Genomic DNA, 453458 nt, shown 5'->3' on the forward strand with positions numbered 1-453458 from the left:
AAGTGGGCCGTCATAGGTTGATCGGATGCGCTCATAGACACCGGTTGAAGTATCGAAGTCGTTGAAGAAGTGATAGGCAACCGCCATTCGGGGCTGAATATCGCTCATGACTTTGCCGAAGGCTTCTGGCGCTGTGTGTACCTGTGTTCCCACAAGCAAAGCGGACTCAGGCGTGAACTTCATTTTGGTGACAAGCTCCGGCACCGCGATAAAGCACTCATGAATAGCGAGATCCGCGTTCTTTGCGTATTCCTTGAACCACTTGTTTGGATAGGTGTCAGAGCTGAAGACGAACTTTAGCCCGTTCCATTCAAGCGCATAGCTAACCGCACCATCAATCGAGTGGATCGCAGGAAATGTCCGGATTTGAACGCCGTTCTCATCGTAGATCACTTCGTTCTCAAGTTTGTAGTCGAACTCGGTGACATCCATCGAATAGCCGCGAAAATCCACGTTACCCGCACGCCCGGCCAGATCCCATGTCAGCATCTTCTGCATGTGATCAAGTGCGTAGCCGGTGCCCAGCTCCTCTGTTGGGCCACTTGGTCCCCAAATGCGCAGCGGCACGTTTCGACCCATTAGCGCACCACCAATAAACAGGTCATGCAGCGCTCCGAAGTGGTCGGTGTGCAAGTGTCCGATAAACACCTTGTCCAAGTAGTTGTACGGAATTTGCAGAGACGAAATCCGCTCGGCCGATCCCGAACCAATGTCAAAGAGGAATTTGTCACCGTTACCCAGCTCGACAAGGAAACACGCCGCGGCTTGGGCGGCTCGGGTTGTGGGCATTCCGGTCCCGCAGGCGATCACCCGCATCTCGTCTTCGGCCAGGTCTTCGGTGTTTGGGTAATAAACTTCCCGCGGACGGTCTCTGGTTTTGGTGGGCGAGACCTCTTCGGTCTCTTGCGCGAACGCTGCCGAAGGCGAGGCCACCTCAATCACGGCTTGTGTAACCGATTGTGGTGCGACGGCCCACGCGCCAAACGCGAGCCCGACGGCAAAGAGTTTGCCGAGTTTGGTTAAGTCTTTGCGATGCGTCATTGGATCTCCTCCGTCTGATCAATGGGAGCAGCCTCTGAAGTGCCAATCGCTGCTATCCCGAGGATTTTTCTTCCAATTCTCTAACTCTCCTCGCGCGCACGTAAGTGAAACATGGTTTTTCACGGGGTGACTCACGTCGGTTTAATTGCAAGTATGAGAATATGAATGGGTCGGTGGATAACATTTCAGATGCCGCAAAACGCGAAGCACTGGAGCGTTTGCTACAAGATGCGCATCTGGACGGATCTGACCGTCTCCAGGCGTTTCTTACTTACATTGTTCAAGAAGAGCTGGCGGGCCGTGGCGCTGACATTCGCGGCAAGACTATAGCGCAAGACGTTTATGATCGAGACACCTCGGAGGGGACTGATCCGGAAAACGTAGTGCGCGTCGATGCACGACGTCTGCGTCAGTTTCTGGAATTGCATTACGAAGGGGCGGGTAAGGACGATCCAATTCGCCTTCATATGGACAGCGGCGGGTACAGGCCAAGATTTGAGGTCATCGACGATGGCCATGCACGTTGGTCTTTTGCCGAGATGCGTCGATTGGCCGTGCCGGTTGGAACCTTCGCTGTCGGCGCTGTGATAGGGGCTTTTCTGGCCACAAAGTTCTTGCCGGACCCCACCGAAACGACACAAGCCCTTTCGACGACGCGTAAGGTTTCTGACGCGCCCGCACTTTTGCAGCGTGCAGCGATTTACGAAAAGTCTCCGGCTGCTTTGCAGGCATTCAATCTTGCCCAACAGGCCCGCACAATGATTTTCCCGATCTTTGAGCGCCCACGTCAGTTACTCGTCCTTTCGGTGTTCGAACACGTTATCGAAATGGATCCCGACTATTTTGGCGGTTATGCCGGTGCAGCGCAGGCACTGGCGTCATTGTCGGTCATTACGCCACCTTCCGACGCCAAAGACGAGTATGCTGCTGCCGCGTTGGATTTTGCTGGCGAAGCGGTTCGATTAGCACCCGATCAGGCATGGAGCCAGTCGGCGAAAAGCTGGGCATATTTTGCGAATGGGGACTTCGAGGCGTCCCTGAAACTCGGCCGACGCGCCTCTAAACTGGATCCGCAGGATGGGGCTGTTCTGGACTTTCTTGGTGCAGCGTCTCTTTTTGCGGGTGAGTTTGAAGAAGCAATCGAAACAGCGGACCGCTTGTCCCTGCTCGAATCCAGCAATCAGCGATTTGCAAATCGAAATATCTCGGGGGCCGCCCACTTTCATCTTGGAGAGTACGAAAAGACGATTGAGCGGTTCGAAGAGGCCAAGCAGCTTGGAGATCCTCTGAGTGCCCCTTCGCTTGCTTATGTCACGGCCGCATTGTCCGCGCTGGGGCGAGAGCGGGAAGCGCGAGCCAAATTGGCCGAGCTGGAAATGGCATGGCCGGATGTCCCCATTGCCCTGATGCTAAACGAGATACACAGTACAGAGGCGCATGCGCAGGAAGTTATCAGGGAATTGGTTGCTTTGGGGTGGTCCGGCCCAACGGTGGGCGAGTGATTGATAGGGATTTCTGCCAACTGGCCTTGGGCTTGATCTGGAAATGTACGTCAAAATTCAAAATCAGTTGGCGTGTACCCGGCTTGGCTGCGCGGAATCTTTTTCTGCGTTTCAAATAACATTGTGATATCGTGAAAATTGAATGCAACTGCAGCCAACCACAGTTGGCGTTTTGGGTTCATTTTTTTTGGGAGGTAAGAATGCTAAGATTTTCCGTGTGTTTTTTCGCATTGATGTCGTTGTCCGTAACTGCGAACGCAGACGCCGTCCCAAGTAAGGAAGCCGCCGAAGGCACATTTGGCGAAAGACCGTTTTCGCCCTATGCCAATCGCTCCTTTCCGGAGCGTCCTTTATGGGGTGATACCCATTTGCATACGGGGCTGTCGCTGGATGCGGGGGCGTTTGGGAATACACTGCTGCCGGATGATGCCTGGCGATTTGCCAAGGGCGAGCAGGTGATTTCATCGACAGGCCAACCGGTTCGGCTGGCCCGTCCGCTGGACTGGATGGTTCTGACCGACCATACGGACCTTATGGGCTTTGCACCGGACCTTCAGGCCGGCAAACCCGGCGTTCTGGCCGACCCAAAAGGTCTGGAATGGTACGAAGGGTACAAGGCCGGCGGTGAAAACGCGGCTAAGGCGGCTTTTGATATCATTACAAACTTCTCACAGATGACACTGCCGGAAGTCTTGTTGGAATCCTACAGCCCGGGTGCGGATGCGTTTGCTTTTACCTGGGAACAAATTGTTTTGGCTGCTGAACGCCATAATGACCCGGGCGAGTTTACCGCCTTTATTGGTTTCGAGTGGACCTCGGTTCCCAAGGGATTCAACCTGCACCGGAACGTTATGCTGCGGGATGGCCCGATCCGTGCGCTTCAGATGGTGCCTCCGGTCACGCAACCTCCTTACGGTGATACCGATCCCAAAGCTTTGTATGCTTGGCTAGAAGAGTATCAAAGCAGAACAGGTGGGCGCGCCGTTGCGTTTGCGCATAACGGTAACCTGTCGAATGGCTGGATGTTCCCGACCGAAGACACCTATCACGGGGGGAAGGTGGATGAGGAATATGTCCGCAATCGCGCCAAGTGGGAACCACATTACGAGGTCACGCAGATTAAAGGCGATGGCGAAGCACATCCGTATCTGAGCCCGGAGGACCCGTTCGCGGATTATGAAAACTGGGACGTCGGTAACCTCGATATCACAGAGCTAAAGACCGAGGACATGCTGGCGGGCGAATACGCGCGCGAGGCATTGAAGCGAGGCTTGGCTCTGGAAGAGAAGTTTGGCGTGAACCCTTATAAGTTCGGAATGGGTGGCGCGACGGACAGCCATACTTCCTTGGCTACGGCAGAAGAAGATAACTATTTCGGGAAATCAGTCAGTGCCGAACCTTCCGCCACCCGGGTTCTGCATCCTTTTGTCGAAAGTGATCTGGGGGCTTTTGATGGCCACACCCTTGTTGCGTCTGGGTACACTGCGGTTTGGGCGGCTGAAAACACGCGCGCGGCCATTTTTGATGCGTTCAAGCGGCGGGAGACTTATGCCACGACCGGCCCCCGTATCGGTTTGCGCTTTTTCGGCGGTTGGGATTTTGCCGAAGAGGACCTGTTAACCCGTCTGGTCGCAGATGTCGGATATACCAAAGGGGTTCCTATGGGCAGCGACCTGCGCCCGCGCGAGGGTGACGGAGCGCCAAACTTTCTAATCGGTGCACTGCGCGATCCAGTTGGCGCAAACTTGGATCGGGTTCAGGTGGTTAAGGGCTGGCTGGATGCAGACGGTAACCTGCAGGAAAAGGTCTACAATGTTGCTTGGTCGGACGACCGGACACTAGCCGAAGATGGCAGCCTGCCCGAGGTTGGCAACACCGTTGATCTGGAGACCGCAAGCTGGAGCAATACAATCGGAGCGTCAGAGCTGGTGACCTTGTGGACGGACCCCGACTTTGATCCGAATGCGCGGGCGTTCTATTACGTCCGGGCTCTAGAAATACCGACGCCCAGATGGGTGCTGTATGACAAGCTACGGTTTGGTATCGATCTTCCGGAAGAAGCTCAACTGATCCATCAGGAGCGCGCTTACTCCTCACCGATCTGGTACACTCCAGGCTCCTAACCAATCATCTGGTGGAAACCTTTGATGTCGGCCAAGCGGTAGGCGCGCTTGGTTGGCAATCAAAGCCGACGAATGGAATTCCAAATCGGGCGCCAAGGCGTTCGGGTCGTATTACTTCGTATCGGACTTGTACTTGGTGTCGACGGAGGGATGCTTGCCCGGTTACTAACCCCCTTTGAATTTGGTGGTGGCGGGATCTTGGGCGATGGTCAGCAATGGATGTCGTGGATCGAACGGGACGATATAGTTCGCGTCATCGCGTTCACCATGGCCCAGTCTGATCTTGAAGGGCCAGTTAATGCCACAGCGCCAAACCCAGTGCGCAACGCAGAGTTCACTCAGGCTCTGGCCAATTCTCTCAATCGCCCTGCGATTCTGCGATTTCCGAAGTGGTTGCTGGTCGGTGCGCTGGGCGAGATGGGCCGCGAGACAATGGTAAGCGGTCAGCGAGTCCTTCCCGCGCGCCTGCAGCAGCGGGGTTTTGAGTTCAAGTATCCTGAATTGAAACCGATGCTCTATGAGATTACCGGCGCGCGCCCAGAGCGAACCGCCCAAGTGGTCTCTGCTGGACAAGCGCCGGCGGAATAAGGGCAGGGGCGTTAAACCGCCCCCGCTTTGGCCTTATCGGAGACTTCCAGCCCGCCAATTTGTGCCAACAGGGCTACAATCTCTGAGACGCCTTCTCTCTTGCGTAAAGACGAGAACACAAAGGGTCGTCCATTGCGCATCTTGGTGGCGTCGCGATCCATTACCTCAAGCGAGGCGCCGACATGTGGGGCAAGATCAGTTTTGTTGATGATCAATACGTCCGATTTGGTGATAGCGGGGCCACCTTTGCGCGGTATTTCTTCGCCTGCGGCAACGTCGATGACGTACAACGTGACATCCGCCAGTTCAGGGCTGAAAGTAGCAGACAGATTATCGCCGCCGCTTTCGATCAAGACCACTTCGACATCCGGGTGACGCGCTTGCATTTCCGCCACAGCTGCCAGGTTGATCGATGCATCCTCGCGGATTGCCGTATGTGGGCAGCCACCTGTTTCCACGCCGATGATCCGGTCTTGCGGTAGAATCTGCATCCGCATCAGCGCCTCGGCATCCTCGCGCGTGTAAATGTCATTGGTGATCACCCCAACCGAAACCTTGTCGCGCAGTGCTTCGGAAAGTGCGGCGGTCAATGTGGTTTTACCTGCGCCCACAGGGCCACCGATGCCCACGCGCAGAGGGCCGTTCATGCTGCTCATGTTCGGAACATCCTTGAATATTGAGTTTCATGTTTCATTGACGCGATGTCGGACAGAAAGGCGGTTGAGCCAAGATCGTCCAAACCGGTTTCAATCGCTTCGTTTGCAACCCGCTGGCAGACTGGCGTCAGATAACGGATCAGCCGTTGCCCGTCGGTCTGGCCCAGTGGCACCAGCCGTGTAGCGCAGGCAACTAGGTTGGCCGCAAAGGCCTGAAGGAACATTTGCGCCGTCAGGCTCAGTGGCAGAGCGCGGACGGCTGCGGCATGGCCGATGGCAACCGGGTAGGTCAAGGCGCCCATATCCATCGTCCAGACGTCTGAAGTCACGCCGCAAAACGCCTCGCCCAATAAACGTGTTTCCATGAGCCGTTCAGAAGTGGCAGAGAACGCCCGCGCGGTCTCGTCGATTTCGGTCAGTTTGTCGGGCCTTTCCGCGCGATAGGCTGCTGCGAGAAATACGCAATCATTTCTGCCTGATCCGTGCTCGATTACATCTGCAATCCAGTCGCTGGTGTCCGCGCTACCAGCGACGGTTCCGCATTCGATCGCCCACTCTATCCCATGCGAATAGGCAAACCCGCCCACCGGATAGGAAGGCGACAGCCATTGCATCAGGGTCAGGATATCCGCGTCAGTGGGAGTGGCCATGAGTCCTGCCGTGACCGTAAGCGCCCCCTTCAGGAGTAAAGGGTTCGACGGTCTCTCGAATTTCAGCTCCGAGCTTCAAAAGCATATCGCGGATGACGTGGTCGTGTTGGATCAGCAGGCGATCGTCTTCTATCTGACAGGGCGTGTGGCGATTTCCGATGTGCCATGCCAAGCGCAGCAGGTTGCTCCCGGAGACTTCCAGCAGGTCTTCTGGCGCGGCGACAATCTCGATCTCGCGACCGTCCTCCAGAACCAATACACCGCCGTGGTCCAGCGACTTGGTTTGTGCCAGATCGACCAGAAAGGCCTCACCGTCATCCGTGGCCAGCATCTTGCGGCGCAGGAAACGTCCATCGTAATCCAGCGACACTTGGGCGTGGGCCTGAGAATGGTGGTGGTCGTGATAGATACGAGCAGTTTTGATCGCGGTGGTCATAGGGGGCCTCGTCAGGTGTCAGAACATGAAATAGCGCTGCGCCATCGGCAGCACTTCGGCGGGTTGGCAAGTCAGCAATTCCCCGTCGGCACGCACTTCGTATGTTTCGGGGTCAACGTCGATCTGAGGTGTCGCGTTGTTCAGCAGCAGGTCGCGCTTGCCTATTTCTCGCGTGTTGCGAACAGCGACGGTCTGTTTTGCCAAGCCAAGTGTATCACCGATCCCCTCGGCCTGCGCGGCTTCGGAAACAAAAGTGATCGCTGAATGTTCAACAGATCGCCCATAGGCACCAAACATCGGACGGCTGTAAACCGGTTGCGGTGTTGGGATCGACGCATTGGGGTCGCCCATCTGTGCGCAGGCAATGGTGCCACCCAGCAAAACCATCTCGGGCTTCACTCCGAAAAAGGCCGGGTTCCACAGCACCAGGTCGGCGCGCTTGCCTTCCTCGATACTACCGATCTGATGGCTTAGGCCGTGAGCAATGGCCGGGTTGATCGTGTATTTAGCAATGTATCGGCGGACGCGCATATTGTCGTTCTCACCGGTTTCCTCGGGCAGGCGACCGCGCTGTTTCTTCATTTTATCAGCGGTTTGCCAGGTGCGGATCAGAACCTCTCCAACGCGGCCCATAGCCTGACTGTCCGAGGCGATGATACTGAAGGCACCCATGTCATGCAGGATGTCCTCGGCTGCGATGGTCTCGCGCCGGATGCGGCTTTCGGCAAAGGCCACATCCTCGGGGATGGATTTGTCGAGGTGATGGCAGACCATCAGCATGTCAAGATGCTCCTCAACCGTGTTCACGGTGAAAGGCCGCGTCGGATTGGTGGACGAGGGCAGTACGTGGTTTTCGCCGCAGATCTTGATGATATCCGGGGCATGGCCTCCGCCTGCACCTTCGGTGTGGAAGGCATGGATGGTCCGGCCTTTCATTGCAGCAACGGTGTTTTCGACGAAGCCGGATTCGTTCAGCGTATCAGTGTGGATCATCACCTGAACATCCATCGCATCGGCAACCGACAGGCAGCAGTCGATGGCGGCAGGGGTTGTGCCCCAATCCTCGTGCAGCTTCAGAGCGCAGGCCCCGGCCTTGACCTGTTCCTCCAAAGCGGCGGGTAGCGAGGCGTTGCCCTTGCCCGCGAATGCCAGATTCATCGGGAAGGCATCCGCCGCCTGCAACATCCGACCGATATGCCAAGGGCCGGGGGTGCAGGTGGTCGCCAGAGTACCATGCGCCGGGCCAGTACCGCCGCCCAACATGGTGGTCAGTCCAGAATGCAGCGCATCCTCGATCTGTTGCGGGCAGATAAAGTGGATATGGCTATCGAACCCACCAGCGGTCAGGATTCGACCCTCGCCCGCAATGGCCTCTGTTCCGGGGCCAATGATGATGTCGACGCCGGGCTGCGAGTCCGGGTTGCCGGCCTTGCCGATCTTGGCGATGCGCCCGTCCTTGAGGCCAACATCCGCTTTGTAGATGCCCGAATGATCCACGATCAGCGCATTGGTGATGACAGTATCCACAGCGCCCTCGGCACGTGTGGCCTGAGATTGCCCCATACCGTCGCGAATGACCTTGCCGCCGCCGAATTTGACCTCTTCGCCGTATGTGGTCAGGTCGCGTTCTACTTCGATCACCAGGTCGGTGTCAGCCAGCCGCAGCTTATCGCCGGTGGTCGGGCCGAACATGGCGGCATAGTCAGAGCGTTTAATTGTAGCTGGCATCAGAGTGACCCCATGACCTTTTGATTGAACCCATAGACTTTGCGCGCGCCGCCGATCGGGATCAGCGAGACCTCACGCGCCTGTCCCGGCTCGAACCGCACAGCGGTGCCCGGGGCGATGTCCAGGCGCATTCCGTGCGCGGCAGCGCGATCGAATTCCAACGCCGGATTAGTTTCGGCGAAGTGATAGTGTGAACCCACCTGCACTGGACGGTCGCCAGTGTTGGCGACTATCAGGGTCACAGCCGTAGAAGCGGCATTCAGTGTGATTTCACCATCGGCGGGAAACAACTCTCCGGGGATCATTTCGGCAGCTTTGAGATCAGGACGGTTACAGCCAGCGCGATCACGGCCAGGCCAAGACCCAACGCAGCATAATCCGTGCTGTGGGCGTGGATATGAGTGTCCGTGTGAGCGGCAGCGGGGCCAGCAAGGATCAGGGCGGGGAAAAGCATACGGTTCATGTCAGTTTCCTTTATCAGCGAATGGGGTTGTGGACGGTCACCAGCTTGGTGCCGTCGGGAAAGGTGGCTTCGACTTGGACTTCATGAATCATCTCGGGCACGCCCTCCATGCATTGCGCGCGGGTGATTACCTCAGCCCCGGCTTGCATCATGTCGGCAACCGAACGCCCGTCACGTGCGCCCTCGACCACAGCGTCGGTGATCAGGGCGATGGCTTCGGGGTGGTTCAACTTGACGCCGCGCGCCAGACGCTTGCGGGCGACCTCGGCGGCCATGGCGACCAAAAGTTTGTCTTTTTCTCTGGGAGTCAGGTTCATTTCAGATCATCCAGCATCGTGGGAGAGTGTCGTTGTTCAGGTGCCGCAAAACCGGCATCAGCGTGCGGCGCAGGATAAAGCTGTTCTCAGCCAGCAAGCGGACCACCAGCAGATCACTTTGGATCAGACTTGCCCCGGCGGTGTCCGGTAACATCCGGCGGATCGTTTCCAGCTGCCCTTCGGCAGTGTTCGAGGCAAAGACAACCAGTGCCATTGCACCCGCGCCGTTTGCGATATGAGGTTTTGAGAGATGAGCGTGCAGGTCACCAGAGAACCGCATCGCATCCACAAATAAAGGCCGTCCGCTCTTTCGGATTTCGATCCGGTCGCGCAGCCGGATATCCGTAAGTGTCTCACCCATGGCTGCCCGTCCAAAGACCAGTGGTTCGACCATAAGCGCGGACGCGTTGGGTTCCATTTCAATAAGCAAGCGACGCTCTAACGCGCTGCCATTGAACAGGATGGTTTCCTGTGGAAGCCAATTCAGTCGGGCATCTGAGGCAACAGTCAGGTGATTGGTAATTTGCCCATAGGGTCCGAGTTGAGCCTTGTAAGCGCGCTCACAGGCTTGTGTGGTTAGCGAAAGGGTTGTGCCACTTTGAGCGTGTCCGTGGAAACGGAAGGAGTCTCCGCCCGTAATCCCTCCTGCTGTGTTCAGGAGTACAGCGTCCAGCCCCTTGTCTGCGGTACGAGGGAACAGACACTTGAACGAACCTGATTGGCGAAACACATCCAGCACCGATTTATCGCCCAATTGCTTGGCACTTAGGCGGATCGTGCCCTGAGCACGAGGCGGTGTTGCGCCCGGCTTGAGCATTATGGAGGCATGATGAGTGATAGCGCACCTGCGGATCAAAGACGTGTGCCGCTTGTTTCACCGCTTTGGCGTCGGAACTCTATTCTCTGACGCCGTTTTTCGCCAAGTTACCTAAGTGCGTGATGAAATTTTAGACACCCGTCAAATCGACAGCCTAAAAATTAATCAAAATCGACCGGCTGCCAAAAGGGACCCATCAACTTAATTGCTAAATTCTCTGCAGTGCAGAAACCGTATGGGTGCCCACCAAGGGGACGAACCCCAAGGGTGTGTGACGGCTGCGCGAATTGGACCTCGGACACAACCGCCACACGGAACGCAACAACAGTTGCGGGGATCAGGTAGTAGAAGAGTGCGCCGCTGCGCAAGCCCTCTCTCCCGACCCCGTCAGGAGGATTACATGAAATCTCTCAAATCCACACTCGCCGGATCGGTTGTATTTGCTGCCATGGCCACCGCTGCGCTGTCTGCCGAAGACACCATCAAGGTTGGTGTGCTGCACTCGCTGTCCGGCACGATGGCAATCTCGGAAACCACACTGAAAGACACCATGCTGATGCTGATCGACCAGCAAAACGCCAAGGGTGGACTGCTGGGCAAACAGCTTGAAGCGGTTGTGGTTGACCCAGCCTCGGACTGGCCCCTGTTCGCTGAAAAGGCGCGCGAACTGCTGACCGTGCATGAGGTGGATGTGATTTTCGGAAACTGGACCTCGGTTAGCCGTAAGTCGGTTCTGCCTGTCATCGAAGAGCTGAACGGCCTGCTGTTCTATCCTGTTCAGTATGAGGGCGAAGAATCCTCGAAGAACGTTTTCTACACGGGTGCTGCACCGAACCAGCAGGCGATCCCTGCGACCGACTATTTCCTGGAGGAACTGGGGGTCGAGAAATTCGCTCTGCTCGGCACAGACTATGTCTACCCCAGGACCACCAATAATATTCTGGAGAGCTATCTGAAGGGTAAAGGCATCTCGGATGACGATATCTTCGTCAACTACACGCCGTTCGGCCATTCTGACTGGTCCAAGATAGTAGCGGACGTCGTTGCGCTGGGTGCAGACGGTAAGAAAGTCGGCGTGATCTCGACCATCAACGGCGACGCCAACATTGGCTTCTATAAGGAACTTGCGGCAGCTGGCGTGTCGGCGGACGATATTCCGGTCGTGGCCTTTTCGGTCGGTGAAGAAGAACTGTCTGGTCTGGATACCGCCAACCTCGTCGGTCACTTGGCTGCGTGGAACTACTTCCAATCGGCCGACACTGACGTCAACGCTGAGTTCGTTGAGACATGGAAAGCCACCATGGGTGTTGAGCGCGTGACCAACGACCCGATGGAAGCGCACTACATTGGCTTCAACATGTGGGTGAACGCGGCGACAGAGGCTGGTTCGACCGAAGTCGATGCTGTTCGTGCGGCGATGTACGGGCAGGAATTCCCGAACCTGACCGGCGGTACTGCTGTCATGCTGCCGAACCACCACCTGGCCAAGCCAGTTCTGATTGGTGAGATTCAGGAAGACGGTCAGTTCGACATCATCAGCGAAACCGACGTTGTGCCGGGCGATGCCTGGACCGACTTCCTGCCGGAATCGGCAGTTCTGAAATCGGATTGGAAAGATCTGGGCTGCGGTATGTACAACACCGAGACCGAGACCTGCGTTCAGACCCTGTCGAACTACTAATCCTCTCGCAAGGCGGGTGACATCGCCCGCCTTGCCCTAAAGACACTCGGGTTTCACCACATGTTACGACTATTCCTTGCGGGCCTCGCAATCCTGTGCGCCTACTTGACTGCCAACGCGCAAGAGGCCGGTCTGCAACCGATCCTGCAAGAGCATCAGGAAATCATCGCCAAAAGCTCGCGCAAGACGATCAAACCGGCGATCGATGCGATTGCGTCCAGCGGTTTGCCGCAGGCGCAGGTGATGCTTGAGACATGGGCCGCCAAAGACATGTGGATGCGCAAGTCGGATGGTTTGTTTTTTGCGGGGAAAAAAGCCGAGGGGCGATCATATGAGCTGACCGATCTCGATACGGGAGAGATCGTAGGAACCTTCGAGAAATCTGATCTTAAGCAGCTTAAACCCAATAGTGGTATCCGGGCGATGATCGGAACTGCGCTGGTTCAATTCCAGCTTACCGATCCAGTGCGCGCCAAACGCCGGGCGGCGCTGGTCTCTATTCAGCGCGACCCGGAAGGGGCATTGCTGGAACCTCTGCGTGCCTCAATTGATGACGAGCCAGACGCCGATCTGAAAGCGCAAAAGCAACGGCTCGAGCGGTTGTTGACCATCGGCTATGACGAAGACACCGCAGCACGCGTGGCCGCGATCGAGGAAATGTCCAATGATCTGGGTGTTGACGTTCGCGGGGCGCTGAACCCGTTGGTTGTTACCAAACGCCAAGCCGCTGCGGAATTACCCTCGGACGCTAATATCGCCGCTATTCTCGAACCCGGCTCGGATCAGTTGAGCGCGGCTGACGCCTATGACCTTCTGGTTGCCAATGATCTGGCTAAATCACGTGTCTCGCCTGCCGACATTCGAACCGCATTGGCTTCGAATATTGAAGGAGGGCGCGTGGGCGACATGCCGGTCGCGCAATTGAATACCGATGCTGCCCGTGCGCAGGCTTACGCCGCCTTGGCACAGGCCGGAACCGTGCCTGCCTTGGTTACAGAAGCTGATATACAGGCCGCGCTGGGCGCCCATGTTTTCTTTGAGACCTTTGCGGAGCCCTCGCCAGAGGTGACTGCAGCGGCTGAGAAAGCGTTGGAGCAGATCGAGCTAAAAGTCGGCCTGAATCAAACGCTGGACCTGACATTGGACGCGATCTCTCTGGCTTCGATCTATTTCCTAGCCGCTATTGGTCTGGCCATCACCTTTGGCGTGATGGGCGTGATCAACATGGCGCATGGCGAGTTTATCATGATGGGCGCCTACACTGGTTACGTGGTTCAGCAGTTCATCCCTGACCATACACTTTCGATCATTGTCGCCATTCCAATGGCCTTTGCCGTCACCTTTGCAATGGGCGTGGCGATGGAGCGGCTGGTGATCCGTTGGCTCTATGCCCGCCCGCTTGAGACCCTGCTGGCAACCTTCGGCATCTCAATCGCATTGCAACAGCTGGCCAAGAACATCTTCGGTACTCAGGCCCGACCGCTTACCGCGCCCGGCTGGCTCGACGGGGCGTGGGTTCTGAACGATGTGGTCTCGATCAGCTATATCCGCATCGCGATCTTCGTGCTGGCGATGATCTTTTTAGGGCTGTTCCTCTACATCATGAAACGGACGCGGCTGGGGCTTGAGATGCGAGCGGTGACACAGAACCCGCGCATGGCGGGGTCCATGGGCATCAATCCGGGGCGGGTGAATATGCTGACCTTCGGGCTGGGTTCTGGCATCGCTGGGATCGCAGGGGTGGCGATTGGTCTGTTCGCCAAGGTCACGTCCGATCTGGGTAGCGACTATATCGTGCAAAGCTTCATGACCGTGGTTGTCGGCGGTGTCGGCAATATCTGGGGCGCGCTGGCAGGAGCTGGCATGATCGGCTTCCTGCAAAAAGGGATCGAGTGGATGAACCCCTCGAACACCCTCGCAGCCCAAACCTACATGATCATCTTCATCATCATTTTCATCCAGTTCCGGCCACGGGGCATCATCGCCCTCAAGGGCCGCGCGGCAGGGGATTGAGCCATGGAACGCAGCTTTGTTGCCAAAAACCCCTCGGTGTTGGTCTTTCTGACCATCCTGTCGCTGTTCACACTGGGCGTGACCGTCCTGTCCGAAGGGTTCGGGATTGGCGTGATCTCGACCAGTTTCGTCAAGACGCTGGGCAAGACTTTGTGCCTTTGCCTTATCGCCGTGGCAATGGATCTGGTCTGGGGTTTCACGGGCATCCTGTCCCTCGGCCATTTCGCCTTTTTCGGGCTGGGCGGCTACATGATAGGCATGTGGCTGATGTATGAGCGCACCCGCCTGATCGTCGTCGAGTCGCTGTCGCAAGCCGAAATCCCACCTACGCCTAACGAGGTTGTGGACGCTATCGGCACTCAGATTTTTGGCGTAGTCGGGTCATCAGATTTCCCGTTGATCTGGGCGTTTTCCCACAGCCTGACACTGCAACTGGCACTGGTTGTACTGGTGCCGGGTCTTCTGGCGTTGATCTTCGGCTGGCTGGCGTTCCGCAGCCGGGTCACGGGCGTTTACCTGTCGATCCTAACGCAGGCGATGACCTTGGCGCTGGCGCTGTATCTGTTCCAGAACGACAGTGGTTTGCGTGGCAACAATGGCCTGTCCGGTTTGCAGAACCTACCAGGTGTCACGGCTTCGCAAGACATGGTGTCGATATGGTTCCTCTGGGCCTCGGCACTGGCCTTGGGGCTGGGCTACATGCTGGCGGCGTGGATCGTGTCGGGCAAGTTCGGCTCGGTCATCCGCGGTATTCGCGATAACGAGGCGCGGGTGCGCTTCCTCGGATACTCGGTCGAGGTCTACAAGCTGGCCGTCTTTACCCTTACCGCTTGCATCTCAGCCATCGCGGGCGCGCTCTACTACCCACAGGCGGGCATCATCAACCCCGAGGAAATGGCCCCCATCGCCTCGATCTACCTTGCCGTTTGGGTCGCCATCGGTGGGCGTGGGCGTCTATATGGCGCGGTCATCGGTGCGGCCTTTGTCAGCTTGCTCAGCACATGGTTCACTGGCGGACAGGCTCCGGATATCCCGCTGGGCTTCTACACGGTCAAATGGGTCGACTGGTGGCAGGTGCTGCTGGGCGTTTCCTTCGTGCTGGTCACTCTGTTCGCACCGCAAGGCATCGGAGGGCTGTTCGATCTGTGGACCAACCGTCGCCACCCGAATCGCCACGGTGCCAACCTGGGACCCGATGATGGCGCCCTGCGTGAGAAGGAGGCGGTTGAATGAGCACTCTGTTAGAGGTCAGCGGCGTTTCAGTCACTTTCGATGGGTTCCGGGCTATCAACAATCTGTCTTTTCAAATCGGTCAGGCCGAACTACGCGCGGTGATTGGTCCGAATGGGGCGGGCAAAACGACCTTCATGGACATCGTTACGGGTAAAACCCGTCCTGACGAGGGTCGCGTAATTTGGGGCGAAAAGTCCGTGTCCCTTTTGAAGATGAGTGAGGCCAAGATCGCTCAAGCTGGAATAGGGCGGAAGTTCCAGAAGCCAACCGTGTTCGAAGACCAGACCGTGCAGGAAAATTTGCTGATGGCCCTCAAGAACAAGCGCGGTTGGCTGGGCGTTTTGTTTTATCGACCCTCAGCTGGGGATCTGGAAAAAGTCGAGGAACTGGCCGCCGAGATCGGCCTAAAGGACGAGCTGACACGAAAGTCAGGCGAGCTTAGCCACGGCCAGAAGCAATGGCTTGAGATTGGGATGCTGCTGGCACAGGAACCCCGTCTTTTGTTGGTGGATGAACCCGCCGCCGGGATGACGCCGCAAGAGCGCGAGCATACGACCGACCTGCTGGTGCAAGCAGCCAAGACCCGCGCTGTCGTGGTCGTCGAGCACGATATGGAATTCGTCCGCCGACTGAACTGCAAGGTCACCGTGCTGCACGAAGGTGCGGTTTTGGCAGAGGGTTCTTTGGACCACGTGACATCAAATCAGGACGTCATCGACGTCTATCTGGGGCGCTGACCAATGCTGACTCTGAACGACCTGACCCTGCACTACGGGCACTCACAAATCCTCTACGGAATTTCTATGGAGGCAGCGCAAGGCGAGGTGACCTGTGTGATGGGCACCAATGGTGTAGGCAAAACCAGCTTGATCAAGGCCATCTCGGGCACACATCCGCGCTCGGGTGGAGAAGTGGTCCTGAATGGTGAAGAGTTGGGCATACTTCAGGCGCACCGCATGGCGTGGAAAGGGGTGGCCTATGTCCCTCAGGGGCGCGAGATCTTTCCGCTGTTGACAGTACGTGAAAACCTGGAAACCGGCTTTGCCTGCCTGCCGTCTGCTGAGCACTTTATACCGGACGAGATTTTCGAGCTGTTCCCGGTACTCAAGAAAATGCAGAACCGGCGCGGTGGGGATCTTTCGGGTGGGCAGCAACAGCAATTGGCCATTGCGCGGGCCTTGATCACCAAGCCGCGGCTACTGTTGCTGGACGAGCCCACCGAAGGCATTCAGCCCAACATCATCCAGCAGATTGGAGAGGTCATAAAACACCTCAGATCCCAAGGTGAGATGGCAATTGTTCTGGTCGAGCAGTACTTCGATTTTGCATACGAACTAGCTGATAGATTCGTCGTGTTGCGCCGGGGCGAGGTTATGATGAGCGGCACCAAAGGCGAGCTGTCGCGGGACCAGGTTCTGCAGGGTGTTACAGTCTGAACTCTGACATGGGTTAAACGTGCCTAAATAGGCCGTCAGCTTCTGCCGGATTTGTCCGTGGCTCCTAGGGTCAGCGGGGTCTGCTGGTCCCGTCAATGAACTAATTCACAAAAAGCTTGAAAAAAGTTCTCGTAAATTCAATGCGATCCGGGGGCCTACGGGAAACCCCCAATACCTCAACCTGGACCGATTCATTAAAGGTTAATGCGTTGAGTGAGACATTTTGGATTATACCACTTTTCCCCTGTGAGGGGCTGGCTACTTACCCCCTCTGCCGGCCCCTCAAACTTTTCTGAGCTGCCGCCTCACCGGGAAACGATCTACACTTCCAATAGCTGCCTGACCAATTTCGGAAGATCAGATGACGCGTCATAGCTGACCGTATGAGGTATCTCGTCGACCGGTGACTTCCTGTAGCCTTTGGTAAACAGCAAAAACGGAACTTGCGCGCGTTGGGCTGTTTCGGCGTCCACTTCGCTGTCACCGACAAATAAACGCGGTCCGGCCTCAGCGACGGCAACAAAGCTCGCCTCTAGATGCGCGGGATCGGGCTTGCGGGTATTCAGGCTGTCCCCACCGAGAACGGCATCGAAATGATGTGACAAACCCATCGCCTCAAGCACATGTCGGGCGGGTTCTTCGGGCTTGTTAGTGCAGACGCCTAAAACACAGCCCATTTGGCGCAATTGACTCAATGCCTGAGACACGCCTGGGTAGACGACCGTCTGATCGCTGGATCCAGCGTTGTAGTGCGCCAGAGTTTTCCGAGACAGGTCCGCATGTGCGTCCATCGATAAGTCGCAATGGTTGATCACCCGCTCGACCAACTTGGGCAGGCCGTTGCCCACAAATTTCTGTACCGTGTCCTGCGGTAGCGGGTTAAGCCCCTCACCTTTCAGCATTTTATTCACGGCGGCGGCAAGGTCCGGAAGGCTGTCCACCAAGGTTCCATCCAGATCGAACATGATTGTTGCGCTCATCTCATACCCCGCGTGCCCAAATATCTGTGCAAGTCGTATCGCGCCCAAAAGAGCAACGCAATGACGCCGAAGGCAGGCACAACCTGGGCGGGGGTTGACATACCTGACTAAATTGATCAGATTAACGGAGGAGACAGTCAGCCAACCCTGATCCGGGTCAGCCAGATACATTAAAAAGCGAACAGAAAACGGCCTTTCGCCCGAGAACCTCTGGAGTTGTCCTGATGAATGTGCAGAACTCAAATCCCAGCCAATCCTACGCAGTGTCCATGCTTCCGGCTCATAAGGCCGAGGATCTGACCAAGGGGGGCAATCTGGCCCATATTGAACTTGGCGACCAACTTTACACATTGCGCATCACCCGCGCCGGCAAGCTGATTCTTACAAAATGAGCGCGCCGAACTCTCGTGGCGGGGCGGCCGTCGGTCGCCTGTCCGATCTAAGCCCGGTTGAGGCAGGGGCGGTTATGTATCTGCGTCTATGGGGCGATGGCCCCAGCGGACGTTCGGATGCCGCCAGCGATTTTGAGATCGCTCTGGGAGCAGATAGTGGACGTGCTGCGATGCTGACTCTGGACCGCTTGTGCTCGCTTTGCGCGAACTACGGACGACGCCCTTTAATTCGCCATGGGTTGGGATGTTCGTGTCTGGGTGCAGACGAAAACTGTTTTGCCCAGATGATCGCGTCCGCAGCAGAAGGTGCCCGTGAGGATGCCATGATGATGGCCTCTTTGATTGTGCGGCCGGATTTCGCTCCTGCGTTGGCAGCGCTGTCCGAGGAGCTGGGTCTGGCGTTGCGCAGAATGACCACATCCATTCCCCTGCCTTCAACAGGCCACCAAACCCCTGTGACCGTGTTGCACTAAGCAACACGTACACACCCAAGAGGCCCCGGCACCCCCATGCCGGGGCTTCGTTGTTTCAGCAGCACCCACACCCTGCGTGATGATGGTCATGATCGCAGGCAGAGGCAGGGGCATAGTCACCCACTTCCCCTAGCACTTCCCTGAGTGCCCACAGGATCATGTCAACATCCTCGGCCTCAATGGTTAGCGGTGGTCGAATCTTTAGGATGTTGTCCTTTGGGCCTTCGCTGCCGATCAGGATGCGATGATCGCGCATCCGGTTCTTAACGTACTTGCAGATCTCGGTGCCTTCCGAACCGTCGGGGTTGATCAGCTCGACCCCGAGAAACAGCCCCATCCCGCGTACGTCGCCGACGCAGCCAATGTCAGCCTCAATCTGGCGCAACCCGTCCATCAGACGCGTGCCCATGATCCGGGCATTTTCCTGAAGCCCTTCGTCGTCAACGATATCCAGAACTTCTTTGCCAATACGGCAGGACAGGGTCGACCCTCCGAAAGTCGAAAAGAACTCGATCCCGTTATCAAAGCTTTTGGCGATCTCTTTGGTGGTGACTAGAACGCCCAGCGGATGACCGTTGCCAATTGGTTTGCCCATCACAACGATGTCCGGCAGTGCGCCTTGGTGCTCAAAACCAAAGTAGTAGTCGCCCAAACGGCCCAAGCCGGTCTGCACCTCATCCGCGATGCAAACGCCGCCCGCAGCGCGGATTTTCTCATAGACCGCCGGAAGGTAACCTTTGGGCGGAATGATCTGCCCGCCGACCGAAGGGAAGGTCTCGGCGATGAAACCTGCGACGCCTTGGCCTTTGTCTTGTAGAGCCGCAATTGCGGGATCAACCAGATCCGCGTATTTCTGCGCGCGATCAGGGTCGTTTCGTTTGAACGAACCACGATAATCGTCTGCAACCTCAACCAGTTCGACCCAGTCGGCCTGACCAATGCCGCCGGGCTTATTGAACTTGTAGGCTGAAATCGCGACAGCCGCGTTGGTGTTGCCGTGATAGCCGTGATCGGGCGTCACGATGCCTTTGGCCCCGGTGTGCGCACGCGCCAGTCGCAAGGCCAGTTCGTTTGCTTCTGTGCCAGAGTTTACAAAGAAGCAAACATCGAAATGGTCTGGTAGTTTAGACAGCACCTTGTCAGCAAATGCTGTCTGTGCCGGATGCAGGTAGCGTGTGTTCGAGTTCATCCGTTTTAGCTGATCGGCTGCAACGGCCTGAATGCGGGGATGTGCGTGGCCTACGTGCGGCACGTTGTTATATGCGTCCAGATAAGGGCGACCCCACTCGTCGAACAAATGGTGCTTCCAGCCACGTACCAGCATGACCGGATCGTCATAAGTCAGGCTGAGGTTACCACCGAAATGGTCGTGCCGTCCCTGCAGAATCGCCAGCTTGTCAGTGGGCTGATAGAACACCTTGTCGTCCGGAAGGTTCAAAAGAGCTGCCGGGTTAGGGCAAACGGCGTGCCACAGTTCCAATTCGTCCGGATCACCAACACCGGGCCAATCGGATTGCATCCCGTCCGTGGTGAGTGCCAGTTGGAAATGCACGTGTGGGGCCCAACCGCCATTCTGGCTGGCGTCGCCCAGTCGGGCAAAGGCCGCACCCTGTGCCACCGGGTCGCCCGGTTTCAGTCGATCACAAACCTCGGGGTCCAGATGACCATAGAGGGTATAGAAAGGATCTCCTTCGGGGGTTTCGTGATGAAGGATCACCACACCGCCGTAATCCAGATGGGCGTCCCGGTTCTCGACAGCTTCGACCCGGCCGCTCATCGGGGCATGCAGAATTGTTCCCGCAGGTGCAAAAACATCCACTGCCAGATGGACGGTGCGTCGATCCGATGCTTTCCACGGACCTTTTCGGAACCCTGGCTCTGCGTAAATCAGGCGAGGTTCGTTGTAGTAACCAAGCCAAAGGCCTTCGCCGAACTCTTCACCCACGCGTGCCGCCTCGGACAGGGGCATTTCGAATGGATTCTGCGGCCAGGTAGAGTTTTCAACCGAAAGCGATCCCATCGGGACGTCGCTCAGGTCTTGCTCGAACATCTGTGCAAACTGTCCCCGATGCTCGGTCAGGTAGGCGTGAATCCGGTTGGCCCCGTCGGTCACAGGCAGCCCGCATGCGGTCCGAAGCCGTGCTGACATCAAGCCGCCATTAACTGATTCATTTTCAAAGAACCGCCACGCTGGGGCTTGGCTGATCGTCACATACGGATCATCAGGGTTCTCAACAGCCATCAAGGTCGAGTTCACAACTGACACCGCCAGACGCATTCTCAGCAAAGGCCAGATCAGATCGATCTCATCAGCGCGCAGCTTGTTTACGGCGTGATAGCCCTGAACCAGAGACACCAGCGCGCGTTCTGGTTTGGGGTGGTCCAGCACAATGTATGCGCCGGCAATCGCAAGGTCACACACGCGCGGCGCGGCGCACATGTCGCCCAGATCAATCAGCCCGGAAACAGTCTGGCGCTGATCCAAACCACCCTCAACGAGGATGTTGTAGTCATTAGCGTCGTTGTGGATCGCTTGCTTTGGCAATCCAGAAAGATGATCCGAGATTGCTGCAAAATCTTCGCAGATTTCAGCCACCAGAGCGCGGCGTGCAGGGTCGGAAATCGCATCCAGGCTTTCCGCAACCCATGCAGCCTGCGTCAGATCCCATTTGAAATCTGTCCGATGAAGTCCTTGGTGTGAAAACTGTTCCAAGGCTCGATCTGTTGCACCTAGAATTCGGCCCAGTTTCAGGATCAGCTCTTCTGACTTGGGGGCGGCTTTGGCATAGCACTGGCCGGGCAGGCACTCGAGCAGCCAAGCAAGTCGCATATCGCCTTGTTGGTCAGCGATCTCTGGCAACATTGCACCGTTCAGGTCTGGGAATACCTTGGGAAATGGCAGCCCCGGGGCCTGAGCCGCGACATGAGCCAGAGCTTTGACCTGGAGGTCAACAAATTCGGCTTCGCAGCCAGCGCGCATAACCTTTAGTACGTAATCCTGACCGTTCTTGGCCCGAACCATGAAGTTCAGATCGTATTCACCGTCCAGCCGTTCCAGGCGCGCTTCGAGGCCCCAGTTCCGGTTCAGAGCCTCCTCCCAATATGCAATCATGTCACTCATGCGAACCTCTGCCCAATAGTCACGATGATCCTCTTCATCTGGCCAAAATTTCCTCAGGGATGAATTGGCCCATCGGGCCAAGAGGGGGCGGACAGCCCCTTACTCTTCAATCTAAATCGCGCAACCGTTTGAACAGCGAAGACGTGTCCCAACGTCCGCCGCCCAGTTTCTGCACGTCTTTGTAGAATTGATCGACCAACGCAGTCACCGGTAGGGACGCTCCGGTCTCGTTCGCGGTGTTCAGGCAGATGCCCAAGTCCTTGCGCATCCAGTCGACCGCGAAACCATGATCGAAATGATCATCCAGCATGGTCTCGTAGCGATTTGCCATCTGCCAGCTGCCCGCCGCGCCTTGGCTGATTACCTCAACGACGGCGCGACCATCCAACCCCGCCTTTTCGGCAAAATGCAACGCTTCGCTAAGACCCTGTACCAGACCGGCAATCGCTATCTGATTGCACATCTTGGTCATTTGCCCAGCGCCGCTGTCGCCGATACGACGGCAGATTTTGGAGTAGACCTGCATAATCGGCTCGGCTGCATCATAGGCCGCTTGATCGCCACCACACATGATCGACAAGACGCCATTCTCGGCACCAGCCTGACCACCTGAGATAGGAGCGTCAACGAATGCGATTCCCTTGTTCTGACCCGCTTCGTAAAGTTCGCGGGTCACCTTGGCTGAAACGGTAGTATGATCGACGAAAACAGCGCCCTCGGACATGCCGTGAAAGGCGCCGTCCTCACCCGTGCAGACCATACGAAGGTCGTCATCATTGCCAACGCAGGCCATCACGAACTCGGCACCCTTGGCGGCTTCGTTTGGTGTAGTGGCCATTGCGCCGCCATGCTCTGCGACCCACGCTTCGGCTTTGGCGGCGGTACGGTTGTAAACAGTGACCTCATGACCCGCGGCCTGAAGGTGGCCGGCCATTGGATAGCCCATTACGCCCAGGCCCAGAAATGCAACTTTTGCCATTTGATGATCCCCTCTGCTGTCCTGCGGCACCTAAATAGATCAGCAGGCCGGAATGTTTGGCAGAGACAAAGCAAAGCTGCGCCCAAAGGGCAACCCCACGCTAGGACTTACCGCCCAAATCCTGCAATATCGGACAATCGGGCCTGTCATCGCCCGCGCAGGCGTCAATCAAATGGCCCAACGTATCGCGCATAGCGTTGAGATCGGCGATTTTGGCCTCGATCTGGACCAGGTGCGCCCGCGCGACCTTTTTTACATCTGCGCTGGCGCGTGTTTCGTCCTCGTAAAGCGCCATCAGGGTTCGGCAATCCTCGATCGTGAAACCCAGTGCGCGTGCCCGCCCCAGAAAATTCAGCTTATGAACGTCCTGTTCGCGAAACCTGCGATAGCCGTTGTCATCGCGCAGCGGTTTGATCAGCCCAATATCTTCATAATACCGGATAGTTTTTGAAGGCAGACCAGTTTGCGCAGCTACGTCACCGATGTTCATGATGTCACCGCCTGTGGTGTTTGTCCTTTTGTCGGTGTGTGAAAGCTGGCCCGGACGCGGCGCAGCCGCAGTGCGTTCGAGACGACAAAGACGCTCGACAACGCCATAGCGCCAGCGGCAAGGGCAGGGGACAGCAGGTGCCCGCTAAACGGATACAGAACCCCAGCTGCGACCGGAATCAGAAGGATGTTGTACCCAAAGGCCCAGCCGAGATTCTGCCGGATATTGCGCATTGTCTTGCGGCTTATCTCGACCGCATTCGCAACCCCGCGCAGGTCGCCGGACATCAGCACGACGTCAGCGGTTTCTATCGCCACGTCGGTGCCTGTCCCTATGGCAACACCAATATCCGCAGCGGCCAGAGCAGGGGCATCGTTGATGCCGTCACCCACAAAAGCAAGCGTGCCGAATTGGTCCCGCAATGCATTTATTGCGGCAAGTTTCCCATCCGGGAGAACTTCGGCGGTGACATGGTCGATGCCGAGCGTATTGGCTAGGGCCTGCGCCGTGCGAGCGTTGTCGCCGGTCACCATTGCCAGTTTCAGCCCCATGTCGTGTAACCGCTCCAGAGCTTGCCGGGTGCCGGGTTTGATTGGATCAGAGACGGTCAGCAGCGCAGCCGCCTGACCGTCGATGGCTACGAACAAGGGGGTTGCGCCTTCGCTGGCGCTGCGATCCGCTTCGGGTGTCAGATCTGCGAGGTTGATCCCGTTCTGTTGCATCAGTCGAGGGGAGCCAATCAACACGCTGCGACCTTCGACCTTTGCCCTAACACCCAAGCCTGTCAGTGACTCAAAGTCCGACAGTGAGGGAAGGTCATTTGGTCCAGCCCGCGTAATCGCCGTTGCGATTGGGTGCTCTGATTGCGCCTCTACCGCTGCAGCCAACCGCAGGACTTCGGCGCGGTCGAATCCATTCACGGTTGTCACGTTCTCCAATTCAGGCCGCCCTAAAGTCAGAGTTCCAGTCTTGTCGAGCGCAACCACTTTGGCCTGCTGCAATTGTTGCAGCGCATCACCCTTGCGAAACAGAACGCCCAGTTCTGCTGCGCGTCCGGTCCCCACCATGATCGACGTGGGTGTCGCAAGACCCATTGCGCACGGGCAGGCAATAATCAGCACAGAAACCCCGGTGACAAGCGCCATTGGCAGCGCGGGTGCGGGTCCAAAGATCAGCCAGACCGCGATAGTGGTCAGAGCGACGGCGATGACAGCGGGTACGAACCAACCGGTTATCCGGTCAACCAGCCCCTGAATTGGCAATTTGGCACCTTGTGCCTGTTCAACCATCTGAATGACTTGCGCCAGAACGGTGTCGGCGCCAACCCGAGTGGCGCGCACACGCAGCGCGCCGGTTCCATTAACAGTACCGCCAACAACCTGATCAGAGGGCGATTTTCCAATGGGCACGGGCTCCCCGGTGATCATGCTCTCATCAACATAAGAGGTGCCGTCCAGTACCTCGGCATCAACCGGAACGCGCTCTCCGGGGCGGATCTGGAGGACATCTCCGACAAGGATTTCAGCGATCGGGCGGTCCACAAAAGTTCCGTCCGATTCTACCCGCGCTGTTTTGGGCTGCAGTCCAACCAACTTTCGGATTGCGGCACCGGTTTTCCCTTTGGCCCGGGCTTCCAAAAGGCGACCCAAAAGGATGAGGACAACAATAACTGAAGCAGCTTCGAAATAGACATTTGCACTGCCTTGGGGCAGGACGTCTGGGGCAAAAGTCGCAATGACTGAGAACAGGTACGCCGCACCCGTACCCATGGCGACCAGAGCGTTCATATCTGGCGAGCCCCTCAACAAAGAAGGGATGCCCTTTGCGTAGAAAACCCGTCCGGGTCCGATCAAAAGGACCGAGGTCAGGGCAAATTGGATTAATTGGCTGGTGTGTAAGCCAATGGTTGCATGCACCCAATGGTGGAAGGCGGGGATCATGTGCCCGCCCATTTCCAACACAAACACAGGCAGTGCCAAGGCCGCCGCAAACAGAGTTTTCCGGGTCAGGGCATGAGCTTCGTCTGATTTGTCGGTTTGGTTGTCATCTGTACCATCCGCCACGCGTGCGGGGTAGCCTGCATCTTTGCAGGCGCGTGCCAAGGCGCTGGGATCGGTGGCGCCGTCAAGGAAGGTGATAGTTGCGTTTTCTGTAGCAAGGTTGACCTGTGCGTCTACAACGGCCGGATCGGCAGACAGAATGCGTTCAATCTTGCCCACGCAAGAGGCGCAGTTCATTCCGCTGATTTTCAGGGTCGTCTGGCGCGTGGCTGCGGGATAGCCGACTTTGCTTAGGGCATCAGCCAGGCCCCGCACGGTTCCATCATGTGTAACCTGCGCAGTTTCGGTTGCAAAATTGACCGACGCATCGAGCACCCCGGGAACGTCACGCAAGGCCGTTTCGACCCGCCCAACGCAGGACGCGCACCCCATGCCGGTAATCTTCATTTGGATTGTCTGCGGAGTAGCCATTCGACTCATCCTGTTGTGAATTTACCAACTAGATGAGGGTTCCAGTGACGGGAAGGTCAAGGGGGCCGCATGAGGTTTTTCAGGAATTGCGAGTTTATCCGTTCGAAAACTGCTGCAGAAGCAAAGAGTCATACAAAGCAGGAGGCGAAGTCCGAACGGCTTCAGGTGAGGCAAAAAAGGCGAACATTAGGGCGGCGACAAACAAAACAGCGCCAACAAGGCAGGTAACGACAACATTCAGTGTAATCCGTAACATCTAAATACTCCTTGTTTCAGGCTATGAATTTGTGGGCAAAGTCAGCCTTTGGACAGTTTTGCCAGCTCCTGCTTCAACTGCTCGTTTTCAGCCTGAAGCTGGGCCATTTGTTGCCCCAGCTTGTTCAGGTGCGGGCGCAGCTCGGCCTCGGTAAAGCGGGGGGTAATGTGGCGCGGGCAATTCCAATCCAACGCTTCGACTCGGATGATCGCTGCGCGTTCGGCGGGAGCGTCGGCACCATCTGGATACAACGTTGTTGCTGCGGCCTCGCCCTCAGTAAACTCCACCCGCCCCAGTATCTTGAGGCGCCTTTGGTTGGCATAATCCATGAGGATCATTGCGATCCGGTCGTTTCCGTCCAGGTTCCCACGCGAAATGTATTGTTTATTGCCCGAGAAATCGGCGTAACCGAGGGTTCTCGGTCCAAGAACTTTCAAAAATCCAACTGGCCCGCCGCGATACTGCACGTAGGGCCAGCCTGTTTCCGACACCGTGGATTGGTAAAACCCGTCACGGGATTCAATGAACGCTTTTTCTGTGGGGCCGATCTCGTGACCCTGTTTTGGACCTGTCTCAATGAACTTGGCGTATGTCTTTGCAGAACCCATCCTCTCCTGATGGGCACGGACGGCTGGGGTAAACGTCAGTTCGGAAAAAGCGCGGGGCATTTCGTGTCCTCTCTAAAGACCAAGATCGGATAGGCCTGGATGATCATCCGGACGGGGGCCCTGAGGCCAATGAAATAGGCGATCGGCCTCGCCAATTGGCAGATCGTTAAGCGAGGCATGTCGTTTAGCCATCCGTCCATCTTCGGCGAATTCCCAGTTCTCGTTGCCGTAAGACCGAAACCACTGGCCGCTGTCATCTCTCCACTCATAAGCGTAACGCACTGCGATGCGATTTCCCGAGAAGGCCCAAAGCTCTTTGATCAGGCGGTAGTCCAGCTCTTTGCGCCATTTGCGCGTCAGAAAGGCATGGATCTCCGTGTGACCAGATAGAAACTCAGCTCGATTTCTCCATTGACTGTCCTCTGTATAGGCGGGTGTCACCAGATCCGCGTCACGGCTGTTCCATGCGTTCTCTGCCATGCGAACCTTTTGCGCAGCAGTTTCCGGATTGAAGGGGGGCAAAGGGGGGCGGCTCATTCGGGGGTCTTTCAGGCTAAGGAGGCTGCAATCAGCGCGAGGGTCAAAAGTAAGGGGACGTACTGGGGTGAAAATGGGCTGGTTCGACGTCTCATGTGATCGCTCCAAGGTTTACTGATCGGTACATCTTGTGTTGAATGTGTACTGATCGGTAAACTATTTCAAGGGCCTTTTTAAATTTGAGGGTAATCACACGGAAAATTCACTGATGAAGTTCAGCAAAATAAGGGTTTGAGTGGCCGATCTTGTTGTTTCGACTTACTCACATTATGTACTGATCTGTACGCTATGGAGCCGAATCATGCGCCCAAACAAACGTGACGAGCTTGTCCGCAAAGCTCTGAAGGTCTTTTACCAAGGCGGATTTCACGCGACCGGCATGGACAAGCTGGTGGCGGAAACGGGTGTGTCCAAAACCTCTATGTACAAACACTTCCGCACCAAGGAAGAGTTGATACTGGCCGCCTTGCGGCTGCGGGATGAGAATTTTCGGAACTGGTTCGTGCGCCGTATGGAGGAGCTGGCTGATACTCCGACCGATCAGCTAATCGTCAGTTTCGACGTGCTGGGAGAGTGGTTTGAAGAAGACGGTTTCCGCGGGTGCATGTTTATCAAAGCCGGGGCCGAGTATCAGGAACAGGATCATCCCATCCATGTTCAGGCTGCCGAGCATAAACGTTTGCTTCTTGACTACTTTACAGATCTGGCTCGCCAAACCGGTGCTCATGACCCAGAAGCGCTGGCCCGACAGATTATGCTGTTGCAGGAAGGTGCAATCGTGACGGCTGTTCTTCTCAAAAACTGCGATCCGGCCCGGGACGGGAAAGAGGCCGCGAAGGTCTTGCTGAGCAACGCGTTGGCTCGATAGCGGCTTATCACCTCAAAAGGACGTTGCGTAGCATCTCTCTCAGCGGATTGGATTGCTGAAAGTCCAAAGCTACTCTCAGCTTAAATCTAAAAGGGAGGAGCTGGGATGTCGCTGTTTACCACTACGGCCAGTTGGGTAACGGAAGAACACCAGATGTTCGCTGAGATGGCGAACCGGTTTATGCACGATGAGTTGGAACCCAATCTGGAGCGGTGGAACGACAATGGTGTCGTCGACCGCGAGTTCTGGCGCAAAGCCGGCGACATGGGTTTGATGGCCGGTGCAATTCCCGAGGCATATGGAGGCGTTGGCGGCAGTGTGAGTTTCGATGCCGTGACCATGTATGCGCAGGCTTCTCATGGGGACTCGGGGTGGGGATACGCTATTCAGTCGATCGTTATCCACTACATCACGAACTACGGCAACGAAGACCAAAAGCAAAAGTGGCTCCCCAAGCTTGCGACCGGTGAGATGGTGGGGGCGCTTGCGATGACTGAGCCGGGGACGGGGTCGGACGTGCAGTCTATCAGAACAACTGCAGATAAAGACGGCAACTCCTATCGTTTGAACGGGTCCAAAATTTTCATCACCAATGGGCAATCTGCGGATCTGATTTTGGTTGCCAGCAAGACAGATAAAACTCTGGGATCAAAAGGCGTTTCGCTGATTGCTGTTGAGACCAACGGAACGGAAGGTTTCCGAAAGGGGCGCAACCTTAAGAAGCTGGGTATGAAAGCTAACGACACAGCCGAGCTGTTCTTTGAAGATGTCAAAGTGCCGATGACCAACTTGATTGGCCCCGAAGAAGGCCAAGGTTTTTATCAGATGATGAACCAGCTTCCTTGGGAGCGTCTGACAATCGGTATCGGAGCGCTTGGTGCGATTGACTTTGCAATTGCTGAAACAGTCAAATACACACAGGAACGCAAGGCCTTTGGTCAGCGAGTGATGGACTTTCAGAATACGCGTTTCAAGCTGGCAGAGTGCAAGACCAAGGCAGAAGTCCTACGCAGCTTTGTGAACGACTGCATCGGGCAGTTGGAAGCTGGTACGTTGGATGCCTCTACCGCGTCGATGGTCAAGTATTGGGGTTCCGAAGTGCAGAACGAGGTCATGCACGAGTGCCTGCAACTTTTTGGCGGCTATGGCTTCATGATGGAGTACCCAATTGCCCGCCTCTATGCCGATGCGCGCGTGCAGATGATCTACGGCGGTACAAATGAAATCATGAAAGAACTCATTGCTCGTTCGTTGGACAAGTAACTCTCCCGCCCGTCGTTGAAGTTTCTGGTGAAACATCTCCTCCCGTTGGGCCAGGCAGGCGCGGACGCAGTCCGCGCCTGCCTGGCCCGCTGCCGTCCGCAGGACGCAAGGCCCAAGGCCGCGCAGATGAACAGCCGCCTTTAGCTCTCTGGTTCAGCTTGTCGTTTTGATTTGGTCGCTCAGCCAGTTCCTGAAGGATCTCAGTGGTTCTGATTCTGCGCGAGACTGCGGCCATACCAGATAGAACTCTCCCAAGCTTACTCCTGGACCGTGCCAGGCTCGAACCAGCCGCCCGGTGCGAAGATCTTCGTCGACCAGATAGCTTGGTAGAAGTGCAACACCCAAACCATGAACAGTGGCCTGCCCCATAGTCGAGAACTGGTCGAACAACATTCCGCGAATGCCAGAAGCATCTTGTCCCTGCGTCGCGAACCATCTCTCCCACGCGTCGGGTCGTGTTTCGAGATGAAGTAATGGGGCCTTGAGCAGCCATTCTATATCATCTGCGTTTTCTGGCAGGAGTTCCGGTGCACAAACCGGCAATACGACTTCTTGCATAATCGGGAGGTAATTAACCCCGGCCCAGTCGCGTTGTCCAAAGTGTATTGCGGCATCGAATTGTTCGTTTTCGAAATCAAATGGCCTCAGGCGTGTATTCAGGTTCACGCTCACTTCGGGATGGCGACGGGCAAAGTCTTGAAGTCGTGGGGCCAACCAGTGCATTCCAAACGCAGGCAGTATGGACAGGTGTAATGATCCGCCCGTTGGATTGGCTTTGAGTTTCAGCGATGCCTGCGCAAGCTGATTCAGCGCCGTGCGCGCGACCTCGACATATTCTTTTGCCGCTGGTGTCAGGTGCAGGCGCATCTGGCTGCGCTGGATCAGTGTAACCCCCAATTGCTCTTCCATCGACTTGAGTTGTCGGCTGATTGCGCTCTGAGTCAGTGACAACTCTTCTGCTGCGGCCGATGCGCTGCCGAGGCGATCAACGGCTTCAAGCGCCAGCAACGAGGGGATCGAGGGCAGAAATCGGCGGGGGGCGATCATATGATAATTCCTCATACCTTTCGGACGGAATATCACTGGCATTTGCGATGCGCCAGATCGATAAAATAACGGGTTTTTCTTTTGGGTAACCAGCTGAAGGCTTGCATGGTATCCAAAAACGAAACCGCCATACTGAAATTTGAGAAGACCGGGGAAAACGCAATGGATCGCGCCCAGATCGTTCACGAAAATTTCCTGACACGAGTTGCAGAGCGCGACTTTCCTCAGGGTGCGCCCCCGAAAAAGGGTCTAAGCGATACGGATGCAGTTTCGCTGTTCCGGTCGCAGGTCTTGAGCCGGGCGTTAGACCGGACCAGCCGGGCGATGCAAAAAGCCGGGCAAGGATTCTATACGATCGGATCGTCAGGGCATGAGGGTATGGCCGCAGTCGCCCATGCGTTGCGTCCCACAGACATCGCCTTTCTACACTACCGCGATGCCGCGTTTCAGATCGCCCGTGCCGAACAGGTGCCGGGCCAGCAAATCGCCTGGGACATGTTGCTAAGCTTTGCATGCTCGAAAGAAGACCCAACTTCGGGCGGACGTCACAAGGTTTTGGGATCAAAGGCACTGATGATCCCACCGCAAACCTCAACCATTGCAAGCCATCTGCCCAAGGCCGTGGGCGCAGCTTACAGCCTTGGCGCGGCTCGGCGCCACGACCCTGAGCATCGCGAGTTGCCCGAAGATGGGATCGCAATGTGTTCGTTTGGTGATGCCTCGGCCAACCACTCGACAGCGCAGGGTGCGATAAACACGGCGGGTTGGACCAGTGTGCAGTCGACGCCTTTGCCGCTGTTGTTCGTGTGCGAGGATAATGGGATCGGCATTTCGGTCAAAACGCCGAAAGGCTGGATACAGGCCTCGATGGAGCACCGCCCGGGTATCAAGTATTTCCAGGCCAACGGGTTGGACATCTACGAAACGTTTGCTGTGGCACAAGAGGCAGCCGACTATGTGCGGACCCGCCGCAAGCCGGCGTTTTTGCACTTGAAGACGGTGCGCCTCTATGGCCACGCCGGCGCGGATGTCCCGACTACCTATTTGCCAAAATCCGAGGTCGAGGCAGACGAGGCAAACGACCCCTTGTTGCACTCGGTGCGTCTGCTGGATCAGGCTGGCGCTTTGTCTCCGGATCAAGCTTTGAAAATTTTCGAAGACACCTGCGCCCGTACTGATCGGGTTGCAGCTGAGGCCGCAGCGCGGCCGCATCTGTCAAACGCCGCCGAGGTTATGGCGAGTCTCATACCGCCGAAACGCTCGTGCAAGCCGACCAACGGTCCTAGTGCGGAAGAGCGTAAAACTGTCTTTGGCGGCGACATGCGCGCGATGGGTGAACCCCAACCCATGAGCCGTTTGATCAACTGGGCGCTGACCGATCTTATGCTTGAGCATGGCGAGGTCGTCTGCATGGGCGAAGACGTGGGGCGCAAGGGCGGCGTCTATGGCGTGACGCAAAAGCTGCAGCAGCGTTTTGGTCCTGACCGGGTGATTGATACGTTGCTGGACGAACAGTCCATTCTGGGTCTTGCAATCGGCATGGGGCATAACGGGTTTGTGCCGATCCCCGAAATTCAGTTTCTGGCGTATCTGCACAATGCCGAGGACCAGATTCGAGGAGAGGCCGCGACCCTTCCATTCTTCTCGAACGGACAATTCACGAACCCAATGGTGCTGAGGATAGCCGGTCTTGGGTATCAAAAGGGTTTTGGTGGGCATTTCCATAACGACAACTCTTTGGCCGTGCTGCGCGACATTCCGGGGGTGATTATTGCGTGTCCGTCAAACGGGTCGGATGCGGCGCAGATGTTGCGTGAATGTGTGCGGTTGGCGCGAGAAGAGCAGCGGGTCGTGGTATTCCTTGAGCCGATCGCGCTTTATCCCATGCGTGACCTGCACGAGGCGCAGGATGCCGGGTGGATGACGACCTACCCGTCCCCTGATCAAAGTATTGCTCTGGGTGAGGTCGGCGTTCATGGCGAAGGAACTGATTTGGCAATCGTGACTTATGGCAATGGGCACTACTTATCGAAGCAGGCTTTGCCCGAGTTGAAAGCAGCCGGTCTCAAGACACGTGTAATCGACATGCGATGGCTGGCGCCGTTACCTGTTGAAGCGCTGCGCGAGGCCACCAAGGGTTGTAAACATATCCTCATCGTCGATGAATGCCGTCGTACCGGTAGCCAGTCAGAAGCCCTGATGACTTTGTTTGCCGAAGATGCCGGCGATGCCCCAATTGCCCGCGTAGTTGCCGAAGATTGTTTCATAGCAACGGGTCCGGCCTACGCCGCGCCGTTGCCTTCGAAAGACGGCATTGTCGCCGCCGCGCTAAAATTGACCGGAGCCCGCTCATGACCCGTACCGCTGTTGTGATCTGCCCCGGACGTGGCACCTATAACAAACCCGAGCTGGGTTATCTGCACCGCCACCACGCTGATCGGATGCAGATGTTTGGTAATTTCGATGCCATCCGCGCAGAGATGGGCCAAGAGGCGGTTACTGCCTTGGATGGCGCTGGCCGATACACGGTCAGCAAGTATTCGCGTGGCGATGTGGCTTCGCCTCTGATCTATGCGGCGTCTCTGGCTGATGCTCAGGTGTTGGCGGACGATATAGAAGTGGTGGCAGTCACCGGAAACTCGATGGGTTGGTACATCGCGCTCGCTGCCGGAGGGGCGCTGTCGCCCGAGAACGGTTTTCGCGTTGTGAACACGATGGGAACGCTGATGCAGGATCATCTGATTGGCGGTCAGCTTGTGTATCCGTTTACAGATGAAAGCTGGAAAAATGACCCTGTTCGCAGGGCTGAGCTGCTGGCCGATATTGCGCGGATCAATTCGATCGAAGGCAATGACCTCGCGTTGTCGATTGATCTGGGTGGTATGCTTGTTTTGGCCGGCAACGAAGATGGGTTGAAGGCGTTTGAGGCTGCATGGCCAACGGTGCAAGAACGTTTTCCGATGCGGTTGGCAAACCACGCGGCGTTCCACACCGCGTTGCAATCCCCCGTCGCGGCAGAGGGGCGCGCAAAGCTTGGTGCTGAACTCTTTAACCAGCCGGCCCAACCGCTCATCGACGGGCGGGGTAAGATCTGGTGGCCCGGTGCGACGGACACTGAGGCTTTGTGGGATTATACTCTGGGTCATCAGGTGACCGAGACTTATGACTTTACCCGCGCAGTCCAAACGGCAGCACGCGAATTTGCGCCGGATCTGTTTATCGTCACCGGCCCCGGGGCCACACTTAGCGGCGCTGTGGCGCAATCGCTGGTATTGTCCGATTGGCGCGGCATGAGCGACAAGGCAGCATTTCAGGCAGAGCAAGATGCAAACCCTTTTCTGATCGCCATGGGGCGTGAGGATCAAAGGGCGCTTGCAACCGGTTGAGCCCGCGCCGTATTGGTCTGCCAAACTTCAAGGAGCCTGAATTGAGCGACCACGAACAGTCCCTCTGGCTACAAACCTGCCGCGAGCATGTGGACAGCCCTATGCTGACCCGAAACGTCGTCGTTGACTTGGCTGTCATCGGCGGTGGTTACACAGGCTGCTCTGCGGCTTTAACGGCTGCGCAGGCAGGGGCATCTGTCTGTGTTCTTGAAGCAAAAGAGATTGGGCACGGAGGCTCTGGCCGTAACGTTGGCCTGGCCAACGCAGGTCTTTGGGTGCCGCCCTCCGAGATTCGAGCCCACCTTGGGGATGAGGCAGGTGATCGCCTGATTGACCTTTTGGCCGGAGCGCCCGCCGAGGTATTTGATCTAATCGATACCCACGAACTCGCATGTGAGCCAGTTCGCAACGGCACTTTGCATTGCGCGCATTCCACCGCCGGTTTTCGCGATCTGCAAACACGCCATGCTCAGCTCAGCGAGGCAGGGGCGCCGGTTGAGCTTTTGTCAGCGGACCAAGCGGGTCAACGCACCGGTAGTGCAGCATTTCACGGGGCTTTGTTCGACCCACGCGCCGGGACGATCCAGCCCTTGGGCTACGTTCGCGGTCTGGCTCGTGTGGCTCGTGAAAAAGGCGCATTGATACACGCGCAAAGCCCGGTTCAATCGATGCGACGCGACGGTGAGGCGTGGCTGTTGGAAACACCGCAAGGTTTGGTTCGGGCCAAATCGGTGATTCAGGCGACGAATGCTTACCATTACGGCTTGGCCGAAACCGCACCAGAGTATGTGCCGGTCTATTACTTCCAGTATGCCACTGCCCCTTTGTCCGACAATCTGCGGGCCAGTCTGCTGCCGGGTAGGGAAGGGTGCTGGGACACTGGGCTGATCATGACATCCTTTCGCTTGGATCAGGAAGGGCGTTTTATTCTGGGCGCGATGGGAGATCTCGGTCACGTGGGCAGCAAAAGTCATCGTGATTGGATTAAACGGAAGCTGCCCGAGCTTTATCCGCAGCTTGCCGATCAGCCTTTGACCCAGGGATGGCATGGACGGATCGCCATGACCTCGGATCACATTCCGAAAATAACGCAGATCGGGCCTAACGCTCTTTCGATTCACGGATATTCGGGGCGTGGGATCGGGCCGGGAACGGTGTTCGGCCGTCTAGCAGCACAAAGCCTTTTGCAAAACGATCTGGAACTGCTGCCTGTTCCGGCGGTTGAGGCTTATAGCGAAAGATGGACACGCTTGCGCCGCGCCTATTTCGAAACAGGCGCAGCGCTGACGCATTTTGTCAAAGCAAGGTTTTGACTTTTAAACCGATCTGGTGATGCCGCCGTCCACCCGGATGTTTTGGCCGGTGATGTAACCGCCCCCTTCGGAGGCCAACAGCGCAACAACTGACGCGATCTCATCGTAGCTGCTGCCATAGCGGCCCATCGGAATGCGCGAACGGAATTCCTCTTTCTCGGGAAGGCTATCGATAAAGCCGGGCAAGACGTTGTTCATCCGAATGTTGTCAGCGGCGTATTTGTCCGAAAACAGTTTGGTAAAGGCGGCAAGCCCGGCCCGAAAAACACCCGAGGTTGGAAACACAGGATCGGGCTCGAACGCTGCAAAGGTTGAGATGTTGATGATCGATCCTCCGCCTTGCGCCTGCATGATCGGCGTGACCAACCGTGTAGGGCGTACTGCGTTGAGGAAGTAAACATCCATCCCGGTGTGCCAGTCCTCGTCCGTCAGTTCCAGCACGGGCGCCCGAGGTCCGTGGCCGGCAGAGTTGACCAGAACGTCGATGCGCCCCCAATGGTTCATCGCGGCGTCGACAAGTTTTTGCAGGTCATCGGTGGACTGGTTCGAACCTGTGACACCAACGCCGCCCAGTTCTTTTGCGAGTGCCTCGCCCTTGCCTGAGGAGGAAAGGATGCCAACCTTGAAACCGTCTGCGGCCAGGCGGCGGGCGGAGTCTGCGCCCATGCCGCTTCCACCTGCTGAAATAAGCGCTACTTTGGTCATGTGATTTCTCCGTTTTCTGGTTGTCACAAAAATGGGCACTCAAGTCGGGTTTGACCAATCAGTTCTTCTGTCACTATTCTGTAGAAAATCTACTGGATGAACGGATGGCTGCTTTACCTCCATTGAACGCGCTGCGCGCCTTTGAGGCCTCGGCCCGACACTTGAACTTTCGCCTGGCCGCCGAAGAGTTGGGTGTAACGCAAGGTGCAGTTGCCCAGCAGGTGCGTGGGCTTGAGGCCAGGTTAGCTGAAAAGCTGTTCGACCGTTTGCCGCGCGGTTTAGCATTGACCGAAGCCGGGAGACGGTTTCACGCACCTTTGCGGCGGGCGTTCAGGCTTATCGAAGAGGCCGTTGATGACCTTTCAGGGGATCGTCAAATCACCTTGTCGGTAACGCCCAGTTTCGCCTCGAAATGGCTGGTGCCGCGTTTGCCTGATTTCACCGCAAAGCATCCGGACATCGAGGTTCAGATCGATGCACGCGAAATGCTGGCTAATTTCCGAAACGACGGTGTGGACCTGGCTGTTCGGCAGGGGCGTGCTCCTTTCGGTGTGAACCTGACAGCCGAGCCTTTGTTTTCAACCAATTTCATTCCGGTATGCGCCCCTGCCATTGCCGATGAAATCAAACAGCCAGAGCATTTGCTGGCTCATGTACTGCTAAATGACACACACGGCCTGTGGCCCTTGTTCTTGGAGCGTGTCGCGGTGGCAGGTAAACCGCGGACGATGAACTTTAGCCAGACCAGTCTTGCAATCGACGCCGCGATTTCGGGTCAGGGTATCGCCCTGGCGAACGAGCCATTGGTATCAGCAGAACTTAAATCGGGCCGGCTGGTGCAGCCCCTGTCCGAAGTTTTGATCGAGGACTTGGGTTTCTTTGTCGTAACACCGAGACAGCCGCGTCAGCCTGACCTTGTTTCGTTGATGAAGGACTGGTTGCTGGCTCAATCCTGAAGCGTTGCGGTTACGGCCTCAATACGTTCTCGCAGCCATCGATGGGCTGGATCGTTTGCGGACCTTTGGTGCCACACCATGTAGATCGAAACCGGCTCGCACTTGAAAGGCAAAGGGGCGCAATCCAGCCCGGCCAACGGTCCGCGTTTCATCAATGCCGTGTCGGTTGAGATCAGGTCGCTTCCCTTCACAAAGGAGGGGATGGCGTTGAAGTGAGGCAGGGTGACAGTCGGCGGCTGTATTTGGCTTTGATCGACGCCACGCATAACAGCGCGGGAACTGCGCCCGTCGGCGAAACGTACTTCGACATGCTCAGTAGAACAGTACTCTTGCCAGCCTTTTGGCGGCGCGCGGTGTTCCGCGTCGTAAAAGATCATCAAAGGGCTGTTGAGCACCCGCTTCTGGAAGATATCCGGCCCATCCGGCGGAAGCGGGGTTAGCATCAGTTGGCAGCGGTCACTGCGCAAAAGATCAGGATCTGGAACGCCCGAAGGTATAAAGCCCAGCCTTAGCTTTGCGCCTTCGGCCCGGACCGCACGCAGTAACGGTGGAAAGACCAGCTCGCGCGGCATGTCGTTAGTCGCGATCTGGATGTTGATTTCTTCTGATAGTGGATCAAACGGCCTGTCTTCTGTCAGGGCGCGCATACCATCCAAAACGCGCTGTACCGGATCCTGAAGAGCTAAAGCCCGTTCCGTAGGTGTCAGACCCTGACCTGAACGAACGAAGAGCGGGTCGCCCAAGACCTGCCGCAGTTTGCCTAATGTATGGCTGATAGCAGATTGCGTGACGCCTAACCGGTCAGCTGCCTTTGAGACAGAGCTCTCCTCGAGAATGGTGAGAAAGACCCGCAGGACTTTACCGTCGAGATCCGTGAAATCAGTTTTGTTCATATTGTCTATGACTATTCATGAATAGATTTGCTGTCCACTGCAGGGTAGGACACCTTTAGCTAAAGGAGGCGTGCGATGGGGATCCGCTTTTTCTCAGACAAGAACCGGCCGGTCCACATGGGCCCCTATCCGCTGGAGCGGTTAGCCCGGCAAACCCGGATGCCGGATTTGTCTGCGGTGAGCCCGACAAAAGCACTGAGTTTTCACCGGCCCGAACGGCCGGACAACATCGTCAATGCGATGGGAGAGTTTCAGGCTATGATGGATGCGATCCGTGATGGGTTTGTAAACCCAGTCGTGTCTGAGATTCCCGACGATCCTGGTGATCGTTCCAACCACCTGAAAGCATTTGGTTATTTCAACGATGCATCGATGATGGGCTGCGGCCCTCTGCTTGAGGATGCTATTCTTTCAGAGCCCCGACGAAATCCCGATATTGATCGTTTGGCCTATGCCCTGAAAACCCGCCAAACCAAGACGCTGGCTTCGGGCATCGATGTCATTATGGCCGATCTCAAGGAAAGCATGGAGGCGGCTCCAAAACTGATGGATTCGCATCGCCACGCCATCGTTTTCCTCTACGAACACAACCGTGACCCTGACCCGCAAGAACCGGGGAGCGATTGGATAACGGATGCTCAAGATCACCGTGCCTGTCTGTTGGCGACCGAGAATGCTGTGGTTATCGCGAATTATATCCGTTTGCTGGGTTTTGACGCGCGGGCACACACGGCGATGTCGTCAGAGGTGGATTTGGGCAGACTGGCGGTTGCCGCGGGTTTGGCCTCGGTCGAAGGCGGAGAGGTTGTTGCGCCTTGGTTGGGTCGACGCTTTGGCCTGGCCGCTGTTACGACCGAGATGGAGCTTGCGCATGATCAGCCTTTGTTGCCGATGGCGCAGCAGCCTTGGTTTCGCACGCAGGGCCCCGCTTGGTGGTTGGGGGCGGGGTTCTCCAAGAATGCTCTAAACCGCGACCCGTTTTCCAAACGGCGATACGTAGACGGGGCGCACCCGTTTGAGAACCTCAAGCGGGTAGAAACGCCAACCACTTACATCGACGAGGAAAATGTAGCGCGTGTTCCAAAACGTGCGGACATGTTTGCGCGGGCCCAGTTCGGGGACATGGGGAAAACGCTGCAGGATGCAGCCAAGGGTGGATACTACGTGCGTAAGGCGGCCCCAAGTTTCGCACAACGCCGGGCGCTGGGCGCTTTTGTTTTATTGCAAGACGGCGAAAGCGCAGACACACAGCCACCGACAGATGCCCAACGCAACGCAGCCAATGTTAAGGCCGCAATGTACTTTCTGGGTGTTGATGCCGTCGGGCTGAGCCGTTGTCCTGAATGGGCTTGGTATTCGCATGATGCAACGGGAGAAGAGATCAATCCGCCCCACGATCAGGCGATCAGCATGATCATCGACCAAGGCTATGAAACGATGGAGGGCGCTAGCGGTGACGATTGGATCAGCGTGGCCCAATCGATGCGTGCCTATCTGCGTTTTTCGTTGCTGGGCGGGGTTGTCGCGCAACAGCTTCGAAATCTGGGTTTCAAAGCCAAGGCGCATACTGTCATGGACGGTGAGGTCTTGCAGCCGCCTCTGCTCCTGTTGTCCGGGTTGGGAGAGGTTAGTCGGATTGGCGAGGTCATCCTGAATCCGTATCTCGGTCCACGTCTCAAATCGGGTGCGGTTACTACCGACATGCCAATGGCGCATGACAAACCGATTGATTTTGGCCTCCAGACATTTTGCGAAAGCTGCAACAAGTGCGCCCGCGAATGTCCTTCTGGGGCCATCACGGCTGGCCCTAAACTGATGTTCAATGGCTATGAGATCTGGAAATCTGATAGCCAGAAATGCGCCACCTACCGGATCACTACTCCGGGTGGGGCAATGTGCGGTCGGTGCATGAAAACGTGCCCTTGGAATCTCGAGGGGATATTCAAGGAACGTCCTTTCCGATGGGCGGCTATGAATATCCCTTCGGCCGCGCCCGCCTTGGCAAAATTGGACGACGCGGTCGGCAATGGCGGGCTGAACGATGTCAAGAAATGGTGGTGGGATATCGAGTTACAGCCTGATGGCGCATACCGTCCTACGGCCCATCCACTGAACCGCCGTGACCTGCAAAAGGATCTGGACCTTAAGTACGAGGATCAGACCCTGGCGGTTTATCCCGCATACCTAGCCCCGCATCCGTGGCCCTATCCGTTCGCTATGGATCGAGAGGCCGGAATCGCAGCGTATGAGGCGCTGGTGACGGCGGACGAATACAAATCGCGCAAAGCGTCCGGTGATGTGTCGGTTATCCATCAGTACCAGATTTCTGGGGACGCCCCTGTAATGCGTGTTGAGTTGACCAAGGTCGACAAAATGACCGCTGATGTTACCAAATACGAGTTCGCAGCCCTTGATGGCGTACCATTGCCGCAATGGACCGCAGGGGCGCATCTGGATGTATTGGTCGCTCCGGAATTTCTGCGTCAATATTCAATGTCTGGCGACCCGTCAGATCGGATGGTCTATCAGATCGGCGTGCTGCGCGAAGACCAAGGGCGTGGCGGCTCGGCTCTTTTACACCGCATCTTCAACGAGGGGCGTAAGGTTTTCATCTCAAAACCCATCAACCATTTCGAACTGGAAGAGGCGGCCACCAAAACTTTCCTGATGGGCGGAGGTATCGGGATCACCCCGATGATCGCATTTGCCCATCGTTTGTATGCGTTAGGGAAACCGTTCGAACTACACTATTCAGCCAGCACCCGAGCCGGTGCCGGATATTTGGATGACCTGGCTGCAATGCCTTGGGCGGACCGCGTACATTACCATTTCTCGGATGAAGGTTCGCGGGCTGATTTGGATGTGATCCTTGCAAGCTATGAGCAAGGCTGGCACGTCTACACTTGTGGTCCTGACCGCTACATGGATGGCGTGATTCAAGCGGCAGAGCGGAATGGATTTCCAGAGGAGGCGAGGCATCTCGAATACTTCTCGGTTCCGGAACAGCCAGAATATGAAAACCACTCTTTCACTCTAAAGCTGACTAAGTCCGATCGCGAGTTTACAGTCCCGGCGGAAAAAGACGCCGCGCAGGTTCTTAACGAAGCGGGGATACACGTGGATGTGAAGTGCGCAGACGGCATCTGCGGAGTTTGCAAATGCGGCGTGGTTTCAGGCGAAATCGAACATCGCGATTACGTTTTGTCGAACAAACAGCGCGAGAGTTCTATTATCTTGTGCCAGAGCCGCGCGGCAGATCCTGGGGGCGTGATAGAGCTCGACCTTTGACACAAGGTCTGGAAACGACACTCAGTAACAAAAAAATTGGTCGCTCCTGCCATGGACGCCGCAAGGCTGCTGCACTAACGTCCCCCGCGAACCCCAGTGAATCCTGATCAACAGGTGCGAGGTAACTTCATGGATTATCACAGCCCCGCCAGCTTTGCCGAGGCGTCGGCTCTGGCCGCAAATGCGACGGGCATCACGCGGTTTTTGGCAGGCGGCACGGATGTTTTGGTGCAGCTGCGCTCGGAACTGGTGACGCCTGATACGCTGATCGACATCAAGAAAATCGAAGGCGTGCGAGACATTAGCCGCAATCCCGACGGCAGCTGGACGTTGGGTGTCGCAGCTACCGGTGCTGAGATGAGCGAACATCCCGCGCTTAGCCGCGATTGGCCCGGTGTGGTCGAGGCGATGGACCTTATCGGTTCGACCCAGGTGCAAGGGCGTGCGACGCTGACTGGTAACCTGTGTAACGGATCGCCGGCGGCTGATTCCGTGCCTGCGATGGTTGCTGCGGGCGTCACGGTCATCGTGACCGGACCCGATGGAGATCGTGAGGTCGCTGTTGAAAACATCCCGACCGGCCCCGGCAAGACGTCGCTGACCAAGGGTGAAGTGATCTCGGCAGTCAAAATTCCCGCGCGTGGTGAGAATGGCGGCGACGCCTACCTGCGCTTCATCCCGCGCACGGAAATGGACATCGCCGTGGTCGGCGTGGGTGTTAACCTGCGTCTGGACGGCGACACCATCACTGAGGCGCGCGTTTCGTTGGGTGCTGTGGCCCCGACCGTTCTGCTGGTCGAAGACTGCGCCAAGGCCATCATCGGCAGTACGCTTGATGAGGCCGCGCTGGACGCGTTGGCCACCGCGGCATCAGCTGCCTGTAACCCGATCGATGATAAACGCGGCACTATTGCATTCCGCACCGAAGTCGCTGGCGTTCTGGCCAAGCGCGCCGCGAAAATCGCCTATGCCCGCGCGAAGGGAGAACAAGCATGAGCAAGTTCCACGTATCCACCACCGTAAATGGGGACACGGTTGAATACCTGTGTGATCCGCGCGAAACCCTGCTGGACTGCCTGCGCGACAAGCTGAACCTGACCGGCGCGAAAGAGGGCTGCGGTACAGGCGATTGCGGTGCGTGCTCGGTCACGGTTGATGGTCGTCTCGTCTGCTCATGCCTGATGCTGGGGGTCGAGGCTGATGGTAAAACCATCGAAACCGTCGAAGGCATCGCGGACGGCGACGTACTGCACCCGCTGCAGCAGAAGTTCATTGAGCACGCGGCGCTTCAGTGCGGCATCTGCACGCCGGGTATCCTGGTCGCGGCCAAGTCGCTGTTGGAGAAAAACCCGAACCCGACCGAAGAAGAAACCCGGTACTGGCTGGCTGGTAACCTTTGCCGCTGCACCGGTTATGACAAGATCATTCGCGCCGTAATGGAAACGGCGGAAGAACTGCGGGAGGCTTCGTAATGGCACTCGACGATCGCAAATCGGAATTCACTTTCGTTGGCACCCGCCCGAACCGTCCCGATGGTTTGGATAAGGTTACTGGTCGGGCAAAGTTCGGCGCGGATATGTCCGCCCCCGGGATGCTGCACGGCGCAATCCTGCGCTCGCCTCACGCCCATGCGCGGATCGTAAAGATCGACACCTCGAAGGCCGAGGCACACAAGGACGTCAAAGCAGTCGTCACGCGCGCGGACTTTGCGGATGTGCCGTTCCAACCGGGGCTTGAAGGCGAGTTCTGGAACGTATTGGAAAACGTCATGGCAGGCGAAAAGGCTCTGTATGACGGTCACGCGGTCGCGGCAGTTGCAGCAACATCTGCTCTGTCAGCGCGTGATGCGCTGAAGCTGATCGAAGTCGAATACGAAGTGCTGCCCCACGTGACTGACGTGGACAAAGCAATGGCTCCGGATGCTCCGGTGATCCGCGAAGGTGCTGCGGACTACTCCGTACCCGAAGGGATGCACCCGAACGTCGTGCGCTATCACGAAAGTGGGCACGGCGATGTCGAGGCCGGCTTTGCCGAAGCCGATCTGGTGATCGAAGACAGTTTCGCCACCGAGGCGACCCATCAGGGTTATATCGAGCCTCACGCCTGTCTGGGTATGTTGGGCAATGATGGCAAAGGTGAGCTTTGGTGCACCACGCAAGGCCACTGGATCGCTCAAAAAACCTGTGCGGCGTTGCTGGGGATTGAGACCTCGCAGCTGCGTGTAACAGCGTCCGAGATTGGCGGTGGTTTCGGTGGCAAGACCACTGTCTTCATCGAACCCGTTGCGCTGGCGTTGAGCCGAAAGGCGAACCGCCCGGTCAAAGTTGTGATGACCCGATCCGAGGTGTTCCGAGCGACTGGCCCCACTTCGTCCGCTTCGATGGACATCAAGATCGGGATGAAGAAGGACGGCACCATTTCCGCCGCGCAGGGCGTGTTTCGCCTGCAGGGTGGTGCGTTTCCCGGCGCGCCCGGCGATATGACAGCCATGTGCGCCTTTGCGCCCTACAATCTGACCAACGTCAAACAGGTCGGCTATGATGTTATGGCCAACCGCCCAAAACAGGCCGCATACCGTGCGCCAGGTGCCCCCATGGGTGCATTCGCCGTTGAATCGGTGATTGATGAACTGTGCAAAAAGCTGGGTCTTGATCCTATCGAAGTCCGCCTAAAAAACGCGGCGCATGAAGGAACCAAGGCCAGTTACGGACCCCGCTATGAACGTATCGGGTTGGTTGAAACGCTCGAGGCCGCAAAAGCGCATCCGCATTACTCGGCTCCGCTGAAGCCGGGGCAGGGGCGCGGGATTTCGTGTGGGTTCTGGTTCAACCACGGCGGTGAGACCTCGGTGTCGCTGGCCCTGTCCGAGGATGGCTCGGCCCAATTGATGGTCGGTACACCCGACATCGGTGGTTCGCGGGCATCCATGGCGCTGATGGCGGCTGAGGTGCTGGGCATCCCCTACGAGAATATCCGGGTCACTATCGCGGACACGGCAACGCTGGGCTACAACGATGTTTCGCACGGTTCGCGCGTAACCTACGCGTCGGGTCTGGCGACCATCAAAGCGGCTAGACACGCGGTCGAGAAACTGTGTGAACGCGCGGCGGTCAAATGGGGTATCCCGGTGGATGCGGTGAAATGGGAAAACGGCTGTGCGGTGCCTTCGGGCCCGAACGCAGGCGATTTCGACCCTGTTCCACTGGCCGATATCACCGCAGATATGGGCGCGACCGGTGGTCCGATCTCTGGCCATTTCGAAGCCACCCCCGAGGGCGCGGGCGTGTCCTTCGGTACCCACATCGTCGATGCCGAGGTGGACCCGGAAACCGGCAAAACCAGCGTGATCCGCTATACGGTGATTCAGGACGCCGGTAAGGCGATCCACCCCACCTATGTTGAAGGCCAATATCAGGGCGGTGCCGCGCAGGGCATCGGTTGGGCGCTGAACGAGGAATACATTTATGGCGAGGACGGTCGCCTGCAGAACTCGATCTTCCTCGACTACCGTATCCCGGTTGCCAGCGATCTGCCGATGATCGACACGGTGATCGTCGAAGTGCCCAACCCCGGCCACCCATTCGGTGTTCGTGGTGTAGGTGAAACCGGGATCGTGCCGCCTTTGGCTGCCATTGCGAACGCTGTGTCCCATGCAGCGGGCGTGCGGATGAAGCAACTGCCGATGTCGCCGCCGCGTATTCTGGCAGCGCTCAAGGACAATGGTTGAGGTCCATCTCTGGTCTGGCCTCCGGTCTTTGACCGGGGGTCAGCAGGTGGTTGAGGTTCAGGCCAAAACCACCGGCGAACTACTGAAAGAGCTGGTTCGGATCCACCCGCAGTTACAGGGTCCCATAAATGCAGGAGTGTCCATCGCAATTGATGGGCGCGTCATTGCTAGTGGGTTGACCGAACCGATTCCAGAAGGATCAGAAATCTATCTGATGCAGCGTTTGAGGGGCGGTTAGTCTTTCGGCGACCAAGGCTCACGACCAACCATACGGTCAGCTTCGGCTGTGATTTCATTCATGTGATGTTCAAGGCTTAAACGCAGTTCTTCGATCTGTTCTTCCGAAGCTTTGCGCGGCACGGTTTCCGTCCATTCGCGGCAAAGAAACACACCCTTGTTGCGCCAGGGGCGGGGCAGTAGCAGCCTGTCCCAGGTTCCCGCTTCGCTGCCATGCTCCGCGGAAAAGGTGATCCCGAATACGCGTTTGCCCGAAGTGCGCGCCCAGACCAGCGGCACCGTAGATAGTATCCGTTCCGGTCCGCGTGGGCCATCGGCGGCGATGCCGATGGAAATCCCCTGCTTCATCTTGCCCAGCACTTCGCGTGACACAGCAACGTTACTCTTGTGTTTGCTGGCCATGGCTATCGTGTCCATGCCAAACAGTTTTTGCACCCGTCCCACCATGCTGCCTGCCCGCGCGGAAGATGTGATTGAGCAGATGCGCCCTTTTTCCAATGGAAAGAAATAGGGCGATTGCGCCAGCCGTTGGTGCCACAAAACGACGATGACCGGCTCGCCTTGTTCGGCAAGTTGATCAAGTTCCTCGTAGCCAATGCGTTGCCAGCGCGTGTTGCGGTTGACCATCCGGATATAGCTTGCAATCCGTCGGGCCGCCCAGTTCAGGACGGCTTCGCTGTCTGCGATCTTTTTGCGTATGCTCACGGATGAGGTCCCTCGTGCTGACCAAACCGTGTCTTATAGAACTCATCGCGGCGCGCAACTTGTTTGTCGTTTGCATTAGTCGCGTGGAATCTGAAAAAGCCTCTTGAGTCCGCCGCGCGGCTGTCATATCTGGGGCGCACCTTAGGGGTATAGCTCAGTTGGTAGAGCGACGGTCTCCAAAACCGTAGGTCGCGGGTTCGAACCCTGCTGCCCCTGCCATTCTCACAGAGATGTATGAAAATCGCGGTATTGCAGACTGTGCAATTTAACGCCTGTAGTCCAATCGCGGTTTCCTCGGGCTGGCGAATGGAATAGTGTCTGCTGGAATTAGGACAGACGGATGGGGTTTCATGTCGCGCTTTGATGGATACTTCCTGCGGCAATTGCTGATTCTGTTCGGCTTTTTCACTTTGGTTCTGGTCGGCGTGTTCTGGATCACCCGGTCCGTCAGCCTGTTTGATCGCGTCATCAGTGGTGGTCAGTCGGCCATGGTGTTTTTGGAATTCACCGCGCTAACGTTGCCAACCCTGATCCGAACAGTCATGCCAATGGCGGTTTTCGCGGCCGCGGTCTATGCCACCAACAGGTTGAGCCGCGAAAGTGAGCTTACGGTGATGCTAGCCACGGGTTCCAGCCCATGGCGGCTGGCCCGCGCGGTGTTCCTGTTCGGGCTTGTCGCCGGGCTGATGATGGCCACCATTAGCGTCTTTTTGCGCCCCGCATCGGTCGAGCAGCTAGAACAACGCCAGGCCGAAGTCGCGGGAGATGTGACTGCGCAATTACTGAATGAAGGGGAGTTTCTGCACCCAACTCCGGGTGTGACGGTGTATATCGGCAGCATTGATCTGGACGGGACGTTGCACGAGGTCTTCGTGTCTGATCGCCGAGACGTGCAAAACCCGGTCAGTTACTCCAGCAAAACGGCCTATCTTGTGAACAATGGCGCCGGTATCCATCTGGTTATGGTGGATGGTATCGCTTTGCGTTTGGATCAGCTTGGCCGAACGCTGTCTTCGACGCTTTTCGAGGACGCCTCTTACGATATCTCCGGGCTTACCAATTCCAACGATATGGCGACACGCAGCCTCGAAGCGGTCCCGACTCTTGAATTAATGCAAGATCGTGCCGCTATCAGTGAGGCCGAAGGTTTCACCGAAGGCGAAATGGTAGATGAACTGCACCAGCGGTTTTCCTGGATTGCGATCTGCGTAGCCGTAGCAATGGCTGGCTACGCGACTTTGATGTTGGGCAGCTTTTCACGCTTTGGCCTGTGGCCTCAGATACTGGGCGCTTTCACGATTCTGGTTCTTCTGGAAGGCGTGCGGGGCTTTGTATCACCCGTGGTTATCGATGATCCCGACATGTGGGTGTTGTTGTATCTTCCGGCGATCATCGGAATATTGATCTCCTGTTTTTTCCTGTTGATTGCGGGTCGGCCTCTGTTGCCAAGCGGATCCCGAAAAACCCAGCCTACGCTGTCCGAAGCCTAGTTTTCAGGGCGCAGGTCGGTGAGACACGTGAGGATATCTTCGTTTGAAGTGCTGTCTGGCCGGGTCACCAGATAGACTGGCATCATTAAATCCATGCTTTTGGGAACGGGGATAAGTTTGCCTTCCGATATGTGCTCTCGGATGACGTATTCCGGGAAATATCCTGACCCACCGCGCCGGAGGACGTAGCGCAAGGCCATCATGCAATTACCCAAGAAAACAGTCTGCCCCGAGGCTTGTCTTGCGGCGGAACGCACGTGGTCCTGATAAACCTCTCCTAGCTCTAAGTTGACGAAAACGGGATCATCAGTGTTTGGAGTTGTTACGAACAGCAATCGTTCCGGTGCCAGCTCTTGAAACGTGACACGGGGATCCGAAGGACGTTCGTGCGTAAGCGCGGCATCCAGAACATGCGTCGCCACGGCCTCAGTTACGTTCAAGTCGTGATCGTAGTTTAGGGTCAACAGCAGTTGCCCAAGTCGATGTTCGAACTGTATGGCCAAGTCGACCAGCAAAGGATCCCAGATACTGAGCTGCGCGCCCAAACGCAGGGCCGCGCGATTCTGTGTTTGTGCAGGCAGCTCTCGCGATGCGAACGTCCACAATGACAGCATTTGTTCGGCATAGGGGCGGAACTGCCGCCCGAAGTCTGTCAATCTGGTTCCCCCCGCACCGCGCGTGAACAAAGGTTTTCCGGTCTCTTCCTCAATCGAGCGAATGCGTGCGCTGACAGCGGTCTGCGTCACGTTCAACTTTCGAGCCGCAGCATGGAAGCCGCCGGTCTCGGCCACGCACAGAAAGGTTTCGATGGCTGTTGTTTGCATATCGAAAGTATTTTTTCATCGGTTCGATAAAATCAATTCATTTTTTTGAACATCAGGTTTGCGATAGCCTAAATCCAACAGACTAGCCAAAGGATCGCGCGATGCTGGACAAAAGCCACAAACCCACCTGGACCAGTTTTGAAGAAGCCACGCAGGCAGACTGGGACGCTGTTATGGACTATGAAGAGGAGTTCAACGCCGCACTTCCCGATCGGATCCTTGATGCGATCCGTTCGCTGGACGAAGAATGGACGCCTTATCCGGTCAACCGGTATCAGCATTCATTGCAGGCCGCGACGCGGGCTTACGAGGACGGTGCTGATGAAGAGCTGGTCGTTGCCGCTCTGATCCATGACACCGGGGATATCCTGTCGCCTTACAACCATGGTGAGCTGTCAGCGGCGATGATGAAGCCCTACGTCAGTGAGCGAACTCATTGGATTCTCAAGCACCACTGTGTGTTCCAGGGTTATTACTACAACCACTTCCTTGGTGGAGATCGCAATGCCCGCGACAAGTATCGCGACAGCCCCTATTGGGAGGACTGCCGCTATTTCTGTCACGAATACGATCAGAAGGCATTCGACCCGAACTATCCGACAAAACCGCTGGAGTTCTTCGAGCCCATGCTACGCCGGGTCCTGAACAAGGGCGAAGGCCACATGGAGCTGAACGAAACGGCTGAGGACTAACAGGCGGCCATCAGGCGATAGACGATTTGAGCTGCAGTAAAGTCCCAGGCGGCGTTGCCGTCGGGGGCCAGTTCAACAACGTCGAAACCCACGCACTTACGGCCTTTCAGGGCATGCTCGACCAACCGCAGCGCCTGATAGTAACCCAAACCGCCCGGCACGGGTGTTCCTGTGGCGGGCATTTGCGACGGGTCCAGCCCATCAACATCAAAGCTGACATAGACCAGCTCGGGGAAGTCTTCGGGCAGGTCGACGGCGTGGATATTGCCGGTGACCAACTCCTCGGCGTCCACGTGGAAGACGTGGTTTTTCAGACGGCTTTTGGCTTCTTCGGTTGAGAACGCACGGACGCCGAACTGGGCAAGGCGGACACCTTCCTCGGCCAGCAGATGCATGACCGATGCGTGGGAGTGTTTCTCGCCCTGGTAAGCGTTGCGCAGGTCGGCATGGGCGTCGATCTGGACTATGCCAATCGGCTGGTTCAACGCGCGCGCCACGCCCATAACAGCTCCGTAACTGAGCGAGTGTTCTCCGCCCAACGTTACCGGCACCTTGCCTGCGCGAATGGCAGCTTCGGTGCGCTGAGCAAGGCGCTCCATAATCTCGGACAGCGACGCGTCACAATCCACGGGTTCTTCGGTGAAAATGCCCTCGACACAGGGTTCGGCGTGGCCGGTGATGCGCTCCAACTCATTGCTGGCCTCGATAATGGCCTCAGGGCCCTTGGCAGTGCCGGAGCCATAAGAAACCGTGCGTTCCAGCGGCACAGGTATCACGCGAAAGCGGGCGTCTTCCGTACGCTCAGACGCGGTCAGTTCACTGTCGAGAAAAATGCTCATGAGAGTCTGTCCTTAAAGTCGTCATAGCCGAACTGTTTGATGATCTTCAGTTCGTCCGTTTCGCTGTTCCAAAGGGCGATAGTTGGCAGCGGAACACCGTTAAACGTATTGGTTTTGACCATGGAATAATGCGCCTGATCGAGGAAGGCAAAGCGCTGGCCGATTTCCAACGGCTGGTCCCATGTGTAGTCGCCGATCACGTCACCGGCCAGACAGGATGGGCCACCCAGACGGTAGGTATGACCTGCGTCAGCCTCGTCCATCAGGGCGGGGCGATAGGGGGCCTCGATCACGTCGGGCATGTGGCAGGTGGCGGAGATGTCGGTGATCGCAAGATTCATGCCATTAGTGGGCAGGTCGAGGATTTCTCCGACCAGAATACCTGCGTCCAATGCCACCGCCTCACCGGGTTCGAGGTAAACGTCGATTCCGTATGTATCACGGATGGTTCTGATGAAAGCCACCAGCCCGTCGCGGTCATAGTCGTCGCGGGTGATATGGTGGCCACCGCCGAAATTCAGCCATTTGAGTTGGCCAAGAAACGGTTTGAGTTTCGGCTCAACAGCCGCCCAAGTGCGTTGCAAAGGTTCGAACCCCTGTTCGCAGAGCGTGTGCATGTGCAGGCCGTCTACTCCGGACAGACTGGCTTCGGTTAGTTGGCTAACCGGAGTTCCAAGGCGTGAACATGGCGCGCAGGGATCGTATTTTGGGATCTCGCCTTCGGAATGCTCCGGGTTGATGCGCAGACCGACCTGAACACCTGCGGCTTGCACCTTGGCCAGGAACCGGTCCTTCTGCGCCGGAGAGTTGAATATGATGTGGTCGGACAGCGACAGGATTTCGTCTATGTCACCGTCTTTGTAGCCCGCACAGAACGTCGCGACCTCACCGCCGTATTCCTCGCGGCCCAGACGCGCCTCGTAGATGCCGCTGGCGCAGGTGCCGCCGAGATGCTGTCGCACCAGCGGGGCAAGCGAGAACATCGAAAACGCCTTGAGGGCGCTGAGGACATGCGCACCGGACCGAGCACCGATATCGGAGAGGACAGTCAGATTCCGTTCGACAGCTTTTTCGTCGACGACAAAGCAAGGGGTTGGCACACGGCTGAGGTCGAATTTACGAAATGCACCGGCGTCACCGGCCTGTGTGGTCATCATGTCGGACATAACCGGCGTCTCCTTCAGGTGGAAAGGCCGAGGACACAGCCCCGACCTTCTGTTTTTTGGTCAAATCAAGCCAGCTGATTAGAACTCAACAGGGCCGTCGAGTTCGTGGACCTGCCACGGCAGGCCGTGTTCGTTCAGCATGTCCATGAAGTCGTCCGGGTCGAGCTGTTCCATGTTCCAAACACCGGGCTCGGTCCAGTTTCCTTTCAGAACTTGTGCCGCGCCAATCATAGCGGGAACGCCTGTGGTGTAGCTGACAGCCTGCGAACCAACTTCGGCGTAGCATTCTTCGTGATCGCAGATGTTGTAGATGTAATAGGTCTTCTCACCCGAGCCGTCTTTGGCCTGACCCGTGGCGATGTCGCCGATGCAGGCCTTGCCCTTGGTTTCCGCACCCAGATCGCCGGGATCGGGCAGCAAGGTTTTCAGGAACTGAATCGGGATGATCTCCTTGCCGTCATGCATCACCGGGTCGATGCGGGTCATGCCGACATTCTCAAGCACCTTGGCATGCGTGATGTAGGCATCGCCGAAGGTCATCCAGAAGCGGGCGCGTTCGATCTCGGGGAAATGGGTCGAGAGCGACTCCAGTTCCTCGTGATACATCAGGTACATGTTTTTGGGGCCGATGGCGGGGAAGTCGAACTCGACCTTGTGGGTCATGGCGGGGGAATGTTTCCACTCACCACCTTCCCAGTGGCGCACCTCGGCCAGCACTTCGCGCAGGTTGATTTCCGGGTTGAAGTTGGTCGCGAACTCCTGATCGTTCGAGCCGCCATTGGCGTCCAGAACATCGATCTGGCGAATGGTGTCCAGTTTGTGCTTCTTCAGCCATTTGGCGAAGACGGATGTCACACCCGGATCGAAGCCCGAGCCAAGGATGGCGGTCAGGCCGGCCTCTTTGAACCGTTCTTGATAGGCCCATTGCCAATGGTATTCGAACTTGGCCTCGTCCTCGGGCTCATAGTTTGCCGTGTCGAGGTAGTTGATACCGGCCTCAAGGCACGCATCCATCAACACCAAATCCTGATAGGGCAGGGCGAGGTTCACGAGGATTTCCGCGCCGGTCTCTTTGATCAGCTTGACCGTGTCTTCGACCTTGTAGGCGTCCAGTTCGGCGGTCGCGATATCAACGCCCACGCGCTCTTTCACCGCTTTGGCGATGGCGTCGCATTTCGACTTAGTCCGGCTGGCCAGGGTGATTTCGGAGAAGATGTCCGAATTCATCGCCATCTTGTGGACGGCGGCGTGGGATACGCCGCCTGCGCCGACAACCAGTGTTTTGCCCATGGGGTAATCTCCTCTCACAGGGGGTTATTCGTAATATGTGTAGCCGTTGATCGAGTCGCGATAGGCGCTCATCAGGGTTTTGCGGTCTTTGGCTTTGAGGGTCCCTGTCGAGATCGCCTCGTCCACCATTTTGCGGAAGGCCGCGACGCAGTCCTGCGGATCGAATTCCACATAGGACAGGACCTGGCTGATCGTGTCGCCTTCTTGTTCGTGCAGCAGGTCAAAGCCACCGTCGGCGCGCAGATCGATGGTGACGACGTTTGTGTCGCCAAACAGATTGTGCAAATCGCCAAGTGTTTCCTGATAGGCGCCGACAAAGAAGACACCCATGTAGTATTCTTCATCTTCGGGTAGCGAATGCACCGGCAAGCTGGGCGAGACACCATCGGCCAGTATGAAGCGGTCGATCTTGCCGTCGCTGTCGCAAGTGATGTCAGACAGAACCGCGCGGCGGTCCGGTGTCTGGTTCAGGTTTTGCAGCGGCACGATTGGGTGCAGCTGGTCGATGGCCCAGACATCGGGCAGGGATTGGAACAGCGAGAAATTGCAGTGGTAGATGTCGGCGACCTTTTCAAGCTGGTCATCCACGTCAGTTTCCAGCTCATCGCTGGCCGCCAGTGCTTTGATCCGAGCCATCAGGGACAGGTAGATGCGCTCTCCGCGGGCCATCTGGCGCAGGTCGACATAGCCGCGGCGGAACAGGGCGCGAAGCTCGTTGCGATAGAAGGTGGCATCGTTCCAGCATTCCTGCAGACGGTCGCTGGACAGATAGCCGTGCACAGCCGCCAAGTCCGCGACGATGTGGTGGTCGTCGGCCTCGACGGCAGGAGCGGTAGCCGCGTCGTAGAGCGTGCTTTCCAACACGTTAAACACCAACATCGAGGATGTCGCGACAACCGCCCGCCCGCTTTCGGTGACCAGTATTGGATGACCAACTTCGGCCTCGTCCATCGCATAGGCCACGGTTTCCACCACGTTAGAGCAGTACTCTGCGACGGTATAGTTGATCGAGTTCTCGGCCGCTTTTTTCTCACCCGTATAATCCACGCCCATGCCACCGCCGAGGTCCAGATGGCTCAGCGGTACGCCTTCGCGGGTCAGCTCGGTGTAGTAGCGGCAGGCCTCGCCAACGGCGCGGCGGACGTCATTCACGTCCTGCACCTGTGACCCAAGATGCGAGTGCTGCAGCTTGAGGCAATGCAGCAGGCCAGCGGCTTTGAGCTTGTCGATGGTCGTAACCAACTGATCGGTATTCATGCCAAAAGCCGAGCGGTCGCCCGAGCTTTCTTCCCACTTGCCGCTGATCTGGTTGGTTAGTTTAACTCGAACGCCGATCAGGGGCTCGATGCCCAGCTCGTTATAGACCTCGATCACCGTGTCGGCCTCTTTCGGGCTTTCCAGAACGATGACCGTGTTGAAGCCAATCTTGCGGCTGAGGATCGCCAGCTGAATGAACTCTGTATCTTTGACACCATTACAGACGATCAGGGCGTCGCGTGACAGACGGTGGGCGAGCGCAATCACCAGTTCGGGCTTTGAGCCGGCCTCCAGCCCGTATTCGTATTTCTTGCCGAACTCGACGATCCGGTCGACGACTTGTGCCTGTTGGTTCACCTTGATCGGGAAAACACCGCGGTATTGGCCCTTATAACCCACCCGAGCGATGGCATCGTGAAAGCTCTGGTTCAGATGAGCGATCTCGTGCTCCAGATAAGAGCTGACGCGTAGTAGCATCGGCGCCTTAATGCCCCGGTCGTCCAGATCGCTGAGAATGCCGGGCAGGCTGATCGCATGGGCATCTGGGGCCAAAGGATTACGCAGACCTATCTCGCCCTGCTCTGTCACCTCGATGAGGCCTTTACCCCATTTATCAACCCCGTAGATGGAATGCGGTGCGTCGGGCGTCTGTTTCAATCAAGTCAGTCCTTAACGTAGGGTGCCAGTTTAGCGCCCGCCAATACGGCAGCAGTTTGATTCGTCCAAGTGTAATCTATGTGACGGGATTTGCCGAATTTAAGCAGTCGGTCGAATTGGGATCAGATGGTTGTCCCATTGGCAGTCCGGCCGAGAGGAAATTCGGGCCTCAGTCGTGAGTTTTCCTACAAGCCCAGTGCCCGTGGTGAAGACAAATCCATCGGTGCCGGGCCCAAGGCCGCAGACGTCCTCGAGTGGGAAGACACCGGCAAGTTGGCCGTTTGAAACATTGAATTGGTGCAGGGCGTTGCCGCGCGGGCACGTGATGGCAACGGTTTCTCCGTCACCGGAAAAGGCAACGCTGCCTGCATAACCTTGCAATGTGCTTTGTTCCGGGTCGGCAGCTGATAGTAGGCGCGGTGCCACTCCGAGACGATGCAAGCCCAGCAGTGGCGGGTGTTGTACCTTGTCCCCTTGCCATTGCATTGCAAAAGCCACCAAACCATCGCCGCGCACTGCCAAGTGCCGGATTGAATTTTTGTGCAACGCCCGATGCAGTTCAACTTGTTCCAGAACTGCGCCCTTCAGATCCATGTATGTCAGGTAGGGCTGCATAATCGGCAAATTCAGTTTAGTCCTGCCCATGTCCGGGTGGGTTTCTATGCCGCCATTGGCGATAACCAACGTCTTGCCATCTGGTAAAAGACGCATGTCATGCGGGCCGACCCCGCCCGAAGGAAACTCGCCAAGCCGGCGGTAGTTGGCGGTGTCCCAAACGCCAATCATTCCTTCTCCGGCCTCATAGTCATTCTCGGTGGTGAATAATCGTTTGCCGTCTTGCGAGAACACGCCGTGACCATAGAAATGGCGACCCTCGGGGGCAATCAGGCGAGTAGTTTCAGTACCGGTACTGCAGTCAATGACCAACGCAAAAGTGCCGGGCCGCCGGGCAAAGGCCACTGCTTGAGCGCGGTAGGGATGGGCCGCCGCCGCGTGGCCGCGCGCGGGCAGGGGAAGAGAGAACAGGATTTCGCCGCCTGTACTCAACCCGGCCAGACGATAACTGCCATCCGGGAACAGCGCCGCCGCTAAGTAATCCGGTGCGCCAACTGATGCCCAGCCTTGCATAGGTGCGAGGCCGCTTGCGGCCAGACCAGCCAGAAAATGTCGGCGGCTTGGCATGGTTAGTCCCCGTCTAAGGAGTTGAAGCCGGCGTTGATGCCCAATGTTGGGCCAAGCTCGGTTGAGGCAATCGCGCGGATGTCGTTGATAGACTGTTGCAGAGCCTCGACGCGGAAGCGCCCCTGAGGATCGGCCACGCCGGCAAGTGCTGGGTCTTCCAGCGCTTGCGCCCGGCTTATGGCTTTGTCGAACGCAGCATCCAAATCGGCTGCGATTTTGGGATGGTCTCCAGAAAGCCGGAGGGCCAGATCGCGCAGAGAGGTAAGCGACAGTTCAACATGACGCAGGGATCGTTCTGAACGACGGGCCTCGGCTCGGTTGGGGCGCGGTCGGTCGAATGTGCCCATCGGACGGCCCAGACGCGTGTCGCCTGTGAACTCCAGGCCCGTCACCAAGGCTTTGTAGAGTTCTTGCATTGCCTCATCGCCAGACCGGTACGGGCTGTCTTCGCCCGGCTGCTTGATGGTTTCGGCAAAGCTCTCCCAATCCTTATCCATCGCGTGCGCATTAATGCCGATATCTGTGGTGATCGCCTGAATCAGAGCGCAGCGATAAGCGGCACTGCCTTGCTTTGCAAAGCGAGGATCGTAGAGCATCTGTTCCAGCGCAAAGAATCCCCTCCCGGCGACTGAGGTTTCGGCAAAAGCCTCAGGGGCTTTAACTGCCTGGTCTTCTGCGGCGATGAGCCCTGACAGGGCTTTGGGTGTGAACCCCTTGGTGTCAGGCCAGAAGGCTAGCGCAAAAGCGCGATCGTTGACCTCTGAAGGGCCAAACCGCAGGTGGCTAACTGAAATCCAGTCGTCAAAGGCCGAGTGATAGGCCGCCCGCAGCCGGGGTGAATCCGCAGCACAATCGTCTTGCGCCACCTGCGCCAGTGTTTCGGTTGTGTCCATCAGGGCGGCAAAGCCGGGCAGGATGTGCCCATCGACCGTATCGGTCAGGATTGGGGTCCGGTCCTGCGCCAATGCTGTTAGGGGCAGTGTTAAGGCAACGGCAATAGCAAAGGCACGCATGGTTCAGAGGCTTTCAAGAAAACGGATAAGGGCATCTCGGTCGGGTTTGGGCATTGCGACAACTGTATCGCGTGCAGCCTGAGCTTCGCCGCCGTGCCACAGAATGGCTTCCAGCAAGGATTGTGCCCGACCGTCATGCAGGAACTGAGTGTGGCCCGAGACCTGTTCAGTCAGACCAATTCCCCACAGTGGCGGTGTGCGCCACTCGCGCCCTGTGGCACGTGCCTCGGGGCGGTTATCAGCCAATCCCTCACCCATGTCATGCAGCAAAAGGTCGGAATATGGCCAAATCAACTGAAAGCTGTGCTCAGGCCGATCCTCCATGCGGTGGGTCACAAAGGCAGGTGTGTGGCAAGAGGCGCATCCTGTGTCGTTGAATACCTGTTTGCCGCGCAATACTCGGGGATCATTCACATCCCGGCGCTCTGGAACGCCTAGGTTGCGGCTGTAGAAAGCCACAAGATCCATGCCGATCTGGTCGATTTCAAAGACCCGATCATCGCCGTCCCCGTGCGGGGCACCAATGCAATCTAGTTGAGCGTCAGTACAATCACCGTGTGCTGCGGGATAGAGCGGGCTGGAAATACCGATATCCCCTGAAAACGCGGCGGCAGATTGCTCCATAACTGTTGGCATGCCTGCCTTGTGTCCAAACCGACCCATCATGGGCGCGTCGTACTCGGTTGACCAAACGATGTTGGGGCGCCCGGAAATACCGTCGCCGTCCTCGTCCTCTGGGTCGGCATTAGCGAGCAAATCCTCGACGGGGATCGCTTCAAGTAGCCCAAGACCGATCATTTGCGGTGCCACCCGAGGGCTTAACATGGCGTCAGGGAGCAAGGGACCGTATCCCAAATCCGCCGCCTCATAGGTCGGCTTGCGTAAGATGACCGTTTCGCCTTCGGACAAAGTTATCGGGATGTCTTCGTAGCTGATATCCAACCGATACTCTGCTGGATGGCCAGGCAGTGAGTGATCCTGCATCTGACCGCCGTAATTCGGCTCGGGCTGAGTGGCGATGTAATCCTCGATTTCATCGTAGTTTTCGCCGCCTGGGATCGAGATCCGCAGGAACATCGAAATTGCGTTGTCTTCGGGTCCGTTGGGCGTGTGCCCACGGCCGTCCTTTATGTGGCAACGCTGGCACGACCGGGCGTTGTAGAGCGGGCCCAGCCCGTCAGAAGCCAGAGTCGAGGCCGGGGAAGACACCCAGATTTTCTTGAACAAGCCGTTGCCAACCTTGAAGTCCAGTTCTTGCTCGAATGCCAGATTGCCAGAGGGTTGCGAAAACGCATCCGCGTCTTTGCGTGCGCGGACCGTGGCTGCACCAGCGGAAAGTTCCTCGAACCGTTGTGGCGCGTTGTAATCCGCAGGCGCAGCGGTGGCTGCGGCAATCCGGGCGCGCTCGTCCTCGGTTCTGGGTTCAAAATTGAGGTGGAAATCCTGTAGCTCGGCTGCCAAGGGCTGAGTGGCCGCCAGGGCCGCTACCGACAGGCAGGCGAGGCCACTCGCCCGTTTTCGATGCGTTAAGTTGCGCATAGTTGGCTTTGCCAGTCCTTTCGTAAAGGTCGAGCTGCGTTTCCAAAAAGCCGATATGACTTTCCTCATCACGTAGCAATCCTTTGAACAGCGACATAGAGACGTAGCCCTATGTTTCTTTGCTATTAATTCGCGTTTTTGCGTCGGAACGCGCCCAATCCTTGTTAATGGTCACGCTCCAGCGTTCCCTGTGGGCACGGAAGCTCAGTAGGTCTAGTTAATGTGGGTTGGGATGGCCGCGTAGATCGCATTGTGCTCAATCAATTTGATCGCGTCATCCATCTCTTCGATGGAGCTTTCTCCGCTTCAATTGATCGTGTTGCCAAGGGCCCAATCGTTTCTGCGGCCAGTATAGGCTTGCCGCTACTAGCTTACGCTGCCGAGATTTGTTTGGAAGTTCTTGAGGCTTGAGAGCGCCCCTCTTCAGGTTTGCCTTGTGTCGCACCAGTGCGTAAAGCACGGAGTTGCATAGGTACCTCCAAGTTATTGCTTGATCGCATTGTGTCCAGAAAGAGCGGCATACAGCCGCCGCAATCTGCGGATTTCCCAAGGGCGTGATAGACCTTTCCCGGGGTTATGATCGCTTGCGCGTCCGACGTCCGCATCCAATCGATTGCAGCGCGGATATCGTGGTCAGTTATGTTGGTACAGTGACAAACGATCATGGCGATTCTAGGCTCGGTAGGTTTCTTACTTTTTTAGTAAGTTAATGGTTTCAGATCCAGACACAACATGAGTTTTGGGTCTGGCCGGAAGCGTCATTTCGCCAACGCTTCCGGCCAGAACTTACCTTATTGGAATACCGCGTCAGGGTTATCCAAGCTGTCTGAGCCTTCGAAATCGATCTGATCCAGCTTCAACGTGGTCACGATACGCTCGATTGTCTTGGTCTGATCGACCAGACCATTGACACCGCCCATAATCAACAGTTCGCCACCTTCGTTGCCGCGCTCCAGCATCTGGTCATAGGCGAAACCTGCTTCGGCGGTGGACTTTAGACGACCCAACGCTTGCATGGTGTTGGCCAACTTCGCCTTCATTTCGGCGTCCAGTGAAGGATCAGAAGCGATCACCAGGTCAGACAGCGAAGCACCACTAACCGGAGTGCCATCAATACGGGTGTAGCTGCCCAAGTAGACGTTCTGGATGCCCAAGCCATCGTAGTAATGGCTGTTGTGGGTGTTGTCTGAGAAGCAATCATGTTCTTCCTCGGGGTCGTTCAGCATCAGGCCAAGGCGCATGCGTTCGCCGGCTTGTTCACCATAAGACAGTGACCCCATCCCGGTAAGGATGGCCGAAACGCCAGCGGTTTCATCTGCAGCCAGAGCAGCACGTGCTTCGCCGCCCTCTTTCCACTGGTTCGCCATCCATTCCAGATCACTGACCAACAGCTCCGTTGCTGCGCTCAGATACTGGGCGCGGCGGTCGCAATTGCCGCCCGTGCAGTCGTCACCCTGAACATAGTCGGTGTAAGGGCGGTTGCCCGCGCCTGCACCGTGACCGTTCATGTCTTGGCCCCACAGCAGGAACTCAATGGCGTGATAACCGGTGGCAACGTTCGCCTCGATCCCGTCAGCTTCGTGCAGGGTTTCTCCCAGAAGTTCCGGAGTGATTTCGCTGGCGTCGATGGTTTCGCCTGACAGCTCAAAGTTTGGGTTTGCGATTACGTTCAGCGCGGCAAACTCGTTTTCATCTGTCGGGCCGCCATATGCAGCGTCAACATAGTCGATCAGGCCTTCGTCCAGCGGCCACGCGTTCACTTTGCCTTCCCAGTCGTCAACGATGGCGTTGCCGAAACGATAAACTTCGGTCTGCTGGTAAGGCACGCGCGCAGCAACCCACGCAGCTCGTGCTGCGTTCAGAGTGGCATCGGACGGCTCAGCGATTAGGGCATTTACGGCCTCTTGCAATGCTTTGGCAGCGATCAGGCTGTCGTCGTATTTCGCTTCGGCAATGTTGGCGTAGGTGTTAAGCACATCGGCTTTTGATGGCGCGTCAGCGGCAACAGCGGCAGAGGCAACGCCAAGGGTCAGGGCGCTGGCGGCAGCAAAAAATCGGGTCATTAGAGTGACACTTTCCTGTCAGAAACAAATTCACAAGCGTCGCAGGGGCGGCGACGCATATGGCGTAATAACTGAGTGAATTAGTCAGTCATGTCAACCTGACTTTTATTATCAGGTATGACTCTTGGGGCGATTTGACGCGATATCCTCCCCATTTCTGGTGAGTTAACCAGGCGGGTGACGCGATTGCGTGGGTTTGGAATCACATTAAAATGATCTCTGTGATTCTCTGTTAATGGGTGCCTGGTTTATGAAAAGCACTGTCCTCGCCATCACGTTGATCCCTGCGGTTGCGCTTTCGCAATCGCAAAGCGGAACGACGCATGAGCATGGTACCGGGCGTCTGGATATCGTCTTTTCAGGTGCAGAGTTGACGCTGACCCTTATTGTGCCCGGAGTCGACATCGTTGGGTTTGAGAGAGCACCTGAAACCGACGAGGATCGAACCCTTGTCGCCAGAGCGATATCCGACCTTTCCAAGCCGATGGAACTGTTTGCTCTGTCAGAGGAAGCAGGGTGTTTTGTCTCTTCGGCCAATGTGACTTTACCTGGTGAGACACTTGGTCAGGACAGTGCGAGTGAAGAGGCCGAGCATACTGAGTTTCAGGCCGATTATCAGATGCAATGTCAGGACATGGACGCTTTGAAAGGCGCCGAGTTCGTTTACTTTGACCGGTTTCCAAACGCGCAGCGTTTAAAGATCCAGATTTCCCGCACGGGTGAAGTTCGTTCAGAGGAAGTAACGCGCGCCCAAAACAGCCTGGCGTTCTGATCTTTCAAAATCGAACGAATCCGCGCTTGTAGTTCGCAACGAAAAAGCCAAGGCAAAGGTTGCTGCCAACGCAAATCCAGCACTTCGATCGGTTAGTTCTGAGGGGTGATGGTAGCGGAGGAGGGACTTGAACCCCCGACACGCGGATTATGATTCCGCTGCTCTAACCAACTGAGCTACTCCGCCATGAGTGAGAGGCGATTTAAGGGAGGGGCCGGATAGGGTCAAGAGGGAAAAGGTGGTCAACGCAGGATTCTTTTGAGCGACCGTTTACCCCGTTTCGCTTTCGCGCTTTAGCCCCGGTTCTTCCGCTATGCGCCTAATGAAAGATGCGCACGCCTCAGGAGCGGTAATGGGAATCATATGGCCTAGGCCGTCCAGGCGGTCATCGGACAATCCAAACTGTTTCATCGGCGGTGCATGCATCTCAGGGGACAGGATTGCATCTTGCGCGCCGTATAGAATGCCACCGGGAATGGTTAGCGTTTCATAGCGGCTCACCTGCGCAGCGATACTCTCGTCTGCGCCGACCACGTCCTGTGACGCGGTAATGAAGGCGGAAGGTCGAAGGCCCAACGCTCCGCCGGCCCGATCCAGGAAATCAGCGGGTGCAGGCTCGGGGGCGAAAACAGAACTCAACGCGTGGGGAGCAGTTTTCGCAGCCAATGGCACAGCAATTGTATTGCCAATGAACGCACGCAGCCAATCAGAGCGGATTTCCAACGGTTTAAAAACCGGCGGAGTGCCGGGGAGTTTCTGCGTCAAGGGAGCCAACAATGCCAACGCTTTTGTTTTGTCTGGATAGTCCAGAGCCATTGCCAGTGATACCGCGCCACCCAATGAGTGCCCAACCAGCACAGCGTTTGTGACACCTTTGATGTCCAGAAACTCCTGTATCATTCGTGCCTGCTCGGGTAACTGCCCAAGGTCGGCGCTGTCGCGGGTCGAATACCCGCAACCGGGGCGATCGACGGCTATTACGTGATGGTCGTCGGCCAGCTTATCCACCAATGCATAGGTAAAGTGCTGAAGCTGACCCGACAGCCCGTGGATCATGACAATAGTTTGCTTTGCCGGATCACCCTTCTCAACATAATGGATGCTGCCGCCGCGCACCGGAACAATGTCGCCCAGTTGAGGAACGCGCGCGAACCCTTGTTGAGTCAGGCGCCTTGTCCAAATGTTCATACCTAAGAGAAATGCCGCGATCAGCAGGAGGATAATCAAAAGTGTGGTCATCTCAGCGCTCTCCGCTTTGGGATCGGACAGGATGGTACTGTTCCATCCCGGATTGGGACATACGTTTTTGATACTCTGATACCGGGCCGGGCCAAAGCGTTGTGTTGCGGCCCTCGCTGTCCTGATACCAAGACGAGCACCCACCTGCCTGCCAGACACTATTCACGTGTCGGTCCTGCATTTCTTGCGTGAACGCTGCCTGTCTCATGGCGTCAGGAGTAATGGTTGTAACGCCGTAATGCTTCATCTGGTCCAGCACACGGCCGATATGATCCACTTGCGCCTCGATCATCAACACGACCGAGTTATGGCCCAGACCTGTGTGCGGACCGAGCAGCATGAAGAAGTTCGGGAACCCTGCGATTGCAGTGCCCAAATTGGCCTGCATACCTTCGGTCCAGGCTTGACGCAGTGTCAGACCGTCAGCACCGGTAATGTCCAGCCGTTCGGCCATGTCCGTCACGTGAAATCCGGTGCCCCAGATCAATATATCGGCCTTTGTACGGCGGCCGTCGGTCGAAATGACTTCTTCCCTATCAATTGACGATACCCCGTGCGGAATGACCGTTACATTGTCCTTGGCGAGCGCCGGGTACCAATCGTTCGAGCTGAGGATTCGTTTGCATCCGATCCGGTAATTCGGGGTCAGTGCTTCACGTTCTTGAGGGTCGGTGATCGATTTTTCAAGCGCGTGACGCCACATCTTCATGGCGAAATTCACCATTCGCTCTTCACCCCGGAACACACGGTGGCGGTACTCAAAGATCATATAGATCAGCTTGCGCCGTATCCGAGCAAGCATTGGAATCTGCCGGTATACGCTGCGCAGCCAAGGCGCAATCGGTCCATCTGGCCTTGGTAAGACATAGGGCGCCGTTCGCTGGAACACCGTGACTTGCGCCGCAGTCTTGGCGATCTCAGGGACGAATTGGACGGCCGAAGCGCCTGTGCCGACCACGGCGATACGCTTATTTGCCCAGTCAACATCATGATCCCATTCCGCCGAGTGAAAACGGGGGCCAGGGAAGCTATCAGCTCCAGGAATTTCGGGGATGCTGGGCAGGTGAAGCGCGCCAATAGCCGAAATCAGAAAGCGTGCTGACCAACGTTGCCCGGCCTCTGTTTCCACTTGCCAGCGAGCACCGTCCCATCGTGCGGACTTTAGCTGCTGGCCAAAATGGCACAGGTCGTAAAGGTCTTCTTCGCGGCAAACTTTCTGCAGATAGGATTGGATTTCACCCCCGCCGGCGTAGGCGCGGCTCCAGTCGGGGTTCAAGTGCGTTGCCATTGAATAGAGGTGCGAGGGAATATCGCAGGCCACGCCCGGATATGTGTTGTCGCGCCACGTCCCGCCGATATCGTCCGCTTTTTCAAGAATGGCGATATCTGTAATCCCACGTTTGCGGGCCTCAATGGCCATGATCAGCCCCGAAAACCCGGCGCCGATAATGAGCATGTCTGTACTGTGTTCCATGCGCTCGCCCTCCCCAAGCGACCGAATTGGTCTTTTCACGATATATGAGAGGCCCCGGAAGCGAACAGTGTTTCGTGGGGTAAACTGTGCGTGTGATTATGGCAGTCTCGAACGCACATTGATGCACCTTTTCAGGATTGGAAGGGGAACGCACAGGAGTCGTTTCCTGCAAACAGACATCGCAATCAGCGAGGTGCACCGACTCGAAAACCAGCAATCTCGGAGACAATATTGGAGGATTGCCCCGTGAACATTCGAACCGCGACCCGCTCTGGCGGACGCTCTGCACGCCGCGCTTTGCGCACTGCCCCGAACTTTGAAATGTTGCCCGGTCTGACCCGAGGAATTCCTTATTGCGAGGTTATGGATGGCAGCCAGGTCGAGCGCATCGACGCTGCTTCGATGGACATTCTCGAAAACGTCGGTGTCCAATTCCGTGACCCCATCGCGCTGGAAGACTGGAAGAAAGTCGGCGCTAAGGTCGAGGGTGAGCTGGTCTTTCTGGATCGCGGCCTTGTACGCGAGTTGATCGCTACCATCCCCAGCGATTTTACCTACCATGCGCGAGATCCAAAAAAGAATGTGCGTCTTGGTGGAAAGCACTCGATTTTCGTGCCCATGACTGGAGCGCCTTTCCTGCGTGATCTGGACGACGTGCGCCGCAACCCGCTGCTGGAAGATCTGGCGATGTTCCACAAACTCAGCCACATGATGCCAGCGCTGCACTCTTCGGCGCACCACATTGTTGAGCCTTATGATCATCCGATCAGCCAGCGCCACCTGCGCATCACCTATTCATCGATGAAACACTCAGACAAAACGTTCATGGGCATGACCACCAGCCCCAAGAACGCCGAGGATGTGATGGATATGTGTGCGATCCTGTTCGGGGAAGAATTCCTTGAGGATCACCCCGTCACCACAGGCAACTGCAACGGTAACTCGCCGCTGGTCTGGGACGAAACCATGCTGGGTGCGATGCGGGCGTTCTGTCGTCGAAAACAACCGGTGCTTTGCTCGCCCTTCGTGCTAGGCGGGGCCAACACGCCTGCGTCGGTTCCAGCAACCGTGGCACAGTTGAATGCAGAGGCGTTGAGCGCGCTTGCTTACACTCAGGTCATTCGCAAAGGTGCTCCGGCAATCTACGGACATTACTTGTCGACTGTGTCGATGAAGTCAGGCGCGCCGATGGCGGGCACGCCCGAGATCAGCCTGATGAACTTTATGATCGGTCAGATGGCACGTTACTATGGCGTGCCGTGGCGAACATCGAACACTTTGGGTGGGGCCAAGACCTTTGATGCGCAGGCCGGATATGAATCTGCGACGACGTTGCAGGCCGTGATGCATGCTGGGGCCAATTACATCTGGCACTCTGCGGGTTGGAATGAGGCCGGAATGCATTGTTCCGTCGCCAAGTTCATTGTGGACGCAGAGCAATGCGCCATGGCTTATCGTATGACCGAAGGGCCGAAATGGAACGACTTTGATCAGGCTCTCGCGGCAGTGCCGGATGTCGGCCCCGGTGGTCACTATCTGGGTCATCCGCATACTCAGGAAAACTTCCAAAATGCGTTCTTCATGCCTGAACTGTTCGACAATAACTCGATCGAGCAATGGCAGGCGGAAGGCAGCGTTGAAATCACTGAACGGGCCCTAAACCGCGCCCGCACTCTGCTGGCCGAATACCAAGAACCCAAATTGGACGAAGCAAAGAACGAAGAGCTGCTGGACTACATCGCCCGTCGCGAGCGGGAAATTCCTGCGGCCGATGAACTGAACCAAAGTTACTGAGGTATTCTCCCCGAAACTTACCCGCTCGGTTCCCATCGGGCGGGCTTTTTTGATCCAACCGGAGGGTAAATGGAATTAGAGGGAAAATCGGCGCTGGTAACCGGTGCTGCAGGAGGGATCGGAGCCGCAATCGTACAGCGTCTCCGACAGGCGGGTGCGCGCGTTGCAGTAGCGGATCGCGTGGTCGACGGGATCGACGCGGATGCTCTGCTGCCTGGTGATCTGTTGGATGGGTCTTATGCCGATGCACTGCCTGGGGCTGCAGCGGATGCGTTGGGCGGTTTGGATATCGTCATCAACAACGCAGGCGTCATTTCGCGTGGGTCAGTTACAGAAACATCGGATCAAGACTGGGCGTTGTCGTTGAGTGTGAACGTCGAAGCTCCGTTTCGCATATGCCGGGCCGCGATCCCAATTATGGCCTCAAGCGGCGGCGGAGCGATCGTCAACACCGCATCCTGCTGGGGATTGCGTCCGGGTCCGAACCACGCGGTTTATTGCATGACAAAGGCCGCGATTGCGTCTCTGACCCAGTGCATGGGTATGGATCACGCGCATCAGGGTATCCGCATCAACGCGGTCTGCCCGAATGAGGTGAACACACCAATGCTGCGATCTGGTTTTGAAAAGCGTGGTTTCGATCCGGATACAGCGGTGGCCGAACTAGGCCAAACCGTCCCATTGGGCCGCATAGCCGAGCCCGAGGATATTGCCGACGTTGCCATGTTCCTGGTATCGGATGCGTCTCGCTATATCTGCGGTGCACTTCTTGAGGTGAATGGGGGGAAACCTGTCTCATGAGCCGATTTGACGGGAAAACCGCTCTGGTGACGGGTGGCCGCAGCGGGATTGGCCGCGCCATTGCCAAGCGATTGAAACAGGACGGTGCGCGCGTGTTTACGGCGCAGCGTGGGGCGGATCCGGATTTCGAAGGGATCGAGGCTGATTTCAGCAATCCCGATACGCCGCAATCCGTTGTCGACCAGGCCATTGATCGGGCAGGGCAGTTGGACGTTCTGGTCAACAATGCTGGCGTTATGCAGGAAGCCTCGGTCGAGGATATGAGCCTGGAAGATTGGCAGCGTACGCTGGCGGTCAACCTTACGGCCCCGTTTTTGCTGATCAAAGCCGCTTTGCCGTATTTGCGCGAGGTGCGAGGGAACATCGTTAACACTGGCTCTATCGAAGGCTTGGGCAGTAATCCGGGCCACGCAGCTTATTGTGCATCCAAGGCGGGGTTGCACGGTCTCACCCGAGCAGTGGCGGTGGATCATGGCTCTGAAGGTGTCCGCTGCAATGCGGTTGCGCCGGGTTGGATCGATACCGAGTTGAACCTGGACTTCATTGCATCGATGCCGGACCCCAATGCGTTTCGCGAAGATATCAAGCGCATCCACCCCGTTGATCGAACTGGCGGGCCGGATGAAGTCGCGGCATTGGTTGCGTTTCTGGCCTCGGACGAGGCCAGCTTTATCACCGGGCAGGTTTACACTGTCGACGGTGGGCGTATGGCCAAGCTGAGCCTACCCTGATCACTCATCCCTCGCCCGCCATTCTTTCCAGCGCAGAACGGCATTGGCGCCGATCTCGCGAAACGGTTGCGGTGGCAGGCGCTTGGGTTGATCCTCGGCTTCGAAGTGACGGGTGATGTCTGAACTGTGACCGCAGGCGCGTTCTGCGGCTGCGATCCCGGTGAGTGTTCCTCGGGCCGTGCCCAGCCCATTCTGAACACAACCGGAGTAGATGCCGGGTTCGACCTCACGCGCGACGGACACACCATTCAGGCTTAGGCAAAGGTGGCCAGCCCAATGGTATTCCATTTCCATGCCCGCGAGTTGTGGAAACCGCTGATCAAACTTGCGCTGCATAACGCGCGACGCCCGCGCCAGATCACTTGCAGTTGCTGCCATGCCGGGACGAAGCGCTGCGCAGGTGCGGGTGACAATGCGGTTTCCCCCCTGACCAGTATCAATCCGACGCATTGTGGTGCCCATGGGATCGGATGGCGTTACACCCCATCGCGATTGTCCACCCAATCGGGCCAATGCGCTGGTGTCCAGTTCCGGTGTCATCGCCGCGAACAGGAACAACTGCATCAGACGGTCACGCTCAATACCAAAGCTTTCAAGGTGACCGTTGACTGTCAGGATCACCGCGCCTGTACTGACCCTGCCGCGCTGGGTTTGCACTTGCCATGCGCTGCCTTGCCGTTTGAACCCTGTGACGGCCGAGTTCTCATAGACTGCCACACCGTCCCTGACCAATCCGGCAGCCAACCCACGAATGTAGCCTGCTGGCTGCAGCATCGCTGTGCCGGGCGTATAGAGGCCAGATCGATAGTGCCGAGACCCCGTCAGATCGTACATTTGCTGCGGATCCAGCATTTCGCTGGTCTCGCCCAGTGTTTCCAGGTGCTGTGCATAGCTGACGTTATGGGCATGACCGGCAGCACTGGCCGCTCCATTTACCTTGCCGACCGGATCGAAGAAGTTTGGGTCGATCTGGTATTGTTCAACTGCAGCACGGGCAAAGGCAATCGCCTGTCGGTTCAGCGCGATCATCGCCTTGTCGTCGCCGGCCCCTGCGTAGTCATCCGAGGCCAAATCATGCGGCAAGTCGATCATAAAACCGGAGTTCCGGCCCGCCGCGCCCTCGGCTACGCGTCCGGCCTCAATCACGATGATTTTTGCGTCGGGTTGGAGTTGTGTCAGGCGACGGGCCGCCGAAAGCCCGGCAAATCCAGCGCCTACAATCGTGAAATCGGCCGTTGTGTCGCCGGTTAGTTCCCGTGCAGTAGGTTGAGCGCCAAGGATGGCGCTCCATGCTGCCGGTCCGCGGTGGACCGGCAGGGTTCTTGCGGCGTAAGCGTTCAATCGACCGCCTCGTCGGCGTCATCCGCCAGATCAATCCAGATGGTTTTCAACTGGGTGTACTGGTCATGAGCATGGACTGAGTTGTCTCGGCCGCCAAATCCAGACTGCTTGTATCCGCCGAAGGGCGTGGTGATGTCACCTTCGCCAAAGCTGTTGACAGTCACTGTGCCTGCGCGGATCGCCCGGGCACCTCGGATCGCGCGTTTCGCGTTGGCGGTGAAAATCGACGCACAAAGGCCGTACTCAGTGTCGTTGGCGATCTTGATTGCCTCGTCAAACCCAGAGACTTCGATCACGGACAGGACCGGGCCAAAGATTTCCTCTCGCGCCAAGGTGGCGTCATTGCCGGGAACTTCGACTACGGTGGCCTCAACAAAGCCTTTCTCGGCCTTGCCACCGATTACAACATTCTCGGCCTGCTCCAGATAACCACAAACCTTGTTGTAATGACCTTCACTGACAAGCGCACCCATACGGGTTTCCGGATCTAGCGGGTCACCGATGTTCCACTGTTTTGCGTGATGCGCGATCCGCTCCAGCAGTTCCGCCTTTACGTCCTTGTGCACGATAAGACGGGACGAGGCCGAGCAGTTCTCGCCCATGTTCCAGAATGCACCATTGACGATATGCGCGGCCACACGGTCCAGGTTTTCTGCATCATCCATGACGATTGCAGGGTTCTTGCCGCCCATCTCAAGCACCACCTCTTTGGCGTTGCTTTCGGCGGAATATGTCAGGAACCGTTTGCCTGTGACGGTCGAGCCAGTGAAAGACACCATGTCGATATCCATGTGACGACCGATGGGCTCACCGACCTTTGCGCCGCCGCCGGGGACGATGTTCAACACGCCGCGAGGCAGTCCGGCTTCCATCGCGAGTTCGGCCAAGCGCAGTGCGGTCAACGTGGTTTCAGCGGCTGGTTTCACCACGACCGAGCAACCGGCCGCCAGCGCGGGTCCGATCTTCCACGCCAGCATCAACAACGGGAAATTCCACGGCAGAACAAGGCCCACGACGCCGATCGGCTCGCGCACGACCATGGCAATGTGATCGTCGCTGGCCGGTGAGACCTGATCATAAATCTTGTCGATCGCCTCGGCGTGCCATTTTAGGCAATGAATAGTCTCGGGCACGTCCACCGTTTCGCAATCGAAGATGGTTTTGCCACTGTCGATGCTCTCCATCACCGCGAGTTCGCGGGCGTTTCGGGTCATCAGCTTGCAGAGCCGGATCAATACGTCTTTGCGATCAGACGGGTGCAATTTGGACCAGCGCCCATCATCAAACGCCTCACGCGCCTTTTCGACCGCGAAATCCACGTCCGCAGGGCCACAGGCCGCAATGTCGGTCAGCTTTTCGCCGGTGGCAGGGTTTGATGTTTCGAACGTTTCGCCCGAGATCGCCGGACGGAACGCGCCGTCGATGAAGGCGCCGGTCGGCAGGGCCAGGCCTGCAGCGATGGATTTGTATTCGTCCTGTGTCAGCAGATCCATGTCTCTTACCCCTCGGCCACGATGTCAGCGATTGTTTTTTTCAGCACGCGTGTCACTTGTTCCAGCGCGCGCTTGTCGTCCTTGTTCAGGCCCTTCAGCGGAGGCCGCATCGCGCCTGCGTCAATTCCATTCATGGTGACGCCATGCTTGATGGTCTGGATGAATTTGCCGCCCTGTTCCAACACCCGCATCAGCGGCATCATCGCGGACATGATCCGGCGGCCTTTGATAAAGTTGCCCTCGATCACGCAGGCGTTGTAGAGGGCTACGTGCTCGGCTGGCAGAAAGTTCGATCCGCCGCAAACCCAGAAGGGTGCGCCCCAAGCAAAGAACTCCAGCGCCTGATCATCCATGCCACAACCCAGCTGGATATGCGGATAGTCTCGCGCAAGCAGGTGCACGCGGTTGATATCACCCGAGCTTTCCTTGATGCCGCAGAAGTTACGGCTGCGGCCTACACGGTCGAGGAACTCTTCGTTCATCATTGTGCCAGTTCGGTGCGGGTAGTTGTACAGCATCACCGGCAAGTCAGCCGCCTTGTCGATGGCCAGCGCATTCAGTGCGTTTTCGCGATCGGTTGGAACCGAATAGGGAGGGCTGGCCAGAAGGATCGAGTCAGCGCCGATATCCCGCGCACCTGAGGCCAACGCAATCGAGTCGGGTGTGAGCATTGCGCCAGTTCCGACGACCAGAGGCAGCCGCCCTTTCAGGCGCTCATGTGTGAACTTTGCCAGTTCCAAACGCTCTTGAACGGTTTGAGCATAGTTCTCACCAGTAGAGCCGCCCGAGATCAGCCCATGTATGCCGTTTTCGATCAGGTACTCGATCACGTCGGACAGGGCGTCCCAATTCACGCTTCCATCCTCGTGATAGGGCGTGACCACAGGGGTATAAATCCCCTCAAATCTGAAAATCGGGTTCATTCGGTCCTCATGCAGGTTTCGAAAGGGGCGGGACACCCATAGGGACATCCAGCGCGTCAGGCATCACGAACAGTTCAATCTGGTCGCGTGACAGGTTCCAATGATCCTCGGACAGCTGTGCAGCCGCTGCCTCATCGCGTGACTCGATGGCTGCAATGATGGCGTCATGCTGGCGGCTAGCCTCGGATAAATTCTCGGACATTTTGGTTGTCTGTGGCCGGTAAAAGGTCATCCCTATCCGAGCGTGATCAATCAGCAGCCGGTTGAAGGAAGGCAGCAGATAGACATTGCCCGACATAGCGCCGGTGACGTCGTGAAACCGGTTGTTGGCCAGCGCCCGGTCCTCGGCTGATCCTGACCGCAGTGCGGCCTTGAAAGCTTGTTGTGCGTCTTTCAGGTCATCAATCTGAGCGCGCGATGCGTTGACCGCCGCCAATCGCAGGATCGCGCCATAAACCATTGGAGCGGCCAAAAAGAAATCGCGCAACGTCGTATAAGACATCTCGGACACACGGGCGCTGCGATTGGCGCGCAGGTCCAGATAGCCTTCGCCTGCCAATTGCCGAAATACTTCGCGCAACGGTGTGCGCGACAGGCCGAACGCGTCTGATAGGTGCGCCTCGTCAAGATCCGTGCCGGGCTGCAGGCGCAGCGTCAGAATTGAGACCCGAAGGTGCTCAGTCAATTCTGCTTTGCGAGATTTTGCGTCGTCTTTCATCCGTCACTCCTCTGACGCGCCGCGAATCGTGTCGCGGTAAGCGTGCACTTCTTGTATTCTAGAAAAATACAACTTGTATACATAGAAAAATCGTGCAGCATAGATCACCGACCACATCAAGCTGAACGGGACGCCTCATGAGCCAACCGCGCCACATCACATTCATTCTGATCGAGGAATTCTCGCACCTTGCGTTTTCCTGCGCGGTCGAGCCGTTGCGAATCGCGAATCTGGTGAGTGAGGAAAACCTGTACGACTGGACCCTCATCTCTGAAAACGGAGCACAGGCCGTGTGCTCAAACGAGGTTGTAACACTGGTACACGGTGGGTTGGACGACATACCCAAAACCGATCAGCTGTTCGTCCTTTCAGGCATTCATATGCGAAAGCACGTCACTCGTCCCTTGTTGGCGGCGCTGCGAAGGGCGCGGGCGCGTGGGACGCCAATTGGTGCGTTGTGTTCAGGCGCGTGGTTATTGGCCGAGGCCGGGTTTCTCGAGGGTATGCAGGCAGCGATCCACTGGGAATATCATGATGCCTTTATGGAAGCTTTTCCCGAAGTGAACCTGGTTCGCAGCGTCTTTGTCGCTGACGAAAAGCACATCACTGCGTCAGGCGGTACAGCTACTGCAGATCTGATGCTGCATTTGATCGAACGCGACCACGGCGAAGAGTTGGCAATCGCTGTGGCCGACCAAATGGTTTACAACGCGGTCCGGAATGCCACCGCTAAACAGCGCGTCTCACTGCAGTCGCGCAACGGAATGCGAAATTCGCATCTGGCAAAGGCGATTCACATTATGCGGAATAGCATCGAGGCACCGGTTTCTCCGTCGCAAATCGCGGAAGACCTTGGGATATCGACGCGACAGTTAGAGCGCTTGTTTGGAAAATACCTGAATACCTCTCCCAAGAAGTACTTTACCGAGTTGCGCCTTGAGCGTGCGCAAAAGTTGTTGTTGCAAACTGAGGCCTCTGTAACCGAAGTGGCTATGGCCTGTGGGTTCGAGAATCCGGGTCATTTTTCCCGCGTGTTCCGGTCTAGCTTTGGCGTCACGCCGCATGCTCAGAGAAACAAGATAGATTGATGAAACGCGGCGGGGGGAGCTGCTCTGTCTGTCGACGAGTCCGACCAAACAGGCGCTCACCCCCTAGTCCCGCTCGTACCCCCTCGTTAAATTCAAACTCGTAAACTGTTCAGCAGGATTGAGTACTTTTAGATGCAGAAATTGGCATAACTATTGCGAGATCGTGTCAGATGTATGTGCGCAAAATTAAGATCAGGGCTGGTTCGGCTTGCAGATGTGCCACCTGAAATCCACACATGAACTGGCTGGCGCATTGTTTAATTCGATTATGTTTGTGTTAAATACTTTCTTGTGGCATTTTTGATTGGCCAACAATCCAACAAACTACGCTAAAAATGGCAATAAGTCACAATCGAATCTCTACCGAAGTTCCCATGTCCCCATCACAAGTAAGAGTTGGAGGACGAATATGAATCTGGAATCTCAAGAAGCCGCAATAGAGTTCGCCCCGCGTGTGATTTCAGTTGCTAAGCGCGAGCGGCAGATTTGTAAGGCATCCGAAGCAGCAGAAGCCGCGTTTGATCGTATTGCCAGCGCGGCGCCTTTTGGTGCGGGTTTGCAAGGAGAGCTTCAGGATCGTGTTTTTGCTATCTTTCGTTGGTATTTTCTATCGGCGTTTTGCACCCGCCTGCTGACAGATGCGGCCCATCGGCTGGAGCATCAGACTCTGCAGGTTTCGGTCGATATTTTCAGCGCTGTGAAAATGGTGCTGAGCGAAAGCGAAATTGAACACTCAATGGCGCTAGTCAGCATCGAAAAAACGTCTCCGACTTTGGTGCGTGCAAACGACATCGGTGCCCGGGGCCATACAGTTGGCTGGGTGGCCGCTGGGTTGTACGACAAGGGCAGGGATTTCCCGGAAGAGATCAAGAACTCTCTGGCAGGTGCGTTGGCGGCTACCACGCGGCTCAACTGACCAAAATGCGTCGGAGCCTATCCGGCGCAAAGAATTGTTTACACAAGCATTAATCCTTTCGTAGCATCCGGATCAATAATTCCGATGTTTTAAAATGATGGGTTTAATGCAATGTCAGAGACGCTGGATCTTCATAAATTCGAAAACCTAAGTCCATTTCAGATCAAAGACGAGTTGATCAAGCTTGCGCAAAAAGAATCCCGCAAGACGACACTGCCATATCTGAACGCCGGTCGTGGAAATCCGAACTGGATCGCGACAAAGGCCCGTGAGGCCTTTTTCCTGCTGGGTCAGTTTGCGATGACCGAGGCTCAACGTCACCGTTATGAGCCTCAGGTAGGTTTGGCAGGAATGCCGCAGGGACCGGGCTCCTATGACCGCCTCAAAGCTTATTGTTCTGAGCGGGGTTCAATCCCGGGTGCGGACACTCTGGCAGCCGTGGTGGATTTTGCGATTGAGAAGTTCGCTTTCACCCCGGACGACTTTGTTCTGGAACTTACAGACGGCATAGTTGGGGATCACTACCCGATGCCGGATCGGTGCCTCGAGCATAATGAAGCAATCGTTCATGAATACCTGATGTGGGCCATGTGCTCAGGCCATCGGCCGGACACCAAGTTCGACATCTACGCCGTCGAAGGTGGCACAGCCGCCATGTGCTATATCTTCAAAGCTCTCAAAAACCAGCGTTTGTTGAATGCTGGGGATACCATTGCGCTAGGAACACCTATTTTCACGCCCTACCTGGAGATGCCCGAGCTTGAAGACTATGCGCTCAACGTGATCGACGTCTCTTCGGAAGAGGAAGACAATTTTCAGCTGACTGATGACGATCTTGAGCAATTGGCGGATCCAAAGGTCAAAGCGCTGTTTTTGGTGAATCCTGGCAACCCGTCTTCGGTAGCAATTAGCCCTGAGGTTCTGGCCCGATTGGTGGATTTTGTGAAAACGCGCCGGCCAGATCTGATAATCCTAACGGATGACGTATATGGCACTTTTGTCCCTAATTTTCAGTCGGTAATGGGGCATCTGCCCGAGAACACAATAGGTGTTTACTCCTATTCCAAGTACTTTGGCTGCACGGGGTGGCGACTGGGGGCAATCGCGGTTGCTCAGAATAACATCTTCGACAAGATGATTGCCGAGGCTCCAGCCGAGACCAAGGCGGTGGTCAATGCACGATACGAGACTCTGACTCCGGACCCATCCTCGTTCAAATTCATTGACCGTATTGTTGCCGACAGCCGGGATGTTGCGCTGAACCACACCGCGGGTTTGTCATTGCCTCAGCAGGTTATGATGACACTGTTTTCGCTAGTCGAAATGATGGACGATGAGAAAGCCTACCAGGCCTTCTGTTGGGGCATCCTAAAGCACCGCTTTGAGGAACTGGTCGAAGGTATGGGCATCGAGGTGCCAGATAATCCGCTGTTCGATAAGTACTACGGCATCATCGATTTCGAATTCTGGCTGCGAAAATACGTTGGTGAAGAAGTGGTCGCGTGGATCAAGGAAAACGTTCATCCGCTGGATATCTCGTTCAAGCTGGCCCAAGACCACGGGATTGTCCTGTTGAACGGATCGGGTTTTGATGCACCGAACTGGTCCGCTCGGGTGTCTTTCGCCAATCTGGATGACAGCGCCTACCGCCAGATTGGTCGCGCTGTCCGGGCCGTGGCCGTAGGGTATGTTCAGGCGTACCGAGCTTCTAAAGGGTTGCCGATACACGGATAACTCCTTGGCGCAGAGGGCAGGAAAGGGAGAGACCGCATGGAATTGATTGGCGCGATTTTTGGCGCCCATCCGGCGCTGGCCCTATTTTGCAGCCTTGCGATGGGGTACGCCCTTGGCAAAATAACCATCGGTTCGTTCACAGTGGGATCAGTCGCGGGCTGTCTGCTGGCAGGCGTCTTGGTTGGTCAGACCGGGGTGGTTGTGTCCGATGATCTGAAACAGGCATTCTTCCTGCTGTTCTTGTTTTCAATCGGATATCGAACCGGTCCACAGTTCTTTCGGTCACTGAACTTGGGCGCGTTGCCGCAGATCGCTATCACCGTGCTTCTATGTGTAGTGGCGTTGGTAGCGGCGGTGCTGCTTGCGCCGTTGATGGGGTTGTCAGTCGGGATTGCGGCGGGGCTGTTGGCTGGGGGTGTCACCGAAAGCGCAACGTTGGGTGTGGCCATTGATGCCTTTGCCAAAACCGGAGCAGAAGAGGCGGCGCGTCAGATCTTTGATGGTGAAATCGCGACGGGCTTTGCGGTTGCCTATTTTGTTGGTGTGATCGCCACGATCTTTTTCCATACCCAATTGGCCCCTCGGTTTTATGGTCGGTCTTTGAAAGAGGCCTGTGCGGAATATGAAGCCGAACTGGACAATGACGACACGCCGATGGTGTCTGAACATCGCGATTTTGAGGCCCGCGCTTATCGGATCAATCCCGAGTTTGCCGGCCGCAGAATTTCGGAACTGGAAGCTCGTGTTCCCGAACATGTCCGGGCCTTCTTTGACCGGGTGCGCCGAGGGGATAAAATCCTGCCGACTACTCGCGATATGGTCTTGGAGGAGGGTGACATTGCCGCCATTGCCGGCCTGCGGTCTTATCTGATCGACCACACAAAAATGCTGGGTGAAGAGGTTGAAGATCCCGAACTTCTCGATCTTCCTGTTCAAACCAACGATATCGTCGTCACCAATAACGCGGTGGTTAACCAAACTCTGGCCGAGCTGTCGGCTCGTCCTGAGGCTCGCACCATCTATTTGCGGGGCATCATGCGTAGTGGTGAGCGGCTGCCAATTTTTCGCGGTGTAACCCTGCATAAGGGTGACGTGCTGACAGTGTCTGGCACCCGCAGCCATATCGAGGATGCGGCTGCCAGATTGGGGTATTTGGTTCGGGAATCCAACCAGACCGATATGATCTTTGTCGCCTTTTTCATTCTGATTGGGGGGTTGGTCGGAATTCCAGCGCTGAAATACGGCGCGATTGAGCTCGGGCTGGGCACTTCTGTCGGTGTACTTTTGGGCGGCCTTGTCGCGGGTTGGCTGCGCTCGGTTCACAGGACGTTTGGGTTCGTGCCCGAGGCGACTTTATGGATTTTCGACTCTCTTGGCCTCTGTGTGTTTGTGGCCTGTGTCGGCATCACCTCGGGGCCGAGCTTTGTAACCGGCGTTGTTGAAAGCGGACCGTCTTTGATCTTTGGGTCTGTGGCGATTGTGTTGCTCGCCCATGGGGCGGCAGTGTTCGTTGGCCGTAAAGTATTCGGATTGAACGAAGGCGTGTTAGCTGGAACCTGTTGCGGGGCGGGGACCTCAGCCCCGGGTCTGGCCGCCGTGCAGGAGGCCGCACAGAGCCAGGTTCCCACCTTGGGCTATGGGTTGGGCTATGCCGTGGGTAATGTTTTGCTGGCCCTGTGGGGCTCGGTCATCGTGATCCTGCTGATGTAAACTACGGAACGAATGCCACAACCAGCGGCCCCCACAGCGTAAGGAAGATGTTCGCCACAGCGTAGGTCATCGTAAACGCAGGTGTCGGGGTCGAGTTTCCGGCCTTTTCTAAGAGTGTCGCAAAACCAGGATTGCCCGATCGGGATCCGGTTACAACCGCGCAGGCCTCGACCGGGTTTTTGATGCGCAGTGCAAAATAGTTGATCGGAAACTGAACGATCATCGGCATCAACGTGACGACAACACCCAACAACAACAAGGTGATGCCGTATTCCTGAATAGCCTCTAGCGCTGGCTTGCCTGCATTCAGGCCAACAACGCCGACAAAAACCGCCAGACCAAAGCTCTGCAGGAAGTTCGCGGCACCCCGATTGATGCCGCCGATCTTGGGGCGGCGGATACGAAGGTACCCGATAATCAAACCGGTCACGAGGCATCCGAGGCCAGACCCCAAAGCGACTTTTGTGCCGGCTATGACAAAGCTGATTTCACCGATCAGATAGCCAACCGCCACACCGATCCCGAGCGCGATAAAGTTGGTGACAGAAGCGGACGGCGGCACATAGCCAGCCAGCTTTGCAGCTTTGTTAAGCACGTCTTTATGTCCGACGATGCTGATCTCATCCCCGGCGTGAATTTCCGTGTTGTGCAGAACGGGAACATCGTGCCCCATACGCGTGATCTTTGAGATATAAACACCGCGGCGCTGGTTCACGGTCAATGCTTCGCGCAGCTCTCCCAGCGTTTTTCCGGTCAGTTCGCGATTGGTGACAACGACATTCCGTCGTTCCTCCACTATGGCCAGCTCAGGCGGGTACTCTCCGATCTCTCCACCTGCTGACCCCTCAAAACGGGTGAGGGCTGAAACGAGCCCCGAAACGACAATCACATCGCCTTCGCTCACGACCGTGTCCGGCTTTGCGTCGATTGGGATTCCATCGTGCAGCAGGCGTTCGACCACGAGATCACCATCAAAGGAAGCTTCGATATCAGTTACAGACTGACCAGTGATCGAAGCGTTGCTGTTTACCTGATAGGCGCGGGCATCGAACCGGTTCATGGGAAGGAACTCACCTTCCTCAAGCTTGCGGCCACCACCGCTAAGCTTCTGTGCTAGTTTAATGGCCTCTTGTCGGAGATCGACGCGCATAATGATTGGGATCACGCTGACAGCAAGGATCGGGCCGATCGAGCCGAAAATATAGGTTACCGAATATCCAACTGCGATGTTGGTCTTGAGCTTTTCAGCTTCATCCGCAGCCAGGCCCAGCAGGTCGATTGCATTGCCAGCGGTGCCTATGATGGCCGATTGCGTCAGGCCTCCGGCTGCCAGGCCCGCCGCCAGCCCTTTGTCCAGCCCGGCAAGCCGGGCTACGACGATGACAAAGAACAACCCCCAGAGGGTCATCATAAACGCGGCAAGCAGCTTGGTTAGCGCCGTTCGATTCAATGCTGCGAAAAACTGAGGGCCGCCGTTGTAGCCAACCATGAAAATAAACAGTGAAAAGAAAACATTCTGCACATCAGTGCTGAGGTTGATGCCGCCGATTTGGCCTACGAATACGGCCACAAGCAGGGTTCCGGCGATTCCGCCCAATTCGAACTTACCTACGCGGAATTTGCCAACGCCGTAGCCGAGCCCCAGGCAGAGAAAAAGCGCCATAATTGGAAAGGCGCGTAGCTGTTCAGTGATCAATTCCATCATCAAATCCCCAGGTTGCTCGTCTGGTTTCTGATGCCAATTGGGGCACCTCAGTATGCTGATAACACTTGAAAAATCAGGTTCACTCAGTCGGCGTCAGGTAAACACTGACTTTGGGTTCTGTCAAATCCGCTCAAAAACTAATCTTTGAATGCTTGCGGAGGTGCGACAGTGCGCGGCCAACCAAGGTGCCCGAAATTCTCATTTTCAGTGGGGATGGTGCTGCTGGAGAGAATTGAACTCTCGACCTCTCCCTTACCAAGGGAGTGCTCTACCTCTGAGCTACAGCAGCGCTGTGGGCGGGTGATTAGACTCAAACGAAACGGGGCGCAAGGGTGTCTGGACGGTTTTTTTCGCCTCCTGTAGAGAAAGATCATGGCAGATAGAAATACACCCAAAAAACACGGTAAATCCGGAGAGACGCGTGAAGAGCGGCTGAAGGCGGCTTTGAAAGCGAATATGGCGCGTCGTAAGGCGCAGGCCAAGGCGCGCGCAACTCAAACCGACGAAGCCGGCAAGGACGAGGGATAAGAGCAGATGGATTCGATTCTGGTGACGGGCAACGGGCCGCTGAACGGTCAGATACCGATTGCGGGGGCCAAAAACGCGTGTCTGACGCTGATGCCCGCAACCTTGCTGAGCGAAGAACCGCTTACGCTGACCAATGCGCCGCGGCTGAGTGACATCAAGACTATGACCGCTTTGCTGCAATCTCTGGGGGCCGAGGTGTCCTCGCTGCAGGATGGGCAGGTGCTGGCTATGTCCAGTCACGACCTGACCAGCCACACTGCCGATTACGAAATCGTGCGCAAGATGCGGGCGTCGAACCTTGTGCTCGGTCCTTTGCTGGCCCGTTTTGGAGAGGCTGTTGTGTCGTTGCCAGGTGGGTGCGCTATCGGTGCACGCCCCATGGACCTGCACGTAGAAGGGCTAGAGGCGCTGGGCGCTGAGATTGAGCTTGAGGACGGCTACCTGCACGCCAAAGCTCCGGGTGGGTTAAAGGGTGCAGTGCACGAGATGCGTTTTGCATCCGTGGGCGCGACCGAGAACATCGTGATGGCGGCTACGTTGGCCAAAGGTACGACGGTTCTGAAGAATGCAGCGCGTGAGCCAGAGATCGTCGATCTGGTCGAGTGTCTGCGGAAGATGGGCGCGCAGATATCGGGTGAGGGAACTTCCACCATCGAAATTCAGGGCGTTGATCGGCTGCACGGTGCAACCCATCAGGTTGTGACCGACCGGATCGAGCTTGGTACATATATGCTGGCGCCCGCGATTTGCGGTGGCGAAGTTGAGCTTTTGGGTGGACGAATGAGCCTTGTAGACTCGTTCGCGGAGAAACTGAACGCCGCAGGGGTCAGCGTCACCGAAACCGACAAGGGTCTGAAGGTTGCGCGCAAAAACGGTCGGGTCAACGCAGTTGATGTCGTGACTGAACCTTTCCCTGGCTTCCCGACCGATTTGCAGGCGCAAATGATGGCGTTGATGTGCACTGCCGAGGGTACTTCGGTTCTGGAAGAGCGCATTTTTGAGAACCGTTTTATGCACGCACCGGAACTGGTGCGCATGGGCGCGAATATCGAAGTGCATGGCGGAACAGCCACAGTTACCGGGGTAGAACAGTTGAAGGGGGCGCCAGTAATGGCGACGGACCTGCGAGCTTCGGTCTCTCTGATCTTGGCTGGTTTGGCGGCAGAAGGTGAAACAACTGTCAGCCGGGTCTATCATTTGGACCGCGGTTATGAACATGTGGTGCGCAAGCTGGAAGGCGTGGGCGCAAAGATTGAACGGATCAAGGGTCAATGACAGACGCAAGTTTTCACGACGGGCGCGAGGCCCCACTAAACCTCGGGGTTGAGGATGCAGACGACCTGCAGGTTGTCTCGACCCTGACACAGGATGCCGTATTCCCGGTGACCGAGATGACATGGCAGCCGACGCATCGCCGATTTGGGTTGCTGCTGAATCGTTTTCGCTGGGAGGACAAAGACTCTGCTACCCTTCGGGGACGCGCGTTCGAAAGGGTGCAGTCAGTTCTGGTGTTCGATTCTGTCCTTTCCGTTGCCAGCCAGGGAATAGACCGCAGCGACAAAGACTTGGTTATGTCTTTGCTGTCGGTTGATTTCGAACCCGGTGAAGATGGCGCAGGTCAGGTTATTTTGACATTGGCGGGTGATGGTGCGATCCGCCTGACTGTTGAGGCAATTGATGCCACACTCAAGGATGTGACCCGCCCGTATCAGGCACCCTCCGGTCAGGCTCCACACCATCCGGAATAAGCGCGGCATATCACAAGCCTTTTCTCGATCTGCACCGGGTCTGGAGTTGCGCCGCGCCACTGTGTTCGATGTTTTTGATCTGAGCCGAGTTCTGATCCGCTCAATCACACAACTCTGCCAAGCGGATCATCAGGGCGATCCGAAGGCAATTGCGTCGTGGACGGCGAACAAAGACGCTGAAACGATCCGTGGTTGGATCAATGAGGGTTCTCCGATTTGGCTGGTCCAACGGGAAGGGCAGGTCGCTGCCGTTGGTGCTTTGTTTGAAACCGGTGAGATCACGTTGCTGTATATCGACCCTGACCATGTTGGGCACGGTATCGGTGCGGCCTTGTTGAGCAAGCTTGAGCAAGAGCTCATTGCAGCGGGATGCGTCGAAGGACGCTTGGAAGCAACTCGAACTGCGTTGGGGTTTTATCAACGGCAGGGATGGCATTTGACCGGAACAAGTTGTGACCGGCAGGGTTTGTCTTGTCTGGCGATGCGCAAATCGCTGCACCCTGTGGAGAAGGGTTGAGGCCAGCCCATACCGGCGATATGTCCCGATGAAACGCCCCGGAGTGCCTAAACATGCCCGTTTTTCTAGACACCAAGTCGCCAGAGTTCGAAAAAGCCTTTCAGGCGCTGCTTTCCGCTAAACGAGAAGACAGCCCGGATGTGGACGCGATCGTGTCGCAAATCATTGACGACGTGCGGGCGCGTGGTGATGAGGCGGTGATCGAACTGACCGCCAAGTTTGACCGGTTGGAGTTAACTCCTGAAACACTGGCGTTTTCGGTAGAGGAAATTCAAGAGGCTGTCGCGCAGGTTTCTGACGATGACCGGGTTGCTCTGGAGCTGGCCGCCAAGCGCATCCGCGCCTATCACGAGAAACAACTGCCAGAAGACAATCAGTGGACAGATGAGGCTGGGGCGACCCTTGGTTGGCGCTGGTCCGCAGTTTCCGCAGCGGGACTATACGTGCCAGGCGGCTTGGCTTCTTACCCGTCATCTGTGCTGATGAACGCGATTCCAGCCAAAGTGGCGGGGGTCGAGCGGTTGGCAATCGCGGTACCCACGCCGGACGGCGTCGTGAACCCTCTGGTTCTTTTGGCGGCGCAGTTGTCTGGTGTCGACACGATCTATCGCGTTGGTGGGGCTCAGGCCATTGCGGCGTTGGCGTATGGAACCAAGAGCATTGCTCCTGTCGACAAGATCACCGGCCCGGGCAACGCATTTGTTGCAGCTGCCAAACGCCGTGTATTCGGTAAGGTGGGCATCGACATGATTGCGGGCCCTTCTGAGATCTTGGTGATCGCAGACAAAGACAATGAGCCCGACTGGATCGCGTTGGATCTGTTGAGCCAGGCCGAGCATGACGAAAGCGCTCAGTCGATATTGATCACCGATGACGCCGCTTTTGGTGAGGCAGTTGCGCAGGCCGTCGAAAAACGCCTTGAAACCCTGCAGCGCCGCGTGATTGCCGGTGCTAGTTGGCGAGACTTTGGCGCGATCATCACAGTTCGCGATTTGGATGAGGCAGCCGAGTTGTCTAACCGGATCGCACCGGAACATCTGGAGCTCTGTGTGCATGACCCGGTCGGGTTGAGCGAGAAAACCATCCACGCAGGCGCTATTTTCCTTGGTCAATACACGCCCGAAGCAATTGGCGACTATGTTGGCGGACCCAATCACGTGTTGCCGACCGCGCGTTCGGCCCGGTTTTCGTCAGGGCTTAGTGTGATGGATTTTCTTAAACGGACCACGCTCAGCCAAATGACGCCTGAGGCTTTGCGCGCCATTGGTCCTGCCGCCGAACAACTGGCCCAATCCGAGAGCCTCGAAGCACACGGTCTGTCCGTAACTGCGCGTCTCAAACGCCTCAACGGATGATTTCCCGCAACGTCTGCCTTAGGCGGGCGTTGCCGATCTAATTCGCTTGTTATAGGTCTGTGCTGACCTGAACGGACCACACGCACATGACCCGCATATCGCATATCGAACTGGACGACCGAAACCTGCCTCCGCCGACCCCTGAGATCGAGCAGGAACGCAAGGTTGCGATTTACGATCTTCTCGAAGAAAACAGCTTTGCTCTGCCCAATCGTGATGATCGCGTCGTGCCCGATGGGCCATATCGTGTCCAGTTGTCGATCCGCGATAAACGACTGGTCTTTGATATCGCCACTGAGGCCGAAGAAAAGGCAGCCGAATTCCACTTGTCGCTTGGCCCATTTAAGCAAGTGGTCAAAGACTATTTCCAGATCTGCGAGAGCTACTTCAACGCAGTGAAAACCTTACCCCCCAGCCAGATTGAAACCATCGATATGGCCCGGCGCGGTATTCACAACGAAGGAAGCCGTGTCCTGCAAGAGCGGTTGGAAGGAAAAGCTGAAATCGACACCGATACCGCCCGCCGTTTGTTCACGCTGATCTGCGTGCTGCATTTCGGGGGGTAACGGGTGAAGCCTCTGCCGCAGTCGGTCCTTTTTTGTTGTGACCACAACTCGGTTCGGTCCCCAATGGCCGAAGGCATCATGAAGAAGTTTTATGGCACCGGCACCTATGTGCAATCTGCCGGTGTTCGCAACGACCTTGAGATCGACGGCTTTTGTATTTCTGTTTGTCAGGAAATAGGCGTCGAACTGTCTCGTCACAGGACCCGATCATTTGATGAGATGCAGGAATGGGGCGATGACCTCAGTTCCTTTGACCTGGTGGTGGCCTTGTCACCGGCCAGTCAGCGCCGCGCTCTGGAATTGACTCGGATTTTCCACCTGGATGTCGATTATTGGCCAATAATGGACCCTACCGGACTGGGCGAGAATCGAGAAGAAAAGCTAAATCACTACCGACAGACCCGCGATCAGATCATCAAGCATCTGAAAGACCGCTGGGGCGAACCAACGGAGTGATCATGAACCAGACCGTCAAAACCTATTTCGAAGCCTTCAACGCTGGCGACGTGGATGGCATGCTGGCCTGCCTGTCCGATGATGTGGCGCATCACGTAAATGAAGGTCAGATCCGAGTTGGCAAAGAGAAATTTGCTGCCTTCTGCGGTCACATGAACCGGTGCTACAAAGAAAACCTGACGGATATCGTAGTTTTCGACGCCCAAGGTGGCACACGCGCCGCGGCCGAGTTCATCGTCAACGGCACCTATTTGGAAACTGATGAGGGCCTGCCCGAGGCGCATGGCCAATCCTATCGCCTGCCCGCAGGGTCTTTCTTTGATCTGAAGGACGGCAAGATCACCCGCGTCACGACCTTCTACAACCTTGCGGATTGGACCAAACAGGTCTCGAATGGCTGAGGTCACTGACGTCTGCGCCCTGACCGGAGCGGCACTTGAGGCCGCTCTGGACGACGTTGCGCGTTTGCGGATTCAGGTCTTTCGGGCGTGGCCCTACCTGTATGATGGTGATCTGGAATACGAGCGGAAGTATCTGCAATCCTATCGTGACAGCAACAACGCGATTGTAGTCGGTGCCTTCGACAAAGATCGCCTGATCGGAGCATCCACTGGCGCGCCACTAGTGGACCATGCCGAAGATTTTGCTGCAGCCTTCGAGAGCACGGGCTTGGACCTGAACGATATCTTCTACTGCGCGGAATCGGTATTGTTATCCGACTATCGCGGAAAGGGCGTAGGTCATAAGTTCTTCGATCTGCGTGAGGCCCATGCGCGCAGTCTTGGCTTCAAGAGATGTGCCTTCTGCGGTGTCCAACGTCCGACCGATCATCCAATGCGACCTGACGGCTATCGACCGCTTGACGCCTTCTGGCGTGCACGGGGATATGCACCTCTGCCGGGGGCAGTGGCACAGTTTTCGTGGAAGGACGTGGGTGACGAAAATGAGACCTATAAACCGCTGCAATTCTGGACCCGTGAGCTCTGAGACCTGAGGCTCGGGTTACATCGCGAATGCCGTTGTCCAAGTGACGCAAAGACCAGTCAACCAGAGCCCGAGGCCAAATATCAGATGAGTTGAGATGCTCTTGCATCTCGCGATACTGGGGTGCGGTGTACGTCTTGCGGCCAGGCCGGCACCGAGGCAGGGCTGCAAGATCAGAAATGGTGCCAGGACTGTTGCTCCACCAAAGGCCAGTGCGGGAAGCAGACTTGGGTTCGCTAGCCAATCTTGACCAACCAAGAGCAAGAAAATCACGCCAAAAATAATGCCAATCGCGTAATGCACGATCCAACCGGTCAGGCGCTCCGCGAAGATAGGTTCGCTGGCGGCAATGGGGCGATGAATTATTTTTCCGCGTGGAATATGGCCGAGCCAGCGCCCGACCATCGCGTAGTCGAGCGATGGCAATCCCAGAAACCGCTTTTGCGCCAATGCAGCCAGGTCCATGAAGGCTGTGGCGCCAAAACCTAAAATAAGTGCGTCTAGATATAGGTTACTGGTCATGTGGTTAACTCTCGGTTCGGGGTTGAAATCTCGTGGATAATCAAGCGATACAACTTCAAGTCAGCTTGAGGTCAACGCCATGCTCGATATTTCCGAACTCTCCCGCGAAAGCGGGTTTTCTGCGTCTAGACTGCGTTACTATGAAGAGCTTGGTTTAATCCAATCAGTCGGTCGAAAAGGTTTGAAGCGGCTTTACGAAGAGCAGGTGAAAACACGTCTGTCACTTATCGCCCTTGGTCAAATGGCCGGTTTTTCTTTGAGTGAAATCGGCGAATTGATCGGCTCTGAAGATAAACCTGATTTGGACCGTGCTGTTCTGGATGCAAAGGCCCGAGAAATTGACGAACGGGTCGAAGAGCTGACTGCACTGCGGGACGGTATCCGGCACATCATGAAGTGTTCGGCCAAGAGTCATTTGGAATGCCCCCGATTTCTTCGCATTATGCAGGCTGCACTGAAAAGGAATGGGCGCCGCTAGCCGTGCAATTGTTATTAGGGCTGTACAGCCCCAAGTGCCCTGCCTAATGTCCTGCCGGTTTGAGCATTTGAGGACGCCAAAATGAAAGTCGCAACATCCGCCTATGATCTTGATTGGCTCAATAGTTGGGCGCAGTACGAGGATAAACTCGAACGCTGGGTGTCTGAAGCCGCAGGGCAGGGGGCTGAGCTTTTGGTGTTTCCTGAATACGGTGCGATGGAGCTGTCAACGCTGGACGGGCCTGAGGTTGCCGGGGATCTGGAACGTTCGATCCGTGCGGTCTCGGATCGAATTGAAGATTTCAACAATCTGCACCTGCGGCTAGCGAAGGCCCACAAGGTCCATATTTTGGGCTCATCGGCCCCGGTAGTGGATGGTCCGGGTCGTCCGGTGAACCGCGCGGCGCTTTTCACGCCGGAAGGGTGGCAGGACTATCAAGACAAACAAATCATGACCCGGTTTGAGCGCGAGGATTGGGACATCGCGCCTGGCGGGCCGCTCAAGCTGTTTGAAACCGATCTGGGCAAGATCGGCGTGTTGATCTGCTATGACAGTGAGTTTCCTCTGCTGGGCCGCGCCCTGCAGGAGGCAGATTTGATCCTTGTCCCGTCTTGCACCGAAGCATTGGCCGGGTATTGGCGCGTTCGCATCGGTGCGATGTCACGAGCGCTTGAGAATCAATGCGTTACGGTGATGGCGTCCTTGGTCGGCAACAACGAGTGGTCCGAGGCGGTAGACATGAATACCGGCACCGGAGGCGTCTTTGGTCCTCCGGACAAGGGTTTTCCTGCGACCGGAGTGCTCGCTGAGGGTACTCTGAACCAGCCGGGTTGGACCTATGCGGACGTCGATCTCTCGGCCATATCCGAGGTCCGCGCCGACGGTCATGTGCTGAATCGTACCCATTGGGATGAGCAGATCCCCCGAGTCGAATCGGTCACAATATCCCCTCTTTCTTGATTGAGGCCTTGAATTAAGCCCAAAATAGGCTCATTTAGGCGCACATCCTCGCAGATTCTGCGAGTGCAACGTAATGATGGAGACAACATGGCCAAGGAAGATACGCTCGAATTTCCCGGTGTCGTGAAGGAACTCCTGCCTAATGCGACGTTTCGGGTCGAGCTGGAAAACGGCCATGAGATCATCGCACATACGGCAGGCAAGATGCGCAAGAACCGCATCCGCGTTCTGGCCGGCGACAAGGTTCAGGTCGAAATGACCCCTTATGATCTGACCAAGGGTCGGATCAACTACCGCTTCAAGTAACGCCTGCCGCAATGGCGTTTATCTTAGGATCGGGCAGCCCAAGGCGGCTGGACCTGCTGGCCCAGCTTGGCGTGCAGCCCGATGCCATCCGTGCCCCTGATATTGACGAAACGCCGTTGAAGGGTGAACTGCCCGTTCCCTATTGCAGCCGCATCACGCGCGAAAAAGTGCAGGCGGTTGAAGCGGGCAGCGACGATTTTACCCTTTGCGCCGATACGACCGTCGCATTGGGGCGGCGCATTCTGGGTAAACCGGAAGACGTGGGTCAGGCAGCGGAGTTTCTGCATGCTCTGTCTGGTCGGCGGCACCGCGTGATAACCTCGGTCGCCGTGCGTCGTGGAGATCGGGTGCTGCAGCGCGACGTCGTCTCTCAGGTTAAAGTCAAACGCTTGTCGGACGTTGAAATCAACGCCTACCTCGCCACCGGAGACTGGCAGGGGAAGGCGGGTGCCTATGCCATTCAAGGTCCGGCCGGAGCTTTCATCCCTTGGATTTCGGGGTCTTTTACGGGCATCGTTGGCCTACCGCTTTCTGAAACTGCCGTGCTTTTGCAAGGTATCGGCTATCCCCTGTATCGTGAGGCATCATGAAGGGTCGCACCATCGTTCTGGATCACATCGACAACCGCGAAGCCGCTGCTTTGATGGTAGATGGCAAGCTTGACGATTTTTTGGTCGCTGGGGATGCGCCCATGCCGGGTACGATTTATCGTGCCCGCGCCGATCGCCCGGTTAAAGGGCAGGGTGGCATGTTCCTTACAACACCCGATGGTCCCGCCTTTCTGCGGCAAGTCAAAGGATTGGCTCCGGGTGCCTTAGTACTGGTGCAGGTGACAGGTTACGCTGAGCCTGGTAAGGCTCTGCCGGTTACAGACCGTATCCTGTTTAAAAGCCGCTATGCCATTGTTACTCCCAATGCGCCGGGCCTGAATATCTCACGCAGTATTCGCGATGAGGATGAACGGGATCGGCTTCTTGAAATCGCTCATGACGCGATGGACGGCAGTGAATATGGGCTGATCATGCGGTCCAGTTGCGAGGGCGAGGATTCCGCTGAAATCGCTGAAGACATCAGCGCGATGGTGGCCAATGCCGATTCTGTTCTGAACGATCAAGGAACCGAGGCCGAGCTTTTGCTCGAGGGTGATGGTCCCCATGTTTTGGCGTGGCGCGATTGGACCGATCCAGCCGAAGTGGTTACTCAACCCGGAGGGTTCGAGGCACACGGCGTATTGGATGCGTTGGACGTTAGCAGGGGCATTGCCGAGCCACTGCCCGGAGGCGGGCATCTCTACATTCAGGCAACGCGCGCTTTGGTTGCGGTTGATGTGAATACCGGTTCCGATACCTCCCTGGCCGCCGGAACAAAGGCAAACTTTGCCTGCGCCAAGGCTTTGCCCCGTGCGCTGCGTGTGCGCGGATTGGGAGGGCAAATCACCGTGGATCTGGCCCCTATGCCCAAGAAAGACCGCAGAGGCTTTGAATCAGCTCTCCGAGCCGCTCTCAAAGTGGATGGAATTGAAACGACAATGGCGGGTTGGACCCCTTTGGGTAATTACGAGCTGCAACGTAAACGAGGGCGCATTCCACTGTCGGAGGTGTTGAAATGAGCTGTCCGATCTGTGGCGAAGACACTGTCGTCAAGTTCCGCCCCTTTTGCTCCAAACGTTGCGCAGACATTGATTTGGCCAAATGGCTGAACGGTTCCTACTCTGTGCCATCACAGCGCGAAGAGGACTTGGAGGCGGACGTTTCCGACAACGAAACTGAACAACTTCGTCCACATTGAAAAAATCTAAAAAAGCCTCTGGACACTGCCTGTAGCAAGTCATAGAAGGCCTCCACCCAACGATAAATATCGTTCCCGTGCCCGGGTAGCTCAGGGGTAGAGCAGTGGATTGAAAATCCTCGTGTCGGTGGTTCGATTCCGCCCCCGGGCACCATTTAAATTGATATAAAGCTTTGATTTAATGCTGAAAGCCATTCTGCGTTAAGATTACATCCACCTGAATGTCCACCCTCTAGCCTTGATGCTCACACAACGTTTTCGGTTGCACCGTCGGTTCGCCCTCCCTGCACAAATCGAAGATGCAGAGGGGCGAGGAGACCGTTGGATGCGCCCTAAGAGCAAACGAAAGCCTTGGTCTTGACGTAGGACGGGTCGCAGACCCCAATAAGGGAAAAGCGGTTCAGCTTGCCGAAATCGAAGTGGATGCGCTAGTTCCGAGCGATAACCGCTAAATCTCCTCTTGCAAGAAGCGGGCGTTCATTCGCGGCGCGGGCAATATCAACCACTGCGCAAATTTGCAGATTGCGAACAAAAGCGGCCGTCTGGTTCAAGCCGAAAAAAAAGTTTCCAGCTATAAGCGCTGGAGGATTGCGGTTACGCTTAGGCGAAAGCCATTCTTTTTCGGTTGGGTAATCAATGAAAGTCAACGCGCTTTTGATTTCGGCTCTCTTGGTCAGCAGCGGTATTGCTGTATGGGGTGTTTTAGACCCGCACGGCTTGGGTTCCGTCTCCGCAAGAATTGTCACCATCCAATTCGAAAGCCGAGGCTGGTTCATTATGCTTGAAGCCAGCGCGCTCTTGTTGCTGGCAATTTATCTCGCGTTTTCCAAGTACGGCTCGATCAGAATTGGACCAGAAGGTTCAGAGCCCGAGTTTTCGACTACAGCTTGGATTGCTATGCTGTTCGCAGCAGGTATGGGCGTAGGCCTACTGTTTTTTGGCGTATCAGAGCCGCTCACTCACTTCTCGGTAATACGCGGTTTTTCCTCTGATCCAGAAGCCGCAAGCCTCGCAATTTTCGTGACCTATTTGAACTGGGGGTTCCATGCCTGGGCCATCTATGGGGTCGTTGCACTCATAGTTGCTTATTTTGCGTTTCGACGTGAGCGTTCGTTGCTGCTAAGCGCTCCACTGCTGGACGTGTACGGAGAGAAAGCATGGACCCGTGGATTGGCCTGGTTGTTCGACTTCTTGTCTGTCGTCGCCATAGCCGTTGGCCTTGCGGGATCGTTGGCTATGGGTGTGTTTCAAATTCAAACGGGACTGGCAGGAGTTCTTGGAGTACCAAATTCTTCCTACCTGACAGCAATCATTTTTGCCGCCATGTGTGTTGCTTTCCTTATTCCTCTGAGACGCGATTTGGGAGAGGGAATGTCAAAGCTGTCCAATTTAGCCATGGCGATTGCGATCAGTCTTTTGGTTTTCTTACTTGTCGTCGGTCCCACGTCATTTGTGATGAATTCGATCGTTTCGGGTTTTGGACGCTATGTTTTCAACGTCTTGCCTGCCGGTTTTTCAACAACAGAATTTTTTGATCAGAGCATTTCCACGTGGTTTCAGGACTGGACGCTTAACTACATGATCTGGTGGCTTGCGTGGTCTCCTTTTGTAGGCATTTTCATTGCGCGAATTTCGCGGGGTCGCACAATACGCGAGTTTCTAGCCGGCGTCATAATAGCGCCCACTCTCTTTTCGGTTTTCTGGTTTGGTGTGTTCGGCGGTGTAGGTTTTTTTGATGTGTTGGATGGCAGTGGTCATCTTCTCGAAGTCAACGAAAAGAGCCTCGATGCGACGACCTTCGCGCTCCTGCAACAGTTCCCATTGAAGTTTGTCACACAGATCGCAACGATTGCCGCCGCTTTCCTGTTTGTTGTTACGAGTGTAGTAAGCGCGGGCTTCACACTTGCAATGATTGGAACGGGCGGGGATGAGAACCCTTCACCGAGCGTTCGGACCGTCTGGGGGATTGTCCTTGGAGCCCTGGGGCTAGCTATGATCCTCGTAAACGATGTTTCTCTGGTTAGGTCTATTATCGCACTCTCGGCCATTGCGTTTGTGTTCATCGTACCAATTCTTGTGGTCTGTCTCCTCAAGTCGCTGTCAAAAGAGGTCGCCGAATGACTGGTTCGATCGTCGATACAGTTTTGAACGTATCTGTTTTTTTGTACATTGGTTTTCTGATTTGGCTCGCGCTTCATCGCGTTTAGAAATTCGTGTTTGAAGCAACGCTAGACTAGAGCCCAATCCCTCAGTCGTTGACTGCTTTGGGCTCGGAACAGTCGTTCCCCGCGGTTTGCGCGATGGGCTGTTCGCAGCCCAAAGTGGACACTCAAAATCGAACTTTGCAAATTTAACTTTGCGCATTTAGGCAGCTATTCGTAAGTGAGCCGAAACTACGTGATCCGTGCCGGTGCTTTGAACATTCACAAGCCACACATTGACATGTTCGAATTTCTTCTTTCCACTTGCTTCACCCTTTTCGTGGGCTTTTCAGAGCAACAGAAGGAAATTTTCAATGACAAAAATCAGCGTGTTTACTTTGTTGTCAGTAGCTACTTTTGCGCTTTCCGCGTGCGATGATACCGGTGGTACTAGCGTGTCCGCCGAAGCTACTCCAGCACAACAAGCCTGTTTGCGCGATGTAGCCGCCACGACCAACAACACGCAGGTTGTTGTGCTTTCCTCGGCGTTCAGCGAAGCGGGAACACAAGTACAAGTCGGCGTGGGTCCTGACCAAGCACCATGGAATTGCATTGCTTACAGCGATGGAACAACAGCGGGAATTGAATCTCTCAGCGATGAAGGGGCGCTCTAAGCCAGGATATGTTTGTTGCAGTTATGAGCCTTCGTTTTAGGGATCTCGCGTGAATGCTTGCTTCCTGTCCCAGGGTGAACACAGCGGGCGGTTTTCGCTACTCAACCGAGGTAACGACCTATCTTTTCAACACGCTAGAACAGCGGCTTTATCGACTAAAAGGAAATGTGTGATGCTTAAGAAATACTTTTGGTTAGCAGCTATTCTTCCCATGCCTGCGTTCTCTGATATCTCTGACGAAGCAAACGCGTGTATTGATGAATTGGTGTCTCGCTTAGGGAATGTTGGGGGCGAGGTTCTCGGTCAAGAATTGAGCGAAGCCGCGACTATGGTCCGACTTCGAGACGGAAATGGTGTTGAGTACGAGTGCATCGTTTGGTCTGGACCAGAAGTCGCTGACCTACGGCGTACCGGTGAAAGCGCAGACAAGGCTGATGATGGGGATGGCGCCATGGAAAATGCTGCGGCGCCGACAGTTTCAGGGGATCAGGTCGTTAAGTTTGATGCGGGAACGAGCGGCACTGCAATGAGTGCCACGCTTCAACCAGGCACGTCGGTGCGCTACGTGCTGGGTGCAAACGATGGTCAATTCCTGAACGTAGACGTTGGTTCACATGGCGGAGCTTTGGACTACAAGATTTTCAATCCAGACGGCTCTCTATTGTTAGATTTGATTTCTTCTGACACGCCTTATCAAGGGCAGCTGTGGCAAACCGGCGAGCATGTCGTGGAAGTTGTGAACGCAGGCGCTCAACTGGTTTCTTTTGACATTGGGATTGGCATTAACTGATGCTGACCGGGGTGTAGCCTTGGCGGAATTTTCACAATTCGGGTAAAACATGTTGAAGTTGGCATTGGCCAATCAAATGACATTACTGGGGGCCGCAATAGCGCGGCTTGTGGCAGGCTATCTGCACCGGTTGCGTTCTTCTCTCCTCAGTATTGTGCGCAGTGTTTCTAAAGATCTGCGGCGCCACTTTCCCTGACCAGGTGTGGAAACCGAAAACCGGCGTTTCACCTCTGCCTGCTTTGTGCTCAGTCAAAACAAAATTGCTCTTGGTGTAAGAACGCCGCACACCTCGCCATAGAAAGCAGCGCGAGCCGGAACAATCATTGTGACATGGTGAGCGTCTGCTCCAGCAAACCTCTCGTCCACTTAGAGTAGTTTTACTCGTCGCCTTGCACCATCTTCGCGTGGTCCTGCATCCCAGCAAGCTGGGAAAGCTGGTTCCCAGCCTTGACGAATGGCGCGGTGATATCCAACCCGTCGACTTTGCTTCCAAAGCTTTGTGCAGAGTATCATTTCGGACCACCAATACCTCAACCGATGTCGGTTAGACGTGTGTTCGCCAGTTCGACAGTGCTGGGAATCCACGTGCGTGAAAATGACCAGCTGACGACCCTGTTCGATAGCCACGATCTCCGGATCGATCCCAACGGATTGCAAAGCGTCAAGTATCTCGGCGAATACGTCGCCTGTAGCCTATTGGTCTGAAATCGAACGCGCATCTGTCATGAAGTCGCCAATGTAACGCCCTTTACCGGTGCCACGAAAAGTCGCTTTTGAGGAATATCGCTGCCGGTGACGATTTAGGCGTTGGAGATACAAGTGGGCGATTTAGCCTTTTTGCTTCAGGGCAGATCAAAGCCCAAAAATAGGAATGCCCGCTCCGAAACTTAGGCGAATAGCGGACGTTCTCCGAACCGCTCATCTAGGCCCGCAAAGAGGCGCTAAGCCCGCTTTTGTTTATGCTCGAAAACGGCGTAGGGTTTGCGCCAGCGCGATGTCTGTGACGCTAGGACCGGCGCGATGCCCTTCTAACTCAAACATTCTTCGCTGATGCCTGTCAAATCAGTTAGGTTGAGACTTTAAGTTGTATGGTTGCATCCGGGGAGATCGTGATTTGAGCCTCGTCTACGTTTGGGCATTTTTAATCTCGCTTGTGCAGGTGACATTGGCCTTAGGCGTCACGGTGCACGCCGTTCTAGGAAAGCGAGATACGCGAGCGGCCATCGGCTGGTCAGCTCTCGCTTGGCTTGCGCCGTTTGTTGGCTCATTGGCATATATCGTTCTGGGCGTTAACCGCATTAACCGGGCTGGCACGCGAATGGGCCTGTCAGATACCATGCATCAAATTCCAAGTTTCTCGCTGTCGGAAAGCGAGAGAGTGTTGTTTGAAGAGTCCAATGTTCAACTTCCTCACATTGCCGGTTTAGCCCGCGCTGGGGAGGCTCTTAGCGCAAAGCTGCTCCTGCCAGGAAACACGGTCCATTGTCTGCGGGACGGGGATGAAGCCTATCCAGAAATGATTGCGGCCATCGACGCCGCCAAGTTTTCCGTTGGCTTGCTGAGCTATATTTTTGATAGCGACATAGCGGGAGAAGAGTTCCTGAATGCCCTCGTTCGCGCCAAGGATCGCGGCGTGGAGGTGCGCGTTCTTATCGACTGTGTTGGTGCGCGCTATAGCAAGGAAAACATGGTTACTCGTTTGAAGGAGGAAGGGGTTGAGGCTGCGAGTTTTCTTCCCACCAGCGGTTTTTCCTCACGACGCTTCTCGAACTTACGAAACCATAGAAAAATCCTTGTTGTAGACGGTTGTATTGGCTTCACGGGCGGCACCAATATTCGCGAAGCTCATTGCCTGAACCTCAACCCCGAGGGGCCAACACAATGTCTACATTTCAAGTTTGAGGGGCTGGTTGTAAGCCACTTCAAGCAAGTATTCGTTACGGATTGGGCCTTTACCACCGGGGAGCAGTTGAGCGGCTCTGTCTGGTTTCCCGAGCTTTCCCGACACGGTTCAGTCTGGTCGCGCGGGATTTCACACGGACCAGACGAGGATTTCGAGACGCTTAGCAAGCTCATTTTCGCAGCGCTGTCGGCTGCGCGAGAGCGCGTACGCATTGTCAGCCCTTACTTCCTCCCGGATTCTAGGCTGATAGAGGCGCTGTCAGTGGCGGCTCTCCGCGGCATAAAGGTGGAAATTTACCTGCCTTCCGACAACAACGTGAAGATCGTCGAGTGGGCAGCAATGGGTCAGATCGGGCAAATCATGGAACATGGTTGCCGTGTTTTTTTCACCAAGCCACCGTTTGATCACACAAAGCTTATGCTTGTGGACGACGTTTGGGCGCTTGTTGGAAGTACCAATTGGGATCCCCGTAGCCTGCGTTTGAATTTTGAGTTCAATGCTGAATGTTATCAGCGAGAATTGTCGGAAGAGCTTCATGCTATCCTTGACGAAAAAGCCCTTGGAGCGCGCGAGATGAACCTCGAAGACATCAAGAACTTCCCGTTTTGGGTCCGCCTGCGCAACGGGCTGGCCCGGTTACTGTCACCCTACCTGTAGTCGCCGACACTTAGTTTGCCCTAGACAGATAGCCTGTGGTGATCGGTTCAAGAGTTTACGCACTACTGAGCGGGAATTGGTGACAAGTCGAATTTTGCACTTACTCGCTCTGCGTCATTTCAGAAGTTGCTGGTGCGACACGCGTTGGTCCCTCACAGCGCGCAAGCAAATAACCTTGTCTGCGATCAATACGGGAAGAGGATAGGTGCGATCGCCACTGCGGCAATTCCTGACAGGATGGTCAACGGCACACCTAGCTTGAGAAAATCCGCAAAACTGTAGCCCCCAGGAGCGACAACCAACGTGACTACAGGGGTTGAAATGGGCGTGGAAAAGGACGCCGACGCCGCAATCAGAACGCAAAGCGCCACAGGATACGGTGAAATTCCAAGCGCCTCTGCGGCCGAGATCGCGATGGGGGCCACAAGTACGGCAGAGGCCGTGTTGGAGAGAACCAATCCGAGCAAAGCGGTCAAAACGAAGATTGCCGACATAACCGCCCTTGGGCTGGCATCGCCGACAAGGTTCAGCAATTGTTCGACGATGAGGTCGGCGCCCCCAGTGACTTGAAGAGCGTCTGCCAATGGCAACATCCCGGCAATCAGTACGAGGCTTGGAAGCTTGATCGCGCGATAGGCGTCTTCGGCAGAAAGAGTGCGAAAGACCACCGCGGCGACAGCGGCTATCAGGACCGCGGCCGTAATCGAAACGAGTTCAAGCAGCGTGGCTGCGATCATTCCGGCCATGATAGTTATTGCGGCCCAGAATCCCGAGGTTGCGGGTGGCATTGATTTTCGCTCTTGGGGAAAGGACAGCAACACGAGAGAGTCGTGGCGTCTGACCGCCCGATCCAAGGCGTCCCATGGCCCGGCGATCAATAGGCGATCCCCGGATCGCAAGGTTGTTCCTGCTACTTCCTCAACGGGTTCGCCATCTCTGACCAACGCGATGACCTCGACATCTTTCGCCTCCAGGCCAAGTCCATTGCTCACAGCCTTGCCGATCAGTGGCGACTCTGGATGAACCAGAACATCCGAAAACCCGATTTCACCGATCAATGTGTCGACCTTGGTTTCAGGGTCGATGCTTGCGGAGAACTCAGTTCGTTGCGCTAAAGACTTTATCGCCTCTTCCGGGCCGCGCACTAAGATACGATCCCCGCGTAGCAACTCCATCCCTTTACGGAACATCGCCGGGATGTATTTGCCTTTTGCGCCTGACCTCAGCCTTATTACAGTTTTGGAGGCGGCTCCGATCAATCCGTCGACGTCTTCTGATGGAATTTTTTGGGCGACTACAAGAATTGCAGACTGAGAATTAAGGTCAAAAGACCTCCACATTGCCGCAAGCGTCGTTTCGGTTGTCGCTAAGTCCTCCTTTTGAGTATCCGAGTCAGACTGCAGGCGAAACCGGCCCCAAAACAGGATGAAAACGACCGTAACCAAAAGAACAAGCGCGCCGATCGGGAAAAAGGAAAACAGACCCAGAGGCTGATACCCTTGAGCAACCAATTCGTCGCTTACGACCAGATTTGGAGGGGTGGCGATGAGGGTCAACATGCCACTGATCAACGCGGCATAGGACATCGGCAACAGAAGCCGCGCTTTGTCGTTTCCTGTTTGCTCGGCAATTCGCAAAATGATCGGAATGAAAATTGCGACAACCGCCGTCGAACTCATAACGCTTCCCAGAAGGGCAGTGCTGACCATTATCAGGATCAGAAGATTAGTCTCGCGGCTGCCACCGTAGCGCATAATTGCGTCGCCAACCGCGCGCGCCACACCAGTTCTGTCCAGCATTTCCCCCAATACCAGAAGGCACGCCACAAGAATTACCACGCTGTTTCCAAAGCCCGCGAGGCTTTCCCCAATTGTCAGCGTGCCGCTCAGGGCAAGTGAAATGACCACAATCAAAGCGACAAAGTCGTAGCGAACCCGATTGCTTGCCATCAGAACGCCAGCGACGGCGATCAATGCAAAGACAAAACCAGCCTCATTGGTCATTGCTTTACCCCTTGAAACAACAGGCCGGCAATCCAGCCGGGCAAAGTTCAGTTGGTTGCGTCAGCCATATCTACGCCTGCTTCACGCAGCAGATCAAATTTCACTGCGGTTGCGCTGACCTGCCGATAGAAGGCAATCAGCTGTCGCGTCGGGCCCTGCAGACGAGTCAAGCCAACGGTCGCAGCGACGACCGTGCCGACATCGGTATTGCCCTCCAGGACCTGCCAGCCGCCCACGACAAGAACCGCCACTGTTCCGGCTCCGTTAATGGCGCTGAGAACAAATTTCGAAGATAACTTCCAGACGAATATCCGGGAACGCGTGTCGTAGATCTCGTCGAATTTGGGCGTGATTTCCACGGCCGAGCGTTCAGCATCAACAAGCCAGTTTGTTGCTTTGCGCAATGTGTGAACTCTGTCTGAGACTAGCAGGTTCACCCGGGTCTGAACGATGAGTACAATAAACACCTGAGGGATAATCATGCCGATTGCAATCAATCCCAAAGAGGGTTGATTGGCTGCAATGTACCCGACAATCACAACGAGTGTTCCGGCCTGTACCAGCGGCTCCGACAAGGCGCTTCCGGTGAACTTTCCCACTTGTTCAGCTTCTGCCGACACCATTGTGGCCTTGGCACCATAAGCGACTTTCTCAGACCCAGCAGGGTTTTCGCGAGACAGGTTGCAAATGCGCTTGCGCAGCTTGCGGATCATATCCTCGCCCAGAACGCTCGAAAGATAGCCCAGCAACCATTTCAGTGCGAGGCTTAGGGTTATCACCGCGCCCATAGCGGCACCGAGCCACAGCAAGGTTCCGGCGCTTATATTCTTTTCGGTTAGTCCGTTTACGATTTCCTTCTGATAATTCAGAGGAAAAGCAGCCAAGGCTGCGATGGAGAGCGACAGCAAGATGTTGACCACTTGACGTTGTCCCGTTGTTCTCCAAATGGATCGGTAAAATTCAATCACTTCACGTTCCCCCAAGTTTCTTGCGGCACGCTTGCTGAACGATGCAGGTGTCGTGTTCTGAACGAACTGTAACACTCAAGTCCATTCGCATGAAAAGATGCGTTTCCACCGAGCGTCTCCGGTGAATTTGGAGCCCGCAACTTCCTAAAAGATCGCATGTGGTGGTTAGGCTTCGTAAACGTGAGGAAGGTCACCGACCCCGTATTTTGACGTTTTGCGACGGTCCAACGGTTGCGCAAATCCTCTAATCAGGGTCACGAATGCGGACTCTGAACAGCACGCTCACCCACCCGTATATTTGATTTTTTGCATGTTTTTTCTTACACTGCGCTTCAGCTTTGCTGCCTGGGGGGTCGGTCATGAGAACTCATTTTGAACCCAAGTTATTGCTGCATGCTACTACGGCTTTAGCGCTTTCATTGGGAACGCAAGCGGTTAGCTTCGAAGGCGAAGTACCTCCAGATAATGTGGTCCCTACGCCGACCTACTCTCCGTTTGTTGACCGGTCTTATCCTGATCAAGTTCTCTTCGGCGATCTTCACTTCCACACGGAAATCTCGTTCGATGCAGGGCTTGTGGGGACCTCTTTGAGCATTCATGACGCCTTCCGCGTTGCGAAGGGGGAAAGAATAACGTCAAACACAGGGCAACCTGTACAGCTCATCCGGCCACTCGATTTTCTCGCTATCACCGAACACGCAGAAATGTTGGGGCTTGCGACGGCTGTTCGCGCGGCTGACCCTCGGCTTTTGGCCGACGACTGGGGCCGTTTGACCTATGAAAGGTTCAATTCCGGGCAGGAAGGTCGGATGGAGGCGTTCGCCAACATCATCGAGATCGCATCAATCGAAGGTCGGGACCCGACGGCTGGCTTGGATTTAGACGGTGATCTCTGGCAGCAAATTGTGGAAACAGTCGACGACTACTACGAACCTGGTGTGTTCACTTCGCTGACTGGATACGAATGGACATCGACGCCGCAGGGGAACAACCTTCACCGCGTAGTTATCTTCGGTGACGGTGCCGATAAGACGAGTCGGACGCGTCCATTTTCGTTCTTTGAAAGCGAAGATCCTGAACCGTTGTGGGACTATTTGGCCGCTTACGAAGAGGCGACGGGTGGAAGCGTGATTTCCGTGCCCCACAACGGGAACATCTCAAACGGTATAATGTTCGCGCCTACTAAATTTGACGGCACGCCTATGGACGCAGACTACGCCGCCAAACGTATTCGATGGGAACCAATGCACGAGGTGACACAAATTAAGGGTGACGAGGAAACGCACCCCTACCTGTCCCCAGATGATGAGTTCGCGGATTTCGAAACCTGGGACGTTGCGAACATTTCGGGCACCGTCGCAAAGACACCTGAAATGCTGCGCTACGAGTACGGACGCTCCGCCTTGAAAGTCGGGCTCGAGGTTCAGCAGGAGACCGGCGTAAACCCGTTCAAATTCGGCTTTTACGGTACGACTGACACGCACACCGCGCTTCCGACAACTCGGGAAGACAACTACTTTGGCAAATACCAACACACGGAGCCTTCGGCGAACCGTCACAACGTCGATGTGATCCCTGCCGAAGACCCGGCATTGCGTATCATTACGGCGCAAGAGTCGGCTGCGGGCCTCACCGCTGTTTGGGCACGAGAAAATACCCGTGAGGAAGTTCACGGAGCCATCAAACGCAAGGAGGCATACGCTACGACAGGGCCGCGAATGAGAGTCCGGGTTTTTGGGGGCTGGGGTTTCGATGCCGATGATCTGTACGCCTCGGATTTTGTTTCAAATGGGTATCAGAACGGCGTGCCAATGGGCGGAGACCTGAAGAACGCGCCTGATGGGGGTTCTCCCAGCTTCTTGATCCGTGCGCTGCGCGATCCGGATGGCGCGAACCTCGACCGTGTCCAAATCATCAAAGGCTGGATTGATGAGAGTGGCGACACCCATGAACGGATTTTTGACGTGGCCGTCTCAGGTGACCGAGAAATTGGAGAGGATGGTCGCGCGCTTGAACCTGTGGGCTCAACGGTAGATGTTGCAAACGCGACGTACAGCAACTCAATCGGCTCCGTGGAACTCGCCGCGTATTGGCAAGACCCAGATTTTGATCCGGATAACAACGCGTTTTACTACGTGAGAGTGATCGAAATTCCAAAGCCACGTTGGACGACTATAGACGCTGCTTTTTATGATATCCCGCTGCCTGAAGCCGTTCCGGCAGAAGTCCAGGACCGTGCTTACACATCACCGATTTGGTACAGCGCCGAATAGTGACTTAATTTGTTTTGAGAAGCCGTTCGTCAGCTCGGATCGGATGGCCGCTCCGAGCCCAAAGTTCTGTATGCTGCAATAACCCCAAGGTCTGCCTTGTGGGGTTAGGTGGTAACTTACTTCAGTTTGGACATGACCATATGCGTGGTGAAAGCCAAGACATTTTTGTCCGCGTGGAACAGTCGGTCAGCAAGTTCGGTGTATTCTTCCATATCCGCGACGTTCATGGTCAGTATGCTGCCGACTTCGCCAGACACCATATAGCACTGTGAAATCGCCTTTTCGCGTTCAAGCTGTTTGAAAAATTGCCGCCGGTGCTGAGGGCCGTGCCGTTCAAATTTGACCGACACGATGACGGTGAGTTTCCTGTCGAGGCAATCGGGGTCAACGACCGCAACGATCCGCTGAATGGCTCCGATCTCCTTGAGCCGCGCGACCCGTCTGAGACAGGCAGAGGGCGAAAGCCCGACCCGCTCCGCCAAGACTTTGTTTGGAAGGTCAGCATTATCTTTCAGGATGTCCAGAATGTGATGATCTATCTGATCTAGGTCTTGGCGCATGCTTCAAAATTTCACACTTCGATAACTGACGCAATAAATACGCGTTTATCTCGCAACTTTGCGCAGTCATTTCGGGTTACAGACCGTAGCGTCTCCGGCAACAAGGAGACCCCAAATGACCGAACACGCTGCCTTTCTCGATATGATCACACAAAAAACTTATCTCCTGAGCGATCCCATCTGGCGTTCGCCAGAAGGCAACCCCCTTTTGATAACCGATCAGCCCGGCATAACGCGCAGCGACATTGACACATCCAAACGGTCAATCTGGCGCTATGCTAAGTCTCTGCCTTTGGAGATCGACAAACCTGTGTCCCTTGGCGAAGGTTGCACCCCGATGATTGCACCTGAGATTGGCGGCGACAAATTTCATCTCAAACTGGAGTGGTTTGCCCCAACAGGGTCTTTCAAGGATCGGGGTACGTCGGTTCTCATCTCGTACCTGAAGCAACTGGGCGTCGTCGAAATTTGTGAAGACAGTTCAGGCAATGCAGGTGCATCGGTTGCAGCTTACGGAGCCGCTGCAGGAATGGATGTGACCATACTGGTCCCCGAATACACTCAACCAGCCAAAGTAACTCAGGCACGTGCCTATGGCGCAGATGTGGAATTGGTACCCGGATCGCGTGGTGACACGGCGCGGGCTGCCATTGAGCGGGCGAAAACACTATTCTACGCCAGCCACAACTGGCATCCGATGTTCCCTCAAGGCACCAAAAGCATTGGCTACGAAATATGGGAAGACCTTGGATTTCGAGCGCCAGACAACATTGTCATCCCGGCTTCCGAAGGCAGCAATGTACTGGGATGTTACCTCGCATTTAGCGAACTCATGTGCAGCGGTGAGATCGACCGCATGCCACGGCTATTTGTCGTTCAGCCAGAGAATTGTGCCCCTCTACATCATCTCTTTCAGGGCACGAAACAAACTGAGTTTTTGCCGACGGTGGCCGAGGGTACAGCAGTACAAACGCCTGTACGGCTTTCCTATCTGGCGGAAGTGCTGGCGTTGACCGATGGAGGGTCAGTGGTTCTTTCAGAGACAGAAATCATTGTCGGGGCCAAGAGGCTGGCAAGAGCTGGGCTTCTGGCAGAGGCAACCAGCGCTCAAGCATGGGTTGGGACGAAGAAGCTGTTGGAAGGTGGACAAATCGCGATAGCTGATACCACTGTTGCTTTACTCACCGGAACAGGGCTGAAGTCTCAAGCGGTGTTCTCTGGGTGAACGAAGGAAGATAAAGCCAGTTCAAAACGCAACAGCAGACACTTGGGCTATATCGATCAAGGGCTGAAATGCCCGCTGAGTGGTAGTTCATAGAAAGTGCAACGAGCGACCGCGTTGAGCTCAAAACAGCCTTTCGGTTTTTTTCAGGAAGCTCCACTTCCCGTGGTCGCAATAGCGGCTCGTTTTGAAAGTTCATGATCCTCGGTTAACCTCGCAGAAGTTTTGCAGAGGATTGGAGGGACAATCATCATGAAAAGTTTTACAGTATTAAGTGCTGCAACGCTTCTGAGTTTATTCCAATCGGTAGATGTCCTTGCGCAGGCGCAGCCAACCCCGGAAATGCAGAAAGCCATTGAGTTCTTCGACCAAGCGGGAAACCCTGAAGGACGATGGATTGAAGGTGAAACGATGGTTCCTCATGTAGAAGCCGCGTCTCACTTCAATGCGGCGATGCTGTACTACCCCGGAACAGAGGAATTACAGGACAACGAGATCCGCGTGAGCTTCATGGGTTCGACTTACTACCCATCACAGGATCAATCAGGGATGAGTATCTTTGTCGAACTCGGAAATGGCGACCGTTTCGTTTTTGACATGGGGATTGGTTCACTGCGGAACTACAACAGCTTCTCCGTTCCCTTCAATACGATCAATCACGTCTTCATTTCCCATCTTCATATGGATCATGTGAGCGACCTGCCATACTTCACGATGTTCCGTCCCATTCAAGGTGGATACACACCATTGAATATTTACGGCCCGAGCGGGTCCGAACCTCAATATGGAACACAGCATTTCGTCGATAGCATGATGGCCATGACAGCGTGGCACCAGGATAGCTTCAATGCCTGGCCAATCGGCGAAGGTTATAACCCCAATGTGGTGGAATTCGACTACATGGATGAGGGTGGAACGGTGTACGAAGCAAATGGTGTCAAAATTACCCATTGGCCAACATCACACACCAAAGATGGCGCGACGAGCTACAGATTGGATTGGAATGGTAAAAGCCTTTGCTACACCGGCGATAACCGCCCGAACAGCCTGACCATAAAGTACTGCGAAGGTGTGGATATGCTGATCAGCGAAGTCCAAACAGCTACTGTCTCTGTTACCTCTCGCGCACTTGGAATGCCGGCTGCAATGGCGGCATACACAATCGACACATCGCACACGCCAGCTTATGGCCTCGGTTACATCTGTGAGCAAACACAGCCTAAAGTCTGCGTCGCCTCTCACTACAGTTATGACGATGTTTTCAACAACGAAACGGTTGCCGAAGTTCGCTACCACTACAAAGGCGCTTTTGCATTTGGCGCGCCAGATCTCGTCGTATTCAATCTGCACGGCGATGGAAAAGTATGGTGGCGCGAGGGGGTCACGGGTGAGTCCAATCAGGTTCCGCGGCCAGTGTATACAGATGATGAGATCACATTCCCGGCTCCAAAACATCAGGTCTATGATGTGATCAATGAAACGATTGAGGCCAACGAGATTGATCCGGAACTCTGGTATCCACCTGAGAAGACGCCAGAGCTTGTACGCGAATGGCCTTTGACTGAAGACATCACAATACCAAACCCGTTTGCCAATTAAAGCGGAGCCAATGCGAACCCCGACAATAATACTGATCCTCACGTTGCTAGGTTCAGCAAGCCTTGCAGGGCCTGCTCGACCAGTTGATTGGAGTGATCTCGGCAACAACCTATCGTCTCAGAAGAACCCGTATTACGGGCTAACAGCAGATGAAGCTAGACTGGTCGGAGTTCTGGTGCATACGGCAAAGATGCGGGAAGCCGGTAAAGCTCTTTCCCCGCATTTGCTTCAGGGTGAAAAAATAGCACTGTCGGCGTTAGAGAGTGTTGGCATCAACGGTGCTGCCAAAGTTAATGATGTAGCAGCGTTTGGCAAAATGATGGAATCCAGTCGCAATGACTTAAATGATAGTCTTCTGGATCAATCCATTGAAATTTCCGGCTTCGTTTTGCCTCTGAACTTCACCGAAACCAAGATAACGGAGTTTGTTTTGGTTCCTTTTGCGGGAGCTTGTGTTCACACGCTCCCTCCGTCGCGAAATCAAATGATAGTGGTCAACTATCCGGAGGGTTTTTTGGTAAACGGCTTATTCCAGGCGGTGTCTATTTCTGGGCAATTGGTTAGGGGTGATACGGTGCGCTCGGTTGGATTTTCCGACGGCGTTTCGTCACTCGATATTGGGTATCAGATGGAGGCAGTTTCTGTTGACCCGTTGTGAGAACCAATATGGCTGCTATGTCCGCAAAGTTGGCATTTACCGTATTCGAACGAATAGCCGCACTTAGCGATCTGAGCAGTTACCCTATGTTTCACATTGCGTGGATAACTCAATGCCCCAAACTGGCATCGAGTTCTTTCAGGCAGTGACGACTACATTAGCAAAGGCTGCACAGACAAAGTGGCCGCCGGTATCCTCATTCACCGCCATCTTCTAACCGGCATTTAGCCATACCTGTTCTGGCTTGCGCGCCACACAAACGGATGTCGGCGCGCAGCTAAGGTATCAGCCTTTCTTTACATCGCCTGAAAAGCGTGAGGCGTTTTCCTTGGCGAAGGCAGTGGCATCCGCATCGGCGTCCCAGAAATGAGGGTTAGCTTTGGGGATGGTCAGTGCTTTTTGGACCGCTGGGCGCGAGTCAATGCGATCAAACCAGGCTTTAAGGTGCGTTAAATCAGACACTTCGGTCCGCGCCCAGACATAAGCTCGAGCCCACGGATACAGCATCATGTCGGCGATGGTATATTCATCGGCGGCAATCCAATCGCGCCCGTTCAGGCGAGTATTCATCACCTCTAAGAGACGGCGACTTTCATCGCCATACCTCCGGATCGAGAACGGCTCTACGTGACCGTTCGGGGCTGCGATGTGGTGGAAATACATGGCCTGCCCCATCATCGGGCCGATGTGACCAACTTGAAAGAATACCCACTGCATGACCTCTGATCGTTTGACTGGGTCAGTCGGCAAGAACTTTCCGTATTTCTCAGCCAGGTGCCACAGGATTGCGCCGCTTTCGAAGATTGCGCGCCCTTCGGCCCGGTCAAAAATGGTGGGGATCTTCCCGTTGGGGTTCATTGCGAGGAATTCGGGTGATTTTTGTTCCTGTTTGGAGAAATCGATGTGAGTTAGGTCGTAAGGAACTCCTGCTTCTTCCAGAAAAATAACAGGTTTGTAGCCGTTCATTGTGGCCGCGGTGTAAAGATGGATATCAGGCTGCGACATTGCTGACCTCTGCAAATGCGTTGTTCAGGTGCGCCTCAAAGCGTGTGAAGTCTGCTTCGATGGTCGGGTTCTTCATGACGTCGAACGCTGCGAATGTAGGCAGCGATTGCATTGCAAGGAACCTGGCCGTCAGGTGTATCGGACGCAGCAAATCATCTACGCTGCTACCTTTAAAGAAAGGCTCGGCGTGGTTGTCAAATGCTTCTCTCGGAGCATTAAACGTAACCGAGAGCATGTACTTTTTGTCCGAAAGTTTGCCGCCCATGCCGTAGTTTGACTTGGGTGCGTCCGAAGTCCGGCCATCGCCATCTGCAAAACGTCCATCCATTGCCGAGGTGTAGACTTCGTCCATGTATTTCTTGAACGACCACGGAACGCCCATCCAGTTCACCGGAAACTGCATTATTATAAAATCGGCCCACAGATGGGCGTCGATTTCAGCGTTTACCTCATAATCTTCGGCAACGGTGGTGACACGAACATTATGACCAGCCGAAGCCAGAGTTTCACGCGCCTTTTCGGTCAGGCTGGCGTTAAGTCGACCAGGGGCCGCTTCGTAAGGTTGCGTTCCGTTGATGATAAGAATGTTGCTCATGTTCGTGTCCTATCTGGGTTGCGACCCACTTGACTTATAGTGGGCTTGAACTGAAGTTGTGGTTGAAGGTTTCGAAAAGCAACCAGTATACTTTTGGTAACCTATGTCTTGCATATGAGGATTGTGATGCGCGCAACCGTTGAAGCCGACAAAAATGGAAGAAAACAGGCATCGAACGCATGCAAGCAACCCTGTTCAATAGAACGCGGCATGCGGATACTTGGTGGAAAGTGGACGGGTTCTATTCTGTGGCACCTGAAGGATGGGCCTGTCAGGTTCAATGATTTGTCCCGGATGATCGGTGGCGCCAGCAAGAAGATGATAACTGAAAGGCTGCGGCAGCTAGAGACGCAGGGGCTGGTTGATCGCAAGGTGATGCAAACGTCACCTGTTTCCGTAGAGTATTCTCTCACCGATTTAGGTCGGACAGCTTTGTGCTTTCTGGATGAGTTGCGGCACTGGGCAGATGCGCTGCCGACCTCTGTCGTAACCCCCGACTGATTTTGCAAAAAACCGAAACTAAGTTATGGTAATGCCGCATACCCGAGAATGTCTCAGGTAAGTCTTGATAGCTGACATAATCACATGCTTCACTTTTTGGGCCAGCTTGGCGTGTCGGCTGGTTGGCCCAAAAAACCGGGGAGCAGCAGCTTCCTAACACTGTTTGAACGGTGCAGTCGCGTTGCGGTTAAAAATAAGCGCCGAAAACAGCCAACATGGAGATATCAAATGAAAAAATTAGCCACACTATTGGGAGGCGTATCGATGGCGGTCGCCGGGCCTGCAATGGCTGCGGACATTGTAATCGGTGTTCCCAACTGGCCTTCGGTGAATGCGACCGCGCATATCTTGAAAGTCGCGATCGAACAGAACCTTGGGCTTGAGGTCGAGTTGCAGAACGGAACCAACCCGATTGTGTTCGAGGCGATGGATTCCGGTGCGATGCATGTGCACCCTGAGGTTTGGATGCCGAACCAGCAGAACCTGCACGATACCTATGTGACCGACAAAGGCACCGTTACGTTTAATGCTAACGGCGTCGAAGCCTTTCAGGGAATGTGTGTCGACAAGGGCACTGCAGAAGCCAACGGGATCAAGTCGATTGAGGATTTGACCAATCCCGATGTCGCTGCGCTGTTCGACAGCAACGGTGATGGCCAGGGTGAGCTTTGGATCGGTGCGCCAGGTTGGGCCTCGACGAACGTCGAAAAAATCAGGGCCAAGTCCTATGGCTATGACCAGATCTTTGAACTGACCGAGATTGACGAAACAGTGGCATATGCGAACCTTGATAATGCGATCAAGGCGGGCGATCCGTGGGTCGGTTTCTGCTATACGCCGCACTACGTCTTTGCTCTGCATGACATGCAAATTCTGGAAGAGCCGGCCTATGATGCGGCTAAATGGAATGTGCTGCAGCCGACAGACGACCCAGATTGGCTTGAGAAGTCCGAAGCCGGAGTTGCCTGGGATCTGGCCTACCTGCACCTGCACTATGCCAAGTCCCTTGAAGAAGAGTATCCGGAAGTGGCCACAATGCTTTCTAACATGAAGCTGGATACCGATACGGTTTCGGCCATGACCTATGCGCTGGTGATCGAAGGCAAAGAACCTTTGGCCTATGCAGAAGAATGGGTTGGCGCGAACGAAGATGCCGTCCTGAGCTGGATGTCCGAGTGATCGACGTCGGCCAGAACTGAAACTCGGGCAGGCCGTCGGGATCTCCCGACGGCCTGTTTTGCATCAAAGGGACAATTATGACCGAAACAGTCGTTAAACTGACGGATGTCTGGAAGATCTTTGGCGAACGGGCCGAAGAAGCCATGACCGCAGTGCGGAACGAAGGGATTGGAAAGCCCGAAGTTCTAGAGAGATTCAATTGCGTCGTTGGTGTGCAGGGCGCGACCTTCGAAGTACCTAGGGGTGAGATTTTCTGTATCATGGGCCTGTCTGGCTCGGGTAAGTCGACGTTGGTGCGTCACGTGAATCGCCTGATCGAGCCGACCGCCGGTAAAATCGAAATTCTGGGCCATGATGTGTCCAAGATTTCCGAATCCGAACTTCGCCGCATCCGGGCTCAGCAGATTGGTATGGTGTTCCAGCATATGGCGCTGATGCCCCACCGTTCAGTGCGCGATAACGTGGCCTATCCACTGGAAATCCGTAAGGTATCTAAATCAAAACGCTGGGCTGTTTCCGATCACGCCTTGGGGTTGGTGGATCTGACGGGGTACGAAGATCGTCTGCCCAAGGAATTGTCTGGTGGTATGCAGCAACGGGTAGGGATCGCCCGCGCTCTGGCTTCCGACCCGGAAATCCTGCTGATGGACGAGCCTTTCTCGGCTCTTGACCCGTTGATCCGTTTGCAATTGCAGGATCAGTTCAAAGCCTTGGTGGCGCAACTCCAAAAGACCACGTTGTTCATCACGCACGATCTGGATGAGGCCATTCGCATCGGTCACCGTATCGCCATCATGAAAGACGGGGTGATCGTACAGATCGGCACACCGGAAGACATCGTTATGAACCCGGCGGATGATTATGTGCGCGAGTTCGTGCAGGGTATTTCCAAGCTGAAGCTGGTCAAAGCCCATTCGATCATGGAGCCGCTCGCAAGCTATTCCGGCCCGACCGAAGGCGCGCCGCGCGCGGATGAGGGGGCTGATTTGGACCAGTTGATCGATCTGGCGGTGAATACAGAGTTGCCAGTCATCATCACGGATTCAGGCAATGATGTCGGTGTCGTTACAAAACCGCGCCTGCTACGTGGCATCCAGGGGGGCAAAAATGACTGACGCAACCACCGAAGTAAAAGTCACCGCTGCCTCGGATATTGAAGTCGATCGCGATGCGCTAGATCGCTCGATTCACGAATTCGCAGGGGCAAACGGGGATTATTACGTTAACGCCTTTCACAAGATACACGATGCGACTAGTGCCGTTCCCAATACCTTTAACGTGTGGGCGGCAGTTTTGGGGCCATTTTGGTCCGCTTCTCGTGCGATCTGGGGGATGTTCTGGACTTTTCTGATCCTTGAAATCATTGCGTGGGTCCAGATCGGGCGCGGTGCATGGGGCAACCCTGGCGCTGATCTGGCAGAACGTGCTGCTCGTCAGCAGGAACGTGCGAACGAGCTTTTGGCACGGGCTGCCGAAGCCACCGAGAAAGCGGATATCGACCGTTTTAACAAACTGGCTGCGAATATTCAGAAAGCCGCTGATGCCAGCCTTGAGAAAGCGCAAGCCGCTCAAGCAGAGTCTCTGGGCATCATGGTCACGGGCTTGCTGATGCTGCTGGTGTTCAAACTGGTGCAGGGGTTCTACGCGGATCGAGTGTATGAAAAGCAGTACTCGAAATGGCGCATCGACCCGTCCAGCACCGAAAGCGGTCAATCGACCCGAAACACGGTGTTGGGAGCTGTTCTGATCGCCGCAATTGGGCCTTTGATTGTCTACAAGTTTACAGTCAACGCATCGTTGGCCATGTTGGACGCCTTCCCTGAGAAAGAAGTCTCGGCACTTATTCTTGGCGAAGGGCAGGGCACCCTGTTCTCTACATTGGCCAGCTGGATGGAGGCGCAGATTGACGCCGCAGCCGCGGCTGGAGGGGATATATTCGACGGGATCGTCGCGGGCGTGCGCTCAGTGCTTGACGCTTTGACGATTGCTCTGATCGGGTCGCCTTGGCCGGTTGTGATGCTGGTTATCTGCGTGACGGCGTGGCGTGCGGCAGGGCCGCGTGTGGCAATCTTTACCGCGTCCTCGTTGGCATACATCTCTCTGCTGGGCTATTGGGATGTTGCAATGGAAACGGTGGCACTGGTGGGAGCTGCGGTGCTGCTTTGCGTCGTATTCGGTATCCCTCTGGGCATCTGGTTTGGTAAATCCGCGCGGGCTTACCGAGCTGCGGAACCGGTTTTGGATTTGATGCAGACCCTTCCGGCATTCGTTTACCTGATCCCGATCATCGCGTTCTTTGGCACCGGTAACCCTCCGGGCATTCTGGCCACAATCATCTTTGGTATGCCACCAGTGATCAGGCTAACGGCGCTCGGGATGCGCGGGGTTCCAGAAAGTATCAAAGAGGCTGCCGTGGCCTTTGGGGCGTCCAAGTGGCAATTGCTCAAAGACGTCGAGATACCACTGGCATTGCCGTCGATCATGACCGGCGTGAATCAGACAATTCTTATGTGTCTGTCGATGGTCGTGATCATCTCACTGATTGGCGGCGGAGGATTGGGCAAAGAGATCCTTGAAGCTTTGCAATACGCGGCTAAGGGACCGGGCCTGCTGGGTGGGTTTGCCATTCTGTTCTGTGCGATGGTCATCGACCGGATCGTGCAAGGCGCCTTCCGGCGAGAAGACGAGAAAGTTTAAACAAACCTGCGCCCCCGGTTCTGATCGGGGGCGTTTTTCTTTGATCGGGGGCGAAAATGACAGACCGCTATGAACAGTCGATGATGGACAATCTCTATTGGTGGGGCGTGCCGACTTTGTTTCGCTGCCCCAATGTTGGGCCGCAAGGTCAGGATATCGCTTTGGTCGGAGTGCCGCATTCAACTGGCAACGGCACCACAGAAAGGGATCAGCACTTGGGCCCTCGTGCGCTCCGCAATGTGTCGGCTGTGCAAAGGCGTGTGCATACGGTTTTCGAAATAGACCCTTGGAACAGCGCCAAGATCGCGGATGTCGGGGACGTTCCGTTTCCTCGTGCGAATGACAATGAAGACTGCATTGAACGTATCACTGCGTTCTACAAGGATATCGACGCAGCAGGCGCGCGACCCGTTTCGGTTGGCGGAGATCATTCGATCACCGGTGGAATCGTACAGGCGTTGGGCCGAGGTAAATTGGCAGGGGGAGAGCCGGTCAGTTTTCTTCATCTGGACGCACACACGGATGTCTTTACCAAGGTTGACCATTTCCTGGGCGCCAAGAAGTCGGCAGCCCACTGGGGGGCCTATCTGGCGGAACAAGGACAGGTTGACCCGACGCGGTCCATGCAGATTGGCTTGCGGGGTCATCCACGCAGCTTGGACTGGCTGCAGCCGTCTTATGACTACGGCTACAATATCGTCACCATGCGCGAGTTCCGTCAGCGCGGGCTGGCGGATGTGGTGGCGCAGGCCAGAGAAGTGCTGGGTGATCGACCGGTCTATATCACCTTCGATCTGGATTGCCTTGACCCGACTGTCGCGCCTGCGGTGTCCAATCTGGAGCCGGGCGAAAAGGGTTTTGACATAGACGAGGCCGTCGGCATCCTACGTGCCGCGCGTGGCTTGAATATCGTGGGTGGAGACGTGGTCTGCATGATGCCCACAAAGGATAGCCCGAACAACATCACCGCACTGACAGCGGCGGCGGTGATGTTTGAGATGATCTCGATGATTGCCGAAAACGTCAGCTAGCGACGTGCATCCACGGCCTGTGCAAGAACGCAGAGCAGTTCGAACATCAACGAGATACCCAGCCAGGCTGTGCCACCGTTGGGGTCGAAAGGCGGCGAAACCTCGACGAGGTCAGCCCCGATCAGGTTCAACCCACCCATCTGGCGAATGACCAGCTGAGCCTGAAAGCTGTTCGGGCCGCCGATTTCGGGGGTTCCGGTGCCGGGGGCAAAAGTCGGGTCAACAAAGTCGATATCATAGGTGCAATAGGTTGGTGCGGTCCCGACAATACTGCGAACTTCGATCATGACATCCTCGATGCCCCGATCAAACAGTTCTTCTATGCGAATGATGCGAATGCCTTGTGCCTCACCCCATTCGATATCTTCAGTGTTGTAGGCCGTTCCGCGTATGCCGACCTGGACAAAACGTTTGGGATCCACCAGCCCCTCTTCGACAGCGCGGCGGAACGGTGTCCCATGGGTAAACTTGTGTCCGCCAAAATATCCATCAAACAAATCGGTGTGACTGTCGAACTGTATCAGGCCCAGCGGACCCTCGGCTGCCAAAGCACGCAGGACGGGCAGGGTGGTCAGGTGATCTCCACCAGCAGTTAGCGGTGTGATATTGCGCGTTTTCAGGTCCGAGTAAAACTCGGTCACTCGGTCCAAAGTATCGTGAATGTCTACAGGATTCGGCGCAACATCACCAAGATCGGCGCAATTAACCAGCGAAAACGGCGCAACACCCGTGACGGGGTTCATGGCCCGGATCATTGTGGAATAGTCGCGTAATTGACGGGGCCCGTGCCGCGCGCCGGGGCGGTTGGTTGTACCGCCATCCCACGGGATGCCAACTATGCCCAACTCGACCTCGGAAATCCGGTCATGATCCAGTGATAAGCCCGGCAACCGCATGAACGTAGGGATGCCAGCAAACCGAGCAAGATCCATCGCCGAAACGGGTTGAAAAAACGAGTTGGCCATCAGCGTGCTATCCTTCGAAAACCTTGGGAAAGCCTAGCGAGAAGCAAGTGCCATGTCATGACATGATCTAACCAGGCTTGTACGTTCCAGCACTTGCAGGTGCTCTAGGGCAAAGACGCCAATCATCCGACATGTGGTTGACCTAGTTGCATAGTAAGGCCGCTTGCGCGTTTGAAGCTAAATACCCAGTCAGATCGCCCAAGTTCACCATTGTCGTCAGAGCAAAACTTTGCTTGGCTGAGGCCGACGAAATCGAAGCCAGGGGAAGTCCCAGTGTCGAAATCTCTGAGCCTCCGTTGGTTGGAAGTTTTCCAGCTAGTCGCTAAGTCTGGTTCGATCCAGCAGGTCGCGTCCGAAACGGGGTTGTCCATCAGTACAGTCTCGAACCACCTGCGCAGCCTGGAAGCATCGCTGGGTGTCGACCTTGTTGATCACGGGCGTCGCCCGATGGGCCTGACGCCTGCAGGTGAGGTGTTTGCACGGTATGTGCGCGACGGTCTGACTGTTCTGAGGCGAGGTGAAGCTGAAATACGGTCCGGAAACTGGCGCCACGCAACGGACTTACGATTGGCGTTGATCGACGACTTTGATAATCAAATTGCGCCTGATCTGTTCCTCTTTTTGGCGAAGGCTTTGCCGCGTTGCAATTTCCGTCATTACACGCGGCCCAGTCACGAGATCATCGAGAAACTGCAGGAACATAAACTGGACGCGGGTATTGCCACCCGACCGTCCGAGCGGACCGAGGGTTTGATTGAATACCCACTGATGCGCGATCCATTCATAGTGATTTTGCCAAATAGCTACGACGGCGCACCCAAGGAGTTGTTCACTCCGGATGCAAGCTTGCCGCTTTTGCGGTATTCCCGGGACTACATGATTGGGAAACAAATCGAAATTCAGTTGGCGCGCAGTAAGTATGACCTTCCCAATCGGTTCGAGCTTGAATGCAATCAGTCCATCATGGGGCTTGTCTCTGAGGGCAGTGGTTGGGCGATTACTACGGCCGCAAGTTTCTATAGGGCCCAAAGGTTCCACGATAGCGTGAAAGCCATCCCGTTTCCGGGCAGAAATTTCGTTCGAACGGTCTCGCTTTTCACGACTGAGGTTTATCCCGAGACGACTTCGAAACTGATCCACAAGGTGATGGCCGGACTGATCCGGCAACACTTTACCGAACCGATGTGTGCCTCTTACGGTTGGTTGAGAAGTGATTTCCGAACGATGGAGACCGATGCTGTCTAGCACACCGACGAGCCGCTGAAACTAGTGCTGTCACATTCCTTGTGTGCAGCAATCCTGCATTTGCCGTCGCACCTGATTTAGCTGCCATCGACAGGATAAGCAGGCCAAATTGCTGGGTTTATGACGCATTTCCTTGCAGGAAATCGCATTTAGTTGCACCAATATATACTAGGTCGAGGATTTCCTTCAGTCAGACCAAGCCAAATATCTAGGCTATTTGGGGTGCTGCGACTGGGTTGAATGTTAGGCTTTACCCGATGGGGTAGGGACCTTCCGGGATTTGCGTTTAAGGGGGCGGCCCGGACAATCATCCTCGTGCTGTGGGCTTTGGCCCGGCAGAATAGGAGGTATTATGTATCAGAAAATTCTTGTTCCGATGGCGCTGGACCACGGTATTTCTCAGCACACCCTTGAGGTGGCGCGCGCCTTGTCCGGCGATGAGGTCGAGATTGTGGCTCTGCATGTTTATGAAATGCCGCAAGGATCGGTCAGTGCCTATTTGGACAAAGACGTTGTTACCGAAGGTTTTCGGGCTGCAGGTAATCTGCTTCGAGAAAAAATCTCCGAACTTGAAGGCGTGCAAGCCGAAATTGTCAAAGGACATACTGCCCGGACGATAATAGATTATGCCAACCAGAACGCGTTTGATTGCATAGTCATTGGTTCGCACAAGCCCGGCCTTAGCGACTATTTCCTTGGATCGACTGCATCACGCGTCGTGCGTCATGCGACTTGCGCCGTGCATGTCCATCGCAAAATTTGACGCGTACAGCGTTTTAGCGTGCTTGATGTGCGGACAGAAAGTTCTGAACCCGTCGTTTGAGTTTGTACCTAAGTCGTGGGCAACGTCACGCTCAGCCATCACTGAGTATGCCTGAGCGCTCTGCCGCCTTCGCAGGTAAGAGATTTACCGTTTTCGGCTCAGCAACTGGCCGAACCCTTCGACAGGATCGGGAATTTTTGCCAGCTGCAATGCTTGAAACATCATCGCTTGGTTGGAACTGATCACAGGCTTCCCGACAGCTTCTTCCACACGCGCCAAGGCCTCAACACTGCGCATATCCGTACAAGACAAGACTAGAGCTGCAGCCTCTGGATGGTCCGCGGCTACACCCAGTTCAAACACAGCGTCGGGGTCGAGCGCCCCTTGTCCCGTGTTATCCAATGTTCCTGACACCTCGGACCGTTGCAGGGTCTCGACTCCAATCTTGGACAGAAACTCAATTGCCATGTCGTTGATGGCAGGCACGTAGGGAGAGGCAAATCCAATACGCCGAACATCAAGTGTGTTCAAAGCATGGACCAAAGCCCCAGCTGCTGTGACCGTTTCAGCACCGCTTTCAACACTGATCTTATGGGCCAAGTTACGGTCAAATTCCGGGCCATGCGTCAGTGTCGCCGAGGTGCAGCCATAAAGCACGACGTCCGGTTTTGCGCCCATCAGAAGGTGCAAAGGGTCGTCCAGATCGGCCGCCCCAAGGCCATGCATTTGGGACTCATCGGGGATTTCATCCTCATCATACCCGCCCATCCGCGCAATGTGCAGCGAAACACCCGGTGGGCTCATCAATGCCAGATCAGGTTCGAGGTTGGTGTTTGTGAAAGGAACCAAAACACCAAATCGCGCGAGGCCTCTTGATGGAGTCATACCTGCCGCTCCTCTTTCCATTCTGTGAGTAGATTTATAGCCGCGTTCATGGCTTCTTCCGGGCCGACCGTCATGCGTAATGTGCTTGGCAAACCGGCCCCACCCTGGGCGCGTAAGAACACGCCTTCGGCCCGCAAGGCGGCGTCGGCCTGCTTGGCCGTTTCCGCATTCCCAAGATTGAAAAGCAGAAAATTGGTGAAGCTTGGATAGCAGTGAAACCCAGTCTGCCGAAGCTTGACGGCGGCCTGGTCACGCAGCTTTGCGGTTAGCGCACATGTCTCCCGCATGTACGCATCGTCTCTCGCGGCTGCTGCGGCAGCCACTTGCGCTGCGACGGAAACATTGTTTGGGTTCAGAGCCTTGCGTATCTCAGACGCGATCGCGTGGGGGAAAAGACCCCATCCCACGCGCAAGCCCGCCATGCCGTAAGCTTTGGAAAACGTCCTCAAAACCACGGTGTTTCCACCCTGAACCATGTCAAAGCACCGGTCGCCCAAGTGGTCCGAAAACTCTCCGTATGCTTCGTCAATCACCAACAAGATGTCCGGTCGCAAGCCTTGTCTCAAACGAACAAGTTCTGATTTGGGAACACGTGTGCCTGTCGGGTTTCCCGGATTTGCGACAAAAACTACCCCGGTGTCCGGGCGCACTACATCAAGAAGGCTATCGATACTGACAACCGCATCTTCCTCACCTGCGGTATCGAACCTCGCGTTGGCAACTTGAGCAGCCGTGCGGAAAAAGGGGTACGCGTGCTCAGGGGCTAGAACAGCCCTATCTGGCCCCGAAAATACTCTAGCAATGCAGCCAATCAGATCCAGAGAGCCGCTGCCGCATAATACACTACCCGGGTCGATATCGTGCAATTCTGCCAGTGCGTTACGCAGGTCTGTCCAATCTGGGTCGGGATAAAGCATCGAGGTTTTCAAGGCGCGTGCAGCGGCCTCAACGGCTAAGGGGCTTGGCGGCCGAATACTTTCGTTCTGAGAAAGCGAGATTAATGACTTACCGTCCGGCGCGTTCAGATCAGCCAGGGCGTAGGGGGCCAGTTGCGCGATATGAATGTGGGCGCGGGTCATTTCAATCTCCCATACCGGGTTTCGGCTGCGCTGTTGGTGACTAGGCCGGCGCGAATATCGGCGTCAATTTCGGTCTGAGATCGTTTGGATGCCGACCCAAATCCACCGCCGCCGGGCGTTTCAAAGATCAGTGTTTCTCCTGCCTTGATCCGGACCTCGCCTTTTCCGGGGAGATTCCTGCCCCCAGGTTCTACGGTGATGCGCCCGGGTGCGCCGTCTTGCCCGCCGCTTCTACCTTTGGCCGCATTTCTGATCCGCTCAACAGACAAAAACAGCATCAAGTCCTGATCCTTGGAAGCGCTGAGTTCGATGTGCTGACCCAGACCACCTCGGAAACGACCCGCGCCGCCCGAGTCCGCTCGCAGTTCTCGACGATGGAATAGAACAGGTGCGGTGGCTTCGGTGGTTTCGATCTGACTCCCCCATACGCCGCTTGGGAACGCGGTCGCAGACAAGCCGTCCAACCCCGGTCTTGCACCAGTGCCGCCATTGAACACCAACTCAAGTGCAAACAGATCATCGCCGCGATCTACTGCCTCTGGTGCGTGGCGCAGCGGCAGATCGTACATGCAGGATGCCCCTTCGGCCGGCACTTTGTCGGGCACTGCCTGAGACAGGCAACCATAGACCAGATCAGGTGTCATCTGGCCCAGCGTATGTCGCATTGCGACAGGTGCAGGTGACTGCGCGTTCAGAATACAGCCCTTTGGCCCGGTTACGCGAAACGGGTCAAGTGAGCCGGCGTTATTGGGAATGTCCGCTCCGATGACGCAACGCAGGGCAAAAACTGAATAGGCCGTCGCATAGTTGAGCGGAACGTTTATGCCTTTGCCGACGCAAGGCGCTGAGCCATCGAAATCAAGCAGCAAGTGATCGTCGGCAATAGTTAGGGCGGCGTGAAGTTCAATATCTTCATCATAGCCGTCAACCTTCAAGACGTGATGCCATGTCCCTTTGGGCAGGTCCGAGATGACCTCGAGCGTCCCTCGCCTAGACGTTTCTATGATGTAGTCCGATAGGTTCAGCAGATCAGCGATGCCGAATTCCTGCATCATCTGTACCAACCGGGTTGCCCCGGCCTCGCAGCAGGCGATCAAAGCATAGATGTCACCCTCGTTGGCAATTGGTTCACGAGAGTTGGACTTTACAATGTCCAGCAATAGCGCGTTTACCTCACCCTGGCTGACCAGTTTGCAAGGCGGGATCAAAAGCCCCTCGTCATAGATATCCGACCCTTCCGGCCCCATGCCAAGCCCGCCAAGGTCGACCAGATGAGAGGTGCAGGCGGTGTACCCAATGACGGCCCCATTGTGGAACACAGGCATCATGAGCAGGAAGTCATTCAAATGCCCTGACGCAATCCACGGGTCATTCGTCATGTAAATGTCGCCGGGTTTCATCTCACTTTGCGCGAAACGGGACCGCAGGGTTTTAACCGCTTCGGCCATCGTATTGATGTGCCCGGGCGTCCCTGTAACGGCTTGAGCCAGCATCCTGCCTTGCGCGTCAAATATACCGGCCGAGATGTCGCCACATTCACGCACGATAGGGCTAAAGGCCGCACGAATGAGAGCCTGTCCTTGCTCCTCTACCACCGCGAGAAGCCGGTTCCACATCACTTGCAAGCGCGTATCTGATTGGATCATTTCTGGGCCTCCTCTTGGCGTGTCAGCCAAATATTGTTCTGCGCATCTACCGAGGCAGCGAAGTCAGCGCTGACGAAGGTCGTTGTCTGCGCTTCGACAATCAGCGCAGGTCCTGTCAGAGCTGCGCCCGGGCTGAGATCGGCACGATTGAAAACATCTGCAGTTCGCCATTCTCCGGTGACATCACAGAGAACCTCGCGTTTTGAAGCAGGGCTTGCAGGGTGCGCCTCAGCATCCTTGGGGTGGGCAATCAGCGCGGCCTCTGTTGAGGAAACTGATAACCCCCAGTTCAGAACCTCAATGGTCATGCCCGGTACGACGCGGCTGAATTGTCGGCTGTATTCAATTTCGAACGACTGCCTCAAAGTGTCGACATCTGATGGGGTTAAATCCCGGTCAGGCAGGCGGATTTCGATCTCGTGGCCCTGACCGTGGTACCGCATGTAGGCGACCCGGCGCTGATGTAGCTGTTCGTCTGGCGCGCCGGCGCGAACCACCTCTTCCGCTTCGTTATGCATTGCCGAGAAGAATTGGTTGAGGCCATCTATGTCCAGCGAGTTCAACTGGGAATAGCGTGACCGGATCACCTCATAGGATACAGGGGCAAATAGAAAACCGACCGCAGATCCCACGCCGGGGTCGGGGGGGATTAGCACTCGCTGCATCTGTGCCCGGCGGGCGACCCTGGTTGCGTGAAGAGGGCCATTGCCGCCAAATGCGATCATCACCCGATCAGCGAGGTCCTTACCGGATTCAACCGCATGCATCCGGGCCGCGCTGGCCATGCTTTCATCGACAATTTCACTGACCGCGAACGCACCTTGGTCAGGCTCAATGCCAAGTGGGGTTGCCACATCACTATCTAAAGCTGCGAGCGCAGCGTCGGGGTCGATCTTGAGCCGACCTTCGGCAAATCGTCCGGGTTCAATCAGGCCAAGTGTGAGATCGGCGTCGGTCACGGTCGGCTTGTCACCCCCTTTGCAAAACGCGGCAGGGCCTGGATCTGATCCAGCGCTATGGGGGCCAACCTGCAGCCGCCCGAGGCGGTCAACACTGGCGATTGAGCCGCCTCCGGCTCCGATTTCAATCATCTCGATGACCGGGATGCGAACGGGCATGCCGGACCCTTTGATGAACCGTTCAGCCCGTGAGATTTCGAATTTTCGCGCCGTTTGGGGTCGGAAATCGTCAATCAAACACAGTTTGGCCGTGGTGCCCCCCATATCAAAGGACAACACGTTCTTTTCATCGGTCGCACGGGCGATGCGTGCCGCTAGAACTGCCCCTCCGGCTGGGCCGGACTCCACCAAACGAATTGGTAATCTCGCGGCTGTTTCCAGCGTTGTCATACCACCTCCTGCCGTCATCATCAGGATGGGGCAGGTCAGGCCCTTGTCACGAAACTGAGTTTCAAAGTCACGCAGGTAACCGGCCATAATCGGTTGCACATAGGCATTGGCAATCGTTGTGCATAAACGGTCAAACTCGCGGGCTTCGGGGCTGACTTCGTGGCTGAGCGAAATGACTAGGTCAGGTCGATGTTTGCTGAGCAGATCACGCAGTCTCAACTCGTGGGATGGGTTGGCATAAGAGTGCAGCAAGCAAATCGCGACGGCCTCGACTTTCAGCGCCTCTAGCTCGGCGATCAAAGGCGCGATGCCTGTTTCGTCCAATGGTTCAAGCTCGCACCCGTTTGCATCGATCCGTCCCCCGATTGTCAGAGAATGTGTGCGAGGAACGATCAGATCTGGTTTGACCAAGTTTAGAGCATATTGGCTATAGCGCCTCTCATACGCGATCTCGAGAATGTCTCGAAAGCCTCGCGTCGTGATCGATGCGGTTTCAGCGCCTCGACGTTCGATAAGCGCGTTGGTGGCAAGTGTAGTGCCGTGGATAAAGCCACTGACTTGCGACCAGTCCGCCTCTGCGGTCTGGATCACGCGGTTGGCTCCTTCGATGGCACCCAAAGCGGGGCGCTGAGGCGTAGTTGGTGTTTTCGTAGTCGCCACCACTTGTGATGCGCGATTTACAAGGACGGTGTCGGTGAACGTGCCACCGATATCGATTGCCATACGCAATCCGTCTGAATTGGACATTTGGGTATCAGCCTGAAAAAGGGAAACAAACCCGAAGGTGGGTTAAGCGTGAATGGTCTGATCCCAACGGGTCAGGCGACCAGATCGCACCCGGTTTCGCGACGCATCATCGGTTGTCGAAGGCTGGCTGTCACAATCACAGTTCCCTGTCTATCAGCTGACGCTGACATTGAGCGAGAGAATACCCATACGTCAACACATCTTTGCAGAGTCATGTGCGTTGAGCGCAGAAACTATGAGGATGGGTTGGGCGTTTTCTTTAGGATTGGGTAACTGAATTTACTGTTTCGGAGATTTGAGGCATTTCACGCAGAACTCTGCCTCGACATTCGGCATGCGATCGGTGTTTGTTAGGCTCGCTGAGCCAAACAAGAAAGGCGCGCGCTGTCAGAGGCATAGACCAGGCGCCGGGAAAAATGACATAAGTTGCGTCAAGAAGACCAACGAAGGGAGATGACAATGAAAAAGTTTCTAGCGGCCGCTGCGGTTTCCGCATTGTGTGCCTCTGGTGCGCTGGGCGAAGTCAAAGTCGGGATGATCACTACTCTTTCCGGCGGTGGCGCCGGGTTGGGCATTGATGTGCGCGACGGGTTCATGCTGGCGATCGCGCAGTCCGGGCGTGATGACGTAGAGGTTGTGATCGAGGATGATCAGCGCAAGCCGGACATCGCTGTTCAACTGTCCGACAAGATGATCCAATCCGAACGCGTTGATGTGATGACTGGTATCATCTGGTCTAACCTCGCTATGGCGGTCGTTCCTGCGGCGGTGAACCAGGATGTCTTCTACCTGTCCCCGAACGCGGGTCCGTCGCCTTTGGCCGGGCAGGGGTGCCACCAGAACTATTTCAACGTCGCTTGGCAGAACGATAACCTTCACGAGGCCGCTGGAGCCTATGCCAACGGTGCGGGTTACAAGAACAGCTTTATTCTGGCCCCGAATTATCCCGCAGGTGTGGATGCCCTAACTGGTTACAAACGGTTCTTTGAGGGAGATCTGGCCGGTGAGGTTTATACCGAGCTTGGGCAGACTGACTACGCTGCCGAGATCGCGCAGATCCGTGCAAGCGATGCGGACAGCGTGTTCTTTTTCCTTCCGGGAGGCATGGGGATTTCCTTCCTGAAGCAGTACGCTGACAGCGGTATCGATCTGCCTGTGGTTGGTCCGGCCTTCAGCTTTGATCAGGGTATCCTGCAGGCGGTTGGCGATGCGGCGTTGGGTGTGGTGAACACCTCGCAGTGGAACAAGGATATCGACAACCCGACCAACTCGGCGTTTGTTGAAAGCTTCCAGGCGGAATACGGGCGGCTGCCTTCGCTTTACGCCAGCCAAGGGTTCGACACAGCCAATCTGCTGTTGTCGGCGCTGGACAAGGCCGATCCGTCGGATGCCGATGCTTTCCGCGAAGCGCTCCGAGCTGCTGAGTTTGACAGTACCCGTGGCGAATTCAGCTTTGGTCCGAACCATCACCCGGTCCAGACGATCTATGCGCGCGAGGTGGTCAAGGAAGGTGACGTGTTCACCAACAAGATCCTAGGTGTTGCGCTGGAAAACCACTCTGACGCTTATGCGGCCGATTGCAAAATGTAACTGACCTACTGCCCGCCCCCCGATAGCGGGGCGGGCAGACCATCGGAGTTTCCATGTCATCGATCCTGATTATCGAGCAGATCCTCAACGGGCTGCAGTTCGGCGTCATGCTGTTCTTGATGGCGGCTGGCTTGACGCTGATTTTCGGCGTGATGGGGCTGATCAATCTGGCTCATGGCTCGCTGTATATGGTCGGAGCTTTTGCCGCTGCGGCCGTGGCTGGGGCTACCGGGTCTTTCCTATTGGCGCTGATTGCCGCCTTGGCTGCTGCTGCGCTGGCGGGGGCAATTGTCGAGATGGTTGTGATCCGGCGATTGTACAACGCGCCGCATCTGGATCAGGTGCTCGCCACTTTTGCGCTGATCCTGATCTTTTCCGAAGGCACGCGCTGGGTGTTCGGGTCCTTCCCACTGTTTCTGGATATTCCCGACGCTCTGTCAGGGCCTGTCACGCTGCCCGGCGGGATCGAATACCCGCTTTACCGTCTAACCCTGATCGGAATCGGGCTAGCCGTGGCCGTGGGTCTTTGGGCACTGATCGAACGCACCCGGTTGGGCATACAAATCCGGGCCGGAGAGAATGACCGAGAGATGATCGCTGCGCTGGGGGTCGATATCTCGAAACTCTACACACTGGTCTTCGCGGTGGGCGCGGCGCTTGCCGGGCTGGCAGGCGCTCTGGTCGGTGCGATCCAGTCGGTGCAGGTGGGCATGGGGGAACCAGTGCTGATCCTGGCTTTCGTAGTCATTGTCATAGGCGGCATCGGATCGGTGCGGGGTGCCTTTATCGGTGCGCTATTGGTTGGGCTGACTGATACTTTAGGCGGTGTGTTCCTGCCTGAAGTGTTTAAGCTGTTCATGGACAATGGTGCTGCGCAGAAAAGCGGATCAGCGCTGGCTTCGATGGGCATCTACGTTCTTATGGGGCTGGTGCTGATCTGGCGGCCCACCGGCCTGTTCGGAGCGCGCGCATGAGGCTGAACGAAAACTACCTCAACGCGCTGGTGATCGCGGGTCTTTTGGCGCTGCCGCTTTGGGCAGTTGTTGCGGATCAGCCTTTTACAATCACGCTGGTGACGCGCGCAGTGATCCTCGCCCTGGCCGCAGTAGGATTGAATATCATCCTTGGGATCGGTGGCATGGTCAGCTTTGGTCACGCCGTGTTCTTCGGGATCGGCGGGTACGTAATGGGCATCTTAGCCTATCATGCGCAGACCTATACCGCGCTTGATTTGGGGCTTTTCTCAACTGGCGGAACCAAGTCCATGCCAGTGATTTGGCTGGCGTCCATGGTCCTGTCGGCGCTGGTGGCATTCTTTATCGGGCTGCTGTCGTTGCGGACGTCCGGCGTGTATTTCATCATGATCACGCTCGCCTTTGGGCAAATGTTCTTCTACTTTGCCATCTCTTGGGCGCAATACGGCGGTGAGGACGGCCTGTCGATCTATGTTCGCAATGGATTTCCTGGCCTGAACACGTTGGTGCCGATCCAGTTCTACGGCGTCTGCTTTACACTGCTTTGTCTGGTGCTGTTTGTGTTTTCACGCCTGCAGGCCGCACCCTTTGGGCTTGCGTTGAATGCCGCGCGCCAAACGTCAGAGAGGGTGGAAACAGTTGGTTTGAACCCGATGCGGCTAAAGCTGCTGGCCTTCGTGATCTCCGGAGCGATCACCGGTTTGGCCGGCGCGTTGTTCGCCGACCTTAACCGCTTTGTCTCGCCTACGATGTTCAGTTGGCAATTGTCCGGCGAACTGATCGTGCTGATTGTTATCGGTGGGGTAGGGCGACTAATGGGGCCGGTGATCGGAGCCTGCGTTTTTGTCGCGCTGGAGCATTTCTTGGGAGAGCTCACCGACTTCTGGCACGTCTATCTGGGTATTGTCTTGCTTTGCATCGTGCTGTTCGGGCGCGGCGGCCTGATTGGCTTGCTGACTGGCAAGGAGGGTGCTCATGTCTGACCCCGTTCTCGCCACGCTGAACCTGAACAAGAGCTTTGGTGCATTGAAGGCCACGGATGACGTGTCTATTGATCTGAGGCAGGGTGAAATCCACGCAATCATCGGTCCAAATGGCGCCGGTAAGTCAACGTTGATCCAGCAGATTTGTGGTGGTTTGCGGCCGGATTCCGGGCAGGTCATGTTGAATGGCCAAGATGTTTCAAGCCATACAACGCAGGCGCGGGCACAGGCCGGTCTGGGGCGGACGTTTCAGATCTCTCAGCTCTGTATGGAAGATACGGTGCTTGAAAACGTGGTGCTCGGCGCAATGGGCGCAGAGCGCATGGCATGGCGGTTCTGGCGGCCCGCTTTGAAGCGCCCCGATTTGCGGGGCAGAGCCGAGGCGGCTTTGGAACGTGTGGGCTTGACCGCAGAACACGACATGCGATGCGCCAACCTTAGCCACGGCCAACGACGACAGTTGGAAGTTGCAGTTGCATTGACCTTGCAGCCCAAGGCCTTTGTCATGGACGAGCCCATGGCCGGGCTGGGAGGTGAGGGATCTAAAAGACTGACTGGATTTCTGGATGGGTTGCGGCAGGAAGCCCCAATTTTGCTGGTTGAGCATGACATGGATGCTGTGTTCGCGCTGGCCGATAGGATCAGCGTTCTTGTCTATGGCAAGGTCATAGCCACCGGAACAGCAGATGAAATCCGCAGTAGTGCCGAAGTTCGTGACGCCTATCTGGGGGATGAAGCATGACCCTGTTGCGAATTGAGAACCTCACGGCCAGCTATGGCGATAGCCAGGCGCTTTTCGGCGTCGACCTTGAGATCGCGCAAGGTGAGGTGACTGCTCTTATGGGGCGCAACGGCATGGGTAAATCGACCACTGTGAAAGCGGTGTGCAGGATGATCCGTTCCGAAGGTGTGTTGGAGCTGGATGGCCAGAGTTTACACCTACTTCCCAGCCACAAGGTTGCCCGGAAGGGGGTGGGGTTGGTGCCCGAGGGCCGTCGCTGTTTTGCGGATCTCACAGTACGCGAAAACCTGATTGCGGCAGCGCGACCCGGTGACTGGACGCTGAGCCGGGTAACGGAACTGTTTCCTCGGTTGGGCGAGCGTCAGAGCCAGCGTGCGGCCTCTCTTTCCGGGGGGGAACAGCAAATGCTTGCGATCGGTCGAGCGTTGATGACCAATCCGCGATTGCTGATTTTGGATGAGGCGACCGAAGGGCTTGCTCCAATCGTCCGGCAAGAGATTTGGTCCGCGCTACGCCGACTAAAGCAAGAGACGAACGTTGCAATCTTACTGATCGACAAGTCGCTCAAGGAACTGGCCGAGGTTTCAGATAAAGCGGCTGTCTTGGAACGAGGTCGCACTGTCTGGTCGGGCGCTATGGCTGACCTTACACCCGAAGTCTCGGAGAAGTTCCTAGGGGTTTGACGCTGCCTTCACGGCTTCAAAGTGGAGTTAGGTGCGCAGAGCAGTCAATTATTAGGCCGTCCATATTGTGACGAAATTGGACTTTCTTTCGCAACAAAGTCCAACTTTGGCCCTCATTCAGTCAGATCATTCACAAATTCACCCCTCAATGATAGTCTTAATGAAGAATGGAGGGTGTGAGCAGTGCAACCATTTGTGCGCCATGTGTGCCTTGAAAGAAGCAGGCTTGCACTGATCGGCGTCCTGTCGTTTGCAGCTGGGTTTTTGCTGTATTCCCACTTTGATGCCACCCGAATGGGACTGTCCATCCCGGTGATCACGGGATTAATTTATATGGTCGCCGTTGTTCTGGCAGCTGCCTTCACCAGCTATTTTCTACCTGGTTTGAGACGTCTTACGGACTCGGTTGCTTTTACCCGATTTGGTTTCGCGTTTTGGGTTGCCGGAACCCAAAACTATGAAATGGCATCCGACCCGTTTGTCAGCGCAACTATAGTTGTCTGCTCAGCTGTGCTTGTACTGAACATCGGAACGGCGATTTCAACCCAGACCCAAAGATTGCCGGTAGCAAGCCGATTGAAGGCACAGTTTGGTGCCGCGCGCCGCGCTTACGGATGATCCTTGCTGTCGGTTCGCGGAAATCAGAACCTGAAAGTGGCACCAATCAATGGACCAGATTGACTGAATTCGTAGTCGCTGCCGTTAATCTCGTGATCGAATGAGATATAGCGATACCCACCCCGCAGCAGCCATCTGTCATTGATCTCATAGTCCGCTGTCAGCAGGACTTGCCAAGTTTGACTGCCACTGCGAAAGCCGCCGTAATCCACAAAAGCTGTACCAGTCCATCTGTCTGCTAACCTAAACCGAGCGCGGGCACCGATGACGGGATCGACCCAACTGTCATCGGCCGTGGCTGACCGTCCGGGCGCAGTTCCGGGGGTCAATGTGAAATCAGTTTTGGTGCTGTACCATCTTATGCCACCAGTTAGATCAACGTTGACAGTATCGTCTGAACGTACCCGGTAACCCAACATTGCAGTCAGAAATTGTGTTTTAACCGAGGTGTCCAAGTCAGCATTGGCCGGCCCGGGTGCAGTGTTGCTGAAGGACAAGTTTGTATAGTTATAGTCGATCAGAGCACTCCACTGTCCGTTGGTGGCGGCCAGCGCGCCCATGAATGCAAAGTCGAGGTTTTCCAACGCTTTCGAAAAGCTAAGCGTACCGTCGAGTGTTCCGGCGGGTGTTTCGAAACTGGTCTCTGTTTCTGGCATGTATAAATAGATGGTGGCCTCATAGGACCAGTCCGATTGCTGCGCTGATGCAGTTGTGGCCACAGCCGTGAAAAGGGCCGTCCCTACTACGCTGCATTTCAATTTGTGTCTTAAATCCATTCTGTCCCTCCGGTTCTTAGGTGGCACTTAGCCCTAAAGGCGGTCTGTGAGCGCAATTGGCCAGTGCATCTTAAAGAAATTGGTTTGAATTTCATGCCGCTTCGTTTGTTGTTTTGGCGCCAGAGCCTGTACGATTGATGTCAGTCTCCGGAAAGAACTCGGCCCAGACATGCCAGAAAACTCCGGCGCGCAGGGTTTCGACCCTTTGCAACTGACCACGGTCGGAATTGCCCCAAAAGTCGCAGTGCGTGACGGGTTGACCGCTGTCATTGTACCAGACTCCAAGGCTTTCGTATTTCGGGTCAAGGCTGACAACGATATCCCGCCCGCCCACGGTTGCGTTTACGATCCAGTCGTTTTCTATGACAAAGTCATCCGTCCAGCAGGCCGCATCCTTGCCGATGGTAATTCCCCAGACATAGGTTTTGTTGGGCAATCTGTCGTCTGACCGGTCCATGTTATCCATGACAGGCGCGTCTTCTTGGTGCTGACGGCCGATCCCCCAGCCAAATGTGATTTCGGTGACCATATCCAGCAATCGTAACAGAGGATTTGGTGAGGGCATGTTCAGATAGACTTCGCCGTCTGGAAAGGCCTTTTTGAACCCACGGAATGTCATGCGATAGGTCGGCCAGGGCTTCATCTGTGCCTCGGGGCGCACAGGGCAGGCTGGTCCTTCGGCACTTGTGTCATGGTCGGCCTCGCGAAAGCCATAGATGTGCTGGATTGGCTCACCGGTTTCATTGTCGCGCAGAATGAGGTTGTTTCCGTGTTGGGCCAGAACTTCAAGGTCCAGCCGCTTACCCTCGATCCGCGGGGCATAGCCTTGGCCCAGATTGGCCATTGCGCAATAGGTCATGACAACGTCTTCACCGCCGAGCCCATCTTTATCGCCCGCCAGATGGGGGCGCATGATCTGCGCATCTGGATGTGCGCGGGCATGACCATTGTTTTCAATGACAATCACTGGCGCTGTCGGGCCGACAAACTTCTGCGCCTCGCTGATTGGGAAAAAGGCCGCGTCGTTCAGTTGGTTCCTCAAACCCAAATGCACCCAGACATAAGGGAAGCCGTACAGCACCAGAACCAGCAGTGCTCCGATCAGCCACAGCCAGAACGGGCCGCCCCCCAGGATAAAATGGGCCAGTGTCGCGATTGCAAACCCGCCAAGACCAATTGCAATTAAACGATACTCGTTCCGGATAAACCGAACCATGTTTTCGCGTTTTACCTTCAGCAGCATCTGCGAAATGTCACCGAGATCGCGGAAGTAAATGAACCCGATACCCAGTGAAACAATCAGACCCAGAGCGAAAATGATGTTCCCTGCCATTTGGAGCCTCTAATAGTTCGATTTCAAAAGCCGCTCGGGGTTCATCTCCCGAACAGCGAGGGGTTATTTCTGTGGCGCTTGCTGTTTGATCACGAATGCCTCGACGGCCTCCTGCGTTTCAGGGCGCAGGTTTTCGATCCCCTCGTATGGAACGCCGTATGCGGGAGTCGTATCAGGGTACTTTTCTTTCCTGGCCATGTGCCGCCCCAGGATGCGGGCGAACTCCTGACCTCCCCATGCGCCGACTTCGGTGGAAACCGAATACTCTTCGCGCGTGTCTCGATAGAGGTCAAAGAACTTGGCAAGGATAGCGCTTTCGCCCGGTCCAGGTAGTTTCAATTTCAGCTGATCTTTAACGATCGCCTCGGGTTTGTTGACCGAATAGATGATCACGTGATCGCGCCGTGCCTTGGTTTCATCGGAGAACAACAGAGCGGCAGATTGGTCTACTCCATCCACCAGCCGATCGCGGGGTATATACTGATCTGCCCCGGCAAATCGGGACATTGTCGTGTAGAGATCCGAGACATGGATGATGCTGTTCAAAAGTCCGTCGGCCTCGATCATTCCGGGCCATCTAATAAAGGCATCGACGCGGACCCCGCCCTCGGTCGTGTCACCCTTGCCGCCCGCGTAGATCAAAGGCGTGAACCCGGATTGCGGTGCATATTTGGTGAAATGGCCGTTGTCGCCCATGACAACTACCACGGTGTTTTCCGTTAATCCCAGTTCGTCCATCCGTACGAACAAGTCACCTAGCCATTGATCCAATAGCTGCATCTTGTCTACGTAAAGCCCACCGTTAACGCTCTCTGGCCCGGATCGGCCTGCGCGGGTGTTGTCCAGCGGGATCATTGGCCAGTACTGTAAAAAGAAGGGCTCTTCCCCGCCGGCGAGGCGGTCCAACTCTTCCATCGTCTTGTCCTGAAACGCCTGGTTCATTTCGTCATACTTTTCAGCGTTCCAGCGTTCGCCGGGTTCCATGCGAATTTCGCGAATTGGACCGCCGGTTTCGCCTTCGATCACGGTCATCATCGCGGCAGAGTCCGGGCGAAACCATCCATCCAACGTGTACTTGTCGTCAAAATCCCTTATCGCAACCGAGACCTGCTCTTTTATCGCATCATCGTTGAAGATGGTTAGCTGACCCTGTTGGTGAATGGCGTGCTGGGCATAGTCGAAGCCTTGGTTCATCGCCCAACTCTCGGCGATATCCCCCATGTGCCATTTGCCAACGTGGCTTGTCGCATAGCCAGCTTGTTTGAGGACTTCGGCGAGCGTGACTTCATCCCCTGGCAGGCCAAAGCCCGCAATGTCGACAGTTGTGTCACCCATGCCCATGCGCACCGGCAAGCGCCCAGTCATCTGTGCGACGCGGGTCGGCGTACAGGAGGGTTCCGTGTACATCCTCACCATTCGCAACGCCTGATCAGAGAAATCGTTGATATTGGGCGTTTCGTATCCCCGAACGGCGTTGAGCTCGGGTATGCCCATGTCGCCAAAGCCCATGTCGTCAATCAGAACGCTTACGATATTAGGAGCTTTCCCTTCGTTCCTGTCCCGAAAGGCTGCCAGTGCGGCATCGACGGCAGCATTGTCCTCAGCCCATTGGTCGCCGTGCTGTGCTTCTAGGATGTAAAACTCAGCATCGTGCTGAATGGGGCTTTCCTGCGCAAAGACCGGCGCAGCGACAATGGTTGTCGAAAGTGCTACCAACCATTTCAATTTCATTACTTTTCCCCTCTCGTGGTCAGATCTCGCTGTAGCCGGTGCCGCAGGACAATCTCACATTTAAACATTATGATATTTACGATGAAATTTCTACGGACCTGAATTATTGCCAACTCATGAATGTCTCGCGTGCCAGTTCTGATTCCGGACGCAGGTTCTCGATCCCTTCATAGGGCTGGCCTTTCCCAATTTCCGAATGCGGGTATTTGGCGATCAGCTTCTGATGACGTTTGATCATGTCCTGAAACGAAGCCCCGGCCCACAGGGAGTAACCGACCAGCGGGTGTTCCTCGCGTGGGTCGCGGAAGACGTTGTAGGTGGGGGCCGCGGCACCGGGCTGGCCGGGGGCGGGCAGGTGCATCTTGAACTCTTGCTTGACCACAGACCTCAGAACCGGACCTTCGTAGACATAAACATAGTCGCGTCGCCCATGACCTTCGCCTTTTAGCAAGAGGGCGGTTTGATCAATTCCGTCGATGACACGGTCGCGTGGGATGTGATCGGTCGCCCCTGCAATCCGGGCCATGGTGGTAAAGATATCTGACACGTGAAAGATGTCGCCCGCCGCGCTGTTGGGCTCGATGACATTGGGCCAGCGAATAAAGGCATCGGTGCGCACGCCGCCTTCAAGGTGTTGGGTTTTTCCACCGCGATAGATCAGTTGGTTCAGACCTGAAGTGCCCTCGTAATGGTACATCAGGCCATTATCAGCCATCAGGATCACGATAGTGTTGTCTGCTTTTCCAGTTTCATCCAGGGCGCCCAGCAGATCTCCGATCCAGCTGTCCAGCAGTTGCAGTTTGTCTGCGTGGAAGCCACCGTTTCGCGAGATGGCCTGATCTGGATAGACGAAGTTCAGAGGGTAAAGAGGCCAGTATTGGAGGAAAAACGGTGCATCCTCGGCTGCGACACGTTGCAGCTGTTCCAGCGCCTGTTGTTGATAGCGCAGGTTCATCTCTTCGTATTTCGCCTGCGTCCAAACCTCACCCGCAGCCATGTCCACTTCGCGTGCCAAGCCGCCCGCTTCGGCTTCAACACCAGTGACCAGGCCGTAGGGCTTGAACCGTTCGTCCAGCAAGAACTGGTTACTCTGCCCCTCTGGGACGTACCCAAGCATTGCATTGGACCGCATTGCCTCGGGTGTCATAAGGCTGAGCTGAACTTGCTGGTGTAAGGGGAACGCGGCCCAGTCAAAGCCCTGGTTGTGGGGATATGCTTCTTCGATATCACCCTGATGCCATTTCCCGACATGAGTGGTGCTGTAGCCAACCTGTTTCAGGACTTCGGGCAATGTCACTTCCGAGGCCGGCAGGCCTTCGCCCACCAGCGCGACCTTGACTTCTTCGACGCCCGCGCGCACAGGATGGCGTCCTGTCAGCATGGCGGTGCGTGTTGGGGTGCAAGAGGGTTCTGTATACATCCGCATCAACGACAGGCCCTCAGTGGCCAGCTGGTTGATGTTTGGCGTCTCGATCCCCATCACATAATTCATCTTGCGTTCGCCCATCTGGCCGAAACTCACATCGTCTATCAGGATGTAGAGAAAGTTCGGGGGCTGTCCGTCGTTTGCGTCGCGGATTTCGGCCAGTTGGGCTTCGATCTCAACATCTTCGACGTCCCAGGTTTCGCCAAACTGTGCGCGTAGAAACTCAAATTCTCCATCGTGAACAATTGGGTTTTGTTGGGCGAAGGCCGTAGTGCTGGTCAGGACGAATATGGGAAGGACCTGGTTTAGTCGCATAACAAATTTCTCACTCTCGATTACTGGTTGGACGGGGGCGAGCGGCCGACAATCGTCGTTCAATGCTGGCGCGCAAATCCGAAAGGCATTCAGCTAAGTCCGCGAGGTATCGGGGCTGTGTTGCAGTGGCCGCGTTCGACCCTCTGGCCAACTCGGAAAAAACTTCGTGATAATCCGCGCAGATCTGGTCAAACTCTCTGTCTCGGGCCCGAAGGTCGTGCACTTGTTGAGCCGAGCCAGGGAACTGTACTTCAAAGAATTCGTTGTCTGTCATTGCGCGGGCGCTCTTTGGCTTCGATGCCCAAGCATGAATGCCACAGAATAAATCTTGAACGTAAAAAGGCGCATGTTACCGTAGCAACATGCCGCCAAGCCCTTATCTTGAAAGGATAGTTCTTGACTGCCCAGACCGCGGAAGATCAGCCGTCAAACGCGCCATCGCTCCCCAAGGAACAGATCAAAGAGGCGCTGGACCGGGTTTTAGCCTCTAAGGAATTCAAGGGATCTGCCAGGATGCAGTCGTTCCTGGCTTACGTTGTGAGCGAAGCCCTCGCCGGCAGAAAGGATGACATTCGCGCGAAAACGATTGCGATGGATGTGTACGGCTATGACGCGGAAGACCTGTCCCGGCGCGAAGGAGTGGTTCGGGTTGATGCGGGGCGTGTCCGTCGAAAGCTCAAGGCTTACTACAGCGGGGATGGGTCTCAGGATTCAATTGAAATTTCTTTGCCGGTTGGCAGCTATGCGCCCGAATTTCAATCAATTGGGACCGATGCGCCCGAATTGAAGTCTAGAGGTCTGCTGTGGTTCAGCGCGGCTGGGCTTGGAGTTGCAGGGCTCGTGACCGCTGTTTTTCTGGGTTGGCCTTTGTCCGAAAGCGAGCGGCCTAAATCCACAATCTATGACGTTTCACCAACGCGGGTTGAGGCTATGAACCTTTGCAACACAGGGCGTGATCTGATTTTCCCAGTCGTTGACCTGTCCAGACTGCGTCCCGCCTTGCTGGTCTTTGAAACCGCTATTGAGCGAGATCCATTGTACTTCTGCGGATATGCGGGAGCGGCGCAGGTTGAAACCATGCTGGCTGTTTTGCAGTTCAATCTTCCAGCAGGGGATGAGCTGCTTGGTTCGGCGGATGAACACAGCGCTTATGCTTTGGAATTGGCACCTGATGCACCGTGGGCTTTGTCAGCTCGGGCTTGGTACGAGTTCGGGATTGGGAATTTTGGTCAGGCGGTTAGCTTGTCTTCGCGTGCAACTAACCTCGCGCCCGACGATCCGCATGTTGCCGAGTTTGATGCGTTGATTTCACTCTACACATCGAATTTTGCTCGTATCATTTCGCATGCCGACCGGTATCGCGCGCTATCCGAAAATGGTGGTTTGGTTCTGGGGAACGCGTTAGGGGCTGCGCAGTTTCATACGGGGGACTATGCGGCTGCGATCGAAACCTATGAGGAAACCATCGCAGAAGGGGGGCCGTTCGGGCCGATTTCCACCGCCTATCTTATGGCAGCGCATTGGAAGAATGGTGAGGAAATGGAGGCGCGTCGATTGGCAGAGATGTTTGTGGAAACCTGGCCCAATTTCCCGCTTGCCGCTGTAAAAAACAGGGTCTTTGCCGACGCGCAGCCGGTCGAAGAACTGACCGAAGCTATGACGGCGGCTGGTTGGGCGAGTAATACCGTTATTCTCGAAAATTAAGCGCGTTACTCTGTCGAAAGATCCAGATCGTAGTCCGGAAGTTTTGCCAAAGCCGATTTCAGGGCGTCACCCCATCCATCCGAAATCGTCCGGAAATAGGGATCGTCTGCCTTGAATCTGGTGCGCTGACCGTCGGCTAGGCTGTCCTCTTCGTATAGCAGCAGATCCAATGGTGCTCCGACGGATAGGTTCGCTTTGATTGTTGAGTCAAAGCTGACGAGCAACAGCTTTACGGTCTCGGAAAAACTCATCTCAGGATCGTATGCCCGAACCAGAATAGGGCGACCGTATTTGGTTTCGCCAATCTGAAAGAACGGCGTGTCTGCGCCGGCTTCGATGAAGTTGCCTTCGGGATAGATCAGAAACAGCCGGGAAGGGCCGCCTTTAATCTGACCACCCAAAATAAGCGTGGCGTGAAATGCGCTGTCGGCCTGTTGACCCGCGCGGGCGTGCATTTCAATGACATCTTTCAGCGTTTCAGAAACCAGTTGGGCCACCTGAAACATGGTCGGAGCTTCAAGAATAGAAGGCGCGCGGTCTTCCGGAGCTTTTGTCCGCTCTTCCAGCATGCTGACAGTGGCCTGTGTGGTCGCCAGATTGCCGGCAGTCAAAAGCGTTATGGAGCGATCGCCTTCGACCGTCCAGTTGAACATCTTTTCAAAGGTCGAGATGTTGTCCACGCCTGCATTGGTGCGGGTGTCAGACATGAACACCAATCCGCGGTTCAACCGCATCCCCACAGCATAGGTCATGTTTTTCTCCGCTACTGCTGTGCGACCAGCAACTGCACCGATAGCTGCTCGCCCGCTGTCCCGATTCTGCTCCCTATTACTGGCGCAGCCTCTGCATAGTCCAGACCGGTCGCGACGCGAACATATCGATTGTCCGGGGATATTCCGTTCGAGACATCGAACCCAACCCATCCCAAGCCGTCGATATGAACTTCGGCCCACGCATGTGTGGCGTCCTGATGCTCCACGTCATCCATCATGAGGTATCCCGAAACATACCGTGCTGGCAGTCCAAGCTTGCGCGCGCACGCTATGAAAATGTGCGCGTGATCCTGACATACTCCGCATCCGGCTTCGATGGCGTCCTCGGCTGTCCAATCCGGTTTCGAGCAGCCGATCTCATACTTGACCTGATCGCGCACCAGAGCGGAAAGGGCATGTAAACGGTCCAGTGGTTCAGCATCTGGCAACGCATTCACAAGGCCTGAAACACCCTTTTTCGGCGTGGTTTGGGGTGTCTCTCTTTTGAATAGCCAAAGCGGCGTGGACCCTTCGTGCTTGCCTAATATGCCATGAGTGTCCTCAACCTCGACCACGCCCTCTGAAACCAAGGCAACAAATGAGGTGTTCGGTTCAAAGCTAATCAGCTCAACTGTATTTCGGTGGCAATCCTCAAAGCTCAGCTCTTTTTGGCCGCCGCTGATCCGAGTGTCCCAACTCAGGACATTCTGATTACGAAAGGACTTTGGTGTTTTCCTCAGTTGTTGAAGGCCAAAAGGTACTGGCGCATCAAAGTCATAACGGGTTTCGTGTCGGATATGCAGTTTCATGGATTACTCATAAAAACGATAATCGATTTCGATTTGGCGGCTTATTCCGGCTAGATGCGTCAGCGTGTCCTGAATGTACTCGTGAAGCCCATACTCGAAGACCCCCGAGATCTCTTGATCCGACAGCCGTGCATATAGCGCTCGGGACGCATCACCTGACGGCATCTCAGAGCCGTAGTCTTTCTGCAGCAGGGCGAGGCTTTCCTGAATGTGGCGGCAGCAATAACTCAGGCTGCGGGGCATACGTTCATCCAGGATCATGAATTCGGCAATTTCAGATGGAGAAGTTTTCTGCCCGTGGGTCATGCGATAGGCACCACCTGCACCAACGGAACGCAGGATGCTCTCCCATTGTGCATTGTCGAGCGATGACCCGACCGAGAAGGCTGTTGGCAGAAGAACATAATACTTCACATCCAATATCCGGCCGGTGTTGTCTGCGCGCTCTATGAACGTGCCCAGTTGGGCGAAATCATGAATATCATTGCGCAGCATCGTGCCCAGGTAAGCCCCGCGCACCAGTGCCGTTTGGTGGCGAACCAATTCGAGCACACCGGGAAGATCACGTTCATTGACTTTGCGCCTCAGCTGCTCTTCCACCCGCATCCAAGTGGCGTTGATTGCGCTCCATACATCATATGTGAGCGCTGTGCGAACCAACCGGGCATTGTCGCGCGCCTGCTTGATGACTGACCGTACCGAGGAAGGGTTTTCGGTGTCCCGCAACATCCAATCGATGGCACTGTCCTTTGTCACCTTTTCGTACTTGGCTTGGTACCCCGCAAGAACACCGGCTGTTTGCATGACCGGCCCCCATTCTTCGTTTGCGTTGTTGGTTCTGGTCAGAGCCATCCGTTGACCGGTTTCCAGCAACCTTGCTGTATTCTCGGCGCGTTCAAGATAGCGGGTCATCCAGAACAAGCCGCCTGCAGTTTTTCCCAGCATGGCTTAATCCTCCAGAACCCAGGTGTCTTTGGTTCCGCCGCCCTGGCTGGAATTCACCACAAGCGACCCTTTCTTGAGCGCCACGCGCGTCAGACCACCCGGAGTGATCTTGATCCCATCCGGTGACACCAGAACAAATGGACGTAAATCCACATGTCGAGGGGCAAGCCCGGATCGAGTAAAGATGGGCACTGTCGACAGAGACAGAGTGGGCTGGGCAATGTAGTTGGCCGGGCGCGCCTTCAATTTGCTTCGGAATGCCGCTAACTCGCGTTTACTGGCAGTTGGCCCGATCAACATGCCATACCCGCCAGAGCCGTGCACCTCTTTCACGACGAGATCGGACAGGTTGTCGAGAACGTAAGACAAAGCTTCCGGGTCGGCGCATCGCCAGGTTGGAACGTTTTGCAGCAGGGGCTTTTCGCCAGTGTAAAACTCGACGATTTCGGGCATGTACGAGTATATGGCCTTGTCGTCCGCGATCCCCGTACCCGGCGCGTTTGCAATTGTTATGCCGCCTGCGCGGTAAACATCCATTATTCCGGGAACGCCCAAGGCACTGTTTGGATTAAAGTTCAGCGGGTCGAGGAAATCGTCATCCACCCGTCTATAAAGTACGTCAATTGGTCGGTATCCACGTGTTGTGCGCATACAAACACGGCCGCCTACAACGCGCAGATCGTGACCTTCAACCAATTCCACGGCCATTTGATCGGCCAGAAACGCGTGCTCAAAGTAGGCGGAATTGTAGATGCCGGGGGTCAGTACCGCAACGGTGGGCTCTCCGGAAGAACAGCTTGGTGCGCTGGCCGCCAAAGATTGCCGCAAGCTGCGGGGGTAATCCGACACACTTCTTACATTGTTGGCGCTGAAGAGCTCTGGAAACATCTTGAGCATGGTTTCACGGTTTTCCAGCATATAGCTGACGCCCGAAGGGGTGCGCGCGTTGTCCTCCAACACATAAAACTCGTCGGGGCCGGTGCGCACCAAGTCAATTCCGACGATATGGGTATAGACATTTCCTGGCGGGGCGACCCCAATCATCTGGGGCAGGAAGGCCTCGTTTTCGGAAATCATACTGGCTGGTATGCGACCGGCCCTGACAATCTCCTGACGGTGGTAGATATCGAACAGAAAAGCATTGATCGCACGCACCCTCTGTTCGATGCCGCGTTCAAGGCGCTGCCATTCCCGGCCGGAAATAACCCGAGGAACGATGTCGAAAGGGATCAGGCGTTCTTCGGCTTCGGCTTTGCCATAAACGTTGAACGTTATGCCTGTTAATCGAAAGACTTCTTCGGCTTCGCGTTGTTTCGCGCGTAATCTCGAAACGTCTTCTGCTTTGAACCAACGGCCGATTTCTTCGTAAGGTCCGCGAAGAGAACCGTCATTGCTATACATTTCATCAAAATACTCACTCATGCGTAAAGCTTGACGAACACGCTTGGGTTTTCAAGCGAAACGCCAAAGGTTCTCGCGCAGGTTGGGATTATTGATTAATTTTTGGGCGTTTCGAAAAGGAAAAGGGAAGCACTGTGATGCGACGTAACTGCTTTATTAAGTTGCCTGAGCATCGAAACGGATGGAAAAGCCCGCGCCGATTTCGGTGGGCGCCAAGGCAATATCCGCGTTGTGCGCTCGCAGTGTGTTGCGAACGATGGCAAGCCCCATCCCCGTTCCGCCCTGTTCACGTTTCGTCGTAAAAAAAGGATCAAAGATGCGGGCCGCATTACCGGATGATACCGCTTGCCCGTCGTTCGTGACCCGCAAGAATACATGTAAGTCACGATCCTCAACCGTTATGTTCACGCCTTTAGCGCCGTGCTCTTGTGCATTGCTAAGCAAGTGACGCAGAACCAAAAGCAGGCCCTTGGAACCGATTGGAATATCAACCCCGCCGCCATCGACTGCCACAGAAAGAGTTGGAAAGTCGCGGTGAAGAGAGTTTGCAACCTCATTCACAGTTGTCGAACCATCATGGCGTGCTTCGCGAGCACGTGCCATCTGGCGCATGGCTTCGATCTGTTGCTCCATCTGGTTCGTGGCGCTGGTGATCTGAGCGACAAGGCGCAGGTTTTCACCAGACAACGAAGGATCGTCCTGCAAGAGTTCCGTGGCTGCCCGGAGGGTCGCAACCGGAGTTTTCAGTTCATGCGTGACGTGGTCCGAGAAGCTGCGGATCGTAGTCTCACGATTTCGCAGGGTGTCTGCCATGTTGATAACGCTTTGCGCGGTGGCCCGCAGTTCACGCGTTCCGAAATGAGATGGCGGTGACGACGGTTGCGATGGATGGTGCGCCACCTGTGTGGCGAAACGTTCCAGCGCCGAAATCGGCCTGAGTAATAGCCGAACCAGTAGCCACCCCAAAATGGCAGTCATCGCGGTTATAACCAAAGCCAGAAAGATCGCAGAGTTTTGATATCCAAACTCGGGCCCAAGGTACCGGAACGCTACCAGTCCGCTTAGCGACAAAAGTAACGTACCGCAGAGGGCACCCCCCAGCACAAATGCAAGGCTTGGGCGCCATCTGCGCCTCATGCCGATATCTCGTGAATGCGAATGCCAACCCCGTGCACTGTTTCAATGGCGTTGGCACATCCGGCCTGCGCCAACTTGCCCCGTAAATTGCGCAGGTGACTATCCAAGGTTCTGTCGGAAACTTGCGACAACGCGCCCCAGACCGCATTGATCAACTGCGCTCGGCTGTGCACCTGAGAGGGTCGGTCAACCAACGCAGCTAGCAAGTTAAACTCGGTTGCAGTCAGCGTGACACTTTGATCGTCCAGCCTGCACGTGTGCGCGGCTTTATCCAGAGTGATCCGGCCATGGGAGACCACTGATGTTTGTCGCGGTCCCGACGTTCTTTTCAGAATTGCCCGAACCCGTGCGACGAGTTCGCGGGGGCTAAAAGGTTTGGTAACATAGTCATCAGCACCCATCTCCAAGCCCAACACACGGTCGATTTCATCATCACGTGCAGTCAAGAACAGGATTGGAACGTCAGATCTAGCCCGTATTCGTCGGCACACTTCGAAGCCGTCCAGTTCAGGTAGGCCAATGTCCAGAACGATCAGGTCTGGCGCTTCGCGCGCCGCGTGCGTGAGCGCAATCTGACCGTCGCTTGCGGTCACCACCTGAAACCCAGCACGTTCTAACGCCAAGCCAACGAGTTCGCGCAGGCCGGGGTCATCGTCAACCAACAGGATTTTCATTGCGCCTCACTTTGTGTGTTTGAGGCAAGATAGCCATTCACGCGTGCAGTGCGAAAGTCCCATACTCGCCACGCGGGTTCAGTTGGGGTCGGGTGCACACAGTCATAAGCCCAGCTGGGAACAGAATTGATCGGTTGCCGTTTCATCTGCTCCACGATCGCCTTTGCTGCCGAATGCCCCAAGCTGCACAGATAAACCCAGTCTGTGTTTGCCTGTGTCCTGGGGTCTGCGGCCCGAGAAAGCGTGTCAGTTGCGATCAGCGCGGCAAAATTGACAAAGGCGCAGAGATATAGCGTTCCAACCCCCAATGCGGTCACTCGCAGCAGTAACCAATAAGACGAATTGTTCCGCATGACCTGCCAGGCAACCATCACTAAACCTGCTGCGACCAATCCCATCCAGATCAGAGCGTAAACGCGCAAATAGGTCAGTCCAAAAGCCTCGATATACAGGTGCAATCGGAATGCGGCAGATAAGGTTAGCAAAACGTTCTGAGCCAACCACATCAGCAGCAACGGCTTCAACGAAGGGTTCTGTTTTAGAAAGGGGCGCGCGGCCAATGCAAAGGCTCCGGCCAGCAAGGCAGTGGCCAAAAGTGGGTATGCCCCCCGGTGAGCGTAGGTCGCGTGGCTCATACCCTCCGGCAACTCAGCTCCACCCAAAAGGATCGACGCATCCATCAGGCTCTGCACGGCAAGCATCAGGTTGAAAAGGATTAGGGCTCGGAATACCGAACCGGCGTTCAGCAAGCGCGAGGTATTCCAGCCCGGGGCTTTCATTTTGGCCGGTGCCTCAGGTGCTGTGACCATCAGCAGAGGCCAGATCAACAGTGCCAATCCGGTCCAGAAAACGATGCGCTGAACGAGAGAGAAAACATCGATATCCACTTGGAAGACCCGCATCAGCGCGTGCTCTAGTACTGGGTTCGCGCTGATGAGCAGAGCGCTTAGCACAAGGACGCCCCCCAGTGGAAAAGCCCAGTTTCGAGCAAGCGATTTGATAAAATGATTTGAACTGTCCAAAGCTTTGACATGATTGCGCCAGTCTCTGAAACGAGAGGACATTTCTCCCATACCCGCAGTCGGCAATGTCTCGATTATCCGCAATATGGAGGCCGCAAGCCAAGGACCCATATCTTTCGCTTTGACGGTATGAGGCAGCCGCAACAGCGCGATGGCTGTTACGAGCCCAGCAGTGAGGATGGCCAATGACAACAGTTGCACATGTTCAAGAATAGGCAGAGTGCCGAGCAGCAGAATGGCCGAGGCCGCCATCTTCCTTTGGCTGCTGGGGGCGCGAAAAATCACAACGGCAAAGATGCACCATGCAAAAACACCAAGGGACAGCCCTGGTTTGTACACCCAAAGCAATTGATCCCCAAGTAAAACCAACAAGAGCATTGCGACTGGTCGGGGTAGCCAACTGTCGGCGACCAAACCCGAACCTTTCGGGCGGGCAGGGCGCGCGTGGCCTTCGGACGGTACTGCCTCGCTCGCAAGCCACCAGCTATCTTGTGCCAATGAGGCCGGTAGGCCACGGATGACAAGTTCTTTGGGCATTTGTTTCTCCATTCCGAGTTTTTCCCAGAATGGAACGTCCGCTTGCAGGTAATCCGCAGCAGATGTGCAGAATTCGTGCAGCTCTGCATTTTAGGGTTTAGAGGGCAATGGCCTAGCTTGTTGTTCCGATTGGCAGGTTTGCGGTATTAATCGCTCACGACTTCTCGGATGACCTGTCGCATCCATTTGTGCCGTTTGGAGTCATTCGAACGAACGTGCCAGATGGCGGATATCGTATCTTTCGGCATTGAGAAGGGTGGGGTGCAAAAGGCGAAGTCTTTGAAGGTTGTCTGATGTAGCCGAGAGGGCATGAGCGCGACCATATCAGTGCCGCGTAATACCGAAGCAACCGCGGAAAAGTTGGGCAAGCTGACCGCTATGCGACGGGTGCGGTCAAGGCCAGCCAGCACGTGGTCGACTGACGTTTTCTCAGACACGCCGGGCGCCATAATTATGTGATCGGCAGCACAATAGTCCTCAAGACTGTCCGGAGCATTGCGCTGGTTGTCGTCGTAATAGACCATGTCTGAGTCATCGATCAGCACGCGGCGCTGCTTAATGTCAGTTTCGTCAGACTTCAGTTCTGGTGCCAATACCAAATCAACCTCTCCGCCTCGCAAAAGATCTGCCCATTCCCGATCTGCGCGTGCGCGGAGCACACGAACCTGTACGCCCGGGGCATCACAGCGCAATCGATGAATGAATGGCTTTATGATTAGTTCCACTTCATAATCTGTGGCGGCAATTACGAAGGGCTGTGTGTCCGAACTCGGGTCATATGCGCCAGCTTGCGAAAACCGCGCCATCCGTTCCAGAATCAATTGGGCTTCGACAACCAGAGCGTCTGCTCTTTCGGTTGGGGTAATGCTTCGTCCCATCGGTACGAAGAGATCGTCACCGGTGATTGCCCGTAAGCGGTTCAACCCGTGGCTCACTGTGGATTGGGTTACTCCCATCGCCTGCGCGGCGGCGGTGACAGACCCCGTTTCATGTACGGCCACCAGCATTTTCAGTAACCGTCCGTCCAACGACAATTGATCGACTTTGTTCATGGGAGCAAACATTACTTCTCCAGCTGTCTTAATCAATCACGGCGTTGGCTGGAGCGGTTCACTGCTTTGCAAAGAGAATATCGATCAACCGTTCCGCTGCATGTGAGAGCGTGTCTTCATCAAACGCTGCATAGCCAAGGAGAAGGCCCTGCATCTTTTTCGGCAGGACGCAGTGGGTCGATAGTGCACTTACCCTCAAACCGTCTTCCCCGGCCTGCTTGCCGATATCAGTGTCGGACATTTTGGCCGTCAGTCGCGCCTTGGGTTCAACACAAAGATGCATCCCTGACGTATCCGCCTGAAGGTTCAGTAAATCTGATGCTGGGCTGAGCGCCTCTAAAAGATGCGCTTGGCGGCGCGCATATATCCGTCGCATGCGCCGCAGGTGCATAGCGAACTCACCGCTGTCCATGAATTTGGCCAGTGCGGGTTGTGGGATCAGTGAGGCGCGTGGTCCAATACGCCCAAGATATGCTTGTGTTTTTTCCACCAAGCCTTTCGGCACCACCATGTAGCCGATCCTGAGTGCGGGGCTGACGAGCTTTGAAAAGCTGCCGAGGTAGATTGTGTTGTTCAGCCCATCCAGCCCGGACAAAGACGGCAAAGGTTGCCCTCGATAGCGGAACTCACTGTCATAATCGTCTTCGATCACCAAGGCACCGGTCTGTCTGGCCCAATCAAGCAAAGCGATACGGCGGGGCACGGGGAGGCTTACTCCGGTTGGGTAGTGTCGCGACGGTGTGACGATTGCGGCGTCGGCTTTGCGCGGAAGGCGAGCCACATTCAGCCCGTCATTGTCGATGCGCACTGGGTGAGCGTTATTGGCTGTATCAGATAAGATCGCATGCAGCTTGGGCCAGCAGGGGTCTTCGATTGCGACCGTTTTCCCTGTTCCGAGCAGCCCATGGAAAATAACTTCGAAGGCTTCTCGTGCACCCGATGTTATAACGACCTGTCCGGGATCACAGGCCAGTTGGCGCCATGCGAGCAAGTGATCGGCGATAGCTCCTCGCAAAGGATACCAACCGAAGGGATCTGGGCGCGCCAAAAGATCAGGCTCGGGGTTGCGCCAAGTGCGCTCCAAGTGGCGGGCCCATTGTCTGTTGGGCAGCAGGGATTGATCCGGTAGGCCGGTTTGGAAAGGTCGCCAAGGTTGAGTCGTCGGGCCGTGCGGGCGGGCAATCGGCTGCGGTTGGGACAGGTGGGTGATGTCGCTGGCAACATATGTTCCGCTGCCTTGCCGTGTGATCAAATACCCCTCGCTGATCATCTGATCGTAAACCGCTTGGACAGTGGTGCGTGAAATCGACAACTCGGATGCGAGGGTTCGGCTGGCCGGCAATCGCGCGCCAACCAGATCGGGCGACGCGGCTATGAGCTCTCGCAACGCCTCAAGCAATTGCGCCTGAAGAGATGGCTTGAGCGTTGTGTCCAGCGAAATCGCAAACAGGTCGCGGTCTAAATTGGACTTAGAAGAAGTTTTAAAATTGGACATTTTATAAAAACCAATATCCGGGCATCAGTATAACAGCAAGACTAAACCCGAGCGATAAGATGACTGATACACTTACCATCACCGACCGAAGCCGCCTGCGCCGATCGCATCAGCGGGGGCATTTCGACCGCGCCACGATTAACGCCATTCTGGACGCTCAGCCCATGTGCAGTGTTGGCTATGTCATTGATGGCAAGCCTTTTGTCACACCAACTTTGCAGTGGCGTGAGGGTAACCATGTATATTGGCATGGCTCGTCGGCCAGCCGCGCCCTGCGTAACTCTCGCAATACCCAGGTTTGTCTTTCAGTTGCGATTTTGGACGGTTTTGTACTGGCGCGGTCGGGAATGCACCACTCCGTCAACTCGCGGTCTGTCACTCTGTACGGTGAGGCCGTTAAGGTCGAGGATCCGGCCGAAAAGCTCGACAAGCTGGGCAGGTTTGTAAACGGGCTGTTTCCTGGGCGGTATGAAAGTCTGCGGCCAGATCATGCGCAGGATCTGAAAGCAACGATGGTTTTGGGAATGGAGATATCAGAGGGGAGCGCCAAAATCCGTACGGGTGGCCCAATTGATGAAGAAGAGGATTATGATCTTCCGATCTGGGCTGGTGTAATTCCCGTTCACAACTCGGTGGGTGAGCCGATCCCTGATCCGAGAAACAAAAAAGGTGTGCTGATGCCCGAGCACGTTCGGACTTTTAAGGTATAGGACAAGCTGATGACGGACTTATCAGTAAACCTGAATGTCGCAGCCTTGCTGCGCAACAGAAGAGAACATCCGTGGCCGGATATAGTGGACTTGGCCCGAATTGCCCTGACTGCTGGTGCGGCCGGGGTGACGGTCCACCCCCGGCCAGATGAGCGCCACACCCGTCCTGGCGACGTTCGTGCATTGCGAGCATTGCTGGATGCAGAGTTTTCGGACCGCGAACTGAATGTCGAAGGCTATCCGGACGCGCGGTTTCTGTCACTTGTTCAGGAAGTGCGCGCGGATCAGGTCACACTGGTGCCAGACGATCCGGCGCAAGCAACCAGCGACCATGGCTGGGATTTTGACCTGCATGATGCGATGCTTGCAGAGGTGGTTTCGTTGCTCAAGTCGAATGGGCATCGCGTTTCTCTTTTCGCTGATCCAGATTCAAGCCAGATGGCTAGCGCGGCGCGCACGGGGACAGATAGGGTAGAGTTTTACACAGGCCCGTTTGGCAGTTCTTATGACGATGCGAACGCCGAGAAACAGGAACTCGACCGTTTGGCAGCTGCTGCAACTGCTGCTGAAGAACTGGGTCTAGGGATTAACGCAGGGCATGATCTGACCGTCTCGGGGACGAACAAACTGATCGCGCGTATCCCTAGTATCGCCGAAGTGTCCATCGGCCACGCTCTGTTCTGTGATGCGCTGACCTTTGGAATGAAAAACACCGTTCGGCGGTATCTTGACGCGTGTGCAGCCGAGGGAAATGACGCCGGACAAAAATTGGAACGACAAATGTGAGCAACGCCATAAGCAGATTGGGCGCGCTAATTTGGCTGAGCTGACGCGCTGACGTCATTTTGGTTTTCAAACGATGCCCTGCCGGATTCCGTGGTCGAAGCCGTGATGGATGTGATCACCGAGCGCGGTTTTCGACAGGCCATCGTTCCCAATGGAGAGGCATGGCGGACGAAGTTCAGTGAACGCGATAAAGGGTTTGGGAAACGTGATGTGCTCGTTTTCGCATCCGAACGTTTGTCCTCAAGCTTTATTTGAATTTCTGGTCCCCTCAAGGATCAGACTGACCGGCTGCATGATGGCCAGCTAGGTATTTCGATCAATGAAGGTGTAAGGGAGGAGTACGAAGCGTTGGTTCGATAGAAAAGTGACCAACGCTATGGCAAACAGACCAAGCGCTAGCTCATTGTGCCAGCGCTAAGCGCCGCTTACTTTCGGACTAATTTCTATTCAGAACTACATTCAAGTTCTTCGGGCCGGGAACATATACTATGTCTGCACGGATAATCACGTCTGCATCGGGCTGTTCGATGGATGCTTTGCGAGAGGCTGTGCTTGATGCCTTCTCGGACTATGCGGTTCCTCTCCAGCTCAATTCGAGGCAATTCGCAGACATGATGCAGCAGCGCGGCTTAGACTTGCTCAGCTCTCGCGTTGCGACCATTGATGATCGGATTGCAGGCATATGGCTGACTTCTATCCGCAACGACCGCGCGTATTTGATCTCTAGCGGTACTCGGCCGGCCCATCGATCCCGTGGCATCGCACGCGCAATGGCTAATGAAAGCATTGCCTTCTTACGTTCCGCAGGCGTGCATTCCTTTCAGTTGGAAGTTCTGCGCAACAATGACACCGCCGCGGCGCTGTACGTGTCATTGGGTATGGAGAAGCAAAGGCTACTTGATTGCTATAACCTTCCATCTTCTGGCCGGTTTAACGCCGCCTCATTGCCGTTCAAGCAAGTTCCTTGGGATCATATTTCGCCAATAGCAAATGACCTTTGCGACTGGGAGCCGTCTTGGCAAAACGACACGCAATCGCTGAACGCAATATCCGGTCAGTTGCTTTGCCTGGCATTGTACGAGGGTAAAGAACTCACGGCTTATGCAGCGGTTCATCCTGAAACAGGAACGATACACCAAATTGCTGTGCGTACGAACGCTCGACGCAACGGGATCGCAACAGCTTTGATTGCAGAAATTCAAAACCGTCTGCCCGCGCTCGATCTGAGGTTGATCAATGTTTGCCGTACAGATCAAGCGTTTCGTGGTTTGATGTCTCGTTTAGGGGCAGCTGAGTTAAACGGGCAGTACGAATTAAAGATGTCGCTGTGATCACAGAAGCAATCACTCAAAGTGGCATGCCAACGCGGTATTCGAGAGTGCGGCTGTCAAAGTAAGAACCCGCTCTTGGGTCATTCGCACCGTCGTCACGTTCAGGATCAGGCGTCGATCTTCCTCGGCAAACGTTTTTCGCGCCTCATCTTCGCTGAGACCGACATACGCGTCATCGGTCATAAAGCGAGCATAGGCTCGAAAGCCGTCTGGGTTCTCAGACTGAAGCTGTGTCCGGAAGCTGTTCCAAACTCTGTCGTCAACCTGAACCAGGAGAACCAGCGGAGTATCCTCAGAACTGCCGCTTATGCCGAGGTTTTAGAGCGTAGAACAAAGAAAAGGGCCAATATTGCTGGTAAGGCTTGGCTAAACACGATGCTTGGCTTCACGGTAAGCGCGGCAAAAACGCCGGCGACAATGACGCAGCTTAGGAAGAACGTCAGTACATCCCTGCGGCGCGCGACAATTCCCCAACCGAGGCCCGCAGCGAGGAAGCCGTTATACAAACCCTGCTGCATCGCCAAAGGTGCCGAAGTTGCAGATTCCTCTGGGCTCATGTCGAAGATGCTGCGACCAATCGGGTGATCCCAAAAGAACATCTCAAGCGCAAGAAATGCGATATGCAGAAGGGCGACGAGCCCAGAAAGAACAACGGCTGGTTTCGAAAGAGGCTGCATGGCAATGATCCTGCGATTTTGTTTCCGTTGTCTTGGTCCACGGTGATTGCATCTCGCAAGTGATTTTTCTGCGACGTAACGGAAACCAAGCTGCAAAGTGATAACCGGCGCAATTATTTGGGTCACATGAAATACCTTATAATTATTCCCTTCTTGGCCCTCGTGACGATCGCCGTCGTGGGTAAGGTCAAGTTTGACTACGTCGACTCTCCGTTCGTTGGTGACCCGGTCACTTATGCCTCGGACGAAGGTGTAAGGTTTCAAGCCCACTACAGGGCAGACGATAGTGTTCAGGTCAGTTTTCTTGAGGCCGACGGAGAGTATCAAAAGTCATTCATCGCCGAGAGAGCGCGAGGTGCATCGGGCGCAAAGTATCTGAGCAACGACGGAGCGTTCGAATTTTGGAACAAGGGCGATGAAGCAACAATCTTTGGCGAAGGAGACTTGCACATCGTATCTGGGGTCGATGTATCCTTGTCGGGCAATACTCAAACTCAGCCTGAAACGATCTATTTTGATCCCCAAAACCTCACCTGGAATGACGCTGAAGGTCTTTGCCGCACATGTATTGCGGAAAATGGCTTTGGGGCCGATGGCCAGATTGAAGGTGCTCAACCGGTATTCTGGCAAGAGGTGTTGTTGAGTCTAAAGGATGATGCGGAAGAAAATCCGCCAATAGCAGACGTTCGTGAAGTCTTTGAAACCCACTACAGCGTTGATCCAGCCCAATTTGGCACCCACGTCTCCTTGAATGACGATGTATACCGGATCGTTTTCGCCACGGGCTCAGGCGAAGTGGATGTTTTCGCCCGAGAGGGGGCTTTGCGCGCTTGGTACTATGTAGCGCCCATGGAATGAAGCCGTCGTGGGCTACAACCGAACACGCATTAGCCTACTGCTGGATTAGTCCAAGACGAAGGTTCAAAGGGCTTAGAAAGCGCGCGCTTCACCAAATCTAAGTGGTCTTGTCCGTAAAACGGATCTCCGTTCACGATATAAGTGGGCGAGCCGAATACATCCTGTGCACGCGCCCAATCAGAGTTTGCAGACAATTGTTGTTGAATTGGGTCTGATCCCGCCATCTCAAGCAGCGCTTTGGCATCGTGGCCAAGTTCTACGGCAATTTCTGCCAATGTGTCCCTGTCAGATAAATCCGCGTCATCGCGCCAATGCGCCTCTAGCAAGCGATGTGCCATAGCATCCGGGCCAGGCCCTGTTTCACCCAAGGCAATAATCATGCCCGAGGCAAGGCTGTAGTCTGCATCATGAAAGGTAGGGCGAAACCGAATGACCGGGACATCCCGGTACTCAGCCCATCGTTCAATCTCTCGACCGAAGAAATAGTCTACGTGTGCCTGCGTACGCGCATGAAACGGTAGACTCCCCTGTGCCTCTACAACGGGGGACAAAAGCACAGGTTTGTGGATCAGGGTGACCTGATGATCAGCACATATCCGTTGAAGCTCAGCCGAACCGAGATAGGCAAAAGCGGAATGGGCCGAATAGACATATTCGATAACTGACATACCGTCAGTTCTGCGCAGGGTTCAGGGCAATGTAAATGTGCATTCTAATCATCGAACCATTGCGAACCCGATGTCGTTAGACATTCGGGTTGTTCCTCTTATTGATCTGGCTCGCTATCATAGTGGTTGAGGCAACAAGCAGGATAATGCGATGCGTAGCGCAATCATTTTAACATTGGCGACATTTCTATTAGGAACTTTCATTCACGCTGGGGCTGCAACAGCGGCCTCACTCGGAAAATACGAGGTTTTCGGTGTTGAAGAGGGAGACATGCTAAAACTACGTGCTGGTCCGGGCACGGGTTTCAATGTGATCGTAGGGCTTCCTAATGGAACTGCTTTAAAGGTTCATACGTGCGAACAAACCGGTGGCACCCGGTGGTGCAAAGTATCCTTAAATCGCGCGAGAGGGCTAAAGGGATATGTGTCGTGGGCATATTTGCGAAAAATCTGACTCCACGACTATTTGGTGCTGCCACCATGAAGCGCCAAGGTAATGGACCCCAACTGCTCTGTTGGATGCGAAGATAGTTCATTACATGACCAGTGCTCCATTGGCTGCGCTGTATGGCATAGGCCTCCGGCGCGGAGGTTAATGCCATATAGCGCATATCGCTCAGATTTGGGGATCCAGTCAAAGGTCTGCGAAAGTGGGTTACAAGGAGCAGCTTCCCGAAAACGGATGATAAGGCGCAACTTTTAAACACCGCGCCTCGAGTGTCCGACAAGCGCCGCAAAGCTATTCTTGGAAGCATTTGGCAATAGGGCAGCTTTCAGAAGTATCCAACGATCCTGTGAGATAACCAAGAGATGAGCAGGACCGTATACGCAGTACAGAACGCTGCTTCAGGCCTTGCCAACAGCTTTGTCGGCGTTTTGGAAAAAATAGAGCGGCTTAAGGTTTTCTGTCTATCAGCCAGTACGTTACGCCCAATGCAAGGCCTATGGCCGCGTAACCAAGAAAGTACTGAGGCTCCAAGTTTTTGTCGTCAAGTGTGATGATTTTTCGAGCAACCGCCATCAAGGCTGTCGCGACAACAAGCTTTATGTGGATAACGTCGGCGGTCAAATAGAGTGTTATATTCGTGTAAATCTCTATCGCAATAAGAACGACCAACACTGCACTGAAAACCGCGAGTAGGTCGCTTACCTCCAAGATGTAAACAGGTGGTTCCATCAACTTCAGAAATGTTGTGAACCCGGCGTCGATAATAGCCAGAAGGATGATCCCGAGCATTAGGATCGATAATGCCCTGACACCGTGGCGGATCATGCGGTTACACCAACGAACGATGGCATCTTCGTGATCGGGGTCTAGTTCCACATGCGCTGGGATGGGTTTTTTGTCTTCGCCGCTCACTGTAACCTCCAATACCCAAATAGTTCGCCAGCGTGAGTGACTTCATCCAGATGTATCATCCGCTTTGGCTGTTATCGAACTCTCTCACAAAATGGGTCTCGTTTTCTAGGCTGATCTATCGGCCGCCAAAATACGCTGATGGAAACAACGCCAATCTTCTCAGCCGGTTGCATCGTCGGGTAGCTCAGATATCCAAGTTTAGTCGGAGCTCGTGGCCAAGTTGACTCAGGTGGACTCGCAAGCAATTCTACTTCGTGGTCAAAAACATTCGAATGGGTGCAAACAATGCGTGTGGTCTCAGTGCGGACAATTCTCTCCGCCGCAATAATGATCTTGCTGGCTTTCGGAGCGACCGCTCAAGACAACTCACTGCGAACCATATTTGTAAACGTCGACGTTTTTGACAGCGAAAACGCGGTGGTGATCGAGAACGCCAATGTGCTCGTCGAAGGTAATTTGATTGCCGAGGTTTCCACCGACCCAATTGAACCGAATGGCGCCAAGATCATTGACGGGCAAGGGCGGACTTTAATTCCGGGACTGATAGACGGCCACAATCATATAATGTTGCCGACTTCTCCCTTGGCCTTGGCATATAACCTACATTGGTCATACACCGGTGCGCTCGTCACGCGTGAAGCGGAGCGAATGTTGATGCGGGGCTTTACGACATTACGGGATGCGGGTGGTCCGTCCTACGGTATTGCCAAGGCCATTGATGAGGGGATCGTTCCCGGGCCGCGCATCTTTAGTTCCGGACACTGGATCGGGCAGACATCCGGTCACTTTGATTTCCGCCTATACAATGACACCCATCATCGGCAACGAACTGATCGAACGGCCTTTGAGCGCGAATGGTCATTCATTGCTGATGGGGTTTCCGAAGTGCGGGCGGCTACGCGCGAGGTGCTGCGCCTCGGGGCCACTCAGATCAAAATCAGCTTGGGTGGAGGTAACTCGACTCCCTACGATCCACTGGACACGACCCACTACAGCCCCGAAGAGATCCGCGCCGCAGTAGAGGCCGCTGAGGATTGGAACACCTACGTAATCGTTCACGCCTACACGGATGAATCTGTCATCCGAGCACTCGAGGGTGGGGTAAAGAGCATCGATCACGGCAACATGATTTTCGAAGAGGAGACTATTCGTGCCATCCGCGATGCAGGTGCCATTCTCAATCCACAGTTTCTCATTTTCACACCGGATGAAGAAATGTTGGCGGCAGGCGACCCCGCGACTATCGAGAAGGGCGCACCACTGCGTGACAATGTTGAGAACTATGTTGCCTTAATCAAAAAATACGATCTCCCCATCGCCTTTGGTGTGGACCTGTTCGGCGCGCCTGAATTGATGGCAATGCAAAACCTTGAGTTTGAACGTCGTGGTTGGTGGTGGTCAGGTGCAGAAGTGTTGCAACAGGCCACCTATAACACAGCAAAGCTGTTGGAGTTGTCAGGCCCGCGAAACCCTTATCAGCAGGGTCCGCTGGGAGTGATCGAGGCGGGGGCATACGCCGACTTGATCCTAGTTGACGGCGATCCGATTGAGGACATCAACCTGCTGGTCGACCCAGACGCCAACTTTCTCATTATTATGAAGGATGGCGTTATCTACAAAAACACGCTTGAAAACTGATACGCGGTCGGGAGTGATTGCGGGACGGTTTAACCGACGCTGAATGGGCTAAGTTCCTAGTGAGTAACGCGCATCGCAAGAGCAACAGTTTTAACCGTTTGGATCATCGTCCTCCCTCAAATTCGGGAATAGAAGTGTTCAAAAACCATTCCGGCACTGTGCAACTACCCTGAATTACAAATCGAAGCCTCAAACAGAAGTGATTGTTGGATGGGGCGTGGACACATCGAAGGTCCAAGCTTCAGAAGTATCGAGTGATGTCCTCAACCGTCATCGCGTATCCGACTTTGGCTAGGTAGGTTTCGAATTCGTTGGCTGAGAAGATGCCTGTCACCCAGACGGGCTCGAACAATTTATCCATCTTGTAAGGTTCATTGAGTGTCAGATGGATCAATTGGTTCGGCGGGGGTGGTGGAACGTGGATGCACGCTCCGACGTACGGCACGAGCAAGGCTGAAAGAACCTGACCTTGCTCTAACTTCAGGGGCACAAGATAGCCGGGAATCTGAACGCGTTGGCCGTCGAATTGCGCGGTTAGTTTGGACCCTTTTTCGATATCCACTGGTTTTGACAATTCACCATGTTGGACAATCCCTCCGTTCCGCAGACGTTGAACGACCGTGGTATCCGATCCGGGTGCAAGATCCTTCCAGTTCAGTTGCGTGGGCTCCGTGTCCAGTGCAAGCGCACCAATGGGGCTAAGCGCGCTTCCAGCGCTTAGCGTAGTGGCAATCAAAAACCGTCGTCGTGTTTGGGTCATGGTCTGACCTCGCCCCTTCGTTACGATTTCAGATCAATGCTTCTCGTAGACTAAGAACGGCGTCTTCTCTGCGATCTGATCGTAGAGCATTCGACCTTTGTAATTGAACTCCTGCGTCATCCAGTACGTAGTCGTGATACCGTTTTCGGCCGCCTTGTTATGCACAGCTTCGATCAATGCGCGACCGATACCTCCACCCCGTGTGTTTGGGTCGACGAACAAATCCATCAGGTAGCAGGTGTTTTCCACGCTCCACATGGATCGGTGGAACAGGTAATGGGCCAGACCAATCGGCTTACCGTCCACTACTGCCAACAACCCCTGAAATTCACCGGTATCGCCTGACATCATTCGAGAGAACGATGTGCGATAGACTTCGTCGCTCACCGAAGTTTCGTAGAAGGCGAGGTATTGCTTCCAAAGTTGGCACCAGACTTCGTAGTCGTCCTCAGCTATGGGACGTATGCTTGCAGTTTTTTCCATGTACTCTTTTAGTTGAAAGCCGGTAGGCCCTTGAGCTTCTTCGGCGAGTGATCGTGATAGTGTGCCTTGTTTCGCGCATGGCGCAGCGCGGCTTCAAGCATCCTGTCATCATTTTCCAGTTGGATATCTGCCCTGTCATCCGGGTCACTTTCATCCGGTACAGGTTGCAGCCGACCTTGTAAGACCGTGCCCCAAACACCGATCTCTTCCAGTTTCATGGGGTCGACTGTCAGCGGGTTGTCTTCGAGGATCGTGAAATTCGCGAGTTTGCCGCGTTCAATCGAGCCGATCTCATTTTCCAACCGCAAGGAATACGCCGCACCAATCGTTATCCCTTTGAGCGCTTCCTCCGCACTAATTCTTTGATCCGGCCCTGGCACCCACCCACTGGTTGCAACACGATTGACTGCCGCCCACATGAACTTGAGCGGAACAGCCGGAGCCATCGGCATGTCAGAATGCAGCGATATGGGAATGCCAGAATTCACTGCGTCAGCCAGAGGAACCATGCGTTCAGTCCGTTCGCGACCCACGCCATCTGCCGCATATTTGTCAGCCAAAGTCGGAGTGTAGACCGCATTCGCGCTCACAAGCGCCCCCAGATCCTTAATGCGGGCGATCTGGTCCGGTTGGGCATACCCAAAGTGTACCATCACCGTGCGATGATCGTAGCGTGGATTACGTTGCATCGCAGCTTCTAGCGTGTCGAGGACGATATCCAACCCGCCATCGCCCAGATTGTGAATGTGGATCTGATACCCGGCGTCCCAGTATACATCGAACACTTCCTCAAAAAACTCTGGCGTCATAATCCATTGGCCTTCGTGGCCATCGGTGTATCCGTCGCGCATTATCATCAACTGGCTATAGATTGCGCCGTCCAGAAGGAGCTTGATCTGTTTGGGCATGAATTGCGTTCTGCCTTCGCTCCATTCCAACATGGCTACGGTTTCGGCCAGCATCCGTTCGGGTCCGTCAGAGTTGAGATACATCCCACCCAATGTGCGTCCATCCGGAATGAAGTAGAAATTGAACGGCGTGTCATCCGGCCCAAACGCTTCGGCAACCAATGCCTGAGCGTTTTGATCCACGGGACCTGCGGGTTCTGCCAGGGTCGTGATACCGTTGCTGTGGTAGTAGTCCTGTGTGTATTCCAGCGCGTCCATGACTCCGTCGATAGACGCGAAAGCGGGCGCGAACTTTTCAAAGAAAACATGTTCCCAGAAAGCCGCCTCTAGAAAATGCCCATTCTCAAGGTCAGCCTGAGAGATCGCAAGTTGATTTGGCCAGCTTTGAATGTAATCCGCAGTGATATCCAACTGCTTTAGAGCCAGAGAATTGAAATACATCTCATGTGTTGACCGCTGCCAAACAGCGACCGGAACATCCGGCACCAGTTCGTCAAGGATCGCTCGGCTCATGTCACCGTGCCAGGTCGAGTGATACCCCCAGACCATCATCGGACGACCGGTGCTTGCATCGAAACTCTCGACCGCTTCAACCAGACGGCTTCTGAAGGCGTCCTCATCAATAGCGAGCGGAGCAAAACCGTTCGGGGTCTCCCAGTCTTCAATCGAGATGATGGCGTCTGACATCATCACCAACGCGCCAAGCAACGGGTGTAGATGCTGTTCGATAAACCCGGGAACAATCACCTTGTCCTCAAATGCACGGTCAATTGAAAAGCTTCCTTCGGGGAGGCGTTGTTCGAGATCAGCCAGAGCCCCTACATCCACTATACGGCCGTCTTTGACTGCTACGGCTTCTGCCCGCGGAGCGTCGGGATTCATCGTAACGATCTCTTTTCCGACATATACGGTGATTGCGGGAAAATCAGGAAACTGTTGATACGCATCTTGCAACGCAGAGGACTGTCCAAGGGCCTCGATTGGCAGAACGGTGAGTGAGAGTATTGAAAGAAGTTTTGAAAATTTCATTGTTTTACCTCGATTAAGAGAAAACACTAAAATGATCTTTGACCCGCTGGTTGACTGAATCAACAAATTTCTTGTTCGGTTTTTTGAGCTTATGGGCATTGGCCTCAGTCGTTCAAGCCTGACCATTGCGCGGTATCTGAGCATGCGTGGGCGTGACGGTCCAATCAGACTTATTCGGGCTAACATGGAAGCATTGTGAATCTGGCTGCGGCACGCCTTCTGTTTCGCCAAACTCATATTTATCACCATCTTTCGAACACCCGCACAAAGACCATTTGAAAAGGATAAGAAGATTGCTTCGCGTAAGGGTTTCGGGATTCTTCGTTGATAAATTTTTTGAGGGCGAACGCCGTTGCGGCGCAGCCTCATGCGGAGGGCCTAGCCTGGCAGTTAGCGAATCCCATTCCTGCGCTTATCGGTGTACCGTTCCAGCTAAATTAGGATGAAAGCACCGGAGTTGATTACGACGGCCTCTGTTGGATGCTGAATATTCAACCGGTCATTCTCTTTGACCTGCCTGAAAGCCTGAATTTGATCTCACGAACAATCTTGCCCGTTGTGGTCACCGATGGCACTTCAACTGGCGCGAGTAGTGAATTCGGATTGGGTGATACGGTCCAAGCTTTTTCTATCGCCAAAGCAGCCGAATGCGTGGATTTGGATATGGGGCGCTGGATTGGTAGCGGTGGCCCTCAAACAACAGTGGCCTTGGGCCTGCGGTAAAGTGGACTATTCAATTGAAGATCGGCTTTTCAATTCAGCCCTTAACGAGAAGTTTGCGAGGCGTACTAGCCGCGCCGAAACCCCATCACACAAACATTCGATGGCCATTGTCTGCCTTAAAGCGATCACCTTTGCTGAGGTATCAGCTTACGTCTTGAGATGAGATGTAAGTCGTGTGTTGCTTTGGAAGTGCTTCACCGAGAGATCATGAGCTCCAATGGTGCCAGATTAAGGGTTGCTTATATCCAAATTTCAAGGGCGTAAAATCGAGTTATCGAGTAAGTATCTGTAAAATATAAATTTAAATCGAGGGCGTGTTGGAGTTTACGCAAAGCAAAGAACAAACTTCTGGCCGCTTTCCCACAAAATAATTGATCTCAAAAGCCATTTCAGCTCCGATGGTGGTTCATAAACAGAAGCTTCCAACACCCTAAGGGACTGTCGTCTGATGGTAATCTAGGTGTCAGGAGGCACAACTAGTCCAATGGGAGAAATACTGGAATGACTATCAAAACCAAACTCATGTCAGCCGTAGCCGGAGTGGCAATGCTCAGCGGTGGCCAGGCGATGGCGGCAGATGAAATTACCGTGGCCTACTTTTTGGAGTGGCCGATGCCGTTCCAATACGCCAAGGAAACCGGCGCCTACGAAGAAGCTATGGGCGTTAAGATTAACTGGGTCAGCTTTGACACCGGTACTGCTATGTCGGCGGCAATGGCGGCGGGCGATGTGCAGCTCAGCGTGAGCCAGGGTGTACCACCTTTTGTCGTTGCTACCTCGGCTGGCCAAGACCTGCAGATCGTTGATGTGGCCGTGTCTTACTCCGAAAATGACAACTGCGTTGTACGTTCGGATCTGGAAATCGACAAGGACAGCGCTGGGGAGCTGGCTGGCAAGAAGGTTGCTGTTCCCTTGGGTACTGCCGCCCACTATGGCTTCCTTTCGCAAATGGCACATTTCGGTGTGGATTTGGACAGCCTAGAGATCGTCGACATGGCTCCAGCTGAAGGTGAAGCCGCCTTGAGCCAAGGCTCGATCGACATGGCCTGTGGCTGGGGTGGTGCTCTGCGCCGCATGATGGACAGTGGTAACGTCTTGCTGACTGGCGACGAAAAGGAAGAGCTGGGCATCCTCGTCTTTGATGTTACCGCATCGCCAACTTCCTATGTGGCCGAAAATTCCGACCTGGTTGCTAAGTTCTTGGCCGTAACCGCCGAGGCAAATGCCAAATGGGCCGATGAGGCCAACCACGCGGAAATGCTACCAGTCATTGCTAAGGACGCAGGTATGTCGGAAGCGGACGCGATGGCGACCATCTCAACCTTCAAGTTCCCGACTGTTGAAGAACAGCTGTCTGACAAGTGGCTGGGCGGTGGCGCACAGACCTTCATGAAGGGTGTAGCGGACGTCTTTGTTGGCGCCGGTTCGATCGACGCGGCCAAGGCTTCATACACCGACAACGTGAACACTGGGCCTCTGTCAGAATAATCTTGGCTCGAAACTGGGTGGACGTGGCAAGCACGTCCACCTAACCGCTCGTTTTCTTGGTGAAAACGTGCCCCACTGATGGCAACGGGGGACCAGGTGTCTGGACTTCTCATAGACAATATTTCGATGCGCTTCAGCCTGCCCAATGGCGGGCACGTGCAGGCGCTCAAAAACGTGACGTTGGACATCAAGTCCGGCGAATTGATGAGCGTTCTAGGCCCGTCGGGATGTGGCAAGACGACCTTGCTGAACATTGTAGCGGGCTTTCTGGCCCCGACCGACGGGCAGATACTGCTCAACGACAAACCTGCGAAAGGCCCTGGCCCCGAACGCGGTATGGTGTTCCAGCAGGGCGCACTGTTTGAATGGATGAACGTCCGTCAAAACGTTAGTTTCGGTCCGGATATGAAAGGAGTCAGCCGCGCTGAGAGCAAAGAGAAGGTAGACCACCTTTTGGATATCGTTGGGCTTGCGGACTTCAAGGAGAAGGCCGTTTATGAACTGTCAGGCGGTATGCAGCAACGCGTAGCCTTGGCACGTTGCCTGGCCAATGAGCCCGACGTGATCCTGATGGATGAACCTTTGGGTGCGTTGGACGCGTTGACTCGCGAAAAGATGCAATCACTCGTGTTGGACCTTTGGAAAGACACCGGCAAGACAATTATCTTGATCACCCACTCGGTTGAGGAAGCTTTGCTCTTGGGCGAGCGTTTGCTGGTGATGGCTCCGCGTCCTGGTCGCGTGCACAAGGAATATCGCCTGCCGTTTGCCGACCTTGGTGCCGGCAATGACTTGCGCGACGTGAAAAAACACAAGGATTACGCTAGTACGCGCGAGGAAATCCTGGAAATGATCTGGAACATGGAAGAAGAAATCATGGGCCGAGCGGAGGAAAGCGCGTGATTGGTCTTCTTGTATTAGTCCTCTACGTACTGGCGTTCTTCGGATCGCTGTTCATCGTAAAGCGTCTGCTGCCGAAGCAGTTCGAACCCCAGGGTTTCAACTCGGTCAAGACGGTAACCTTTGGCGACGAAAGCGCCATCAAAGCTAATCGGATTGCCTCAGTCATCTCGGTCATCACCGTATTCTGGCTGTGGGTGGCTTTCACCAACTCGTCCATCCCGCTGCCAAAACTGCCTGGGCCGTATTCCGGCGACACCACGTTTACCTACACCGCACAGTTAGATGATGGCAGTACTGATGAAGCTACTGTTACAGTGCGTGTCTATCGTGAGGATATCCAGCAAACGGTTGATGAAAACGGCGAACCGGGTCGTGAGCCCGATGCCGTAGAAGTCGAACCGGGGGACGGTTTTGCCAAGAATGACACGCTTACTGTGGCGCGTTATGGCTTTAAGGTGATCAACGTTTGGCAAAACGACGAAGTGTCTAAGAAAGAAGGCTCAAAGATCATTGCCATCAATGGCACACCGATTGAGCCGGGCGGCAAAATTTCGACACCAGAAGGTGAGATAAGCCTGACTGACAAGGGCACGCCAACTTTTGCACCGGCTACAGGCCTGCGTATGGCGCGGCTCTATTTGCCGGCCCCTGAGGTTGTCTTCCAACGGTTCATCGAGTTGAACAAGGAAGGCTACCAAGGCTACACTCTGCTGCAGCATACGCGCTATTCGCTACAGAGGGTTCTGTTGGGCTTTCTGATTGGTGCTCTTGTGGGTATTCCGATTGGTTATGCCATGGGGCTAACTGGCTGGGCACGCGGATGGTTCGACCCGATTGTTGAATTTATGCGTCCTATCCCGCCTTTGGCGTTGATTCCGCTAATCATCATCTGGTTCGGTATCGGAGAGCTTGGCAAGGTTGTCCTGCTGTTCCTAGCAGCCTTGTGGATCATGATAATTGCGGCCCGGTCCGGCGTGTCAGGTGTGGCCATCACCAAGGTACACGCAGCCTATTCACTGGGTGCATCCAAGTGGCAGATCCTGAGCCGGGTGATTGTACCCAACTCGCTACCCGACATCTTTACGGGTGCACGGGTGGCCATGGGGGTCTGTTGGGGTACGGTTGTTGCGGCTGAACTGGTTGCGGCTAACGTTGGCCTCGGCAAGATGATCGTCACGGCCTCGAAGTTCCAGCTGACCGATATCATCATCGTGGGAATTATCGTGATCGGTATCATCGGTTTTGCGATTGAAGTCGGAATGCGCAAGTTGGAAAGCTGGCTGATCCCTTGGAAAGGCCGCGTATAACCTACGGTTTTCAAACTGTACTAAAAAAGCCTCTGCCATCGGCAGAGGCTTTCCTTTTGTGGGGGGGCTGTGGCTGTTTCTCGATACTTTGAACAGTTCCTGCTTTCATGAAGTGACGACGGTCATATCTTGCAGGCAGCGTAACCCAATTTCCCGTCCCGTGTGTGGAGGGGATTAACTGATCTAAGGCACAATCACGCAGCGGTTTCAGAAAACCTGTGGCTTGGTTAACGCTGTATTGAGTTGCACAGTAAGGCGAGCAGGGTCAGCCGAAGTCGCCGTCTTGCTCGGCGAGAATACAATCTCCGACCTGACAGGTCGTGTTTCAAGCAGAACGACACACATGCACTGAAGAACTGGCTGGAATGGGGCCCAAGAGGTCGTTCAAAGCCCATGCCATGAGTTGGCGGTTATTTGGGGCATAGCTTTGCCTTCCTTACAGGAGCGAATGTTAGGAGGTTTAAAGCTAATGCCTCGGTAGCGAACGCAGTTGAAACTCAGCCTGCTCATCCAAGAGCCAGTATCGGTTTAAAAACATCCCGCACCTGTTCAGAACTTTTGTCGGCATTCGCCCTATGTATCCCCATTACTTCGCTTCTAGCTTGTCGGGTTCACTAAACCCCAGGCTTCATAGCTGGTTTGTTGCAAGGGAGTATATTTCAACTAACTCCTCTCTTCCGCGAAGTTTGTGCGCGCCGATGCGCTCAAACTCTATTGGATTGACCAACGCGCTTCGTACAGAACTGGAAACAAGAATATTCACTTCCCCTTCGGTATTGCCCAGAGCTCTTCCGGCTTCCTCTAGCCGTTGAGCGACATTTACCGCATCGCCAACTACGGTATAGCTGAGCCTCCCTTCGCTGCCGATGTTTCCAACGACCACGCGACCTATGTGGATACCTATGCGCAGCCTAACTGAATATGCTAAACCTACATCTACTCGCTCATGTTGATTGTAATTCGCAATCCACTTGCCGATATCAATCGCCGCATTGCAAGCCAAGTCGGCCGCATCGTCTTGATGCTCCAGAGCACCCCAAATCGCCATCACAGAGTCCCCAATAAATTTGTCGATGGTACCACCGTTATTCTGGATACAGCTGGCCAGCCCTGCAAAATGATCATTCAGAAACGACGCCGTTTGAGGAGCTGTGAGATGTTCCGACAGTGTCGTAAACTCAACAATATCTGTGAACATTATGACCACGTCCCTGTGGGATGACTTTGTGTGCTTCCCTGCGTTTTGACGCATTAGTTGTCGTACCAACCGCTTTGGCACATAGAGTTCAAACCAGCGCAGGCCCTCAAGCATGAAATTGTACGAGCGTGCCGCCTCATCCAATTCCCGGAAAAAGGATCCTTCGATTTCATCGACATTCGAAATGTCGAGATCATGCACCCGCTTCGCACTGTCTGACAAGCGGCGCACGGGCTTGGCAATTTCCTGACCAATCAAAGCCGCCACACCGGCTGAAATAACCGCCATGACAAGGCAGAAAATTATGGCCCATTTTAATCGAGCCGCTTCCGAAATAATGTCATGGGCTTCAAAATAAGTGGCTACAGTAAGTGGCTGCGGGCCATAGTCGGATAACTCTTCGAAGAATATGACAAACTCCCAATCGGCGTAGGCAACGAAACGGGTGTTCGCTCCGGTTAGAAAGTATTTCGCGACACTAAAACGGTCATTCGGCTGCCACATCGCGGAAACAATTGGATCGGAAAATCGGTCTTGTTGTGGCAGTGGTACAGCACGGTTTAAACCGGCATAACCAAACGCCATGAGTGGGTGAGCTAAAACAGCGTTCCTACCGTACAGAATGAACACGTTTGCACCGAATTCCATTTCCTGATCAGCCAAAAATTCAGATAGCTTTATGACCGAAACCCATGCTGAAAGGACGCCGACTATCGTACCTTGCTGAACGATTGGCCTTTGGTAACTCAGCACAGATTGGCCGTATTCTTCACGCCAGAGAATTTTGCCCCAATGAGCTTTTCCAGTATCAATTGTCTGGTCGACAAGGTGGCGCAGGTCGACATCGTCTCCAAGTTTCGAGAATATGGGAAGCGTCTCGTCCTCGGTACGTTCAACACCTGTAAGGACTTGTTGTCTGTCAACAAATTGTATCCGAAGAATCTGAGGGGTCGCTGAAACGGCACCAAGCAACAGGTTAACGAACTCTTCAGAGCCGTCCGGTTCAACTTCCCCCAACGATATCTTACTCGCGATAAAATCGATTTGATCTGACGCTGCAGTTAGATAGCGTTCCACCTGTTGATGCTGCGTGCCAATTATGAGTTGAGCCTTTTGCGTCAGCAACTCTGAGGTGTTGCGATAGCCAACGACTAACCCTACGCCCAGTACACCAGCTACTGAAGTGAGAACAAAGAAACCCAGCCCAAGCGCCAAAGCGACTGACATAGAGGCATGCCACTCGCTGCCATTCCCTTGGGATGTATTTCCTTTGAATCCCCCCATGACATGCCCCGTGAACGAGACCATCGATTGCTGTAATTCGCCAGATTATATGCAACTTCTTAAATTTTTGAAAGTTTGCTTGTTAGATGGAGCTGTGGCTTCGGCCTTCAACGACATCTGAGGGCCCGCCCAACGTACGCGTAACACCCGAAAACACTGGGGCATTTCTCGGAGGGTTTGGCTCCAAGGTCCTGCTGTAGTTCCATTTTCTGATGAACTGGCTGGGGTGGTAGGAATCCTTTCCAACCGAAGAAAGCTATGAGCTTTTCCAACCGGTGGTCGAAACTGGGGCGGTTTCGGGGGCATTTTCAACCGCTGGTATACCCGCTTCTTAGTGCCGACGAGACAGCTAGGCCGACCGCCATTGGTGCTGACCGGGTGCTTACGACTGGGGTTCCGGGTGCTGACGGGTGGTCGCTAGTGCTGGCGGTTTGGCGGGGCAAGCTTTTTGATAACTGACTGCGAGAGCATTAGAAATCAATTCGCCATAAAGACTACCCAAATTTCAGATTAACTTAGTCAAGGTTTTGCAGAGCACTGTGCGCGGCATTACCAAATGCATTATTTGCCCGCTCCATTGCTTCTATCTGCTCTCTTCGCTGCTCTATAACGTTGCGTGTGCCCACAGCTTTTTGATCACTTTGCATAAGGGACAACCAGTAGGTTGCAGCTGACGCCACTTCAGGATCTGAGGAGTTTTGCGCGCGCCACAAAAGTGTCCTGGCGTCCTCAAAGTCCTTGGTTGCGACCTCCTCAATGCCATCATAGATAACGCGCGCCATGCTTATCATTGCCCAGTCATTGCCCAGTTCCATACTCCTCTCCAAGAGTTGAAGCGCAGTTGCCTTATCTGATTGCAGTCCACCTATTCCTAACGCGTACCACCAGCCAAGTTGGCCAATAGCCGCGGCATGACCTCTATCGCTTGCTTCCTTGAGCCAATAAGCTGCTTTCTCCCAATCGGTGTCAACATACTCTCCAGTTACGTACAGTGCTGCCAGATTATACTGCCTTTCCGCATCACCGCCTTCGGCGAGCTCAACCAGTTTTTCGAATTTTCGAAGCACAGCTGAACGCTCTTCCACCTTTTGTTGCGCTTCTTGCGATCCTTGCTCCGCTGCGAGCAAATACAGGCGTTGTGCTTCCTCTAGATTGCGCCAAACCCCATCCGTGCCATGTTCGAAGAGCCGTGCAAGTTCCAACTGAGCATTAACGTGACCGTCTCTTGCCGCCGCTGCAAAATGCGAAACTGCAACGCGCGGCTCGTTCTGACGCATCCAATACTCTGCAATTTCATACTGGTTTTCCGGATCACCAGATTTAATGTTTGCTCGGCTGAGGTCTAAACTGATAGGAAATGGCTTTTCTTCCCCATCGTTAATTGTCCCATTTGTGAGGCGACATTGTGCATCAAGCGGAAGTGAAACTTCAGGCCTTTGATTGGATGGTGCCGTGAAATTCTTCCAACCGACCATTCTTTCGCCCTCGAGTTCGAGGCTTAGGCTGTGCTCGTTACACTGCGGCTCCTCTTTTTTATATGGTGAATCGAAAGAATGGATATCCGTGGGCGGATTCAGTGGATCGAATGATGCGAACCTTTCCGGCCTAACCAAGGGTAACTTAACTTGGCAGCAATTCAGCCGACCGCCCGCCGCCCTGCATTCAAGGTCGCGGCCACGCCCTAACTTATAAAATTCTGCAACATCCTCCAGAGAGCAGCCTTGGGAATTCCGCTTTGGCTCTCCAAATTGCCATTCTTCAGTTTCATCTCCCCCGACACCACGGGCAGATACCAATTCGCATTTCGCGGTCACTTCGAATTCGAGTTTCCCACGCTGCTTTCTCTCGTTCAACCAATTCCCGGTAATCGTTCCATCGGTGCCAATGTTCAAGAAGAGCTTGCTGTTACACTCATTTTTTCCGTAGCAACAACTGGCCACTTGAGGCGATGAAGCGGTGCATTTAACCGCTCCCATGTTGCTTTGATGAGTTCCTTCAAACATATTCACGTTGCATTCTGTATTTTGTGCCGATGCAGGCGAAACCACTAAGCTCAAAGAAAATATTGCGATAAGGTATCTGGACAACTTCAAATCCTCCAATGTTTTGAGCTTTAAAGGCTAATTCTGGAAATCGAACTTGGTTGTTGTGAGCAGCTTTGAGCGCAGGACATTTTGTGGGTTAATGGGCTAAATATTCCCACGGAAGACCCGCAGATTTCTCCGAGCCTGAAGCTTCTCCGAGTATTCCAATCTCCATTGCCGCGACGAATCTTAGCATAGATTGACCGGGCAGCAGAAACCCGATGGGAACACATACCCGAAGATAACCCGAATCTGTTTATTGGAAGCAAAGCTCGGATAAAAGCTTGGTTTGCAACAGGTCTCGCCCCGGCCTTGCCAAACATTCATTTTGGTTAATGCAATCTAACGTAGGAGACTTCTTTAAACAAGTTGACGCTATTGGCGCACAACTACCTCCGGAAATCCGAGGACCCTTCTGCATCTAAATAAAGAAGCAACTGCAGGAGTTTGCTCGGTTTACTGGGGGAAAGTGTGTGTGATATCCTCTGGCTTGTTTGCGCGCGACACCTGCGTTACCGTGAAAGTCCCAAGGCGAATACTGGGTGAGGTCAGAGCAAGCCCATCAGGACGCCGAGAACAAACATAACCCCTGCCAGAGAAAGGCTCGGTGGAGTCGAGAGGGCCTAGCGTAGCGGGTTGCCTGGGGAAGTTCGCTTTGCTTTCTTTTTGTCTTAGTTGACGATGGTTGAGGGCTGGCGGAATGACCGTTCTGCGGGACGACGCAGTAATTTTCGGCGGCTACCCTGCTTCAGGTCTCGAAGGCGCACTAGCCCTTGAGGAAAGTTATCAGCAGTTGGACAACCTCGGATGTCTTTTCTTGCTGAACCCAATGCCCTGCACCGTCCACGAGTTCGACAAGTCGCATGTCGGTACAAACGCTCCTTTGCATTCTCTCAAGTGCACCGGGCGATTGATAGACACCCCAGTCACTTGCTCCGCCGATGAAACAAGAGGGAACATCAATTGTTCGACCGGCGAATAGCCGTAGCTCGTTTTGATGATCCGGCAAAAAGCTGCATCGATACCAGTTGAGTCCGCCCTGAAACCCAGTTCTTCCGAACTCCTCAATATAGACCTCAAGGTCGTTTTGCGTGAGCCAGCGGCAAGCATCGATCTCGCTCCTCGTCGGTGCATGGTGACGGATAGCCTCTGGCATGCTGTCGTCCATTCCCATGATGTAGTACGACGGCATCCGGGATAATTCGTCAGGTGTCCAACCGTTTAGCACAAATGGTTCGTTGTTGGCCCAGTCGGCGCTTTTGACATGGAAGTAGGTGCGCAAAAAGTCCGGCAATCCCGTATCTGGTTCAAGCATTTCAGCGTTTGCGTCTGGCGTGCAGTAGTAGTGCTGGTAGTGCTTCTTGGGTGGAGAAAGCGCCGCAAGACCCGCAGCCATATCGACTTCTTCGGTTTCGGAAAACGGCGGCGGGCCGTCGAAAGGCGCGCTCATTAGAGCAACAGATCGGAAAACATCCGGTCTTATTAAGGCGCAATATGCGGCGACTGGCGAACCGAAGTCGTGGCCGACCACCGCACAGACGGATTTTCTTCCGATTGCAAAAACAAGCGCCAATGCATCGCGAACCAAATTAAGCAGGTAGAACGGGCGGAGGTCCGAGCCATATTCCGTGGTCGAATTAGATGTGCGCCCATAACCCCGTTGGTCTGGGGCGACGACATGGTAGCCTTGCTCGGCAAGCCCTTGCATGACGCCTCGCCAACTGTAGGCGAGTTCGGGGAAGCCGTGCAGTAGCAAAACACATGGACGAGACGGGTCGGAGTACCCGGCTTCGAGGATATGCATGGTCAAGCCATTCACGCCTTGCACCAGACGGGAGCGAATGCCTTCTTGCAGATTGATCGGTTCTATCCCGTTCATGTGTTTGTCCTCTGAGCGAGTCCTCTGTATCGGTCGTTGAGATGCGCGATTTCTGTTAACTAAATCTGGTCGGGCAAAGTTTTCAATCCGGTTCAATTAAGCGGGCAACGCGAGCATGGATTCCGTCAGACATTTCCATCCCCCCGACAACTCGTGCGATGAGCACACTGGGCTCGGGGCAGACGTTCACGAATTTGTCGCGAGTGACCGCTTGGCGGATTTAGCTGACGTGTCCTTTGGGTCTTCAGATCAGCAAGGAGTCAGCTAACTGCCTCTGCGTAGAAGCTGCCGCAATGGGGAGTTGACCTGCGTCAAAGCATAGGTAGCCGGATTGCTTCTAAGTTGATTGGCACATGAAACAGAACCATTGGATCAAGTACTCTCGCAGAGCGGCATTCTTTGCCACAGTGATTGCATTGTCAGGGTGCACGGGCATGCACCACCAAGGCAATTGGCATGGCCACGGCGTAGAAGGTTGTTATGGACCTCACCACGACGTTGATCGCGAGGCCCACTGCCGAACGCTCGAGTGAACTTGCGCCTTACCCTCGGCGGCCCTTAGCGGGTTGCCGGGGACGCTCACTTTGCTTTCTTTTTCTAAGAGAGTGTTGGATGGCTGCTAGCGGAATAGCAGAGGTGGGGCAAAGCCGTCGTCCAACGTCTTGCTGTACCGAATTAACTTTACGAACCTTGACTCAGATTGGTGCGCTCGGTGACCTTACATTAGGATTATTGAATAACTCTGGGGAGGTCGCAATGAAATTGGCAATTACAATGACATCAACTGTTGCAATGGTATTCGCTGTAATTCCTGCATTGGCAATCGAACCGGATGGCCCGCAGCTGGACTTTGCAGAACGTAATGCCGACGCTTGGGCAGTTGAAGATGGCGAGATTAACGCGAAATTAGAAGCGCTGGAGGAGCGCTTTGGGAAGAAGCCCAACATCATTTACATACTTACCGATGACATCGGCTGGGGTGAGTTGGGCTGGCAAGGTGGCGGAAAGCATCGTGGCATGCCTTCTGACGAACTTGACCAAATGGCATTTGAAGGAATGCGATTTTGGTCAGCTTATGCAGAACCGTCCTGCACACCAACGCGGATAGCGATCAATACTGGCAGGCATCCTGTTCGCACCGGGCTTTTGTCCGTGCTATGGCCCGGAATGACGGATGGTCTTTCACCAGAAGAGGTCACAACAGCCGAAATCCTGTCTGAACAGGGCTATAACACTGCAATGTGGGGCAAGTGGCATCTGGGCGACTTGCCAGAACATGCGCCGGAAAATCAGGGTTATGACTATGCCTACTATGGTCTGTTCAACGGTGCGCCGGATTGGTGGCAAGCGGCCTTTGAAGACGAAAATGGGACTCTACCATTTGCCGATTTTCCCGGCTACGAGACCTATTTCGAACGCACTGGGATCGACATGTCGGTCGGCGGATATGTCGGACGCAAAGGTGAAGGCCGTACACCAATTGAAGGAGTGGCCGGTATTCTGTCGCCGGAACGACAAGAGGCCTTTGAAAACGAGTCCATTGATCAAATAACGCAATACATTGTTGACAAGGCTGATGACGAAAAACCGTTCTACATATATTGGGCGTCCTACGCGCTGCAAATTTCGGCTTCGAAAGAGTTTCTGAAAGCACCGGGCGTTGACAAGAATAACCGTCAGGCTTCTTTCATGGTGATGCACAGCAACCACGTCGGTCGGCTCCTGGATACGTTGAAAGCTGAAGCGATCGCTGAAAACACTTTGGTTGTTTGGATTAGTGACAATGGTCCAATGTATGCCTTTTGGCCGACAGCGGGTTACACTCTGCTTAGAGGTGCGAAGGGTGACATATTGGAGGGCGGCGTTCGAGTGCCCGCGATGGCGTGGTGGCCGGGAATGATCGAACCGGGGCAAGACCCGAAGGATGTCTTTCATGTCACCGACCTTTTCACCACAGCGGCGCGATTGGGTGGAGCTTTGGAGGGAATTCCGAATGACCGGATCACCGATGGTGTTGATCAAACATCACTGTTGTTGAACGGTGAGGGCCATGGCCGGCGGAACTTTGTGTCCTACTACAGCGGCCCAACGCTGGGGGCGATCCGCTACGAAGATTTCAAAATCCACATCACTGAAGGTCATGGCGGATTGCCAGGCATGGACTTTTACAACATTCGACGGGATCCCGGTGAAAAATACGGCGAACTTTATCCTGCTCTTTTTGCCGTCGCGCCAATGCAATTTCTGTTGCAAAGCCATAATGAGCGCATCGCTGAGTTTCCGCACCGCCCACCAATGACGGCTCAGGAGTCGACACTGACTGCGCACGACTGAACTTCGGGGCGAGGTACCAAATCAATCGTGTACTTTGAGCTCTCACCAGTCCTTCGCTGGACTAGGCTTGAACGTTCGCTCCGACCCACCACTAGCCAACACCAGCGACCAGTCTTCTGCCCCCCGGAACGACTCGTCAGCGGTCCACCCTTCGCACCCGTAACACCCGAAACCACTGGGGCATAAACGGGGCATTTCTCGGAGGGTTTAGCCCCAAGTGCCTGCTGTTGTTCCATGCTCTGAAGAACTGGCTGGGGTGGTTGGATTTTTTGTCAACATATTGAAAATTAACAAAGTAAAGGAAATATAGTCAATGGGTGCTGTTCAGAAATTGGTTTGAGTCCAGTATTGTGCCTCACTGTTCCGCTTTTGACATTTTGGACGTTAGCGAGTTCGCCGGTCATACGACTTGCGCGGGATCGGACGGAAACTGAACCTTCGCTGTGCATTGGGCCAGTGTCCGCTCCATTGAGGCCTTGCTACCTACGTACCGCTCAATTTGCGAAACTTAGATGGTGAAATTCCAAACCAGCTGGCAAATGTGCGGCGGAAGCTGTTGACCTCGCTGAACCCAAGATTGAAGGCAACCTCCGCGACAGAAAGGTCAGTGCCCGACAACAGCGACCTGGCTCGATCTGTCTGTTCAGCCACACGGATCTCTTTGAAACTGGTGTTCTCTGCAGTGAGCTGCCGTTGCAGCTTGCGTACGCTGACACCCAATGTGGCCGCCACCGTTTCGATGTCGGCGTGCCCCATGGCGAGTTGCGCGCGCAAGGCGTTCCCAACCACCTCTTTGGTGGTTGAGGGCGTTTGCCGCGACCGCACATCGCGGATGCCTGCCAACGTCATCGCCAGCCTCTCATCGGTTGTCCGCGGATTAGGGGTTTCGATTTCTGACAGAGGGATCGCAATGCTGGCGGCGGATCCCCCCACACGCACCTCTGCATTGTAGATGTACTGCAGCGCGGTTTCGGTACCTCGGTGCACCTCTGGCATCTCCACCCAACTCGGCCGCCAGCGGCGTCCACAGAACTCGCGCACCACAGACTGCAGCACAAACGGCAGATCCTGATCGATCAAATTTGCCCCGGCGATTCCGCCAAGCATGGCATCAAACCCAAGCACAAAATGATCGCCAACCACGCGGGTGCGCATAACTGACCCCCGTTGCAGGAACGGCAGGACTTTTTCGGCCCGCGCCAGGGCCACATCCAGTTTCGGCGCGCCGAGCACATAGTCTGCGTAGGCCCCAAAGGAGGCGTAATGGAAGTCTTGTGTGATATAGGCACCGATGTGTTTTTCGGAGATCTTCAGGCTGGCGGCTTGCATGAACCGCGCCTGAAGCCGATAGGGGAGGAACACCGTCGGGTCTTCCATTACTGCTCGCGACAGTCCGGCTTCTTTCAGGGCATGTTCGGACACCCGCGGTGATGCAATTTGGTCAAGCCCTTGTAGCGCGGGGCGAAACGCCAAGGTGCTTTGCAAAACCGTGTCCATGACGGACAGTTTGTCGTGAAATGATCACTTTTGGAAGTGGCGCGGCCTCCCCCCCAAAATTATCTCCAGTTTAGCAAAACGAATGACCCAAACTGAAAGTTGGAGACCAAACATGAAACGTCGTTCCGTCCTGAAAGTTGTTCTGACAAGCGCACTGATTGCGGCTCTTTCGGTGCCTGCGGTCGCCACCGCAGACAGCGCAAAGCCCGTGATTGAAGGTTTGCCAATGGCGGCGCGGACCGCACCGGTTCCTGCGGGCGTGTCCCCGGAATTGGCCGGGCTCATCGAAAGCCGTCAAGTTGGAACGCATGCCGAAACGCCATCCTCCACCGAGCAATGGCTTACATTGCAAGCCGAGTTTGACGCTGCCTCCCTGCAAGGGGTCGCACGTTTGCTTGAGATGACCGGCGCTCAATTCGCCATCGAGAACGTGGCGGGGGTGACCACCTACCGTGTCACGCCAACTACTATTGATCCCCGGTGGGCGGACACCGTTTTTGTGCACGTGCACGGCGGGGCCTTTGTCTTTAATGGAGGTGAGGCCGCCATGGCCGAAGCGATCTGGATGGCGCATGGTTTGGGTGTTGAGGTGGTGTCCGTCGATTATCGCCGCCCACCGCTGCATCCGTTTCCTGCCGCAACAGACGATGTGATCGCCGTGTGGCAGCAAGTTATCAAGGACCATGACCCAGCCAAAGTGGCGATGTTTGGCACCTCTGCTGGGGGCAACCTGGTGTTGTCGACGGTTTTACAACTACGCGACATGGGCACCCCGTTGCCTGGAGCCATTATGGCCGGCACGCCCGCTGTGGATCTGGCGCAGACGTCGGACAGCTGGATCACGTTGCAGGGTCTTGATCCGCTTGGCGCCCGCGAAGGTGTGATTGAAGGCACGTTTGACATTTATGCTGACGGTACCGACCGCACCGATCCGCGACTGTCCCCGATCTACGCCAATCTGGACAACCTGCCGACGACGGTTCTTCTGACCGGCACACGCGACCTGTTGCTGAGCGACACTGTGCGCATGCACCGCGCCCTGCGCGCCGCCGGGGTTGCCGCCGATCTGCATGTCTACGACGGCCAGTCACACGGCGACTACATGGCAGGTTTCTTCGTGAACGCGCCGGAGACTCATGACGCTTGGCGTGAGCTCAACACCTTCTTTGACCTGCATCTGGAGTGACCAACCATGACCGTTTTTGCAAGACTCCCGCTTCTGTTGTTGGGTCTTCTGATGACACACAGTGCCCACGCAGAGCCTGTGAAAGAGTTCACCAACATGCTCGCCGCAGAGACATTTACCGGACGGATAGAGGCCAGTGAGAGCGCTCTGGTGGCCAATTCGGTGAGCGGCATCCTCGCGGCGGTACATTTCAAACCGGGCGATACGGTTGAGAAAGGCCAATTACTGTTTGAAATTGCGGCCCCGGCTTACGAACAAAAGCTTGCCGCCAGCCGTGCGGTCGAAAGCCGTCGTGAGGCCGAATTGGCAACAGCGGAGGCCGAGGCGCAACGGCAGGCGAAACTTGGTGCGCGCGATGCGGTTTCCGAACTGGCCGTTCAAAACGCTACGGACCGGCTGATACTGGCCAAGGTGGCGTTGCAAGAGGCGCAGGCGCACCGTGCATTGGCAGAGCTTGAGCTGGCTTCGACACAGATCAGAGCGCCGATTTCGGGGCAAACTGGGCTCGCCCACAAACAGGTGGGCACCTATCTGGACACAGAAAACGGTCAAGCGCTGGCGCAGATTGTGCACACAGACACGGTCCGCGTCGTATACGGAATGCCGTACAAATCCCTGATCGCGCTGGACCAGTCGACGCCAGAGGGCCTGAGTGCTCTGATGGAGCGCTTTCAGGTCGACTTGCATTTGCCAGGTGACGTTCAGCCACTGGCACAGGGTGGCCGCGTGCTTTTTGCTGAAAGCGTGCTGGCCGCGAACGAAACTCTGCGCATCTGGGCGGAAATCCCAAATCTTGAGCGCGGCCTTATTCCCGGTTTGAACGTCGAAGTCAAAGTCAGCTTTTCAAACTAAAGCAGGTCGCGCGTCAGGCGCGGCCCACTTTTCCTCTCTTTCCTGGAGCAGTTCCATGGCCCGGTTCAGCGATCAAATCCACACCCTGAAATACCTGTTTATCGCGGTCGCGGCGATACAGCTGGTGACTGCGGCATCGGGCACCATCGTCGCGCTCTATTTTGCCCAAACCGGCGCGTCTCAAGAAATCGCCGCGCTGGCGCCCGCTGCTTACTCGTTGGGGTTCCTGATCGGCTGTTTCTACATTGCAGGCTGGATCACCAGCATTGGACATATTCGTGCATTTTCTGCGGGGGCGGCCATATGCACCGCTGCCGCCCTGCTTTTTTCCGTGACTGAGAACGAGCCCACGCTGCTAATCGTGCGCCTGATGACCGGCGTTGCAACCGCGGGCCTTTTTGCCATCGGTGACGCCTGGATCAGCGAAACCGTCGACGAAAAATCGCGGGGCCGATTGCTTGCCGTGTTTGCCATTGTCCTCGGGTTGATGTCGGTTCTCAGTCAGGTTCTCGTCATCGTTACACCCGACGACCTGAACCAGTCTTTTGTGCTGATGTCCTTGCTCTACTGTCTGGCAATTGTGGTGATCGCCGCGACGCCCAGCACGCCGCCCGAGGGCAAAGAACGGGCGAATGTACGCTTCAAGGCGCTGTTTCAAGACGCGCCCACTGCCGCTCTCGGCGCGCTCACCGTTGGTATCGTGTCCACAGTGTTCATGAATGTTGTGCCGTATCGGGCGGCTGTCATTGGCATTGATGCCACGGATGTGGCTATTGGCATCGCTGCTATTTACGTCGGGCGTATCCTGTTTCTCTATCCGCTTGGATTTGTGACAGACCGCATGGATCGGCGCCGCGTCATTGTAGTGACGGCGACAGTCGCAACCGGCGCCCTTGCGGCCTTCGCCACTTTCGCCACTGGCGACGGTGCGCGCTACTCAGCCATCGTGGGCACACCACTTTACATTGCAATGCTCGCCGGATTGATCCTCCTGGGCGGATCGATGCTCACCCTCTACTCGCTGCTTTTGGCTCACGCGATGGACCGCACTGTTCCCGTCTATGTCGCGTCCAGTGCTGTCACAATGCTGTTTGTCTTCACCATCGGCGGCATTGCAGGCCCTCTCATGACCAGCGCGCTTTCGGCGGTATTTGGCGATGCGGTCATGGGCTGGACGCTTGTGTTTGCAATGGCCGCCTTCGCGGGCTTCACCGCATTCAGGATCAAAACAGTGGCTCCGGCTGCCAGAGCGGAACAAACCCACTTTAAGGCGACCGAAACCACCAGCCTCAAATCCGTCCCCACCCAGAAACGGTAAGGTAGGAGACAACCATGACCACCCCCTCCACAAACCTCTTTCGCGCAGAAAAAGCCACTCTGCTCATCTGGCTCGTATTTTTTGCCATGACCTTCGCCGGCGACGTCATCAAGCCAACGGCCATGGGTTCCAGCATGTCCTGGCTACTGCTGGGCGGTATTTTTGGGGTGATGCTGTCCGCGGTCTTCCGCGTGGTGCACCACGCCGAGTGCTTGGCCCTCATCTTTGGCGAGCCTTATGGCACATTGATCCTGACATTGTCGGTGATCGGCATCGAAGTGGCTCTGATCACAGCTGTTATGCTGACCGGGGACAACAACCCGACACTGGCTCGGGACACTATGTTTTCCGTGTTGATGATTGTCATGAACGGATTGGTTGGTCTCAGTCTGCTGATTGGGGGGCTGCGGCACGGGCTGCAGGTGTTTAACCTCTCGGGTGCTAATGCCTACCTTGTAGTGCTGTTGCCAGTGGCCATCGTCAGCCTCGTCTTGCCAAGCTTCACCACATCCGCCCCGGGCGGTGGTCTGTCGGCTCTGCAAACTGTCTTCATGATCGCCATGTCCGTGGTGCTCTATGGGATTTTCCTCGTCTACCAAACCGCCGGCAAACCGGAGATTTTTCGACAGCCTGAGGAAGACCTGCCAACAACCGGTGGCTCGGATGCACATCATCTGGAAACCAAAAGCATCGGTTTCCATGTTCTTTGGTTGGTGCTGGCGATGTTGCCCCTGGTTTTGATGTCCAAAAAACTGGCGCTGTTTGTCGATTTCAAATTGCTGGAATTTGGCGCACCTGTCGCGTTGGGTGGCTTTCTGGTTGCCGCCATGATCCTGACACCTGAAGCCCTCGCCGCGCTGGGCGCTGCGCGGGCCAACAAACTGCAACGGGCCGTGAACATCTGTCTGGGGTCGGCTTTGGCAACCATTGGCCTAACAGTGCCCGCTGTGCTGATCGCGGCACATTTTGTTGCGCTTCCCATCGAACTTGGGCTCGGCGGCGCGGAAATCGTCCTCCTGGCCCTGACAATAGGGATCAGCATCCTGACCTTTGTCGGAACCCGCACCAATGCGCTTCAGGGTGTCGTGCATCTGGCCGCCTTTATGACCTATGTGTTCCTGATATTTGACTCATGACCGTAGGTTTAAGTTGCGTTGGGTGAGCTCAAAAGGCAGCTCCACACTGGCGGCTTCTTGCACCAGACCGAGTTTAATATTGCTAATTCGGACCTTCACTGCCCGACGCGTGAAGGTCCGCTTTGGGCCGTTCACAAACTTCTCGATTTAGATGTAGAATTATGAGTTATTCCCTGCCAAATCGACCTGAAGACGTCGAAGCACGCAATCAGCATGCCACCTTACATAGCCTCCAACGTGTGGGTGAGGCCGTTTCGGATGTGATCTTCCAACAGTTTCTTGGCCATATTCGCGTCTCTGGCCAATGCGGCATCGAACATGTGTTTGTGTTCTTTGGCTGCTACCTCACCTCGATAGGTCAGTACGAGCATCTGGTAGCGAAGATATTTGTCATAGATGATTGAGTGAAGGGATAGAAGATTCTTGGAGTTGCAGGCTGCTATCATTGCTTGATGAAACTCCGAGTCGTACCTCTTCCAGGTTTCTTTCTCAGAGTCATCTCCTTTGAGAAGCCGCTGCTCCATCAAATGCAGCTTATGATGCGCGGCGACGAGGTTCCCCTCCCAATCCGTGTCACCATTCTCGATGGACAACTCCAAAGCGTGGCATTCCAACAGGACTCGCAGCTCTGATATCTCGGTCAAGTCTTCTCGTGAAACCGGCGTGACCAGGAACCCCCGTTGCTCGGGAGCTTCGACAAATCCGTCGCTGGCGAGCCTGTTCAGCGTTTCACGAAGTGTCGAAAGGCTTGCCGAGTAGCGCTCCTTCAAAGCGTCCAGCTTTAGTTTGGAGCCGGGCTGCAGTTCCCCGAAGATGATGTCCCGCTTGATGCGCTGATAGGTGCTTGCACCTATCGTAGACGGCTGTTTCGCCATGCGTTTCACCCGATATTATCAGTTTCCTCGTTGAATTAGCATTTTTTAGAGACATCAGCAATCCAAACCGATGTATGGTAAAAATAAAAATATCATACATTATTGCGGAATCGCAAAAACCCCAATACGGTCGTGGCCAAGTTGGGCAAAAGCAGCTCGATCGCAATCATCGGTTTCGGGATTTTCCGGACCCTCCGGAAGGAAGCAAAGTGTCTAAGAACTTTCGCATTGCCATTGTCGGCATTGGTCTTGTTGGACGCCGCCACGCGGACGCTATCCGAGCGTTGCGCCATGTTGATCTCGTCGCGGTGGTCGACCCCAGCGATGAAGGTCGTGCTTACGCGGTTGAGCACGGGGTCGCATGTTACGAGACCCTTGAGGAAATGTTTGCAAATCAGACGCCGGACGGAGCTGTACTTGCGACCCCGACCACGCTTCATGTTGAACAAGGCCTTACGTGTGTTCGACATGGTTGTCCCGTTCTTGTCGAAAAACCGATCGCCGTAGAAGCCACCGCTGCACTTGAGCTTGTTCAAGCAGCGGAGAAGGCCAATGTGCCACTGATGGTCGGACATCATCGTCGACACAATCCTCTGATCCGGTCGGCTAAGGAAGCCATTGTCGATGGGAAGATTGGAGATGTGCGCGCTGTCCATGCGAATTGCTGGTTCTATAAGCCAGACGAGTATTTTGATGCTGCGCCCTGGAGAAAGAAACCCGGTGCAGGGCCCATCTCGGTCAATCTGGTCCACGATGTGGATCTGCTGCGGTATCTGGCCGGAGAAGTCGTGACCGTTCAGGCTCAGTCGGCTTCATCGCAGCGGGGTTACGACAACGAAGATGTTGCCGGTGCTCTGTTGACGTTCGAAAGCGGGGCGATAGGGACCATAAGTGTGTCCGACAGCATCGTCGCCCCGTGGAGCTGGGAGATGACGTCTCAGGAATATCCCATCTATCCTGCAACCACTGAGAGTAGCTACATGATAGGTGGCTCTCATGGTTCGTTGTCCGTTCCCGATCTTCGCCTGTGGAGTTACCAGAGTGAGCAAAGGGACTGGTGGACGCCAATCTCATCGACCGCGCTGAAGAAGGGGGCGTCTGACCCTCTGGTCAATCAGCTTAGGCACTTTGTTGAAGTAGCTCGACACGAAGCAGAACCGATTGTGTCTGGATGGGAAGGCTTCAGAACGCTTCAAGTTATTGAAGCTATTCAGAATTCCTGCAGAACAGGTGATACGGTCAGGATCAAAAACTTACAAAAAACACCAGTGGCAGGTATGACGGCAGTCTAAAATATCAGATATTTTGTAAAAAATCTTGCAAAATGTCCAAAATAGGTCAAAACTCTGAATCGCAAAAAAGAAGCATCATGATGTCTCAGGGAGGAGCAAAGTGATTACCAAACTTACCCGCCGGGCTGCTGTATCAGCCCTGGTCGCAACCGGTGTTCTGTTTAGCGCAACAAGTGGTGCGCTGGCGGAAGACAAAGTGCAACTTCGCCTCGCAACATCAGGATCGGAGACCGACCAGCGCTCGGTCGCTATGGCCGAGGTTTTCGCGCCCATGGTCGCTGATTTCGCAAGTTATGAGCCCAGCTATAACGGCACCATTTTCGCTCAGGGTACTGAGCTGGATGCCATCAGCCGGGGTAACTTGGAAATGTCGATTACCTCGGCGCAGGAACTGGCACAGTTCTTCCCCGAGTTTTCGATCTTTACCGCAGGCTATGTCCACCAGGACGCCGCGCATCAGGTGGCTGTCTTCAACGATCCCTTGATGGATGCCTTTAAGCAAAAGGCCGAAGAAGAACTGGGCGTCAAACTGCTGTCGGTCATGTATCTGGGCCGTCGTCAGGTGAACCTGCGGCAACCAAAGGAGGAACTGACTGTCAGCACCCCGGCTGATCTGGAGGGTGTGAACCTGCGGATGCCGGGCACAGATGCGTGGCAGTTCCTTGGAAAAGCGCTGGGTGCCGCCCCGACACCAATGGCGTTCTCAGAGGTTTACACAGCTCTGTCGACCGGTGCCGTTGACGGTCAGGACAACCCATTGCCGACCGTGGTTGATGCCAAGTTTTACGAAGTGACCAACCAGATCATCCTGACATCTCACTTGGTCGACTTGAACTATATCGCCATCGGCAAAGAAGTTTGGGACGGGTTGACGCCGGAACAGCAAGCCAAGGTTCAGGAAGCTGCGGACGCAGCAGCTGAATCAGGCCGTCAGAAGCAACTTCAGAAAGAAGAGGATCTTGTCAGTTTCCTGAAAGAGCAAGGCATGGAGATCTACGAACCCGATCTCGCTGCGTTCCGCAATCAGGTACAGTCTATGTATCTGGACAGCGAATTCGCTGGCTCATGGCCCGAAGGCGTTCTGGATCAGATCAACGCTTTGGGCAACTGAGCCAAGTAAGACAAGGGAGGGAGAACCATAATGAAAGCCTTTATGAAGGGGTTCTCCCGACTGACCGAAGCGATTGCCGGCGGGATGCTGGCGGCAATCTTCCTAATCTTCCTTCTGCAAATTCTTCTGCGGTACTTCTTTACACCCGCCGGTTGGACGCTTGAACTTATCGGTATTCTGTGGGTCTGGGTGATCTTCTTCAGTTGCGCATTCATCGTGCGCGAGAGAGATCATGTAAAGTTCGACATCATCTACCTTTCCGTGCCGATACGCGTGCGGCAGGTCTTTGCGATGCTGGCGGCCGCAGCGATCGTGGTCGGTATGCTCTACAGCTTCCTTCCAACGTGGGACTACATCGATTGGATGAAAATCCGAAAGACATCGACTGTCCGCAATCCGTTTTCCGGCGAGAAGATACCTTTGCGCACAGTATTCTCGATTTACGCGGTATTCATGCTGGTCGTCGCAGCGCGCTACGCGTGGCTATTCTTCGACGTCATGCGCAATGGCCCTCCAAAGACAGAGTTGGAACTGGTTGTTGGATACAACGTGGTTGACGACCATCCCCGTGTCGACGTCGAAGAGGACGAGGAAGTTAAGAAATGAGTTTTGAACTTCTTTCCTGCCTGCTCGCTCTCTTTCTTCTGGCAGGCATTGGGACACCTATCGGCTATTCCATCCTCTTGGCCTCATTGGTGTATCTGGGCACAGCCGGACTGGACGTAGCACTCGCAGGCGAGAAGATCCTGCAAGGCTTCTACAAAAGCACGATCCTGCTTGCCGTGCCTTTGTTCATCGTCGCCGCGAATATCATGAACGCTGGTTCGATCACGGACCGTCTGCTGAACTTCTGCGTTGCAGCTGTCGGTCGTTTCAATGGCGGCCTCGGGCACGTAAACGTGGTAGCGTCTCTGATCTTTTCCGGTATGTCCGGCTCGGCTGTCGCGGATGCCGCGGGGATCGGCAAGATTATCATTGAAATGATGACTAAAGATGGCCGCTACAGCCGAGGTTACGCAGCCGCGATCACGGCGGCGTCGGCGACGATTGGCCCGATCATTCCGCCCTCGATCCCGATGGTTTTGTACGCGCTCGTTTCCAAGGCCTCTATCGGGTCGCTGTTCCTGGCCGGTATTCTTCCGGGCCTGATCATGGGCGTCGTCCTCATGGCGATGAACTACTATCTGGCCGGAAAGCGGAACTTTGCATTGGAAGAACCTGTTCCACTGCGCGAATTGCCGGCTAAAACCGCCAACGCGTTTCCGGCTCTGCTGATGCCTGCAATCCTGCTGTACGGCATATATGGCGGCGTTACTACTCCGACCGAGGCTGCAGCCGTGGCTGCATTCTACGCTCTGCTATTGGCAGCGTTGTTCTACCGAGCGCTGACCTTCCGTGGCCTTTATCAGGTGTTCGTCGACAGCGCGCGCTCTTCCGCAGCGGTCGGTGTGGTCATTGGTGGCGCGTTTATTCTGAACTTCATCGTTATTCAGGAGCAAATACCGCAGTCGATCTCGGCACTGCTGGAGGGTTCTGATGTAAGCCCGATTGTGTTCCTGATCCTGGTTAACCTGCTGATCCTCGCGCTGGGATGCGTGTTAGACGCAACAACGATCATCCTGGTGATTGTGCCCCTGTTCATTCCAACCTGCGAAGCGCTTGGGATTGATCTGGTGCATTTCGGGGTGCTGGTCGTGGTGAACTCGATGATCGGTCTGATCACGCCGCCCTACGGCATTCTACTCTTTGTGATCAACGCCGTGACGGACATTCCGCTGCGCGAAATCATCTCGGAAATCTGGGCCTTCCTCGCGGTTCTCATCTTCGCTCTGGTGATAATGATGCTGATGCCGGATCTGGTCCTGTGGTTGCCGCGTATGTTTGGATATCAGGGATAATGTGCCTCTCAGTTTCGACAACGTCGATCCCCGGTGATCTGGCTGAAAAGCTGAGTGCTATCGCTGACGCGGGATTCGGGGGTGTCGAATTACACGAACCGGATTTGACCGCTTTTGACGAACCGCCATCGCAAATTCGGAACATTGCATCAGGTCTCGACCTTAAGATTTGCCTGCTGCAACCCTTCCATAACCTTGAAGGCCAGTCCGGCGGTGGACGGGAGCGCGCCTTTGATCGGCTGAAACGCAAACTCGACCTGATGAGCGAGTTGGGAACGGAATTGCTGCTCATTGGGTCCGCTTTTGAGGTCGATGCCGCTGCGACCGTAGAACAGGTAATTGCAGATCTTGGCGAAGCGGCCGAGATCGCAAAGGAGATGGGATTGCGTCTGGCCTATATGGGCTTACCATGGTCAAATCTTATTCACTCGGATGAACAGGCGTTAGGCGTCGTTGAAGCTGTCGACAGCCCTCATCTGGGGTTGGCTTTGAATTCCTTCTTCTCGCTTGCCGACGGGTCCAAACCAGCCCGCCTTCGGGACATTCCTGGAGAGCGGCTGTTTCATGTGCAACTGTCCGATGCACCGCGACTTGAGATGGATATTCGCAGGCTCAAACGGCACTTTGGGCTTCTTCCAGGGCTTGGGTCGCTGAACCTTGCGGGCTTTGTGCGGGTGTTGTCCCGCGCCGGATACAAGGGGCCTTGGTCCATTGCGCGCGTCAACGAAGCAGCGCCTCAACCCGGTGGCCGGACACTGGCCCGAGACAGCTATAGGTCGCTGGTGAACCTTTTGGATGAGGTGTCGCGGACCGAGCCGGGAACGGATTTCGGCATCCCGGACTTGCCTGAACGCGTCTATGCGTCAGGCTTTGAGTTCGTTGAATTTACAGCCGACGAAACAAGCGGCGCGCAGCTGGCAGATATGCTGTCAGCAATGTGTTTTCGAATGGAGCGAAAGCATGTAAGCAAGTCCGTCGAGTTGTGGCGGCAGGGCGCGATAAACATCGTTGTGAATACCGAAAAGGAAGGTTTTGCACATTCGGCGTTCCTGGGCCACGGCCCCTCCGTTTGTGACATGGGGTTGCGTGTCAAAGATGCGGATCAGACGGTTCAGCGAGCGACCGCGTTGGGCGCGCCGAATTTCTCACAGCCGGTAGGGACCGGGGAACTGGACATCCCGGCCATCCGAGGTGTTGGTGGCAATGTTGTCCATTTCATAGATGAGAAATCCGATCTGCATCGGGTTTGGGACATCGAGTTCGAGCCAGTCGCCAAGACCAAAGCGATCCAGCCTGCCGGTCTGCGCCGCATCGACCATCTGGCACAGACGATGCGTAACGATGAGATGCAAAGCTGGCTGCTCTATTACATTTCGACTTTTGAGATGGCAAAATCCCCGATCGTGAACGTTGCCGACCCGTCGGGTGTTGTGCAAAGCCAAGCCATCGAAAGCCCCGAAGGCGAAGTGCGTTTAAACCTGAATGGTGCAGTTGGGCGTCGAACACTGGCGGCTTCATTCCTTGAAGACGGTTTTGGTGCTGGTGTTCAGCACATCGCCTTCCAGTCGGACGACATATTTGAAACCTCAGCCCAATTGCGGAAGTCCGGTTTTCCCAGCCTGTCCATCCCAGAAAACTACTACGCTGATCTGCAAGCGACATTCGGGTTAAGTGAAGACCTGATCGCCCAAATGCGCAGGGATAACATACTCTACGATCAGGCGGCGGGTGCCGAGTACTTTCAGATCTACAGTCGCCCTATCTTTAACGGCTTTTTCTTTGAAATTGTTGAGCGCCGAACTGGTTACGCCGGCTATGGCGCGCGTAACGCTGCGTTTCGATTAGCGGCGCAAACGCGACACCACGTGGCGGAAGGAACAACCTAATATGAAGGCCGCACTAATCGGACAAGGGATTTCTGGCTCCATGACGCCTGAGATGCACGAGGCGGAGGGCCGGGCGCAGGGTATCGATCTGAGCTACGGTAGGATCGACACGGCAAAAGAGCCATTTCGTGGAATGTCGGTCGCTGATTTACTGCATTATTCCGTTGAATTAGGTTGTGCGGCGGTCAACGTGACACACCCCTACAAAGCGTCGGTCATTGATCATCTCGATGAGCTTTCCAAGACTGCTGAGGAGCTTCAAGCTGTCAACGCGGTGGTTTTTTGTGACGACCGAATGGTTGGCCACAACACCGATTACATAGGTTTCCACAGTGCCTTCGGAGATTTTTTGGGATCATCGAAGACTGAAACGGTTCTCATGTTTGGTGCTGGTGGCGCGGGCAGTGCAGTCTCCTTGGCTTTGCTTGATTCAGGTGTTCGAGATCTGGAGATCATCGATCCTGACTTCCACCGAGCGCAGGCGCTGGTCAGTCGACTAAAGGTCTTGCGCCCTTGTGCAAAGCTTCAGGGTTCCCCCTCGATTTCGTTGGAACGGGTCAAATTTGTGGACGGAGTGGTTAATGCAACACCGCTCGGGATGGATAAGTACCCCGGGTCGGTAATTGATCCATCATTGTTGCGGCCGGATGCTTGGGTGGCAGATATAGTATATTTCCCGCTCGAGACACACCTTCTGAGCAGCGCCCGCACAACTGGGTTAAAAGTGATGAATGGTGCTGGAATGGCAGTTCATCAGGCTGCAGCGTCTTTTGAAATCTTCACCGGCTGCACCGCCTCAATCAGTCGTCTTCAAAACGTTTTCGATTCACTTCGTCAGCAGCGCATGCGCGAGTTTAGAGGTGCAACGGTATGACAAACGACGAGCAAGCTATCCGCCAATGGTGGCGTACCTCCATCATCGACATGAAGCCCGGTCAGATCGCTTTTCGTGGCAACGCCATAGAGGACCTGATCGGGAACGTATCTTTCCCGCAAATGATCTGGCTGATGGTGCGGGGTGATCTGCCCAGCGACGCACAAGCGCGCCTGTTCGAAGCTGCTTTGGTCGCAGGCGTGGATCACGGCCCACAGGCTCCCTCAATCGCGGCTGCGCGTATGGCCGCCACCTGCGGGGTAGGTCTCAATAATGCGATGGCGACTGCGGTGAACATGCTGGGCGACGTGCACGGCGGGGCAGGAGAGCAGTGTGCGGAGCTGTACTATGATATCGCAGTCCGCATGGATGCGGGAGGTTCGCTGAATGACGCTGTTCGGGATGGCTTGGACAGTTGGCGCGAGACCTACGACAAGATTGTATCGGGCTTTGGTCACAGGTTCCACAGGCCTGTGGACCCACGCGCACCACGATTGATGCAACTTGTTCGTGATGCGGCGGCAGAAGGCACAGTTTCTGGCCGGTTTGCCGATATCGGAGAAGAGGTTCAAGCCGAACTCGGCCGTCAACGAGGTGGTCGGCCAATTGCCATGAATATCGATGGCGCGACAGCTGTGATCTTCTGCGAGCTTGGCTTTCCTGCGCCCTTGTCGCGGGGGCTATTCTGCTTGTCCCGCTCGGTTGGAATACTTGCCCACGCTTGGGAGCAGATGAACCAGGGGGGGCGGAACAAAGGGCCGATGCCCCCGAATTACTTACCCCTCTACGAAGACAGGAATGATGACACGTGAGACATCGAAATCCTTCCGGGTCGGCCTTATTGGCTGTGGTCGTATCAGTGATGTTTATCTAAAGACACTATCCAAATTTTCGAGCATCGAGGTCGTGGCTTGTGCAAGCCTTGATCCTTCGGAAAGCCGCGCCAAAGCGGATCAATACGGTGTCGCCCAGGCTTGCACGCCAGATGAAGTGTTTGACGATCCGACGATTGACTGCGTTCTGAATCTGACAATTCCGGCGGCGCATGCCGAAATCAGCCTGCGCGCGCTGGAGGCGGGGAAACACGTCTATTCCGAAAAGCCACTGGTCATGAACCGAACGGATGGTAAGGCGATCCTGCACATGGCCTCTGAAAAGGGGTTACTGGTCGGTTGCGCACCCGACACATTTCTGGGCGGTCGCTGGCAGACCGTTCGGCGCTTGATCGACGAGGGTGCCATTGGCAAACCGACAGGGGTTTTTGCCCATGTCGGTACCCACGGGACAGAACGCCACCATCCCAACCCGGATTTCTACTATAAGGCGGGTGGTGGGCCATTGCTGGACCTTGGGCCGTACTACCTGACCGCCATGATCTGCTGCCTTGGTTCCGTTGACCGGGTTGCTGGAATGGCTCGGCGCACGTTCGACAATAGGATGATCGAAAACGGCCCTCGCAGCGGCGAATGGATAGATGTCGAGGTCGACACGCACTCCCTAAGCCTACTTCAGTTCTCATCCGGAGCTATAGGGTCGATGACCATGAGCTTCGACGTCTGGGACAGCGAAACTCCGCGGTTCGAGATCTACGGTGAAAACGGCACCATCAGCATTCCTGATCCTGACCCGGTTCATGGTGCCAATATCTTTCAAGGGGATGTCTGGCTGAAAACGCGGGAGACCTCGCGCTGGTCTCACCAGCCTCGTCCAACCGGTCGCGAAGACTGGCAGGTGGCCGAAAACAAACATGGATTCAATGAAGACAGTCGCGGGCTCGGCCTTTTGGATCTGGCCCTGGCGGCACAAGAAGGACGCCAACCCCGTGCAAGTGGAGCGCTTGCCTACCACGTTTTCGAGGTCATGGACGCAATTGAACGGGCACCGAAATTCGGCGCCTATCAGACTATAGAAAGCCGGTGCGAAGCGCCGATGCCTCTGCCTGTCGATTTCCTGAACGATGAGAGGAAGGAGTTGGTCTATGCCTATTCAGACTCTTGACTTTGCCCAGCCATTTTTTCGCGTCCAGCACATAGCTGACGAGCGCAGAATTTCTATCAAGGGTCGCGCCATCGTCCTTAACCTTGGGGGGCGAAATCTCTCTGTCGAGGATCAGACCATTGCACCGCTTTCCTCTGTGATCGTGCAAGACAGCACGCTTAGCGGCGTGGAACGCGCAGTCATTGTCCACGATTTCGACGCCCATGCCGATGACAACGAGTTGTTCGCATGGGTGAAAGATACATGGCCATCTGCTTTTGAAGTTCGCCAAGAGGAGCGTCTGCGCGGTGTCAGCCACTACATGTCGCCAAAGGTCTTCGTGGGTAACGTTGGACTGACCATGTACCATTCCGGTTCGGTCCCATTGAATGTCGGATTGCACAAGGATCATCCGTTCTGCCCGGTACCGGGGTTTCGCGAAGTGCATACGCAAATCGTAGGCTTTGGCAAAATGCAGCAATGCCGTGAGCGGGATGTTGAAACCCTTTACCTCGAAGAATTCATGGCCCCCGGCACGACGCACAAACCGATGTATGACGCCGAAGGCAACTATCCCTGGCATCAGTACGAGACGATTACCCCCAGCATTTTCATGGCGGTGGAAATGCTGCCGGAAGGCGTACGGGTCCCGGAAATGGAGATTCAGAATGGCTGAGAGACTTTTATCCGAAGACCTGAACTTTGACGGACCTTTCCCCCGGTTGTCTCGTCGTTTGCGGCTGGGCGTTGTTGGCGGCGGACGTATCTCTGTCACGCAGGCAACGGCCGCGCGGATGACCGACCGGTGGGAGGTCGTCGCAGGAGCGCTCAGTTCTGACGCCGTGCGAAGCAAGGCGCGCGGGGCCGAGTGGTTCCTGCCGGCCGACCGGTGCTACGCGTCGTTCGAGGAGATGTCACAGGCCGAGGCGGCACGCCCGGATGGCGTAGATGCCGTCATGATCACTACCCCGAACCACGTTCATTTTGAAGCTTCCAAAGCGTTTCTGGGGGCAGGCATTGATGTACTGTGCGACAAGCCCCTGACCAACGAAGTTGCCGAGGCCGAGGAGCTTGAGGAGATCGCCGCGCGCACGGGACAGGTCTTTGCTGTCGGATATGCGATGTCGTGCTTTCCAGTGATCCGGCAAGCCAAGCAAATCGTGGCCGACGGAGCCATCGGAAAAATCAACCAAATACATGTTGAGTTTATGCAAGACTGGATGACGCCCGAAGATGTGGCCGATGCGCCTCATGTAAAGTGGCGGCTGGACCCAAAGATTTCTGGCCCGACCAGTTGTGTCGGCGATATCGGCACCCATGCCGCGCATCTGGCCAGTTTTGTCTCGGGCCTGCCCTTGACCGACCTACGGGCCGAGTTTCATGTCTGCGGCGCGCCAAAGCCTTTGGAAGACACGGTGTTCATGTTCACCCGTTACCAAAATGAAGTCCCCGGAACCTTGATGGCAACACGCCTTGCCCCCGGAAACCGGGGTGGGTTGCGCCTGCGCATATTCGGGAACGAAGGAGGCCTCGAGTGGGACTTGGAGAACTCGGAACAGCTGAAGTTCAATCGGTTTGGTGAACCGGATCATATCATCAGCCGAGGCCACGGGCATGGTATCGGACCCGGTGCGGAACGTCTGATCCGTACCGCGCGCGGCTTCCCCGAAGGGATTATCGAAGCCTGGGCCAACCTCTATACGGAATTTGCCATGGCTGTAGCTGCGCGTCGGGATGGCGTTACTGTTCCGGCCGATTGGCTTACTTGTCCCAGTATCGAACAAGGCGCAGACGGTGTCCGATTCATTGATGCCTCTGTGCGCTCTCACCAGACCGGAGGCGATTGGGTAACTGTTTAAAGCTTTGCCAACACGAAGGTTAAGCACGCCCGGGCTATTGCTCGGGCGTTTTCATTTCCTGCTCAGTATTAAAAGTTGATATTTTAAAAAATATCTGATATTTTGCACTACGTGTGATGAAATTGAGATTCGCAGACACGTGGAGCCACTGTTCATGGTGAAACCCGAAGAGGCTGGTGCAAGCCCCTCTCTCTATTCTTTGGCGCATCTGACGCTGATCGGCTGTACGCCGCCCGAGCTGGTCTATATCGCAGCACGGGCCGGTTACGATGCCGTTAGCCCCCGGTTTATTCCGATGCATGTGTCCGGTGAATTCACCCAATCGCCAATCGACAAGGCGCAGGTGCAGGCTACCAAAACTGCGCTCTCTACAACCGGTTTGAAAGTCCTTGATGTCGAACTGGCGCGCATCACCGAAGATGTCGATCCGCGCAGTTTTGAACCTTCTCTGGAGATCGGTGGGGAACTGGGCGCCAAACGCATGATCATGAGCGCTTGGACCAACACCCGCGATGATCGTGACTTCCTGATCGACGTCTATTCCGAGACCTGCGAACTGGCGGCTCCGTATGGGCTAACAGTGGACCTTGAGTTTCCAAGCTTCTCCCGCTTGCGCACTCTGGATGAGGCGCTTGATATCGTGCGTGCCTCCGATCAGCCCAACGGCGGTATTCTGGTCGATACGCTTTACCTGCACCTCAGCCGCGTGGATTTGGGAGAGTTGCTACACGTCCCCTCGGATCTGTTTCATTTCCTGCATATCTCTGATTGCCTGCCCGGCATCGCCGATACGCGCGAGGGCATGATCCAGCTGGCCCGTGATGCAAGGTTGTATCCCGGCGAAGGCTGGATCGATTTCACCGGCATCATCGAACGGATGCCGCCCGTCGACTATTCCATCGAACTGCCCAACCAAAGCCGCGTTGCCGAGTTGGGATATGAAGAACACGCGCGTCGCTGTCTCAGCCACGCCAAGCGGACATTCGGCCGGGCGCGATCTCAGCGTCGTATGCCCGATGCAGCAATTCCAAAACACCAAGAGGATCATCATGGGCAAAGAGCTCACTGAAAACGACCGCAACATGGCGGCCGATATGCTGGCGCGCGCCCGCGCTGCCATGGCCGAAATCGAGGATTGGGATCAGGACAGGCTGGACCGCCTGTCTCAGGCCATTGCATGGTACGCAGGGAACGAGAAAACCTTCACCCGTCTGGCCCAGCAAGGCGTGGACGAAAGCGGCATCGGAGATCGCGAAGGGCGTCCTGCGAAGCGATTTAAGATTCACATGGTGCTGCGTGATGTCCTGCGCACTCCATCGACCGGTATCGTCGAGGTGGATGAGGAAAAAGGTCTGGTGAAATACGCCAAGCCTGCCGGTGTCATCGCCTCCCTGATCCCGATGACCAATCCAGCAATGACGCCACCGGTGACCGGTGTTTCCGCCGCAAACGCCCGGAATGCCGTCATCTTCAGCCCGCATCCGCGAACCGCTCATACCACCTTCGAAATGGTCGAGGTCATGCGTGCAGCTTGTCGGGCTGCCGGTGCTCCCGAGGACTTGTTTCAATCCATTCGCAAACCGTCGATCCCATTAACGCAACATCTGATGGAGATCTGTGACCTTACGCTGGCGACGGGTGGCAAGCCCATGGTCAAAGCAGCCTACAGCTCGGGACGTCCGGCCTATGGCGTCGGCGCCGGCAATTCATCCATCGTCATCGATGAGACAGCCGATCTGGATGTCGCCGCTCAAAACACTCGTATTTCCAAGACCTCCGACTTTGGCTCAGGTTGTTCGGCCGACGGTAACATCATTATCCAGCGTTCGGTCTACGATGATATGGTCAAGGCGCTTGAGGCCGAAGGCGGGTACCTGTGCTCGGACGAAGAGAAGGCTATGCTCCAAGCTGCTATGTGGGATGAGAAGGGAAACCGCACCTTCCCGACCATCGCCTGTCCGCCGCAGCAAACGGCCAAGGTCGCCGGATTTAGCATCCCCGAAGATCGCAAGTTTCTGATGGTTGAAAATCAGGGGCAAATCGGGCCGCAGCACAAGTTCTCCAAGGAAAAACTGACCACGCTGATGGCGCTTTATCACTTCGACACGTTCGATGACGCGCTGGAAACGGTCAGCCGGATTTACAATACCGGAGGTAAGGGCCATTCCTGCGGGATTTATAGCCATAATGACGATCACATCGATCGGCTCGCTCGTCTTGCTCCGGTCAGCCGTATGATGGTGCGACAGCCTCAGTCCAAGGCCAATGCGGGTGCCTGGACCAATGGCATGCCTATGACCAGCAGCCTGGGTTGCGGCATCTGGGGCGGCAACATCACCAATGAAAACGTTACCATGAAACATATGATGAACTACACCTGGGTCAGTCGTCCGATCCCCGAGGATCGCCCCTCGGAGCCGGATCTGTTCGGAGAGTTCTACGGGCAGGAGGTCGCGTGATGGATGGAGCAAAACTGGAAGGCAAAACCGTTGCCGAACACATCGTCGACTTCCTCGAACGTCGCGAGGTCAAGCATGTGTTCGGCCTTTGCGGTCATACGAATATCGCGGTTCTGGCCGCGCTGGCGGAAAGTCCCATCGATTTCGTCACCGTGCGGCATGAACAGATCGCCAGCCACGCGGCGGACGCTTATGCCCGCGTGACGGGCAAGGCCTCGGTGGTGTTGTCCCATCTCTCCCCGGGGCTGACCAATTGCGCCACCGGGGTCGCCAACGCCGCATTGGATTGTATCCCGATGGTGGTGATCGCAGGTGATATTCCTACACATTACTACGGTAAACACCCGCATCAGGAAGTGAACCTGCACGCGGACGCTGCCCAGTGGGAGATATATCGCCCCTTCGTCAAACGCGCATGGCGCGTAGATCGGGCAGATCTAATGGCCGAAATTCTGGAAAAGGCATTTCATCTCGCTGAAAGCGGCCAGCCCGGACCGGTACTGGTCAATGTCCCCATGGACATCTTTTCAGAGGTGATCCCCTCGGACAGTTTCGACCGTATCCGCGACAACACGCGCGCGCTCAAGAAACCGTCGATTGACGACGAGACAGCGGGAGAGATTGTCGAAGCGTTGGCTAAAGCCAAAAACCCAGTCGCTTATGTCGGGGGTGGTATTCTTCTGGCACAAGCCAGCGAAGAGTTGCGAGAATTTGTTGAACATATGGGCCTTCCAGTCGCGCATTCCCTGATGGGTAAAGGCGCGTTGCGAGACGACCACCCGCTTGTGCTGGGAATGACCGGGTTTTGGGGCACCGAGTTGGTCAACCAGTCCTGCTTGAATGCGGACTACATCTTTGCCGTGGGCACTCGGTTCAAAGAGGCTGATTGTTCAAGTTGGTACCCTGGCTACACGTTCAACATTCCCGGATCGAAGGTCATTCATATCGACATTGAGCCGCAGGAGATCGGTCGGAACTATCCCACCGAGATCGGAGTCGTTGCTGACGCCAAGCCCGCGTTACGTGTCCTCAACCGGGTTGCCCGCGAGATGTATCCGGACGGCTTCAACCGCCCCGCGCTGGAAAAGCAGATCACGGATTTCCGGACAAAATTCAAAGCGCGCAACGTGGAAATGGCGACCTCGTCGGCCTTTCCGATGATGCCTGAGCGCATTCTGGCAGATAGCCGCAAGGCACTGCCTGAGGATGCCATCATCACCACAGACGTTGGGTGGAACAAGAACGGTGTAGGACAGCAATTCGATATCCTGACCCCCGGCTCAATACTGACCCCGGGCGGGTTCGCTACGATGGGTTTTGGCCCGCCGGGAGCGATCGGCGCAAAACTGGCAGCACCTGATCGAGTCGTACTAAGTTTGGTTGGCGATGGTGGATTCGGTCAAAATCCGTCGATGCTGGCAACAGCGGTCGAACTTGATTTGGGTATCATCTGGTTGGTTATGAACAACAACGCCTTCGGAACGATCGCCGGCCTTCAAAAAGCGCATTACGGTTTGACCTATGGAACCACGTTCCCCGGATCCGCCGCCGCACCCGCAAACAGACCGGGCTATGCCGACATAGCGCGAGCCTACGGCGCGGAAGGGCACAGGCTCAGCGCTGCCGACGAACTGTTGCCCGCACTGGAAGCGGCAATCGCCAGTGGCAAGCCAACCGTGCTCGATGTGCCAATGATCAACAACCCAACACCAACGACCGGACATTGGAACATCTTGGACATATACTCGCCGGACAAGGAGATATCTCACGTCGCGACTTGACGAAACTGGGCGCGTTTAGGCGCGCCCAGTTTCTTGTGCCAATGCACATCCGTGCTCGAGCAAAAACCCGTCTTAGTGTTGCAAAGATTGCCATGGCAAGCCGAAGGTTAGTCACGGTCTGACATCAAGTGGCGTTGGCTGAAAGAAAGACAGAAAGAAAACCTGAGGCGAACCTCTTCATTGAACATGTCTATCCAAATTCTGCGGAAAAACATCGTATTTTTGCTGATCCAGCGCACATGCACTGGATCAGTAAGTGCACTGTTATGCCAGTTGGGCAAGGTTGCCTGACCGGAAGGCAAAGGTTCTGGGCGCGATTGACGGAGCACGGCTCAAGCACTGCGGCCCAATTGACGACATGCTGGGATCCGAACTCGAGGTTTTCGTGCCGTGATAAGACAGATGAGAGGTGCTTACTCGTCACCGATCAAAATTCATTCTTTGTTCGATAATAGGTCTTCGAGATTGTCATATGGCGCGGTGTCCCTAAACTGTTTCACGAGTTCAGCGTCGTTTGAACGATCCCGCTCGCACGTTTTCAGTAGCCGACATAGGTGAAGAAGAAGAATGATTGTCGCTCCCGCGGCCGCAATATTGAAGGCGATTTCCCACGTTGTCATTTTGATGTTCCCACAATTGATAAGTTGCATTCCCGTAACCGCAGAACCTGCCATGACACTTGACGAAAACCGGAACCTGTGGGTCTGAGCCCAACTTGCCACCGAAAGATCATGTCTCAGGATGACCTGAAAAACCTATTGAACTCAATCAGCCGGCCGACGCCGGAAGAAGAAGCATTTTTTGCCAAACGTCGCTCCCTTGGTCTCGGTGTCGGGCTCGATGAGCATGGGAAAATAGTCTATCCGAAAAAGCTCGTATTCATCGACTTCGAGGCATCCTCGTTGAGCCCTGAAAGCTGGCCAATCGAAGTTGGCATTGCGTGGATCGAACAGCAGGATGTCGTTGTCGAAAGCAAGCTCATACAGCCAGATCCTGACTGGTTGCTCGATGATTGGTCAGTGAAAAGCGCTGCCGTACACAATATCCCTTTCAGCGCCTTGAAGACGGCGGAAGCCGCGGAAGATGTAGCACGCTGGTTGAAAGAAATTGTAGGCGACAACATCCTTGTCAGCGACGCTCCTGAGCTCGACCAACGCTGGCTTGACTGTCTTCTCGCAACGCTCGGTGAACGTGCGAGGCAGATCGTTGACTTTGACCGGATCGTCTGGGTCTCGTTTTCTCAAGAAGACGGCGTTTTTGCACACGGTGCGATCGAGCAAGTCTACGAAACGCGAGCGGAGCGCCCAACAACACATCGAGCAGGCGCAGATGCCGCAAATATAGCCCACGCGTATAGATCCGGGTTACCTCGGCTTTCTTCCCCCAACTTTCTCGAGCCAATGTCCGAAGAGGATCTGCAGCGCTGGGAAGGTGGAGCGGAGGACAATAACTAAGTACGCCGAGGGAAGCATATCCTCACCGCACCAGTTACAGCTCAGTCTGTAGATGCTCCGACCCGTCTTGGCTGGCAAGTCTTATATCCGAGGCTTGGCGGACCGGGCATTGCGAGCGGTGCACTTGCACGGTTTCAAAGCGACAAGCAGCTCATCATTTCAGGATTCAAACAGGCAGTTTCTCATTTTTTTGAAACAACACATCTTTTGCTAACCAGTAACACTACATCACAACGAGAGCACTATGTCCGTACAGAAATCCTTGTCCGATCTGATAATTGAGACCATTGCAAATGGAATCCTGTGTCTAAGTGAAGACGCAAGAAGGATACGATTTACGCTTTTCCACAGAGGCCATTCAGTTACCGGACCGTTGTGTCTCCGTTCCGATTGGACAGACAAACTCGGTCGACCAGGCTTGATGCCGGTCATCGCAGAGACTGCCTTGACTTACGGCGAGGATGAAATTGTCCTTCCTCTACCATCCGATGATGACATGGCTACAGCTTACGATTTGCTGCAGGAGCGCCTCGCACCGGAAAAGATGTTCTCTTTCGACAATGAGCAGGGCTGGTTGTTAACGTCATTCAAGTCGAAACCGCTACGTCAAAGCGGCAAAAAACTGAATAAAGCAAAGTAGGAACTAAGTTGTTTCTGGAAGCCGGCATCTGCGTAGATGTCGGCCTCCAACCGGGTTTACCAAGCTTCCTTTTGCCTCTTTAAGTGGCGGCTTTGATTGGGCAGCGACAGAGAGCAATTCGGGCTTGAAGCGCTGTCACTTCGTTCGTCAATCATACTTGCCGATCAAAGACTGCGCTTTCACCCGCGCTCGTAGGCGATTTCGTAGAAACTGAAACTGACTCCATGTCAGAATTCGGAGACGTAGCCGCTCCAGTTCGCTGTCGATCAGAACATCTTCTTCAGTGTCCATCTCGAGCACCTTGTTTCCGTAACCTGCGCACCGAGCGTTTGCAGCGGAGACGAGATCCTTGCCGACCATTGCGATACACGCATCGTCCCGCTCATCGAGAACATCGCCGCGTTCCAGCCGCTCGAGCATATGCGAAAAGTTGCGCCGCATCAGCCCGCGCGGAATTGGCCCATGCCGTGCGCAGTCGTCTGCAAAAGCGGCCGCTTGCGAGATCACGCAAGCACCCAGCTCCTCGAGCGTTTGTTCCCGGCGAGTGTATGTGTAGCTCATCACGATCTCCTCACGCCGCCGCTTCAGTCTCAGCCACTACAGGCGTGAGCGTTGGTTCATCAATTCTGGCGATCAAAGCTTCCAGCTGGTCAGTCAGCCCGCAGATGACGAGCACCGCCGGATCTTCCGGTGAAATATCAGCGAAAAATCCGCTTTCAATACGGTTCGGATCACCGACGTGCTCCAGAGTGAGCAGGTCGCGCAGCCATTCCAGGCCACTGCGATGCTGGACCGTGTAGGCGTTGGCAGTTGCGACCGACGCGCGCAGCCGCTGCAGGCGCATCAGGGCTGCGGATCCACCGAGCAGCAACACTGCATGTTGAAGATCGAGATCAGCAGATTCGAGGAACACGCAGACTTGCGTCAGGATTTGGTTGTTATTCATTGGGAATTACCCTGTGTTTACGCCGCCCCCATCGGACGACAAGCGCGCAGGCGGGGGCGTTCTCCTTTCACCCTGCACGTAGTTTCTATTGATCTGAGCTCTGAGCTTTCTCTCATCTTGCTGCTCACAAAGACGTAGCAAGATGAGAGGAAGTCAGGGCCGGGATACTTCACACCCTATTAGGCGCGCGACCGATCGAAGTGAGGAGTCGCCGAGGGCTATTGAGTAGATTTTGCCGCCTATGCCGCACTTGTTATCAATCTGGGGCGCGGTGAATTACATCGCGATCATGTTTGTATTGTCTGGGTCTTTCCTTCTCGATTCAGCAATTTCCGCGAGGATTTCTTGCGCTTCCAATCGCCGGTAGCGATCTGCATTCAGCTCATAAAAGTGTCGGCTTGTCTTGTGGGCGTGACCGCAGAGCGCTTGCGCGACGCGTAGATCCAGATCGGAGTCCTCCACCACGGCATCATATGTGAGACTACGAGCGATATGTGGCCCGTGGCCGGTCAGTTGCCGCATGTTTTCCCATAACCAATTGTCACCGAAAGGTTTCCAACCGCGAGCAGGATTGCCGAATAGTGCCGTTCCGATCCGCGCCTTATAGACGGTCCAAAGATGCATTTCGCCGACTCCCATTAGTAGCGTCGCATCCAGATAGGGGATCAGACATTCTGCAAGTCGACCGTTGATGAAAGTTCCAGTCTTGGATGTCTCGATCTCCACGCTCCAACCTTCACTATCTCTAAGGAATTCCCTACCGATCCGCCCGGTCCGCAGGTCGAGAGAGCGCAATGGCAGTTTCGCCAACAAAGCCATAGCGCCAGCAAGCGCGTAGTCACGACGACGGGTACGGATATGATCCTGGTGAGGAGCCTGTCGAAGTCGCGCATGGGCAATTTCTGCGAGGTCAACCAGATTCAATGGGTTCTGTGCCAAAGCCACCTCCTTCCGACGCAGATCGGACGAGGACTCGAGTTTCAATGCATTGTGCGTTTCCATAAGCGCCTCGCGAATTTCGCTGGGATAGTTGGCGTGTTTTGCAAAGCCTGCGAGTGCGTCGCAGTAATTTGCTTTGCTTCGCGTTTTGATGTCGCTGTCGAAGACGTCTTCGGCGAAGGCTTTCGCCGTCTCCATCGAAAGCTCCACTGGCATTTGCCTGCTATTGGTGATCCGAACCAAGCGTCGCAGAGCGCAGGACAACAATTCGATCCGGGCACTGGACAACCCGTTGGGCTTATCGGACCGCGCGGCGATCCGAGCCATTTCCGTATAGAAAGGTTCCGGAAGGTCGTGAAACGAGGGCTTCTTATGCGAAGGCGATTTTGGGCGGGTAACCGTTCGACGTATGCGTTGACATTGCTGTAGGAAGATTGTGTCCGGGTTCTCCGGATCAATTTCCGACATCAATTCAGCCAGAAGCCCGAGGTTGCGCGCGTCTGCTTTGAAGCTTTGCATTGTGGCATCATCAAGTCGAGGCATCGACTGACGCCAGCGCATCCAGCGATCGGCAAGACGGATCAGCGAAGGCTCGCAGACCTCCTGCAACTCCGATTGGATTGCGAGAAATCGCGACCAGTGCGGTGCACAAAAGACGAGTTCGAGTGGGCGGCGGTCAAATGCGCCGCTCTCGATCGCCCACTCCATGCCCTCTTCGGTTTCAAACGCGTATTTCCGAAGCAGCCCTGCCTGACTACTCAGGCTGTTTTCTTGCCACCCGTCCGCCCTCAGGCGATCAAAAAAAGCCACTCCAGTCTCCCGCGATAGCTTTTCCGCAAAACCATGATGTCGCGCGGTCTCGATGAGACCGCGAAAGGCTGAGGAAAGAGCATGCCTACTCGGGTGAAGGCTTTTTGCATAATAGGCCCGTCCGGTATCGACATCGGCGAGATACCGACGCATAGGCAGCGGCAATTCCTGTTCCGTGATCAGATACTTCATCTGTTTTTCCCTTTTGCGAGTGCGTTGTTGACGGCATCCAACCCATCCTGGCCGCGTTCAATCGCTGCAGTTTGGTCAAAGAATGCGTAAGTCTTCGAAACCGTGGCCGGAGAGTTGTTGAGAAGTGCGGATATGACGTTCAGGTCGGCGCCGGGCTGATTGATCAGTATCGAGGCGATAGCGTGGCGCACCTGATGCAGCTTCATGTACAAATCGACCGAAGCGGTGGCGTAGCGCCAGGCATCGGCCGCATTGCTGTAACGGGCTCCCCCAAACAGTAGCTGTGGGTCCGGGTTGTGAAGCCGCTTCATGAAGTGCGGGCGCGCTTCGGCAAGCCACCATTTCAGGATGCGACGAGGATCGACCTTGCCGCGTTTCTTGATCAACGCTGTCAGAGGTTTCTTGTTTTTCGTCATTTCCTTTGGAATGGCGAAGCTGACAGTTCGCGAACCAATCGGGAAGGAAACATTGGCCTTCTCGCCAGTGATCGACAGATTGACCAGTGTATCAACCCGAAGCGGCATAAAGGTCAAAACAGCGGCCATGGCAGCGGCAAGTGAAAGTCTCACCGCACGAGCCTGATCACCCATCGAAAGATCATTGTAGTTTTGGATCAGCGGCAAAGCCTGGCTATGAAACTCACCTGCGAGAGATAGAAACTTTTCGACACGCCGAGGTGACGTGACAAGGCGCCGACAGAACGCCTGGTTAGCCTCCGTCATTGTATCCCAGTTTTGGAAGTACTCGGTCTCGAAAAACTCTTTTTGAACTTTTGAGAGTTCAGGGTGGAACTCACGGGCGAAGCGAAATACCGCCCCCATGTTTTTCTTTAGCGTTCTGGCCACGAGCGGCTTCCAGTAGTATTCGCCGCCCACTTCCGCATCGAAGGCGGCAAACAGATTATCTGCCTTGGTCAATTCCGCGATGGATTGGCCACCGTCCAAATCCAATCGACCGAGTTCAAAGAGGCAGGTGAAGTACCAGTTCAGATCATCCCCGGCAGATTTGACAGTCTGCGGAGAAAGCGGCGCGCGACGGCGGCCTGCCAGGAGCCCATCATAGGGTCGACCGAGGCGCATCGTCGCCTGGTATTCTCGAATAGCCGAGATAACTTTGGCCGGTAAATCTGGTGTCACGCGGTGGCGTGTGGCCTTGGGAATCTCACCGATAACAGATGGCAAAAGCGAGGGTCCGACAATCTCCGGGAACTCATGCAGGCGATCCAGCAGACGCGCAGCTTTACGAATTGCGTTCTTGCGACCCTGATCGTGACAGTCTTTCATCCAGAGGTGCAACATATCAACACTCAGCTGCGCCGGCTGGACGCCCTTGCTTCTTGCAAGGCTTGTCAGAACGGTCAGTGCAATAAGTTCTGGTGTTTGGATGTTATTGCCTTTTCTACGCGGTTGGATCAGCGCGGTCGCAGCTTTCTGGAGCTGTGACCAGTCGTCCTCCAGCCCGCGCAGACGCTTTTCCTCGGCGCGCAATCCTGACGCGTGCGCCATCAGGCTCTTTACGTTGCCGTGCCACGTTTCAAACTGCTTGAAAGTGTTGAAGCCTTCCGGCGCATCCTTGTTGGCGATGTGACTTGACCATCGTTTGACGAAGGCATCGACATCGATCGGGATCATCGCCAGCGGACAATTATACCCTGGCAATTTCCTACATTTGTTTGCGGATCCCCGGATCTTCTTCGCGTTTGCTTGCGAAAATGGGTAGTCTCCGGCGTCGAGTTTTTTGACAGCTTGCTCGAGGGTCATCTGCATTCTTGCCTCCATCATTGGTGTTGTTTTTTGGCGTTAGTGACGCGGTAGTTCTTGGAAATTCGGGTGATCTTCAGAGATGCGTTTTGAGGTTCTTTTTTCGAATTTCGGCACTCTGGAAGCGAAATGAGGAAAAGGGCTACAAAACGTATTGAGGTGAGGTTTTGTGGGCGTATTCCTCACTTTTTCCAGATCTGGCAAAGGTGCGAATTGCGGTGTTTTCGGCCTCACACAACATCAAAGAGCTCCTCAATCTGGTGTTTCCGGAACCGGATCGAGCCACCAATCCGGAGGCTTGGAATGATGTTATCGCGGGCGTAATTGCGGATGGTTGCCGGAACGCAGCCGAGTTCCGCAGCAAGGTCTTTGCCGGTCAGCAGTGGCTCAAGCAGCGCCGGATGTTGATCTTGATCCAGCATCTTGGCATGGGGCACGCCTTCGACCCGCCAGACATCCGTGATGGCATAGCGCGGGCGCTTCCATGGCCCGGGCGCGGGACGAATACTCAATTCGCGCAGTACCCGGCGCACGGTGTCCGGATGCAATTGCCAGCGGTTCGATATCTGGGTTTGGGACAAGCTTGGCAGGCCGGCCAGCGCTGTAGAATGGATTCTGAGTTTGGATAGTCGCTTCATGAAGAGCAGATGGGTCCACAACGCCGATCCGGAAAAAAATAGCCGAGGCGCGAGGCTGGATGCTGACATCGTTCAATTCGAAGCCATTGGCGGAATTGACGATTTCACCAATTATCAACTATCGGCGTTGGATTTGTCAGTCTCTTCCATCTGAGCTTGATAAAGATCCATAAGAAAGTGACCTCGGAGCCAGGACACGACGTAAGACGTTACTTCAGAATTGTTTGCGAGCCGCGCGAAGGCATTTACTATGTCTTTCAGTGGAACGCCTTTGAAGCGAACCAAACTGCGTAAGATCATTCCTGTTGCCTTCTCAGCTCTTCGACGTGCACGCGGATCCTCGAAGGCGAGCAACGCGAAGGCGGCTGCGGTTTGAATGTGTTTTCTGATATTTGCATCTGGCCGGCCAATATACTCTGAAGCTCTCTGGAAACGACCCATGTCGTCTGTATCGTCGATTCTCATCATTGTAATCAACGTCGGCGCGTTCAGGCCAATGAAAGAGTGACGCAATGCTGCCAACGTGAGCAGAGCTTCCGCCCGGGCGACTTCATCAATTATGCCTTCGTCCAAAAGCAAGCTCAAAAGCGCATCGAAGCCGAACGCATCGATCTTGAAGACATCTTGTGCAATTTGACGCAATCGAAGATCTGCGCTCAAAACGGTGGTACCTTCACGCTGCGCAACCGAAAGTGTGTCAAACTGCGTGCCAAGGAAATCAGAAAGTTCTCTCAGTTTCAGATCAAGTGAATCCGAAACTTCTATCCCAACAACATTGCAGTCATTTTTGATATTCGCTGCCACGTTCCTGAGATCGTCAACTTGAGCCGCGAGATCCTCTGCGGATTGTTGAATTGACACAATTTTATCGCCTTCAGCCACTGCGGTCAGGCGTCCATCTTCGTGGCTTTTCAAATTTTCCACCATCTCACCAAGCTCATCGACGCAAGAGGCGGAGGCATAAACAGTATGGAATGCTTCTCGAACTGATCCAAGGAGTCCAAGCTTGCTGAGCAGCCATCCTGTATGAGTGTCAATAACCACTCCTTTTTCGACGGCCTGGCGAGCATGCTCGATTTCCAGCCGTATGTCCGGAGTGCGACCCGTTGCGCTGAACATCTCTTGACCAGATTGCGCCAGATACACCGCAAACTCGATCGAGTTCCCCCCACCCATGGATGCGACTGAAGCCAGTGGCAGTGGGTTGTCTCGGTAGAGAGTTTCTATGCGTTCGACCTGCGCACGCCGAGCTTTCAAGTTCTCTAAGATGGGTGTGACATCATCATCTTTGATCGTGACCGACCACAATGCCGTTTCGTCTGGGAAACGATCTTGGAGTGTATGTGACAAAAAATGGAACAGGTGAAGATATTTGGATTTCACCTGTTCGATCTTCCATACGAACCGGTTTGGACCGGTTTCGGTCTTAAATTCCTCGCCTACAGCTTTACCCATTGCCGCTTCAACTATTGGGTGATCCGCGCGAAGATGAAGAGCCACGTCATCTTCACTTGCGACGACAACAAATTCAAATGGCTTTCCATTGTCTAACCTGGAGAGTCTTACGAAGCTGCCTTCCTCAACGATAGAACTCTCCGGTATCAATGGAGCGTCTCCGTCGACCATCATTTCAACCAAAAACAATCCGACGTACGAGTTGCAAACTCCGGCGTCTGTTTGATGTCGCGCAGCGATGTCGTAAGCGTAATCCAACGCATCTCGGCGGCCGCTGCGCCACAAAACTTGGCACAAGTCCATTCTATCGCGCAGTTCACCCTCTAAAGATTCCAACGCAATTGTTGCAAGGAAGTTCTGGGCGTCGCGTTCCCTCCCAGCCCTGAGAAAGCTCTGCCATAATGCGAGCTGCGTGCGCGCGTTATTCGGGTCGAGGTTTAAAGCGCGTCGGAACCATGGAAGGGCATCCTGAGGGCGTCGGCGATTGAGGTGAAAGTGGCCGCCAGCGCGCTGTGTCTGTTCGCCTGCGTTTCCTGCACGTTGGACAGAGTTAAAAAACGCGACGCCCGACGCCAGTGGAATGCCGGCCGATGCATAGGCCAGCGCCAGCATCCTTCGTTCTCTCGTTTCCATGCCAGTGTCTACGTTACCCTCGAGAAGGCCGATTGCCTTCTCTGGTTGATCGCGATCTATGCACTCTGAGGCCAAGCGCCAGCGAAGCTCTCTATTGCCTGCGAGATCTTGTGTGAGTGCAAGTTCGAATGCCTTATCGCCGACTTCGGTAGCACCGAAGCGATTGGCAAGTTGGCAAACAACAAGATAGCTGTGCGCGTCAGGCTTTATCTCTTGCAGAGCTTCCTGAAACGCATCGTTGCGCTCGGCTTCCGGCAACAGCAAGACATTCGAAACTTTCGCTATGTCTTCTGGTGGGATCTGTGTTTTTCCGTCCAGGTCTTCGGTCTGGAGTTCAATTACTTCAAGCGCTTCCTTCCACTCTCCTCTGTTGAGTGCACGCTCCAATCTTATTGGCGCGTCTCCGGCAAAGCGGTCCGTTAATGCTCGGTCAAGTAGCTCATCGTCGTCTAACTGTATCGCGAGGCCAGCAACCGCAGCGCGCGCGCTGGGATCTGCGAAGAGGGTATCAACATTGGCGTCAACAAGTGCTCGGGCTTCCGGAAGACGTTCTTCCAAGCGTAGACCCATGATCGTGTTCTGCAAAAGCGTCGTGTCAGGTGCGATCCCATAGAGTTCAGTCAGCGTGTGGCTTTTCCAAAGCTCCAGCAGGTACTCAGCGGCCTGTCCGGATTGTTGCTTCGCGTCTGAAAACTCTTGCGGCGATGCGTACCCTTCAAAATGCAAGGACGCCAACCGCTCGAGATCTCCCTCAGCCGCGGCTCGACAAAGAGTCTTTGAATCCGGGTGCATAGCCAACGCTCGTTTGGCTTCGTCGTACCACCGTGAATCACCTGCTGCGCGGAGGGTAACCATGCGTGCAACACAGACATCTTTGTTCCGACGTAACTCCAAGGGTATTTCAGATGCATCGACCAAATCGCCTTTCGCGCTTCTAACATAAACCCAATTTGCCCAATGGAGCGCGCTGTTCGGCTCTGTGGCCAACAATTCGTTCACGCACCGCTCGGCGGCTTCCGGGTCGCCTTGTAGCAAGTGCGCCACAACCAGATTCGAGCGGTGCTTGAGGTTCTCTGGATCTATCTCCGAGGCTTCAATGAATAGTCGTGCAGCTTCTTGATCGTTTCCCAAACCTTTTTCGCATGTCGCAATCAAGGATGTCACCCTCGCTGCAGACTTCGGCGGTAGAGGTCCGGTTGCGTCAGCCTCTTGCAAGCGCGCCCTCAGAAGACCGATTGCCGTCGCGAATTTGGACTGTTCAATTAGGTTTCGGTAGATCTTGAATTCGGGATCCAATGGATCTGGCTCAATGATGCCAGTAGGAACGCTCTGTGAAAGGTGTTCTACCTGTTCTGCGGTTGCAGAAATAGTGCTCTTGAGCTGTTCATGTTCCAGCCGAACCGTTTCAGTGATCTTCTGTTGCGCCCTCAACCGTTCACTCGTGCTGTTGACAGCTTCAGTGACGTCACTTCGCCACTGCGTGATGTTTTTGTCCCGTTTCGAGGGCAGGACACTTCGACCTAATCCGCTAAGCGCACCACCCACAAATGGTACCGCAGAAAGACCGGCATCAACCACATCTCGACTGCCCTCAGATAAGCGTGTTCCCTTTTCCGGTGGTTCCAGCTTGACGGGTGCAGAATCCTCATCAGGTACGACGGCAGGAAGCTGAACGTCCGGTTTGTTGGTTTCGCGTTCGCCGTCGTCTTCAATCAATTTTCTGCTACTTTTCTTATGGTTTTCAATACCGCCTACATAAGCCTTTAGGCAATGAAATTAAATGGTATTTGTGCCTCAAACTCTTACCTTTACCTTGTCGAATCACGGACACAAAATGAGGTGAAAAAACAATTCATGTGTTGAAAGTAGGCCCGGCGCAAATTTTCGCGCCAGGTCTGAAAGCCACTCTCGTAGCTGCTAAGCGAGCGCCAGCAAGTGTTCAAACGCCGCGCGCTTCAATTTGTATTTCGGCAATTTCAGGGGCCTTAGGTCAGTCACCTCGCGAAGCTTGAAGGCTACTTTCTTAAGCGCGTCATCAGAGAGACACCCGATCTCTTGCATTTGATATAGCGGCTTCTCCAATTGCGGATCCGTTACCGTCACGCTTTCGACCTGACTGCTTTCACCAAGGGTTACTTCAATTTCCAGTGTAGAGCTTTCGGCGAGGTTGCAAGCCAGAATAACCGGGAAGCCATAGCGATGCTTTTTACCGATCATCAGCTTGAAATTCGCCTTGTCGACCGCTTTTTTAAGGTCTTGGACATGGTGTGCCGTATAGTAGATGTTCAGGACATTGCCATTCTTATGCCCCGCGATTGCCTGCCGCTCACCGTCAACCACCATCTCGCGTTTCAACATGCTCGAGAAGGTCTTGCGAAGCGCATAGAAATCCTCGTCGAAATCTCCGATGCCAAGATGTCCGAAAATACGGCGTAGATGCTTGCCGTAGGCGCTGGTTACGTCACCCGTTTTCGATCTGCGCACTGCCTCGGGAAAGAGCAGTGGGCCGTGATCGTCACGGAGTGACTGGAACCATTCGACGAACCCCAAGTCCAACAGGATCTGCGGGATGGGGATAAACCGCTTGCTGTCCTCTGACTTGCCCACGGCTTCTGGTCCAGTTGAGATTGCTAAGAGATAGGTGCCGTCGCGAAACCGGATATCTCTGCGCTTAAGCAACAAAATCTCCTCAATGCGAGAACCGATGGAGAGAACGATCAGGGGCACCCAATAATCCGCATCCCGTACGATTACATTGCCTCGTTGCCAGCGGCGATGCTCAGACGCCGCTCCCGAATAGATCGGTGACGTCAAGAGACGCGCGATCCGCTCCGTGGTCCAGGGCATCCGGTTTTTAGGTTTCGTGACGCGTACATGCAGCTCATCGTTGGGTTCAAGTGACTGGATGTGCCTTTGCATTTCTTTGTAGGAGATAGCTTTAGGGATTTCCGGGCCGAGTTCTGAAGCCGATTTGAACATCCTGTTCATCGCATCCCGATACTTTTTGAGTGTACGCAGGGTTACGCGCGGTACCAGACGTTCTGCAAGCAAGGCACGCTTTTCGGGGTTGGATAGTCCCTCAATGGCACGAACTTCCTCCATAACCTGGAAATCGGCGGCGTCCGCCTGAGAAATCTCAAATTCCTTGGTTATGCTTTTCCCTTCGCTCTCGAAGCGGTTTCGGCCGTGCGACTTGCCCTGGGTGCGGGGCAATCGGGATGCCCATCCCAAAAACTCTTTCTGTCTTTCTTTCGTGAGAGAAGCGACCGGGATGTCGCCGAGACATTCCTCCATCAGCCGGTAGACGGAGGTGGTTATTTTCTTCATGTCATCGGAAGGGTAGTTTTCGTCGGTCCTTGCCCGCGCCTGGGAAAGTAAAACTGGTGCCTGAACGAACTTGTCGAAGTCATCCAGCCCGTGTTCAGCCAAGAGATCCGAACTGGCATAGCGCACGTCGTCGCCTTCTTGCGCGGCAATTTCCACTTCATTTAACCGACGTTGCAAAGCTGTCGCACGTTTGCCCAGATCGTTTGAGATCGGTGTGGGAAGATTTAGGGCAACGCGGTCTCCAGCGGCGCGCAGCAAAGGCTCGACGTCGGCCCATTGTCTGTTCCTTGCGGCCTGCCGGAGACGTCGGTTTTCTTCCTGCAGCGCTTCGATCCTCTGGTCGACCTCGCCAGCGCTCATGACAGTGTCTTGGTTTTGCTCTTGTAGCATGCCCTCAAGTGCTGAGCGTAGCATCTCAGTCAAGACGGCTTTGGCGGTCTCGGGGTTCAGCGAATCTTTAATCAGTGCGTCCACGTGTGTTTTCTCCATCTGCTCGAGGACGGTGAGCAGCGCGGCTGCGCGCTTCACGGCGTCGAGCGGGAGGTCGGTTCGCAGCGACAGGCAAAGAAACTGGTTTGGGACCTGGTTTGATAGTCTTTTTGGCAGGCGTTTTCGGAAATAGAAAATACGGCCGCGGCGCATGAGGTAGGGGCCGGCATGGTAACGGGGTTTGCGCAACCGACTGCCGGGTCGGTTACTGGCCGGCTGTGTCACAGCATGTGTCACAGTTTCCGAATGCTGTGACACATCGGATTTTCCGGAGGCTCTGTCGCCCCTTATTTTCCTGGCTTTTCTGGAAAAGGTGGCTGGGGTGGTAGGATTCGAACCTACGATACACGGTACCAAAAACCGCTGCCTTACCACTTGGCTACACCCCAACGGTGAGGCGCTATCTACGATTGTTGTTTGGAGGGATCAAGGGCTTTTGAGTGAAAAAATTGGCTTGAAGTGAAAATTATTTTTTGCTCGTTCCCGCGGTCGCTGAATGTAAATTTTTCAAACCTTACTGGGCGGCTCCAGGTGGGCTTTGAACGCTCTACGCATATACAGACATAGCGGTCAAAAATTTCTCGGTGGAGCGCTGGCGGAACCGTCGAGTGGTGAAGCTTGCAGGCGAGGGTAGAGAAACTTCGAAATTGGCACGGGTTATGCAAGTGCTTTGCAGTTCCAATGAGGTGGTTTTAAATAATTGTAAAGTATGAAAAAAATACAATTATCCATTGTGCTGCGCCGTGGGAATCCATAGCTTTGGGATTGCTTAGGTATCCCGTGACACAGGAGAAAAAGATGAAGCTGAACCCGAATGTTGCAGAAGCATTGAACTGTCAGATCAACAATGAACTTCACGCGTCCTACACTTACCTGGCCATGGCGGCTTATTTTGAGTCGCAGGATTTGCCCGGATTTGCGCAATGGTTCCGGGGCCACTCGGCCGAAGAGAATACTCACGCCATGCGTATCTTCGACTTTATGGCTCAACGCGGCGGAAGAATCGAAATTGACGGGATCGCCAAGCCGAAGACCGACTATGACTCGCCGGTCGAAGCGTTGGAGCACGCGTTGGCCAACGAAGAAACGGTGACCGGTCAAATCAATGCGCTGTTCGAACTGGCGCATGACGTCAAGGAATACAGCACGCAGAACATGTTGAACTGGTTTCTGGCTGAGCAAAATGAAGAAGAGGACTTGTTCGGCAAAATCCTGGATCAGGTCAAAGCGGCCAATGGGGATCGTTGGAACCTTTTGCTATTGGACAAGGAAATGGGTTCGCAAAAAACCGAAAGCGCCTGAAGCGTTTAGGTCTTGGGCGGGGTAGATGAAACAGCCCCGCTATTCGCGGATTTCAGACGGATCAACGCCCCACAGATTCGATTTCTGCGTCCAGCCCCGGTAGCCTCCGGCTGAGATGTGGCACCAGTCCAAGCTACAACTTCCCAAGCGGGCGACAACGCCGGTTTCGAATTGAGCACTAACAGGCGAGTTTTGGTCCGGACTGGTGTAAACCGGCAGTAGTTCGGATTCGATCAGCACGGTCCGCACCCCGGACAACAAAGCGTAGTGAACCCAACCGCCCGCGCCGTCGCGGTCCTGAACCTTGCGCCAGTTTCCGTATTCGGCGGTGATTTGCAGGGGCATCCCACGTCGTTTGAACACCCAGTCGATTCGATGCGTCAGCGACGGACCACGACGCACGTTACCCTCGGCTGCCTTCATCGAGACATAGCGTGGCAGGGGCAAGTTTGTTACGGGGCCGCGTTTGTCCTGTGCGCTGGCGGACACTGTGCCAAACGCAATCATGAATACGGACAATACCGCCAAGAAACGGCGTTTCACCGGTTTGGAACCACTCACTGCCTGTCTGCTCTTGTGCCTGTTTATTCGGTTTCGAAAAAAGGTCGACTCAATGCCCTTGGGGTTCTTGTGCCCCGCCTTATCCTGCGCCACGATGCCATGGCGCGCGAAGGTTTGCAAAGCAGTGGGAGGGCGAAAGTGCCAAGAGAACGTCTGAGTGTTGTCGTAACGCGACGGTTGCCCGAGGCGGTTGAAACCCGGCTTAGTGAGTTGTTCGACGTCAAGTTGCGAGACGACGACACTCCCATGTCGCGTGAAGAGCTGGTCGCCGCGGTAAAGACGGCCGATGTCCTTGTGCCGACGGTAACCGATACGATTGATGGTGGTCTGCTGGGGCAGGCTGGTGAAAACCTGCGTTTGATCGCGAACTACGGGGCTGGGGTCGACAATATTGACGTCGCAACAGCCCGGCAGCGGGGCATTCTGGTGTCGAACACACCGGGCGTTCTGACGGACGATACGGCTGATATGACAATGGCCTTGATTCTGGCAGTCACTCGCCGAATTCCCGAAGGCCTGTCGGTCATGCAAAAAGGTGACTGGTCTGGATGGGCCCCGAACGCGTTGCTGGGTGGCCGCATTGGTGGCCGCCGTCTTGGAATTTTGGGCATGGGACGCATTGGCCAGGCAGTGGCCCGTCGCGCTAGCGCATTTGGAATGCAGGTTCATTATCACAACCGCCGCCGTTTACGCCCTGAAATAGAACAAGAGTTAGAGGCGACCTATTGGGAAAGCCTTGATCAGATGGTGGCGCGGATGGATGTGATTTCGGTGCATTGTCCTTCTACCCCTTCGACTTTTCATCTGATGAATGCGCGAAGGCTGAAACTGTTGAAGCCGACAGCCGTAATCGTGAACACCTCGCGCGGCGAAGTGATCGACGAAAACGCCCTGACACGGCAAATCCGTTCCGGTGAAATTGCCGGCGCTGGCCTTGATGTCTATGAGCACGGTACAGACGTAAACCCGCGATTGCGGCAACTGCCGAACGTTGTTCTGTTACCCCACATGGGATCGGCCACGTTGGAGGGCCGGATCGAGATGGGGGAGAAAGTTATTATAAATATTAAGACCTTCGAAGACGGTCACCGGCCGCCAGATCAGGTCGTGCCATCCATGCTGTGAAGCACGAGATCTGCGAAGGATACAGAAAGCGATTTTTCAGGAGGAAACTATGAAGCGAAGTCTGATTTCTGGATTGTTTTTGACGGCTCTGGCTATTAGCGGGCCATCCTTCGCACAAGAAACCGCTGACGCCGTTGCACCCGAGGGGGCGTCGGAAGGGCAGGTGCAGGCTCTTACCGAAGAAGTCATTGCCTCGCTCGAAGCGAAACTGGCTGGTCAGCCAGTCACCTCGCAAAATTGGATGGTTGCTGCTGCGAACCCATTGGCTGTTGAGGCCGGCGCAAAAGTGCTCCGCGCGGGTGGGTCAGCGGCTGACGCTATGGTTGCCGTGCAGGTCGTGCTCGGGCTTGTCGAACCTCAGTCTTCGGGCCTCGGCGGCGGTGCATTTTTGGTGTGGTACGATGCGTCGACTGGGCAGATGACCACTCTTGACGGGCGTGAAACCGCCCCGCTGGAGGCTTCGCACCGGTTGTTTCATGATGAGAACGGCGAGCCTCTGAAGTTTTATGATGCGGTGGTTGGCGGTTTATCCGTTGGTACCCCCGGTACGCCAGCGCTTTTGGAAGAGGCGCATCGGCGTTGGGGGCGCAGCCCATGGCCGGGCCTTTTTCAGGACGGCATAACGCTAGCTGAGGATGGGTTTCTAGTTTCCCCGCGTCTTGCGACCCTAGTCGAAGCGGATGCCGAGCGCCTGTCTCGTTTCCCCGCAACGGCTGAGTACTTCCTCCCAGGCGGGGCGCCGTTGCAGCAGGGCCAACGATTAATGAACCCGGATTATGCGGAAACATTACGGACTCTGGCCAGCGAAGGTTCTGCCGGTTTTTACGGTGGCGAAATTGCCGCCGGTATTGTTAGCACCGTGCGCAGCGCGCCGGGCAATCCCGGTGTTCTGTCTGGAATCGATTTAGCCCTGTATCAAGTAATCGAGCGTGAGCCGGTCTGTGCCGCCTATAGATCGTATGAGATTTGCGGCATGGGCCCCCCGTCATCAGGTGCCCTGACAGTGGGTCAGATTCTGGGCATGCTGGATGGCTACGATCTGGCGGCGATGGGTCCAGAAGACGTGAACGCATGGCGTCTGATCGGGGATGCTTCGCGTTTGGCGTTTGCCGACCGCGGGCGTTACATGGCTGACCATGACTACGTCCCAATGCCCACGCAAGGGCTAGTACATCCTGACTATCTGTCCGAACGTGGTCAGCTGCTAAGTGGTGAAGGGGCGTTGACCGAAGTTGCGCCGGGCAACCCTGAGTTCGACCATGCGTCAAACTGGGCTGATGATACCTCGCTAGAGCTCCCGTCAACCTCGCACATTTCCATCGTGGATCAATATGGCAACGTTCTTTCCATGACCACGACGATCGAGAACGGGTTTGGTTCGCGTTTGATGACCAACGGCTTTCTGCTGAACAACGAACTGACGGATTTCTCGTTCAAGACACATAGCGATGGTGTCCCGATCGCCAACCGGTTGGAGCCGGGTAAACGTCCGCGCTCATCGATGAGCCCGACAATAGTGATGCAGGACGGTTCGCCGGTTCTGGCCATCGGATCGCCCGGAGGGAGCCGCATTATCGGCTATGTAGCCAAATCCATCGTCGCTTGGGCGGATTGGGATATGAATGTTCAGCAGGCACTGTCTCTGCCGCATTTGGTGAACCGTTTCGGAACCTATGACGTTGAACAGGGTACAGCAGCGGAAGGTTACTCGGACGCGCTGATCGAATTGGGGTTTGAGGTTAATCCGCGTGACCTGACCTCTGGTTTGCACGCGATTGAGATTGGCGAAGTGCTAAGCGGCGGTGCTGACCCGCGCCGTGAAGGCATAGCGCTGGGCGAATAGGAGGAAGCTAAATGGTGCAGGCAGCCGCGTTGCCGCGAAACGAGACCGGAATCGAGACGGCTGTCAGCATTCTGAAGCAAAAATTCGGGGATCGCCTCCAGGCCGGGCAGGCGATCCGCGAGCAGCATGGTCACACGACCACATGGATTGAGAACCAATCCCCGGATGCGGTTGTCTTCCCCCATTCAACGGAAGAGGTCTCGGAAATCGTCAAGACATGCGCGCTGCACAAAGTACCTGTGATTGCGTTTGGCACAGGCACCTCGCTTGAGGGGCACGTAAATGCTCCGGCGGGGGGGATTTCAGTCGATCTGTCTCAGATGAATAAAGTGCTGGCTGTCCATACCAGCGATCTCGACTGTGTCGTGCAACCCGGCGTGACCCGAGAGGACCTAAACACGCACTTACGTGACCAAGGTTTGTTCTTCCCCATCGATCCCGGTGCGAATGCCTCGTTGGGGGGGATGGCCGCAACGCGGGCTTCGGGGACTAACGCTGTGCGTTACGGTACGATGAAGGACAATATTCTCAGCCTTGAGGCCGTCATGCCAGATGGGCAGATTATCCGTACTGGGCACCGAGCCAAGAAATCGTCGGCAGGTTATGATCTGACACGCTTGCTGGTCGGTGCCGAAGGGACCCTCGGCATCATCACTGAACTTACGCTGCGGTTGCAGGGCATACCCGAAGCGATCACTTCGGCCCGGTGCTCTTTTGCTACTGTCGATGCGGCGTGTCAGGCCGTGATGATGACCATCCAGTATGGCGTTCCGGTGGCCCGGATTGAGCTGCTGGACGAGATGTCGGTAAAGGCCGCGAACGCCTATTCCGGGCTGAGCCTCCCGGAAACGCCGCTGCTTTTGTTAGAGTTCCACGGCTCCGAAAGTGGTGCGGCTGAACAGGCCGAGACCTTTGGCCAGATTGCCGAAGAATTCGGGGGCGTGGATTTTGCCGCGACATCGACTACCGAAGAGCGGAACAAGCTTTGGCAAGCACGGCACGATATGTATTGGGCCAGTTTGCAATTGCGACCCGGTGCGCGTGGAATCTCCACAGATGTCTGTGTTCCGATCTCGCGACTTGCGGAATGCGTCACTGCAACCCGTGCAAAGGCGGAAGAGCTTGAGCTTCTTGCTCCGATCGTTGGGCATGTCGGGGATGGCAACTTTCACACATTACTTCTGATCGACATGGAGAATGCTGAGGAAGTGGCCAAAGCCGAGAGTTTTGTAGGGTGGTTGAATGACCTCGCTATCTCGATGGAGGGAACTTGTACGGGTGAGCATGGAATCGGACAGGGCAAACGGCCTTACCTGGTGAAAGAGCTCGGCCCGGCGGTCACCTATATGGAGGTGATCAAAAAGGCGTTGGACCCCGATAACATCATGAACCCCGGGAAGATTGTTCCGTACTCCTGATCTGCTGCACAAATCAGAATTTCTGCAGTGCAGCCATAAGACTGCCCCAATTAATCACTATGCTTTCGGAAAAGAGCAGTGAGAAATTTGAGGTTCTAAATGGATGGGTTGCGGGTCATCGGCTTTGCGCTGATCGTGGTTATGGTTTTGGTGGGCCTCGACTATTACCAGCAAGACAAAAAAACCAACGGTATGCTTTCGGTTGGTGGATATGTTGACACTATAAACGCACGGCTCGACCTGAGCCGAAAAGAGCGCGATTTAGAACAAGCAGAACGTGAACGCCAAAAACTGTGGGAGGCTGGAGCAAAGCCATATCTGCCCGAGCCGCCCGAAGGGTGGTCGCGTTATGAATTGACCCAAGCCGACAACGAAGCCGTATCCATGGTTCTTTCCGAGTTCCGACCGGTCCCGTTGGTTAGCTCCATCGACAGCCCCGCTGAGTTGGCTCGGCTAAGCCAGGCCGGCAAGGATGGTATGCTCCGCAAGCTGGCAGAGACCGGAACCGTTTACGCAAAGGATCAGGAGGTTCTTTGGCTCGATATTTCGCTGAAGCCAAAGTCGCCTCGAAACACCATTGCCGGGTTGGCCCTGGGTGCACAGGCTGCCTTTATGGAAGGGATGAAAGTCGAAGAGGGCTACGCCGTGATTGATGGCGTAGCCTTCATGGAAGAGACTTCTAATCTGTTGGACAGTGATGATAAGTCCCAATACCGCGCGTTCACCGGACGGATTGGTTTCGATCAGGAGGTTGTCGTTCGCCTTCATGCCGACGCAAGCGATGCCACGATCCGAGAGTTCATGGGCATGGTGGACTATGCAGGGCTAAACGCACTTCAGCCATTGCCGGCTTTGGTCGTGGGGAAAGGGATCGAAGTTCCTGACGAGCGGCAACCTGAAATCGCAGCAAAGATGCATGAACTCTATGAAACCATGCAGCGGGCGCAGTTGAAGGTGACGCAGGAGAAGATAAACAAAATGGATGTCGCTTCTGTAATGGTCAACACTTTGGCGAGTTCCGGGTTCAATGCCGAAGGTTTGGTCGACATTACCAATGGTGAGGTTTTCGAGAACCAGGAGCTGTCCCAATTGGCGTATATTCGTACGCAAGACATGCTTCTTAAGTCGGCTCTCAATGAAACTGAGTCCGATTCTACCGCTGACCCAAAGACTGCCAGTGCGAGCACATTGGGCGGGATTTTCCAAAGTCTGATGAACAAGACCGCGGAAGCTGGTGAAAGCCCCAAGGCTTCCGAAGAAAAGTCCAGCCCTGCCAAGGTTACTGTTCGCAAGGGCGGTGAGGGCCTCGGTTGTGCAACGCTGGGCAGCAGCAAACGTTGTTCGGTAGGCGGGAACTGAAGTCTAAATTTAAAAAAACGACGACCTGCGCCATGCGCGGGTCGTTTTTTTTATATCACTGGTCGGATGAATGTCGCGATGGGCTGGGCAATTGCGCCATATGGTTGCAACAGATTCCAAGGGGAGACACCCGGCTATGAAAACCCAAGTCAAAGCACTGGTCGTTGGCGGTGGCGCCATCGGAACATCGATTGCGTACCACCTTGCCAAAGCAGGCTGGGACGATGTGATGCTGATCGAGCGGGACGAGCTGACGTCCGGTTCGACATGGCACGCGGCGGGCCTGCTGCCGCTGTTCAACATGTCCTACGCGACAACCCATATCCACAAGTACTCGGTTGATTTCTACAAACAGCTTGAAGAAGAGACCGGACTGAACGCGGGTTTCGCGGTTGTCGGCAACCTGCGTATGGCGCAGACGCAAGAGCGTATGGACGAATACATGCTCTACGCGTCCACGGCTGAAACCTGTGACGTTGCCTACGAATGGCTGACACCGGACCAGATCAAAGAGCGTTGGCCGCTGATCGAGACTTCGGACCTGAAGGGTGCGATCTATCACACCGAAGACGGCTATATTAACCCTGCCGACGTGACCCAAGCGATGGCCAAAGGTGCCCGTCAGCGCGGTGTTGATATCGTTCGTAAGATGCAGGCCGATGCCTTCCATTGGAACGGCACCCACTGGGAAGTCACTTGTACCAAGATGGTTGAGCAGGGCGGTAACCTTGTTCCTTCTGACGAACAGGTCGTCATCACTGCCGAGCACGTTGTGACCGCATCGGGCAACCACGCTCAGCGCACCGCCAAGATGCTGGGTATCAAGATGCCTGCCATCCCGGTCGAGCACACCTTTATCGTCATGGACAAAGACCCTGAACTGGTCAAATGGCGTGAAGCAGGCAACCCCGAGCACCCCGTTGTCCGTGACGCGGACAAAGAATCCTATGCCCGTGAAGAGCGAGGCGGATGGATCCTGGGTATCTATGAGCACGGTGCCCCTGCGCGTTTTGAATATGGTGTGCCGGACAGCTTCCGCGCCGACCTGTTCCCATTGGATCTGGACCGGATTGCTGAACAGTACATGGCAATGACCGAGCGCGTTCCGTCCTGCGCCGAATCCGGCCTGAAAGACGATTTCAACGGACCGATCTGTTATACCCCTGACGGCAACCCGCTGGTTGGCCCGGCTCCGGGTCTGCGCAACATGTGGCTGGCCGAAGGCTTCAGCTTCGGTATCACTGCTGCAGGCGGCACCGGCTACTACCTGGCGCAGATGATGGTCGATGGTGAAGCCGAGATCGACATGGCATCGCTGGACCCCAAGCGTTACTCGTCCAACTGGATGACCACCGAGTTCGCAGCCCGCAAGAACGAAGAGTGCTATGAGCATGTCTACATCCTGCACCACCCGGATGAAGAACGTGAAGCCTGCCGTCCGCTGCGGACCGTTCCAGCTTATGAGCGTCAGAAAGCACGTGGCGCACAGTTCGGCTGGGTCAATGGCTGGGAACGTCCGAACTATTTCGGCCCCGTCGATGCACCTGATAACTTCGACAAAGAAAGCCGTTCGTTCCGCCGTGGTGGTTGGTGGCAGTATGCCGTCGAAGAAGCCAAAGCAGTACGCGAAGGCGTTGGCCTGATCGACGCATCAGCCTTCACCAAGCACGTCGTAAAAGGCCCCGGTGCGACCCAGTTCCTGGATTGGTTCACCTGCAACAAGCTGCCCAAGGTCGGTCGTATCAACCTGACCTACGCGCTGACTTCGCACGGCACCACCCGTACCGAATACACCATCGTCCGCAACGGCGAGAACAACTACTACATCGTCTCTGCCGGTGCTTGGACCGAGTACGACGCCGACTACCTGCGTAAGGCGGCCGAGGACAAGATGGAGGAGTTCGGTTACATCGAGATCCAGGACGTGACCACCCAGTGGGGCGTCTTCGCCATCGCCGGACCGAAGTCGCGTGACGTCCTGAAAGAGGTCATCAAAGACGCTGATCCGGAAACCGCACTGTCCAACAAGCGCTTCCCGTGGTTGTCGGCCCGCCAGATCGAACTGGGCATGTGCCCGGTCAACGCGATCCGCGTGGCCTATACCGGTGAGCTGGGCTGGGAACTGCACCACCCGATCGAGATGCAGAACTACCTGTTCGACCTGCTGGAAAAAGCCGGTGAGAAGCACGGTATGAAGCTGGTCGGTGCGCGCGCTCAGAACTGGCTGCGTCAGGAGAAATCCTATCGTGCGTTTGGTACTGAACTTGGCCGCGACGCAACCCCGCTGGAAGCCGACCTGCCGCGCTTTGTCGATCTGTCGAAAGACTTCTACGGCAAGGCCAAGCTGGAAGAGACCGGCGTACGCTTTAAGTGCTGCACCTTGCTGATCGACGGACCGGACGATGCCGATCCGTGGGGCCGCGAGGCGCTGTACACACCGGAAGGTGAACGCGTTGGTCGTCTGACCTCGGGCGGTTACTCGGTGGCGTTCGAGAAATCCATCGGCATGGGCTATGTGAAGCCCGAGCTGGCGGTCGAAGGCACCAAGCTGAAGGTCAAAATTCAGGACAAACTGTGGGATGCGGTCGTCACCTGCGACAGCCCCTACGACCCGAAAAACGAAACCATCCGCAAGGACGGCTAAATGTACAAAGGCCCCGGATGTTTCCGGGGCCTTTTGATTTTGCGGGGTTAGGCGGCCAATGCATCGTAGCACTCCAACGCTTTGGCTGCGTACATCATTGATGGACCTCCGCCCATCTGTATGGCCATTGCCAGTACATCCGAAAACTCCTCCCGGGATGCCCCGGCTTTGATCAAAGCTTCGGTGTGAAGGGTGATGCAAGGTTCGCAGCGGATTGCAATGGACATCCCCAGCGCGATGAACTCCTTGGTTTTGTAGTCCAGCTCACCCCCTTGTTTTACAGCTGCGCCAAGTGCACCGAATGCACGCGTGGTGTCTGGTAAAGCGCCGTTCAGGTTGCGCAGACCTTTTCGAGTATTTTGGATTTTGTCTTGCCAGCTCATCTCATCATTCCATTTAACATTTAATAAATGGAATATGTTCTGTTGCGCTATTCTGGGCCTTGATCTTGATCAGATGGCATTCTTTTCTGCGACAAATGCCAGATTATTCGCAGGCATGTCGATAAGTCCAACGACAGACAGGTTCTGGGCTGCCAGCACTTCGGCGATGTCAGTATCGTTCTTGTACCCAATCTCTGCATCCTGCTGAACCAGTGCGTCGTGGAACCTTTGGTCGCCGTCACTCGTTAAGAGACCCGACCGCTTGAACGGTCCGTAAATGATAAATCGGCCTTGTGGAGCCAACGCCAGCGCAGCCTCGGTAATCAAAACTTCTGTTTCCGGCCAACTGATCAGGTGCAACAAGTTGATAAGAACGATCAGGTCTTGATCGCTAAAGCTCTCATGCCACCCCCTTGCCGTTGCATCCAGTTGCACGGCGTTGGTGACGTTGGCTAGGTCAGCAGCATAGGCGTTGATGCTGGCACGGCGGTCGGCTTTTACCTCGGTGGGTTGCCAGTAAAGTTCAGGCAGAGTGCGAGCAAAGGCGCTGACATGCTGGCCGGTTCCGCTGGCGATCTCGAGTGCGTGGCCCTCCTCAGGAGCCCATTGCCCCAGCAGCTCACACAGCACCTCGGTGTTGCGGATTGCCGCAGGCGCGATCAGCCGACCGTCATGCCCTTCGGTGGCGACGCTGGCATTTGAAGGCAGAGATCGTTTGGTCATCATCGTAACCTTTCCGGGCTGAGGGCTGTAATGATTTCGGCATCGAACTCGGGTTTCGAACCGGTCACCAGGTCCGCGACCAGTTGCGATGCAGCCGGCGAGGTCTGAAAACCGTACCCGCCCTGTCCGGCAGCCCAGATGAACGAGGGCTCAAAGGGATCACGCCCAAGCACGAGCGTTCCGTCGGGCGCAAAGCTACGCAATCCGGCCCAGTTCGACTCAACCCTTGTTACGGGTTCGTTGACCATTTCTTCGTATCGCGCCAATCCTTCGGCCAGAACCATATCATCGGCAAAGGCATCGTGCGGTTGCACTGGGTCAGCCTCGGAAGGGGAAACCAGCAGTTTGCCAGCATCGGGCTTGGCGTACCACGCTTCGGCTACGCCCAGCATCATGGGCCACCCCCTGACGTCGTGCCCGCCAGGAGCCGGGAGCCGGGCCATCGACCTGCGTTTGGGGATGATGCCAATTGGCGCAATACCCGCCAGCGTTGCGACTTCATCAACCCAGGCACCGGCGGCGTTGATCAGGGTTCGGGCTTCAAAATCACGACCGGCTTCGACAATCCAATGGTTGTCTTTTCGAATTGAGGTGACTTTGGATTTGGTCAGAACCTCTCCGCCATTCTTTCGAATGATACGCGCAAAGTCCTGCAACAATCTGTCGGTATCAATGTCGAATGCCGCATCGCTAACAGCTGTGAAACCCAGAGTTTCAGAGTTCAGGATCGGTATGCGGGCCATCGCTTCGGTCGTTGGGATCGTCTGCATATTCAGATCAGCAACATCCCGTTCAAAATCTGTTTCCTGATCCTTGCGACCCACCAACATCAGACCGCGCGGCGTAAGGTAGCCTCCGTTTTCAGTCTTTAGAAAGTCTGCGCTTGCTTTGTTGAGTGCTACAACCGAAGGCGGGCCATAACTCTCTTCGAACAAGGCAGCAGATCGGCCAGACGCGTGATAACCCAGCGCGTCCTCAGCCTCGAGTACGGTCACGTTTCCGTGACGGGACAGGCGCGCGCCGGCGCTAAGACCAGCGATTCCGCCGCCGATGATCAGAAAATCTATCATGTTTCCCCTATTGGCCCGTGCCTTGTTCAAGAAGTGGATGCCTTTGAAATCTGACGGGAACTTTAAGCAGGCTTGAATTTACGCATCAACCCATCCAAACACGTATCAAACAGAAACAGGAGGGCAGGGTGAGCACGGCAGAATTACACCCAATGGCCACAGGACATATTCCGTCCTACGTGACTCAAGCGGACGGCAGTGATTTTCTTTTAACTTTCATGATTGTCTTTACCGTCGGCGTTATCATCCTGATCGGTGTGGGGTATTTCACCCTGCACTCGATCCCCGAAAAAATCGCGCATGAATCCAACCATCCTCAGTTCCAACTGGTTGGCATTCTGGCCTTGTTGGCTTTGTTCACCCATAACGGTTTGTTTTGGGTTGCGGCCATTCTTGTGGCCGGGTTCCAGTTCCCGGATATCGCTGCTCCGTTGCGTGCCATAGCGGATGCGATCCGATCTTTGGGTAAGCAGCAAACCGAGGTCCCTGCGGCTGAACTAACAGAACCTACAGCGCAGCAGGAGCAGTAAATTATGCTTGAGACATTGATGTGCGCGCTGGTGACAGTGCTGCCGGATTACCTGTTCCGTCGTTTCGTGCAGGGCAAGAGAATTGGGCATGAGATCACGCTGTTTACCATGTGGTATGAACTGCGCTGGGGCCTGACAACCTGTGCCATTCTGGCGCTGACCGTGATTACGACGTTGTTCTACTTCCACCCGGCCAGCAAGACGGCTGCATCGTACTTCCGCACTGTGACGATCTTGCCACAGTTGGGGGGGCGTGTGTCCGAGGTTTATGTGACCAACAACCAGCAGGTTGTTTCCGGACAGCCTATCTTTCGGATCGAAGATTTTACCCAGACGGCGATGGTCGAGGCTGCGCATGCCGGGATTGCACAGGTTCAGGCCTCGTTGAAAGTAGCCGAGACCGATCTGGCAGAGGCTGAGGCAGGGATAGCCGGAGCTCGGGCTGCGTTGGATCAATCGCTCGAAGACCTTGAGCGCAACACCACGCTGCGCGACGAAGGGTCCAGCGCCGTTAGGTTGGCCGAGATTGATCGGCTGGAAAACTTGGTGGCAGAGCGTGAAGCAAAGCTTAAGGCTGCTGAGTCACAGAGGGCAGCTGTCATCCAACAGATCGAAGAACTGATCCCGGCCCAATTGGCCAGCGCGAGTGCGCAATTGGATGCTGCTCTGACCGAATTGGACAAAACCGTCATCACAGCAGGCGTCACCGGTCGCATTGAACAGTTCGGCCTGCAGGTTGGCGACTATGTCAGCCCGCTTTTGCGCCCGGCAGGGATACTGGTTCCATCTGTTTCCGGACATGATCGTTTCCAGGCTGCGTTCACCCAGCTTTCCGCGCAGGTCATCAAGCCCGGTATGATAGGTGAGCTCGGGTGCATGACCAAACCGTTCACCGTAATTCCAGTGGTTGTGGTTCAGGTTCAGGACGTGATCCCATCTGGTCAAATCCGGCCTTCGGATGAGCTGCGGGACGTTCAGTCCAACAATAATCCCGGCTCGATTCTGGTATATTTTGAGCCGCTGTACAAAGGGATGGCTGATGACATTCCGCCGGGAAGTAACTGCCTCGCGAACGTCTACACTGACAATCACGAGCGACTGGAGCACGAAGACCTCGGGTTCTGGGAAGCCGCTTTCCTGCACGTTGTAGACACTATTGGGGTCGTCCATGCTGCGGGCCTGCGTTTGCGACTGATCCTGATGCCGGTGAATACACTGGTGCTAAGCGGGCACTGATAAACATGAACATGTTTTGACCTCGTCCGTTGTTGTCAGAAGACCTGGCTGTATGGATTTAGGAGTGTTTTGAATGGTTCGACGAGAGGTTCAAACCTCCGTCGAACACGATTGTGCCAGCCAATGTGTTCCTTTCGGCACCTGGTGGTCACGATGAGGGGACCGCGAAAGCGGTGCTTGAAGATATCAAACGTCATATGGCGTTTTTCGACCCGGTCGAGCTAAAGCCGTTGGATGTGCCGTCCGTCGAGTACAATCACACGTACCAGTCCTTAGGCGAGGTCGCGGGGACATATCTACAGGGGGAGGGAGTATCGGTCATTTGGTACGACCCAGAGGAAATGCACAGGCCTGTTCAGCTCATCAATCTGCTGGCACATGAACTTATGCATGCGCGGCTTTCAGTTTTGGAAGGCGATGTTCCCGGCGGATATGAAGCACACGAACTGGCTACGGAATTGGGCTGTATCATTGCCGGGTTTGGTGTTTTTCAGCTGCAGGCAGCGGATGATGCTGGGTCTTCATTCTTTTCTTCCAGGTGCAACAGATTGTTGTACCGCGCTTTGAAGGGTCTCGGGTGACATCTCGTGACTAGTGTTGAGATGTCTGACGCCTGAAACAAAAAAGGCCCGCAAACAATGCGGGCCAATTCCTATTGATCGGTTTTAACCTTACTGCGGGATTTCGCCTTCCAGTCCTTCGACATAGAAGTTCATGCCCGCCAGTGTACCGTCGTCTGCGGTTTCACCTTCGGCCAGCCAGTCACTACCGTCCTGCTTTTTCAGAGGGCCAGTGAAGGGGTGGTATTCACCTGCGGCCATGGCAGCCTTCAGTGCCAGAGCTTCTTCTTTGACATCGGCCGGAACAGCGTCCGAGATCTCACCGATTGCGACCATGCCTTCCCGGATGCCATCCCATGTGTTGGCGCTTTCCCATGTTCCGTCCATTACAGCCTGGGTCCGTGCAATGTAGTAGGGAGCCCAATCGTCAATGATCGACGAGACGCGCGGGAACGGAGCGTATTCGCTCATGTCCGAAGCTTGGCCAAAGGTTACAACGTTGCCGGCCTCTTGCGCGGCAGCCTGCGGCGCGGTCGAGTCGGTGTGCTGCAGGATCACGTCGGCACCTTGTTCGATCAGAACGCTGGCAGCATCGGCTTCTTTCGCGGGATCAAACCAAGTGTAGGCCCAGATGATCTTGAACTCGACATCCGGGTTCACCTTTTTGGCGTGGATATAGGCCGAGTTGATGCCGCGGATAACTTCGGGAATCGGGTACGAGCCGATGTAACCGATGATGTTCGACTTTGTCATCTTACCCGCGATGTGACCCTGAACGGCGCGACCTTCATAGAAGCGAGCCGAGTACACCGAGACGTTGTCAGCAGTTTTGTAGCCAGTTGCGTGCTCGAACTTCACGTTCGGGAACTTCTTGGCCACGTTGATGGTCGGGTCCATGTAGCCGAACGATGTAGTGAAGATCAGATCAGCGCCTTCCAGCGCCATCTGGGTCATCACGCGCTCAGCGTCCGGGCCTTCGGGCACCGACTCAACGAAGACAGTTTCAACCTTGTCGCCGAAAGCTTCTTCAACGGCCAGGCGGCCCTTGTTGTGTTCATAGGTCCATCCGCCGTCACCCACCGGGCCGACATAGACGAAACCGACTTTGGTTTTGTCTTCGGCCATGGCCCCAGAGGCCAGACCCAGCGCCATGGCGGCGCTCGCCAGAAGTGTTGTGAATTTCATAGGTTACTCCCCAAGTTGGTTCAGTTGGCCCCTAGTGTGAGGCGTGGAAGGTCCGGCCCAGTGAGGCAGGTGCGCTGCTCTTGTCGGCCGAAAGGATCACAAGCACAAGGATCGTGATGATGTAGGGCGACATTGCCAGATACTCGACAGGAATGGCAACGCCCGCCGCCTGCAAATTAAGCTGCAACACTGTGATGCCGCCGAACAAATAGGCACCCAGCAAAACGCGCCATGGTTTCCAGCTGGCGAACACGACCAGCGCAAGAGCAATCCAACCGACACCAGCGGTCATGCCTTCGGTCCACTGAGGGACACGGATCAGGCTGATGTAGGCACCGCCCAGTCCGGCGCAGGCGCCCCCAAACAGGATCGCAAGGATGCGGATTTTGATGACCTTATAGCCCAAAGCGTGTGCAGCATCGTGGTTCTCTCCCACCGCGCGCAGGATCAAGCCAACGCGGGTGTATTTCAACGTGGCCCACACAACTGCGGTCAGGGCGATTCCGAGGTACAGGATTGGATCATGCTGGAACAGGATCGGCCCGATTACCGGAATATCACTGATCAAAGGGATGTGGATGTCGCCCATGCTAGGTGGTTTGATCCCGACATAGCTTTGACCCAACAAGGCACTGAAACCGAGACCGAACAGTGTCAGGGCAAGGCCACTTGCCACTTGGTTTGCTAGTGCGAACTGCGTCAGCAGAACGAACAGCAAGGAAAGTACTGCACCACCAATCGCGGCGGCAACAAAGCCCAGCCAAGGCGAGCCAGTCTCGACCGAGATCGCAAAGCCGCTGATCGCTCCGACGATCATCATACCCTCAACACCGAGGTTCAGAACGCCCGCTTTTTCGACGACCAGTTCTCCAATCGCGGCCAGAAGCAGGGGGGTTGCGGCCACCATCAAAGAGGCGACCAGAAGGACGGGGTTAATTTCACCAAGGTCCATATCACGCTACCTCGCTACGGGCCGCACGGATGCGGTAGTTTGTCAAAAGATCGAATGCCAGCAGGAAGAACAGGAGCATTCCCTGGAACACCTGAATGGCAGCGGCAGGCAAGCCCAGCTGAGACTGTGCAATTTCTCCGCCGATGTAAGTCAGGGCCATCAGCCCACCGGCCAGCAGGATCCCCACCGGATGCAGGCGGCCAAGGAAGGCCACGATAATCGCGGTAAAGCCGTAACCGACGTTAAAGTCGATGCTGACCACGCCCGAAGGGCCTGAGACTTCGAACATCCCCGCAAGCCCTGCCAGTGCGCCAGACAGGCCGAGGCAGAACAGGATCAGTCGGGCAGGGTTCACACCCGCGAACTTGGCTGCACGTGGCGCCTCGCCCGTCAGACGGATGTGGAAGCCAAGCATGTGACGGTTCAACAGAACGTAGGCAAAGATCACTGCGATCAGGGCGGTAACAACACCCCAGTGCATGCCTGATCCTGCAATCAGTTCGGCGTTATGAGCGCTGTCGTAAGATTGTAGGTTGCGAGAGCCGGGAAAGCCGAAACCTTCGGGGTTTTTCAGCAGGCCAAGGGAAACCGATGCCAGCATCTGCTCGGCCACGTAAACCAGCATCAGGGACACAAGGATTTCGTTGGTGCCAAAGCGAACCTTTAGAAAAGCTGGGATCATCGCCCACAGCCAACCGCCGAACGCGCCAGCGATCACCATGATCGGAAAGATGTAGAAGGCGTCCAGAGGATAGAAGGCCAGACCAGCACCGGCACCAAAGATGGCACCCATGATGTACTGACCTTCGGCGCCGATATTCCAGATACCTGCCCTAAAGCCCAACGATAGACCGATGGCTATCAACACCAGTGGCGCGCCTTTCACCAGCAACTGCGGACGGTAATAAAAGGCGAACTCACCAAACAGAGGTTCCCAGAAAATGGTGCCAATTGCTTCGATCGGGTTTTTGCCAAGAATAGCAAACAGAATGCCGCCGAATACCATCGTCGCCAGCACCGCGACCAGAGGGGTGGCATAAGACCACGCCTTGGACGGCTGAGGCCGTTTCTCCAACACTATCATCTGCTCATTCCCCCGTATTTCTATTTTCTTGTAACTGTTTAGACATGGGCCACCTCCATGCCATGCGCGCCGCCCATCATCAGGCCGATCTCATCGACTGTCAGGCCCGTGGTCGGGCGTGGGGCGCTCAGGCGACCTTCGTTCAGGGCCGCGAAGCTGTCTGAGATTTCCATCAGTTCATCGAGGTCCTGCGAGATGCAAATCACCGCTGTTCCCTTGGCCGCCAGATCCAGAATGGCTTGTCGGATAGATGCCGCAGCTGCCGCATCCACCCCCCAAGTGGGCTGGTTCACAACCAGAACATCAGGGTTTTGCAGAACTTCGCGACCGATCACGAATTTCTGCAGGTTGCCGCCAGACAACGACCGAGCAGCGTTCTCTGGCCCCGGCGTGCGGACGTCGAAATCACTGATGATTTTTTCGGCGAAGCTCTTGGTTTCGTTCCACTTCAGGAAGCCATTGCTTTCCAATCCTTCGCGAACCGATCCGGTCAACAAAGCGTTCTCGGTGAGGCTCATATCCGGTGCTGCCGCGTGACCCAGACGTTCCTCGGGCGCGGTCAGTACGCCCAGCTTACGCCGCGCAGTTGGGCCCAGTTTGCCTATGCGCTGACCGTTGAACTTGATGGCATCCGCAGTGGTCAGAATTTCACCTGACAACACACCCAGCAGTTCATCTTGCCCGTTGCCTGCGACGCCGCCGATGCCCAGAACTTCGCCTTTGCGAACGGTCATGTGAACATTGCGCAGAGCAGTGCCGAATTCCGAAGGGGACGGCACAGACAGCCCACTGACGTCTAGCGCGACATCCCCGAACTCACGGCCGGAACGTTCCGGAGTTTGCAACGTCGAACCCACCATCATCTCGGCCATATCCCGTGCCGAGGTCTCGGCCGGTACGCATTCGCCTACATTCTTGCCTAGACGCAGGATCGTAGCGTGGTCACAAAGGGTACGGATCTCTTCCAACTTGTGCGAGATATAGAGGATCGAGGTGCCTTCGGACCGCAACTTATTCAGCGTTTCAAACAGGATATCGACCTCTTGCGGGGTCAGAACCGAGGTCGGTTCATCCATGATCAACAGTTTGGGGTCTTGCAGCAGGCAGCGGATGATCTCGACCCGCTGACGCTCACCAGCGGACAGATCGCCAACCGTTCGGTAAGGATCCAGTGGCAGGCCGTACGTCTCGGACACTTCGCGAATACGAGAGGCCAGATCACCCATTGCGGGCGGGTTCTCCATCCCCAAGGCGATGTTCTCGGCCACATTCAGCGCGTCGAAGAGCGAGAAGTGCTGGAACACCATCGCGATCCCGTCAGCGCGTGCTGCGCGGGGCTCCGGTGGGGCAAAGGTCTGTCCGCGCAGCAACATTGTGCCGCTGTCGGGTTTCACCAGGCCATAAATCATTTTCACCAGCGTGGATTTTCCCGCGCCGTTTTCTCCCAGAAGTGCGTGGACCTCACCTTCACCGATGTCAAAGGACACCTGATCATTGGCCACGACGCCGGGATAGGCTTTGGTTAGCCCTTGTAAGCTTAGCAGTGGAGTGGTCACGCGCTCAGGTCCTTCTTCAATTCGTTCTGCCGGGTGGGGCGCAGCAATTCGGCTGCGACGCCAACGGCGATCATTTGCGGGTGTTTGCCCAGCGTTGGGTCACCAATCGGGCAGGTGATCCGGCTGATCCGTTCGGGTGTATGCCCAAGGTTCGCCAGCCGCGACCGGAATCGCGCCCATTTCGTAGCCGAGCCGATCAGCCCCGCAAACCCAAAATCATGCGAAAGCAGCCGGTTGCACAGCTCTAAGTCCAGATTGTGTGAATAAGTAAGCACAAGGTGCTCGGCATTTGGCGGTGCATGACGTACCAACTCAGCTGGTTTGGCTGCTGGAACTGTTGTTACACCAGCTGGGACCAAGGCTGGAAAGCGTTCAGGCCCGGTGTCGACCCAGGTGATCGCGATGTCGGGTAGGGGGGACAGAACGTCCACCAGTGCACGTCCGACATGACCTGCGCCCCAGATCCAGAGGTTCCGTGTTGGTTTGTGGACAGGCTCAACCAGCCAGCCTTCGACTAGTTGCGGTTCGGGTGCAATCCCTTGACCCCGCGCGGTTGCCAGCAAACGTTTGACGGAAAGGGGCATTTCACCTTCTGTGGCAGATCGCGCGATGACCGTGTCGTCTAGCGCATCAACCGTCTTGAGATCATAAACCTCGCTGAATAGTGAAACGGCCCCGCCGCAGCACTGGCCCATGTCCGGACCGAGTGCGTGATGTGTCAGGCGGTGTTCCATGGTTTGCTGTCTGGCAGCTTCGGCAGCTTGATATTCCAGCGTGCCGCCTCCGATTGTTCCGCTTTGCCCGTCCTCCCAAACCAGCATTGCGGCACCGACTTCGCGCGGGGAAGACCCCTTAATCGCAGCGATGACAACCCGGGTGACTTTCCCGTGGGTTTTGACCGCCTCCCTCAAAGCCTCTCGATCAAATCCCATCAGATGCCTCCCTTCATCCGCTGGACACCGTGCCAGACCTCTTCGGCCGTGGCGGGCGCATCCAGTGCCGGATAACTGTCCCCGCAAGCTGCCACCGCGTTGGACAGCGCTAGCCAGGCAGAGATTCCTAGCATAAAGGGCGGCTCCCCTACTGCTTTCGAGCGATAGATCGTGTCCTCGCGGTTCTCACCGTCCCAAAGTGCGACGGTGAAGATGTCGGGCCGATCCGAGCAGGCAGGGATTTTATAGGTCGATGGCGCATGTGTGCGCAGATTGCCCTTGCCATCCCAGACCAGTTCCTCGGTCGTTAGCCATCCTGCACCCTGAACGTAGCCACCTTCGACCTGCCCGATGTCCAAGGCTGGGTTCAACGAAGCTCCTGCGTCGTGCAGGATATCGGTACGCAGGATGCGGTTCTCACCGGTCAGAGTATCGACGGCGACCTCGGTGATCGAAGCGCCGTAGGCGAAGTAGAAGAACGGCCGGCCACGTCCGGCGATCCGGTCCCATTCAATCTTGGGTGTTTTATAGAACCCAGTGGCCGAAAGGCTGATACGCCCCTGATAGGCAAGTGCGGCGGCTTCGGCGAAGGTATAGCGTTCTTCGCCTACCGACACGTTGCCGTCAGAGAAGGTGACTGTCGAAGGATCGGCCTGATGCCGTTCAGCCAGATACTCGGCCATCCGATCGCGGATCGTGTCACAGGCAGCTTTCACGGCCATGCCGTTCAGGTCACTGCCTGAGGACGCTGCCGTTGCCGACGTATTGGGCACCTTCGCGGTATCGGTCGCCGTGATCTTGACCATCTCGAGCGGAATGCCAAAGCGCGACGCGGCCACTTGCGCGACCTTTTGGAAAAGGCCCTGGCCCATCTCGGTGCCGCCATGGTTCAGGTGAACCGATCCGTCCTGATACACATGCACCAGAGCGCCAGCCTGATTGAGGTGGGTCAGCGTAAACGAGATCCCGAACTTGACCGGAGAGAAGGCGATGCCTTTCTTGATCACACTGTTCTCGGCGTTCCACTTTTCGATGGCGGCCTTGCGCGCGGCATAGTTGCTGGATTTCAGCAGTGCCTCGGTCATGCCATGTAGCTCAAAATCGCTGACTTCCATGCCATAGGGCGTGGTATTGCCACCGGCGGGCAGGGGGCGTACCGGTGCATCACCCATTTCAACCGCACCACGGCTGGTCAGGTCTTCGTGCGGGTCGGGGTGACCTAGCGGTTTCTCGGCCGGGGCTGCCTCAGCAATCTTGTGCGCCGGTTCATAGTAATTGCGACGGCGCAGTTCGACCGGGTCCATTCCCAATTCATAGGCCGCGTGATCCATCACGCGTTCGATACCCACCATGCCCTGAGGGCCGCCAAACCCGCGATATGCAGTGGCAGACTGGGTGTTGGTCTTCAGTCGGTGGCTCTCGATCCGAGCATTCGGCAGCAAGTACGCGTTGTCCGAATGCAGCATTGCGCGGTCGGCTACGGGCAGGGACAAATCCTGCGCCCAACCGCAGATCACATGGTGCAAGAACGAGACACCCTGAATATGGCCATGCTCATCGAATCCGGCCTTGTAGGAAATCCGGAAGGCGTGACGCTTGCCGGTGATGACCATGTCATCGTCACGGTCATAACGCATCTTGCAGGCCTTGCCGGTAGCCCGGGCCGCCACTGCGCAGGCCACCGCCAAAGCGTTGCCCTGGCTTTCCTTGCCGCCAAAGCCGCCGCCCATCCGGCGGGTTTCAACCCGGACGGCATGCATGGGAACGCCCAGAGCATCGGCCACTTTGTGTTGAATCTCGGTCGGGTGCTGGGTCGAGCTGTGCACTAGCATATCCGCGCCTTCATTCGGCACGGCGAGGGCGGCCTGACCTTCCAAATAGAAATGTTCCTGCCCGCCAAGTTCGAAGGACCCTTCGATCACGTGAGTCGCGCTCGCGATGGCCGCGTCTGCGTCACCCTTGGCATAGGTGCGGGGGCCGTCCTCGAAGCGGCTGTCGGCTGCCAGCGCCTCTTCGACCGTCAGGATCGGAGTTTCTTCGGCATAGTCGATCTTGCCCAAACGCGCGGCCTTACGGGCGGCCAGATGGCTGGTCGCGACAACTAGAAATACGGGCTGACCGATGTAGTGCACTGTACCGTCGGACAGTAACGGTTCGTCATGGATCGACGGAGAGACATCGTTTGCGAAGGGCAAATCTTCAGCCGTCATCACCATGGCAACGCCTTCAGCCTCTTTCACAGCCGACAGGTCCATCGACGTGATCTTGCCCTTGGCAATCGGGCTCAGCCCAAAAGCCAAATGCAACGAACCCTTGGGGGTTGGAATGTCGTCAACGTATCGCGCCGAACCTGAGACATGCAGCGGCGCCGCGTCGTGCGGAAGGGGTTTGGTCACGCTCATGCCGACACCTCCAATACGTTGGTCACTTCGCCCTGATCTTCAAAAAAGTACCTTTCAAGCATCGCTTTGGCGGTTTCCAGACGATAGGTGGCCGAGGCGCGCATGTCCGTGAGTGGTGAAAAATCGTCGGCAAATTTGGGCATCGCTGCGTCAATGGTTTCGCGTGTCCAGGGTTTGCCAACCAATGCGGCCTCGACGTTGGTTGCCCGTTTTGGAACGCCTGCCATCCCACCAAACGCGATGCGCGCTTGCGTTACGGTGTTCTCTGAAACGGTGATATTGAAGCACCCGCACACGGCCGAGATATCCTGATCGAACCGTTTGCTGAGCTTGTATGCCTTCAGGCGGTCGGCCTGACGGGGGAAGCTGACGGCCTCGACGAACTCACCCGGAGCGCGGTCTTGCTTGCCGTAATCGATGAAGAACTCCTCAAGCGGAACCGATCGGCGTTCGTCGCCTTTGCGCAGGTGCAGAGTTGCGCCAAGGGCGATCAAGGCCGGGGGGTTGTCTCCGATGGGTGAGCCGTTGGCAATATTGCCACCTACCGTCGCTGCGTGGCGAACCTGAACACTGGCATAACGGCGGATCATTTCCGCATACGAGGGGTGAAGATCGGCCAGAGCTTCTCCCATGCGGTTCATGTCGACCATAGCGCCAAAGCGAATTTCGTCCTCGGTGATCGAGATCTCTTGCAGGTCCTCGCAGCGGTTGAGGAAGATTACAGGATCAAGATCGCGCAATTGCTTGGTGACCCAAAGCCCCACGTCGGTGGCCCCGGCGACCAGTGTTGCGTCTGGGTTTTCGATATACACTTTTGCCAACTCGTCAGACGAGCCGGGTAGCATGGGTGATGCGCTTGGCGTTGCCACTGGTTTGTCTTTGACCCAAACCGGCACGGGTTGTTCCTCAGCGGCCTGAGCTGCGCGGATGATCGGCGCGTATCCGGTGCAACGGCACAGGTTGCCGGCAAGCTGGGTGTCGTGATCCGTCGCGCCGTTCGCGTGGCTGGCGACCATCGACATGACAAAGCCGGGAGTGCAGAAACCGCATTGCGAGCCGTGCAGGTCAACCATTGCCTGCTGAACCGGATGCGCTTCGCCGTTTGGTCCGCTTGCGCCTTCGACAGTTCGCACTGCTTTGCCATGCAGCTGCGGCAGGAACAGGATGCAGGAGTTCAGCGCTTTGGCGCCGCTCTGGTCCGTCACCATGACAGTGCAGGCACCGCAATCACCTTCGTTGCAGCCTTCCTTGGTGCCAGTCAGGCCGCGATCCTCGCGCAGCCAGTCCAGCAGGGTCGCCGTCGGATCGACATCCGCCAGCTCCACTGTCTCTCCGTTCAGAAGAAACGTGATATTCATACGAGAAACCCGTCGCCTTACCCGGTTGCGCCCTTGGGTGCCCTCCTTCGATGCGACGTAGAAAGAGTGGCGGGCGGATAGCTTGCCGTCAGATGTTAGAAACAGCGCGCCTTATCTGGCAAGAAAAACTGCCTATATGATGCACCATTAGACCCGAGCGGCCTGTGAGTGTCGCGTTTGTGTAGGAGGTAGTCGCTTGTAAATAAAGCGCTTTTTGAATGCGACGCCCGGTCAATCCCGAAGCACCTTCTGGAAAAGCCGAATAATCATCGTCGATTTTTTAGGCATTCCAAAGCTGCGGTTACCGCTTTTGCCGCGCCGCCGGCTGGGATAGCGTAGGCGACATGAGCAGTACTCCTCGATTCATTCACCTCCGCGTTCACACCGAATACTCTCTGCTGGAAGGCGCTGTGCGGCTGAAAAAGCTGCCCGCGCTCTGCGAGAAAATGGAGATGCCCGCCGTAGCGGTTACGGACACCAATTCAATGTTCTCGGCGCTGGAGTTTTCAGTGACGGCCAGCGGGGCCGGAGTGCAACCGATCATGGGTTGTCAGGTCGATCTGACTTATGTGCAGGCGCAACCCGGTGAAAAGCCCAAAATGCCCGCGCCGTTGGTTCTGCTTGCGCAGTCCGAAGTGGGCTATGAAAACCTGATGAAGCTCAGCTCATGTCTTTACGTGGATAAAGGCGGGCAACTGCCGCAGGTCACTTTGGAAGAGCTGACTGAACGGTCGGATGGTTTGATTTGTTTGACCGGCGGACCGGATGGGCCAGTGGGGATGTTGCTGCAGCAAGGCCAGCGGCCCGCTGCCGAAGCGTTGGTAGACCGTCTGGCGACTATGTTCCCGGATCGTCTTTACATCGAACTCCAGCGTCATCCGGGCGAAGGTGGGCAGCCTGAGGCCGAACGCCTGACCGAGCGCGGCCATGTTGAAATGGCCTACGCCAAAAACTTGCCGCTGGTTGCAACTAACGATGTCTATTTCCCTACAACGGATATGTATGAGGCGCACGATGCGCTGATCTGTATCGCTGAAGGGGCATATGTCGACCAACAGGACGGTCGCCGCCGTCTGACAGCGCAGCACTACTTCAAATCTCAGCAGGAAATGGCGACTCTGTTTGCCGATCTGCCCGAAGCGATCGAAAACACTGTCGAGATCGCCAAACGCTGCGCCTTTATGGCTTACCGTCGTGATCCGATCTTGCCGAAATTCGCGGATGACGAGGTCGCCGAGCTGCGCCGCATCGCTAATGAGGGTCTACAGAAACGTCTTGCCGTGATCCCGCATGCGGTGACGCCAGAAGAGTACCAGGAGCGGTTGGACTTTGAGCTCGACATCATCGAAGGGATGGGTTTCCCGGGCTATTTCCTGATCGTTGCCGACTTTATCCAATGGGCAAAAGACGAAGATATTCCGGTGGGGCCGGGGCGGGGCTCGGGTGCGGGCTCTCTGGTGGCCTATGCGCTGACGATCACCGACCTTGACCCGCTGCGCTATTCTCTGCTGTTCGAACGCTTTCTGAACCCCGAGCGGGTCTCGATGCCTGACTTCGATATCGACTTCTGCATGGATCGCCGCGAAGAGGTGATCCGTTACGTTCAGCAGAAATACGGCCGCGACAAGGTGGGGCAGATCATAACCTTCGGTGCCTTGCTATCCAAGGCCGCTGTCCGTGATATTGGGCGGGTTTTGCAGATGCCCTATGGGCAGGTGGACCGTCTATCAAAGATGATCCCGGTCGAGGGTGTAAAACCTGTCTCCATCGAGAAGGCGCTGAAAGACGAGCCGCGTCTGCGCGAAGAGGCGCGGAACGAAGAAGTCGTCGATCGTTTGCTGACCTATGGCCAGCAGGTTGAAGGGCTGTTGCGCAACGCCTCAACCCACGCCGCCGGTGTTGTGATCGGAGATCGCCCGCTAGACGCTCTGGTGCCTCTCTATCAGGATCCGCGATCCGACATGCCCGCAACCCAGTTCAACATGAAATGGGTTGAACAGGCTGGGTTGGTGAAGTTCGACTTTCTGGGCCTGAAGACACTGACCGTGATCCAGAATGCAATGGATTTGATCTTCAAATCCGGGCGACCCCTGCATGTGGCGGCGGACGGCACCGAGCTCTATGAGCCAGCCGATGGGGCTGAGAACCAGATCAACGCAATTCCTCTGGATGACGAAGCGACTTACAAGCTCTATTCAGCCGCCAAGACCGTGGCGGTGTTCCAGGTGGAATCCTCGGGCATGATGGATGCGCTCAAACGCATGAAGCCAACTTGTATCGAGGATATCGTTGCCCTTGTTGCGCTCTATCGTCCGGGTCCGATGGAGAACATCCCGACCTATTGCGAGGTCAAGAACGGTCAGCGCAAGATCACCTCTGTTCACCCGCTGATCGACCATATCCTTGAGGAAACACAAGGCATTATCGTCTATCAGGAACAGGTGATGCAGATCGCTCAGGTGATGGCTGGGTATAGTCTCGGCGGCGCTGACTTGCTGCGCCGCGCGATGGGTAAGAAGATCAAAGAAGCGATGGACGCCGAACGCCCGAAATTCGAAAAGGGTGCCGGTGAGAATGGCGTGGACGCCAAGAAAGCCTCTGAGGTTTTCGACCTGCTCGAGAAATTCGCCAACTATGGCTTCAACAAGTCCCACGCCGCTGCCTACGCGGTGGTCAGCTATCAAACTGGCTGGCTGAAGGCGAACCACCCGGTCGAGTTCATGGCGGGTGTCATGAACTGCGATATCCACCTGACCGACAAGCTGGCGACCTATTTCGAAGAAGTCCGCAAGGGGTTGGAGTTACCTTATGTGCCGCCCTGCGTGAACCGCTCTCTGGCCACGTTTGATGTGGTTGACGGGCAGTTGGTGTATGCGCTGGGCGCGCTCAAAAACGTGGGTGCCGAAGCCATGAACCTCGTAGTTGATGGGCGCGGAGACAAACCGTTCGTAAACTTGTTCGACTTTGCCCGTCGGGTTGACCTGAAAAAGGTCGGAAAACGTCCGCTTGAGATGCTGGCGCGGGCAGGAGCGTTCGACCAGCTTGATAAGAACCGTCGTCGTGTGTTCGAAAGCCTTGATCCGCTGGTGCAGTACTCGGCGGCGATCCACGAACAGAAGAACTCGAACCAGGTCTCGTTGTTCGGAGAGGCAGGGGATGATCTGCCTGAACCACGTCTATCGTCCACACCTGACTGGTTGCCGGCAGAACGTCTGAGTGAGGAATTCAAGGCGATTGGCTTCTATCTGTCGGGTCACCCGTTGGATGACTACATGCCCGCGTTGAAGCGTAAGCAGGTCATGACCTTGGACGACGTTACGGAAAAGGCGCGTTCCGGTCCGTTCATTGCCAAGATGGCGGGTGTTGTTGCTGGGCGGCAGGAACGAAAGTCTGCGCGGGGTAATCGTTTCGCTTTTGTACAGCTGTCGGACCCGTCCGGCGCTTATGAAGTCACTCTGTTTTCAGAAACGCTCGAGAAATCGCGCGAGTTTCTTGAGACCGGCGCGCAGGTGGTATTGAGCGCCGAGGCGACAATGGAATCCGATCAGCTCAAACTATTGGGGCGTTCCGTGGGGCCAGTAGACTCGGTTGTGGCTGAGGCCGGTGCGACCGGGCTGAGGATATTTGTCGATGAACCGGGTGTTTTGGCAACGGTCGCCAAAGTGCTTGAAGATGCCGCCGGCGCGGCGAAACGGGCCTCGAAGGGACCGATCCATATCTGCCTGATGGACCCCGGGCTACCCGGGGACGTTGAGATGGATCTGGGCCAAAGTTTCCCGATCAATCCCGAGATCAAAGGCGCGATCAAGTCGTTGGACGGTGTTACCGAAGTCGAGGAAATCTAAGCCCCTTTTGTTGCCACAGTGTTTTTGCACCGCTAGGCTGTGATCATGCCCCGGTTTGGGGAGTGGCACAGGAGGACACCGTTATGGCATTTTCGACCATTGGTTTCAGAACTCTGGCCTTTGCAACAGCGGCATCGCTGGCATTGGTTTCGGCATCTGCCGGTTTGGCGGATAGCAAAGATGACAAAAAGAAGAAAACAATCGAAGGCGCGCTGATTGGCGCAGGCGTCGGTGCGCTGGTCGGCGACGGCAAAGGTGCCGCGATTGGTGGCGTGGCCGGGGCCATTATCGGACATAACTGGAAGTGAGAATGATGCGTTTGAATTCGATCAAAATCGCTTTTGCGTCGCTTTGCGTATCACTGCCGGGTGGAGCGTTCGCTGACGACGCCGCAAAGCAGATGGTACAGGACGCACTGCCCGTCATGCACTACACCTGCGCCTCGATTGCCGAAGAGGCGGATGGTGATGAAGCCTTTGTTGTAGAAGTGGTTGGAAAGATGACGGCCCTGTCGCTTTACAATCGCCAGGTCAACATTGAAGACCACGCGGCCACCGACGAGGAAAAGGCCCAACTGCGTGAGGCATTCATAGCTGCGCTGTCGGAACGGTGTGCTGCGGATAAGGATGCGCTCTTGGGTGGCGTGGTCGATAACGCGGTGAAAACGACGCTGGGAATGTAACTCTTCAATAATGCGGCGGGCGTTCGTCTCCGAACACAACCCCGCCCGAGCCTTCCTGCGCCCGTTCAGCCTCGCGCTGTAGCAGCATCTCGACCCGGCGGGTCAGGCGGTCGATCTCGCCCTGCTGTCGGGTCACAACCGTATTCAATTCTTCGACCGTACGCGTCAGATGGGCGATCTGTTCTTCCAGATGCTGCATGGTTTTCTCCTGTCTCATGCAGGTCATAGCGACACCGTGACGGCAAGGCCAGCGAAAGCGCGCCTTGCCCCGATGCGGGGCATGGGATAGACCGCGCGCGGAACAAGGATACTCCTAAGGACGCCCCACATGGCCAAGCCCAAGAAACAGCCCCGCCCCAAGGCAATTACGCCGAAAGGGTTCCGCGACTATTTCGGCCAGGAAGTCACGCAGCGCACCGAGATGCTGCGGGCTATTGCAGATGTTTATCATCGGTATGGGTTTGATGCCTTGGAGAGCAGCGCGGTTGAGACCGTTGAAGCGCTGGGCAAATTTCTGCCCGACGTGGACCGCCCGAACGAAGGTGTATTCGCGTGGCAGGAAGTTGACGAGAATGACAAGGGCGATTGGATGGCCCTGCGGTACGACCTGACCGCACCACTGGCACGGGTCTACGCGCAGCACCGCAATGATCTGCCCACACCTTATCGTCGCTATGCGATGGGCCCGGTCTGGCGCAACGAAAAGCCGGGACCGGGACGGTATCGCCAGTTTTATCAATGCGATGCGGATACGGTGGGCACGGCCTCAATGGCTGCGGATGCCGAGATCTGCGCGATGCTGTCGGATACGCTGGAAACCGTCGGTATCCCGCGCGGCGACTATCTCGTGCGGGTCAACAACCGTAAGGTTCTGAATGGTGTGCTCGAAGCGATGGGGCTGGGCGAAGACGCCGCCGCTCGCGATAACGTCCTGCGCACCATCGACAAGTTCGACAAAGTAGGCGAAGCGGGTGTACGCGAGCTGCTAACCAAGGGCCGTCTGGATGCCTCAGGTGCGTTTATCGATGGCGTAGGTCTCAGCGATGATCAGGCCGAGCCGGTGATTGCATTCCTGACTTCCAAAGCCGGAGACACCGCTGGGACACTGGCAAACCTTCGTGCGGCCGTAGGCGAAAGCAAAATTGGCGCTGATGGTATTGCTGAGCTGGAACAGATTGGTGAGCTGTTAGCCGCAGGCGGCTATGGAGCGGACCGGATTGAGATTGATCCGTCGGTCGTCCGCGGCCTCGGCTACTACACCGGGCCGGTTTACGAGGCTGAACTGACCTTTGAGATCTTTGACGAGAAAGGCCGCAAGCGGCAGTTCGGGTCGGTCTCGGGCGGCGGTCGTTATGACGACCTCGTCAAACGGTTCACCGGGCAGGAAGTACCGGCGACCGGCGTTTCCATCGGTGTTGACCGCCTGTTGGCTGCCCTGCGTGAAAAGGGCCGCATCGCGGCGCAAGCTACAGGGCCCGTGGTCGTCACTGTCATGGATCGGGACCGCATGGCAGACTATCAGGCGATGGTGGCCGAGCTGCGCAATGCGGGTATCCGGGCCGAGGTTTATCTGGGCAACCCCAAGAACTTCGGCAATCAGCTGAAATATGCGGACAAACGGAATTCGCCCATCGCAGTGATCGAGGGTGGAGACGAAAAGGCCAACGGGATCGTCCAGATCAAAGACCTGATACTGGGCGCCAAGATCGCCGAAAGCGCCACGCTTGAGGAATGGAAAGAACGCCCCAGCCAGTTCGAAGTGCCTCGCGGTGATCTGGTCGCCAAGGTGCGCGAAATTCTGGACAGTCAGGACTGAGCCATGCCCAATCGTTCCCAGATACAGGCCCGCGCTGCGATGATGCGTGTGCGGTTTGAGGCGGCAGGCGCACAAGTTGTTGACCCTCCATTGCTGCAACCGGCCGAAACACTTTTGGACCTGTACGGCGAGGATATCCGCGCCCGTGCCTACGTAACGTCTGACGCGTTGCGCGGTGAGCAGATGCTGCGCCCGGATTTCACGTTGCCCGTGGTGCAAATGCACATGAACGAAGGCGCTGAACCGGCGCGCTACACCTACTCCGGTGAGGTTTTCCGTCGGCAGGAGCACGACCCGGATCGGTCGAACGAGTACATTCAGGTCGGCTACGAGGTCTTTGATCGTGATGATCCCTCGGGTGCAGATGCCGAAGTTTTCTCGCTGTTCGCCCTGCAACTGCGTGGGCTGCCTCTGCGCGCCGCGACTGGGGACATCGGTATCCTGACTGCGGCTGTCCAGGGCTTGCGCACAACTGACCGCCGCAAAGCCGCTCTGATGCGGCATCTATGGCGACCTCGGCGGTTCCGGGTTCTGCTGGATCGTTTTGCCGGGCGTAAACCCGGACCGGAAGGGCGCGACAGTCTTCTGAACGCGGAAAACCCGTTGGACAATGACATCCCCATGATCGGCAAGCGCCGCGCGTCCGAAATCGAGGCGCGGATTGAAGCCCTCCGCGAAGATCGTGATACGCCGCCGATCTCCGACAATGAACTGGCCGGGTTGGAAACGCTGCTGAACGTACGCGAAACTATGCCCTTTGCGCTGGAACAACTGCGGGACGTGGCGGTTGACCTGCCACAGATCACTCCGGCGCTGGACCGGCTGGAAGCGCGGATCGCGTCATTACAGGCACGTGGAATCGACGTGGCGCGGCTTGATTTTGAAGCCGCTTATGGTCGCACGTCGATGGAGTATTACGACGGTTTCGTCTTTGGATTCTACGCCGAGGGGCGGCCTGATCTGCCGCCAATCGCAACCGGCGGACGCTATGATGCGTTGACCCGACAATTGGGCAACGGTGCGGAAATCCCTGCAGTTGGTGGCGTCATTCGTCCCGATCTGATGCTGGAAATCGAGGAGGACGCGCAATGAGCCTGAAACTGGGCGTGCCCTCTAAGGGCCGGTTGATGGAAAAGACCTTTGCGTGGTTCGACAAGCGCGGCATAGCCCTGTCACGCAGCGGCTCGGATCGAGAGTACGCGGGCAAGGTTGAGGGAATTGACGGAGTCTCTCTGGTTTTGCTTTCTGCCGGAGAAATCCCGCGTGAGCTGGCAGCAGGACGCATTCATCTTGGTGTCACTGGTATCGATCTGGTGCAGGAAAAACTGCCCCGTTGGGAGCAGCAAGTTGAAGAGGTTTCTCAGCTTGGGTTTGGCAAGGCGGACCTGATCATCGCAACGCCTGCTTGCTGGGTGGACGTGGATACGTTGGACGACCTGGATGCGGCAGCTGCAGCATTTCGCAAGACCCACGGGCATCGTTTGCGGATTGCCACCAAGTACCACCGGCTGGTTCGTGAGTTCCTGACCGACTCGGGTGTCGCGGATTACACTTTGGTGGATAGTCAGGGCGCGACCGAGGGCACAGTGAAAAACGAAACCGCCGAAGCAATTGCCGATATCACTTCGACCGGTGAAACCTTGCGTGCAAACCACCTTAAGATTTTGTCTGACGGTATGATTCTGCAATCACAGGCGACCCTGTGGCGCAGCCGGATGGCGAAATGTGATGCCGCTGAAAAAGCTGTTTTGACTGAGCTGTTGGATCGGTTGCGGTAACTAGAGCACGCCGATTTCGGCTAAAGCACGGTTCAGGTCGTCGGGCAGGGCGTCGTCTTGCTCGCGACCTTCGGGCAAGTCGGCGGGTGTATCCTCGGGTTTTAAATAACGCCAGCCCTGGAACGGTCGTTTGAGCGCATTTTGGGTCCGGTGTACTTCGGGATCCAGAACGATAGCGCAACGGCGGATACCGTCCTCTCCGCGCACCTCATCCAACCGCAGAATACGCTGACGGCATTGGATCACGCCTTTGATCACCCAATAGATTGATCCGCCATTCAAAATTTCGGCTTCGCGTTTGGGCCACATCCGAGTGACGTGGCGCGGGCAGCCGTCTTCATACAGCGGTTTGCGGCTGTCCTGCCACGCGATCAGCGTGTCGACGCTTTCGGAACCAACCGAGAGTTTTATGAGGTTTACGTACTTATCCACAGGTTTCCCACAGAGTCGTCCCGAGCTTGATCTTTATATTGTAGCTCTATGTGCGGTGTCATCAAGGTGTTGTGGTCTGGTTGTGATTTGAGGTAGTCTGGATGCCTCTTTCAGAACAGGGAATCACCAATGAGCCGCTTTGCCGCCCCCATCGCCGAGCAGATCTGGGACATGAAATACCGCTTTAAAAAGGCGGATGGCACGCCAATTGACCAGACAGTCGAAGATAGCTGGCGCCGTATCGCCCGCGATCTGGCGCGGGTGGAAAAAGACCCGGCGCATTGGGAAGAAAAATTCTATGAGGCGCTGGAGGATTTCAAATATCTGCCGGCTGGGCGCATCACCGCAGGCGCTGGCACCGCGCGGCAGGTGACTTTGTTTAACTGCTTCGTGATGGGAACTGTGCCCGACAGCATGGGCGGTATCTTTGACATGTTGAAAGAGGCCGCTCTGACCATGCAGCAGGGCGGGGGGATCGGTTATGATTTCTCTACCATCCGTCCGAGAGGCGCGGATGTGCATGGGGTGGCAGCGGACGCTTCGGGGCCGTTGAGTTTCATGGATGTTTGGGATGCGATGTGCCGGACCATCATGTCCGCAGGCTCGCGCCGCGGTGCGATGATGGCGACCATGCGCTGTGATCACCCGGACATCGAACAGTTCATCACCGCCAAATCCGACCCGGCGCGCCTGCGCATGTTCAACATGTCTGTTCTGGTGACGGATCCGTTCATGGAAGCGGTTAAGGCTGATGGCCCGTGGGAGCTGGTATTCGGCGATAAGGTTTACCACACCGTTCAGGCCCGCGATCTGTGGAACAAGATCATGCAGGCTACATATGACTATGCCGAGCCGGGCGTTATCTTCATCGACCGAATTAACCAGGCCAACAACCTCAACTATGTTGAGACCATCGCGGCGACCAACCCGTGTGGCGAGCAGCCCTTGCCTCCCTACGGCGCTTGTCTGTTGGGTTCGATCAACATGGCACGGCTGGTGGCAGAACCCTACGAAGATGCTGCCCATCTGGACGAAGAGGCGCTTCAAGAGCTGGTCGCCACCGCCGTTCGCATGATGGACAACGTGGTTGATGCATCGAAGTTTCCTCTGCCTGAGCAAGCCGCCGAAGCGCAGGCCAAGCGCCGGATCGGGTTGGGTGTAACCGGATTAGCGGATGCTCTGCTTATGATGGGCTTGCGATACGGCTCGGACGAAGCGGCGCGTCAGACCGAGCGCTGGTTGCAAGCGATCGCGCGCGCCGCCTATCTGGCGTCGGTCGACTTGGCGAAGGAAAAGGGTGCGTTCCCGTTATTCGATGCCGAGAAGTACTTGGCCAGCGGCACCATGAAACAAATGGACGATGATGTGCGCGATGCAATCCGCGAGCATGGTATTCGCAACGCGTTGCTGACATCTATCGCCCCGACCGGCACGATTTCTCTGTACGCGGGCAATGTCTCATCGGGGATCGAACCGGTTTTTGCATATGCCTACACCCGTAAGGTGCTGCAAAAGGATGGTTCGCGAACCGAAGAAGAGGTCGTAGACTATGCCGTGCAGATGTGGCGCGACAAGTTTGGTGACAAAGTGCTGCCCGACTATTTCGTCAATGCTCAGACGCTGTCACCGTCTGACCACGTTAAGATGCAGGCAGCAGCTCAGAAATGGATCGATAGCTCGATCTCTAAGACCATCAACTGCCCAGAAGATATCAGCTTTGATGCGTTCAAAGATGTATACATGCAAGCTTGGGACCAAGGTTGCAAAGGGTGCACCACGTATCGCCCGAATGATGTAACCGGCTCGGTGCTGACAGTTTCCGAGAGCGCCGACACCGCTCCGGGTGAAAGTGCGGCTGCGCCTCATGAGGTGGATGGCGGCGAGGTCGTCTATATGTCCGAGCCACTGGATCGCCCGCAATCTCTGGAAGGTTCGACTTACAAGCTGAAGTGGCCCGATAGTGAGCACGCGATTTACCTGACGATCAACGATATCGTCATCGGTGGCCGCCGCCGCCCGTTCGAGGTCTTCATCAACTCAAAGAACATGGAGCATTACGCTTGGACGCTTGCCCTGACGCGCATGATCTCGGCCGTGTTCCGTCGTGGTGGCGATGTATCGTTCGTGGTTGAAGAGCTAAAGGCTGTGTTCGACCCGCGCGGTGGTGCTTGGGTGCAGGGCAAGTATATCCCCTCGATTCTCGCAGCGATTGGCGGCGTAATTGAGCAGCACCTGATCAATATCGGTTTTCTCGAAGGTGAGGGGATGGGGCTCAAATCCGATCCTCAGGCGCAAGTCGTCAACATGGACGCCCCTCGGGGTAAGGCCTGCCCATCTTGCGGTCAATTCGATATGGTGATGAACGAAGGTTGCATGACCTGCCGTAGCTGTGGCCACTCTAAGTGCGGCTAGGCTGGGTAGCAGCAATAGCGACATGAACCGCCAGGCAATACGAACCCATTTCGGTGGTTTTGGCGCCCATAAACAAGGTCATTAGCGCCCACAACTCGATTTATTGGGAAACAAGGCGTCGGATCGTTGATCAACGGCGCCTTGTAGTTTGCGAGATTGTGAGTGTACGCAGAAGTCTTACGAGAATTGATGGCAACACCCTTCAGAAAGCGACAACACTGAGACTGCCGTCGATGTCCGAGTTGCGCAGGAAACGGTCTTTGCGAAGCCAAGCGAGCGGCCCAGTCCTAGCCTTTAAAGGCCTGCAATCGCTGCGGCGCGGCTTTACCAAACAGCCATTTGCCGCAGGTGAAAATCAACCCATTGACCAACGTCAGAAGCACGGACAGAGTTAGGTCGGAAGGTTATTCGTTTGGGAATGGAATTAGTTGTTGTGCAAGCGCTACAATGCCGCATGGTTGTACACGTATTCTATGGTTCCTAGTGTTTCGCCAGACAAAATTCATCAAGGAGCATTGGATGCAAGAGCCAGTTATTGAATGCCCAAATTGCGGCACTGAAATTAAGCTCACCGAGTCTCTAGCTGGTCCGTTGCTGGCGGCTACTCGGTCAGAGTATGAAGGGAAGCTCCAGGAGCAAAAACAGAAATTTCAGACTCGCGAGCAGGCGCTTCACGCGAAGGAGAATGAACTCCAGCTGGCGAGAGAAAATCTGGATCATCAACTTCAAGAGCGAATTAAAGAACAAAGAGCGTTGATCGCAGAAGAAGAGAAGCGAAAGGCCCAGGTGGCTCTAAAATCTGAGTTCGACGCCAAAGCTAATGAAGTGAAGGAGTTGGAAGAATTTTTGAAATCCAGCAACGAAAAGCTTGCTGAAGCTCAGAAGGTGCAGGCAGATGTGCTAAAGAAAGAGCGACATCTGGAAGAACAGAAACGTGAATTGGATTTGACTGTCGAGAAGCGTGTTCAGCAATCGATTTCTGAAGTCCGGGAGAAAACAAAGGCTGAGATAGAAGGTGAGTTAAAGCTCAAGGTATCTGAAAAAGAAGAACAGATACAATCAATGCAGAGGCAAATCGAGGAATTGCGACGCAAGGCTGAGCAAGGTTCTCAGCAATTGCAAGGTGAGGCAATGGAGCTAGAGCTTGAACAAGAACTTGCAGCAAAATTTCCTCATGATGAGATTGAACCTGTGCCAAAAGGAGAGTTTGGCGGAGACGTCTTGCAAACCGTGGTTGCTCCAAACGGCATAAAAACAGGTTCAATTCTCTGGGAGTCAAAGAGAACAAAGAACTGGAGCGATGGCTGGTTAGCGAAACTTCGAGGAGATCAACGTGCCGCAAAAGCGGAGATTTCTGTTCTGGTGTCACGTGCTCTTCCTAAGGATATCGAGACTTTCGGGCAAATGGATGGAGTCTGGGTTTGTTCTCCACGATTTAGCACTGGTCTTGCGATTGCTCTCAGGCAGACACTGGTTGAGGTAGCCTTGAGCCGACAAGCCAAAGAGGGTCAGGAAACCAAAATGGAGCTTGTCTATGATTATTTGACTGGGCCTCGATTTAGACATCGCGTCGAAGCAATCGTTGAAAAATTCTCAGATATGCAAGCCGACTTGGATCGAGAGAGAAAAGCAATGACGCGCCTTTGGTCAAAGCGCGAGACGCAAATTCAAAGTGTAATTGAAAGCACTGTCGGCATGTATGGCGATCTGCAAGGAATAGCCGGGCGCGCAATACAAGAGATCGATGGGTTGGAGTTGCCGTTACTTGAGGCAGAAGACGAATAGAAGAAGCAGGAAATATTTGTGACTAATTTTCATGACCCAATTCGGCATCTAAAATACCTCAGGCAATCTCTTTCGCAAGATAACGAGGCGATTGGATTCTTCCTGTCAGCAGGCTGTCCTCTAGCAGTGAACATGCCGGACGGCCAATGGCCGCTTATACCTGATGTTGCCGCCTTAACGAGTAAGGTTTCAAGCGCTCTGACCGGGAACGCAAAATACAACCAGCTTTTGGAAGAGTTGAAGAAGGCTGGCAAAAATCCAGAAAACGTTGAAGATATTCTAAGTTTCCTGCGGGGATTACTTTCAGTAGCCAAAGGTGGAGATGTACGGGGTTTCATCGAGGAGGACCTAATCTCGTTAGAGCAGGCAATCTGTGAGCAGATTGTCTCCGTTCTAAATGTACCGCTTCCCAATGACGAAACACCATATCATCAGTTGTGTAGTTGGGTCAGGTCTATTGATCGAAAAGTCCCAATTGAAGTATTCACCACAAACTACGATCTTCTTATGGAACAAGCTCTAGAAGACTATGAGGTGCCGTACTTCGACGGTTTTGTAGGTGCAAAGAAGTCTTTCTTCGACCTTAGAGCTGTGGAAGACGATATGATCCCGGCCCACTGGACTCGGCTCTGGAAAATCCATGGTTCGATCAACTGGCACCAAGAAAACAACAACGATCAAAAAAGAGTATTTCGTTCGTCCTCTGTCAAAGACTCTGATTCCCACCTCATTTATCCGTCTCACCTAAAATACGAGGAGAGCAGGAAAATGCCTTACCTCGCTCTCATCGACCAACTTAATAAGTTCATACGTCGAAAATCATCGTTCTTGGTGCTTTCGGGTTATTCCTTCAACGATGGCCATTTAAACGATGCGATCTTGAATGCGCTAAAGGCAAACCCAACTGGAATGGTATTGGCTTTGCAGTTCGGAAACTACGAGTTTGCAGAAAGTGAAGATGGTTCTGGCGAAAGATATCCCAACGCATATCAGTTAGCCAAAAAGCAGCACAATCTGAATGTATGGACATTCGATAAAGCTATTATCGGTACGAGTTTAGGACAATGGCATGCCTCAAAGCCAGCAGATGATGCCGACAGGGAATTGAGGGCGTTCCTGCACAACGTCCAAGTTGAGGAGAGTGCTGGAGCCACAATGCCGTCTGTTAAGTTGGGTGATTTCGCTGAACTGACCAGGTTCCTAAAACATTTGATTGGTAGCGGTTTGGGTGACGAGCATGCAGGCTGACGAAAGTTACTTGGGAGACGTGCAAGACGTAAGCGGGACCACTGTCAGCCTCGCCATGTCGTCGAAGTCCCTGACAGGCTTTGTGTACATCGACGGCCAAGGTTATCGAGCGGGACAAGTGGGGAGCTTCGTACGCATACCAATTGGATTTGACAACTTGTTTGGAATTGTTAGCCAGGTCGGCGCGAGTGCCGTTCCAGTATCAAAAACAAATGAGCTGGACATAAATAGTCGATGGATGACTGTACAGTTGATCGGCGAAGGACCTAAGAATGGCACATTCCAAAGAGGCTTGTCTCAGTATCCAACAATTGGTGACCCGGTTCATCTTGTTTCTGAGAAAGAGCTTAAAGGGATATATGGTCAACCTGACAAGCCTTACTTCGTAAAGCTGGGACATGTATCAAACGCTGAGTCGATACCAGCACTGGTCGATGTAAACAAATTGATCACAAGACATTCGGCGGTGGTTGGCACCACAGGCTCGGGCAAATCCACAACCGTGGCTAGCTTAATGAATGCTTTGTCTGATCGGCAGAATTATCCCTCTGCTCGCATCATCATGCTCGATCTGCATGGCGAGTATGGGCGGGCTTTGGATGACAAAGCCAATTTGTTCAAAATCTCACCATCTAATCCTACTCAAAAGGATTCTCAGAAACTGTTGGTGCCTTATTGGGCGCTGAGCTTTGATGAATTGTGCAAAGTTGCATTTGGCGATTTCAATAGTGAGAAAGATCGCAATCTTGTCATGGAGCGGGTGCACAAGTACAAGCTTGCGTCACTTCAAAAGACCCCTCGAAAAGGGGTGTCTAAAGATACGCTTAGCGTGGATTCCCCTATTCCGTTCAGTCTTCATGATCTTTGGTATGAGCTTTTTGTCGAGACGTTTGCAACTTATTATCGTGAACGCGCAGGCGATCCGAAAGACAACCTCGCTTATGCAACAGACGCAGGTGGTAACGAACTGAAAGGAGATGCCTTCAAAGGAATTCCTCCCCAGTTCAAGAACATTGTTACGGCTGCTGGTGAAGAAAAAATCAACTACTTGCCGGGCGCATTGAACATAGGAAAGCAAGTGCAACTACTCGGCACCAAGTTGCGGATTCCCAAGTATGACTATATTTTCCGCCCCGGTGAATTCCTCGCGAATAGCGAAGGAGAAACCGAAGCTGATCTAGATCAGCTACTGAGGAGTTGGATCGGAAGTACAAATCCGATCTCAATATTAGACCTTTCAGGGGTGCCATCCGATACTTTACGCACGACCATTGGAGTGCTTTTGCGGTTAATTTACGACGCGGTGTTCTGGTCAAGAGATTTGTCGCAAGGGGGGCGGTTCAGACCTCTTTTGATAGTAATGGAAGAGGCGCACATTTATTTGAACCAACAATCAGAGTCGGCCGCCTCGCAGATTGTCAAAAGAATTGTCAAAGAAGGTCGGAAGTACGGCATCGGTGCGATGATCGTCAGTCAGAGACCTGCTGAGATCGACCCGACCGTACTGTCTCAATGCGGAACATTTTTTGCCTTACGTCTCGCGAACGCAACAGATCGCTCGCAAGTTTCTTCAGCGATGTCTGATAACCTTGACGGTCTGACGGGAATGCTGCCGATCTTGCGTACCGGCGAAGCAATTATTTTGGGGGAAAGCGTTAAGTTGCCCATGCGTACCACAATAGAACCCCCACCACCGAACAAGCGTCCCGACAGCCAGGACCCAATCGTATTTGACGAGGTTTCTCTTGATGAGACCCAACACCCTGGAGGTTGGGGTATTCCGATGGAGAATGAACCAAACTACAAAGAGATGGTTGAGGCTTGGCGTGCGCAAAACCCAAAAATTGATAGGTTGATTAAGGAATAAACTATGGAAATGGTTCCCGTTGACTCAAGCAACGTACGTGCAGTCGGATATGATGACGTTTCAAACACACTTCAAGTGGAGTTTCTGAACGGGTCGCTCTACCAGTACTTCGATGTGCCGAGGCAGGTTTTTGAGGGTTTGATCGCAGCAGCATCTGTTGGAAGTTATCTGCATCAGAATGTGAAGGGTGTGTATCGTTACTCGCGGGTATAGGCGCAGATTGCAAATTTTCTTTTCGTTGAAGTTCTGCTCTCCATTAAAGTTGCGCCGACTTTGCACCCGCAGCGAACTTCCGTTGGCCTTCCTAGGTCGCGCGCAGACATGTCCGGCTTGAGCTGCGAGCAGATAATCAATCTCATCACAGAGAAAGGTCCGCTTCATGTGGAAACTTGATAAAACTGGGTGATCTGGCTTCGCTGCTGTCTGAGGCCGCCTAGTGCTCGCCTGCTCCATCCGAAAAGAACACCACTGAAATGCGTTGTCCAATTGCGGGTTCGTGGTCGCGTGATACCTGCTCAGCTTCTTCGATGACCCGGACCATCTTTTCATGGATCTCAGCGGACGCCTGATGATCGCTTTCGAGCTTTTCCAAGATAACCTGAAGCGCGATGTAACCCTTGGGAAGATCCTCATAGGCGAAGCTGTCACGTACTTCGTGTTTCGCTTGTTCCCAGAAGGGATCAAGCTCACGGCTCCACGCCTCGCACACCATTTCCACGGCAAGCAGTGACAGATGGCCAAACCACTCTTGATCACTGAGTTCTACACCACCTTTGCGTCCCATGAACTCGGCGCAAGCTTTCATGAGGCTCTCAACGCGAGCGGGGCGCAAGTCCCATTCGGTCAGCTTGCCGATCTGCTCTGAAATCGTCTCTAGCGCTTCGGAGAGATCTTCCAGAGACATGTGGGCGTGTTCCATGCCCAGGCTTCTGGTCCGTTCGTATGCAGTCTCCAGAGATTGGACGCAGGCCAGCTGGTCGCGTTCCAATATCAGGCCTGGCGCAGTATCCTTTAGAAGCAGCAGGCGTGGCGGAAAGAAGCTATTGCTCTTGCTAAGTCCTTTGAGATGTAGCGCCGTGAATTTCTCACGGGCCGATAAGAGCGCCAACTCGGCGCCCCAGGTGCCCTGGATCTTGGCCTTGTCGATGAGTTTGTAGCGGTCTTCTGGGATTGTTTGCTTGGTGCGTTCCAGCACGTCGTGAAAGTTATTGTCGCGAAGCAGCCGTGGGGATCGCAGATATTTTACAACACTATTGAGGATCAGTTCTGCGTCTTCGGTGCTTTCTTCTAAAACGGCGTCGATTAGCGCCTCCCCAGCCAAAGTTTTATAGTTCTCTATGCGCTGGGCGATTTTTTCGTCAGATGCAAACTGACCTACTGGCACATCAACAAGGTGGTAATTGACGACCCCGAACTCACTATCGATCCTGTCGATCCTACCCAGACCTTGGATGAGCTCTTTCAGGTTCGAGGTCAGACCAAGCAACACCAGCGTGTCTGACGACTGAAGGTTGATGCCTTCAGCCATCTTGTAAGTCAGAAAAACCGATGCAGATCCTTTTGGTTCGTTCTTTCCTCCAGGTCGGAAGTAAGACTCCACGGACTTGCCCTGTTTGATACGCTTGAAACTGTCGGGGCCATCTCCAAAGATCGCCTTCACGGCGCGATCTTCACCCTTGGTTTGGTTTCCCACGACATAGTTGGTGTGGTGGCCTCTGCGCGACAGCGCTTCTGCAAAAATCTCGAGTGTGTCCGTCCGTTCCGCGAGAAAGACGACCCTGTCTTTTTCGTTTTGTATTCTCAGGCACGCCTCATACCGCTTCTCATCAAGCTCCTTGAGAACACTGAGACTCAGTTTTTGGTTTAGAGCGTCGCATTTCTTTGTGGGTTCAGGCGCTTCTATTCCCAGTGCCGCGAACATGTCGGACTGGTCGCGGTGGGATACCTTTTTCTTCGATTTTCCACCACGCTCGAACTCGCGAAGCGATTTGCCAATAGCTCCATGAGACATCTCCCAATGGGCTTGGGCAGCACTCACGCGCAGAATGTTCAAAAGGTTTCGGATGTAGAGCTGATCCTGCGTGCTTTGTTGCGTGCTGACGTGCCCGAACCGGCTTTTCTCGACTGCGGTCACCCTACCGCCAGGCGCAAGCTCTTTGCAGAGAGCCACAATCTCATCCAGGCGCGTTTGCTGAGGCTTTGTCACCTTAAGTTTCTTCGGGCGCCCGTGGTTTTCAAGTTTCGGGTAACTGTGCTTCTTGGGATCTTCGTCCTCGCCGATGCATCGCCTTTGTCTGCGTGTCAAAAACGGCGAAACAAGTTGAGCGAGTTCGGTGCGAGCCTCTCGCGTGAGCGTCGTTTCAGGTTCTGACAGAACGGCCAGTTGTGCATCCTGGTTGAAGATATCCTTGGGAACGTGGGTTTCGCGCTCGAACAACTCACCCATGGCCTGAATGAAGGTTGGGGTCATGAAAATGGATGCCCGCTTCTCCTGCATATGGGTCAACCAGTCGACATCCCGGTTCCCGAGCAGCGTTGCCGATAGACAGACATTCCAGCTTGGCGGGGCAAGTTCGATGGCTGAGGCCATTTGAGATGCTTGTTCAAAGCCCGGAGTAACTGTGTGGCTTTCATCGATTATCAGAATGCCAAACTGATCGAGCCTGAGCCCAGATTTTTCTTCATCGCCAGCGCCACGGAGGTGTTGTTTGGCAAGTTTGCTGTTTGCGACAGGTTGGAGCGAGTTTGTCGAGTACTTGCGCCAACTGGGAATAACTTTGGGCGGGGCAATTACAGCTGCATTTTTTCGCGCAACGCCATGGACGGGGGAGCGGGGAACGACTTCTGAGAATGTTTCTGACAATGCTTCAGCCAGGTGACAGCCGATTTCTGTCTTTCCCGAACCGGTTGGCGCTTCTACGAAGGCGATGCCATGGTCATAGACGATGGAACACGCCTCATAGGTCAGCTCCTGTTGATACCCAAACAGCGTATGGCTCGTGATCTCTTTTCGGGCTCCGGTGAGCCAGGGTTCAAACCCCTTTTGTTCCGAGATAGTTCGCGCCATCGCGTCTTCAGCGGTCACCGGTTTGATAAGCTTTTCGAGTATCTCCAGCGCTTCGGTATTCCAATCGACAGACACATCCCAAGCCTGCTCAGCGGCTTCTGTGCGTTCGACCTGAAGTTCATGAGTGCCCGCATCCAGGTCATCGGCATACTCGATGTTTCTGTAGAGCCCTGAGTAGGAAAAGTTTGCGGACCCGGCGACGGCACCTTTTGGTGAGCTGACGATTTTTGAGTGTAGCCGCCGATCCCCAGATATCCCCAACTTGCGTTTGGCGAGCTCCGGATCGAAGACACGCAGATCAATTTTCCCGGTTTTGATGGCGTGTTTTGCCAGCACTGCGATGAGATCGTGATCCTCCTCCACTTGAAGCCCGGAGCGCTCCAGCCAGTAGAGTTTCATTTCTTCGGTGACTGGTTTGGGGTTGGTCAGCCTTTTGGTATTCGCTGTGTCGATCCCGAACGATATCCGGATCCGGATATCGCTGTCGTTTTCGGGATCCCTCAGCTCAGGCAATTCCTTCATCAAAATCGACAGCGAAGACAAGAAGTCCTGATACCCGGTGACAATCAGACAATCCCCGGAGGTGATATGGGGTCGATAAAGATTGATGACCGGCCGGTCGATATTGGTGCCGACCTTCGCAACTGGTTCGGCATCAAGCTCGCTTGCGGGCTTTTGTTTTGCTTCGGTGAGCTGCTTTGGCTTGGAACGCAGCCAATCAGGGAGTGAAAACAATGAACAAGACTTGGTTTTAGGACGCTTAGTCTAATAGTGATACTGCGGGCATCGTCCTTCAAGATATCACCGGAAGAAACATTCGTTTTCCTGAAACTGTCGGAAATTCGCACCGGTTTTACGTGGGCGATGACCAGGTTCTCGAACACAACATGAGCCGTCAGCCTGCTAGGCAACCTTACTGGTGACAGAGGGTATTTTGAGTTAGAGGCCTGGCGGCATGCCAGGCCCTCACTAATCAAGGCCCGGCGCTAGAGACCTTGAAGTGGGTTTTCACCACACGCAGCAAGTGCTCAAAGTCACCTTGGACGGCGTCCTCAAGGAAGCCCTGAATTCTGGCTTGTTCTGCTCCGGCACTTTCGGCTGCGGACTGGCAGCGCGCCAGCACTTCAAAAGCGTTTGCGTTTGTCCTGGGCAGGTCAATGGTTGCAAGTTTTTTCATGTCAAATCCTCATGTAGAATACCGTGCAACCATCGCAGGTCGAAATTAATCTCACGTATAAGAATTGCTGACTTTGGCCTCATCCAACGAACTTCTCCAGATTTGACATAAGCCGCGATAATAGGCTCAGCGGTAAATGATCCCTATTAAAAGCGGCATACGCTCAGTATGCAGCAAATGACGGTATTGAGCCCACATAGACCGATGCTGCGCGAAGCCCCAATGACATCAATGCGCAGAAAGCGGACTTTGCAAAGTTCAACGAACGACCCAAAACGTGGTAGGCCTGTTACGTTGCGAACCACCGAAAAGAACCCCTTAGCAGACTCTAGAAGAGTCATTGCAATAGTGTGCTTACTGCCCACTACGCCGACATTTGCTACATTGTTTTTTTTTCAAGGCTGGCCCTACTTAAATTCACAGTTTGCGCGGTGGAAGGGGCGGTCAACTCCTCTTGTCCGATACCCGCTGAAATGGGTGACATGGAGTGGTAATGTAAGGTGGATTTCCTCACTGAATGTGTGCGAATAGATGGGTCATGCTCAAAAATGCCAAACCGATTCAGAAAGAGAAATTTCACGATCAGGTCTATGATCAATTGTGCACTCTTTTGCGCGAAGGTGAATTTACACCTGGTCAGGCGGTGCATGTCGCTCGGGTCGCCGAAGCGTTTGGCGTGAGCGCCATGCCTGTTCGCGAGGCGCTCACGCGTCTCCAGGCGATTGGAGTGGTGGCAAATGTATCGGGGCGTTCGCTGGGCGTTCCCAGCCTCGGTTATGACGAACTGACCGACCTGCGCGATGTGCGCCTGGAAGTTGAAACGTTGGCTGTCAAATGGGCGCTGGCCAATCGTGACGATGCGTTTTTGACCGAGCTCGAGGTACTGCTGAAGCAGTTGGAGGCAGCTGAGCAATCCGACGATGTACAGGGATATATCAAGGCCAACTACGAGTTTCATCTAAGGATATATCAACAGTCGCACTCTCCGGTTTTGATCGACATCATCAACACGCTTTGGTTACGGGTCAGCCCGCATCTGTATCAACTGGAGCGAAAAAATCAGTACAAAGTGTCCAACAATCATCACCGGAAAATTGTGCAAGCCATTCGCGACGGCGACGAACCAACCGCCACGCAGGAACTGTTTCTCGACATTTCGGATGCTTATGACGTGCTGGTGAAAACTTTGTTTGATGATGGCACGCCTGCCTGAAGCATGCAGCAAGAACGCGTTGTCGATTTTGCAGAGTGTCGAATGTCCAAGATGCACATCGTGATAGGCGATGTTCAGGAATTTCATTTTCGGCCTCGATTCTTAGAATCGTAGTGTTAGGTGAGGTCCCCAAGTCAGCCTAAACCTAGCCAACCAATTGGAATCATGCGCAACAACGGGCAATTATTATTAAGTTGATTTTTGATCAATAATCAAAATATCATGCACCAGCCTTACGAACTGGCCGCTATGGATGTTCGTGTCGGGCATAGTTACGGGAGGAATACAGTGAAATATTCGAAAATTGCCGCGAGCCTTGTTGCCGGCTCCATGGCTTATGGCGCGACTTCGGCATCCGCAGATATTCTGGACGTCCACATGAGCATTCCAAAGGATCTGACGTTCCTGGCGGACAGTGCTAAGATCATGGATGAAACCTTGCGCAACATGAGCGACGGCGATGTTGGTCTGCAACTCTATGGATCGGGTGAACTGGTTCCCGCAGGTGAGATTCTTGATAACGTTAGCTCCGGGGCGATCCCGGCGGGATGGAGCTTCCTTGGTCAATGGGGCGGCAAAATCCCAGTGGCTCAGATCGGGGCAACCCCCTTTGGGGCCGGACCAGATGCGTTGGCGGCTTGGCTGCATGTGGGCGGTGGTCTCGAAATCGTTCAGCGCGGGTTTGACGATCTGAACATTAAGGTACTGGCCTGCCACATCACCGCGCCCGAACCGGGCGGCTGGTTCAACAAAGAGATCAATTCAGTCGAAGATTTTAATGGTCTGAAGATGCGCATGGGTGGCGTTGGTGCACGTGTTCTCAACGAATTTGGCGCATCAGCTCAGTTCATGCCCGCAGGCGAAATCTATCTTGCGTTGGAACGTGGCCGCATCGACGCGACCGAATTTTCCTTGCCAATTATCGACAAGGATTTTGGCTTCAACCAGATCGCAAAATATCAATACTATCCGGGATGGCACCAGCCGGGCAGCGTTGATGTGCTGATGATCAATATGGATGTCTGGAATGGCATGAGCGCGGCTGAACAGGCGATGTATGAAGCGGCCTGTCAGGTCAGTATGGCCTGGACGTTGCAATATGCCCCTGCGGCCCAAACGCCGCAGATCGAAGTGTTCGAGGGGGGTGGCACCATTGTCAAATCCTTCCCAGACGAAGTTCTTGCGGAACTGCGGATTGCTACAGAACGTGTGCTAAGTGCCGAAGCCGAGAAAGATGCGCTTTATGGCGAGGCCTACCACTCGATGAAGGACTTCGTGGCGTCGTCGGGACGCTGGACCGGCCTGCAAACTCTCCCCGCCGAGTAAGCCAAAATGGCACACGATATGGACGCTCCACCGAGTGATCCAAATCGTGGTATCGGCCCTGTCCATACGGTTCTTCGCGGGATCGTATGGATAGGTCGGGCCGCGGCTTGGCTCATTATTCCCATCCTCATTCTGGTTCTTATTGGCGTGACGCTGTCAGCAGCCAAGTTCGGTACAATCCTTCGGTGGGAAAATGACATTTTCCTGTTTGGGTCCAAGCTGACACTTTCTAGTATCGGCGATTTGCAATGGCACCTCTTTGGAATCATGCTGATGCTCACAATGGCCGGAGCAATCGTCAGCGACCGTCACGTGCGCGTCGATTTCCTACGTCAGCATTTTAGTAAAAAAACGAAGGACATCATTGAGGTGATAGGCCATCTGGCTCTGTTGATGCCTCTTTGCGTCATCGTAGTTTTCCACGGTTATGACTTTACATTGCGTTCATTCAACATGGGTGAAGGTTCGGATTATGACGGTATGTATGATCGGTTTTTTTTGAAGGCGTTTCTTCCCATCGGCTTTGGTTTGATGCTGATTGCCGGTCTCGGCCTGACTATCCAAAAACTCAAAAGTCTGTTCGGGACGGGGGATTCCCATGATTGAACACATCATTCCCCTATCCATGGTCATTTGTTTGCTTTTGGGAATTTTCAGTGGCTATCCGGTTGCCTTTGTTCTCGGCGGCATCGGAATTCTGTTTTCTTTTATCGGCGGTTTGCCATTTGCATTCCTCAAAATTGGCGTCTCGCGCATCTACGCAGGCGTTATTGAAAACTGGCTTTTGCTTGCGGTGCCCCTGTTCGTCTTCATGGGTGCGATGCTCGACAAATCCGGTTTAGCTCAAAACCTTCTCTATTCGCTTGAGCGCGCATTGGGTCGGAGACGAGGCGGGTTGGCCATTTCCGTCGCCTTATTGGGCATCATCATGGCGGCCAGCACTGGCATCGTTGGTGCTTCGGTGGTCATGCTGAGCACACTGGCTCTGCCCATTATGCTGCGCGAGAAATACAAGCCGGAGCTGGCTGTTGGCACCATTGCGGCCTCGGGCACTCTGGGAATTCTGATTCCGCCTTCGATCATGCTGGTTCTGGTGGGCGATATTCTTCAGATTTCCGTTGGCGAGCTGTTCCTGGGGGCCGTAGTTCCTGGCCTGCTGTTGGGTGGCCTGTACATCGGCTATATTGTATTCGTTGCGTTGACGAAGCCAACCGATGCCCCTGTATCAACACAGGTTCCAGCCGAAGGATCCCTAGCACTGGCGCTGCTGCGCGACTTGTTTGCACCGCTTGTTCTTATCCTGACTGTTCTTGGGTCGATTGCCACGGGTACGGCCACCCCGACCGAAGCCGCAGGTCTAGGCGCGATTTGTGCGATGATCCTCGCGGCCATCAATCGCAAACTGACCTTTAAAACCCTGTCCGGCTGCGTCCGAGAAACAGGCAATACTTCTGCGATGATACTAGGCGTATTAGTTGGCGCCACGATCTTTGGCATGGTCTTCAAGGGCCTCAAGGGTGACAAGATGATCGAGAACGCAATCCTGTTCTTCGATCTTGGTGCTTACGGCACACTGGGCATCCTGCTTCTGCTGATCTTCATCATGGGGTTCTTCCTGGAATGGGTCGAGATCAGCTTTATCGTCCTTCCACTATTTGCGCCTATCGTAGCGGGATTGGACTTTGGGTTAGGGATATCCCGTGAACAACAACTTTTGTGGTTCGCCATGCTTGTGGCGGTCAATCTGCAAACCAGTTTCCTGACGCCACCCTTCGGCTATTCACTATTCTACGTCAAAGGCGTCGCCCCACCCGAAATCTCTATCCGCATCATCTATCGCGGCATCATCCCTTTTGTAGCGCTGCAACTGGCAGGTCTTGCCCTTCTGATCATTTGGCCAAGCCTTGTGCTCTGGGTCCCGGATGCGGTCTTCGGCAAGTAGAGGCGGTGACATGACCACTAACTCATCTAGTAACCAGACAGAGGCAAGGCAGATGTCCCTGCCGGGGTTGGAGGGCAAGAAGGTCGTGATCACGGCCGGTGCCAGCGGAATCGGGTTCAGCATAGCAAGGATGCTCAATTCACAAGGTGCCCAGATCGCGATTTGTGATGTCGATACAGACGCGCTGCGTCGATCTTGCGTTGAGCTTGAAGGATGCATCGCGGTTGAGGCGGACGTCTCGAACGAAAATGCGATAGATGGCTTTTTTGACGAGGTTCAGGAGGCTTTTGGCGGGCTGGACGCATTAGTGAACAATGCTGGGATAGCCGGGCCAACCGGCAATCTAGAAGACCTTTCGCCCGCAGACTGGCGTCGGTGCATCGACATCTGCCTCACCGGTCAGTTCCTGGCCGCTCGACGGGCGATACCCATGATCAAAGCACGGGGCGGCGGCGCGCTTGTCAACATGGCCTCCGCTGCTGCCAAGCATGGCTACGCCAGACGCTCCCCGTACTCAGCAGCCAAATTTGGCGTCATCGGCCTAACCCAAAGTCTCGCCAAAGAGTTAGGCCCCTCCAATATTCGCGTGAACGCTATTCTGCCCGGGTTCGTCGATGGGCCGAGGATGGAAAAGGTGATCCACGATCAGGCTGTTGCCACGGGTGTCAGCGATGCGGTCATGAAGGACGAGTATCTCAACAAGATTTCCATGCGTCGCATGGTGAGCCCCGATGATGTCGCGGCAACTGTCGCGTTCCTCATCTCGGACGCTGGCGTGAACTTGTCAGGGCAATCTCTTGCCGTTGACGGAAATGTGGTAACACTATGACACTAAATGTAAAATCAACAGAGAATATAAGCAACGGCGCAGGCAAAGTCATCATCACATGTGCCGTAACCGGTGCGATTCACACGCCGTCTATGTCGCCCCACTTGCCGGTGACGCCGGAAGAAATCATCGATGATTCCCTCGCCGCCGCCGAAGCCGGAGCCGCGATACTTCACCTGCACGCACGCCATCCAGACGGGCGGCCTGACCAGAGCCCCGAGGGGTTCGCCGCGTTCCTGCCTCAAATCAAGCAAAGCTCAGGCGCTGTGGTCAACATCACAACCGGTGGCAGCCCGTATATGAGCGTCAAAGAACGCGCCGCACCCGCTGCGACATATCAACCCGAGCTGGCCTCGTTAAACATGGGGTCTATGAACTTTGGCCTCTATCCTATGCTAAACCGGTTCAAGACCTTCGAACATGCATGGGAACGCGAGCATCTGGAGGGTTCCCGCGATCTCGTCTTCCGCAATTCGTTCAAGGACATCGAGTATGTTCTGGAAACCTGCTATGGCAACGGTACGCGGTTCGAGTTCGAATGCTACGATACCTCCCACCTCTACAACCTTGCGCATTTTGCGGATCGCGGCTTGGTCAAAGCGCCGTTTTTCGTTCAGTCAGTCTTTGGCTTGCTGGGTGGCATCGGTCCCCACCACGAAGACGTCCTTCACATGAAACGCACAGCTGATCGTCTGTTCGGAGACGACTATCGCTGGTCCGTTCTGGGCGCTGGCGCGAACCAGTTCCGCATCGCGACGCAAGCGGCAACCTTGGGCGGCAATGTTCGCGTTGGGCTAGAAGACAGCCTTTGGGCGGGCCGCGGCGAACTTGCCCAATCCAACGCGGTACAGGTTCGCAAGATCCGGACCATCGTTGAAGGGCTTGGCCTTCAAGTCGCCACACCCGATGAAGCCCGTGAAATTCTAGGCCTCAAAGGCGGCGACCAGGTGGCCTTCTAAGCAATTCCTGACACCGATATTCCTCACACCAAGGACGAAAACTTATGAGCAAAATCGCTATTATAGGCGCAGGGTTGATTGGGCAGGGTTGGGCAGCGGTATTTGCACAGGCCGGGTACGATGTTGCGATGTATGATCTGTCGCCTGAGGCCGCGCAAAACGCTTTAAAGGCAATGGAAAAGCGTATCGCGGATCTGGCCGAATTCGAACTCATAGATGCCTCTGATGCCCCGACAATCCTGCGGCGCATCTCCGTTGCCTCTGAGCTTGAGAACGCTGTGCAGGGCGCGATCTACGTGCAGGAGAACGGCCCCGAAAACGTCGAGATCAAACGAGAGATCACGCTGGCAATCGACGCCATCGCAGGCGCAGATGTGCCCATCGGAAGCTCAACCTCGGGCATTTCCGCGTCGCGTTATTGCGAACACATCCCGGGCAGACAGCGGTGTCTGGTCGTACACCCCATCAACCCGCCACATTTGCATCCTGCTGTCGAACTTGTGCCGTCGCCATGGACTGATCTGCGCGCTGTTGAAACAGTGAACGAGTTGATGATCAAATGTCAGCGCGAAACCATCGTGCTGAGTCAGGAGATCGACGGTTTCGTTGTGAACCGCCTGCAAGGCGCGCTTTTAGAAGAGGCGTTCAGTCTGGTCAGCAACGGCATCGTAACTGCCACCGATCTCGACAAGGCAATCTGCGACGGGCTTGGGCTGCGCTGGTCAATCATGGGCCCAATGCAGACCATTCATCTGAACGCTCCCGGCGGCGTAACTGACTATGTTGCACGCTACGGGGCAATGTACCGGGGCTTTGGCATCGGTTCGTACGAGAACATCGACTGGACCAGCGTGGCAAATGACAAGCTGGCCACCGAACTGTCAGCGCGAACGCCGGTTGAAGATATCCCTGCTGCACAGGTCAGTCGTGACCGCAAACTGATGTCCCTGCTACGCCACAAGAAAGACACTCAGGAATGCTAACTTCGTCGTTCCAGCAAGACCGCATTCTCAACGCCAAAACTTATTGGAATCCCCATGACGCAACAGCGGATCACAAAATTGGGCTTTTTCGCGCAAGGAAAGCGAACACAGGCAACATTGTTACGATCCAGACCACGCTATAAATTGCGGATGGGATGGCATATTCGCTTAACCCATTGGTGTTAGGCAACAGCAAGGTGGCAATTGCGATCCCCAAAGCTCCGTTTTGAACGCCGGTCTCAATTGAAATCGTCTTCGCCTCGATGTCTGTGCATCCGAGCATCCCTGAACTCATGATGCCAATAAACGTGAGTGACGCACCTACAACCAAAAGTGCGGGTCCAAGCCTAAGGAGGTTATCCGCGACCACCACCCAGTTTGAAATGATCGCGCCTCCGATGACCAGCGCAAAAAGTAGCATAGAGACCTTGCTAAAGACTGGTTCGACAGCGGCTACAATCCGCGGCGCCAATGACCGCGCGGTCACCCCGACTAGGATTGGAGAAGCTGTTAAAAAAAACATTGCTAAAGCCGTCGAAGAGATGTCGATAGCGGGCGCAGTTGCCCCCATGAACATCTGCATCGAAAACCCTAGGATAAGCGGTACGGTAACGACACAAGTCAGACTGAAGACTGCTGTAAGAGTAACAGACAAAGCAACATCCCAATTCGAAAGCTTGGTTACGATGTTACTGATCGCCCCGCCCGGACAGGCCGCTAAAATCATAATGCCAACGGCTGTCTCGGCGGAAATCCCAAAGATAAAGATCACCATCAAAGCGATGCAAGGCAGCAAAACGATCTGGTTGAGAGCCCCGACGCAAAAGGCACGTGGACGTCGTCCGATGCGTTGAAAGTCAGCCGCTGTGAGTCCGAGGCCAAGGCAGAACATGATGACAACAACTGCGAGCGGCAGCAGCACAGATATAAAAATTTCGCCCATCTACCATGACCTCTATGACTGCATGCTTCCGCACGCTTTCGGACGATACCGTTCAGAAAACCTGATGACGAGTTTTATCAGTTTGGCGCATTTATCCTCAAGCGCCCGAAGATCGAGGCTGTCTTTATTTATTATACCTATCACAGGGTTGGACGATCTGGTGTGAAAGAGCTTTCCAGTGCTAATCTCACTGTATGGCAAGTGTAACTTACGCATTCGCCCGCGCGATGGCCAACGCCGCCGGGATGACGCTGAACGACGATGGCGCCCTGATTTCGAATGGCGCTGTCGTGCTGCGTTTACCAGAAGCTCAACACGGCCAATTGGCGGATGATGCGTATTTCGATTTGATAGATTGGATTCGTGCGCAACAAGCGGACGAGGCCGCGTTAGTTGAGGCCTATGCAAACGCGATTGCGACCGATGATCTCGGCGTACTTGGCCTGGCCGTTAAGACAGCTCCGACCTTGCGGCAATCATTGCAACGGATCGAGCGCTATTTTCGTCTCGTCACGGACACCGCAGTGTACAGACTTGATGAAACCGGCGACCCGGTTCTTTGGATTTTTGAAGGACAAACACCACATCGCGCCGCCTTGGAGCTGCGCAACGAATGCGCGCTTGCGGCCTTTGCGAGGAACATGCATCGGTTTGTGGGTGATGGGTTGTCGCTCGCATATGTCACGTTTCAGCATGCATGCAGACAAGAGCCAGAACATTACGCCGAATATTTCGGGTGCCCGGTTCGATTTGGGAGCGCCCACAACGCCATTGCTATGCGCCCTGCTATGCTGGAAAGCGAAAATCGTCTTGGCGATCCGGGCTTGTCAGATTTCATGACGAAGCACCTGGATGAGGAGTTCAACTCTCGCGATGACGACACCTCACTGAGCCAAGCAATTGTCCACCGGCTTACACCGGCCCTGAGTAACGGCGCACCGCAGGCAGCGCATGTCGCCCAAGAGATGGGAATGAGCGAGCGCACTCTTTACCGCAGGTTGGCCGAAGAAGGGCTGACCTATCGCGACGTTCTTGGTCAGGCACAAGTTGCACTCGCTCGTGACCTGCTCCGTGACGGTAAGGCTTCCATAGCCGAGATCGCATTTATGACCGGGTTTTCGGAACAGAGCACGTTCAGCCGCGCCTTCAAGCGCTGGGTTGGCCAGGCTCCGGCACGATTCCGGCAGCAGGCGACCTCCGACTAGGCACACACCTCAAGACCACATGGCAGGTTCGGCCAAAACCTTGGCAGGGCGGGCCGATACCTCAAACGATGTGGCGCCTAACTTCTTCTTTGTCAGATCCACCTGGGGCGCTCCCGAGTAAAGCAAACCAATTTGCCCCTCTCAGACAAAGGAAATTTGCAATGAGCAATCATGACCACAAACATGGAGCAAGCTGCGCTTGCGACGTCACGCCCGAACGCGTTGATATGGCGCGCCGGCGACTCTTGCAACAAGCCGCCGGTGCGGCCGCGGCAGGTACAACAATAGTGGCTGGCGGGCAGGCCCTTGCCGCGACCGACGAAGCACGCGCCTACTATGCTGACCCGGAAAATCCAGGCCTTCCCCAAATCGACATGACCATCGAGCCGGGGCGTACTGCGCTTGTGGTGACCGACCCCCAGATTGATTTTTTGTCAGAGGACGGTGTGACGTGGGGTGTCGTTGGCGAAAGCGTGACCGAACAGGGCACGGTCGACAATATCGAACGGCTTTTCATTGCCGCCAAGGCTGCGGGGATGCCGGTCTTCATCTCGCCCCACTATTACTACCCACATGACCACAAGTGGGAGTTCGAGGGCACTCTGGAAGCCACGATGCACAGCATCGGCATGTTTGACCGCCTGGGACCGCTCAATTTGGACAACTTCGAGGGCTCAGGTGCCGACTGGATGCCGCAATACAAGAAGTACATCGAGGATGGCGAAACCATCATTTGCTCGCCACACAAGGTTTACAGCCCTGCTCAGAATGACCTGAACCTGCAATTGCGTAAACGCAAGATCGACAAGGTGATCCTCGCGGGGATGTCGGCGAACCTGTGTACGCAGGCGCATCTCTACGAGCTGCTGGAGCTGGGCTACGAAGTCGCTGTCGTTCGCGATGCCACAGCCGGGGCCAAGGTGCCTGAAGGTGACGGGTATCTCGCCGCCATCATCAACTTCCGAATGGTCGCCAACGGCGTCTGGTGGACCGACGACGCGGTTGAGCGCATTGGCCAATCGGCCTGACGCAAATCGATCTTCAAATTTGATCCTGACATCCTGAAAGGACATATCATGACACGCATCTTCACATTTCCCGCACTTACAACAGCGTTGACTCTCGCCCTGGCGGCGGCGGCATTGGCTGACGATGAATACAACGTTTCGAACAGTCTTACCTTGACTGGGCAGCCCCTCGGCATGCATGGCGTCGATCCTGTATCGATGTTTGAAGCCGAAAAACCCGAAATGGGCAACGCCACTTTTACATCGGCCCATGATGGAGTGGACTACTATTTTGCGTCGCAGGCAGCGCAAGCCACATTCGAGGCGGATCCGACGGCACATCTGCCTCAATTCGGCGGGTTCTGCGCCTTTGGCGTCTATGTAGGCAAGAAGCTTGATGGCGATGTTCGGTATGCCGATATCGTGGACAACAAGCTCTATCTCTTTGTGAATGAGGACATCTTCAAGAAGTACCTTGAGGACAAAGAGACCGTGATCCAAGGCGCCCATGCCAAGTGGGCAGACATCCACCACACGCCTGTCGGCAGCCTTTGATCGAGGAATTTGGTGGCTTTTGCCGGTCGGAGCCACCGCTGCCTCTCCCCTCCCCAAAAGGCCGGCATTTCTCCAAGACGCCCTGTCCGCAATGACAATTCGCGTGCGTCGAAAACTCTTCCCAAAGGAAACCAGACATGACTGATTTTGAGACCTATACAATCGCCTCAGCCCCTGATGCCGCGAAACCAATTCTGGAAGCATCGCTGAAAGGATATGGTTTTGTGCCCAACCTTTATGCGGCCATGGCCGAAGCGCCCGCAATTTTGGAAGGCTATACGACACTTTCCAACATCTTTGGAAAGACCGGCCTGTCAGAGACTGAGCGCCAGATCATCCTTATGACCAACAACCGGTTGAACGGGTGCAAGTACTGCATGGCCGCCCATACCACTCTTTCACAGATGGCCGGTGTCCCCGAAGACGTGATCGCAGCGTTACGCGATGGCAGCCCTATCGCCGACCCCAAATTGGAAGCACTGCGCAAATTCGTCATCGTGATCAACGAAAGCCGAGGCTGGCCCAGCGACGCACAGGTCGAGGCGTTTCTGACGGCTGGCTATACCCGCCAGACCATGCTGGAAGTCATCCTTGGCACAGCGTTGAAAATCCTGTCGAACTATACGAACCATGTGGCGGAAACGGCTTTGGATGATGCGTTTGTCCCAAATGCATGGACCGCCTCATCCGCGGCGGCGGCTGAATAGCGCGATTTTGCCTAATTGTTGGTCTTGCGCTTAGGCCTGAGTTTGGTTCTGGCCAATAAGGAAATCCGATTTGAGACGTTCGACCGCAAAATCAACAAAAGCGCGTACCTTCGCAGACACGGTTCGACCCTCTTGATGCACAAGATGGATGGGAACCTCGGGTGGCTCATATGACTTCATGACAGTCTTGAGCCGCCCATCTGCAATGTAGGGTGCCACCTGATACGACAAAAGCCGTCCGATCCCATGACCTTGCAACGCCAACTCAATCACGGCGTCATTAGTATTCATGCTGATGCGTGGGTTCACTCGTTTGGTTATGCTCTTTCTACCGCTTTGAAAATGCCATTGGGCGGATGCATTCAGGGCAGTAGAATTAATGATCGCGTGGCAGGACAAATCATCGGGCGTATCTGGTTCGCCATATTGGTCAAGATATTTACGGGAAGCAAACACGACCTGCCTCACCGTACCACACCTGACAGCCATCAAACTGGAATCAGCGAGGTTGCCAATTCTGATCCCGACGTCGAGACCCTCATCAATCAGATTGACCACGCGGTCCACATAGAGCGTGCGCGCTGAGAGCTTTGGATACAGATCCAGAAATTCGCCCAGAAGCGGAGTGATGAACATACGACCAAACAAGACCGATGCGGTGACACTTAGTTCCCCGGTTGGTTCGGCATAGGAACCGAAAGCGGCGCGCTCGGCCTCTTCAAGATCAGCCAAAATACGTCTGGCATCCTCAAAAAACCTTTGTCCACTATCAGTCAGCATCACCGAGCGCGTGGTGCGCACAAAAAGACGGATCCCCAGGCTGTCCTCAAGCATGGAAACCATTCGGGTCACTGTTGGCGGTGACATGTTGAGGTGGCGGGCCGCCGCGGCAAAACCTTTCAACTCGGCCACCTTCACAAAGACGTTTAGCGCGTGAAATCTGTCCACAGCATTATTCCACTTTTTGGAATAATATATTGCCAAGTATCTGAATTCCGCAACATAGAAGCTCTGATTAACTTCACCTCAGTCCCAGGGCATCGCCCAGACCGAGATGGAGAATTCAATGGCACGACCCTTTGCAGAGATCAGCTTCACGCCTTCCGTGCGCGAAACGCAGGCCAAAAATGGTTCAGCGAACGGTTACGCGAAGTTTCTGGAAGGCACCCGTGACGAGGACCTGATCAGCCCAATTGAGGCCAGCTTCATCGAGCAAAGGGACGGCTTCTATCAGGCCACGGTCTCAGAAACCGGCTGGCCTTATGTGCAATTCCGCGGCGGTCCAACGGGTTTTCTGAAAGTGTTGGATGAACGGACACTTGCCTACGCCGATTTCCGCGGCAACCGGCAGTACCTCAGCACTGGGAATCTGCTGGGCAATGACCGCATCTCGCTGATTCTGATGGACTACCCCAATCAGAAGCGTCTCAAGATCTGGGGTCAGGCGATGATCATTGGTGCCGAGGACGATCCGGCCCTGATGCAGCGCCTGAGATCGCCGGACTATCGCGCTCACCCGGAGCGGGCGGTTGTGATCAAGCTTGAAGCGATGGACTGGAACTGCCCACAGCACATCCCCCAACGCCTGACCTTTGAAGAGTTTGAAGATTATCTGGCCCCGTTTCGCACTGAGCTGGCAGCGCTGAAAGCACGAAACGCAAAGCTCGAAGCGTCGCTCGGACAGCAAATCTGACCAGTGTCAATCCTGGCGTGTTCAGACGCGCCCCCCGTAACCCAATGAAAGGAAATACCCATGTCGCGCAATTTGAAATCCATCCTGAGCGCCAGCATTCTCGCACTTTCCATTGCTGTGCCATTTGCTCCGGCGCCTGCAATCGCCGTAGAGACTGGAGTTGAAGCTGCGCAAGCCGTCAGCTTCCGCACGGAAGAAATCGGCGACATCGCTATCGCCTATCGTGAGGCCGGAGATCCGAGCAGGCCCACCGTCCTGCTGCTTCATGGCTTTCCGACTTCTTCGCATATGTTCCGTAACCTTATCCCGGAACTGGCCAAGAACTACCACGTGATCGCGCCCGATTTCCCCGGATTTGGCGCGTCGGACATGCCGATGGCTGAAAACTTCGAGTATTCTTTCGCAAATATCTCTGGAATGATGACGGCGTTGCTCGACCGGAAGGGTATCGATCAATACGCGGTCTATCTGATGGATTACGGTGCCCCGGTTGGTTTCCGTATGTTTGCGGAACAACCCGAGCGGGTCACTGGCTTTATCATTCAAAACGGGAATGCTTATGAAGAAGGGCTGCGCGAGTTCTGGGATCCAATCAAAGCCTATTGGGCCGAGCCATCGCAAGAGAACGGCGACCAGCTTCGTGGATTCCTCACTCTGGATGCCACCAAATGGCAGTTCACCCACGGAGTTCAAAAACCCGAGTTGATCAGCCCGGATAACTATTGGCACGTCCAATACCTGCTTGACCGCGATGGCAATCAAGAGGTGCAACTTGAACTCTTTCTGGATTACGGCACCAACGTTGCCGAGTACCCAAAATGGCAAGCGCTGTTTCGGAAGCATCAACCCCCGGCGCTGCTGATGTGGGGCAAAAATGATCACATCTTTCCGGTCGAAGGCGCCTATCCCTATCAACGCGATCTGAATGATCTCGAGTTTCATCTGCTCGATACGGGACACTTTGCACTCGAAGAGTATGGGCCCGAGATTGCAGCGCAGATGACCGCCTTTCTGAACCGCATCACCGCCGCCAGCAACTGACGTGGAACTGGCCGCACCGCGCTCAAAGGTGCGACCTCACGCATGGAGTAAGTCAATGAATACGCAAACAAATACTGCCGTAGAGGTAACAGTGGAAATCGTACACGGCTTTGTCGACGGTGGCGCCGGAGGAAACCCCGCAGGCGTCGTCCTGGACGCTGATGAATTGAGCGAACAGGATATGCAAGCCGTTGCGGCAAGGGTTGGATTGTCCGAAACGGCCTTTGTCTCTCGGTCTGAGACCGAAGGCTTCAAACTTGATTTCTTCACACCAAACCGGCGCATTGCTCATTGCGGTCACGCAACAATCGCCGCCTTCTCGCGCCTTGAAGCGCTAGGCCGGATTCCCAATCCCAACACCTCGAAGGAGACGGTTGATGGGCCGAGGCGCATACTCATGAAAGAAGGTGCCGCCTATATGGAACAACTGGCCCCAAAATACGCGATACCAGAGGAATGGGCGGAAAAGGGTGTAAGCATCGACGATGTACTGAACTCCCTTGGGATCAGCAGACATCAACTTGATCAGGAGATCCCACCGGTTTTGGTCAATACCGGCAACAGTTTCATTGTTATCGGCCTCGCTGATGCCGAAGGTCTTGCCAAGGTGAAACCAGATTTCGCCAAAATCACACAAATCAGCGAACAACTGGATCTGATCGGCTATTACGTCTTTACAACAGACCCATCAGCGACCAACCGAGACGCGACAACCCGCATGTTTGCGCCCAGATATGCGATTGAAGAAGAAGCCGCGACGGGGATGGCTGCGGGGCCTTTAGCGTGTGTATTGCACGACTTTGTCGGATCATCTCAACGATCATTTCAAATCGAACAAGGGGTGTTTATGAACCCGGCGAGTCCGAGCCTGATAAATATCGATCTGGAAATCGATAATGGAACAATCTCTGGCCTCATGGCAGGTGGTTTCGGCAGGGTCATGTGCTCGCGTCGATTTGTTTTCTAGCGTGGCGCTCGCGGCGAATGGCGGGCTGCACCGCAGCAACGACGCCCATCGGGCGACGTCCGAATTGGGCCGTCCGCTGAATTTTGCAAAGTCCGCTGTCTGCGCATCGCTGACGTTTGGGTGGAACGCAGCGAATGTCCGAATTCCGCACCGTGTGTCAAAATCTGACGTCTGCTTTGGGCTGCGAGCGGCCTATCGCACAATTTCAAAACCGGCGACACTTGCCCTTGTTAAACCTGCTTTGGAGCGAGTTCTCCCCACTCATCCGCGCTCATGCTTTTTCGCGTTAGCCCATCCTCTGAGGCGAACTGAGCTGCTTTGACGAGGAGAAAGGCCACGGTGATCGCATCTACCTCGCAGCGTTTCTCGAATTCTTCCGTAGTCTCATTGGGCCTTTCTTCTGACATTCCCATTCCCCTCTGTATCCGACGCTTTCGGGCAATTGGCTAACTTTGCATAATACTTCGTCGCACTCGGAAAGCCAATTCTCGGGCGTGCGACCGCTTCTTCCGAAGAGGCTCTAATTCCACAAACAAGCTCGTCCTTCAGCGCGAGTAGGTTGCAATGGTGTAGAAGGACGGGAAACCGGCTCCAGCACCTCATTTTTCGTTTTGTTGCGTGTCATCTGGCGGCCCGTCCTGCTCATCGTCAGACTTTGCTTCAATCTCCCGAACGGCCAACCCGGCGATCTTTCGAACCAGATACCAAACGCTGCTGCGGCGTGTGTGCCCCTTGATCCAGCCGGTCACATCCTGAGCCGGGATGTCTAGATGTGGGGCTTCATCTTCGAATACTCGGACCTTGTAGTCGGAAATATCCGCAAGCCCGCTCATGTTTCCTGCACGCGCCTCCGCAATTGGGGTGTGGTTTACATAAACAACAACTCTTAGCATTTTCATCTTTCCTATTTTGGTATGTTTGCACGCTTGGCCGTCATGGACCCGCCTTAGTTCCACGGGTGATTTTTGGTCTTTTGATGCAGCAGGCCCCGAACTAACCGTCTCAGAACCCGCACTGATCTGTGCCGCCCATAGGTGCCTACCAAAGCTTCAACATCGCCCAGATCCAGCCGAAAGAACTCAGGTCTCAACCCAAACTCAGCAGCAAATTCGCTCACCAGGCTTTGAATGATCGCAGGTAGTTGCTCTGGTGTCGGAGGTGGGATTTCATAGATTGTGCAGCGGCTGAGAAGAGGCGCAGGAATGCCACTCAGATCATTTGCCGTCAGAATCCAGCTCACGTGGGAGGCGTCCACGTCAGCCGCCAGATATTTCTCTCGATATCTCCTGGCTTCAGAGGGCTCGAGCAACGCCAGAAGTTCGCCGGTGATATCTCCGTTGCGGCTCGCGTGCGTCTTGTCGATTTCGTCAAGGATGATCATTGGGTTAAGGATGCGTGCCGTTGCCACGGCCTCCGTCACGATCCCTGCATGCGCGCTACTCCAACCTACCGAAAGACCAAACAAATGGTTCTCCGATTTGCCGCCGACGTTTGCGCTTTGCACATAAAGGCCGAGAGCTTTACAGGCTGTCTTTGCAAAAGCTGTTTTGCCAACGCCGGGCTCGCCAACCAGTAGGGTGGGTTGGATATAAAGGATGTCAGATCCGATGCTCCATCGGCACTCGATGTCATGGGCCATCTCTTCGATGACGAAGTTGCAATGAGGGAACCTGTGGGAAACCTCACGAAGTTTGTTCAACTCATCAAGTGAGGCCAGCCGGGAAAATTGATTGCTCCAGGTTGTGAGTTGCTTGATATGTTCCGGCATCTCTTTTCTGAGTGTGCGCGGCAGGTACTCAAAGTCCACCTTGTCCAGCAGATACCTAGCAGCAGTGGCTTTCTCACTCTCTGCTCGCGAGGCTTCCATGCTCATATCGGCAGTGTGACGTTCGGAAATAAGGCCCATGACCTCTTTCCAGCGCTTCAGGCTCGTCATCTGTTCCACTGTGTCTTGGGCGAAGACCGCCAGAGCAGGATCGATTTCCCTCAAACGGTTAATTTCAATCTGCCGCCAATTGTCGGGTTCATCGCTAAATCTTGCAGTTTCTTCAGATCTTTCATTGATCACCTTGAGGAGGTCTTCAGAACCGGCTCTTTCCAAAATCATTTGCTTCACGATTTCCCAAGACGCATGGGAGTTGGCTGCGCTCAACACAGGGCGGAGGATGTCTGCCTTGTCATGGCTGAAGCCAGCCAGCGTAAAAATCTCATCTTCTTCCCAGGTTGCATCACTCATCGGGCTACCAACCTTTCGCAACACAGGCGGGGCATCGGTGGCCCGATGCGCCCCAGGCAATTTGGCCGATATAGCCGCAGCTACGACATTGAAGCGCATCTCGCTTGGCACGAGTATTCAAACGCACTGTGGGAAAGGTTTCCATCCGCTCACTGGCCGCCTCGTGCGCGTGCCAACAGCACAGGTTGACATGCCAGGCGGCGATGACCTGAGTTGTAGAGGCGTTTCCGCACCGCTCGCAGGACATCTCCGCTTCCTGCATAGCTTGCTGCAACCGCAGTTGAATGAACGTGTCTTCCTGCGCGCCATCTAGGTAAATCCGAAGCGAGCCGAATTTCTGCTTGATCTGGCCGACCGAGGGATAGCTTTCCTCTCGCTGATCGCAGTGCTCCTTGATCGCTTCAAAGCACTCGGTGATAATCCGAACCCATCCCAGATTGTCTTTTCCGAGGTGCTTCTCAACGGAGCCGCGGATGTCATCGTAGTCGAAGGTGTTAGTCATCCGCCGAATCCCCGGTTCTAGGGGGCTCGGACTCTTGCGCTGAAGCGATTTCCTCCAGCGCAGCAATAAGACGATGCAGGCCTTTTTCTGTCTCTGCCGCCACCGTCGATTTCAGAGCAGAGAAGTGTTCGTCCGGTAAGTCGAACAGGCATTCAGAGACGTTTTGATGACTGATACTGTCAGGATCGAATTCGTGAAAAGGGAATACCAAGCGCAGAATGGCGTCTGGAGGAAGACGGCGTCGGTCTTCTTTCCCATCGTCTGAGTACATGCGACCTGTAGCGCCATGGAACAGAAGCGTTTCTTTCAGCTCACCAGTCTCGATGCGCGTTTTGACTTCCGATAGAAGCTCGTCGTTGGCGTAGAGCTTCAGGCGTCTTTTCAGGTCTTCAATTGTTTTGGGGTCTTTTGACATGGACTGCCTCCAGAGGTTGGTAGGAGGCGTCGGAATCGAACCGACTCGTGCACTCTAATCTGGAGCTTTCACAGGGGTATAAGCCCCGCCCGCATAACCAATGCTGCCTCCCACGTGTTTCGGTGGGGTATCGACTTAAGCCGATATTCGTTGGCAGTGGATGCGTGTGTTGGTCATGGGGCGAAGCTGAACCAGCATGGGTCGTCATGTCAATATGAAGCGTGCAAAACGTCGTGATTCACCGCGTAGTTCCGGGATCTTTCTATCATGGGTTGTTCGAAACGCTGCCTCCCGACCGTATCAGGCACGTATATTTCCCCACTCAAGGTGAGAATCTGGAGGTGATTCTGGTTTCATAAAGAGCGCCAGAACGTCCGGTTTCTTAGTCGGCGCGAACTGGTTTGAAGCTTCCATGTCTTCTTTGAAACAGCGGGAGACCAGTTCTTAAGCCACTCCACATGAGGCGATGAGTTTCGTGAGCAGCGTGGAACCCGCCCAGATCTCACCATCCTTTTTTCACGCAACTGGGGCACCTCCGCCTGTCATCTGAACGGTCGATATGTCCAACGTAACCACAGACCGCACAGACGAGGTGTTCGGGTGCGTCCGTTCGGCGGAAATAGCGGCGTTTGTGCTCGTTGAACCGTCTGGCCGCTTCCTCATGTGCGCACCAGCAGCATAACGTTATGATCCAGCTTCCTAAATTCTGCGGGCGAGCCGCGTTCCCGCAACGCTCGCAACTTTGGTTCGCCCTATCGATAGTGGCTGTGACCCAGCCGCGGATGCGTTCGTCCTCAGATGCCTTGCTGAAGTAGATTCGGAGTTCGCCGAGTTTTTCCTTGATTTGGAGAACCTTCGGATAGTCGATCTCGATCTCGTCACTGCGTGCTTTGATGTGCTCAAAAAGTTCAGTCACCATCCCCGACCAACCCAATGGGGTTTCGCCTAATTCGAGCTCAACGCTTTTCTGAATGTTGTCGTAGTCGACCACATTGATGGTGGCTTCAGCTTCAGACATTGCGCGCCCTCCTGGAATTCCGCCGGTAGGAGGGTCAGCTCCGATTGGGTTCCGGCAGCACTTTGGCGGGACAACGGTCTTCGCTTAGGGTGTCAACTGCAAGTTGTAGTATCTATTACTACAAGAAAGTCGCGTTTCTTTGTGCCGGAATTGCAACTGCTTTCGTCACATGATCACAGGACCTATCGGGCCGGCGGTGAATTAATTTCCTAGAGCGCGTGTTTGCCAGGCCTTTGCTGTTCCAACCGCTCTATCTCGGCTTTTAACAGCGCAATCCTCTGCGATGTCTGATGTTCCGCAATCAGATCGAGGAACATCTTGGTCTTACCGCCATGCTTCATGCCATAGCGCTCGTAGACCATCGTATTAAACTCATCCAGCTTCGCCTTCGGGATCCGGAACTGGATGTGCTCAAAGTGTTCAGTCTCAGTTTGTGTCATCGAATCCACCTCTTTTGGCTGAGGATAGCAGACCAAAGCCAGTGGTGTTGCCAAGGCTTCAGCCAGGACGTTGGCACTCAGGCAAACTTCAGAACGCGTTGTCCATTTTGAACTTCGCTATCTCACACCACGCGAAATGAACCCACCCTTCAAATAGCAGTATTGAAGTGCGGGCCCCGGTTTTTCAGCGACGATTCCGGATGGATTTCACCCGTGTTGCGAAGTGTCCCACGAATGAGGTTGCATGAACTGTGGGACAGCCACGGTCTTGCCACTCAGTCTCTGTAAAGATTCCTTTGTCAACTCAAGCGCCATCCAGGCCTCTGGTGTAGACATCAGGTTCGCGTGTGGCGTCTGCTTGTCCGTTGGGACACACCCATATCGAGGGTAAAACGCAGGGACGCTCAACACGAACACCGCATCCGTGCTGACGGAACTGAGATGTTCAATACTGGCCTCCAAGATATCTTTCCCAACGCCGTGGCCCAGATACGCTGGTAGCACCCCGCAGGGTGCCGGCAGGTAACAGTTCGCGTCAGAGAGATCTGACATTCAAGAGAGCATTATGCTGTGAAAATCAGTGCCGCTGTAGAGCGCTGAAAACGACCATATGATCCAAGTGGCAAGGGTTTCGGTGGTGTGGCTCCGTTTGAATTTGGACACACTTTATAGGCGTATTGCTCCTCAACCAGTGGTTTTTCCAACCTCCTGCATTTAAGTCACTATGAGTCCCCCACTACGGTTTGGTTATCATCTGGAGAAATTTGATCAACATAAAGAAACGCAGTTGCCGACAACAGATTCTGCCATTTTCTGTTGCTGCGATCTTGGTTGAATTCTCCCGCGGTAGTGCTTTGACACTGACTAGCTTCCATTGCCAGTACCAACTTTGGTAGTGAGTATTGCCCGGAGAGCCTCGCTCCGAACAATCCCAATTTACCGAAGCATCGCTGCCTGCGGAGTTTTGGAAGTATGACAGCTCCGTCATCTCAGTTTTCTCACTCAACCAATAGTGCCGCTCCGGGATTGGATCGACTTCGAACTGGGTGAAATCGTACGAGATTTTCGGGAAAATCTCAATAAGATATTGTTTTAAAACGTTTATCCTTGATGGCCTGTGGGAATAAGCAAAACCGGTTTGAATTAGGCTTTGCCTAATTCACGCAGCGAAAAACCAAGAATAAACCTGCTTCCATACAAGAATAGAGTCGTTCTCTCAGCAAATTTTGAAGGCACCTTACTCCAAAATTTGTTCGCTTTAAGTTCTCTTTTGGGAGTGCTCAGAATGTAAGAAACCCGCTGCCTTGTGAAACTGATTCGGATGGAGCAGTAAGAGCCGTCAGGCAGTTACTTTCACTAAAGAACCCAAGTTGGTTTTTGCTACTCAGAGCGTTTTCAATTCCTCGATGACCAGTTTGATTGGCTCGCGCCGTGGAAGATCTCACGGTTCGGGCAGGGTCGCAATTTTCGCTGATCTCACACCAATAAGTAGAAGGAAATTTTTGGAAGGCGTAAGTTTTGCCTTGATCTGGAACGCAAGATGTGTGAATTGAAGGGTCCAATGACGAACAAGTGCTACGATATCGCTTTCGCTCGTATAAGAGCCTGCTGAATCTCCGTAACGGAAGTTCAGGTCGTCTGTCATTGCATTCACTACGATTGCTGCGACCTTCAGTGGTTTTGAGTTCGGAATGAGGCAAGAGTCGTGGTCGTCATCCTTTCAAGAAATGTTCGATTGCTCCGATTTTTTGGCGTGAGCCATAGCTTTGCGATTAAGGGCATTTTTCACATCTTCAGTTTCGCACGAATAGCCGGATAAACCAGCGGCATTCCCGCTGGTTTCGTGGTCTATCCGAAATTGACCAAGCATCATCTCAGGGTTGCTGAGGGTGCGGTCGAAAGCGTGCGAGAAAGAAACATGTACCATGTAAAGGGTGGCATTAAGTTGCCAGCTGCCTCTAGGGCAGACAGAAGAATTGCGAACGCCTCCAAGGGGCATTGTACGGCATTTGCCGTCCTTGGTGAAAACGAAGGATATCGGGTTCAAGCTGAATCCCACCTCGAACTCTGCAATCTTTTACTTTTGAATGCGAGTGGCGAGGTCGAGCGCCTCAAGGAACAGGCACTGTTCGAATGGGAAGAGGGTGGACGTACTAAACGTCACTATTTCGATGTCCTTGCATTTCTGAGATCAGGCGCACGTATCGCCTATACCGTCAAACCAGAAAGACGAGCATCGTCTGAACGTTTTCTTTCCGAAATGAGAGTTGTAGCTGGTCATGCAGTCCACTCGGGCTTCTGTTGTGAGGTTCGCCTGGTGACTGAAAGAAGCTTTTGCCAGATCGACCTTCGAAACGCAGCTATTTTTGCGTCTGTTAGACCATCCGAGTTTAGTGCCGGAGCCGAAGACAAAGCTAAGAAAGTTACCGAAAACTTGGTCGGTTCCGTCACACTGCGTGATTTGAGCACGAAGGTTGGTATGGCGGCATGTGGCTATCGCGCATTGTTGTTTTTGGTTCGGCGGGGCGTTCTTCGGCAATCACGTCATGAAGTCCTTTCACCCGAGGCTCTCGTGCATGCGGTGGGAGCTGAAAAATGACCCAAGCAAACTCATCTCACTACGGCCGATTTCAGATTAACCAGCATGACCGTGTCGTCATTGGAGGCAAGGCGATGCGTTTGGTCTATCAATCGGGGGATAGCTATATTCTCCGGTCAACAGACGATGTCGGACTTGCTGAAACATTTTCGTTCGGTGAATTGGCACGCTTGAATGGAAGCGGAAAGATTCTCCATGAACCGGACTATTTTTTACCAGAGCATGCGCGCCAACGGCTTGTAGCTCCTGTGTCCCGTATCTCGGACCTTACGCCAAAGCAGAGGGCTCGTCTCCGCTTCAAACAGGCGTATGTTTCAGCCTACCTGGATATGCATGCTGAAGGTCTGGTTGCTGCGAATGATCCCTCAATCGAGCTGAACATGACTGAAATCTGTTCGCGAGGATCTGAGTACCTGCGCGAAGTGGCGCCAAGCCCGGACGAGATTCAAAGAGAGAACGAAATCCGCGCGGGTCAACGTCGTCGGCGTCCCGGTGGAAAGGCCACCGAGGTGCTCGATAAGGTTCATGCCAGAACTCTCCGAAAATGGGTAACCGCCTATCGCGAATATGGACTCGCAGGCCTTGCGGACAACATGTCCAATCGCGGAAACCGTAACAGTTACTTCACCCCAGAAGAGCGGGCACTACTCGTCGCAACTGTCAGGGAAAGCTATCTTTCTCCCAATCGCCCTTCCAAAGCCAACACCTACCAAGACGTCAAAGCAAAGTTCTTTTTTGAGAACCAGCAGCGCGTTGAGCAGGGCTTGTCGGAGTTCCGGATTCCTTCCCGGGAAACTGTTCGCAACACAATCAATGACCTCGACAAATTTGAAGTCGTCTTGAACCGGGAAGGCCGACAGGCAGCAGAGAAGATGTTCAAGCCGGTTGGCCGTGGTCTGGAAGTTGCGCGCCCATATGAAAAAATTCAAATCGACGAGTGGAAAATCGATCTTATCACGCTCATGGCCGACAGTGGCCTCCTCGGTCTTTTTTCTACGGATGAACTCCTTGAGCTTGGTCTAAACAACGAAAAGGCGCGATGGTGGATTACCGCAGCAATCGATTGTCGAACGCGCTGCTTCGTTGGGATGAAGCTGGCACGCAACCCAAAGGCCTCTGGTGCTATTGATTGCCTTCGAATGAGCATGTGCGACAAAGGTGAATGGGCAGACCGTGTAGGTGCCGTGTCAGGGTGGCACATGGCTGCGACACCAGAAATGGTAGTTACCGACAATGGTTCAGCCTTCAAATCCGGCGTATTTGCTGATGTCTGCGCGGAACTCTGGATTGTTCTGGAACGAACAATCGCGGGCATCCCGGGTATGCGCGGAACAGTCGAACGTCTGTTTCGGACGGCCGGGCTGACGCTGCTGCATCGATTGAATGGTCGAACTTTCTCATCAGTTCTTGAGCGGGGAGATCATCCCTCTGAAGATCGCGCTTGTCTTACTTCTGAAGACCTGTGTTACGCGCTGGTGCGTTGGATCGTCGATATCTATCACAATACGCCCCATTCTGGATTGGGGGGGCGCACACCTCTGGAGCAATGGAAAGCCGACCATGAGGCAGGGAACTATCCGTTGCGAGCAACTCCGCATGAGAAGCACCAGAGGCTTGCGTTTGGAACTCACCTCTCTCGCAAAGTCAGTAAGAATGGTGTCACCGTACTTGGTGTTCGCTACCATTTTGAGGGACTCGCCGCTTGGTTCACTCGGTATGGTAACACTGAAGTCGAAGTGCGGTGGCTACCAGACGATATTGGTTCCATCGAAGTGCGGCTTGGTGACATCTGGGAGACGGTCCAAGCAAGCCATTCTGGGTTTTCTGGCGTACACGCGCAAGTTTGGATGGAGGCGCGACGCAGCCTCCGCACGAAAGACCAAAAGGCGCTCAAATGGCGAGATCGTGTGGTCTTCGAAGCAATCGATGCGATCAATATGATGAACCAGCAGCGCTCGCTGGAATTCGGCCTGATTTCGCAAAACTGGTCCCCTGAACGGGTCAAGAACCTCGAAGACTCCCTCTTTGTCGGGTTCAACGTCTCATCTTCATCAACTTCACTAAATGAGGCTTCTTCTGGCTACGGAGAAATCATTTCTCCCGCTGAACCAGATGAACTTCAGCATCCTAAGACTACTGTGCCGCCGCGTACGGAAGAACCGGCACCGAACCCAACCTGGACAATCAAGAAAGGCGAAGAATGATGTCGGATTTCAGCCAAAATGAGAAATACACGACCCTGATGGAGCTGAGGAAGCACCACGTAGAAACAGACCGCGATAAGCAGATTCTACGACACCTCAATCGCCTTTTGATGCGCGATGAACATGGAAACTATTTGCCGCGGGCGAGGCGCTTCACTGGAGACCTTGAAACTCGTGGCATCACGATCATCGAAGCTGCGGGCAGCGGGAAAACTACTGCTGTCAATCGTGTGTTATCACGACACCCCGCGCTTCAAGTCAAACAAGGCGAAGACTGGCCGCGCTATCTGAGAATTCAAGTGCCCAGCCCTGCAACACTTAAAAGCCTGGGTCGTGCCGTTTTGTCCGCGACCGGGTTGGATCGGGTCGCAGCAAGTACCACCGCGTGGGAGATTTGGCGCATTGCACGTCATCGGCTGGCTCTTCTCGACATCGTGGTCCTTTGGTTCGATGAGGCGCAGGATATGTTTCTTTCTGGTTCAGCCCGAGAGATCGACGACATGCTCAAAATGTTAAAAACTCTGATGCAAAATGATTCCGCTGTCATCCCGATCCTTAGCGGGACGGAGCGTCTCGCAGAAATCACAAGCTACGACCCGCAGGTGAATCGCAGGTTCACGAAAGTCGTACCGGCTCCACTGGCGCCGGGCTTGGATGACGCCAATTTGCTGCATCTGATTGAGGCATTCACCGATGAGATCGGTCTTCGATTTGAAAGAGACAAACTTCTCGCAGGGCGATTGATTCACGCGAGTCGATGCCGATTTGGAAGAGCGGTTGAAACTATCCTGAACGCAATTGAGTGCGCTGTTGAAGAATGTGCACCCAACTTGACCACAATGCACTTTGCCGAAGCATGGGGTATGCAGGAGGGCTGCGATTGGGAGCGAAATGTCTTTGTGTCTCCCAATTGGGCTTCCATTGAACTTGATGCTGGGGCTGCGGCATTCGAGGCCGCGCGCACAGCTCGACAGAATCTTCAGGCCGGGCGGAAGTAACTCAATGGCGATGCGTCCCAATCTGCCTTTGGCGGCAGGCGAAAGTGTTGTGTCGTGGGTCAACCGTTTTGGATTGCTTCATTGCGGTCTCGGCGCAACGGAGTTTTTGAAACTCATCGGTGTGTGTCAGAGGGAGTTGATCTCTGGAAAGCGGAGTGCGCTGGAACGCCTAACCGAGGTTACAGGGGTCTCGTTTGAGTTGCTTGCCTTGGGGGCGTACGAAAACGTTTCCCACCGCCTTTATCGCTTCAAAGATGAACAGTTCCATCGTGAGTTTCTGGATATGAATTGCATTCAGTTTTGTCCAACTTGCCTGTTGTTGGGCATTGAAGATGAAACGGACGGTGTTCGCGCCGGGACCTTTCGGATCAACTGGTCGTTTGCTCCAATACGAACCTGCGCCATCCACAGGTTCCCATTGGTAAGGAAACGTGTGGCTAAAACTTGGGGAGTCGTTGGAAAATATGCTGAATTCGCCGGCAATCGGAGCGCATTGGAGGAATGCTTGCAGGTTTCTCAACCAAGAGACCCGTCCGCCCTGCAACTCTATGCTGAGGCACGATTTGAAAGGTGTAGTAGCTATCATTGGATGGACTCGCAGCAGATTGATTTGGCTTGTCGTGCCACCGAGATGCTGGGCGCCTGTATCGAGTTTGGCGCACAAGTTACACTGTCAAAGCTCTCAGAAGATGATTGGGATGTTGCCGGTCAAACGGGTTTTGAGTTCACATCCCGTGGAGAAAAGGGCATCGTTGAGGGGTTCGAAATCATCTGTAGTCGTCCGGTAAAAAATGCCTCTATGGTCGGACCCAAGGGAATCTTTGGGAAGCTCTACGAGTGGGCTCAGTTCAGAAAGAACGATAAACCTGTTGGACCCATCCAGGATGTCTTTCGTGAGTACATTCTCGACAGGTTTTACGTACCTGCGGGATCGAAATTGTTTGGGAAGACTGTGGACCGACCGAGACGGCACACGGTCGCGTCGTTGTCGGCTCAATACGGCCTTCATCTTAAGACGACCACTCACGCGCTTCGCAAATCAGATCTTCTACCGTTGTTTGACCGAATTGACGATGAACGGCGAACCGTGCCTGCGGATCAGGCCGAAGCTCTCTTTGAAAAACTGAGTAGAGCTATTCCAGTAGCCAAGATCCCAAGAACTATCGGGTGCAGCAGAGCGCAGGCCGAACTTTTGCTAAAGAGCGGTATCTTAAAGCCAGTCATTCAGGATGACGGTGACACTAGCGGGAGACACAAGGGCGTAGATTCAAACGACCTGAACAGTCTGGTCGAAAGAATGCGGCAAACCGGTTGTTCGGTTGCTCAGCCAAGCGTGGGAATGTCGAACATCTGTGATACAGCAATCACCCTGCATTCGCCCTCCATGGAGATTCTGACTTTATTGCTCGACGGTCACCTGAACAAAGTCGAACTTCTACCGATTGACCTCAAGTTCCAGTCAGTGTTGGTGAATCTCGAAGAAGTCGCGAACAAGCTCGGCGTAAAAGCAGGTCAACCTGGCTTTACAATCTCGGAGGCTTCACGAGAGCTAAGCGTCCTCCCGAACACTGTGAGATTTCTCTTGCAGGCAAAGGAAACTGATGGCCATCCCGTTTTGGAAGCTAGCGGACAGGTTCTTCACATGGGGGTCATGCGCGAACTGGTGGATTACGAAAGCCTGCGCAAGTTCGAAAGCCGATTTCGAAAACTCTCAGCCATTGACGGCTATTGGAACCGCGAGCCTGAACGTCTACGCAAAAAATTGGTCGCCAAAGGTCTCAGGCCAGTGTGGGATCCAAAGGTTGCCGGTGCCGAGTTCTACAGGGTCTCCGACCTCTGACGACAAAAGCTTAAGATCTTTGACCTAGACCGCTCTATTGAGCGGTCTTTTTTGTTGCAAGTGATCTTTCACGTGGGCGGGAATGACCTTGTCGTATGGGCCATTCGGTAGCCGGATACCATGCATCCATTGTTTTTTCACTATTTTTGAGCGGTGATCTGTCTACGAGTGGGTTCTAATAGGTTGGTGCTTCACGACAATTCAAGAAGCCCGGCGGTATAATTTCCTGCCGGGCTTCAATTTCTTAATCTCTTTAGCAACATTTTCGTGATCGCTGCGTTTGCGTCTCTTTTCCGCCAGATTTACCCCTGATAATACTTGGCCAGTAAGAAGTGAGTTGTTGAAAGGTACGGGCGGTCAATATGAGAACCGGACAAAACGGTCGTATAGCCATTCTGTGGACGCAGACAGAAATCGATGGGCTTGAGGCAGCGCCTCTTTCCTTCTTGAGTGTCGGGGCAGCTTGGTCATGGCGGGGACAGGCTCGTTTCCTTGCTGAGACGTTCGAGCTAAATCAACAACGATCGGGTGTTGCTCAGGGAAGCGCTGGAACAATGCAGAGTCGGGTTGAGGGCATTCCAACTCTGTCCGATCAGGCAGATGGCCTTGTCGTCTTGACCAACGGAGCTCGACAGTTCACAGCGGCGCTATTTTCAGGTGGCGACAACTCTGCCCCAATTCTGGTGTTTGAGGGCGATTACCCTGATAGGGACCAAGAGTTCTGGATCAGCGAAGTCGTTGAGATCGAACGTCAGAGCGGTGAAGCAAGTCCTGCGAACAGCACGGTTGTTGCGTTTCCAGCCCAATCCCGCTCGGTTGATGCAAGTGTTGCTTTGACCGAAAGCTACGCGGCAAAAACGGCGCGTAGGGCCGAGTAGTAGGACGGCCAAGACCTTTTCCTTTCTGCCAGCCAAAAATCTTTCAACACCCGTCTTGTGGTGTGTTGACTCTGTCCGCTCTGCGGATATAAGCGCGACTTCATTGGTGTTGGTGGCCCCCGCGAGGGGATGCCTGTCATGGGGGAGACCTCAAGAGGACAACGCCCTTCATAGTGGCCCGCAGGGCCTCGATCCTAACGAAGGAGATCAGCCGTGACCAAACGCACGTCTGCCAAGTACAAAATCGACCGCCGGATGGGCGAAAACATCTGGGGTCGTCCGAAATCCCCAGTTAACCGTCGTGAATACGGCCCCGGCCAGCACGGTCAGCGCCGCAAAGGCAAACTGTCCGACTTTGGTCTGCAGTTGCGCGCCAAGCAGAAGCTGAAGGGCTACTACGGTGACCTGACCGAGAAGCAGTTCCGTCGCATCTACGCCGAAGCCGTGCGTGTGAACGGCGACACCGGTGAAAACCTCATCGGTCTGCTGGAGCGCCGCCTGGACGCTGTTGTCTACCGCGCCAAATTTGTTGCGACCGTCTTTGCTGCACGTCAGTTCGTGAACCACGGCCACGTGAAAGTAAACGGCAAGCGGGTCAACATCCCGTCCTACCGTGTCAAAGAAGGCGACGTGATTGAAGTGCGTGATAAGTCCAAGCAACTGGCTGTTGTTCTGGAAGCCGCTGCTCTGGCCGAGCGCGATGTTCCTGATTACATCGACGCCGACCACTCGAAAATGACCGCGACTTTCGTTCGCGCACCGGGCCTTAGCGATGTGCCTTACCCGGTTGTCATGGAACCGAACCTGGTCGTCGAATTCTACGCGAAGAACTAATCTTCGCCGACACCCAAAGTTTCAAGGTCGCGCAATCTGCGCGGCCTTTTTCGTTTTTCAGGCTGCGCTTTGCGTTCCGATATCCTGTCGCGGGGACACTCCGAATTTGCGAGAGTATTCCCGGCTAAACTGGGTTGAACTTTCATAGCCCACGTCAAAGGCCACCTGCGACACACTCATTAGGCCATGAGACAATAGCCGACGTGCTTCGAGCAATCTGAGATCTTTTTGGTATTGCAGCGGTGACTTCGCTGTCACTGCTTTGAAGTGTGCGTGAAAGGTCGAAATGCTCATACCAGCGGTCTGCGCAAGGTCGGATACAGGTAGAGGTGTTCGGTAGTCCGCCCGAATGACCTCAATGACCCGAGCGATCCGGCTGGCCGTGCTGTCGCGCCACAGCATTTGTCGGAGCATTCCTCCATGATCAGCCTGCAGCAGCCGATAATGGATCTCGCGACTGATCATCGGTGCTAGAACCTTTGCATCTGCGGGGTTCTGGCTGGCGCGAAACAGGCGCGTCATGGCATCGACCAAATCGGGTGAGGCTTTGGAGGCCGCAAGGCTATGGGCTGTCTCTATGTTTGGCGTGGGAGATCCCACCTCGTCAGAAAGATCCCGCAAAATGGATAAATCGAGCGAGAATACGAGGCCGACATAGGGTTTCTGGCGGCTTGCTTCGGTAACTGCGGCCAACACCGGGACCGAATGGCTGACGATCAAAGAGTCGCCTGCTCCGAAATGAACCAGACGGCTACCGATACGCGTTTCTTTCTTGCCTTGTAGAACTAGGCAGACAATTGGCTCATAGATCTGTGCCTCGATGGACTTAGTGCTTACGTCGTGCAGCAGACCGAAACCCTCTAAAGCAGTAGGATAGTATGTGGCATGTTCGCTCTCGCCGCGCACTTTCTTGCAGATTTCGGTAATCAGATTGAAGTGTGTCATATCAAGCCTTGTCGTTCAGAATACCATACTTCCTGAGGTGATCTCCAACTAGGAAAATTATCAATGTTCAGAGAAACAGGCAGAACTTGCGGAGAATTCGGCAGGCAAGTCGCCGCGCGCAGGGCTATCTGACTGTCAGGCACTTCATAGCGGAGAAAGATCATGGCACAGACAATTCTCATCACTGGCGCGTCATCTGGCATTGGTAAAGTCACGGCTGAAATGTTTCAGAAGCAAGGCTGGAACGTCATCGCCACTATGCGCAGCCCGGAAAAAGAAACCGAGCTAACGCAGTTGGAAAACGTTTTGGTGACGCGTCTGGATGTTACCGACGAGGACTCGGTCGCTACGGCTGTTGCTGAAGGGATCGCGCGGTTTGGGCAGATTGATGTTCTGCTTAATAATGCGGGTTATGGCGCTTACGGGCCGTTGGAGGCCTTTCCGATGGATCGCATTCGGCGGCAATTCGACACCAACGTGATCGGTTTGTTGGCTGTGATCAAAGCCGTGTTGCCCCATATGCGCGCCAACGGATCGGGTTGCATCGTCAACATATCATCCATCGGCGGACAAATTACTTTCCCGCTGGGGGCGCTGTACCATGGAACGAAATTCGCGGTCGAAGGTCTGTCGGAGTCGCTGCACTACGAGCTCGCGGCCGCAGGTATCAAGGTCAAGATTGTCGAACCCGGCCTGATCGCCACCGATTTCGGCGGCCGTTCGTTTGATTTCGTCAACGATGAAAGCATGGCCGAGTATCAGCCCGTGGTGCAGGCCCTGTTCAGCACTTGGGGGTCCGAGGACATGGCCGAACGCACCTCTCCGCCCAGTGTTGTGGCTGATGTGATCTGGAACGCGGTGACGGACGGCACCGAAACCCTGCGTTACCGCGCGGGTGAGGACGCGGTCGAGTATCTCGACAACCGCAAGGCTCTGGACGATGCCACCTTCATCGGGGGCATGAAAACGATGCTCGGATTGGCCTGAGCCTAGATCGGCAGCGGTCGCCCTTCGGCGATCGCTTCCATCGCAAAGTATGATGTCACACTGTCCAGTTCGACCTTTTCGATCAGGCGTTGATAGACCCTGTCGTACGAGGCCATGTCCTCGGTCACAACTCGAAGCTGGTAATCGTAGTCGCCTCCGATCCGATGGAAATCGACCACCTCAGGGATTGTCAGCACATGGCTGCGAAAGGCCTGAAGCCATTCGGCGGAGTGGTGCCTCGTGCGCAACATGACGAAGACCACAAGGCTCAGCCCCAGTTTTTCCCGCGCGATCCGCGCGGTCGATCCGGTGATAACCCCATCTTCGTTCAGTGCCTTCAACCGCCGCCAGCAGGCGTTTTGTGAGAGTCCAACCCGATCTGCCAGTTCGCGTTGGGATAGCGTGGCGTCGGTTTGCAGCTCGCGCAGAATGCGTTTGTCTATTTGATCTATAGTTTCTTTCATAATTAATCATATGACACAAAAAATAATGAAAGTGTCAAAAGAAAGGTGAAGTTTCCTCGCTCCGGTTCAATCACATTGGTGGTGCAATACGGAGCCCACACTATGATCCTGTCCAAATTTCGCTCAGAAATTCAAACCACCACTCACAATTCTACTCTGCGCGACGGGCTGATCGGAGAGAACACTCTGATACCGGGTCTGCATGGGGACGTGCCGCTGGTTTATGCGGACTATGTCGCGTCAGGTCGAGCGCTGCGGCAAGTAGAGGATTTTGTCGCCGAACAGGTGCTGCCCTTCTATGCCAATAGCCATACCGAGGCCTCCTATTGTGGGTCATATATGACCCGTCTGCGCCGCGAAGCGCGCGCAGAAATCGCCCGCATCGTTGGTGCGAGGGGAGACGACGCGGTGATCTTCACCGGGTCCGGTGCCACTGCGGGTCTCAATCGGCTGGTCAGCTTACTTGGTGTGGATGCGGCTGACCGGCCGGTTGTATTGATTGGGCCGTATGAACATCATTCGAATATTTTGCCGTGGCGTGAAAGCAAAGCGCAGGTGATTGAAATCCCCGAGTCCGCGGATGGAGGCCTCGACCTGACCGCGCTCGAACGGGTTCTGGTTGAAAACGCGGATGCGGATCTGATCATCGGATCGTTCTCGGCTGCGTCAAACGTTACTGGGATTATCACTGACCCAGATCCAGTGACCCGAATGTTGAAGGCGCATGGCGCGGTTTCGGTTTGGGATTACGCGGGGGGTGGTCCTTATTTGACTATGGAGATGGGCACAGAGGATGCCCGCAAAGACGCTATCGTCGTTTCTCCGCATAAGTTTCCGGGTGGCCCTGGCGCGTCGGGCGTTTTGATCGTTAATCAGACTGCAGTGACACGTACCTGCCCCAGTTGGCCTGGTGGTGGCACGGTTAGTTTCGTCTCGCCCTGGCGGCACGACTACAGTGAGGATTTGGCAACTCGAGAAGAGGCCGGCACACCCAACGTGATTGGAGACATCCGTGCGGCGCTTGCGTTTATTGTTAAAGATGTTGTCGGAACCGATGAGATTGCCATACGCGACGCACAGTACAACCGCATGGCGTTGGCAGGGTGGGGTGACAACCCCAACCTGACCCTTTTGGGCACGGATAACCCGCACCGCTTGCCGATTTATTCCTTCTTGGTTCGCGACAATTTGGGCCAGCCCGTTCACCAACAGCTGTTCACTCGGATGCTGAGCGATATCTATGGCATTCAGGCGCGTGGCGGCTGTGCTTGTGCGGGACCGTATGCGCATCGCCTGCTTGGGATTGATCGCGAGACGTCAAAAGAACTGCATGCGGTGTTGTCTGCCGGAGAAGAAATGAAGAAGCCCGGCTGGGTTCGCCTGAATTTTTCATATCTCATGAGCGAAGAGAAGGTTCAGTTCATCATCGACAGCGTCAATGACCTGTCGCGCCGCACCGAAGAGTTTGCACCTTTTTACAGTGCTGACCCGGCGACGGCCCGCTTCAAAGCGGCGTGACGGAATTGCCGCTTTTCTCAACGCGTTGAGACAGGTATGAGAGGCTCCAATTAACGGAGCTTCTTATGAACAAGATCACCCCTCAACCCGGCATTATGGACATTGCGCTCTACCAGGGCGGCCAGTCGCATGTGGCCGGGGTCGAGCATGTGATTAAGCTAAGCTCTAACGAAAACCCGTTTGGCCCTAGTCCCAAGGCGATTGAGGCCGTGCGCGACAGTGCCGCAACCCTGCATCGTTATCCCAGCACTGATCACGCGAGTTTGCGGGCCGCCGTTGGTGATCGTCACGGGCTTGATCCCGCGCGCATCATTTGCGGGGTCGGCAGCGACGAGGTGCTGCAATTCATAGCTCAGGCCTATGCAGGGCCGGGCGATGAGGTCATTTATACCGAGCACGGTTTTTCTATGTATCCGATCATCGCCCGCATGGCAGGTGCGACACCGGTAATGGTGCCCGAGCGCGACCGTCACGTTGATGTGGACAACATCCTCGCTGCTGTCACTGGGCAAACGCGGATTGTTTTTGTGACCAACCCGGGTAATCCGACCTCGACCATGATTCCCGAGGCCGAACTGGTTCGGTTGGCCGAGGCGCTGCCGCAGACTTGCCTGATGGTGATCGACGGGGCCTATGCCGAATTCGTAGACGGGTTCGACGGCGGCGCAGCGCTGGTGGATCGGTTTGAGAACGTGATCATGACCCGAACCTTCTCAAAGGTTTATGGATTAGGCGGAATGCGCGTCGGCTGGGGTTATGCCGCGCGGTCGATCATTGACGTGTTGAACCGCGTTCGGCAGCCGTTCAACCTGTCACTGACGGCTTTGGCTGCAGCCGAGGCTGCGGTCAACGATGTGGAGTTCTTGTCCTTTTGTCAGGCTGAGAACGCTCGCTTGCGCGTGTGGTTGTCGGCAGAGCTCGACAAGATCGGCGTACCGTCGGACACGTCCTGTACTAACTTCATTTTGGCCCGCTTTGCTGATCAAGCCGAGGCCGAAGCCTGCGACGAATATCTCAAGACACAAGGTTTGATCGTGCGTCGCGTGGCTGGTTACAACCTGCCGAACGCATTGCGGATCACCGTAGGGGACGAGAAAGCGTGTCGTCGTGTTGTCGAGGCGATTACTGCGTTCAAGGGAGGGGCGGCATGAGCCACGTATACGACCGCGTCGCTCTGATTGGGTTGGGCCTGATAGCATCATCAATGTTCTGGGCCATTAAACGCTCTGGACTCGCGGGTGAGGTCACCGGTTATGCCCGGTCTGAGGCAACCCGCGACACGGCCCGCCGTATCGGTCTGTGCGATCGCGTTTGCGATACCGCACGCGAGGCGGTCGAAGGTGCCGACCTCGTCGTCTTGTGCGTACCCGTTGGCGCGATGGGGGCCGTTGCCGAGGATATCGCTCCGGTCCTGAAACCCGGTGCGACTGTGACCGACGTGGGATCGGTGAAGCGACACGTGATTCAGGCAGTTTCTCCACATATTCCCGACGGTGTGCATTTCATCCCGGCGCACCCTTTGGCGGGGACTGAACACTCCGGTCCCGAAGCTGGCTTTGCCGAGCTTTATGACAACCGCTGGTGCTTGTTGGTTCCTGTTGAAGGGTCAGATCCCGATGCCATCGCACGCTTGCGAGAGCTGTGGGAAGGGATGGGCGCAAATGTGGATGAGATGGACGCGGACCACCACGATCTGGTTTTGGCGGTGACGTCCCACGCGCCGCACCTGATCGCATACACGATGGTGGGCGTGGCTGATGACCTGCGCCGAGTTACTGATAGCGAAGTTATCAAGTATTCTGCAGCTGGTTTCCGGGATTTCACCCGGATCGCGGCCTCGGATCCGACAATGTGGCGGGACGTGTTCCTGACTAACAAAGATGCAACGCTGGAAATCCTTGGGCGTTTTACCGAAGAGCTTTTCGCCTTGCAGCGCGCAATACGAACCGGAGATGGCGAACATCTGTTCGACTACTTCACCCGCACCCGCGCAATTCGACGCGGAATCATTGATGCCGGGCAGGATACGGATGCCCCCGATTTTGGGCGAGGGAAAGCAAATCCATGAGGCGCGGCTGGAGGCTCTTGATGTTTGGATGTGTGGCGGTCAGCGCCACGATGTCCAGCGCGGCCCCTCCAGAGCAATCACTATTTCCAGTGACGCGTCCCACCGAAGCACCCGTTCTGGCTTTTGCCAGCAGGGTTTCTGATGAACTCCGCCCCAAATTGCGGCCCACATCACAGGCCGTTCAGGTCGCAGCTGCGGCCCCGACGGATTTATCCGCGCTGGATCAAAGCTCTCCCATTAGACCGTATTTGCGGCCCAAAGCCGTAGAGATGGAAGTGTTGTTCCAAAAACGAAAGCTGCGCAAAACCTCGGTCTGCGGGGATATTGATATCCAAGGCAAGCCCGTAGGGAATGTGCCAGGTAAGATCAAAGCGTGCGGTGTCAAAGATGCAGTACAGATCACTTCGGTTTCGGGCGTAGTGCTAAGCCGACCGTCCACCATGGATTGCGGGACAGCCATCGCGCTGAACAAATGGGTCGATAGTACGGTCAAACCTACTTTCAAACGGCGCGGACCCGTGGTCGAACTGAAGATTGCAGCTCATTACGCCTGCCGAACCAGGAACAACCGCAAGGGCGCAAAGATCTCTGAGCATGGTAAAGGCCGAGCGATTGATATTTCGGGCTTTAAGATGGCAGACGGTGAAGTGGTCACAGTCCTGAACGGCTGGCGAAAGAACCCTTCAAAGCGGCAACTGACGAAAATCTGGCGCGGGGCATGCGGCCCATTTGGCACTGTCTTGGGGCCGAACGCAGATCGGTACCACCGGGACCATTTCCATCTGGACACGGCGCGCCACCGGCGTGGCCCATACTGCCGTTAACGCAATATCAATCGTGGCGCTGGCCCAAGCGGAACCGGACCCAACCCGACAAATCCATCACGGAAGTTGAGTTGAAGATCTAACGCGGTGGGGTTTCCCCCCAGCCCGGCCATAAAGTTCAGGGCACGCGTTACTGGTTCAACTGCCTTGTCAGGTAAAGCGCCTGCTGCGTTGGCCATGGCGATCATATCTTTCCAGTTTTCGGCTTTTACGGCTATCTCGCCCGTAGGTATGCCTTGGGCATCCACGTCCAACTCACCTGTCGCGAATAACCGTAGTGCGCCCCATTGCATCTCGGCCAGTCGCAAGTCGATATTTACAGGTTGTGGTCTGCTTTCTTCCAATGCTGAGCGGTCCCAAGCCTTATCGAAGGTGACAGTCATATCCAGCGCCAGAGTTTCAAAGGCCTGCGGCAATGACGCCGCAGAGTGCATAAGGTCCCGCAGTTCATCGCCGGGGGTAAAGCCGTCAATACGTGCTCCGATCACATAAGCCTCGGGGGTGAGGGTTTGCTCCATCAATAGGGCAAGTGTATCTCCGCCAGCCAGTGCTTCTGTGTCGTCAGTGATTGACCATGGCCCAGCGGTCAGCGCCATCTTTTCCAGCACTAGGGCGACACCGGGTTGCAATTGTAGTTCCGCCTGCAAATCCTGGGCTTCGATGGTGGCTGTCTGGTCAAAGTAGGACAGCCGCTGTGGTGTGTCCGCAAACCGCAATACTTGGCGACCGGGCCAGATTGCAGGGCTTTGGAATTCAATCCAGTCAGCGCTCCAGGCGGTGCCGTTGACTGGATCGGCCAGTGCAGGGCTGTTCAGGCGGGTCATGTGGTGAAAGGGAAAGCCGGCGGTTTCAACCTCAGAAAAATCGGCCTGCCAGCCCCTTTCCTGCTGTTTGTCGAACCACGTTGTAATGGCATTGCGCAGCCCGAAACCGGCGATGAACCAATAGGCGCTCCACGCGATAAAGACGAAAATGATAAACCGCACCAGACCGCGCATTTACAGATGGCCCTTTTTCCTGCTCTGGAATTGATGTTTATAGGCCCAAACGGGCAAGGACCAGTGCTATGACGATGTGGGTTTTTGGATATGGATCGCTGCTGTGGAATCCGGGCTTTCCGGTATCCCGCAGCGAACGCGCAACTTTACACGGCTATGCTCGATCCTTTTGCATGAGCTCTATCCATCACCGAGGTACAGAGGAGCATCCAGGTCTTGTGCTGGCATTGGATGAGCAGACTGAGGCCAATTGCAAGGGATTGGCGCTGGCGGTTGAAGCAGGTCATGAAGAGCGCACCCTGCACGAGTTGCGAGAGCGAGAGCTGATTTCTTCAGCCTATGTCGAAAAGATGCTGGATGTTCAACTGGATAGCGGTGAAGTGGTGAATGCCGTAACTTACGTGATTGACGCTGATCACGTGCAGTATTGCGGCGGTATGCCGTTGGAAGAGCAGGCACAGATCATCGCGCACGCAGTTGGCGGCCGCGGTCCGAACACTGAATACCTGTACAACACCGCTGAACACCTCGCTGAGATCGACCTGCGCGATCCCGATCTTGAGTGGTTAGCGCAACGGGTCCGGAACATCACAGCATAAACCCTTGGCGTCACCGGCGTATTTTCGCTAGATTCGGTTTAGAGCAGGCAAAAAAACCGGGAACCAAGGGCATGCCGCAGGCACAACAGGGCGCGAGACCGCATTTCTCGCAACCCATTCGTCAGATCGTTACGATGCTGGTCGCTATTGCTTTGGCCGGGTTCGGTGTCTTTATGGCGCTGCCATATGTACTGCCGGTCTTTTACGCGAACCCCTATCTGAACGGTTTCATAATACTCGTTTTTGTCATCGGTGTTTTAGCCTGTTTCTACCAGGTTACACAGTTGATCGGCTCTGTGCGTTGGATCGAGGCATTTGTTGGCGGGGTCGTCGGCGAGGACGCCCGTACACCACAGTTGCTGGCGCCACTAGCGTCGCTATTGCGTGAACGGGGTGCTCGCTCGCAAATCAGTTCGACCTCGACCCGTTCAATCTTGGACTCTGTGGCAGAGCGTATTGAAGAAGAGCGTGAGATCACTCGCTATATCACCAACGTGCTGATTTACCTTGGCCTTTTGGGTACATTCTTTGGATTGGCCACGACGGTGCCTGCGATTGTCGACACGATCCGCAGCCTTAACCCGCAAGAAGGCGAAGAAGGGCTGGCCGTTTTTAACCGCCTTATGGTTGGGCTGGAATCTCAGCTGCAGGGCATGGGCGTTGCCTTCGGGTCGTCCTTGCTGGGCCTTGCAGGATCCTTGATCGTCGGCTTGCTAGAGCTTTTTGCCGGTCACGGGCAGAACCGATTTTATCGCGAACTCGAAGAATGGCTTTCATCGATCACCCGTGTTGGTTTCGCAGGTATGGATGAAGGTGGGGCGGAATTGGCGGTTCTTACCCCTGTTTTGGATGCCATGTCCGAACAGATGAACGCTCTGCAGGATTTATTTTCTGCACAAGAGGCTGATCGCGCAGCGGTTTCGTCGAGATTGGGCCAGTTGGCGGATTCCATTGGAGAGATGAACCAACGCCAATCCGATAACGATGGTGTGACCGCTGCGTTGGAGCGTATGGCACTAAGTCAGGATGCCTTGCTGGATCACATGCGCGAACAAGGAACGGGCGACGGTATCGATGCCGAAAGTCGGATGCGTTTGCGGTCGATGGATGTCCAACTGCTACGTATTCTTGAGGAGATCTCAGCAGGTCGCCAGGAAAGCATGAGTGAGTTCCGAAAAGATATCGAGCTGCTTGTCAAAGCTTTGACGCTCCCCCGAGGCGCCGTGCGCACCGCTCCAGAAGGAGAGTAACTTATGGCCCTGTCCCGTCGCACAGGTCAGCGTTTTCAAGGCTCGGTCTGGCCAGGCTTCGTGGATGCGATCACCGGGCTTTTGATGGTGCTTACATTCGTGCTGACCATTTTCATGGTGGTCCAGTTTGTTTTGCGCGAAACCATTTCTGGGCAAGAGGACGAGCTGACCGCCTTGTCAAACGAAGTTGCGGCGCTTGCCGGTGCTTTGGGGCTGGAAGAACAGGAAAACAGCCGATTGCAGGCGCGGCTTGGGGTGCTGAACTCAACTCTGAACCAGGTCGAAACTGAATTGGTGCAGGCGCAGATTCGTCTGACCGACTTTGAGGCCCAGGTCACAGCTTTGCTGCTGGATCAGGAACGCTCGCGTACTGAGATCGAAACACTTGAGACGCAACGCGAAGAATTGATTAGCGAGCAGGAGGCCCTGAGTCTTGCTTTGGCACAAAGCCGTGCCGAGATCGACGAGCAAACCGAGGCTGCACGACTAGCTGCTGCTCAACGTGAGGCATTGGAGGCGTTGGTCGCAGACCTTGAGACCAGCGATGCAGCTCAGACAACTCGTATTACCGAACTTGAAGAACAACTGAGCGCTGAAGAGGCCGCCAAGCTGGCCGAAGCTGCCGCTGCTGAAAACCTGCGCAACCGCTTGCAGGACGCTGATGCAGAACTGACCGCCATGACGCTTGCATTGGAGGCTCAGCGCAAGGAGGCCGAGGAAACGCTGACGCTGCTGGCTGCAGCTCAGGCCGCGAAAAAGGAACTAGAAGCTCAGTTCGGTGAGTTGAACAACGAGGACTTGCGCGCCCGGTTAGAAGCCGCACTCGCCGCCCAGACCGAAGCGCAAGCCGAAGCGTTGGCTCAGCGCACATTGGCAGAAGAGCGTGCGGCGCTTCTGAATGTGGCGCGCGAAACCTTGTCAGTCGAGCAGAAGATTTCGGAAAAAGCGCAGCGCGAAACTGCACTGTTGAACCAACAGATGGCGGCATTGCGCGAACAGTTAGGCGGGCTGCAAGCTCTGCTGGATGACTACGAAGAGCGTAATGCTGCCGCAGACATCAGAATTCAGACATTGGGCCAGGACCTGAACGCAGCGTTGGCCCGCGCGGCATCGGAAGAACGTCGCCGCCGCTTGTTGGAGGAGGCAGAACGCATCCGACTCGAGGCCGAGACGCAAGAATTGGCGGCGCAAGCCGAGGACTTGCAGCGTTACCGCTCTGAGTTTTTCGGGCGCCTGAGGGATGTTCTGGGCAACGAAGAAGGCGTGCGGATCGAAGGGGACCGTTTCGTGTTTTCCTCCGAAGTGTTGTTCGACACCGGCTCAGCTGTCTTGTCACCTGTAGGTCAGCAGGAGGTCGCCAAAGTGGCTGCCATTCTACGCAGCGTGGCAGCAGAAATTCCCGAAGGCCTGAACTGGGTAATCCGGGTGGACGGGCATACGGATAACGTCCCATTGGCCGGCACAGGTCGATACCGAGACAACTGGGAGCTCAGCCAAGGGCGCGCACTGTCTGTGGTTCGATATATGGTCGAAGCCTTGGGTATTCCGCCGGACCGCCTTGCCGCGAATGGTTTTGGTGAGTTTCAGCCCGTTAACCCGGCTGACACGCCTGAAGCCAGGGCACAGAACCGCAGGATCGAGTTGAAGCTAACAGAGCGCTAAAGATGCCGGCTGGTGCTCGGATTGTTCGGTATCTGACGCACCCTCAAGTTCGTGTGGATCCGACAGTACCTGTCCCAAATTGGTCGTTGAGTGATGTTGGGCGTGCCCGTGTTGCCCAAATTGCCCAGCACCATAGAGCTTTGGCAGGCACCAAGCACATCTTTAGCAGCAACGAGAACAAAGCGCTCCAAACGGCGCAGCCATTGGCCGATGCTTTGGGCCTGAAGGTCGAAGTACGGCCAAATTTGCATGAGAATGACCGCAGTGCGACAGGGTTTCTTCCTGCCGACGAGTTTGAGCGTGTCGCGGATCAGTTCTTTGCCAATCCTGACCGAAGTATTCGGGGATGGGAAACGGCCAAAGATGCTCAGAAGCGCATTCATGAGGCCGTAACCGCGTGCCTGCTCAATTCGAACAGAGGTGACATTCTGATTGTTGGGCACGGTGGAGTAGGAACTTTACTCTACTGTGCGCTGTCCGATGTGCAAATTGACCGAAGGTTCGACCAGGGTCCGGGTGGTGGAGGCAATTGGTTCGCATTCCGCCTCGAAACTATGAAGCCATTGCATGCGTGGCGGCCCATGGAGGAGATGACCGCGCAATAGCCTTTGTTCGGGGTCTGACTGGGACATCAGCTTGGGTCACAAAAAAAAGCCCGCCAAATTGAGGGCGGGCTTTCACTATTGGTGGAACAACAATTAGTCTGCCGTCAACAACGGAGGCTTGTCGCCAGGAATGCGTGGTTGATCCGGCCCCAGAATTTCCAGGTTCAGCTCACCCTTTTTGACCGACACACGAACCAAGCCACCCTTAGCCAGTTTGCCGAACAGCAATTCCTCGGCCAGAGGTTTCTTGATGTGCTCTTGGATCACACGGCCAAGTGGACGGGCGCCCATCTTGTCGTCATATCCCTTGTCGGCCAACCATTCGGCAGCCTTGGGTGTGAGATCGATGGTCACATTGCGGTCAAGCAGTTGTGCCTCAAGCTGAAGCACGAACTTTTCGACCACCTGCAGGATGACCTCTTTTGGCAGCGGCGCAAACGAGATCACAGCGTCCAGACGGTTGCGGAATTCCGGCGTGAAAGTGCGCTCGATCGCGGCGGTGTCTTCACCCTCGCGACGGTCACGGGCAAAGCCGATGGCGGCCTTTGCCTGTTCCTGCGCACCCGCGTTCGAGGTCATGATTAGAACCACGTTGCGGAAGTTCACCGTGCGGCCGTTGTGATCAGTCAGCTCACCGTGGTCCATCACCTGCAACAGGATGTTGAACACGTCCGGGTGGGCCTTTTCGATCTCATCCAGCAGCAGGACGCAATGCGGATGCTGGTCGACGCCGTCAGTCAGCAGGCCACCCTGATCAAACCCGACATAGCCCGGAGGCGCGCCGATGAGACGGGAGACTGCGTGTTTCTCCATGTACTCGGACATATCAAAGCGCAGCAGCTCTACGCCCAGCGTATCCGCCAGCTGTTTGGCCACCTCGGTTTTACCCACACCAGTCGGTCCAGCGAACAGATAGTTCCCGATGGGCTTTTCTGGTTCACGCAGTCCAGCTCGTGCAAGTTTGATCGCGCTGGACAATGCCACGATGGCATCGTCCTGACCAAAGACCACACGTTTCAATGACGCTTCTAGGTCTTTCAGCACCTCGGCATCGTCCTTAGTGACGTTCTTGGGTGGAATGCGTGCGATCTTGGCCACAACAGCTTCGATCTCTTTCACACCAATTGTCTTACGGCGACGGCTCTCCGCGACCAGATGCTGAGCGGCACCGGCTTCGTCAATCACGTCGATGGCTTTGTCCGGCAGTTTGCGGTCGTTGATATAACGTGCCGAAAGCTCAACTGCGGTTTTGATCGCATCAGCGGTGTATTTGATTTCGTGATGCTCTTCGAAATACGGCTTAAGGCCACGCAGGATCTTAACGCTGTCCTCGACCGAAGGCTCATTCACGTCGATCTTTTGGAACCGGCGACTCAGTGCGCGGTCCTTTTCGAAATGCTGACGGAATTCTTTGTAAGTCGTCGACCCCATCGTACGCAGCTTGCCACCCTGCAAAGCAGGCTTCAGCAGGTTCGACGCATCCATAGCTCCGCCCGAAGTGGCACCAGCACCGATAACCGTGTGAATCTCGTCGATGAACAGTACCGCGTCGGGATGCTCTTCCAGTTCGGTTACAACCGCCTTCAGGCGTTCTTCGAAATCACCGCGATAGCGTGTGCCAGCAAGCAGCGCACCCATGTCCAGCGAATAGATTGTGGTGTTGGACAGAACATCGGGTGCTTCTCCGCCCACGATTTTATGCGCTAAACCTTCGGCAATCGCGGTCTTGCCCACACCGGGGTCACCCACCAGCAGCGGGTTATTTTTGCGGCGACGGCACAGTACCTGGATGCAACGTTCAACCTCATCGGCACGGCCGATCAGAGGGTCAACATCGCCAGCGCGCGATTTGGCGTTCAGGTCAACGCAGTACTTTCCAAGCGCGCTTTCTTTTTGGTCGCCTTCGCTAGCGCTGGATTGAACCTCTTCTTCGACCTGATCCGCACCCGAAACTGAACGGTTTTCCCCATAGGCCGGATCTTTGGCCACGCCGTGCGCGATGAAGTTCACCGCGTCGTAGCGGGTCATGTCCTGCTCTTGCAGGAAATAGGCTGCGTTGCTTTCACGCTCAGCAAAAATGGCGACCAATACGTTGGCGCCGGTAACTTCAGTGCGGCCTGAGCTTTGGACGTGGATCGCAGCACGTTGGATCACGCGCTGGAAGGCAGCCGTCGGAACAGCCTCGGATCCGTCAATGTCCGTCACCAGGTTCGATAGGTCCTCGTCAATGAATTCGACCAGAGTGCTGCGCAGTTCTTCCAGATCGACGCTGCAGGCCTTCATGACACGGATAGCGTCAGGCTCCTCTAGCAGCGCCAAGAGCAAATGCTCCAGCGTTGCAAATTCGTGGCGCCTTTCGTTCGCTGCCGCCAGGGCTGCGTGAATGGCTTGTTCTAATGTGCTCGAGAATGAAGGCACGCGGGTGCTCCTCTGTCTTGGGTCGAAAGGGGCAGGCATAGGCCCCGCTCCAACCATGTCCTCATACTATTAGAGTTTGGTTGATCGTGGCCCGGCTTCAAGGGTTTTCTTTCACTTGACAGTCACATTTAGCGTGACCGTGGCTGTGAGGAGGCCGAAATAGGCACTAGAAACGGTCTTTTCTAGCCCTGATTTCTGCAAAAACTTCGGCAGGGTCTGCATCCTCCATCCCCAAATTAGCCTGAATCGCCGGGTCAGCAGCTCTCAAAAACGGATTTGTCGCCTTTTCGAGGGCCAGAGTCGAAGGCACTGTGGGCTGTCCGGCGGCGCGTGCACTGTCGATATCAGCTACGCGTTTCTGCAGTGCAGCGTTGTCGGGATCGACAGTCACAGCAAACTTGGCGTTAGATTGCGTGTATTCATGCCCCGAGCAGACGGTGGTATCGTCCGGAAGAGCGGCGAGCTTGCTAAGAGAGGCCCACATTTGAGGCGCAGTCCCCTCAAACAGGCGTCCGCACCCCAGTGCCATGAGGCTGTCAGCTGTGAAGACAGCAGAGCTGTTGGGCATATAATAAGCAACGTGGCCAACAGTGTGGCCAGACACATCCAAGACTTGGACCGGTTCACCGCCAAATTCGAATACGTCGCCATCGGCTACCTCTTGATCCAGAGGCGGCAGGCGATGCGCGTCAGCTGCGGCACCGATGACCTTGGCGGGGTGCTTTTCCAGAATGGCAGCCAGCCCGTCCACATGGTCCCAATGATGATGGGTTAAAAGAACGTGGGACAGTTTCCAGCCGCGGCTTTCCAATTCTGCCAGAATGGGCCCTGCTTCGGGTGCGTCGATTAATGCGGTGTTGCCGCTATCGGCATCATGCGCCAAAAAAGCATAGTTATCGCTGAGACATGGGACGGTGACGATCTCAAGAGGCATGGCCTTTTGCCCTTTCGTTGCTAGACTGCGCTCAGCTAAGCCGATTGACCGGGTGTCCGCAATGCATCTTGATGTGCAGGATCTGAGGAATTTCTACTACCGCAGCACATTGGGCCGTGCGGCGCAGGCGGCGATACGTGGCCGACTGACCCAGATATGGCCCGAAGCCAAGGGGCAGACGGTGGTGGGGTTTGGGTTCGCAGTGCCGTTGCTGCGGCCGTATCTGTCGGACGCGCGGCGGGTGATCGGCCTGATGCCGGGGCCGCAAGGCGTAATGCCTTGGCCCGCTGGTATGCCCAATGTGTCAGTTTTGACCGAAGAAACACTTTGGCCGATCGAAACGGGCCATGTGGACAAATTGGTCGTTATGCACGGCTTGGAAACCTCGAGTCGCCCAAGTGAATTGCTAGACGAATGCTGGCGCGTTTTGGGTCCTGGTGGGCGGGCGATGTTCGTTGTGCCAAACAGGACCGGTTTGTGGTCACGGTCGGATCGGACGCCATTTGGTTTTGGGCGGCCCTATTCGGCGTCGCAGCTGGAGAACCAGCTCAAAGCGCATCACTTCATCCGGGAAAGCCACTGCTCTGCCCTATATCTACCGCCGTCATTTCGTCGTTTCTGGCTGAAATCCGGTAACCTGATCGAGAAAACGGGGCAGCGTGTTCCGACCGTAATGGCGGGCGGCGTTTTGATGGTCGAGGTCACCAAGCATATCCGACCCCCAAGTGGTAGCGTCACAAAAGACGCTGAACGGCGTCCCATCAAAGCTCTGGATGGATTGTTGAAGCCTGCGTAACGATCCGCTCGGTTGAAGCGTGGAAAAAATGCGGGAAAAAAGTCACAGGAATCGCAAAAACCTGCATATTCGTAACATTTTTCAACTGACCTTAGGGGTCCAAACCGTCGCACTTAACCTAAGTGACTGAAAATTAAAGATTTGTGGATAACTGCGTTACCGCTATAGTATATTGCTTGGTTGGTTCTGCTCTGCTACATCCCCGGTGATTTTGATCCCCGCCCTTTATGGACGGGGTTTCCTCACGCCCCAAGGTAGCGGCCGCTACCCAAAATCGGGGCCTCAAATATCGGAAGGGTGGACGTGTCCGAACCAGCTTCGATTTCCACAGGCATCGCCGAGCGCTATGCCACCGCAATCTTCGAGATTGCAAAAGAGAACAATGACCTTGCAGGTCTGGAATCCGGCATCAATGATCTGTCTGCAGCTCTGGGCGAAAGCGCCGAGCTTCGCGACCTGATTGCATCTCCGCTGGTTTCGCGTGCCGAGCAGGAAGGGGCAATTACCGCAATTGCCGACAAAATGGGCTTGCACGCTATCCTGCGTAACACGCTGGGTCTGATGGCGCAGAAACGCCGCCTGTTTGTTGTGCCGCAGTTGGTGCAGGTTCTGCGCGACATGCTGGCCGAAGAGCGTGGCGAAGTAACCGCAGATGTCGCCTCGGCCAAAGCGCTGACCAAGACACAAATGGAAAAACTGTCCAAGACGCTGTCCGAGCGTGTGGGCAAGACCGTGACTATCAATGCGACCGTGGATGAAAGCCTCATCGGCGGTCTAGTCGTTAAAGTGGGCTCGAAGATGATCGATAGCTCGATCCGCTCCAAGCTCAACTCCCTACAGAATGCAATGAAAGAGGTCGGATAAATGGGAATCCAAGCTGCAGAGATTTCTGCAATCCTGAAGGACCAGATCAAGAATTTTGGTCAGGAAGCCGAAGTGGCCGAAATCGGCCGCGTGCTGAGCGTCGGTGACGGGATTGCCCGTGTATACGGCCTGGACAACGTGCAAGCCGGTGAGATGGTCGAATTCCCCGGTGGAATCATGGGCATGGCCCTGAACCTGGAAAGCGACAACGTTGGTGTCGTTATCTTCGGTTCTGACCGTGACATCAAAGAAGGTGACACTGTTAAGCGCACCAACTCGATCGTGGACGTTCCGATTGGCGACGAACTGCTGGGCCGCGTTGTTGACGGCTTGGGCAACCCGCTAGACGGCAAAGGCCCGATCAACGCAACCAAGCGTGGCGTTGCGGACGTTAAAGCGCCGGGCATCATCCCGCGTAAATCGGTTCACGAGCCGATGGCAACTGGCCTGAAGTCGGTTGACGCGATGATCCCGATTGGCCGTGGCCAGCGTGAGCTGATCATTGGTGACCGTCAGACAGGTAAAACTGCCGTTGCTTTGGACGCGATCCTGAACCAGAAAACCTACAACGAGGCAGCAGGCGACGACGAGTCGAAGAAACTTTACTGCGTTTACGTTGCGATCGGTCAAAAGCGTTCGACCGTTGCTCAGCTGGTGAAGAAACTGGAAGAGTCCGGCGCGATTGACTACTCGATCGTTGTTGCTGCGACCGCGTCCGACCCGGCGCCGATGCAGTTCCTGGCACCTTACGCCGCGACCGCGATGGCCGAGTACTTCCGTGACAACGGCCGCCACGCTCTGATCATCTATGATGACCTGTCGAAGCAGGCTGTTTCGTATCGTCAGATGTCCCTGCTGCTGCGCCGTCCGCCCGGACGTGAAGCTTACCCTGGTGACGTTTTCTACCTCCACTCGCGTCTGCTGGAACGTTCGGCGAAGCTGAACGAAGACTTCGGCGCAGGCTCGCTGACCGCTCTGCCGGTTATCGAAACTCAGGGCGGTGACGTTTCGGCGTTTATTCCGACCAACGTGATCTCGATCACCGACGGTCAGATCTTCCTAGAAACCGAACTGTTCTACCAAGGTATCCGTCCTGCTGTGAACACCGGTCTGTCGGTTTCGCGTGTGGGCTCCTCGGCTCAGACCAACTCGATGAAGTCGGTTGCGGGTCCGGTTAAACTGGAGCTGGCTCAGTACCGTGAAATGGCTGCGTTTGCGCAGTTTGGTTCAGACCTCGACGCCGCGACTCAGCAGCTGCTGAACCGTGGTGCGCGCCTGACCGAGCTGATGAAACAGCCGCAGTACTCGCCGCTGACCAACGCTGAAATCGTCTGCGTTATCTTCGCGGGCACCAACGGTTACCTCGACAAGATAGACGTGTCCGATGTTGGCCGTTACGAAGCTGGCCTGCTGGCGCACCTGCGTGGCAAGCACGCGGACCTGCTCCAGTGGATCACGGACGAAGATCCCAAGATCAAGGGTGAAGCTTCCGACAAGATCAAGGCTGCGCTGGACGAATACGCCGCAACCTTCGCTTAAGGGAGAGGCGGGCATATGCCAAATCTTAAGGACCTTAAAAACAGGATCGAGTCGGTCAAATCGACCCGCAAGATCACCAAGGCCATGCAGATGGTCGCGGCTGCAAAATTGCGCCGCGCCCAGGAATCTGCCGAAGCCTCGCGTCCCTATGCCGAGCGGTTCAATGCCGTGATGGCGGGGCTGGCGGCTTCGGTCGGGGGCAGCGACAGCGCCCCCAAACTGCTCCGTGGTACGGGCAGTGATGATGTCCATCTGCTGGTTGTGATGACAGCTGAACGCGGCCTCTGCGGCGGCTTCAACTCGAACATCGCCAAGCTGGCCCGTGTCAAAGCGGAAGAGCTGCGCCTGAAAGGCAAGACTGTCAAAGTTCTGACTGTCGGCAAAAAAGGCCGCGACGCGCTCAAGCGTGATTTTGGCGATATGTTTGTCGGACATGTCGACCTGAGCGAAGTCAAACGCATTGGTTACACCAACGCGCAAGACATCGCGAAGGACATCCTGTCCCGCTTCGACGGGGGTGAGTTCGACGTTGCCACGATCTTCTACTCGAAGTTCGTCAACGTTGTGACCCAGATCCCGACGGCACAGCAGATCATCCCCGCCTCGTTCGAAGACGAAGCGACGGGTGACGACAGCGGTGCCGTATTCGATTACGAGCCGAGCGAAGAGGCCATCTTGGCCGATCTGCTGCCCAAGGGGGTTGCGACCGCGATCTTCTCGGCTCTGCTCGAAAACGGAGCGTCTGAACAGGGTGCACGGATGTCCGCGATGGACAACGCGACACGCAACGCGGGTGAGATGATCGACAAGCTGACGATCCAGTTCAACCGCTCGCGTCAGGCCGTGATCACCAACGAGCTGATTGAAATTATTTCCGGCGCCGAAGCGCTGTAAGAAAACCGGAGACGAAACATGGCGAATGCAAAAGGCAAAGTCACACAGATCATCGGGGCCGTCGTCGACGTGCACTTCGAAGATCAACTGCCTGAAATTCTGAACGCGCTGGAAACCACCAACAACGGCAAACGCCTGGTGTTGGAAGTTGCTCAGCACCTGGGTGAAAACACTGTCCGCACCATCGCGATGGACGCGACCGAAGGTCTGGTCCGTGGCGAAGAAGTGACCGACACCGGCGCACCGATCTCGGTACCGGTTGGTAATGCCACCCTGGGCCGAATCCTGAACGTGGTCGGCGAGCCGATCGACGAAAAGGGTGAAGTTGCCGCAACCGAAACCCGCGCGATCCACCAGCCCGCACCCGAGTTTGACGAACAGTCGACCGAGTCGGAAATCCTGGTCACCGGCATCAAGGTTGTTGACCTGCTGGCCCCTTACGCCAAAGGCGGTAAGATCGGTCTGTTCGGCGGCGCCGGCGTTGGTAAAACCGTTCTGATCATGGAACTGATCAACAACATCGCAAAAGTGCACTCGGGCTTCTCGGTGTTCGCGGGTGTTGGTGAACGGACCCGTGAAGGGAACGACCTGTACCACGAGATGATCGAATCGAACGTTATTAAGCCGGACAACCTGTCGGAATCGCAGGTGGCCTTGGTTTACGGTCAGATGAACGAACCTCCGGGAGCACGTGCGCGTGTTGCTCTGACCGGTCTGACACTGGCCGAGCAGTTCCGCGACCAGTCCGGTACCGACGTTCTGTTCTTCGTCGACAACATCTTCCGCTTTACGCAGGCGGGCTCCGAGGTTTCGGCTCTGCTGGGTCGTATTCCTTCGGCGGTGGGCTACCAGCCTACACTGGCCACCGACATGGGCGCCCTGCAGGAACGCATCACCTCGACCAAGTCGGGCTCGATCACCTCGGTTCAGGCGATCTACGTCCCTGCGGACGACCTTACCGACCCTGCGCCGGCAACCTCGTTTGCTCACTTGGACGCGACCACCGTTCTTAACCGTGCGATCTCGGAAAAGGGTATCTACCCTGCGGTTGACCCGCTCGACTCGACCTCGCGTCTGCTCGACCCGGCCATCGTTGGTGAAGAGCACTACAAGGTTGCGACCGACGTTCAGCAGATCCTCCAGCGCTACAAGTCGCTGCAGGACATCATCGCCATCCTTGGCATGGACGAACTGTCGGAAGAGGACAAACTGACCGTGGCACGTGCCCGTAAGATCGAGCGCTTCATGTCGCAGCCGTTCGACGTGGCTCAGGTCTTCACCGGCTCGCCGGGCGTTCAGGTTCCTCTGGATGTGACTATCGCGTCGTTCAAGGCCGTTGTAGCCGGCGAATACGATCACCTGCCCGAAGCAGCCTTCCTGATGGTTGGCGGCATCGAAGAAGTGATCGCCAAAGCGGAGAAGATGGCCGCAGAAGCCGCCTAAGGAGTATCCCTGATGGCAAACACGATGCAATTCGACCTCGTCAGCCCCGAGCGGAGCCTAGCTTCGCTCGCGGCGACCGCGGTCCAGATTCCCGGCGCGGACGGGGACATGACGGCGATGCCTGATCATGCTCCTACCATTACCACTCTGCGCCCGGGCATCCTGAAGGTCGACTCACCCGAAGGTTCCAGCGAATACCTGGTTACCGGTGGGTTTGCTCAGATCAACGGCGATGGCCTGTCGGTTCTGGCTGAAAAAGCCATTCCGGTAACCGAGGTGACCCGGTCGCATTTGGACGACCTGATCGCTGAGGCGCGCGCTTCGCACGAAGTGGCCAAAAACGGCGACGATCAGAGCATCGTCGACGACGCCGCTAAACTGCTGGCCGATATGGAAGCCCTTGGAACGCACATGAGCCTGTAAGGTTCAAGCGAATTTAATGAATAGAAACGGCCCTGCTTTGTCAGGGCCGTTTTTTTGTCGTGATTTTATTCGAAGTGCGGGATAGGTTTAAGAGATTGAAAAACAAAGAAGATGGAATGAAAACTTTTCAAACCCACCCGATTGGTATCGATCAAGGCGAGGCAGTGTTGTTTTCCGAGTTCGCTGATGGAGGCGACATGTGGACCGGAGAGGGTCCTCGGGAGCGACAGAAATCCATCACGTTCAGTAAGTCCTTCCGGTCTGAGCCGGTGGTCCAAATCAGCGTTTCATTGTGGGATGTGGATACGTCCTCGGCCTTGCGCGCGGAGGTTACGGCCGAGGAAGTTTCTCCGGAAGGGTTCGTCGCCGTGTTCCGAACATGGTCCGATACACGGATTGCACGGATACGGGTGACGTGGACCGCCATTGGCGAAGTTCCACATGACGATGATTGGGATATCTCCTAACGCGCCTGACACGGCGCGATAGGTTTTCATTTAGTCGTCCTGCGCTTCGATCATGTCCACGCGTGTGGCGTGACGGCCGCCTTCGAATTCGGCGGTTAAGAAGGCGTCAACGATGTCCAGCGCCTGTCCTTCTCCGACAACACGTGCACCAATGGACAGCATGTTGGCGTTGTTGTGTTGACGGATCATACGGGCCGAGAACGCGTCTGAGCAAACGCCACAGCGGATGCCGGGGACCTTGTTAGCGGCCATCATGATACCTTGGCCAGTGCCGCAGAGAATGATCCCAAGCTGGCAATCGCCAGATGCCACGGCCTCAGCTGCCGCTTTGCCGTGTTTCGGATAGTGCGTGCTTTCGGGCGTCTTGGGGCCGATGTCGACGACGTCCCAGCCCTGGGCTGCGATGTGATCGGCCACTACTTTACGCAGTTCAATTGCGGCGTGGTCGCTGGAAAGAACAATTCGTTTTGAGGCTGTCACGGTATCGTCCTGCCTTGTTTTGGTGTATGGGGAAGAAAAAGGGCGGCTATTGCGCCGCCCATTTCTGTTAATCCATGTGATACATCGACTCGTAAATCGGGGTCAGAGTCTTGTCTTCGAACAGGGAAGATACGCTGGTGCCGTTCCAGATGTTCAGGATCGCTTGCGTAAAGATCGGCGCGGTTGGCACGATACGGATGTTCTTGGCTTTCAGGATCTCTTTGGTCGGTTGGATCGTGTCGGTCAGCACCAAAGATTTCATCACGGAATTTGTCACGCGCTCGACCGCAGGGCCGCTCATGACGCCGTGAGTGATGTAAGAGTGAACTTCTTTCGCGCCGTTATCCAGCAACACCTGGGCGGCTTTGCACAGAGTACCAGCAGTGTCGCACATGTCGTCAACGATCAGGCAGATCTTGTCTTTGACGTCGCCAATTACGGTCATCTCTGCGACTTCGCCCGCTTTTTCACGGCGCTTGTCCACGATCGACAGCGGAGCATTGATGCGCTTGGCCAGTTCACGAGCGCGGGCCACGCCACCAACGTCAGGTGAGACGACCATCAGCTCGTCCAGATTGTTCTGGAACTGATGTTTCACATCCAGCGCAAAGATTGGCGAGGCGTAGAGGTTGTCCACTGGAATATCGAAGAAACCCTGAATCTGTGCAGCGTGCAGGTCCATGGTCAGAACCCGCTCGATACCAGCACCGGTCAGCATGTTGGCAACCAGTTTGGCGCTGATCGGAGTACGCGCCTTAGTGCGGCGGTCCTGGCGGGCATAGCCAAAGTATGGAATTACGGCAGTGATCCGTTGGGCAGATGACCGGCGCAGTGCGTCCGCGATGATCAAAAGCTCCATCAGGTTGTCGTTGGCTGGGTTCGAGGTCGGCTGGACGATGAACATATCCTCGCCGCGGACGTTCTCGAACACTTCGACGAAAATCTCGCCGTCGTTAAACCGTTCGACCCGTGCATCGACCAGACCTTGGTCAACACCGCGATACAGGCTCATACGGCGAGAGATTGTTTCGGCAAGCGGAAGATTTGCGTTCCCAGCGATTAGCTTGGGTTCGTTGAGTGTCGGCATCGGCTGAGGTCCCCGGGCAGCAATGGCAAATGTGACAGATTCGTGATGTTGACACCGCTTAGCATGGCCTTACCGTCCAGCAAAGATAACGCTGCGGAGAAAGTGAACATGGCCCAGATTGACTACTTTTTTGCGACACTCTCGCCATACACCTACCTGGCAGGGGGGCGTCTTGAAGAGATAGCGGCAAAACACGATGCGACAATTAACTATAAGCCGCTGGATATTATGGCTTTGTTCGCGCGCACAGGTGGGACACCGCCTAAGGATCGCCATATCTCGCGGGTCGAATACCGAGCGCAGGAATTGCTGCGGCAGTCAAGAAACCAGAGGATAGAGTTCAACCTGCAACCCGCACATTGGCCAACAAACATGGCACCATCCTCATACGCGGTGATCGCGGCAGTAAAAGACGGGTCCGGTGACGTGGGCAAGTTGGTACAGTCATTTCTGCGTGCTTGTTGGGTCGAGGAAAAGGACATCGCCCAAGACGAAGTGATCCGAGATTGCCTATCGCAGGCCGGATTTGATCCCAGCCTTGCGGATAGCGGTCTGCTGGTCGGTGCTGAAACCTACGCAGCCAACCTTGAAGAAGCCGTGGATCGGGGCGTCTTTGGTGCTCCTTTCTACATCACAGAGGATGACCAGCGATTCTGGGGACAGGACCGGTTGGACGATCTGGATCGACATCTGGCTGAGATGAAGGGATGAGCCACGCTCCATCCACTTTTGTCAGGGCTCTGGGGCAGGGCGCGCATAAGGCGTTAGCTCTGCACTGTACCATTGCACATTCAGGTGCCTGGTCAGGGTTGGCGGCCGCTTTGAATGGTCGGGCGACCCTGATCGCACCCGATATGCTGTCGCATGGGAACAGTCCGGATTGGGACGGGCAGGGTGATTACTATGACCTCGTGACGCAACAAGCGGCTGAACAATTGACGGAACCTATGGACGTGATCGGGCACTCGTTCGGTGCCATGGTGGCCTTGCGGCTGGCGATAGAACATCCCGATCTGGTCCGCAGCGTCGTTTTGATAGAACCCGTGTTCTTTGCGATCGCGAGACTGGCCGCTCCGAACCTTCTCAAGCAGCATGACGAAGAGGCACAGCCCTATAAGGACGCTTTGGCCGCCGGAGATTTCGCGTTGGCCGCCAGATTGTTCAACCGTATGTGGAGCACCGAAGACAGCCCCCGTTGGCCCGACCTTCCAGAACGCACGCGCACCGCGATGGTTCGCGGAGTTAACGTTGTAGCGGCAGTTGAGGGCGCCTTGTTCGACGATGACAAGGGTCTGGCCAGACCTGAAGCTATCAACAAGGCTGCTATGCCGATCCTGATCTTGTGTGGAACAAAGACCCACCCCGTCATGCCTGCCGTTGCTAAGGGCCTGCAACGTCTTTTGCCTGACGCATCTTGCGCGGTCGTCGAAGGCGCAGGGCACATGCTTCCAATTACCCACCCAAGTGATACGGCGCGGTTGGTGGTTCCCTTCTGGAAAGAGGCATCGACCGTCTCGGCCTGAGACGATCCCAGGCTAGGTCATTTGGTCATAGAAGAGCGAGGAACCTGTCTATTTCCTCTGCACTTATTGACCAGTCGCACACCAATCGGCAGGCGAGGATCTCTTCATCCTCGCCACCATCCAGTTCCGCCCCCCAAAGGTGGTAGACTGCCCCGGCGTCGTGCAGTTGTTTGTGCCGTGCACGAGAGAACTGCGCAAAGATCATGTTGGCCTGTGGTTCATGCAGGAACAAAGCACCTTTCGACCTCAGGCCCTCTGCTAAACGGGCGCAGCTGGCATTCGCCTGACGGGCTGTTTTCAACCACAGATCGTCTTGTAGGTAAGCCGCCATCTGAGCGGATAGATAGCGATGTTTGGAAAACAGGTGAGCACCGCGTTTGCGTCGCAGCTCGAATTCCCAGGCTTTGGATTCATCGAAGAAGACAACGGCTTCGACCCCCATCAACCCGTTCTTGGTGCCGCCGAAACTCACCACGTCGACACCTGATTTCCATGTCATTTCCGCAGGTGAGCAATTCAGCGCAACCAGCGCGTTGGTGAACCTTGCGCCGTCGAGATGAACGGGCAAACCGAAGTCTTTTGCCACTCCGCAGAGCTCTTGCAGCTCGTCCAATGAGTAGACTGATCCACGCTCGGTCACCTGCGTGATGGAAACAGGGCCTCGCTGAGGGCCGTGAACACCACGCACTTCTTCTGCCGTGATCGCTTTGCGCAGAGCACTCGGATCCATTTTATCGCCACCCGGAACGAGCGTCAGCTTGGCACCGCTGTAGAATTCCGGAGCGTTGCACTCATCTTCGTGGATATGTGCGACCGGCGAACAGAACACTGTATCCCAAGGGTTTGAAAGTGTGGCCAGGGCCAACGAATTCGCAGCGGTACCAGTGGCCACCAGATAAACCGCCGCGCCCGGCGCCTCAAAGATTCCGCGAATGCGGTCCCGCACTTCGTTCATCAGCGTGTCTGCGCCATAGGCCATCTGGTAGCCCTCATTGGCCGCATTCAGTGCGGCCATGACCTGCGGGTGAACTGGCCCGGAATTGTCAGAGGCGAAGTACATCAGCTGGGCTCCTCGATGATATAGTCTTCCCACTCTTCGAGTGGTGTTTCGAACTCGGATACTGTGCGACCCTGAACCGACATTCCGGCGGCATGCACGCTGTCGGGCGTACCAGATATCAACGGGTGCCAGTCGTAAAGAGGTTTCCCCTCCCACAGCAGCCGATAGGCGCAAGTCTGCGGCAACCAATAGGCGTGTTCGTCGATGTTGTCGGGCGCCATCACGATACACTCCGGCACGAATTGGTGGCGGATGTCGTATTGCGTGCAACGGCAGGTTTCATCGTCAAGCAGGCGGCAGGCTACGCAGGTTAGGGCGACCTCGCCAGTGTCCTCGTCTTCCAACTTGTTCAGACAGCATTTGCCGCAACCGTCACATAGAGCCTCCCATTCGCGCTGATTCATCTTGGTAAGCGGCTTACGCTCCCAGAAACGCGGGCTCAGGCCTTTGCGATCAATAGGATCGGTCGTCATAGCGCCGCCAGAATACCGCGAGCCTTGTCGCAATCCGTATCCATCTGGGCGATCAGGCCGTCGAGGCCATTAAATGTCATCTCTGGGCGCAAATAATCAACCAGCCCGACTGATAGGGTCGCGCCATAGAGATCCCCTGAGAAATCGAACAAGAAGGTCTCAATATTTGGGGTTTCACCATTGAACATAGGCCGGGTGCCGACCGAAGCTGCACCGTGATAGCTGCCCTGGTGGGGGCCGTCCAAAACATCAACTAACACCGCGTAAACGCCGAACTTCGGCGGGTGCAGGCCTTCAATCGACATATTGGCTGTCGGGAAGCCCAGTTCTCGACCGCGCTGTTCACCGCCGATCACCTCGCCCTCGATCCGATGCCAATGGCCCAACATAGTGGCCGCGTCTTGCGGGCGGCCCTCGGACAGGGCGGTGCGTATCGCTGTTGAAGAAACCACGTTTTCAGACCGTTCCATCAATGGTGCTATGGTCACGCCAAACCCCATTTCTTGCCCGAAGCGGACCATGTCATCGGCCGTTCCACTGCGTCCTTTGCCAAAACAGAAATCGGCCCCCACGACCACGTGTGACAACCCCAGGCCGTCGCAGATAACAGTGCGGGCAAATTCCTCTGGGGTCAGGCCAGCCAACGCGGCGTTGAACGGCAATTCGTACAGTTTTCGCACACCCAGTTTTTCCAGCCGGTGCGCGCGTGCGTTGCCACGCATCAGGCGAAACGGAGGCGTATCCGGTGCGAAGTATTCGCGCGGGTGCGGCTCAAAGGTCAACACCCCTAAAGGGGCATCCGTGGCAGATCGGCGCGCAAGTTCTATTACCGACTGGTGGCCGATATGAACGCCGTCAAAGTTCCCGATTGCCACACTGGCACCGCGGTCCTGAGGCTCGATAAACTGAAAATCCCGGATAATGCGCATGGCGACTGCCTAGCGGGACTGGACCGCTTGTTCAAGAGCCTGAGACGTCTGGAAAACCTCAGTCGAACTTGCGGGACGGAGCCAGCACCATCGCTTCGCCAATCAGTACTTTCTTGCCCTCAACCGAGCAGTGGCAATCCAGTTTGACGCGGCGCTTAGAAAAGTCGATGTCGACGACTTTGACTTCGGCGTAAACCATGTCCCCAGGGCGTACGGGGGCCAGAAACTTCAACGACTGACCCATGTAGACAGTTCCGTGTCCGGGCAGCTGCTCTCCAATCACGGCTGAGATCAGGCCGGCGGTCAGCATCCCATGCGCGATACGGCCTTCGAAGATTGTATCGCGGGCATAGTCGTCGTCCAGATGCACTGGATTTCGGTCAGTCGAAACTTGCGCGAACATCTCAATGTCTTCATCCGTCACCACTTTGCGCAGGTAACGGGTCATGCCCATTTCGATGTCTTCGATACAGATCGTTCCGCGCGGCAGATTGTCCAACATGTCACCCTCGTTCGAGATCAGTGGGCAACAAAACAATCAAAGTCGCCCGTGTTGGGCAACTTTATTACTTCGCAGTCGCAGAAAATCAAGTCTTTTCTGACTACCTCAATCGTCCGATTGTGTATGTCGGATTGATATTTTCCCTTGCGATGTAGTCGGTTAGGGATTCGTGGTGCGGGTGGTGCGACGTTTTTGTTTCGGCTGCGGCCAATCCGCCCGAGATGAACAGAGAATCAATGCCCTCACCCATACCTCCTAGAATGTCTGTATGTGGGCCGTCTCCGATAACCAGAATGTCACCGTCGGGGATGTCGTGTCCCAATTCCTGCAACCGGCGGCGGGCCAGATCGTAGATTGGCGGATGAGGCTTGCCGAAGTAGAGGCTCTCTCCGCCCATCTCGGTATAGAGCTTTGCCAGAGCGCCGGCGCACCATTCGCGAACTTCGCCACGATCGACCACGATGTCTGGGTTGGCGCACAAAAGCTTCATGCCCTTTTGTTTGGCATAGAGGAAATCCGGGCGATTGACCGACGGATCCGCCATTGGGTCGAACGGACCACAGCAAACAATCCCTTCAGCTTCGTCCAGTGGCACACGTTCAATATGAATAGGATGATGCAGCAGCTTGAGCGGCTCAAAGAAGCCCGCATCACGCTCCCATTCGCCCATGAAATAAACCTTTTCGCCAACAGCTCCTCGGAACATTGCCGAGCGGGCCGAGTCGCCGCTTGTTGCAATGGTGTCATAGGCGTCAGCGGGGACATTGAATTGCGCCAGTTGATCGGCGACGCCCGCGCGCGGCTTGGGCGAGTTCGTTACCAAAACCACGACGCCGCCCTTAGCACGATAGGCCTTAAGGGCGGCAACAGCCTCGGGGTAGGCGGTGATGCCGTTGTGGACACAGCCCCAAAGGTCAACGAACAACGCTTTGTAGCGATCAGATACTTCGGAAAGGGCGTGGATGATCTGGGTCATAGTGGCCTCGGAGCAAAATGCAGGTTTGCGCTAGCTATGCCAAAGCACGGGCCAAATGACCATCCCGCACCCTTCACCTGCGGTCCTGTAATTCGTCGAAAATGTGATCTGTGGTAAAGTAATGCGAAGGTTTTAAAGAATTTGCGGAGCGTAAAATGGGGGATAATACCAAAACCCACAGTACGACCGATGTGCTTTTCCGATGGTTCCAAATCGTTGCCATCACGCTTGCCGGGCTATGGGCAGTTTTTCAATTTGGTCTGTTCGAGGTCAAAAAGAACTACGTGCTCGAAGTGAACGTTTCAGCTGATGTTGGTAAGCCCGTGGGTGAAGGGATTGTGCCGGTTAAGATTACAACGTCAGCCCGTAACACCGGGCAGAAGGGTGTTAACCTTATTTTTGCCAAGGCAATCTTTGCCGAAGAGGATGTCATTCCCAAGAGGCCTGACGTTCGTTTTGACATTCGAGACTGGAGCACGCTGACCTACAGGCCATACAAATACATGACGGATATTGGTGAAAGGGTTTTTGCTTTTGCAACGGCCTATGAGATTTTCACGCCGTACTATTATCTCGAAAAGAATGAAACTCAGTGGAGCGAAATTCTCTTCCTTGCGAATACAGCCAGGGCAAACTTCTTCACGTATCAAATTTTCTACTATGCCGCCGAAAGGTGCAGGGGTATCTACCCGTTCGAGACGTGTTTTGAGTTTCGGGCTGACACCTTTGAACCCCAACAAGGAGAACCATGTCCGGGTGATCACTTGTGGGTGGGTGTGACCAACTTGTGTATTCAATATTTCCGCAAGGTCCTGAATAGCGACTCCCTGGATTGGGAAGAGATCACCGAGGATGACTTGTTCAAAGATCACAAAATGATCTTTTATCGCCGCGACGGAAATCTGTTCCTTTGGTCGGAAGAATCTGAGGTGGTCGAAAACTGAAAAGGGCGCCTAAGGGGCGCCCTTTGAATTCGATTTGTGCGGAAGTCAGACCTTGAGGTTTGGAATGATCTGCTTCTTGCGGCTCATGATGCCCGGCAGAACCACAGCGTCACCGTCAACCGACGCACCAAAGCTCTTTTCAGCAACACCTTTAACCAGATCGTTCGGAACCAGCAGGGTGGCTTCTTCGTTTAGGATGTCGACAACGAACAGCAGAACCTGATCGACGCCGTCCTCCTTGGCAACGTCTACCATCGAGTTCGCAAGGCTGGCCTTACGGTCCAGAACAACGCCCGGAGCGGTGGTTTCCAGAACCGAAACGCGGAACTTGGTGCCGTCGACTTCGTATTCTTTGCTGTCCATGCGGATCAGTTCGGCGTCCGAGAAGGACGATACATCCGATTTAGCTGCGAACATGTCTGCAGCATAAGCAGAAACGTCGAGGCCCAGTTCAGCGGCCAGTTTTTCGGCCACTGCGCGGTCATGCGCGGTTGTGGTAGGCGAGCGGAATTCCAACGTGTCCGACAGGATGCAGGTCAGTGCGGCGCCCTTAACAGCGTCGGGCATCTTGGCAGCGTCGTCACCCATCAGGTCAACCATGATGGTCGCGGTGCAGGCCAGCGGGCGCACGGTGATGTCGATCGGGCCTTTGGTTTCCAGACCGCCGACCAGTTTGTGATGGTCGATGATGGCGCGGATGTCGGCGCTGTTGACGCTGGCGGGCAGCTCGGCGGGGTTGTTGGTGTCGACGATGACAACCGGCGCGTCCGCTTCGACGTCGTCGATGATGCGCGGCTTGGGCAGGTCCCAGCGCTGCAGCATGAATGCGGCTTCGGTGTTGGGCTCGCCCAGCAGTACCGGCTCGGCCTGTTCACCTTTGACTTCGTTCAGGTACCAAGACCACAGGATGGGCGAGCCTGTAGAGTCGGTGTCGGGAGATTTATGGCCAAATACAAGAGTTGTCATGTCAGCGTCCTGAGGATTGGAAATTTGCGCGCCTTATAGGGTGCTCTGCCGGGGTTGTCACCCGGCAGAGTTTACGCTGCGACGGTTGGTCTGACTTTTATTGACGCAAGGTCAGAATGGAGCTCGGGTTAGCGTGTATCCAGCTTCCTGCAACTGGTTTAGAAGACCTTGCTCGCCACTTAGGTGCCCTGCGCCGACCGCGATTACTGCCGTCTGTTCTGGAATGTTTAGGATCTGTGACATCCAGTTGTTGTTGCGCTCGACCAATAGGTGTTGTTCGAACGGGTTCCATTCCTTTTCGAACTCTTCGGCTGAAAGACCCGAAAACTTACGCCCCAAAATGCGAGCCAATTCTAGAGCCTGCCCGTGTTGTTCGTCGAAATAGGCGTTTGTCATGGTGGTCATTTGGTCTTCGCTGTTTTGGAAGGTGCCAGCCATTTTACCTAAGGATTTCGCCTGTTCCTCGATCGAGTAAATCTCGAATACGGACATAAGATCCTCAACGCTCTCAAGCGAGTACTGCGGGATGCCGTGTTCGGTGGCCAGATCAGCTAGCCGTGAATCTATGCCGTGGTCGGCTTGAGGGGTCTGCATCAAGCAGGTGGGCATTCCCAGTGTCATGCTCAGGAACCAGGGGCGCATTTTGGCTGCCATCCATCCGGGTATGCCGCGCTCTTCCAGTGCTGCGGACAGTGCTGCCCAATCTTCCGCAGGCATCAGATCGATCAAAGTAGGGCCGGACGTGATCATGATGGCGCTTGGATCGGCAGCTAGTTCCTGTTCCCATGCCGCCATTTCGTCCTTGGTGATTTCAAAATAGAAAGCATCGGCCTGGGTGAGTGTCGGTGCCAGGCCATCAATAATCGTACCCATCTGCGGGTAATTCAGATGCAGTGTGCCGACGAGGTGCAGTACTCTATCGTCTTTGGTCGCAATCCAATGGTTGCCTTCGGGGTAGGGCGTGCTCGCAACGGCCGCTTGCAGTTCGGCTTGTGCCGCTGGTGACAGATCCTCCTTTAGGTCACGGCCTTCACAGGCTGCTTGCACTGTGGCAGGCATGAGTAGACAAATCACAAACAGAAACAGGCGCATCGAGGATTTTCCTTAGAAACCAGTGTCACCACGACTTTGCCCCGGTACGAACAAAGGCACAAGGATCATTAGAAAGCTGTGGGTATCGACTGGTTTTCCATGTCAAAACGCATAGCATGCAAACATGGAGCGCGAGCAGGATCTCTATCCCCCAATAAAGGCGTTGTTGGAGCGTCAGGGCTACACCGTCAAAGGTGAAGTCGGCGCAGCCGATATCGTTGCTGTTCGTGATGGGGAAGAGCCAGTGATTGTCGAGCTGAAACTGCGCTTTTCTCTGGCGCTCTTTCATCAAGCTATCACGCGGCTAAGGGTTACGGATCAGGTCTATATCGGGGTGTGCAAACCCACAGGGCGGTCAGCCCGGCGTGCGATAAAAGACAACCTAGCGCTGTGTCGTCGATTAGGTCTGGGGCTGCTCACCGTACGCGCAGACGGTACAGTAGAGGTGCAATGTGACCCCGGCCCATATGCATCACGCAAAAACAAGAACAAGGCTGCGCGGTTGCTGCGCGAATTCGATCGACTGGAGGGTGACCCGAACGCAGGCGGCGCAACTCGGCACGGTATCGTCACGGCCTATCGGCAGGATGCCTTGAAATGCGCGGCGCATCTGGCAGAGCATGGTTCGACCAAAGGCGCGGACGTCGCTAAAGCAACCGGTGTTCCCACAGCAACTCGGCTGATGCGCGACAATCACTATGGATGGTTCGATAAAGTCGAAAAGGGTGTCTATGGCCTTACCGCAGAAGGAGCAGAAGGGCTGAAACACTGGGCTTATAGCTGGGAACAGGCCAGCTGAGGCCATTTGTCAAAAAATCTGCCGCCGCTTGTTGACTCGGGGATTTGGACCTCCTAGCTATGCGTCGTTATCACTCTCATACTCTGAGTGCTAACACCTCGCCGTCCGGCGAGGGGAGGATAAACAAACTTTGAGCCCAAGGAGCTGCAAAGATGGCATTGAAACCGCTTCATGACCGTGTGCTGGTTCGCCGTACAGAAAGCGAAGAGAAAACCGCAGGCGGCCTGATCATTCCTGACAGTGCAAAAGAAAAGCCCAGCGAAGGTGAAGTTGTTGCAACCGGTGAAGGCGCGCGCAAAGACAGCGGCGAGCTGATCGCAATGGCTGTTAAAGCTGGCGACAAGATCCTGTTCGGCAAATGGTCGGGCACCGAGGTCAACGTTGGCGGCGAAGAGCTGCTGATGATGAAAGAAAGCGACATCATGGGGATCATCGAGTAAGCAATCGCGCTTCTCTGATCTTCCTTCCAATACATTTTCTCAAGGAGAAACGACATGGCTGCAAAGGACGTCAAGTTCGACACCGATGCCCGTAACCGCATGCTGGCAGGTGTGAACATCCTGGCCGATGCTGTTAAAGTGACCCTGGGCCCCAAAGGCCGCAACGTGGTTCTGGACAAATCCTTCGGCGCACCGCGCATCACCAAAGACGGTGTTTCGGTTGCCAAGGAAATCGAACTGGAAGACAAGTTCGAAAACATGGGCGCGCAGATGGTGAAAGAAGTCGCCAGCCGCACCAATGACGAAGCCGGTGACGGCACCACCACTGCAACCGTTCTGGCTCAGGCCATCGTTCGCGAAGGTCTGAAGCAGGTTGCTGCTGGCCTGAACCCGATGGACCTGAAGCGCGGCATCGACCTGGCAACTGCCAAGGTTGTTGAAGGCATCAAGTCGGCTTCGCGCGAAGTTAAAGACTCGGCAGAAGTTGCACAGGTTGGCACCATCTCGGCCAACGGCGAAGCCGAAATCGGCCAGCAGATCGCAGACGCGATGCAGAAAGTTGGCAACGAAGGCGTTATCACCGTCGAAGAAAACAAAGGTCTGGAAACCGAGACCGATGTTGTCGAAGGTATGCAGTTCGACCGTGGCTACCTGTCGCCTTACTTCGTCACCAACGCAGACAAAATGATCGCAGAACTCGACGACTGCATGATCCTGCTGCACGAAAAGAAACTGTCCTCGCTGCAGCCGATGGTTCCGCTGCTCGAGCAGGTGATCCAGTCGCAGAAGCCACTGCTGATCATTGCTGAGGACGTTGAAGGCGAAGCGCTGGCAACTCTGGTTGTCAACAAACTGCGCGGCGGCCTGAAAATTGCTGCTGTCAAAGCACCGGGCTTCGGTGATCGCCGCAAAGCCATGCTGCAGGACATCGCAATCCTGACCGGCGGTCAAGTCATCAGCGAAGATCTGGGCATGAAGCTCGAGTCCGTCACCATGGACATGCTGGGCACCGCCAAGAAAATCGAAATCACCAAAGACGAAACCACCATCGTCGACGGTGCTGGCGAGAAAGCCGAGATCGAAGCACGTGTTGCTCAGATCCGCACTCAGATCGAAGAAACCTCGTCGGATTACGACCGTGAGAAGCTGCAAGAGCGCGTTGCCAAACTGGCAGGCGGTGTTGCCGTTATCCGCGTCGGCGGCATGACCGAAGTTGAAGTGAAAGAGCGTAAGGACCGTGTGGACGATGCTCTAAACGCAACTCGCGCTGCTGTTCAAGAAGGCGTTGTTGTAGGCGGCGGTGTTGCCCTGGTTCAGGCCGGTAAAGCACTGGAATCGCTGGAAGGCGCAAACGCTGACCAGAGCGCAGGCATCAACATCGTTCGTAAGGCAATCGAAGCGCCGCTGCGCCAGATCGCCGAGAACGCAGGTGTTGACGGTGCGGTTGTTGCGGGCAAAGTCCGTGAATCCGCTGACGCAGCATTCGGCTTCAACGCACAGACCGAAGAATATGGCGACATGTTCTCGTTCGGCGTTATCGACCCGGCCAAAGTTGTCCGTACCGCTCTGGAAGATGCGGCATCGGTTGCTGGTCTGCTGGTCACCACAGAAGCGATGGTTGCCGACAGGCCGCAAAAAGATGCACCTGCTGCAGGCGGCATGCCCGACATGGGCGGCATGGGCGGCATGATGTAAGCTGCTTAAGCCATAGTGCTAATGGACGGGGTCGCCTAAGGGCGGCCCCGTTTTTTGTTTCATATCTCGCGCGGGAAAGTGAGTGTCCAATCCGCTGTGAAACCGCTATGCGGTTGATATGAGACTGTTCCTTCTAACCGCGTTGACCATGTGCGCCTTTGCGGCGAACTCGATCCTGAACCGTCTGGCGATCGACAGTGGTGCCAGCGATCCTGCGGGTTTCGCTGTTGTAAGGGTGCTGACTGGCGCATTGGTGCTGGCTGCCTTGGTGTGGGCGAGGGCAGGTCATCTGCCGCTCAGAAACCGGCGCCGAATTTCAGGGGCGGGGGCTTTGTCCCTTTACATGATCGGTTTCTCGGTTGCCTATCTGACGTTGGATGCCGGGCTTGGTGCGCTGATCTTGTTTGGCGTAGTGCAGATTACAATGTTCGCGGTGACTTCGGTTTCAGGGAATACGCCAACTGTCCGTCAGATCGTTGGGGCAGCCATCGCAATGGCAGGTCTGGCCTACGTTCTCTGGCCTTCCGGTTCGGTGCAAGTTGACCTGACGGGCGCGATGCTGATGACGGCTGCCGGGGTAGGGTGGGCAATCTATTCGCTGGTTGGTCGTTCTGAACCAGATGCGTTGGCGGGAACAGGGGCCAACTTTGTCGTTGCGCTTCCAGTAACCGGTTTGGCTCTGCTTCTGATCGGCGGAGACTGGAAGATGACCGGAATGGGGTATCTGCTGGCCGCTATCTCTGGGGGAGTGACGTCCGGGATGGGTTACGCGCTTTGGTATCGCGTTCTTCCGCAACTCGCACCAACTACGGCAGCGGTAGTGCAGCTGAGTGTTCCGATAATCGCTATTCTTGGCGGGGTCGTTATGCTTAATGAAGCCGCCAGCTTGCGTCTGATAATAGGCGCCGCGCTTGTCTTGGGCGGCATCGCCTTGGCTGTTCTGCGCCTGAAACCCCGCTAGGGGTTTCATCGACTGCAGATAGGGCTTATTTGGCGGCTATGAGATACCTGCTCGCCTTGTTTTTGTTTCTCGTTCCTGCTGTGGCCCAAGCGAAATGTGTGGTGCTACTGCATGGGCTTGCGCGAACCGAAGCGTCATTTACTGTCATGGAGCAGCTATTTCAGGCGCACGGATACAAGGTGGTACGTCCCGGATACCCCTCGACTGACCTGCCTATTCCGGAACTGGCCAATCAAACTCTGCCGGACGCTTTTGCGTCTTGCGGAGAGGACACCGTGAATGTGGTGGCTCATTCGATGGGTGGGATCTTGCTTCGGTACAGGCTCCAGGATCATCACCCAGAGAACTTGGGTCGCGTTGTCATGCTGGGCCCACCCAATCAAGGCAGCCAACTGGTTGATGAACTTGGTGCATGGGAAGTGTTCGGAATGCTGCACGGGCCAGCTGGTCTGGCCCTGGGCACCGGGCCCGAAGGGATACCGCGACAATTGCCGCCGGTGGATTTTGAATTGGGCGTGATTGCGGGTGAGAACTCTTTGAACCCTGTGTTTTCCTCGATGATTGATGGCAAGGATGACGGCAAAGTTTCAATCGAGACGACCAAGGTGGACGGTATGCAAGATCATATAGTCCTGCCAGTGACCCATACATTTATGATGAACAACCCGCGTGTCATGGCGCAAGCATTACACTTCATCGAGTTTGGGCAATTTGACCCGCAAATCACTTGGCTAGACGGTGTAATGGACGTCATCGACGAGATCTGCATTGGTCAGAACTGCTCGGAACCCGAGTCGGAGCCCACGCAATGACTGCATTAAACCTAACTTTGACCGGCGCAGACGTCCTGCTGCCGGACCAAGGCTTGACGGCCGAAGATCTTTCTTTCGCAGAAGGTGTCATCCAACCCGACTGCGAAGGGCGGAAAGTTGACCTTTCGGGGTATCTTGTATTGCCCGGCATTATTGACCTGCACGGGGATGGCTTCGAACGACATATCGCGCCGCGTCGTGGGGCGATGAAGCAAATGAACGAGGGCATCCTCTCGGTCGAGGCCGAGCTTGCTGCCAACGGCATCACCACAGCCGTGCTTGCCCAGTTCTATAGTTGGGAGGGCGGTGTTCGCGGCCCCGAGTTTGCCGGGCAGGTGTTTGATGCTATCGCCTCGGTCAAGGACCGGGTTGTCACTGACCTCATGCCTCAGCTGCGATTTGAAACGCATATGTTGGATGATTATGCGGGGCTGGCTGAACGCATCTTAGAATGGCAGGTGCCGTATGTGGTTTTCAACGATCACTTACCTCATGATCGACTGGTAGAAGGGCGTAAGCCGCCGCGATTGACCGGACAGGCGCTTAAGGCTGGTCGCAATCCCGAAAAACACTTTGAGCTTTTACTTTCGATGCATAGTCGCCGTGGGGAAGTGCCCGCAGCATTGGACAAACTGTGCAGCGCATTGGCAGCGCAGGACGTGCGAATGGGCAGTCACGATGACGCAACCGCCCAAACTCGTACGGATTGGCGTGCGCGGGGGGCAAAGATTTCAGAATTCCCCGAGACACTCGAAGCCGCAGAGGCCGCGCGGTCCGCAGGTGATTTCGTTATTTTGGGGTCACCTAATGTGGTGCGGGGTGGATCTCACAAAGGAAACGTCAGCGCGCTGGACCTGATCACAATGGGGTATTGTGATGCGTTGGCATCGGATTACCACTACCCCAGCCCGCGCCGGGCGGCGTTGATGCTGGCAAACTCGGGCTTGGTGGACATGGCGGGCGCATGGGCGCTGGTATCCTCCGGCCCCGCCCGCGTACTGGGTTTGCAGGATCGCGGGGACTTGGCAGTAGGCAAGCGCGCTGATCTGGTCATCCTCGACACCAAAAGCCATCGCGTCGCAGCGACGCTTTCGGCAGGGCGTGTCAGCTATATGGCCGGAGACATTGCGGCTCGGTTCATGACCTGACACAGAGCCTGTGTCAGGTTCCCAATGCGCTCGTGAAAGGGGCTGATCGCCCGCGCGATGCCCTAGCGCGCAATTCGGTTGAAATGTCCCATCTTGCGACCGGCTTTGACCTCGGACTTGCCATAAAGATGCAATGCCACGTCACGCTCTTTGGCTAGTTCTGGGACGCGGTTCATGTCATCGCCAATCAGGTTCTCCATCACCACGTCTGAATGACGTTGCCCGTCACCAAGCGGCCAACCAGCGACAGCGCGGATATGTTGTTCGAACTGATCCACGGCGCAGCCATTCTGCGTCCAATGCCCCGAATTGTGCACTCGAGGTGCGATTTCATTCACAATCAGACCACCGGGCGTGACGAACAGTTCAACACCCATGACACCGACGTAGTCCAGTGCGTTCAGGATGTTTGCAGCCAGCAGCACAGCATCCGTGCGCTGTGCCGGGCGCAAGCGGGCAGGGACCGTTGTGGTGTGCAAGATCCCGTCGCGGTGAACGTTTTCACCGGGGTCAAAACACGCAACCTGGCCGTCCAACCCGCGGGCGGCAATGATCGAAACCTCGTGGGTGAACTCGACGAAGCCTTCGAGGATTGCGGGTGCGCCAGCCATATCAGCCAAAGCTGCTTCTGCATCCTCGGGCGTGCGCAGCCGAGCCTGCCCCTTGCCGTCATACCCAAATCGGCGGGTCTTTAGGATCGCAGGGACACCAATCTGTTCAATCGCCGCCTGCAAGCTGCCCAAGTCGGTGATATCCGCAAACGGTGCGGTCTTCAGGCCCAAGCCTTGCAGAAAGTTCTTCTCGGTCAGTCGGTCCTGACTAACGCGTAGCGCTTCGCGCCCAGGCCGTATTGGGCAATGAGCCTCAAGCAGGTCCAGAGCTTCGGTTGGGATGTTTTCGAACTCATAGGTGATCACATCGACCGACTGAGCGAAGGCGCGCAGAGCATCAGCGTCGTCATAAGCCGCGGTGGTCACATAATCCGCCACGTGTCCAGCAGGCGGGTTGGCGCCGGGCTCGAAGATATGAGTGACAAACCCCAGACGAGCTGCCGCCACTGACAGCATCCGGCCCAACTGACCCCCGCCCAGAATTCCGATCTTTGCGCCGGGTGCTAGTGTGTCGGTCATTCTTTCGTCTCCAAACGTGAACCAATCGCGGCTAGGGTATCGCGCAGGGCATCATGGGCGCGGCCGGCCTGTAACCCATCGGTCATCTGCAAGCTCAGAGTTCCCTCCGTCGCCAATGCGTCGCGCTCCGTCGCCAGTCGACCCGACGTACCTGTTTCCATAGTAGACAGGAACCCTGCCAATAGTTGAGTTGTGTAGAATTCGGCGGCATTCGCGTCGCCGGTTTGTTCAGTCAGCCAAGCCGCACCAGTCGCCATCAGGTCAAGCATGCCGGGAACCATTGCACAAATAGCGAAATGGGCGTTGAGGGCCGCTTCGTCCGAAACGGTCACGACTGGGTTTTCAGGCTCAAAAAGCTCAGCCAATAGGGAGGCATTGCCAAAAGCTGCCAAGGGGCATCCGCCTTGTTGCAAGAAGCCCAAGGGGATTGTCTGAACAATATCTGAGGCTGGGGCACAGAGATGCGCCAGTTGCTGCTCTGGTACTGCGGCCATGACAGACACGATCTGTTGGTCGGCGCGAAACGTTAGTCTCTCGAGCACGCCCGGCGCGATTTGCGGGCGTAAGCACAGAAAAACGATGTCCGACGCGTCAATCACGGACTGAGCATCTGTCACAGTGACGCTCAACTCGGCCTTGAGTTCGGCAGAAACGTCAGTGTTCCGCTCGGTGACGCAGATTGAATGCCCTTTTGAGGCGAGGAACCGAACCATCGGAGCCGCAATGTGGCCGGTTCCGATAAATCCGATGCGGCTCATCCCTGAGGCTCCTCAGGGATCGAAGCAGAAAGTGCCTCGCGCCATGCATCAAGCCGGTCGGCCAGAGCGTTATCCTCAAGAGCCAGAATACCGGCTGCCATCAGGCCTGCATTCGCACCACCAGCCGAACCAATCGCCATGGTAGCAACTGGAAAGCCCTTGGGCATTTGCACGATAGAATACAGAGAATCGACACCAGATAGAGCCCGTGTTTGCACTGGAACGCCGATTACAGGCACGCGCGTTTTAGAAGCCATCATACCTGGAAGGTGAGCGGCCCCACCGGCACCCGCAATAATGACATGCAGGCCGCGTGAAACGGCGGTCTTTCCGTAGTCCCACAAACGGTCAGGGGTGCGGTGCGCCGAGACGATGCGCTTTTCATACGCAATGCCAAGCTCATCCAGAATATCCGCGGCTTCTTTCATCGTGGGCCAATCCGATTGGCTGCCCATGATGATCCCCACTTTCACATCGCTCATCCGCTTGTGTCCCTGCCTTCCAGAAAGAGCGCGCACTATAGCCAAATCGGTCCCAGAGGCAATGTGGTTTGGCGGCTCTGAGGCGCATTCGGCCATCTGCTGAAAATACATTCAAAATAGTGTATGATTGAGGCGGGACATCGGTCCCCGAGGAGAAACCCATGGCAAATGTAGTTTTAAAGAACCGGGACGGTGAGGCCGTGCCGCAAGAGAGTATTGAAGACCTCAGGACGCAAATTCGGGGGGCGTTGATTTTGCCCGGTGACGCCGACTATGACGATGCGCGTAGTATTTGGAATGCACTGGTTGATAAGCATCCCGGCGCCATCGTGCGGTGCCACGGTACGGCAGACGTGGCTGCGGCCACCAAATTCGCGTTTACAAACAACATTCTGGTTTCAATCCGAGGGGGTGGCCACAATGTGGGCGGCCGGGCCGTCTGCGACGATGGGATTGTTATTGATCTATCGGACATGCGATCGGTCCATGTAGATCCAAACGCCCAAACCGTGCGTGCCCAAGGCGGAGCCCTGTTGGGCGACGTGGATCGAGAGAGTCATCTTCATGGCCTCGCAGTGCCCTTGGGTGTCGTTTCACAAACTGGCATCGGTGGGTTGACGACAGGTGGAGGATTCGGGTGGCTGGCCCGGAAATACGGTCCCACCTGCGATAACGTGGTCGAAGCCGAAGTTGTCACTGCAGAAGGCTCCACGCTCACGGCCAGCGCAAACAGTAACCCTGATCTGTATTGGGGGATCTGTGGCGGCAGTGGTAACTTTGGCGTCGTGACTTCGTTTCTCTACAAGGCTTACCCACTTTCCACAGTGCTGGGAGGTATGATCGCCTACCCGCGTGAGGCAGCCGCGGAAGTTTTGCGTGGTTTTCGGGATATTGTCTCGCGTGCTCCGAATGAGCTGATGGTTTATGCCGCTTTGTTGTGGGGGCCAGACGGAACTCCGTTGATCGCGCTGGTGCCGTGTTGGATCGGAGACGACAAAGAAGCTGGCCGAAAAGCAATCCAGCCTTTGGCGGAGATAGGAGAACCGCTGGTTGTCGATATTCAGGAGATGCCGTTTCCTGCGATGCAATCCATGTTGGATGCGGCCTACACGGCAGGCAGCAGAAACTATTGGAAATCCGCTTATCTAAATGCGCTCACGGATGACGCCATCGACACGATCGTCGAGCAATCCAAGGGGATGACTATTCCTGGATCCGGAATTCTAATCGAACATTGCGCCGGTGCCGCCAGCTCCAAGAGCAATGGCGCTAACGCGTTCGCTCAGCGAGGGCATGAGTACCTGATTGCCATACTGCCTCTCTGGACAGATGCAGCAGATGACGCGGGTCAAATTGCTTGGGCGCGTGCGACGCACGACGCGTTGTCACCATTTGCAACAAGCGGAACGTATTTGAACTATCTCGGTGCCGACGAAGACAGTGCTGTTGAATCTGCGTTCGGAGAGAATTTTGGGCAATTGAAGGAGCTGAAGCGGAAATACGATCCGACAAACTTCTTTAGCGCGAATGCGAATGTCGCTCCGTAATGAACAATCGGAGCGTTCAACTTGTTTCGGTTTAAGCGATAATATCCGGCGTCAATCGGTCTTCGATTAGGCGGATGATGTCTTTTAAGCGCAGTTTCTGCTTTTTCAGCCGCTTTATCGTCAACTGATCGGCTGTGCCGGTGGCTTGCAGCGCTTCAATCGCCTCATCCAGATCTCGGTGCTGGCGGCGGAATACCTCCAGCTCGACCCGTAAAACTTCGTCTGTTTTCATCGAAAGATCGGTGGGCGCGTTCATGGGCGACTCAGTCTGTATTGTGGTGCTTATCACACAAGATAGTGTGTCAGGCTTTATCCGGCCAGACCTTGTGGACATCCTGGTTTCTTCCCATATTCTATAACATGCGGTTGCCAGAAAGGGGCCGCATAAGACGTCGCTTTGACAAAAAAGGACGAAAATACGTGTCGAAACTTACTCTTGGCTCATACCCGCATCTTTTGGGGTTCGAGCAGTTGGAACGCCTTCTGGAACGGTCTGCAAAGGCTGGCAATGAAGGATACCCGCCCTATAACATCGAACAGACTTCGGACTTTTCGTATCGCATCACACTGGCTGTAGCCGGTTTCGCGGAAGAAGATCTGTCGATTACCATCGAAGATCGCCAGTTGGTGATCCGGGGCCGTCAGCGCGACGACAGCGAAGGACGTATATTCCTTCATCGTGGCATCGCAGCGCGTCAATTCCAGCGCATGTTTGTGCTGGCAGATGGTGTTGAGGTCGGTGAGGCCATTATGGAAAACGGTCTGCTGCACGTGGATCTGACCCGGGCCGTACCGGAAACCGTGGTGCAAACGATCAACATAAGAAAGGGGTAAGAGCTATGAATACACCGATTGAACTGAATACCGAAGGCGACCGTATCGTCTACGTCAAAACGGTTGAAGTTGCGGATCTGCCTCGCGAAGTCCGTGAACAGGCAGGTGATCTGGCGCAACTGTATGCCGTCTACGACTCGGACGGTCAGCAATTGGCCTTGGTCGCTGACCGAAAACTGGCCTTTAACCTGGCCCGTGAGCATGACTTTTCACCGGTGGCCGTTCACTGAAACGGCCCCCTTGGCGATTTTCCCGTGACATCTGCGCCCCTGCAGGCGAGATATGCGAACCTGTGACGGTTAGCATGGCAGAAGGCGCGAGAAATGAGCTGGTTTGACTTTGATTGGGTAGATGCATTCAGCGACCGTGCTTTTGGCGGCAACGGATGCGCTGTGGTTCATGGCGGTGCAGCTCTGTCCGAGGACGTATGCATGGCCTATGTGCAAGAAACGTCTTTGGTAGAGTGCACATTCACCGGTCCGTCCGATGTGGCAGATGTCCGGGTTCGCTACTTTCTTGCCAGTCGTGAAATCCCATTTGCAGGGCACCCCACCATTGCCACTGTCGCGGCCATGCGGTCTCGGGGACTATTCCAAGGCAATTCTATGACTCTTGAAACTGGGGCGGGTATCGTCGCGATCCAGTTGAACGGTGACGAGATCGAAATGATACAGGTAGCACCGCAATTTGGTGCGCTGGTTCCTGTAGATCTGGTCGCTGCCGCGGTCAGCTTGCCTGAGGATGCGATCGTTTCTCCACCACAATTTGTGTCCACCGGTTTGCCCTTCTGTATCACTGTATTACGTGATCATGAGGCGCTACGCGCAGCACAGTTGAACGTGGCGGCTCTGCCTAAGGTTTCCGAGATGGCCGGGTTTTCCGGGTCGGATATGGCAGAGCCTTTTCTTGTGACCCTCAAAGGCGCAACCGAGGCAGGAGATACCTTTTCACGGCTGTTAATGGCGCCGCCCAGCCCGCCCGAAGATCCATTCACAGGCTCCGCGACTGGTGCGATGGCGGCATATCTTTGGAAGCACGGGTTAATGTCCAAGGACAGCTTTGTCGCAGAACAGGGGCACGACATGGGTCGCCCGGGTCAGGCAACTGTCACGCGGGTCGGGCCTGCGGATGCGATGACCGGAATACGGGTGGCTGGGCGTGGTCACGTTTTAATGCGTGGTCAGGTTGATTTACCTGAGATCATGAAATGACACAGCCCGCCATTGCCATCCTTCCCTATGGGCATCGGCTTGGGCCGAAACTGGCCACAGTCCCTTTATCCGAGCTTATTTGGCCCGAGGGGTGCCCTGATCGACTGATGGGGAAGACCGTTGGTGATCTGGAGGCCTCTGACCACCTGATAATGTACCCGAATTCGACCGTGCATCTGCGGTTGCGTCGGGGCACGCGTGCGAAGATCTCGTTGATGATGGGTGAACCTTCGGCTATCCACGGCAAGCATGATCGGATGCTTCGTCATACGTGGCGCCGGTTCTTCCGCGTTCTCACCTTTCACGAAGTTCTTCTGAATAGCATCCCGAACGCTGTGTTTCTGCCCTATGGGGTGACTATGGTGCCGGACTGGCAAAGTCTGGACGTATCAAAAACCAAATCGTGCTCGTTGATCGCCTCGGCCAAACGTGACCTGGAAGGGCATCAGTTGCGCCACAAAGTGATCGACTGGGTGCGTGAAGCTGATGCGGATGTTGATATTATGGGGCGCGGATACACGCCGTTTGAGCGTAAGTCCGATGGTTTGGCTCCGTATCGCTATTCTGTGGTGATCGAGAACGTGCAAGAGCGGAACTATTTCTCTGAAAAGCTGACTGACGCGATCCTGTGCTCAACAGTGCCAATTTACTGGGGCTGTCCAAATGTTGGTGATTTCTTCGACACATCAGGAATGATCGTCTGCAATTCCGATGCGGATATTCAACGTGCAATCCAATCGGTCTCAGCCGAGGATTACGCCACACGTTTGCCGCATCTGCAATCTATCCAGCAGCAAGCGGCAGAGTTTGGGGATTTTGAGCGGCGCGCGGTAATGGCGTTGAGACAAGAGCTTTAAGTCCAAAGGAAATAGGCTCTCTCTAGCGTTAATCTATCAAGATTGCTGGCTGGGATTTGATCTCGCTCCTGAACTATCAACTTGACGCTAAAGTGGCTGGTTCTGCTATGATTGCCCATATTTCCAAAAATTAACTTTACTGGAGGGCTGTTCCATGCCGCATCTTGTGACTTCGGAAAAGTACCAATCCGATGATATCGTGATTGAAGAGATATTGTTTGAGCTCGTTGACGGAGAGTTTTCCTTTCAAAGAATACTGGAGTCTTTTGATGCCGATACCTTGGTCGTTATTCAAAAGGTCTCAGGAGACGTTGAGGTCAAGACAGATATACCTTTAGAGGAACATCAGGAAAGCAACCTTGGTCAGATTTTCAGGGGAGCGACAAACGAGTCGATTAATTTGTTGTTCAGCTTTGTCTCACAAGGAGTCGCCAAAGTAAAAGTGATCGTTTCCCAAGTTCGTCGCGGTCTTGCCAATGCTTTCCGAGGATTTCCATGTAAGCTTTGCAAGCTGGCCGTTAAAACAATTATATCAACGATTTTAGTTCAGCTTGGTGTTCCAATCATACCAACAGGTGAGTTTGACTTAAAAGGCGTCGTGGCCAGTTTGACGAATGCGGCAGCCGATATTGCAAACGGCATGTACGGGCAAGTTGTAGAAGCCCTTTCCGGGCTACTTCCCAATAACTGGTGGAATGTCGTGCTGAACATTATGCATGGCGCGAACTGGCTATTGTCGGCAACAGACGCCTTGTTCGAAAAGATTTGTCGTCTTTTGGGGATGTGTCCCGCTGCACCTTCAACGGCAAACCCTTAGCGCCAACGTTGCGAACCAATCACTAAATGGTTGGTCTCCGCATGAACGCAGTGAAATGACGCGGTGAATAGAAAATCCGCCTTTAAAGTAAAAAAGGCCCTCGGAGTACGAGGGCCTTTTGCAGTTCAGTCTTTCCGATTTTAGGACGCAGCGATCAGGCCCATGCTTTCCAGCTTGAGCAGCACCTGATGGGCGCAGTTGTCGACGTCCACGTTCTCAGTCTCGACGCTCAACTCGGGGTTTGCTGGCACGTCATATGGGTCCGAAATTCCTGTGAACTCTTTGATCTTTCCTTCACGCGCCAGCTTATACAGGCCTTTGCGGTCGCGGCGTTCGCATTCCTCGATTGAGGTTGCGACGTGTACTTCGCAGAACGCACCGAACTGTTCAATATCCTCGCGAACCGCGCGGCGTGTGGTTGCGTAAGGCGCAATCGGAGCACAGATGGCGATACCGCCGTTCTTAGTGATCTCAGAGGCAACGTAACCGATACGACGGATGTTCAGGTCGCGGTGCTCTTTCGAGAAGCCCAGCTCAGACGACAGGTTCTTACGAACAATGTCACCATCCAGCAGCGTCACCGGACGGCCACCCATCTCCATCAGCTTGACCATAAGGGCGTTCGCAATTGTGGATTTGCCCGAGCCTGAGAAACCGGTGAAGAACACGGTAAAGCCTTGCTGGCTGCGCGGCGGCTTGGTCTTGCGCAGTTCGGCGACAACCTCGGGGAAGCTGAACCATTCGGGGATTTCCAGACCTTCGGCCAGACGGCGGCGCAGTTCGGTGCCCGAGATGTTCAGGATCGTGACGTTGTCCTTGTCCGCAATCTCGTCATTGGGCTCGTACTGGGCGCGTTCCTGCACATAAACCATGTGTTTGAAGTCGACCATTTCGATGCCGATTTCATCCTGGAATTTACGGAACAGATCTTGTGCATCGTAAGGGCCATAGAAGTCTTCGCCTTGGCTGTTTTTGCCTGGGCCAGCGTGGTCACGGCCAACGATGAAGTGGGTGCAGCCGTGGTTGGCGCGGATCAGGCCGTGCCAAACAGCTTCACGAGGGCCAGCCATACGCATCGCCAGGTTCAGCAGCGACATCGAGGTGGTCGATGCAGGATACTTGTCCAGAACGGCTTCGTAGCAACGAACGCGGGTAAAGTGGTCAACGTCGCCCGGTTTGGTCATGCCAACAACCGGATGGATCAGCAGGTTGGCCTGCGCTTCTTTCGCTGCGCGGAAGGTCAGTTCCTGGTGCGCGCGGTGCAGAGGGTTCCGGGTTTGGAATGCAACAATGCGGCGCCAGCCCAGCTTGCGGAAGTAAGCGCGCAGCTCGTTCGGCGTGTCGCGGCGGGCACGGAAGTCATAGTGAACGGGTTGCTGGATGCCAGTGACGGGGCCGCCCAGATAGACCTTGCCGGCAACGTTGTGCAGGTAGTTCACAGCCGGGTGCGCATCATCATCCGCACCGAAAACCATTTCCGCTTCGCGAGCTTTGTTCGGAGTCCAGCGGTCAGTTACGGTCATGGTGCCGAGGATGACACCTTCCTGATCGCGCAGTGCGATATCCTGGCCCAGCTCAATGGTTTCGGCAAAATCTTCGCTGACGTCCAAAGTGATCGGCATCGGCCACAGGGTGCCGTCTTCCAGACGCATGTTTTCGACGACGTTGTTGTAGTCGGCCTCAGACAAAAAGCCTTTGAGCGGGTTGAACCCACCGTTCATCAATAGTTCCAAATCGCAAATCTGACGTGGGCTCAGGTCCCAGCTGGTCAGGTCGGCGGCTTCTACTTTTAGCTTTTGGGCCGACTCATACGATACATAAAGTTCAGGGATCGGAGCCAGATTGCTTAACATCGTCATAGGAATACTCTTGTCGAAGTTCGGTTTTACCGGTGATTCAGGGATAGTTGCGGGGCATGTGCCCCGAGTGCAGTTCGAAGTCCATATACATTCACGAAATTAAGGACGATATGCGCGGTTTTTACCCGGATTGGAAGGATTTTTCGGTCTCGGCGTTTTTTGGCGACTTACTTCCCGCTCGCGCGCCACTGAAGTGCAAATTCAGCACGTGTGTTCCTACTCCGCAGGGATCGACAGTATTTCCGAAGCACTTGCCACTGGTAGGGCAAGAACGGGGCGCGTCACCCCCCGCAATTCAAAGGTTTTCATGCCACTCTGATCACCGTCAAAACCCGCGGCTTGCAGCAATTCGTCAGAAACCAAGAGTTCCACACCCAGCCCTTTGGTCTCACCTTCCAAGCGGCTGGCTACGTTAACAGCGTCTCCGATTATCGTACGGGCAGCGTTCCCAGCGGCGCCGATCTCCCCAAGAACCAGATCACCCAGATGCAGGCCCATGCCGATGCGGATACGTGGGCTGTCTTCCCCGTCGAGTTGCTGGTTAAACCGTTCAAGCGCGCGACTTACGTCTGCGGCCGCTTTCAACGCTGCCCGGGCTGAGCTTTCGGCATCGGGTGTTTCGAATACGGCCAAGAGACCGTCACCCATATATTTGTCTACCACCCCACCATCCGCAGTGATTGCCGGAACGATTGCGTCGAAGAACCGGTTCAACAAGAACACGATGTCATAAGGTAGTTGGCCTGTGGTGCGAGAGGTGAAGCCGCGCATGTCCAGAAACAAAACCGCCAATTTACGTTCTTGTCCCTGACTCGCGTGCGCCCTGTGACGTCCTCCGTCCGGGCGGAACATGCGAAATGCTGTTAGCGGTTCGGTTGGACGTATTTGGCACGCCAGTCGCGCACCATGCGGAGCACCAACCGCGGCGAGGCTGCGAGCTTCGATCTCGCTGGGGGCGGGAAGCTGATCAGCGCCATCCTCTACGATCACTCGGCAGGTCGTACAGCGGCCCTTGCCTCCGCACAGGGCAGTGTGGGGAATGCCATTGGCCTGCGAAATTTCAAGCAAGGTCATACCTTTTTCGGCGACAACCTCTGGGCCTTCGACATATTTGACCCTCACGGAATGTCTGCGACGCCAAAGCTTGCGGATTGCATAAACTGCCAATGCCGTCGCCATCGCGATCCAGAAAGCCATCAGCGCATTGTCTTTGACGCTGAACATGGCCTCAAATTCCTCGGGTGATGGCCAGTTGTAGTGCTCGATATATTGTTCGCGTAGGAAAGGGTCGGCGAAATCTGCCCATATGCGTCGCCCCTCGGTCAGCAACCCGGCCAGCGCAAATGATGGGATAAATACGGCGACACCGATCAGATAGGGAACCGTTTTTGACCACCATCTGGTCAACCGCAGCCACCTGTGCAAACCGATGCAGCCATGAACCCAGACCAGCAGCAACAGCAGGCTCTGCGTCCAGATGACGGAGCTTGGCCACATCAGGATGATGATGTAGCCCATCTCGTCATTTACATCATATATTTCATGCGCATAGCGCGTTTGCACGATGTGAGAGATAAGCTGCAGTGGGATCAATAACCCTAGCACAACCTGCAGGCCGGTTGCAAAAGGCATACGCAGTGTTCTGCGCTGACTTATCGCATGCAACGCCAGCCCGGCGTGCAAAAGCAGAGCGACATACAAAACCACACTTATTGCATCGTGCCGGGTGACAGACTTTCGGCCATCCTGCATTCCATGCAGGTAGTCGGTGTGAAACAGACCCAGTCCAATATTGATGAAATGGAAAAAGGCAAAGGTAAACAGGACCAGGCCGCTGCCGATCCTCAGCCGGGTTGCCCACCCGCCTTGCCATAGAACGCTATTCAATCAAATCACCTGCATTCGCTTTGCTTGCGCCCGATTCTGATACGGGCGCGCGAACGGGTCAAGCTAAGGGTTGGAGTATGGCGGAACCCAAGCGGTTGCTGCTGCGTCTGCTTGGATCAGGTCAGGAGAGACACGAAACAACACGATGTGGCTGAGCTCGGGGCGCGAGCGTGAGCTGTAAATTAGCCCATCAGCACCGCCGCGGCGGGCGTCGTCGGAAAAAGCCCATGTTGGCGAGCGGTCTTGCGTATCTCGAAGATTTTGCCAGACAATTGAGGCATCGCGCCGCCCGCGCAGATCGACCAGACGTGCGCCATCAATCCGGGCGCGCTGCAAAACGCGCGGTGGGTCGTCGTCCGAAACATACCTCCGGATCGCGACGCCTGCACCCTCTGCGCTGAGAGAGGCATACAGCGCCATCTGGCTTGCGTAATGAAAACGCCCCTCGGGCGCCTTCGCAGGGGCCAGAGGGGCGTCGATCTGCGACAGAAATAGAATTCTCCAGACAGGGCCGGAGAATTCCATCATTGATTATTCCTGCTCTGCCAGAAAGCGTTCTGCGTCCAGAGCGGCCATGCAGCCCATGCCAGCGCTGGTAACGGCCTGACGATACAAATGGTCGGTCAGGTCACCTGCTGCGAACACACCAGGAACCGAAGTTTCGGTCGAACCCGGCTTGGTCACTACATATCCGCCCATATGTGTTTCCAGCGTGTCCTTGACCAGTTCGTTTGCAGGCGCATGGCCGATGGCAACAAAGACGCCCTTGCATGGAATCTCGGTGATTTCGCCGGTTTTCACATTCTTAACCCGAACGCCTTCGACGCCCAGAGGAGCATCGGTCCCGATGACTTCCTCCAGTTCGTGGAACCACAGAGGTTCGATCTTTTCATGCTTCAACAGGCGATCCTGCAGAATTTTCTCGGCGCGCAGCTCATCGCGGCGGTGGATCAGTGTGACCTTGCTTGCGAAATTGGTCAGGAACAACGCTTCTTCTACGGCGGTATTGCCGCCGCCGATGACCACGATCTCCTGCCCGCGATAGAAAAAGCCGTCGCATGTGGCGCAAGCCGAAACACCAAAGCCTTTGAATTTCTCTTCCGACGGCAGGCCCAGCCATTTGGCACGAGCGCCGGTGGCAAGAATAACTGCGTCAGCTGTGTAGGTGTTGCCGCTGTCGCCCTTGGCCGTGAATGGGCGTTTGGAAATGTCCAATTCGTTGATGATGTCGCCGATAACTTCGCAACCCATCGCCTTGGCGTGGTCCTGCATGCGCACCATCAGATCAGGGCCCTGAACCTCGGTGTCGCCGGGCCAGTTCTCGACCTCGGTGGTAGTGGTGAGCTGACCGCCGGGTTCAATGCCTTGAACCAAGATTGGCTCTAACATCGCGCGGCTGGCATAGACACCCGCTGTATAACCGGCCGGTCCCGACCCAATGATCAGAACCTTGGTGTGACGTGTTTCGGCCATGGTACCCCCAACTCGATCTGCCTGATTTGGGCCCGCGGCCCCTGACGGATGGATATAGCGACCACTTGGCAGGGCTTAAAGCCCCTTCCTGTTTGGTAACCGTTATGCGTTGAGGGTATGGCGCTGAAAAAAAGCACATTGAAAATAAACAATATTGCGCATGCGCGAAAGATTATTGCGCATCCTCTGGGTGCTGATATAACAACCGAAAAATCAGGAGCTTTTGATGGTCGCGACACGGCTGGATGAGATTGACCGCAAGATTCTGGCGGAATTGCAGGCAGACGGTCGAATGACCAATGTCGAATTGGCAAAACGTGTGGGCATTTCAGCCCCTCCGTGCCTGCGTCGCGTGCGTACCCTGGAAGAATCCGGCCTTATCCGCGGTTATCATGCAGAAGTGAACTCACGCGAGCTGGGTTTTGAAGTTCAAGTCTTTGCAATGGTCGGTCTGGAAAGCCAGGCCGAATCCGAGCTGACAGCTTTTGAAGAGCGTTGCCGCGAATGGCCGTTGGTTCGGGAATGCCACATGCTGAACGGCGAGGTTGACTTTATCCTGAAGTGTGTTGCGCCGGATCTCAGCAGCTTTCAGCAATTCCTGACCGGTGATCTATTGACCACACCGAACGTGGCTAGTGTCAAAACTTCGCTGGTTATTCGCGGCGCAAAAGACGAACCCGGCGTGCCTTTCGACGTTCTGGAAGAACGAATGAGCCGGACGGCGTGAACATCATCCGCTTTGACTGATGTTTTGACGGCGGCAGGAAGGCCGCGACCGTCAGCGAAAGAACCCAACTTATTATTAGCTGCATAATGCCCCCACATTGCAGTACGTGTTAACCCTCAGGCGGTTATGGCGTCTACCTCTCCATCTCCGGCGCGCGGCATGGCCAGTGGCCCAAAATCGTTCAGCGATTCGACGTGTGCGAAGAGATTCAGGTAAATCGATCGCAGGGAATGACTCACCTTACGGACGGCGTTGACGCCTGGATGGTAGGTTTCGAATTGTAACCCGTCGACGCGAATGACCGAGTGGCGTTTCATGCAGATATGAAACAACTCGATCGGAGTCGGCGGCATGGTTTCGATAACACTCATCCCATCCTGAAATTCATAGACCGGAGTCAGCACCTGATCGTCACCGTGGATGTGCCGCAAGTGAGCAGGTGTTCCCAACAACCGGGCTGCTGGGCCTGCGATAACCCCGGATAGTGGTTTTTGCATGCCAAAGGTGTCAGCCATGATCCGTGTCAAAGGGCGTGTCCGACCTCGCGAATCTTCTCGTCCCGGAATCAGTGTTACAGAACCTTTCCAAAGCACGGTCTCAGAAGAGCCGTCCTGGGTAAGAACGCTGTCCCCGGGCAAAAGGTCTTCGATTGCCATTGGGCCGCTTTCTGTCTCCACAAGGGACCCACGGGTAAAGGCGCAGAACGCATCTTCGAACATCGGCAGGGCAGGGGCCACGTGGCGCGTCTGCACAACATCTCCGTTTTTCATCAGCGTGCTGACTTCGTAGCGGCGCAACTGCGCCTTCTGTTGCGTCGTTGGCCTAGGTGCGTCGCGCAGAAAAGCCGATGTTTCAAGGGCGTTTCTGGCAGCGCGTGATAGAGAACTTGGAATACTCATGTTTTTTGGGTCCCCTCTATTGCACGATCAGATCGGCCGAACCCCCGTACGGGCCCAACTGAACGGTTTTTGCTTTGCCTTGCTTGAGAAGGGTGACCACAGGACGGCGGTCTAACCGACCGCGCATCGCGAAGATGTATTTCATACTTTTGGTCAACGTACTGACCCCCCAGACAAACTCGTAACAACGCAGGCGACAATTGCCTACGCACACACGCCCCAAATCCGTACCGCGAAAAACTGGCGGCAGGTCGCACATCGGATCGGAGCACCCCTCCGGTGTGCGTTTCACCACGAGAGCCAGCAGCTCGGCTCCCTTGGGTCTTCATAGTCAGCGCCGAGCCGCCAAGCGGCGTGCAACCCTGACCGAATGACTGGAAACCCGTTTCCACGGCATCTCCAGTTTTTGCTCTCTGGTGGCCGCTACAACGGCGTCGAGAAAGCGAGATTTTACCTTCATGTTTTTGTCCTGCTCGTTTGGAGGCTTGTGCTCCATTTTTCCATCTCTACCTTAGGCTGTCGCACCAATGCGGCGGTGATAAGGCTGATCCGGGTTGAATTCAGGACAAACGAAGTATGGCAGTTCCCCTTTTCTAAAGACGTCGCGCTCTTAAGCAGGGCTGACCCTTAAACGCCTGAGAGCGGACAATAAATACAAAAGTCCTCTCATATAGATAGACACAAGAAATGTGGCGAAAAAGCGGCAGACCTGCTGTGACAGTGTGCAGGCCTATAACTTGATGGCAGAAATGAGACGGCCATAGTCGGCTTCATTTGCGTGTGTCGACCGGCGATAGGAATAGAATCTGTCCGGATCTGAATATGTGCAGTGACGAGTCCACTCTGCCTGACCGACACCAGCCTGCCGCAATTTATGGAGTCCGAATGCGGGCAGGTCGAACTGAAGCCTGTCGCCGTTTCCGTTGGCGAAAAACTGCAGGTTATCAGGAGAGTCAGCCACAAAATCATCCAGAAATTCCGGCCCGACCTCATAAGCCTTCTGCGAGATCGTCGGCCCAATGACCGCTGAAATGTTTGCGCGGTTGGCCCCCAAAGCCTCCATGGCGTCCAATGTTGCCTCAAGCACGCCATCCAGTGCGCCACGCCATCCGGCATGGGCCGCGCCGATCACGTTTGCGTGTGTGTCGGCGAAAAGAACCGGCTGGCAATCTGCTGTGAGAATCGTCAGCGCTAGGCCGGGAGATGCCGTAACGACCGCGTCAGCCTTTGGCTTTTCACCATTGATCGGGCCATCGACGGTTATGACAGTAGGGGAATGCACCTGGTGGACGCCGATCAGCGAATCCGGCGCAACATCCATCGCATCAGCCACACGATTGCGATTTATAGTGACGGCTTCGGTTTGGTCGGAAGATCCGTAACCGCAATTCAGGCCCGCAAACACCCCGGACGAAGCCCCGCCGCGTCGGCTAAAGAACCCGTGACGAACGGGTGACAACATATCCGAGGTTAGAATTTCCAATGTCATGGTTCCAGTCCCGGTGGCGGCGAAGAGGGGGAAGGGTACAGGCCCAGCACTTTGAACAGGTTTCCCATTTCCTCGGGGTGCGTCAACCGGCGATGTGCGGCAACCAGCGTATCAAGCTCGGACCCGCCGAGCGGCGCGGCCAGCGCTTGCGCGCGGGCGGTGATTCCCAAGCGCTCTAGGAAAACGCCTTGCGGCGTCAGGCGTGTGTAAGCGCACCCTGCTGCCCGTGTGGCCAAAGCAAGGGGCTCAAAATCAACATGGGCCGTCAAATCCGACCGACCTGGCGATTCTAATGGAGCGACGTGTTCATGCGCCTTCAAAGCCTGCAGTGTATCACCTAGCGAATGCCAATCCCCGTAATCCACGATCAGACCGGCGCCACCGTGAGTCGCGATTCGGCCCGCAATAACGGTAATGATCGGGATAGCCGCAGCACAGATTTCGACAAGGTCACCATCTTTGGTGTCCTCCAGTCGCCCCTTCAGCGCGATCTGCGTGGCGTGCGGACCCAGCCCAAAGGCGAGCTCCCGGTTTTCCGCTCCAACCAAACGTTCGCGCCACCCGTCGCCATCTCTTAGAAACTGGCGGATGGGCAAGGCATCGAAAAACTCGTTGGCGACCAGAAGCAAAGGCGCTTCGGGTAAATCCGAGATCGAATCAATCCAGCTCGGAGCGTAGTCTTTCAAGTTCGCGGCCTGAATATCTCGCAGGGTAGGTGATGCCTCGAACAGCACCACTTGGGCGGCATTATGAAAGCCCGGCACATTGCGCGTGGCACGAAGAATATCGGCCATAAGCGTTCCACGACCCGGACCAAGTTCCGCTAAAACAAAGTGATCGGGGTGGCCTTGATCCAGCCAGCTTTGGGCAAGGCTCAAACCAACCAGTTCTCCGAACATCTGGCTGATTTCGGGCGCAGTTACAAAGTCACCTTGTGCGCCCAGTGGATCGCGGTTGGTGTAGTAACCGTACTCTGGGTGCAAAAGGCATTCTGCCATGTAATCGGCCACACTCATCGGGCCGTCTTGGGCTATGCGCTCCAGCAGATGATCGGTCAGGGTCATGATGTTGATCTTGCCCGCAAGGCAAACCACAGGCCAAGGGCAATCATAGGTACTGACAGTAGTTGCCCCATAGTCAGGCCATAACCGCCTATATGCCAGGCCAGTCCCAGTGGGTTACCGGCCGAGATAAACTGTGCGTCCGGCTGGCGGAAGAATTCGACGATGAATCGAGAGGCACCATAACCTGCAAGAAATATGCCCATGATGAAGCCCGGTTTCTGAAGAGCTTTGCGTCGATACACCAACCACAAAAGCAGGGCGCCCAGCAGAAGACCCTCCAAGGCGGCCTCGTACAGCTGTGAAGGGTGGCGCGCGCACATGCCAGCCAGGACACCTGGGCAATCCTGAGCTGCTGAGCCGGGGAAAATCACTGCCCAAGGCAGTTCGCTTGGTCGCCCCCAAAGTTCGGCGTTGATGAAATTCGCCAGCCGTCCCAACAGCAACCCTGGTGGTACTGTATGCGCGATAAGGTCTGCCATCGAGAGAACTGGGACTTGGTGGCGCCGCGCATATAAGTATGAAGCGATGACGACACCCAAAAGGCCGCCGTGGAACGCCATCCCACCCTGCCACACCTTTAGAATCTCGGCAGGGTTCGCAAGATAGTACGCAGGTTGGTAGAACAGGACAAACCCGAGCCGACCACCCAAAATCACCCCGAGGATGATCCAAGTGATCAGGTCCTCCAGTTGTTCTGGTTTCATCGGCGGCGTTTTGTCTGGCCAAAGCGCAGGGCGTTTCAACGCCATCACCCCCATGCGCCACGCGATTAAGATGCCGGCGATATATGCCAGTGCATACCACCTGAGGGCGAATTCCATCCCGAACAATGAGATCGAGAACAATTCGGGCGACATATCGGGAAAATTCAGAACAGCCTGCATGTGCGTCTCATTGCCCGGGGTTTACCGGGCAAGTCAACCTTGAGCCCGGACCAATCTTTACCCATATAGAGACCAACCGCGATATCGGAGTAAAGCCATGCAAACCCGCAACAAGATTCTCGACGACGTTTCCCAGCTTATGACCAATGCCATGGGCGTAGCACAGGGCGCGCGGGAAGAGGCCGAGAATGCGATGAAGTCGATGATTGATCGTTGGCTTGCTGACCGTGATTTCGTAACGCGCGAGGAATTCGACGCTGTTCGGGCGATGGCTCAGAAGGCACGAGAAGAGAACGCAGCACTTGAATCACGCATTGCTGCACTTGAAGCCAAACTGGACAAGTAACGCGCATTCTCAGAATTTTCGAAAAAAGCCATGCGCCGCGCAATCCAAAGACGGGTTGTGCGGTGTTGTGTATCTTGCCGCCTTGCGAAATTTAATCAAGGCAAAGCTGCGGGCGATGCCAATATTTTGATCGCCGTTGCTATTCGTCCACAACTTATTGCTGTTATCCCCAATAAATAGGGTTGCCAGAAGTGTGTGGGCATCGCACCATATTTAGTACAGGCCTATGGGGGAAGCCCGGTTTGTAGAGCAGGCAACTAGCGCTGGGGCGCTGCCAGCCCCAAAATGCTAGAAAATAGTGAGGTGGTATTATGGCCCTTTCCGAGCAGTTTCTCGAAGAAGACCTTCATCCAATCGATATTGTTGAACATCTTGCCGAACACCACGACTGGGACTTTGACCGGATCGGGGATGACCAGATCGCAATGGCTGTCGAAGGGCAGTGGCGGACATACTCGATTACTCTGGCCTGGTCGAACTATGACGAAACCCTGCGGATGGTTTGTTCCTTTGAAATGGAGCCTCCGTCCGAACGCGAAACACAGCTGTATGAGCTGCTGAACAAGATGAACGACCAGTGCTGGGCCGGTGCGTTTACCTACTGGGCCAACCAAAAGCTGATGGTCTATCGCTATGGTCTGGTTCTGGCCGGTGGCCAGACGGCCAGCCCCGAGCAGATAGATACTTTGATCAACGCGGCGGTACTGAGCGCCGAGCGCTTCTACCCGGCAATCCAATTGGTAACGTGGGGCAACCGTACCCCTGAAGATGCAATGCAAGTCGCCATTGCAGAGGCCTACGGCCGCGCGTAAAGCTTTGCCCCAAGCCGAATAAGGGGAGGGGCAATCATGGACATGTCACGCGTCGCCGAGCAGGGGCTGGTTCTTCTGGGATGCGGCAAGATGGGATCGGCCATGCTCGCTGGATGGTTGGAGCATGGCCTTCCTGCGTCATCCGTCTGGGTGATCGACCCGTACCCCTCGGATTGGTTGAAGACGCTGGGCGTCAATATCAACACTCCGTTGCCAGAAGCTCCCGCAGTGGTGTTGGTCGCCGTCAAGCCGCAGATGATGGGCGAAGCACTACCTGCTATCAAAGCGCTGGGTGGCGGAGGCAGCCTGTTTGTTTCCGTCGCGGCGGGCACTTCCATTGCCACGTTCGAATCTGTTTTAGGCGAAGGCACGCCGATCGTGCGCGCGATGCCGAACACGCCGGCTGCGATCCGCCAGGGAGTCACGGCTTTGATCGGGAACTCATTTGCCTCGGACGCAGACGTCGTGCTGGCAGAAAATCTGCTTTCGGCGATTGGAGAAACCGTCCTTCTTGAAGACGAAGCGCAAATGGACGCCGTCACTGGTCTTAGCGGTTCTGGCCCGGCCTATGTCTTTCATTTGATCGAAACGCTGGCCGCTGCGGGTCAGGCGCAGGGGTTACCCCATGAGCTGGCGATGAAGCTGGCCAAGTCTACCGTTGCCGGGGCAGGTGCCTTGGCGATGGCGGCCGAGGAAGATCCTTCTCAACTGCGTATCAACGTGACTTCGCCAAATGGCACCACGCAGGCCGCGCTTGAGGTGTTGATGCACGAGGAGGAGGGCTTCCCCGACTTGCTGCACCGGGCCGTCAAGGCCGCAACTGACCGATCCAAGGAGCTTTCCCGTGAGTGAGATAACGTTCGACGAATTCCTCAAGGTCGATATCCGCGTAGGTGAGGTGACCCGCGCCGAACCCTATCCCGAAGCTCGCAAGCCCGCCATCAAGATGTGGATCGACTTTGGCGATGAAATTGGTGAGCGAAAGACCTCGGCGCAAGTCACGGCGCATTACGTCCCGGCGACGCTGGTGGGGAAGCAGGTTATGGCCGTTGTGAATTTCCCTCCGCGCCAGATCGGCAAGTTCATGTCCGAGGTTCTGGTGCTGGGTTTGCCCGATGAGAACGGGGAAATCGTCTTGATTGGCCCGGATGGTGAGGTTCCCATCGGCGGACGGATGCACTGATGAAACTTCTTATTGCCCGCCCGATGACAGAAGCCGTCGAGGCTCGTGCCCGAGCCGAGTTCGATGTCCAAATTCGCAGTGAAACGCTGCCGATGACCCGTGATGAGATGCTACTGGCGCTCAGAGATTTCGATGTGGTCGTGCCAACGTTGGGCGATCAGTTTTCATCTCAGGTGTTCGCCGACGTGCCCAATCCCCGCTGCAAATTGCTGGCGAATTTCGGCGTTGGCTACAATCATATCGACGTGGACGCGGCCCGCGCCGCCGGCATTGCCGTCACCAACACACCCGGCGCGGTGACCGATGCCACCGCCGACATCGCCATGACCTTGCTGCTTTCTACCGCCCGCCGCGCGGGAGAGGGCGAAAGGCTGGTCCGCGCTGGCGACTGGCAGGGCTGGCACCCGACGCAAATGCTGGGCCACCACGTCACCAGTAAGCGGGTCGGTATCGTCGGTATGGGCCGCATTGGTCAGGCCATCGCGCAACGGTGTCATTTCGGGTTCGGAATGCAAGTCGCGTACCAGTCGCGCAGCCCGAAAGATTTGGACTTTCCTGCCGTGTACACCAGCGATCTGAAGGCATTGGCCGGATCTGTCGATTTCCTGATCCTTGCCGTCCCCGGTGGTGTCGAAACACGCCACCTGATCGACGCTTTGGTTCTTGGGGCGATGAACCCTTCGGCCATTCTGATAAATATCGCGCGTGGGGAGGTCGTTGACGAAACCGCCCTGATTGCCGCGCTGCAATCGGGTGAGATCGCAGGCGCAGGGCTGGATGTCTACGAATTTGAACCCAACGTTCCTCAAGCTCTGCGCGACATGCAAAACGTGACCCTTCTGCCCCATCTGGGCACAGCTACCGAGGAAGTGCGCACCGATATGGGGCACATGGCCCTCGACAACGTCGCTGCCTTTGTTGCGGGGCGCCCGTTGCCTAACCCCGTCTAGCTTCCGACTGCTTCGCGCCAGTGTTTGCGGCAGAGGGAAACATACGTTTCATTCCCGCCGATCTGAACCTGCGCACCCTCGGTGATGGCATTGCCGTTCTCATCCTGTCGAATCACCATGGTCGCCTTGCGGCCGCACTTGCAGATGGTTCGGACTTCTCGCATTTCATCAGCCAGTGCCAAAAGCGCAGCTGATCCCGGGAAAAGGCGGCCCTGAAAATCCACCCGCAAACCGTAGGCCAACACTGGTACGGACAGGTCATCCACCGCTCGAGCCAACTGCCAGACCTGATCTTCGGTCAGAAACTGGGCCTCGTCGACGAAAACGCAGGCAATTTTGCCTTGGCTCAGACGTTGTTCGATCATGGTGAATACGTCGTCTTTGGCCGAGAACGTTTTGGCGTCGGCGGCAATGCCGATCCGGGACGCGATCTTGCCAACACCTGCACGCCCATCAAGGGCTGCAGTCATCAGAAAAGTGTCCATGCCGCTCTCACGGTAGTTGTGAGACGCCTGCAGCAACGCGGTCGATTTGCCGGCGTTCATGGTCGAATAATTGAAATACAGTTTTGCCATGCGCCCGGGTCTAAATGCCCGGTCCGGCCTGAGCAAGGTCTCAAAACAGGGAAAATAAATGACGTCGCCGTTGTCGTTGCAGAGGCAGAGCGTACGCTCAGTGGGGATGGAACCCCTGCGCTCACAACAGCGACGCCGTAGGCCAACAAGCGGCCTTCACCAAACGAGGTTAATATTCTGCCTCGCAAACACTCACTACCGGCCGGAACTGCCGCCACTCACTCACAAAACCCCTGCATATCTGAGGGATAGCCAACATATGCCATTTCAATTATGACTCGAGTATGGGAAATTTTTATTCCCTTTCCCCCGCAGTGGCAGATCTTGTGGGTAAGGCAGGCAGAAAAGGTAAAAACATGGCAGATATCGGGGCCTATCTGAAAAAGCACACCGAAGCATTGGTTAAAGACGTTGGAATCGAGTCCGCTTGCGAGATTACAGGAAAGTCTAAGGCGACACTCGGCCGTTACTATTCAGACAATGCGGAACACGCTGACCGGTTTATGCCGGTGGATGCCGTCGCACGACTTGAGGCTGTTTCAAATTTCCCTCATGTCACCTCAGCGCTGGCTGACCTCAAGAACATCACTCTGTCTTATGACGGTCGCAATTCCGACAAGCCACGAACCGGTGGAGTGAACTCTGACGTTATCGCGCTAAGCCAGCGGTTTGCGATGCTGATGACCGAATACCAGGCCGCTATCGAAGACGGTATTATCACTGTAAACGAGGCCAAGCGTCTGCTGAAAGAAACAAGCTTGTTGCAGCAGGTGTTGATTGAAATGAAGCTGCATCTAGAAGAAGAAAGCGTCAGCTGAGCCAAAAGGTTTCAACGCATTTGCCCTACTGGGAGGAGCGTAGGTCCTAAGATTTGGAGTTGCTTTGGTTCGACACGACCTTGGCGTTCCAGGCATCGTTTTCAGCAACCATGTCTTGGTCTGGCTCTGGCAGCGAGCCTATTCGATCAGCGAAACTGCAAGCGTATCTGTGGTTGATTTGCAGGGTAGGTGGGGCAATCTCTGGGTCGTCAAGCGTTCCGGTCGCGATTTCAATTTCGTCATCATCGAAATTTTCCAAGCTCAAAGGTGTTCCGCAGTCGCCGCAAAACCCACGTTGACTTATGTTCGAGCTGGCAAACAAGCGCCGTTTTCCGGATATCCATTCTAAGCCGTTCGCAATGACCAGCGGCGCATAGAACGCTCCAAAGGCGCGCTGGCACATGCGACAGTGGCAAATTGAGGAACGGCCTAAGGATGCAATACGGTATCGTACCGCGCCGCATTGGCATCCTCCGGTTATGGACGTTTCCTTTTGCATGAATCCATGATTGCATCCGAAACTACGGCGCGTCCACATGAGAAGGCCTAACGTTTAACGCGCCAAGCCTTCAAAATGCTGTGTGCGAAAGTCGCCCTAGCGATGTTGCAGAAGGTTCTTGGGCTTTAGTCGTGCCGCTTTACGATCACGGATCCGACTGAATAGCCCGCGCCGAACGAGCAGATCAGACCAACATCCCCGTCCGCCAAATCATCGGAATACTTAGAGAATGCGATGATCGATCCGGCTGAGGACGTGTTTGCGTAGTCCTGCAGGATGTTGGGCTGCTCACCGGCCTCAGGTTCACGACCTAGAACTTTCTTCCCAATGAAATCGTTCATTGTTTTATTGGCTTGGTGTAGCCAAAGGCGTTTCAGGTCGTCGCTGGCAATGCCCTCAGCCTCCATGTGGTCGGCAATGTGCTTGCTGACCATAGGAAGCACTTCTTTGAACACTTTGCGGCCGTTCTGCATAAACTGCATGTCACGGCGGTCAACTACGCCATCCGGGCGTGATCGACGCAGGAAGCCATTGTTGTTTCTGATGTTGTTCGAAAAAGACGTGGCGCAACGGGTTGAAAGAACCTCGAAGTACGGCCCTGTGGCTTCTTCTTTTCGTTCGATAAGCGTCGCTGTGGCGACATCGCCGAAAATGAAATGGCAGTCTCGGTCGCGCCATTCCAAATGCCCCGAGCAAATTTCAGGATTTACTACGAGCGCAGACCGGACCGAGCCTGAGCGGATCATGTCTGCCGCCGCCTGGATGCCAAATGTTGCCGAAGAGCAGGCGACATTCATGTCGAAACCAAAACCGTTGATCCCCAGAGCTTGCTGAATCTCAATTGCAATCGCCGGGTATGCCCGTTCGTGGTTCGAGGCGGCGCAGATCACAAGATCTACGTCTTCGGCATTGCGACCCGCTTGGGCCAGCGCTTTTTTGCATGCGTCCACAGCCATCTCAGTCATGATGCCGGGCTCATCATCGCTTCGCTGGCGCAGCAAGGGGTGCATCACGTCCGGGTCCAGAACACCGGACTTATCCATCACATAACGGTTTTCGATGCCAGAAGCCTTGAGGATGAATGCCTCAGATGAATGCTGCATTGGCTCCATCTCACCAGCCGCGATCGCGTCGGCATTCGCAGCGTTCTGCTTGTCGGCGTAGGCGTTGAAAGCGGCAACAAGCTCGGCATTGGTGATGATGTTCTCGGGGGTGAAAACACCTGTGCCGGTGATAGCGGGCGTGTACATGGCTGGTCCTGGACGTTTCGAGTTTGCCTAAAATGCAGCCACAACTGGTTTTGATCAAGAGAGGATGACCTAACGGAATATGGGTAGTTAGGTCAAATTCAACTTCACATCTTGAATAGTTCAGAAAGTGAAGTATATGACGCGTCTGACGTGTGCGGAGCGCTCATATGCAAGACGATATCAGCACCAGACTTGGCCGACTAAGCCCCGAGATCCAAGCGATCATGGGGGTGTATGCGCTATACTGGAAACTCGAAGAAACCTTTGACTGTATAGAAACAGACCTGAGCCATCAGGAATGTCACATGCTGATCAAACTGGATCAGCCTAAGCGCATGGGTGTTCTGGCCGCCGATATGCTGAGCGTGCCGTCAACAATCACTGCTACGGCCGATAACCTTGAGAAGTCAGGGTTACTGACCCGACAGCGTGATCCTGATGATCGTCGTGCTTGGCTCTTGGTTCTGACTGAGCAGGGCGAAGAAGCGCGCAACATGCTGGTCTCTGAGGCCGGTGACCTGTTCCACCGCGCGTCTGGGTTGGATGCGGATGAGACCGCTGAATTTGCGCGGCTGGCGCGCAAAATACGAGACAACATTCTAAAAACCGGAATTCCCGAGGGATTGAAGAAATGAAGCTCTTCTCTGTTCTGAGCCTTGCTCTGACCGTGCTTGCAACATCTGTTGTTGCAAATGATGCCGTGAAACCTGTGAAACTGATGCTGGTACAGGAAACCTCGCCCGGGTTTTCTCGCCAGTTCTTTGGCCGAGTGGCTGCGCGCCAAACGGTTGATCTGGCCTTTCAGGTGTCTGGCCAGATTGTGGAATTGCCCGTGACCGAAGGTTTCGTGATCCCCAAAGGTGAAATCATCGCCCAATTGGATCAGGAACCCTTTCAGCGCCGTTATGAAAGAGCCGTTCTTCAAAGAGACCAAGCGGACCGTACCCTTGCCCGGTTGTCCCGTTTGCGTGGAACAACGGCAAGCCAAGTGGCCGTTGATGATGCGGAAACGGCTGCGCAGCTGGCCGAGATTGCCGTTCGCGACGCGGAGTACGATCTAGAGCACGCAACCCTTACCGCGCCCTTTGACGCCTTGGTTTCCAGCCGCACGGTCGAGTCCTTTACGACCGTTTCGGCCGGGGCGCCAATTGTGCGTATCCACGATATGTCGGAGCTGCGGATCGAGGTCGACGTCCCTGAAATTCTGTTCCAGCGTTCCGGACAACAAGATGACATAACGATCACAGCTAAATTCCCGGTCAGTGATGAAGTGTTCCCGCTCCAAATCCGGGAATTTGACGCGGAATCATCAAGCGTAGGGCAGACCTTCCGCATTCAGTTTGGCCTGACACCGCCCGAGGGGCTTCAAATCTTGCCGGGATCGTCGGTTACGGTGAATGTTAAGGTTCAGGACAATAAAACCGGAATTGTCATTCCGGCAACTGCAATTGTCGCAGACGCCCAAGGTGAAATCGGTGTGATGGTGTTTTCACCGGTCGGTGCCGACGAAGGCACAGTTCGTCGCGTTCCAGTCACGATCGAGCCCACGCAGACAGGAGACGTCCGTGTTCTGAGCGGTTTGTCGGACGGTGATGAGATCGTCGTGGCGGGCGGAGCGGCCTTGACCGATGGTCAGACTGTCAGCCGCTTTGCCAACTTCGCGAACTGAGGAGCCGACAGATGAACATCGCGCGCGCCTCTATCGACCGCCCGATCTATTCGTGGCTGGTTATCTTGATCGCTTTGTTTGGCGGCATTTGGGGATTCATGTCATTGGGTCGCCTCGAAGACCCGGCATTCACAATCAAAAACGCCGTGATCGCGACCCAATATCCGGGTGCCACGGCCGAGCAGGTGGCTTTGGAAGTTTCTGAGCCACTGGAATCCGCGATCCAGCAATTGGGTGAGGTCGACAAGATTACCTCGGTCAACCAACCCGGTTTTTCGTTGATCGAAGTCGAAATCAAATCCACCTATGACGGCAGTGAACTCCCTGAAATCTGGACTAAGCTGCGTGCCAAAATACGCGACGCCGCGCGCGCTCTGCCGCCCGGAGTAGATCAGCCTATCGTTAACGACGGGTTCGGTGACGTATTCGGGTTGTTCTACGCTGTAACTGCAGATGGTTTTTCGGATGCCGAAAAGCATGAGTTGGCCACTTTCCTGCGGCGCGAGTTGCTGACCGTGGATGGTGTGGCCGATGTGGAGGTCATGGGCCTACCGGAAGAGGCGATCTTTGTAGAGCCTGACCTCGCTATATCCGTAAACCAGAACGTACCTTTACAGGCTATCAACGATGCCATCGCTAACGCGGATTCCGTGAACGCGTCCGGCTCTGTCCGATCTGAGAATGACCGTACATCAATTCTGACGGCTGAGGGTTCGGACAGTGTTTCCGCGATTGCAGGTTTGTCGGTTGGCTCTCAGGGGCAGGTCATCAACTTGTTTGACATGTCGGACGTGTATCGCGGCCGCCAGACTGATCCTGATGTGATCATTCGCTTCAATGGCAGCGAAGCGTTCACTTTGGGCATCGCGGGATTGTCCACAGAGAACATCGTTGAGGTCGGCAAACGCGCAGACGCCAAATTCGCCGAGTTGGATGTGCAGATACCTTTTGGTGTGGAAATCCTGCCTATCTACCAGCAGCATGTCGTGGTCGAGCAGGCCTCAAATGACTTTCTGGTCAACTTGGCAATGTCAGTTGCTATTGTGGTGGCCGTCCTCGCCATATTCATGGGTTGGCGCGCGGCGATTGTTGTTGGATCAACGCTGCTGCTGACCGTGGTCGGCACGTTGTTGTTCATGTCCATCTTCTCGATTGAGATGGAGCGCATCTCACTGGGTGCTTTGATCATCGCAATGGGGATGCTGGTCGATAACGCTATCGTGGTGGCCGAGGGTATGCAGATTGCCATGTTGCGCGGTAAGGACTCTCGTCACGCGGCCGAAGAGGCTGCGTCGAAAACGCAGATTCCATTGTTGGGCGCTACAGTTATCGGGATCATGGCATTTGCTGGCATTGGTCTAAGCCCTGATGCGACAGGTGAATTCCTGTTCTCGCTCTTCGCCGTTATTGGTATCTCGTTGCTGCTCAGCTGGGTCTTGGCGCTTACGGTCACGCCGCTGTTGGGCCACTACTTCTTCAAGCAAGGTAAAGAAGGTGCCGTGGATGCGTATGGCGGACCGATGTTCCGTATTTACGGCAGTATCCTGCGCTGGGCGCTTCGTTTCCGTTGGCTCGTGATCGCTGGATTGCTGGGGATTACGGTCGCATGTTTTGCAGGGTTTGGTCTGGTAAAGCAGCAGTTCTTTCCGGATTCGAATACGCCACTGTTTTTCGTGCATTACAATCTGCCACAAGGCACGCCCATCGCGCGTACTGCAGAAGACATGGCAGTGTTCGAAGAGTGGTTGGCTGAACGTGATGATGTTGTCTCAGTCGCCACCTTTGTGGGGCAGGGCGCGACCAGATTCTTGCTGACTTATTCCGCGGAAAAACCGAACCCAAGTTACGGTCACATGATTATCCGCACGGAAACCTTGGACGATATTCCAAAGTTGCAGGCTGAGCTTGAAGCTTTTGGCTCCGCGCAGTTCCCTGAAGGTCAGTTCCGCACCAAGCGCCTGATCTTTGGCCCGGGCGGCGGTGATCCGATCCAGGCGCGGTTCTCAGGTAGCGATCCGGCTGTCTTGCGTGAATTGGCTGATGAAGCTGTTCTTAAAATGCGTGACGCATCGCCAAACGCGCTGAATGTCTACCATGACTGGCGTGAGCAGGAGCTGGCCGTTCAGCCGATCTATGCGACCGAGCGCGCTCAGACTGCCGGTGTAACCCGTGAGGATATCGCCGCGACACTGCAATTCTCGACCGATGGTATTAACGGTGGGGTGTTCCGCGAACGAGATCGACTGATCCCAATCATCCTGCGGCGTCCAGCCGACGGAGATTATTCGATTGTGGATCAGGTCGTGTACTCTGATCAGTCGCAGAAATTCGTGCCAATTGAGCAAATGGTTGATGGGTTCGAATACAAATCCCTGAACTCGCTTGTACACCGTCGCAATCGCGTATTGACCATAACAGTCGGCGCCGACATCCCGCCGGGCATGACCGCAGCCCAAGTTCACTCCGAAGTTCGACAGGCCATCGAGGAGATCGAGTTGCCTGCCGGTTATCGTATGGAGTGGGGGGGCGAATACGAAAACGCCGGCGACGCCAACGAAAGCTTGGGACGACAGCTGCCTCTGAGCCTGCTGATCATGGTGCTGATTTCCGTTCTGATCTTTAATGCGATACGCCAACCGATCATCATCTGGCTCTTGGTGCCTATGTCCGTGAACGGCGTTGTGATCGGCCTGCTTGGTACAGGTTTGCCGTTTACCTTTACGGCTTTGCTGGGCTTGCTGAGCCTGTCCGGGATGTTGATTAAGAACGGTATCGTTCTTGTTGAGGAAATCGATTTGGTTCGTGAAGCCGGTAAGGGCCTGCACGAGGCAATTGTCGAGGCTTCGATCTCGCGTCTCCGCCCGGTTATGTTGGCCGCCATCACCACGATTCTCGGCATGGCTCCTTTGCTAACGGACGCCTTTTTCCGGTCCATGGCGGTGACGATTATGGGTGGGTTGGCATTTGCCACGGTCCTTACGATGGTCGCTGCGCCAGTGTTCTACATGGTGTTCTTCCAACGGGAAGAAAGGCGAAAATCGGCACCTGAGCCAGTTGTCTAAACGAAAAACCCCCGGTCAAGGACCGGGGGTTTTGCTTTGTTTCCTGTGGGGTGTATCAGCCTTGCAGCGATTTCACCTCAACATCTCCTTCGGCTTGCGCCTTGATCGCCAGAGCCGCCGCATGGCTGGCTGCAGCAGTGGTGAAATATGGAATCTTGTCATACAGCGCGATCGAGCGGATTGACTTGCTGTCTTCCACTGCTTGCGCACCCTCGGTGGTGTTCATCAGCAACTGAACCTGGCCGTCTTTGAGCATGTCAACAACGTCAGGGCGGCCCTCGTATACCTTGTTGACGACGTCGCAGGGTACGCCCTTTTCCGCCAGCCAGCTTTGAGTGCCGCGCGTCGCGACCAGCGTGAAGCCCTGTTCGACCAGAACCTGCGCCGCCTCAAGCATTGCGGCGGTCTTATCTGCATCCTTGATCGAAATGAACGCACGGCCAGAGGACGGTAGCACCATGCCTGCACCCATCTGTGCCTTAAGGAAGGCACGCGGGAAGTCGCGGTCCCATCCCATCACTTCGCCGGTCGAGCGCATTTCCGGACCCAAGATTGTATCAACGCCGGGGAAACGGGCGAAGGGCAACACGGCCTCTTTCACCGAGAACCAAGGCATGTCCGGATCTGCAAGTGTCATCTGATCGGCGATCTTGGAGTCGTCCACTGTCTTGTAGGGCGGGCGTTTCGGGAAATTCGCCAGTTTTTCGCCTGCCATAATGCGCGCAGCGATCGAGGCAATCGCGCTGTCGGTCGCCTTGGCGACGAACGGCACGGTGCGCGACGCACGGGGGTTTACCTCGATCAGGTAGATTTCGTCATCTTTGATCGCGAACTGCACGTTCATCAGGCCAACGACGTTAAGTGCCTTGGCCAGTTTGAACGCCTGATCCTTGATCTGCTCGAGGATCCCTTTCGACAGCGAGTAAGGCGGCAGTGAACAGGCCGAGTCGCCTGAGTGGACGCCAGCTTCTTCGATGTGCTGCATGATGCCTGCAACGTGTACGTCAGTGCCATCGCACAGCGCGTCAACGTCCAGCTCAACAGCGCCTGCAAGATAGCTGTCCAGCAGAACCGGGCTGTCACCCGAAACCACAACGGCCTCGTTGATGTAGCGTTTCAGCTGATCCATATCGCGTACGATTTCCATCGCGCGACCACCCAGAACGTAGGAGGGACGGATGACCAGCGGGAAACCGATCTCTTCAGCGATTTCCAGCGCCTGCTCATCGGTCGAGGCGATGCCGTTTTTCGGCTGTTTCAGGCCCAGCTCGTTGACCAGCGCCTGAAAGCGTTCACGGTCTTCGGCTAGGTCGATGGCGTCTGGAGTGGTGCCGAGGATCGGGATACCTTCTGCCTCTAGCGCGTTCGCCAGTTTCAGCGGGGTCTGGCCGCCGAACTGAACGATCACACCGTGCAGCGTTCCGTTTTCCTGTTCCTTCGTCAGGATTTCCATAACGTGTTCGAAGGTAAGCGGCTCGAAGTACAAGCGGTCCGAGGTGTCATAGTCGGTCGAAACTGTCTCGGGGTTACAGTTGACCATGATGGTCTCGTACCCGGCCTCGGTCAGCGCAAAACAGGCGTGACAGCAGCAATAGTCGAACTCGATACCCTGACCGATCCGGTTCGGGCCACCGCCGAGGATCACAACCTTCTTACGGTCGCTCGGGCGTGCCTCACACTCGACCTCGCCCATCATCGGGGCTTCGTAGGTCGAATACATGTAAGGCGTCTGCGCTTCGAACTCAGCAGCGCAGGTGTCGATACGCTTGAACACGGCCTTCACACCCAGATTACGGCGGGCACGGCGGACATTGTCTTCGTCACGACCGGTCAGGTTACCCAGACGCGCGTCCGTGAAGCCCAGCATTTTCAGCTTGCGGATGCCTTCCTCGGTCACCGGCAGGCCGTCTTTGCGCACTTGGCGCTCGGCATCGATGACCTCGCGGATGCGAGCCAGGAACCAAGGGTCGAACTTGGTGACGCCGAAGATTTCATCGTCACTCAGACCGTGACGCATAGCTTGCGCGATCGTGCGTAGACGGTCGGGGGTCTGCTGGCTGATCGCTTTGATCACGGCGGCTTTGTCATCGGCTTCTTCCCAGACACCGACATTGAGGCCGGGGATTTCGATCTCATCAAAGCCGGTCAGGCCCGATTCCATCGAGGCCAGCGCCTTTTGCATCGATTCGTGGATGGTGCGACCGATGGACATGGCCTCACCCACCGACTTCATTGCGGTGGTCAAGTAGGGTTCGGAACCCGGGAATTTCTCGAAGGCGAATTTGGGGATCTTGGTGACGACATAGTCGATGGTCGGCTCGAATGAGGCCGGCGTGACCTTGGTGATGTCATTGTCTAGCTCGTCTAGCGTGTAACCCACGGCCAGTTTTGCGGCGATCTTGGCAATCGGGAAACCTGTCGCCTTGGAGGCCAGCGCCGAGGACCGCGAAACGCGCGGGTTCATCTCGATCACGACCATGCGACCATCATCGGGGTTGATCGCCCACTGTACGTTCGAACCACCAGTTTCTACCCCGATCTCGCGCAGTACGGCGATCGAGCCATTACGCATGATTTGGTATTCTTTGTCGGTCAGCGTCAGAGCAGGGGCTACGGTGATCGAGTCACCGGTGTGCACGCCCATCGGATCAACGTTTTCGATGGAGCATACGATGATGGCGTTGTCGGCGGTGTCGCGCACCACTTCCATCTCGTACTCTTTCCAACCCAGCAGGCTTTCATCGACGAGGATCTGGTTTACTGGCGAAGCATCCATGCCCGAGCGGCAAAAATGGATGTAATCCTCGCGGTTATAGGCCACACCACCGCCGGTGCCGCCCAGAGTAAAGGCGGGGCGGATGATCGCCGGGAGGCCGATCTCTTCCAGCTCATCCAGGGCCATCTGCACGCCCGCATCCAGATCGGTCGATCCGTCCTCGCGCTTGGGTGCGGTCACGATGGTTGCTTTGGGGTTCTCAAGACCAAGACGGTCCATCGCCTCGCGGAACAGGGCTCGGTCTTCGGCCATTTCGATGGCGTCGCGCTTGGCGCCGATCATCTCAACGCCGAATTCGTCCAGCACACCCATCTCTTCCAAAGCCAGCGAGGTGTTTAGGCCGGTCTGTCCGCCCATGGTTGGCAGCAAGGCGTCGGGGCGTTCTTTCTCGATGATCTTAGCGACAACTTCAGGCGTGATCGGCTCGATGTAAGTGGCATCCGCCAGACCGGGGTCTGTCATGATCGTGGCCGGGTTTGAGTTCACCAGAATGACCCGGTAACCTTCTTCGCGCAGGGCTTTACACGCCTGAGCACCGGAATAGTCGAACTCACAGGCCTGACCGATAACAATGGGGCCCGCCCCGATGATCATGATCGACTTGATGTCGGTTCTTCTCGGCATGGCCTTGTTCCTTCGATTGTCCGCGAGTCAGGGCACCCCCCGAGTGCCCAAATTGTCCTGCGTTATAGGGACCGCGCCAAAAGGTTCAAGGGGTATCGGAATTGGGTGTGAAATTGCCGCTTTCCCCTCTTTCCCTTGCCGCCGTATTCTCTATACCGCGCAACACGGCAAATGAGGATGCAATTGCGTATTCGTTTTGATCAAGGGCCTGCTGGCCCCGGAACCAATTTCGACTGGCCAGCAAAGGTGATCCGCGCGGACAAGGCGGAGGACGTGCCCCACGCATTGGCGGCGCTGGATGAGGCGCGTGCAGAAGGCGCATGGCTGGCAGGTTATGCAAGCTATGAACTTGGCTATGCGCTTGAGCCTCGCTTGGCTGATCGCCTGCCAAAAGATCGCCGCCTTCCTTTGCTGTGCTTTGGTGTCTACGAAGCACCCGACCAGCGCGATCTGCCCGCGGCTTCGGGCGGCATCACTGGTTTCGAACCACGCTGGGACGAAGACCGCTATCAGCGCGCGTTTCAGCAAGTTCATGATGCCATCGGGGCTGGGGACATCTATCAGGCAAATCTGACTTTCCCGATCGATTTGACCGTCGACGGCGAAAGTGCTGCGTTTTACGCGGCGCTTGCCTCTGGTCAACCGGTAGGTCACGGTGCCTTGGTCGAGCAAGATGGATTGCCGGATTTGCTCAGCCGCTCGCCCGAGCTTTTTTTCCGCACTGATGCGGATCGGGTGATCGAAACCCGCCCTATGAAGGGTACGCAGCCTCGCAGTCAGGACATGGCCGAGGACGCGCGCCGCCGCGATTTTCTGTCAACCGACGAAAAGAACCGGGCTGAGAACTTGATGATCGTCGATCTGCTGCGCAACGACATCAGCCGTGTTGCCTTGCCCGGATCGGTTAAAGTGCCCGAGCTGTTCAAAGTCGAAACATATGCAACCGTGCACCAGATGATCTCGTTGGTGCAGGCGCAATTGCATCTGGGTGCCGAGATCTCAGATATCCTGATGGCTCTGTTTCCCTGCGGCTCGATCACTGGTGCGCCGAAAATCCGCGCGATGGAGATTTTGTCCGACCTCGAACCGTGGCCGCGTGATATCTACTGCGGGGCAATTGGGTGGGCTGCACCTGATGGACGGTCCGAGTTCAACGTGGCCATTCGCACGCTATTGGTTGAGAATGGCAAAGCCACTCTGAACGTAGGCGGTGGCGTGGTTTGGGACAGCACGGCCCCATCGGAATACGAGGAAGCGCTATGGAAAGCCCGTTTTGCGAGCCAATTCCAGAAGGTACACGCCTGATCGAGACTTTTCGCTACGATCCGGGCAGCGGGTTCCATGATCTGTCTCGACACCTGCATAGAATGGACCGTTCGGCCAATGCCTTGGGGTATCCCTTTGATCGAAACGCTACAGAGCAAAAGCTAGAGAGCTTTAGCGCCAATGCGGTCAAGCGCTGTCGGCTGACGCTGGGCGCTGGGGGTGATGTCGAGTTCACCCATGTCGAAATGGCGCAACCCAACGGCAGGTGGGTCGTCGCGATCGCTGATCAACGCCTACGCTCAGATGATCCCTGGCTGCAACATAAAACCACGCAGCGGGCGATCTATGATCAAGCCCGCCAAGCCATGCCGGCAGGGATAGATGAACTACTGTTTCTGAATGAGCGCGAGGAGCTTTGCGAGGGAACGATCACCAACCTTTTCGTCAAGCTGCACAACGGTGACTACGTAACGCCGCCGCTTAGTTCAGGCTGCCTTCCAGGTGTGTTGCGACAGAGGTTGCTTGAGGAAGGCCGGATCAGGGAACAGGTGCTAACTCTGCGTGACTTGCGCGATGCTCAGCTTATATGCGTTGGGAACTCCCTGCGGGGAGAGATTGCTGTTGACTACAGCGGGCGACGTGGACCCCTTAAGTAGCTAGCAAACCTATGATAAATAGGAGATGGCAGTGTTCTCAGGGCGAGCAAATGGCGCAACCAGAATTTAACGGGATTAGCCAACGAGCGGAACCTGCTCGGATGGCAGCAGGCCGGGCACCATCTCAAACCCGATTGCGGGTAGAGTTCGGGCTGTTTTTCATCGTTGTGCCGGTGGTGATCGCCGTTTTCTTTCCACCGAACTGGATGTTCCCGGCGCTGTTTGCCTTCACCGGTTTGGGGATTTTGTTGCTACAAGCGACACCTGATTTTTATTGGGCAGAACTACGCTATGACTGGCGGAATTGGTCGTGGTCCGAGGTCTTGTTGTTCGCGATTGCGATGACAGTGATCTGTTCTGCTCTGGTTCTGATAACTCGGCCTGATGCTGCTTTTGCATTGCTGCTGCGCCGCCCTGAAATGCTGGCCTTTATTTGGCTTGGCTACCCCTTGTTATCTGCTCTCCCGCAGGAACTGTTGTTCCGTTCTCTCTTTTTTCGCCGTTACCATACGATCCTGCCAAGTGGACGAGCGGTATACGTTTTAAACGCGGCGTTATTCTCGTTGGCCCATCTGATGTATTGGAGCTTGATCGTCGCCGTTATGACCTTTGGCGGAGGGCTGCTGTTCACCTGGGCCTATCGAAAGCGCGGGTCCTTTTTCTATGCGGTTCTGTTGCATGCGATTGCAGGGAATATCATCTTTGCTGCGGGTTTGGGCATCTATTTCTACTCGGGCAACGTGCAAAGGCCGTTTTGAGCGGGATACCTGCCTTGACTTTCCAAGCCTGACGGGGTGTATCGGCGCGACGAATTCTGCGCCCGAAGGGATATGATCCATGCACGCCTATCGCAGCCACACCTGCGCCGCTCTGACCGCCGCCAATGTCGGTGAAACCGTCCGCCTGTCCGGTTGGGTGCATCGTGTCCGAGATCACGGCGGCGTGCTGTTCATCGACCTGCGCGACCATTTCGGTGTGACACAAATTCTGTGTGACGGCGATAGTGCAGCTTTTGCCGAGCTCGAGAAGGTGCGTTCTGAATGGTGTATCCGCATCGACGGCACCGTCAAAGCGCGTGACCCCGAGCTGGTGAACCCCAAGTTGCCGACCGGCGAAATCGAGGTTTACGTGCGCGAGCTGGAAGTTCTGGGCGCTGCCGACGAACTGCCGCTGATGGTCTTCGGCGATCAGGAATATCCTGAGGAAACCCGGCTGCGCTATCGCTACCTGGACCTGCGCCGTGAGGCGATGCAGCAAAACATGACCCTGCGCTCGGACGTTGTAGCCTCCATGCGCAAACGCATGTGGGATCAGGGCTTCCGCGAGTATCAGACGCCGATCATCACTGCCTCATCGCCCGAAGGTGCGCGTGACTTCCTTGTGCCCTCGCGTCTGCATCCGGGAAAATTCTACGCGTTGCCCCAGGCTCCTCAGCAGTTCAAACAGCTGATCATGGTGTCGGGCTTTGACAAGTATTTCCAGATCGCGCCCTGTTTCCGCGACGAAGACCCGCGCGCCGACCGTTCGCCGACCGATTTCTACCAGCTTGACCTCGAGATGTCGTTTGTCGAGCAACAGGACGTGTTTGACACGATCCAGCCCGTTCTGACCGGTGTATTCGAAGAGTTCGGCGGTGGCCGCAAAGTCGATCAGGAGTGGCCGCAGATTTCCTATAAAGACTCGGCTCTATGGTATGGCACCGACAAGCCCGACCTGCGTAACCCTATCAAAATGCAGGTGGTCTCTGACCACTTCCGCGGGTCTGGCTTCGCGATTTTCGCGAAGCTGTTGGAGCAGGAAGGCACCGAAATTCGCGCAATCCCAGCGCCGACCGGTGGCAGCCGTAAGTTCTGTGACCGCATGAACGCGTTTGCCCAGAAAGAAGGTCTGCCTGGTATGGGCTACATCTTCTGGCGCGATCAGGGCGAAGGCATGGAGGCCGCAGGTCCTCTGGCCAAAAACATTGGCCCTGAACGTACCGAGGCAATCCGCCAGCAACTGGGGCTGGGTGTTGGTGATGCCGCGTTCTTCCTGGGTGGTAAACCAAAGGCCTTTGAAAAGGTTGCTGGTAAAGCGCGTGACGTGATTGGTGAAGAACTGAACCTGACTGACAAAGACCGTTTTGCTTTCGCCTGGATCGTGGATTTCCCAATCTACGAACAGGACGAAGAAACCGGCGCGATTGACTTTGAACACAACCCGTTCTCGATGCCGCAAGGTGGAATGGAAGCGCTAAACGGCAACCCGTTGGATGTGCGCGGATATCAGTATGATCTGGCGTGTAACGGGTATGAGCTGGTTTCGGGTGCGATCCGGAACCACAAGCCGGAAATTATGCTGAAAGCCTTTGAACTGGCTGGGTATGGCGAGGATGAAGTGAAATCCCGCTTTGGTGCTCTGTTCAATGCGTTCCACTACGGTGCCCCGCCGCACGGTGGTTGTGCGGCTGGCATCGATCGGATCGTGATGCTGTTGGCTGATGAAGCAAACATCCGCGAAGTTATGATGTTCCCGATGAACCAGCGCGCCGAAGACTTGATGATGGATGCGCCGTCCGATCCGACCTCGGACCAGTTGATGGAACTGGGCCTGCGGATTATCCCTCAGGGCTGATATTTAGCCCGCCGCAGCCTCTGCGGCGGGTTTTTTTCTTTGTGGCTGTTGAGCCTTGCCAAAAATGACCCCAGCATTGGCCGTCGTTTCGGGCGAAGTCTTGCGAGCAGCCCGAATGGTACGTGCCGCAGCTCGTGTCTGTAGGTAGATCCAAAGGAACACGACGGCAGTGGTCAGGAAGAATGCGGTCAACATTCAGATCGCCTCGCGCTGTTCCAGACGCGCCTGAACAATACCAGCCAATTGTGCGGTCAATGCAGTGACCGGAGTTCCATCCGCACGCGAAGTAGCCAGCCGTTGGGCAGCTTCGGCCAAGACTGTGTCTTCGGCATCGCGGGCAACGCCGCGTAGAAATTGTGCTGCGTAGTCCAATGTGCGCTGATCATTCGGTCCCGACAGAAGATCGGCGATGTGGGCCATGTCATCCTGATAGGCCATAGGGTCGGCCATAATAACCTCATCCCTGACAGCATGCAGGCTATTGGGGCGGCGGTCTTCAGGCAGGCATTGCAGGATGAAACTTTGAAAGTACGCGAGCGACTTTAGCGGTTTACTCAAAAACCCGTCTGCGCCCGCCCGCATAGCCAAAGCTTGCATGCCCTCGTCTCCGGACATGCCCAGTATTGCCCCGATCCGGGGTGTGGCCTCTGCCAACTCGGCGATCAGGTCCTCACCTGAGCCGTCTGGCAAACCAATATCGACCAAAATGACCGAAGGGCGGTACACTTGCAGATGGCGACGAGCCGACCTCAGGCAATCCGCTCGTCGGATACGGGCGCCACTATGCAGGCACATCAACCGGATTGCGTCGCAGGCATAGCGGCTGTCTTCGACAACCAGAATGGTTTGACCCAGCAGAGGCCGCGTGGCCGTCGGCTGCGCGGGAGAGGCGAAGGGGCTCGAATCGTCCATTGCAGAACTCCTAATCAGCAGATGCCTCACGCTAGGAAGTTCTGGCTAACACGAGGTTAACGGCAATTTGGCGCACTTGTTCTTTCACCAAACTGCCCTCATAACCGCTGCAACGCAGAACAGAGGAGAGTTCCATGATTGGTCGTCTGAACCACGTTGCAATTGCCGTGCCCGATCTCGAGGCGGCGTCCGAGCAGTATCGCAATGCGCTGGGTGCCAAAGTTGGTGCGCCTCAGGACGAACCCGATCATGGTGTGACTGTTGTCTTTATCGAGTTGCCCAACACCAAGATCGAGCTTCTGTACCCGCTGGGTGAGAATAGCCCGATCAACGGGTTTCTGGAAAAGAACCCTGCCGGCGGCATTCACCATGTCTGCTATGAGGTAGATGATATCATCGCCGCTCGTGATCACCTGAAGGAAACCGGGGCTCGTGTACTGGGTTCTGGTGAACCCAAAATCGGTGCGCATGGAAAGCCTGTGCTGTTCCTGCACCCCAAGGACTTTAACGGCTGCCTGGTTGAGCTAGAACAGGTTTAACTCAAGCTATTCGAGGCTGTCATGACGATCACCGCTGCACTGGTCCTGTTCGCCGTCATATGGTTCATGACGCTCCTGATCGTACTACCCATCCGCATCAAGACGCAGGGTGATCTGGGTGACGTCGTCCCGGGCACCCATTCGGGTGCACCGGAAGTGCATCACATGAAGAAGAAAATGTGGATCACCACCGGTATTTCGGTGGTGCTTTGGGCCATTATTGCCGGGATCATCATCTCGGGTGCGATTTCGGTGCGGGACTTCGACTGGTTGAACCAATTGGAGCCACGCGAATAAGCGTCAGGGCGTTGGCCCTGACAGCTTGTGATAGATGTGAGTGAACGTGGCGGCGCCGACAATCGGGATCACCAGGTTCACGAAAGGCACCGACAACGGTATTGCCATCAATGTGCCCGCCATCCAGATCGTTGCAAGGTGCTTGGATCGCAGCTTGCGTGCACCCTCACGCCCAATGCGCCGCATCGCGGCGAGCGTGAAGTATTCTCGGCCTAACAAAAATCCGTTCATCGCCCAAAAGATGAAAGGAGCGAGTGGGGTGAATATAGCGTACAGGATCAGCGCCAATAGGTTCGCCAAGACCAAAACACCCATGAAGCTTAAAGCATCTTGCAGGCCTTCGCTGAATGGAATGCCCGGCGCTTTGGGGAGAGTTGGGTAGTGTTTATCCTCGACAGCCTGCGCGACTTCTTCAAGGAAAAGTGAAATGATGGCCGAGGCCACTGGCATCATCAGAAAGATGGGTAGAATCAGCGCAACAAAGATGCCCGAGTAGTTCAGCGCGTCGTTCAACCATGGAACCGCGCCGATAAATGGCAGTGATATCTCGTCGCCGGACAGCCAGTTGATCATCCATATCGCAAGTGCACAGGCGACGATCAGCAAAAGGATCGTCAGCCCGACTCCGCGCAACAGGACCGCCCTAAACTTGGGGTCTCCGATTTGGCCCAGTGCCGCGAAAAAGGCGTTCAGGATGATCATTCGGAAACCCATTCAGTAAGCGAAGCCACATCCGGGCGAGGGCGCTCTGGCGGAGCGGAACTTTCAGTCGCGATATGGATCAGACCTGCCACGCGTTCGTTCTCGTTCAGACCAAGTGCCTGACGACAGAAATCGCGGTCATGGGTTTGCCAGCCAGACAGCCAGTTCGCCCCCCATCCAGCGGCAAGCGCGGCATTCAGTAGGGCTAGGCATACAGCCCCGGCAGAGTATGTCTGTTCGATCGCCGGAATCTTTTCAGACGGCTTTTGAACTTCGATCACCGCAACGGCCAGATGGCCCATGTCGAACTGGCTGCGTGCTTTGGCGATATCTTCTGGCGACTTGCCCAATCTCGTACCGCAATCCTGTGTCAATTCAGACAGGCGCGGCATGGCACCTTTTTCCAAAACGATAAATCGCCAGGGCTCCAATTTGCCGTGATCCGGGCTTCGAGCGGCTGCAGTCAAAAGAGGCAAAAGCTCTTCACGCGAAGGTGCCGGAGCCACCAGTGTCTTTGCCGGTCGCGACCGGCGCGATTGAAAAAACTCAAGGGCGGCCGGGTTTTTCAAGGACATATGTTAACTTCCTTTACATGGGCAGTCTGTATCTGGTTGAACATCTGGCGGGTTTCAAGGGCAACTGGCTGGACTGGTCGAATGAATTTCATTCCCCGGCCCACCATGCAAGAGTGTTAGGCATCAGGAGTTGACGATGGCGAAACCAAAACTGCGCGACATGCCCGATTTAAGTGCGCAAGCCATTATTGGTGCAGTGATATCCGTGCGGGTCACACCCAAGGCGTCGAAAGACAGTATTGCAGTCGAAAATGGCTCCATTCGCATCACCGTCACCGTACCGCCGGAAAATGGCAAGGCGAACGATGCCGTACGCAAAATCCTAGCGGCCGCAATGGGGGCTGCCCCTTCCGAGCTGGTCCTGAAGCAGGGTCAGACCGCACGGGACAAAACGTTTGTCTATGCGCCCTGAGGAGGGGTTTCCCGGATTTGGTACACACCTTCGGGCAGGTCCAATGCGGCAGCCAAGTCACGCACCTGTTCGGGCGAAAGGGTGATTTTTTGCACTTGGTCCGTGCGAGGGTCCAACTGCTCTATCGTTACACATTCAGCGAAGCTGTTGATGACGACATCCTCTTGCAAAGGCTTGGGGCCTTCATCAACCAGAGTAATGACCGTCGAGTCGAATTCATGCTCAATCGAAAACATAAAACCAAAGTGCAGGGCGGGCTGGCACAATGCAACCCGTTCAATTGCAATCGGGCAGTGGCAGTCACGCCCGGACCGCGCTATGGTTTTAAAAACGGGATCGCCGTTTTGAAGGAAAATTGATGCGCCGTTTGACTTTTTTGCTGTTTCCTTGGGTTTTAGTAGCGTGTGGCGGCGACACTATGCGCGTGCAGCCCGCCGCGGAATGGACGCAGGCCTCTGCGGATTTTGCTGTTCAGGCAAAGACTTTTCAGGAAATAAGTCGCGCAATAGGAAGCGAAGCGCGCGAAGAATGTCTGCGCAGAAGAAAAGTCACCAACTGTGACTTTACCATTCTGGTTGATTTGAATCCGCGCGCACCAGCCAACGCGTTTCAAACGTTGGATGATAAAGACCAACCTGTGATCATTTTTACCCGGTCGATGATTCAGTCTGCTCAAAACGCGGATGAGCTTGCGTTTGTTATGGGACATGAAGCTGCCCATCACGTGTTGGGGCATATTGCCCGGCAATCGCAGAACGCAAAGGAAAGTGCAGTGATCTTTGGCGATCTGGCAGAATTGTACGGTGAAACCGGAAAAGAGCTCGAGCGTTCTCAAAAATTGGGTGCAGAGATCGGCGTTCAGGTGAACCTGAAGGATTTTGAACTTGAGGCCGACGAGTTAGGGACGATTATTACTCATAACGCAGGGTATAACCCGTTGATCGGCGCAAAGTACTTTGCCCGTGTACCTGACCCCGGCGATAGTTTTTTGGGAACGCACCCACCCAATGCAGAGCGTGTCCAAATCGTTATTGATACCGCAAACCAGCTTGGCCTAACGATGCCTTAGGCGTCTTAGCATCAACGATTTGCTCCATGGGGCATACTCCAATCAAAGTGACGAGAATTAAAACGATGACAACAGTTGAGCGGTTAGGGGTGATCCTGACGGATCGGGGCTCGAAATATGCTGTGTCTGGCGCGTCTGTCTCAACGCGTGCTGAAGTTGATGCAGTGCTGCAGGATCTTAAGTCGGATAAGGCTTACGCAAAGGCGACACACAACACCTGGGCGGCGGTTCTTCCGACCGGGGCGCTCAAGGCGGATGACGGCGAAAGCGGAGCTGGTATGGTGATCTTACGTATGTTGGAGCGTGCTGGCCTTGATGGGCACGTCGTGATTGTGACGCGCTGGTATGGTGGCAAAAAGCTGGGTGGAGACCGCTTTCGCCGGGTACAGGACGCTACCAGAGCCTACCTAGAGCACATCGAGGCCGGGTCTTGACCTGAGTCAAAGGCATCCTCGCCAGCTTTGGATACTCTGTCCCTTACGTGTGAAAGGGAAAGGACATCCAATGCCCAACCGAGAAACGCTTAAGCTTCACGCCGGTCTGGTGGACCGGATGGCAACGAAAATCGGAGTCGACCTGGAAAGCGCCGCAATCGACGGAGATGTTTCGATTGATCAGATATCCGACGCTGTTATCAGGTGCACTGACTGCCCGAACCCAGCTCATTGTCAGGATTTTCTGGACAAACCTGATCTTGCGCGCCGCACGCCAGAGTATTGCCGGAACCACGAATTGCTCAGCAAGTTAATGCCTTAAACGGTGGAGTGCGCGATGTCGCAACTTGGACAGATAATGACCCATTTTCGTCTTGTTCATAGCATGGGCAAAGCCACCGGTACGGACGTTGTCGAGGCGCATCGCCAGGGGCATCTGACCCAGAAAGAATGGGCCGATATGATACAGTTCTGCCGTGGATGCGGGTGGGCTAATGAGTGTCCAGAGTGGTTGGAGCGAAATCAGACCGCTGCGAATGCGCCCCAAACTTGCAAGAATCGGCAACGTTTTGCGGCACTAAAAGAGATGCAAAAGCAGGAAATCTGATGAGCCGGAATACTCTTGGAGACGTGGAAAAGCACTTTTGGCTCACCCGCTCCGTCGCCCGCTGCATGAATATTTCACTGACCGAAGCGATGGCCGAGGGCCATTTGTCCGCAGATCAATATGCCGAAATGGTAACGCGTTGCCGGGCATCACATTGCAGCGGGCAATGCGCGCTTTGGCTGTCTGAGCAGCAGTCCGAGGCCAGCGCAGCACCCGAGTTCTGCGCCAGTGCCTCGACTCTGAACGCATTGAAGGCTGAATTATAACTTGGAATGAGATCCGTCGCACAGCGGCGGGTTCGCGCTGTGTTTGCAGCCACAAAAGAAGACCTTTTTGCTGCTTTCAGCCTTATATTTAACGGGTTCTATGCCCGTTTCTTTGTGTGATCCATCGCAGAACGGCTGCTTTTTCGATCGGCCACATGCGCACCAAAAGTAGGTTTTCCCTTCGGTTACCTCGACCGGGTAAGGTGCTTTTTGGGATATCATTGGATCTTGGGGCATGCGGCTACTCCGTCTTTGGCTAATGTCCCGGATCATTGTAGAGCTTAGCGTGAGATAAGGTAGTAAATGCTCAAAAAATTGCTGATTCAGATAGGCTTACAAGCATGCTTTCGCCTTAAGTCACAATCATGTGATTGAATTCGTTGCAATGGCGCGATTCAGGACGTATCCTAACCGTGGCCCCGGATTCTTGGGCGATATCAGAAATTTATAAGAGGATTGATGGACATGAAACTCAAATTTGCTGCCGTTAGCGCAATTGCCTTTGTTTTGGCTGCATGCTCGCAGCAAGAGGAGCCGACCCCGGTCTACATCACGCCCGAGTATGACAAGTACGGCACACCGAGCTGCCCGGCGGGTACTGAGCTGGCTACAACCGAAGCTGGTCAGACCATCTGTAACCCGGTTGCTCAATAAGAATTCCACGGGCGGCTTTCACCAAGGCCGCCCGTACCCATCCGTAGAAATGGCCGCCCCTGAGGCGGTTTTTTCTTGTCTGCCTATGGCTAATCCGGTTTCAGTGTCAGCCACAAAAAGTTGAGGGCAGATGAGAATTTTTTTTACCCGCTTGATGGATCGCACCCGCTGGAGCTGGCAAGGCCTCGTGGACACATGGCGTGAAGAGTATTCCTTCCGCTCATGGGTCTGGGCGAACCTTCTTTCCGCAGCCCTGGTGATTTGGTTGCCTCTAGGCGATGGAATGCGCGCGCTGATATTGGTTTTGGGCTTGCTCGTTCTTGTGGCCGAACTGTTCAACACCGCGATTGAACGTGCAGTAGACCACACCTCAACGGACCACAATGAACTGGCTGGACAGGCCAAAGATGCCGCCAGCGCAGCTGTAGCGTTGACAGCGGTGGCGACGGGGGTGGCTTGGGCGGTGGCTTTGGTCAGCTTGCTCTGAAGTAAGGGGCAGCCTCAGTATCTACGCTGGGATATGCCATAGCGGTAACCACGGTGCTGAATGCCATAGCTCTGCGGAATGCGATATGGTGAAGAGAGCGCTTTGGGAAATCCACGCGCTGTACCGCGGTGTCGTTTAACCGGCTTGGAGTAGAGCGGCTTGGGTTTGGACTTTCGGTGGTAAACCTTGGGCTTTGGTTTGTGGTGATAAACCTTGGGTGCTGCATAGTAACGATGCACGCGAGGCTTGTTGCGGACCTCAAGGCTCAGTGGTTTGGAGTCGATGATAATAAAACCGCCCGTGCCTACACCGTCGGCGATAGCGGGCAGAGAAGAGACCTGTGTTGCCAGAACCACGACAAAGCACTTCAGGCCAAAGGCGCGTAAGGGGGACATTGAACCCTCCTTTTTTCAAGGCGGAATGTCCTTACATCATCCGTGAGTCGGGCGAGAAACGCCAATAAAATTGGCTCACGGTTTCCCGAGGACGGGTTGCCGGTTCAAACCAGCTTACCCCACAAGTCGTATTCCCCAGCCTCATCGACCTCGACCGAAACGATGTCGCCCGGTTTGAGAGCCTCGAAGCTTTCGTCGATGAACAGGTTGCCGTCGATCTCGGGAGCGTCGGATTTAGTTCGACAGGTGGCGGCCTCATCATCGACCTCATCCACAATGACGTCGATTTTCTGACCGACCTTTGCGGCCAACTTAGCCTCAGAAATGGCCTGTGCCTTTTCCATAAAGCGTTCCCAGCGCTCTTGTTTGACCTCGGCAGGGACGTGATCAGGTAAGTCGTTCGATCGTGCGCCATCCACATTTTCGTATTGGAAGCAGCCCACGCGGTCCAGCTGCGCCTCGTCCATCCAATCAAGCAGTGTTTGGAATTCAGCCTCTGTCTCACCTGGGTAGCCAACGATGAAGGTCGAACGCAGGGTGATGTCTGGGCACGTCGCTCGCCACGCGGCGATTTCGTCCAGTGTCTTGGCCGCTGCTGCAGGGCGCGCCATTCGTTTCAGAACGTCCGGGTGAGCATGCTGGAACGGAATATCCAGATAAGGCAGCACATTGCAGCCTGCGTCGGCCATCAGCGGAATCAACTCGCGCACGTGGGGATAGGGGTAGACGTAGTGCAGGCGAATCCACGCATCCAACTGGCCCAACTCACGCGCCAGATCGGTGATATGGCTGCGCACCTCGCGGTCTTTCCACGGGTTCACATCGTATTTGCGATCCAGCCCATAGGCCGATGTGTCTTGCGAGATCACAAGCAATTCACGCACGCCATTGTCGACTAGCTTTTCCGCCTCACGCAACACCGCATGAGCCGGGCGGCTTGCCAGTTTGCCGCGCATATCAGGGATGATGCAGAACTTGCATTTGTGGTTACAGCCTTCGGAGATCTTCAGATAGCTGTAGTGGCGCGGAGTAAGCTGGACGCTGGCCGCAGGCAGCAGGTCGACAAACGGGTCCGGGTCAGGGGGAACGGCGGTATGCACCGCATCCAGCACTTGTTCGTATTGATGCGGCCCTGTCACGGCCATGATACGCGGGTGATGTTCGCGGATATAGTCGGGCTCGGCCCCCAAGCACCCGGTCACGATAACTTTGCCGTTTTCCACCAAAGCTTCGCCAATGGCATCCAGTGACTCGGCTTTGGCACTGTCGAGAAACCCGCAGGTGTTCACGATCACGGCATCCGCGCCTGAATAGTCGGGCGAAATCCCGTACCCTTCGGCCCTCAGGCGGGTCAGAATCCGCTCACTGTCGACCAAAGCCTTTGGGCAACCCAAAGAGACCATACCGATTGTTGGCTGGTTCGGACGCGGCGTGTCGGTGATCCGGGCAGAGGGTGCCAGGTCGGGGCGGAGATTTGGCGGGTTGGTGCTCATGTCGCGGCATATAGTGGGGAACGCTTCCCCTTGCAAATGGAGGCAAGGCTTTGAATGATCTTTTCAACGCATGCCAAATAAGCGGAGAGCAGAAAAATGAAATGGCTGTTGCGCATCCTGTTCCTTTTTGTGGTCGCTATTGGAGTGGTGATTGGCCTTCTTTTGATGATGCCTGGAGACAAGCTTGCGGCTATTCTGGCTGAGCAGGTTAAGGGCCAAACGGGCCGAGAACTAACACTATCTGGCGACGTGAGCCTGTCTTTCTGGCCAGTTCTGGGATTGGAGACAGGCCCGGTTACATTTGGCAATGCGCCCTGGGCGGGGTCTGAACCAATGCTTAGTGCGGAAAGCTTGGCCGTTGGTGTCGAGGCCGCCGCACTGCTGAACGGCGACCTGAAGATTAAGCGCGTTATTGCCAATAACCCTGTTCTGCGCCTCGAACTGTCTAAGGGGCGCGGCAATTGGGAGTTGGAGACTACTGCGCCCGAAACAACGACCGGTGGCGGCGAAAGCAGTGGGGAGCAGGTTGAGGCTACACCCGGCGAAGTCACTCTGGATCATCTCGAGCTGACCAACGCGCGGCTGATTTATACCGAGAATGGCGCAACGAAATTCGATTTCTCGAATGTCGATCTGTCGGCCAGTTGGCGCAGCGCGACCTCGCCCTTAGTTGTGCAGGCGCAAATGGCCGTTACTGGTGGGAAGGTGAATGTGGACCTTAAAATCCCTGATTTGCCTGCATACGCTTCGGGAGTTGCCACACCGATGCAGTTGGCCCTGACAGCTCCGGGGGGCGAAGTCGGATTCGAGGGGCGTGTTAATCTCGCGGGTGAGATGGACGGCCAGCTGGAAGTCAAAACAAACAACACAGAGAAGATGCTTGCCGCCTTTGGGCAGGCCGGAACCAGCGTACCTTTGGGAATGGGACGGAAAGCGGATGTATCAGCCCTGATGACGTACACCCAAGAAGGGCGGATCTCTCTACGTCAAATGCAGCTGCAGTTAGACGACAACCAATTGACAGGCGAAGCCGATATCGAGATTTCTGACCCGCCCAAAATCACTGCGCGGTTACAAGCCGGGGCGCTTGATTTTTCCAGGTACAATGAGGCCTCTGCGCCCTCCAATGGCGGTGGGGCGGCCTCAGCTACTGCGACCCCCGCGGCGGCAGACGGTTGGTCCAGAGAGAAGATAGATGCTTCGGCTCTGGCGCTGGCCAATGGGGAAATTCGACTGAAAGCCGCCTCGATTGCTGTGCCCGAACTTACGCTTGGGCCGAGCGATCTGACGCTCAGTCTCGATCGGTCCCGGGCGGTTTTGCAGATGAATCCGGCAACCCTGTTTTCCGGGCAGCTGACCGGACAGGTTGTCGCAAACAATCGGAACGGGCTGTCGGTCGGGGGAAAGCTGAATGCCAAAGATGTTGACCTGCAACAAGCGCTGTCCACCCTCGCGGGCATAGAGCGGCTGACGGGATCAGCCTCGGGAGCGTTTGAGTTTCTTGGGGTTGGACAGACGGAAAACCAGATCATGTATTCGCTCAGCGGTAAGGGCAACCTGAGCGTCGGCAGAGGGGTGATCTCTGGCTTTGACCTTGATCGACTGATGGGGAGAGACAAAGGGTCCGGCGGTGCGACCGTATTCAATAGCCTCACAGCCAGTTTTACAATCGACAAGGGTATCCTCAAAAACGACGATTTGCTGATGTCTCTTGATAACTTCAGGGCAGACGGAAAAGGACGGGTCGGCATTGGCGGACGCAATATCGACTATCTATTTACCCCTGTCGCCTTGCGGGCAAACTCTGGTCAGGGTTTGGCCGTTCCAGTTCGGATCGTTGGACCGTGGAGCAACCCTGCTATCAAGCCTGATTTGACGAAGGTGATCGAAGCTGCGGCAGAGGGGAAACTCAAGGACCTTGAGGATGATGCCAAGCAACAGGTTCTGGAAAAGGTCGGCGATGAGTTGGGTTCGACCGTGACTGAAACCGAAGACATCGAAGATGCGTTAAAAAACAAACTTGAGGAAGAGGCAAAGAAAGGTCTGCTCAAGCTGTTTGGAGGGAACTAAAAGAGTTGGGGGCGCATGTCGCGCCCCCCAAAGTGCTTATATCGTCTGATCGTAGTCGCCAACGCCAGGCTCTGTTCGGATCACAGCGTCGATGTCAGCGAAGATGGCACGCATTTCCTCTTCACTCTCGCTGCTTTCACAAACCACAACGAGGTTCGGCGTATTCGAGGAAGCCCGAACAAGCCCCCAGCTGCCATTATCCAGAATGACACGTGCGCCGTTGACCGTGACAACTTCTTTGATGGCGCGGCCGGCGAAGTTCTCACCTGCATCAGCCTTAGCAACCAGTTTGTCGACAAGACGATTGAGGATGTCATACTTCTCGGTATCGGCGGCGTAGGGCGACATGGTCGGTGTTGACCACGTTTTGGGCAGCGCTTTACGCAGGTCGGACATGCTTTGGTTCGGGTTGCGGTCCATCAGCTTGCAGATCTCGACTGCCACGCGCATGCCGCAGTCATATCCGCGCCCGATCGGTTCCGCCAAAAAGTAGTGGCCTGACTTTTCGAAACCAGCCAACGCGTTGATCTCTTTTACCCGACGCTTCATGTGGCTGTGCCCGGTCTTCCAGTAGTCGGCCTTTACGCCATGGGCCTGCAATTCAGGGTCACTGGCAAACAGACCTGTCGATTTAACGTCCGCCACAAAGGTTGAATTGGGGTAAATTTTGGCCAGATCGCGGGCCATGATAACACCGACCTTGTCGGCGAATATCTCTTCACCCTCGTCATCTACAACACCACAACGATCACCGTCGCCATCAAACCCAAGTGCCATATCGGCACCGCTGGCTTTCACGGTGTCTGCCATGTCATGCAGCATCTCCATGGCTTCGGGGTTAGGGTTGTAGTTAGGGAAAGTGTAGTCCAGCCGATTGTGGCTGGGGACTACTTCGACGCCCATGCGCTCAAAAATCTCAGGAGCAAAGGCAGAGGCCGTCCCGTTGCCGGTCGCGCAGACGACCTTGAGTGGGCGAGACATTTTGAAATCACCGACCAGATCATCGATATACGCTTCTTTCACGCCGTCGACGAATTCGTAAGACCCGCCTTCGTGCGGCACACCCTCACCATTCAGGACGATATCACGCAGTTCTGACATTTCGTCCGGACCATGTGTCAAAGGACGGTCAAAACCCATCTTCACGCCGGTCCAGCCGTTCGGATTGTGGCTGGCTGTAACCATTGCTACCGCCGGAACATCCAGATGGAACTGAGCAAAATAGGCCATCGGGCTGAGTGCCGGGCCGATGTCTTTGACTTGAATCCCGGCCTGCATCAGACCCAGGATCAACGCATTTTTGATCGCCAGCGAGTAGTCGCGATAGTCGTTTCCGACCGCAATAACGGGCTCAATCCCACGTTTGCGCATCTGTGTCCCGAGGCCCAGCCCCAAGGCTGTCATACCGGGCAGGTTGATTTCTTCGGGATATTTCCAGCGCGCGTCGTATTCGCGAAACCCTGTGGGTTTAATCATCGCGTCACGCAAAAAGCTCCAGGTGTTTGGGGTCACCTCGGGGATGGGTTTGGTCATATTATCGCTCTTGGTTAAATTTGAAGTGGGTTAGCTTTGGCGAGTACATCAAAGCGCATCAATAGCTCAATGAGCTGGGGCATTTGATCCAGATAGATCATGTTCGGGCCGTCGGATGGGGATCTGTCGGGATCCTCATGCGTTTCAATAAACACCGAACTCACACCGATTGCTGCAGCCGCGCGTGCCATTAGCGGGGCAAATTCACGCTGACCTCCAGTCGATCCGCCAAGTCCGGCTGGCTGCTGAACTGAATGAGTAGCGTCCATCACGACGGGATAACCGGTCGCCGCCATCTGCGGAAGCGAACGCATATCTGTAACCAACGTGTTGTAACCAAACGAGGTACCACGCTCGGTCAGCAGAATGTTGTTATTCCCGACGCTCTCAATCTTGGTGACGATGTTGGCCATGTCCCAAGGCGCCAGAAACTGACCTTTCTTGACATTGATGGCCGCACCCGTTTGCGCGGCGGCGAGCACCAAGTCGGTTTGCCGGCACAACAGGGCAGGGATTTGCAAGACGTCACATACTTCTGCCGCGTCCACGCATTGTTCTGGTGTGTGCACGTCCGTTAAAACCGGCACTCCGATTTGTTGCTTAACGCTTTCCAAAATTTCGAGCCCTTTGGAAATCCCGGGGCCGCGGACGCCTGAAATTGAGGTTCGGTTCGCCTTGTCGAAAGATGCTTTGAATACATATTGCGCGCCGGCGGCATCGCAGGCCTCTTTCATTTTGCCTGCGATCATCTGAGCATGATCGGCGGTTTCAAGTTGGCAGGGTCCGGCAATGATTGTTAGGGGCAGATCATTGCCGACCGTTAGATCGGAGATTTTTACATGTTTCATGTGTCTTACGAGGATACCTGTTCACGAAGGACCGACGCGGTAAGCGAGATCATCAGGTAAATACCAGCAAACAACAGGAAAGCCAAAATCGTATTTTCGAACTTGCGCGGATAGCTAGGCTCTTCGCTGGCCACGGGGTTCACGGAAACGGTCAGATAACGCACTTTGCGGTTGGCTTCGGTTCGCGTGGTTTCCATTTGTTCCATGGCTGTCTGCATCATCATATCACGCGCTGCGAGATCAGCTTGGGCCATCTGGATGCGAACGCTCAGACGCGCCAGCGAGTTTTCACCTGCCGACACGTCAAGCATTTCGGCGTTCAATTCTGCAAGAACCACTTCCAGACGCTCAATATCCGCGCGAACACCCTCTACCTTGGCGGCGTTAGGACGAAGGTTGTCCAGTAGGGCTGCTAGTTGGAGTTCCTTGTCCTGAATCAGTACCTCGATTTCATTGATGCGCCCCCGCAGCCCGGCTAAGACGTTTTCCGGATCCAAAACAGCACCCTGTAGCTGCAATTCGATCAATTCTTCTTGCGCCTTCCGGCGCTCTTCCTGAGCCATCTCAAAGCTGGCCATAGCTTGCTGCATTTGGTCTGCGCGCTTGATTTCGCTCAGCCCATTGATCGTATCTTCTGCGTAGGACAGCAGGAGTTCTGACAATTCAACGGCGATCTCGGAGCTTGGTGCCGCGACCTCCATTCGGATAATGCCGTCACTGGGGTCATAGCCGATGGTGACCATACGCTTGTACAGCTTATAGGTGTCCTCAAGGCTCGCGTCCTTGGGCAAGCGTTGGATCGGATCAATCCAATCCTGGCTGAAAACTTCGGAAAAACCCGTGTCGTTCTCAAGCCTTACAAGAGCATCTTTCGATTCCAGAAATTCTTGCGTAGCAACAGAGTCCTGTGCGGTGGCGTATTGCGTGCCTGCCAGAAATCCTCCGAACGACGCCCCAGCGCCATCTGCCTGCAAGATCGAAAAGGCCGAGTCACTCGCATACATTGGCGTAGCGATTCTATAGAAATAGAAACCGACAATTAAGGTTGGGAGCAAAACAAAGGCTGCCAGTCGTGCAAACAGCGCAAATAGCTTGCGTTTTCGTCGGCGCGCAATCTCTTTTTGAATGTCTCCAATTTCAAGATTGCGCCTCTCAGACGGGCTAAGTTCTTTCCCCGGCAGCGAATGCGAGTTGTCTTTGATCGTCTGCGGTAGCTGGATGGTGATCTTGTCTTTGGCTTGATCTTCCGCGCTATTCTTCTCGGCCGCGAGGTCAAGCAGACTGGCGCGTTCGAACGGGTCTATCCCATTTTGGCGGAGTAAACGAACGGCATCATAATCCGAAGTTGCAGCCAAACCATTTTTTTGCGCCAAGCGTCGCGCGATGCGCAATTGGCGCCCGGTCAGCCCTTCACGCTTGATCTCGTCAATCTCGGTCGCAGGCTGGGCCTCGTTCGCGGCATCTGTTGCCTGCGTTGCCTTTTTGATGCGCGCGATCGCGTCCGACCGCGCCTCTGGCGTGCCAGCCCCCTGACGTTTACGGCGCCAGTTGTATTTTTTAGCCTTGGGTTTGGTAGTCATATAGCTGTTTCGCCTCTTCCAAGGTGTCGAACATGTAAAGTTGGCCGTCTATAAGAACTGCCGCTTGCTGGGCAAACTTTTCGAGAAGGGATGGGCTGTGTGATACGATAACCAGAGTGGTTGTCCGCAACCGTTCTTTGAGAATGTCACCCGCCTTGCGGTTGAATTCGACATCTGTCGTCGCAGGCATCCCCTCGTCGATCAGATACATGTCAAAATCCAGGGCCAGCATGAGCGCGAATGTAAAGCGCGCCTTCATCCCCGATGAGTATGTTGCCATGGGTTGGTCGAAATACTCGCCGAGGTCGCAAAGCCAGTTGCAATAGGCCTCAACGTAGTCAGGGTCCATGCCGTAGATTTTCGCGATGTAACGCGCGTTTTCCAGTGCGGACATTTTGCCAGCCACACCACCAGTAAAGCCCATAGGAAATGAAATTCGGCAAGACTTGCGGATCACCCCTTCGTCAGGTTTTTCCAAACCGGCCATCATGTTGATCAGGGTTGTCTTACCTGTGCCGTTAGGGGCCAGAATGCCGACGGATTTGCCCAGCTCGATTCGGAACGAGACCCTGTCCAGGATCACCTTGCGGCGTGTCCCGGTCCAGAAGGACTTACTGACATTCTCAAACTCAAGCATTCACAGCCTGCTGCTCTTGTTTTCTTGTCCGCCGGTGGTGACGGCGAAGTAACGGTTAACCTATGGGTCCATGTTGGCCACATTATGTCGAATTGTGAAACAAATGATCAATGCGCACCTTGGAGTCCCGGCGCTATTGTGACCTTTGCACCGGTTGGACCAAGCCCTCGCGTTGACTATCTTTCAATTCGATCTTCAACAAGTCTGATGCAGGAAACCTTGCGATCTGATGAATTCGCTGCAGAAAGAAATAGAATCCTGTCGCATTTGCGCGGATAGGTTTGCGTCCACCCAGACGGCACACGAACCACGCCCTGTGGTGTGGTTTCAGCCCGGCGCACCGATCCTGATTGCCGGTCAGGCGCCGGGGGCGCGTGTTCACGCATCAGGGCGTCCGTTCACCGACCCGTCTGGTGACCGGTTGCGTGAATGGTTGGGGATAGATGGCTCCGTTTTTTACGATCGTTCACAAGTTTCAATTGTTCCGATGGCGTTCTGTTTTCCCGGTTACAATGCCAAGAAGGCTGACTTGCCGCCCCCAGCGATCTGCGGAAAGACTTGGCATGGCCGGGTCATGCAGGCGTTGGGGGACGTGCCTTTGACTGTTTTGGTCGGAGGCCATGCACACAAATACCACCTAAAGGTACGCACGCCAGTCACGGAAACCGTGCGAAATTGGCGAGACCATGCGCCGCGGGTCTTTGCCTTGCCCCATCCGTCGTGGCGGAATACGGCATGGTTGAATAAAAATCCGTGGTTCGAGGCCGAGCTGTTGCCGGTTTTACGAGCACGGGTGCAAGAGGTTCTGAATGACTGAAGCCACAGCCCTTGATGTCGCCCACGCCGGGATGGAAGCCAACCCTCAGGATGACTCCGCGCGATTACGGTTCTTTGAGCGGCTTGCCGACAGTGAGCTCTTTTTGTTGCTAACCGAAGAAGCGAAGGACGAGAACATTTCGCCCGAGCTTTTTGATGTCGCAGACGGCAGGTTCGTTCTGGCCTTTGACCGGGAGGACAGATTGGCCCGTTTTGCAGAGCGCCCCGTCCCGTATGTTGCATTGTCCGGTCGCGTGCTGTCTTCGATGTTGGCGGGGCAGGGGATTGGCCTTGGGTTAAACCTCGAAGTTGCGCCTTCGTCTATGTTGATTCCAGCTGAGGCTTTGGGTTGGTTGTCGACCACATTGCAGCATGCCCCCGAAGAGGTAGAGCAACGTTTGGCGGAATTCCTGCCTCCAACGGGTTTGCCAGATGAGTTGTTGACGGCGTTAGACGCCAAATTGGCGACAGCCGTTGGGTTGGCGCAAGCTGCGTATTTGGTGGGAACCAAATCCGAAGAGGGCGGGTCCGGCCATCTTCTAGGCTTTGTAGGTGCGGTTGATGGAGCTGAGCCCGCGCTTGCCAAGGCCGCGTCCGAAGCGCTTACGTTTTCTGGTATCGAAGCTGGTGCGATGGATGTGGGCTTTTTTGCTCAACATGATCAAGCCGCTGCGTCGTTGGCAAGAGTTGGGCTTCGGTTCGATTTGCCGCAACCCGAAGAGCGCGTCGTCACTCAGGTGATACCAGGCAGTGATCCAGAGAAACCACCAATTTTGAAATGAGCGTAATCAAGCTGCGCCCTGCGATGTGTTAACCGCAGGGCGCTGGGGTTTTATTCTGCCGCAGCTTCAAGCTTGTCCTGCGTGCGAGTTTCAAAGTCGCTGGCGTCGTGGCGCTCGTGCAGCTGAGTGTGGGGCTCTCCGAACGCGCGATTGACCATGCGGCCGCGCTTAACCGCGGGGCGCGCGTCGATCGCCTTGGCCCAACGCATCACGTTCTTATAGGATTCGACATCCAGGAATTCGGCAGCGCTGTACAGGCGGCCCAGAACCAACTGCCCATACCAAGGCCAAATTGCCATGTCGGCGATGGTGTAGTCCTCGCCCGCGATATAGGTGTTCTCGGCCAATTGCCGGTCCAGAACGTCGAGTTGGCGCTTGGTCTCCATGGCGAAACGGTTGATGGGGTATTCCCATTTTTCCGGTGCATACGCGTAAAAGTGACCAAAGCCGCCGCCCAGATAAGGTGCGCTTCCCATTTGCCAGAATACCCAGTTCATAACCTCGGTACGTTCGGGGCCTGACTTCGGCAGAAACGCGTCAAACTTTTCGGCCAAGTGGAACAGGATCGAGGCGCTTTCGAAAACGCGCATCGGTTTTTCACCGGATCTGTCCCATAACGCAGGGATTTTTGAGTTCGGGTTGGCCTCAACGAAACCCGAGCTGAACTGATCGCCTTCGCCGATATTGATCAGCCACGCATTGTATTCTGCGCCTTCATGACCCAGCGCCAAAAGCTCTTCCAGCATTACCGTGACTTTGACGCCGTTTGGGGTTGCTAACGAATAAAGCTGAAGGGGGTGGCGTCCGACCGGTAGGTCCTTGTCATGGGTGGCCCCGGAAATCGGGCGGTTGATATTGGCAAACTGCCCACCACTCTTGCTGTCCCATGTCCAGACCTTAGGGGGAGTGTAAGTGGATTGCTCGGTCATTTTCTGCCTCTCTCAGCAAAGTTCGTTTGAATTGTCCGTTCGCCTAAACAGCTAATGTTGCAAAGCCCCGAGTCCAACCCCGGACGTGACGGTGGTTTTGTAACAAACGGGGTATATCCTCTCACGTTTCTTCATTCGACCTCACAGCGCCGCGAGGAGGACTGCCCAACGAAGGGAAAATACCTATTCTTTTCACAGACCCGAGGTTCGGGCTGATTACCAACTCTGAGGACGAGAGGATTGACCACATGAAACGCTTTGCCCTGACCCTGGCGACAGCTCTGACCCTGGCAGTTCCGGCTTTTGCCGGTGATCAATACGTGGATGGCACCGGATACGCTGTTTCAGGCTATGACGTCGTTGCTTATCGCAGTCTGGATCAGGTTCCAGTTGGCCAGTCACAGCCCGAAGCTGTTCGTGGCCGTTCTGAATTCACCGCTGATTACAATGGCGCTACATGGGCCTTCGCGTCCGAAGAAAACCGCGACAAATTCCTTGAGAACCCAGCCTACTATGCACCTCAATACGATGGGCACTGCGCATATGGCGTCTCACGTGGCGGAAAAGTTCCGGCGAACCCAAATCTGTGGCGGATTGTTGACGACAAGTTGTACCTGAACATCACGGATGTTGTTGTTGGCTTCTGGGAAGAAGACGTTCCGGGCAATATCAACCTGGCAGAAGGCAACTGGCCGGGAATCGAAGGTGCTGACGCATCGAGCAGCGTTATCCCTAAGTTCACCTCGCAAGGTCCGGTTTCGAACTAATTGGCCACTCATGACCATAAAGCCCGGCCGTCAAACGCCGGGCTTTTTTGTGAAATCAGCTTGCTAGCCAGAAATCGTCACGCATCTGTTGATCGGCCTCAAACTTGATGCGAACACTCCGGGCACCTGGAAACTTGCGGGCCGTGATTGTCTCAGGAACCACTACCTCACCGGCGCCGGCGTCATTTGACTGAAAACTCAGTAACTCGGTCTCCATTCGTCTCGCAGCAGCCAAAAGCGATGTCGGCAGAGCCACGCGGTTAGAACCTTCGCAAACCGGAGTTGAGACAAAATAGGTCAGGTCGCGGCCATGAAACCCGACGGCGTCCGGTACATGATCGGTCTCGGTTATCGTTTGGGTGTCTGTGTCCGGCCCACGCCCCTCTGGGTTGTGCGACAAAGCGGTATTCAGCAGGGTGCGACAGGCGTCGATATCTGCGGTCTCCAGCTCAATCACACGTTTACGCAGCTTTGGACGGCGTGGCTTGCCCGAAGCCTGACCCCTTGTGGTCAAACCTTCTCGACGCAACAGGTCATAAGCCTCCTTGGCGCGGGCAAATCTTGTGCAATCACCATTGGTGTGGTCAGGATGTGCGTGAAACGCAATGTGGCGCCAAGCGTCGCGGATTTCATCTGAACCGGCGTTTTGATCCAAGCCCAGAGCAGTCAATGCTTCTGCGCGTGCCTTGATTTTCTCAACAGGCTCCATACCCAATTCACTCTTTAAACAAACAACACGAGTTCAGTTTGGGCAGGATCACGAATTTGTCAAATTCAATTAGAAGTTTATAGCGACACGCAGAACAATCGCCGGATACAGGTTCAATTGTCCATTGGCTTGGTGGCCGCCGATTTTTCGGATGTCACACAAAAAATCCCGAAGGCCATGCAGCCTCCGGGAACCAAACGTCTTACAGTTGATGTTTAGGCGACGTTTTGCAGTTCGGCTTTTGGAGTGATGCCTAGGGCGAAGCATACGTCACGTGTCAATTCAGGCCGGTTCAACGTGTAGAAATGCAACTTGTCGACGCCGCCCTCAATCAGATCCGAACACAGTTCAGTGCATAAGGCAGTTGCCAGCAAATCCTCACGATCGTCGCGGATCGCCTTCTCAAAAGCCTGATCCAACCATTCAGGGATCCGTGTTCCGCAACGACGGGCAAAGTTTCGAGCACCTTTCCAGTTCTCGATGGGCAGGATGCCCGGCACGATAGGTTTGTCGATTCCGGCTTTTGCACAGGCATCCCGGAACCGAAAGAAGGTGTCAGCCTCGAAAAAGAACTGAGTCAAAGCTTCGTCTGCACCGGCGTCCAGCTTGGCTTTGAGCCAATCTACATCTGTATGCGCGTTTTGTGCTTCGGGATGAATGTCTGGGTAAGCCCCAACACGGATGATGAATTTATCGGTTTCAGCCAAAGCCGATATCAGTTCAACGGAGTTTGCGAACCCATCAGGATGAGGCTCAAACCGGTCTTGCCCTTTTGGCGGGTCTCCACGCAGTGCAACGATGTCACGCACGCCTGCTTTCGCAAAGGTATCGGCAATGTTCAGCGTTTCTTCGCGCGTTGCGTTTACACAGGTCAGGTGGGCAGCAACAGGCAAGCCCGAGGACTTGTGCAGCGTGGCAACAGCGTCGCGCGTCAGGTCCCGGGTCGTACCGCCAGCACCATAGGTGACCGACACAAAGCGCGGTTCGAGAGGAGCGAGCGTTTGAACCGTATCCCAAAGGCGGAACGACGCCTCGAGCGTTTGTGGCGGGAAAAACTCGAATGAAATCTCTGGTGTCGTCATTTTTGCCTCACAGGTCCTATCTGAGGCTCTTGTGCCAGTTTGAGCATTGTGAGACAAATTCATATTACTCAAGAACAACATGAGTCTCACAACAATGCACATCGAGTTCCGGCATCTGCGAACTATTAAAGCCATCCATGAATGTGGTGGGCTGGCCCGCGCAGCGGATCAGCTGAATATCACGCAATCCGCGTTAAGCCATCAGATCAAGGGGTTGGAGGATCAGGCCGGAGTGGAGCTGTTCCTGCGCCGGTCCAAGCCAATGAAGCTGTCGGCAGCAGGATTGCGGCTGTTGCGGTTGGCGGAACAGATTCTGCCGCAGGTCGAGGCCACGCAACAGGAATTCTCCTCGCTACGAGATGGGCGTACGGGACGGATGCATATTGCCATCGAATGCCACGCTTGTTTCGAGTGGCTATTCCCGGTGCTCGAATCCTTCCGTAAGTCTTGGGGAGATGTAGATGTCGATATCCGGCCGGGGCTGGCCTTTGATGCTTTGCCCGCTTTGCAGAAAGAAGAGGTTGATCTAGTCGTCTCATCCGACCCTGAGGACCTGCCGGGCGTCGAGTTCATCGAACTTTTCGACTATGACGCGGTGTTCGTTGCGGCGTCGTCACATCCGCTGGCTCAGAAAGAGTATATCGAAGCCGAGGATTTCCGGGGCCAGACTTTGATCACCTATCCGGTCGAACGCACGCGGCTGGATGTCTTCAGTCAGTTGCTGATCCCCGCTCGCGTTGAACCCGCTGCGATCCGTCAGGTAGAGCTTACTGCGGTGATCCTGTTGCTGGTTGCGTCGAACCGAGGTGTGTCGGTATTGCCCGACTGGGTCGTGCGTGAGGTAAAGTACAATTCAGACTATGTCACCCGGCCGTTGACCAAGGATGGGATTACCCGCAGGCTTTATGCTGCAGTCCGTACCGAAGATCTTGAAAAACCCTTTGTGCAAGAGCTGATCGAATTGGCTGGAACCGAGGCGCGCAAGCTGCAGGCGCAATAGGCGCATAACGCGGGTCTGCTATGCGCATCATTCCTCTTGGCAAGGGCGCATTGCCCCAGTATACGCGCGGTTTGACCGGACAGGAGCCTTTGGACAATGGTAGGCAGTGCAAACCTCAACATCATGATCAAAGCCGCGCGCAAAGCGGGGCGTTCTTTGGTCAAGGATTTTCGTGAAGTCGAGAACCTTCAGGTGTCGATGAAAGGCGCAGGTGACTTTGTCTCCAAGGCTGACATTGCAGCCGAAGCGATCCTGAAAGAGGAACTGCTCGGCGCACGTCCAACCTATGGCTGGCTGGCCGAAGAAGGCGGCAGCATTGATGGCGAAGATCCGACCCGCCGCTGGATTGTGGATCCGTTGGACGGCACCACCAATTTCCTGCACGGTTTGCCTCATTGGGCAGTTTCCATTGCGCTGGAACACAAGGGTAAAATTGTTGCCGGTGTGATCTATGACGCGGCGAAAGACGAAATGTTCTTTGCCGAAAAAGGCGAGGGTGCGTGGATGAATGACACTCGCATTCGTGTTTCGGGTCGTCACCGGATGATCGAGTCGATCTTCTCGACCGGTCTGCCTTTTGGCGGCCGTTCGGATTTGCCTGCAACTCTGCAAGACCTGGCCCGCCTGATGCCTGCTTGTGCCGGTGTGCGCCGTTGGGGTGCTGCGGCGCTGGACATGGCCTACGTGGCCGCTGGCCGCTACGAAGGTTTTTGGGAACGTCGCTTGAATGCCTGGGATTTGGCCGCCGGTATTATCATCGTTAAAGAAGCTGGTGGTTTTGTGCAGGCGCTGAATCCCGAAGGTAGCATTCTGGAAGATGGCGAAGTCATCTGCTCGAATGAACCGATCTTTGATCAGTTTGCCAAGGTGATCCGAGGCTGATTGGCCGAGATACTTGTTGATCAAGCGCGCCCCGATCGAGGCGCGCTTTTTTGTTTCAAAGTGCGGCGCGCTGCGCCAACCCAGCTTCGCTAGCCAAACGAGCGGCAACAGATGCGACAGCAAGGTCTTGCAGCCCTACGCCAGTGCCATCGAACAGTGTGATTTCATCATCCCCGGTCCGACCCGGGTGGTCACCGTTGATGACGGCACCGATAGGCGTAATCTCAGTTTCCCTGAGCGCACCAGTTTCAATCGCATGCTGTGCTTCACCTATTGTTACGGACTGGGCAACTTCATCGGTGAATACGGTAGCCGAAGCGACCAGAGCCGGATCAACTTCCATCTTGCCCTTGGTGTCGGTGCCCATGCAGGCGAGGTGCGTTCCGGGTTTGATCCAGTTCTTCATTAGCAGAGGCTCAAACGCTGATGTGATGGTTATGATCACGTCCGCCTGAGCACCCAGTTCCTGTTGGCTGACGGCCTCGAACTCCAGTCCAATCTCCTCGGCAACAGCGGCCAAGCGTGGAAGCATGTCAGGATGCGGATTCCATGCCACGACTTTTTCGAACTCACGCTGTTCGGCTGCTGCGCGAAGCTGGAACGTAGATTGATGCCCCGCGCCAACCATCCCCAGAACTTTGGCGTCCTTACGTGCAAGATGCGCGATCGACACGGCAGAAGAGGCCGCAGTTCGAACAGCTGTCAGATAGTTGCCGCCCACGAGCGCGGATAACCTCCCGCTATCGGGGTCGAACAGAAATACTGTGGATTGGTGATTGGTTAGCCCTTGATCAGCATTGCCGGGCCAATAGCCTCCTGACTTAACCCCCAGCACCTGCCCATCCCGATCAAAACCGGACTTGAACCCATACAGCGCGTCTGCATACTCAAGCGCCTCACGTACCACGGGGAAGTTGCGAGCTGCGCCGCTGGCCATCGCGCCAAAGACGGACTGAACGGCGTCAAAAGCTTGTGCGCGGCCAACAAGTTGTTCGCAAAGATCCTCGCCAACGATTAACAGGCCATCTTGTGTGTTCATGATATCCCTCATTGCTCAATAGGCCTTTCCGCGCGCGGAGACTGGCCAAAGCGCCTCTACCTTTCCACCGCGCACACCGACGTACCAATCGTGCACGTTACATGTCGGGTCACAGTGGCCGGGAACCAGACGTAGTTTGTCGTTCACCTTCAGGACCCCATCTGGGTCTCCGATTACACCGTGTTCGTCCGAGCATTTTAGGTATTCGACGTCGTCGCGCCCGTAGATAAAGGGCAGGCCGCTATCGACGGACTGGGCCTTGAGGCCCGCGTCGCAGATCGCCTTGTCCGTCTTGGCGTGGCTCATGACACTGGTCAGAATGAACAGCGCGTTTTCCCATTCGCCTTGATCGATCCGCTTGCCGTCCTTGTCGAGAATTCGGCCATAGTCAGCGTCCATAAAGGCGTACGACCCGCACTGGAGTTCATTGTAAACGCCTGAGTTGCTCTCGAAATAGTAGGATCCAGTGCCGCCACCCGAAACCAACTCACATTCGATGCCCTCCGCCTGTAGGCCTTCCACGGCGTCCTTGACCATGGCAATCGCCGTGTCCAGCTTCTCTTTCCGGGCCTCATAAGTGTCGAGATGCTGCATCGCGCCCTGATAGGCCTGAATGCCGGTGAATTTTAGGTTGGGCGCAGTCTCGACCGCCTTGGCTATTTCAACGACAGCAGCGGTGGTTGTCACACCACAGCGTCCCGCGCCGCAGTCGATTTCAACAAACACTTCTAACTCGGTGCCATTCCGCGAAGCTGCTTCAGAAAGATCGGCGATGTTTTCAAAGTCATCGACGCAAACAATCGTGCGCGCACCGTATTTCGGCAATTGTGCGAGGCGGTCGATCTTGGCCGGATCGCGTACCTGGTTAGAAACGAGGATGTCCTTGATACCGCCTCGCGCGAATACCTCGGCCTCCGAGACCTTCTGACAGCAGACGCCGACCGCGCCGCCAAGCTTTTCTTGAAGCTTGGCTACATCTACCGATTTGTGCATTTTGCCGTGCACCCGATGGCGCATGCCATGAGCCTTGGCGTAGTCGCCCATTTTCTTGATGTTCCGCTCCAGCGCATCCAGGTCAAGTATCAGGCAAGGGGTCTGAATCTCGCTTTCGTCCATTCCGATAGCAGCAGGGATATCGAAGCCGACTTCGAGCTCTTTGATGTTCACGGGCTTGTTCATTTTGCTCCTCCTTGCCCTTTCAGCCAGGGCAGTTTGTCCAGATCCACGTTGCCGCCGGTGATGATCGCCCCGACGCGCTTGCCCCGAAACACGTCGGGGTTTTTGAGAATGGTTGCCAAGGGCACCGCAGAAGACGGCTCCATCACAACACGCAGGTATTTCCAGGTGAGTTTCATCGCTTCGACGATTTCGTCTTCGGAAGCAGTGAAGATGTCAGTCACGTTGTTAGATACAAAGTGCCAGGTGTTTTCCTTCAGCGGCACCAACAGCCCGTCTGCTACGGTCTTAGGGGCGTCGTCAGCGATGATGTGACCTGCCTTGAACGAGCGGTACGCATCATCCGCCTGTTCCGGCTCGGCTGCATAGATCGACGTTTCGGGCGCAAGGTTCGAAACCGTCAGGCAGGTGCCCGATACCATTCCACCCCCACCGATAGGAGCAATCACGGCGTCCACCCCTCCAGTTTGCTCTAGCAGTTCGGCAGAACACGTGGCTTGCCCGGCGATAACGCGCGGATCATTGTAGGGATGGACGAATTCACCGCCCGTTCTGGCCTGGACCTCAGCAAACGTGGCCTCGCGAGACGAAGTGGAGGGTTCGCATTCGGTGATTGTGCCTCCAAACCGGCGAACAGCGTCTTTCTTGGCTTGCGGGGCCGTGCGGGGCATGACCACGTTGCATGGGATGCCACGCTGACCGGCGGCATAGGACAGTGAGAGGGCGTGATTGCCGCTGGAATGCGTGCAGACCCCCTTGGCCGCCATTTCGTCGCTCAGGCCAAATACAGCGTTGCAGGCCCCCCGCACTTTGAACGCGCCGGCTTCCTGAAAGTTCTCACATTTGAAGAACAGTTGCGCACCCGTCAGATCATTCAAGTAATCTGACACCATCACCGGAGTGCGCCGGATGTAGGGCTTAATCCGCGCATGTGCTGCGCGCATGTCGTCGATAGTGAGGCTCGCCGCAGGTATTTGATCCAACATCGTCATTCTCCTTATGCGGCGGCTTTTGCGCTGCCCGATGAACCGGTGCGGAAATAGTCTTGTGCGGCGGCAACGCCGCTGCCCAGTTTGATCGGATAATTCAGATCCGCCATTGCCATTTCGACGGTGCTGAGGCCGGACAGAACCATGACATCCGTCAGGCTACCCAGATGGCCAATACGGAAGGCCTTACCGTTCAGTTGACCCAGCCCAACGCCAAAGGACACCCCGTAGTTGTTGAAGGCATGATCAGTCAGGACATTGCTGTCATAGCCCTCGGGTACGTAAATCGCGCTGACCGTATCGGAGTATAGATCAGGTGACTGTGCCACCAGCTTCAGCCCCCAGGCGTCGACTGCGCGTCGAACACCCTCGGCTAAACGGAAGTGCCGCGCATAGACGTTCTCCAAGCCTTCCTCGAACAGCATTTTCAGGCTTTCGCGCAGGCCGTAGATCAACTGAAGAGGCGGCGTGTATGGAAATCCACCTGATGCGTTGGCAGCCATCATGTCGCTAAAATCAAAGAACGTTCTCGGCAGCTTCGCTGAGTTCATTGCCTCCTGTGCCTTTGGGCTGACGCACAGGATTGCCATGCCTGTAGCAAGCATGAACCCTTTTTGTGAGCCCGAAATGGCGATATCCACGCCCCATTGATCAAATGCAAAGGGCATTGATGCCAACGAGCTGACGCAATCTACGAACAGCATTGCAGGGTGCTTGGCACTGTCCATCGCCTTTCGTACTGCCGCAATATCGGAAAGAACTCCGGTTGCCGTTTCGTTGTGAGTGACCAGAACGGCGCGGATTTCATGTGCCTTGTCTTGGGCCAGTATCTCCTGGAATCGATCTGCCGGAGCACCGCTGCCCCAATCACACTCAACAATCCGGACATTCAATCCATGACGCTCGCACATGTCGATCCAACGATGGCTAAAGACGCCATAGCGCGCCACCAGGACGGTATCGCCCGGGCTGAGAGTGTTGGTAATTGCGGCTTCCCAACCTCCGGTGCCGCTGGCAGGGAAGGTCACAACTTGCCCGGTGGTGGTGCCAAACACCTTTTTTGTTTCCTCAAGAACGGGTGCAAAAGTTTCGACAAAGTCAGGCGCGCGGTGATCCTGTGTCTGGACGTGCATGGCCAGCCGCAGACGGTCTGGAATGTTGGTCGGGCCGGGAATGAAGACCGGGTTTTGGTTGGACATCTCTGGTTCCTCCGCTTTCGGGATCAGTATCCTTGAGCCTGCTGCGAGGTGCAATTTTCTTGAAAAATATTTTCATTTTTGTCATTAAAATCATAATAATCTGAAAATATTGTATTTTTCGTTTTTCATTTTCGGGGTTGAATAAAGCCGGATGTGAAAAAATCAGTCGAGTGAAGGGGGAGAGAGCCAATGGAAAGTCAGAAAAGACCGCGCGGCAGGCCCAAGTCGCTGTTCAAGGAAAGCTCTGCCGGTACCATGCAATCATTGGATCGTGCGTTAGGCGTTTTGACAACGGTTGCCAATTTAGAGCGCGCGGCGCTCAGTGATCTGGCACGAGAGGTTGGCGTTCCTACGGCTACAACGCATCGAATTCTGATCACGCTGCAAAAGCATGGGTTTGTGACCTTTGATGACGAACGCCAAGAGTGGATGATTGGGATCGAGGCTTACCGGACAGGGGCATCGTTTCTGCGGCGTAACAGTGTGCTTGAGATCGGGCGCCCCATTTTGCGGCGGCTTATGCAAGACAGTGGTGAAACGGCGAACCTTGCTGTCCCTGACGGGGCCGAAGTTGTCTTTGTCGGGCAAGTGGAAACGCCGAACCCGATCCGAGCGTTTTTTCCACCAGGAGCACGAACGCCGATGTATGCGTCGGGTACAGGCAAGGCTATTCTTGCAGCGATGAATGAGGCGGTGATGAATAAGGTCCTGAATACAGCCGACCCTGAACCTTTTACATCGCAAACCCTTGTGCCCGGTGACGGGTTGATTGCGGATCTGACTGAAACTCGAGAGCGCGGCTGGTCGCATGACCGCGAGGAGCGATACGAGGGCATGTCCTGCATTGGCGCCGCGATTTATAATGATCGTGCAGAACCCTGCGCCGGGATTTCAGTTTCGGGGCCAACAGTGCGCTTCAACGCGGATCGCGTCCCTGAATTGGGGGAACTGGTTCGTATCGCCGCTCAAGAGATCACGCATCTGAGCGGAGGTCGGCTTCCTGAACGCCTGCAAGGGTAATGCCTACTTGCGGGGGACTCGTGGAATGCGGGATTTGGTCAGCTTGTATTTGTGCTCGGGGTGGGGAGGGTGGCCGTGTGTGCGGCCCCAATATTGAATGCCGCCACGTTTCAGCCAAAGCGGGATACATAGGATGAGGCCAACTAAAAACCCGCCAGTATGCGCCCAATAGGCTACGCCGCCTTCGTCTGGGTTGCTTGCGAGGCTTCCCACGAATTGCATGCCCAGCCAGACACCCAGCATGACAAAAGCGGGCACTGTGAACACACGGAAATAGACAACAAGCACCAGCAGAATATCCACCCGGGCTTTGGGGAACAAAAGCAGGTATCCCCCCATAACGCCGGCAATAGCACCCGATGCGCCAATGGTCGGAACCACCGAATCTGGCGCGGTGGCAACGTGGATCAACCCGGCTCCGACCCCTGCGAGTAGATAAAACAGCAAAAAGGTCAGGTGACCCATTGCGTCTTCGAGGTTGTCACCAAAGATCCATAGGAAGAGCATGTTCCCAGCAAGGTGCATCCATCCGCCGTGGAGGAACATTGATGTCACCAGTGTTTCAAACGCAAACCCGTCAGTAATTCGCGCAGGAATGACGGCATAGTCGAAATATAGCCGGTTTATGAAAGGGGCGTTGTCCATGTTCCCCACATAACCGAGGAAGACCACTATATTGGCCGCCATCAGAGCATAGACGACATAGGGTGTGCGGCCAGACGGGTTATGATCTCGGATCGGAAACATGGGGCGACGCTGGGCTTTTCCCAGCCCAGCGTCAAGGTATGGTTACGACGCACCTCCCAACAAAGCCGCATTGCCTCCGGCGGCGGTGGTGTCGACGCAAACGTGACGCTCGCCGATTACCCGAGCCTTGTCTGGCTGGCCGGGGATGAGCGGGAGAATAGGTCCGTCACGGCGTGCCAGATGACGTTCTATCTCGCGCGCGGTTTCTTCGTCTCCCCACCAAAGAACTCCTGAAATACCCGGAGTGTTCTCCAATCTGTGCAGGTCGAGCATTCCAGTGGCACAGATGGAGGTGCCGCCCAGTGCCTTCACTGCGTCCGCTTGCGCCTTCACCGCTTCAGCACCTGGACCCATGCACAACAGCGGTGCTCGGGGGAATTCACTCAGGCGGTTGGACTCCCCAGTGGGGCCTGGCAAAGACTGGGTTTGCACAGCGCTGGGTTGGCCCTGCGGTGCCGGCAGTTCACTCATGTTGTCCTGCCATTCCTGGTCGATGCTTTGACGGTTCGGAGCGCAGAACCTGGCCATGTAGTTTGGCCCACCCGCTTTGGGGCCTGTGCCTGACAGCCCTTCACCACCAAATGGCTGTGACCCGACAATGGCGCCAATCTGGTTTCGATTGACATAAATGTTGCCTGCGTGGACGGCTTCGGTAATGTGCTGCACCCTGTCGTCTATGCGGGTGTGCAGACCGAAAGTCAGGCCATAACCAGTTGCGTTGATATCGTCGATGACCTGATCAATTTCTGATGCTTTGAACCGTACCACGTGCAGCACCGGCCCAAAGACTTCGCGCTCAAGCGCCGCAATGCCCGGGATCTCGATCAGGGTCGGCGCGACAAAGGTGCCTTCGGGCGGAGTGTTCAATTCCTTTAGAACACGCCCTTCAGTACGAGCTGTTGCGATATGCTCCTCAATGCCATGTCGCGCTGTCTCGTCGATGACGGGGCCACAATCGGTCGATATCAGCCAAGGCTCTCCGACGTTCAGTGCGTCTATCGCCCCAGTCAGCATGGTAAGAAGGTCGTCGGCAATATCCTCTTGAACGTAGAGGCAGCGTAGAGCCGAACAACGCTGCCCGGCGGACTGAAAGGCGCTTTCGATTATGGACTGCACCGCCTGTTCCGGCAGCGCAGTACTGTCCACAATCATTGCGTTCAATCCACCGGTTTCGGCAATCAACGGCGTTCCCGGGCGCAAGTTGTCGGCCATCGATGCGCGAATCTTTAGCGCAGTCGCTGTAGACCCTGTAAAGGCTACGCCCGAAACGCGCGGATCCGAAGTCAACGCTGCGCCTACCAATGGCCCTCCCGGCAATAGCTGCAATACGTCACGTGGCACCCCAGCCTCGTGCAACAATTGTACTGCGCGGTGCGCAATCAATGGCGTCTGCGGAGCAGGCTTGGCCAGCACTGCGTTTCCTGTGGCCAGAGCTGCGGAAATCTGACCAGTGAAAATAGCCAGGGGAAAGTTCCATGGGCTGATGCACGTGAAGATGCCCGCTGGTTCTGCTTCTGGGATGTTGGCGGCGTAATAGCGCAGGAAATCAACCGCCTCACGCAATTCGGCCACAGCGTCAGGTACGGATTTCCCAGCCTCCCGCGCCAACAAGGCAAAAAGCTCACCGTAGTGCGTCTCGTAGAGGTCGGCTGCCGTGTTCAGAATGCGGGATCGATCGCTGGCCGACACTTGCCACGGTGACGCAGATGCCAGAGCAAGCTCGACATCTCGCGTGCTTGCTTGGCCGACCGCGCCCGGTCGATCCTGCGGTTGTGCTGGATTCGTGATCGGTTGATCCTGTTCGGGGTGCGCCGCATCCGAAAGCAGTGGCAGCGCATACCAGTGATGCGATCGAAATGCGTCGCGCGCGGCATCAATCCGATCAAGAGTTGGTGTATGCTGCAGATCGAAACCACGCGAATTGGGCCTTTCAGGCTGAAACAATTCGGGGCCGGTCGGCAAGTTCGGCTTGGGTTCATTAATTGTCAGGAACGGGTCCGCGGCCACCTCCTCCGGTGGGACGTTTTCATCCACAATCTGGTTTACAAAAGATGAGTTTGCCCCGTTCTCCAACAGGCGCCGGACAAGATATGCCAGAAGGTCACGGTGGGCACCTACCGGAGCATAAATCCTACAGCGCGTGTTACCCTGATCTTTGACGATCTGGTGTAAGGTCTCACCCATGCCATGCAGACGCTGGAATTCGAACGGCTGACCATCCGCCATGTGAAGGATGGCACTGACCGTGTGCGCGTTGTGGGTCGCGAATTGCGGGTAGATTCTGTCGGTCATGCTCAGCAGTTTGCGAGCATTGGCAATGTAGGAAACGTCCGTTGCCGCCTTGTGAGTGAAAACCGGGAAGCCATCGACGCCTTCGACCTGTGCGCGCTTGATTTCGGTGTCCCAATAGGCACCCTTAACCAGCCGCACCATGAGCTTGCGGTCGTGGCGTTCCGCCATGTCGTAGAGCGTATCCAGAACGATAGCGGCACGGGGCCCATATGCCTGTACGACGATGCCAAAACCGTCCCAGCCCACAAGAGCAGGTTCGGCCATGACAGCTTCGATCACTTGCAGAGAGAGGGAAAGACGGTCAGCCTCTTCGGCGTCTACGTTCAGGCCCATGCCAGCGGCTTTTGCCAAAAGGCACAACGCTCTCAGTCGCGGTACCAATTCGTCCATCACCTGCTGTTCTTGCGCCAGCTCATAGCGCGGGTGCAAAGCTGATAGCTTGACGGAAATCCCTGGGTTGGCCCGAATATCATCGTGTGTACAAGCATCTGCGATGGCGGCAATCGCACGCGAATAAGACAGGTGGTAGCGGGCGGCGTCTGCCTCGGTCCGAGCCGCTTCGCCCAACATGTCATAAGAATAGGTATAGCCCTTGGCCTCCATCCCGCTGGCACGGTTCATGGCCGACTGAATGGTTTCCCCCAAAACAAACTGGCGCCCCATTTCTTTCATCGCGCGCCCTACGGCGGTTCTGATCACCGGCTCACCCAGCCGCTTGATTGCGCCACGCAGGGCGCTGACAGGGGATGTCTTGCCTTCGTCCAAAACCTTACCGGTCAGCATCAGCGCCCATGTCGAGGCATTGACCAGCGATGATGAGGACCGCCCCAAGTGCCTTCCCCAGTCTGAAGGCGCGATCTTGTCTTCGATCAGTGCGTCAATCGTGTCGGCATCCGGAACCCGCAGCAGCGCTTCGGCCAAACACATCAGCGCGACACCTTCATCGGTGGACAGGCCATACTCGGCCAAAAACACTTCCATCATGCCCGGCGAAGTACTGGATCGGATATCTCGCACGAGCTGCGCGGCGGCCGCGCAGATGGCAGAGCGATCAGCCTCGGACAGATCGGCTTGAGTGATCAAAGCATCCAGAACGGCGGTCTGGTCAGCATAGGTTTGGTTGTCGATGTGGGTGCGCAGGCTGTGAGACATGAATCCTCCGGTCTTTTGATGAGTATACAGTCGAAAAGTCGGGACAATCGGCTTATATTGCGGGAATGAAAGTCAATTGGACTGAATATTCGAGGATTGAAGATGCAAAAAGACTTTCCCGGTCTGGATCGGTTTGATCGCGCCATCCTAACGATTCTGGCGCAAGACGGGCGCATTTCAGTGGCGGATCTCGCTCGTCAGATCGGATTGTCGAAGTCACCCACACAGGCGCGTCTCAAGAAATTGGAGGCCGACGGTATTATCACCGGCTACCGCGCCTTGTTGGATCCGATCCGGTTGGGTTTGGATCATGTGGCTTTTGTCGAGGTGCGTCTGACCGACACGCGGGAAAAGGCGTTGGCCGAGTTCAATTCGGCAGTTCGCAAAGTGGCTGAAATCGAACAAGCTCATATGATCGCGTCCAATTTCGATTATCTGTTGAAAATTCGCACGGGGTCTATGACCGAATACCGGACTGTTTTGGCCGAGAAGATTTCATCGCTGCCACATGTCGCGAATACATCAACCTTCGTTGCGATGGAGGCAGTGAAAGAAACTGGTTTGTCGGGCGAGATCGAAGGCATGGGTTGACGTTGGGCCAAAGCGCATCACCTTTGGACAATGAAAAAACTTGCTTCAGCCACTCTCTTGCTTGTTGTCTCGATGTCCGCCGGTGCGGCGGCAGAATGCCCCGAAGTACCCGATCATTCCGACGACCTAACGGCCCTGCTTGAAAAGATCCGTGCGGCCCCGACTGAGCAAGATGCGCGCGAATTTTCCAGTCAGATGTGGGAGTTTTGGAGAGATGCCCCTGACGAGCAGTCGCAAAGCGCTCTAGATCGCGGGATGTTGCGCCTGAACTCTGGAGACTTTCTGGGGGCAATCGACGATTTTAATACAGTCATCGAATACTGTCCGCTTTATGCGGAGGGATACAACCAACGTGCCTTCGCGCATTATTTGCTGAGGGACTACAGCTCAGCGCTGCCGGACTTAGAACGTGCAATCGAACTGTCGCCTAACCACGTTGCCGCCATCAGCGGTAGAGCACTTACTCTATTGGGCTTACAACGCATAGAAGAGGCACGAGAGGCCTTGTCGCAAGCGTTGATGCTGAACCCATGGCTGGCCGAACGTCATCTTGCAGGGCCCGGAGGCCCGTTAGAGCCGCTGGGCGAAGAGATCTAAAGAAAACGCCCCCGAAGACTTTGGCTCAGGGGAGTTTTCAGGCGTGTTTTAGAACTTAGCCTACCAGACCATTATCTGTGCGTTTGATCGTGATGATCGATGACCGTGGTGTACCACCATCGGGCCAATTGCTGCCCGGATGCTGGATGCCGACAAACATGGTGCGCATGTCGGCTGACCATGTCAGGCCCGTTACCTCGCAACCGTTCGGGCCGGTCATAAAGCGCACGATTTCACCGGTGATCGGGTCACCAACCAGCATCTGGTTATTACCGTTCCCTGCGAAATCCTCTTCGTTGCCGTCATTGCCGTCCGTTTGAATCCAGACCAGACCGGTGGAGTCGATGGACATGCCGTCCGGTGAGTTGAATAGGTTGCCTTCATTCACGTTGGCCGAACCTGCGCGGTCGTCCGAATGTACGGTCGGGTTGCCTGCCATCACATACAGGTCCCAGTCAAAGCCGGTCGCCGCGTGATCCTCATCGGTCGGCCGCCAGCGCACGATTTGACCGTACTTGTTGGCCTCACGCGGGTTTGCCGGGTTAGCAGACGTGTCATCGCCCCCGGCGTTTGGTTTCACGCCTCGGTTCTTATTGTTTGTCAGGCAGCAGTAAGCCTCGGCCGCGACAGGGCTGGAAGCCACCCATTCCGGGCGGTCCATTGTGGTGCCGCCAGCCTCCGAGGCAGCCATACGGGTAAAGATCAGGATCTCAGCCGCGTCCATGCCGGTCGTTTCCGGTGTCAGCGGCAGCCACTCACCGCTCATGTCTTCGTTGAACTTGGCAACAAACAGGGTTCCGTCGTTTAGCAGGTTCTCGGTGTCGACACCCGGTGCATAAGCGTTGTTGGAGACGAACTTGTAGAGGTATTCGCCACGCTCATCGTCACCCATATAGACCACGACACGACCATCCGCAGCCAGCGTTACCTCGGCATTCTCATGCTTGAAACGGCCCAGACCGGTGTGTTTGACCGGAGTGCTGTCTGGCTTGGTCGGATCGATTTCAACGATCCAGCCTGCGCGGTGTGGTTCGTTCGGGTTTTTCGAGGTGTCAAAGCGCGGATCGAAGAGCTCGTAGCCGTTCCAGCTCGTTGCTTTCACGCCGTAGCGTTGAAAGCCGTCGGCGACCTTCTGGTCGTATTCCGCAGCCTCGTCGCTGGAGCCGAAGTAACCGTTGAAGTTCTCTTCACAGGTTAGGTAGGTGCCCCAAGGTGTTTTACCCGAGCCACAGTTGTTCATAGTACCCAACGAGGAGGTGCCAGTTGGGTCTGCTTCGGTCTTCAGCAGATCATGACCAGCGGCGGGGCCAACGATTTTCATCGGTGTGTTGTGATGAATACGGCGGTTGAAGGGGCTGTCTTTTACAACCGACCATCCATCGGGGCCTTCGGTGATTTCCATCACGGTGACGCCCTGCAGGTTTTGCAGCTTTAGAACATCGCCTGCGTTTGCCGGAACACCTTCATTTGCGGCGGGCAGGTTGATCTTGCGGTTGGGGTATTCGTGGTTGATCGCGATTAGCTCATGACCTTGGAAGGAGAAGGTTTCCATTCCGTCAGTGTTTTCGCCAAAGACCTTGTCCGAGTTTTCTACGGGGCCGCCCTCGGTAATGTCATAGCCGTCCGCGTCCGAAAATAGAGGGTCGCCCCAGCTCATAAGAACTTTCCAATCGTACCCCTCTGGCACATGGACGGTACCATCGGTCTGTGCCGCGATTGGAGTGAATGCAAAGCGCGAGGTGGACGCCGCTTGCACCGCTGTCGAACTCATCAGGCCTGCGCCCATTGCGGCCGCGCCAGAGCCAAAGGCTACGACACCGGCCAGGAACCCACGACGGGAGATGGCTTTTTCAACTACGCGGTCAAAGTCGTTTTTTTCGGGGCGGGGGAAGTGCAGCTCGTCCCATTCGTCGGCGGAAAGTGTGGTGGGGTCAACGTCTTTCATGGATGGCTCCTGGCTGTCTAAAAAAGTGGATGAATGCGATTTAGGATGCCTTTGTGACAGGTTCTTAACAACAACATTAATGCGAGGAAGTCATTTGTCAGGGTTAGATGGTTTGTGACGCGCTGAAGGGCGGTGGGGGGCGGCCATTGAGTTGAAGCGAACAACCTCTTGTGTATACCGCTTTGACGTATGCTGACTGGCAGGATCGTTGGTTTTGCCAAGGACCGGATGGCGCCGAGCTAGTGCGATATCCTTTGTTTCAATGGATTTGGTAGAAAAAGAATGCCTGATGAAGTGCTGAAAGCCCTGGGCGATCATGCAAAATAACACCAAATTCATTTATGAATCTGCCCCTGGATTGCGTGACATTTAGGTAAACGCTGTTTGGTCTGCGGGCTTTGGAATCGGAGCGCCAGCGAGCGCCATGCAGGGAATTTGATTTTGGGTGTCGAACGGCGCTTGACGCCACCAAACGCATCGCATAAACCGACCTGCGCTGAGCGGGCGTCGTATACTGGCTATTACCTCAGCCTTCCAAGCTGATGAAGCGGGTTCGATTCCCGCCGCCCGCTCCAAAGTCAGCCCCTAAAAACTGCGTCAAATAGCCCTCCATCGTGGCCAAATCGCCTTACGTTGCTTGACCAGGTGTCTTAGTGACGCCTAGAAGCGGTCACTCAAGTGCGATCACGATACAAGGGCCAGACATGGCAAAATCCGCTTCCGCCAGTCCAGCAAACAAACCCGCGCCTGGTGCCAGCGAAGAGCGCGCTAGATCCAAGAAGATCGGCGTGTTGGGATCGTTGTGGCCCTTTATGAAGCCGTACAAGCTGTTGATGATCGGCGCGACATTGGCGTTGGTACTGACGGCCAGCATGACGTTAACGTTGCCTTTGGCTGTCCGCCGGGTCGTTGACAATTTCCGCATCGCTGATGGCGAGCTGTTGGATTGGTACTTTCTGGCGGCTTTGGTTATCGCCGCGATTCTGGCCGTTGGAACCGGCATCCGTTATGCGCTGGTCACCAAACTGGGCGAGCGGGTCGTAGCCGATATCCGCAAGGCCGTATTCGACCGCGTCATCGGGATGAGCCCCGAGTTCTACGAACGCATCATGACCGGTGAAGTTCTGAGCCGGATTACTACTGATACGACGTTGATCCAGTCGGTTATCGGCTCTTCGGTTTCAATCGCGCTGCGTAACCTTCTGATGTTTATCGGTGGGCTGGCATTGATGCTTTTAACGTCGGCCAAGCTGACCGGCATGGTTCTTTTGCTGATCCCGATGGTGGTGGTGCCGATTCTCTTTTTGGGACGCCGTCTGCGGGTTATCAGTCGGGAAAATCAGGATTGGATTGCAGCCTCGTCGGGAAATGCCGGTGAGGCGCTGGGCGCAGTTCAGACCGTACAGGCCTTTACCCACGAACAGGCCAGCCGCAAGCAGTTCGGCGAAATGACCGAGACCTCCTATGTTGTTTCGCTCCGCCGCATTCAAACTCGGGCTATTCTGACTGTTATTGTCATTTTCCTAGTCTTCTCGGGCATCGTCGGTGTGCTTTGGATGGGTGCGAATGATGTGCGCAACGGGGTCATGACCGAAGGCGTTTTGATCCAGTTCGTTATCTATTCGATCATCATGGCCGGGTCCGTTGCCGCCCTGTCAGAAATCTGGAGCGAGTTGCAACGCGCCGCAGGTGCAACCGAACGCTTGGTCGAGTTGCTTAATGCCGAAGACACTGTCACCGACCCGTCCAAAGCCAAGTCGTTGCCAACACCTGTACGTGGGGAAATACTCTTTGACGAGGTGACCTTCAGCTATCCTTCTCGGCCCGACGTTGTTGCGCTGGATGAAATGACGCTTCGGGTCAGCCCGGGCGAGACTGTGGCCTTTGTTGGCCCGTCAGGTGCGGGCAAAACAACCGTGATTCAAATGATCCAGCGGTTCTATGATCCTGAGGCCGGGTCTGTCCGCCTGGATGGTGTAGATTTGCGCGATATTGACCGTGCCGAATTTCGCAGTCACATGGCGCTGGTCCCTCAGGACCCCGTGATTTTTGCCACGTCCGCGCGTGAAAACATCCGCTTTGGCCGCCTTGATGCAACGGATGCCGAAGTCGAAGAAGCAGCGCGTGCCGCAGCTGCGCATGACTTCATTTCCGCACTTCCAGAAGGCTATGACAGTTTTGTCGGCGAGCGTGGCGTGATGCTGTCTGGCGGTCAAAAGCAGCGCATCGCGATTGCCCGCGCCATTCTGCGAGATGCACCTGTTCTGCTGCTGGATGAGGCTACTTCGGCTCTGGACGCTGAAAGTGAACGTGCGGTGCAGGGTGCCGTCGACCAAATGCGCGCTGGCCGGACCACACTGATCGTTGCCCACCGTTTGGCGACTGTTAAAAAAGCCGACCGTATTGTGGTAATGGAGGCTGGTCGCATCGTTGCGCAGGGAACGCATGAAGACCTGGTTGCGCAGGATGGTCTCTATGCGAGACTGGCCCGTCTTCAGTTCACAGACGGTATTGCCGCAGAATAAAGTGACGCGGGGGCAATTTGTTTCACTCCGTAGCGTAATTCTACACCTTTGGGCGCTTCACCTCTAAGCCTTTCTTGAACCCGCGCGGTTTTGCTTCCATCTTGGCGATGGATACAAAACCTGTGCCGGACACGGGAGAGATAAGGGAGGAACCACATGGCGTTTGTGGGATTAGAAGACAAGGCAAGAATGGAGCAGGAGATGTCGTGGGAGGAACGCGATGTTCCTGTCACTTTCCATCAGCTTTTGTCACGGACCGCTGAAAAACACCCAAACAACAAAGCGATCAGCTTTCAGCTGTTGTCCGGCGCCACGGACAAGGCCGAGACACTCAGCTGGTCTCAGCTTTTGGGCAAGGTTAATCAGGCGGCTAACCTGTTTCGGTCCTTGGGTGTGGGTGAGAAAGACGTGGTGGCCTATGTGCTGCCTAACTGTAACGAAACACTGATCACCATGATGGGCGGTGCCGTTGCCGGTATTGTTAACCCGATCAACCCGTTGCTTGAGCCCGAGCAGATCGCTGCGATTCTGCGTGAGACGGGCGCCAAGGTTGTGGTCACGCTCAAGTCGTTTCCTAAAACCGATGTTGCGCAAAAGGTCGAAGAGGCTGTGCGCCATGCACCCAAGGTCAGCACCATTCTGGAAATCGACCTGAACCGATATCTGACGCCGCCTAAATCCTGGCTAGTGCCGTTCCTGCGTCCCAAGATGGGCGATAAGGAGCATCTGGCCCACGCGGACTACAAGAACTTCAATCAGGAACTGGCCAAGCAACCCACCACGCTGACTTTTGAAGACAGCAAGGAAGATCGCGTAGCCTGTTATTTCCATACAGGCGGCACCACGGGTATGCCCAAGGTCGCACAGCACAAGTACTCTGGGCTGATCTACAATGGCTGGCTTGGCAACACTCTGCTGTTTTCCGAAGATGACGTCATCATGTGTCCGTTGCCCATGTTCCACGTCTTTGCGGTACATGTGATTGTTATGGCGGCGGTTTCGTCCGGTGCGCACGTGGTTTTCCCGACACCGGCCGGGTATCGTGGCGATGGCGTCTTCGACAACTTCTGGAAACTGATCGAGCGTTGGAAGGTGACCTTCATTATCACCGTACCCACTGCTATTGCCGCTAAGATGCAGCGCCCGGTGGATGCGGATATCTCGTCAGTTAAAACTGCCTTTTCGGGATCGGCACCGCTGCCGGTCGAGTTGTTCCGTCGCTTTGAAGAGGCGACGGGCGTTACGATCGTCGAAGGTTACGGCCTAACCGAAGCGACCTGTCTTGTTTCCTGCAACCCGGTGGATGGCGAGAAAAAGATCGGTTCTATCGGCATCCCGTTCCCCTATACGGACGTCAAAATTCTGATGGACGGTCCGGATGGGCCAAAGGAATGTGCGTCGGATGAAATCGGAGAAATCTGCATTTCTAACCCTGGGGTCTTTGCTGGCAACACCTATACGGAGGCTGAGAAAAACGAAGGCCTGTACCACTTTGACAAGTACCTGCGCACAGGCGATCTGGGTCGGTTCGATGAGGATGGGTACCTGTGGATCACAGGGCGTGCCAAAGACCTGATCATCCGCGGTGGCCACAACATTGACCCCGCTGAAATCGAGGAAGCCTTGTTGGGTCACGATGCAGTTGCCTTTGCCGGTGCGATCGGACAACCGGATGCGTATTCTGGCGAAGTGCCCTGCGCGTTTGTTGAATTGGTCGATGGCGCCTCTGTCACTGAAAAAGAGCTTATGGAATATTGCAGCGTTCATGTTCATGAACGTGCCGCGCAGCCTAAGCACATGACCATTCTGGACGAACTGCCAAAGACCGCTGTCGGCAAAGTGTTCAAACCTGAACTCCGTAAGCAGGCGATCACGCGTATCTATAACGGTGCACTGGAAAAAGCGGGTGTTGACGCCCGGGTCGTTTCGGTGATCGATGATAAAAAGCGTGGCCTCGTTGCACAGCTTGACGCGAACGGCTCCTCGGACGACGATGTCGGCAAAGTGCTGGGATCGTTCACCCGGCCGTGGGAGTGGGCTGCCTGACCAGGAGGGACAATGGATTATGAACGTCTGATCGATGAAGAAACTTGGGCGTTCATAAGACGAACGGCAGAAAGTTACCCTGAAGATGCAGTTGATCTTACGATTCCGGACCAACGCCGTGTCTATGACGCTATGTGTCGGGACTTTCGCCAACCCCGTCCAGCTGGTGTAGAAACCCGGGACAAGTCTGCCGACGGCGTTCCCGTTCGGGTTTATACTGCCGGAGATCCAACAAGAACCGTCGTCTATATCCATGGCGGCGGTTTTGTTGTTGGCGGGTTAGACAGCCACGACGATGTCTGTGCCGAGATTTGTGCGCAGACCGGATATCGGGTTGTGTCAGTGGACTATCGCCTTTGCCCTGAACACGTTCATCCCGCACAGTTCGACGACAGTTGGACTGCCACAAATTGGGCCGCAACAGAATTCGGAGATCCTTTGATCTTGGCCGGAGACAGTGCGGGCGGCAACTTAGCGGCTGCCGTTGCACATTATGGTCGGGGTAGCCTGCAAAACGTCATGGGGCAGGTGCTTATTTATCCCGGCTTGGGTGGCGATACTTCCAAGGGCTCATACATCGAGCACGCCCATGCACCGCTATTGACGCTGGAAGATATCGTATTCTACGAAAAAGTGCGGTGTGCGGGTGACGTACCGAAAGGCGATCCAACATTCGCTCCTCTGCACGACACAGATTTCTCTGGCCTTCCGCCGACAGTCGTGGTGACCGCCGATTGCGATCCATTGCGTGACGACGGGGCGGTCTATTGTGAACAGATCACCGCTGCGGGGGGGCAGGCCCATTGGGTAAATGAGCCTGGCCTTGTGCACGGATATCTGAGAGCGCGCACAACAGTGACGCGGGCCGCAGACAGTTTCGAGCGAATTTCCGTGGCTATCGAAGCGTTGGGCCAGAAAATCTGGCCCTACGACTAATCGGCTACTTGAGGAATGGCTCAGCCTTCATTGTTTCTGCAATGGGGGCGCCCATTCGCTTTAGAATAGTGGGTGCAAGCTGAAGCTGGTCGATAACCGCATCTGGCGCAGGGCCTTCGGCTTCACCGAAATAGTACAGCGCGGTTTCCTGTTGAAGCGGACTACGACCACCGTGGTGTCCGCGCTCATCCTGCCCGTGGTCGGCGGTCACGATGACTTCGTACCCCAACTGACGCCAGCGCGGGATGAAAGGGGCCAGCATTTCGTCTGCGACGAAACAAGCGTGATCCATCTCTTCGCAATCGTGGTAGAAGCGGTGCCCCATGCTGTCCAGTGTGCAGGCATGCAGCAGGCCGTAATCCAGCCCGTGACGCAGGCACATGTTGGTCAGAGTGGCATAAAGATCCACGTCGGACGGGGTCATCTGATTGGCCTTTCCGTAGCCAGTCATAGTGTGAAACCGACCGTGATTGATCGTTTTGCTTTCCGGTTCGTCGTACTCGATGTCGCGGACGTAATCGAACGGGTGGCGGTTGAAGAACTGCGACCAATAGCTGTGGGTGACAGCTCCGGTTACGCCGTCAGCTTCACGCACCTGGCTGAAAACGTCCTTGTGGCTCAGACGAAAAACGTTGCCGTTGCCAGTGCAGCCATGCTCCTGCGGGGTCACACCTGTATGGATCGAGGCATAGCAACTAGCCGATGTGGACGGCAGCACCGCGCGCAGTTTCCATACGCGGGCTTCACCGCTGTCGACCCAGCCTTCCAGATTTCCGAACAGCCGGCGGAAGTTGCGCCACGGAACACCGTCCAGAATGATGAGGAGTAATTTGCGGTCCATGATCTGACCCTTTTCTTGAATTCATCAAGCGAACCTAGGGGATTCGTCGCGCCTTGGCTGCCTGTTCACGCCCCGAATAGCAAAATCCCGACACCTGTTTGTAACAAGTGCCGGGATTTCGAAGCTTTTCTGAGGGCAGGGATCAGTTCCCTGCGCTCTCCATCTTGCGGTGGGCGACAACCTCTTCCAGCCAACCCAGATGCATCTCGGGGACCGAGCTGAGCAGCAGGTCGGTATAGTCGTCGAACGGAGGCGTCAGCACCTCGCTCTTTGAGCCATAGCGCGCAACACGACCCTGATACATCACTGCGATGCTGTCGCTGATCGCACGGACCGTCGCCAGATCGTGGGTGATGAACAGATAGGCCACGTCCTCGATCTTCTGCAGATCCAGCAGAAGTTTGAGGATCCCGTCCGCAACCAGCGGATCCAGCGCCGAGGTGACCTCATCACAAATGATCATCTTGGGTTTGGCCGCGAGCGATCGGGCGATACACACACGCTGTTTCTGGCCACCGGAAAGTTCCGCAGGATAGCGATCGATGAACTTTTCGCCCAGTTCGATTTCATCCAGCAGTTCGACAACACGCTTGCGCTTCTCAGCCCCGCGCATGTTGAAGTAGAACTCCAACGGGCGACCGATGATCGTGCCAACGGTCTGACGCGGATTCATCGCCGTGTCAGCCATCTGATAGATCATTTGAAGCTCACGCAGGTCTTCCAGCGAACGGCCCTTTAAGTCGGGGCTCAGCTTGCGCCCGTTAAAGGTGATCTCACCATCACGCGGAGGCAGCAGGCCGGTAATCACACGCGCCAGCGTCGACTTGCCCGAGCCGGACTCACCCACAACCGCCAGCGTCTGCCCCGGATGGAGCTCGACATTGACGTTGTGCAGAACGTCGAAGTTCAAACCCTTGTAGCGCGCGGTGATGCCGTCCACGCTCAGCACCGCTTCTGGTGTGGGCTTTTTCTCTTCGTGTTCGATCGACCGCACCGAGACGAGCGCCTTGGTGTAGTCTTCCTGCGGGTTGTTGATGATCTGATCGGTGTTGCCGTATTCGACCGTGTTACCCATCCGCAGAACCATGATGTCGTCGCTCACCTGTGCCACAACCGCCAGGTCGTGGGTGATGTAAAGCGCGGCAACGCCGGTATCTGCGATGGCTTCTTTGATGGCCATTAGAACATCGATCTGAGTGGTCACGTCCAGAGCCGTAGTAGGTTCGTCGAACACCACCAGATCAGGTTCGGGGCACAGCGCCAGTGCTGTCATGCAACGCTGAAGCTGACCACCCGAAACCTGATGCGGGTAACGATCACCGATATTGTCAGGGTCAGGCAGACCCAGCTTGGCGAACAGTTCACGCGCGCGGCCTTGAGCCTCTTTGCGTGAGAATTTTTTCTGTTCGACAGCGGCCTCAATCACCTGATCCATGATCTTTTTGGCAGGGTTGAACGACGCGGCGGCGGATTGAGACACATATGTGACCTCACCCCCACGCAGCTTGCGGATATCCCCATGAGATGTCTTGAGGATATCGCGCCCGTTTACCCAGACCTCGCCACCGGTGATTTTCACACCACCCCGGCCATAGGCCATCGAGGCCAGACCGATGGTGGATTTGCCGGCACCGGATTCACCGATCAGACCCAACACCTTGCCGCGTTCGAGGTCAAAGCTGACCCCGTGCACGATTTCGATGTCATGGGGCTTTTCGCCCGGCGGATAGACGGTCGCGCCGATCTTGAGGTCGCGGACCTTGAGAAGGATATCACTCATCCCCGGCCTCCTTTCAGCGATGTGGTACGGTTCAGGATCCAGTCAGCCACCAAGTTGACCGAGATGGCCAGCGTCGCGATGGCGACAGCAGGGTACAGAGCCGCGCCGATGCCATAGACGATGCCGTCCTTGTTTTCCTTCACGATGCCACCCCAGTCAGCCAGCGGCGGTTGAACGCCAAGACCCAGGAAGGACAGGGTAGAGATGAACAGAACCATGAAGATGAACCGCAGGCCAAACTCAGCCACCAGCGGCGACAGTGCGTTAGGCAGGATTTCCCGGAAGATGATCCAGCCCCGACCTTCACCACGCAGTTTTGCGGCTTCGACGTAGTCCATCACGTTGATGTCCACTGCGACGGATCGTGACAGGCGATAGGGACGGGTGGCGTCCAGCAGGCCCATCACCAAGATCAGTATCGGAACGGTCACCGGAACAATCGCCAAGATCACAAGCGCCAAGATCAGTGTCGGAATCGACATGACCAGATCAACTGTCCGGCTGAGCACTTGGTCGGCCCAACCGCCCAGCACCGCCGCCAGCAGACCCAGCGAAGTGCCGGTGATAAAGCTGAGGATCGTCGCGGCCGCAGCAATAAAGATAGTTGTACGACCACCGTAGATCATGCGGGTCAGAAGATCGCGACCGATGTTGTCAGTTCCTAGCAGGTGCTCGGCGCTTGAAGGTTCCCAGACATCGCCGACAACTTCTGCCATGCCATAGGGCGCGATCAGCGGTGCCGCGAAGGCGATGAAAAAGTAAAGACCGGTGAAAAACAGACCGATCATGGCCGAAATAGGAATATTCTTCATCATTTCGGATGCCTCAGTCTTGGGTTGGCAAGGATCGATACAATATCGGCAACCATATTCAGTCCGATGTAGACTGCCGCAAAGACGACACCGCAGGCCAGAACGACCGGCACGTCACGCTTGGTCACCGAATCCACCAGGTACTGCCCCATGCCCGGGTAAACGAAAACCACCTCAACAACGACGACGCCCACGACCAGATAGGCCAAGTTCAGCATTACGACGTTGACGATCGGAGAAATCGCGTTGGGGAAGGCATGTCTTGCAATGACCTGAAAGTTCGACAGACCTTTCAGTTCGGCTGTTTCGATGTAAGCCGACTGCATCAGGTTCAGAATTGCAGCGCGGGTCATCCGCATCATCTGCGCCAAAACCACCAGCGTAAGCACGAAAGCAGGCAGTGCGATCGCGTTGAGTTTTTCTCCGAAGGACATCGACTCGTTGATCATGGCGAGTGAGGAAAACCAGCCCAGTTTCACCGAGATGAAGTAGATCACTACGTAACCAATCAGGAATTCCGGAATCGAAACTGTTGTCAGAGTGATGGCCGAGATCAGCTTATCCGGCCAGCGGTTACGGAACCGAACAGCCAGCAGGCCCAGAAAAATGGCAAGCGGGACGGATACGATGGCGGCGACACAGGCTAGGAACAAGGTATTCCCCAACCGTTTGCCGATGCTATCCGCGATGTCGAGTTTGTTGGTCAAAGACTGACCCAGGTCGCCCTGCAAAATGCCACCCAGCCATTCGAAATAGCGGGTCAGAGCGGGACGGTTGAGGCCCATTTCCTCGCGCAGGTTTTCCAGCGCCTCGGGGGTTGCGGATTGGCCAAGGACCGCTTGCGCCGCGTCCCCTGGAAGGGCTTCGGTGAGGCCGAAAATCAGAGCCGATGCACCGAAGAGAAGCAGGAGTCCCAGCGCAAGGCGCTGGGAAACCAGTTTGATGATAGGATGCATGATCCGTGGTTCCTATCAGGCGAACCACATCTTGCGGGACATGTTGCCGTTCATCATCTCTTGGGTCGGGTCGCTTTCCCAACCTTCCAGCTGATTGCTGACGCCCTCGACAAAGTCGTTGAACATCGGGCAGATCAGGCCGCCTTCGTCGCGGACCATCATGCCCATCTGGCTGTAGATGTCTTTACGCTTGTCGTTATCCAGTTCGGCACGCGCCGCGAACAGCATCTCGTCGAATGCCGGAACCTTGAAGCGGGTGTCGTTCCAGTCTGCGGTCGACAGATAAGCGGTCGAGTACATCTGGTCCTGTACCGGACGGCCGCCCCAGTAGGACGCACAGAATGGCTGAACGTTCCAGACCTCGGACCAGTAACCGTCGTTGGGCTCGCGTTTGATTTCCAGCGGGATACCGGCCTGAGCGGCGGTTTGCTGGAACAGGGCTGCGGCATCCACGGCACCCGGGAATGCGCCATCTGCGACGCGCAGGATGATCGGTGAGCCATCGTGACCGGACTTTTTGTAGTGCTCGGCTGCTTTTTCGATGCTGAACTCGCGCTGCGGGATCGAGCCGTCAAACAGCGGGTAGGCCGCATTGACCGGCATGTCGTTGCCAACGGTGCCATAGCCGCGCAGAACCTTGTCGACCAGTTCTTGACGATTGATCGCGTATTTCAGCGCCAGACGCAGTTCGTTCTGGTCGAACGGAGCGGTGTCACAATGCATGATGAACACATAGTGGCCACGACCCGCGGTCGAATGCACAGTCAGAGTGGGTGCGCGCCCCAGAAGATCGGCAACCTTCGGCTCGACACGGTTGATCGCGTGAACCTGTCCGGATTGAAGCGCGGCTGTACGTGCGGTCGCGTCGTTGATGACAACAACTTCTACACCGTCGAAATGCCCAAAGTCCGGGTTCCAGTGGTTAGCGAACTTTTTGTATACGTGACGTACACCGGGTTCGTTAACTTCGACCTGGTAGGGGCCGGTACCGATGCCCGCGCCGGGATCTTCCATGCCGCCATCCGGCTGAACGATCAGGTGATAGTCCGCCATCAGATAGGGCAGGTCAGCGTTTGGCTCGGACAGTGTGATTTGGAAGTTGTCGCCATCGGCCTTCATCGACTCGATGCCCTTCATGATGCCAAGGGCACCGGACTTCGAATCCTCGTTCGAGTGACGCTGCATGGTTTTCAGCACGTCCTCGCTGGTCATGGTCTTGCCGTTGTGGAATTCAACGCCCTGACGCAGTTTGAAGGTCCAGACTTTGGCGTCTGCGCTGCCTTCGACGCTTTCGGCCAAACGTGGTTCGATCGATCCGTCGGGTGCAACCTCAACCAACTGGTCACCAAACTGCTTACCGTTCTGGAACGGAACCGAGCTTGCGTAGGTTGCCGGGTCAAGCGAGTTGGTGGATTCACCGCCTTGCAGACCGAATTTCAAAACCCCACCTTTTTTAGGGCCTGCCGCGCGTGCCGCATCTGCGAACAAGGTGCTGGCCATAGCTGCGGACACACCCAGAGCTGCGGCTTTCCCCATAAATTCGCGACGGGTCAGCTTGCCAGCTGTGACCTCTTTGGTCATGTGAGTGAGTTGTTCTTTCATTCAAAGTTCTCCCAGTTGATTGGATTAGCAGCCCATTTGCGGGCTTTTTATTGACGCATGAGTCAAGTTAGGCGCAATTCGGTAGGTCGGGCAAGGACAAAAGTCCAACCGAGACCTGACCGGAATCACATTTGGTTGCGGGGTATGGTGTCCTCCGTTTCTTTCGAAAAGAGCAAGCTCTCGCCCTCAAAGGCACTTATCTTTGCCCTGAGATAGAAGTTATCGAAGTCGCTCCACATTTCACAGGACGTTTCAGTCCTAAGGTCGAGGCCGTCGCGGCTCATCTCTTGTGTCCAGTGACAATGCCCACGTGCACTTAATGGGTCATCCGGATGAATGGACCAGCGCTCAAAGGCGGTTCCGCCGTGGGTAAGGCCGTGGTGGTTATCTGCAATAAGGCCAAAGTCATCGTCGATGATCAACTGGATTTCTCCAGTGTTCATATCGGTTTCGACCCTACGAGAGTTGCTGGCGTCACGCAGCGTTGTCACGTCGCGCGGGCTTTCAGCATCCGGCGGCGGGAACGTGTACTCATCACTGTCGCCGGATGGCCGATTGGGAATCGTAAGCTCACCACCCGTCAGGTGAAGCTCGGTAGCCTCTGGTGAGGGCCAGATCAAAGGCCAGTAAGAACTGGAAATCGCGACCCGAAGACGGTGCCCCTTTGGAACACGATAGGCAATGTGATCCAGATCCAGCGTTACATCATAAGGAGTTCCGGGAATCAGCGGTTCTGGCTGCGAATGGCTGTCCCGATGAGCCAGATTCAGCACTCCATATGTGATCCGAGTCGATGCCCCATCCGGATGCACATGGTTTAACCTTACAGCGATTTGAGCCTGTGGGCGATCGGCGCTCAAACGCAGCCGAATGCTCGGGGCACCCAAAATGTCGAGATCTTGGGCCAGTGCCTCACCATCGAAACAAGCTGACAGCGCATCGTCCGCACGTTGGTCTCCGGGCATATCCGGCCCGAGCCAGATGGCGCAGTATTCACCGCCGTCCAAGCCGCAGTTTTGGGGCGAACGCACTCTGTGATCCAATGGGCCGCCCTGGCCCAATCCGCTATCCGAAAGGGGAAGGCTCAGCCCTGACAGGTGACTTGTCGCACCGCTGTCTTCAGCTACCCAGCGCCCGGGGCGTTCTTCGTACCATCGTTGTGGGCGTACTCCATTCATTAGGTATGCACGGTAGTCGGGATCGTTTTCGACTCCAGTTTTCCAACCTTTGAGCCAACGATCCCACCAGCGCAGGGCTTCTTGTAGAAATCCGATTCGCGGTTCGGGCACTGCGAAGTGGGGGTATTTGTGAACCCATGGCCCGACGATTCCTTTCACTGGGGCGTCGAGTTTTTCGACAAGTAGAGGTACGGTGTTTTTGTAAGCGTCTCCCCATCCGCCTACGGCCAGAGTTGCCGCTTGAATCGCGCTGAAATCCTCACAAACAGAACCGTGGCGCCAATAGTCGTCGCGCGTTTGATGCCGCAGCCAAACCGATGGCAGGAAGGGCTCGGCCTCAAGCCGTTGCAGCCAGGCCTCGCGCCAATCCTTGCGCAAGGCTGGGTCTGGTGCGCGCGAGGAGTAAGACCACATCGTGGCCCCCCAGCCGAGATTTTCGTTCAGCAGGCAACCACCTTTATAGTGGATATCATCCGCATAACGGTCAGCTGTCGAGCAGAGTGTGACGATGGCTTTTAGGGGGTCGGGCTGCAGGGCTGCGACCTGTAGAGCATTGAAGCCGCCCCAGCTTATTCCCATCATTCCAACTTTTCCGGTGCACCAGGGTTGTTCGGCCAGCCACTCAATCGTCGCGACCGCATCGTCCAGTTCCTGCTGCGTGTACTCGTCCTCCATCAATCCTTCGCTGTCGCCGTTTCCACGCATATCCACGCGAATACAGGCGTAACCGCGTTTGGCGAACCATGGATGGGTTAGCGCGTCACGTGTCGCCGTTCCGTCGCGTTTGCGATAGGGCAGGAACTCCAGAATGGCGGGAACAGGATCATCTTCGGCGTCTACTGGGCGCCAAACCCTTGCGGATAAACGACATCCATCGGGCATCGCGATACCCATGTCCGGATGTTCTTCAATTTCTCTTAGCGCATTGGAGGGTCGCGTCATTGCCGCAGTGTCGGTTTCTTCGCAGTTTTAGGTCATCTCAAAACCGTCAGTTCACCAGCGGATTGCGACAAGCAGGTCCATGACGTTGGTTCCAGTTGGGCCTGTCTCTAACAAAGCACCTACGCGGTCCAAGTAACTGCCGCTATCCGCCGCAAGCAATGCGCTTTCTGCGCCATCCCCCCAGGTCGAACCGTTAATAATCGCCCCAGCCGCCTGTGTCGGGCCATCTGTACCGTCGGTTCCGCCCACAACCAGGGTGATCCCGTCGCAACCGGCGATTTCTTTGGCCAACGCCAAGGCCAACGCCTGATTACGCCCACCCCGTCCAGGGTTTTCCGGCAAGACGACTGTCGGCTCACCGCCAAAGATCATCGCCCCTCGCGGCATGTTGCGGATGCGTTCGCCCAGTGTTTTGGCAACTTCCTGGAAATCGTCATGGAGGCATTCCTCATTCGCCAACACTTCGATCCCGTCTTCTTGTGCCGATTGGGCAGCGGCCGCTCGGGCATGCGCATTAGATGCCACAATCTGGGCTGAGGCCTTAAAGCTGTGCGACTCAGGCAATGCTCCGATTCCCGACCCAACGACATTCAGATCGTCACCGGGAACGTCGGAAATTGCGAGCACGGTCGCCGTGTCGCCTTTGAAATGAGACAGCAGCCCGCCGCCCTTGATTCGGGACAGTTCACGGCGTTTCGCGTTCATTGCTGTTATGTCGAGTCCTTCGGACAGCAGCCTTTTGTTCAACTGCTCAAGGTCCGAAAGGGTTTTTCCCGGTATCAAATCTTCGGCCAGCGAAGATGCTCCGCCTGAGACCAGCAGCAAAAGGTGTGAACCGGCCTCCATCGATTCCACCGCTTCTCGAAGAGCTTTTCCGCCCAAAAGGCTGCGTTGATCGGGAACAGGATGCGAAGCTTCGATCAAGGTAACGAAATTCGGCAGATCGCGCCCGTGATCATCCTTTGTCACAACCAGAGTTGGGCGCGGACCAAAATGCTCCAACGCGGCAAGAGCCATTGAAGCTGCGGGTTTACCTACTGCCAGAATCTGATCTGGTTCGGGAATGGCATGTAATACTTTGCTGGTGGCGGCGTGGCCCCCTACGGCATCGACGCCGGCTTGCCAGATGCGGATTGCCTGTTCTTTTTTGTCCATCAGCTTTCCATCCAAATCGTAACTGGGCCGTCGTTGATCAGTTCGACGGCCATATCCGCCCCGAATTGCCCGGTTTCGACAGGCACCCCATAACTCCTAAGCCGCTCGGCGAAGACTTCGTACAAATGATTGCCAGCATCGGGCGACGCGGCCTCGGAAAAGCCTGGTCGATTACCGCGCGAGGTGTCTGCGGCCAGTGTAAATTGGCTGATCACCAAGGCCGAGCCGTCGACTTCCAGGACAGACCGGTTCATTTTACCTGCGTCATCTTTGAAGATACGCAGTTTTGAAATCTTTGCGGCCAGTTGGTCTGCCTTGCTTTCGTCGTCGCCTTGCATGGCGCAAACAAGGATCATAAGGCCCGGTCCAGTTTGTCCAATGACCTGATCATCCACAGATACTTTGGCTTGTGAGACCCGTTGTAAAACAGCGCGCAAAATTGTTCTCCGCTAAGTGTGTTTCTTACCCGACCCATTCGACGAGATCAGCGAGATCAGCGCGGTCAGTGCGAAATTGGTTGGCGGGATGCTCCGTGTCGGCGTACCCAAATGAGATCGCACATAATATCATTCGCTCATCCGGAATATCGAAATAGCGACGTAGGAAGGGGCTGTAAGCGGCCAATGCGGCCTGTGGGATCGTCGCGATGCCCAACGCCTGAGCCGCAAGTGAAAACGCGGTTACGAATCCTCCGCAGTCCATCGCACCGTAAGAGCCCAGTTCCTTGGGGCTTGAGATGATTGCGCAATGAGGTGCGCCAAAAAGAGAGAAGTTCTGCATCATTTGGCGGGCTGATGCGGCGCGGTCACCTCGGGTCACGCCTACGGCCTCATACAAGGCCCAACCACATTCACGGCGACGTTCCTTGTAAACGCCTGAATAAGAGGTCGGAAAAGGCAGATCCGGAGCAGGCGAGCCAGTCATGGCCTCTTCTTGCATCGCGGCGCGGAACCTCTCGGTTTCCTCTCCGCTGGTGATCACGACATGCCAAGGTTGGGCGTTACACCAACTGGGCACACGAGTCGCGCTCGTCAGGATTTGCTGGATTTGCTCTTTGGGGACCGGGTCAGAGCGAAAGGCCCTGCACGAGTGCCGCTCGCTCAGCAATCTGTTCAGATCGGATAGCGTCACACTGGTCCCCCTCCATGTTGACGACGCGCAGGATGCCGCCTGCCTGAGGGATGTTCAAGCGATATAAAATCGTAGCGCCGTGAATGAGGCGCTATTGCTGACCGGTCGCCATCAGATAACCGACACCTGCCGCGATCATCAGACCCAGAATGACGGCTATAGTTATCTTTATGGCCGACCAAGGACGTTCACCCTGAACGCGCCCGGTTCGACCGTTCACCACAAATCGGTAGGTTTGGCCGCGGTACTTGTAGGCCGCCATCCAAACCGGCAACAGAATGTGCTTGAAGGTAACATGCCGCACATCCGTATCTATCGCGTGGATCCGCTGCCTGTCGCCTCCAATGTCAAAGCGCACATCTCGTTCGATAACACGAGCCATGTATCCTCGGGCCTCGGTGTACCCATCTTGCAGACCAACTGTGTAAGCTTCGGCCCGAAAACCTGCCAGGTATTCAGGTTGATAAGGCTCGAGCGCGGGCAAGTCCCAGGGTTCCAAAGCGTCAGTATAGCTCTTGGGTAGGGACCGTGAAGCCAGCACCAGAACATCGTCAAAAAACCGCGCTACCCGCCCGGACTTTGGAGACCACCGCACCTTGGGAGCCTGCTGCTGCACGCGCTTTCCGTCTCGCATGACCGTTCTGGTTTCATAGTAAACGATACCGCGCTCGCCCTGATAGCTGGATTTCGTGTCTGCATCAAAGGTCCAGTAGGGTACATAGATACCCTGCATTCTTCGGCCTTTGCGGGCGTAGTCCTTCAACCCGTTTGGGGCGAACCACAATCGGCCCAGCCAATCGCTCATCGCTTTGTGGGCGGTTCGTTCATCCAGTGCAAACGGCAGCACACCCCTGGGTTTGAGGTGCCGATTGACCCCGGTGTCCGTCACAACAGGTGTTGCGCAGAAAGGGCACTCTGCGGCGTGGGTGGCTGGGTCAAACTCGACCTGAGCGGCGCAGTTCGGGCAGGATAATACGCGCGTTTCTTCGATTTCGCTTTCCGGCAAACGATCTGCCAGTGCTGCATCAAAATCCAACTCTTTCAGACTGGCGCCGCCCCACGGACCTGCGCCTATCGATTCTGAGTGCCCACAATGATCGCATGTCAGAGTGCCGTCACCGGGGTTAAAGCGGTAGTCCGCTCCGCATTGTTCGCAGGGAAATCTGTGCTCGTCGGTCATTGGTTGCTCTCGATTGGCAGATTGTACTTTCCGGGTCCGATGATCAGGCGGACTGCCAGAGCTGCAAGGGTACACATCAGAATGAATTCCGCTGAATTCTGTGCCAGCACCCACCACCCGTAATTCGTCAGAATGCCGTTGAACTCGATTACTCTTCCGTCGCCATAGCCAGAGTGGGTATTGGGGTCCAAAGATTTGTGCCAACCCAGGTAGCGGGTGATGGACACTCTCAAGGCTACAATGCCTAAGCCAATTCCAGCGCCCCAATATGCGGCGCGTATAAAGCTAATATTTCGACGCATCATGACCCGCAGGAATGGCTTGACCAGCAACCAGCAAATGAAGAGCGAGATCGGTAGCCCAAACAGGGCGTACCAGAACACAAGCGCAATCCAGTCAAGGTTTAGGCCGTTTTTGAATGATTGGGCCAAAAGCGGAATGCCAATGACACCTCCCCATCCCAAAAGCGCAGACAGCTTGACCGCGCATGCGACCTCGCGCTTGGAATAGGGAAGCATCTGTTTGGCTTCTGCCACAGGGTCAGCTCCCTGGCGGCGGAGGCGGAAGAATAGTGAACAGCTGGGCTAGCTCCTGTACGTCACCAGCCTTCTTCCAACCGTCCTGACCGGCGGTCCAGACATGAGTGTCACGAGTAATTTCGCCGTCAGTTGCCATACGACCCATCTTGGCCTTCGAGAATGGACCGCTGGTCTGACCATCCACCGCGATATGCCATACGTGCTCAACGGGTGGCGGAGGAGGCGGTGCCGCTTGCGTTGCCGGTTGCGGGGCAGCGGGGGCGGAACCTCCCCAAGGGCCGCTTGATTGGCCCGCTGCCATGTTCGCCATCTGGTTTGCCATTGCCATGCCCATACCCATGCCAAGACCCGCGCCCATGCCGCCGCCCTGACCGGGGTTGTTGGCGGCTGCCGTCATCGCCTCGGCGGCGGAATACTGGGTGAACTTGCCCAAGTCGCCCGCCAGTCCCATCGACGTGCGTTTGTCCAGCGCTGCCTCTACCGCAGGCGGGAGCGAGATGTTCTCGATGTAGAATTCCGGCATCTCCAGCCCGTAACCATCCAGTACCGGAGAAACTTCTGCTGCAATCAGTTTGCCCAGATCGGCGGTGTTGGCGGCCATATCCAGAACCGGAATGCCTGATCCTGCGATCACGCGGCTGAACTCTTGCACGATGATGTTGCGGATCTGAAAGCTGATCTCATCCATCGTGAACTCACCATCGGTGCCCACGATCTCAACCATGAATTTTGCCGGATCTTTGACGCGGATGGTGTAGGTGCCGAAAGCCCGAATGCGGGTTGGGCCGAACTCGGGGTCGCGCAGCATGATCGGGTTCTTGGTGCCCCATTTCAGGTCATTGAACCGGGTCGTGTTGACGAAATAGATCTCTGATTTGAACGGAGATTGAAAGCCGTGATCCCAATGCTGCAAGGTCGTCAGGATCGGCATGTTGTTGGTCTCGAGCATGTACAGGCCCGGTGTGAAAACATCAGCCAATTGACCTTCATGCACGAAGACTGCGGCCTGACCTTCGCGAACAGTCAGCTTGGCACCGTATTTGATAGCATGGCCTTCACGCTCAAACCGCCAAACCATGGTGTCGCGGGTGTCGTCGACCCAATGAATGACGTCAATAAATTCTCCGGTCAGAAAATCGAAAATACCCATTAGGGGTCTCCTTTCCTTGGGCTCAGAGCTGCTGGCCCATCAATTCGCGTGCAATGATCCGCACCACAGGGCGGGCGTCTTCTGCGGTTACTCCGGGTTCAAGACGCGGATCGTACAACATTGTCAGAAGTTTCTCGTCATGGCTGGTCAGTCGCGCAAACTCATCATTGTCATTGAAAATCGAGGGCCGCGCGGAAGGACTGTCGTTGGACAGCCCAAGCCCCTGTGCAATTTCCTCGTGAATACAGCTCTGGCGCGTGAGGTCCGGCAATTCAGCGCGGATAAGCGTTACTGCACGCACAAATTTATAAGGCGATCCCTTGGTCGGAGATGCAAAAACAAGGCAGTCGATATTGGCGCGCGGATTGGCAACCAAATCGAGTGACGGAGTGCTGATCCCTGGGATCAGTTGTTTCAGGCGTTTCACGACATACGAGCTGTCATCTTTACCAGCAAAGAAGACATGGAAGTTGGCTTTGCGGTTGACGACCGAGATTGGATGGCCCGTCAACTTCGCCAATCGCTTAGCAAACGCCTCAACCTCGGCCGCATCTTTCTCGCGGGCTTCAGGTGAAACAGAAGGGGCGAATTCGGTTTGGATGCGCACTGGTCCGGCCCATCGGCTCAACTGTCCATCTGTTCTCTGAAGGCGCGTAGTTACAGCGTGGTCCGGGTATTCGCTATAAAAGGCGATGGCCTCAAAATTACGCGCCAGATCGTCGGCATCGTAGGGAGTGTCCGGGCCACCACCGTCCACGCGCAACATGTCACGAGTCAGCAGATCACGCTCAACCCGCTGATAAAACCGCGCCAAGTCCTGACTGGCCGCGGATGGAGGGACATAAGCGTTTGGTTCGGGCGCTGGGGCCTGAGGGCGCGGCTGAGGAACAACCGACGACGTCAATGCCTCATCGCAATTGGCCAGAGCCAGCAATGACAGAAAGCCCAGGAGGACCTTCAGATATCCAGATACCCGCACTTCCAGCCCGCCGTCAGCTCGGAACCGCAGTTCCGGAATTGTCACCGATACCATCTTTGCGCGCCTTGGCGGCGGCGAGGGTATCTCGCAGTTCGGCTTCCATTTTCTTCAGATCTTCCTCGGCAGCTGCGCGTTTGGCTTTGCCTTCGTCGGCAATGGCGAGGCTTTCGTTGATTGTGCCAATCAGATCGGCATTGGCCTGTTTGACGGCCTCGATATCAAAGACACCGCGCTCCATTTCTTCGCGGATCATTTTGTTCGACTCACGCAGGTTGGCCGCGTTCGAGGTCAGTAGTTCATTTGTCAGGTCATTCGCATCCCGAACGGCCGAGGCAGCCTCGGCGCTGCGTTGGATGGTAACGGCCTGCGCCAGTTGTGTCTCCCAAAGCGGTACGGTGTTGACCAAAGTCGAGTTGATCTTGGTGACCAGCGACTTGTCATTTTCCTGAACCAGACGGATCGAGGGCAACGACTGCATTGTAACTTGTCGCGTCAGCTTCAGGTCATGTACGCGGCGTTCCAGGTCATCCCTTGCAGCGCGCATATCGCGCAATTCCTGCGCTTTCATCACCTGTTGCTCTTCAGGCGCCGCCTGAACTTCGGCTTCTTTTTCAGGAATGTCGTGGCTGTCCAGTTCAGTCAGCTTTTCCTCGCCAGCCGCTATGTAAAGCGCCAGTTCGTCGTAGAATCCAAGCGTCTTTTCATAGAGCAGATCCAACGATTTGATATCTTTCAACAGCGTATGTTCATGGCCCAGTAGGTCGTCGGTGATCCTATCGATTTGGCCCTGAACTTCTTCGTATTGCGCTGTGAATTTTGCGAAAGGTGCAGCTCTGCCAAGCAGCTTCTCCCACCAACTACGCTCGCGGCGCACATCCAGTTCACTGACGGAAAATCCGCGGATCGTAGTTACGATGTTGCGCAGGCTATCGCCGGCAGGACCCACATCCTTGTTCCGGACGTCTGCAAGCATAGCTTGGCTGATTTCCTGCAGCTCAGCCTGAGCGGATGAGCCGAAAGAGACGATGGAGTTTGTGTTCTCCATGTCGATCTCTTCCATCCGCTTGCGGATTTCGGCGCTGACGGGTTCGTCGGCTTCCTCCAACGAGACAACTTCGGCTGTTGGGTCGGGCAGGGCCACGGCAGTTACTTCTTGAACCAAAGTCTCGGCCTCGACCGCCTTATTCTTGATCTCATCGGACATGGGGTAATCCTTTCTGAAAAATTTTGCCGGTCAGTCCAACCGGACGCCTTCGCGTTGCAGGCGTTCGCGCAACACGTCAATTTCAACCGTCAGATCACTGCGGTCATCCAAAAGCATTTTCCGAGTGCGAGCCGCGAAATTCTGCTCGAGGTCGTCCAACAATGCCGAATAATCGGCCAGCGCCTGCGAGTCCCGTGTGCGGGCGTAAACATCAGCGAACTTGATCGTCGCATCACGCGCACCTTGCAAATAGACGGTGAGGTATTTTCTGGCACCCGCCAGATCGCGAGGATCTTCTTCTACGGTTCGAAACAGATCACGGGCAGTATCCTGAAACCGTTCAACTCGCGCTTCGATACGGCGGTCGCCTGCACGTTTGATGGCGTCTGTCATCTCAGTCAGATGGGTTTCGGCGTCTTCAACGACACGAGCCACTCGGTCTTGCTGAAAAGTGTCAATACCCTCCATGCCTTTGTCTTTCATTGGATCAATTCCAAAAGACACAGAATGCAGGGCCGCGGCGACTGCACCAAACAGAATAGGAGCAACAACACTGACTTCGGACGCAGTGGCAGCATCCAGAAACTCAGTCCGGTACGATGCCAGACCTACGCCAAGGCCAGTCAGAATGCTGGCAAAAATCTTGCGGGGGAAAGCGGGGCGGCGGGCAGTGCGCCGAGCGTTGTAGGCAGCTTCTGCGCGCAGCCCTTCCCGCAACAGAAAAGCGGCACCTGTGAGCAGGCCGGCTGCAATCAGGCCTATCGTCATCCCGACGGCGCCGTCGTTCAGCGACAGAAAAACCAAGGGGATCGCAGGTAAAAACAGTAAATTTGCGCGGGCCCCTGCAGGTTCCACGCGCGCGCCTTCGAATTGGCCACGTTCGGGTTGATCCACCGAATCCTGATCGCCCTGCGGGCTGAATTTTCCGCCGTAACGTTTGGCCATGAGCTCACAAGCCCCCTAACACGCCGGTGCATACACCAAACAGCAACACTAGCAGTGCCGCGTAAGCCAGTTTTTGAACTCCGGATCCGGACATGGCGCCCCCCAAAGACATCCCTAAGTGAAAATTTAGGGGATGAGACGCATATGCGCTAGGGGAAAGGTTACTTAACTTGCGTCACTTGCGAGGTTTCTTGCCAATCGGAGGGCGTTTTCGCTGTGGTCGGACCTGTCGTTTGGCGGGGCTTTCCGGTTCAGCATCAAGCCCCAGTTGATCACGCATTACGCGACGGCGGATTTCTTCAACCTCTCCTGGTTTCAGGCTGCCCAGTTGGAATGGCCCGTATGAAACGCGCAACAGGCGGTTCACTGCGTAGCCAATATCTTCCATCGCTCGGCGAATTTCTCGGTTCTTGCCCTCGCGCAAGCCGATGGTCAGCCAAGCGTTCGCGCCCTGTTGGCGGTCCAGCGTGACGGTCATCGGTTGGAAGCGCTCGCCTTCAATTACAAGGCCTTGACGCAACGGTGCAAAGTCCTCGTCCTTAGGGCGACCGTTCACTCGCACACGATACTTGCGCAGCCAGCCGGTCGCGGGCAGCTCCAGCTTGCGCTTGATGCCACCGTCATTGGTCAATAGCAGCAGCCCTTCGGAATTGAGGTCCAACCGCCCAACGCTCATGACGCGGGGCATGTCCTCGGGCAGCTTGTCAAAGATGGTCGCGCGGCCTTTTTCATCACGCGTAGTCGTCACCAATCCGGGCGGCTTGTGGTACAGCCACAGGCGCGAGGGCTCCGGTTCGGAAACCGGTTTGCCGTCTACGGTGATCTTGTCTTTGCCAGTGACATTCAACGCCGGGCTGTCGATGACCTTGCCATTCACGGTCACACGACCGGCTTCGATCATGCGTTCGGCTTCACGGCGCGAGGCGACACCTGCGCGGGCAAGGACTTTGGCGATCCGATCGCCGGGAGGAGGGGTTTTGGTCATCCGCAGGCCATAGCGCATCCCGTCGGCTTGCGAAAGACAGGTTTCTGATGCAGTCAGAGGCATGGAGTTCAAATCGCATATGGATAAGGCGCTGACAGAAGCGCGCGCAGCGGCCGAACGCGGGGAGGTTCCGGTCGGGGCAGTTATCGTCGCGCCTGACGGTCGCGTTGTTGCTACGGCGGGAAACCGGACTCGAGAGTTGAATGACCCAACTGCCCACGCCGAGATACTGGCCTTGCGCGCGGCCTGCGCCGCGGCTGGGTCCGAGCGGTTGCCCGACCATGATCTCTATGTGACGCTGGAACCTTGTGCGATGTGCGCAGCGGCTTTGGCTGCGGCGCGTGTCAGGCGCATTTATTATGGTGCCGCCGATCCGAAATCAGGCGGCGTGGCGCATGGCGCGCGGGTTTTCACCCATAAGCAAGCGCACCATGTCCCCGAAGTTTACGACGGTATCGCAGGGCAGGAGGCCGCCGACCTTCTCAAAGAGTTTTTCGCAGCACGACGTGTTGTCAAAGAGTAATCGGTTTCATCAGTTTGGGCTCTATTACATCGACACCCGGCAATCCATCGATCAACGCCTGCGCGGATTGTTCCAGAACCGGGAAGGTTTTGTAGTGGCAGGGAATCACGGTCTTAAAGTTGAAGTACCGCTTGGCCGCATAGGCTGTGGCCTTCATGTCCATTGTGAAATGCCCGCCCGCCGACAGGATGCCGATATCCGGTTTGTAGTAGTCCCCCATCCAATCCATGTCCGCCATGATATCGGTGTCGCCAGACACGTAGAGCATGTGCCCTTCAGAAGCGATCATAAAGCCGACCTCGCTGCCACCTGTGCGTAAACCATCCGGGGTAGAGAAGGTCGAGCTATGGGAGGCAGGCACCATCGAAACCATGACCCCATTTAGATTCACCGTCCCACCTTTGTTGAATCCGATGGTCTCGAGCCCTTCGGCCTCGCTCCAATAACCCATTAGGTCGTACTGTCCGACGACGGGTACCTTGAGGTGCTTGGCCAATGAAACTACATCCGCAACGTGGTCGAAATGCGTATGCGTCAAAAGGATGTGCGTTGCGCCGTCCAATGCGGCGTCATGCTGGTCTTCGGACAGGACCGGGTTTCCGGTTAGCCAGGGGTCAATCAGCAAGACCTGACCTTGGGTTTCGATGCGAAAGCTGCCGTGCCCCAGCCAAATGATGTTCATGAAAACGTCCTCCCAAAACAAACTCTTGGCATCAATCTATCATCGGTTATGTAAAAGTTCATGGACTGGTTTCAGGAAATCGACGGTTATTGCGAGCGCGTGTCGCCCGCCTATTGGGCTGAACCAATCAACGCTGTGACAAACGCGGCATTTTTGATTGCGGCCTTTGTCATGTGGCGGCGGGTGCGCGGACGGGGAATGCCTCTGGCGATGGCTTTGGTGGTTATTCTGGCAGTGATTGGGGTGGGCAGTTACCTGTTCCACACTCACGCACAGGTCTGGGCGGCCATTGCTGATACCACGCCAATTCTGATGTTCATTCTGGTCTATATCTTCGCCATCAATCGTGATGTGTGGCACATGCGAATGGTCTATGCCCTGATCGGAACAGCGCTGTTCGTGCCTTATGCTGCCGCAACAATCCCATTGTTTCAGTTCATTCCAGGATTAGGAGGGTCGTCCGCCTATGCCCCGGTGCCATTGCTGATTCTGATCTATGCGTTTCTCTTGCGTGACAGAGAGCCCGAAACGGCCAGAGGATTGGCGATCGGTGCGGTGATTTTGATCGCCTCGATCACCTTCCGCGCTTTGGATGAGCCCCTTTGTATGAAAATACCGCTAGGGACGCATTTTATGTGGCACGTTTTGAATGCCACAATGCTGGGCTGGATGATCGAGGTTTATCGCAGACACATGAGCCGCGCGTCTCAGTCCTGAAACGCAGCGGCCAAATGCTCGGGCAGATCGAATTCAGACAAAACCCGCGCTCTGCCTTCCGCCGACATTTTGCGGGCTGTTTTTTCTACGATGCTTTGGATTTTCTCGGCTGAGTGTTTTTCAGCGAAGGGCGCAAAGTACCATTTGAGGAAAACAAAGCAGATGACGTCTTCCAGCGCCTGAACCTCTTCGTCCCTTTTGATGCCTTGCTTACGCAACATCCGGCCGGCAGATTCTGCTTCTTCGCTGCTGTAGCCACCTTGTTCCATCATTTCCATGACGACGTCTGCATGGTGTACGCCCTGTGCCTTGCGCCAAGCCAAATAACCGGCGCGCCCCTCGGGGTATTCATTGCGAGCAAGTTTCCAACGTTCGACATGCTGGCCGCGCGCCGCAATCTGAAGCGGGTCCGACGCGTTGGGGAAAAGCCGCTCTAACTCGGCGCTCATGCGCTGGCCATACAGCAATGCGGCAGGCTGGTTGTCTTCTAGGGTGGGATCTTGGGTGTTGGCCGCATCAATCGCGTCCAGAACTGCTTGCTTGCGCGCGCTCATAGTCTGCTCCGTTGGCTTGCCTGCTCAGCTGCACAGAGCAGCAGGGAATTCCAAGCTATCGTAGCGTTTCACTTCGTTAAGCGCATCAGTCAAATATAGTTTTTCCGGGTCGGAGGCTGTTTGTCCGACCCGGACTGAGAGGGTGCCTCATTTGCCCAGTTTATTCTGATCTTGAGTAATGGGTTGTGAGGTCGGTTTAGGGAAGGTCAGGTCGCGTGTCAGGGTATCCATGGTTGGGCCAAAGGCATGTGCCTGAACTGCAAGAACGGTGGTCGCGAATACAAATGCGGTCATGAAGGTTTTCATTGTCTTTTCTCCGATTGAGGCTGTGCCGTGACACTCGAAATGAACGGTTCAGTTCATTTTTTCAATGGCAGAAATGAACTAATCGGTTTACTTTTGCGTATAGGGGGTATTCAAAATTGAATAGCGGTAGCCGCGTTGGGGGAGAATGGGTGGCACATCCTCCGCTCCACGCTCTTGCGACCCGGGCACCAGACAGGTAAATGCCCCCTAACGCATATGAGGTTTTCCGATGTCGATTGACCAAAGCACCGCCGCCAAGGTGGCCAAACTGGCCCGGATCAAAGTCGAGGATGACGCGCTGCCCGCGCTGGCGTCCGAGTTCAACACCATCCTTGGGTTCATCGAGCAACTGAACGAAGTGGATGTCGAAGGCGTCGAGCCGATGGTCTCGGTCGAGCCGATGCGCCTGAAACGTCGTGAGGATGTGGTCACCGACGGAAACCAGCAGGACAAGGTTTTGGCCAACGCCCCCGACGCCCGCGAAGGCTTTTTCGCAGTCCCCAAAGTGGTGGAGTAAGACATGAGCGATCTGAACAAACTGGGCTTGGCCGAGGCCCGCGACGCGCTGCGTAAGGGTGAAGTGACCTCGGTCGAACTGACCGAATCCTGCCTGAAGGCCATTGATGAGGCCGACGCGCTTAACGCTTTTGTCCATAAAACACCCGAGATCGCTCTGGAGCGTGCAAAAGCTGCGGATGAGCGGATCAAGGGCGGTGACGCACCATCGATGTGTGGTCTGCCGATCGGCATCAAGGACCTGTTTTGCACCAAGGGCGTCCCCTCGCAGGCGGCTTCGAAGATTCTGGAAGGCTTCAAACCCGAATACGAATCCACCGTTTCGCAGCAACTGGCCGATGCGGGCGCCGTTATGCTGGGCAAGCTGAACATGGACGAATTCGCCATGGGCTCGTCCAACGAAACGTCCGTATATGGCAATGCGGTCAGCCCGTGGCGTCGTGGCAATGATGATGCGCAACTGACACCGGGCGGCTCGTCGGGGGGCTCGGCTTCGGCTGTTGCTGCTGATCTGTGTCTGGCTGCAACCGGCACCGACACCGGCGGTTCGATCCGTCAGCCTGCCGCGTTCACCGGCATCACCGGCATCAAGCCGACCTATGGCCGCTGCTCGCGCTGGGGCATTGTGGCCTTTGCGTCTTCGCTGGATCAGGCTGGTCCTATGACCAAGAACGTGCGCGACGCGGCGATCATGCTGGAAACCATGTGCGGGCATGACCCCAAGGATTCGACCAGTGCCGAGCTGGCTGTGCCGAATTTCGAGGCGATGCTGACTGGCGATATCAAAGGCAAGAAGATCGGTATCCCCAAGGAATACCGCATGGACGGCATGCCCGCCGAGATCGAAAAGCTCTGGGCCGACGGTGCTGAGATGCTCAAGGCCGCAGGTGCCGAGATCGTCGATATCTCGCTGCCACACACCAAATACGCGCTGCCTGCGTATTACGTGATTGCTCCGGCCGAAGCGTCCTCTAACCTCGCCCGCTATGACGGCGTTCGCTATGGCCGCCGCGCACAGCTGGCGCAGGGCGACGGCATCACCGAGATGTACGAGAAAACACGCGCCGAAGGCTTTGGTCACGAAGTTCAGCGCCGCGTCATGGTCGGCACATATGTGTTGTCGGCAGGTTTCTACGACGCCTATTACAACCGCGCCCGCCGCGTCCGTACTCTGATCAAGAAAGACTTTGAGGATGTCTTCGCCGCAGGTGTCGACGCAATCCTGACCCCTGCGACTCCGTCGGCGTCGTTTGGTCTGGGTGAGATGACTGAGGCTGACCCTGTTCAGATGTATCTGAATGACGTCTTCACCGTGACTGTTAACCTTGCTGGTCTGCCTGGCGTTTCGGTGCCTGCGGGTCTGGACAAGCAAGGTCTGCCACTTGGTCTGCAATTGATCGGACGCCCGTGGGAAGAGGGTGATCTGCTGAACACGGCCTATGCGCTGGAAGGTGCGGCCGGATTTGTGGCCAAGCCCGGCAAATGGTGGTAAGCCTCAGGTCAGGCAAGACAACGTAAGACGGAGCAGCTGGATGCGCTTTACGCTTCTGATCCCCGCAATTGGACTGGTGGCCGCCTGTAACACGGTGGCCCCTGTTGGTGGTACGGATTTCAACACGCCTGCCTATCAGGCTCAGCGTGAGGCCCAACTGGCCGGTCAGGGCTATGCCGGAAACCCGCTGCTCGGCCCGTCAGAGGTAACCGAACAAGAACTGGGCGCGCCGGGTACAGGCGCTCCTCTGCCGACAGGTGAAAACGCTGATCTTGCATCTGCAACGGCTGCAGCTTTGGCCAGCACATCTGACGGCGAAACTTCGGCTCCGCTCGTTGCGCCAATCTCAAGCAACAACTCGATTTCGGATGAGCAGGACTTTGAAGCTGTCTCGGGTCGGCGGACAATCGAATCTGATGCGGCACTGATCGAACAGAACCGCCAGACCTATGAAGTGGTTTCGCCAACTGCAGTGCCTCAACGTGGCACAGGCGGTCAGCCCAACATCGTGCAATACGCGTTGAACACGTCGAACCCCGTTGGAACTCAGCTCTATAGCCGTGCGGGATTTAACCTGCAGGCCAAGGCACAGCGTAACTGCGCGCGCTACCCGTCTCCGGATCAGGCTCAGATTGACTTTCTGACGAATGGCGGCCCTCAGCGGGACCGCAAAGGTCTTGATCCTGATGGTGACGGTTACGCCTGCGGCTGGGACCCAAGCACGTTCCGCAGTGCCGTTAACAACTGAGCCACTGACACCCATCTGGCATCCGTCCCCCAATTTTGGGGAGCGAAGGGATGGACTGAAACCGTCTTTGGTGGTCATCCACTATACCGCAATGGAAAGCGCCGAGGCGGCATTGGATCGCCTGTGCGATCCCGCATGCGAAGTCTCGGCCCATTATCTGATCGGTTCGGACGGTGCGCTCTGGCAGATGGTCCACGAAAACCACCGCGCCTGGCACGCCGGGGCGGGGGAGTGGAAGGGGTGTAGCGATATCAATTCCCGCTCTATCGGAATCGAACTCGATAACCGAGGAGATCATCCGTTCTCCGAACCGCAGATGGCGGTGCTTGAGAAGTTGCTCGTTGAAATCGTGACGAGATGGAACATCGCGCCCGAAGCCGTAATCGGTCATTCCGACATGGCGCCGAGTCGAAAGCAAGATCCCGGTTGGAAGTTCGACTGGCAAAGGTTGGCACGCGCCAATCTGTCCGTTTGGCCAGAGGTCAACGCAGCCGAGGCCGTTGAAGGGTACGCTACACCCGAGCGACTAAAAGAGTTTGGGAATGAGCTCGCCCGCATTGGTTATACTGTCGACGGTCTACCGTCTCTGTCATTGCTGGATGCGTTTTGCCAAAGATTTGCCCCCGCATTCCGGGGTTTCGGGCCGGACAAGCTGGCAATGGCGCGTGAACTTGGCGAACGTTTTGGCGTTGACCGGCTGAAAGATGAGGCATAATTGATCCCTCGCGCGGAGGGCCGGATGGCCGCTGGGGCCTTTGGGTCCGAGAGGAAAGTCCGGACTCCACAAGACAACGGTGCCGGGTAACGCCCGGGCGGGGAAACCCGACGGAAAGCGCCACAGAAATCAGACCGCCCAGGACTTCGGTCAAGGGTAAGGGTGAAACGGTGGGGTAAGAGCCCACCGCGCCGCTGGCAACAGCGGCGGCACGGCAAGCCCCACCGGGAGCAATGCCAAATAGGGTCCCCGCGCGGGCCGGTCGGCGTAAGCCGATACCGCCGCTAAGCGCGTCTTGGCCGAGAGGGACCGGGTTGGCAGCTTGAGCCGCGCAGCAATGCACGGCCTAGAGGAATGGTCATCGAAGGGGGTAACCCTGGAACAAGATCCGGCTTACAGGTCCTCCGCGCATGTTTTCTATCACTTACCAGGCGGTGCATAAGCCCCGGTCAGTTTCGCAGCCTTTTTCTGGATCGCTACAAAGTCTTTCGCTTTCCAGGCACGAACCGTTTCAACTTTCGAGACCGCACCGGAGGCCGCGACTGCCATTCCGATGGCCACGGCATCCGTACCATCAGGTGCTTCACTTACAACCACCACGTCATTGTCACCCGTGGTCATGTAGAATGCCAAAACTTTGCCGCCGACCTTTTTCAGGAGCGCTCTGACGGGCGCAGTACGGTCCGCAGGTTTCTTCAACATCCCTTTGATGCCTTCCTGTGAATAGGATGCGTAGGTAATGAAGATAGGCATTTGAACCTCCTTTTAATCAAGTTGATGCAGGACCCGAAATTTGGCCGGTCCTTCGGCCCGTACGTGCGTTTCAGCCTGCCGCGACCAATGGGTCTGCGATCAGCCAAACGCCCATAGCGATAAGTACGACGCCTGTAAGTGGCACAAGCCACGTTGCCCGAGGCATCAGCTTTTCAAGCGCGACGTAAATGGCTATGCCGACGATCCAATACAGGTTCATTATACCGCCCACGAACAACAACAGCATCAGCGCCCAGCAACACCCAAGGCAAAAGGCCCCGTGTAGCGCTCCGACGCGAAACGCCCCGTAGGCGCCAGGTTTGATGTGGTCTGACAAAAACTGCGCTGGGCTTCGACAATGGCGCAGGCAGGCAGTTTTCAGGCTGGAAAGCTGATAAATCCCGGCGGCGAGCAGAACGCCGCCGGCAAACGCGCGGGATTGGATCGTCATCATCGGCCCATCTGACAGTTCCAGCAATTCAAGCAACCATTGAGCGCCCGTCGCAAAGGCACTGAACACCGCCCAGGCAACAAGGTAGCCGCACAAGAAAAACAGGCTTAACCGCGAGGCGTTCTGTTTATCCGGACCAATCCGTTTGATGGCCGTAAAAAGAAGTACAGTTGGGGCTGCGCTTGGGGTCATCATTGCGATCATCATGACCCACCACATCAGGAATACCAGCGTTGTATAGGTGAGGGTCCAGTGTACCTCGGTCGCCATCTGCATTGGGTTGCCGACCGGCCCGGCCATGCGGGTCATGTCTATAGCGGTCATATTCATGCCGATGCCGGCAATAGTGTACCAGGTAGCGCCGACCACGATCAGCAGGACACATACCAATACGACACTACTATCGCGTCGGAGTACCCGGTCAATAACGCCGGTCTGAGGAGGGGGCGTGTGTTCGGCCATGACCAATCCTGGTCAAGCGCCCAAGACCCCATGTCCCGAAATATTTAGATGCGCCAGATGCGCATGGGTGGCGTCAAAACTCAGGCTGATTGCGCTGCCCGATGTTTTGGCGGACCCCGAAGCGGCCTCAGCGTGGCGGTATTCAAACCCGTTTGGCAGATGAATGGACGCACGGTGCGGAGCGCCTGAAACGATATGAGGGATGGGATTCACCTCAACATCGAAAACACCGGGGATCTTTGCATAGCCCGTGCGCTCATCGCGGTTCCAGTTGACTTCGATCGGCGCAAAAAGAGTTTCATGTTTCGTCGGAGCCATTGCGCTGAACACGTACCACATCGTCGCCATTTCGTCGGTGTCTTCGCCCGTCATTATGGCTTGAACTGCGGCTCGTTGATCTGCAGATGCGGACTCATCAATGATCAACTGCATCTGACCGTTGCCTTCGTGGATCGCTCCCGGCCAGTAGTAGACGCCTGCCGCACGAACGCCGGCAAGATCAGTATCTCCATAGTGCCCGGACTTGATGTCGAACACGACAACCGCTTCGCAATTGCCATGAGTCGGTAGCACACTGAATTGGCACGGGCAGCCGAAGTTGCAGTTGCAATTGGCCAGTTCTTCGCCCTGAATAGTCCACTCTGTCATGATTAGCCCCCCAAAAATTCACAGTTACAAAACCTGCTGATACAGGTACTTGCCGGTTTCTGGTGCCTCGGTTGCTCGGTTAATTCCGGGCTTATTGGGGTAATAGGTCTGCGCTAAACTATCACGAAACTGTGATTAACTCAATTTGACGGGGTCACCAGTGGCCTGGGCGAACCCTTCGGGGGGCCGCCAGGGCGCCCGATCGGCTGGTCCAGTTGCGGGTCCGTACCGCGGTTGATCAGCACAACCACATACAAATCCGGTTAAATCTGTTAGGTTGCGTCCACATTTAAGCAGCCTGGAGAATTATCATGAGTTTTATGAAAGCACTTGCCTCAGTCGCTGTTGGGTTTGCGGCTGCCAAGGGGGTTGAGAAATACAAGCAAATGGGAGGCATGGCCGGTCTGCAAGACATGATGCAGAGTTCTGGCGGCGGTTTTGGCATGGACCAACTTGGTAAGATGGCCGAGCAGTTCGGGATGCCCGGAGGCGCTGCAGGCTTGCAGGATATGATCAGCAAGCTGGGAATGGGCAGCTCAGCAGGCGCAGCTGGATTGGGCGGTTTGATGAATGCCATGCAAGGTGCAGCCAAAACAGGTAGCCAACAGACCGTCGACATGATGGAGGCCGTTTTCCAAGGCACTCCCGGTGGTGTGGCAATGGAAGAGCAAGCCAAGCTGATGCTGCGCGCCATGATACAAGCCGCGAAAGCCGATGGTGAACTGGATACGCACGAAAAGGAAACGATACTCGGCAAATTGGGTGACGACATAAGCGATGAAGAGCGGGCTTTTGTTCAAGAGCAGCTAGAGGCCCCGATTGACGTCATCGGGTTGGCTGCTGATTCTGGCGGGCCGTTAAAATCTCAGATCTACGCGACATCTCTGGCCGCGATTCGCTTGGACAATCAACAAGAGGCATCCTATCTGCATCAACTGGCAACTGCGCTGGGCCTGTCTGACGCCGAGAGGGATCAGATTCACACCTATATGGGGGCACCAACCCTGTCTACTTGACCCCAACCTCTTTGTAGGGGCGATTGCTCTTGACATGGGCGGCATAGGGCGTAAAAGCGCACGCTCATAGGAATTCAACCGAAAGGCCCCTGCCTTTTCGGACGCAGGAGATAACCATGGCGAAGCCGACGACAATCAAGATCCGTCTGAACTCGACCGCGGGCACGGGCCACTTCTACGTGACCAAGAAAAATGCACGCACCATGACCGAGAAAATGACCATTCGTAAATACGATCCGGTCGTTCGGAAGCATGTCGAGTACAAGGAAGGCAAGATCAAGTAATCTTGCCGTCCAGCTTGGACAGAATTTAAGGGGTCTGCTGCGGCAGGCCCCTTTTTCTTGTGTCTTGGCAGTAGGATTCAAGTTATCATCTGATTGAGCGGCTTTTTGAGCCGTTGCATCGAAGCATCAGCGGATGGGTCAATCGGTCCTCCGATGGGTTGCTTTTTGGAAGGGCTTGCAACTACGCTTCAACAAACCGTTCCAAAATGTTGGCGACCATGAAAAAAATCTTGTTATCCACAATGGCAGTACTGGCTCTTGCGGCCTGCGAAGACCCCTTTGACCGTCAAGGCATCGGGTTTACAGGCATCGACGGCGAACCCCGCACCATTTCTGACATTGAAGGCGCTTCGGCATTCCTGCCGCCCGCGACCAATGTTCCGGCAGAACTGGCTTTGCTGCCCACCATTTCCGTCACGACAGACAAGACTGAGCTTGAGGATCTTGCTCGTGTTGCCATCGATAACGCTGGGCAAAACGACGGGAACTCGGTTCATCTGAACGCCAGCGGTGCGAACCTGTACCTGAGCAATGTCAGCGTGAATGGTACACTGTTCGGCGTCCTGCGTACTTCAAGCGGCAAGGTGAAAAACACCGTTGGCTCAGGCTTTGGCCAAGGAGTTGAGCAGTTCACAGGATGTCTGCCAGCGGGTAACGTGTACCGCAAAGGCAACTCCAAACGCAGCTCTGGCTTTGCCGTGCCGCTGAACTGCAGCTAATCTTAACGAATTCCGATAAAGGCCTCGTCGTTCTGACGGGGCCTTTTTTGTTGGATGTGGGCGGGCGAGTGCTGCGTGCAAAAGAAAAGGGGCCGACCTGATCAGGCCCGCCCCTTTGAAACGCGTTTATGCAGTCAGCGTTATTCTTGCTGACCCATGAACATCAGCAGGAACTGGAACATGTTCAGGAACGAGATGTACAGGCTAAGCGCGCCGTCGATCGCCGCTTTGTCCAGCCATTCCTGGTCGCCGTGGGTTGCGTGTGCAACGTAGGTGTTCTTGATGTCCTGAGTGTAGAATGCGGTCAGACCAGCAAAGATCAGCAGACCAATGGCCGAGATTGCCAGCATCATCGGACCTGATTGCAGGAACAGGTTGATAACCATTGCGACCAGCAGGCCGATCACACCCATGATCAGGAACGTACCCATGCCGCTCAAGTCACGCTTGGTGGTGTAGCCGAACAGGCTCAGACCAGCGAATGCAATAGCCGTTACCAGAAACGTCTGCGTGATCGAGTAGGGGGTAAAGACCAGGAAGATCGAGCTCATCGACACGCCCATTACAGCGGCGAAAGCGAAAAAGCCCAGTTGAACTGCAGAGGCAGAGCCACGCCGCATCAGGGCGCCCCAGCCGAACAGCAGGAAGCCAAGCGGTGCGAACATCACGACCCATTTCAGCGGAGTCAGGAACAAGGTCTGTCCCAAGCCGGTCAGGTAACGCTCTGCGCCGATTTGGATGCCGGTGACGGTTGGGTCTGCAGTTACAGCAAGACCGGCAATCGCCCAAGCGGCAAGCGCCGTGATCAGCATGCCTACGGACATTGTGCCGTAGACTTTATTCATATGGGCGCGTAGGCCCTCATGGATCTGGGCAGCGCGCGCACCGGTCGCCGTCCGGATCGTGTCAAATTGTGCCATTAAGGGTCTCCCTTCACAAATTTCTTATCGTTGTCCGAAAATCAGACACCGTTCCCCGCAAATATCGGCAACTGCGGGCAACGTTTCAAGGGTTTAGCGCCGGAATCCGGCTAAAACGCGCAACAAAAATGGCGACCTGCGTGTGCTGGCCGCCATTCATTGAAGAAAGATGAATGTCAGAGTCATTTTTGCCAGAATTCCGGCGCATCCCATATCGACCGTTCAGCTTCGGCTTTGGCCTGTTCGCGAGTGATTCCGATGTCCTCTAGCGCCCTGGCGTCCAATCTGGCGAGAGAACGTCGCTGGCGACGCAGGGCAAAAGCGTCCCTGAACATGCTCAAGCCAAAACGACGACGGGGCGGGCAATGTCTTTCAATGGCAATTTGGGTCATAGTCTTTGTCCTTTCATTGGTATTCGATGAGAATTCGCCGTCTCATCAAGTTCCTTGATTTATATGGCGCGTTATGACACATTTTGAAAATGAATGTTTTTGAAGTAACTCATAAGGAATCGTGAACATGCGAAATCTGGACATCACGACTTTACGTTCATTTGTGGCGGTGGCTGACCAAGGTGGCGTCACACGAGCGGCTGGGTTCCTTCATTTGACCCAATCTGCGGTCTCAATGCAGCTGAAGCGTTTGGAGGAGTTGTTGGGCTTGGAGTTGTTAGATCGCAGCGGCCGAACAATCGCGCTTACGGCATCGGGTGAACAATTGCTGGCCTATGCCCGGCGCATGATCGCGCTGAACGACGAGGTGATCTCGAAGCTTACGGATCAGGCGTTTGAGGGCGAAGTGGTTCTGGGCGTACCGCACGACATTGTTTACCCTGCCATTCCACGCGTGTTGCAGAGGTTTAATGCAGATTTCCCCCGTGTAAGGGTGCAATTGGTATCTTCATACTCGCTGCAGTTGAAAGACATGTATAAACGCGGTGAATGTGATCTGATCCTAACAACCGAAGCAAACGTAAACGATGGTGCGGAGACTATCGCCGAATTGCCATTGCGTTGGATAGGGGCACCAGGCGGTTCTGCATGGCGTAAGCGGCCGGTGCCAATTGCGCTGGGTCGGCGGTGCATGTTCAGGCCACAAGTCATTGCGGCGCTGGACGAAGCAGGTATCCCTTGGGAATTGTCAGTTGAAACTGAAAACGACCGGACAATCGAAGCGACCGTTAGCGCCGATCTGGCGATTCACGCGATGTTGGATGGTACTGAGGCTGCCCACCTTGTGCAGATCGATGATGGTGGCGTCTTGCCTGAACTACCGGCGCATATGATTAACCTGTACGGAGCGGAGCCAAATCGGGGACCAGTAGTCGAGGCGCTTGCTGCTTTGGTCCGGCAGAATTTCCTTTTGCTTGGAGGAACGCCGTTGAAAGCTGTTGTTGGTTAGGGCTTAATTACAACTTTTCCGGTTGCGGCGCGATCCCTCAGTAATTGCAGACCCTTTTCGGCATCCGAAAGGGGAAGAACGTGGCTGATATGGGGCTTGATCCGCCCCTCGCTATGCCAGCGGAATAGTGTTTCAAAGCTGTCTTGTACAATCTGAGGGCGGAAGGTCAGATAGCCGCCTATATAAAAGCCAATCACGGTCAGGTTTTTAACCAGAAGGTGATTGGCCGGAATCTGGGGTACATCTCCGCCTGCGAAGCCGATCGGCAGCAGGCGTCCTTCGGGATTTGTGGCGCGAAACGCAGCCTTAAAGACATCACCGCCGACCGCGTCGTATACAACATCAGCCCCGCCGAGCTCTTTGACACGTGCGCGTAGATCTTCGGAAGCGTCAATTAGGTGATCGGCGCCGGCCGAACGGGCAACGGCCAGCTTTTCCTCGCCACGGGCCTGCGCAATCACTGTTGCGCCCATCAGTTTTCCGATTTCCACAGCCGTCATCCCAACGCCACCAGCTGCACCGGTAACCAGAAGTGTTTCCCCCGGTTGCAGGCGTGCGCGGTGATCAAGGGCGATATGGCTAGTGCCATAGGCGATCTGAATGGCAGCGGCGTCCTCAAAGCTCATTGAATCGGGCAGGGGGATCGCACGATCAGCGTCAAAAACACCATATTTGGCCAGTCCACCTTGACCCGAATACACTGCGACCCGGTCGCCCGGTTTCAAATGCGTTACATTGGGGCCGAGCTCGTCAATAACCCCGGCGATCTCCATGCCTTGTGTGAAAGGGGCAGGTGGAGTGTCTTGATATGTGCCTTTTTGCATCAAAAGGTCGGCGAAATTCAGTCCACATGCCTTGATGGCGATGCGAACCTGGCCTTCAGACGGGACGGGAACGTCAATGTCGCTAAGCTGGGGTGCTGCCCCTTTAGATGGAATTCTGTACGCCAGCATTTTCGCGCTCCTGTAGTTTTGCACATAGGCTCGCGCTGCCGTGTGATTGTCAATCACTAAGCCCCCAATCTTTGAGTGTGGGAAATAAATGAGTCCATTCCCCCCTTGTTTGGGTGACGTGTACCGGGCGATAGGAGCACAACCTTAGACATAAATTCGGTGAAACAGATTCAACCTTCTTGAAAAAAATCGAAAAAGGCGCAATATTGTTTCACGGTGCTAATTTGGGGGCATGTTCCCAATTAGGGAGTGGTTAAGGGCAACTCGCTAACGGTGTTTCGGAGCATGTATTGTACCGGAGTAAGTTGTGTGTGTGTGTAGTAGAGGGAGAATACCAATGACCCATCACGTAGATGTCCATGTGGGTAAACGCGTGCGGCATCGCCGCTGGCTGATCGGAATGACGCAGCAACAGCTGGCGCAACAAGTTGGTATTAAATTTCAACAGATTCAAAAATATGAGACGGGCGCCAATCGTATTAGTGCATCGCGTCTTTGGGATATTGCTGAAGCATTGGATGTACCTGTTAGCTTTTTCTTTGAAGGTTTGGAAGAGACTGAAAAGGAAAGCGCCGGCAAAAAGTCTGTGCCTGCAGATTTGATGGGCGATAAGGAAGCTCTGGACTTGGTTCGTTCGTATTATGCGATCCCTGAGAACCAGCGCCGCCGCCTGTTCGAATTGGCACGAGTGCTAAGCGACGTCGCATGATTTAACGGGTTGACTCTGGCACGCGCCAACCGCACGGGTAGCGTATGCAAGAGACCTCGTTAAGTGATCTGGAAGTAGCCGAAAAAATGGCCGACGCGGCGCGTACGGCCATCTTGCCGTTTTTCAGACAGTCCAATCTTGAAACTGACAACAAGCTGACAGACGGCTTTGATCCGGTGACAATAGCCGATCGGAATGCCGAGAAAGCTATGCGCGAAGTTTTGGCAACTCACCGACCCGAAGACGGTATTTTTGGTGAGGAGTTTGGTCAGGTCCAGGGCAGCACCGGTCGTACTTGGGTTCTGGATCCCATTGATGGAACACGTGGGTTTATCAGTGGCACGCCGACCTGGGGTGTTTTGATAGCGCTGGGTGATCAGAACGGGCCATTTATGGGGGTCATTGACCAGCCTTACATTGGCGAGCGGTTCATAGGGTCATCCGAGATTGCTCAGGTGACAGGGCCGACGGGAACCTCACGTCTGCAGACCCGTTCAACCCAGACGTTGGATCAAGCAGTGCTGTTCACCACATTTCCCGAAGTCGGGACGCTCGAAGACCGGACCGGGTTCGAAGCGGTGGCGCAACACACGCGGTTAACGCGCTACGGTATGGATTGTTATGCTTATGCGCTGTTGGCTGCTGGTCAAATCGATCTTGTCATCGAATCCGGGCTTTTGGCTTACGACATACAAGCACCTGTTGCGGTGATTCAGGCCGCAGGTGGGGTCGTTACCGATTGGCAGGGCGGTCCCGCCCATAATGGCGGCAGGGCGCTGGCCGCTGCAAATCCTGAAATTCACGCTGCGGCGTTAGAGATTCTGCGCAACTACTGAAACTTGTTGCCGGACACAGACCTGTCAGGTAGTTTCTGCCCGGCTGGTTCTTATGCTCGTTTTCCGCCAGCCTTTGTACTCCATGCATGAAACGGGCTTATGCAAGGAGAGCGAAATGACCGAATTCCTTATCAAAAATGCCGATACGATCCTGACAATGGACGACGCGCGCCATGAATTGTCTGGCGCGGACATTCTGGTCAAAGATGGTCAGATCGAACAGGTTGGGCACGGGCTTCAAACAACCGGAGAGGTGCACAATGCCGCCGGATGTATTGTTACACCCGGTTTGGTAAACACACACCACCATCTGTACCAGACTCTGACACGTGCAGTGCCCGGTGGTCAGGATGCATTGTTGTTCGGCTGGCTGAAAACTCTTTACCCTATCTGGGCTCGATTTGGACCAGAAGAGATGTTTGTCTCCGCCCAGATCGGTCTCGCTGAGTTGGCGTTGTCAGGCTGTACGCTCAGTTCTGACCATTTGTACTTGTACCCCAATGGATCGCGGCTCGACGATACGATTGCAGCGGCGGCAGAGATCGGTTTGCGTTTTCACCCCACGCGCGGCGCGATGAGCATTGGTGAGAGTGACGGCGGCTTGCCGCCAGACGCTTTGGTAGAAGACGAGCGTGCAATCCTTGATGACATGACGCGCGTAGTTGATGCGTTTCACGATCCCTCTGACGGTGCAATGTGCCGGGTTGGTCTGGCGCCATGTTCTCCTTTCTCGGTCAGTCGCGACCTCATGCGCGATGCAGCGGTCCTTGCGCGAGACAAGGGCGTTATGCTGCATACCCATCTGGCCGAAAATGACGAAGATATCGCCTATTCTCAGGCGCAATTCGGATGCCGTCCGGGGCAATATGCCGAAGAATTGGGTTGGACTGGCCCTGATGTCTGGCACGCCCATTGTGTAAAGCTGGACGGGGCAGAGATTGATCTGTTCGCAAGAACTCAAACCGGTGTCGCGCACTGTCCCTGTTCAAATTGCCGCCTGGGTTCAGGGATAGCTCCGGTTCGGGCTATGCGGGACAGGGGGGTGCCGGTAGGGCTAGGCGCGGATGGGTCAGCCAGCAATGACAACGGCAGCTTGGTCCTTGAGGCACGGCAGGCCATGCTGTTGCAGCGGGTCGCGAACGGAGCTGATGCTATGTCGTCCCGCGAAGCACTAGAGATCGCCACCCGCGGTGGCGCTGATGTGCTGAACCGCCCCGATTGTGGACGGCTTGAGCCAGGAAAACGTGCGGACATTGCCGTCTGGGATACGCGCTGCATCGAAAGCGCGGGGAGTTGGGATCCGGCGGCTCTGCTGTTGGCTGGGCCGATGAAGGTGAAACACTTGTTTGTTGAAGGCCGTCAGATTGTACGCGACGGGCATGTCACAACGTTGGACATGCCCCGCGTGATTGAACGCCAGAACCAGTTGGCCCGTGCTTTGCGGGCTTAATGGCTGACGCGCTGGCCGGCGATCCAAACTTCGGTGATCGCCCGGTCATCGCCCATCATGATGGTAGGGAAAATGGCCTCCCACAGATCTTCGGCGCAGGCCTCGCGTTGGGCGATGGCTGGGGTCGAGGCGAGGTCAAGCACGACCAGGTCGGCCTCCAACCCAGGTGCGATGTTGCCGACGCAATCGTCCATCCGAAGCGTCCGGGCAGACCCGACAGTTCCCAGCCACAACAACTGAGCGGCGTGCAAAGGTGCGCCGCGCAACTGTCCGATCTCGTAAGCCGCAGCCATCGTGCGCAGCATGGAAAAGCTGGAGCCACCGCCCGTATCAGTCGCAAGTCCAACCCGGTGGCCGTCGCGCATCAGTCCTGTCATGTCAAACAGGCCCGAGCCAATGAAGGTATTCGAGGTAGGACAGTGGATTAGCGCCGCGTCCACTTCGCGGAGGCGGTCCCGCTCGCGCGCTTCCAAGTGAATGACATGACCGTAAACACCATGCGCACCCAACAGGCCGAACTTTTCGTATGTGTCCAGGTAATCCCGTGCGTCTGGGAACAGCTCGCGGACCCAAGCGATCTCGTCGGTTTGTTCGCTAAGGTGTGTTTGCATCAGACAATGCGGGTGTTCGGCCCACAGCGCGCCCATCGCCTCGAGCTGTTCGGGCGTGGACGTGGGGGAAAAACGCGGAGTAATGGCATAGGAGAGACGACCGGTCCCATGCCATTTCGCAAGCAGTTTCTCGGACTGATCGTATGCTGTTTGCGCCGTGTCCCGCAGACCTTCGGGAGCGTTCCGGTCCATACAGGTTTTACCTGCGACCACCCGCTGGTTACGCTGTTGTGCAGCATTGAAGAAGGCGTTGACGCTTTCGGGGTGGATAGTACAAAAGCTGCACATAGTCGTGGTGCCATGCGACGCTGTCAGATCCAGGTATCGGTTGGCGATCTCAGTGGCATAGGCTGGGTCGCCGAACTTCATCTCTTCGGGGAACGTGTAGGTGTTCAACCAGTCAATCAGGCGCTTGCCCCAGCTGGCGATCATGGCGGTCTGCGGATAGTGCACATGTGCATCTACAAACCCGGCCATAATCACATGCTGGCCGTGGTCCACAAAGGTGGCATCGGGGTTAGCCGCGCGAAGGCTCTCGGTATCCGCCACAGCGGAAATACGGCCATCTTCGATCAGAACGGCCTCGCTGATTTTGACGGCCTCGGTTGGCTCGCCTTCAAATGGGGAACCGGTGAAGCTCAGGACGCGCCCTTTCAGCAGCGTTTTTTGCGCCATTTTCATTTATCTCCGCCTGTATGGGACTGCAAAACAGCATAGGCGGGCGAAACTTGTCGGTAAATCGGCGCATTGTCATTGTTTTCCGGTAGCTGCTTCTTCTAATTAGGGGTCAATGAGCGAGTAAACGGGGGCAGACATGACGACAGGCTTTGATGATCCCGTAACCGAATCCACCGGCGATGATGATGTATATGCATTGGATCGTAAGACCGTGGCGGCGATCCTCTATGCGGTAGATGTAGAAGATCGCAACAAGCTGATCGAGCTGATGGAGCCGCTGCACCCGGCCGACATCGCCGACCTTTTAGAGCAGATCAATCCTTATGACCGGGCGCGCCTGATCCGCCTGTACGACAAAGAGTTTGACGGTGACATCCTGTCCGAGCTGGATGAAGCCGTCCGCGAAGAAGTCATAAGTGTGCTGAAACCGGACGTTCTGGCCGAAGCTGTGCGCGAGATGGAAAGCGACGATGTTGTCGATCTTCTCGAAGACCTGGAGGAGCCGCAGCAGGAAGCCATCCTAGATGTGCTGGAGGATTCTGAACGGATTGCGGCTGAACAGGCGCTGTCTTATCCCGAAAACTCTGCCGGTCGTCTTATGCAGCGCGAGGTTGTCATGGCGCCCGAGCATTGGTCGGTGGGCCAGGCCATTGATTTCATGCGCGCCAATGACGACTTGCCGGAGCAGTTCTATCACGTCGTTCTCGTCGATCCGCGGCTAAAGCCAGTGGCGCAGGTCACGCTGGGCAAGCTGATGGCGGCGCGGCGGGAAGTTCCGCTGCATGACCTTTCAGAAGAAGAATTTCACATCATCCCCGTCGATCAAGACGAAGAGGATGTGGCCTATGCCTTTAACCAATACCACCTGATCTCGGCTCCGGTTGTAGATTCGGATGGGCGGTTGGTTGGTGTAATCACCATTGACGACGCGATGGCGGTTCTGGACGAAGAACACGAGGAAGACATCCTGAGGCTTGCGGGTGTTAGTGATGACAGCTCTATCTCTGACAGCGTCGCTGCAACCAGCCGACGCCGTCTCCCGTGGTTGGCTGTGAATTTGTGTACGGCGATTTGTGCTTCGTTAGTGATTTCACAGTTTGAGGCTGCGATTGATCAGTTGGTGGCGCTGGCAATTCTGATGCCGATCGTTGCGTCTATGGGCGGCAACGCCGGCACGCAGTCGCTGACGGTGGCGGTACGCGCGCTTGCCACCCGTGACTTGACCGGTTCGAACGTCATGCGGGTGATCCGTAGGGAGCTTCTGGTTGGGATGCTGAATGGGCTGTGTTTTGCCATTGTGTTGGGAACTGTGGGGATGATGTGGTTCGATTCTCCGATGTTGGGTGTCGTGATCGGATCGGCCTTGGTCGTGAACATGATCATCGCTGGCTTTGCAGGTACGGTAGTCCCGGTCGTGCTGGATCGTTTGGGTGTTGACCCGGCGCTGGCGTCAGGAACCTTTGTGACGACCACTACGGATGTCATGGGGTTCTTTATCTTTCTTGGGCTTGCCAGCGTGGTGCTACTGTGACCGATCTGACTGAAATTAAGGCCGCCGCGCGCAAGGCGGCATTTGCGCGCCGTAAGGCCGCGTTCGACTCCCGCCCGCCTGGAGCCGCGGGACGTTTGTCCGAAGTGCTGGCTGGGCACAGGGGCGTGCCTCTGTCGGGCTACATGCCGATCCGCACCGAGATTGACCCGTTGGCTGCGATGGCCGAAGCCTCAGCTTATGGCCCTGTCGGGGTGCCTGTGATTCAGGCCGCCGGACAACCACTGAAGTTTTCCCGTTGGACGCCCGAAGGGGTGCTAAAAGATGGCCCCTTCGGTGCCAAGGTCCCCGAGGTCGATGACTATTTCGACCCCGAGATTTTGATCGTACCGCTGGTCGCCTTTGACGCGCATGGTGGTCGCCTTGGCTACGGCGGCGGTTTTTACGACCGAACGCTGGAAGTCCTGCGGGCCAAGCGCCCCACGCTGGCCATCGGTTTTGCCTTTGACGCGCAAGAGGCCGAAGGACTGCCGTTGGAGCCCACCGATCAGCCGTTGGATATGGTGATCACCGAAAGCAGGGTGCTGACGTTTTCTGATTGATCCCGTCAGGTCGGGCTGTTTTCGCGGAAGTATTCCCAAGCGTCGACTTCTCGCCCGTCAGGCAGAATACACACGCCTGTTTGCCCGTTTTCTCCGTCACGGATCTCATACTTCGCTCCACTTTCTACGCAGAACGTGGCCGCTGGGTTGGCCAGTTGAGTATTGGAATCTGTAGACGGGGCCTCATCGCAAGCAGCGAGTGCAGTCAGGCTTACAGCGGCCAAAAGGGTGCGCGACATTAAGAATCTCCTGTGTAATGTGCTTTGACAGATTATGACGGCAGCATAACCGCTTGTGCTTGGACATGACCACACTTAGGACAGTTGAATGAGGATACTTTTTCTTGGTGACGTCATGGGCCGCGCGGGACGCACGGCCATCCAGCAACATCTGCCACGTTTGCGCGACGAGTGGAGGCTGGATTTCGTTGTAGTAAATGGTGAAAACGCATCGAACGGCATGGGGCTGACAGGCGATCATGCCAAGCTTCTGCTGGATGCGGGTGCGGATTGTGTGACGCTTGGCGATCATGCGTTCGACCAGAAAGACATGCTGCAGTTCATCGAGAAAGAACCGCGCATCGTTCGCCCAGTGAACTTTGCTAAAGGCGCACCAGGGCGGGGACATCGGCTGTTTAACGCGCCCGGAGGCCGCAAGGTTCTGGTGGTGCAGGTGCTGGGACAGGTGTTCATGAAGCGGCCGTTCGATGATCCGTTCTCGGCTGTCGAACCTATTCTGAAGTCACACCCTCGCGGCGGGCAGGCGAATGCGATCATCGTCGACATGCATTGCGAAGCGACGTCCGAAAAGATGGCGATGGGCCATTATTGTGACAAGCGCGCAAGCCTCGTGGTTGGGACGCATACTCATGTGCCGACGGCGGACGCGCAGATTATGCCCGGTGGAACCGCCTATCTGAGCGATGCAGGGATGTGCGGCGATTATGACTCGGTCATTGGGATGGATAAGGTCGAGCCCATGCGCCGCTTTATTACTGGTATGCCGAAGGCAAGGTTTACCCCGGCCAATGGTGAAGCCACTCTGAGCGGTGTGTTCGTCGAGACTGATGACCGCGACGGTCAGGCAAAATCTGTGCAAATGGTGCGCGTTGGCGGGCGCTTGCAGCAGGCAGGGCCTCAGTAAGGGCATGTCAGGCTTGCTCTGCCGTGCGCAATGCGTGAAACTGCCCGACGGGCGCGCAAGCCAGGCCAAGGTTCGGACACAAAACCAAAAATGCAATTCCTTCAACTGACAGAAACAGGCAGCGCGATAGTGGCGCTATTGGTCGTTGCGGGCATGTTTGTCCTGTTCCTGCGCGAGGTTTACCCGACCGAAGTTGTTGCCATCGGCGGTGTGGCCTTGATGCTGGTGACGGGCATCTTGCCCTATCAAAGCGCTTTGGCCGTGTTGTCCAACCCTGCGCCTTGGACGATCGCAGCGATGTTCATCATCATGGGCGCTTTGGTGCGAACAGGCGCGTTAGATGCGTTTACCTCAACGGCTCAGAAGCAAGCGCAGGTAAATCCGCGCTTTGCTATCGGCCTTTTGATGGCGTTTGTTGTTCTGGCCTCGGCTGTTGTGTCTAACACTCCGGTTGTGGTCGTGATGATCCCGGTTTTTGTACAGATTGCGCGTACTTTGAACGTACCTGCATCTAAGCTTCTGATCCCGCTAAGTTACGCTGCGATTTTGGGTGGAACACTGACGCTGATTGGTACTTCAACCAACTTGCTGGTCGATGGTGTGGCCCGAGCACAAGGTATGAAAGCTTTTTCGATCCTTGAGGTTACTCCTCTTGGTATCGCTTTGGTGATCTACGGAATGGTGTATCTGCGCTTTATCGCGCCGCGCTTGCTGCCAGATCGCGACAGTATGGCGACTTTGCTGTCCGACCGATCAAAAATGAAGTTCTTCACCGAGGCCGTCATTCCACCCGAAAGCAACCTGATCGGTCGCGAAGTTACGGGTGTTCAGCTTTTCAAGCGACCCGGAGTGCGTCTGATCGACGTTATCCGCGGCGACGAATCCCTGCGGCGTAACCTCAAGGGCGTCACGTTGAATGTAGGCGACCGGGTTGTTCTGCGAACTGAAATGACCGAGTTGCTAAGCTTGCAAAGCAACAAGGAACTCAAGCGTGTCGATCAGGTTTCGGCGGTCGAAACCAAGACCGTTGAGGTGCTGATTACCCCAGGTTGCCGTATGGTCGGTCGAACGCTCGGCACACTGCGCTTGCGCCGCCGGTACGGTGTTTATGTGCTGGCGGTCCACCGGCGAAACCAGAACATCGGGCGTCAGCTGGATGATCTGGTGGTGCGTGTCGGCGATACACTTCTGCTGGAAGGGTCTCCGGCGGATATCCAAAAGCTTGCTGCTGACATGGACATGGTCGACGTTGCTCAGCCTTCGGCGCGTGCCTTCCGGCGTAGCCATGCTCCTATCGCAATCGGCTCGTTGGTCGGGATCGTTGTGCTGGCTGCGCTGGGTGTAGCGCCGATCCTGCTGCTGTCGGTTCTTGCTGTTGCAGTGGTTCTTTTGACACGCTGTATTGACGCGGATGAGGCGTTTTCCTTTGTCGAAGGCCGCTTGCTGGCCCTGATCTTTTCGATGTTGGCCATCGGTGCTGCTCTCGACAAGTCAGGGGCTGTTTCTTTGATTGTCGAAGCGATTGCGCCTGGGCTCAGTGTCTTACCGCCGTTCCTGATAATCTGGGCTGTTTATCTGCTGACGTCGGTTCTGACGGAACTGGTTTCGAACAACGCGGTGGCTGTGGTTGTGACGCCAATTGCCATCGGGTTGGCGCAGGCCGTCGGCATTGATCCGCGGCCGCTGGTGGTTGCGGTGATGGTGGCGGCTTCGGCCTCGTTTGCAACACCGATTGGGTATCAGACAAACATGATGGTTTACGGCCCGGGGGGCTATAGATTCACCGACTTCCTCAAGGTTGGTGTACCTTTGAACCTGACCGTTGGACTACTGGCGTCTCTGCTGATTCCGTTTATCTGGCCGTTATAAGGCTGGCGCGGATTCGCCGACCCGCATTAGTGGGTCTTGTAAATGATGGTTCGACCACGATCTTTTTATCAGAGCAGAAGTTAGAGGATTTGATCATGACATTTCCAAAGTTAGGCCAAGCTATCGTCGCCAGCGCAATTGCGCTGACAATTCTGGGCGGCCAAGGCCATGCCGGAACGGTTACAGGAACCGCTACCTATCGTGAGCGGATCGCTGTTCCGCCTGACGCAACACTTTATGTCGAACTTCAGGATGTGTCTTTGGCTGACGCTCCTGCGGTGTCTCTTGCTTCGAAACGCTACGCGATGAGTGGTGTGCCAGCTAAGTTTGAGCTGACGTTTGATGACGCCCTGATCAAAGATGGCCACCGCTATGTGGTGCGTGCCTCGATCAATCAGGGGCAAAAATTGCTGTTTACAACAGACACGGCCTATCCGGTTTTGACGGATGGGGCAGAAGACTCCACGGATCTTATGCTGGTGCAGGTTCAAGGGGGCGATATGCTTGAAAATACGCAATGGACGGCCGGCGTTTTGAACGGCGCACCTATTGAGGCAGAGCGCCGTCCCGAGATCGCGTTTGCCCAGGATGGCGCATTCTCCGGCAGCGGTGGGTGCAACCGGTTCAATGGTCAGGCCGAGATTTCAGGGGTGAATATCTCGTTTCCCGATAACATGGCCGCCACGTTAATGGCTTGCCCTCCGGACTTGGAGGAAGTCGAGCGTCAGTTCTTTGCCGCGCTGCCAACCGTCACCACCTACGCCATGGAAGGTGATGCGCTGGCCTTTCTGAATGCCTCCGGCGAGCCCGTGATCAAGTTCTCGCGCAAACAATAGTGCGAGGTCGCTACGCGACGGCTCTGGATCGCCCGGCGTTGCGGCCTGAGAAGATGCAACCGCCCAAAAACGAGCCTTCGAGCGCGTTGTAGCCGTGATAGCCACCGCCGCCGAACCCGGCAACTTCTCCGGCCGCGAATAGGCCGGGGACAACCTGACCATCTTCGCCGATCATCTGACTGTCCAAATTGGTCTGCAATCCGCCCAGGGCTTTGCGGGTCAGTACGTGCAGTTTCACGGCGATCAGAGGGCCATTGGACGGGTCCAAGAATTTGTGCGGTTTTGCGGTGCGGATCAGCTTGTCGCCACGGTAATTACGCGCGGCCAGAATGGCGGCCATTTGCGCGTCCTTGGTGAAAGGGTTGTCTACTTGGGAATCCCGAGCCTCGATTTGGGCGCGCAGGTGGGCTTCGTCGATCAGGCCGCCGCCCATCTGGTTCATACCGCTGACCAGTTCGGTCAGGGTATTGGCGACGATAAAGTCCTCACCATGTTCCTTGAACGCTTCGACAGGAGCAGTAGCCTTGGAACCCGTTAGGACGCGCTGAAAGAGAACTTCTTTCCACCCGCCCTCGGTCATGTCGGGATTCTGTTCAGAACCAGACAGGGCGAATTCCTTTTTGATGACCTTCTGGGTCAATACGAACCAGCTGTATTCGTAGCCGGTTTTCAGGATTTCCTTTAGTGTGCCCAAAGTGTCAAAACCCGGCAGACAAGGCGGCTTCAGCCTGTTGCCTCGTGCGTCAAACCACATCGAACTGGGGCCGGGCAGGATACGAATTCCATGTGACGGCCAGATTGGGTTCCAATTCCTCAGGCCCTCGGTGTAGTGCCACATCCGATCGCCGTTGATGACATGACCTCCGGCTTTTTCACTGATGCCGATCATGCGCCCGTCGACATGAAATGGGACACCGGCCACCATGTCTTTGGGTGGTTCACCCAGCCGATCTCGCGGCCAGTTCTTGCGCACCATCTCAAAGTTACCGCCGATTCCACCTGAGGTGACGATGACGGAAGGGGCGTAGACTTCGAATTCACCGACCTCGTCGCGGTTGGTCTTAGCGCCATGAGGTGCGGTGTCGTCGGCCAGAACCTCACCCGAGACCCCTTTGGCGCCACCATTCTGCATGATGATATGACTGACCTGATGGCGAAACTTCAATTCTATCAAACCCGCGCTCACGTGTTCACGTACACGGCGGATGAAGTGCTCCAACACGCCAGGGCCTGTGCCCCATGTGATATGAAACCGTGGAACCGAGTTTCCGTGACCATCTGCATAGGATCCGCCGCGCTCTGCCCAACCGACGATTGGGAACCAGCGCAGGCCCATCTCATGCAACCAGGGGCGCATTTCTCCGGCCGCGAATTCCACATAGGCCTCTGCCCATTTTCGGGGCCAGAGATCTTCTTCGCGGTCGAACTGGGCACTGCCCATCCAGTCTCGCAGGGCCAATTCGTGGCTGTCCTTGATGCCCATTCGTCGCTGTTCCGGAGTGTCGACCATGAAGAGGCCACCAAGGCTCCAAAATGCTTGTCCGCCTAGGAAGTGCCCGGGCTCTTGATCCAGCACGATCACCTTTTTTCCACGATCACCAAGCTCGGCTGCGGCTGCCAGACCGGCAAGGCCTGCTCCGACAACAATGGCGTCTGCAGTGTTATTGGTCATGTCTTGTCCTTTCAGCGACTGCGGAGCCACGCGATATACGGCAGGGCCACGACGTACATCATGATACCGTAAACGGCCGAGGGCAGGGCAAGTGTGCTGAATCCGGTCTCAGTCCCTGTGATCAGAGCTGCCAATGTGATGCCCAGCGTGGAGTTTTGGATGCCGGTTTCGATTGAAATGGTTTTGCTTTCTTCCAGCGAGAGTTTTGCAGCCCGGGCCAGCCCCAAACCGATTAGTAGCAAGGCAACATTCAGGAAAATCAGTCCCGCGCCCATCTTGCCGAGGTTCTCGACGAAAATCTGCCAGTTCCCAGCAAGGGCCGCGAGGACGATCAGAACGAACAGGACAACGGCCAGTTTTGAAAGTGGCCCGTCGATCCTTTGCGCTGTGTGGGGAAAGAAGTGGCGTAGACTGATTCCGATTACCACGGGCAAAGTGGTGATCAGGAACAGCGCAATGGCCAAGCCGGTGATTGAGACCTCTGGTGCATTTTCTCCCATGAAATGAGAGATCGACCAAGTGGCCAGAATTGGAACCGTCAGGATGGATAGCAGGCTGATGACAGCAGTTAAGCTGACTGAAAGCGCGACGTCGCCCTTCGCCAATTTAGACAGGATGTTACTGGTCACTCCGCCTGGGCAAAAGCTGAGCAGCATAAAGCCGACAGCGATTTCAGGCGGTAGAGCAAAGAGTTTGACCGTGGCGAAAGCCACGATAGGCAGCACGACAACCTGACTAAGTGCGCCGATGGCAAATGGGTAACCCCGGCTCAGGACGCGGCGAAAATCCGAGGCGTGTAACCCAACGCCCAAAGACAGCATGATTATGGCCAGCGAAAGCGGCAGGCCGACATTTATAAGCAGATCCAAGAACAACTCCTCCCAAAGTCGTCTCAGATCAACCTATGCGAAGGACGAAGGCAACCGCGCCGTTGGGTCACAAATATCGTTGAGCGAAACGACGCAGGATTTGACCAGGCTGAGTAACATCGGCGGCGTGGCAGATATCGATCAGACGCTGAGCGTCATCCGGCGGGAAATAACCAAAGTTCTTGTAGATGTTAATACGCTGCTCAAAGTCCCGCGCATCGGCCTCGGGGTGGAATTGAGTGGCGTAAACATTTTCACCCCAACGGATCATCTGAAACGGGCAGGGGGCCGATGCGAGCAAGTGCACGCATCCGTCGGGCAATGCCTGTACGGCCTCTTTATGGCCGACAAAAGCGTCGAAAGTTGGTTCCAACCCGGCGGTCAGTGGGTCACGTGCGCCTTCTTCGGTCAGTTCACAGGTTGAGGGGCCGACAGGTTCTCCGAACTGATCTTTGCTGACGTCGCCGCCCAAATGCGCTGCGAGAATACCCAAGCCATAGCAGCAACCCATGAACGGATGATCGTTCGCGGTAATCTGGGGCATCAGCCCCATTATCGCCGCTTCGATACGGGCATCCATTTGAGATTTCGTCGCCGGATCGTCACTGACGCAGCCGGGGCCACCGCCGACGATCACTCCGGCGTAATCCGTAACGTCCAGCCCCTCGGGCAGGTCTTCGCAATCCAGACGGATGCGATGTGTCTGTTCCGGTGACAGGCCAGCCTTATCTAGGATTGAAGCGAATTCGGCGTCCGAGGCTTCAGTCTCGGGGCGTAGCTGCAGGATCAGAAATCTTTTCATGCTGTGCCATTACCCGTCAAAGCGGCCAGAAGACAAGGATGGCGGGAATGGAAACCGCGACGATGAGGATTTCCAGTGGCAATCCCATGCGCCAGTAATCCCCGAACCGATAGCCGCCGGGGCCAAGCACCAGTGTATTGTTCTTGTGTCCGATGGGCGTAAGGAACGCTGCCGAAGCGGCCACAGCGACCGTCATCAGAAACGGGTCTGGCGAAACCTCAAGCGTACGCGCCATCTGGATGCCGACAGGGGCGGCGACGATAGCAGTGGCAGTGTTGTTCAACACGTCTGACAGCGTCATGGTCACGACCATCAATACCGTGAGAATCGCCCAGGCGGGCAGGCCGTCTGTAAGCTGCACCAAAGCGTTCGCGATTAGCTCAGTGCCGCCTGATGTCTCCAGGGCGCTGCCCAGCGGGATCATTGAGCCCAACAGCACGACCACCGGCCATTCGATATGGTTGTAAAGATCGGCAATCGGCATGATTTTGGTCAGAACATAGGCGACCACGACCAGGCCGAGCGCGATTGGCAAGTAGATTAATCCGACGCTGGCTGCCAGCACGGCGGCGGCGAACAGGCCAATCGCCAGCCACGCTTTATCATTCGCGGTGACATTCAGGCCCCGTTCAGCCAGTGGCAAACAACCCAGCCATTCGGTCACGTCCGCGCTGCGATCGCGAGGGCAAAGCAGCAGGAGGATGTCGCCGGCCTCAACCTCGGTCTTGCGAACCTGTTCGGTGATGCGGCGACCTTGGCGAGAGATTCCCATGAGAACAGTACTCTGCCGCCAAGCCAGCCCAAGCCCTTGTGCTGTGCGTCCAGTAATACGAGCGCTTTCAGTGGCGACAACTTCGATCACTTCAAGGCCGTCCCCTTCTGCGGTTAGCAACTCCTGACGGCGGGTGTCCGAAAAGTCTAAATTCAAGGCTGCTCGGAATTCATCCAACGCTTCGGGCCGAGCCTCAAGAACCAGCGCATCGCCTTGTTTCAGAGTGGCATGCGCAGATCGACCATAACGTCGTTTACCGTCTCGGATCAGGCCAATGATTGCGACGTCGGACTTCTCAGCAGCTTCATACAGCTCGCTGACGCGTTTGCCGATATGGGCTGACTCTGGCGGAATAGTCAGTTCCGCGATGTATTCAGCCAGTGCTTCGGTGCTTTCGGTCTGCGGACCTCGGTTTGGGATCAGCCGCCAACCAACCAGCGCCACAAAGGCCAAACCGGCGATCGCGGCCACTCCGCCGACCGGGGCAAAATCGAACATATGAAATGGCTCGCCCAGCGTCTCTTGCCGGATCGAGGCGATGATGATGTTGGGTGGCGTGCCTATCAGAGTTGCCATGCCGCCAAGAATGGTGGCGAAACTCAGTGGCATGAGTGTCAGGCCCACAGAACGCCCAGCCTTGCGTGCTGTTTGAATGTCGACAGGCATCAGAAGAGCCAGCGCAGCGACGTTGTTCATAAACGCCGACAGAACCGCACCAATGCCGCCCATCAACGCGATATGCGCACCTAAACCGCGCGACGCGTCAACCAATGTACGGGTAATCAGGAAAACGGCCCCGGATCGAACCAGTCCCGCCGAGACGACCAAAACCAAAGCCACGATAATCGTTGCGGGGTGGCCGAAACCGGCAAATGCGTCATCTACCGGCACTACCCCTAAGACAACGCCGATCAGTAGCGCAGAGAACGCTACCAGATCGTAACGAAATCGCCCCCAAAGCAGCATTCCGAACACAGTGGCGAAAAGAGAAAAAAGAATAATCTGATCTGTCGTCATGTCGTCACCATACCCGCAGCGAAGGTTGTCGCAAGCCGCTCTCTTGATCCTGCCCCCTGCAAACGTCTATATGAGCGCCGAACACGCAATCACGATGACGAGGACGCACTATGGCAGGCCACTCCAAATGGGCCAACATCCAGCACCGCAAGGGACGTCAGGACGCCGCGCGGTCCAAACTGTTTTCCAAGCTGTCGAAAGAGATCACTGTTGCCGCTAAGATGGGCGACCCTGATCCCGACAAGAACCCGCGCCTGCGTCTGGCGGTGAAAGAGGCCAAGTCGAACTCGGTTCCCAAAGACGTGATCGACCGCGCGATCAAGAAATCGGTTGCAGGAGAAGGCGACGAATACGAAGAAATCCGGTACGAAGGCTATGGCCCCAACGGTGTTGCAGTGATTGTCGAGACGATGACCGACAACCGTAACCGGACCGCGTCGACCGTGCGCTCGACCTTTTCGAAGAACGGTGGAAACTTGGGTGAAACAGGCTCAGTCGGGTTCATGTTCGAACGCAAAGGTGAGGTGGTCTACCCCTCTACCGTTGGTGATGCAGACACCGTTTTCGAGGCCGCCATCGAGGCCGGTGCCGAAGACGTCGAAAGCTCGGAAGAAGGTCACATCATTTGGTGCGCTGATACCGATCTCAACGACGTGTCAAACGCGTTGGAAGCCGCTCTGGGCGAAACCGAGTCGACCAAGCTGGTCTGGAAGCCGACCACAACGACCGAGCTGGGTTTGGACGATATGCAAAAGCTGATGAAGCTGGTCGATGCGTTGGAAGACGATGATGACGTGCAGCGCGTCACGACCAATTTTGAAGCTTCGGACGAGGTCATGGCGCAGCTTTGACGCTCATCTAATGATGCTCTTAAGACCCGGCCAATGGCCGGGTTTTTCTTTTGAGTGCTTTGAGTTCTTGGCCGTCTGCTTTGAACGCTTTAGGCTGAAGGGTGCACAGCATCGGCCCAATCGGGCGCTCGTGCCAGGTAGCGCAGGGCCAGAATGAAGATGACCGACAGCCCCACAATTCCAGCCAAGCGGAACATCCCGGTTTTGGCCGGGCAAAGTATCCTTTCACAAGTTGCCTGGACTCTGGGTAGTCCGTCGATCGTCTTACCTTTTCTCGCGGTGTCTCTTGAGCTGCCGATGTTCGTTGCGGGAGCGTTGGTTTCGATCCGGATGACCGGCAGTATGATCTCGGATGTTTTTCTGGCTCAGCCGATTTCCGCACGAGACCGTAAGAAACGCGGAATTGCCCTGACCGAGATTTCAATCGCGGCTTGCTTGGTGATGGCGGTATTGGTCGCTGCAACTGGTGTTGTGCCAGCTATAGCTATGGCATTTGTGGCGGCGTTTTTTCTGATTGGATTGATCGAAGAGATTCAGTCGCTGATGTACACAGATCTTTTGGGCGATCACGTGCAGTCCAAGTCACGAATGATCATGCACTATCTGCAACTTGGCGTTGGTGGATTAGGAGCAATTGGGCTGGCTTTGCTGGTGCATGAGGTCACAAAAGAAAACCCGCCGTTCTCGCGTCACTCAGCGGTCATCGCCGTTTCGGTTGCCTTCTTTGTGATGTCAGGTCTGTGCATTCTGGCGATGTCAGAGGGGGGGCGTGATCCTGTAATCAAGCAAGATACCCCGGTCCGAAAGCGAAAGCTGACAGAGAATTTCACAGACATTGCCGCCATGTTTAGTGAGGCTTGGTTTCGCCGTTACATGATTATGCGGTTGCCTTTGGTTGTGGTCTCACTGTCAGTGCCATTCTTTGCATTGATAGCTGCCGAGGCGCATCACGCTTCGGCCAAAGGTTTGACCGCAATGATAATTTCGTCGGCGTCCGGCTATCTGGTTTCGGCCCCTTTGTGGCAGCTGGTAAACATGAAATCGCACCGGGCGGTCATGGTAACGGGAAACTTGATGGTTGCCGGGACGGGGGCCGCGCTATTGTCGGTGCATTTTCTTGGTATCGACCACGAAGTTCATTTGCACGCAATCGCTCTGTTTATCGTAACTGTTGCCGTCACAGGAGTAAGCGGCGCACGCAAACTGTATTTCCTGGACGTTGCCCCAAAGGATCAGCGTGTCAAAGGTGCCGCCGCCATCAAGAGCATCTGTAGGATTACGGCGGTCATCTTGTCGGCTGCGCTGGCGGGGGTCGCACATATGCACGAAGTTGCCTGGGCGATCGTCTTTATCGTTTTGATTAGCCTGGTAGCTGCGCTATTGTGCTATCAGGTCGTCGTCCCGCACCAAGAGAAAGCAGCCGCTCATTGACTAGAGCGTATGCCTCAAGCGGATTCGGCGGCAACCTTCCGAACAGCGGTGGTCAAAGGTAAAAGGGCGGGGGCAAGTACACGACCAACTTGCCACGTTAGTGGAACGTCCAGCGGTGCATCTGGTACAAGCGGTTGTAGCCGCCCATCCTCGAGAGCGACTCGGGCAAGAGAGACCGGGTTCATCCCCCAGCCAAGCCCGGCGATTGCTGCCTCGACGAACCCTTGCGAGGACGGCAAATAATGTGAGGGCGGGGAAATCCGCTGGCCAGTCTGCGTAGTCATCCAAGTTTTTTGCAGCCCGTCCTTTCGGTTGAACGTCAGAATTGGAGCGCGTGAAAGGCTTTCCGCATTTACGCCATCAGGGAACCATTTGCGAATGAAAGCTGGGCTCGCAGTTGGGAGGTAACGCAAGTTCCCTAGGGAGATTGTATCGCAGCCTGCTACTGGTTGTCCGCCTACGGTTATGGCGGCGCTGACCTCACCGCGCCGCAGCCATTCTGCCGAGTGATCCTGATCATCGATCACCAGATCGAACAGTAGCCCGTCGGCCTGCGCCATGGCGTCAATGAACCACATCGCCAATACGTCGGCCGGTACAGCGACACGCACGCGCGCTGGCCCAGTCATTTGATCAATCGTTAGTTCACGGGCCAATTTGGCCTCGAGCAAGCTTATATCCTCAGCGTGCTGCGCAATCCTCAGCCCGGCAGGCGTGCCAGTACAGGGCGTGCCGCGGTTGATTAAAGCTGCCCCCACGCGATCTTCGAGAGCTTTGATCCGCTGTGAGATAGCCGAGGGCGTCACCGCCAGTTCTGCAGCCGCGGCGTCAAAGCTGCCGTGCCGCAAGATTGCAGACAGAGCGGACAGGTGATTGGGGTCAAGCAGCATTAGCAGTACTTAATCAAGGTGAGTATCTTTAATTTGATAGATGGAAGGAATGTCCGTAGTCAACATCTCCGAACACAGGAGGTTTCATGTCCACATCCCTGATCGCCGGTTTCGCCTTAGGCTTCAGCCTTATCCTAGCTATCGGAGCACAGAACGCTTTTGTTCTGCGTCAGGGATTGCGACGCGAACATGTTTTCCCACTGTGCCTGACCTGCGCCGTATCGGATGCCGTTTTGATCGCAGCCGGTGTCGCGGGGTTTGGAACTTTGGCGCATGTATTGCCATGGTTCGAAGCCGCAATGCGCTATGGCGGAGCGATTTTCCTGACGTGGTACGGGCTTCGCAGTCTGCACTCGGCATGGCGCGGTGGGGCCGCGATGGAATTGGCTGAAGGCAAACGCGCCAGCTTAAAATCAGTTTTGCTTACCGTGCTGGCCTTTACCTGGCTGAACCCGCATGTGTACTTGGATACGGTCGTTCTGATTGGTTCGATTTCTGCGCAATACGAGGACAGGCTGGCTTTTGCCATTGGAGCTATGCTGTCCAGTTTCGTGTTCTTCTTTTCGTTGGGGTACGGAGCAGGGGTCTTGTCGCCGGTATTCACTCGCCCCCGTGCGTGGCAGGTGCTGGACGCACTGATCGGCTTAGTCATGCTCGCGATAGCTGCTAAACTTGTTACCATGTGACGGGGTTGCCCCCGGCTGAGTTTCGGTGTTCAACCGTTAACATGGCAACTTTAACGACCCCATACCGACCGCTTGCGGGCATGTTCTGGATGTTTTCCGCCGGCTTGTCGTTTGTCGCTATGACCGCTCTGGTAAAATCATTGGGTTCGTCAATGGACCCGATTCAAGCGGCCTTCTTTCGGTTCGTCTTTGGTCTGGTTTTTCTTTTGCCTGCATTGCGGCTTTTACTGACAACTCATTTGACCCGCCGGCACCTCGTTTTGTTCGGAGTGCGAGGCATCGTTCACGCATTGGCCGTCATGCTGTGGTTCTTTTCGATGACTCAGATCCCATTGGCAGAAGTCACTGCGATGAACTACATGACGCCGGTTTACGTTACTCTGGGTGCTGCTCTGTTCTTGGGGGAAAAGCTGGCGTTTCGCCGGATAGCCGCGATTTTTGTCGCGTTGATTGGTGTCCTTATCATCCTGCGCCCGGGGTTCCGCGAGATTTCGGCAGGTCACATCACCATGCTGGGAACGGCGCTTGGGCTTGGCGGGTCGTATCTTCTTGCAAAGATACTGGTTCGGGATCTTCCGCCTTCGGTCGTTGTTGCTCATATGTCGATTTGGGTGACAGTTGTATTGGTTCCATTCGCGATAGCCGTTTGGACGCCACCAACCCTTTATGACCTTGGCATTTTGTTTCTCGTTGCCAGTTTCGCCACGGCGGGACACTATTTTATGACTCTGGCTCTAAAGGCTGCCCCAGTGGCGGTAACGCAGCCCGTGACGTTCTTGCAGCTGATTTGGGCAACCCTTGTGGGGGCGCTGGTGTTTCACGAAAGCGTCGATATCTGGGTCGTCGCGGGCGGCTCTTTGATCCTTTCCGCCGTCAGCTTTATCGCTTGGCGAGAGGCTGTTTTGAACCGAGGAAACTTGACTACACCCAGTATCGCGCCCAAAATTTAAGTGTTTCAGGCTGTGAAAGTCTTTATTGATTGACGAGTCAATAAAATCCCCCTAGCGTTTCCTGCACCAATCGTAATGAGGGGGAACGATGCCGAAACTCGGAATGGAGCCAATCCGTCGTGATGCGATCGTCAGGGCGACGATTGCCGAGCTTGGGTCGAAAAAATCCCTTGATGTCACTGTCAGCCAGATTGCCAAGCGGGCCGGAATGTCCAGCGCTTTGGCACATCACTATTTTGGCGGTAAGGATCAAATTTTCCTGGCTGCGATGCGCCGCATTCTGTCCGACTTTGGTGCAGAAGCGCGGGAAGAGCTAAAGGCAGCAGATCCAGAGCAACGGGCGCAGGCCATTATTCGAGCATGCTTTGCGCCGTCCTGTTTCACGCCGGACGTAATTGCGGCGTGGATGACGTTCTATGTGCTGGCGCAGACAAATGACGACGCTCTGCGCCTTTGGCAAATCTATCAGGCTCGTATCCGGTCCAACTTGACTGACGCTCTGCGCCCTTTGCTGAGTGATCCGGTCGAGGCGGCCGAAAACATGATCGCATTGATTGATGGCCTATACATCCGCGCTGCGCTGAGCGCCCCGGAAGAGCCGCAACTGGCTGTAAACCACGCACTGCGTGTCCTCAACACTCTGCTCGAGGCTGAAAAATGACAAAACCAAACATTCTGATCCTGATGGTGGATCAGCTAAACGGAACCCTCTTTCCCGACGGTCCCGCAGAATGGCTGCATGCACCAAACCTGAAAAAGCTTGCCGAACGGTCGGCTCGGTTCAAGAATGCTTACACGGCCTCGCCTCTTTGCGCGCCCGGACGCGCGAGCTTTATGTCCGGTCAGCTGCCTTCGCGTACTGGCGTCTATGACAACGCAGCTGAGTTCCGCAGCGATATCCCAACCTATGCGCACCACTTGCGCCGTGCCGGTTATTACACTTGCCTATCGGGCAAGATGCACTTTGTGGGCCCCGATCAGTTGCACGGGTTCGAAGATCGTCTGACGACTGACATCTACCCCGCCGATTTTGGCTGGACCCCGGATTACCGCAAACCGGGTGAGCGGATTGACTGGTGGTATCACAACATGGGCTCGGTGACGGGCGCAGGCGTGGCCGAGATTTCCAACCAGATGGAATATGACGACGAGGTTGCTTACCACGCCAAGGCCAAGCTCTATGATCTGGCGCGTGGGAATGACGACCGCCCTTGGGCCATGACCGTCAGCTTCACACACCCTCATGACCCTTATGTGGCGCGCCGCAAGTATTGGGACCTCTATGAGGATTGCGAGCATCTGCTACCCGAAATTTCGGATCTTGGGTACGATAATCAGGACGCGCATTCTAAGCGTATCTTCGACGCCAATGACTGGCGCAACTTCGACATCACCGAAGAAGATATCCGCAAGTCGCGTCGCGCCTATTTTGCGAATATCTCGTATCTGGACGACAAGATCGGTGAAATCCTCGAAGTGTTGGAGACTACCCGCCAAGAGGCCATCATCATGTTCGTCTCGGACCATGGTGATATGCTGGGTGAGCGCGGCTTGTGGTTCAAGATGACCTTCTTCGAAGGCTCTTCGCGTGTGCCGCTGATGATCTCGGCCCCGGACATGCCTGCGGGTCTGATCGAAACGCCCGTGTCGACAATCGACGTGACCCCGACGCTAGGGGCTCTGGCCGGAGTTGATATGGCCGAGATCGCGCCATGGACGGATGGTGAAGATCTTGTTCCCTTGGCCAAAGGCGAAGAGCGGACAGCCCCGGTCGCCATGGAATACGCGGCCGAGGCATCATACGCGCCTCTGGTTTCGTTGCGCTATGGCAAATGGAAATACAACCGCTGTGCTTTGGACCCTGATCAACTGTTTGATCTTGAGGCCGATCCACACGAACAAACCAACCTTGCCGACGACCCGGCACATGCAGGAACGCTGGCGACGCTGCGCGCTAAATCCGATGCGCGCTGGGATCTGGATCGGTTTGATGCCGATGTCCGCGCCAGCCAAGCCCGTCGCTGGGTCGTTTATGAGGCGTTGCGCCAAGGTGGCTATTACCCATGGGATTACCAGCCGCTTCAGAAAGCGTCTGAGCGCTACATGCGAAACCACATGGACCTGAACATCGTCGAGGAAAGCCAGCGCTTCCCTCGCGGCGAATAACTTCTTCATCTTTTAGCAAATACCCCCGCCGGAGCCGAACAGGGCTTTGACCAAAATCCTGGCCCGGCGGGACACAGGAGACCTGAATAATGGAAGCAGATTTTGTCATCGTAGGCGCAGGATCCGCCGGATGCGCGATGGCCTATCGTCTGAGCGAGAGTGGGGCCTCGGTGCTGGTGATCGAGCATGGCGGCACCGATGCTGGCCCGTTCATCCAAATGCCGGCGGCGCTCAGCTATCCGATGAACATGTCGCGCTACGACTGGGGGTACCAGTCCGAGCCGGAGCCGCACCTGAACAACCGTCGTCTGGCTTGTCCGCGCGGCAAGGTGATTGGTGGGTCTTCTTCGATCAACGGTATGGTCTATGTACGAGGCCACGCACGCGACTTTGATACTTGGGCCGATATGGGGGCCGACGGTTGGTCCTATTCTGACGTCCTGCCGTACTACAAACGCATGGAAACGTGGCACGATGGCGGCCACGGTGGTGATCCTACCTGGAGAGGCACCGATGGTCCGCTGCATGTCTCACGCGGTCCGCGTGATAATCCGCTGTTTCAGGCATTTGTCGATGCAGGGAAGCAGGCTGGTTACGAGGTAACCGGAGACTACAACGGCGAGCAGCAAGAGGGCTTTGGCCCTATGGAGCAGACCGTCTACAAAGGGCGGCGCTGGTCTGCGGCAAATGCGTACCTGAAGCCTGCGCTCAAGAGAGACAATTGCGAAATCGTAAGGGGCCTTGCGTCGCGGGTTGTGATTGAGAACGGTCGCGCAACGGGCGTTGAGTTGATCCGCGGTGGCAAGAAGGAAGTCATCAAGGCGCGGCGTGAAGTTGTATTGGCGGCATCGTCCCTCAACTCACCCAAACTGCTCATGCTCTCGGGAATCGGTCCGGCAGCGCATCTGGCCGAGCATGGAATTGAAGTTGTCGCGGATCGGCCGGGCGTGGGTGCAAACCTTCAGGATCACCTTGAACTTTATATCCAGCAGGCCTCGCTTCAGCCGATCACGTTGTACAAGCACTGGAACCTGTTCAGCAAAGGTTTGATCGGGGCACAGTGGCTGTTCACCAAAACCGGGCTTGGTGCCTCAAACCAGTTCGAGAGTGCAGCGTTTATTCGGTCGAACCCAGGCGTTGAGTATCCAGACATCCAGTATCACTTCCTACCAATCGCTGTCCGTTATGACGGGCAAGCGGCAGCCGAAGGGCACGGGTTCCAGGCGCACGTTGGGCCAATGCGCTCACCATCGCGCGGGGCGGTCACGCTGCGTTCGGCCAAGGCCGAGGATGCGCCGGTGATCAAGTTCAACTACATGAGCCATGAAAAGGATTGGGAAGACTTCCGGACCTGTATCCGTCTCACCCGTGAGATTTTTGGTCAGGATGCTTTCAAACCCTATGCTGGCAAGGAAATCCAACCCGGATCCGACGTTCAGACTGACGAAGAGCTGAACGGCTTTATCGCGGAACATGCCGAAAGCGCTTATCACCCCTGTGGGACTTGCCGCATGGGCCGGGCTGATGACAAGAACGCGGTTGTTGATCCTCAAGGAAGGGTTATCGGGGTGGATGCGCTACGCGTTGCTGACAGTTCGATCTTCCCGCAGATCACCAACGGCAACTTGAATGCGCCGTCGATCATGGTCGGTGAAAAAATGTCTGATCACCTTTTGGGTAAGGATACCTTGCCAAAAGCCAACGATCGTCCGTGGATTCACCCGCAATGGGAGACTGCGCAGCGCTGATTCAGCGCAGGACTTGATCCGCGTCAAAGCGGGGGTGTGTGGCGTTGCTTATACCTGAATCGCAACGACATATTTAAGGAGCGAACAGGAATGTCCCACACCCCGCATGAGTTGGCCGAAGAGTTTCCGGACAAGGTCGAGCTGATGAGCCAGCTCAAGCAAACCGATGCCCATTTTGCCCGACTGGCGGATGAGTATCATGAGATCAACCGCACCGTTCATCGCGCCGAAACCAATGTTGAGCCGATGGAAGATCTTGCCGAGGGTGAGATGCGTAAAAAACGTGCGGCGCTCAAGGATGAAATCTGGGCGATTTTGTCGAAGGCTTGAGGTGAAAGGGCGGGGGCACTGCCCCCGTCACTGTAAGCCCTGGTTACTCTGTGTTGGCTGAAGTTCAGGTGACTTCGTAGGGCAGAGTGCCGCGGGTATGCGCGTCAATAGACAGGCGCCGTTCCAATGGCGGTACCGACCGTTGGTGACATGTTTGCCGCTCGCAGATCCGGCAAGAGATGCCTATGGGTTCGTAGGCGCTGGCATTGTTGATATCGAGGTTGTCCGCGTAGACCAGCGCTTCGGCATGACGGACTTCGCAACCGAGGGCGATGGCATAACGGCGCACAGGTGCGCCGTAGGACCCGCCCGATTTCGACACATCCCGAGCGAGCGAGATATAGCGGACGCCATCCGGCGTTTCCGCGAGTTGTCGCAGGAAATGGCCCGGGGTCTCGAAAGCGCGGTGGACATTCCAAAGAGGACATGCGCCTCCAAACCGGGCAAATTGCAATCGTGTGGCTGAGTGGCGTTTAGTGATTGTCCCCGCCTGATCGACCCGGACGAAAAAGAAAGGGATGCCTTTGGCGCCCGGGCGTTGCAGCGTCGAAAGCCTGTGGGCCACCTGTTCAATTGATGCGCCAAAACGGTTGCTGAGCAATTCCAGATCGTGCCGGTATTCCTGCGCTGACGCCAGAAAGACTCCGTATGGCATCAACGAGGCCCCGGCGAAGTAGTTCGCCAGACCGATTTTTGCAATCGCGCGAGCCTCTTCGCTTTGGAATTTGGCAAAGTCCAGTGTCGCCTCAAGCAGCTTGTCTTGGCTAATCAAGGCGACCTGCAGCAACAGTTGAAACACTTGCGTCTGCGGAGCCGTTCGCGACGATAAAAGAAGCGTCTTACTATCGGCATCGAACTTACGTGTCTCTTCGATCTCAACGAACTGCACCCGAATTCCCCGTTCAGCAAGGCTTTCGATTGCCGCTGCCCTTACACCGCCCGAAGCCTCAGCGCGTTCGGCAAACCGTTCGGCGGCCCGATCAACCGCGTCGATATAGTTGTCGCAATAGTGGAAGAAATCTCGGACCTCTTCCCACGGGCTGGCTTGAATCTGAGCGTCTTCACGGCCAAGGGCCTCATCCAGAGAAGCCAGACGTTCATGAGTTTGCCGATACGTCCTGTGCAGAGCAATGAATGCCCGGGCCAGTGCTGGAGCGTTTGAGGCTGTGAGTCGCAGATCAGCCAATGGGGGAATTGCGTCGTCAAACACGGGGTCTGCCAATGCTTCGCGCATGTCCGAGACCAAACGCTCGCTGTCGCCGGTGCTCAGTTCGGTCACGTCCATTCCGAATTCCTGAGCTAACGCCAACACGACTGTTGTTGAAATCGGCCTGTTATTGTTCTCCATCTGATTCAGATAAGGGAGCGAAACACCAAGTTTGGCCGCAAATTCTTTCTGCGTAAGTGTAAGGCGCGTGCGCATTTCGCGCAGTTTCGCACCAGCGTAGAGCTTTTGGGTCGCCATAGCGTGCCTTTGCAACTTTCCTAAAGTCGCAAGCTAGCTTTGCAAAGTCTCTCGTGCAAGGCGTGTCACAGGCCGAGTTGGCGTTCGCGGCGAATGACGATGGCAATTGCGCCGATCGCCAGGGCTGAGGTTGCCAGCATTAGCCATAACAGCGGCATTGCGCCCGTTTCTTGAGTGAGCAGGACACCGGCGAATGCGCTCAGGCCCGCTCCACCGCCCAGCATGATCGCTCCGCTCAAGCCCGACGCGGTAGCCGCCAGATGGGGGCGGACGGACAAAGCGCCAGAGGTCGCGTTGGGTATTGTCATGCCATTTCCGACCCCAACAAATGTCATGAAGCCAAAGAAGCTAAGCGCCGAGCCGTAACCCGCCAAGAACAAGGCAGCTGATATCGCAACGCCGATTGCATTTAGCCAACATCCCCAGAGGACCATTCGATTGACGCCGAACCGAACGGAGTATCTGCCGCTAAAAAAGTTCCCAAAAAAGTAGCCAAGCGCCGGGGCTCCGAAGTACACGCCGAGCTCCGCAGCAGAGAGGCCGAACAGTTCGGTGCCAATGAAAGGTGCGCCACCTAAATACGCAAAGAATGAGCCTGACGAAAACGCGGACGACAGCGAATACCCCCAAAACCGCGGCGACCGGAGCAGTTCCGGGTATTCCCTGAATTGCTGTACCAAAGTCTTGCCGCTCTTGGCGCCGGTTTCACCAAAGTCGGCGAAGGTTAGCAGGAGTGTTAGAACCCCAAGCCCGAAGGGCAGCCAGAAATTAGCTTTCCAGCCGAAGCTCTCTTCTAAAATCCCGCCGATGGCCGGGCCGATCATTGGGACGACGGCCATTCCCATCGTGACATAGCCGATCATCGATGCGGCCTGATCTTGATCATAAAGATCGCGAACCGCAGCGCGACTCAACACCATCCCGACGACCACAACCGCTTGGCACATTCTAAATGCCAGAAACAGCTCAGCATTGGGCGCATAGATGCATCCGAGCGTGGCAACCAGAAATAAAGTCAATCCCCAGAGCAAAACAGGCCTGCGACCGGCCTTATCTGCAATAGGTCCGATCAGGATCTGCAGAACCGCGTTCACCAAAAGGTACAGTGCAATCGACAATTGCATAACCTTGTAGTCAGTCTGAAAGTGCAGGGCCATATTCGGCAGGCTGGGCAGGAACAGGTTCAGGCTGAGTGCCGAGAGCCCTGACAGCAAAACCAATGTTGAAATCGTGGGAGGCGACCGGTGCGCCGATGATGAACTGAACTGCATGGTTCACATGTATAGTGACCGTTTCAGGGAATGCTATCCAAGACAGTGTTTCAATCTGAAACTTAGCAAGTTTACAATTTTCCAGAAGTTAGTTGCCATATATTTGCAAATTTGCCGAAAGATGCTTTGGCCCTGTTGCTTATGCGTATAGTGTCTCGCCAAATTTCACAGGGGATTATCGCCATGAAAGACATCCTGTCCGAGCTTGAAGACCGCCGCAACGACGCGCGGTTGGGAGGTGGGCAAAAGCGCATCGACGCGCAGCACGCGCGAGGAAAGCTGACTGCCCGCGAACGGATTGAGTTGCTGTTGGACGAAAACAGTTTCGAAGAGTTCGATATGTTCGTTAACCATCGCTGCACCGATTTCGGGATGGAAAAACAAAAGCCTGCGGGTGACGGCGTCGTCACCGGTTGGGGCACAATCAATGGTCGAATGGTGTATGTGTTCAGCCAGGACTTCACCGTTTTCGGTGGGTCTCTGTCAGAAACCCATGCGCAGAAAATCTGCAAGATCATGGATATGGCGATCCAGAACGGCGCGCCAGTGATCGGAATTAACGACTCGGGTGGCGCGCGAATCCAAGAAGGCGTGGCCTCTCTGGCGGGCTATGCGGAAGTATTCCAGCGCAACATCATGGCCTCGGGCGTGGTGCCGCAGATCAGCGTGATCATGGGCCCCTGTGCGGGTGGCGCTGTTTACAGCCCCGCTATGACCGACTTTATCTTTATGGTCAAAGATACGTCCTACATGTTCGTGACCGGCCCGGATGTTGTGAAAACCGTAACTAACGAGGTTGTGACCGCGGAAGAACTGGGCGGAGCGTCCACCCACACCAAGAAGTCTTCGGTTGCCGATGGCGCGTTTGAAAATGATGTTGAGGCATTGGCCGAAGTGCGCCGTTTGGTCGACTTCTTGCCGCTCAACAACCGCGAGAAACCTCCGGTGCGTCCGTTCTTTGACGAACCTGACCGCATTGAGACCTCGCTGGACACCCTGATCCCCGACAACCCGAACACGCCGTACGACATGAAGGAGCTCATCACCAAAGTGGCGGATGAGGGAGACTTCTACGAGATTCAGGAAGACTTCGCCAAGAACATGGTCACGGGCTTTATCCGTTTGGAAGGCCAGACCGTCGGTGTAGTTGCAAACCAGCCGATGGTTCTAGCTGGTTGTCTGGACATCGACAGCTCGCGCAAGGCTGCGCGTTTCGTACGCTTCTGCGACTGTTTCGAGATCCCGATCCTGACCCTGGTCGATGTTCCAGGCTTCTTGCCGGGCACTTCGCAGGAATATGGCGGCGTCATCAAGCACGGCGCGAAACTGCTGTTTGCTTATGGTGAAGCGACAGTTCCAAAGGTCACCGTGATCACCCGCAAAGCCTATGGCGGTGCATATGACGTTATGGCGTCGAAACACCTGCGTGGTGATTTCAACTATGCTTGGCCCACGGCAGAAATCGCTGTGATGGGTGCCAAAGGCGCGACCGAGATCATTCACCGTGCTGATTTGGGTGATGCCGAGAAGATCGCTCAGCACACGCAGGATTACGAAGATCGCTTTGCGAACCCCTTCGTCGCCGCCGAGCGTGGTTTCATCGATGAGGTCATCATGCCGCAATCGACCCGCCGCCGTGTCTCGCGCGCGTTCGCCAGCCTGCGGAATAAGCAGCTGAAGAACCCGTGGAAAAAGCACGACAATATTCCGCTGTAAGGAAGTCGCATCGTGCATGGTGCTGGCCAAGTGCCTCTTGGGGATTTTCCCTTGGACTGGCCAGCAAAAACCTGCCGAGCGGCAAGTTTGACTTTGAGACTAAAGTTGGTAAATGACACGTCTTGTCAGGCATAGAAAAGCGCGGGCGAATAGCCAAGCGCGCGCGACTCCGGAGAGAGGAGCTCGTCCCCGACGGGTCTGGAGTCGCGCCTTTATCCTGCCACTGATCTTTTGGTCTTTTCCGGCTCTTTCAGAAACTCGGCCATCGCTGCCGGTCCCGTCTGGGCAGCCTGTTCATCTGAGTGATGTGCTTTTGGATGACAATCCAGGAGAGCTCTGGGTGCGGTTTCGCTTTATCGCGCCCAAGATTGGTTACACCGCCGGTCGGATCGGAATTGATGTCGCTGCAGTGGACATGGAGCATTTGTGCCAGACCCTCGCGATCGCATACGTAAAGCGCTACGAGCTTGAGCCGGCGCGGGTGGTGATCTCATTGTCTGACCGCCCAATTGAGTTTGGGCATTCTTCGCCTGATGCCACTCAGTTCTTCGAGGAATTCCTTTTACAGGACACCCAATGTGTCTGGGATGGGGGGATTTGATCATGGTTGTCACCTGCAACATTTTCTGCGCATCCCCGTGGTCCTTGATGAACACAAATGTAGAGGGGCTAAAATGCTGAAGCATCGCGGTTTTCCAGGGCGTCTTGCCGGCACAGATTTCCAATTCACCATCCGACGGGCGAACCCCAAGGGCGTTACCCCCCTGACACGACGTGAACGTTTTCGGGACCGTAAACCCGCAGATCGCCGCGCTGACGCAGGATTTATGGAAGCTTTGTGGGAGCACTTTGGCGACCAACCGTTTGAGCGTGGCAACTTGGATGCCGGACGCCTGAGCTGGTTGTTCGAGAGAGAGGTCGTTCCGGCCGAAGATCCGTTTGATCCGGCCAGCTATGATGCGCTTTTGGTCATTGATCCGGATGTGGCCCGTGTCTCGTTCCCTGATATTTTCGATAGGGTCCGTTGAGCCGTGCAATCTTCTGTCGCATATGTGCCTACGAAACAAACCCTGCCCGAAGTCGGGCAGGGCGCGGCCGTGCGTTCAGAAGTTCAACTGTGCGGCCATCTGGACCCGGTTGCCGTCAAAGGTACGGCCGGTCGAGGCGTCGTTCCGCTCGCCATAAATGTACTCGGCGCTGAGGGTCAGATTGTCCGTCGCTTTGTAAAACGCGTTGACGTGGACGGTCTCAAGCTCAGTAAAGGCCAGCGTGCCAGTCGAGGTGGGGAGGTCGTAATCCTCTTTGCCGTAAGCGATGCCGACATTCCATTTTGCGCCAATGTCTTGGCGGAGCTCAATCGTGTAGCCGTCAACATCATTGGCCTGACCGTTGACGATGGGATCACCAAGCCCGATCAGATAGGGCCCCAGCGCTTCGCCGGTCACATAGTTGACTTGGAACAGACCGCCTTTCCAAGGGCGGACCGAGCCGGACAGAGTAAAGCCGGTCTGATCAACCTCGACACCACCGCTTTCGGCCTTGCCATACAGGGCAGATGCTCGGGCAATGTATTTCCCATCATTGTACTCCGCAGAAGCGGTCAGAGCCGGATCCCGAGAGTTCGAACCGCTGACGTTTTCTTCAACCGAAACAGCAAAGCTCGTTTTGGTTCCGAACGTGTTGGTGTAGCGGACCTGTGGAACACGGGCGAAAGCAATCCCCACAGGACCATTGAATTCAACCGAGGTCGGGTAGGTGTCCAAGGGTTGGAAATTGGTCCAGTACTGACCAATCAGCCAAGCGTCGCCAACGCGGATATTGGCGTGACGCAATCGGAATTCGGCTGTTCCGTTCGAGGCGAACAGGTCAACCTCCAATTGGCCGGCGATGTTGCCAAGATCAGTTGGCGTGCTGGTGCGCAACCCAATCCGCGACTGACGAGCTGTGGCCCCAAAGGTGCCACTGGTCGCGGCAGACGGCTCACCAATGACGTTTACGAATGCAGTGTCCCCCTGATCGAATTCGAAGTCGTAAAAGAAATCGGCCTTAACATAGCCGTAGACGTCCAAAGTCGTGTTTCCGACGCGCAGATCACCAGTGCCCGAACCGGGGTTTGTGGCCTCAAGCGCTTCGACGCGGGCGCGCAACGCGTCCAACTCGGCCTGTGTCTGCGCGTCGTCTGCAAATGCCAGAGTGCCGGTCACACCAAGAGCAGAGGCAGCGAGCAGGAGTGCCTTTTTTCTGATTGTAATCATATGGGTATTTCCTTGTATGCGAGTGTGCACCGGCACCGTTCCACGGGTCGCAATCGCAGGGAAATCACGACAACGGGACGAAAAAGCCTTCGTTTCTCGAGAAAAGTTGTGCGAGAGAACGCGCCCGCTCACCTCGCGGTGAAGCGAACGTTCAACACGCGGCAAAACCATGAGAATTTTTTCGGCTTTGCAGCTGCGAAATGTGATCTTGCAGGCGCAGAAAGTTCAGCTTCTAAATTGATTTTTAACGGGAATGTGACGCCAGTTCGGTTCGTCGTGAACGGTCGTCAAAACGGGCGTATAGGCGCCTTTCTGCGCGGAGATTTGCCGAATGGGCAAAATCCAGCCGGAATATTCTTGGCACGTAAAACGCCATTTGCAGCCACACTTACTCCGTGCATGGTGAATGGGCCGTGCGGCTCTACTTTGCCTGCGTCGCACAAGCACCTACTATTCCGTACCCCTTCCTTCCGCGGGCAGGCTTGTGGCTCCCACAAATACCTGCCCGCGTTTTTCTTTTTGCAAGTATTAGCCTACTTGCA

Annotated in this window: 429 protein-coding genes, 6 tRNA genes and 1 other RNA gene (1 of these 436 cut by a window edge); 239 read left to right on the forward strand and 197 right to left on the reverse strand. The window is 55.5% G+C overall.

Translation table 11 applies throughout. From position 1 onward, the window contains the following. A protein-coding gene (gene gntH / locus ACR0EO_RS07235; protein ID WP_480688435.1) for a guanitoxin biosynthesis MBL fold metallo-hydrolase GntH crosses the window boundary here: on the reverse strand, positions 1–1041 show its 5' portion. The gene continues 291 nt to the left of window position 1, outside the view; only the first 1041 of its 1332 coding nucleotides appear in the window; the start codon lies at positions 1039–1041; the stop codon falls past the left edge of the window. 173 nt (positions 1042–1214) lie between these two features. Between gntH (ACR0EO_RS07235) and ACR0EO_RS07240 the strand changes: the two genes are divergently transcribed. The 3 genes from ACR0EO_RS07240 (at position 1215) to ACR0EO_RS07250 (ending at position 5254) form a co-directional block, all read left to right on the forward strand. After that, positions 1215–2543: a tetratricopeptide repeat protein gene (locus ACR0EO_RS07240; RefSeq protein WP_480688437.1), complete on the forward strand. Its 1329-nt coding sequence runs from the start codon at positions 1215–1217 to the stop codon at positions 2541–2543. Between the two features lie 200 nt (positions 2544–2743). After that, a complete protein-coding gene (locus ACR0EO_RS07245) occupies positions 2744–4666 on the forward strand; it encodes a DUF3604 domain-containing protein (RefSeq protein ID WP_480688439.1) in 1923 nt (640 codons plus the stop codon). A gap of 72 nt (positions 4667–4738) precedes the next feature. Then, positions 4739–5254: a DUF1731 domain-containing protein gene (locus ACR0EO_RS07250; RefSeq protein ID WP_480688441.1), complete on the forward strand. Its 516-nt coding sequence runs from the start codon at positions 4739–4741 to the stop codon at positions 5252–5254. An 11-nt stretch (positions 5255–5265) separates the two neighbouring features. Here the strand turns inward: ACR0EO_RS07250 and ureG are convergent, their stop codons facing one another. The 8 genes from ureG to ACR0EO_RS07290 are packed head-to-tail and all read right to left on the reverse strand — an operon-like array spanning position 5266 to position 10321. After that, a complete protein-coding gene (ureG, locus tag ACR0EO_RS07255; RefSeq protein ID WP_480688443.1) occupies positions 5266–5910 on the reverse strand; it encodes an urease accessory protein UreG in 645 nt (214 codons plus the stop codon). Continuing rightward, complete coding sequence (locus tag ACR0EO_RS07260; protein WP_480688445.1) at positions 5907–6560, reverse strand: urease accessory protein UreF; 654 nt, start codon at positions 6558–6560, stop codon at positions 5907–5909. The genes ureG and ACR0EO_RS07260 overlap by 4 nt, the downstream gene beginning before the upstream one ends. Next, on the reverse strand, positions 6544–6996 hold the full coding sequence (ureE, locus tag ACR0EO_RS07265) for an urease accessory protein UreE (RefSeq protein WP_480688447.1): 453 nt from the start codon (positions 6994–6996) through the stop codon (positions 6544–6546). The genes ACR0EO_RS07260 and ureE overlap by 17 nt, the downstream gene beginning before the upstream one ends. An 18-nt stretch (positions 6997–7014) precedes the next feature. Continuing rightward, positions 7015–8724 carry an urease subunit alpha gene (ureC, locus tag ACR0EO_RS07270; protein WP_480688449.1) on the reverse strand — a complete coding sequence of 570 codons (1710 nt, stop codon included), beginning with the start codon at positions 8722–8724 and terminating at the stop codon, positions 7015–7017. Next, complete coding sequence (locus ACR0EO_RS07275) at positions 8724–9029, reverse strand: urease subunit beta (protein WP_480688451.1); 306 nt, start codon at positions 9027–9029, stop codon at positions 8724–8726. Before ACR0EO_RS07275 ends, ureC begins: the two co-directional genes overlap by 1 nt. After that, on the reverse strand, positions 9026–9187 hold the full coding sequence (locus ACR0EO_RS07280) for a hypothetical protein (RefSeq protein ID WP_480688453.1): 162 nt from the start codon (positions 9185–9187) through the stop codon (positions 9026–9028). The genes ACR0EO_RS07275 and ACR0EO_RS07280 overlap by 4 nt, the downstream gene beginning before the upstream one ends. 14 nt (positions 9188–9201) lie before the next feature. Beyond that, on the reverse strand, positions 9202–9504 hold the full coding sequence (locus tag ACR0EO_RS07285; RefSeq protein WP_152460019.1) for an urease subunit gamma: 303 nt from the start codon (positions 9502–9504) through the stop codon (positions 9202–9204). A 1-nt stretch (position 9505) separates the two neighbouring features. Next, positions 9506–10321, reverse strand: coding sequence for an urease accessory protein UreD (locus ACR0EO_RS07290; RefSeq protein WP_480688455.1), 816 nt, complete (start codon positions 10319–10321; stop codon positions 9506–9508). 400 nt (positions 10322–10721) lie between these two features. Here ACR0EO_RS07290 and urtA point away from each other — a divergent pair, with 400 nt between their 5' ends. From urtA to urtE, 5 genes are read left to right on the forward strand one after another with little or no spacing between them, the layout of a single operon-like run. Further along, the gene (gene urtA, locus ACR0EO_RS07295; RefSeq protein ID WP_480688457.1) at positions 10722–12002 is read left to right on the forward strand and encodes an urea ABC transporter substrate-binding protein; all 1281 of its coding nucleotides are present in this window, start codon (positions 10722–10724) and stop codon (positions 12000–12002) included. Positions 12003–12062: 60 nt separating this feature from the next. Beyond that, the gene (gene urtB, locus ACR0EO_RS07300; RefSeq protein WP_480688459.1) at positions 12063–14015 is read left to right on the forward strand and encodes an urea ABC transporter permease subunit UrtB; all 1953 of its coding nucleotides are present in this window, start codon (positions 12063–12065) and stop codon (positions 14013–14015) included. Positions 14016–14018: 3 nt separating this feature from the next. Further along, positions 14019–15248: an urea ABC transporter permease subunit UrtC gene (gene urtC, locus ACR0EO_RS07305; protein WP_480688461.1), complete on the forward strand. Its 1230-nt coding sequence runs from the start codon at positions 14019–14021 to the stop codon at positions 15246–15248. Beyond that, positions 15245–15985, forward strand: a complete 741-nt coding sequence (gene urtD / locus ACR0EO_RS07310; RefSeq protein WP_480688463.1) for an urea ABC transporter ATP-binding protein UrtD — start codon at positions 15245–15247, stop codon at positions 15983–15985. Before urtC ends, urtD begins: the two co-directional genes overlap by 4 nt. A gap of 3 nt (positions 15986–15988) precedes the next feature. Next, positions 15989–16684: an urea ABC transporter ATP-binding subunit UrtE gene (gene urtE, locus ACR0EO_RS07315; RefSeq protein WP_480688465.1), complete on the forward strand. Its 696-nt coding sequence runs from the start codon at positions 15989–15991 to the stop codon at positions 16682–16684. 320 nt (positions 16685–17004) lie between these two features. Here the strand turns inward: urtE and gph are convergent, their stop codons facing one another. Further along, on the reverse strand, positions 17005–17664 hold the full coding sequence (gph, locus tag ACR0EO_RS07320; RefSeq protein ID WP_480688467.1) for a phosphoglycolate phosphatase: 660 nt from the start codon (positions 17662–17664) through the stop codon (positions 17005–17007). 224 nt (positions 17665–17888) lie between these two features. Between gph and hemP the strand changes: the two genes are divergently transcribed. Further along, entirely contained in the window at positions 17889–18056 is a 168-nt protein-coding gene (gene hemP / locus ACR0EO_RS07325; RefSeq protein ID WP_480688469.1) for a hemin uptake protein HemP, read from the forward strand. Next, positions 18053–18529 (forward strand): hypothetical protein, encoded by a 477-nt coding sequence (locus tag ACR0EO_RS07330; RefSeq protein ID WP_480688471.1) that lies wholly within the window; start codon positions 18053–18055, stop codon positions 18527–18529. The genes hemP and ACR0EO_RS07330 overlap by 4 nt, the downstream gene beginning before the upstream one ends. Positions 18530–18584: 55 nt before the next feature. Here the strand turns inward: ACR0EO_RS07330 and ACR0EO_RS07335 are convergent, their stop codons facing one another. The 7 genes from ACR0EO_RS07335 to ACR0EO_RS07365 form a co-directional block, all read right to left on the reverse strand. Next, positions 18585–21650 carry an aminotransferase class III-fold pyridoxal phosphate-dependent enzyme gene (locus ACR0EO_RS07335; RefSeq protein ID WP_480688473.1) on the reverse strand — a complete coding sequence of 1022 codons (3066 nt, stop codon included), beginning with the start codon at positions 21648–21650 and terminating at the stop codon, positions 18585–18587. A gap of 106 nt (positions 21651–21756) precedes the next feature. Beyond that, positions 21757–22629: an NAD(P)-dependent oxidoreductase gene (locus ACR0EO_RS07340; protein ID WP_480688475.1), complete on the reverse strand. Its 873-nt coding sequence runs from the start codon at positions 22627–22629 to the stop codon at positions 21757–21759. Between the two features lie 100 nt (positions 22630–22729). Beyond that, the gene (cueR, locus tag ACR0EO_RS07345) at positions 22730–23119 is read right to left on the reverse strand and encodes a Cu(I)-responsive transcriptional regulator (protein WP_480688477.1); all 390 of its coding nucleotides are present in this window, start codon (positions 23117–23119) and stop codon (positions 22730–22732) included. Continuing rightward, entirely contained in the window at positions 23116–25590 is a 2475-nt protein-coding gene (locus ACR0EO_RS07350; RefSeq protein WP_480688479.1) for a heavy metal translocating P-type ATPase, read from the reverse strand. The genes cueR and ACR0EO_RS07350 overlap by 4 nt, the downstream gene beginning before the upstream one ends. Positions 25591–25684: 94 nt before the next feature. Further along, positions 25685–25846 (reverse strand): hypothetical protein, encoded by a 162-nt coding sequence (locus ACR0EO_RS07355; RefSeq protein ID WP_480688481.1) that lies wholly within the window; start codon positions 25844–25846, stop codon positions 25685–25687. A 41-nt stretch (positions 25847–25887) separates the two neighbouring features. Continuing rightward, complete coding sequence (locus ACR0EO_RS07360) at positions 25888–26514, reverse strand: pyridoxamine 5'-phosphate oxidase family protein (protein WP_480688483.1); 627 nt, start codon at positions 26512–26514, stop codon at positions 25888–25890. A gap of 12 nt (positions 26515–26526) precedes the next feature. Next, positions 26527–26991, reverse strand: a complete 465-nt coding sequence (locus ACR0EO_RS07365; protein ID WP_480688485.1) for a nuclear transport factor 2 family protein — start codon at positions 26989–26991, stop codon at positions 26527–26529. A gap of 301 nt (positions 26992–27292) precedes the next feature. On the opposite strand from ACR0EO_RS07365, the gene ACR0EO_RS07370 reads away from it, so the two are divergent. Next, positions 27293–27859 (forward strand): TetR/AcrR family transcriptional regulator, encoded by a 567-nt coding sequence (locus ACR0EO_RS07370; RefSeq protein WP_480688487.1) that lies wholly within the window; start codon positions 27293–27295, stop codon positions 27857–27859. Between the two features lie 105 nt (positions 27860–27964). Continuing rightward, complete coding sequence (locus tag ACR0EO_RS07375; RefSeq protein ID WP_480688489.1) at positions 27965–29122, forward strand: acyl-CoA dehydrogenase family protein; 1158 nt, start codon at positions 27965–27967, stop codon at positions 29120–29122. A 153-nt stretch (positions 29123–29275) separates the two neighbouring features. Here ACR0EO_RS07375 and ACR0EO_RS07380 read toward each other — a convergent pair whose 3' ends face one another. Further along, positions 29276–30169 carry a LysR substrate-binding domain-containing protein gene (locus ACR0EO_RS07380; protein ID WP_480688491.1) on the reverse strand — a complete coding sequence of 298 codons (894 nt, stop codon included), beginning with the start codon at positions 30167–30169 and terminating at the stop codon, positions 29276–29278. Positions 30170–30331: 162 nt separating this feature from the next. Here ACR0EO_RS07380 and ACR0EO_RS07385 point away from each other — a divergent pair, with 162 nt between their 5' ends. From ACR0EO_RS07385 to ACR0EO_RS07395, 3 genes are all read left to right on the forward strand, one after another. Further along, positions 30332–32524 (forward strand): dehydrogenase E1 component subunit alpha/beta, encoded by a 2193-nt coding sequence (locus ACR0EO_RS07385; protein WP_480689734.1) that lies wholly within the window; start codon positions 30332–30334, stop codon positions 32522–32524. Continuing rightward, positions 32521–33555, forward strand: coding sequence for an ACP S-malonyltransferase (locus ACR0EO_RS07390; protein ID WP_480688492.1), 1035 nt, complete (start codon positions 32521–32523; stop codon positions 33553–33555). The genes ACR0EO_RS07385 and ACR0EO_RS07390 overlap by 4 nt, the downstream gene beginning before the upstream one ends. A gap of 101 nt (positions 33556–33656) precedes the next feature. Then, positions 33657–34868, forward strand: coding sequence for an NAD(P)/FAD-dependent oxidoreductase (locus tag ACR0EO_RS07395; RefSeq protein ID WP_480689736.1), 1212 nt, complete (start codon positions 33657–33659; stop codon positions 34866–34868). A gap of 3 nt (positions 34869–34871) precedes the next feature. Here the strand turns inward: ACR0EO_RS07395 and ACR0EO_RS07400 are convergent, their stop codons facing one another. Then, positions 34872–35573, reverse strand: a complete 702-nt coding sequence (locus tag ACR0EO_RS07400) for an SDR family oxidoreductase (protein WP_480688493.1) — start codon at positions 35571–35573, stop codon at positions 34872–34874. A gap of 104 nt (positions 35574–35677) precedes the next feature. Between ACR0EO_RS07400 and ACR0EO_RS07405 the strand changes: the two genes are divergently transcribed. Beyond that, positions 35678–36529, forward strand: coding sequence for a LysR substrate-binding domain-containing protein (locus tag ACR0EO_RS07405; RefSeq protein WP_480688494.1), 852 nt, complete (start codon positions 35678–35680; stop codon positions 36527–36529). On the opposite strand, the gene ACR0EO_RS07410 is transcribed toward ACR0EO_RS07405, so the two are convergent. Beyond that, positions 36520–37422 (reverse strand): LysR family transcriptional regulator, encoded by a 903-nt coding sequence (locus tag ACR0EO_RS07410; RefSeq protein WP_480688495.1) that lies wholly within the window; start codon positions 37420–37422, stop codon positions 36520–36522. The genes ACR0EO_RS07405 and ACR0EO_RS07410 overlap by 10 nt on opposite strands. 75 nt (positions 37423–37497) lie before the next feature. Between ACR0EO_RS07410 and ACR0EO_RS07415 the strand changes: the two genes are divergently transcribed. From ACR0EO_RS07415 to ACR0EO_RS07435, 5 genes are all read left to right on the forward strand, one after another. After that, positions 37498–40710, forward strand: a complete 3213-nt coding sequence (locus ACR0EO_RS07415; RefSeq protein WP_480688496.1) for a reductive dehalogenase — start codon at positions 37498–37500, stop codon at positions 40708–40710. A 129-nt stretch (positions 40711–40839) separates the two neighbouring features. Continuing rightward, positions 40840–41706, forward strand: coding sequence for an FAD binding domain-containing protein (locus ACR0EO_RS07420; protein ID WP_480688497.1), 867 nt, complete (start codon positions 40840–40842; stop codon positions 41704–41706). After that, the gene (locus tag ACR0EO_RS07425) at positions 41703–42182 is read left to right on the forward strand and encodes a (2Fe-2S)-binding protein (RefSeq protein ID WP_480688498.1); all 480 of its coding nucleotides are present in this window, start codon (positions 41703–41705) and stop codon (positions 42180–42182) included. Before ACR0EO_RS07420 ends, ACR0EO_RS07425 begins: the two co-directional genes overlap by 4 nt. Next, positions 42182–44437 (forward strand): xanthine dehydrogenase family protein molybdopterin-binding subunit, encoded by a 2256-nt coding sequence (locus ACR0EO_RS07430; protein ID WP_480688499.1) that lies wholly within the window; start codon positions 42182–42184, stop codon positions 44435–44437. The genes ACR0EO_RS07425 and ACR0EO_RS07430 overlap by 1 nt, the downstream gene beginning before the upstream one ends. Further along, on the forward strand, positions 44430–44675 hold the full coding sequence (locus ACR0EO_RS07435) for a MoaD/ThiS family protein (RefSeq protein WP_480688500.1): 246 nt from the start codon (positions 44430–44432) through the stop codon (positions 44673–44675). The genes ACR0EO_RS07430 and ACR0EO_RS07435 overlap by 8 nt, the downstream gene beginning before the upstream one ends. Here the strand turns inward: ACR0EO_RS07435 and ACR0EO_RS07440 are convergent. Beyond that, positions 44672–45379, reverse strand: a complete 708-nt coding sequence (locus ACR0EO_RS07440; RefSeq protein ID WP_480688501.1) for a lysophospholipid acyltransferase family protein — start codon at positions 45377–45379, stop codon at positions 44672–44674. The genes ACR0EO_RS07435 and ACR0EO_RS07440 overlap by 4 nt on opposite strands. A gap of 143 nt (positions 45380–45522) precedes the next feature. Here ACR0EO_RS07440 and ACR0EO_RS07445 point away from each other — a divergent pair. Both ACR0EO_RS07445 and lptF read left to right on the forward strand, forming a co-directional pair. Then, a tRNA-Trp gene (locus ACR0EO_RS07445) sits at positions 45523–45598 on the forward strand. 131 nt (positions 45599–45729) lie between these two features. Further along, entirely contained in the window at positions 45730–46869 is a 1140-nt protein-coding gene (gene lptF / locus ACR0EO_RS07450; RefSeq protein ID WP_480688503.1) for an LPS export ABC transporter permease LptF, read from the forward strand. Here the strand turns inward: lptF and ACR0EO_RS07455 are convergent. After that, entirely contained in the window at positions 46866–47693 is an 828-nt protein-coding gene (locus ACR0EO_RS07455) for a LysR family transcriptional regulator (protein WP_480688505.1), read from the reverse strand. The genes lptF and ACR0EO_RS07455 overlap by 4 nt on opposite strands. A 101-nt stretch (positions 47694–47794) precedes the next feature. On the opposite strand from ACR0EO_RS07455, the gene ACR0EO_RS07460 reads away from it, so the two are divergent. Further along, on the forward strand, positions 47795–48385 hold the full coding sequence (locus ACR0EO_RS07460) for an HD domain-containing protein (RefSeq protein ID WP_480688507.1): 591 nt from the start codon (positions 47795–47797) through the stop codon (positions 48383–48385). Here the strand turns inward: ACR0EO_RS07460 and speB are convergent. The 9 genes from speB to ACR0EO_RS07505 all read right to left on the reverse strand — a co-directional run bounded on the left by speB (position 48382) and on the right by ACR0EO_RS07505 (position 59391). After that, complete coding sequence (gene speB, locus ACR0EO_RS07465; protein WP_480688509.1) at positions 48382–49224, reverse strand: agmatinase; 843 nt, start codon at positions 49222–49224, stop codon at positions 48382–48384. The genes ACR0EO_RS07460 and speB overlap by 4 nt on opposite strands. Next, a complete protein-coding gene (gene nspC / locus ACR0EO_RS07470; protein ID WP_480688511.1) occupies positions 49221–50390 on the reverse strand; it encodes a carboxynorspermidine decarboxylase in 1170 nt (389 codons plus the stop codon). The genes speB and nspC overlap by 4 nt, the downstream gene beginning before the upstream one ends. Before the next feature lie 78 nt (positions 50391–50468). After that, entirely contained in the window at positions 50469–51680 is a 1212-nt protein-coding gene (locus tag ACR0EO_RS07475) for a saccharopine dehydrogenase family protein (protein ID WP_480688513.1), read from the reverse strand. A gap of 24 nt (positions 51681–51704) precedes the next feature. Next, complete coding sequence (speA, locus tag ACR0EO_RS07480; RefSeq protein ID WP_480688515.1) at positions 51705–53594, reverse strand: biosynthetic arginine decarboxylase; 1890 nt, start codon at positions 53592–53594, stop codon at positions 51705–51707. Positions 53595–53693: 99 nt separating this feature from the next. Next, positions 53694–54776: a DUF1513 domain-containing protein gene (locus tag ACR0EO_RS07485; RefSeq protein ID WP_480688517.1), complete on the reverse strand. Its 1083-nt coding sequence runs from the start codon at positions 54774–54776 to the stop codon at positions 53694–53696. A 2-nt stretch (positions 54777–54778) separates the two neighbouring features. After that, positions 54779–55789, reverse strand: a complete 1011-nt coding sequence (locus ACR0EO_RS07490) for an imelysin family protein (RefSeq protein ID WP_480688519.1) — start codon at positions 55787–55789, stop codon at positions 54779–54781. A 3-nt stretch (positions 55790–55792) separates the two neighbouring features. Then, positions 55793–57328, reverse strand: a complete 1536-nt coding sequence (locus ACR0EO_RS07495; protein WP_480689738.1) for a di-heme oxidoreductase family protein — start codon at positions 57326–57328, stop codon at positions 55793–55795. Positions 57329–57699: 371 nt separating this feature from the next. Beyond that, positions 57700–57993 carry a (2Fe-2S)-binding protein gene (locus ACR0EO_RS07500; protein ID WP_480688521.1) on the reverse strand — a complete coding sequence of 98 codons (294 nt, stop codon included), beginning with the start codon at positions 57991–57993 and terminating at the stop codon, positions 57700–57702. A gap of 126 nt (positions 57994–58119) precedes the next feature. Next, complete coding sequence (locus ACR0EO_RS07505) at positions 58120–59391, reverse strand: imelysin family protein (protein WP_480688523.1); 1272 nt, start codon at positions 59389–59391, stop codon at positions 58120–58122. 250 nt (positions 59392–59641) lie between these two features. Between ACR0EO_RS07505 and ACR0EO_RS07510 the strand changes: the two genes are divergently transcribed. Beyond that, complete coding sequence (locus tag ACR0EO_RS07510; protein ID WP_480688525.1) at positions 59642–60163, forward strand: ZrgA family zinc uptake protein; 522 nt, start codon at positions 59642–59644, stop codon at positions 60161–60163. Positions 60164–60272: 109 nt separating this feature from the next. On the opposite strand, the gene ACR0EO_RS07515 is transcribed toward ACR0EO_RS07510, so the two are convergent. The 3 genes from ACR0EO_RS07515 to ACR0EO_RS07525 all read right to left on the reverse strand — a co-directional run bounded on the left by ACR0EO_RS07515 (position 60273) and on the right by ACR0EO_RS07525 (position 62876). After that, positions 60273–60349: transfer RNA gene (locus ACR0EO_RS07515), tRNA-Met, on the reverse strand. 84 nt (positions 60350–60433) lie between these two features. Next, positions 60434–61402 (reverse strand): alpha/beta fold hydrolase, encoded by a 969-nt coding sequence (locus ACR0EO_RS07520; protein ID WP_480688527.1) that lies wholly within the window; start codon positions 61400–61402, stop codon positions 60434–60436. A gap of 1 nt (position 61403) precedes the next feature. Then, positions 61404–62876 (reverse strand): flavin-containing monooxygenase, encoded by a 1473-nt coding sequence (locus ACR0EO_RS07525; protein ID WP_480688529.1) that lies wholly within the window; start codon positions 62874–62876, stop codon positions 61404–61406. 246 nt (positions 62877–63122) lie between these two features. On the opposite strand from ACR0EO_RS07525, the gene ACR0EO_RS07530 reads away from it, so the two are divergent. From ACR0EO_RS07530 to ACR0EO_RS07540, 3 genes are all read left to right on the forward strand, one after another. Then, positions 63123–64670, forward strand: coding sequence for a trimethylamine methyltransferase family protein (locus ACR0EO_RS07530; protein WP_480688531.1), 1548 nt, complete (start codon positions 63123–63125; stop codon positions 64668–64670). Between the two features lie 69 nt (positions 64671–64739). Further along, positions 64740–65471 (forward strand): SDR family NAD(P)-dependent oxidoreductase, encoded by a 732-nt coding sequence (locus ACR0EO_RS07535; RefSeq protein WP_480688532.1) that lies wholly within the window; start codon positions 64740–64742, stop codon positions 65469–65471. After that, complete coding sequence (locus ACR0EO_RS07540; RefSeq protein WP_480688534.1) at positions 65468–66202, forward strand: SDR family NAD(P)-dependent oxidoreductase; 735 nt, start codon at positions 65468–65470, stop codon at positions 66200–66202. Before ACR0EO_RS07535 ends, ACR0EO_RS07540 begins: the two co-directional genes overlap by 4 nt. On the opposite strand, the gene ACR0EO_RS07545 is transcribed toward ACR0EO_RS07540, so the two are convergent. From ACR0EO_RS07545 to ACR0EO_RS07560, 4 genes are read right to left on the reverse strand one after another with little or no spacing between them, the layout of a single operon-like run. Continuing rightward, on the reverse strand, positions 66203–67543 hold the full coding sequence (locus ACR0EO_RS07545; protein WP_480688536.1) for an NAD(P)/FAD-dependent oxidoreductase: 1341 nt from the start codon (positions 67541–67543) through the stop codon (positions 66203–66205). It abuts the gene before it with no gap. Further along, positions 67540–69036: an aldehyde dehydrogenase gene (locus ACR0EO_RS07550; protein WP_480688538.1), complete on the reverse strand. Its 1497-nt coding sequence runs from the start codon at positions 69034–69036 to the stop codon at positions 67540–67542. Before ACR0EO_RS07550 ends, ACR0EO_RS07545 begins: the two co-directional genes overlap by 4 nt. Before the next feature lie 5 nt (positions 69037–69041). After that, the gene (locus tag ACR0EO_RS07555) at positions 69042–69959 is read right to left on the reverse strand and encodes a dihydrodipicolinate synthase family protein (protein WP_480688540.1); all 918 of its coding nucleotides are present in this window, start codon (positions 69957–69959) and stop codon (positions 69042–69044) included. Positions 69960–69966: 7 nt separating this feature from the next. Continuing rightward, entirely contained in the window at positions 69967–70677 is a 711-nt protein-coding gene (locus ACR0EO_RS07560) for a GntR family transcriptional regulator (protein ID WP_480688542.1), read from the reverse strand. A gap of 137 nt (positions 70678–70814) precedes the next feature. Here ACR0EO_RS07560 and ACR0EO_RS07565 point away from each other — a divergent pair, with 137 nt between their 5' ends. The 4 genes from ACR0EO_RS07565 (at position 70815) to ACR0EO_RS07580 (ending at position 76125) form a co-directional block, all read left to right on the forward strand. Further along, positions 70815–71765 (forward strand): GlxA family transcriptional regulator, encoded by a 951-nt coding sequence (locus ACR0EO_RS07565; RefSeq protein ID WP_480688544.1) that lies wholly within the window; start codon positions 70815–70817, stop codon positions 71763–71765. A gap of 409 nt (positions 71766–72174) precedes the next feature. Beyond that, positions 72175–72681 carry a hypothetical protein gene (locus tag ACR0EO_RS07570; RefSeq protein WP_480688546.1) on the forward strand — a complete coding sequence of 169 codons (507 nt, stop codon included), beginning with the start codon at positions 72175–72177 and terminating at the stop codon, positions 72679–72681. Between the two features lie 111 nt (positions 72682–72792). Beyond that, the gene (locus tag ACR0EO_RS07575; RefSeq protein WP_480688548.1) at positions 72793–74415 is read left to right on the forward strand and encodes a bifunctional aspartate transaminase/aspartate 4-decarboxylase; all 1623 of its coding nucleotides are present in this window, start codon (positions 72793–72795) and stop codon (positions 74413–74415) included. 36 nt (positions 74416–74451) lie between these two features. After that, positions 74452–76125, forward strand: coding sequence for an aspartate:alanine exchanger family transporter (locus tag ACR0EO_RS07580; RefSeq protein WP_480688550.1), 1674 nt, complete (start codon positions 74452–74454; stop codon positions 76123–76125). Between the two features lies 1 nt (position 76126). Here ACR0EO_RS07580 and aspT read toward each other — a convergent pair whose 3' ends face one another. Both aspT and ACR0EO_RS07590 read right to left on the reverse strand, forming a co-directional pair. Beyond that, entirely contained in the window at positions 76127–77830 is a 1704-nt protein-coding gene (aspT, locus tag ACR0EO_RS07585; RefSeq protein WP_480688552.1) for an aspartate-alanine antiporter, read from the reverse strand. Positions 77831–78044: 214 nt separating this feature from the next. After that, positions 78045–78119 (reverse strand) — tRNA-Thr (locus ACR0EO_RS07590). A gap of 83 nt (positions 78120–78202) precedes the next feature. Here ACR0EO_RS07590 and ACR0EO_RS07595 point away from each other — a divergent pair. The 9 genes from ACR0EO_RS07595 (at position 78203) to ACR0EO_RS07635 (ending at position 83987) form a co-directional block, all read left to right on the forward strand. Next, positions 78203–78358: a hypothetical protein gene (locus ACR0EO_RS07595; protein WP_480688555.1), complete on the forward strand. Its 156-nt coding sequence runs from the start codon at positions 78203–78205 to the stop codon at positions 78356–78358. Positions 78359–78364: 6 nt separating this feature from the next. Next, the gene (murA, locus tag ACR0EO_RS07600; RefSeq protein ID WP_480688557.1) at positions 78365–79633 is read left to right on the forward strand and encodes a UDP-N-acetylglucosamine 1-carboxyvinyltransferase; all 1269 of its coding nucleotides are present in this window, start codon (positions 78365–78367) and stop codon (positions 79631–79633) included. Next, the gene (locus tag ACR0EO_RS07605) at positions 79630–80106 is read left to right on the forward strand and encodes a DUF2948 family protein (protein WP_480688559.1); all 477 of its coding nucleotides are present in this window, start codon (positions 79630–79632) and stop codon (positions 80104–80106) included. Before murA ends, ACR0EO_RS07605 begins: the two co-directional genes overlap by 4 nt. Positions 80107–80152: 46 nt before the next feature. Next, positions 80153–80623: a GNAT family N-acetyltransferase gene (locus ACR0EO_RS07610; protein WP_480688561.1), complete on the forward strand. Its 471-nt coding sequence runs from the start codon at positions 80153–80155 to the stop codon at positions 80621–80623. 53 nt (positions 80624–80676) lie between these two features. Further along, entirely contained in the window at positions 80677–81978 is a 1302-nt protein-coding gene (gene hisD / locus ACR0EO_RS07615) for a histidinol dehydrogenase (RefSeq protein WP_480688563.1), read from the forward strand. Positions 81979–82064: 86 nt separating this feature from the next. Further along, positions 82065–82544, forward strand: a complete 480-nt coding sequence (locus tag ACR0EO_RS07620) for a UPF0262 family protein (protein ID WP_480688565.1) — start codon at positions 82065–82067, stop codon at positions 82542–82544. 3 nt (positions 82545–82547) lie between these two features. Continuing rightward, positions 82548–83000, forward strand: coding sequence for an arsenate-mycothiol transferase ArsC (locus tag ACR0EO_RS07625; RefSeq protein ID WP_480688567.1), 453 nt, complete (start codon positions 82548–82550; stop codon positions 82998–83000). 2 nt (positions 83001–83002) lie between these two features. Continuing rightward, positions 83003–83401 (forward strand): ketosteroid isomerase-related protein, encoded by a 399-nt coding sequence (locus tag ACR0EO_RS07630; RefSeq protein ID WP_480688569.1) that lies wholly within the window; start codon positions 83003–83005, stop codon positions 83399–83401. After that, the gene (locus tag ACR0EO_RS07635) at positions 83394–83987 is read left to right on the forward strand and encodes a GNAT family N-acetyltransferase (RefSeq protein WP_480688571.1); all 594 of its coding nucleotides are present in this window, start codon (positions 83394–83396) and stop codon (positions 83985–83987) included. The genes ACR0EO_RS07630 and ACR0EO_RS07635 overlap by 8 nt, the downstream gene beginning before the upstream one ends. A 15-nt stretch (positions 83988–84002) precedes the next feature. Here ACR0EO_RS07635 and ACR0EO_RS07640 read toward each other — a convergent pair whose 3' ends face one another. Further along, positions 84003–84506 carry a DUF2938 domain-containing protein gene (locus ACR0EO_RS07640; RefSeq protein WP_480688573.1) on the reverse strand — a complete coding sequence of 168 codons (504 nt, stop codon included), beginning with the start codon at positions 84504–84506 and terminating at the stop codon, positions 84003–84005. A gap of 79 nt (positions 84507–84585) precedes the next feature. Here ACR0EO_RS07640 and ACR0EO_RS07645 point away from each other — a divergent pair, with 79 nt between their 5' ends. The 12 genes from ACR0EO_RS07645 to ACR0EO_RS07700 all read left to right on the forward strand — a co-directional run bounded on the left by ACR0EO_RS07645 (position 84586) and on the right by ACR0EO_RS07700 (position 94203). Next, positions 84586–84984 carry a helix-turn-helix domain-containing protein gene (locus tag ACR0EO_RS07645; RefSeq protein ID WP_480688575.1) on the forward strand — a complete coding sequence of 133 codons (399 nt, stop codon included), beginning with the start codon at positions 84586–84588 and terminating at the stop codon, positions 84982–84984. An 81-nt stretch (positions 84985–85065) separates the two neighbouring features. Next, positions 85066–85944, forward strand: coding sequence for a carbon-nitrogen hydrolase family protein (locus ACR0EO_RS07650; protein ID WP_480688577.1), 879 nt, complete (start codon positions 85066–85068; stop codon positions 85942–85944). An 87-nt stretch (positions 85945–86031) separates the two neighbouring features. Further along, positions 86032–86250 (forward strand): translation initiation factor IF-1, encoded by a 219-nt coding sequence (infA, locus tag ACR0EO_RS07655; protein ID WP_005978431.1) that lies wholly within the window; start codon positions 86032–86034, stop codon positions 86248–86250. Positions 86251–86261: 11 nt separating this feature from the next. Beyond that, the gene (locus ACR0EO_RS07660) at positions 86262–86840 is read left to right on the forward strand and encodes a Maf family protein (RefSeq protein ID WP_480688579.1); all 579 of its coding nucleotides are present in this window, start codon (positions 86262–86264) and stop codon (positions 86838–86840) included. Beyond that, on the forward strand, positions 86837–87859 hold the full coding sequence (locus tag ACR0EO_RS07665) for a ribonuclease E/G (protein ID WP_480688580.1): 1023 nt from the start codon (positions 86837–86839) through the stop codon (positions 87857–87859). Before ACR0EO_RS07660 ends, ACR0EO_RS07665 begins: the two co-directional genes overlap by 4 nt. Continuing rightward, positions 87856–88038 (forward strand): DNA gyrase inhibitor YacG, encoded by a 183-nt coding sequence (locus ACR0EO_RS07670; protein ID WP_480688582.1) that lies wholly within the window; start codon positions 87856–87858, stop codon positions 88036–88038. The genes ACR0EO_RS07665 and ACR0EO_RS07670 overlap by 4 nt, the downstream gene beginning before the upstream one ends. Positions 88039–88117: 79 nt before the next feature. Further along, positions 88118–88192: transfer RNA gene (locus tag ACR0EO_RS07675), tRNA-Phe, on the forward strand. Positions 88193–88674: 482 nt separating this feature from the next. Then, complete coding sequence (locus tag ACR0EO_RS07680) at positions 88675–90159, forward strand: BCCT family transporter (protein ID WP_480688584.1); 1485 nt, start codon at positions 88675–88677, stop codon at positions 90157–90159. A 394-nt stretch (positions 90160–90553) separates the two neighbouring features. Continuing rightward, positions 90554–90853, forward strand: a complete 300-nt coding sequence (locus ACR0EO_RS07685; protein ID WP_480688586.1) for a hypothetical protein — start codon at positions 90554–90556, stop codon at positions 90851–90853. Positions 90854–91025: 172 nt separating this feature from the next. Next, positions 91026–91643: a hypothetical protein gene (locus tag ACR0EO_RS07690; RefSeq protein ID WP_480688588.1), complete on the forward strand. Its 618-nt coding sequence runs from the start codon at positions 91026–91028 to the stop codon at positions 91641–91643. Positions 91644–92180: 537 nt separating this feature from the next. Beyond that, positions 92181–92348: a hypothetical protein gene (locus tag ACR0EO_RS07695; protein ID WP_480688590.1), complete on the forward strand. Its 168-nt coding sequence runs from the start codon at positions 92181–92183 to the stop codon at positions 92346–92348. Between the two features lie 409 nt (positions 92349–92757). Further along, positions 92758–94203 carry a phospholipase D-like domain-containing protein gene (locus ACR0EO_RS07700; RefSeq protein WP_480688592.1) on the forward strand — a complete coding sequence of 482 codons (1446 nt, stop codon included), beginning with the start codon at positions 92758–92760 and terminating at the stop codon, positions 94201–94203. A 185-nt stretch (positions 94204–94388) separates the two neighbouring features. Here ACR0EO_RS07700 and ACR0EO_RS07705 read toward each other — a convergent pair whose 3' ends face one another. Beyond that, positions 94389–96206: an SLC13 family permease gene (locus ACR0EO_RS07705; protein ID WP_480688594.1), complete on the reverse strand. Its 1818-nt coding sequence runs from the start codon at positions 96204–96206 to the stop codon at positions 94389–94391. A gap of 47 nt (positions 96207–96253) precedes the next feature. Continuing rightward, positions 96254–97126, reverse strand: a complete 873-nt coding sequence (locus ACR0EO_RS07710) for an ABC transporter ATP-binding protein (RefSeq protein WP_480688596.1) — start codon at positions 97124–97126, stop codon at positions 96254–96256. A 407-nt stretch (positions 97127–97533) separates the two neighbouring features. On the opposite strand from ACR0EO_RS07710, the gene ACR0EO_RS07715 reads away from it, so the two are divergent. Next, positions 97534–99447, forward strand: coding sequence for a DUF3604 domain-containing protein (locus ACR0EO_RS07715; RefSeq protein WP_480688598.1), 1914 nt, complete (start codon positions 97534–97536; stop codon positions 99445–99447). A 116-nt stretch (positions 99448–99563) separates the two neighbouring features. On the opposite strand, the gene ACR0EO_RS07720 is transcribed toward ACR0EO_RS07715, so the two are convergent. Next, complete coding sequence (locus tag ACR0EO_RS07720) at positions 99564–100007, reverse strand: Lrp/AsnC family transcriptional regulator (protein WP_480688600.1); 444 nt, start codon at positions 100005–100007, stop codon at positions 99564–99566. A 115-nt stretch (positions 100008–100122) separates the two neighbouring features. On the opposite strand from ACR0EO_RS07720, the gene ACR0EO_RS07725 reads away from it, so the two are divergent. The 3 genes from ACR0EO_RS07725 (at position 100123) to ACR0EO_RS07735 (ending at position 103486) form a co-directional block, all read left to right on the forward strand. After that, positions 100123–101232 carry a pyridoxal-phosphate dependent enzyme gene (locus ACR0EO_RS07725; protein WP_480688602.1) on the forward strand — a complete coding sequence of 370 codons (1110 nt, stop codon included), beginning with the start codon at positions 100123–100125 and terminating at the stop codon, positions 101230–101232. Positions 101233–101481: 249 nt separating this feature from the next. Further along, on the forward strand, positions 101482–102828 hold the full coding sequence (gene gntH / locus ACR0EO_RS07730) for a guanitoxin biosynthesis MBL fold metallo-hydrolase GntH (protein WP_480688604.1): 1347 nt from the start codon (positions 101482–101484) through the stop codon (positions 102826–102828). A gap of 10 nt (positions 102829–102838) precedes the next feature. Then, a complete protein-coding gene (locus ACR0EO_RS07735; RefSeq protein ID WP_480688606.1) occupies positions 102839–103486 on the forward strand; it encodes a DUF3299 domain-containing protein in 648 nt (215 codons plus the stop codon). Positions 103487–103771: 285 nt separating this feature from the next. Here the strand turns inward: ACR0EO_RS07735 and ACR0EO_RS07740 are convergent, their stop codons facing one another. Next, positions 103772–104491, reverse strand: a complete 720-nt coding sequence (locus tag ACR0EO_RS07740) for a glutathione S-transferase family protein (protein ID WP_480688608.1) — start codon at positions 104489–104491, stop codon at positions 103772–103774. Next, the gene (locus tag ACR0EO_RS07745) at positions 104478–105086 is read right to left on the reverse strand and encodes an NAD(P)H-dependent oxidoreductase (protein WP_480688610.1); all 609 of its coding nucleotides are present in this window, start codon (positions 105084–105086) and stop codon (positions 104478–104480) included. Before ACR0EO_RS07745 ends, ACR0EO_RS07740 begins: the two co-directional genes overlap by 14 nt. Before the next feature lie 126 nt (positions 105087–105212). On the opposite strand from ACR0EO_RS07745, the gene ACR0EO_RS07750 reads away from it, so the two are divergent. The 5 genes from ACR0EO_RS07750 (at position 105213) to ACR0EO_RS07770 (ending at position 110494) form a co-directional block, all read left to right on the forward strand. Then, positions 105213–105587, forward strand: a complete 375-nt coding sequence (locus ACR0EO_RS07750; RefSeq protein ID WP_480688612.1) for a winged helix-turn-helix transcriptional regulator — start codon at positions 105213–105215, stop codon at positions 105585–105587. Between the two features lie 228 nt (positions 105588–105815). Next, complete coding sequence (locus tag ACR0EO_RS07755) at positions 105816–106766, forward strand: ABC transporter substrate-binding protein (RefSeq protein WP_480688614.1); 951 nt, start codon at positions 105816–105818, stop codon at positions 106764–106766. A 77-nt stretch (positions 106767–106843) separates the two neighbouring features. After that, entirely contained in the window at positions 106844–107881 is a 1038-nt protein-coding gene (locus ACR0EO_RS07760; protein WP_480688616.1) for a quaternary amine ABC transporter ATP-binding protein, read from the forward strand. Beyond that, positions 107874–109463 carry an ABC transporter permease gene (locus ACR0EO_RS07765; protein WP_480688618.1) on the forward strand — a complete coding sequence of 530 codons (1590 nt, stop codon included), beginning with the start codon at positions 107874–107876 and terminating at the stop codon, positions 109461–109463. The genes ACR0EO_RS07760 and ACR0EO_RS07765 overlap by 8 nt, the downstream gene beginning before the upstream one ends. Before the next feature lie 56 nt (positions 109464–109519). Next, on the forward strand, positions 109520–110494 hold the full coding sequence (locus ACR0EO_RS07770) for an arginase family protein (protein ID WP_480688620.1): 975 nt from the start codon (positions 109520–109522) through the stop codon (positions 110492–110494). On the opposite strand, the gene ACR0EO_RS07775 is transcribed toward ACR0EO_RS07770, so the two are convergent. Beyond that, on the reverse strand, positions 110491–111459 hold the full coding sequence (locus tag ACR0EO_RS07775; protein WP_480688622.1) for an agmatinase: 969 nt from the start codon (positions 111457–111459) through the stop codon (positions 110491–110493). The genes ACR0EO_RS07770 and ACR0EO_RS07775 overlap by 4 nt on opposite strands. 273 nt (positions 111460–111732) lie before the next feature. Between ACR0EO_RS07775 and ACR0EO_RS07780 the strand changes: the two genes are divergently transcribed. Together ACR0EO_RS07780 and ACR0EO_RS07785 are read left to right on the forward strand one after the other, a co-directional pair. Next, complete coding sequence (locus ACR0EO_RS07780) at positions 111733–112704, forward strand: LysR family transcriptional regulator (RefSeq protein ID WP_480688624.1); 972 nt, start codon at positions 111733–111735, stop codon at positions 112702–112704. 352 nt (positions 112705–113056) lie between these two features. Next, on the forward strand, positions 113057–113467 hold the full coding sequence (locus ACR0EO_RS07785) for a universal stress protein (protein ID WP_480688626.1): 411 nt from the start codon (positions 113057–113059) through the stop codon (positions 113465–113467). Between the two features lie 144 nt (positions 113468–113611). On the opposite strand, the gene ACR0EO_RS07790 is transcribed toward ACR0EO_RS07785, so the two are convergent. The 4 genes from ACR0EO_RS07790 to ACR0EO_RS07805 are packed head-to-tail and all read right to left on the reverse strand — an operon-like array spanning position 113612 to position 119173. Beyond that, positions 113612–114352 carry a maleate cis-trans isomerase family protein gene (locus ACR0EO_RS07790; protein WP_480688628.1) on the reverse strand — a complete coding sequence of 247 codons (741 nt, stop codon included), beginning with the start codon at positions 114350–114352 and terminating at the stop codon, positions 113612–113614. Continuing rightward, a complete protein-coding gene (locus tag ACR0EO_RS07795; protein ID WP_480688630.1) occupies positions 114349–115431 on the reverse strand; it encodes a pyridoxal phosphate-dependent aminotransferase in 1083 nt (360 codons plus the stop codon). Before ACR0EO_RS07795 ends, ACR0EO_RS07790 begins: the two co-directional genes overlap by 4 nt. Further along, the gene (locus ACR0EO_RS07800) at positions 115428–117077 is read right to left on the reverse strand and encodes a hydantoinase B/oxoprolinase family protein (RefSeq protein ID WP_480688632.1); all 1650 of its coding nucleotides are present in this window, start codon (positions 117075–117077) and stop codon (positions 115428–115430) included. Before ACR0EO_RS07800 ends, ACR0EO_RS07795 begins: the two co-directional genes overlap by 4 nt. Then, positions 117074–119173, reverse strand: a complete 2100-nt coding sequence (locus ACR0EO_RS07805; protein WP_480688634.1) for a hydantoinase/oxoprolinase family protein — start codon at positions 119171–119173, stop codon at positions 117074–117076. The genes ACR0EO_RS07800 and ACR0EO_RS07805 overlap by 4 nt, the downstream gene beginning before the upstream one ends. 459 nt (positions 119174–119632) lie before the next feature. Between ACR0EO_RS07805 and ACR0EO_RS07810 the strand changes: the two genes are divergently transcribed. The 6 genes from ACR0EO_RS07810 to ACR0EO_RS07835 all read left to right on the forward strand — a co-directional run bounded on the left by ACR0EO_RS07810 (position 119633) and on the right by ACR0EO_RS07835 (position 124763). Next, the gene (locus ACR0EO_RS07810) at positions 119633–120763 is read left to right on the forward strand and encodes an ABC transporter substrate-binding protein (RefSeq protein WP_480688636.1); all 1131 of its coding nucleotides are present in this window, start codon (positions 119633–119635) and stop codon (positions 120761–120763) included. 53 nt (positions 120764–120816) lie between these two features. Next, positions 120817–121737 (forward strand): branched-chain amino acid ABC transporter permease, encoded by a 921-nt coding sequence (locus ACR0EO_RS07815; protein WP_480688638.1) that lies wholly within the window; start codon positions 120817–120819, stop codon positions 121735–121737. Further along, positions 121734–122720 carry a branched-chain amino acid ABC transporter permease gene (locus tag ACR0EO_RS07820; RefSeq protein WP_480688640.1) on the forward strand — a complete coding sequence of 329 codons (987 nt, stop codon included), beginning with the start codon at positions 121734–121736 and terminating at the stop codon, positions 122718–122720. The genes ACR0EO_RS07815 and ACR0EO_RS07820 overlap by 4 nt, the downstream gene beginning before the upstream one ends. Beyond that, positions 122713–123462 (forward strand): ABC transporter ATP-binding protein, encoded by a 750-nt coding sequence (locus ACR0EO_RS07825; protein WP_480688642.1) that lies wholly within the window; start codon positions 122713–122715, stop codon positions 123460–123462. The genes ACR0EO_RS07820 and ACR0EO_RS07825 overlap by 8 nt, the downstream gene beginning before the upstream one ends. Beyond that, on the forward strand, positions 123459–124145 hold the full coding sequence (locus ACR0EO_RS07830) for an ABC transporter ATP-binding protein (RefSeq protein WP_480688644.1): 687 nt from the start codon (positions 123459–123461) through the stop codon (positions 124143–124145). The genes ACR0EO_RS07825 and ACR0EO_RS07830 overlap by 4 nt, the downstream gene beginning before the upstream one ends. A gap of 183 nt (positions 124146–124328) precedes the next feature. Continuing rightward, positions 124329–124763 carry a hypothetical protein gene (locus ACR0EO_RS07835; RefSeq protein ID WP_480688646.1) on the forward strand — a complete coding sequence of 145 codons (435 nt, stop codon included), beginning with the start codon at positions 124329–124331 and terminating at the stop codon, positions 124761–124763. A gap of 23 nt (positions 124764–124786) precedes the next feature. Here the strand turns inward: ACR0EO_RS07835 and ACR0EO_RS07840 are convergent, their stop codons facing one another. The 5 genes from ACR0EO_RS07840 to ACR0EO_RS07860 form a co-directional block, all read right to left on the reverse strand. Continuing rightward, on the reverse strand, positions 124787–125539 hold the full coding sequence (locus tag ACR0EO_RS07840) for a porin family protein (protein ID WP_480688648.1): 753 nt from the start codon (positions 125537–125539) through the stop codon (positions 124787–124789). Positions 125540–125630: 91 nt separating this feature from the next. Continuing rightward, a complete protein-coding gene (locus ACR0EO_RS07845; protein ID WP_480688650.1) occupies positions 125631–126872 on the reverse strand; it encodes a DUF3179 domain-containing (seleno)protein in 1242 nt (413 codons plus the stop codon). Between the two features lie 63 nt (positions 126873–126935). Then, a complete protein-coding gene (locus tag ACR0EO_RS07850) occupies positions 126936–128603 on the reverse strand; it encodes a sulfatase-like hydrolase/transferase (protein ID WP_480688652.1) in 1668 nt (555 codons plus the stop codon). 103 nt (positions 128604–128706) lie between these two features. Then, positions 128707–130344: a sulfatase-like hydrolase/transferase gene (locus tag ACR0EO_RS07855; RefSeq protein ID WP_480688654.1), complete on the reverse strand. Its 1638-nt coding sequence runs from the start codon at positions 130342–130344 to the stop codon at positions 128707–128709. Positions 130345–130354: 10 nt separating this feature from the next. Next, on the reverse strand, positions 130355–130618 hold the full coding sequence (locus ACR0EO_RS07860) for a hypothetical protein (RefSeq protein ID WP_480688656.1): 264 nt from the start codon (positions 130616–130618) through the stop codon (positions 130355–130357). Between the two features lie 122 nt (positions 130619–130740). Between ACR0EO_RS07860 and ACR0EO_RS07865 the strand changes: the two genes are divergently transcribed. Next, positions 130741–132048 carry a tetratricopeptide repeat protein gene (locus ACR0EO_RS07865; RefSeq protein ID WP_480688658.1) on the forward strand — a complete coding sequence of 436 codons (1308 nt, stop codon included), beginning with the start codon at positions 130741–130743 and terminating at the stop codon, positions 132046–132048. A gap of 5 nt (positions 132049–132053) precedes the next feature. Here the strand turns inward: ACR0EO_RS07865 and ACR0EO_RS07870 are convergent, their stop codons facing one another. The 9 genes from ACR0EO_RS07870 to pdxR all read right to left on the reverse strand — a co-directional run bounded on the left by ACR0EO_RS07870 (position 132054) and on the right by pdxR (position 141872). Further along, positions 132054–132800, reverse strand: a complete 747-nt coding sequence (locus ACR0EO_RS07870) for a proteasome-type protease (RefSeq protein WP_480688660.1) — start codon at positions 132798–132800, stop codon at positions 132054–132056. 11 nt (positions 132801–132811) lie between these two features. Then, the gene (locus tag ACR0EO_RS07875) at positions 132812–133609 is read right to left on the reverse strand and encodes a transglutaminase family protein (protein ID WP_480688662.1); all 798 of its coding nucleotides are present in this window, start codon (positions 133607–133609) and stop codon (positions 132812–132814) included. Positions 133610–133612: 3 nt separating this feature from the next. Then, the gene (locus tag ACR0EO_RS07880; RefSeq protein ID WP_480688664.1) at positions 133613–134554 is read right to left on the reverse strand and encodes an alpha-E domain-containing protein; all 942 of its coding nucleotides are present in this window, start codon (positions 134552–134554) and stop codon (positions 133613–133615) included. Between the two features lie 3 nt (positions 134555–134557). Further along, positions 134558–135976 (reverse strand): circularly permuted type 2 ATP-grasp protein, encoded by a 1419-nt coding sequence (locus ACR0EO_RS07885; protein ID WP_480688666.1) that lies wholly within the window; start codon positions 135974–135976, stop codon positions 134558–134560. 135 nt (positions 135977–136111) lie between these two features. After that, entirely contained in the window at positions 136112–137092 is a 981-nt protein-coding gene (locus ACR0EO_RS07890) for a sensor histidine kinase (RefSeq protein ID WP_480688668.1), read from the reverse strand. Further along, a complete protein-coding gene (locus ACR0EO_RS07895) occupies positions 137089–137766 on the reverse strand; it encodes a response regulator transcription factor (RefSeq protein ID WP_480688670.1) in 678 nt (225 codons plus the stop codon). The genes ACR0EO_RS07890 and ACR0EO_RS07895 overlap by 4 nt, the downstream gene beginning before the upstream one ends. After that, entirely contained in the window at positions 137763–139325 is a 1563-nt protein-coding gene (locus ACR0EO_RS07900) for a DUF4153 domain-containing protein (protein ID WP_480688672.1), read from the reverse strand. The genes ACR0EO_RS07895 and ACR0EO_RS07900 overlap by 4 nt, the downstream gene beginning before the upstream one ends. Before the next feature lie 146 nt (positions 139326–139471). Further along, complete coding sequence (locus ACR0EO_RS07905) at positions 139472–140389, reverse strand: LysR family transcriptional regulator (protein ID WP_480688674.1); 918 nt, start codon at positions 140387–140389, stop codon at positions 139472–139474. Positions 140390–140435: 46 nt separating this feature from the next. Beyond that, positions 140436–141872, reverse strand: coding sequence for a MocR-like pyridoxine biosynthesis transcription factor PdxR (gene pdxR, locus ACR0EO_RS07910; protein ID WP_480688676.1), 1437 nt, complete (start codon positions 141870–141872; stop codon positions 140436–140438). 59 nt (positions 141873–141931) lie between these two features. Here pdxR and ACR0EO_RS07915 point away from each other — a divergent pair, with 59 nt between their 5' ends. The 3 genes from ACR0EO_RS07915 (at position 141932) to ACR0EO_RS07925 (ending at position 144699) form a co-directional block, all read left to right on the forward strand. Further along, positions 141932–142582: a pyridoxamine 5'-phosphate oxidase family protein gene (locus ACR0EO_RS07915; protein WP_480688677.1), complete on the forward strand. Its 651-nt coding sequence runs from the start codon at positions 141932–141934 to the stop codon at positions 142580–142582. Between the two features lie 9 nt (positions 142583–142591). Next, positions 142592–143368: a pyridoxine 5'-phosphate synthase gene (locus ACR0EO_RS07920; RefSeq protein WP_480688679.1), complete on the forward strand. Its 777-nt coding sequence runs from the start codon at positions 142592–142594 to the stop codon at positions 143366–143368. 488 nt (positions 143369–143856) lie between these two features. Further along, complete coding sequence (locus ACR0EO_RS07925; RefSeq protein WP_480688681.1) at positions 143857–144699, forward strand: GNAT family N-acetyltransferase; 843 nt, start codon at positions 143857–143859, stop codon at positions 144697–144699. Positions 144700–144711: 12 nt separating this feature from the next. On the opposite strand, the gene ACR0EO_RS07930 is transcribed toward ACR0EO_RS07925, so the two are convergent. Both ACR0EO_RS07930 and ACR0EO_RS07935 read right to left on the reverse strand, forming a co-directional pair. Next, a complete protein-coding gene (locus ACR0EO_RS07930; protein WP_480689740.1) occupies positions 144712–145008 on the reverse strand; it encodes a DUF6924 domain-containing protein in 297 nt (98 codons plus the stop codon). Beyond that, complete coding sequence (locus ACR0EO_RS07935) at positions 145005–145376, reverse strand: DUF1304 domain-containing protein (RefSeq protein WP_480688683.1); 372 nt, start codon at positions 145374–145376, stop codon at positions 145005–145007. The genes ACR0EO_RS07930 and ACR0EO_RS07935 overlap by 4 nt, the downstream gene beginning before the upstream one ends. A gap of 126 nt (positions 145377–145502) precedes the next feature. On the opposite strand from ACR0EO_RS07935, the gene ACR0EO_RS07940 reads away from it, so the two are divergent. Further along, positions 145503–146234, forward strand: a complete 732-nt coding sequence (locus tag ACR0EO_RS07940) for an MliC family protein (RefSeq protein ID WP_480688685.1) — start codon at positions 145503–145505, stop codon at positions 146232–146234. Between the two features lie 29 nt (positions 146235–146263). Here ACR0EO_RS07940 and ACR0EO_RS07945 read toward each other — a convergent pair whose 3' ends face one another. Beyond that, positions 146264–146902, reverse strand: coding sequence for a DsbA family protein (locus ACR0EO_RS07945; protein ID WP_480688687.1), 639 nt, complete (start codon positions 146900–146902; stop codon positions 146264–146266). Positions 146903–147053: 151 nt separating this feature from the next. On the opposite strand from ACR0EO_RS07945, the gene ACR0EO_RS07950 reads away from it, so the two are divergent. Beyond that, a complete protein-coding gene (locus tag ACR0EO_RS07950; protein WP_480688689.1) occupies positions 147054–147356 on the forward strand; it encodes an SH3 domain-containing protein in 303 nt (100 codons plus the stop codon). Positions 147357–147797: 441 nt separating this feature from the next. On the opposite strand, the gene ACR0EO_RS07955 is transcribed toward ACR0EO_RS07950, so the two are convergent. Beyond that, positions 147798–148262 (reverse strand): phosphate-starvation-inducible PsiE family protein, encoded by a 465-nt coding sequence (locus tag ACR0EO_RS07955; protein ID WP_480688691.1) that lies wholly within the window; start codon positions 148260–148262, stop codon positions 147798–147800. Positions 148263–148547: 285 nt separating this feature from the next. Between ACR0EO_RS07955 and ACR0EO_RS07960 the strand changes: the two genes are divergently transcribed. Continuing rightward, positions 148548–149900, forward strand: a complete 1353-nt coding sequence (locus tag ACR0EO_RS07960) for a metal-dependent hydrolase family protein (RefSeq protein WP_480688693.1) — start codon at positions 148548–148550, stop codon at positions 149898–149900. 241 nt (positions 149901–150141) lie between these two features. Here ACR0EO_RS07960 and ACR0EO_RS07965 read toward each other — a convergent pair whose 3' ends face one another. From ACR0EO_RS07965 to ACR0EO_RS07975, 3 genes are read right to left on the reverse strand one after another with little or no spacing between them, the layout of a single operon-like run. Further along, complete coding sequence (locus ACR0EO_RS07965) at positions 150142–150660, reverse strand: DUF3299 domain-containing protein (protein ID WP_480688695.1); 519 nt, start codon at positions 150658–150660, stop codon at positions 150142–150144. Between the two features lie 33 nt (positions 150661–150693). After that, positions 150694–151143, reverse strand: coding sequence for an N-acetyltransferase family protein (locus tag ACR0EO_RS07970; protein ID WP_480688697.1), 450 nt, complete (start codon positions 151141–151143; stop codon positions 150694–150696). An 8-nt stretch (positions 151144–151151) separates the two neighbouring features. Beyond that, a complete protein-coding gene (locus ACR0EO_RS07975) occupies positions 151152–153080 on the reverse strand; it encodes an amidohydrolase (RefSeq protein ID WP_480688699.1) in 1929 nt (642 codons plus the stop codon). A 480-nt stretch (positions 153081–153560) separates the two neighbouring features. On the opposite strand from ACR0EO_RS07975, the gene ACR0EO_RS07980 reads away from it, so the two are divergent. From ACR0EO_RS07980 to ACR0EO_RS07995, 4 genes are all read left to right on the forward strand, one after another. Beyond that, on the forward strand, positions 153561–153803 hold the full coding sequence (locus ACR0EO_RS07980; protein WP_480688701.1) for a hypothetical protein: 243 nt from the start codon (positions 153561–153563) through the stop codon (positions 153801–153803). Between the two features lie 501 nt (positions 153804–154304). Next, positions 154305–155291 carry a taurine ABC transporter substrate-binding protein gene (locus ACR0EO_RS07985; RefSeq protein WP_480688703.1) on the forward strand — a complete coding sequence of 329 codons (987 nt, stop codon included), beginning with the start codon at positions 154305–154307 and terminating at the stop codon, positions 155289–155291. Positions 155292–155387: 96 nt separating this feature from the next. Then, entirely contained in the window at positions 155388–156194 is an 807-nt protein-coding gene (locus tag ACR0EO_RS07990) for an ABC transporter ATP-binding protein (RefSeq protein WP_480688705.1), read from the forward strand. Further along, a complete protein-coding gene (locus ACR0EO_RS07995) occupies positions 156191–157501 on the forward strand; it encodes an ABC transporter permease (RefSeq protein WP_480688706.1) in 1311 nt (436 codons plus the stop codon). The genes ACR0EO_RS07990 and ACR0EO_RS07995 overlap by 4 nt, the downstream gene beginning before the upstream one ends. Positions 157502–158129: 628 nt before the next feature. Here ACR0EO_RS07995 and ACR0EO_RS08000 read toward each other — a convergent pair. The 3 genes from ACR0EO_RS08000 to ACR0EO_RS08010 all read right to left on the reverse strand — a co-directional run bounded on the left by ACR0EO_RS08000 (position 158130) and on the right by ACR0EO_RS08010 (position 163946). After that, on the reverse strand, positions 158130–159983 hold the full coding sequence (locus tag ACR0EO_RS08000; protein WP_480688708.1) for an adenylate/guanylate cyclase domain-containing protein: 1854 nt from the start codon (positions 159981–159983) through the stop codon (positions 158130–158132). A gap of 515 nt (positions 159984–160498) precedes the next feature. Then, the gene (locus tag ACR0EO_RS08005) at positions 160499–162070 is read right to left on the reverse strand and encodes a tetratricopeptide repeat protein (RefSeq protein WP_480688710.1); all 1572 of its coding nucleotides are present in this window, start codon (positions 162068–162070) and stop codon (positions 160499–160501) included. A gap of 763 nt (positions 162071–162833) precedes the next feature. Continuing rightward, positions 162834–163946, reverse strand: coding sequence for an alpha/beta hydrolase (locus tag ACR0EO_RS08010; RefSeq protein ID WP_480688712.1), 1113 nt, complete (start codon positions 163944–163946; stop codon positions 162834–162836). A gap of 756 nt (positions 163947–164702) precedes the next feature. Here ACR0EO_RS08010 and ACR0EO_RS08015 point away from each other — a divergent pair. Further along, positions 164703–166280, forward strand: coding sequence for a sulfatase-like hydrolase/transferase (locus tag ACR0EO_RS08015; protein WP_480688714.1), 1578 nt, complete (start codon positions 164703–164705; stop codon positions 166278–166280). Positions 166281–166763: 483 nt separating this feature from the next. On the opposite strand, the gene ACR0EO_RS08020 is transcribed toward ACR0EO_RS08015, so the two are convergent. Beyond that, positions 166764–167777 carry a helix-turn-helix transcriptional regulator gene (locus tag ACR0EO_RS08020; RefSeq protein WP_480688715.1) on the reverse strand — a complete coding sequence of 338 codons (1014 nt, stop codon included), beginning with the start codon at positions 167775–167777 and terminating at the stop codon, positions 166764–166766. 112 nt (positions 167778–167889) lie between these two features. On the opposite strand from ACR0EO_RS08020, the gene ACR0EO_RS08025 reads away from it, so the two are divergent. The 4 genes from ACR0EO_RS08025 to ACR0EO_RS08040 are packed head-to-tail and all read left to right on the forward strand — an operon-like array spanning position 167890 to position 172269. After that, positions 167890–168963, forward strand: a complete 1074-nt coding sequence (locus ACR0EO_RS08025) for an alpha/beta hydrolase (protein ID WP_480688717.1) — start codon at positions 167890–167892, stop codon at positions 168961–168963. 51 nt (positions 168964–169014) lie between these two features. Next, positions 169015–169815 carry an efflux RND transporter periplasmic adaptor subunit gene (locus ACR0EO_RS08030; protein WP_480688719.1) on the forward strand — a complete coding sequence of 267 codons (801 nt, stop codon included), beginning with the start codon at positions 169015–169017 and terminating at the stop codon, positions 169813–169815. Positions 169816–169870: 55 nt separating this feature from the next. Beyond that, a complete protein-coding gene (locus tag ACR0EO_RS08035) occupies positions 169871–171133 on the forward strand; it encodes an MFS transporter (protein WP_480688721.1) in 1263 nt (420 codons plus the stop codon). 14 nt (positions 171134–171147) lie between these two features. Next, the gene (locus tag ACR0EO_RS08040; protein ID WP_480688723.1) at positions 171148–172269 is read left to right on the forward strand and encodes a calcium:cation antiporter; all 1122 of its coding nucleotides are present in this window, start codon (positions 171148–171150) and stop codon (positions 172267–172269) included. Positions 172270–172490: 221 nt separating this feature from the next. Here ACR0EO_RS08040 and ACR0EO_RS08045 read toward each other — a convergent pair whose 3' ends face one another. Further along, positions 172491–173144, reverse strand: coding sequence for a GntR family transcriptional regulator (locus ACR0EO_RS08045; protein WP_480688725.1), 654 nt, complete (start codon positions 173142–173144; stop codon positions 172491–172493). 209 nt (positions 173145–173353) lie between these two features. Between ACR0EO_RS08045 and ACR0EO_RS08050 the strand changes: the two genes are divergently transcribed. The 15 genes from ACR0EO_RS08050 to ACR0EO_RS08120 all read left to right on the forward strand — a co-directional run bounded on the left by ACR0EO_RS08050 (position 173354) and on the right by ACR0EO_RS08120 (position 190375). Continuing rightward, positions 173354–174436, forward strand: coding sequence for a Gfo/Idh/MocA family protein (locus tag ACR0EO_RS08050; protein WP_480688727.1), 1083 nt, complete (start codon positions 173354–173356; stop codon positions 174434–174436). A gap of 100 nt (positions 174437–174536) precedes the next feature. Further along, on the forward strand, positions 174537–175547 hold the full coding sequence (gene dctP / locus ACR0EO_RS08055; protein ID WP_480688729.1) for a TRAP transporter substrate-binding protein DctP: 1011 nt from the start codon (positions 174537–174539) through the stop codon (positions 175545–175547). A gap of 30 nt (positions 175548–175577) precedes the next feature. Further along, positions 175578–176153 carry a TRAP transporter small permease gene (locus ACR0EO_RS08060; protein WP_480688731.1) on the forward strand — a complete coding sequence of 192 codons (576 nt, stop codon included), beginning with the start codon at positions 175578–175580 and terminating at the stop codon, positions 176151–176153. Beyond that, complete coding sequence (locus tag ACR0EO_RS08065) at positions 176150–177445, forward strand: TRAP transporter large permease (RefSeq protein WP_480688733.1); 1296 nt, start codon at positions 176150–176152, stop codon at positions 177443–177445. The genes ACR0EO_RS08060 and ACR0EO_RS08065 overlap by 4 nt, the downstream gene beginning before the upstream one ends. Further along, on the forward strand, positions 177445–179331 hold the full coding sequence (locus tag ACR0EO_RS08070) for a bifunctional sugar phosphate isomerase/epimerase/4-hydroxyphenylpyruvate dioxygenase family protein (RefSeq protein WP_480688735.1): 1887 nt from the start codon (positions 177445–177447) through the stop codon (positions 179329–179331). The genes ACR0EO_RS08065 and ACR0EO_RS08070 overlap by 1 nt, the downstream gene beginning before the upstream one ends. A gap of 1 nt (position 179332) precedes the next feature. Then, a complete protein-coding gene (locus tag ACR0EO_RS08075) occupies positions 179333–180205 on the forward strand; it encodes a shikimate dehydrogenase (RefSeq protein WP_108859947.1) in 873 nt (290 codons plus the stop codon). Then, complete coding sequence (locus tag ACR0EO_RS08080) at positions 180202–181017, forward strand: citryl-CoA lyase (RefSeq protein WP_480688737.1); 816 nt, start codon at positions 180202–180204, stop codon at positions 181015–181017. Before ACR0EO_RS08075 ends, ACR0EO_RS08080 begins: the two co-directional genes overlap by 4 nt. After that, positions 181007–182203: a Gfo/Idh/MocA family protein gene (locus ACR0EO_RS08085; protein WP_480688739.1), complete on the forward strand. Its 1197-nt coding sequence runs from the start codon at positions 181007–181009 to the stop codon at positions 182201–182203. Before ACR0EO_RS08080 ends, ACR0EO_RS08085 begins: the two co-directional genes overlap by 11 nt. Beyond that, complete coding sequence (locus ACR0EO_RS08090) at positions 182184–182858, forward strand: hypothetical protein (RefSeq protein ID WP_480688741.1); 675 nt, start codon at positions 182184–182186, stop codon at positions 182856–182858. Before ACR0EO_RS08085 ends, ACR0EO_RS08090 begins: the two co-directional genes overlap by 20 nt. Then, positions 182851–184041, forward strand: a complete 1191-nt coding sequence (locus ACR0EO_RS08095) for a Gfo/Idh/MocA family protein (protein WP_480688743.1) — start codon at positions 182851–182853, stop codon at positions 184039–184041. Before ACR0EO_RS08090 ends, ACR0EO_RS08095 begins: the two co-directional genes overlap by 8 nt. Before the next feature lie 154 nt (positions 184042–184195). Next, positions 184196–185110 carry a sugar phosphate isomerase/epimerase family protein gene (locus ACR0EO_RS08100; RefSeq protein ID WP_480688745.1) on the forward strand — a complete coding sequence of 305 codons (915 nt, stop codon included), beginning with the start codon at positions 184196–184198 and terminating at the stop codon, positions 185108–185110. Beyond that, complete coding sequence (locus ACR0EO_RS08105; protein WP_480688747.1) at positions 185091–186500, forward strand: aldehyde dehydrogenase family protein; 1410 nt, start codon at positions 185091–185093, stop codon at positions 186498–186500. The genes ACR0EO_RS08100 and ACR0EO_RS08105 overlap by 20 nt, the downstream gene beginning before the upstream one ends. Beyond that, the gene (locus ACR0EO_RS08110) at positions 186500–188281 is read left to right on the forward strand and encodes a thiamine pyrophosphate-binding protein (protein ID WP_170753376.1); all 1782 of its coding nucleotides are present in this window, start codon (positions 186500–186502) and stop codon (positions 188279–188281) included. The genes ACR0EO_RS08105 and ACR0EO_RS08110 overlap by 1 nt, the downstream gene beginning before the upstream one ends. A 731-nt stretch (positions 188282–189012) precedes the next feature. Continuing rightward, positions 189013–189735 (forward strand): 3'-5' exonuclease, encoded by a 723-nt coding sequence (locus ACR0EO_RS08115; RefSeq protein WP_480688749.1) that lies wholly within the window; start codon positions 189013–189015, stop codon positions 189733–189735. Between the two features lie 244 nt (positions 189736–189979). After that, a complete protein-coding gene (locus tag ACR0EO_RS08120; protein WP_480688751.1) occupies positions 189980–190375 on the forward strand; it encodes a hypothetical protein in 396 nt (131 codons plus the stop codon). 147 nt (positions 190376–190522) lie between these two features. Here ACR0EO_RS08120 and ACR0EO_RS08125 read toward each other — a convergent pair whose 3' ends face one another. From ACR0EO_RS08125 to ACR0EO_RS08160, 8 genes are all read right to left on the reverse strand, one after another. Further along, a complete protein-coding gene (locus tag ACR0EO_RS08125; RefSeq protein ID WP_480688753.1) occupies positions 190523–190936 on the reverse strand; it encodes a hypothetical protein in 414 nt (137 codons plus the stop codon). A gap of 10 nt (positions 190937–190946) precedes the next feature. Beyond that, positions 190947–191321 carry a hypothetical protein gene (locus ACR0EO_RS08130; protein WP_480688755.1) on the reverse strand — a complete coding sequence of 125 codons (375 nt, stop codon included), beginning with the start codon at positions 191319–191321 and terminating at the stop codon, positions 190947–190949. A 276-nt stretch (positions 191322–191597) separates the two neighbouring features. After that, on the reverse strand, positions 191598–193262 hold the full coding sequence (locus ACR0EO_RS08135; RefSeq protein WP_480688757.1) for a hypothetical protein: 1665 nt from the start codon (positions 193260–193262) through the stop codon (positions 191598–191600). Continuing rightward, positions 193259–195028: a hypothetical protein gene (locus tag ACR0EO_RS08140; RefSeq protein ID WP_480688759.1), complete on the reverse strand. Its 1770-nt coding sequence runs from the start codon at positions 195026–195028 to the stop codon at positions 193259–193261. The genes ACR0EO_RS08135 and ACR0EO_RS08140 overlap by 4 nt, the downstream gene beginning before the upstream one ends. Positions 195029–195252: 224 nt before the next feature. Then, the gene (locus ACR0EO_RS08145) at positions 195253–195729 is read right to left on the reverse strand and encodes a helix-turn-helix domain-containing protein (RefSeq protein WP_480688761.1); all 477 of its coding nucleotides are present in this window, start codon (positions 195727–195729) and stop codon (positions 195253–195255) included. A 45-nt stretch (positions 195730–195774) separates the two neighbouring features. Next, positions 195775–199464 (reverse strand): PIN domain-containing protein, encoded by a 3690-nt coding sequence (locus ACR0EO_RS08150; protein WP_480688763.1) that lies wholly within the window; start codon positions 199462–199464, stop codon positions 195775–195777. A 201-nt stretch (positions 199465–199665) separates the two neighbouring features. Continuing rightward, positions 199666–201822, reverse strand: a complete 2157-nt coding sequence (locus ACR0EO_RS08155) for a DUF6538 domain-containing protein (protein ID WP_480688765.1) — start codon at positions 201820–201822, stop codon at positions 199666–199668. Between the two features lie 56 nt (positions 201823–201878). Further along, positions 201879–201953: transfer RNA gene (locus ACR0EO_RS08160), tRNA-Gln, on the reverse strand. 409 nt (positions 201954–202362) lie between these two features. Between ACR0EO_RS08160 and ACR0EO_RS08165 the strand changes: the two genes are divergently transcribed. After that, positions 202363–202866, forward strand: a complete 504-nt coding sequence (locus ACR0EO_RS08165) for a ferritin (protein WP_480688767.1) — start codon at positions 202363–202365, stop codon at positions 202864–202866. Between the two features lie 39 nt (positions 202867–202905). Here ACR0EO_RS08165 and ACR0EO_RS08170 read toward each other — a convergent pair whose 3' ends face one another. Then, positions 202906–203373 carry an SH3 domain-containing protein gene (locus tag ACR0EO_RS08170; protein ID WP_480689742.1) on the reverse strand — a complete coding sequence of 156 codons (468 nt, stop codon included), beginning with the start codon at positions 203371–203373 and terminating at the stop codon, positions 202906–202908. A gap of 192 nt (positions 203374–203565) precedes the next feature. Here ACR0EO_RS08170 and ACR0EO_RS08175 point away from each other — a divergent pair, with 192 nt between their 5' ends. The 5 genes from ACR0EO_RS08175 (at position 203566) to ACR0EO_RS08195 (ending at position 211816) form a co-directional block, all read left to right on the forward strand. Then, on the forward strand, positions 203566–204552 hold the full coding sequence (locus ACR0EO_RS08175) for a 2-hydroxyacid dehydrogenase (RefSeq protein WP_480688769.1): 987 nt from the start codon (positions 203566–203568) through the stop codon (positions 204550–204552). 49 nt (positions 204553–204601) lie between these two features. Further along, positions 204602–206395, forward strand: a complete 1794-nt coding sequence (gene ggt, locus ACR0EO_RS08180; protein ID WP_480688771.1) for a gamma-glutamyltransferase — start codon at positions 204602–204604, stop codon at positions 206393–206395. Positions 206396–206406: 11 nt separating this feature from the next. Further along, positions 206407–207813 (forward strand): FAD-binding oxidoreductase, encoded by a 1407-nt coding sequence (locus tag ACR0EO_RS08185; RefSeq protein ID WP_480688773.1) that lies wholly within the window; start codon positions 206407–206409, stop codon positions 207811–207813. 99 nt (positions 207814–207912) lie between these two features. Beyond that, positions 207913–209172 (forward strand): hypothetical protein, encoded by a 1260-nt coding sequence (locus tag ACR0EO_RS08190; protein WP_480688775.1) that lies wholly within the window; start codon positions 207913–207915, stop codon positions 209170–209172. Positions 209173–209308: 136 nt separating this feature from the next. Next, on the forward strand, positions 209309–211816 hold the full coding sequence (locus tag ACR0EO_RS08195; protein WP_480688777.1) for a GcvT family protein: 2508 nt from the start codon (positions 209309–209311) through the stop codon (positions 211814–211816). Positions 211817–211863: 47 nt separating this feature from the next. Here the strand turns inward: ACR0EO_RS08195 and ACR0EO_RS08200 are convergent, their stop codons facing one another. The 3 genes from ACR0EO_RS08200 to ACR0EO_RS08210 all read right to left on the reverse strand — a co-directional run bounded on the left by ACR0EO_RS08200 (position 211864) and on the right by ACR0EO_RS08210 (position 213992). Beyond that, positions 211864–212199 (reverse strand): carboxymuconolactone decarboxylase family protein, encoded by a 336-nt coding sequence (locus ACR0EO_RS08200; protein WP_480688779.1) that lies wholly within the window; start codon positions 212197–212199, stop codon positions 211864–211866. A gap of 69 nt (positions 212200–212268) precedes the next feature. Next, on the reverse strand, positions 212269–212922 hold the full coding sequence (locus ACR0EO_RS08205; RefSeq protein ID WP_480688781.1) for a DUF938 domain-containing protein: 654 nt from the start codon (positions 212920–212922) through the stop codon (positions 212269–212271). Continuing rightward, positions 212922–213992: an NAD(P)/FAD-dependent oxidoreductase gene (locus ACR0EO_RS08210; RefSeq protein WP_480688783.1), complete on the reverse strand. Its 1071-nt coding sequence runs from the start codon at positions 213990–213992 to the stop codon at positions 212922–212924. Before ACR0EO_RS08210 ends, ACR0EO_RS08205 begins: the two co-directional genes overlap by 1 nt. Before the next feature lie 152 nt (positions 213993–214144). Here ACR0EO_RS08210 and ACR0EO_RS08215 point away from each other — a divergent pair, with 152 nt between their 5' ends. The 3 genes from ACR0EO_RS08215 (at position 214145) to ACR0EO_RS08225 (ending at position 216339) form a co-directional block, all read left to right on the forward strand. Continuing rightward, entirely contained in the window at positions 214145–214522 is a 378-nt protein-coding gene (locus ACR0EO_RS08215) for a hypothetical protein (protein ID WP_480689744.1), read from the forward strand. 3 nt (positions 214523–214525) lie between these two features. Further along, entirely contained in the window at positions 214526–215758 is a 1233-nt protein-coding gene (locus tag ACR0EO_RS08220) for an HlyD family secretion protein (protein ID WP_480688785.1), read from the forward strand. A 113-nt stretch (positions 215759–215871) separates the two neighbouring features. Next, positions 215872–216339, forward strand: a complete 468-nt coding sequence (locus ACR0EO_RS08225) for a hypothetical protein (RefSeq protein ID WP_480688787.1) — start codon at positions 215872–215874, stop codon at positions 216337–216339. Between the two features lie 90 nt (positions 216340–216429). Here ACR0EO_RS08225 and ACR0EO_RS08230 read toward each other — a convergent pair whose 3' ends face one another. Genes ACR0EO_RS08230 through xdhA form a run of 7 tightly spaced genes read right to left on the reverse strand, consistent with a single transcriptional unit; the run spans position 216430 to position 225787 of the window. Then, complete coding sequence (locus ACR0EO_RS08230; RefSeq protein WP_480688789.1) at positions 216430–217503, reverse strand: BMP family ABC transporter substrate-binding protein; 1074 nt, start codon at positions 217501–217503, stop codon at positions 216430–216432. A gap of 31 nt (positions 217504–217534) precedes the next feature. Beyond that, positions 217535–218455 (reverse strand): ABC transporter permease, encoded by a 921-nt coding sequence (locus tag ACR0EO_RS08235; protein WP_480688791.1) that lies wholly within the window; start codon positions 218453–218455, stop codon positions 217535–217537. A gap of 1 nt (position 218456) precedes the next feature. Then, positions 218457–219539, reverse strand: coding sequence for an ABC transporter permease (locus tag ACR0EO_RS08240; protein ID WP_475158386.1), 1083 nt, complete (start codon positions 219537–219539; stop codon positions 218457–218459). 38 nt (positions 219540–219577) lie between these two features. Beyond that, positions 219578–221095, reverse strand: coding sequence for an ABC transporter ATP-binding protein (locus ACR0EO_RS08245; RefSeq protein ID WP_480688793.1), 1518 nt, complete (start codon positions 221093–221095; stop codon positions 219578–219580). Then, on the reverse strand, positions 221092–222027 hold the full coding sequence (gene xdhC, locus ACR0EO_RS08250; RefSeq protein WP_480688795.1) for a xanthine dehydrogenase accessory protein XdhC: 936 nt from the start codon (positions 222025–222027) through the stop codon (positions 221092–221094). The genes ACR0EO_RS08245 and xdhC overlap by 4 nt, the downstream gene beginning before the upstream one ends. Then, on the reverse strand, positions 222027–224429 hold the full coding sequence (gene xdhB, locus ACR0EO_RS08255) for a xanthine dehydrogenase molybdopterin binding subunit (protein WP_480688797.1): 2403 nt from the start codon (positions 224427–224429) through the stop codon (positions 222027–222029). Before xdhB ends, xdhC begins: the two co-directional genes overlap by 1 nt. Continuing rightward, a complete protein-coding gene (gene xdhA, locus ACR0EO_RS08260; protein ID WP_480688799.1) occupies positions 224426–225787 on the reverse strand; it encodes a xanthine dehydrogenase small subunit in 1362 nt (453 codons plus the stop codon). The genes xdhB and xdhA overlap by 4 nt, the downstream gene beginning before the upstream one ends. A 344-nt stretch (positions 225788–226131) precedes the next feature. Here xdhA and dnaE point away from each other — a divergent pair, with 344 nt between their 5' ends. From dnaE to ACR0EO_RS08275, 3 genes are all read left to right on the forward strand, one after another. Then, a complete protein-coding gene (gene dnaE, locus ACR0EO_RS08265; protein ID WP_480688801.1) occupies positions 226132–229632 on the forward strand; it encodes a DNA polymerase III subunit alpha in 3501 nt (1166 codons plus the stop codon). 83 nt (positions 229633–229715) lie between these two features. After that, on the forward strand, positions 229716–229940 hold the full coding sequence (locus tag ACR0EO_RS08270; protein ID WP_480688803.1) for a YMGG-like glycine zipper-containing protein: 225 nt from the start codon (positions 229716–229718) through the stop codon (positions 229938–229940). A 2-nt stretch (positions 229941–229942) separates the two neighbouring features. After that, a complete protein-coding gene (locus ACR0EO_RS08275; protein ID WP_480688805.1) occupies positions 229943–230314 on the forward strand; it encodes a hypothetical protein in 372 nt (123 codons plus the stop codon). A gap of 4 nt (positions 230315–230318) precedes the next feature. Here ACR0EO_RS08275 and ACR0EO_RS08280 read toward each other — a convergent pair whose 3' ends face one another. Continuing rightward, on the reverse strand, positions 230319–230513 hold the full coding sequence (locus tag ACR0EO_RS08280) for a SlyX family protein (RefSeq protein WP_170573549.1): 195 nt from the start codon (positions 230511–230513) through the stop codon (positions 230319–230321). Positions 230514–230642: 129 nt separating this feature from the next. Between ACR0EO_RS08280 and hisS the strand changes: the two genes are divergently transcribed. Genes hisS through hisG form a run of 3 tightly spaced genes read left to right on the forward strand, consistent with a single transcriptional unit; the run spans position 230643 to position 233908 of the window. Further along, positions 230643–232130 (forward strand): histidine--tRNA ligase, encoded by a 1488-nt coding sequence (gene hisS / locus ACR0EO_RS08285; RefSeq protein WP_480688807.1) that lies wholly within the window; start codon positions 230643–230645, stop codon positions 232128–232130. Between the two features lie 3 nt (positions 232131–232133). After that, on the forward strand, positions 232134–233222 hold the full coding sequence (locus ACR0EO_RS08290) for an ATP phosphoribosyltransferase regulatory subunit (RefSeq protein ID WP_480688809.1): 1089 nt from the start codon (positions 232134–232136) through the stop codon (positions 233220–233222). Beyond that, positions 233219–233908 (forward strand): ATP phosphoribosyltransferase, encoded by a 690-nt coding sequence (hisG, locus tag ACR0EO_RS08295; RefSeq protein WP_480688811.1) that lies wholly within the window; start codon positions 233219–233221, stop codon positions 233906–233908. The genes ACR0EO_RS08290 and hisG overlap by 4 nt, the downstream gene beginning before the upstream one ends. Here hisG and ACR0EO_RS08300 read toward each other — a convergent pair whose 3' ends face one another. Next, positions 233909–234340, reverse strand: coding sequence for a DUF1489 family protein (locus ACR0EO_RS08300; protein ID WP_480688813.1), 432 nt, complete (start codon positions 234338–234340; stop codon positions 233909–233911). It abuts the gene before it with no gap. Positions 234341–234469: 129 nt separating this feature from the next. Here ACR0EO_RS08300 and ACR0EO_RS08305 point away from each other — a divergent pair, with 129 nt between their 5' ends. The 5 genes from ACR0EO_RS08305 (at position 234470) to ACR0EO_RS08325 (ending at position 241865) form a co-directional block, all read left to right on the forward strand. Next, positions 234470–236752, forward strand: coding sequence for an adenosylcobalamin-dependent ribonucleoside-diphosphate reductase (locus tag ACR0EO_RS08305; RefSeq protein ID WP_480688815.1), 2283 nt, complete (start codon positions 234470–234472; stop codon positions 236750–236752). Between the two features lie 519 nt (positions 236753–237271). Beyond that, positions 237272–238537 (forward strand): DUF2130 domain-containing protein, encoded by a 1266-nt coding sequence (locus ACR0EO_RS08310; RefSeq protein ID WP_480688817.1) that lies wholly within the window; start codon positions 237272–237274, stop codon positions 238535–238537. A gap of 18 nt (positions 238538–238555) precedes the next feature. Then, positions 238556–239785: an SIR2 family NAD-dependent protein deacylase gene (locus tag ACR0EO_RS08315; RefSeq protein WP_480688819.1), complete on the forward strand. Its 1230-nt coding sequence runs from the start codon at positions 238556–238558 to the stop codon at positions 239783–239785. After that, positions 239775–241652: an ATP-binding protein gene (locus tag ACR0EO_RS08320; RefSeq protein ID WP_480688821.1), complete on the forward strand. Its 1878-nt coding sequence runs from the start codon at positions 239775–239777 to the stop codon at positions 241650–241652. The genes ACR0EO_RS08315 and ACR0EO_RS08320 overlap by 11 nt, the downstream gene beginning before the upstream one ends. A 3-nt stretch (positions 241653–241655) precedes the next feature. After that, positions 241656–241865, forward strand: coding sequence for a KTSC domain-containing protein (locus ACR0EO_RS08325; RefSeq protein ID WP_480688823.1), 210 nt, complete (start codon positions 241656–241658; stop codon positions 241863–241865). A gap of 220 nt (positions 241866–242085) precedes the next feature. Here the strand turns inward: ACR0EO_RS08325 and ACR0EO_RS08330 are convergent, their stop codons facing one another. Continuing rightward, positions 242086–245454 carry a DEAD/DEAH box helicase family protein gene (locus ACR0EO_RS08330; protein WP_480688825.1) on the reverse strand — a complete coding sequence of 1123 codons (3369 nt, stop codon included), beginning with the start codon at positions 245452–245454 and terminating at the stop codon, positions 242086–242088. 238 nt (positions 245455–245692) lie between these two features. Next, positions 245693–245896: a hypothetical protein gene (locus ACR0EO_RS08335; protein ID WP_480688827.1), complete on the reverse strand. Its 204-nt coding sequence runs from the start codon at positions 245894–245896 to the stop codon at positions 245693–245695. 538 nt (positions 245897–246434) lie between these two features. On the opposite strand from ACR0EO_RS08335, the gene ACR0EO_RS08340 reads away from it, so the two are divergent. The 7 genes from ACR0EO_RS08340 to ACR0EO_RS08370 all read left to right on the forward strand — a co-directional run bounded on the left by ACR0EO_RS08340 (position 246435) and on the right by ACR0EO_RS08370 (position 253148). Further along, positions 246435–247109: a GntR family transcriptional regulator gene (locus ACR0EO_RS08340; RefSeq protein ID WP_480688829.1), complete on the forward strand. Its 675-nt coding sequence runs from the start codon at positions 246435–246437 to the stop codon at positions 247107–247109. A gap of 288 nt (positions 247110–247397) precedes the next feature. After that, positions 247398–248435 carry a TRAP transporter substrate-binding protein gene (locus tag ACR0EO_RS08345; protein WP_170515330.1) on the forward strand — a complete coding sequence of 346 codons (1038 nt, stop codon included), beginning with the start codon at positions 247398–247400 and terminating at the stop codon, positions 248433–248435. Between the two features lie 6 nt (positions 248436–248441). Further along, positions 248442–249041, forward strand: coding sequence for a TRAP transporter small permease subunit (locus ACR0EO_RS08350; protein WP_480688831.1), 600 nt, complete (start codon positions 248442–248444; stop codon positions 249039–249041). Continuing rightward, entirely contained in the window at positions 249034–250377 is a 1344-nt protein-coding gene (locus ACR0EO_RS08355) for a TRAP transporter large permease subunit (RefSeq protein WP_170515324.1), read from the forward strand. The genes ACR0EO_RS08350 and ACR0EO_RS08355 overlap by 8 nt, the downstream gene beginning before the upstream one ends. A 10-nt stretch (positions 250378–250387) precedes the next feature. Further along, positions 250388–251206 (forward strand): SDR family oxidoreductase, encoded by an 819-nt coding sequence (locus ACR0EO_RS08360; RefSeq protein WP_170780668.1) that lies wholly within the window; start codon positions 250388–250390, stop codon positions 251204–251206. Next, a complete protein-coding gene (kce, locus tag ACR0EO_RS08365) occupies positions 251203–252165 on the forward strand; it encodes a 3,5-dioxohexanoate:acetyl-CoA acetone transferase (protein WP_480457583.1) in 963 nt (320 codons plus the stop codon). The genes ACR0EO_RS08360 and kce overlap by 4 nt, the downstream gene beginning before the upstream one ends. Before the next feature lie 44 nt (positions 252166–252209). Then, a complete protein-coding gene (locus ACR0EO_RS08370; protein WP_480688834.1) occupies positions 252210–253148 on the forward strand; it encodes a 3-hydroxyacyl-CoA dehydrogenase in 939 nt (312 codons plus the stop codon). Between the two features lie 70 nt (positions 253149–253218). Here ACR0EO_RS08370 and ACR0EO_RS08375 read toward each other — a convergent pair whose 3' ends face one another. Further along, positions 253219–254091, reverse strand: coding sequence for a bile acid:sodium symporter family protein (locus ACR0EO_RS08375; protein ID WP_480688836.1), 873 nt, complete (start codon positions 254089–254091; stop codon positions 253219–253221). A 194-nt stretch (positions 254092–254285) separates the two neighbouring features. Here ACR0EO_RS08375 and ACR0EO_RS08380 point away from each other — a divergent pair, with 194 nt between their 5' ends. The 4 genes from ACR0EO_RS08380 to ACR0EO_RS08395 all read left to right on the forward strand — a co-directional run bounded on the left by ACR0EO_RS08380 (position 254286) and on the right by ACR0EO_RS08395 (position 257565). Continuing rightward, positions 254286–255296, forward strand: a complete 1011-nt coding sequence (locus tag ACR0EO_RS08380; RefSeq protein WP_170485340.1) for an AraC family transcriptional regulator — start codon at positions 254286–254288, stop codon at positions 255294–255296. A gap of 161 nt (positions 255297–255457) precedes the next feature. Beyond that, positions 255458–256324 (forward strand): cysteine hydrolase family protein, encoded by an 867-nt coding sequence (locus ACR0EO_RS08385; protein ID WP_058282012.1) that lies wholly within the window; start codon positions 255458–255460, stop codon positions 256322–256324. Between the two features lie 48 nt (positions 256325–256372). Beyond that, positions 256373–256858, forward strand: a complete 486-nt coding sequence (locus tag ACR0EO_RS08390; RefSeq protein ID WP_113789121.1) for a YHS domain-containing (seleno)protein — start codon at positions 256373–256375, stop codon at positions 256856–256858. 137 nt (positions 256859–256995) lie between these two features. Continuing rightward, positions 256996–257565 (forward strand): carboxymuconolactone decarboxylase family protein, encoded by a 570-nt coding sequence (locus ACR0EO_RS08395; RefSeq protein ID WP_113789122.1) that lies wholly within the window; start codon positions 256996–256998, stop codon positions 257563–257565. A gap of 30 nt (positions 257566–257595) precedes the next feature. Here the strand turns inward: ACR0EO_RS08395 and ACR0EO_RS08400 are convergent, their stop codons facing one another. Then, positions 257596–258513, reverse strand: coding sequence for a LysR substrate-binding domain-containing protein (locus ACR0EO_RS08400; RefSeq protein ID WP_170668234.1), 918 nt, complete (start codon positions 258511–258513; stop codon positions 257596–257598). Positions 258514–258631: 118 nt separating this feature from the next. On the opposite strand from ACR0EO_RS08400, the gene ACR0EO_RS08405 reads away from it, so the two are divergent. Genes ACR0EO_RS08405 through ACR0EO_RS08415 form a run of 3 tightly spaced genes read left to right on the forward strand, consistent with a single transcriptional unit; the run spans position 258632 to position 261266 of the window. Next, positions 258632–259258, forward strand: coding sequence for a pyridoxamine 5'-phosphate oxidase family protein (locus tag ACR0EO_RS08405; RefSeq protein ID WP_480688839.1), 627 nt, complete (start codon positions 258632–258634; stop codon positions 259256–259258). Positions 259259–259318: 60 nt separating this feature from the next. Further along, positions 259319–260299, forward strand: coding sequence for an alpha/beta fold hydrolase (locus ACR0EO_RS08410; protein ID WP_480688841.1), 981 nt, complete (start codon positions 259319–259321; stop codon positions 260297–260299). A 55-nt stretch (positions 260300–260354) separates the two neighbouring features. After that, a complete protein-coding gene (locus ACR0EO_RS08415; RefSeq protein ID WP_480688843.1) occupies positions 260355–261266 on the forward strand; it encodes a PhzF family phenazine biosynthesis protein in 912 nt (303 codons plus the stop codon). 230 nt (positions 261267–261496) lie between these two features. Here the strand turns inward: ACR0EO_RS08415 and ACR0EO_RS08420 are convergent, their stop codons facing one another. The 7 genes from ACR0EO_RS08420 to ACR0EO_RS08450 all read right to left on the reverse strand — a co-directional run bounded on the left by ACR0EO_RS08420 (position 261497) and on the right by ACR0EO_RS08450 (position 265877). Next, complete coding sequence (locus ACR0EO_RS08420; RefSeq protein ID WP_480688845.1) at positions 261497–261673, reverse strand: hypothetical protein; 177 nt, start codon at positions 261671–261673, stop codon at positions 261497–261499. Positions 261674–261865: 192 nt separating this feature from the next. Beyond that, positions 261866–262159, reverse strand: a complete 294-nt coding sequence (locus ACR0EO_RS08425; protein ID WP_480688847.1) for a hypothetical protein — start codon at positions 262157–262159, stop codon at positions 261866–261868. 53 nt (positions 262160–262212) lie between these two features. Then, positions 262213–263502: an AAA family ATPase gene (locus tag ACR0EO_RS08430; RefSeq protein WP_480688849.1), complete on the reverse strand. Its 1290-nt coding sequence runs from the start codon at positions 263500–263502 to the stop codon at positions 262213–262215. Positions 263503–263506: 4 nt separating this feature from the next. Next, positions 263507–264004: a hypothetical protein gene (locus ACR0EO_RS08435; RefSeq protein WP_480688851.1), complete on the reverse strand. Its 498-nt coding sequence runs from the start codon at positions 264002–264004 to the stop codon at positions 263507–263509. Continuing rightward, positions 263997–264419, reverse strand: a complete 423-nt coding sequence (locus ACR0EO_RS08440; protein WP_480688853.1) for a hypothetical protein — start codon at positions 264417–264419, stop codon at positions 263997–263999. Before ACR0EO_RS08440 ends, ACR0EO_RS08435 begins: the two co-directional genes overlap by 8 nt. Before the next feature lie 502 nt (positions 264420–264921). Then, positions 264922–265437 carry a hypothetical protein gene (locus ACR0EO_RS08445; RefSeq protein WP_480688855.1) on the reverse strand — a complete coding sequence of 172 codons (516 nt, stop codon included), beginning with the start codon at positions 265435–265437 and terminating at the stop codon, positions 264922–264924. Positions 265438–265646: 209 nt separating this feature from the next. Continuing rightward, positions 265647–265877, reverse strand: coding sequence for a hypothetical protein (locus tag ACR0EO_RS08450; RefSeq protein WP_480688857.1), 231 nt, complete (start codon positions 265875–265877; stop codon positions 265647–265649). Positions 265878–267720: 1843 nt separating this feature from the next. Between ACR0EO_RS08450 and ACR0EO_RS08455 the strand changes: the two genes are divergently transcribed. The 6 genes from ACR0EO_RS08455 to rpsD all read left to right on the forward strand — a co-directional run bounded on the left by ACR0EO_RS08455 (position 267721) and on the right by rpsD (position 275230). Continuing rightward, positions 267721–268476, forward strand: coding sequence for a hypothetical protein (locus tag ACR0EO_RS08455; RefSeq protein WP_480688858.1), 756 nt, complete (start codon positions 267721–267723; stop codon positions 268474–268476). After that, positions 268473–270680 carry a Mu transposase C-terminal domain-containing protein gene (locus tag ACR0EO_RS08460; protein WP_480688860.1) on the forward strand — a complete coding sequence of 736 codons (2208 nt, stop codon included), beginning with the start codon at positions 268473–268475 and terminating at the stop codon, positions 270678–270680. Before ACR0EO_RS08455 ends, ACR0EO_RS08460 begins: the two co-directional genes overlap by 4 nt. Continuing rightward, on the forward strand, positions 270680–271678 hold the full coding sequence (locus tag ACR0EO_RS08465; RefSeq protein ID WP_480688862.1) for a TniB family NTP-binding protein: 999 nt from the start codon (positions 270680–270682) through the stop codon (positions 271676–271678). The genes ACR0EO_RS08460 and ACR0EO_RS08465 overlap by 1 nt, the downstream gene beginning before the upstream one ends. Before the next feature lie 4 nt (positions 271679–271682). Then, positions 271683–273518: a TniQ family protein gene (locus tag ACR0EO_RS08470; protein ID WP_480688864.1), complete on the forward strand. Its 1836-nt coding sequence runs from the start codon at positions 271683–271685 to the stop codon at positions 273516–273518. A 362-nt stretch (positions 273519–273880) separates the two neighbouring features. After that, positions 273881–274396, forward strand: a complete 516-nt coding sequence (locus ACR0EO_RS08475; RefSeq protein ID WP_480688866.1) for a hypothetical protein — start codon at positions 273881–273883, stop codon at positions 274394–274396. Positions 274397–274609: 213 nt separating this feature from the next. Next, the gene (gene rpsD, locus ACR0EO_RS08480) at positions 274610–275230 is read left to right on the forward strand and encodes a 30S ribosomal protein S4 (protein WP_170473046.1); all 621 of its coding nucleotides are present in this window, start codon (positions 274610–274612) and stop codon (positions 275228–275230) included. A 57-nt stretch (positions 275231–275287) separates the two neighbouring features. Here the strand turns inward: rpsD and ACR0EO_RS08485 are convergent, their stop codons facing one another. After that, on the reverse strand, positions 275288–276175 hold the full coding sequence (locus tag ACR0EO_RS08485) for an AraC family transcriptional regulator (protein ID WP_480688869.1): 888 nt from the start codon (positions 276173–276175) through the stop codon (positions 275288–275290). 162 nt (positions 276176–276337) lie between these two features. Here ACR0EO_RS08485 and ACR0EO_RS08490 point away from each other — a divergent pair, with 162 nt between their 5' ends. Further along, entirely contained in the window at positions 276338–277162 is an 825-nt protein-coding gene (locus tag ACR0EO_RS08490; RefSeq protein WP_480688871.1) for an SDR family oxidoreductase, read from the forward strand. Between the two features lie 2 nt (positions 277163–277164). Here the strand turns inward: ACR0EO_RS08490 and ACR0EO_RS08495 are convergent, their stop codons facing one another. Then, entirely contained in the window at positions 277165–277626 is a 462-nt protein-coding gene (locus tag ACR0EO_RS08495; protein ID WP_480688873.1) for an Lrp/AsnC family transcriptional regulator, read from the reverse strand. A gap of 102 nt (positions 277627–277728) precedes the next feature. Between ACR0EO_RS08495 and ACR0EO_RS08500 the strand changes: the two genes are divergently transcribed. The 4 genes from ACR0EO_RS08500 to ACR0EO_RS08515 all read left to right on the forward strand — a co-directional run bounded on the left by ACR0EO_RS08500 (position 277729) and on the right by ACR0EO_RS08515 (position 282036). After that, positions 277729–279144, forward strand: a complete 1416-nt coding sequence (locus ACR0EO_RS08500; protein WP_480688875.1) for an aminotransferase class V-fold PLP-dependent enzyme — start codon at positions 277729–277731, stop codon at positions 279142–279144. Between the two features lie 65 nt (positions 279145–279209). Then, entirely contained in the window at positions 279210–280295 is a 1086-nt protein-coding gene (gene hisC / locus ACR0EO_RS08505) for a histidinol-phosphate transaminase (RefSeq protein ID WP_480688877.1), read from the forward strand. Then, positions 280292–281212 carry a prephenate/arogenate dehydrogenase family protein gene (locus tag ACR0EO_RS08510; protein ID WP_480688878.1) on the forward strand — a complete coding sequence of 307 codons (921 nt, stop codon included), beginning with the start codon at positions 280292–280294 and terminating at the stop codon, positions 281210–281212. The genes hisC and ACR0EO_RS08510 overlap by 4 nt, the downstream gene beginning before the upstream one ends. Before the next feature lie 20 nt (positions 281213–281232). Beyond that, positions 281233–282036, forward strand: a complete 804-nt coding sequence (locus tag ACR0EO_RS08515) for an extensin-like domain-containing protein (RefSeq protein ID WP_480688880.1) — start codon at positions 281233–281235, stop codon at positions 282034–282036. Here ACR0EO_RS08515 and ACR0EO_RS08520 read toward each other — a convergent pair. Further along, positions 282033–283034 carry a DUF2125 domain-containing protein gene (locus ACR0EO_RS08520; RefSeq protein ID WP_480688882.1) on the reverse strand — a complete coding sequence of 334 codons (1002 nt, stop codon included), beginning with the start codon at positions 283032–283034 and terminating at the stop codon, positions 282033–282035. The two genes, ACR0EO_RS08515 and ACR0EO_RS08520, sit on opposite strands and share 4 nt — an antisense overlap. 68 nt (positions 283035–283102) lie before the next feature. Here ACR0EO_RS08520 and ACR0EO_RS08525 point away from each other — a divergent pair, with 68 nt between their 5' ends. From ACR0EO_RS08525 to ACR0EO_RS08540, 4 genes are all read left to right on the forward strand, one after another. After that, positions 283103–283633, forward strand: coding sequence for a gamma-glutamylcyclotransferase (locus ACR0EO_RS08525; protein ID WP_480688884.1), 531 nt, complete (start codon positions 283103–283105; stop codon positions 283631–283633). 71 nt (positions 283634–283704) lie between these two features. Further along, positions 283705–284883 carry a biopolymer transporter ExbB gene (locus tag ACR0EO_RS08530; RefSeq protein ID WP_480688886.1) on the forward strand — a complete coding sequence of 393 codons (1179 nt, stop codon included), beginning with the start codon at positions 283705–283707 and terminating at the stop codon, positions 284881–284883. Positions 284884–284886: 3 nt separating this feature from the next. Beyond that, positions 284887–286545 carry a peptidoglycan -binding protein gene (locus ACR0EO_RS08535; RefSeq protein ID WP_480688888.1) on the forward strand — a complete coding sequence of 553 codons (1659 nt, stop codon included), beginning with the start codon at positions 284887–284889 and terminating at the stop codon, positions 286543–286545. 2 nt (positions 286546–286547) lie between these two features. After that, positions 286548–287150, forward strand: coding sequence for a histidine phosphatase family protein (locus ACR0EO_RS08540; RefSeq protein WP_480688890.1), 603 nt, complete (start codon positions 286548–286550; stop codon positions 287148–287150). A 93-nt stretch (positions 287151–287243) separates the two neighbouring features. Here the strand turns inward: ACR0EO_RS08540 and clpA are convergent, their stop codons facing one another. Further along, the gene (gene clpA / locus ACR0EO_RS08545) at positions 287244–289568 is read right to left on the reverse strand and encodes an ATP-dependent Clp protease ATP-binding subunit ClpA (protein ID WP_480688892.1); all 2325 of its coding nucleotides are present in this window, start codon (positions 289566–289568) and stop codon (positions 287244–287246) included. A 166-nt stretch (positions 289569–289734) separates the two neighbouring features. After that, positions 289735–290502, reverse strand: coding sequence for a hydroxyacylglutathione hydrolase (gene gloB / locus ACR0EO_RS08550; RefSeq protein WP_480688893.1), 768 nt, complete (start codon positions 290500–290502; stop codon positions 289735–289737). Positions 290503–290563: 61 nt separating this feature from the next. On the opposite strand from gloB, the gene ACR0EO_RS08555 reads away from it, so the two are divergent. From ACR0EO_RS08555 to ACR0EO_RS08585, 7 genes are all read left to right on the forward strand, one after another. Continuing rightward, positions 290564–291298 (forward strand): methyltransferase domain-containing protein, encoded by a 735-nt coding sequence (locus ACR0EO_RS08555; protein WP_480688895.1) that lies wholly within the window; start codon positions 290564–290566, stop codon positions 291296–291298. Positions 291299–291601: 303 nt separating this feature from the next. Continuing rightward, on the forward strand, positions 291602–292162 hold the full coding sequence (locus ACR0EO_RS08560) for a F0F1 ATP synthase subunit delta (RefSeq protein WP_480688896.1): 561 nt from the start codon (positions 291602–291604) through the stop codon (positions 292160–292162). After that, positions 292163–293701 (forward strand): F0F1 ATP synthase subunit alpha, encoded by a 1539-nt coding sequence (gene atpA / locus ACR0EO_RS08565; protein WP_480688898.1) that lies wholly within the window; start codon positions 292163–292165, stop codon positions 293699–293701. A 15-nt stretch (positions 293702–293716) separates the two neighbouring features. Then, complete coding sequence (locus tag ACR0EO_RS08570) at positions 293717–294595, forward strand: F0F1 ATP synthase subunit gamma (protein WP_480688900.1); 879 nt, start codon at positions 293717–293719, stop codon at positions 294593–294595. 18 nt (positions 294596–294613) lie between these two features. Then, positions 294614–296038 (forward strand): F0F1 ATP synthase subunit beta, encoded by a 1425-nt coding sequence (gene atpD, locus ACR0EO_RS08575; protein WP_480688902.1) that lies wholly within the window; start codon positions 294614–294616, stop codon positions 296036–296038. A 12-nt stretch (positions 296039–296050) separates the two neighbouring features. Beyond that, the gene (locus ACR0EO_RS08580; protein WP_475211030.1) at positions 296051–296461 is read left to right on the forward strand and encodes a F0F1 ATP synthase subunit epsilon; all 411 of its coding nucleotides are present in this window, start codon (positions 296051–296053) and stop codon (positions 296459–296461) included. Positions 296462–296577: 116 nt separating this feature from the next. Beyond that, entirely contained in the window at positions 296578–296928 is a 351-nt protein-coding gene (locus ACR0EO_RS08585; RefSeq protein ID WP_480688905.1) for an H-type lectin domain-containing protein, read from the forward strand. Positions 296929–296958: 30 nt separating this feature from the next. Here ACR0EO_RS08585 and rpiB read toward each other — a convergent pair whose 3' ends face one another. Both rpiB and ACR0EO_RS08595 read right to left on the reverse strand, forming a co-directional pair. After that, entirely contained in the window at positions 296959–297408 is a 450-nt protein-coding gene (gene rpiB, locus ACR0EO_RS08590) for a ribose 5-phosphate isomerase B (RefSeq protein WP_480688907.1), read from the reverse strand. Between the two features lie 67 nt (positions 297409–297475). Next, entirely contained in the window at positions 297476–298495 is a 1020-nt protein-coding gene (locus ACR0EO_RS08595) for a ribose-phosphate pyrophosphokinase (RefSeq protein ID WP_480688909.1), read from the reverse strand. 108 nt (positions 298496–298603) lie between these two features. Between ACR0EO_RS08595 and ACR0EO_RS08600 the strand changes: the two genes are divergently transcribed. Then, positions 298604–299206 (forward strand): DsbA family protein, encoded by a 603-nt coding sequence (locus ACR0EO_RS08600; protein ID WP_480688911.1) that lies wholly within the window; start codon positions 298604–298606, stop codon positions 299204–299206. After that, the gene (locus ACR0EO_RS08605) at positions 299203–300018 is read left to right on the forward strand and encodes an alpha/beta fold hydrolase (RefSeq protein ID WP_480688913.1); all 816 of its coding nucleotides are present in this window, start codon (positions 299203–299205) and stop codon (positions 300016–300018) included. Before ACR0EO_RS08600 ends, ACR0EO_RS08605 begins: the two co-directional genes overlap by 4 nt. Before the next feature lie 25 nt (positions 300019–300043). On the opposite strand, the gene ACR0EO_RS08610 is transcribed toward ACR0EO_RS08605, so the two are convergent. The 5 genes from ACR0EO_RS08610 to ACR0EO_RS08630 all read right to left on the reverse strand — a co-directional run bounded on the left by ACR0EO_RS08610 (position 300044) and on the right by ACR0EO_RS08630 (position 303958). Then, positions 300044–301078, reverse strand: a complete 1035-nt coding sequence (locus ACR0EO_RS08610) for a threonine aldolase family protein (protein WP_480688915.1) — start codon at positions 301076–301078, stop codon at positions 300044–300046. Beyond that, entirely contained in the window at positions 301078–301551 is a 474-nt protein-coding gene (locus tag ACR0EO_RS08615; protein ID WP_480688917.1) for a YcgN family cysteine cluster protein, read from the reverse strand. The genes ACR0EO_RS08610 and ACR0EO_RS08615 overlap by 1 nt, the downstream gene beginning before the upstream one ends. Continuing rightward, positions 301548–302480 carry a bifunctional riboflavin kinase/FAD synthetase gene (locus tag ACR0EO_RS08620; protein ID WP_480688919.1) on the reverse strand — a complete coding sequence of 311 codons (933 nt, stop codon included), beginning with the start codon at positions 302478–302480 and terminating at the stop codon, positions 301548–301550. Before ACR0EO_RS08620 ends, ACR0EO_RS08615 begins: the two co-directional genes overlap by 4 nt. A 58-nt stretch (positions 302481–302538) precedes the next feature. Beyond that, positions 302539–302982 carry a MaoC family dehydratase gene (locus tag ACR0EO_RS08625; protein ID WP_480688921.1) on the reverse strand — a complete coding sequence of 148 codons (444 nt, stop codon included), beginning with the start codon at positions 302980–302982 and terminating at the stop codon, positions 302539–302541. A 100-nt stretch (positions 302983–303082) separates the two neighbouring features. Further along, the gene (locus ACR0EO_RS08630) at positions 303083–303958 is read right to left on the reverse strand and encodes an HAD family hydrolase (protein WP_480688923.1); all 876 of its coding nucleotides are present in this window, start codon (positions 303956–303958) and stop codon (positions 303083–303085) included. 155 nt (positions 303959–304113) lie between these two features. Here ACR0EO_RS08630 and ACR0EO_RS08635 point away from each other — a divergent pair, with 155 nt between their 5' ends. Beyond that, on the forward strand, positions 304114–304902 hold the full coding sequence (locus ACR0EO_RS08635; RefSeq protein ID WP_480688925.1) for a hypothetical protein: 789 nt from the start codon (positions 304114–304116) through the stop codon (positions 304900–304902). Positions 304903–304947: 45 nt separating this feature from the next. On the opposite strand, the gene ACR0EO_RS08640 is transcribed toward ACR0EO_RS08635, so the two are convergent. Both ACR0EO_RS08640 and ACR0EO_RS08645 read right to left on the reverse strand, forming a co-directional pair. Continuing rightward, complete coding sequence (locus ACR0EO_RS08640) at positions 304948–305868, reverse strand: manganese-dependent inorganic pyrophosphatase (RefSeq protein WP_480688927.1); 921 nt, start codon at positions 305866–305868, stop codon at positions 304948–304950. Positions 305869–305979: 111 nt separating this feature from the next. Then, positions 305980–306960: a TraB/GumN family protein gene (locus ACR0EO_RS08645; RefSeq protein ID WP_480688929.1), complete on the reverse strand. Its 981-nt coding sequence runs from the start codon at positions 306958–306960 to the stop codon at positions 305980–305982. Between the two features lie 124 nt (positions 306961–307084). Here ACR0EO_RS08645 and ACR0EO_RS08650 point away from each other — a divergent pair, with 124 nt between their 5' ends. The 6 genes from ACR0EO_RS08650 (at position 307085) to ACR0EO_RS08675 (ending at position 312815) form a co-directional block, all read left to right on the forward strand. Beyond that, positions 307085–307759, forward strand: coding sequence for a DUF2161 domain-containing phosphodiesterase (locus ACR0EO_RS08650; protein WP_480688931.1), 675 nt, complete (start codon positions 307085–307087; stop codon positions 307757–307759). Positions 307760–307911: 152 nt separating this feature from the next. After that, positions 307912–308199, forward strand: coding sequence for a co-chaperone GroES (locus ACR0EO_RS08655; protein ID WP_155144864.1), 288 nt, complete (start codon positions 307912–307914; stop codon positions 308197–308199). A gap of 54 nt (positions 308200–308253) precedes the next feature. Continuing rightward, positions 308254–309894 carry a chaperonin GroEL gene (groL, locus tag ACR0EO_RS08660; RefSeq protein WP_480688933.1) on the forward strand — a complete coding sequence of 547 codons (1641 nt, stop codon included), beginning with the start codon at positions 308254–308256 and terminating at the stop codon, positions 309892–309894. Positions 309895–310012: 118 nt separating this feature from the next. Beyond that, entirely contained in the window at positions 310013–310855 is an 843-nt protein-coding gene (locus ACR0EO_RS08665; protein ID WP_480688935.1) for a DMT family transporter, read from the forward strand. 38 nt (positions 310856–310893) lie between these two features. Beyond that, positions 310894–311667, forward strand: a complete 774-nt coding sequence (locus tag ACR0EO_RS08670; protein WP_480688937.1) for an alpha/beta fold hydrolase — start codon at positions 310894–310896, stop codon at positions 311665–311667. After that, entirely contained in the window at positions 311664–312815 is a 1152-nt protein-coding gene (locus tag ACR0EO_RS08675) for an alpha-D-ribose 1-methylphosphonate 5-triphosphate diphosphatase (protein ID WP_480688939.1), read from the forward strand. Before ACR0EO_RS08670 ends, ACR0EO_RS08675 begins: the two co-directional genes overlap by 4 nt. A 62-nt stretch (positions 312816–312877) precedes the next feature. Here ACR0EO_RS08675 and ACR0EO_RS08680 read toward each other — a convergent pair whose 3' ends face one another. From ACR0EO_RS08680 to purE, 3 genes are read right to left on the reverse strand one after another with little or no spacing between them, the layout of a single operon-like run. Next, complete coding sequence (locus ACR0EO_RS08680) at positions 312878–313945, reverse strand: 5-(carboxyamino)imidazole ribonucleotide synthase (RefSeq protein WP_480688941.1); 1068 nt, start codon at positions 313943–313945, stop codon at positions 312878–312880. After that, positions 313942–314703 carry an NAD(P)-binding domain-containing protein gene (locus ACR0EO_RS08685; RefSeq protein ID WP_480688943.1) on the reverse strand — a complete coding sequence of 254 codons (762 nt, stop codon included), beginning with the start codon at positions 314701–314703 and terminating at the stop codon, positions 313942–313944. Before ACR0EO_RS08685 ends, ACR0EO_RS08680 begins: the two co-directional genes overlap by 4 nt. Continuing rightward, on the reverse strand, positions 314700–315185 hold the full coding sequence (purE, locus tag ACR0EO_RS08690) for a 5-(carboxyamino)imidazole ribonucleotide mutase (RefSeq protein ID WP_480688945.1): 486 nt from the start codon (positions 315183–315185) through the stop codon (positions 314700–314702). Before purE ends, ACR0EO_RS08685 begins: the two co-directional genes overlap by 4 nt. Before the next feature lie 161 nt (positions 315186–315346). Here purE and ACR0EO_RS08695 point away from each other — a divergent pair, with 161 nt between their 5' ends. Further along, positions 315347–316732, forward strand: a complete 1386-nt coding sequence (locus ACR0EO_RS08695) for an FAD-binding oxidoreductase (RefSeq protein ID WP_480688947.1) — start codon at positions 315347–315349, stop codon at positions 316730–316732. A 31-nt stretch (positions 316733–316763) separates the two neighbouring features. Here the strand turns inward: ACR0EO_RS08695 and ACR0EO_RS08700 are convergent, their stop codons facing one another. Further along, positions 316764–316988, reverse strand: a complete 225-nt coding sequence (locus ACR0EO_RS08700; RefSeq protein WP_170325931.1) for a YdcH family protein — start codon at positions 316986–316988, stop codon at positions 316764–316766. A gap of 164 nt (positions 316989–317152) precedes the next feature. Between ACR0EO_RS08700 and ACR0EO_RS08705 the strand changes: the two genes are divergently transcribed. From ACR0EO_RS08705 to ACR0EO_RS08725, 5 genes are all read left to right on the forward strand, one after another. Next, positions 317153–317566 carry an Hsp20 family protein gene (locus ACR0EO_RS08705; RefSeq protein ID WP_058275530.1) on the forward strand — a complete coding sequence of 138 codons (414 nt, stop codon included), beginning with the start codon at positions 317153–317155 and terminating at the stop codon, positions 317564–317566. A gap of 5 nt (positions 317567–317571) precedes the next feature. Further along, entirely contained in the window at positions 317572–317796 is a 225-nt protein-coding gene (locus ACR0EO_RS08710) for a DUF1150 family protein (protein WP_480688949.1), read from the forward strand. A 93-nt stretch (positions 317797–317889) separates the two neighbouring features. Beyond that, positions 317890–318777: a PhzF family phenazine biosynthesis protein gene (locus tag ACR0EO_RS08715; RefSeq protein ID WP_480688951.1), complete on the forward strand. Its 888-nt coding sequence runs from the start codon at positions 317890–317892 to the stop codon at positions 318775–318777. After that, a complete protein-coding gene (locus ACR0EO_RS08720) occupies positions 318774–319634 on the forward strand; it encodes a glycosyltransferase family 10 domain-containing protein (protein ID WP_480688953.1) in 861 nt (286 codons plus the stop codon). Before ACR0EO_RS08715 ends, ACR0EO_RS08720 begins: the two co-directional genes overlap by 4 nt. 154 nt (positions 319635–319788) lie before the next feature. Continuing rightward, on the forward strand, positions 319789–320451 hold the full coding sequence (locus ACR0EO_RS08725) for a hypothetical protein (protein WP_480688955.1): 663 nt from the start codon (positions 319789–319791) through the stop codon (positions 320449–320451). Between the two features lie 140 nt (positions 320452–320591). Here the strand turns inward: ACR0EO_RS08725 and ACR0EO_RS08730 are convergent, their stop codons facing one another. From ACR0EO_RS08730 to trxB, 4 genes are all read right to left on the reverse strand, one after another. After that, positions 320592–322310 (reverse strand): bifunctional sulfate adenylyltransferase/adenylylsulfate kinase, encoded by a 1719-nt coding sequence (locus ACR0EO_RS08730; protein ID WP_480688957.1) that lies wholly within the window; start codon positions 322308–322310, stop codon positions 320592–320594. 216 nt (positions 322311–322526) lie between these two features. Then, the gene (locus ACR0EO_RS08735; RefSeq protein ID WP_480688959.1) at positions 322527–324197 is read right to left on the reverse strand and encodes an adenylate/guanylate cyclase domain-containing protein; all 1671 of its coding nucleotides are present in this window, start codon (positions 324195–324197) and stop codon (positions 322527–322529) included. 63 nt (positions 324198–324260) lie between these two features. Further along, complete coding sequence (locus ACR0EO_RS08740) at positions 324261–324725, reverse strand: RES family NAD+ phosphorylase (protein ID WP_480688961.1); 465 nt, start codon at positions 324723–324725, stop codon at positions 324261–324263. A 3-nt stretch (positions 324726–324728) separates the two neighbouring features. Beyond that, positions 324729–325670: a thioredoxin-disulfide reductase gene (gene trxB / locus ACR0EO_RS08745; protein WP_480688963.1), complete on the reverse strand. Its 942-nt coding sequence runs from the start codon at positions 325668–325670 to the stop codon at positions 324729–324731. Between the two features lie 226 nt (positions 325671–325896). On the opposite strand from trxB, the gene ACR0EO_RS08750 reads away from it, so the two are divergent. After that, positions 325897–326397, forward strand: coding sequence for an Lrp/AsnC family transcriptional regulator (locus ACR0EO_RS08750; RefSeq protein ID WP_480688965.1), 501 nt, complete (start codon positions 325897–325899; stop codon positions 326395–326397). Between the two features lie 116 nt (positions 326398–326513). Here the strand turns inward: ACR0EO_RS08750 and ACR0EO_RS08755 are convergent, their stop codons facing one another. The 5 genes from ACR0EO_RS08755 to lgt form a co-directional block, all read right to left on the reverse strand. Then, on the reverse strand, positions 326514–327296 hold the full coding sequence (locus tag ACR0EO_RS08755) for a Hint domain-containing protein (protein WP_480688967.1): 783 nt from the start codon (positions 327294–327296) through the stop codon (positions 326514–326516). Between the two features lie 331 nt (positions 327297–327627). Then, positions 327628–327756: a hypothetical protein gene (locus tag ACR0EO_RS08760; RefSeq protein WP_480688969.1), complete on the reverse strand. Its 129-nt coding sequence runs from the start codon at positions 327754–327756 to the stop codon at positions 327628–327630. A gap of 270 nt (positions 327757–328026) precedes the next feature. Further along, a complete protein-coding gene (pgeF, locus tag ACR0EO_RS08765; protein WP_480688971.1) occupies positions 328027–328785 on the reverse strand; it encodes a peptidoglycan editing factor PgeF in 759 nt (252 codons plus the stop codon). After that, a complete protein-coding gene (locus tag ACR0EO_RS08770; RefSeq protein WP_480688973.1) occupies positions 328782–329849 on the reverse strand; it encodes a class I SAM-dependent methyltransferase in 1068 nt (355 codons plus the stop codon). The genes pgeF and ACR0EO_RS08770 overlap by 4 nt, the downstream gene beginning before the upstream one ends. Continuing rightward, positions 329846–330733, reverse strand: a complete 888-nt coding sequence (gene lgt, locus ACR0EO_RS08775) for a prolipoprotein diacylglyceryl transferase (RefSeq protein WP_480688975.1) — start codon at positions 330731–330733, stop codon at positions 329846–329848. Before lgt ends, ACR0EO_RS08770 begins: the two co-directional genes overlap by 4 nt. Positions 330734–330830: 97 nt before the next feature. Between lgt and ACR0EO_RS08780 the strand changes: the two genes are divergently transcribed. From ACR0EO_RS08780 to ACR0EO_RS08800, 5 genes are all read left to right on the forward strand, one after another. After that, positions 330831–331079, forward strand: a complete 249-nt coding sequence (locus ACR0EO_RS08780; protein ID WP_037308471.1) for an accessory factor UbiK family protein — start codon at positions 330831–330833, stop codon at positions 331077–331079. A 311-nt stretch (positions 331080–331390) separates the two neighbouring features. Further along, positions 331391–331891 (forward strand): type III secretion system chaperone family protein, encoded by a 501-nt coding sequence (locus ACR0EO_RS08785; protein WP_480688976.1) that lies wholly within the window; start codon positions 331391–331393, stop codon positions 331889–331891. Positions 331892–331927: 36 nt separating this feature from the next. Continuing rightward, positions 331928–332743: a pyrroline-5-carboxylate reductase gene (gene proC / locus ACR0EO_RS08790; protein ID WP_480688978.1), complete on the forward strand. Its 816-nt coding sequence runs from the start codon at positions 331928–331930 to the stop codon at positions 332741–332743. Further along, positions 332736–333074, forward strand: a complete 339-nt coding sequence (locus tag ACR0EO_RS08795) for a tRNA-binding protein (protein WP_480688980.1) — start codon at positions 332736–332738, stop codon at positions 333072–333074. Before proC ends, ACR0EO_RS08795 begins: the two co-directional genes overlap by 8 nt. Beyond that, the gene (locus ACR0EO_RS08800) at positions 333074–334024 is read left to right on the forward strand and encodes a 2-hydroxyacid dehydrogenase (protein WP_480688982.1); all 951 of its coding nucleotides are present in this window, start codon (positions 333074–333076) and stop codon (positions 334022–334024) included. Before ACR0EO_RS08795 ends, ACR0EO_RS08800 begins: the two co-directional genes overlap by 1 nt. On the opposite strand, the gene ACR0EO_RS08805 is transcribed toward ACR0EO_RS08800, so the two are convergent. Beyond that, positions 334021–334599 carry a thymidine kinase gene (locus ACR0EO_RS08805; RefSeq protein ID WP_480688984.1) on the reverse strand — a complete coding sequence of 193 codons (579 nt, stop codon included), beginning with the start codon at positions 334597–334599 and terminating at the stop codon, positions 334021–334023. The genes ACR0EO_RS08800 and ACR0EO_RS08805 overlap by 4 nt on opposite strands. Positions 334600–334955: 356 nt before the next feature. Here ACR0EO_RS08805 and ACR0EO_RS08810 point away from each other — a divergent pair, with 356 nt between their 5' ends. Beyond that, entirely contained in the window at positions 334956–335417 is a 462-nt protein-coding gene (locus ACR0EO_RS08810) for a hypothetical protein (protein WP_480688986.1), read from the forward strand. A gap of 46 nt (positions 335418–335463) precedes the next feature. Here the strand turns inward: ACR0EO_RS08810 and ACR0EO_RS08815 are convergent, their stop codons facing one another. Both ACR0EO_RS08815 and ACR0EO_RS08820 read right to left on the reverse strand, forming a co-directional pair. After that, a complete protein-coding gene (locus ACR0EO_RS08815) occupies positions 335464–335955 on the reverse strand; it encodes a GFA family protein (protein WP_480688988.1) in 492 nt (163 codons plus the stop codon). An 86-nt stretch (positions 335956–336041) separates the two neighbouring features. After that, a complete protein-coding gene (locus ACR0EO_RS08820) occupies positions 336042–337166 on the reverse strand; it encodes a beta-ketoacyl-ACP synthase III (protein WP_480688990.1) in 1125 nt (374 codons plus the stop codon). Between the two features lie 167 nt (positions 337167–337333). On the opposite strand from ACR0EO_RS08820, the gene ACR0EO_RS08825 reads away from it, so the two are divergent. The 3 genes from ACR0EO_RS08825 to ACR0EO_RS08835 are packed head-to-tail and all read left to right on the forward strand — an operon-like array spanning position 337334 to position 341897. Next, on the forward strand, positions 337334–337801 hold the full coding sequence (locus tag ACR0EO_RS08825) for a MarR family winged helix-turn-helix transcriptional regulator (RefSeq protein WP_480688992.1): 468 nt from the start codon (positions 337334–337336) through the stop codon (positions 337799–337801). Beyond that, on the forward strand, positions 337798–338835 hold the full coding sequence (locus tag ACR0EO_RS08830) for an efflux RND transporter periplasmic adaptor subunit (RefSeq protein ID WP_480688993.1): 1038 nt from the start codon (positions 337798–337800) through the stop codon (positions 338833–338835). The genes ACR0EO_RS08825 and ACR0EO_RS08830 overlap by 4 nt, the downstream gene beginning before the upstream one ends. A gap of 11 nt (positions 338836–338846) precedes the next feature. Beyond that, on the forward strand, positions 338847–341897 hold the full coding sequence (locus ACR0EO_RS08835; protein WP_480688995.1) for an efflux RND transporter permease subunit: 3051 nt from the start codon (positions 338847–338849) through the stop codon (positions 341895–341897). A 55-nt stretch (positions 341898–341952) separates the two neighbouring features. Here ACR0EO_RS08835 and carB read toward each other — a convergent pair whose 3' ends face one another. Then, a complete protein-coding gene (gene carB / locus ACR0EO_RS08840) occupies positions 341953–345297 on the reverse strand; it encodes a carbamoyl-phosphate synthase large subunit (RefSeq protein WP_480688997.1) in 3345 nt (1114 codons plus the stop codon). A 177-nt stretch (positions 345298–345474) separates the two neighbouring features. Between carB and ACR0EO_RS08845 the strand changes: the two genes are divergently transcribed. The 4 genes from ACR0EO_RS08845 to aspS all read left to right on the forward strand — a co-directional run bounded on the left by ACR0EO_RS08845 (position 345475) and on the right by aspS (position 349832). Then, complete coding sequence (locus ACR0EO_RS08845; protein ID WP_480688999.1) at positions 345475–346602, forward strand: aminodeoxychorismate synthase component I; 1128 nt, start codon at positions 345475–345477, stop codon at positions 346600–346602. Beyond that, entirely contained in the window at positions 346557–347219 is a 663-nt protein-coding gene (locus tag ACR0EO_RS08850; RefSeq protein ID WP_480689001.1) for an aminotransferase class IV family protein, read from the forward strand. The genes ACR0EO_RS08845 and ACR0EO_RS08850 overlap by 46 nt, the downstream gene beginning before the upstream one ends. Positions 347220–347269: 50 nt before the next feature. Beyond that, on the forward strand, positions 347270–347977 hold the full coding sequence (locus tag ACR0EO_RS08855; RefSeq protein ID WP_480689003.1) for a CPBP family intramembrane glutamic endopeptidase: 708 nt from the start codon (positions 347270–347272) through the stop codon (positions 347975–347977). 79 nt (positions 347978–348056) lie between these two features. After that, positions 348057–349832, forward strand: coding sequence for an aspartate--tRNA ligase (aspS, locus tag ACR0EO_RS08860; RefSeq protein WP_480689005.1), 1776 nt, complete (start codon positions 348057–348059; stop codon positions 349830–349832). Positions 349833–349835: 3 nt separating this feature from the next. Here aspS and ACR0EO_RS08865 read toward each other — a convergent pair whose 3' ends face one another. Both ACR0EO_RS08865 and ACR0EO_RS08870 read right to left on the reverse strand, forming a co-directional pair. Beyond that, positions 349836–350027, reverse strand: coding sequence for a hypothetical protein (locus tag ACR0EO_RS08865; protein WP_480689007.1), 192 nt, complete (start codon positions 350025–350027; stop codon positions 349836–349838). Next, on the reverse strand, positions 350028–350744 hold the full coding sequence (locus ACR0EO_RS08870; protein ID WP_480689009.1) for a response regulator: 717 nt from the start codon (positions 350742–350744) through the stop codon (positions 350028–350030). It lies immediately after the preceding gene. Between the two features lie 134 nt (positions 350745–350878). On the opposite strand from ACR0EO_RS08870, the gene mce reads away from it, so the two are divergent. Both mce and ACR0EO_RS08880 read left to right on the forward strand, forming a co-directional pair. Further along, on the forward strand, positions 350879–351283 hold the full coding sequence (gene mce, locus ACR0EO_RS08875) for a methylmalonyl-CoA epimerase (RefSeq protein ID WP_480689011.1): 405 nt from the start codon (positions 350879–350881) through the stop codon (positions 351281–351283). Between the two features lie 21 nt (positions 351284–351304). Next, positions 351305–351580: a DUF1467 family protein gene (locus ACR0EO_RS08880; protein WP_480689013.1), complete on the forward strand. Its 276-nt coding sequence runs from the start codon at positions 351305–351307 to the stop codon at positions 351578–351580. A 3-nt stretch (positions 351581–351583) separates the two neighbouring features. On the opposite strand, the gene ACR0EO_RS08885 is transcribed toward ACR0EO_RS08880, so the two are convergent. Together ACR0EO_RS08885 and ACR0EO_RS08890 are read right to left on the reverse strand one after the other, a co-directional pair. After that, the gene (locus ACR0EO_RS08885; RefSeq protein WP_480689015.1) at positions 351584–352282 is read right to left on the reverse strand and encodes an EI24 domain-containing protein; all 699 of its coding nucleotides are present in this window, start codon (positions 352280–352282) and stop codon (positions 351584–351586) included. Continuing rightward, positions 352279–352857: a nitroreductase family protein gene (locus tag ACR0EO_RS08890; protein ID WP_480689017.1), complete on the reverse strand. Its 579-nt coding sequence runs from the start codon at positions 352855–352857 to the stop codon at positions 352279–352281. The genes ACR0EO_RS08885 and ACR0EO_RS08890 overlap by 4 nt, the downstream gene beginning before the upstream one ends. A 136-nt stretch (positions 352858–352993) precedes the next feature. Between ACR0EO_RS08890 and ACR0EO_RS08895 the strand changes: the two genes are divergently transcribed. After that, positions 352994–353269, forward strand: a complete 276-nt coding sequence (locus ACR0EO_RS08895; protein ID WP_480689019.1) for a DUF167 domain-containing protein — start codon at positions 352994–352996, stop codon at positions 353267–353269. Here the strand turns inward: ACR0EO_RS08895 and ACR0EO_RS08900 are convergent. Then, positions 353257–353505 (reverse strand): hypothetical protein, encoded by a 249-nt coding sequence (locus ACR0EO_RS08900; RefSeq protein WP_480689021.1) that lies wholly within the window; start codon positions 353503–353505, stop codon positions 353257–353259. The genes ACR0EO_RS08895 and ACR0EO_RS08900 overlap by 13 nt on opposite strands. Positions 353506–353627: 122 nt before the next feature. Here ACR0EO_RS08900 and ACR0EO_RS08905 point away from each other — a divergent pair, with 122 nt between their 5' ends. The 5 genes from ACR0EO_RS08905 to ACR0EO_RS08925 all read left to right on the forward strand — a co-directional run bounded on the left by ACR0EO_RS08905 (position 353628) and on the right by ACR0EO_RS08925 (position 355645). Continuing rightward, positions 353628–354338 carry a M48 family metallopeptidase gene (locus ACR0EO_RS08905; protein ID WP_480689023.1) on the forward strand — a complete coding sequence of 237 codons (711 nt, stop codon included), beginning with the start codon at positions 353628–353630 and terminating at the stop codon, positions 354336–354338. Between the two features lie 65 nt (positions 354339–354403). Next, positions 354404–354772: a YigZ family protein gene (locus ACR0EO_RS08910; RefSeq protein ID WP_480689025.1), complete on the forward strand. Its 369-nt coding sequence runs from the start codon at positions 354404–354406 to the stop codon at positions 354770–354772. Between the two features lie 70 nt (positions 354773–354842). Further along, positions 354843–355094 (forward strand): DUF6455 family protein, encoded by a 252-nt coding sequence (locus tag ACR0EO_RS08915; RefSeq protein WP_480689026.1) that lies wholly within the window; start codon positions 354843–354845, stop codon positions 355092–355094. A gap of 15 nt (positions 355095–355109) precedes the next feature. Beyond that, entirely contained in the window at positions 355110–355379 is a 270-nt protein-coding gene (locus tag ACR0EO_RS08920; RefSeq protein WP_480689028.1) for a DUF6455 family protein, read from the forward strand. Further along, positions 355379–355645 carry a DUF6455 family protein gene (locus ACR0EO_RS08925; RefSeq protein ID WP_480689030.1) on the forward strand — a complete coding sequence of 89 codons (267 nt, stop codon included), beginning with the start codon at positions 355379–355381 and terminating at the stop codon, positions 355643–355645. Before ACR0EO_RS08920 ends, ACR0EO_RS08925 begins: the two co-directional genes overlap by 1 nt. Here ACR0EO_RS08925 and ACR0EO_RS08930 read toward each other — a convergent pair. Further along, a complete protein-coding gene (locus ACR0EO_RS08930) occupies positions 355640–355882 on the reverse strand; it encodes a CDGSH iron-sulfur domain-containing protein (protein ID WP_480689032.1) in 243 nt (80 codons plus the stop codon). The genes ACR0EO_RS08925 and ACR0EO_RS08930 overlap by 6 nt on opposite strands. A 228-nt stretch (positions 355883–356110) precedes the next feature. Here ACR0EO_RS08930 and ACR0EO_RS08935 point away from each other — a divergent pair, with 228 nt between their 5' ends. Beyond that, positions 356111–356299 (forward strand): hypothetical protein, encoded by a 189-nt coding sequence (locus tag ACR0EO_RS08935; RefSeq protein WP_480689034.1) that lies wholly within the window; start codon positions 356111–356113, stop codon positions 356297–356299. Between the two features lie 130 nt (positions 356300–356429). Further along, the gene (locus tag ACR0EO_RS08940; protein ID WP_480689036.1) at positions 356430–356786 is read left to right on the forward strand and encodes a diacylglycerol kinase; all 357 of its coding nucleotides are present in this window, start codon (positions 356430–356432) and stop codon (positions 356784–356786) included. Positions 356787–356800: 14 nt separating this feature from the next. On the opposite strand, the gene ACR0EO_RS08945 is transcribed toward ACR0EO_RS08940, so the two are convergent. Together ACR0EO_RS08945 and rimO are read right to left on the reverse strand one after the other, a co-directional pair. Then, positions 356801–357181: a hypothetical protein gene (locus ACR0EO_RS08945; RefSeq protein ID WP_480689038.1), complete on the reverse strand. Its 381-nt coding sequence runs from the start codon at positions 357179–357181 to the stop codon at positions 356801–356803. A gap of 104 nt (positions 357182–357285) precedes the next feature. Next, positions 357286–358674 carry a 30S ribosomal protein S12 methylthiotransferase RimO gene (gene rimO / locus ACR0EO_RS08950; protein WP_480689040.1) on the reverse strand — a complete coding sequence of 463 codons (1389 nt, stop codon included), beginning with the start codon at positions 358672–358674 and terminating at the stop codon, positions 357286–357288. A 96-nt stretch (positions 358675–358770) separates the two neighbouring features. Here rimO and ACR0EO_RS08955 point away from each other — a divergent pair, with 96 nt between their 5' ends. Next, entirely contained in the window at positions 358771–360744 is a 1974-nt protein-coding gene (locus ACR0EO_RS08955) for an AsmA family protein (protein WP_480689042.1), read from the forward strand. Between the two features lie 36 nt (positions 360745–360780). Here the strand turns inward: ACR0EO_RS08955 and ACR0EO_RS08960 are convergent, their stop codons facing one another. From ACR0EO_RS08960 to ACR0EO_RS08975, 4 genes are read right to left on the reverse strand one after another with little or no spacing between them, the layout of a single operon-like run. Next, positions 360781–362277 (reverse strand): phosphomannomutase/phosphoglucomutase, encoded by a 1497-nt coding sequence (locus ACR0EO_RS08960; protein ID WP_480689044.1) that lies wholly within the window; start codon positions 362275–362277, stop codon positions 360781–360783. Positions 362278–362291: 14 nt separating this feature from the next. Further along, a complete protein-coding gene (kdsA, locus tag ACR0EO_RS08965; protein ID WP_480689046.1) occupies positions 362292–363125 on the reverse strand; it encodes a 3-deoxy-8-phosphooctulonate synthase in 834 nt (277 codons plus the stop codon). A 5-nt stretch (positions 363126–363130) separates the two neighbouring features. Then, positions 363131–364705, reverse strand: a complete 1575-nt coding sequence (locus ACR0EO_RS08970; RefSeq protein ID WP_480689048.1) for a KpsE/RkpR family capsule polysaccharide export protein — start codon at positions 364703–364705, stop codon at positions 363131–363133. Continuing rightward, positions 364683–365342 (reverse strand): ABC transporter ATP-binding protein, encoded by a 660-nt coding sequence (locus ACR0EO_RS08975; RefSeq protein WP_480689050.1) that lies wholly within the window; start codon positions 365340–365342, stop codon positions 364683–364685. The genes ACR0EO_RS08970 and ACR0EO_RS08975 overlap by 23 nt, the downstream gene beginning before the upstream one ends. A 229-nt stretch (positions 365343–365571) precedes the next feature. Here ACR0EO_RS08975 and ACR0EO_RS08980 point away from each other — a divergent pair, with 229 nt between their 5' ends. After that, positions 365572–366159 carry a uracil-DNA glycosylase family protein gene (locus tag ACR0EO_RS08980; RefSeq protein ID WP_480689052.1) on the forward strand — a complete coding sequence of 196 codons (588 nt, stop codon included), beginning with the start codon at positions 365572–365574 and terminating at the stop codon, positions 366157–366159. Then, complete coding sequence (locus ACR0EO_RS08985) at positions 366152–366940, forward strand: SseB family protein (protein ID WP_480689054.1); 789 nt, start codon at positions 366152–366154, stop codon at positions 366938–366940. Before ACR0EO_RS08980 ends, ACR0EO_RS08985 begins: the two co-directional genes overlap by 8 nt. A 50-nt stretch (positions 366941–366990) precedes the next feature. Here the strand turns inward: ACR0EO_RS08985 and yghU are convergent, their stop codons facing one another. Further along, positions 366991–367869: a glutathione-dependent disulfide-bond oxidoreductase gene (yghU, locus tag ACR0EO_RS08990; protein WP_480689056.1), complete on the reverse strand. Its 879-nt coding sequence runs from the start codon at positions 367867–367869 to the stop codon at positions 366991–366993. Positions 367870–368117: 248 nt separating this feature from the next. Between yghU and ACR0EO_RS08995 the strand changes: the two genes are divergently transcribed. Then, positions 368118–368636: a YHS domain-containing (seleno)protein gene (locus ACR0EO_RS08995; RefSeq protein ID WP_480689058.1), complete on the forward strand. Its 519-nt coding sequence runs from the start codon at positions 368118–368120 to the stop codon at positions 368634–368636. 55 nt (positions 368637–368691) lie between these two features. Here ACR0EO_RS08995 and ACR0EO_RS09000 read toward each other — a convergent pair whose 3' ends face one another. Then, complete coding sequence (locus ACR0EO_RS09000; RefSeq protein WP_480689060.1) at positions 368692–369345, reverse strand: DnaJ domain-containing protein; 654 nt, start codon at positions 369343–369345, stop codon at positions 368692–368694. A gap of 215 nt (positions 369346–369560) precedes the next feature. Beyond that, positions 369561–370427, reverse strand: coding sequence for a methylenetetrahydrofolate reductase [NAD(P)H] (gene metF / locus ACR0EO_RS09005; protein ID WP_480689062.1), 867 nt, complete (start codon positions 370425–370427; stop codon positions 369561–369563). A 94-nt stretch (positions 370428–370521) separates the two neighbouring features. Between metF and ACR0EO_RS09010 the strand changes: the two genes are divergently transcribed. Further along, on the forward strand, positions 370522–371427 hold the full coding sequence (locus ACR0EO_RS09010; protein ID WP_480689746.1) for a LysR family transcriptional regulator: 906 nt from the start codon (positions 370522–370524) through the stop codon (positions 371425–371427). Between the two features lie 96 nt (positions 371428–371523). Then, positions 371524–372309: an inositol monophosphatase family protein gene (locus tag ACR0EO_RS09015; RefSeq protein WP_480689064.1), complete on the forward strand. Its 786-nt coding sequence runs from the start codon at positions 371524–371526 to the stop codon at positions 372307–372309. 55 nt (positions 372310–372364) lie between these two features. Here ACR0EO_RS09015 and bhcD read toward each other — a convergent pair whose 3' ends face one another. The 4 genes from bhcD to bhcA are packed head-to-tail and all read right to left on the reverse strand — an operon-like array spanning position 372365 to position 376712. Beyond that, positions 372365–373348: an iminosuccinate reductase BhcD gene (gene bhcD / locus ACR0EO_RS09020; protein ID WP_480689066.1), complete on the reverse strand. Its 984-nt coding sequence runs from the start codon at positions 373346–373348 to the stop codon at positions 372365–372367. A 15-nt stretch (positions 373349–373363) separates the two neighbouring features. Continuing rightward, complete coding sequence (gene bhcC / locus ACR0EO_RS09025) at positions 373364–374527, reverse strand: 3-hydroxy-D-aspartate aldolase BhcC (RefSeq protein ID WP_480689068.1); 1164 nt, start codon at positions 374525–374527, stop codon at positions 373364–373366. Next, positions 374524–375510, reverse strand: a complete 987-nt coding sequence (gene bhcB / locus ACR0EO_RS09030) for a beta-hydroxyaspartate dehydratase BhcB (protein WP_480689070.1) — start codon at positions 375508–375510, stop codon at positions 374524–374526. Before bhcB ends, bhcC begins: the two co-directional genes overlap by 4 nt. A gap of 11 nt (positions 375511–375521) precedes the next feature. Continuing rightward, the gene (gene bhcA / locus ACR0EO_RS09035) at positions 375522–376712 is read right to left on the reverse strand and encodes an L-aspartate--glyoxylate aminotransferase BhcA (RefSeq protein ID WP_480689072.1); all 1191 of its coding nucleotides are present in this window, start codon (positions 376710–376712) and stop codon (positions 375522–375524) included. A 189-nt stretch (positions 376713–376901) separates the two neighbouring features. Between bhcA and ACR0EO_RS09040 the strand changes: the two genes are divergently transcribed. Next, positions 376902–377732, forward strand: coding sequence for an IclR family transcriptional regulator (locus tag ACR0EO_RS09040; RefSeq protein WP_480689075.1), 831 nt, complete (start codon positions 376902–376904; stop codon positions 377730–377732). 3 nt (positions 377733–377735) lie between these two features. On the opposite strand, the gene ACR0EO_RS09045 is transcribed toward ACR0EO_RS09040, so the two are convergent. Next, positions 377736–378479: a rhomboid family intramembrane serine protease gene (locus ACR0EO_RS09045; RefSeq protein WP_480689077.1), complete on the reverse strand. Its 744-nt coding sequence runs from the start codon at positions 378477–378479 to the stop codon at positions 377736–377738. A 42-nt stretch (positions 378480–378521) separates the two neighbouring features. After that, positions 378522–381923, reverse strand: a complete 3402-nt coding sequence (putA, locus tag ACR0EO_RS09050) for a bifunctional proline dehydrogenase/L-glutamate gamma-semialdehyde dehydrogenase PutA (RefSeq protein WP_480689079.1) — start codon at positions 381921–381923, stop codon at positions 378522–378524. Positions 381924–382025: 102 nt separating this feature from the next. Between putA and ACR0EO_RS09055 the strand changes: the two genes are divergently transcribed. Next, positions 382026–382514: an Lrp/AsnC family transcriptional regulator gene (locus ACR0EO_RS09055; protein WP_480689081.1), complete on the forward strand. Its 489-nt coding sequence runs from the start codon at positions 382026–382028 to the stop codon at positions 382512–382514. A gap of 30 nt (positions 382515–382544) precedes the next feature. Beyond that, entirely contained in the window at positions 382545–383111 is a 567-nt protein-coding gene (locus ACR0EO_RS09060; protein WP_480689083.1) for a tetratricopeptide repeat protein, read from the forward strand. 55 nt (positions 383112–383166) lie between these two features. On the opposite strand, the gene ACR0EO_RS09065 is transcribed toward ACR0EO_RS09060, so the two are convergent. Next, positions 383167–385056 carry a PhoX family protein gene (locus ACR0EO_RS09065; protein WP_480689085.1) on the reverse strand — a complete coding sequence of 630 codons (1890 nt, stop codon included), beginning with the start codon at positions 385054–385056 and terminating at the stop codon, positions 383167–383169. A gap of 500 nt (positions 385057–385556) precedes the next feature. Here ACR0EO_RS09065 and ACR0EO_RS09070 point away from each other — a divergent pair. The 4 genes from ACR0EO_RS09070 (at position 385557) to ACR0EO_RS09085 (ending at position 390563) form a co-directional block, all read left to right on the forward strand. Next, positions 385557–385631 (forward strand) — tRNA-Gly (locus tag ACR0EO_RS09070). Between the two features lie 129 nt (positions 385632–385760). Beyond that, positions 385761–387581 (forward strand): ABC transporter transmembrane domain-containing protein, encoded by a 1821-nt coding sequence (locus ACR0EO_RS09075; protein ID WP_480689087.1) that lies wholly within the window; start codon positions 385761–385763, stop codon positions 387579–387581. Positions 387582–387737: 156 nt separating this feature from the next. Beyond that, positions 387738–389627, forward strand: a complete 1890-nt coding sequence (locus ACR0EO_RS09080) for an acyl-CoA synthetase (protein ID WP_480689089.1) — start codon at positions 387738–387740, stop codon at positions 389625–389627. Between the two features lie 12 nt (positions 389628–389639). Further along, positions 389640–390563 carry an alpha/beta hydrolase gene (locus ACR0EO_RS09085; RefSeq protein ID WP_480689091.1) on the forward strand — a complete coding sequence of 308 codons (924 nt, stop codon included), beginning with the start codon at positions 389640–389642 and terminating at the stop codon, positions 390561–390563. Positions 390564–390567: 4 nt separating this feature from the next. Here the strand turns inward: ACR0EO_RS09085 and ACR0EO_RS09090 are convergent, their stop codons facing one another. The 16 genes from ACR0EO_RS09090 to ACR0EO_RS09165 form a co-directional block, all read right to left on the reverse strand. Continuing rightward, on the reverse strand, positions 390568–391404 hold the full coding sequence (locus ACR0EO_RS09090) for an alkaline phosphatase family protein (RefSeq protein ID WP_480689093.1): 837 nt from the start codon (positions 391402–391404) through the stop codon (positions 390568–390570). Positions 391405–391546: 142 nt separating this feature from the next. Beyond that, the gene (locus ACR0EO_RS09095; protein ID WP_480689095.1) at positions 391547–393184 is read right to left on the reverse strand and encodes an ABC transporter ATP-binding protein; all 1638 of its coding nucleotides are present in this window, start codon (positions 393182–393184) and stop codon (positions 391547–391549) included. Then, positions 393181–393996 carry an ABC transporter permease gene (locus tag ACR0EO_RS09100; protein ID WP_480689748.1) on the reverse strand — a complete coding sequence of 272 codons (816 nt, stop codon included), beginning with the start codon at positions 393994–393996 and terminating at the stop codon, positions 393181–393183. The genes ACR0EO_RS09095 and ACR0EO_RS09100 overlap by 4 nt, the downstream gene beginning before the upstream one ends. Further along, positions 393996–394952 (reverse strand): ABC transporter permease, encoded by a 957-nt coding sequence (locus ACR0EO_RS09105; RefSeq protein ID WP_480689097.1) that lies wholly within the window; start codon positions 394950–394952, stop codon positions 393996–393998. The genes ACR0EO_RS09100 and ACR0EO_RS09105 overlap by 1 nt, the downstream gene beginning before the upstream one ends. Before the next feature lie 15 nt (positions 394953–394967). Further along, entirely contained in the window at positions 394968–396554 is a 1587-nt protein-coding gene (locus ACR0EO_RS09110; RefSeq protein WP_480689099.1) for an ABC transporter substrate-binding protein, read from the reverse strand. A 125-nt stretch (positions 396555–396679) separates the two neighbouring features. Then, the gene (locus ACR0EO_RS09115; protein ID WP_480689101.1) at positions 396680–398674 is read right to left on the reverse strand and encodes a CocE/NonD family hydrolase; all 1995 of its coding nucleotides are present in this window, start codon (positions 398672–398674) and stop codon (positions 396680–396682) included. Between the two features lie 51 nt (positions 398675–398725). Continuing rightward, complete coding sequence (locus ACR0EO_RS09120) at positions 398726–399829, reverse strand: glycerate kinase type-2 family protein (RefSeq protein ID WP_480689103.1); 1104 nt, start codon at positions 399827–399829, stop codon at positions 398726–398728. Next, positions 399829–400266 (reverse strand): D-aminoacyl-tRNA deacylase, encoded by a 438-nt coding sequence (gene dtd, locus ACR0EO_RS09125; protein ID WP_480689105.1) that lies wholly within the window; start codon positions 400264–400266, stop codon positions 399829–399831. Before dtd ends, ACR0EO_RS09120 begins: the two co-directional genes overlap by 1 nt. Before the next feature lie 25 nt (positions 400267–400291). After that, complete coding sequence (locus tag ACR0EO_RS09130) at positions 400292–400960, reverse strand: nitroreductase (RefSeq protein WP_480689107.1); 669 nt, start codon at positions 400958–400960, stop codon at positions 400292–400294. 91 nt (positions 400961–401051) lie between these two features. Next, positions 401052–402140 (reverse strand): TFIIB-type zinc finger domain-containing protein, encoded by a 1089-nt coding sequence (locus ACR0EO_RS09135; protein WP_480689109.1) that lies wholly within the window; start codon positions 402138–402140, stop codon positions 401052–401054. Then, positions 402137–402676 carry a hypothetical protein gene (locus tag ACR0EO_RS09140; protein WP_480689111.1) on the reverse strand — a complete coding sequence of 180 codons (540 nt, stop codon included), beginning with the start codon at positions 402674–402676 and terminating at the stop codon, positions 402137–402139. The genes ACR0EO_RS09135 and ACR0EO_RS09140 overlap by 4 nt, the downstream gene beginning before the upstream one ends. Positions 402677–402680: 4 nt before the next feature. Further along, on the reverse strand, positions 402681–403829 hold the full coding sequence (locus ACR0EO_RS09145) for an SPFH domain-containing protein (RefSeq protein WP_480689113.1): 1149 nt from the start codon (positions 403827–403829) through the stop codon (positions 402681–402683). Between the two features lie 22 nt (positions 403830–403851). Next, positions 403852–404862 carry a DUF2927 domain-containing protein gene (locus ACR0EO_RS09150; RefSeq protein WP_480689115.1) on the reverse strand — a complete coding sequence of 337 codons (1011 nt, stop codon included), beginning with the start codon at positions 404860–404862 and terminating at the stop codon, positions 403852–403854. After that, positions 404822–406012 carry a toxic anion resistance protein gene (locus ACR0EO_RS09155; protein ID WP_480689117.1) on the reverse strand — a complete coding sequence of 397 codons (1191 nt, stop codon included), beginning with the start codon at positions 406010–406012 and terminating at the stop codon, positions 404822–404824. The genes ACR0EO_RS09150 and ACR0EO_RS09155 overlap by 41 nt, the downstream gene beginning before the upstream one ends. 30 nt (positions 406013–406042) lie before the next feature. Continuing rightward, positions 406043–406957 (reverse strand): 5-bromo-4-chloroindolyl phosphate hydrolysis family protein, encoded by a 915-nt coding sequence (locus ACR0EO_RS09160; RefSeq protein WP_480689119.1) that lies wholly within the window; start codon positions 406955–406957, stop codon positions 406043–406045. A 175-nt stretch (positions 406958–407132) separates the two neighbouring features. Beyond that, entirely contained in the window at positions 407133–408005 is an 873-nt protein-coding gene (locus ACR0EO_RS09165; RefSeq protein ID WP_480689121.1) for a pseudouridine synthase, read from the reverse strand. Between ACR0EO_RS09165 and ACR0EO_RS09170 the strand changes: the two genes are divergently transcribed. Next, positions 408004–408465 (forward strand): nucleoside deaminase, encoded by a 462-nt coding sequence (locus tag ACR0EO_RS09170; RefSeq protein WP_480689123.1) that lies wholly within the window; start codon positions 408004–408006, stop codon positions 408463–408465. The two genes, ACR0EO_RS09165 and ACR0EO_RS09170, sit on opposite strands and share 2 nt — an antisense overlap. On the opposite strand, the gene ACR0EO_RS09175 is transcribed toward ACR0EO_RS09170, so the two are convergent. Then, positions 408455–409147, reverse strand: coding sequence for a metal-dependent hydrolase (locus ACR0EO_RS09175; RefSeq protein ID WP_480689125.1), 693 nt, complete (start codon positions 409145–409147; stop codon positions 408455–408457). The two genes, ACR0EO_RS09170 and ACR0EO_RS09175, sit on opposite strands and share 11 nt — an antisense overlap. A 60-nt stretch (positions 409148–409207) precedes the next feature. On the opposite strand from ACR0EO_RS09175, the gene ACR0EO_RS09180 reads away from it, so the two are divergent. Further along, positions 409208–409864 carry a ceramidase domain-containing protein gene (locus ACR0EO_RS09180; RefSeq protein WP_480689127.1) on the forward strand — a complete coding sequence of 219 codons (657 nt, stop codon included), beginning with the start codon at positions 409208–409210 and terminating at the stop codon, positions 409862–409864. Here the strand turns inward: ACR0EO_RS09180 and ACR0EO_RS09185 are convergent. Continuing rightward, entirely contained in the window at positions 409855–410418 is a 564-nt protein-coding gene (locus ACR0EO_RS09185) for a DUF4202 domain-containing protein (protein ID WP_480689129.1), read from the reverse strand. The genes ACR0EO_RS09180 and ACR0EO_RS09185 overlap by 10 nt on opposite strands. 147 nt (positions 410419–410565) lie before the next feature. After that, positions 410566–410724, reverse strand: coding sequence for a hypothetical protein (locus ACR0EO_RS09190; protein WP_480689131.1), 159 nt, complete (start codon positions 410722–410724; stop codon positions 410566–410568). A 229-nt stretch (positions 410725–410953) separates the two neighbouring features. Between ACR0EO_RS09190 and gatC the strand changes: the two genes are divergently transcribed. The 5 genes from gatC to rnpB all read left to right on the forward strand — a co-directional run bounded on the left by gatC (position 410954) and on the right by rnpB (position 414607). Next, positions 410954–411241 carry an Asp-tRNA(Asn)/Glu-tRNA(Gln) amidotransferase subunit GatC gene (gene gatC, locus ACR0EO_RS09195; RefSeq protein WP_170325838.1) on the forward strand — a complete coding sequence of 96 codons (288 nt, stop codon included), beginning with the start codon at positions 410954–410956 and terminating at the stop codon, positions 411239–411241. Between the two features lie 3 nt (positions 411242–411244). Then, complete coding sequence (gene gatA, locus ACR0EO_RS09200; RefSeq protein ID WP_480689133.1) at positions 411245–412732, forward strand: Asp-tRNA(Asn)/Glu-tRNA(Gln) amidotransferase subunit GatA; 1488 nt, start codon at positions 411245–411247, stop codon at positions 412730–412732. A gap of 40 nt (positions 412733–412772) precedes the next feature. Continuing rightward, positions 412773–413480 (forward strand): hypothetical protein, encoded by a 708-nt coding sequence (locus ACR0EO_RS09205; protein ID WP_480689135.1) that lies wholly within the window; start codon positions 412773–412775, stop codon positions 413478–413480. Next, positions 413464–414195 (forward strand): N-acetylmuramoyl-L-alanine amidase, encoded by a 732-nt coding sequence (locus ACR0EO_RS09210; protein WP_480689137.1) that lies wholly within the window; start codon positions 413464–413466, stop codon positions 414193–414195. The genes ACR0EO_RS09205 and ACR0EO_RS09210 overlap by 17 nt, the downstream gene beginning before the upstream one ends. A gap of 12 nt (positions 414196–414207) precedes the next feature. Then, an RNA gene (gene rnpB, locus ACR0EO_RS09215) (RNase P RNA component class A) lies at positions 414208–414607 on the forward strand. Positions 414608–414615: 8 nt separating this feature from the next. Here rnpB and ACR0EO_RS09220 read toward each other — a convergent pair. From ACR0EO_RS09220 to ACR0EO_RS09230, 3 genes are all read right to left on the reverse strand, one after another. After that, positions 414616–414948 carry a GYD domain-containing protein gene (locus tag ACR0EO_RS09220; protein ID WP_480689139.1) on the reverse strand — a complete coding sequence of 111 codons (333 nt, stop codon included), beginning with the start codon at positions 414946–414948 and terminating at the stop codon, positions 414616–414618. A gap of 70 nt (positions 414949–415018) precedes the next feature. Continuing rightward, positions 415019–415861, reverse strand: coding sequence for a DUF2182 domain-containing protein (locus ACR0EO_RS09225; protein WP_480689141.1), 843 nt, complete (start codon positions 415859–415861; stop codon positions 415019–415021). A 12-nt stretch (positions 415862–415873) separates the two neighbouring features. Continuing rightward, the gene (locus tag ACR0EO_RS09230; protein WP_480689143.1) at positions 415874–416509 is read right to left on the reverse strand and encodes a DUF1326 domain-containing protein; all 636 of its coding nucleotides are present in this window, start codon (positions 416507–416509) and stop codon (positions 415874–415876) included. 311 nt (positions 416510–416820) lie between these two features. Here ACR0EO_RS09230 and ACR0EO_RS09235 point away from each other — a divergent pair, with 311 nt between their 5' ends. The 3 genes from ACR0EO_RS09235 to ACR0EO_RS09245 all read left to right on the forward strand — a co-directional run bounded on the left by ACR0EO_RS09235 (position 416821) and on the right by ACR0EO_RS09245 (position 418528). After that, positions 416821–417525: a DUF533 domain-containing protein gene (locus ACR0EO_RS09235; protein ID WP_480689145.1), complete on the forward strand. Its 705-nt coding sequence runs from the start codon at positions 416821–416823 to the stop codon at positions 417523–417525. 116 nt (positions 417526–417641) lie between these two features. Then, complete coding sequence (gene rpmG, locus ACR0EO_RS09240) at positions 417642–417809, forward strand: 50S ribosomal protein L33 (RefSeq protein ID WP_037309480.1); 168 nt, start codon at positions 417642–417644, stop codon at positions 417807–417809. Positions 417810–418027: 218 nt separating this feature from the next. Further along, on the forward strand, positions 418028–418528 hold the full coding sequence (locus ACR0EO_RS09245) for a hypothetical protein (RefSeq protein WP_480689147.1): 501 nt from the start codon (positions 418028–418030) through the stop codon (positions 418526–418528). Between the two features lie 140 nt (positions 418529–418668). Here the strand turns inward: ACR0EO_RS09245 and ACR0EO_RS09250 are convergent, their stop codons facing one another. Continuing rightward, the gene (locus tag ACR0EO_RS09250) at positions 418669–419448 is read right to left on the reverse strand and encodes a Bax inhibitor-1/YccA family protein (RefSeq protein ID WP_480689149.1); all 780 of its coding nucleotides are present in this window, start codon (positions 419446–419448) and stop codon (positions 418669–418671) included. A 182-nt stretch (positions 419449–419630) separates the two neighbouring features. Next, positions 419631–419840 carry a DUF1127 domain-containing protein gene (locus tag ACR0EO_RS09255; RefSeq protein WP_480689151.1) on the reverse strand — a complete coding sequence of 70 codons (210 nt, stop codon included), beginning with the start codon at positions 419838–419840 and terminating at the stop codon, positions 419631–419633. 127 nt (positions 419841–419967) lie between these two features. On the opposite strand from ACR0EO_RS09255, the gene ACR0EO_RS09260 reads away from it, so the two are divergent. Further along, on the forward strand, positions 419968–420849 hold the full coding sequence (locus ACR0EO_RS09260; protein WP_480689153.1) for a LysR family transcriptional regulator: 882 nt from the start codon (positions 419968–419970) through the stop codon (positions 420847–420849). On the opposite strand, the gene ACR0EO_RS09265 is transcribed toward ACR0EO_RS09260, so the two are convergent. Further along, entirely contained in the window at positions 420846–421802 is a 957-nt protein-coding gene (locus ACR0EO_RS09265; RefSeq protein WP_480689155.1) for an NADPH:quinone oxidoreductase family protein, read from the reverse strand. The two genes, ACR0EO_RS09260 and ACR0EO_RS09265, sit on opposite strands and share 4 nt — an antisense overlap. Before the next feature lie 337 nt (positions 421803–422139). Between ACR0EO_RS09265 and ACR0EO_RS09270 the strand changes: the two genes are divergently transcribed. The 3 genes from ACR0EO_RS09270 to ACR0EO_RS09280 all read left to right on the forward strand — a co-directional run bounded on the left by ACR0EO_RS09270 (position 422140) and on the right by ACR0EO_RS09280 (position 424797). Further along, positions 422140–422511, forward strand: a complete 372-nt coding sequence (locus ACR0EO_RS09270) for a helix-turn-helix domain-containing protein (RefSeq protein WP_480689157.1) — start codon at positions 422140–422142, stop codon at positions 422509–422511. 44 nt (positions 422512–422555) lie between these two features. Next, on the forward strand, positions 422556–423347 hold the full coding sequence (hisN, locus tag ACR0EO_RS09275) for a histidinol-phosphatase (RefSeq protein WP_480689159.1): 792 nt from the start codon (positions 422556–422558) through the stop codon (positions 423345–423347). A gap of 115 nt (positions 423348–423462) precedes the next feature. Then, entirely contained in the window at positions 423463–424797 is a 1335-nt protein-coding gene (locus ACR0EO_RS09280) for an 8-oxoguanine deaminase (protein WP_480689161.1), read from the forward strand. Here ACR0EO_RS09280 and guaD read toward each other — a convergent pair. Then, positions 424794–426083 (reverse strand): guanine deaminase, encoded by a 1290-nt coding sequence (gene guaD, locus ACR0EO_RS09285; protein ID WP_480689749.1) that lies wholly within the window; start codon positions 426081–426083, stop codon positions 424794–424796. The genes ACR0EO_RS09280 and guaD overlap by 4 nt on opposite strands. Before the next feature lie 139 nt (positions 426084–426222). Between guaD and mgtE the strand changes: the two genes are divergently transcribed. Then, on the forward strand, positions 426223–427617 hold the full coding sequence (mgtE, locus tag ACR0EO_RS09290; RefSeq protein WP_480689163.1) for a magnesium transporter: 1395 nt from the start codon (positions 426223–426225) through the stop codon (positions 427615–427617). Next, positions 427614–428177: a 5-formyltetrahydrofolate cyclo-ligase gene (locus ACR0EO_RS09295; protein WP_480689165.1), complete on the forward strand. Its 564-nt coding sequence runs from the start codon at positions 427614–427616 to the stop codon at positions 428175–428177. Before mgtE ends, ACR0EO_RS09295 begins: the two co-directional genes overlap by 4 nt. Positions 428178–428182: 5 nt before the next feature. On the opposite strand, the gene ACR0EO_RS09300 is transcribed toward ACR0EO_RS09295, so the two are convergent. Then, a complete protein-coding gene (locus ACR0EO_RS09300) occupies positions 428183–428416 on the reverse strand; it encodes a putative hemolysin (protein WP_480689167.1) in 234 nt (77 codons plus the stop codon). An 88-nt stretch (positions 428417–428504) separates the two neighbouring features. On the opposite strand from ACR0EO_RS09300, the gene ACR0EO_RS09305 reads away from it, so the two are divergent. From ACR0EO_RS09305 to ACR0EO_RS09315, 3 genes are all read left to right on the forward strand, one after another. Beyond that, positions 428505–429320, forward strand: coding sequence for a TIGR00282 family metallophosphoesterase (locus ACR0EO_RS09305; RefSeq protein WP_480689169.1), 816 nt, complete (start codon positions 428505–428507; stop codon positions 429318–429320). A gap of 90 nt (positions 429321–429410) precedes the next feature. Further along, a complete protein-coding gene (locus tag ACR0EO_RS09310; RefSeq protein ID WP_480689171.1) occupies positions 429411–431189 on the forward strand; it encodes an SLC13 family permease in 1779 nt (592 codons plus the stop codon). 95 nt (positions 431190–431284) lie between these two features. Continuing rightward, complete coding sequence (locus ACR0EO_RS09315) at positions 431285–432025, forward strand: YbaY family lipoprotein (protein ID WP_480689173.1); 741 nt, start codon at positions 431285–431287, stop codon at positions 432023–432025. A gap of 10 nt (positions 432026–432035) precedes the next feature. On the opposite strand, the gene ACR0EO_RS09320 is transcribed toward ACR0EO_RS09315, so the two are convergent. From ACR0EO_RS09320 to ACR0EO_RS09335, 4 genes are all read right to left on the reverse strand, one after another. Continuing rightward, complete coding sequence (locus ACR0EO_RS09320) at positions 432036–433697, reverse strand: FAD-binding dehydrogenase (RefSeq protein ID WP_480689175.1); 1662 nt, start codon at positions 433695–433697, stop codon at positions 432036–432038. An 11-nt stretch (positions 433698–433708) separates the two neighbouring features. Next, complete coding sequence (locus tag ACR0EO_RS09325; RefSeq protein ID WP_480689177.1) at positions 433709–434566, reverse strand: bile acid:sodium symporter family protein; 858 nt, start codon at positions 434564–434566, stop codon at positions 433709–433711. 67 nt (positions 434567–434633) lie between these two features. After that, positions 434634–435368, reverse strand: a complete 735-nt coding sequence (locus ACR0EO_RS09330; RefSeq protein WP_480689179.1) for a glutamine amidotransferase — start codon at positions 435366–435368, stop codon at positions 434634–434636. A 16-nt stretch (positions 435369–435384) separates the two neighbouring features. Further along, positions 435385–437157, reverse strand: coding sequence for an SLC13 family permease (locus tag ACR0EO_RS09335; protein ID WP_480689181.1), 1773 nt, complete (start codon positions 437155–437157; stop codon positions 435385–435387). Between the two features lie 110 nt (positions 437158–437267). Between ACR0EO_RS09335 and ACR0EO_RS09340 the strand changes: the two genes are divergently transcribed. Next, on the forward strand, positions 437268–438008 hold the full coding sequence (locus tag ACR0EO_RS09340; RefSeq protein WP_480689183.1) for a YebC/PmpR family DNA-binding transcriptional regulator: 741 nt from the start codon (positions 437268–437270) through the stop codon (positions 438006–438008). Positions 438009–438161: 153 nt separating this feature from the next. Next, positions 438162–439439, forward strand: a complete 1278-nt coding sequence (locus ACR0EO_RS09345; RefSeq protein ID WP_480689185.1) for an MFS transporter — start codon at positions 438162–438164, stop codon at positions 439437–439439. A gap of 14 nt (positions 439440–439453) precedes the next feature. Here ACR0EO_RS09345 and ACR0EO_RS09350 read toward each other — a convergent pair whose 3' ends face one another. Further along, entirely contained in the window at positions 439454–440329 is an 876-nt protein-coding gene (locus tag ACR0EO_RS09350) for a LysR family transcriptional regulator ArgP (protein WP_480689187.1), read from the reverse strand. Positions 440330–440415: 86 nt separating this feature from the next. Between ACR0EO_RS09350 and ACR0EO_RS09355 the strand changes: the two genes are divergently transcribed. The 6 genes from ACR0EO_RS09355 to ACR0EO_RS09380 all read left to right on the forward strand — a co-directional run bounded on the left by ACR0EO_RS09355 (position 440416) and on the right by ACR0EO_RS09380 (position 446209). Then, positions 440416–441015 carry a LysE/ArgO family amino acid transporter gene (locus ACR0EO_RS09355; protein WP_480689189.1) on the forward strand — a complete coding sequence of 200 codons (600 nt, stop codon included), beginning with the start codon at positions 440416–440418 and terminating at the stop codon, positions 441013–441015. A gap of 41 nt (positions 441016–441056) precedes the next feature. Next, a complete protein-coding gene (locus ACR0EO_RS09360) occupies positions 441057–441965 on the forward strand; it encodes a DMT family transporter (protein WP_480689191.1) in 909 nt (302 codons plus the stop codon). 88 nt (positions 441966–442053) lie between these two features. Then, complete coding sequence (betI, locus tag ACR0EO_RS09365) at positions 442054–442626, forward strand: choline-binding transcriptional repressor BetI (RefSeq protein WP_480689193.1); 573 nt, start codon at positions 442054–442056, stop codon at positions 442624–442626. Continuing rightward, the gene (gene betC / locus ACR0EO_RS09370; protein ID WP_480689195.1) at positions 442623–444131 is read left to right on the forward strand and encodes a choline-sulfatase; all 1509 of its coding nucleotides are present in this window, start codon (positions 442623–442625) and stop codon (positions 444129–444131) included. The genes betI and betC overlap by 4 nt, the downstream gene beginning before the upstream one ends. Positions 444132–444220: 89 nt before the next feature. Next, positions 444221–445879: a choline dehydrogenase gene (gene betA / locus ACR0EO_RS09375; protein WP_480689197.1), complete on the forward strand. Its 1659-nt coding sequence runs from the start codon at positions 444221–444223 to the stop codon at positions 445877–445879. Positions 445880–445969: 90 nt separating this feature from the next. After that, on the forward strand, positions 445970–446209 hold the full coding sequence (locus tag ACR0EO_RS09380; RefSeq protein ID WP_480689199.1) for an HP1242/YdcH family protein: 240 nt from the start codon (positions 445970–445972) through the stop codon (positions 446207–446209). A 64-nt stretch (positions 446210–446273) separates the two neighbouring features. On the opposite strand, the gene ACR0EO_RS09385 is transcribed toward ACR0EO_RS09380, so the two are convergent. Together ACR0EO_RS09385 and ACR0EO_RS09390 are read right to left on the reverse strand one after the other, a co-directional pair. Next, positions 446274–447674: a helix-turn-helix domain-containing protein gene (locus tag ACR0EO_RS09385; protein ID WP_480689202.1), complete on the reverse strand. Its 1401-nt coding sequence runs from the start codon at positions 447672–447674 to the stop codon at positions 446274–446276. A gap of 65 nt (positions 447675–447739) precedes the next feature. Further along, entirely contained in the window at positions 447740–448945 is a 1206-nt protein-coding gene (locus ACR0EO_RS09390) for a multidrug effflux MFS transporter (protein ID WP_480689204.1), read from the reverse strand. Positions 448946–449128: 183 nt separating this feature from the next. Here ACR0EO_RS09390 and ACR0EO_RS09395 point away from each other — a divergent pair, with 183 nt between their 5' ends. The 3 genes from ACR0EO_RS09395 to ACR0EO_RS09405 all read left to right on the forward strand — a co-directional run bounded on the left by ACR0EO_RS09395 (position 449129) and on the right by ACR0EO_RS09405 (position 451689). Continuing rightward, entirely contained in the window at positions 449129–450661 is a 1533-nt protein-coding gene (locus ACR0EO_RS09395; protein ID WP_480689206.1) for an acyl-CoA carboxylase subunit beta, read from the forward strand. 112 nt (positions 450662–450773) lie between these two features. Next, positions 450774–451262 carry a DUF6497 family protein gene (locus ACR0EO_RS09400; RefSeq protein WP_480689208.1) on the forward strand — a complete coding sequence of 163 codons (489 nt, stop codon included), beginning with the start codon at positions 450774–450776 and terminating at the stop codon, positions 451260–451262. 73 nt (positions 451263–451335) lie between these two features. Continuing rightward, entirely contained in the window at positions 451336–451689 is a 354-nt protein-coding gene (locus tag ACR0EO_RS09405; protein ID WP_480689210.1) for a hypothetical protein, read from the forward strand. Between the two features lie 75 nt (positions 451690–451764). On the opposite strand, the gene ACR0EO_RS09410 is transcribed toward ACR0EO_RS09405, so the two are convergent. Beyond that, positions 451765–452916 carry a DcaP family trimeric outer membrane transporter gene (locus ACR0EO_RS09410; protein ID WP_480689212.1) on the reverse strand — a complete coding sequence of 384 codons (1152 nt, stop codon included), beginning with the start codon at positions 452914–452916 and terminating at the stop codon, positions 451765–451767. Positions 452917–453458 lie beyond the last annotated feature (542 nt).

This window comes from Ruegeria sp. BE9 (assembly GCF_056538765.1).

What these genes read in the sequence shown, in the direction of transcription:
- ACR0EO_RS07245 (WP_480688439.1), top strand. Translation starts at nt 2,744, where the DNA reads ATGCTAAGATTTTCCGTGTGTTTTTTCGCATTGATGTCGTTGTCCGTA.
- ACR0EO_RS07250 (WP_480688441.1), top strand. Translation starts at nt 4,739, where the DNA reads ATGGAATTCCAAATCGGGCGCCAAGGCGTTCGGGTCGTATTACTTCGT.
- ureG (WP_480688443.1), bottom strand. Translation starts at nt 5,910, where the DNA reads ATGAGCAGCATGAACGGCCCTCTGCGCGTGGGCATCGGTGGCCCTGTG.
- ACR0EO_RS07260 (WP_480688445.1), bottom strand. Translation starts at nt 6,560, where the DNA reads ATGGCCACTCCCACTGACGCGGATATCCTGACCCTGATGCAATGGCTG.
- ureE (WP_480688447.1), bottom strand. Translation starts at nt 6,996, where the DNA reads ATGACCACCGCGATCAAAACTGCTCGTATCTATCACGACCACCACCAT.
- ureC (WP_480688449.1), bottom strand. Translation starts at nt 8,724, where the DNA reads ATGCCAGCTACAATTAAACGCTCTGACTATGCCGCCATGTTCGGCCCG.
- ACR0EO_RS07275 (WP_480688451.1), bottom strand. Translation starts at nt 9,029, where the DNA reads ATGATCCCCGGAGAGTTGTTTCCCGCCGATGGTGAAATCACACTGAAT.
- ACR0EO_RS07280 (WP_480688453.1), bottom strand. Translation starts at nt 9,187, where the DNA reads ATGAACCGTATGCTTTTCCCCGCCCTGATCCTTGCTGGCCCCGCTGCC.
- ACR0EO_RS07285 (WP_152460019.1), bottom strand. Translation starts at nt 9,504, where the DNA reads ATGAACCTGACTCCCAGAGAAAAAGACAAACTTTTGGTCGCCATGGCC.
- ACR0EO_RS07290 (WP_480688455.1), bottom strand. Translation starts at nt 10,321, where the DNA reads ATGCTCAAGCCGGGCGCAACACCGCCTCGTGCTCAGGGCACGATCCGC.
- urtA (WP_480688457.1), top strand. Translation starts at nt 10,722, where the DNA reads ATGAAATCTCTCAAATCCACACTCGCCGGATCGGTTGTATTTGCTGCC.
- urtB (WP_480688459.1), top strand. Translation starts at nt 12,063, where the DNA reads ATGTTACGACTATTCCTTGCGGGCCTCGCAATCCTGTGCGCCTACTTG.
- urtC (WP_480688461.1), top strand. Translation starts at nt 14,019, where the DNA reads ATGGAACGCAGCTTTGTTGCCAAAAACCCCTCGGTGTTGGTCTTTCTG.
- urtD (WP_480688463.1), top strand. Translation starts at nt 15,245, where the DNA reads ATGAGCACTCTGTTAGAGGTCAGCGGCGTTTCAGTCACTTTCGATGGG.
- urtE (WP_480688465.1), top strand. Translation starts at nt 15,989, where the DNA reads ATGCTGACTCTGAACGACCTGACCCTGCACTACGGGCACTCACAAATC.
- gph (WP_480688467.1), bottom strand. Translation starts at nt 17,664, where the DNA reads ATGAGCGCAACAATCATGTTCGATCTGGATGGAACCTTGGTGGACAGC.
- hemP (WP_480688469.1), top strand. Translation starts at nt 17,889, where the DNA reads ATGAATGTGCAGAACTCAAATCCCAGCCAATCCTACGCAGTGTCCATG.
- ACR0EO_RS07330 (WP_480688471.1), top strand. Translation starts at nt 18,053, where the DNA reads ATGAGCGCGCCGAACTCTCGTGGCGGGGCGGCCGTCGGTCGCCTGTCC.
- ACR0EO_RS07335 (WP_480688473.1), bottom strand. Translation starts at nt 21,650, where the DNA reads ATGAGTGACATGATTGCATATTGGGAGGAGGCTCTGAACCGGAACTGG.
- ACR0EO_RS07340 (WP_480688475.1), bottom strand. Translation starts at nt 22,629, where the DNA reads ATGGCAAAAGTTGCATTTCTGGGCCTGGGCGTAATGGGCTATCCAATG.
- cueR (WP_480688477.1), bottom strand. Translation starts at nt 23,119, where the DNA reads ATGAACATCGGTGACGTAGCTGCGCAAACTGGTCTGCCTTCAAAAACT.
- ACR0EO_RS07350 (WP_480688479.1), bottom strand. Translation starts at nt 25,590, where the DNA reads ATGGCTACTCCGCAGACAATCCAAATGAAGATTACCGGCATGGGGTGC.
- ACR0EO_RS07355 (WP_480688481.1), bottom strand. Translation starts at nt 25,846, where the DNA reads ATGTTACGGATTACACTGAATGTTGTCGTTACCTGCCTTGTTGGCGCT.
- ACR0EO_RS07360 (WP_480688483.1), bottom strand. Translation starts at nt 26,514, where the DNA reads ATGCCCCGCGCTTTTTCCGAACTGACGTTTACCCCAGCCGTCCGTGCC.
- ACR0EO_RS07365 (WP_480688485.1), bottom strand. Translation starts at nt 26,991, where the DNA reads ATGAGCCGCCCCCCTTTGCCCCCCTTCAATCCGGAAACTGCTGCGCAA.
- ACR0EO_RS07370 (WP_480688487.1), top strand. Translation starts at nt 27,293, where the DNA reads ATGCGCCCAAACAAACGTGACGAGCTTGTCCGCAAAGCTCTGAAGGTC.
- ACR0EO_RS07375 (WP_480688489.1), top strand. Translation starts at nt 27,965, where the DNA reads ATGTCGCTGTTTACCACTACGGCCAGTTGGGTAACGGAAGAACACCAG.
- ACR0EO_RS07380 (WP_480688491.1), bottom strand. Translation starts at nt 30,169, where the DNA reads ATGATCGCCCCCCGCCGATTTCTGCCCTCGATCCCCTCGTTGCTGGCG.
- ACR0EO_RS07385 (WP_480689734.1), top strand. Translation starts at nt 30,332, where the DNA reads ATGGATCGCGCCCAGATCGTTCACGAAAATTTCCTGACACGAGTTGCA.
- ACR0EO_RS07390 (WP_480688492.1), top strand. Translation starts at nt 32,521, where the DNA reads ATGACCCGTACCGCTGTTGTGATCTGCCCCGGACGTGGCACCTATAAC.
- ACR0EO_RS07395 (WP_480689736.1), top strand. Translation starts at nt 33,657, where the DNA reads ATGCTGACCCGAAACGTCGTCGTTGACTTGGCTGTCATCGGCGGTGGT.
- ACR0EO_RS07400 (WP_480688493.1), bottom strand. Translation starts at nt 35,573, where the DNA reads ATGACCAAAGTAGCGCTTATTTCAGCAGGTGGAAGCGGCATGGGCGCA.
- ACR0EO_RS07405 (WP_480688494.1), top strand. Translation starts at nt 35,678, where the DNA reads ATGGCTGCTTTACCTCCATTGAACGCGCTGCGCGCCTTTGAGGCCTCG.
- ACR0EO_RS07410 (WP_480688495.1), bottom strand. Translation starts at nt 37,422, where the DNA reads ATGAACAAAACTGATTTCACGGATCTCGACGGTAAAGTCCTGCGGGTC.
- ACR0EO_RS07415 (WP_480688496.1), top strand. Translation starts at nt 37,498, where the DNA reads ATGGGGATCCGCTTTTTCTCAGACAAGAACCGGCCGGTCCACATGGGC.
- ACR0EO_RS07420 (WP_480688497.1), top strand. Translation starts at nt 40,840, where the DNA reads ATGGATTATCACAGCCCCGCCAGCTTTGCCGAGGCGTCGGCTCTGGCC.
- ACR0EO_RS07425 (WP_480688498.1), top strand. Translation starts at nt 41,703, where the DNA reads ATGAGCAAGTTCCACGTATCCACCACCGTAAATGGGGACACGGTTGAA.
- ACR0EO_RS07430 (WP_480688499.1), top strand. Translation starts at nt 42,182, where the DNA reads ATGGCACTCGACGATCGCAAATCGGAATTCACTTTCGTTGGCACCCGC.
- ACR0EO_RS07435 (WP_480688500.1), top strand. Translation starts at nt 44,430, where the DNA reads ATGGTTGAGGTCCATCTCTGGTCTGGCCTCCGGTCTTTGACCGGGGGT.
- lptF (WP_480688503.1), top strand. Translation starts at nt 45,730, where the DNA reads ATGTCGCGCTTTGATGGATACTTCCTGCGGCAATTGCTGATTCTGTTC.
- ACR0EO_RS07455 (WP_480688505.1), bottom strand. Translation starts at nt 47,693, where the DNA reads ATGCAAACAACAGCCATCGAAACCTTTCTGTGCGTGGCCGAGACCGGC.
- ACR0EO_RS07460 (WP_480688507.1), top strand. Translation starts at nt 47,795, where the DNA reads ATGCTGGACAAAAGCCACAAACCCACCTGGACCAGTTTTGAAGAAGCC.
- speB (WP_480688509.1), bottom strand. Translation starts at nt 49,224, where the DNA reads ATGAGCATTTTTCTCGACAGTGAACTGACCGCGTCTGAGCGTACGGAA.
- nspC (WP_480688511.1), bottom strand. Translation starts at nt 50,390, where the DNA reads ATGTCCGACATGATGACCACACAGGCCGGTGACGCCGGTGCATTTCGT.
- ACR0EO_RS07475 (WP_480688513.1), bottom strand. Translation starts at nt 51,680, where the DNA reads ATGGGCAAAACACTGGTTGTCGGCGCAGGCGGCGTATCCCACGCCGCC.
- ACR0EO_RS07485 (WP_480688517.1), bottom strand. Translation starts at nt 54,776, where the DNA reads ATGCCAAGCCGCCGACATTTTCTGGCTGGTCTGGCCGCAAGCGGCCTC.
- ACR0EO_RS07490 (WP_480688519.1), bottom strand. Translation starts at nt 55,789, where the DNA reads ATGCGTGCCTTTGCTATTGCCGTTGCCTTAACACTGCCCCTAACAGCA.
- ACR0EO_RS07495 (WP_480689738.1), bottom strand. Translation starts at nt 57,328, where the DNA reads ATGCGCAACTTAACGCATCGAAAACGGGCGAGTGGCCTCGCCTGCCTG.
- ACR0EO_RS07500 (WP_480688521.1), bottom strand. Translation starts at nt 57,993, where the DNA reads ATGATCGTTTGTCACTGTACCAACATAACTGACCACGATATCCGCGCT.
- ACR0EO_RS07505 (WP_480688523.1), bottom strand. Translation starts at nt 59,391, where the DNA reads ATGACCCGATTTTTTGCTGCCGCCAGCGCCCTGACCCTTGGCGTTGCC.
- ACR0EO_RS07510 (WP_480688525.1), top strand. Translation starts at nt 59,642, where the DNA reads ATGAAAAGCACTGTCCTCGCCATCACGTTGATCCCTGCGGTTGCGCTT.
- ACR0EO_RS07520 (WP_480688527.1), bottom strand. Translation starts at nt 61,402, where the DNA reads ATGACCACACTTTTGATTATCCTCCTGCTGATCGCGGCATTTCTCTTA.
- ACR0EO_RS07525 (WP_480688529.1), bottom strand. Translation starts at nt 62,876, where the DNA reads ATGGAACACAGTACAGACATGCTCATTATCGGCGCCGGGTTTTCGGGG.
- ACR0EO_RS07535 (WP_480688532.1), top strand. Translation starts at nt 64,740, where the DNA reads ATGGAATTAGAGGGAAAATCGGCGCTGGTAACCGGTGCTGCAGGAGGG.
- ACR0EO_RS07540 (WP_480688534.1), top strand. Translation starts at nt 65,468, where the DNA reads ATGAGCCGATTTGACGGGAAAACCGCTCTGGTGACGGGTGGCCGCAGC.
- ACR0EO_RS07550 (WP_480688538.1), bottom strand. Translation starts at nt 69,036, where the DNA reads ATGGATCTGCTGACACAGGACGAATACAAATCCATCGCTGCAGGCCTG.
- ACR0EO_RS07555 (WP_480688540.1), bottom strand. Translation starts at nt 69,959, where the DNA reads ATGAACCCGATTTTCAGATTTGAGGGGATTTATACCCCTGTGGTCACG.
- ACR0EO_RS07560 (WP_480688542.1), bottom strand. Translation starts at nt 70,677, where the DNA reads ATGAAAGACGACGCAAAATCTCGCAAAGCAGAATTGACTGAGCACCTT.
- ACR0EO_RS07565 (WP_480688544.1), top strand. Translation starts at nt 70,815, where the DNA reads ATGAGCCAACCGCGCCACATCACATTCATTCTGATCGAGGAATTCTCG.
- ACR0EO_RS07570 (WP_480688546.1), top strand. Translation starts at nt 72,175, where the DNA reads ATGAATCTGGAATCTCAAGAAGCCGCAATAGAGTTCGCCCCGCGTGTG.
- ACR0EO_RS07575 (WP_480688548.1), top strand. Translation starts at nt 72,793, where the DNA reads ATGTCAGAGACGCTGGATCTTCATAAATTCGAAAACCTAAGTCCATTT.
- ACR0EO_RS07580 (WP_480688550.1), top strand. Translation starts at nt 74,452, where the DNA reads ATGGAATTGATTGGCGCGATTTTTGGCGCCCATCCGGCGCTGGCCCTA.
- aspT (WP_480688552.1), bottom strand. Translation starts at nt 77,830, where the DNA reads ATGATGGAATTGATCACTGAACAGCTACGCGCCTTTCCAATTATGGCG.
- ACR0EO_RS07595 (WP_480688555.1), top strand. Translation starts at nt 78,203, where the DNA reads ATGGCAGATAGAAATACACCCAAAAAACACGGTAAATCCGGAGAGACG.
- murA (WP_480688557.1), top strand. Translation starts at nt 78,365, where the DNA reads ATGGATTCGATTCTGGTGACGGGCAACGGGCCGCTGAACGGTCAGATA.
- ACR0EO_RS07605 (WP_480688559.1), top strand. Translation starts at nt 79,630, where the DNA reads ATGACAGACGCAAGTTTTCACGACGGGCGCGAGGCCCCACTAAACCTC.
- hisD (WP_480688563.1), top strand. Translation starts at nt 80,677, where the DNA reads ATGCCCGTTTTTCTAGACACCAAGTCGCCAGAGTTCGAAAAAGCCTTT.
- ACR0EO_RS07620 (WP_480688565.1), top strand. Translation starts at nt 82,065, where the DNA reads ATGACCCGCATATCGCATATCGAACTGGACGACCGAAACCTGCCTCCG.
- ACR0EO_RS07630 (WP_480688569.1), top strand. Translation starts at nt 83,003, where the DNA reads ATGAACCAGACCGTCAAAACCTATTTCGAAGCCTTCAACGCTGGCGAC.
- ACR0EO_RS07635 (WP_480688571.1), top strand. Translation starts at nt 83,394, where the DNA reads ATGGCTGAGGTCACTGACGTCTGCGCCCTGACCGGAGCGGCACTTGAG.
- ACR0EO_RS07640 (WP_480688573.1), bottom strand. Translation starts at nt 84,506, where the DNA reads ATGACCAGTAACCTATATCTAGACGCACTTATTTTAGGTTTTGGCGCC.
- ACR0EO_RS07645 (WP_480688575.1), top strand. Translation starts at nt 84,586, where the DNA reads ATGCTCGATATTTCCGAACTCTCCCGCGAAAGCGGGTTTTCTGCGTCT.
- ACR0EO_RS07650 (WP_480688577.1), top strand. Translation starts at nt 85,066, where the DNA reads ATGAAAGTCGCAACATCCGCCTATGATCTTGATTGGCTCAATAGTTGG.
- infA (WP_005978431.1), top strand. Translation starts at nt 86,032, where the DNA reads ATGGCCAAGGAAGATACGCTCGAATTTCCCGGTGTCGTGAAGGAACTC.
- ACR0EO_RS07660 (WP_480688579.1), top strand. Translation starts at nt 86,262, where the DNA reads ATGGCGTTTATCTTAGGATCGGGCAGCCCAAGGCGGCTGGACCTGCTG.
- ACR0EO_RS07665 (WP_480688580.1), top strand. Translation starts at nt 86,837, where the DNA reads ATGAAGGGTCGCACCATCGTTCTGGATCACATCGACAACCGCGAAGCC.
- ACR0EO_RS07670 (WP_480688582.1), top strand. Translation starts at nt 87,856, where the DNA reads ATGAGCTGTCCGATCTGTGGCGAAGACACTGTCGTCAAGTTCCGCCCC.
- ACR0EO_RS07680 (WP_480688584.1), top strand. Translation starts at nt 88,675, where the DNA reads ATGAAAGTCAACGCGCTTTTGATTTCGGCTCTCTTGGTCAGCAGCGGT.
- ACR0EO_RS07685 (WP_480688586.1), top strand. Translation starts at nt 90,554, where the DNA reads ATGACAAAAATCAGCGTGTTTACTTTGTTGTCAGTAGCTACTTTTGCG.
- ACR0EO_RS07690 (WP_480688588.1), top strand. Translation starts at nt 91,026, where the DNA reads ATGCTTAAGAAATACTTTTGGTTAGCAGCTATTCTTCCCATGCCTGCG.
- ACR0EO_RS07695 (WP_480688590.1), top strand. Translation starts at nt 92,181, where the DNA reads ATGTCGGTTAGACGTGTGTTCGCCAGTTCGACAGTGCTGGGAATCCAC.
- ACR0EO_RS07705 (WP_480688594.1), bottom strand. Translation starts at nt 96,206, where the DNA reads ATGACCAATGAGGCTGGTTTTGTCTTTGCATTGATCGCCGTCGCTGGC.
- ACR0EO_RS07715 (WP_480688598.1), top strand. Translation starts at nt 97,534, where the DNA reads ATGAGAACTCATTTTGAACCCAAGTTATTGCTGCATGCTACTACGGCT.
- ACR0EO_RS07720 (WP_480688600.1), bottom strand. Translation starts at nt 100,007, where the DNA reads ATGCGCCAAGACCTAGATCAGATAGATCATCACATTCTGGACATCCTG.
- ACR0EO_RS07725 (WP_480688602.1), top strand. Translation starts at nt 100,123, where the DNA reads ATGACCGAACACGCTGCCTTTCTCGATATGATCACACAAAAAACTTAT.
- gntH (WP_480688604.1), top strand. Translation starts at nt 101,482, where the DNA reads ATGAAAAGTTTTACAGTATTAAGTGCTGCAACGCTTCTGAGTTTATTC.
- ACR0EO_RS07735 (WP_480688606.1), top strand. Translation starts at nt 102,839, where the DNA reads ATGCGAACCCCGACAATAATACTGATCCTCACGTTGCTAGGTTCAGCA.
- ACR0EO_RS07740 (WP_480688608.1), bottom strand. Translation starts at nt 104,491, where the DNA reads ATGTCGCAGCCTGATATCCATCTTTACACCGCGGCCACAATGAACGGC.
- ACR0EO_RS07745 (WP_480688610.1), bottom strand. Translation starts at nt 105,086, where the DNA reads ATGAGCAACATTCTTATCATCAACGGAACGCAACCTTACGAAGCGGCC.
- ACR0EO_RS07750 (WP_480688612.1), top strand. Translation starts at nt 105,213, where the DNA reads ATGCGCGCAACCGTTGAAGCCGACAAAAATGGAAGAAAACAGGCATCG.
- ACR0EO_RS07755 (WP_480688614.1), top strand. Translation starts at nt 105,816, where the DNA reads ATGAAAAAATTAGCCACACTATTGGGAGGCGTATCGATGGCGGTCGCC.
- ACR0EO_RS07760 (WP_480688616.1), top strand. Translation starts at nt 106,844, where the DNA reads ATGACCGAAACAGTCGTTAAACTGACGGATGTCTGGAAGATCTTTGGC.
- ACR0EO_RS07765 (WP_480688618.1), top strand. Translation starts at nt 107,874, where the DNA reads ATGACTGACGCAACCACCGAAGTAAAAGTCACCGCTGCCTCGGATATT.
- ACR0EO_RS07770 (WP_480688620.1), top strand. Translation starts at nt 109,520, where the DNA reads ATGACAGACCGCTATGAACAGTCGATGATGGACAATCTCTATTGGTGG.
- ACR0EO_RS07775 (WP_480688622.1), bottom strand. Translation starts at nt 111,459, where the DNA reads ATGGCCAACTCGTTTTTTCAACCCGTTTCGGCGATGGATCTTGCTCGG.
- ACR0EO_RS07785 (WP_480688626.1), top strand. Translation starts at nt 113,057, where the DNA reads ATGTATCAGAAAATTCTTGTTCCGATGGCGCTGGACCACGGTATTTCT.
- ACR0EO_RS07790 (WP_480688628.1), bottom strand. Translation starts at nt 114,352, where the DNA reads ATGACTCCATCAAGAGGCCTCGCGCGATTTGGTGTTTTGGTTCCTTTC.
- ACR0EO_RS07795 (WP_480688630.1), bottom strand. Translation starts at nt 115,431, where the DNA reads ATGACCCGCGCCCACATTCATATCGCGCAACTGGCCCCCTACGCCCTG.
- ACR0EO_RS07800 (WP_480688632.1), bottom strand. Translation starts at nt 117,077, where the DNA reads ATGATCCAATCAGATACGCGCTTGCAAGTGATGTGGAACCGGCTTCTC.
- ACR0EO_RS07805 (WP_480688634.1), bottom strand. Translation starts at nt 119,173, where the DNA reads ATGTCCAATTCAGACGGATTGCGTATGGCAATCGATATCGGTGGCACG.
- ACR0EO_RS07810 (WP_480688636.1), top strand. Translation starts at nt 119,633, where the DNA reads ATGAAAAAGTTTCTAGCGGCCGCTGCGGTTTCCGCATTGTGTGCCTCT.
- ACR0EO_RS07815 (WP_480688638.1), top strand. Translation starts at nt 120,817, where the DNA reads ATGTCATCGATCCTGATTATCGAGCAGATCCTCAACGGGCTGCAGTTC.
- ACR0EO_RS07820 (WP_480688640.1), top strand. Translation starts at nt 121,734, where the DNA reads ATGAGGCTGAACGAAAACTACCTCAACGCGCTGGTGATCGCGGGTCTT.
- ACR0EO_RS07825 (WP_480688642.1), top strand. Translation starts at nt 122,713, where the DNA reads ATGTCTGACCCCGTTCTCGCCACGCTGAACCTGAACAAGAGCTTTGGT.
- ACR0EO_RS07830 (WP_480688644.1), top strand. Translation starts at nt 123,459, where the DNA reads ATGACCCTGTTGCGAATTGAGAACCTCACGGCCAGCTATGGCGATAGC.
- ACR0EO_RS07840 (WP_480688648.1), bottom strand. Translation starts at nt 125,539, where the DNA reads ATGGATTTAAGACACAAATTGAAATGCAGCGTAGTAGGGACGGCCCTT.
- ACR0EO_RS07845 (WP_480688650.1), bottom strand. Translation starts at nt 126,872, where the DNA reads ATGGCAGGGAACATCATTTTCGCTCTGGGTCTGATTGTTTCACTGGGT.
- ACR0EO_RS07850 (WP_480688652.1), bottom strand. Translation starts at nt 128,603, where the DNA reads ATGAAATTGAAATGGTTGGTAGCACTTTCGACAACCATTGTCGCTGCG.
- ACR0EO_RS07855 (WP_480688654.1), bottom strand. Translation starts at nt 130,344, where the DNA reads ATGCGACTAAACCAGGTCCTTCCCATATTCGTCCTGACCAGCACTACG.
- ACR0EO_RS07860 (WP_480688656.1), bottom strand. Translation starts at nt 130,618, where the DNA reads ATGACAGACAACGAATTCTTTGAAGTACAGTTCCCTGGCTCGGCTCAA.
- ACR0EO_RS07870 (WP_480688660.1), bottom strand. Translation starts at nt 132,800, where the DNA reads ATGACCTATGCTGTGGGGATGCGGTTGAACCGCGGATTGGTGTTCATG.
- ACR0EO_RS07875 (WP_480688662.1), bottom strand. Translation starts at nt 133,609, where the DNA reads ATGAAACTGCATATCCGACACGAAACCCGTTATGACTTTGATGCGCCA.
- ACR0EO_RS07880 (WP_480688664.1), bottom strand. Translation starts at nt 134,554, where the DNA reads ATGCTGGGAAAAACTGCAGGCGGCTTGTTCTGGATGACCCGCTATCTT.
- ACR0EO_RS07885 (WP_480688666.1), bottom strand. Translation starts at nt 135,976, where the DNA reads ATGAGTGAGTATTTTGATGAAATGTATAGCAATGACGGTTCTCTTCGC.
- ACR0EO_RS07890 (WP_480688668.1), bottom strand. Translation starts at nt 137,092, where the DNA reads ATGAGGCGCAGATGGCGCCCAAGCCTTGCATTTGTGCTGGGGGGTGCC.
- ACR0EO_RS07895 (WP_480688670.1), bottom strand. Translation starts at nt 137,766, where the DNA reads ATGAAAATCCTGTTGGTTGACGATGACCCCGGCCTGCGCGAACTCGTT.
- ACR0EO_RS07900 (WP_480688672.1), bottom strand. Translation starts at nt 139,325, where the DNA reads ATGCCCAAAGAACTTGTCATCCGTGGCCTACCGGCCTCATTGGCACAA.
- ACR0EO_RS07905 (WP_480688674.1), bottom strand. Translation starts at nt 140,389, where the DNA reads ATGTTTGCTCCCATGAACAAAGTCGATCAATTGTCGTTGGACGGACGG.
- pdxR (WP_480688676.1), bottom strand. Translation starts at nt 141,872, where the DNA reads ATGTCCAATTTTAAAACTTCTTCTAAGTCCAATTTAGACCGCGACCTG.
- ACR0EO_RS07915 (WP_480688677.1), top strand. Translation starts at nt 141,932, where the DNA reads ATGACTGATACACTTACCATCACCGACCGAAGCCGCCTGCGCCGATCG.
- ACR0EO_RS07920 (WP_480688679.1), top strand. Translation starts at nt 142,592, where the DNA reads ATGACGGACTTATCAGTAAACCTGAATGTCGCAGCCTTGCTGCGCAAC.
- ACR0EO_RS07925 (WP_480688681.1), top strand. Translation starts at nt 143,857, where the DNA reads ATGTCTGCACGGATAATCACGTCTGCATCGGGCTGTTCGATGGATGCT.
- ACR0EO_RS07935 (WP_480688683.1), bottom strand. Translation starts at nt 145,376, where the DNA reads ATGCAGCCTCTTTCGAAACCAGCCGTTGTTCTTTCTGGGCTCGTCGCC.
- ACR0EO_RS07940 (WP_480688685.1), top strand. Translation starts at nt 145,503, where the DNA reads ATGAAATACCTTATAATTATTCCCTTCTTGGCCCTCGTGACGATCGCC.
- ACR0EO_RS07945 (WP_480688687.1), bottom strand. Translation starts at nt 146,902, where the DNA reads ATGTCAGTTATCGAATATGTCTATTCGGCCCATTCCGCTTTTGCCTAT.
- ACR0EO_RS07950 (WP_480688689.1), top strand. Translation starts at nt 147,054, where the DNA reads ATGCGTAGCGCAATCATTTTAACATTGGCGACATTTCTATTAGGAACT.
- ACR0EO_RS07960 (WP_480688693.1), top strand. Translation starts at nt 148,548, where the DNA reads ATGCGTGTGGTCTCAGTGCGGACAATTCTCTCCGCCGCAATAATGATC.
- ACR0EO_RS07965 (WP_480688695.1), bottom strand. Translation starts at nt 150,660, where the DNA reads ATGACCCAAACACGACGACGGTTTTTGATTGCCACTACGCTAAGCGCT.
- ACR0EO_RS07970 (WP_480688697.1), bottom strand. Translation starts at nt 151,143, where the DNA reads ATGGAAAAAACTGCAAGCATACGTCCCATAGCTGAGGACGACTACGAA.
- ACR0EO_RS07975 (WP_480688699.1), bottom strand. Translation starts at nt 153,080, where the DNA reads ATGAAATTTTCAAAACTTCTTTCAATACTCTCACTCACCGTTCTGCCA.
- ACR0EO_RS07980 (WP_480688701.1), top strand. Translation starts at nt 153,561, where the DNA reads ATGCTGAATATTCAACCGGTCATTCTCTTTGACCTGCCTGAAAGCCTG.
- ACR0EO_RS07985 (WP_480688703.1), top strand. Translation starts at nt 154,305, where the DNA reads ATGACTATCAAAACCAAACTCATGTCAGCCGTAGCCGGAGTGGCAATG.
- ACR0EO_RS08000 (WP_480688708.1), bottom strand. Translation starts at nt 159,983, where the DNA reads ATGGGGGGATTCAAAGGAAATACATCCCAAGGGAATGGCAGCGAGTGG.
- ACR0EO_RS08010 (WP_480688712.1), bottom strand. Translation starts at nt 163,946, where the DNA reads ATGAACGGGATAGAACCGATCAATCTGCAAGAAGGCATTCGCTCCCGT.
- ACR0EO_RS08015 (WP_480688714.1), top strand. Translation starts at nt 164,703, where the DNA reads ATGAAATTGGCAATTACAATGACATCAACTGTTGCAATGGTATTCGCT.
- ACR0EO_RS08020 (WP_480688715.1), bottom strand. Translation starts at nt 167,777, where the DNA reads ATGGACACGGTTTTGCAAAGCACCTTGGCGTTTCGCCCCGCGCTACAA.
- ACR0EO_RS08025 (WP_480688717.1), top strand. Translation starts at nt 167,890, where the DNA reads ATGAAACGTCGTTCCGTCCTGAAAGTTGTTCTGACAAGCGCACTGATT.
- ACR0EO_RS08030 (WP_480688719.1), top strand. Translation starts at nt 169,015, where the DNA reads ATGACACACAGTGCCCACGCAGAGCCTGTGAAAGAGTTCACCAACATG.
- ACR0EO_RS08035 (WP_480688721.1), top strand. Translation starts at nt 169,871, where the DNA reads ATGGCCCGGTTCAGCGATCAAATCCACACCCTGAAATACCTGTTTATC.
- ACR0EO_RS08040 (WP_480688723.1), top strand. Translation starts at nt 171,148, where the DNA reads ATGACCACCCCCTCCACAAACCTCTTTCGCGCAGAAAAAGCCACTCTG.
- ACR0EO_RS08045 (WP_480688725.1), bottom strand. Translation starts at nt 173,144, where the DNA reads ATGGCGAAACAGCCGTCTACGATAGGTGCAAGCACCTATCAGCGCATC.
- ACR0EO_RS08060 (WP_480688731.1), top strand. Translation starts at nt 175,578, where the DNA reads ATGAAAGCCTTTATGAAGGGGTTCTCCCGACTGACCGAAGCGATTGCC.
- ACR0EO_RS08065 (WP_480688733.1), top strand. Translation starts at nt 176,150, where the DNA reads ATGAGTTTTGAACTTCTTTCCTGCCTGCTCGCTCTCTTTCTTCTGGCA.
- ACR0EO_RS08070 (WP_480688735.1), top strand. Translation starts at nt 177,445, where the DNA reads ATGTGCCTCTCAGTTTCGACAACGTCGATCCCCGGTGATCTGGCTGAA.
- ACR0EO_RS08075 (WP_108859947.1), top strand. Translation starts at nt 179,333, where the DNA reads ATGAAGGCCGCACTAATCGGACAAGGGATTTCTGGCTCCATGACGCCT.
- ACR0EO_RS08080 (WP_480688737.1), top strand. Translation starts at nt 180,202, where the DNA reads ATGACAAACGACGAGCAAGCTATCCGCCAATGGTGGCGTACCTCCATC.
- ACR0EO_RS08085 (WP_480688739.1), top strand. Translation starts at nt 181,007, where the DNA reads ATGACACGTGAGACATCGAAATCCTTCCGGGTCGGCCTTATTGGCTGT.
- ACR0EO_RS08090 (WP_480688741.1), top strand. Translation starts at nt 182,184, where the DNA reads ATGCCTATTCAGACTCTTGACTTTGCCCAGCCATTTTTTCGCGTCCAG.
- ACR0EO_RS08095 (WP_480688743.1), top strand. Translation starts at nt 182,851, where the DNA reads ATGGCTGAGAGACTTTTATCCGAAGACCTGAACTTTGACGGACCTTTC.
- ACR0EO_RS08100 (WP_480688745.1), top strand. Translation starts at nt 184,196, where the DNA reads ATGGTGAAACCCGAAGAGGCTGGTGCAAGCCCCTCTCTCTATTCTTTG.
- ACR0EO_RS08105 (WP_480688747.1), top strand. Translation starts at nt 185,091, where the DNA reads ATGGGCAAAGAGCTCACTGAAAACGACCGCAACATGGCGGCCGATATG.
- ACR0EO_RS08110 (WP_170753376.1), top strand. Translation starts at nt 186,500, where the DNA reads ATGGATGGAGCAAAACTGGAAGGCAAAACCGTTGCCGAACACATCGTC.
- ACR0EO_RS08115 (WP_480688749.1), top strand. Translation starts at nt 189,013, where the DNA reads ATGTCTCAGGATGACCTGAAAAACCTATTGAACTCAATCAGCCGGCCG.
- ACR0EO_RS08120 (WP_480688751.1), top strand. Translation starts at nt 189,980, where the DNA reads ATGTCCGTACAGAAATCCTTGTCCGATCTGATAATTGAGACCATTGCA.
- ACR0EO_RS08125 (WP_480688753.1), bottom strand. Translation starts at nt 190,936, where the DNA reads ATGAGCTACACATACACTCGCCGGGAACAAACGCTCGAGGAGCTGGGT.
- ACR0EO_RS08130 (WP_480688755.1), bottom strand. Translation starts at nt 191,321, where the DNA reads ATGAATAACAACCAAATCCTGACGCAAGTCTGCGTGTTCCTCGAATCT.
- ACR0EO_RS08135 (WP_480688757.1), bottom strand. Translation starts at nt 193,262, where the DNA reads ATGAAGTATCTGATCACGGAACAGGAATTGCCGCTGCCTATGCGTCGG.
- ACR0EO_RS08140 (WP_480688759.1), bottom strand. Translation starts at nt 195,028, where the DNA reads ATGCAGATGACCCTCGAGCAAGCTGTCAAAAAACTCGACGCCGGAGAC.
- ACR0EO_RS08145 (WP_480688761.1), bottom strand. Translation starts at nt 195,729, where the DNA reads ATGTCAGCATCCAGCCTCGCGCCTCGGCTATTTTTTTCCGGATCGGCG.
- ACR0EO_RS08165 (WP_480688767.1), top strand. Translation starts at nt 202,363, where the DNA reads ATGAAGCTGAACCCGAATGTTGCAGAAGCATTGAACTGTCAGATCAAC.
- ACR0EO_RS08170 (WP_480689742.1), bottom strand. Translation starts at nt 203,373, where the DNA reads ATGATTGCGTTTGGCACAGTGTCCGCCAGCGCACAGGACAAACGCGGC.
- ggt (WP_480688771.1), top strand. Translation starts at nt 204,602, where the DNA reads ATGAAGCGAAGTCTGATTTCTGGATTGTTTTTGACGGCTCTGGCTATT.
- ACR0EO_RS08185 (WP_480688773.1), top strand. Translation starts at nt 206,407, where the DNA reads ATGGTGCAGGCAGCCGCGTTGCCGCGAAACGAGACCGGAATCGAGACG.
- ACR0EO_RS08190 (WP_480688775.1), top strand. Translation starts at nt 207,913, where the DNA reads ATGGATGGGTTGCGGGTCATCGGCTTTGCGCTGATCGTGGTTATGGTT.
- ACR0EO_RS08195 (WP_480688777.1), top strand. Translation starts at nt 209,309, where the DNA reads ATGAAAACCCAAGTCAAAGCACTGGTCGTTGGCGGTGGCGCCATCGGA.
- ACR0EO_RS08200 (WP_480688779.1), bottom strand. Translation starts at nt 212,199, where the DNA reads ATGAGCTGGCAAGACAAAATCCAAAATACTCGAAAAGGTCTGCGCAAC.
- ACR0EO_RS08205 (WP_480688781.1), bottom strand. Translation starts at nt 212,922, where the DNA reads ATGACCAAACGATCTCTGCCTTCAAATGCCAGCGTCGCCACCGAAGGG.
- ACR0EO_RS08210 (WP_480688783.1), bottom strand. Translation starts at nt 213,992, where the DNA reads ATGATAGATTTTCTGATCATCGGCGGCGGAATCGCTGGTCTTAGCGCC.
- ACR0EO_RS08215 (WP_480689744.1), top strand. Translation starts at nt 214,145, where the DNA reads ATGGCCACAGGACATATTCCGTCCTACGTGACTCAAGCGGACGGCAGT.
- ACR0EO_RS08220 (WP_480688785.1), top strand. Translation starts at nt 214,526, where the DNA reads ATGCTTGAGACATTGATGTGCGCGCTGGTGACAGTGCTGCCGGATTAC.
- ACR0EO_RS08230 (WP_480688789.1), bottom strand. Translation starts at nt 217,503, where the DNA reads ATGAAATTCACAACACTTCTGGCGAGCGCCGCCATGGCGCTGGGTCTG.
- ACR0EO_RS08235 (WP_480688791.1), bottom strand. Translation starts at nt 218,455, where the DNA reads ATGGACCTTGGTGAAATTAACCCCGTCCTTCTGGTCGCCTCTTTGATG.
- ACR0EO_RS08240 (WP_475158386.1), bottom strand. Translation starts at nt 219,539, where the DNA reads ATGATAGTGTTGGAGAAACGGCCTCAGCCGTCCAAGGCGTGGTCTTAT.
- xdhC (WP_480688795.1), bottom strand. Translation starts at nt 222,027, where the DNA reads ATGGGATTTGATCGAGAGGCTTTGAGGGAGGCGGTCAAAACCCACGGG.
- xdhB (WP_480688797.1), bottom strand. Translation starts at nt 224,429, where the DNA reads ATGAGCGTGACCAAACCCCTTCCGCACGACGCGGCGCCGCTGCATGTC.
- xdhA (WP_480688799.1), bottom strand. Translation starts at nt 225,787, where the DNA reads ATGAATATCACGTTTCTTCTGAACGGAGAGACAGTGGAGCTGGCGGAT.
- dnaE (WP_480688801.1), top strand. Translation starts at nt 226,132, where the DNA reads ATGAGCAGTACTCCTCGATTCATTCACCTCCGCGTTCACACCGAATAC.
- ACR0EO_RS08270 (WP_480688803.1), top strand. Translation starts at nt 229,716, where the DNA reads ATGGCATTTTCGACCATTGGTTTCAGAACTCTGGCCTTTGCAACAGCG.
- ACR0EO_RS08275 (WP_480688805.1), top strand. Translation starts at nt 229,943, where the DNA reads ATGATGCGTTTGAATTCGATCAAAATCGCTTTTGCGTCGCTTTGCGTA.
- ACR0EO_RS08280 (WP_170573549.1), bottom strand. Translation starts at nt 230,513, where the DNA reads ATGCAGCATCTGGAAGAACAGATCGCCCATCTGACGCGTACGGTCGAA.
- hisS (WP_480688807.1), top strand. Translation starts at nt 230,643, where the DNA reads ATGGCCAAGCCCAAGAAACAGCCCCGCCCCAAGGCAATTACGCCGAAA.
- ACR0EO_RS08290 (WP_480688809.1), top strand. Translation starts at nt 232,134, where the DNA reads ATGCCCAATCGTTCCCAGATACAGGCCCGCGCTGCGATGATGCGTGTG.
- hisG (WP_480688811.1), top strand. Translation starts at nt 233,219, where the DNA reads ATGAGCCTGAAACTGGGCGTGCCCTCTAAGGGCCGGTTGATGGAAAAG.
- ACR0EO_RS08305 (WP_480688815.1), top strand. Translation starts at nt 234,470, where the DNA reads ATGAGCCGCTTTGCCGCCCCCATCGCCGAGCAGATCTGGGACATGAAA.
- ACR0EO_RS08310 (WP_480688817.1), top strand. Translation starts at nt 237,272, where the DNA reads ATGCAAGAGCCAGTTATTGAATGCCCAAATTGCGGCACTGAAATTAAG.
- ACR0EO_RS08320 (WP_480688821.1), top strand. Translation starts at nt 239,775, where the DNA reads ATGCAGGCTGACGAAAGTTACTTGGGAGACGTGCAAGACGTAAGCGGG.
- ACR0EO_RS08325 (WP_480688823.1), top strand. Translation starts at nt 241,656, where the DNA reads ATGGAAATGGTTCCCGTTGACTCAAGCAACGTACGTGCAGTCGGATAT.
- ACR0EO_RS08335 (WP_480688827.1), bottom strand. Translation starts at nt 245,896, where the DNA reads ATGAAAAAACTTGCAACCATTGACCTGCCCAGGACAAACGCAAACGCT.
- ACR0EO_RS08340 (WP_480688829.1), top strand. Translation starts at nt 246,435, where the DNA reads ATGCTCAAAAATGCCAAACCGATTCAGAAAGAGAAATTTCACGATCAG.
- ACR0EO_RS08350 (WP_480688831.1), top strand. Translation starts at nt 248,442, where the DNA reads ATGGCACACGATATGGACGCTCCACCGAGTGATCCAAATCGTGGTATC.
- ACR0EO_RS08355 (WP_170515324.1), top strand. Translation starts at nt 249,034, where the DNA reads ATGATTGAACACATCATTCCCCTATCCATGGTCATTTGTTTGCTTTTG.
- ACR0EO_RS08360 (WP_170780668.1), top strand. Translation starts at nt 250,388, where the DNA reads ATGACCACTAACTCATCTAGTAACCAGACAGAGGCAAGGCAGATGTCC.
- kce (WP_480457583.1), top strand. Translation starts at nt 251,203, where the DNA reads ATGACACTAAATGTAAAATCAACAGAGAATATAAGCAACGGCGCAGGC.
- ACR0EO_RS08370 (WP_480688834.1), top strand. Translation starts at nt 252,210, where the DNA reads ATGAGCAAAATCGCTATTATAGGCGCAGGGTTGATTGGGCAGGGTTGG.
- ACR0EO_RS08375 (WP_480688836.1), bottom strand. Translation starts at nt 254,091, where the DNA reads ATGGGCGAAATTTTTATATCTGTGCTGCTGCCGCTCGCAGTTGTTGTC.
- ACR0EO_RS08380 (WP_170485340.1), top strand. Translation starts at nt 254,286, where the DNA reads ATGGCAAGTGTAACTTACGCATTCGCCCGCGCGATGGCCAACGCCGCC.
- ACR0EO_RS08385 (WP_058282012.1), top strand. Translation starts at nt 255,458, where the DNA reads ATGAGCAATCATGACCACAAACATGGAGCAAGCTGCGCTTGCGACGTC.
- ACR0EO_RS08390 (WP_113789121.1), top strand. Translation starts at nt 256,373, where the DNA reads ATGACACGCATCTTCACATTTCCCGCACTTACAACAGCGTTGACTCTC.
- ACR0EO_RS08395 (WP_113789122.1), top strand. Translation starts at nt 256,996, where the DNA reads ATGACTGATTTTGAGACCTATACAATCGCCTCAGCCCCTGATGCCGCG.
- ACR0EO_RS08405 (WP_480688839.1), top strand. Translation starts at nt 258,632, where the DNA reads ATGGCACGACCCTTTGCAGAGATCAGCTTCACGCCTTCCGTGCGCGAA.
- ACR0EO_RS08410 (WP_480688841.1), top strand. Translation starts at nt 259,319, where the DNA reads ATGTCGCGCAATTTGAAATCCATCCTGAGCGCCAGCATTCTCGCACTT.
- ACR0EO_RS08415 (WP_480688843.1), top strand. Translation starts at nt 260,355, where the DNA reads ATGAATACGCAAACAAATACTGCCGTAGAGGTAACAGTGGAAATCGTA.
- ACR0EO_RS08420 (WP_480688845.1), bottom strand. Translation starts at nt 261,673, where the DNA reads ATGTCAGAAGAAAGGCCCAATGAGACTACGGAAGAATTCGAGAAACGC.
- ACR0EO_RS08425 (WP_480688847.1), bottom strand. Translation starts at nt 262,159, where the DNA reads ATGCTAAGAGTTGTTGTTTATGTAAACCACACCCCAATTGCGGAGGCG.
- ACR0EO_RS08430 (WP_480688849.1), bottom strand. Translation starts at nt 263,502, where the DNA reads ATGAGTGATGCAACCTGGGAAGAAGATGAGATTTTTACGCTGGCTGGC.
- ACR0EO_RS08435 (WP_480688851.1), bottom strand. Translation starts at nt 264,004, where the DNA reads ATGACTAACACCTTCGACTACGATGACATCCGCGGCTCCGTTGAGAAG.
- ACR0EO_RS08440 (WP_480688853.1), bottom strand. Translation starts at nt 264,419, where the DNA reads ATGTCAAAAGACCCCAAAACAATTGAAGACCTGAAAAGACGCCTGAAG.
- ACR0EO_RS08445 (WP_480688855.1), bottom strand. Translation starts at nt 265,437, where the DNA reads ATGTCTGAAGCTGAAGCCACCATCAATGTGGTCGACTACGACAACATT.
- ACR0EO_RS08450 (WP_480688857.1), bottom strand. Translation starts at nt 265,877, where the DNA reads ATGACACAAACTGAGACTGAACACTTTGAGCACATCCAGTTCCGGATC.
- ACR0EO_RS08460 (WP_480688860.1), top strand. Translation starts at nt 268,473, where the DNA reads ATGACCCAAGCAAACTCATCTCACTACGGCCGATTTCAGATTAACCAG.
- ACR0EO_RS08465 (WP_480688862.1), top strand. Translation starts at nt 270,680, where the DNA reads ATGTCGGATTTCAGCCAAAATGAGAAATACACGACCCTGATGGAGCTG.
- ACR0EO_RS08470 (WP_480688864.1), top strand. Translation starts at nt 271,683, where the DNA reads ATGGCGATGCGTCCCAATCTGCCTTTGGCGGCAGGCGAAAGTGTTGTG.
- ACR0EO_RS08475 (WP_480688866.1), top strand. Translation starts at nt 273,881, where the DNA reads ATGAGAACCGGACAAAACGGTCGTATAGCCATTCTGTGGACGCAGACA.
- ACR0EO_RS08485 (WP_480688869.1), bottom strand. Translation starts at nt 276,175, where the DNA reads ATGACACACTTCAATCTGATTACCGAAATCTGCAAGAAAGTGCGCGGC.
- ACR0EO_RS08490 (WP_480688871.1), top strand. Translation starts at nt 276,338, where the DNA reads ATGGCACAGACAATTCTCATCACTGGCGCGTCATCTGGCATTGGTAAA.
- ACR0EO_RS08495 (WP_480688873.1), bottom strand. Translation starts at nt 277,626, where the DNA reads ATGAAAGAAACTATAGATCAAATAGACAAACGCATTCTGCGCGAGCTG.
- ACR0EO_RS08500 (WP_480688875.1), top strand. Translation starts at nt 277,729, where the DNA reads ATGATCCTGTCCAAATTTCGCTCAGAAATTCAAACCACCACTCACAAT.
- hisC (WP_480688877.1), top strand. Translation starts at nt 279,210, where the DNA reads ATGAACAAGATCACCCCTCAACCCGGCATTATGGACATTGCGCTCTAC.
- ACR0EO_RS08510 (WP_480688878.1), top strand. Translation starts at nt 280,292, where the DNA reads ATGAGCCACGTATACGACCGCGTCGCTCTGATTGGGTTGGGCCTGATA.
- ACR0EO_RS08515 (WP_480688880.1), top strand. Translation starts at nt 281,233, where the DNA reads ATGTTTGGATGTGTGGCGGTCAGCGCCACGATGTCCAGCGCGGCCCCT.
- ACR0EO_RS08520 (WP_480688882.1), bottom strand. Translation starts at nt 283,034, where the DNA reads ATGCGCGGTCTGGTGCGGTTTATCATTTTCGTCTTTATCGCGTGGAGC.
- ACR0EO_RS08525 (WP_480688884.1), top strand. Translation starts at nt 283,103, where the DNA reads ATGACGATGTGGGTTTTTGGATATGGATCGCTGCTGTGGAATCCGGGC.
- ACR0EO_RS08530 (WP_480688886.1), top strand. Translation starts at nt 283,705, where the DNA reads ATGCCGCAGGCACAACAGGGCGCGAGACCGCATTTCTCGCAACCCATT.
- ACR0EO_RS08535 (WP_480688888.1), top strand. Translation starts at nt 284,887, where the DNA reads ATGGCCCTGTCCCGTCGCACAGGTCAGCGTTTTCAAGGCTCGGTCTGG.
- ACR0EO_RS08540 (WP_480688890.1), top strand. Translation starts at nt 286,548, where the DNA reads ATGCCGGCTGGTGCTCGGATTGTTCGGTATCTGACGCACCCTCAAGTT.
- gloB (WP_480688893.1), bottom strand. Translation starts at nt 290,502, where the DNA reads ATGCCTCTTGAGATCGTCACCGTCCCATGTCTCAGCGATAACTATGCT.
- ACR0EO_RS08555 (WP_480688895.1), top strand. Translation starts at nt 290,564, where the DNA reads ATGCATCTTGATGTGCAGGATCTGAGGAATTTCTACTACCGCAGCACA.
- atpA (WP_480688898.1), top strand. Translation starts at nt 292,163, where the DNA reads ATGGGAATCCAAGCTGCAGAGATTTCTGCAATCCTGAAGGACCAGATC.
- ACR0EO_RS08570 (WP_480688900.1), top strand. Translation starts at nt 293,717, where the DNA reads ATGCCAAATCTTAAGGACCTTAAAAACAGGATCGAGTCGGTCAAATCG.
- atpD (WP_480688902.1), top strand. Translation starts at nt 294,614, where the DNA reads ATGGCGAATGCAAAAGGCAAAGTCACACAGATCATCGGGGCCGTCGTC.
- ACR0EO_RS08580 (WP_475211030.1), top strand. Translation starts at nt 296,051, where the DNA reads ATGGCAAACACGATGCAATTCGACCTCGTCAGCCCCGAGCGGAGCCTA.
- ACR0EO_RS08585 (WP_480688905.1), top strand. Translation starts at nt 296,578, where the DNA reads ATGAAAACTTTTCAAACCCACCCGATTGGTATCGATCAAGGCGAGGCA.
- ACR0EO_RS08595 (WP_480688909.1), bottom strand. Translation starts at nt 298,495, where the DNA reads ATGCCGACACTCAACGAACCCAAGCTAATCGCTGGGAACGCAAATCTT.
- ACR0EO_RS08600 (WP_480688911.1), top strand. Translation starts at nt 298,604, where the DNA reads ATGGCCCAGATTGACTACTTTTTTGCGACACTCTCGCCATACACCTAC.
- ACR0EO_RS08605 (WP_480688913.1), top strand. Translation starts at nt 299,203, where the DNA reads ATGAGCCACGCTCCATCCACTTTTGTCAGGGCTCTGGGGCAGGGCGCG.
- ACR0EO_RS08610 (WP_480688915.1), bottom strand. Translation starts at nt 301,078, where the DNA reads ATGTACTTCGCCTCTGACAATTCCGGGCCAGTTCACCCGCAGGTCATG.
- ACR0EO_RS08615 (WP_480688917.1), bottom strand. Translation starts at nt 301,551, where the DNA reads ATGACGACCGATCCTATTGATCGCAAAGGCCTGAGCCCGCGTTTCTGG.
- ACR0EO_RS08620 (WP_480688919.1), bottom strand. Translation starts at nt 302,480, where the DNA reads ATGCGCATTATCCGGGATTTTCAGTTTATCGAGCCTCAGGACCGCGGT.
- ACR0EO_RS08625 (WP_480688921.1), bottom strand. Translation starts at nt 302,982, where the DNA reads ATGTTGGACAATCTGCCGCGCGGAACGATCTGTATCGAAGACATCGAA.
- ACR0EO_RS08630 (WP_480688923.1), bottom strand. Translation starts at nt 303,958, where the DNA reads ATGACCCAGATCATCCACGCCCTTTCCGAAGTATCTGATCGCTACAAA.
- ACR0EO_RS08635 (WP_480688925.1), top strand. Translation starts at nt 304,114, where the DNA reads ATGGGGGATAATACCAAAACCCACAGTACGACCGATGTGCTTTTCCGA.
- ACR0EO_RS08640 (WP_480688927.1), bottom strand. Translation starts at nt 305,868, where the DNA reads ATGACAACTCTTGTATTTGGCCATAAATCTCCCGACACCGACTCTACA.
- ACR0EO_RS08645 (WP_480688929.1), bottom strand. Translation starts at nt 306,960, where the DNA reads ATGCGCCTGTTTCTGTTTGTGATTTGTCTACTCATGCCTGCCACAGTG.
- ACR0EO_RS08650 (WP_480688931.1), top strand. Translation starts at nt 307,085, where the DNA reads ATGGAGCGCGAGCAGGATCTCTATCCCCCAATAAAGGCGTTGTTGGAG.
- ACR0EO_RS08655 (WP_155144864.1), top strand. Translation starts at nt 307,912, where the DNA reads ATGGCATTGAAACCGCTTCATGACCGTGTGCTGGTTCGCCGTACAGAA.
- groL (WP_480688933.1), top strand. Translation starts at nt 308,254, where the DNA reads ATGGCTGCAAAGGACGTCAAGTTCGACACCGATGCCCGTAACCGCATG.
- ACR0EO_RS08665 (WP_480688935.1), top strand. Translation starts at nt 310,013, where the DNA reads ATGAGACTGTTCCTTCTAACCGCGTTGACCATGTGCGCCTTTGCGGCG.
- ACR0EO_RS08670 (WP_480688937.1), top strand. Translation starts at nt 310,894, where the DNA reads ATGAGATACCTGCTCGCCTTGTTTTTGTTTCTCGTTCCTGCTGTGGCC.
- ACR0EO_RS08675 (WP_480688939.1), top strand. Translation starts at nt 311,664, where the DNA reads ATGACTGCATTAAACCTAACTTTGACCGGCGCAGACGTCCTGCTGCCG.
- ACR0EO_RS08680 (WP_480688941.1), bottom strand. Translation starts at nt 313,945, where the DNA reads ATGACCGACACACTAGCACCCGGCGCAAAGATCGGAATTCTGGGCGGG.
- ACR0EO_RS08685 (WP_480688943.1), bottom strand. Translation starts at nt 314,703, where the DNA reads ATGAGCCGCATCGGATTTATCGGAACCGGCCACATTGCGGCTCCGATG.
- purE (WP_480688945.1), bottom strand. Translation starts at nt 315,185, where the DNA reads ATGAGCGATGTGAAAGTGGGGATCATCATGGGCAGCCAATCGGATTGG.
- ACR0EO_RS08695 (WP_480688947.1), top strand. Translation starts at nt 315,347, where the DNA reads ATGGCAAATGTAGTTTTAAAGAACCGGGACGGTGAGGCCGTGCCGCAA.
- ACR0EO_RS08700 (WP_170325931.1), bottom strand. Translation starts at nt 316,988, where the DNA reads ATGAACGCGCCCACCGATCTTTCGATGAAAACAGACGAAGTTTTACGG.
- ACR0EO_RS08710 (WP_480688949.1), top strand. Translation starts at nt 317,572, where the DNA reads ATGAATACACCGATTGAACTGAATACCGAAGGCGACCGTATCGTCTAC.
- ACR0EO_RS08715 (WP_480688951.1), top strand. Translation starts at nt 317,890, where the DNA reads ATGAGCTGGTTTGACTTTGATTGGGTAGATGCATTCAGCGACCGTGCT.
- ACR0EO_RS08720 (WP_480688953.1), top strand. Translation starts at nt 318,774, where the DNA reads ATGACACAGCCCGCCATTGCCATCCTTCCCTATGGGCATCGGCTTGGG.
- ACR0EO_RS08725 (WP_480688955.1), top strand. Translation starts at nt 319,789, where the DNA reads ATGCCGCATCTTGTGACTTCGGAAAAGTACCAATCCGATGATATCGTG.
- ACR0EO_RS08730 (WP_480688957.1), bottom strand. Translation starts at nt 322,310, where the DNA reads ATGACGATGTTAAGCAATCTGGCTCCGATCCCTGAACTTTATGTATCG.
- ACR0EO_RS08740 (WP_480688961.1), bottom strand. Translation starts at nt 324,725, where the DNA reads ATGATGGAATTCTCCGGCCCTGTCTGGAGAATTCTATTTCTGTCGCAG.
- trxB (WP_480688963.1), bottom strand. Translation starts at nt 325,670, where the DNA reads ATGGCCGAAACACGTCACACCAAGGTTCTGATCATTGGGTCGGGACCG.
- ACR0EO_RS08750 (WP_480688965.1), top strand. Translation starts at nt 325,897, where the DNA reads ATGGTCGCGACACGGCTGGATGAGATTGACCGCAAGATTCTGGCGGAA.
- ACR0EO_RS08755 (WP_480688967.1), bottom strand. Translation starts at nt 327,296, where the DNA reads ATGAGTATTCCAAGTTCTCTATCACGCGCTGCCAGAAACGCCCTTGAA.
- ACR0EO_RS08760 (WP_480688969.1), bottom strand. Translation starts at nt 327,756, where the DNA reads ATGAAGGTAAAATCTCGCTTTCTCGACGCCGTTGTAGCGGCCACCAGA.
- pgeF (WP_480688971.1), bottom strand. Translation starts at nt 328,785, where the DNA reads ATGACATTGGAAATTCTAACCTCGGATATGTTGTCACCCGTTCGTCAC.
- ACR0EO_RS08770 (WP_480688973.1), bottom strand. Translation starts at nt 329,849, where the DNA reads ATGACCCTGACCGATCATCTGCTGGAGCGCATAGCCCAAGACGGCCCG.
- lgt (WP_480688975.1), bottom strand. Translation starts at nt 330,733, where the DNA reads ATGCAGGCTGTTCTGAATTTTCCCGATATGTCGCCCGAATTGTTCTCG.
- ACR0EO_RS08780 (WP_037308471.1), top strand. Translation starts at nt 330,831, where the DNA reads ATGCAAACCCGCAACAAGATTCTCGACGACGTTTCCCAGCTTATGACC.
- ACR0EO_RS08785 (WP_480688976.1), top strand. Translation starts at nt 331,391, where the DNA reads ATGGCCCTTTCCGAGCAGTTTCTCGAAGAAGACCTTCATCCAATCGAT.
- proC (WP_480688978.1), top strand. Translation starts at nt 331,928, where the DNA reads ATGGACATGTCACGCGTCGCCGAGCAGGGGCTGGTTCTTCTGGGATGC.
- ACR0EO_RS08800 (WP_480688982.1), top strand. Translation starts at nt 333,074, where the DNA reads ATGAAACTTCTTATTGCCCGCCCGATGACAGAAGCCGTCGAGGCTCGT.
- ACR0EO_RS08805 (WP_480688984.1), bottom strand. Translation starts at nt 334,599, where the DNA reads ATGGCAAAACTGTATTTCAATTATTCGACCATGAACGCCGGCAAATCG.
- ACR0EO_RS08810 (WP_480688986.1), top strand. Translation starts at nt 334,956, where the DNA reads ATGGCAGATATCGGGGCCTATCTGAAAAAGCACACCGAAGCATTGGTT.
- ACR0EO_RS08815 (WP_480688988.1), bottom strand. Translation starts at nt 335,955, where the DNA reads ATGTGGACGCGCCGTAGTTTCGGATGCAATCATGGATTCATGCAAAAG.
- ACR0EO_RS08820 (WP_480688990.1), bottom strand. Translation starts at nt 337,166, where the DNA reads ATGTACACGCCCGCTATCACCGGCACAGGTGTTTTCACCCCCGAGAAC.
- ACR0EO_RS08825 (WP_480688992.1), top strand. Translation starts at nt 337,334, where the DNA reads ATGCAAGACGATATCAGCACCAGACTTGGCCGACTAAGCCCCGAGATC.
- ACR0EO_RS08830 (WP_480688993.1), top strand. Translation starts at nt 337,798, where the DNA reads ATGAAGCTCTTCTCTGTTCTGAGCCTTGCTCTGACCGTGCTTGCAACA.
- ACR0EO_RS08835 (WP_480688995.1), top strand. Translation starts at nt 338,847, where the DNA reads ATGAACATCGCGCGCGCCTCTATCGACCGCCCGATCTATTCGTGGCTG.
- carB (WP_480688997.1), bottom strand. Translation starts at nt 345,297, where the DNA reads ATGCCGAGAAGAACCGACATCAAGTCGATCATGATCATCGGGGCGGGC.
- ACR0EO_RS08845 (WP_480688999.1), top strand. Translation starts at nt 345,475, where the DNA reads ATGCAATTGCGTATTCGTTTTGATCAAGGGCCTGCTGGCCCCGGAACC.
- ACR0EO_RS08850 (WP_480689001.1), top strand. Translation starts at nt 346,557, where the DNA reads ATGGAAAGCCCGTTTTGCGAGCCAATTCCAGAAGGTACACGCCTGATC.
- ACR0EO_RS08855 (WP_480689003.1), top strand. Translation starts at nt 347,270, where the DNA reads ATGGCGCAACCAGAATTTAACGGGATTAGCCAACGAGCGGAACCTGCT.
- aspS (WP_480689005.1), top strand. Translation starts at nt 348,057, where the DNA reads ATGCACGCCTATCGCAGCCACACCTGCGCCGCTCTGACCGCCGCCAAT.
- ACR0EO_RS08865 (WP_480689007.1), bottom strand. Translation starts at nt 350,027, where the DNA reads ATGTTGACCGCATTCTTCCTGACCACTGCCGTCGTGTTCCTTTGGATC.
- ACR0EO_RS08870 (WP_480689009.1), bottom strand. Translation starts at nt 350,744, where the DNA reads ATGGACGATTCGAGCCCCTTCGCCTCTCCCGCGCAGCCGACGGCCACG.
- mce (WP_480689011.1), top strand. Translation starts at nt 350,879, where the DNA reads ATGATTGGTCGTCTGAACCACGTTGCAATTGCCGTGCCCGATCTCGAG.
- ACR0EO_RS08880 (WP_480689013.1), top strand. Translation starts at nt 351,305, where the DNA reads ATGACGATCACCGCTGCACTGGTCCTGTTCGCCGTCATATGGTTCATG.
- ACR0EO_RS08885 (WP_480689015.1), bottom strand. Translation starts at nt 352,282, where the DNA reads ATGATCATCCTGAACGCCTTTTTCGCGGCACTGGGCCAAATCGGAGAC.
- ACR0EO_RS08890 (WP_480689017.1), bottom strand. Translation starts at nt 352,857, where the DNA reads ATGTCCTTGAAAAACCCGGCCGCCCTTGAGTTTTTTCAATCGCGCCGG.
- ACR0EO_RS08895 (WP_480689019.1), top strand. Translation starts at nt 352,994, where the DNA reads ATGGCGAAACCAAAACTGCGCGACATGCCCGATTTAAGTGCGCAAGCC.
- ACR0EO_RS08900 (WP_480689021.1), bottom strand. Translation starts at nt 353,505, where the DNA reads ATGTTTTCGATTGAGCATGAATTCGACTCGACGGTCATTACTCTGGTT.
- ACR0EO_RS08905 (WP_480689023.1), top strand. Translation starts at nt 353,628, where the DNA reads ATGCGCCGTTTGACTTTTTTGCTGTTTCCTTGGGTTTTAGTAGCGTGT.
- ACR0EO_RS08910 (WP_480689025.1), top strand. Translation starts at nt 354,404, where the DNA reads ATGACAACAGTTGAGCGGTTAGGGGTGATCCTGACGGATCGGGGCTCG.
- ACR0EO_RS08915 (WP_480689026.1), top strand. Translation starts at nt 354,843, where the DNA reads ATGCCCAACCGAGAAACGCTTAAGCTTCACGCCGGTCTGGTGGACCGG.
- ACR0EO_RS08920 (WP_480689028.1), top strand. Translation starts at nt 355,110, where the DNA reads ATGTCGCAACTTGGACAGATAATGACCCATTTTCGTCTTGTTCATAGC.
- ACR0EO_RS08925 (WP_480689030.1), top strand. Translation starts at nt 355,379, where the DNA reads ATGAGCCGGAATACTCTTGGAGACGTGGAAAAGCACTTTTGGCTCACC.
- ACR0EO_RS08930 (WP_480689032.1), bottom strand. Translation starts at nt 355,882, where the DNA reads ATGCCCCAAGATCCAATGATATCCCAAAAAGCACCTTACCCGGTCGAG.
- ACR0EO_RS08935 (WP_480689034.1), top strand. Translation starts at nt 356,111, where the DNA reads ATGAAACTCAAATTTGCTGCCGTTAGCGCAATTGCCTTTGTTTTGGCT.
- ACR0EO_RS08940 (WP_480689036.1), top strand. Translation starts at nt 356,430, where the DNA reads ATGAGAATTTTTTTTACCCGCTTGATGGATCGCACCCGCTGGAGCTGG.
- ACR0EO_RS08945 (WP_480689038.1), bottom strand. Translation starts at nt 357,181, where the DNA reads ATGTCCCCCTTACGCGCCTTTGGCCTGAAGTGCTTTGTCGTGGTTCTG.
- rimO (WP_480689040.1), bottom strand. Translation starts at nt 358,674, where the DNA reads ATGAGCACCAACCCGCCAAATCTCCGCCCCGACCTGGCACCCTCTGCC.
- ACR0EO_RS08955 (WP_480689042.1), top strand. Translation starts at nt 358,771, where the DNA reads ATGAAATGGCTGTTGCGCATCCTGTTCCTTTTTGTGGTCGCTATTGGA.
- ACR0EO_RS08960 (WP_480689044.1), bottom strand. Translation starts at nt 362,277, where the DNA reads ATGACCAAACCCATCCCCGAGGTGACCCCAAACACCTGGAGCTTTTTG.
- kdsA (WP_480689046.1), bottom strand. Translation starts at nt 363,125, where the DNA reads ATGAAACATGTAAAAATCTCCGATCTAACGGTCGGCAATGATCTGCCC.
- ACR0EO_RS08970 (WP_480689048.1), bottom strand. Translation starts at nt 364,705, where the DNA reads ATGACTACCAAACCCAAGGCTAAAAAATACAACTGGCGCCGTAAACGT.
- ACR0EO_RS08975 (WP_480689050.1), bottom strand. Translation starts at nt 365,342, where the DNA reads ATGCTTGAGTTTGAGAATGTCAGTAAGTCCTTCTGGACCGGGACACGC.
- ACR0EO_RS08980 (WP_480689052.1), top strand. Translation starts at nt 365,572, where the DNA reads ATGAATTCGCTGCAGAAAGAAATAGAATCCTGTCGCATTTGCGCGGAT.
- ACR0EO_RS08985 (WP_480689054.1), top strand. Translation starts at nt 366,152, where the DNA reads ATGACTGAAGCCACAGCCCTTGATGTCGCCCACGCCGGGATGGAAGCC.
- yghU (WP_480689056.1), bottom strand. Translation starts at nt 367,869, where the DNA reads ATGACCGAGCAATCCACTTACACTCCCCCTAAGGTCTGGACATGGGAC.
- ACR0EO_RS08995 (WP_480689058.1), top strand. Translation starts at nt 368,118, where the DNA reads ATGAAACGCTTTGCCCTGACCCTGGCGACAGCTCTGACCCTGGCAGTT.
- ACR0EO_RS09000 (WP_480689060.1), bottom strand. Translation starts at nt 369,345, where the DNA reads ATGGAGCCTGTTGAGAAAATCAAGGCACGCGCAGAAGCATTGACTGCT.
- metF (WP_480689062.1), bottom strand. Translation starts at nt 370,427, where the DNA reads ATGACGACACCAGAGATTTCATTCGAGTTTTTCCCGCCACAAACGCTC.
- ACR0EO_RS09010 (WP_480689746.1), top strand. Translation starts at nt 370,522, where the DNA reads ATGCACATCGAGTTCCGGCATCTGCGAACTATTAAAGCCATCCATGAA.
- ACR0EO_RS09015 (WP_480689064.1), top strand. Translation starts at nt 371,524, where the DNA reads ATGGTAGGCAGTGCAAACCTCAACATCATGATCAAAGCCGCGCGCAAA.
- bhcD (WP_480689066.1), bottom strand. Translation starts at nt 373,348, where the DNA reads ATGAACACACAAGATGGCCTGTTAATCGTTGGCGAGGATCTTTGCGAA.
- bhcC (WP_480689068.1), bottom strand. Translation starts at nt 374,527, where the DNA reads ATGAACAAGCCCGTGAACATCAAAGAGCTCGAAGTCGGCTTCGATATC.
- bhcB (WP_480689070.1), bottom strand. Translation starts at nt 375,510, where the DNA reads ATGTTGGATCAAATACCTGCGGCGAGCCTCACTATCGACGACATGCGC.
- bhcA (WP_480689072.1), bottom strand. Translation starts at nt 376,712, where the DNA reads ATGTCCAACCAAAACCCGGTCTTCATTCCCGGCCCGACCAACATTCCA.
- ACR0EO_RS09040 (WP_480689075.1), top strand. Translation starts at nt 376,902, where the DNA reads ATGGAAAGTCAGAAAAGACCGCGCGGCAGGCCCAAGTCGCTGTTCAAG.
- ACR0EO_RS09045 (WP_480689077.1), bottom strand. Translation starts at nt 378,479, where the DNA reads ATGTTTCCGATCCGAGATCATAACCCGTCTGGCCGCACACCCTATGTC.
- putA (WP_480689079.1), bottom strand. Translation starts at nt 381,923, where the DNA reads ATGTCTCACAGCCTGCGCACCCACATCGACAACCAAACCTATGCTGAC.
- ACR0EO_RS09055 (WP_480689081.1), top strand. Translation starts at nt 382,026, where the DNA reads ATGCAAAAAGACTTTCCCGGTCTGGATCGGTTTGATCGCGCCATCCTA.
- ACR0EO_RS09060 (WP_480689083.1), top strand. Translation starts at nt 382,545, where the DNA reads ATGAAAAAACTTGCTTCAGCCACTCTCTTGCTTGTTGTCTCGATGTCC.
- ACR0EO_RS09065 (WP_480689085.1), bottom strand. Translation starts at nt 385,056, where the DNA reads ATGAAAGACGTTGACCCCACCACACTTTCCGCCGACGAATGGGACGAG.
- ACR0EO_RS09075 (WP_480689087.1), top strand. Translation starts at nt 385,761, where the DNA reads ATGGCAAAATCCGCTTCCGCCAGTCCAGCAAACAAACCCGCGCCTGGT.
- ACR0EO_RS09080 (WP_480689089.1), top strand. Translation starts at nt 387,738, where the DNA reads ATGGCGTTTGTGGGATTAGAAGACAAGGCAAGAATGGAGCAGGAGATG.
- ACR0EO_RS09085 (WP_480689091.1), top strand. Translation starts at nt 389,640, where the DNA reads ATGGATTATGAACGTCTGATCGATGAAGAAACTTGGGCGTTCATAAGA.
- ACR0EO_RS09090 (WP_480689093.1), bottom strand. Translation starts at nt 391,404, where the DNA reads ATGGACCGCAAATTACTCCTCATCATTCTGGACGGTGTTCCGTGGCGC.
- ACR0EO_RS09095 (WP_480689095.1), bottom strand. Translation starts at nt 393,184, where the DNA reads ATGAGTGATATCCTTCTCAAGGTCCGCGACCTCAAGATCGGCGCGACC.
- ACR0EO_RS09100 (WP_480689748.1), bottom strand. Translation starts at nt 393,996, where the DNA reads ATGAAGAATATTCCTATTTCGGCCATGATCGGTCTGTTTTTCACCGGT.
- ACR0EO_RS09105 (WP_480689097.1), bottom strand. Translation starts at nt 394,952, where the DNA reads ATGCATCCTATCATCAAACTGGTTTCCCAGCGCCTTGCGCTGGGACTC.
- ACR0EO_RS09110 (WP_480689099.1), bottom strand. Translation starts at nt 396,554, where the DNA reads ATGAAAGAACAACTCACTCACATGACCAAAGAGGTCACAGCTGGCAAG.
- ACR0EO_RS09115 (WP_480689101.1), bottom strand. Translation starts at nt 398,674, where the DNA reads ATGACGCGACCCTCCAATGCGCTAAGAGAAATTGAAGAACATCCGGAC.
- ACR0EO_RS09120 (WP_480689103.1), bottom strand. Translation starts at nt 399,829, where the DNA reads ATGGACAAAAAAGAACAGGCAATCCGCATCTGGCAAGCCGGCGTCGAT.
- ACR0EO_RS09135 (WP_480689109.1), bottom strand. Translation starts at nt 402,140, where the DNA reads ATGACCGACGAGCACAGATTTCCCTGCGAACAATGCGGAGCGGACTAC.
- ACR0EO_RS09145 (WP_480689113.1), bottom strand. Translation starts at nt 403,829, where the DNA reads ATGGGTATTTTCGATTTTCTGACCGGAGAATTTATTGACGTCATTCAT.
- ACR0EO_RS09150 (WP_480689115.1), bottom strand. Translation starts at nt 404,862, where the DNA reads ATGGTATCGGTGACAATTCCGGAACTGCGGTTCCGAGCTGACGGCGGG.
- ACR0EO_RS09155 (WP_480689117.1), bottom strand. Translation starts at nt 406,012, where the DNA reads ATGTCCGATGAGATCAAGAATAAGGCGGTCGAGGCCGAGACTTTGGTT.
- ACR0EO_RS09160 (WP_480689119.1), bottom strand. Translation starts at nt 406,957, where the DNA reads ATGGCCAAACGTTACGGCGGAAAATTCAGCCCGCAGGGCGATCAGGAT.
- ACR0EO_RS09170 (WP_480689123.1), top strand. Translation starts at nt 408,004, where the DNA reads ATGGAGTTCAAATCGCATATGGATAAGGCGCTGACAGAAGCGCGCGCA.
- ACR0EO_RS09165 (WP_480689121.1), bottom strand. Translation starts at nt 408,005, where the DNA reads ATGCCTCTGACTGCATCAGAAACCTGTCTTTCGCAAGCCGACGGGATG.
- ACR0EO_RS09175 (WP_480689125.1), bottom strand. Translation starts at nt 409,147, where the DNA reads ATGAACATCATTTGGCTGGGGCACGGCAGCTTTCGCATCGAAACCCAA.
- ACR0EO_RS09180 (WP_480689127.1), top strand. Translation starts at nt 409,208, where the DNA reads ATGGACTGGTTTCAGGAAATCGACGGTTATTGCGAGCGCGTGTCGCCC.
- ACR0EO_RS09185 (WP_480689129.1), bottom strand. Translation starts at nt 410,418, where the DNA reads ATGAGCGCGCGCAAGCAAGCAGTTCTGGACGCGATTGATGCGGCCAAC.
- ACR0EO_RS09190 (WP_480689131.1), bottom strand. Translation starts at nt 410,724, where the DNA reads ATGAAAACCTTCATGACCGCATTTGTATTCGCGACCACCGTTCTTGCA.
- gatC (WP_170325838.1), top strand. Translation starts at nt 410,954, where the DNA reads ATGTCGATTGACCAAAGCACCGCCGCCAAGGTGGCCAAACTGGCCCGG.
- gatA (WP_480689133.1), top strand. Translation starts at nt 411,245, where the DNA reads ATGAGCGATCTGAACAAACTGGGCTTGGCCGAGGCCCGCGACGCGCTG.
- ACR0EO_RS09205 (WP_480689135.1), top strand. Translation starts at nt 412,773, where the DNA reads ATGCGCTTTACGCTTCTGATCCCCGCAATTGGACTGGTGGCCGCCTGT.
- ACR0EO_RS09220 (WP_480689139.1), bottom strand. Translation starts at nt 414,948, where the DNA reads ATGCCTATCTTCATTACCTACGCATCCTATTCACAGGAAGGCATCAAA.
- ACR0EO_RS09225 (WP_480689141.1), bottom strand. Translation starts at nt 415,861, where the DNA reads ATGGCCGAACACACGCCCCCTCCTCAGACCGGCGTTATTGACCGGGTA.
- ACR0EO_RS09230 (WP_480689143.1), bottom strand. Translation starts at nt 416,509, where the DNA reads ATGACAGAGTGGACTATTCAGGGCGAAGAACTGGCCAATTGCAACTGC.
- ACR0EO_RS09235 (WP_480689145.1), top strand. Translation starts at nt 416,821, where the DNA reads ATGAGTTTTATGAAAGCACTTGCCTCAGTCGCTGTTGGGTTTGCGGCT.
- rpmG (WP_037309480.1), top strand. Translation starts at nt 417,642, where the DNA reads ATGGCGAAGCCGACGACAATCAAGATCCGTCTGAACTCGACCGCGGGC.
- ACR0EO_RS09245 (WP_480689147.1), top strand. Translation starts at nt 418,028, where the DNA reads ATGAAAAAAATCTTGTTATCCACAATGGCAGTACTGGCTCTTGCGGCC.
- ACR0EO_RS09250 (WP_480689149.1), bottom strand. Translation starts at nt 419,448, where the DNA reads ATGGCACAATTTGACACGATCCGGACGGCGACCGGTGCGCGCGCTGCC.
- ACR0EO_RS09255 (WP_480689151.1), bottom strand. Translation starts at nt 419,840, where the DNA reads ATGACCCAAATTGCCATTGAAAGACATTGCCCGCCCCGTCGTCGTTTT.
- ACR0EO_RS09260 (WP_480689153.1), top strand. Translation starts at nt 419,968, where the DNA reads ATGCGAAATCTGGACATCACGACTTTACGTTCATTTGTGGCGGTGGCT.
- ACR0EO_RS09265 (WP_480689155.1), bottom strand. Translation starts at nt 421,802, where the DNA reads ATGCTGGCGTACAGAATTCCATCTAAAGGGGCAGCACCCCAGCTTAGC.
- ACR0EO_RS09270 (WP_480689157.1), top strand. Translation starts at nt 422,140, where the DNA reads ATGACCCATCACGTAGATGTCCATGTGGGTAAACGCGTGCGGCATCGC.
- hisN (WP_480689159.1), top strand. Translation starts at nt 422,556, where the DNA reads ATGCAAGAGACCTCGTTAAGTGATCTGGAAGTAGCCGAAAAAATGGCC.
- ACR0EO_RS09280 (WP_480689161.1), top strand. Translation starts at nt 423,463, where the DNA reads ATGACCGAATTCCTTATCAAAAATGCCGATACGATCCTGACAATGGAC.
- guaD (WP_480689749.1), bottom strand. Translation starts at nt 426,083, where the DNA reads ATGGCGCAAAAAACGCTGCTGAAAGGGCGCGTCCTGAGCTTCACCGGT.
- mgtE (WP_480689163.1), top strand. Translation starts at nt 426,223, where the DNA reads ATGACGACAGGCTTTGATGATCCCGTAACCGAATCCACCGGCGATGAT.
- ACR0EO_RS09300 (WP_480689167.1), bottom strand. Translation starts at nt 428,416, where the DNA reads ATGTCGCGCACCCTTTTGGCCGCTGTAAGCCTGACTGCACTCGCTGCT.
- ACR0EO_RS09305 (WP_480689169.1), top strand. Translation starts at nt 428,505, where the DNA reads ATGAGGATACTTTTTCTTGGTGACGTCATGGGCCGCGCGGGACGCACG.
- ACR0EO_RS09310 (WP_480689171.1), top strand. Translation starts at nt 429,411, where the DNA reads ATGCAATTCCTTCAACTGACAGAAACAGGCAGCGCGATAGTGGCGCTA.
- ACR0EO_RS09315 (WP_480689173.1), top strand. Translation starts at nt 431,285, where the DNA reads ATGACATTTCCAAAGTTAGGCCAAGCTATCGTCGCCAGCGCAATTGCG.
- ACR0EO_RS09320 (WP_480689175.1), bottom strand. Translation starts at nt 433,697, where the DNA reads ATGACCAATAACACTGCAGACGCCATTGTTGTCGGAGCAGGCCTTGCC.
- ACR0EO_RS09330 (WP_480689179.1), bottom strand. Translation starts at nt 435,368, where the DNA reads ATGAAAAGATTTCTGATCCTGCAGCTACGCCCCGAGACTGAAGCCTCG.
- ACR0EO_RS09335 (WP_480689181.1), bottom strand. Translation starts at nt 437,157, where the DNA reads ATGACGACAGATCAGATTATTCTTTTTTCTCTTTTCGCCACTGTGTTC.
- ACR0EO_RS09340 (WP_480689183.1), top strand. Translation starts at nt 437,268, where the DNA reads ATGGCAGGCCACTCCAAATGGGCCAACATCCAGCACCGCAAGGGACGT.
- ACR0EO_RS09345 (WP_480689185.1), top strand. Translation starts at nt 438,162, where the DNA reads ATGAAGATGACCGACAGCCCCACAATTCCAGCCAAGCGGAACATCCCG.
- ACR0EO_RS09350 (WP_480689187.1), bottom strand. Translation starts at nt 440,329, where the DNA reads ATGCTGCTTGACCCCAATCACCTGTCCGCTCTGTCTGCAATCTTGCGG.
- ACR0EO_RS09355 (WP_480689189.1), top strand. Translation starts at nt 440,416, where the DNA reads ATGTCCACATCCCTGATCGCCGGTTTCGCCTTAGGCTTCAGCCTTATC.
- ACR0EO_RS09360 (WP_480689191.1), top strand. Translation starts at nt 441,057, where the DNA reads ATGGCAACTTTAACGACCCCATACCGACCGCTTGCGGGCATGTTCTGG.
- betI (WP_480689193.1), top strand. Translation starts at nt 442,054, where the DNA reads ATGCCGAAACTCGGAATGGAGCCAATCCGTCGTGATGCGATCGTCAGG.
- betC (WP_480689195.1), top strand. Translation starts at nt 442,623, where the DNA reads ATGACAAAACCAAACATTCTGATCCTGATGGTGGATCAGCTAAACGGA.
- betA (WP_480689197.1), top strand. Translation starts at nt 444,221, where the DNA reads ATGGAAGCAGATTTTGTCATCGTAGGCGCAGGATCCGCCGGATGCGCG.
- ACR0EO_RS09380 (WP_480689199.1), top strand. Translation starts at nt 445,970, where the DNA reads ATGTCCCACACCCCGCATGAGTTGGCCGAAGAGTTTCCGGACAAGGTC.
- ACR0EO_RS09385 (WP_480689202.1), bottom strand. Translation starts at nt 447,674, where the DNA reads ATGGCGACCCAAAAGCTCTACGCTGGTGCGAAACTGCGCGAAATGCGC.
- ACR0EO_RS09390 (WP_480689204.1), bottom strand. Translation starts at nt 448,945, where the DNA reads ATGCAGTTCAGTTCATCATCGGCGCACCGGTCGCCTCCCACGATTTCA.
- ACR0EO_RS09395 (WP_480689206.1), top strand. Translation starts at nt 449,129, where the DNA reads ATGAAAGACATCCTGTCCGAGCTTGAAGACCGCCGCAACGACGCGCGG.
- ACR0EO_RS09400 (WP_480689208.1), top strand. Translation starts at nt 450,774, where the DNA reads ATGACACGTCTTGTCAGGCATAGAAAAGCGCGGGCGAATAGCCAAGCG.
- ACR0EO_RS09405 (WP_480689210.1), top strand. Translation starts at nt 451,336, where the DNA reads ATGCTGAAGCATCGCGGTTTTCCAGGGCGTCTTGCCGGCACAGATTTC.
- ACR0EO_RS09410 (WP_480689212.1), bottom strand. Translation starts at nt 452,916, where the DNA reads ATGATTACAATCAGAAAAAAGGCACTCCTGCTCGCTGCCTCTGCTCTT.